The 345,625-nt window shown below is 62.4% G+C and carries 309 protein-coding genes, 1 tRNA gene and 1 other RNA gene; 153 read left to right on the forward strand and 158 right to left on the reverse strand.

Annotation, left to right across the window (positions count from 1 at the left end):
• Window positions 1-18 precede the first annotated feature (18 nt).
• Complete coding sequence (waaA, locus tag MWN76_RS09140; RefSeq protein WP_250461101.1) at window positions 19-1,350, reverse strand: lipid IV(A) 3-deoxy-D-manno-octulosonic acid transferase; 1,332 nt, start codon at window positions 1,348-1,350, stop codon at window positions 19-21.
• Between the two features lie 239 nt (window positions 1,351-1,589).
• Here waaA and MWN76_RS09145 point away from each other — a divergent pair, with 239 nt between their 5' ends.
• The 3 genes from MWN76_RS09145 to MWN76_RS09155 all read left to right on the forward strand — a co-directional run bounded on the left by MWN76_RS09145 (window position 1,590) and on the right by MWN76_RS09155 (window position 4,862).
• Entirely contained in the window at window positions 1,590-3,005 is a 1,416-nt protein-coding gene (locus MWN76_RS09145; protein ID WP_250461102.1) for an O-antigen ligase family protein, read from the forward strand.
• 69 nt (window positions 3,006-3,074) lie between these two features.
• The gene (locus MWN76_RS09150) at window positions 3,075-4,172 is read left to right on the forward strand and encodes a glycosyltransferase family 4 protein (RefSeq protein WP_250461397.1); all 1,098 of its coding nucleotides are present in this window, start codon (window positions 3,075-3,077) and stop codon (window positions 4,170-4,172) included.
• A 9-nt stretch (window positions 4,173-4,181) separates the two neighbouring features.
• Complete coding sequence (locus tag MWN76_RS09155; RefSeq protein ID WP_250461103.1) at window positions 4,182-4,862, forward strand: YrbL family protein; 681 nt, start codon at window positions 4,182-4,184, stop codon at window positions 4,860-4,862.
• A 103-nt stretch (window positions 4,863-4,965) separates the two neighbouring features.
• Here the strand turns inward: MWN76_RS09155 and MWN76_RS09160 are convergent, their stop codons facing one another.
• Window positions 4,966-6,060, reverse strand: coding sequence for a glycosyltransferase family 4 protein (locus tag MWN76_RS09160; RefSeq protein WP_250461104.1), 1,095 nt, complete (start codon window positions 6,058-6,060; stop codon window positions 4,966-4,968).
• A 39-nt stretch (window positions 6,061-6,099) separates the two neighbouring features.
• Window positions 6,100-7,014, reverse strand: a complete 915-nt coding sequence (locus tag MWN76_RS09165) for an ELM1/GtrOC1 family putative glycosyltransferase (protein WP_250461105.1) — start codon at window positions 7,012-7,014, stop codon at window positions 6,100-6,102.
• A 226-nt stretch (window positions 7,015-7,240) separates the two neighbouring features.
• Between MWN76_RS09165 and MWN76_RS09170 the strand changes: the two genes are divergently transcribed.
• Both MWN76_RS09170 and MWN76_RS09175 read left to right on the forward strand, forming a co-directional pair.
• Entirely contained in the window at window positions 7,241-8,257 is a 1,017-nt protein-coding gene (locus MWN76_RS09170; RefSeq protein ID WP_250461106.1) for a glycosyltransferase family protein, read from the forward strand.
• Window positions 8,258-8,543: 286 nt separating this feature from the next.
• Entirely contained in the window at window positions 8,544-9,887 is a 1,344-nt protein-coding gene (locus MWN76_RS09175; protein ID WP_250461107.1) for a UDP-glucose dehydrogenase family protein, read from the forward strand.
• Window positions 9,888-9,926: 39 nt separating this feature from the next.
• On the opposite strand, the gene MWN76_RS09180 is transcribed toward MWN76_RS09175, so the two are convergent.
• From MWN76_RS09180 to tfpB, 4 genes are all read right to left on the reverse strand, one after another.
• Complete coding sequence (locus MWN76_RS09180; protein WP_250461108.1) at window positions 9,927-10,835, reverse strand: glycosyltransferase family 2 protein; 909 nt, start codon at window positions 10,833-10,835, stop codon at window positions 9,927-9,929.
• A gap of 65 nt (window positions 10,836-10,900) precedes the next feature.
• Window positions 10,901-11,899, reverse strand: a complete 999-nt coding sequence (locus tag MWN76_RS09185) for a branched-chain amino acid transaminase (protein WP_250461109.1) — start codon at window positions 11,897-11,899, stop codon at window positions 10,901-10,903.
• An 84-nt stretch (window positions 11,900-11,983) separates the two neighbouring features.
• The gene (gene glnE, locus MWN76_RS09190; protein ID WP_250461110.1) at window positions 11,984-14,836 is read right to left on the reverse strand and encodes a bifunctional [glutamate--ammonia ligase]-adenylyl-L-tyrosine phosphorylase/[glutamate--ammonia-ligase] adenylyltransferase; all 2,853 of its coding nucleotides are present in this window, start codon (window positions 14,834-14,836) and stop codon (window positions 11,984-11,986) included.
• Between the two features lie 198 nt (window positions 14,837-15,034).
• Window positions 15,035-16,810 (reverse strand): type IV pilus assembly ATPase TfpB, encoded by a 1,776-nt coding sequence (gene tfpB, locus MWN76_RS09195; RefSeq protein WP_250461111.1) that lies wholly within the window; start codon window positions 16,808-16,810, stop codon window positions 15,035-15,037.
• 178 nt (window positions 16,811-16,988) lie between these two features.
• Here tfpB and MWN76_RS09200 point away from each other — a divergent pair, with 178 nt between their 5' ends.
• The 3 genes from MWN76_RS09200 (at window position 16,989) to MWN76_RS09210 (ending at window position 19,838) form a co-directional block, all read left to right on the forward strand.
• The gene (locus tag MWN76_RS09200; protein WP_250461112.1) at window positions 16,989-17,666 is read left to right on the forward strand and encodes a TIGR00153 family protein; all 678 of its coding nucleotides are present in this window, start codon (window positions 16,989-16,991) and stop codon (window positions 17,664-17,666) included.
• A 12-nt stretch (window positions 17,667-17,678) separates the two neighbouring features.
• Window positions 17,679-18,953: an inorganic phosphate transporter gene (locus MWN76_RS09205; RefSeq protein ID WP_250461113.1), complete on the forward strand. Its 1,275-nt coding sequence runs from the start codon at window positions 17,679-17,681 to the stop codon at window positions 18,951-18,953.
• 87 nt (window positions 18,954-19,040) lie between these two features.
• The gene (locus MWN76_RS09210) at window positions 19,041-19,838 is read left to right on the forward strand and encodes a PhzF family phenazine biosynthesis protein (RefSeq protein WP_250461114.1); all 798 of its coding nucleotides are present in this window, start codon (window positions 19,041-19,043) and stop codon (window positions 19,836-19,838) included.
• 28 nt (window positions 19,839-19,866) lie between these two features.
• Here MWN76_RS09210 and MWN76_RS09215 read toward each other — a convergent pair whose 3' ends face one another.
• Window positions 19,867-20,301, reverse strand: coding sequence for a DUF6314 family protein (locus MWN76_RS09215; RefSeq protein WP_250461115.1), 435 nt, complete (start codon window positions 20,299-20,301; stop codon window positions 19,867-19,869).
• 44 nt (window positions 20,302-20,345) lie between these two features.
• On the opposite strand from MWN76_RS09215, the gene MWN76_RS09220 reads away from it, so the two are divergent.
• The 4 genes from MWN76_RS09220 to ilvD all read left to right on the forward strand — a co-directional run bounded on the left by MWN76_RS09220 (window position 20,346) and on the right by ilvD (window position 25,901).
• A complete protein-coding gene (locus MWN76_RS09220; RefSeq protein WP_250461116.1) occupies window positions 20,346-21,218 on the forward strand; it encodes a carboxylate/amino acid/amine transporter in 873 nt (290 codons plus the stop codon).
• 5 nt (window positions 21,219-21,223) lie between these two features.
• The gene (gene argE / locus MWN76_RS09225; RefSeq protein WP_250461117.1) at window positions 21,224-22,375 is read left to right on the forward strand and encodes an acetylornithine deacetylase; all 1,152 of its coding nucleotides are present in this window, start codon (window positions 21,224-21,226) and stop codon (window positions 22,373-22,375) included.
• Between the two features lie 179 nt (window positions 22,376-22,554).
• Window positions 22,555-23,868, forward strand: coding sequence for an amino-acid N-acetyltransferase (gene argA / locus MWN76_RS09230; RefSeq protein WP_250461118.1), 1,314 nt, complete (start codon window positions 22,555-22,557; stop codon window positions 23,866-23,868).
• A gap of 197 nt (window positions 23,869-24,065) precedes the next feature.
• The gene (ilvD, locus tag MWN76_RS09235) at window positions 24,066-25,901 is read left to right on the forward strand and encodes a dihydroxy-acid dehydratase (protein WP_250461119.1); all 1,836 of its coding nucleotides are present in this window, start codon (window positions 24,066-24,068) and stop codon (window positions 25,899-25,901) included.
• A 63-nt stretch (window positions 25,902-25,964) separates the two neighbouring features.
• Here ilvD and MWN76_RS09240 read toward each other — a convergent pair whose 3' ends face one another.
• The 10 genes from MWN76_RS09240 to lgt all read right to left on the reverse strand — a co-directional run bounded on the left by MWN76_RS09240 (window position 25,965) and on the right by lgt (window position 34,694).
• Complete coding sequence (locus tag MWN76_RS09240) at window positions 25,965-26,615, reverse strand: energy transducer TonB (protein WP_250461120.1); 651 nt, start codon at window positions 26,613-26,615, stop codon at window positions 25,965-25,967.
• 281 nt (window positions 26,616-26,896) lie between these two features.
• Window positions 26,897-28,228 carry a tetratricopeptide repeat protein gene (locus tag MWN76_RS09245; protein ID WP_250461121.1) on the reverse strand — a complete coding sequence of 444 codons (1,332 nt, stop codon included), beginning with the start codon at window positions 28,226-28,228 and terminating at the stop codon, window positions 26,897-26,899.
• 12 nt (window positions 28,229-28,240) lie between these two features.
• Window positions 28,241-28,864 carry an energy transducer TonB gene (locus MWN76_RS09250; RefSeq protein WP_250461122.1) on the reverse strand — a complete coding sequence of 208 codons (624 nt, stop codon included), beginning with the start codon at window positions 28,862-28,864 and terminating at the stop codon, window positions 28,241-28,243.
• A 5-nt stretch (window positions 28,865-28,869) separates the two neighbouring features.
• Window positions 28,870-29,271 (reverse strand): ExbD/TolR family protein, encoded by a 402-nt coding sequence (locus MWN76_RS09255; protein ID WP_250461123.1) that lies wholly within the window; start codon window positions 29,269-29,271, stop codon window positions 28,870-28,872.
• A 128-nt stretch (window positions 29,272-29,399) separates the two neighbouring features.
• Window positions 29,400-29,927, reverse strand: coding sequence for a MotA/TolQ/ExbB proton channel family protein (locus MWN76_RS09260; protein ID WP_250461124.1), 528 nt, complete (start codon window positions 29,925-29,927; stop codon window positions 29,400-29,402).
• 14 nt (window positions 29,928-29,941) lie between these two features.
• Entirely contained in the window at window positions 29,942-31,309 is a 1,368-nt protein-coding gene (locus MWN76_RS09265) for a MotA/TolQ/ExbB proton channel family protein (protein ID WP_250461125.1), read from the reverse strand.
• A complete protein-coding gene (locus tag MWN76_RS09270; RefSeq protein ID WP_250461126.1) occupies window positions 31,306-32,088 on the reverse strand; it encodes a DUF3450 domain-containing protein in 783 nt (260 codons plus the stop codon). Before MWN76_RS09270 ends, MWN76_RS09265 begins: the two co-directional genes overlap by 4 nt.
• Window positions 32,089-32,343: 255 nt before the next feature.
• Complete coding sequence (locus tag MWN76_RS09275; RefSeq protein ID WP_250461127.1) at window positions 32,344-32,874, reverse strand: dihydrofolate reductase; 531 nt, start codon at window positions 32,872-32,874, stop codon at window positions 32,344-32,346.
• Window positions 32,875-33,017: 143 nt separating this feature from the next.
• The gene (locus MWN76_RS09280; protein ID WP_250461128.1) at window positions 33,018-33,851 is read right to left on the reverse strand and encodes a thymidylate synthase; all 834 of its coding nucleotides are present in this window, start codon (window positions 33,849-33,851) and stop codon (window positions 33,018-33,020) included.
• Window positions 33,852-33,854: 3 nt separating this feature from the next.
• Window positions 33,855-34,694 (reverse strand): prolipoprotein diacylglyceryl transferase, encoded by an 840-nt coding sequence (gene lgt / locus MWN76_RS09285; RefSeq protein ID WP_250461129.1) that lies wholly within the window; start codon window positions 34,692-34,694, stop codon window positions 33,855-33,857.
• A 215-nt stretch (window positions 34,695-34,909) separates the two neighbouring features.
• On the opposite strand from lgt, the gene MWN76_RS09290 reads away from it, so the two are divergent.
• From MWN76_RS09290 to mepK, 5 genes are all read left to right on the forward strand, one after another.
• Window positions 34,910-35,728 (forward strand): NRDE family protein, encoded by an 819-nt coding sequence (locus MWN76_RS09290; protein ID WP_250461130.1) that lies wholly within the window; start codon window positions 34,910-34,912, stop codon window positions 35,726-35,728.
• Window positions 35,729-36,135: 407 nt separating this feature from the next.
• Window positions 36,136-38,091 (forward strand): L,D-transpeptidase family protein, encoded by a 1,956-nt coding sequence (locus MWN76_RS09295; protein ID WP_250461131.1) that lies wholly within the window; start codon window positions 36,136-36,138, stop codon window positions 38,089-38,091.
• Window positions 38,092-38,251: 160 nt separating this feature from the next.
• Window positions 38,252-39,505 (forward strand): L,D-transpeptidase family protein, encoded by a 1,254-nt coding sequence (locus MWN76_RS09300; protein ID WP_250461132.1) that lies wholly within the window; start codon window positions 38,252-38,254, stop codon window positions 39,503-39,505.
• A 3-nt stretch (window positions 39,506-39,508) separates the two neighbouring features.
• Window positions 39,509-40,714, forward strand: coding sequence for a L,D-transpeptidase family protein (locus MWN76_RS09305; protein WP_250461133.1), 1,206 nt, complete (start codon window positions 39,509-39,511; stop codon window positions 40,712-40,714).
• 334 nt (window positions 40,715-41,048) lie between these two features.
• A complete protein-coding gene (gene mepK, locus MWN76_RS09310) occupies window positions 41,049-41,582 on the forward strand; it encodes a peptidoglycan L,D-endopeptidase MepK (RefSeq protein ID WP_486634797.1) in 534 nt (177 codons plus the stop codon).
• 161 nt (window positions 41,583-41,743) lie between these two features.
• Here mepK and MWN76_RS09315 read toward each other — a convergent pair whose 3' ends face one another.
• Together MWN76_RS09315 and MWN76_RS09320 are read right to left on the reverse strand one after the other, a co-directional pair.
• Window positions 41,744-42,931, reverse strand: coding sequence for an imelysin family protein (locus MWN76_RS09315; RefSeq protein WP_250461135.1), 1,188 nt, complete (start codon window positions 42,929-42,931; stop codon window positions 41,744-41,746).
• A 52-nt stretch (window positions 42,932-42,983) separates the two neighbouring features.
• The gene (locus MWN76_RS09320) at window positions 42,984-43,649 is read right to left on the reverse strand and encodes a histidinol-phosphatase (RefSeq protein ID WP_250461136.1); all 666 of its coding nucleotides are present in this window, start codon (window positions 43,647-43,649) and stop codon (window positions 42,984-42,986) included.
• Between the two features lie 331 nt (window positions 43,650-43,980).
• Between MWN76_RS09320 and MWN76_RS09325 the strand changes: the two genes are divergently transcribed.
• A complete protein-coding gene (locus tag MWN76_RS09325) occupies window positions 43,981-44,616 on the forward strand; it encodes an RNA pyrophosphohydrolase (protein WP_284500330.1) in 636 nt (211 codons plus the stop codon).
• Window positions 44,617-44,691: 75 nt separating this feature from the next.
• Window positions 44,692-46,953, forward strand: coding sequence for a phosphoenolpyruvate--protein phosphotransferase (gene ptsP, locus MWN76_RS09330; protein WP_250461137.1), 2,262 nt, complete (start codon window positions 44,692-44,694; stop codon window positions 46,951-46,953).
• Between the two features lie 85 nt (window positions 46,954-47,038).
• On the opposite strand, the gene gcvH is transcribed toward ptsP, so the two are convergent.
• Window positions 47,039-47,425 (reverse strand): glycine cleavage system protein GcvH, encoded by a 387-nt coding sequence (gcvH, locus tag MWN76_RS09335; protein ID WP_250461138.1) that lies wholly within the window; start codon window positions 47,423-47,425, stop codon window positions 47,039-47,041.
• 271 nt (window positions 47,426-47,696) lie between these two features.
• Window positions 47,697-48,785: a glycine cleavage system aminomethyltransferase GcvT gene (gene gcvT / locus MWN76_RS09340; RefSeq protein ID WP_250461139.1), complete on the reverse strand. Its 1,089-nt coding sequence runs from the start codon at window positions 48,783-48,785 to the stop codon at window positions 47,697-47,699.
• A gap of 292 nt (window positions 48,786-49,077) precedes the next feature.
• On the opposite strand from gcvT, the gene MWN76_RS09345 reads away from it, so the two are divergent.
• Window positions 49,078-49,767 carry a 2OG-Fe(II) oxygenase gene (locus MWN76_RS09345; RefSeq protein ID WP_250461140.1) on the forward strand — a complete coding sequence of 230 codons (690 nt, stop codon included), beginning with the start codon at window positions 49,078-49,080 and terminating at the stop codon, window positions 49,765-49,767.
• 30 nt (window positions 49,768-49,797) lie between these two features.
• On the opposite strand, the gene MWN76_RS09350 is transcribed toward MWN76_RS09345, so the two are convergent.
• From MWN76_RS09350 to MWN76_RS09385, 8 genes are all read right to left on the reverse strand, one after another.
• The gene (locus MWN76_RS09350) at window positions 49,798-50,364 is read right to left on the reverse strand and encodes a CBS domain-containing protein (RefSeq protein ID WP_250461141.1); all 567 of its coding nucleotides are present in this window, start codon (window positions 50,362-50,364) and stop codon (window positions 49,798-49,800) included.
• Between the two features lie 96 nt (window positions 50,365-50,460).
• A complete protein-coding gene (locus MWN76_RS09355) occupies window positions 50,461-50,763 on the reverse strand; it encodes a hypothetical protein (protein ID WP_250461142.1) in 303 nt (100 codons plus the stop codon).
• A gap of 212 nt (window positions 50,764-50,975) precedes the next feature.
• Window positions 50,976-52,106, reverse strand: a complete 1,131-nt coding sequence (locus MWN76_RS09360) for a CNNM domain-containing protein (protein WP_250461143.1) — start codon at window positions 52,104-52,106, stop codon at window positions 50,976-50,978.
• Between the two features lie 5 nt (window positions 52,107-52,111).
• Entirely contained in the window at window positions 52,112-53,119 is a 1,008-nt protein-coding gene (locus tag MWN76_RS09365) for a rhomboid family intramembrane serine protease (RefSeq protein ID WP_250461144.1), read from the reverse strand.
• Window positions 53,120-53,215: 96 nt separating this feature from the next.
• A complete protein-coding gene (locus tag MWN76_RS09370; RefSeq protein WP_250461145.1) occupies window positions 53,216-54,451 on the reverse strand; it encodes a UbiH/UbiF/VisC/COQ6 family ubiquinone biosynthesis hydroxylase in 1,236 nt (411 codons plus the stop codon).
• A 52-nt stretch (window positions 54,452-54,503) separates the two neighbouring features.
• Window positions 54,504-55,742, reverse strand: a complete 1,239-nt coding sequence (gene ubiH / locus MWN76_RS09375) for a 2-octaprenyl-6-methoxyphenyl hydroxylase (RefSeq protein ID WP_250461146.1) — start codon at window positions 55,740-55,742, stop codon at window positions 54,504-54,506.
• Window positions 55,739-57,121: an aminopeptidase P N-terminal domain-containing protein gene (locus MWN76_RS09380; protein WP_250461147.1), complete on the reverse strand. Its 1,383-nt coding sequence runs from the start codon at window positions 57,119-57,121 to the stop codon at window positions 55,739-55,741. The genes ubiH and MWN76_RS09380 overlap by 4 nt, the downstream gene beginning before the upstream one ends.
• On the reverse strand, window positions 57,121-57,693 hold the full coding sequence (locus MWN76_RS09385) for a UPF0149 family protein (protein WP_250461148.1): 573 nt from the start codon (window positions 57,691-57,693) through the stop codon (window positions 57,121-57,123). Before MWN76_RS09385 ends, MWN76_RS09380 begins: the two co-directional genes overlap by 1 nt.
• 306 nt (window positions 57,694-57,999) lie before the next feature.
• Between MWN76_RS09385 and MWN76_RS09390 the strand changes: the two genes are divergently transcribed.
• The 4 genes from MWN76_RS09390 to MWN76_RS09405 all read left to right on the forward strand — a co-directional run bounded on the left by MWN76_RS09390 (window position 58,000) and on the right by MWN76_RS09405 (window position 59,446).
• The gene (locus tag MWN76_RS09390) at window positions 58,000-58,203 is read left to right on the forward strand and encodes a TIGR02449 family protein (protein ID WP_284500332.1); all 204 of its coding nucleotides are present in this window, start codon (window positions 58,000-58,002) and stop codon (window positions 58,201-58,203) included.
• Window positions 58,203-58,520, forward strand: a complete 318-nt coding sequence (locus MWN76_RS09395; protein ID WP_250461150.1) for a cell division protein ZapA — start codon at window positions 58,203-58,205, stop codon at window positions 58,518-58,520. Before MWN76_RS09390 ends, MWN76_RS09395 begins: the two co-directional genes overlap by 1 nt.
• A 95-nt stretch (window positions 58,521-58,615) precedes the next feature.
• Window positions 58,616-58,796, forward strand: a non-coding RNA gene (gene ssrS / locus MWN76_RS09400) — 6S RNA.
• A gap of 53 nt (window positions 58,797-58,849) precedes the next feature.
• The gene (locus tag MWN76_RS09405; RefSeq protein ID WP_250461151.1) at window positions 58,850-59,446 is read left to right on the forward strand and encodes a 5-formyltetrahydrofolate cyclo-ligase; all 597 of its coding nucleotides are present in this window, start codon (window positions 58,850-58,852) and stop codon (window positions 59,444-59,446) included.
• 96 nt (window positions 59,447-59,542) lie between these two features.
• Here the strand turns inward: MWN76_RS09405 and MWN76_RS09410 are convergent, their stop codons facing one another.
• Entirely contained in the window at window positions 59,543-59,680 is a 138-nt protein-coding gene (locus MWN76_RS09410; protein ID WP_193189208.1) for a hypothetical protein, read from the reverse strand.
• Between the two features lie 245 nt (window positions 59,681-59,925).
• On the reverse strand, window positions 59,926-61,440 hold the full coding sequence (ilvA, locus tag MWN76_RS09415; RefSeq protein WP_250461152.1) for a threonine ammonia-lyase, biosynthetic: 1,515 nt from the start codon (window positions 61,438-61,440) through the stop codon (window positions 59,926-59,928).
• A 178-nt stretch (window positions 61,441-61,618) separates the two neighbouring features.
• On the opposite strand from ilvA, the gene rpiA reads away from it, so the two are divergent.
• The 3 genes from rpiA to MWN76_RS09430 all read left to right on the forward strand — a co-directional run bounded on the left by rpiA (window position 61,619) and on the right by MWN76_RS09430 (window position 63,549).
• Window positions 61,619-62,293 carry a ribose-5-phosphate isomerase RpiA gene (rpiA, locus tag MWN76_RS09420; protein WP_250461153.1) on the forward strand — a complete coding sequence of 225 codons (675 nt, stop codon included), beginning with the start codon at window positions 61,619-61,621 and terminating at the stop codon, window positions 62,291-62,293.
• Between the two features lie 20 nt (window positions 62,294-62,313).
• On the forward strand, window positions 62,314-62,946 hold the full coding sequence (locus tag MWN76_RS09425; RefSeq protein WP_250461154.1) for a transglycosylase SLT domain-containing protein: 633 nt from the start codon (window positions 62,314-62,316) through the stop codon (window positions 62,944-62,946).
• A gap of 228 nt (window positions 62,947-63,174) precedes the next feature.
• On the forward strand, window positions 63,175-63,549 hold the full coding sequence (locus tag MWN76_RS09430) for a DUF4168 domain-containing protein (RefSeq protein WP_250461155.1): 375 nt from the start codon (window positions 63,175-63,177) through the stop codon (window positions 63,547-63,549).
• Between the two features lie 197 nt (window positions 63,550-63,746).
• Here MWN76_RS09430 and MWN76_RS09435 read toward each other — a convergent pair whose 3' ends face one another.
• Window positions 63,747-64,061, reverse strand: coding sequence for a helix-turn-helix domain-containing protein (locus MWN76_RS09435; RefSeq protein ID WP_250461156.1), 315 nt, complete (start codon window positions 64,059-64,061; stop codon window positions 63,747-63,749).
• A gap of 175 nt (window positions 64,062-64,236) precedes the next feature.
• On the opposite strand from MWN76_RS09435, the gene MWN76_RS09440 reads away from it, so the two are divergent.
• On the forward strand, window positions 64,237-65,286 hold the full coding sequence (locus MWN76_RS09440; RefSeq protein ID WP_250461157.1) for an AraC family transcriptional regulator: 1,050 nt from the start codon (window positions 64,237-64,239) through the stop codon (window positions 65,284-65,286).
• A 173-nt stretch (window positions 65,287-65,459) separates the two neighbouring features.
• Window positions 65,460-67,457 (forward strand): DUF2939 domain-containing protein, encoded by a 1,998-nt coding sequence (locus MWN76_RS09445; protein WP_250461158.1) that lies wholly within the window; start codon window positions 65,460-65,462, stop codon window positions 67,455-67,457.
• 75 nt (window positions 67,458-67,532) lie between these two features.
• Here the strand turns inward: MWN76_RS09445 and MWN76_RS09450 are convergent, their stop codons facing one another.
• On the reverse strand, window positions 67,533-68,744 hold the full coding sequence (locus MWN76_RS09450; protein WP_250461159.1) for an OmpA family protein: 1,212 nt from the start codon (window positions 68,742-68,744) through the stop codon (window positions 67,533-67,535).
• Between the two features lie 297 nt (window positions 68,745-69,041).
• On the opposite strand from MWN76_RS09450, the gene MWN76_RS09455 reads away from it, so the two are divergent.
• From MWN76_RS09455 to MWN76_RS09470, 4 genes are all read left to right on the forward strand, one after another.
• On the forward strand, window positions 69,042-70,250 hold the full coding sequence (locus MWN76_RS09455) for an acetyl-CoA C-acetyltransferase (RefSeq protein ID WP_250461160.1): 1,209 nt from the start codon (window positions 69,042-69,044) through the stop codon (window positions 70,248-70,250).
• A 14-nt stretch (window positions 70,251-70,264) separates the two neighbouring features.
• A complete protein-coding gene (locus MWN76_RS09460; protein WP_250461161.1) occupies window positions 70,265-72,433 on the forward strand; it encodes a 3-hydroxyacyl-CoA dehydrogenase NAD-binding domain-containing protein in 2,169 nt (722 codons plus the stop codon).
• A 70-nt stretch (window positions 72,434-72,503) separates the two neighbouring features.
• The gene (locus MWN76_RS09465) at window positions 72,504-73,649 is read left to right on the forward strand and encodes an acyl-CoA dehydrogenase family protein (protein ID WP_250461162.1); all 1,146 of its coding nucleotides are present in this window, start codon (window positions 72,504-72,506) and stop codon (window positions 73,647-73,649) included.
• 114 nt (window positions 73,650-73,763) lie between these two features.
• Window positions 73,764-74,984: a CaiB/BaiF CoA transferase family protein gene (locus MWN76_RS09470; protein ID WP_250461163.1), complete on the forward strand. Its 1,221-nt coding sequence runs from the start codon at window positions 73,764-73,766 to the stop codon at window positions 74,982-74,984.
• A gap of 98 nt (window positions 74,985-75,082) precedes the next feature.
• Here the strand turns inward: MWN76_RS09470 and MWN76_RS09475 are convergent, their stop codons facing one another.
• Window positions 75,083-76,087: a jacalin-like lectin gene (locus MWN76_RS09475; RefSeq protein WP_250461164.1), complete on the reverse strand. Its 1,005-nt coding sequence runs from the start codon at window positions 76,085-76,087 to the stop codon at window positions 75,083-75,085.
• A gap of 870 nt (window positions 76,088-76,957) precedes the next feature.
• On the opposite strand from MWN76_RS09475, the gene MWN76_RS09480 reads away from it, so the two are divergent.
• From MWN76_RS09480 to MWN76_RS21290, 6 genes are all read left to right on the forward strand, one after another.
• Window positions 76,958-78,514 carry an ABC-F family ATP-binding cassette domain-containing protein gene (locus MWN76_RS09480; RefSeq protein WP_250461165.1) on the forward strand — a complete coding sequence of 519 codons (1,557 nt, stop codon included), beginning with the start codon at window positions 76,958-76,960 and terminating at the stop codon, window positions 78,512-78,514.
• Window positions 78,515-78,985: 471 nt separating this feature from the next.
• Window positions 78,986-80,134, forward strand: a complete 1,149-nt coding sequence (locus MWN76_RS09485) for a hypothetical protein (protein WP_250461166.1) — start codon at window positions 78,986-78,988, stop codon at window positions 80,132-80,134.
• Window positions 80,135-80,700: 566 nt separating this feature from the next.
• Window positions 80,701-82,236, forward strand: coding sequence for a cryptochrome/photolyase family protein (locus tag MWN76_RS09490; RefSeq protein ID WP_250461167.1), 1,536 nt, complete (start codon window positions 80,701-80,703; stop codon window positions 82,234-82,236).
• A 176-nt stretch (window positions 82,237-82,412) separates the two neighbouring features.
• Window positions 82,413-82,928: a DUF1993 domain-containing protein gene (locus MWN76_RS09495; protein ID WP_250461168.1), complete on the forward strand. Its 516-nt coding sequence runs from the start codon at window positions 82,413-82,415 to the stop codon at window positions 82,926-82,928.
• Between the two features lie 169 nt (window positions 82,929-83,097).
• Window positions 83,098-83,598 carry a P-loop nucleotide/nucleoside kinase family protein gene (locus tag MWN76_RS09500; RefSeq protein ID WP_250461169.1) on the forward strand — a complete coding sequence of 167 codons (501 nt, stop codon included), beginning with the start codon at window positions 83,098-83,100 and terminating at the stop codon, window positions 83,596-83,598.
• A 267-nt stretch (window positions 83,599-83,865) separates the two neighbouring features.
• Window positions 83,866-84,069 carry a helix-turn-helix transcriptional regulator gene (locus MWN76_RS21290; protein ID WP_425606609.1) on the forward strand — a complete coding sequence of 68 codons (204 nt, stop codon included), beginning with the start codon at window positions 83,866-83,868 and terminating at the stop codon, window positions 84,067-84,069.
• 220 nt (window positions 84,070-84,289) lie between these two features.
• Here MWN76_RS21290 and MWN76_RS09505 read toward each other — a convergent pair whose 3' ends face one another.
• The 3 genes from MWN76_RS09505 to MWN76_RS09515 form a co-directional block, all read right to left on the reverse strand.
• A complete protein-coding gene (locus tag MWN76_RS09505; RefSeq protein ID WP_250461170.1) occupies window positions 84,290-85,381 on the reverse strand; it encodes an NPP1 family protein in 1,092 nt (363 codons plus the stop codon).
• A 633-nt stretch (window positions 85,382-86,014) separates the two neighbouring features.
• The gene (locus MWN76_RS09510; RefSeq protein WP_250461171.1) at window positions 86,015-86,419 is read right to left on the reverse strand and encodes a GFA family protein; all 405 of its coding nucleotides are present in this window, start codon (window positions 86,417-86,419) and stop codon (window positions 86,015-86,017) included.
• On the reverse strand, window positions 86,419-87,039 hold the full coding sequence (locus MWN76_RS09515; protein ID WP_250461172.1) for a glutathione S-transferase family protein: 621 nt from the start codon (window positions 87,037-87,039) through the stop codon (window positions 86,419-86,421). The genes MWN76_RS09510 and MWN76_RS09515 overlap by 1 nt, the downstream gene beginning before the upstream one ends.
• 120 nt (window positions 87,040-87,159) lie before the next feature.
• On the opposite strand from MWN76_RS09515, the gene MWN76_RS09520 reads away from it, so the two are divergent.
• The gene (locus MWN76_RS09520) at window positions 87,160-88,119 is read left to right on the forward strand and encodes a helix-turn-helix transcriptional regulator (RefSeq protein WP_250461173.1); all 960 of its coding nucleotides are present in this window, start codon (window positions 87,160-87,162) and stop codon (window positions 88,117-88,119) included.
• A gap of 152 nt (window positions 88,120-88,271) precedes the next feature.
• Here the strand turns inward: MWN76_RS09520 and MWN76_RS09525 are convergent, their stop codons facing one another.
• Window positions 88,272-88,922 carry a glutathione S-transferase family protein gene (locus tag MWN76_RS09525; RefSeq protein WP_250461174.1) on the reverse strand — a complete coding sequence of 217 codons (651 nt, stop codon included), beginning with the start codon at window positions 88,920-88,922 and terminating at the stop codon, window positions 88,272-88,274.
• 58 nt (window positions 88,923-88,980) lie between these two features.
• Window positions 88,981-89,364, reverse strand: a complete 384-nt coding sequence (locus tag MWN76_RS09530) for a YciI family protein (protein ID WP_250461175.1) — start codon at window positions 89,362-89,364, stop codon at window positions 88,981-88,983.
• Window positions 89,365-89,823: 459 nt separating this feature from the next.
• Between MWN76_RS09530 and MWN76_RS09535 the strand changes: the two genes are divergently transcribed.
• The 5 genes from MWN76_RS09535 to MWN76_RS09555 all read left to right on the forward strand — a co-directional run bounded on the left by MWN76_RS09535 (window position 89,824) and on the right by MWN76_RS09555 (window position 94,668).
• The gene (locus tag MWN76_RS09535; RefSeq protein ID WP_250461176.1) at window positions 89,824-90,192 is read left to right on the forward strand and encodes a PH domain-containing protein; all 369 of its coding nucleotides are present in this window, start codon (window positions 89,824-89,826) and stop codon (window positions 90,190-90,192) included.
• Window positions 90,193-90,497: 305 nt separating this feature from the next.
• Entirely contained in the window at window positions 90,498-91,235 is a 738-nt protein-coding gene (locus MWN76_RS09540) for a polyamine aminopropyltransferase (protein ID WP_250461177.1), read from the forward strand.
• Window positions 91,232-92,422 carry a DUF3667 domain-containing protein gene (locus MWN76_RS09545; protein WP_250461178.1) on the forward strand — a complete coding sequence of 397 codons (1,191 nt, stop codon included), beginning with the start codon at window positions 91,232-91,234 and terminating at the stop codon, window positions 92,420-92,422. Before MWN76_RS09540 ends, MWN76_RS09545 begins: the two co-directional genes overlap by 4 nt.
• Before the next feature lie 178 nt (window positions 92,423-92,600).
• Window positions 92,601-94,208 (forward strand): ABC-F family ATPase, encoded by a 1,608-nt coding sequence (locus tag MWN76_RS09550; RefSeq protein ID WP_250461179.1) that lies wholly within the window; start codon window positions 92,601-92,603, stop codon window positions 94,206-94,208.
• Window positions 94,209-94,458: 250 nt separating this feature from the next.
• Window positions 94,459-94,668: a cold-shock protein gene (locus tag MWN76_RS09555; protein WP_250461180.1), complete on the forward strand. Its 210-nt coding sequence runs from the start codon at window positions 94,459-94,461 to the stop codon at window positions 94,666-94,668.
• Between the two features lie 83 nt (window positions 94,669-94,751).
• Here the strand turns inward: MWN76_RS09555 and MWN76_RS09560 are convergent, their stop codons facing one another.
• The 4 genes from MWN76_RS09560 to MWN76_RS09575 all read right to left on the reverse strand — a co-directional run bounded on the left by MWN76_RS09560 (window position 94,752) and on the right by MWN76_RS09575 (window position 99,233).
• The gene (locus MWN76_RS09560) at window positions 94,752-96,584 is read right to left on the reverse strand and encodes an ABC transporter transmembrane domain-containing protein (RefSeq protein ID WP_250461181.1); all 1,833 of its coding nucleotides are present in this window, start codon (window positions 96,582-96,584) and stop codon (window positions 94,752-94,754) included.
• Window positions 96,585-96,718: 134 nt separating this feature from the next.
• Window positions 96,719-97,636: a helix-turn-helix domain-containing protein gene (locus tag MWN76_RS09565; protein ID WP_250461182.1), complete on the reverse strand. Its 918-nt coding sequence runs from the start codon at window positions 97,634-97,636 to the stop codon at window positions 96,719-96,721.
• Window positions 97,637-98,213: 577 nt separating this feature from the next.
• Window positions 98,214-98,918 (reverse strand): glutathione S-transferase, encoded by a 705-nt coding sequence (locus MWN76_RS21155; protein WP_250461183.1) that lies wholly within the window; start codon window positions 98,916-98,918, stop codon window positions 98,214-98,216.
• A gap of 36 nt (window positions 98,919-98,954) precedes the next feature.
• Complete coding sequence (locus MWN76_RS09575; RefSeq protein ID WP_250461184.1) at window positions 98,955-99,233, reverse strand: cupin domain-containing protein; 279 nt, start codon at window positions 99,231-99,233, stop codon at window positions 98,955-98,957.
• Between the two features lie 560 nt (window positions 99,234-99,793).
• Between MWN76_RS09575 and MWN76_RS09580 the strand changes: the two genes are divergently transcribed.
• Window positions 99,794-101,188, forward strand: a complete 1,395-nt coding sequence (locus tag MWN76_RS09580) for a MutS-related protein (RefSeq protein WP_250461185.1) — start codon at window positions 99,794-99,796, stop codon at window positions 101,186-101,188.
• A gap of 397 nt (window positions 101,189-101,585) precedes the next feature.
• On the opposite strand, the gene MWN76_RS09585 is transcribed toward MWN76_RS09580, so the two are convergent.
• Window positions 101,586-103,043, reverse strand: coding sequence for a hypothetical protein (locus MWN76_RS09585; protein WP_250461186.1), 1,458 nt, complete (start codon window positions 103,041-103,043; stop codon window positions 101,586-101,588).
• 506 nt (window positions 103,044-103,549) lie between these two features.
• On the opposite strand from MWN76_RS09585, the gene MWN76_RS09590 reads away from it, so the two are divergent.
• The 11 genes from MWN76_RS09590 to MWN76_RS09640 all read left to right on the forward strand — a co-directional run bounded on the left by MWN76_RS09590 (window position 103,550) and on the right by MWN76_RS09640 (window position 116,374).
• Entirely contained in the window at window positions 103,550-104,335 is a 786-nt protein-coding gene (locus MWN76_RS09590) for an outer membrane protein OmpK (protein WP_250461187.1), read from the forward strand.
• Between the two features lie 21 nt (window positions 104,336-104,356).
• A complete protein-coding gene (locus MWN76_RS09595; protein WP_250461188.1) occupies window positions 104,357-105,712 on the forward strand; it encodes an NCS2 family permease in 1,356 nt (451 codons plus the stop codon).
• A gap of 27 nt (window positions 105,713-105,739) precedes the next feature.
• Window positions 105,740-106,303, forward strand: a complete 564-nt coding sequence (locus MWN76_RS09600) for a phosphoribosyltransferase (protein ID WP_250461399.1) — start codon at window positions 105,740-105,742, stop codon at window positions 106,301-106,303.
• A 6-nt stretch (window positions 106,304-106,309) separates the two neighbouring features.
• Window positions 106,310-106,600 (forward strand): hypothetical protein, encoded by a 291-nt coding sequence (locus tag MWN76_RS09605; protein ID WP_250461189.1) that lies wholly within the window; start codon window positions 106,310-106,312, stop codon window positions 106,598-106,600.
• A gap of 86 nt (window positions 106,601-106,686) precedes the next feature.
• Window positions 106,687-109,356 carry an aminopeptidase N gene (gene pepN / locus MWN76_RS09610; RefSeq protein WP_250461190.1) on the forward strand — a complete coding sequence of 890 codons (2,670 nt, stop codon included), beginning with the start codon at window positions 106,687-106,689 and terminating at the stop codon, window positions 109,354-109,356.
• A gap of 197 nt (window positions 109,357-109,553) precedes the next feature.
• Complete coding sequence (gene pepN, locus MWN76_RS09615) at window positions 109,554-112,259, forward strand: aminopeptidase N (RefSeq protein ID WP_250461191.1); 2,706 nt, start codon at window positions 109,554-109,556, stop codon at window positions 112,257-112,259.
• A 227-nt stretch (window positions 112,260-112,486) separates the two neighbouring features.
• Entirely contained in the window at window positions 112,487-112,711 is a 225-nt protein-coding gene (locus MWN76_RS09620) for a hypothetical protein (RefSeq protein ID WP_250461192.1), read from the forward strand.
• 12 nt (window positions 112,712-112,723) lie between these two features.
• The gene (locus tag MWN76_RS09625; protein WP_250461193.1) at window positions 112,724-113,566 is read left to right on the forward strand and encodes a formate/nitrite transporter family protein; all 843 of its coding nucleotides are present in this window, start codon (window positions 112,724-112,726) and stop codon (window positions 113,564-113,566) included.
• A gap of 5 nt (window positions 113,567-113,571) precedes the next feature.
• Window positions 113,572-115,371, forward strand: a complete 1,800-nt coding sequence (locus tag MWN76_RS09630; RefSeq protein ID WP_250461194.1) for a bifunctional protein-serine/threonine kinase/phosphatase — start codon at window positions 113,572-113,574, stop codon at window positions 115,369-115,371.
• 24 nt (window positions 115,372-115,395) lie between these two features.
• Window positions 115,396-115,845, forward strand: a complete 450-nt coding sequence (gene cynS, locus MWN76_RS09635; RefSeq protein WP_250461195.1) for a cyanase — start codon at window positions 115,396-115,398, stop codon at window positions 115,843-115,845.
• 142 nt (window positions 115,846-115,987) lie between these two features.
• Window positions 115,988-116,374 carry a DUF3775 domain-containing protein gene (locus MWN76_RS09640; RefSeq protein WP_250461196.1) on the forward strand — a complete coding sequence of 129 codons (387 nt, stop codon included), beginning with the start codon at window positions 115,988-115,990 and terminating at the stop codon, window positions 116,372-116,374.
• 23 nt (window positions 116,375-116,397) lie between these two features.
• Here MWN76_RS09640 and MWN76_RS09645 read toward each other — a convergent pair whose 3' ends face one another.
• Entirely contained in the window at window positions 116,398-118,068 is a 1,671-nt protein-coding gene (locus MWN76_RS09645) for a M28 family peptidase (protein WP_250461197.1), read from the reverse strand.
• Between the two features lie 131 nt (window positions 118,069-118,199).
• Here MWN76_RS09645 and MWN76_RS09650 point away from each other — a divergent pair, with 131 nt between their 5' ends.
• Together MWN76_RS09650 and MWN76_RS09655 are read left to right on the forward strand one after the other, a co-directional pair.
• Window positions 118,200-119,078, forward strand: a complete 879-nt coding sequence (locus MWN76_RS09650; RefSeq protein WP_250461198.1) for an Nmad3 family putative nucleotide modification protein — start codon at window positions 118,200-118,202, stop codon at window positions 119,076-119,078.
• Window positions 119,079-119,233: 155 nt separating this feature from the next.
• Window positions 119,234-119,737 (forward strand): DUF2059 domain-containing protein, encoded by a 504-nt coding sequence (locus tag MWN76_RS09655; protein ID WP_250461199.1) that lies wholly within the window; start codon window positions 119,234-119,236, stop codon window positions 119,735-119,737.
• Between the two features lie 79 nt (window positions 119,738-119,816).
• On the opposite strand, the gene MWN76_RS09660 is transcribed toward MWN76_RS09655, so the two are convergent.
• Window positions 119,817-121,988, reverse strand: coding sequence for a transporter substrate-binding domain-containing protein (locus MWN76_RS09660; protein WP_250461200.1), 2,172 nt, complete (start codon window positions 121,986-121,988; stop codon window positions 119,817-119,819).
• 210 nt (window positions 121,989-122,198) lie between these two features.
• Entirely contained in the window at window positions 122,199-123,710 is a 1,512-nt protein-coding gene (locus tag MWN76_RS09665; protein ID WP_250461201.1) for a hypothetical protein, read from the reverse strand.
• 368 nt (window positions 123,711-124,078) lie between these two features.
• Between MWN76_RS09665 and MWN76_RS09670 the strand changes: the two genes are divergently transcribed.
• Window positions 124,079-125,629, forward strand: coding sequence for an alpha/beta fold hydrolase (locus tag MWN76_RS09670; RefSeq protein ID WP_250461202.1), 1,551 nt, complete (start codon window positions 124,079-124,081; stop codon window positions 125,627-125,629).
• Between the two features lie 113 nt (window positions 125,630-125,742).
• The gene (locus MWN76_RS09675; protein WP_250461203.1) at window positions 125,743-128,502 is read left to right on the forward strand and encodes a M1 family metallopeptidase; all 2,760 of its coding nucleotides are present in this window, start codon (window positions 125,743-125,745) and stop codon (window positions 128,500-128,502) included.
• Window positions 128,503-128,556: 54 nt separating this feature from the next.
• Here the strand turns inward: MWN76_RS09675 and MWN76_RS09680 are convergent, their stop codons facing one another.
• The 3 genes from MWN76_RS09680 to MWN76_RS09690 form a co-directional block, all read right to left on the reverse strand.
• Entirely contained in the window at window positions 128,557-130,167 is a 1,611-nt protein-coding gene (locus tag MWN76_RS09680; protein ID WP_250461204.1) for a tetratricopeptide repeat-containing sulfotransferase family protein, read from the reverse strand.
• Between the two features lie 86 nt (window positions 130,168-130,253).
• The gene (locus MWN76_RS09685) at window positions 130,254-132,704 is read right to left on the reverse strand and encodes a TonB-dependent receptor (protein ID WP_250461205.1); all 2,451 of its coding nucleotides are present in this window, start codon (window positions 132,702-132,704) and stop codon (window positions 130,254-130,256) included.
• Window positions 132,705-132,836: 132 nt separating this feature from the next.
• A complete protein-coding gene (locus tag MWN76_RS09690; RefSeq protein ID WP_250461206.1) occupies window positions 132,837-133,691 on the reverse strand; it encodes a carbon-nitrogen hydrolase family protein in 855 nt (284 codons plus the stop codon).
• A gap of 268 nt (window positions 133,692-133,959) precedes the next feature.
• On the opposite strand from MWN76_RS09690, the gene MWN76_RS09695 reads away from it, so the two are divergent.
• The gene (locus MWN76_RS09695; protein ID WP_250461207.1) at window positions 133,960-135,183 is read left to right on the forward strand and encodes an MFS transporter; all 1,224 of its coding nucleotides are present in this window, start codon (window positions 133,960-133,962) and stop codon (window positions 135,181-135,183) included.
• A 41-nt stretch (window positions 135,184-135,224) separates the two neighbouring features.
• Here MWN76_RS09695 and MWN76_RS09700 read toward each other — a convergent pair whose 3' ends face one another.
• From MWN76_RS09700 to MWN76_RS09715, 4 genes are all read right to left on the reverse strand, one after another.
• Entirely contained in the window at window positions 135,225-137,024 is a 1,800-nt protein-coding gene (locus MWN76_RS09700; RefSeq protein WP_250461208.1) for an aminotransferase-like domain-containing protein, read from the reverse strand.
• Window positions 137,025-137,240: 216 nt separating this feature from the next.
• Window positions 137,241-137,840 (reverse strand): HdeD family acid-resistance protein, encoded by a 600-nt coding sequence (locus MWN76_RS09705; RefSeq protein ID WP_250461209.1) that lies wholly within the window; start codon window positions 137,838-137,840, stop codon window positions 137,241-137,243.
• Between the two features lie 241 nt (window positions 137,841-138,081).
• On the reverse strand, window positions 138,082-139,395 hold the full coding sequence (gene aptA, locus MWN76_RS09710; protein WP_250461210.1) for an omega-aminotransferase AptA: 1,314 nt from the start codon (window positions 139,393-139,395) through the stop codon (window positions 138,082-138,084).
• Between the two features lie 222 nt (window positions 139,396-139,617).
• On the reverse strand, window positions 139,618-141,063 hold the full coding sequence (locus tag MWN76_RS09715) for an NAD-dependent succinate-semialdehyde dehydrogenase (RefSeq protein ID WP_345780063.1): 1,446 nt from the start codon (window positions 141,061-141,063) through the stop codon (window positions 139,618-139,620).
• Window positions 141,064-141,297: 234 nt separating this feature from the next.
• Here MWN76_RS09715 and MWN76_RS09720 point away from each other — a divergent pair, with 234 nt between their 5' ends.
• The gene (locus tag MWN76_RS09720; protein ID WP_250461211.1) at window positions 141,298-142,212 is read left to right on the forward strand and encodes a LysR family transcriptional regulator; all 915 of its coding nucleotides are present in this window, start codon (window positions 141,298-141,300) and stop codon (window positions 142,210-142,212) included.
• A gap of 209 nt (window positions 142,213-142,421) precedes the next feature.
• Here MWN76_RS09720 and MWN76_RS09725 read toward each other — a convergent pair whose 3' ends face one another.
• From MWN76_RS09725 to bufA2, 3 genes are all read right to left on the reverse strand, one after another.
• Window positions 142,422-143,192, reverse strand: a complete 771-nt coding sequence (locus MWN76_RS09725; RefSeq protein ID WP_250461212.1) for an HvfC/BufC family peptide modification chaperone — start codon at window positions 143,190-143,192, stop codon at window positions 142,422-142,424.
• Window positions 143,189-144,022, reverse strand: a complete 834-nt coding sequence (bufB, locus tag MWN76_RS09730; RefSeq protein WP_250461213.1) for an MNIO family bufferin maturase — start codon at window positions 144,020-144,022, stop codon at window positions 143,189-143,191. Before bufB ends, MWN76_RS09725 begins: the two co-directional genes overlap by 4 nt.
• 101 nt (window positions 144,023-144,123) lie before the next feature.
• A complete protein-coding gene (gene bufA2 / locus MWN76_RS09735; RefSeq protein ID WP_250461214.1) occupies window positions 144,124-144,396 on the reverse strand; it encodes a BufA2 family periplasmic bufferin-type metallophore in 273 nt (90 codons plus the stop codon).
• Between the two features lie 180 nt (window positions 144,397-144,576).
• Here bufA2 and MWN76_RS09740 point away from each other — a divergent pair, with 180 nt between their 5' ends.
• The 4 genes from MWN76_RS09740 to MWN76_RS09755 are packed head-to-tail and all read left to right on the forward strand — an operon-like array spanning window position 144,577 to window position 146,552.
• Window positions 144,577-144,864: a BufA1 family periplasmic bufferin-type metallophore gene (locus MWN76_RS09740; protein ID WP_250461215.1), complete on the forward strand. Its 288-nt coding sequence runs from the start codon at window positions 144,577-144,579 to the stop codon at window positions 144,862-144,864.
• Window positions 144,865-144,895: 31 nt separating this feature from the next.
• Window positions 144,896-145,381: a DoxX family protein gene (locus MWN76_RS09745; protein WP_250461216.1), complete on the forward strand. Its 486-nt coding sequence runs from the start codon at window positions 144,896-144,898 to the stop codon at window positions 145,379-145,381.
• Entirely contained in the window at window positions 145,378-145,908 is a 531-nt protein-coding gene (locus MWN76_RS09750; protein ID WP_250461217.1) for a sigma-70 family RNA polymerase sigma factor, read from the forward strand. Before MWN76_RS09745 ends, MWN76_RS09750 begins: the two co-directional genes overlap by 4 nt.
• Window positions 145,909-145,910: 2 nt before the next feature.
• Entirely contained in the window at window positions 145,911-146,552 is a 642-nt protein-coding gene (locus MWN76_RS09755) for a DUF1109 domain-containing protein (RefSeq protein ID WP_250461218.1), read from the forward strand.
• 126 nt (window positions 146,553-146,678) lie between these two features.
• On the opposite strand, the gene MWN76_RS09760 is transcribed toward MWN76_RS09755, so the two are convergent.
• Window positions 146,679-147,041 carry a hypothetical protein gene (locus MWN76_RS09760; RefSeq protein WP_250461219.1) on the reverse strand — a complete coding sequence of 121 codons (363 nt, stop codon included), beginning with the start codon at window positions 147,039-147,041 and terminating at the stop codon, window positions 146,679-146,681.
• 189 nt (window positions 147,042-147,230) lie between these two features.
• On the opposite strand from MWN76_RS09760, the gene MWN76_RS09765 reads away from it, so the two are divergent.
• The 3 genes from MWN76_RS09765 (at window position 147,231) to MWN76_RS09775 (ending at window position 148,210) form a co-directional block, all read left to right on the forward strand.
• On the forward strand, window positions 147,231-147,473 hold the full coding sequence (locus tag MWN76_RS09765) for a helix-turn-helix domain-containing protein (RefSeq protein ID WP_250461220.1): 243 nt from the start codon (window positions 147,231-147,233) through the stop codon (window positions 147,471-147,473).
• 125 nt (window positions 147,474-147,598) lie between these two features.
• The gene (locus MWN76_RS20970) at window positions 147,599-147,688 is read left to right on the forward strand and encodes a type I restriction-modification system subunit M N-terminal domain-containing protein (RefSeq protein ID WP_284500373.1); all 90 of its coding nucleotides are present in this window, start codon (window positions 147,599-147,601) and stop codon (window positions 147,686-147,688) included.
• A gap of 207 nt (window positions 147,689-147,895) precedes the next feature.
• Window positions 147,896-148,210 (forward strand): cupin domain-containing protein, encoded by a 315-nt coding sequence (locus tag MWN76_RS09775; RefSeq protein WP_250461221.1) that lies wholly within the window; start codon window positions 147,896-147,898, stop codon window positions 148,208-148,210.
• 41 nt (window positions 148,211-148,251) lie between these two features.
• On the opposite strand, the gene MWN76_RS09780 is transcribed toward MWN76_RS09775, so the two are convergent.
• Both MWN76_RS09780 and MWN76_RS09785 read right to left on the reverse strand, forming a co-directional pair.
• A complete protein-coding gene (locus MWN76_RS09780; RefSeq protein ID WP_250461222.1) occupies window positions 148,252-148,527 on the reverse strand; it encodes a PQ-loop repeat-containing protein in 276 nt (91 codons plus the stop codon).
• Window positions 148,524-149,195, reverse strand: a complete 672-nt coding sequence (locus MWN76_RS09785; RefSeq protein WP_250461223.1) for an HAD family hydrolase — start codon at window positions 149,193-149,195, stop codon at window positions 148,524-148,526. The genes MWN76_RS09780 and MWN76_RS09785 overlap by 4 nt, the downstream gene beginning before the upstream one ends.
• 184 nt (window positions 149,196-149,379) lie before the next feature.
• Between MWN76_RS09785 and MWN76_RS09790 the strand changes: the two genes are divergently transcribed.
• From MWN76_RS09790 to MWN76_RS09810, 5 genes are all read left to right on the forward strand, one after another.
• On the forward strand, window positions 149,380-150,135 hold the full coding sequence (locus MWN76_RS09790; RefSeq protein WP_250461224.1) for a DeoR/GlpR family DNA-binding transcription regulator: 756 nt from the start codon (window positions 149,380-149,382) through the stop codon (window positions 150,133-150,135).
• Window positions 150,136-150,245: 110 nt separating this feature from the next.
• The gene (locus tag MWN76_RS09795; RefSeq protein WP_250461225.1) at window positions 150,246-150,431 is read left to right on the forward strand and encodes a hypothetical protein; all 186 of its coding nucleotides are present in this window, start codon (window positions 150,246-150,248) and stop codon (window positions 150,429-150,431) included.
• Window positions 150,421-151,017, forward strand: coding sequence for an esterase/lipase family protein (locus MWN76_RS09800; protein ID WP_250461226.1), 597 nt, complete (start codon window positions 150,421-150,423; stop codon window positions 151,015-151,017). The genes MWN76_RS09795 and MWN76_RS09800 overlap by 11 nt, the downstream gene beginning before the upstream one ends.
• A gap of 53 nt (window positions 151,018-151,070) precedes the next feature.
• Window positions 151,071-151,430: a DUF1622 domain-containing protein gene (locus tag MWN76_RS09805; protein WP_250461227.1), complete on the forward strand. Its 360-nt coding sequence runs from the start codon at window positions 151,071-151,073 to the stop codon at window positions 151,428-151,430.
• A gap of 342 nt (window positions 151,431-151,772) precedes the next feature.
• Window positions 151,773-153,980 carry a serine hydrolase domain-containing protein gene (locus MWN76_RS09810; RefSeq protein WP_250461228.1) on the forward strand — a complete coding sequence of 736 codons (2,208 nt, stop codon included), beginning with the start codon at window positions 151,773-151,775 and terminating at the stop codon, window positions 153,978-153,980.
• Between the two features lie 54 nt (window positions 153,981-154,034).
• Here the strand turns inward: MWN76_RS09810 and MWN76_RS09815 are convergent, their stop codons facing one another.
• The 11 genes from MWN76_RS09815 to MWN76_RS09865 all read right to left on the reverse strand — a co-directional run bounded on the left by MWN76_RS09815 (window position 154,035) and on the right by MWN76_RS09865 (window position 162,460).
• Window positions 154,035-154,805, reverse strand: coding sequence for a TerC family protein (locus tag MWN76_RS09815; RefSeq protein WP_250461229.1), 771 nt, complete (start codon window positions 154,803-154,805; stop codon window positions 154,035-154,037).
• A gap of 219 nt (window positions 154,806-155,024) precedes the next feature.
• Window positions 155,025-155,411, reverse strand: coding sequence for a SpoIIAA family protein (locus MWN76_RS09820; protein ID WP_250461230.1), 387 nt, complete (start codon window positions 155,409-155,411; stop codon window positions 155,025-155,027).
• Window positions 155,412-155,552: 141 nt separating this feature from the next.
• Window positions 155,553-155,861, reverse strand: a complete 309-nt coding sequence (locus MWN76_RS09825; RefSeq protein WP_250461231.1) for a hypothetical protein — start codon at window positions 155,859-155,861, stop codon at window positions 155,553-155,555.
• Window positions 155,862-155,871: 10 nt separating this feature from the next.
• Complete coding sequence (locus MWN76_RS09830; RefSeq protein WP_250461232.1) at window positions 155,872-156,594, reverse strand: SIMPL domain-containing protein; 723 nt, start codon at window positions 156,592-156,594, stop codon at window positions 155,872-155,874.
• An 87-nt stretch (window positions 156,595-156,681) separates the two neighbouring features.
• Window positions 156,682-157,086: a VOC family protein gene (locus MWN76_RS09835; RefSeq protein WP_250461233.1), complete on the reverse strand. Its 405-nt coding sequence runs from the start codon at window positions 157,084-157,086 to the stop codon at window positions 156,682-156,684.
• Window positions 157,087-157,092: 6 nt separating this feature from the next.
• Window positions 157,093-157,404 carry a putative signal transducing protein gene (locus MWN76_RS09840; RefSeq protein ID WP_250461234.1) on the reverse strand — a complete coding sequence of 104 codons (312 nt, stop codon included), beginning with the start codon at window positions 157,402-157,404 and terminating at the stop codon, window positions 157,093-157,095.
• Between the two features lie 14 nt (window positions 157,405-157,418).
• Window positions 157,419-158,666, reverse strand: a complete 1,248-nt coding sequence (locus tag MWN76_RS09845) for a TonB family protein (protein WP_250461235.1) — start codon at window positions 158,664-158,666, stop codon at window positions 157,419-157,421.
• Window positions 158,638-159,009, reverse strand: coding sequence for a hypothetical protein (locus tag MWN76_RS09850; RefSeq protein WP_250461236.1), 372 nt, complete (start codon window positions 159,007-159,009; stop codon window positions 158,638-158,640). Before MWN76_RS09850 ends, MWN76_RS09845 begins: the two co-directional genes overlap by 29 nt.
• Before the next feature lie 239 nt (window positions 159,010-159,248).
• A complete protein-coding gene (locus MWN76_RS09855) occupies window positions 159,249-160,757 on the reverse strand; it encodes an aldehyde dehydrogenase (RefSeq protein WP_250461237.1) in 1,509 nt (502 codons plus the stop codon).
• 176 nt (window positions 160,758-160,933) lie between these two features.
• Window positions 160,934-161,470, reverse strand: coding sequence for an asparaginase (locus MWN76_RS09860; RefSeq protein ID WP_250461238.1), 537 nt, complete (start codon window positions 161,468-161,470; stop codon window positions 160,934-160,936).
• A 327-nt stretch (window positions 161,471-161,797) separates the two neighbouring features.
• On the reverse strand, window positions 161,798-162,460 hold the full coding sequence (locus tag MWN76_RS09865) for a fumarylacetoacetate hydrolase family protein (RefSeq protein ID WP_250461239.1): 663 nt from the start codon (window positions 162,458-162,460) through the stop codon (window positions 161,798-161,800).
• Between the two features lie 323 nt (window positions 162,461-162,783).
• Here MWN76_RS09865 and serA point away from each other — a divergent pair, with 323 nt between their 5' ends.
• Entirely contained in the window at window positions 162,784-164,016 is a 1,233-nt protein-coding gene (gene serA, locus MWN76_RS09870) for a phosphoglycerate dehydrogenase (RefSeq protein ID WP_250461240.1), read from the forward strand.
• 215 nt (window positions 164,017-164,231) lie between these two features.
• The gene (rarD, locus tag MWN76_RS09875) at window positions 164,232-165,143 is read left to right on the forward strand and encodes an EamA family transporter RarD (protein ID WP_250461241.1); all 912 of its coding nucleotides are present in this window, start codon (window positions 164,232-164,234) and stop codon (window positions 165,141-165,143) included.
• Between the two features lie 190 nt (window positions 165,144-165,333).
• On the opposite strand, the gene MWN76_RS09880 is transcribed toward rarD, so the two are convergent.
• The 3 genes from MWN76_RS09880 to MWN76_RS09890 form a co-directional block, all read right to left on the reverse strand.
• The gene (locus MWN76_RS09880; protein WP_250461242.1) at window positions 165,334-166,317 is read right to left on the reverse strand and encodes an alpha/beta hydrolase; all 984 of its coding nucleotides are present in this window, start codon (window positions 166,315-166,317) and stop codon (window positions 165,334-165,336) included.
• Between the two features lie 88 nt (window positions 166,318-166,405).
• Window positions 166,406-167,470 (reverse strand): class II fructose-bisphosphate aldolase, encoded by a 1,065-nt coding sequence (fba, locus tag MWN76_RS09885; RefSeq protein WP_250461243.1) that lies wholly within the window; start codon window positions 167,468-167,470, stop codon window positions 166,406-166,408.
• Between the two features lie 204 nt (window positions 167,471-167,674).
• Window positions 167,675-168,838 carry a phosphoglycerate kinase gene (locus tag MWN76_RS09890; RefSeq protein ID WP_250461244.1) on the reverse strand — a complete coding sequence of 388 codons (1,164 nt, stop codon included), beginning with the start codon at window positions 168,836-168,838 and terminating at the stop codon, window positions 167,675-167,677.
• A gap of 245 nt (window positions 168,839-169,083) precedes the next feature.
• Between MWN76_RS09890 and MWN76_RS09895 the strand changes: the two genes are divergently transcribed.
• The 3 genes from MWN76_RS09895 (at window position 169,084) to MWN76_RS09905 (ending at window position 170,609) form a co-directional block, all read left to right on the forward strand.
• On the forward strand, window positions 169,084-169,878 hold the full coding sequence (locus MWN76_RS09895; protein ID WP_250461245.1) for an alpha/beta hydrolase family protein: 795 nt from the start codon (window positions 169,084-169,086) through the stop codon (window positions 169,876-169,878).
• Window positions 169,878-170,075 carry a CPXCG motif-containing cysteine-rich protein gene (locus tag MWN76_RS09900; RefSeq protein WP_250461246.1) on the forward strand — a complete coding sequence of 66 codons (198 nt, stop codon included), beginning with the start codon at window positions 169,878-169,880 and terminating at the stop codon, window positions 170,073-170,075. The genes MWN76_RS09895 and MWN76_RS09900 overlap by 1 nt, the downstream gene beginning before the upstream one ends.
• A 135-nt stretch (window positions 170,076-170,210) precedes the next feature.
• Window positions 170,211-170,609, forward strand: coding sequence for a globin (locus tag MWN76_RS09905; RefSeq protein ID WP_250461247.1), 399 nt, complete (start codon window positions 170,211-170,213; stop codon window positions 170,607-170,609).
• A 62-nt stretch (window positions 170,610-170,671) separates the two neighbouring features.
• Here MWN76_RS09905 and MWN76_RS09910 read toward each other — a convergent pair whose 3' ends face one another.
• Together MWN76_RS09910 and MWN76_RS09915 are read right to left on the reverse strand one after the other, a co-directional pair.
• Window positions 170,672-171,082 (reverse strand): hypothetical protein, encoded by a 411-nt coding sequence (locus MWN76_RS09910; RefSeq protein WP_250461248.1) that lies wholly within the window; start codon window positions 171,080-171,082, stop codon window positions 170,672-170,674.
• A gap of 36 nt (window positions 171,083-171,118) precedes the next feature.
• On the reverse strand, window positions 171,119-172,012 hold the full coding sequence (locus MWN76_RS09915) for an SPFH domain-containing protein (protein WP_250461249.1): 894 nt from the start codon (window positions 172,010-172,012) through the stop codon (window positions 171,119-171,121).
• 179 nt (window positions 172,013-172,191) lie between these two features.
• On the opposite strand from MWN76_RS09915, the gene MWN76_RS09920 reads away from it, so the two are divergent.
• The 5 genes from MWN76_RS09920 to MWN76_RS09940 all read left to right on the forward strand — a co-directional run bounded on the left by MWN76_RS09920 (window position 172,192) and on the right by MWN76_RS09940 (window position 177,570).
• The gene (locus MWN76_RS09920; RefSeq protein WP_250461250.1) at window positions 172,192-172,422 is read left to right on the forward strand and encodes a DUF350 domain-containing protein; all 231 of its coding nucleotides are present in this window, start codon (window positions 172,192-172,194) and stop codon (window positions 172,420-172,422) included.
• A gap of 1 nt (window position 172,423) precedes the next feature.
• Window positions 172,424-173,248: a transglutaminase domain-containing protein gene (locus MWN76_RS09925; RefSeq protein ID WP_250461251.1), complete on the forward strand. Its 825-nt coding sequence runs from the start codon at window positions 172,424-172,426 to the stop codon at window positions 173,246-173,248.
• Between the two features lie 85 nt (window positions 173,249-173,333).
• Entirely contained in the window at window positions 173,334-175,016 is a 1,683-nt protein-coding gene (locus MWN76_RS09930; RefSeq protein WP_250461252.1) for an AMP-binding protein, read from the forward strand.
• Window positions 175,017-175,546: 530 nt separating this feature from the next.
• Window positions 175,547-176,371 (forward strand): sulfite exporter TauE/SafE family protein, encoded by an 825-nt coding sequence (locus MWN76_RS09935; RefSeq protein ID WP_250461253.1) that lies wholly within the window; start codon window positions 175,547-175,549, stop codon window positions 176,369-176,371.
• Between the two features lie 50 nt (window positions 176,372-176,421).
• Window positions 176,422-177,570 (forward strand): pyridoxal phosphate-dependent aminotransferase, encoded by a 1,149-nt coding sequence (locus tag MWN76_RS09940; RefSeq protein WP_250461254.1) that lies wholly within the window; start codon window positions 176,422-176,424, stop codon window positions 177,568-177,570.
• Between the two features lie 659 nt (window positions 177,571-178,229).
• On the opposite strand, the gene MWN76_RS09945 is transcribed toward MWN76_RS09940, so the two are convergent.
• Both MWN76_RS09945 and MWN76_RS09950 read right to left on the reverse strand, forming a co-directional pair.
• On the reverse strand, window positions 178,230-180,818 hold the full coding sequence (locus MWN76_RS09945; RefSeq protein WP_250461255.1) for a TonB-dependent receptor plug domain-containing protein: 2,589 nt from the start codon (window positions 180,816-180,818) through the stop codon (window positions 178,230-178,232).
• A gap of 679 nt (window positions 180,819-181,497) precedes the next feature.
• Window positions 181,498-183,906: a zinc-dependent metalloprotease gene (locus tag MWN76_RS09950; RefSeq protein ID WP_250461256.1), complete on the reverse strand. Its 2,409-nt coding sequence runs from the start codon at window positions 183,904-183,906 to the stop codon at window positions 181,498-181,500.
• A 192-nt stretch (window positions 183,907-184,098) separates the two neighbouring features.
• On the opposite strand from MWN76_RS09950, the gene MWN76_RS09955 reads away from it, so the two are divergent.
• On the forward strand, window positions 184,099-184,896 hold the full coding sequence (locus tag MWN76_RS09955) for a DUF2884 family protein (protein ID WP_250461257.1): 798 nt from the start codon (window positions 184,099-184,101) through the stop codon (window positions 184,894-184,896).
• 282 nt (window positions 184,897-185,178) lie between these two features.
• Here the strand turns inward: MWN76_RS09955 and MWN76_RS09960 are convergent, their stop codons facing one another.
• From MWN76_RS09960 to tkt, 3 genes are all read right to left on the reverse strand, one after another.
• Complete coding sequence (locus MWN76_RS09960; protein WP_250461258.1) at window positions 185,179-185,718, reverse strand: NUDIX hydrolase; 540 nt, start codon at window positions 185,716-185,718, stop codon at window positions 185,179-185,181.
• A gap of 75 nt (window positions 185,719-185,793) precedes the next feature.
• Window positions 185,794-186,798, reverse strand: a complete 1,005-nt coding sequence (gene gap, locus MWN76_RS09965) for a type I glyceraldehyde-3-phosphate dehydrogenase (RefSeq protein ID WP_250461259.1) — start codon at window positions 186,796-186,798, stop codon at window positions 185,794-185,796.
• Between the two features lie 123 nt (window positions 186,799-186,921).
• The gene (gene tkt, locus MWN76_RS09970) at window positions 186,922-188,925 is read right to left on the reverse strand and encodes a transketolase (RefSeq protein ID WP_250461260.1); all 2,004 of its coding nucleotides are present in this window, start codon (window positions 188,923-188,925) and stop codon (window positions 186,922-186,924) included.
• Window positions 188,926-189,177: 252 nt separating this feature from the next.
• Here tkt and MWN76_RS09975 point away from each other — a divergent pair, with 252 nt between their 5' ends.
• The 5 genes from MWN76_RS09975 (at window position 189,178) to MWN76_RS09995 (ending at window position 196,180) form a co-directional block, all read left to right on the forward strand.
• The gene (locus MWN76_RS09975; protein WP_250461261.1) at window positions 189,178-190,143 is read left to right on the forward strand and encodes a metalloregulator ArsR/SmtB family transcription factor; all 966 of its coding nucleotides are present in this window, start codon (window positions 189,178-189,180) and stop codon (window positions 190,141-190,143) included.
• 131 nt (window positions 190,144-190,274) lie between these two features.
• On the forward strand, window positions 190,275-191,495 hold the full coding sequence (metK, locus tag MWN76_RS09980; RefSeq protein WP_250461262.1) for a methionine adenosyltransferase: 1,221 nt from the start codon (window positions 190,275-190,277) through the stop codon (window positions 191,493-191,495).
• A gap of 154 nt (window positions 191,496-191,649) precedes the next feature.
• The gene (gene ahcY, locus MWN76_RS09985; protein ID WP_425606611.1) at window positions 191,650-193,026 is read left to right on the forward strand and encodes an adenosylhomocysteinase; all 1,377 of its coding nucleotides are present in this window, start codon (window positions 191,650-191,652) and stop codon (window positions 193,024-193,026) included.
• 102 nt (window positions 193,027-193,128) lie between these two features.
• Window positions 193,129-193,968 carry a methylenetetrahydrofolate reductase [NAD(P)H] gene (gene metF / locus MWN76_RS09990; RefSeq protein WP_250461402.1) on the forward strand — a complete coding sequence of 280 codons (840 nt, stop codon included), beginning with the start codon at window positions 193,129-193,131 and terminating at the stop codon, window positions 193,966-193,968.
• Between the two features lie 217 nt (window positions 193,969-194,185).
• Window positions 194,186-196,180 (forward strand): OPT family oligopeptide transporter, encoded by a 1,995-nt coding sequence (locus tag MWN76_RS09995; protein WP_250461264.1) that lies wholly within the window; start codon window positions 194,186-194,188, stop codon window positions 196,178-196,180.
• 90 nt (window positions 196,181-196,270) lie between these two features.
• Here MWN76_RS09995 and MWN76_RS10000 read toward each other — a convergent pair whose 3' ends face one another.
• From MWN76_RS10000 to MWN76_RS10020, 5 genes are all read right to left on the reverse strand, one after another.
• Complete coding sequence (locus MWN76_RS10000; protein WP_250461265.1) at window positions 196,271-199,198, reverse strand: TonB-dependent receptor domain-containing protein; 2,928 nt, start codon at window positions 199,196-199,198, stop codon at window positions 196,271-196,273.
• Between the two features lie 344 nt (window positions 199,199-199,542).
• Entirely contained in the window at window positions 199,543-200,793 is a 1,251-nt protein-coding gene (locus MWN76_RS10005) for an RNA polymerase sigma factor (RefSeq protein ID WP_250461266.1), read from the reverse strand.
• A gap of 108 nt (window positions 200,794-200,901) precedes the next feature.
• Window positions 200,902-201,306 carry a VOC family protein gene (locus tag MWN76_RS10010; RefSeq protein ID WP_250461267.1) on the reverse strand — a complete coding sequence of 135 codons (405 nt, stop codon included), beginning with the start codon at window positions 201,304-201,306 and terminating at the stop codon, window positions 200,902-200,904.
• A 93-nt stretch (window positions 201,307-201,399) separates the two neighbouring features.
• The gene (locus MWN76_RS10015; protein WP_250461268.1) at window positions 201,400-201,975 is read right to left on the reverse strand and encodes a YciI family protein; all 576 of its coding nucleotides are present in this window, start codon (window positions 201,973-201,975) and stop codon (window positions 201,400-201,402) included.
• 166 nt (window positions 201,976-202,141) lie between these two features.
• A complete protein-coding gene (locus MWN76_RS10020) occupies window positions 202,142-202,732 on the reverse strand; it encodes an OmpA family protein (protein WP_250461269.1) in 591 nt (196 codons plus the stop codon).
• A gap of 267 nt (window positions 202,733-202,999) precedes the next feature.
• Here MWN76_RS10020 and MWN76_RS10025 point away from each other — a divergent pair, with 267 nt between their 5' ends.
• From MWN76_RS10025 to MWN76_RS10035, 3 genes are all read left to right on the forward strand, one after another.
• Entirely contained in the window at window positions 203,000-203,530 is a 531-nt protein-coding gene (locus MWN76_RS10025) for a hypothetical protein (RefSeq protein ID WP_250461270.1), read from the forward strand.
• Between the two features lie 26 nt (window positions 203,531-203,556).
• Window positions 203,557-204,072, forward strand: a complete 516-nt coding sequence (locus MWN76_RS10030; protein WP_250461271.1) for a hypothetical protein — start codon at window positions 203,557-203,559, stop codon at window positions 204,070-204,072.
• A gap of 85 nt (window positions 204,073-204,157) precedes the next feature.
• The gene (locus MWN76_RS10035) at window positions 204,158-204,685 is read left to right on the forward strand and encodes a hypothetical protein (RefSeq protein WP_250461272.1); all 528 of its coding nucleotides are present in this window, start codon (window positions 204,158-204,160) and stop codon (window positions 204,683-204,685) included.
• A 15-nt stretch (window positions 204,686-204,700) separates the two neighbouring features.
• On the opposite strand, the gene MWN76_RS10040 is transcribed toward MWN76_RS10035, so the two are convergent.
• From MWN76_RS10040 to MWN76_RS10060, 5 genes are all read right to left on the reverse strand, one after another.
• Window positions 204,701-205,348 (reverse strand): HAD family hydrolase, encoded by a 648-nt coding sequence (locus tag MWN76_RS10040; RefSeq protein ID WP_250461273.1) that lies wholly within the window; start codon window positions 205,346-205,348, stop codon window positions 204,701-204,703.
• Between the two features lie 13 nt (window positions 205,349-205,361).
• On the reverse strand, window positions 205,362-205,727 hold the full coding sequence (locus MWN76_RS10045) for a hypothetical protein (RefSeq protein ID WP_250461274.1): 366 nt from the start codon (window positions 205,725-205,727) through the stop codon (window positions 205,362-205,364).
• Window positions 205,728-205,767: 40 nt separating this feature from the next.
• Window positions 205,768-206,505, reverse strand: coding sequence for a 16S rRNA (uracil(1498)-N(3))-methyltransferase (locus tag MWN76_RS10050; RefSeq protein WP_250461275.1), 738 nt, complete (start codon window positions 206,503-206,505; stop codon window positions 205,768-205,770).
• A 147-nt stretch (window positions 206,506-206,652) separates the two neighbouring features.
• Complete coding sequence (locus tag MWN76_RS10055; protein ID WP_250461276.1) at window positions 206,653-209,790, reverse strand: efflux RND transporter permease subunit; 3,138 nt, start codon at window positions 209,788-209,790, stop codon at window positions 206,653-206,655.
• Between the two features lie 2 nt (window positions 209,791-209,792).
• Window positions 209,793-211,058, reverse strand: coding sequence for an efflux RND transporter periplasmic adaptor subunit (locus MWN76_RS10060; RefSeq protein WP_250461277.1), 1,266 nt, complete (start codon window positions 211,056-211,058; stop codon window positions 209,793-209,795).
• 286 nt (window positions 211,059-211,344) lie between these two features.
• Between MWN76_RS10060 and MWN76_RS10065 the strand changes: the two genes are divergently transcribed.
• On the forward strand, window positions 211,345-213,684 hold the full coding sequence (locus MWN76_RS10065; RefSeq protein WP_250461278.1) for a Tex family protein: 2,340 nt from the start codon (window positions 211,345-211,347) through the stop codon (window positions 213,682-213,684).
• A 222-nt stretch (window positions 213,685-213,906) separates the two neighbouring features.
• Here the strand turns inward: MWN76_RS10065 and MWN76_RS10070 are convergent, their stop codons facing one another.
• The 15 genes from MWN76_RS10070 to MWN76_RS10140 form a co-directional block, all read right to left on the reverse strand.
• Window positions 213,907-214,308, reverse strand: a complete 402-nt coding sequence (locus MWN76_RS10070) for a DUF1330 domain-containing protein (RefSeq protein WP_250461279.1) — start codon at window positions 214,306-214,308, stop codon at window positions 213,907-213,909.
• The gene (locus MWN76_RS10075; protein WP_250461280.1) at window positions 214,305-214,751 is read right to left on the reverse strand and encodes an acyl-CoA thioesterase; all 447 of its coding nucleotides are present in this window, start codon (window positions 214,749-214,751) and stop codon (window positions 214,305-214,307) included. The genes MWN76_RS10070 and MWN76_RS10075 overlap by 4 nt, the downstream gene beginning before the upstream one ends.
• Window positions 214,752-214,766: 15 nt before the next feature.
• A complete protein-coding gene (locus MWN76_RS10080) occupies window positions 214,767-215,930 on the reverse strand; it encodes an iron-containing alcohol dehydrogenase (RefSeq protein ID WP_250461281.1) in 1,164 nt (387 codons plus the stop codon).
• A gap of 92 nt (window positions 215,931-216,022) precedes the next feature.
• Window positions 216,023-217,828: a hypothetical protein gene (locus MWN76_RS21160; RefSeq protein WP_250461282.1), complete on the reverse strand. Its 1,806-nt coding sequence runs from the start codon at window positions 217,826-217,828 to the stop codon at window positions 216,023-216,025.
• Window positions 217,825-219,804, reverse strand: a complete 1,980-nt coding sequence (locus tag MWN76_RS10090; protein WP_250461283.1) for a DUF3857 domain-containing protein — start codon at window positions 219,802-219,804, stop codon at window positions 217,825-217,827. Before MWN76_RS10090 ends, MWN76_RS21160 begins: the two co-directional genes overlap by 4 nt.
• Before the next feature lie 307 nt (window positions 219,805-220,111).
• Complete coding sequence (locus tag MWN76_RS10095; RefSeq protein ID WP_250461284.1) at window positions 220,112-220,351, reverse strand: hypothetical protein; 240 nt, start codon at window positions 220,349-220,351, stop codon at window positions 220,112-220,114.
• Window positions 220,352-220,573: 222 nt separating this feature from the next.
• A complete protein-coding gene (locus MWN76_RS10100; protein ID WP_345780067.1) occupies window positions 220,574-220,825 on the reverse strand; it encodes a GNAT family N-acetyltransferase in 252 nt (83 codons plus the stop codon).
• Window positions 220,826-221,114: 289 nt separating this feature from the next.
• Window positions 221,115-221,312 (reverse strand): hypothetical protein, encoded by a 198-nt coding sequence (locus MWN76_RS10105; RefSeq protein WP_250461286.1) that lies wholly within the window; start codon window positions 221,310-221,312, stop codon window positions 221,115-221,117.
• An 820-nt stretch (window positions 221,313-222,132) separates the two neighbouring features.
• Window positions 222,133-222,318: a transposase gene (locus tag MWN76_RS10110; protein ID WP_345780064.1), complete on the reverse strand. Its 186-nt coding sequence runs from the start codon at window positions 222,316-222,318 to the stop codon at window positions 222,133-222,135.
• A gap of 146 nt (window positions 222,319-222,464) precedes the next feature.
• On the reverse strand, window positions 222,465-223,316 hold the full coding sequence (locus tag MWN76_RS10115; protein WP_250461288.1) for an alpha/beta hydrolase: 852 nt from the start codon (window positions 223,314-223,316) through the stop codon (window positions 222,465-222,467).
• A 296-nt stretch (window positions 223,317-223,612) separates the two neighbouring features.
• On the reverse strand, window positions 223,613-224,101 hold the full coding sequence (locus MWN76_RS10120) for a hypothetical protein (protein ID WP_250461289.1): 489 nt from the start codon (window positions 224,099-224,101) through the stop codon (window positions 223,613-223,615).
• 540 nt (window positions 224,102-224,641) lie between these two features.
• Complete coding sequence (locus MWN76_RS10125; RefSeq protein WP_250461290.1) at window positions 224,642-225,010, reverse strand: hypothetical protein; 369 nt, start codon at window positions 225,008-225,010, stop codon at window positions 224,642-224,644.
• Window positions 225,011-225,278: 268 nt separating this feature from the next.
• Complete coding sequence (locus tag MWN76_RS10130; protein ID WP_250461291.1) at window positions 225,279-225,545, reverse strand: hypothetical protein; 267 nt, start codon at window positions 225,543-225,545, stop codon at window positions 225,279-225,281.
• On the reverse strand, window positions 225,542-226,018 hold the full coding sequence (locus MWN76_RS10135) for a hypothetical protein (RefSeq protein WP_250461292.1): 477 nt from the start codon (window positions 226,016-226,018) through the stop codon (window positions 225,542-225,544). Before MWN76_RS10135 ends, MWN76_RS10130 begins: the two co-directional genes overlap by 4 nt.
• A 935-nt stretch (window positions 226,019-226,953) precedes the next feature.
• Window positions 226,954-228,648 carry a phytoene desaturase family protein gene (locus tag MWN76_RS10140; protein ID WP_250461293.1) on the reverse strand — a complete coding sequence of 565 codons (1,695 nt, stop codon included), beginning with the start codon at window positions 228,646-228,648 and terminating at the stop codon, window positions 226,954-226,956.
• Between the two features lie 156 nt (window positions 228,649-228,804).
• Here MWN76_RS10140 and MWN76_RS10145 point away from each other — a divergent pair, with 156 nt between their 5' ends.
• Both MWN76_RS10145 and map read left to right on the forward strand, forming a co-directional pair.
• Window positions 228,805-229,011 (forward strand): ParD-like family protein, encoded by a 207-nt coding sequence (locus MWN76_RS10145; RefSeq protein ID WP_250461294.1) that lies wholly within the window; start codon window positions 228,805-228,807, stop codon window positions 229,009-229,011.
• Entirely contained in the window at window positions 229,004-229,780 is a 777-nt protein-coding gene (gene map / locus MWN76_RS10150) for a type I methionyl aminopeptidase (protein WP_250461295.1), read from the forward strand. The genes MWN76_RS10145 and map overlap by 8 nt, the downstream gene beginning before the upstream one ends.
• Here the strand turns inward: map and MWN76_RS10155 are convergent.
• The 3 genes from MWN76_RS10155 to MWN76_RS10165 all read right to left on the reverse strand — a co-directional run bounded on the left by MWN76_RS10155 (window position 229,777) and on the right by MWN76_RS10165 (window position 231,412).
• Entirely contained in the window at window positions 229,777-230,070 is a 294-nt protein-coding gene (locus MWN76_RS10155; RefSeq protein WP_250461296.1) for a superinfection immunity protein, read from the reverse strand. The two genes, map and MWN76_RS10155, sit on opposite strands and share 4 nt — an antisense overlap.
• 243 nt (window positions 230,071-230,313) lie before the next feature.
• A complete protein-coding gene (locus MWN76_RS10160; protein WP_250461297.1) occupies window positions 230,314-230,910 on the reverse strand; it encodes a hypothetical protein in 597 nt (198 codons plus the stop codon).
• A 1-nt stretch (window position 230,911) separates the two neighbouring features.
• Window positions 230,912-231,412 carry an RNA polymerase sigma factor gene (locus MWN76_RS10165; protein ID WP_250461298.1) on the reverse strand — a complete coding sequence of 167 codons (501 nt, stop codon included), beginning with the start codon at window positions 231,410-231,412 and terminating at the stop codon, window positions 230,912-230,914.
• A gap of 259 nt (window positions 231,413-231,671) precedes the next feature.
• Here MWN76_RS10165 and MWN76_RS10170 point away from each other — a divergent pair, with 259 nt between their 5' ends.
• The 3 genes from MWN76_RS10170 to MWN76_RS10180 all read left to right on the forward strand — a co-directional run bounded on the left by MWN76_RS10170 (window position 231,672) and on the right by MWN76_RS10180 (window position 233,978).
• On the forward strand, window positions 231,672-232,217 hold the full coding sequence (locus MWN76_RS10170; protein ID WP_250461299.1) for a hypothetical protein: 546 nt from the start codon (window positions 231,672-231,674) through the stop codon (window positions 232,215-232,217).
• Between the two features lie 288 nt (window positions 232,218-232,505).
• On the forward strand, window positions 232,506-233,498 hold the full coding sequence (locus MWN76_RS10175; RefSeq protein ID WP_250461300.1) for a lipid A deacylase LpxR family protein: 993 nt from the start codon (window positions 232,506-232,508) through the stop codon (window positions 233,496-233,498).
• A gap of 63 nt (window positions 233,499-233,561) precedes the next feature.
• A complete protein-coding gene (locus MWN76_RS10180) occupies window positions 233,562-233,978 on the forward strand; it encodes an organic hydroperoxide resistance protein (RefSeq protein ID WP_250461301.1) in 417 nt (138 codons plus the stop codon).
• A gap of 460 nt (window positions 233,979-234,438) precedes the next feature.
• On the opposite strand, the gene MWN76_RS21295 is transcribed toward MWN76_RS10180, so the two are convergent.
• From MWN76_RS21295 to hutI, 5 genes are all read right to left on the reverse strand, one after another.
• The gene (locus tag MWN76_RS21295; protein ID WP_425606612.1) at window positions 234,439-234,618 is read right to left on the reverse strand and encodes a YrhK family protein; all 180 of its coding nucleotides are present in this window, start codon (window positions 234,616-234,618) and stop codon (window positions 234,439-234,441) included.
• 113 nt (window positions 234,619-234,731) lie between these two features.
• On the reverse strand, window positions 234,732-235,184 hold the full coding sequence (locus tag MWN76_RS10185; protein ID WP_250461302.1) for a carboxymuconolactone decarboxylase family protein: 453 nt from the start codon (window positions 235,182-235,184) through the stop codon (window positions 234,732-234,734).
• 55 nt (window positions 235,185-235,239) lie between these two features.
• Complete coding sequence (locus MWN76_RS10190; RefSeq protein WP_250461303.1) at window positions 235,240-236,040, reverse strand: helix-turn-helix transcriptional regulator; 801 nt, start codon at window positions 236,038-236,040, stop codon at window positions 235,240-235,242.
• Window positions 236,041-236,059: 19 nt separating this feature from the next.
• A complete protein-coding gene (gene hutG, locus MWN76_RS10195; RefSeq protein WP_250461304.1) occupies window positions 236,060-237,010 on the reverse strand; it encodes a formimidoylglutamase in 951 nt (316 codons plus the stop codon).
• Window positions 236,994-238,223, reverse strand: a complete 1,230-nt coding sequence (gene hutI, locus MWN76_RS10200; RefSeq protein WP_250461305.1) for an imidazolonepropionase — start codon at window positions 238,221-238,223, stop codon at window positions 236,994-236,996. The genes hutG and hutI overlap by 17 nt, the downstream gene beginning before the upstream one ends.
• Window positions 238,224-238,456: 233 nt before the next feature.
• On the opposite strand from hutI, the gene hutC reads away from it, so the two are divergent.
• The 8 genes from hutC (at window position 238,457) to MWN76_RS10240 (ending at window position 247,751) form a co-directional block, all read left to right on the forward strand.
• A complete protein-coding gene (gene hutC / locus MWN76_RS10205; RefSeq protein ID WP_250461306.1) occupies window positions 238,457-239,188 on the forward strand; it encodes a histidine utilization transcriptional repressor HutC in 732 nt (243 codons plus the stop codon).
• Between the two features lie 45 nt (window positions 239,189-239,233).
• Window positions 239,234-240,907 carry a urocanate hydratase gene (gene hutU, locus MWN76_RS10210; protein ID WP_250461307.1) on the forward strand — a complete coding sequence of 558 codons (1,674 nt, stop codon included), beginning with the start codon at window positions 239,234-239,236 and terminating at the stop codon, window positions 240,905-240,907.
• 125 nt (window positions 240,908-241,032) lie between these two features.
• Complete coding sequence (gene hutH, locus MWN76_RS10215; RefSeq protein WP_250461308.1) at window positions 241,033-242,583, forward strand: histidine ammonia-lyase; 1,551 nt, start codon at window positions 241,033-241,035, stop codon at window positions 242,581-242,583.
• A gap of 403 nt (window positions 242,584-242,986) precedes the next feature.
• On the forward strand, window positions 242,987-245,092 hold the full coding sequence (locus tag MWN76_RS10220) for a S9 family peptidase (protein WP_250461309.1): 2,106 nt from the start codon (window positions 242,987-242,989) through the stop codon (window positions 245,090-245,092).
• Window positions 245,093-245,261: 169 nt separating this feature from the next.
• Window positions 245,262-245,588: a hypothetical protein gene (locus tag MWN76_RS10225; protein ID WP_250461310.1), complete on the forward strand. Its 327-nt coding sequence runs from the start codon at window positions 245,262-245,264 to the stop codon at window positions 245,586-245,588.
• A 108-nt stretch (window positions 245,589-245,696) separates the two neighbouring features.
• Complete coding sequence (locus MWN76_RS10230; protein WP_250461311.1) at window positions 245,697-246,092, forward strand: hypothetical protein; 396 nt, start codon at window positions 245,697-245,699, stop codon at window positions 246,090-246,092.
• 129 nt (window positions 246,093-246,221) lie between these two features.
• Window positions 246,222-247,010, forward strand: a complete 789-nt coding sequence (locus MWN76_RS10235) for a 3-hydroxybutyrate dehydrogenase (protein ID WP_250461312.1) — start codon at window positions 246,222-246,224, stop codon at window positions 247,008-247,010.
• A 117-nt stretch (window positions 247,011-247,127) separates the two neighbouring features.
• Window positions 247,128-247,751: a response regulator transcription factor gene (locus MWN76_RS10240; protein ID WP_250461313.1), complete on the forward strand. Its 624-nt coding sequence runs from the start codon at window positions 247,128-247,130 to the stop codon at window positions 247,749-247,751.
• Between the two features lie 26 nt (window positions 247,752-247,777).
• On the opposite strand, the gene MWN76_RS10245 is transcribed toward MWN76_RS10240, so the two are convergent.
• The 3 genes from MWN76_RS10245 to MWN76_RS20980 all read right to left on the reverse strand — a co-directional run bounded on the left by MWN76_RS10245 (window position 247,778) and on the right by MWN76_RS20980 (window position 253,349).
• Window positions 247,778-248,725 (reverse strand): alpha/beta hydrolase, encoded by a 948-nt coding sequence (locus MWN76_RS10245; RefSeq protein WP_250461314.1) that lies wholly within the window; start codon window positions 248,723-248,725, stop codon window positions 247,778-247,780.
• Window positions 248,712-249,914: an MFS transporter gene (locus tag MWN76_RS10250; RefSeq protein ID WP_250461315.1), complete on the reverse strand. Its 1,203-nt coding sequence runs from the start codon at window positions 249,912-249,914 to the stop codon at window positions 248,712-248,714. Before MWN76_RS10250 ends, MWN76_RS10245 begins: the two co-directional genes overlap by 14 nt.
• 66 nt (window positions 249,915-249,980) lie before the next feature.
• On the reverse strand, window positions 249,981-253,349 hold the full coding sequence (locus MWN76_RS20980) for a hybrid sensor histidine kinase/response regulator (protein ID WP_284500353.1): 3,369 nt from the start codon (window positions 253,347-253,349) through the stop codon (window positions 249,981-249,983).
• 184 nt (window positions 253,350-253,533) lie between these two features.
• Between MWN76_RS20980 and MWN76_RS10260 the strand changes: the two genes are divergently transcribed.
• On the forward strand, window positions 253,534-255,741 hold the full coding sequence (locus MWN76_RS10260; protein WP_250461316.1) for a TonB-dependent receptor: 2,208 nt from the start codon (window positions 253,534-253,536) through the stop codon (window positions 255,739-255,741).
• A 175-nt stretch (window positions 255,742-255,916) separates the two neighbouring features.
• On the opposite strand, the gene MWN76_RS10265 is transcribed toward MWN76_RS10260, so the two are convergent.
• Complete coding sequence (locus tag MWN76_RS10265) at window positions 255,917-256,132, reverse strand: hypothetical protein (protein WP_250461317.1); 216 nt, start codon at window positions 256,130-256,132, stop codon at window positions 255,917-255,919.
• Window positions 256,133-256,332: 200 nt separating this feature from the next.
• Here MWN76_RS10265 and MWN76_RS10270 point away from each other — a divergent pair, with 200 nt between their 5' ends.
• On the forward strand, window positions 256,333-256,506 hold the full coding sequence (locus MWN76_RS10270; RefSeq protein ID WP_250461318.1) for a hypothetical protein: 174 nt from the start codon (window positions 256,333-256,335) through the stop codon (window positions 256,504-256,506).
• 71 nt (window positions 256,507-256,577) lie between these two features.
• Here the strand turns inward: MWN76_RS10270 and pyk are convergent, their stop codons facing one another.
• Entirely contained in the window at window positions 256,578-258,014 is a 1,437-nt protein-coding gene (gene pyk, locus MWN76_RS10275) for a pyruvate kinase (protein ID WP_250461319.1), read from the reverse strand.
• Between the two features lie 129 nt (window positions 258,015-258,143).
• On the opposite strand from pyk, the gene MWN76_RS10280 reads away from it, so the two are divergent.
• The 3 genes from MWN76_RS10280 (at window position 258,144) to MWN76_RS10290 (ending at window position 260,393) form a co-directional block, all read left to right on the forward strand.
• Entirely contained in the window at window positions 258,144-258,617 is a 474-nt protein-coding gene (locus MWN76_RS10280) for an META domain-containing protein (protein WP_250461320.1), read from the forward strand.
• A gap of 64 nt (window positions 258,618-258,681) precedes the next feature.
• Window positions 258,682-259,197, forward strand: a complete 516-nt coding sequence (locus tag MWN76_RS10285; protein ID WP_250461321.1) for an META domain-containing protein — start codon at window positions 258,682-258,684, stop codon at window positions 259,195-259,197.
• 293 nt (window positions 259,198-259,490) lie between these two features.
• Entirely contained in the window at window positions 259,491-260,393 is a 903-nt protein-coding gene (locus MWN76_RS10290) for a hypothetical protein (RefSeq protein WP_250461322.1), read from the forward strand.
• A gap of 60 nt (window positions 260,394-260,453) precedes the next feature.
• Here MWN76_RS10290 and smrA read toward each other — a convergent pair whose 3' ends face one another.
• From smrA to MWN76_RS10325, 7 genes are all read right to left on the reverse strand, one after another.
• Window positions 260,454-261,038, reverse strand: coding sequence for a DNA endonuclease SmrA (gene smrA / locus MWN76_RS10295; RefSeq protein WP_250461323.1), 585 nt, complete (start codon window positions 261,036-261,038; stop codon window positions 260,454-260,456).
• A 23-nt stretch (window positions 261,039-261,061) separates the two neighbouring features.
• Window positions 261,062-261,931 (reverse strand): SDR family oxidoreductase, encoded by an 870-nt coding sequence (locus MWN76_RS10300; protein ID WP_250461324.1) that lies wholly within the window; start codon window positions 261,929-261,931, stop codon window positions 261,062-261,064.
• A 23-nt stretch (window positions 261,932-261,954) separates the two neighbouring features.
• The gene (locus tag MWN76_RS10305; RefSeq protein ID WP_345780065.1) at window positions 261,955-262,359 is read right to left on the reverse strand and encodes an acyl-CoA thioesterase; all 405 of its coding nucleotides are present in this window, start codon (window positions 262,357-262,359) and stop codon (window positions 261,955-261,957) included.
• A 42-nt stretch (window positions 262,360-262,401) separates the two neighbouring features.
• Window positions 262,402-262,752, reverse strand: coding sequence for a GFA family protein (locus MWN76_RS10310; protein WP_250461326.1), 351 nt, complete (start codon window positions 262,750-262,752; stop codon window positions 262,402-262,404).
• A 167-nt stretch (window positions 262,753-262,919) separates the two neighbouring features.
• Window positions 262,920-263,420 (reverse strand): protein-export chaperone SecB, encoded by a 501-nt coding sequence (gene secB / locus MWN76_RS10315; RefSeq protein ID WP_250461327.1) that lies wholly within the window; start codon window positions 263,418-263,420, stop codon window positions 262,920-262,922.
• Between the two features lie 154 nt (window positions 263,421-263,574).
• Window positions 263,575-263,826, reverse strand: a complete 252-nt coding sequence (gene grxC, locus MWN76_RS10320; RefSeq protein WP_250461328.1) for a glutaredoxin 3 — start codon at window positions 263,824-263,826, stop codon at window positions 263,575-263,577.
• Between the two features lie 10 nt (window positions 263,827-263,836).
• Window positions 263,837-264,268 carry a rhodanese-like domain-containing protein gene (locus MWN76_RS10325; protein WP_250461329.1) on the reverse strand — a complete coding sequence of 144 codons (432 nt, stop codon included), beginning with the start codon at window positions 264,266-264,268 and terminating at the stop codon, window positions 263,837-263,839.
• A gap of 191 nt (window positions 264,269-264,459) precedes the next feature.
• Here MWN76_RS10325 and gpmI point away from each other — a divergent pair, with 191 nt between their 5' ends.
• From gpmI to MWN76_RS10350, 5 genes are all read left to right on the forward strand, one after another.
• On the forward strand, window positions 264,460-266,007 hold the full coding sequence (gene gpmI, locus MWN76_RS10330) for a 2,3-bisphosphoglycerate-independent phosphoglycerate mutase (RefSeq protein WP_250461330.1): 1,548 nt from the start codon (window positions 264,460-264,462) through the stop codon (window positions 266,005-266,007).
• A 5-nt stretch (window positions 266,008-266,012) separates the two neighbouring features.
• Window positions 266,013-267,200 (forward strand): murein hydrolase activator EnvC family protein, encoded by a 1,188-nt coding sequence (locus MWN76_RS10335; protein WP_250461331.1) that lies wholly within the window; start codon window positions 266,013-266,015, stop codon window positions 267,198-267,200.
• A gap of 53 nt (window positions 267,201-267,253) precedes the next feature.
• The gene (locus MWN76_RS10340) at window positions 267,254-267,613 is read left to right on the forward strand and encodes a DUF488 domain-containing protein (protein ID WP_250461332.1); all 360 of its coding nucleotides are present in this window, start codon (window positions 267,254-267,256) and stop codon (window positions 267,611-267,613) included.
• Window positions 267,614-267,753: 140 nt separating this feature from the next.
• On the forward strand, window positions 267,754-269,103 hold the full coding sequence (locus tag MWN76_RS10345) for a S41 family peptidase (RefSeq protein ID WP_284500357.1): 1,350 nt from the start codon (window positions 267,754-267,756) through the stop codon (window positions 269,101-269,103).
• A 106-nt stretch (window positions 269,104-269,209) separates the two neighbouring features.
• Entirely contained in the window at window positions 269,210-269,470 is a 261-nt protein-coding gene (locus tag MWN76_RS10350; protein WP_250461333.1) for a DUF6316 family protein, read from the forward strand.
• 7 nt (window positions 269,471-269,477) lie between these two features.
• Here the strand turns inward: MWN76_RS10350 and entS are convergent, their stop codons facing one another.
• From entS to hisB, 16 genes are all read right to left on the reverse strand, one after another.
• Window positions 269,478-270,740 (reverse strand): enterobactin transporter EntS, encoded by a 1,263-nt coding sequence (gene entS, locus MWN76_RS10355; RefSeq protein WP_250461334.1) that lies wholly within the window; start codon window positions 270,738-270,740, stop codon window positions 269,478-269,480.
• Between the two features lie 60 nt (window positions 270,741-270,800).
• The gene (locus MWN76_RS10360; RefSeq protein WP_345780068.1) at window positions 270,801-271,877 is read right to left on the reverse strand and encodes a thioesterase domain-containing protein; all 1,077 of its coding nucleotides are present in this window, start codon (window positions 271,875-271,877) and stop codon (window positions 270,801-270,803) included.
• The gene (locus tag MWN76_RS10365; RefSeq protein ID WP_345780066.1) at window positions 271,829-278,071 is read right to left on the reverse strand and encodes an amino acid adenylation domain-containing protein; all 6,243 of its coding nucleotides are present in this window, start codon (window positions 278,069-278,071) and stop codon (window positions 271,829-271,831) included. Before MWN76_RS10365 ends, MWN76_RS10360 begins: the two co-directional genes overlap by 49 nt.
• Window positions 278,068-278,289, reverse strand: coding sequence for an MbtH family protein (locus MWN76_RS10370; protein WP_250461336.1), 222 nt, complete (start codon window positions 278,287-278,289; stop codon window positions 278,068-278,070). The genes MWN76_RS10365 and MWN76_RS10370 overlap by 4 nt, the downstream gene beginning before the upstream one ends.
• A 70-nt stretch (window positions 278,290-278,359) precedes the next feature.
• On the reverse strand, window positions 278,360-279,598 hold the full coding sequence (fes, locus tag MWN76_RS10375; protein ID WP_250461337.1) for an enterochelin esterase: 1,239 nt from the start codon (window positions 279,596-279,598) through the stop codon (window positions 278,360-278,362).
• On the reverse strand, window positions 279,595-281,256 hold the full coding sequence (locus MWN76_RS10380) for a PepSY-associated TM helix domain-containing protein (RefSeq protein WP_250461338.1): 1,662 nt from the start codon (window positions 281,254-281,256) through the stop codon (window positions 279,595-279,597). Before MWN76_RS10380 ends, fes begins: the two co-directional genes overlap by 4 nt.
• Entirely contained in the window at window positions 281,253-281,882 is a 630-nt protein-coding gene (locus MWN76_RS10385) for a hypothetical protein (RefSeq protein ID WP_250461339.1), read from the reverse strand. The genes MWN76_RS10380 and MWN76_RS10385 overlap by 4 nt, the downstream gene beginning before the upstream one ends.
• Window positions 281,883-281,925: 43 nt before the next feature.
• Window positions 281,926-282,699: a 2,3-dihydro-2,3-dihydroxybenzoate dehydrogenase gene (dhbA, locus tag MWN76_RS10390; RefSeq protein ID WP_250461340.1), complete on the reverse strand. Its 774-nt coding sequence runs from the start codon at window positions 282,697-282,699 to the stop codon at window positions 281,926-281,928.
• 3 nt (window positions 282,700-282,702) lie between these two features.
• A complete protein-coding gene (locus MWN76_RS10395) occupies window positions 282,703-283,575 on the reverse strand; it encodes an isochorismatase (RefSeq protein WP_250461341.1) in 873 nt (290 codons plus the stop codon).
• A 42-nt stretch (window positions 283,576-283,617) separates the two neighbouring features.
• A complete protein-coding gene (locus MWN76_RS10400) occupies window positions 283,618-285,261 on the reverse strand; it encodes a (2,3-dihydroxybenzoyl)adenylate synthase (RefSeq protein WP_250461342.1) in 1,644 nt (547 codons plus the stop codon).
• Window positions 285,258-286,502 (reverse strand): isochorismate synthase, encoded by a 1,245-nt coding sequence (locus tag MWN76_RS10405; protein ID WP_250461343.1) that lies wholly within the window; start codon window positions 286,500-286,502, stop codon window positions 285,258-285,260. Before MWN76_RS10405 ends, MWN76_RS10400 begins: the two co-directional genes overlap by 4 nt.
• Window positions 286,503-286,617: 115 nt before the next feature.
• The gene (locus MWN76_RS10410; RefSeq protein ID WP_250461344.1) at window positions 286,618-288,570 is read right to left on the reverse strand and encodes a TonB-dependent receptor plug domain-containing protein; all 1,953 of its coding nucleotides are present in this window, start codon (window positions 288,568-288,570) and stop codon (window positions 286,618-286,620) included.
• A gap of 377 nt (window positions 288,571-288,947) precedes the next feature.
• Window positions 288,948-289,709: an imidazole glycerol phosphate synthase subunit HisF gene (gene hisF, locus MWN76_RS10415; RefSeq protein WP_250461345.1), complete on the reverse strand. Its 762-nt coding sequence runs from the start codon at window positions 289,707-289,709 to the stop codon at window positions 288,948-288,950.
• 2 nt (window positions 289,710-289,711) lie between these two features.
• Window positions 289,712-290,443: a 1-(5-phosphoribosyl)-5-[(5-phosphoribosylamino)methylideneamino]imidazole-4-carboxamide isomerase gene (gene hisA, locus MWN76_RS10420; protein WP_250461346.1), complete on the reverse strand. Its 732-nt coding sequence runs from the start codon at window positions 290,441-290,443 to the stop codon at window positions 289,712-289,714.
• A gap of 50 nt (window positions 290,444-290,493) precedes the next feature.
• Entirely contained in the window at window positions 290,494-291,168 is a 675-nt protein-coding gene (gene hisH / locus MWN76_RS10425) for an imidazole glycerol phosphate synthase subunit HisH (RefSeq protein WP_250461347.1), read from the reverse strand.
• Window positions 291,168-291,755, reverse strand: coding sequence for an imidazoleglycerol-phosphate dehydratase HisB (hisB, locus tag MWN76_RS10430; RefSeq protein ID WP_250461348.1), 588 nt, complete (start codon window positions 291,753-291,755; stop codon window positions 291,168-291,170). The genes hisH and hisB overlap by 1 nt, the downstream gene beginning before the upstream one ends.
• A 128-nt stretch (window positions 291,756-291,883) precedes the next feature.
• Between hisB and MWN76_RS10435 the strand changes: the two genes are divergently transcribed.
• The 7 genes from MWN76_RS10435 (at window position 291,884) to MWN76_RS10465 (ending at window position 299,584) form a co-directional block, all read left to right on the forward strand.
• Window positions 291,884-292,174: a hypothetical protein gene (locus tag MWN76_RS10435; protein WP_250461349.1), complete on the forward strand. Its 291-nt coding sequence runs from the start codon at window positions 291,884-291,886 to the stop codon at window positions 292,172-292,174.
• A gap of 100 nt (window positions 292,175-292,274) precedes the next feature.
• Complete coding sequence (locus MWN76_RS10440; RefSeq protein WP_250461350.1) at window positions 292,275-294,410, forward strand: TonB-dependent receptor; 2,136 nt, start codon at window positions 292,275-292,277, stop codon at window positions 294,408-294,410.
• Window positions 294,411-294,666: 256 nt separating this feature from the next.
• Window positions 294,667-296,706, forward strand: a complete 2,040-nt coding sequence (locus MWN76_RS10445; protein ID WP_250461351.1) for an AsmA family protein — start codon at window positions 294,667-294,669, stop codon at window positions 296,704-296,706.
• 142 nt (window positions 296,707-296,848) lie between these two features.
• Window positions 296,849-297,955, forward strand: coding sequence for an A/G-specific adenine glycosylase (mutY, locus tag MWN76_RS10450; protein WP_250461352.1), 1,107 nt, complete (start codon window positions 296,849-296,851; stop codon window positions 297,953-297,955).
• A 152-nt stretch (window positions 297,956-298,107) separates the two neighbouring features.
• Window positions 298,108-298,392: an oxidative damage protection protein gene (locus tag MWN76_RS10455; RefSeq protein ID WP_250461353.1), complete on the forward strand. Its 285-nt coding sequence runs from the start codon at window positions 298,108-298,110 to the stop codon at window positions 298,390-298,392.
• Between the two features lie 114 nt (window positions 298,393-298,506).
• Window positions 298,507-298,582 (forward strand) — tRNA-Phe (locus MWN76_RS10460).
• A 282-nt stretch (window positions 298,583-298,864) separates the two neighbouring features.
• Window positions 298,865-299,584, forward strand: coding sequence for a LuxR C-terminal-related transcriptional regulator (locus MWN76_RS10465; RefSeq protein WP_250461354.1), 720 nt, complete (start codon window positions 298,865-298,867; stop codon window positions 299,582-299,584).
• Between the two features lie 525 nt (window positions 299,585-300,109).
• On the opposite strand, the gene MWN76_RS10470 is transcribed toward MWN76_RS10465, so the two are convergent.
• The 7 genes from MWN76_RS10470 to MWN76_RS10500 all read right to left on the reverse strand — a co-directional run bounded on the left by MWN76_RS10470 (window position 300,110) and on the right by MWN76_RS10500 (window position 306,879).
• On the reverse strand, window positions 300,110-300,673 hold the full coding sequence (locus MWN76_RS10470) for a DJ-1 family glyoxalase III (protein ID WP_250461355.1): 564 nt from the start codon (window positions 300,671-300,673) through the stop codon (window positions 300,110-300,112).
• Between the two features lie 87 nt (window positions 300,674-300,760).
• Complete coding sequence (locus MWN76_RS10475) at window positions 300,761-301,822, reverse strand: DUF3570 domain-containing protein (protein ID WP_250461356.1); 1,062 nt, start codon at window positions 301,820-301,822, stop codon at window positions 300,761-300,763.
• 181 nt (window positions 301,823-302,003) lie between these two features.
• A complete protein-coding gene (locus MWN76_RS10480) occupies window positions 302,004-302,225 on the reverse strand; it encodes a DUF4266 domain-containing protein (RefSeq protein ID WP_250461357.1) in 222 nt (73 codons plus the stop codon).
• Window positions 302,226-302,229: 4 nt separating this feature from the next.
• The gene (locus MWN76_RS10485; protein WP_250461358.1) at window positions 302,230-302,706 is read right to left on the reverse strand and encodes a TlpA family protein disulfide reductase; all 477 of its coding nucleotides are present in this window, start codon (window positions 302,704-302,706) and stop codon (window positions 302,230-302,232) included.
• A gap of 130 nt (window positions 302,707-302,836) precedes the next feature.
• Window positions 302,837-303,490: an outer membrane beta-barrel domain-containing protein gene (locus MWN76_RS10490; RefSeq protein ID WP_250461359.1), complete on the reverse strand. Its 654-nt coding sequence runs from the start codon at window positions 303,488-303,490 to the stop codon at window positions 302,837-302,839.
• On the reverse strand, window positions 303,460-304,212 hold the full coding sequence (locus tag MWN76_RS10495) for an SH3 domain-containing protein (RefSeq protein ID WP_250461360.1): 753 nt from the start codon (window positions 304,210-304,212) through the stop codon (window positions 303,460-303,462). The genes MWN76_RS10490 and MWN76_RS10495 overlap by 31 nt, the downstream gene beginning before the upstream one ends.
• 30 nt (window positions 304,213-304,242) lie before the next feature.
• The gene (locus MWN76_RS10500; RefSeq protein ID WP_250461361.1) at window positions 304,243-306,879 is read right to left on the reverse strand and encodes an HzsA-related protein; all 2,637 of its coding nucleotides are present in this window, start codon (window positions 306,877-306,879) and stop codon (window positions 304,243-304,245) included.
• 239 nt (window positions 306,880-307,118) lie between these two features.
• On the opposite strand from MWN76_RS10500, the gene MWN76_RS10505 reads away from it, so the two are divergent.
• From MWN76_RS10505 to MWN76_RS10565, 13 genes are all read left to right on the forward strand, one after another.
• Window positions 307,119-308,348, forward strand: a complete 1,230-nt coding sequence (locus MWN76_RS10505; RefSeq protein ID WP_250461362.1) for a hypothetical protein — start codon at window positions 307,119-307,121, stop codon at window positions 308,346-308,348.
• Between the two features lie 4 nt (window positions 308,349-308,352).
• On the forward strand, window positions 308,353-310,881 hold the full coding sequence (locus MWN76_RS10510; protein ID WP_250461363.1) for a LamG domain-containing protein: 2,529 nt from the start codon (window positions 308,353-308,355) through the stop codon (window positions 310,879-310,881).
• A gap of 267 nt (window positions 310,882-311,148) precedes the next feature.
• A complete protein-coding gene (locus tag MWN76_RS10515; RefSeq protein ID WP_250461364.1) occupies window positions 311,149-312,723 on the forward strand; it encodes a general secretion pathway protein GspF in 1,575 nt (524 codons plus the stop codon).
• Window positions 312,723-313,790, forward strand: a complete 1,068-nt coding sequence (locus MWN76_RS10520) for an FAD:protein FMN transferase (RefSeq protein WP_250461365.1) — start codon at window positions 312,723-312,725, stop codon at window positions 313,788-313,790. Before MWN76_RS10515 ends, MWN76_RS10520 begins: the two co-directional genes overlap by 1 nt.
• A gap of 136 nt (window positions 313,791-313,926) precedes the next feature.
• Window positions 313,927-314,448, forward strand: coding sequence for an AraC family transcriptional regulator (locus MWN76_RS10525; RefSeq protein ID WP_250461366.1), 522 nt, complete (start codon window positions 313,927-313,929; stop codon window positions 314,446-314,448).
• 6 nt (window positions 314,449-314,454) lie between these two features.
• A complete protein-coding gene (locus MWN76_RS10530; RefSeq protein ID WP_250461367.1) occupies window positions 314,455-316,401 on the forward strand; it encodes a tetratricopeptide repeat protein in 1,947 nt (648 codons plus the stop codon).
• Window positions 316,394-319,207 (forward strand): tetratricopeptide repeat protein, encoded by a 2,814-nt coding sequence (locus tag MWN76_RS10535; RefSeq protein ID WP_250461368.1) that lies wholly within the window; start codon window positions 316,394-316,396, stop codon window positions 319,205-319,207. Before MWN76_RS10530 ends, MWN76_RS10535 begins: the two co-directional genes overlap by 8 nt.
• 7 nt (window positions 319,208-319,214) lie before the next feature.
• The gene (locus tag MWN76_RS10540) at window positions 319,215-319,838 is read left to right on the forward strand and encodes a tetratricopeptide repeat protein (protein WP_250461369.1); all 624 of its coding nucleotides are present in this window, start codon (window positions 319,215-319,217) and stop codon (window positions 319,836-319,838) included.
• Window positions 319,839-320,002: 164 nt separating this feature from the next.
• On the forward strand, window positions 320,003-320,284 hold the full coding sequence (locus MWN76_RS10545; protein ID WP_250461370.1) for a hypothetical protein: 282 nt from the start codon (window positions 320,003-320,005) through the stop codon (window positions 320,282-320,284).
• 85 nt (window positions 320,285-320,369) lie between these two features.
• A complete protein-coding gene (locus MWN76_RS10550) occupies window positions 320,370-321,035 on the forward strand; it encodes a MotA/TolQ/ExbB proton channel family protein (protein ID WP_250461371.1) in 666 nt (221 codons plus the stop codon).
• A 19-nt stretch (window positions 321,036-321,054) separates the two neighbouring features.
• Window positions 321,055-321,582 carry an ExbD/TolR family protein gene (locus MWN76_RS10555; protein WP_425606613.1) on the forward strand — a complete coding sequence of 176 codons (528 nt, stop codon included), beginning with the start codon at window positions 321,055-321,057 and terminating at the stop codon, window positions 321,580-321,582.
• A gap of 1 nt (window position 321,583) precedes the next feature.
• Window positions 321,584-322,114: an ExbD/TolR family protein gene (locus MWN76_RS10560; RefSeq protein WP_250461373.1), complete on the forward strand. Its 531-nt coding sequence runs from the start codon at window positions 321,584-321,586 to the stop codon at window positions 322,112-322,114.
• Between the two features lies 1 nt (window position 322,115).
• Complete coding sequence (locus MWN76_RS10565; protein ID WP_250461374.1) at window positions 322,116-323,093, forward strand: AgmX/PglI C-terminal domain-containing protein; 978 nt, start codon at window positions 322,116-322,118, stop codon at window positions 323,091-323,093.
• Between the two features lie 38 nt (window positions 323,094-323,131).
• Here MWN76_RS10565 and MWN76_RS10570 read toward each other — a convergent pair whose 3' ends face one another.
• Window positions 323,132-323,530, reverse strand: coding sequence for a DUF2237 family protein (locus MWN76_RS10570; RefSeq protein WP_250461375.1), 399 nt, complete (start codon window positions 323,528-323,530; stop codon window positions 323,132-323,134).
• The gene (locus MWN76_RS10575) at window positions 323,531-324,106 is read right to left on the reverse strand and encodes a DUF2939 domain-containing protein (protein WP_250461376.1); all 576 of its coding nucleotides are present in this window, start codon (window positions 324,104-324,106) and stop codon (window positions 323,531-323,533) included.
• A gap of 163 nt (window positions 324,107-324,269) precedes the next feature.
• Here MWN76_RS10575 and MWN76_RS10580 point away from each other — a divergent pair, with 163 nt between their 5' ends.
• The 9 genes from MWN76_RS10580 (at window position 324,270) to MWN76_RS10620 (ending at window position 334,819) form a co-directional block, all read left to right on the forward strand.
• Window positions 324,270-325,025, forward strand: coding sequence for a DUF2189 domain-containing protein (locus tag MWN76_RS10580; protein ID WP_250461377.1), 756 nt, complete (start codon window positions 324,270-324,272; stop codon window positions 325,023-325,025).
• A 19-nt stretch (window positions 325,026-325,044) separates the two neighbouring features.
• Window positions 325,045-325,725: an RDD family protein gene (locus tag MWN76_RS10585; RefSeq protein WP_250461378.1), complete on the forward strand. Its 681-nt coding sequence runs from the start codon at window positions 325,045-325,047 to the stop codon at window positions 325,723-325,725.
• Window positions 325,722-326,729, forward strand: coding sequence for a stage II sporulation protein M (locus tag MWN76_RS10590; protein ID WP_250461379.1), 1,008 nt, complete (start codon window positions 325,722-325,724; stop codon window positions 326,727-326,729). The genes MWN76_RS10585 and MWN76_RS10590 overlap by 4 nt, the downstream gene beginning before the upstream one ends.
• A complete protein-coding gene (locus MWN76_RS21165) occupies window positions 326,719-328,302 on the forward strand; it encodes a DUF4129 domain-containing protein (RefSeq protein ID WP_250461380.1) in 1,584 nt (527 codons plus the stop codon). The genes MWN76_RS10590 and MWN76_RS21165 overlap by 11 nt, the downstream gene beginning before the upstream one ends.
• Complete coding sequence (locus MWN76_RS10600) at window positions 328,292-329,605, forward strand: DUF4350 domain-containing protein (protein WP_250461381.1); 1,314 nt, start codon at window positions 328,292-328,294, stop codon at window positions 329,603-329,605. The genes MWN76_RS21165 and MWN76_RS10600 overlap by 11 nt, the downstream gene beginning before the upstream one ends.
• Entirely contained in the window at window positions 329,602-330,630 is a 1,029-nt protein-coding gene (locus MWN76_RS10605; RefSeq protein ID WP_250461382.1) for an AAA family ATPase, read from the forward strand. The genes MWN76_RS10600 and MWN76_RS10605 overlap by 4 nt, the downstream gene beginning before the upstream one ends.
• Window positions 330,627-331,991 carry a DUF58 domain-containing protein gene (locus MWN76_RS21170; RefSeq protein WP_250461383.1) on the forward strand — a complete coding sequence of 455 codons (1,365 nt, stop codon included), beginning with the start codon at window positions 330,627-330,629 and terminating at the stop codon, window positions 331,989-331,991. The genes MWN76_RS10605 and MWN76_RS21170 overlap by 4 nt, the downstream gene beginning before the upstream one ends.
• A 185-nt stretch (window positions 331,992-332,176) precedes the next feature.
• A complete protein-coding gene (locus tag MWN76_RS10615; RefSeq protein ID WP_250461384.1) occupies window positions 332,177-332,614 on the forward strand; it encodes a DUF2946 family protein in 438 nt (145 codons plus the stop codon).
• A gap of 78 nt (window positions 332,615-332,692) precedes the next feature.
• Window positions 332,693-334,819 carry a TonB-dependent copper receptor gene (locus MWN76_RS10620; protein WP_250461385.1) on the forward strand — a complete coding sequence of 709 codons (2,127 nt, stop codon included), beginning with the start codon at window positions 332,693-332,695 and terminating at the stop codon, window positions 334,817-334,819.
• A gap of 83 nt (window positions 334,820-334,902) precedes the next feature.
• On the opposite strand, the gene MWN76_RS10625 is transcribed toward MWN76_RS10620, so the two are convergent.
• The 5 genes from MWN76_RS10625 to cysK form a co-directional block, all read right to left on the reverse strand.
• Window positions 334,903-335,469 (reverse strand): outer membrane beta-barrel protein, encoded by a 567-nt coding sequence (locus tag MWN76_RS10625; protein WP_250461386.1) that lies wholly within the window; start codon window positions 335,467-335,469, stop codon window positions 334,903-334,905.
• 36 nt (window positions 335,470-335,505) lie between these two features.
• On the reverse strand, window positions 335,506-335,790 hold the full coding sequence (locus tag MWN76_RS10630) for a type II toxin-antitoxin system HicB family antitoxin (RefSeq protein WP_250461387.1): 285 nt from the start codon (window positions 335,788-335,790) through the stop codon (window positions 335,506-335,508).
• A 131-nt stretch (window positions 335,791-335,921) separates the two neighbouring features.
• Window positions 335,922-336,128 (reverse strand): hypothetical protein, encoded by a 207-nt coding sequence (locus MWN76_RS10635; RefSeq protein WP_250461388.1) that lies wholly within the window; start codon window positions 336,126-336,128, stop codon window positions 335,922-335,924.
• Between the two features lie 99 nt (window positions 336,129-336,227).
• Window positions 336,228-337,070 (reverse strand): 3'(2'),5'-bisphosphate nucleotidase CysQ, encoded by an 843-nt coding sequence (gene cysQ / locus MWN76_RS10640; protein ID WP_250461389.1) that lies wholly within the window; start codon window positions 337,068-337,070, stop codon window positions 336,228-336,230.
• A gap of 138 nt (window positions 337,071-337,208) precedes the next feature.
• The gene (gene cysK, locus MWN76_RS10645; protein ID WP_250461390.1) at window positions 337,209-338,126 is read right to left on the reverse strand and encodes a cysteine synthase A; all 918 of its coding nucleotides are present in this window, start codon (window positions 338,124-338,126) and stop codon (window positions 337,209-337,211) included.
• 124 nt (window positions 338,127-338,250) lie between these two features.
• Between cysK and MWN76_RS10650 the strand changes: the two genes are divergently transcribed.
• The 5 genes from MWN76_RS10650 to MWN76_RS10670 all read left to right on the forward strand — a co-directional run bounded on the left by MWN76_RS10650 (window position 338,251) and on the right by MWN76_RS10670 (window position 342,517).
• Window positions 338,251-338,922 (forward strand): lysoplasmalogenase, encoded by a 672-nt coding sequence (locus MWN76_RS10650; protein WP_250461391.1) that lies wholly within the window; start codon window positions 338,251-338,253, stop codon window positions 338,920-338,922.
• A gap of 84 nt (window positions 338,923-339,006) precedes the next feature.
• The gene (yrfG, locus tag MWN76_RS10655; RefSeq protein WP_250461405.1) at window positions 339,007-339,660 is read left to right on the forward strand and encodes a GMP/IMP nucleotidase; all 654 of its coding nucleotides are present in this window, start codon (window positions 339,007-339,009) and stop codon (window positions 339,658-339,660) included.
• 377 nt (window positions 339,661-340,037) lie between these two features.
• Window positions 340,038-340,415, forward strand: a complete 378-nt coding sequence (locus MWN76_RS10660) for an RNA-binding S4 domain-containing protein (protein WP_250461392.1) — start codon at window positions 340,038-340,040, stop codon at window positions 340,413-340,415.
• Window positions 340,416-340,537: 122 nt separating this feature from the next.
• Window positions 340,538-342,040 (forward strand): S1C family serine protease, encoded by a 1,503-nt coding sequence (locus tag MWN76_RS10665; RefSeq protein ID WP_250461393.1) that lies wholly within the window; start codon window positions 340,538-340,540, stop codon window positions 342,038-342,040.
• Window positions 342,041-342,103: 63 nt separating this feature from the next.
• Window positions 342,104-342,517, forward strand: a complete 414-nt coding sequence (locus MWN76_RS10670; protein WP_250461394.1) for a DUF4124 domain-containing protein — start codon at window positions 342,104-342,106, stop codon at window positions 342,515-342,517.
• A 284-nt stretch (window positions 342,518-342,801) separates the two neighbouring features.
• Here MWN76_RS10670 and hslO read toward each other — a convergent pair whose 3' ends face one another.
• Window positions 342,802-343,680 carry an Hsp33 family molecular chaperone HslO gene (hslO, locus tag MWN76_RS10675; RefSeq protein WP_250461395.1) on the reverse strand — a complete coding sequence of 293 codons (879 nt, stop codon included), beginning with the start codon at window positions 343,678-343,680 and terminating at the stop codon, window positions 342,802-342,804.
• A 391-nt stretch (window positions 343,681-344,071) separates the two neighbouring features.
• Here hslO and MWN76_RS10680 point away from each other — a divergent pair.
• Window positions 344,072-345,625 (forward strand): phosphoenolpyruvate carboxykinase (locus tag MWN76_RS10680; RefSeq protein ID WP_250461396.1); only part of this gene is annotated, 1,554 nt, incomplete at its 3' end.

Below are 345,625 nucleotides of genomic sequence, written 5' to 3' on the forward strand. Positions count from 1 at the left end.
AATTTCCCGTACAGCACACTAGTGCATCAGCTTTTCGACATCTGCCACCAGGCGCTCCAAGGCGCCGCTGTTCTGTTCCGCGACCCGGCGGCCACTCTCGCCCGCAGCGCGGCGGGCGTCTGCATCGCGTAACCATACCGCCAGCTGTTCCGCCAACTGCGCGCCGTTTTCAGTCACCTGCAGGGCACCGGCCTCCTGCAGCAGTTGCGAAACCACGGCGAAGTTGTGCAGGTGCGGACCGCAGATCACCGGCACTCCCCAGGCCGCGGCCTCGATCATATTGTGCCCCCCCACGGATACCAGGCTGCCGCCGACAAAGGCAATATCACTGGCCCCGTAGAACCGCAGCAGCTCGCCCATGGTGTCCCCCAGCAACACCTGCTGGTGGGCGGCCGGGGCGCGGCCGTCGCTGCGCCGGCACACTTTCAGGTTGCGCTCCCGGCACAGGCGGGCGGCAGCGTCGAAGCGCTGCGGGTGGCGGGGCACCAGTACCAGCAGCAGGTCCGGGAAGTCCGGCAGCAGCGCTTCAAACGCGTCCAGGACAATCTCCTCCTCGCCGGCGTGGGTGCTGGCCGCCAGCCACACCGGCCGGCCGGACTCGCCCCGCCACTGGAAAGACAGCGCCTGTGCCTCGCTGAGCAGGCCGGTGTCGATCTGCAGGTCGAACTTGATATTGCCGGACACCGCAACCCGCTCGGCGGGCATACCGAGCGCTCTGAAGCGGTCCGCATCGGCGGAATACTGGGCCACCACCTGCGTCAGGTTATCGAGCATCGAGCGGCTGAAGGACGGAAAGCGGGCGTAGCCGCGCGCAGACTTCTCACTCAGGCGCGCGTTCGCCAGCATCGTCGGGATGCCCCGCTTTGCACAGCTGGACAACAGATTCGGCCACAGCTCCGTCTCCATGCACACGAGAATCGTCGGGCGCAGCGCGTCCAGGAACGGGGACAGGCACTCAGGCAGGTCGAACGGCAGGTAGTAGTGCAGCAGGCGCCCCTGCAGCAGAGGGTCCAGTGCCTCGTGCACCCGCTGGGAACCGGTGGGCGTGGTGGTGGTCACCAACCACTGCCAGTCGCTGTGTCGATCCACCAGCTGTTGAATCAGCGGTACGGCTGCCAGGGTTTCCCCCACCGAAACCGAGTGCACCCAGATCAGCGGCGCGCGGCTTTCCCGCTCCGGCACCAGGCCGAAGCGTTCGCGCCAGCGGCGGCGCAGGCCACGGGTGGGCACCCGGCCGAAACGCTCATTCCAGCGTTTGCGGTAAGCGGGATCCGCGCGGCCGCGCCACCACAGGTGGAAAAGAATCAGCGGCATGGTGAGCCGGCAGAGCCAGGTATAGAGGTGGAGCATCAATTCGAAAACACACTGATTGACTGTTCGATCGGGGACAAATTACATCACAATGCCCCGGCGGCATTTGGTAGCATTCTACCCCAAACTGGGGCGGCGCCCGGCCCAACCCGACCGCCCAACGGAAAACTCCGACCGGCGGTTCGCGCGCGATCGACATCCCACTGATAGTCGGGAGCACAGCACCACTTGCCGAAAGCGACCGGGCAGTTGTCGAACTGAGACGAGAAAAACAACCAATGAGTTCCAATCCCGAACCCCTTCACAGCGCAGACTCCACGGATCCGTCGACCACATCACTGTCTCTATCCCTCCGCCGCGGCCTGTTTCTGTGGCAACCCAACGCGCTGATGCAGCCGCGCCCCTGGCTGCAACTGTGCGCCGCCGCGGCGCTGCTGGTTTACGCTTTCTTCGGTATCAGCCTGGAAACGGTACCGGAAAAGGCGGCCATGCTGGCCAACCTGCTGGGCCTCGCGATACTGGCGATCTACGGCGGGCCGGTGCACGGTTTTTCCCTGCGCCGCTCGGCCATTGTCTGGCTGGCGGTAGCGGCCATCGCGATGGCTTTTATCTCCTGGTCGGCCTCCTGGCTGATGCTTCCCCAGTGGGCGGAATCCTCCTTCAAGGTGCACCGGGTCACCATCTGGTTCGCCATGATTCCGGTGGCCGCCATCCTCGGCGGCCGCCAGCGCAACGTCCACCTGCTCTGGGGCTGCGCACTGTTCGGCCTGCTGCTGAGCCCATGGATCTCCGGCGGTGGGCTGGCGGAGTGGCAGCGCGGTCTCGCCGGTGAACGCATCGACTTCGGCCTGCACAACGCCCAGCACGCGGCCATGCTGTTCGGTACCGCGGCACTGGGTATCGCCGCATTTTTCCCCCGCATCATTGCCAGCGGCCACCGGCTGTTAGCGCTCGCCTGGCTGGCGCTGCTCGCAATCTGCATTGCCGCCGTGGTCGCGAGCCAGACCCGCGGGGTCTGGGCCGGCTTTATTGCCGGTGCGCTGACTCTCGCCACAATCCGGGTGATGGAGCTGCGCAACCGCTACCGCCGCCGCACCATTTTTGCCGGCGCCGTCGCAACCGCCGCCTGCACGCTGGCCATCGGTTATATCGCGCTCGGGGATATCGTCAGCCAGCGGCTGGCGGCGGAGCGGGAAACCCTGCATCTGCTGCAACAGGGACAACTGGAAAAGGTACCGGATACCACCAGCGCCGGTGTACGCCTGCACACCTGGCGGGAGGCCCTCAACTGGATCGCCGAGCACCCGCTGGTGGGCTGGGGCGGCAACGGCCGCAGCCTGATCTTCGACCACTCCACCAACCTGCCGGAGAGCATCAAGCAGAACTTCGGCCACCTGCACAACAGCTACCTCGACCTGCTGGCCAACTACGGCCTGCTGGGTCTGGCGCTGCTGGTAGCGCTGGTGTACTGGCTGGTGAGCCGCTGCCTGCACGGTTACCGCTCGGGCCACCTGTGCGCCGGCGATTTCACGTTCTGCCTGTCTTTCACCGTGTTTTTCGCGGTGATCAACCTGTTTGAGTCCTACCTGTTCTACGACAGCGGCCACCTGGTGATGGCGCTGGTCGGCGGCGGTATCCTGACCCGGATCTGGAGGGCGAGGCGCTCGACAGCGCATGCGGAAAATGCCGGCTGACGCGCCGGATCATTGCCCTATAATGCGCGCACCCAGCCACCCGCAACCGGAATCGCAGCCGTGAAAGTCATGCAACTGTTACCCGCCCTCAATTCCGGCGGTGTCGAGCGCGGCACCCTGGATATGGCCGGCGCGCTGGTGCGCGCGGGTCACGAATCGGTGGTGGTTTCCAGCGGCGGGCGCATGGTGGAGCAGCTGGAGCGGGAGGGCAGCCGCCATATCGCCCTGCCAGTGCACAGGAAATCCCTGTCGAGCCTGCTGCAGGTGCGGCCGCTGCGCCGCCTGATCGAGGCCGAGCGGCCGGACATCCTCCACGTGCGCTCCCGCGTGCCCGCCTGGCTCACCTACCTGGCGTGGAAAAAACTCGATCCGGACGCGCGCCCGCGGCTGGTCAGCACTGCCCACGGTCTCTATTCGATCAACCGCTACAGCGCGATCATGGCCAGCGCCGAACGGGTGATCGCCATCTCCGGCTGTGTGCGCGACTACCTGACCGACAATTACGCACAGTACCTGAAAGAGCCGCCGCAGGTGATCTACCGCGGTGTGAATACCGCCGAGTTCCCGGCCGACCTGCAGCTGCCGGCGCAGTGGCAGGAAGAGATCGAAAGCGAATTTCCGCAGCTGCGCGGCAGGCGTCTGCTGCTGATGCCGGGGCGGCTGACGCGCTGGAAGGGCCACGCTGATTTTATCCACCTGGTAGCGCGGCTAGGGCGCGAGCGCCAGGACGTGCACGGCGTCATTGTCGGCGGTGCCGAGGCCAACAAGCAGCACTACGAAACCGAGCTGCGGCAACTGGCCGACGAACTCGATATCGGCGACCGGCTCACCTTTGCCGGTCGGCGCAGCGACATCCGCTACTGGTACAAGCGGGCGTCCATCGTCTACAACCTGTCGACGCGACCGGAGCCATTTGGCCGCACGGTCATCGAGGCCGCCGCCATCGGTACGCCGATTGTCGGCTACGATATCGGCGGCCCGGCCGAATCCCTGCGCGCCTGTTTTCCCCGCGGCCTGATCGACAACGGCGATCGCGAGGCGCTCTACCGCAAGACTCTCGAACTGCTGGACGGCGACGCGCACTCCGCGCTGGACCCGGCATTCACGCTCGACACCCAGGCGCGCCGCACCATCGAGCTGTACCAGTCACTGCTAACAGAACATTGAGGCCCGGATTTGATCGATCTCAGCCGGCAGAAGCCCTTCGCCAGCGGTGGCAACCGCCTCTGCTACCGACACCCCGAGCGGCCGGACCTGTGCGTCAAGGTGATGCGCAGCGGCCGCATCGATGAACTGCGCAACCGCGCCTCCTGGTACAAGCGCCTGGGGAGTGACCGCCAGTTCGACGACAACGAGCGCGAGGCCGAGGGCCACGCCCAGCGCGCGCTGCGCAACGCCGCCCCCGACAGCATCGCCTGGCAACACCTGCCGCGCTGGTACGGAATCCAGGCCACCTCCGAGGGCCCCGGCGCCGTATCCCAGTTGATTCTCGATGAAAGAGGCGAGCCGGTCGTCAACCTGGAGACCTACCTGCAACAGCACGGCCTGGACAAACCCATTGCCGCCGCGCTGGAGCGCTTCGCCGACTGGTTGCACCGGAGCCGGGTGCTGACCAAGAACCCGCTGCCCCACAACCTGGTGGTGCAGTGGCAACCGGTCGGTGACAACGCGGCCGAAAAGCGGCCCGAGTTGTACCTGGTGGACGGGCTCGGCTGCGCCTCCTTCCTGCCGCTGGCGGAATGGTTCGACGCCGCCGCGCAGCAGTATATCGAGCGCCGTATCCAGCGCATGTGGAAGCGTGTTCACTGGGAAGTATCCGGCCGGCAGATCCCCTGGAAGGAAGCCGAGCGCCGCTAAACACCGACACCGTCACAGTGGATGGGAAATCGTAGGGTGCGCCCGGGCATCGCCGCTATTCGAGCCGTTCCCGCTGCGCACGGCGCACCCTGCCCCTGAGCAGCTAACCCAGTGTTTGCAGGAAAGTCTCGATCGATTCGCGCCACTGCGCCGCGCCGCGGGCCACTTCCGCGGCCTTCCGGCCCATCTCGTGCCGCGCGGCCGGATCGTCGAGCAGGCGCAGTATCTGCGCGGTGACATCGCCCGGATCGGCGCCGTCGCACAACAGTCCCGTCTCGCCGTCGGCGACGGCATCCGCGGCGCCGCCCTCGCGCCCGGCCAGCGCCGGCACGCCGTACCAGTTGGCCTCCCGGTAGACGATGCCGAATCCCTCGACCGAGTCGCCCTCGCGGCGGGCCGGCATCGCGAACAGGTCCGCCTGCGAGTAGAGAGCCGCCTTTTCTGCGTCGTCGATGCCACCCACAAAGCGCACGCAGTCCGCGACCCCCTCCGCGGCGGCCAGCTGTTCCAGCCGCGCGCGGTCGTCGCCCGTGCCCGCCACCAGATACACCACCTGCGGGTATTTGTCACGGACGGCCGGCAGCGCGCGAATCACCATATCCACGCCCTTGCGGGGCTCCAGGCGCGCCAGGGTCAGCAGCACCGGCCCGCGATCGCCGAGCGTCGCCCGCAGTGCCGCGACTTTTTCCGGGTCCGGTTGCGGCTGGGGGCCGATCGGGGGGTGGATCACGGTAAGGCGACGCTCATCCGCCAGGTAGGGCTTCACCAGCGACGCCGTGTAGGCGGAGTTGGCGATAACGGTATCGGCTGCGGCCAGCGTGCGCCGGATGCGTTCGCGTTTGCGGGGCGAGGGATTCTCGGGAAATTCCATACCGTGGGCGAGCACAGCCAGGGGAACCCCGAGTTCGGGCAGCAGTTCGGCGCTCTTCCAGGAATCGGCAAAGACCCCCTGCACGTCGCCCGCACGCGCCGTCGCCGCCACCGCAGCCGCCTTGCGCCGGCGCCACCAGAAGCGCCAGCCACCGAAACGGCGAATACTGTAGCCGGTTGCCGCCAGCGGCCCGCCGCCGTCGCGGATGGGTCCGGTGAATACGGATACACGCTGCCCACATCCGGCCAGCGCCTCCGCCAGGCCTCCCATCAGGTTTTCCATACCGCCGCGGTCGGGGGGAAAACTCTGCGTGGTAATCAGGATCACGGGTACCTCCGGGGGCTACAACTCTCGGGCGGGGGAATATCAGACACGGGCATCAAAGGTGCCTCCATCCGGCCAGCCGCAACGGCGCAGCAGCGCCCGCGCACAGTGATAGTACTGGTTCAGCGGCTCCCGCCCCCGCTTCCACGGGCGCCGGGCGTCGGCGATACGATCGCTGACCAGTTCCTGGTCCACCAGGCGCTGCATGGCGCCGCGCACCTTGTTGACACGCCGGCGGCTCGGCAGCTGCAACACGCCCACCCGGGCCTCGCTCTGCAGTGCCTCGAACACCATGGAAATGCTGTCGCCGGTCACCCACACCTGCTCCACCCGCGCCAACTGCTGCGGCAGCCAGTCCGGCGGGCAGTCGCGCCAGCTCTGCACGCGGGCGCCACTCGCGGCAACCGGGTCGAGCGCACCGGCGGGCGTGCGGCGGCTGTCGGAAACCAGCCAGTCGACCGGGGCCGACAACAGCTCTGCGAGCTGCCGCTGCACCAGCCCGGCATCCCAGCGGAAATGCTTGCTGGGCCCGCCGAGCAGCAGCAGGCCGGTGCCCGGCTGCATCTGGCCCCGGGGCAGCGGCTCGGTCAGCGCACCCTGGCTCAGGATCACATTCTCCAGTGCCGCCGGGCGGTCGTGTTCGGGGGCGATGGCGTAATCGAAGCAGCGGATCGGCAGCGTCGGCCGGTTGATGGCCACACTGGTGCCCCCGAACCAGCGCTTGGCCAGCAGCACCGGCCAGTGGCTGCGGCGCCCGGCGCCGAACAGCAGGTCGGGTGCGGGCAGGTCGCGCAGCGATTCGGCGAAGGCCGGGCGCAGCGCGGCCAGCGATCCGGGCGCGGGGATCTCGCAACAGGTGACCTCGCCGACACACTCGCGCAGGCCGGCGAGCAGCGCCGCGCTCTGCTTTTCGTGCGCCCGATTACCATCGAGAAAACGCCAGACCGTCAGCTGCAATTGGGGACCCCGGAACGGTAAATTGGACAGCGCCCGGGCCCGGGCGCGAAGGGAGGCCATGCTACCCCAAGGCCAGACGCGGTTGAAGCCCCACGGCCTCTCCCGGGGCCTGTCCAGGCCCCGGGGCCAATAGTCACCGGAACTTGCGTTATAATCCCCGCCCGTATTCGGCCCCTGCCCGCGCCGACACTGCAGCCTCTGTTTACTGCCAGCGATCCCAGCCCCTATGCGAATCATCCACGTCGACAATCACCAGCAGCGAAAATACGGCCGCACCAGTGTCAGCTGGGCGCTGAAGCTCTACACCGGCCTGGTGCGCGCCGGCCACAATGTGCTGGCCTTCAGTGATCGCGACGTGGCCGCCTTCGAGGCGCCGCTGCGCATCCGCGAGCTGGCCAGCCGCAAAAAGATCAACCGCCGCCTGCTGCAGGCGGTCGAGGCCTTCGAGCCGGACCTGGTGCTCTTCGGCCACTGCGACCTGATCGACAACGACACCTTCGCCGAGATCCGCCGCCTGCGCCCCGGAACCGTCATCGCCGGCTGCAACAACGACCCGCTGTTCGTGCCGCGCAACTCCGACAGTATTGCCCACCGCTGCGAAATTGCCGATGCGATGTTCGTCTCCACCGGCACAGGGGAACTGCAGCACTACGCCGGCAGGCGGGCGACACTCCACCATATGCCCAACCCGGTGGACCCGTCGGTGGAGACGGCGGACTGCAGCGCGCGCCCCGAGCTGCCGGTGGACCTGCTGTTCTGCAGCAAGTCGCAGGCCCACACCGAGCGCGGCCGGCTGGTGCAAAGCCTCAAAGAGCAACTGCCGGCGGACTTCGAATTCCGCACCCCGGGCATGTTCGGGCAACCGGCGCTGTGGGGCCGCGACTACGACCATATCCTCGCCGGCAGCAAGATGGGCCTGAACCTGAACCGGCAGGAGGGCTACCGCTGGTACTCCTCCGCGCGCATCGCGCAGATGGCCGGCAACGGCCTGCTGGTATTCACCCACGCGGCGGCGCGGTTCGAGGATTTCATGCCCGAAGAGACGCTGGTGTACTTCGACAACGAGACATCGCTGCTCCAGCAGCTTCTCGAGTTCCACCGCGACGACGACAAACGCCGCCACTGGGCGGGCCGTTGCCGGGAGTTCTTCCACCGCGAAATCAACAACACCCTCTACGCCCGCTACATCGTCGAGACCGCCGCGGGGCTACCGTACAGCCACGACTACGTCTGGGTCCGGTAGCCCACCCCTGTGGTTCCGGTACAATGGCGATACGCGGCCCCGCGCCCGAGGCAACTGAACACCTCAAGTTTCGGGGTTCAGTTCAGGGAGCCGGGACGGGGTACGCCCTTCTGTGACACGCCGTGAATACATCCCTGTAGGCTTGTCCGCGAGATCCCTCTCGCAGACAGTCCCAGAAGGGCGTACCCCGTCCCGGCTTGTGCCGTCTCCAACTCCGATACTTAAGTGAACACAACCGGTCGGACGCGGTCCGACTGACAACCCATCGACAACCAGAGTCATTTGGATGAACGTAACTGTTTTTGGCACAGGCTATGTCGGCCTGGTACAGGCGGCGGTGCTGGCGGAGGCCGGCAACAAGGTGGTCTGCATCGATATCGACGAGGACAAGGTCGCGCGCCTGACCCAGGGCCATATCCCCATCTACGAGCCGGGCCTGGAGCCGCTGGTGGAAAACAGCATCGCGGCGGGCAATCTCAGCTTCTCCACCGATGCCGCCCACGGCGTCGCGCACGGCGAACTGGTCTTCATTGCCGTGGGCACACCGCCGGACGAGGACGGCTCGGCGGACCTGAGCCACGTACTGGCGGTGGCGACCACCATCGCCAGCCATATGGAGAACAAGAAATACATCATCACCAAATCCACGGTGCCGGTGGGCACCGCGGACAAGGTCCGCGCCGCGGTGGAGGCCAGGCTGGCCGAACGCGGGCTGCCGGAACTGGCGTTCGATGTGATTTCCAACCCGGAATTCCTCAAGGAGGGCTCCGCCGTCTCCGACTGCATGCGCCCGGACCGCATCATCATCGGCACCTCGCAGCAGGACTCCGAACAGAAGTTGCGCCAGCTGTACGCGCCCTTCAACCGCAATCACGACAAGATCCTTGTCATGGATGTGCGCAGTGCGGAGCTGACCAAATACGCGGCCAACTGCATGCTGGCCACCAAGATCAGCTTTATGAACGAGATGGCCAATATCGCCGACCGCATGGGTGCGGATATCGAGGCGGTGCGCCAGGGCATCGGCTCCGATCCGCGGGTCGGCTACCACTTCATCTACCCGGGCATCGGCTACGGCGGCTCCTGTTTTCCCAAGGACGTCAAGGCCCTGATTTCCTCCGCCCGCCAGATGGACCTGCCGGCGGAAATCCTGACCTCGGTGGAATCCTGCAACGAGCGGCAGAAGCACTACCTGCTGGACAAGATCGAGGCCCACTTCGGCGGCGAGCTGGCCGGTCGCACCTTCGCCCTCTGGGGCCTGTCGTTCAAACCCAATACCGACGATATGCGCGAGGCACCGGCGCGGGTATTGATGGAGCGGCTGTGGGAAAATGGCGCGCGGGTGCAGGCGTTCGATCCGGAGGCCATGGATGAGTGCCGCCGCATCTATGGCGCGCGCGACGAACTGCAGTTGTGCGGCAGCAAGGAAGAGGCCCTGCACGGCGCCGATGCACTGATCGTCGCCACCGAGTGGCAGCAGTTCAAGGCAATCGACACCGCCGGGGTGAGCGCGGCGCTGAAACAGCCGGTGGTCTTCGACGGCCGCAACCTCTACGACCCGCAGCAACTGGCGGAAGCCGGTTTCGACTACTACTGTGTGGGCCGCCCGCAGGTGGCGGCAAAGGGATAGCGGCGTCCCGGGAGCCCGCGGCGCGGGCTCCCGAACGCCTCACTTCGTCAGCAAGCCGTAGAGATCGTACTCCGTGAACACGTCGCGGATCTTGCAGTCATTGCCGCCCCGGCGCCTCCAGTTCTCCTTTTTCAGTGCCGCTTTCTGCGAGCCGCCGACGGTCACGAAACGTTCTTTCCAGCCGCGCACATCCGGCAACCTGGCGCAGGGGGTCCCCTGCAGCAGGCTCATCGCCTTCAGCCAGACATCGTCCGCCTTGGGGCACAGCGCCAGGAATTTCTCCTTGTTGAAGGCGTCCGGGTGCAGCGAGCCGGGGAAATAGAGCACGCCGCCCACACCGGTGGGGAACACCAGCGGCGAGGGCTCGCCGTCCGCATCGCCCCAGCTCCAGTCCGACTGCCAGTCGTCATAGGGCAGCAGCTTGCCCTTGCCGTCCAGCACCATCTTGTGGGCCCGGTGGCAGTGGATGTACCCGGGGTTGCGCCGATAGGCCCGGTAGAGCTGGTCGATCATATCCGGCGGGTAGAGCGTGTCGTCATCCACGGTGATGACCAGGCTGTCGGGGAACTGGTCAAACGCGTAGAAGTACTTGGTATAGGGCCCCAGGTCCTCGACAAAGAATACCTGCAGGCCGCGCTGCTGCTGGCGGACCAGGCTCTCCGGCAGCACCCGGCCGGGGAACTGCTCGGCAGAAAGCCACAGCGCGATCGCATCCGCCCTGACCCACTGCTGGAACAGGCTCTCGATGGTCAGGTAGACATTGTCGATGCGCTTGTCGAAGGAGGTCAGGGAGACGACGATATTGTGCTCTTTGTCGTTGCCGACCCCGGGCTCGCTGCCGGCCAGCGCCTGCTGCTGCAGCAACTGCGCGCGCAGCATCGACTCGATCTTCACATTGTTGTTGGCGTCGTGCTTCTGCAGGCGCTTTTTCAGGAAGTAGTGAAACATACAGCAAATACCCGTCCTTCAGAGAACGGGCATTCTAAGGGAAGACCACTGGCCACCGCCAGCGACTAGACCGCCGCCAGCCGGCTGTCCTCTCCGGAACCGGACACATCCGTCAGCCAGCCCAGGTGCGCCTGGCTCCCGCCCTGCACGGCGTCGAAATAGAGCTGCTGCAGGCGCCGGGTGATGGGGCCGCGGCGACCCGCACCTATAGCGCGGCCATCCAGCATACGAATCGGCAACACCTCGGCGGCGGTGCCGGTGAAGAAGGCCTCGTCGGCGATATAGACCTCGTCGCGGGTGATACGCTTCTCCACCACTTTGTAACCGCATTCCTCCGCCAACTGGATCACCGATTTGCGGGTGATGCCGTCCAGGCAGGAAGTGAGCTCGGGGGTGTAGAGGACGCCGTCGCTGACGATAAAGATATTCTCGCCGCTGCCCTCGGCCACATAGCCCTCCGGATCCAGCAGCAGCGCTTCCTCACAACCATTGCGCACCGCCTCCTGCAGGGCCAGCATCGAGTTGATGTAGTTGCCATTGGCCTTGGCCTTGCACATGCTGATATTCACGTGGTGGCGGGTGTACGAGGAGGTATTGACCTTGATACCCAGCTCGCGCGCCTCCGGCGACATATAGCTGGGCCACTCCCAGGCGGCCACGATCACATGGGTCTGCAGGCTGTCGGCGCGCAGGCCCATCCCCTCGGAACCGTAGAAGGCCATCGGCCGCAGGTAGGCCTCGCTGAGACCGTTCTCGCGCACCACCTGGCACTGGGCCTCGTTGAGCTGCTCTTCACTGAACGGCATGGCCATATTCATGATCTTGGCGGAGCGGAACAGCCGCCGGGTGTGATCCTGCAGACGGAAGATACTGGTGCCGCCTGTGGCCTGGGCGCCCGCGGCTCCCGTTTGAGCGCCCGCGGGCCCCGTCTGGTAAGCGCGCACGCCCTCGAACACGCCCATTCCGTAGTGCAGGGTGTGGGTCAGTACATGGACGCGGGCATCGCGCCAGGGAATCAACTCGCCGTCAAACCAGATAACGCCGTCGCGATCGGCAAAAGACATGGGGAAACTCCTACAGATCCGTAACCGGATTCCTGAAAAACAGTTTATGCACAAAGCGCAGTGCGCGGCGGAGCGGTAAGCTTCTCAGCCGAGTAACTGCTGCCAGTTTGTAGAAACGGTCTTTCTTTCCGCTTTGAATTGGTCACCGTCAACCACTCCCGGCAGCTGTTGTAATGCCAGGCGATGACCTTCAGATCGGTAGGCTTTGTAGGCGTCGATCAGATGTCCGGCTGGATGGGCCGACATCAGGCCGGCCTCTATGAGGCTTTCGAGAATGCGGATATTGTCGGTAAAACGCACTATCGAAGGCGCTTTGTGCGCCCAGGCCAGTGCTGCATATTGAACCATAAATTCGATATCGACGATACCGCCGGCCCCCTGCTTGAGGTCGAAGTTTTTATCCTTGCTCTTATCCAGGTGGGTGCGCATTTTATCGCGCATGGCGACCACTTCCTCGCGCAATTTCTGCTCGTCGCGCGGCTCGCAGAGCAATTCCAGGCGCAGCCGTTCGAAGTCCGCACTCAGTCTGTCGCTGCCGGCTACCGGCCGCGCCCGCACCAGCGCCTGGTGTTCCCAGGTCCAGGCGCTCTCGCGCTGGTATTTCTCGAACGCCGCCAGCGAGGTCACCAGCAAGCCGGAGTTGCCGGACGGGCGCAGCCGCGTGTCCACTTCGTACAGCGGGCCGCTCAGGGTACGTGTCTGCAGGATATGGATCAGGCGCTGGGCCAGGCGGGTATAGAAACTGAGGTTGTCGATACTGCGTTCGCCGTCGGTGCTTTTCTGTGGATCGGCGTCGTGCACGAAGACGATATCCAGGTCCGAACCATGCCCCAATTCCAGGCCGCCGAGCTTGCCATAGGCGATGATCGCAAAACGCATATCCCCATCACTGACCCCCTCCGGCCGACCGTACTTTTCCACCACCTGGGTCCAGGCCAGGGCAAGCGACTGCTGCAGTATCGCCTCCGCCAGCCAGGTCAGCGAGTCGCTGACTTTCATCAGCGGCAGCGCACCGGTGACCTCCTGGGCGGCGATACGCAGGCTCTGGCTCTGCTTGTAGTGGCGCAGCGCCTCCATCTGTGCCTCGAGATCCTCGGGATCGACGCGCAGCAGTTCCCGGCGCAGTTCGTCGGCGATATCCGCCGCCGACGACGGCGCCAGCAGGCGGCGCGAGTCGAGGAACTCGTCCAGCAGGATCGGGTGGCGCGCCAGCTGATCCGCAATCCAGGGGGAGGCACTGCACAGTCTCACCAGTTGCTGCAGCACCGGCGGGTTCTCGTTGATCAGCACCAGGTAGGCGCTGCGGCGCAACACCGCGCGCACCAGCGGCAGCACCCGCGCCAGCACCAGCAGCGGCTCCCGCTCCTGCGCCGCGGCCGCCAGCAGCAGCGGCATAAACTGGTCCAGGCGCGCGCGCGCAGTGTTCGGCAGCGCGGCGACGATGGGCGAGCCGTGCAGATCCGCCAGCAGGCTGAGGGCATCTTCCGGGGTGTCGAAACCGCCGTCTCCCAGGGTCCGCAGGTTGATATCGCGGGCGGAATCGCTGTCGCAAGCGCCCCAGAGCCCCTCCCACTCCTCGGCGGCGCTGGGTTCGGCGATCTCTTCCGGCGGTGCTATGACACTATCGAACTCGCGCTCTATTTCGCCCCGCCGGGCGACCAACTCCTCCGACAGCAGCTGCCAGTTGTCGCGGCCCAGGGCAAAAGCCAGTTTCTCGCGGCGCTCGCTCTCGCCCGGCAGCGTCTGTGTCTGCTGGTCCCGCTCCGCCTGCAGGGCGTGCTCCACCCGGCGCAACAGCAGGTAGGCCCGCGCCAGCCTGTCCGCGATCCCCGCCTCCAGGTGGCCATCCGCCTCCAGCAGCGGCAGCAGTTTGAGCAGGTTGCGTTCGCGCAGTGCCGGCTCGCGACCGCCGCGGATCAACTGGAAAGCCTGCACGATAAATTCCACCTCGCGGATACCGCCGCGACCCAGCTTGATATTGTCGCTGAGCCCGCGGGCGCGCACCTGGCGCTGGATCAGCGTTTTCATTTCGCGCAGCGCATCGATGGCACTGAAGTCGATATAGCGTCGATAGGTGAAAGGGCGCAGCATTTCCATCAGTTCGTCGGCAAAGGTCTCGTCGCCGGCCACCGGCCGCGCCTTGACCATCGCGTAGCGCTCCCACTCCCTCCCCTGGGTCTGGTAATAGTCCTCCAGCGCGGCAAAGTGGCTGACCAGCGGGCCGCTGTCACCGTAGGGGCGCAGGCGCATATCGACGCGGAAGACGAATCCGTCGGCGGTCATCGCATCCAGCGACTTGATCAGCCGCTGGCCCAGGCGCTGGAAGAATTTCTGGTTTTCCTGGCTGTTGTCGCCGTCGGTATGGCCGGGTTCGGGATAGGCGAAGATCAGGTCGATATCCGACGACAGGTTCAGCTCGCCAGCGCCTAATTTTCCCATCCCCAGAACCACCAGCGACTGCGCATTGCCGTCACCATCCCGCGGCTCGCCGTAACGATCGGCCAGTTGCCGGTGATGGTGGGCGAGCGCGGCCTGGATGCAATTCTCCGCCAATCCGGTCAGGCGCGCGCAGACGCGGGGGATATCCCAGTCGCCGGCGAAGTCGCGGTAGATGGCTTCGGCGGTAATACGGTTGCGCAGTTGGCGCAGCCGGCGATCCAGATCCTCGTCGCTGTCGATTCGATCGACATCAATCGCGTCGAGGCCCAGGTCTTCGCTTTGCAAAAGCCCGGAAAGCAGATCGGGGTTGCGGCAGCACTGCTGGTAGAAAAAGTCCGAGCCGATAAAGCTGCGGGCGACGGCTCCCTGTCGATTCTCGTCAGCCAGCAACGACTCCACCTGCGCGATCTGCTCAGCATCAGCGTTTTCACACCACTGGTTCCATTGCTCTTCTACCTGCGGAAAGAATTCCGCCGGGCAAGTTTTAAATAGAGACACGTTCGACTTCCTATCCCGGAAAAGAATACCGGAGCTCGATGCGAAGGCCCCGCTGCCGGGGCCGTTTGTGAAACGATTGCCGATGAGGCTGTTGAACAAGCGGCCCACGGCTCACCTCTCCCCCGGCCCCTCTCCCAAAGGGAGAGGGGAAAGCGGGCCTGCAGCCCGCCTGCCGAGCTGGAGCTCGGCGCTCCCGGGTTAAAACGCAATATCCGGCGGCGGCGCCACGCGCAGGACTTCGGATACCGTGGTGATGCCGGCGGCGACCTTTTTCGCCCCGGACAGCCGCAGGCTGTTCATGCCGCCGCGCATCGCCTGGCGGCGCAGCTGCTGCAGGTCGCAATCGTCCGTGACCAGGGCCTGGATCGATTCGGTGAACGGCAGTATCTCGTAGATCCCCTGGCGGCCGCGGTAGCCGGTGTTGCGACACTCCAGGCAACCCTCGGGCCGGTAGACCGTCTCCGGCACGGGCGCCTTCCAGGGGCGCACCAGCGCCTGCCAGTCCTCCTCGCGGACGTTGTCTTTCCGCTTGCACGCCGGGCACAGCGTGCGCACCAGGCGCTGGGCCATCACGCCCAGCACCGTGGACTTCAGCAGGTAGTGTGGCAGCCCCAGGTCCAGCAGGCGGGTCACCGCCGTGGGCGCGTCGTTGGTGTGCAGGGTGGAGATCACCAGGTGGCCGGTCAGCGCCGCCTGCACCGCCATCTGCGCCGTCTCCAGGTCGCGGATCTCGCCCACCATGATGATATCCGGGTCCTGGCGCATCAGGGTGCGGATACCGGCGGCGAAATCCAGGCCGATACTGTGGTGTACCTGGGTCTGGTTGAAGCTCTCTTCCACCATCTCGATCGGATCCTCGATGGTGGACACATTCACCTCGCTGGTGGCCAGCTGCTTGAGGCCGGTATAGAGGGTAGTGGTCTTGCCCGAGCCGGTGGGGCCGGTGACCAGCACGATACCGTTGGGCCGTCCCAGCATCGTCTGCCAGCGCGCCAGGTCCTCGCCACCCAGGCCCAGATCGCTGTAGGAGCGCGCCAGCACCTCCGGGTCGAAGATCCGCATGACCAGCTTCTCGCCGAAGGCCGTGGGCAGTGTCGACAGGCGCAGTTCCACCTCGCTGCCGTCCGGACGCTTGGTCTTGATACGGCCGTCCTGGGGTTTGCGCTTTTCGGCCACGTTCATGCGGCCGAGGATTTTCAGGCGGCTGGTGATGGCGGCGTTGACCTGGTCCGGCATCTCGTGGATCGGGTGCAGCACGCCGTCGATACGGAAGCGGATACGGCCGATATTCCGCCGCGGCTCGATATGGATATCGCTGGCGCGCTGGTCGAAGGCGTGCTGCAGCAGCCAGTCGACGATATTGACGATATGCTGGTCGTCGGCGTCCGGGTCCTTGAGCTTGCCCAGTTCCAGCAGCTGCTCGAAATTGCCGGCGCCGGAGCTGCCCTTGAGGCCGCTGGCACCGGAAATGGAGTTGGCCAGGGAATAGAACTCGACACAGTAGCGCTGGATATCCGCCGGATCCGCCACCACCCGCTTGACCGAGCGGTTGCTGGTGTGTTCCAGCTGTTCCTCCCAGCCGCTGGTATAGGGCTGAGCAGTCGCCACCAGCAGCATTTCACTGGTGGCCTCGACACACAGGATCTGGTGGCGCTTGGCGAACTGGAAGCTCATCACCTCGGTGACCGACCCCACATTCACCTTCAGTGGGTCGATATGGTAGAGCGTGTGGGAGGAGGAGTCGGCCAGCCACCGGGTCAGCGTCTCGGCGTCGAGCACCTTGCCCGCCTGCTTCTGGTTCTGCAGCTCGCAGCTGGCGATATACGACAGCGGGTGCATCTGCGCCTGCTCCGCGGTGCGCGGCGTGCCGATCAGGCGATTGGCATCCGCGCGGCTGACATAACCCAGCGAGACCAGATCCTCCAGCAATCCGGGAAGATCCAGCAGTCTGTCCGCCAATTTGCTCGCCGCCATGGGGAGGTCACCTTCTTCTATTCTTTTGAGGAGTCGATGGCGCATTGTAGCTCTATTGCAGCGCGCCGACAGTGCACCGTTAACGTGGCCCCGACGGCCCCGCCTCACACCGCTGTGACCGCCAACCCAAGTTACGGTAACATGCCCGCCACTTCGCATCCGAGCTGAGGAGCAAACCATGCCCCTGTCCAATATCGCCAGCCTGTTCGGCCGCTCGCCGATCAAACCGATCAAGGAGCACATGGCCGCCGCCCACGAGGCTTCCGCCGGCCTGGTGCCCTTCTTCGAGGCGCTGGTGGCCGGAGACCTGGCCGCCGCCGAGAAGGAGCAGAAAGGTATTTCTGCCAGTGAAAACCGCGCCGACGACATCAAGCGCGACCTGCGCCTGCACCTGCCGGACAGCCTGTTTATGCCGGTGTCCCGCTCCGACCTGCTGGAACTGCTGCACGCCCAGGACGAGGTGGCCAACACCGCGCAGGATATCGCCGGCCTGGCCATCGGCCGCAAGATGGAGATTCCCGCCAAGCTGCAGGCACTGATGAAGACCTTCGTCGACAGCGCCGTGGCCACCTCGGCCCAGGCGCTGCGCGCCATCAACGAGCTGGACGAATTGCTGGAGAGCGGCTTCGCCGGGCGCGAGGTGGATATTGCCAAGCGTATGACCGAAGAGTTGGACGACCTGGAGCGCAAGACCGACAAACTGGAAGTAGAAGTGCGCGCGGCATTGTTCAAGATCGAAAAAGACCTGCCGCCGGTGGATGTGATGTTCCTCTACCGGATCATCGAGTGGTTGGGCGATCTCGCCGACCGCGCCCACAGCGTGGGTAACCGTCTGCAGTTGTTATTGGCGCGTTAAAAGGGGGCGGCAATGGAAATTATCAGCCAATACGGCCACATCTTCCTGATCCTGGCCTGTGTTTTCGGTTTCTTCATGGCCTGGGGGGTCGGTGCCAACGACGTGGCCAATGCCATGGGCACCTCGGTGGGGTCCCGCGCCCTGACCGTCAAGCAGGCGATCCTGATCGCCATGGTGTTCGAGTTCGCCGGCGCCTACCTGGCCGGCGGCGAGGTCACGGCCACCATCCGCAAGGGCATCATCGACTCGGATATTTTTGCCGCGCAGCCGGAACTGCTGGTCTACGGCATGCTGTCGGCGCTGCTCGCCGCCGGCACCTGGCTGCTGATCGCCAGCCTGCTGGGCTGGCCGGTTTCCACCACCCATTCGATCGTGGGCGCCATCGTCGGCTTCTCCGCCGTGGGCATTTCCGTGGATGCGGTGGCCTGGGGCAAGGTGGGGTCCATCGTCGCCAGCTGGGTGGTGTCGCCGGTGCTCGCCGGTACCATCTCCTTCCTGCTGTTCCGCAGCGTGCAGAGACTGATCCTGAACAGTGAGGATCCGTTCGGCAACGCCAAGCGCTACATCCCCTTCTACATGTTCGCGGTCGGCTGGATGATCGCCATGGTCACCCTGACCAAAGGCCTGAAGCATGTGCTGAAGGACGCCAATATCGAGCTGAGCTTCCTGCAGGACGCCGGTATTGCCGCACTGGTGGGCCTGCTGGTGGCCGGCATCGGCATCGCCATGCTGAAGCGTATCAAGCGCGACCCGGCGCGGGAGAAGGACAACCGCTACGCCAACGTGGAGCGGGTCTTCGCCATCCTGATGGTCTTTACCGCCTGCGCCATGGCCTTCGCCCACGGCTCCAATGACGTCGCCAACGCGGTCGGCCCGCTGGCGGCGGTGGTCAACACGGTGCAGGTAGGCGCGGTGACCGCCAAGGCCACCATGCCGTCCTGGATACTGCTGCTCGGGGGCGCCGGTATCGTGATCGGCCTTGCCACCTACGGGTTCAAGGTGATGGCGACCATCGGCCGCAAGATCACCGAGCTGACCCCGAGCCGTGGCTTCGCCGCCGAGCTGGGCGCCGCCGCCACCGTGGTACTGGCCTCCGGCACCGGCCTGCCGATCTCCACCACCCACACGCTGGTGGGCGCAGTGCTGGGCGTGGGCCTGGCGCGCGGTATCGGCGCGCTGAACCTGCGCATGATCACTACCATCGCCGCGTCCTGGGTGGTCACACTGCCGGCCGGTGCCGGTATCGCGATCCTGTTCTTCTTTTTCTTCAAGGGCGTGTTCGGCTGACTGCCACAGCCTGCTCTGCCAGAAAAAAGGGGAAGCGGCCGCGCCGCCTCCCCTTTTTTGTACCCGCAGCACAATAAGGACAAATCCATGCAACTCCCCATCTACCAGGCCGACGCCTTCACCTCCAGGCTCTTTGGCGGCAACCCCGCCGCACTGGTGCCCCTGGAACAGTGGCTGGCGGACGACGTGCTGCAGGCCATTGCCGCGGAAAACAACCTGGCCGAGACCGCCTATATCGTCGCCGTCGAGCGGGGCTACGAACTGCGCTGGTTTACGCCCGTGGCCGAGGTGCCGCTGTGCGGTCACGCCACCCTGGTGGCCGCGCACCTGCTGTGGACAGAACTGGGTTACGCCGGTGGGGAGATTGCGTTCTTTACCCAAAGTGGCGAGCTGCGCGTGCGCCGCAGTGGCGAAACCATCGAAATGGATTTCCCGGCGCAGCCACCGACCGTCATAGCACTGGACCCGGACTACAGTACAGCGGTGGGCGCCACACCAGCGCGCGCGCTGGCGGTCGCCGACAATCTCGACATGATGGTACTGGAATTCGACAGTGCCGCCCGGGTGGCGGAACTGCTGCCGGATATGCGCGCGCTGGCCAGTCTCAAGCACCGCGGAGTGATCTGCACGGCGCCGGGCGGAAAGCGCCAATGCGATTTTGTCAGCCGGTTTTTTGCCCCCGCCATCGGCATCGACGAGGACCCGGTAACCGGCTCGGCACATACACTGCTGGTACCACTATGGGCGGAGAAGTTGGGTAAACGACACCTGGACGCGAGACAGATCTCGCCCCGCGGTGGCGAACTGGAGTGCGAACTGCGTGGCGACCGGGTACTGATGCGCGGCACCGCGGTGACCTATCTGCGCGGCCAGATCCGCCTGTAAACCACTGGACACACCCGGCCGATCCGCCTCACCAGTAGTGATAGTGCAGCCGCTCATTCTTGCGCGGCCCGTGGATCTGCCAGATAAGCTCCAGCTCGCTCTTGCCCACCAGCAGCTCGGCGCTGTAGGTATCGTCGCCACAAAAGTGCGGCTGTGTGGAGCGAAAGCCGTGCCCGGTGACCGGTTGCAGCTCGAACAGCAGCACCGGCTCGCCACGGCGCAGATGTTCGAGGCGCACGGCTTCCGGCAACAGCGTCCAACGGTAGGTGTTCTGCATCTCGACTCTGTGGCCATCGCTGCTGGTAAAGACGGCGCGCTCGCGGAACAATAGCTGCCGTTCGTCCGGCTCCACCCCGATACTGCCGCGACCGTGGCCACGCCAGTCGGTGGCGGAGCCGGGACCATTGCTGGCGTTGAAGCTGAACTCGCGAACTTTCGCAAGCCGTTTCCACAGCTGTGCCAACGCCTGATTCTGACCACTATCCACGGACCACCAACCACTCTCCCATGCCGCTACTGATTTTCGTCACTGTTCTCTGGGCCTTCTCTTTCAGCCTGATCGGAGTCTACCTGGCCGGCGCCGTGGACAGCTACTTCGCCGTACTGACCCGCATACTGCTGGCAGCGCTGGTGTTCCTGCCGCTGCTGCGCTTCCGCGCCTGCCCGCCGCGCACGGCCCTGGCGCTGATGGCGATCGGCGCCGTGCAGCTGGGGTTGATGTATCTTTTTTACTACCAGTCCTTCCTGCTGCTGGATGTACCGGAAGTACTGCTGTTCACGATTTTCACGCCGGTGTATATCTCGCTGCTGTACGACCTGCTGCAGAAGCGCTTCTCCCCCTGGAACCTGGCTGTCGCCACGCTGGCGGTATTCGGCGCCGCGGTGATCCGCTGGGGGCGGCCCGAGGGCGACTACTGGCTCGGTTTTCTGGTCGTCCAGGGCGCCAATCTCTGCTTTGCACTGGGGCAGGTGGCCTACAAGCAGTTTATGCAAAAGGCGCAGCCGCTGCCGTCGCGCCAGCTGTTCGGCTGGTTCTACCTCGGGGCGGCGCTGGTGGCAACAGTCGCCTGGCTGTGGCTGGGCGAACCGCAGTACCCGCAGACGACGGTACAGTGGGGCATCCTGCTGTGGCTGGGGCTGGTAGCCTCGGGGCTCGGCTATTTTCTCTGGAACAAGGGCGCCACCCGCGTCTCCGCCGGCACCCTGGCGGCCATGAACAACGCACTGATTCCGGCGGGGCTGCTGGTGAATCTGTTAATCTGGAATCGCGACGCCGACCTGGCGCGGCTGGCGCTGGGTGGCGCCATTATTGTCGCGGCGGTGGCCATCAACGAGTGGCGCCTGCGGCGTGAACGGACACTGGGACAAAGCCATGGATAAGCGTTATGGATAAAACGGTACCGAGCCTCAGGCAACAACTCGAACAGCTGGTGGCGAGCCCCAGCGTCAGCGCCACCGACCCGAAACTGGATATGGGCAACCGCCGCGTGGTGGAACTGCTCGGCGCCTGGCTGGAAACCCTGGGCTTCAACGTCGAGCTGATGCCGCTCGAAGGACAGCCGGACAAGGTGAACATGATCGCCACGCTGGGCACCGGGGACGGCGGCCTGATACTGGCCGGGCATACCGATACGGTGCCCTACGACGACGGCCTCTGGCAGTCGGATCCATTCAAGCTGGAGGAGCGGGACAACCGCCTCTACGGGCTCGGCAGCACCGACATGAAGGGCTTTTTCCCGCTCGCCATCGAAGCGGCGAAATCCTTTGTCGACAAGCCACTGCAACAACCGCTGATCATTCTCGCCACCGCCGACGAAGAGACCTCCATGGCCGGTGCGCGCGCACTGGTTGAGGCGGGGCGCCCCAAAGCGCGCTGCGCGGTGGTGGGCGAACCCACCGGCATGAAACCCATCCGCATGCACAAGGGCGTGATGATGGAAGCGGTGCGTATCACCGGCCATTCGGGCCACTCCTCCAACCCGGCGCTGGGAGCCAACGCGCTGGAGGCGATGCACAGCGCGATCGGCGAGTTGCTGAAACTGCGCGGCGAGTGGCAGAACCGCTACAACAACCCGGGCTTTGCGGTACCGGTGCCGACGATGAACCTCGGTTGCATCCACGGCGGCGACAACCCGAACCGCATCTGTGGCTTTGCCGAACTGCAGTTCGATGTGCGGCCGCTGCCGGGCATGGCGCTCGCCGACCTGCGCGCGGAACTGGACCGGCGGTTGCACTCGGCCGTCAGCGACGAAAAAATCCGGCTCGAATACGCACCGCTGTTTCTCGGCACCGAGGCTTTCGAGCAGGACGCGCAATCGGAGCTGGTAAAAGTCGCGGAGAAGCTGACCGGCCACAGCGCCGGGTCCGTCGCTTTCGGCACCGAGGCACCCTATTTCAAGGACATGGGTATCGACACCATCGTCCTCGGCCCCGGCGATATCGACCAGGCGCACCAGCCGGACGAGTATCTGGGGCTGGAGCGGATAGAGCCGATGGTGGACGTGCTGCGGGGACTGATTGCGAAGTTCTGCCTGTAATGATTTCCGCTTGCTTTCCGTAGGGTGCGCCGTGCGCACCACCTCGAGTCGGTGCGGGTTTCGGGCTTTCCGGTGCGCACGGCGTACCCTGCGGCTTCGACATTCATCCGGAGTCCCGAATCCCGATTTGCGGTATATTCGACTGAGTCTTTTATTGAAATACATGGAAAATTAACCGAGTGAGCGACAACAACGCCTCCCTGAACTGGTTCCGTCACGCCGCACCCTATATCAACGACCTGCGCGGCCGCACGCTGGTGATCGGTATCCCCGGCGATGCGCTGGAACACGCGAATTTCCGCAACCTGGTGCACGACCTGGCGCTGCTGGCCAGCCTGGGCGTTCGCCTGGTGGTGGTGCACGGCGCGCGCGCGCAGGTGAACCGCGCGCTGGCAGAGCGCGGTATCGAGAGCCGCTTTCACGGCAACACGCGGGTAACCGACCGGGATACGCTGGAGATCATCAAGGCCGCCGTCGGCAAGCTGCGGTTCGAGATAGAGGCGGCCTTTTCCCAGGGGCTGCCGGATTCCCCCATGGCCCGCTCGGCACTGAAGGTGATTTCCGGCAATTTCGTAACCGCGCGCCCGATCGGCGTGCTGGATGGCATCGACCTGCGCTGGACCGGCCGCGTGCGGCGCATGGAGGTCAACACCGTCGAGCGCGCGCTGGACAAGGGCGCACTGGTCCTGCTGTCGCCGCTCGGTACCTCGCTGACCGGCGAGCTGTTCAATCTCAATTACCTGGACCTGGCCGCCGAAGCGGCGCAGGCACTGGGGGCGGAGAAGCTGGTGCTGTTCCGCGAGGAACCGCAGTTGCAGCTGGACGGCGAGGCGATCTACGAACTGAGTATCGTGCGGGCCGAACAGGTGGCCGACCGCATCGACAGCGAGGCCCTCGCCTGTGCCATCCGCGCCTGCAATACCGGCACGCCGCGCACACACCTGCTCAGCTACGCCCGCGACGGCGTCCTGCTGCAGGAACTGTTCCGCCGCGAGGGCGCCGGCACCATGATTTACCGCGATAGCTACGAGGTAGTGCGCCGGGCGCGGATCACCGATGTGGGCGGTATCCTCGGCCTGATCCGGCCGCTGGAAAAACAGGGCATTCTCGTGCGCCGCTCGCGGGAAAAGCTGGAGGCTGAGATCGATCACTTTACACTGGTGGAAGTGGACGGCACGCCGGTGGCCTGCGCGGCGCTGTACCCGATCCAGGACGAACAGGGCAGGACAGTCGCGGCCGAAGTCGCCTGCGTGGCGATACATCCGCAGTTCAGGAGCGGCGGCCGCGGCGCCAAGCTGATGCAGCACCTGGAACGGCAGGCCAGCACCCTGGGGTTGGATGAACTCTACGTACTGACCACCCAGGCGGAGCACTGGTTTATCGAGCGCGGTTTCCGCCAGGTGGCGGTGGAGGACCTGCCGGCCGCGCGGCAATCGCTATACAATATCCAACGCAATTCGCGCATTCTTTGTAAACGGCTGTCGCCGCAATAATCTCCCTTTCAGCGGCAGCTATTTGAGATGACTATTGCGGCCTGGATCGACTTGCAAGCTTTTTGCGCAAAATCTTCACAATTTTGTTAACCTGCGGGCCCCGATTGGGAAGCGGCGGCTTCCGGCTGCCCTGCCCCCTCTCCCGAACGGAGAGGCGGAAAGATGTAAATGCATGAGCCAATAGCGGAATTCCTACTATGCCCGAGTATCGCTCCCGTACCTCCACCGCCGGTCGCAACATGGCCGGTGCCCGCGCCCTGTGGCGCGCCACCGGTATGAAGGACGACGATTTCCACAAGCCGATCATCGCCGTGGCCAACTCCTTTACCCAGTTCGTGCCCGGGCACGTGCACCTGAAGGACATGGGCCAGTTGGTGGCGCGGGAAATCGAGCGGGCCGGCGGCGTGGCCAAGGAGTTCAACACCATCGCCGTGGACGACGGTATCGCCATGGGCCACGACGGCATGCTCTACAGCCTGCCCAGTCGCGAGATCATCGCCGATTCGGTGGAGTATATGGCCAATGCCCACTGCGCCGATGCGCTGGTGTGCATCTCCAACTGCGACAAGATTACGCCGGGCATGCTGATGGCGGCCATGCGGCTGAATATCCCGGTGATTTTCGTCTCCGGTGGCCCGATGGAAGCGGGCAAGACCAAGCTCGCCGACCACAAGCTGGACCTGGTGGATGCGATGGTGATCGCCGCCACCGATTCCGCCTCCGACGAACAGGTGGCCGAGTACGAGCGCTCCGCCTGCCCCACCTGTGGCTCCTGCTCCGGCATGTTCACAGCCAACTCGATGAACTGCCTGACCGAGGCCCTGGGCCTGTCGCTGCCCGGCAACGGCACCCTGCTGGCCACCCACGCGGATCGCGAGGCGCTGTTCCTGCGCGCCGGGCGCGAGATCGTCGCGCTGGCGAAGCGTTACTACGAAGGCGACGACGACTCGGCCCTGCCGCGCAACATTGCCAACCGCGCGGCGTTCGAGAACGCCATGGCGCTGGATATCGCCATGGGCGGCTCCACCAATACCATCCTGCACCTGCTCGCCACAGCGCAGGAGGGCGAGGTGGATTTCGACCTGCAGGATATCGACAAGCTGTCGCGCGGCATCCCGCAACTGTGCAAAGTGGCGCCCAATACACAGAAATACCACATCGAGGACGTGCACCGCGCCGGCGGCGTGATGGCGATTCTCGGCGAGCTGGAGGCAGCCGGATTGCTGGACGCCTCACTGCCGACGGTCCACAGCAATTCGATGAAGGAGGCACTGGACCTGTGGGATATCCGCCGCACCGACGATCCGGAAGTGCACAAGTTCTTCCGCGCCGGTCCAGCCGGCATTCCCACGCAGACGGCCTTCAGCCAGGACTGCCGCTGGAATAATCTCGACGGCGACCGCGAGAACGGCTGTATCCGTTCGGTGAAACACGCCTACTCCCCCGAGGGCGGCCTGGCAGTGCTGTTCGGCAACCTGGCGCCGAACGGCTGTGTGGTGAAGACCTCCGGTGTGGAGGAGGAAGCGTGGAAATTTGAAGGGCCGGCGCATATCGTCGAAAGCCAGGAGGCCGCAGTGGCCGATATTCTCGACGGCCGGGTCCAGGCCGGTTCCGCGGTGATTATCCGCTACGAGGGTCCCAAAGGCGGCCCCGGCATGCAGGAGATGTTGTATCCCACCAGTTACCTGAAATCCAAGGGGCTGGGCAAGTCCTGCGCATTGATCACCGATGGCCGCTTTTCCGGCGGCACCTCGGGCCTGTCGATCGGCCATGTATCCCCGGAAGCAGCCTCCGGCGGCGCCATCGCCCTGATCGAGAACGGCGATACGGTGCGCATCGATATCCCGGCGCGCACCATCGAAATCGCGATCGACGACGCGGAACTGCAGCGGCGCCGCGCTGCGATGGACGCGAAGGGAGACAAAGGCTGGAAACCGGTGGAACAGCGGCCGCGCAAGGTAAGCAAGGCGCTGAAGGCCTATGCGCTGCTGGCCACCAGCGCGGATCGCGGGGCTGTGCGGGAGATCGACTGATCCCCCAGTGGTGCGCACGGCGCACCCTACGGCAACCTGTAGGGTGCGTCGCGCGCAAGCTCTCTAATCGGCCATTCTATAGCGGATGCGATTGCGCACACCGGTGCGCTCAACCGCGACGCCATCTTCCAGCTGCGGCTGGTACTTGAACCGCTCCACCGCCGCCACTGCCGAACGGTTGAAGATTTCCGTCGGCTGGCCGGCGCTGTCGTAACCCGCTATAGCGCGCGCATCCCGCACACTGCCATTGGCGGTAATCGTAAACTCCACCACCACATAGCCCTCCAGGCCACGGCGCAACGCCACACGCGGATACTGTGGCGCCGTCTTGAAGATCGGTACCGGTGCGCGCGAGACAATACTGGGATCGAAACCGGGCCCATCGGAATACGGCGGTGCCACGACCGTCGGTACCTCCACCGGCTCCACCGAAGGGTCTATCCGCGTCGTTACCGGCTGCGGGGGCGGCGTATCCGGACGCACCGGCGGCTCGCTTTTGCGCACGGTGGGCTCGACCGTCGGCATAACAACCGACTGCACCTTCGGATAGGGATTCGCGGTCGGCTCCTCATAGTCCGTCGCGATCAAACGAGTCATTACCGCAAGCAACAACAGCGTGATCAGTCCGGCCAGGACGAGACTGCGCCCGTATAGGCCGAACTGGCCGGCGCTGAACATCATTGGTGGGGGATTTAGCGAATAAGCTCTATCCATAACACCTCTCCTTTTTATATTGGGTGTCGAATTGGACCGACAACGGGGTCGGCAATGGAAAAGCTGATCAGCTACTTTTACTTAATAGTAGAAATATACGAATATGCAAATAATTCGCAGTTGCATGTACAGTATTTATCCAATCCGTACACACAGACAGCGAAATGGCCGGTCCCGGAAGTAGCTCGAAACCGGACGGGCAATCCCCCGGGACGAAACAAAACCCCAAAAAAAAGGCCACACATTGCTGTGTGGCCTTTGCCGGCGGAGGCATGTGGCAATCAGATTGCCAGCTGCTCCTCGCGGCTTTTCTCCGTTTTCACGAATTCGATCCACTGATTCGCGAACTTCTCTGAGCGCTCGTCTTTCTTGGCCTTTTCCAGGTTCTTCAGCGCGGTGTCGTACTTCTTCAGGTTGGCGTTGGCCATCCCCAGTACGATGTAGAGCTGATCCGGCCGTTTCAGGTCGCCCTTCTTCAGTGCCTTGCCACCCATTTCCAGGGCTTTCTCATTCTTGTCCAGGTCCAGGTAGATACCGGCCAGACGGGAATAGAGTTCGCCCTCCTCGGACAGCTTGGCTGCGGCTTCCAGTTGCGGGATCGACTTCTGCAGCTCCTGTGCCATCTGGTAAGCCTGTGCCAGGGTTTCCAGATTCTTGGAGGTGCGCTCGATCTTCTTCTCGTCGATTCCCTTCTTGATAACTTTCGCGCCCTTGTAGGGCACTTCGTTACCCATAAAGAGATAGGCCATATTCAACAGCTCTTTCTCTTTCTGCAGGGCACCGGCGATATAGGCCGCTTCCATCATGTGCAGCTGGTCCTTCTCGCGCTTCAGCTCGCCGTACATGCCGGACAGCTGCTTGTAGTACTCGCCTTTCGGGTAGTACTTCACGAGTTTTTCCAGAATGCTGGTGACCTTTTTGTAGTCGTTTTTCTCATAGTAGAGAAAACGCTGCAGGCTCAACCAGTTCTCTTTCGGCACCTTGCCATCGGCCTCGAACATGGACACCGCTTTGTTGATGTCCCGCAGCGCGCCGTCTTCATCACCATTCTGGTAATGGGCCTGGCCACGCAGCGCGTAGTCGGTGGCACTGACTGTCTCGGCGCGATCGAACCAGCGGTTCAGGTACTTCAGCGCCTGGCCAAAGTCCTCGGTCACCATGTACAGCTGGGCGATGGTCTTGATCGAGTTCAACTCGGTGCCGACCGGGATATTCTCCACGCCCTGTGCCAGTACGTTCTTGTAGGAAGCAATCGCCTGGTTGTAGCGCTCCATGCTGTAGTAGACAAAGCCGTAGAAGAAGTACATCTGCGCCTTTTCATAGGCGTTGTACTTGTCCTTGCCTTCCTCCATGTCGCGCAGGGCTGCCAGGGCCGCGTTCCAGTCCTCGGCGTCCGCCGCTTCCTGAACCTTGCCCAGCTTTTTGAAGACGTTCTCACGCATGGCCGGAACCTTGCGCGTTTCCTCTGCCGCTGAAGCCTGGGCAAAGGGGGCGGATACGCCCACCGCTTCCAGCACGGTAACACTGACCGCCGGTGCCATTACCAGGGGCAGCGCCACAGACGTGCGCAAGACGAATCTGGAGATTCCCTTCGTCATGGTCGTCATTTTCATAATGCTTCCCCTTTAATCTTCGGCCAGGTTAAAGCTGATCTTGGTTTTTACACCAGGTACTTCGATCGGCTCACCGTCGACCACCCGCGGCTTGTACTTGTACTTCAGCGCCGACTTCACCGCTGCGCGGTTGAAGATGGAAGTGGGGTTGCCGTCATTAGTGAAAGCCTCCACCACACGCGCGTCACGCACAGAGCCGTTTTTGGTTACGGTGTATTCGACAATCGCATAGCCTTCGATACCGCGGCTCAGGGCCCGACGCGGATACTGCGGCGCCACCTTCACGATGGGCAGGTAATCGCCCTCGCTGGCAAAGCCACCGATCCCGCCCAGCTCCACCTGTGTACCGCCGGTAGGCGCAGACATGTTGAGGGCGTTATCCACGTTCGGATCGTCGAACTCGGGTTCGGGCATTTCCGGCGGCGGAGTTTCCGGCTCTTCCGGTTTCTCCGGCTTGCTGGTGTCGTACTGTGTTTCGATCTTCTGCTCAGGCATCACAACATCGGCGACCTTGAAGCTTTGCTCCTCTTCGGGAGTCCCCAGGTTCGCCTGGATCAGCGCATGCATGGTGAAGATCAGGCCAAAGGTGGTGACTACCGCCAACACACCCGACCCTAATAGTCTTACCGGATTCATAGCTGTTAACTCTTTTCTGTCGCGACCGAAACTTTCTGGATATCAAGCTCCCTGGCCGCCTCGGCAATCAGGGCGATCTTCTCGATACTCGCCTTCTTATCGGGCTGGATCACGATCCACCCCTTGGGATTCTGCGAACGAAGGCGTTCCAGGGTGATTTTCACCTGGCGCTCGTCGACCTCTTCCTTGTCGATCCAGATTTCGTCGTTGGCGTTGATCGCTACCAGAATAGAGGTGGCTTTGAGTTCGGATTGTGTCGCTTCCGGCTTGACTACATCCTCGCCCGGCACCTTGATAAAGGTGGCCGTGACGATAAAGAAGATCAGCATGATGAACACCACGTCCAGCATGGGCGTGAGGTCAATTGCACCCTGTTCGTCTTCTGCCGTTTTTTGTCTTTTGCTCATAGCAACTCTCTTAGCAACTTTCTCGGCAGGGACTCTCGAGGAGAGCCCCCGGCGAAAGTCTCTGGCTTGGCTAAACCTTCAGCAGATAAGCGCACCTCGCGGCTCCGCTTACTGCAGTATGTGGTGCTTTAGTGATCCATCGTCAGATGGTCTTCGAGCAGCTGGGTTTCGCGCTCCGCCTTGCGGCTGATATAGGTGTTGGCAAACACGCCGGACAGGGCGGCAACCATACCCGCCATTGTCGGGATAGTCGCCATGGATACACCACTGGCCATCTGTTTGGCATCACCACCGCCGGTAATCGCGAGAACCTCGAACACGTTGATCATGCCCCAGACCGTACCCAGCAGCCCGAACAGGGGCGCCAGGGAAACACAGGCCTGGATCATATCCATGTTGTCATCGATTTTCTCGGATACCCGCGAGATCAGCGCTTCGCGAATGCGGTGGGCTCCCCAGGATTTGCGCTCGGAGCGCTCCTCCCATTGGTCCACCGCGCCCTGAACGTCGCTCTTCAACCCCTTGTGGAAGTAGAAGACACGTTCGAAGATCAGCGTCCACATAAAGAAGGTCAGGCCGGCGATCAGAAGCAGTACTGGCCCGCCCGACGCCATAAAGGCGTTGACGGCGGCCCATGCGTCATACAATGCGTGCATGTTGCCGCCTCCTCTTATTTACGCTCGGCGTTTTCCGCCACGATACCGGCACTCTGCTCTTCCAGAATGTGCAGGACACGCTTGGCGCGACCGTTAACAACAGTGTGCATCAGTACGGTCGGGATCGCGACACACAGACCCAGCACGGTGGTAACCAGTGCACCGGAGATACCGCCGGCCATGGCTTTCGGGTCGCCGGCGCCGAAGATGGTGATCGCCTGGAAGGTCACAATCATACCGACAACGGTACCCAGCAGACCCAGCAGCGGGGCGACCATGGAGATGATCTTCAGCAGGTTCAGGCCGGATTCGATGGCCGGGCGCTCTTTCAGCACCGCCTCTTCCATCTTCAGTTCCAGAGTCTCGCCATCGACACCCTTGTTCTCTTCCGCTACAGCCAGTACGCGGCCCAGCGGGTTGTTGGTGTTCGGGCTGGAGGAGCGCAGCTGGGCGTTCACTTTGGCGGAAACACCAGACAGTACGATCAGGCGCCAGATGGCCAGCAGCATGGCGAACACACCGACGGTGGTGATGATGTAGCCAACCGGGCCACCCTGGTGCCAGCGCTCAACGATGCTCGGGCTGTTGATCATGGCCTTCAGGTAGGAACCGCCAGTCGGGCCGGTCGGATCGACACCGAAAGCGGTGAAGCCGGAGGTGGCACTCTGCAGGTTCTGGGCCATGGTCAGGTATTCGCCACTCGGTTGGCGAACCAGCTCGGACAACTTGCCTTCGTTCATTTCCAGGTACTTGCCGCCGGAAACCAGGTTGAAGTTACCCACGCGGACAACTTCCTGTTCCACCTGCTCGCCATCCGGCTTGATGACAGTGCTGTTGAACTTGACGACCTTGCCGGACTCGACGATTTCACGCTGCAGTTCGAACCACACGCGCTCGATCTCTTCGATGGTCGGCAGTTTGGTCTGGGAGTTCATCTTCTCGATCAGGGTGTCGAGGAACTCGGTGCGGCCCGGATACTGGGCGGACACCAGGGAGTTGCTCATGTTGGCGCGCAGGTCGCCAGCAGTGGAGGTCAGCTGGCCGAACAGCTCCTTCAGGGAGCCCATGCGTTCTTCGAGCTGCTCGCGCTTCTGCTGAACCATCACTTCCTGCTCCTGGTATTTGGCTTCCAGGCGCTCGGAGCGGGCTTCTTCAGAGGCGCGGGTGTTCTGGGCCTTGGTCAGCAGGGCCTGTTGATTGGCCTTCTGGCGGCGGAACTCAGCTTCGCGCTGCTTGTGTTCTTTGGATTCGGCAATCTTGGACTGGCGAACCATATTCAGCAGCTCGTCCAGGGAGGATGCTTCTTCCTGTGCGACGGCGGAGGCGCTGATAAGGCCAGCCGCTGCTACTGCGATGATGCGTTTGGCGATAGAGGTTTTCATTGCGCTGCCTCCGGAGCCGCGATCGGCATGGTCATGATGTCGGTAGTGGCCTGCTGTTTGGCAATTTTCAGGCCCTGCATGATGGCGCGACGGTATTCGCCGGCATCGATCTCAACCCAGGCTTTCTGCTCTTTGTCGTAGGCCAGGGAGATTTCGGAATCCTTGGTCTGGGCGACCAGGGCGATACGGCCGATCTGCAGCACATTGACTTCACGTTCCTGACCATTCACGTTCAGGGTGTCGCCGTAGGCATCGATCTTGCGCGCGTATTCCGCTTCGAAGTTGTACAGTTCCAGCACCTGGCGGAATTTCTCCGCAACGGTGATATCGGAACGGTCCATATTGTTCTTCACGCCTTCGAGGTTCGCCAGGCGCTCATCCAGCTTGAACGGGGCGTCCAGCTTGATGAACTGCTCCAGGCCGGCCAGCATTTCCAGAATCAGCGGCTGAATCTGGCGCTCGATCACGGTGACGTTCTCGATGGACTCGTCCAGGTCCTTGATCACTGCCAACTGGTTGGCCAGCTGCTTTTCCAACTGACGGTTGTAGACGCGCAGGCCATCGATTTCCTTGTTGACCACTTTGAAATCCTGCAGCAGGCTGCTGGTTTCCTCGGCGATCTTGTCGATGCGCTTTTGGGACGCCTGGGCCGCAGTGGTTTTCTGCTGACCGACGGCGAGGACGTTGTCGAGTGTATCCGCAGTGGCTACGCTGCCGTAGAGTGCGCCGGCAGACAGCGCAGTGGTCAGCGCCACAGCCATGAATCGCTTGGTTTTCATTAGACCCCCCAGTGGGTTCAATATTTCACAACATGGTCGCGATGAGTTAGCTGCCACAACGCGGTATATTTTTGGTGTGAAGACAGCTAAGAGCCGCACATTGTAAACAGCCGATTTGATTATTCAAATGCCGATTGACAGTATCGGCCCGCGTGTGTAGCTAGGTAACAACCGGGTAACAAACCCTGCCTCCATGCACACAATTGCGGCGGTAATTCACTCTGTGACAGCGTCAGAATCTACCAAACTGTACGTTTATTGATCAAGTTGTTTTTGATTCAACCTGTCGTACTGGACTAAACAGTAGTTATATTCGTCCTTGACTGACGCCTCATGACAAATTCGACTGACTTCCATCCACTGGTCATCAATTTCCGGGAAAAAGGCGTCACCATCCACTTCGGCGTCCACCTCAGTGACGTACAGGCGCGCCGCCAGCGGCAGGGCCTGGCGATAGATTTCGGCCCCGCCGATCACCATCACCTCCTCCGCGCCGGACCCGGCAGCGGACGCGCGGGCCAGTTGCAGCCCCCGCTCGAGGGTCGATGCACAGATTACGCCATCGGCACACCAGTCCGGGTTGCGGCTGATCACAATGTTGTCGCGACCCGGCAGCGGGCGACCGATGGACTCGAAGGTCTTGCGCCCCATGACGATGGGCTTCCCCAAAGTGGTGTGCTTGAAGAACTTCAGATCGCCGGAAATGCGCCAGGGCAGGCTGTTTTCCCGGCCGATGGTGCGATTGCGCGCCATGGCGGCGATCAGGGCGATGGGGGTTTCTCTCATTCTATTCAGGCACCTCGGGTAGGGCTGGGTGGGGTAGCGCTTCCCGGGACTGTCTGCGAGAGAGACCTCGCGGACAAGCCTACAGGGAATGTATACACGGCGTGTCCCGGGAAGCGCTACCCCACCCAGTCCGGGACGCTCTCCTACACCGCCACCGGCGCCGGAATGTGCGGGTACGGATCGTAGTCAACCAGATTAAAGTGCCCATATTCAAAGGCGAACAGGTCGGTCACCTCCGGGTTGAGGTGCATCTGCGGCAGCGGCAGCGGCTCACGGGCCAGCTGCGTTTCCACCTGTTCCATATGGTTCGAATAGAGGTGGGCGTCGCCGAAAGTGTGGATAAATTCCCCCGGCTGCAGTCCGCACACCTGCGCCACCATCAGGGTCAACAGGCTGTAGGAAGCGATATTGAAGGGCACGCCCAGGAAGATATCGGCGCTGCGCTGGTACAGCTGGCAGGACAACCTGCCATCCGCCACATAGAACTGGAATAGCGCGTGGCAGGGAGCCAGCGCCATGCGCCCGGCAGCGGCATTGGCCGACGGCGACACCCCCTCGTCCGGCAGATCCGCCGGGTTCCAGGCACTGACGATCAGGCGGCGGGAATCCGGCCGGGCTCTCAACTGCTGCAGCAGCTCTGAGATCTGGTCGATATGGCGGCCGTCCGGCGTCGGCCAGGAGCGCCACTGGTAGCCGTACACGGGCCCCAGGTCGCCTTCATCATTGGCCCACTCGTCCCAGATGCGCACACCGTTCTCTTTCAGGTAGGCGATATTGGTATCGCCCTTCAGGAACCACAGCAGTTCGTGGATGATCGAGCGCAGGTGGCACTTTTTGGTGGTAATCAGTGGAAAACCGTCGTTCAGGTCGAAGCGCATCTGGTGGCCGAACACGCTCAGGGTGCCGGTACCGGTGCGATCGCTCTTGCGGGTGCCGTTGTCGCGCACATGGCGCATCAGGTCGAGATACTGCTTCATCGATTATTGCGCTCCGTTTTCAGGCGCGGCGCCCTTCGCCTGGCCGCGCCCCTCCGGTAGTGGCTGGGTGCGGTAGCTCCACACCAGGATGGCGATGCCGGCGGCGATCATCGGCAGGCTCAGCAACTGGCCGCGGGTCATCCAGCCGAACAGGTCGAAACCGATATGGCTGTCCGGCTCGCGCACGAATTCCACCGAGAAGCGGAAGATGCCGTACAACACCACGAACAGGCCACCCACCGCCAGCCGCGGCCGCGGTTTGCGGGAGAACCACCAGAGCACCGCGAACAGCACCAGCCCCTCCAGGAACGCCTGGTAGAGCTGCGACGGATGGCGCACCAACTGGTCGGGATCCCGCGGGAACACCATCCCCCAGGGCACATCGGTCTCGCGCCCCCACAATTCCTGGCCGATAAAATTGCCGATGCGACCGAGCCCCAGACCGATGGGCACCAGCGGTGCGACGAAATCGATCAGCGCCGGGAAGGTAGTGCCAATCTTGCGCGCATAGAGGGCGGCAGCCACCATCACGCCGATAAAGCCACCGTGGAAACTCATGCCGCCTTCCCAGACCCGCACCAGCGACAGCGGATCCGCCGCCAGTTCGGGGAAGTTATAGAAGAACATATACCCCAGGCGGCCGCCCACGACGACGCCGATGGCGCAGTAGAGAATCAGGTCCTCCACCTCGGATTTGATCACCGGCGACCAGGGCTTGCGCGCACGACGCATCGCCAGCCACCAGGCGGCGATAAATCCGGCCAGGTACATAAGGCCATACCAGTGCACTTTCAGCGGGCCTATGGCCACGGCGACCGGGTCGATCTGCGGGTAGGAAATCATGCGGATGTCACAATTGTTGGCGAGTCGGATGATTGGGGCGAAATCTTACCAGTTATGGGGCGGGAAGCGGAATCACGAATGCGGAATGCGGACAATCCCGGTTGCCCCAACCACTGTTCCACATTCCGAATTAACACAGCTGCGCCCCTACGGGGCAGCCTTCGGCTGCGCAAATCGGCTATCCTGCCGATTCGTCATCATTCCGTATTCACCCTATGTGCCTGCTGCTGTTCGCCTACCGCTGCCACCCCGACTACCCGCTGCTGCTCGCCGCCAACCGCGACGAGTTCTATCGGCGCCCGGCCGCGCCCGCAGCTCGCTGGGAGGACTCCGAAATGGTCGCCGGACGCGATATCGAGGCCGGGGGGACCTGGGCCGGGATCGCACCGGGGCGGGCGGCGGCGGTGACCAATATTCGCGAACCACAGGTGCCCACACCGGTGGAACCGCTGTCCCGGGGGGATATCCCGCGCGACTTCCTGCAGGGCACCGCGACACCGGCAGCTTTCGCAACCGGACTGACGGATCAGCGCTACCGCGGCTTCAACGCCCTGCTGTTCCAGTTGGGCGCCGACGACGAACTGGTCTGCGCCGGCAATCGCCACAGGCCCTTCACCTTCACCGCCGGCATACACGGCATCTCCAACGGCGCCCCGGATGCGCCCTGGCCCAAAGTCGAGAAGGGCAAGGCGCGGCTGCAGCGACTGTTGCGCGGTATCGACGACCGGCTCGACAGCCGCAATTTCGTCGAGCCGGCGCTGGCGCTGCTGCGGGATCGCGCTCCGGCGCCGGAGGAAGACCTGCCCCATACCGGCGTCGGCCGGCAACTGGAGCGGGCGCTGTCGCCCATATTCGTGCAGATCGAACGGGGCGACGACCTCCCGGTCGCCGCCACCGAAGACAGCCCCGGCGGTTACGGCACCCGCGCCAGCACCCTGATGGCCGTGCACCGCAGCGGGCGCACACAGCTGTGGGAACAGGGCTATCAACGGGGTGAGCCGGCGGGACCAGTGCGTCACTTCGCTCTCGACTGACGCCCCGCGGCGGCCAACTTTCCCTCCCCTCCTCCGACCTCCCTCGCAAAACGGGAGAAAGGCGCTTTCCTTTCTAGTCCCGAGTCCCGAGTCCCGAGTCCCGAGTCCCGAGTCCCGAGTCCCGATTAGTGTCAAATGAATCCCACGCCAAGCAAATTCCGGATTTGTTGCCATACTTAATCTCACAGACCGGAATTGGTTGAGTTTCGCGCAACACCGGCAGCGGAACCCGACCTCCGGCCTCTATAAGGAAGGTCGCGCGGGACGCATGACACAGGCGAACAGTCGGTGCAAATCGACGATAATCGGGACCGCTTCGCCGCAGGTTGGGAAGGTATAAACGATCTGGCGTCCGGCTTACGGCCACAGACAGGCACAACCGGGCCCTGCAGCATCGCTGAGGTACCATGTCGTATTTCAACCCAGAGCGCCGCAAACACAAATCCCCGCTGCCAATGCTGATCCTCGGCAGTCTGTGCGTGTTTGCCCTTTACTACGCCTTCGCCGCCAACCAGAAAACGGTACCGGTGCTGCCGGAAAACGCCGTGCGCCCACACCTGGTCTACTGGCTGGAGGAAAACCCCGATGCCTGGCCGGCCCAGGACCCCATTTTCAATCCCGCCGCGGTGCGGCGCATCTACCAGCGCACCGACTACCGGCTGCTGTGGTTCGACAACTACAGCCTCAGCGACACCGCCAACGACCTGCTGAAGCAGCTCACCGCCTCCAGTTCCGGCAACCCCAGCAGCATGGTGGACTACCGCTATCACCTGGGCTATTTCGACCGCACCCTGCGCGATACGCCCCAGCGGCTGCAGATGGCCGCGGTACTGGACGTGCTGCTGACCGACGCCTTCGTCTCCTATGCCCAGGACACCCAACTGGACAAACTGACGCCGAAAAGCCGCCCCCAGCGAGATATCACGCCGGTCTACAATGGCGGCGGCGGTTTCGAGCTGGCGGGACTGACGGCCCGCAGACAGAGCAACACATCCAGCGGCCGCAAGTACTTTCGGGGCTACAACCGCGGCAGCAGCAATGCCACCAGCCGCTATTACATGCGCAGCCACGAACAGGCCGGCAGTCGTGAGCGCGCCGCCGATGGCATCGATCGCTCGCGCCACTACTCCAGCCGCTATCAGCGGCGTTACAACAACCGCAGCTACGGCAACTCGCGCTTCTCCGCCGGCGGCCTGCCGCCGCGCAATGGCAGCCGCACCTACTACGACGAAAACGGCCAGCCCGCGGTTGGGCGGGCCTCCGAGCACAGCGAGGGGCCCTACTACGAGGAAAACACGCGCTACGGCGGCGACGCCACGGCCCTGCGCAACGAGCTGGCGCGCATGCGCGATATCGCAGCCAGCGGTCGCTGGCGGCCCATGCCCCCGGGGCCGGCGATGACCATCGGCGCCAAACACCCCCACGTCGCCCTGCTGCGCCACATGCTGACCCTCTACGGCGACTACCGCGGTTACTACGGCTACGGTGGCGAGAACGACAAGTTCGACCGGGGCCTGCACGAGTCGGTACTGCGCTTCCAGGAGCGTCACGGCCTCAAACCCGACGGCATCGTCGGCCGCGAGACCCGCAAACGGCTGAACCTGTCGCCCACCGCGCGGGCGCAGATCATCGAGACCAACATCCGCCGTCGCGAGTCCCTGCCGAACGACCTGGGAGACCGTTTCATACAGGTGAATGTACCCGCTTACCGCCTCCAGTATGTGGAGAACGAGTGGGTCAAACTGTCCATGAACGTGGTGGTGGGCAAGAAGAAACACGCCACCCCGGAGATCACCACCCGCGTCAGCCGCGTGGTCTTCAACCCCACCTGGACAGTGCCGCGCAGCATTCTGGTCAACGAACTGCTGCCCAAGGCCCGCGCCAATCCCACCGGCATGGAGAACATGGGCTACCGCGTGGTCAGCGGCAGCGGCGAGCACCTGCCGCTGACACCGAAGAACCTGTCCGCCGCCGGCGCCGGCTCCTACCTGATGCGCCAGATGGGCGGCGAGGACAACATCCTCGGTCGGGTGAAGTTCGAGATTCCCAACAAGGACGATATCTACCTGCACGACACCCGCGCGCGCAGTCTCTTCTCGCTGACCGACCGGGATTACAGCCACGGTTGCATCCGCCTGGAGAAACCCCGCCACCTGGCAGAGGCGCTGCTGCGGCCGCAGGGGAACTGGGATCAGTGGCGCATCGACCAACTGACCGTCGGCGACGAGACCACCGAGGTGAACATGAAGGAAAACGTGAAGGTCTACATCACCTACTGGACCGCCTGGGTCGACGGTGAGGGCCGACTCAACTTCCGCGACGATATCTACGGCAAGGACGGGCTGGCCGCCAACCAGTGGTGACGTCCAGAATGCGGAATGGATGAATGCGGGATGCCGACCTGGCCGTGATAACGCGTTCATCATTCCGCATCCCCATTATTCCCTTAAGGTATTTCGACCCGACCGCCCCGCAGGTTACCAATGTGAGCAAGGCGAAGCGTCCAGCTCACAGGGGTAATCCATGGGAATCGGTCATCCGCTCGAAATCACCCGCCACTGCAGCGCCCTGGCGCTGATCCTGGCCCTGTCCCTGGCGAGCGAAATGCCGCTCGCCGACAGCGACACCGCGCAACAACCAGCACCAACAACCGCCGAAACAGAGGCCACGGATCCCTACACTCCCTACGGCCGGCAGTACGCGCTGATGCGCGAGGAGCTGGCGCGCTACCGCGCGCTGGCCGAGGGCGACCAGTGGCAACCGCTCGACGACGGCCAGGCGCTGGCCCCCGGTATGCGCGACCCGCGCGTGGCGCAGTTGCGCAGCCTGCTGATGCAGTACGGCGACTACCAACTGAGCGATGACACCAACAAAAGCGCCGCCGCCGACGAGTACGACGAGGCGCTGCAGCAGGCGGTGCGCCGCTTCCAGCGCCGCCACGGCCTGAAAGAGGACGCGCTGGTGGACGACCGCACCCGCGCGCGCCTGAACGTCAGGCCGGAACAGCGGGTCCGCACCCTGACCGCCAACCTGCAGCGCTGGGAGCAGATGCCCAAGGACCTGGGACCGCGCTATATCCTGGTCAATATTCCCGATTTCAGCCTGCGCCTGGTGGATGGCGATCGGGACCAGTTCCGCATGCGCGTGGTGGTCGGCAAGACCAAGCACAAGACACCACAATTGACCACGCGCATGACCCGTGTGGTGTTCAACCCCATCTGGCGCGTGCCGCGCAATATCGCCCTGCGCGAACTGCTGCCCAAAGGCGGCGCCAGCCTGTCCGCCAAGGGCTACCGGCTGGTCAACCACCGCGGCCGCTCGGTGCCCTTCACCCGCGGCAACATCGCCGGCATCCGCCGCGGCAAAGTGATGCTGCACCAGAAGGGCGGGCCGGGTAACGCCCTCGGCCGGGTCAAATTCGTCATTCCCAACAAACAGGCCATTTTCCTGCACGATACCAACAGCAAGCACCTGTTCCGGCGCAGTCAGCGCGCCTTCAGTCACGGCTGCATCCGCCTGGAAAAACCGCTGGAGTTCGCCCGCATGATGCTGCGCGAACAAAACAACTGGGGCGCGGAGAAAGTGGAACGCGCCCTCGCCAGCCAGCGCACCCAGGGGATCGAATTGCAGAACCCGATCCCGGTATACATCGCCTACTGGACCGCCTGGGTCGACGAGGAGGGGCTGCTGCAGTTCCGACCGGACATCTACGAGCGCGACACGCCCGAGAACTCCAGCGCCGACGCCGGCGACACCGACAGCAACCAACCGGGGTGAACTATGGCGAGCCGACATGCGCTTCGCCGGCACCTGCTGGCGACGCTGATCTGCCTGGCCCTGGCGCCCGCCGTGTATGCGGCGCGTACGCCACCGGACCCTGAGCGCGCGGTGAATCCGGCCACCGCCGGCGCCGACCTGCGAGCCGCCGCAGAGCGCTACCGCCGGCTGGCGAACAGGTGGCAACCACTGGCGGACGGCCCGCCGCTCAGAGCCGGGGATCGCGACCAGCGGGTACTGCAACTGCGCCGGCTGCTGCGACTGCTGGGCGACTATCGCGGCCTGCCGGGCCCCCTGGAAATCCGCAACCGCGACCCGGAACGCTTCGACAGCGGCCTGCAGCGGGCGGTGGAACACTACCAGCGCCGCCACGGCCTCGAGCCCAACGGTATCGCCGGCCCCCACACCCTGGCGGAACTGGCGGTGTCGCCAGCGGAACGGGCCCGCCGACTGGAGTTGAACGCCGAGCGCTGGGATCGCCTCGAAGTCCCCCGCGACGGCCGCTATGTACTGGTGAATGTCCCCGACTACCGGCTGCAACTGGTGGACAGGGGCCTGGTAACCCTGGACATGAAGACCGTGGTGGGAAAAACCAGCAGCCGCACCCCGTCGATGCGCAGCCGTATCACCAACGTGGTCTTCAACCCCACCTGGACGGTACCGCGCAGTATCCTGCTGACAGAGCTGTTGCCGAAAGCGCGCAACAACCCGCAGGCCATGCACGAGCGGGGCTATCGCGTGGTGAGCTACGGCGATGGCGATACCGCCCCCATCTCCGCCGAGGGGATATCCCGCGCCGCCCACGGCAACGCGACCCTGCGCCAGGTCAGCGGCCCCGGCAATACCCTCGGCCGGGTCAAGTTCGTGATGCCGAACAAGCAGTCGATCTTCCTGCACGACACCCAGGCCCAGAGCCTGTTCGGATTCCGCCAACGCGCCTTCAGCCACGGCTGTATCCGCCTAGAGCGGCCGGAGGAGCTGGCCTACGCACTGCTCGGCCGCCAGGGATGGGACAGGACCCGCGTAGCCCGGGCCACGGTGGGCGACGAGAGCGTCAATATCCGGGTGGAAAGGCCGCCGCGGCTGTATATCGCCTACCTGACCGCCTGGATCGACGAGCACGGTCGCGCCCAGTTCCGCCCGGATATCTACCACCGCGACCGGACAACCCGCTCCGAACAGCCGGGAACAGTTCCCGCCAATCGCTGAAACGCCCCCAGCCACTGGGCCGCGGGCCCGCTTTTCCCCGATCGGGGCCAAATGACACGCAACAGTCACAAAAAAATTATTTTTCTGTTTTTGCCTCCGGGTGACAACGCTGTCTCATGAACGCCCGGCCACCTGCCGTCAGCGCCATTCGATCCGGCCACCGGCTTAGCCTCAGCAGAAATAAAATACCAGCGGATCTCTTCGATCGATTCTTCATTACCCGGTTGCCGTTTGTAACAACCGGTTATTTTTTGTACATTTCTCTCAACCCCAAATGGCGCCAAAAGCCACACGGGGCACGACGAGAAACACACGACAAGGCGGAAACAGGGTTATGAAGAATCCATCCAGACGCCGGTTCCTGGCAGTTACCTGTGCAACAGCGGCAGCGGTCAGTGCCGGACCGACATTCGCGAAGGTAGGCTCCTCGCGTACCTTGAAAATGCGCAACCTGCACACCGGGGAAAGGCTGAACGCCGCCTACTGGTCCAACGGTGACTACAGCAGCAGCGGCCTGAAGCAATTCAACCGACTGTTGCGCGACCATCGCCAGAACGAGTCCACACGCATGGACCCGAAACTTCTGGACCTGGTGCACAAGCTGAAAGAGAAGCTGAACTACAACGGCGAGATCCAGATCATCTCCGGTTATCGCACCGCCAAGACCAACGCCATGCTGCGTTCGCGCTCCAGCGGTGTCGCCAAGCGCAGCTACCACACCCGCGGTATGGCGATCGACCTGCGCATGCCGGGTGTACCGCTGAGCAAGGTGCGGCGCGCGGCGCTGGACCTGAGATTGGGCGGCGTGGGTTACTACCCGAAGAGTAACTTCGTACACGTCGACACCGGTCCGGTACGCCGCTGGTAATCGCGGCCGTCGCCCCTACGGGGCGATCCGTTGACCCAAAAACCCGGCCTCACGGCCGGGTTTTTCTGTATGGGAACCCGGAACTCCGGGGAGATTGCGCCGTGCGCACCGCCGGGACAACCCCACCCCAGCAGTCAATTGCCGGGCTGCAGCGCGACCGATCAGTTGTCGGAGGGCAGTGCCACCGGGGTCATCTCCTCCTCGGCAACCGGCACCCGGGTGGTCCCCGCCATCAGGCCGGCGATCCGCTCCAGCAGCGCCCGCGCCCGGGCGAGCTTCTCAAGTTCCGCCAGTTCCATCGGGTCCTCCATCTTGACCAGCAGTTCCTCCAGTTGCTCGAAGCTCTGTTCCAGTGCATTGACCTGGTGGCGGTCCAGCAGCAGCTCGGCCAGCCCGCTGCCCTCCGCCGGCAACCAGCTGGCCTGCAGCGTTTTCAGTATCGCCAGCAGCGCCAGCTTGGAATCCGCCGCACGGGCGCTCTCGACATCGCTCTCGGAACTCTCCGGCAGGCGCCGCAGCAGCTCTTCGTCCACCACCCGGGTATGGATGGCGCGCACCTGCTGCAGGCGCTCGACCGGCGCCAGCGCCAGGAAGTGGCGCGACAGGTCGTTGGCCGCATAGGGCCAGCGCCGTACCAGGCCATCGGCATCCTCGGCCAGCGCCTCGCCGATCAGGCGGGTCAGCTGGCGCCGCCGGTTGACGGCCAGCGCCTCGGGTTTCTCGCCCTTGTCGACGGCGACAAACTCCTTCGCGGCGCGCTCGCCGGTGGGCCCCCAGAGCATGATCTCCATCGCGTGGAAACCGGTGCTGGCCTCCTCGTTGGCGGTCAGGCGGTGCTGGCGGCGCAGATTGGTCAGTGTCAGTTCGATGGCGGTGTCGTTGACGATACCGCTGTCGGAGTAGCCCGGCACAGTATCCAGGTAGCCCGGCTGCACCGGCCAGCTGTCCAGCGCCAGCACCAGTTTGCGGCCCTGGTCGCGGATCTCCGCCGGGGCAAACCCCAGTTGGATATAGGGCAGCGCCGCGGCAAACTGGCGGTGTGCATCCAGCCACGCCAGCTTGGCCGCTTCCAGGTGATCCTCGTTGGGGCGCTCCAGCAGCGTCCCCACCGCGTGGTTGAGCGCCTCCACGGCCGCGCGCACGTCGATCAGTTGCGCCTCACCGGTCTGCCAGATATCCCGCGACAGGGTTTCGGCCGCCTCTGTATCCACTGCCTCGGGCACCGGCTTCGGTTTTTCCGCTACCGGCTGCCCGGCCTCGCTGCCCTTTTCACAGGCACCCAGGGACAGCAACATCGCCATAAACGCAAGCCGCCACAGCCGGCCGCGCCGCATCGTATCTCCGCTCACAGAATTCCCCACTTCAAAGCTATCGATTGACAATGCCCCGGTTTCCCGGGCCTCACTCATCGCCGCGCAGGCTGATCACCGGCCAGCCGCGACTCTCGGCCTCGGCCTGCAGGCGCGGATCGGGGTCCACGGCCACCGGGTGCTCCACCTCCCGCAGCAGCGGCAGGTCGTTGATGGAGTCGCTATAGAACCACTTCTCGGCGGCACTGTAGGCCGGGTTGTGGGCCAGCCACTGGTGCAGTCGCAGCACCTTGCCACCCTGGAAACAGGGCTCCCCGGCCACGCGGCCGGTAAAGCGGCCCTCCACCTCCTCCGGTTCCGTGGCCAGCAGTGTGTCCACACCCAGGCGCTCCGCGATCGGCTCCACCACAAAGCGGTTGGTGGCGGTAATGATCATGATATGGTGGCCCTCGCGGCGGTGCCGGTCGATCAGCGCCTCCGCCTGCGGCAGCCAGATCTCGCTGATCACCTCCTCCATGAAGGCCCGCTGCAGGTTGCCCAGTTGGCCGCGGGACAGCTGTGCCAGCGGCTCCAGGGCGAACTCCAGGTAGGCAAAGATATCCAGCTCACCGCTCTGGTAGTCCCGGTAGAAGCGATCGTTGGCGGAGCGGTAGCGCTCCCCGTCGACATGTTCGCGCTCCACCAGGAACTCGCCCCAGGCGTGGTCGCTGTCGCCGCCGATCAAGGTGTTGTCCAGGTCAAATATCGCCAACTGCACCGCCATCTCCCTCAACTGTTAACTATAGGTCCTGCCGCGAATTCACCGCCAGCGGCCCCCGGGGCGGAGATTTTAACCCGACGGCGCCGCTGGCACAGTGCGCGTGTCACTTAAGCCCTAATTGCCGCCCCAGTTTCCCACATGCGGAGGCACCGGCGTCCATCCCGCGCCACGCCCGCTTCACCGGACCGCCGCGGCTGTGCGGCGCAGCCCAATTGCCGTAATACCCACGCTGTGGAACAATGCTGGACAAGATATACGCGGCCGGCAGCCGGTCGGACTCGGGTCCCACAGGCTCCCCGCCGCATACAGACGAATCGAGGACGGTATTTTGGGCGACGGCAAGCCGGCTCAGTCCGGGCGCAAAAACCGCCGCAGGTCCGCCAGACAGTCCAGCCGCAGCGACAACCCGGGCAACAATCGCAAAAACCGGGCGCAGGGCGGCGACAACAACAGCAGTAACATCGACGCCGAGGGCTTCCGTCCCAATGTCGGCATCATTGTTCTGAACGCCCGCGGCGAGGCACTGTGGGCGCGGCGGATCGGCGGCAAGGACGCCTGGCAATTCCCCCAGGGCGGCATCAATCCCGGCGAGGCTCCGGAACAGGCGCTCTATCGCGAGCTCTACGAGGAGATCGGGCTGACCCGCGACCAGGTCAGCATGATTGCCTGCACCCGCGGCTGGCTGCGCTACCGGTTGCCGCAGCGGTTGATCCGCAAGCGCTCGGAACCCCTGTGTATCGGCCAGAAGCAGAAGTGGTACCTGCTCAAGCTGGAAGCGCCGGAGAGCAGCATCAGTTTCAATAACGGCTACAAGCCGGAGTTCGACCAGTGGCGCTGGGTCAGTTACTGGCACCCGCTGAGCAAGGTGGTGACCTTCAAGCGCGAGGTGTATCGCCGCGCGCTGACCGAACTGGTGCCGCAGCAGATACAATTGGAGAAGCGCTGGCTGCGCGAGCAGGAATAGCCGCCGGGCGGGTTGCTATCGGCTCGCGCTCCCGAACCAGCCCCGAAACTTGCGATATAAGGGAAGGACGAACCTTTGCTCGGATCTCTGCGCAGTATTGTTCAGGAAGTCAACGCGGCCAGGGATCTGCCCGCGGTGCTGGATATCATCGTGCGTCGCGTGCGGGACGTGATGCACACCCGGGTCTGCTCCGTTTACCTGCGCGACAAACAGTCCGATTCCTACGTACTGATGGCCACCCGCGGCCTGAACCAGGACGCCGTGGGCAAGGTGCACATGGTGCCCGGCGAGGGCCTGGTGGGTAACGTGGTCACCCGCGAGGAGCCCATCAACCTGGAACGGGCCGAGTCCCACCCCGCATACCAGTATTTTCCCGCCACCGGCGAGGAGCGTTTCAGCGCCTTTCTCGGCACCCCCATCATCCACCATCGCAACGTACTCGGCGTGCTGGTCGTCCAGCAGACGGAACAGCGCCGCTTCGACGAGGGCGAGGAAGCTTTCCTGGTCACCCTGTCGGCGCAGCTGGCCGGGGTCATCGCCCACGCCGAGGCCACCGGTGCCCTGGCCGCCATCGGCCGGCAGCGGCGCGAGGCCAAGTTCAGCGGTATCGCCGCCTCCCCCGGCGTCGCCATCGGCCGCGCGCATGTGGTGTCACCCCAGGCCAACCTGGCCACGGTGCCCTACTCCTGCTGCCTGGATGTGGAGGCGGAGCTGCAGCTCTTCCAGCAGGCACTGGGCAATGCCCGCGAGGAGATCCGCGAAGTCGGCGAGCGGCTGAAAGACGACCTGAACCGCGAGGAGCGGGCGCTGTTCGATGCCTACATCAGCATGCTCGACGACAACTCCCTGGCGCTGGAGGTCTGCGACCGCATCCGCCAGCAACTCAGCGCCTCCCGCGCCTGGGCCGAGGTAATGCTGGAACATGTGCGCCGCTTCGAGGCCATGTCCGACTCCTACTTCCGCGATCGCGCCGCCGATGTGCGCGACCTGGGCGCGCGGGTACTGATGCACCTGCGCCAGAAACAGCAGGCCCAGCGGGAGTACCCGGAGAACACGATACTGATCGGCGAGGAGCTGACCGCCGCGATGCTGGCCGAGGTGCCGCGCGAAAAACTGATGGGCCTGATTTCGGTCAAGGGTTCCGCCAATAGCCACGTGGCCATCATCGCCCGCGCCATGGGGCTGCCGGCGGTGATGGGTGTACAGGATCTCCCCTACGAACAGATCGACGGCGCCGAGCTGGTGGTGGACGGCTACCGCGGCGAGCTGCACGTGCACCCGGGCGCCGAGCTGAAACGCCGCTACGACGCCATCGTCGCCGAGGAGCGCGAGCTGGCGCGCAACCTGGATCACCTGGCGGGCCTGCCCGGCGAGACCGCCGACGGCCACCGGGTACGCCTGTGGGTCAACACCGGCCTGATGGCGGACGTGGTGCGCTCGCTGGAGCGCGGCGCCGAGGGCGTGGGCCTGTACCGCACCGAGGTGCCCTTCCTGCTGCGCGACCGCTTCCCGTCGGAGGAGGAGCAGCGCGAGATCTACCGCGAACAGTTGGAGGCCTTCGCGCCGCGGCCGGTGACCATGCGCACGCTGGATATCGGCGGCGACAAGGCGCTGGCCTATTTCCCCATCGAGGAGACCAACCCGTTCCTGGGCTGGCGCGGCATCCGCGTGACCCTGGACCACCCGGAGATTTTCCTGGGCCAGGTGCGGGCGATGATGAAAGCCAGCCTGGGGCTCGACAACCTGCGCATCATGCTGCCGATGATCAGCGGTGTGAATGAGGTGGAGGCAGCGCGCAAGCTGGTGCAGCGCGCCCACCGGGAACTCCGGGACGAGGGCTACGAGATCGACATGCCGCCGCTGGGCATCATGATCGAGGTACCGTCAGCGGTCTACCAGGCGCGGGAACTGGCCCGGCATGTGGACTTCATGTCGGTGGGCTCCAACGACCTGACCCAGTACCTGCTGGCGGTGGACCGCAACAACAGCCGCGTGGCCAATATCTACCACGCGCTGCACCCGGCGGTGCTGCGCGCCCTGCACCAGGTGGTCAGCGCCGGCCACGCCGCCGACACCAAGGTGGGCATCTGCGGCGAACTGGCCGGCGACCCCGGCGGCGCCCTGCTGCTGGTGGCCATGGGCTACGACGTGCTGTCGATGAACGCCACCAACCTGCCCCGGGTCAAGGCGGCCCTGCGCGCGATCAGGAAAACCGACGCGGACAAGCTGCTGGAACAGGTGCTGGAGATGCAGTATCCGGAGGAGATAGAGCGGGTGTTGCAGGACTTCCTGCAGGGGCTGGGACTGAAGGCGCTGTTGCAGCCCGAGGGGAAATGATCGAACCGGGAAACCGGGTTCGAGACACAAAAAAAGCCGCACCGGTATATCGGATGCGGCTTTTTTTACGGGTATCAAACGCGGCTTACTGCTCCGCCTCTTCGCGGTAGGCATCCGCATCCAGCATATTGTTCAGCTCGCCGGTATCGCTCGGCTTGATGCGGAACATCCAGCCCTCGTCGTAGGGGGATTCGTTGACGGTTTCGGGGGCGTCTTCCAGGGCCTCGTTGACAGCGATCACTTCACCGGAAACCGGTGCATAGATATCGCTGGCGGCCTTCACGGATTCGACCACACCGGCCTCGTCGCCGGCGGCCAGGGTGGCGCCCACTTCCGGGGTCTCCACGAATACCACATCGCCCAGCGCATCCTGGGCGTGGTCGCTGATGCCGATGGTGACGGTACCGTCCTCTTCCAGCCGCGCCCACTCGTGGCTGGACAGGTATTTCAGTTCGCTGCGGATTTCGCTCATGCTGTGATCCCTCGATTAAGCAACTTTGTAATTCGCTGGCAACCCCCCGCGCCATTGCCCTTAAGAAAGGTCGTGGCGGCCCTGCTGCCGGGGGAAGTTTGCGGGACACGCCGTGAATCCATCCCTGGAGGCTTGTCGGCGAGGTCCCTCTCGCCAACAGTCCCGCAAACTTCCCCCGGCAGCAGGGCCTTCACATCGGATCCAGGTGATCTTTTCGATTTCCGTATCCCGATGCGTGGGCAGTTACATTTGGTTTCTTAACTCTGTCCGGTCAGACGACCGGTTTACCGTTGCGCACGAAGCAGGGTTTTACCACTTTGACCGGTACCAGCTTCTTGCGCATCTCCACCTGGGCGGTATCGCCCACCGTCACCGGCACCCGCGCCAGCGCGATGGAGTGGCCCAGGGTGGGGGAAAAAGTACCGCTGGTGATGATACCGCGGTCATCGCTGCCGTCCACCACCACCGGCTGTTCCGCGCGCAGCACGCCGCGCTCTTCCAGCACCAGGCCCACCAGTTTCTGTTTCACGCCGGCCGCCTTTTCCCCGGCGATCGGGGTGCGGCCGATAAAGTCGCGCTCTTCCGGCTGCCAGGCGACGGTCCAGCCCATATTCGCCACCAGCGGCGAGGTGTCGTCGTCCATCTCGTGGCCGTACAGGTTCATGCCCGCCTCCAGGCGCAGCGTGTCGCGCGCCCCCAGGCCACAGGGCTCGACACCGGCGTCCGCCAGCGCACGCCAGAAGCCGTCGGCATCCTCGCCGGGCAGGATGATCTCGACACCATCTTCGCCGGTGTAGCCGGTGCGGGCCACAAACCACTCGCCGCGGGCGACACTCTGGAAGGGCGTCAGGTCGTCGATGGCCGCAATCCAGTCGACCCCCAGTACTTCCTTGACCTTGTCCAGCGCCTGCGGGCCCTGGATGGCGACCATCGCCAGTTGCGGGCGCTCGTTCAGGGAGACATCGAAGGATTCCGCCTGTTTCTGCATCCAGGCCAGGTCCTTGTCGCGGGTCGCGCAGTTGACCACCACGCGGTAACCGGGGTCGCGCAGGTAGACGATCAGGTCGTCGATGACACCGCCGTTCTCATTCAGCATCCCGGTGTAGAGCGCCTTACCGGGTTTGCCGTCGAGCTTGGCCACATCGTTGGCCAGCAGGTGGCGCAGGTAGTCGCGGGCGCCGTCGCCGTCGATATCGACCACGGTCATATGGGAGACATCGAACATGCCGGCAGCGGTGCGCACCGTGTTGTGCTCTTCCAGCTGCGATCCATAGTGCAGCGGCATATCCCATCCGCCAAAATCCACCATTTTGCCGCCCATGGCGACATGTGCGTCATACAGAGGCGTTCTGTTTCCCATATTTTGTTCTCTGAAGTCGGTAGTCCGAAAGCCGCGTATTCTAACGGCGCCGCCATCGCTGTTACCAGAAGTGCCCACGCTAATACAGCTATGATCTGCAAGCCTAGCAGGCTCCGGGACGATAACCTGCGATCGCGGGCCGGCACCGCCAAAGATTCGGCCGGCGGGCAGGACAGCGGCAATGCGCCGGCGGCGCCGGCCAAAATCGCTTCCCCGGGCCCCGCGGCGGGTGTATAAAGCGCAATCCCTCCCCGCGGCCGGACGCCGCCGCAATGATTTCCGGAGAACCCGATTGAACGCCGCTGCTCCCACCGCCGCGGAGGCCCGACGATTCGGCCCCCGCGACGGCGACCCCGTGGACTTGATTGCCGCCGCACTGCGCAAAGACGGCTATATCTCGCTGCCGGCACCACTGCCACCGGTGTTGCTGGGCGGCCTGCTGCGTCATTTCCGCTCCATCGACCGCGAGCACTTCAGGCGCGGTGGCATCGGTCGCGAGGAGGATCACCAGTTGAACCGCTTCGTGCGCAGCGACGAGATTTTCTGGCTGGATAACGGCAACCCGGCGGTGAGTGCCTACCTGAACTGGATGGAGGCACTGCGGCTGGGGCTGAACCGGCGGCTGTTTCTGGGGCTGTTCGACTACGAGTGTCACTACGCCTACTACGACCGCGGTACTTTTTACAAAAAGCACCTGGACGCCTTCAAGGGCAGTACCAACCGGGTGGTGAGCACGGTGCTCTACCTGACCCCCAACTGGCAGCCGCGCGACGCCGGCGAGCTGGCGATCTACCCGCCGGGCACACTGGGAGAGGCGGCGGAGCCACTGCTGACAGTGGCGCCGCGCTTCGGGCAGATGGCGATATTCCTCAGCGAGGAGTTTCCCCACGAGGTACTGACGGTCAACCGGCCGCGCTACAGCGTTACCGGCTGGTTCCGGGTCAACACCAGCCTCGGCGACAGTATCGACCCGGCCTCCTGAAGCCCCGCGCGCCGGCGCGCGGGGCGGCAATCAGTGCACCGGCGCCATGGCCTCCATCAGTTCGGCGAAGGTCGGCGCCTTCTCGATATCGATGTCGGCATTCAGGCGCAGGCCCACCTCGGCGGCACTGAGGACGCCGCGCACATGATGGTTTTCCAGGTCCACCACCAGGCAGTCCCGCTGGCCCTCGCGGCGCATGGCATCCAGCACATCGCGGATGCGGCTTTTCGCCACCTGCTGGTAGCTCAGCATTTTCAGTTCACTGCGCGGGCGCATCAGGTCGGCCACGGTCAGTTCGTCCCGCGGCAGGCCCGCCGCCACCAGCTGCATGATCCGCTGGTAGTTGACGTCGTCCGAGGTCAGTAGGCCGGTGAAATTACCCTCCCGGTCGAGCACCAACACTGCCCCCAGGTGGCCGGCGCGCATCACCTTGGCCGCGTTCAGCGCGGTGACCGACGTGGTCAACACCGACGGGTGGTGATTCTTGAAATCCGAGATGAAACTCAACGCCGGTGAATCCAGTGTCAGCTCGTGGAACTCCTCCGGAAATACCAGCCGGTCCAGGTCTTGCAGTTGCAGAAAATCAAAATTCTTCATGGCGATAACTCTCGTGGGCCCATGCCATTGGCATCGGACCATTGGGCCGCGGATGTAAAAACACGGCACAGAAAAAAGGGGTTGGGAAAAACGGAGTTATGCCAGTGCGGGGGGACCGCGAATGATATTGGCCGTGCGGGCGCGGCCCGGCAGCGGAGAATGGGGGAAAACCAGGGTCGCGCCCGGCACTGCCGAGGCGCTGAAAACGCCGGCAGCGGCGCGCTGCAGTTCGAGGTCGCCGTCGCCACCGGGCGGCAGTGGGGTGCCGGTATCGCCGGGAGAGGACTCCAGCACACCGGCGGCGGCCGTCTGCGGTTTTTGCGAAACACCGGGTTCGGCCTGCGCTGTTGCACACAACAGTACTGACTGCAGGACCAGAAAAAGCAACCCGATACGCACGATAAAAACCTACAAATGCCTATCAATCGGAGACTGAAATACCCGTCTGTCGACGGCAGGTAAAACGCGGCCCACTGTCGGGGCCGGAACCGGCAACCGGTCGTCAATAGCGGCCGGTCGCCGTGCATTTTTCCTGTATTGCTTAGGTCTCAATATGGGGGCGGGGTTCCCGGCGTTCAAGCGGTGAGCGATTATCGGAGCGATAGGCGCGCTCAATGGCCGCTCTCATCTTTCGGCGGCGACTCGTCCTCGATGTCGCCCTCGAACTCCTCATCCTCCTGCTGCGCCTCGTCGTCCACCTTCAGGCCGTAGCGCTTCGAGCGCCAGCGCCACAGGCGCCTGGCCAATTGCTGTCGGTCCGGGGTCTTGTCCGCCTCGTCGACGATCTCCTCGCCCAGCAGGGTTTCCAGCAGGTCCTCTAGTGTTACCAGGCCCTCCAGGCTGCCGTATTCATCCAGCACCGCGCTGATCTGCATACGCCGCGCCAGCATTTTCTGGAAAGCCTGGTAGATGGTCGCGGTCTCCGGCAGCATCAGCATATCGCGGCGGAATTTCGACAGCTTGTCGCTGCCGTCACCCTTCGCCTGGGCCAGCAGTAATTCCTGCTTGAGCACGAAGCCCACCACGCAGTCCGGGTCGCGGCGCTCGTAAATGGGAATGCGCGAAAAGCGGCTCTTCTCCACATCCTCGGATACATCCGCCACGGTGTCGTCCTGGGACAGGGAATAGACCACGGTGCGCGGCGTCATGACCTCGCGAACGGAATGATCGCGCAGGGTGAAGAACAGGTTGCGCAGGATATTGGATTCGCGCTCCTCCAACTGGCCCTCGGCCCGCCCCAGTTCCGCCATTACGGCGAACTCCTCGCGGCTGAAACCGGTCAGTGTCGGCCCGTGGGACAGGCCGCGGGTCAGCCACTCGGACATTTTTACAAACGGGTAGAGCGCCCACACCATGAAGCGCACCGTGTAGCCGGTCACCGGTGCCAGCTGGCGCCAGTAAACCGCACCCAGTGTCTTGGGAATGATTTCGGAAAACACCAGGATCAACAGCGTCAGGATCGCGGAGATCACCCCCAGGTAATGACTGCCGAAAACCGCGGCGGCCTGGGCACCGGCACCGGCGGCACCGGCGGTATGGGCGACGGTGTTCAGGGTCAGGATGGCCGCCAGCGGTGCATTGATATCCTCTTTCAGCTTGCGCAATACCGCTCCGGCACCATGGCCTTCGCGCTCCAGCAAGCTGATATAGGGCTTGGTCACACTCAGGATCACCGACTCGGCGATCGAGCACAGGAAGGAGAAGCCCAGTGCAATCAGTACGTAGACAATCAGCAGGAACATATCAGTCAGGTGGTCGCGGGATCATCGGAAAATTTTTTTGCTCCGCCGGCGAGGCAGTAGGCAAACGCCAGCAAGATACCACACAAAAACCCGCCGATATGCGCCGCGTTGGCGATACCGATGCCGAAAATGTAAGTGAAGAGCCCGCTGGCACAAAACAGTAACCAGCCGACCGCTACCGCGACAAGACCGCTGGGGACATCGCGCCAGTCCCGCTGCCAGCGCTGCAGCACGAATACCGTCCCCACCAGCGCGTACACCACACCGGACATGCCACCGAAGCGCGTCTCCGGGGACCAGAAATACTGTGACAGGTTGGAGGCCGCTGCGCTGACCAGGATCAGCAGGGCAAATACCACCGTGCCGGCACGCGCTTCCAGCGAGCGGCCGAGGATCCAGACTCCCATGGCGTTGAACAGTGCGTGCGGCAGGGAAAAATGCACGATCGCCGGCGTCCACAGCCGCCAGTACTCTCCCTGCGCCCAGTGCCGGGCCAGGGTCGAGTTCGTGATATCAAAGACTCCGCTGCGATCCGGGACAATCAACAGGTCCCGCACCAGCGGTTCTGGCAGCAGCCAGCCGATAAAGCACAGGGCGATCAAGACCAGGCACAGCGGTGTTTTCCGCCAGGGCCAGTCGGGCAGCGGGGAGACGGAAGCGGAATGGGAGACTTCGGCTTCCCGCACGCGGGTTTCCGGCACTTCTTTACTCGCCGTTTCGTCCCCACTGTTTTTTTCACCCCCGCGCGCGCCATCCACCAGCTCGTCGGTAGGAACGGCTGCCGGCTCCTCCACCGCTTCCACGCGGATATCGCCCAGGCGGATTTCACCGGCGAGCCAGCGCTCCAGTACCGGCTGCAGCAAACCGGGCAGACGCGGGTCGGCCGCGGACAGCACCTGGCGGTTGCTCTCTTCACTGATGCGCAGCGGCAGGCGGTAACGCCGGATAAATTGCGCCAGTTCCGAGAGATCCTTGTCGATGGGGAATTCGTAGACGGTGATCCAGTGGTTCAAGGGTCGGGGCCTGTCTTGACAAGTGGCGCGGCCATGGTGGGCCGGCGGCCCGCAAGCGGAGCTGGAGCCCCGCGCTCCCGGGAGTCCCGATCAATACTACACCGCCATGGCACGCAGGATGATGCGCTTTTTCAGCAGCGGGCTGGCATCCACCATACTCAATCCGGTGTTGCGCAGCCAGCGCCAGTGCAGGTCGCCGGCGCCGAACAGGGACTTGAACGTACTCATGGCCTTGAGCGTCGCGGCGTTGTCGCCGCGGCGGCGGCGCTGGTAGCGGGCCAACACCGACGGATCCGATGGTTCCAGGCCGCGCTTCAGTGCGCGGGCAATCTCCTCACTCAGCACGGTGACATCCTGTAGCCCCAGGTTGACGCCCTGGCCGGCCAGCGGGTGGATACTGTGGGCGGCGTCGCCGATCAGCACCGCGCCGGGACCGTAGTAGGACTCGGCGTGGCGCGCGCGCAGCGGGAAGGAAAAACGCTCACTGACCGATTCGACTCCGCCGAGGCGGCTCTCGAACGCCTTTTCCAGGTTCAGGGCAAAAGCGTTGTCATCGAGCATCACCAGTTCCCGCGCCAGCGCCTCGTCCGCGGACCAGACCACCGCGCAGTGGTTTTCATCGCCGAGCCCGGCCAGAGGCAGGAACGCCAGCGGCCCGGTTTTCAGGAATCGTTGCCAGGCGGTGTGGCCGTGTGTTTTTTCACAGCGGGCCACACACACCAGTGCGGTCTGGTTGTAGACGGTCTCGCGTGCGCGGATGCGCAGCAGGTCGCGCACCCGGGAACGGGCGCCATCGGCACCGATCAGCAGGCGCGTGCGCAGTATCTCACCATTTTCCTCCAGCCCCTCGATCACATTGATGCGATCGCTGCGCGGCTGCAGGTGCCAGAGACCGCAGTCCCGCCACCAGGTCTCCAGGCGGAAGCCGTTCACCAGCTCCACATTGGGCAGCGCCTCCAGCCGCCGGCGCAGCGCCGACACCACAACGCTGTTTTCGACGATATGGCCGAGATTGGGCAACTGGACATCGCGGCTGTTGAAGCGCACCGAACCCGTGCCCTCCGCATCCCAGACGCGCATCTCGGTATAGGGGCAGGCGCGCCCGCCGCCGAACTCCCCCCAGGCGCCCACCTCGTCGAGCAGTTCGCGGGAAGACTGGGTCAGGGCCACGACGCGCGGGTCGTATTGATCGGCGGGCACCGGCGCCACTTCGGCGGACGCCTCCAGCAACGCCACCTGCAACTGCGGGTGGCGCACCGCCAGCAGCGCCGCCTGGGCCAGGCCCACCATGCCGCCGCCGACGATGGCGATATCCATACGCTGTCTGTTCATAGTCTGCCCCTGGTCGAAGGTGACCCGGCCGTGCGGGCCGGTGCGCAGTCAATTAAAGCCCAAAACCGGCCGCCTGGCCGACAAAACCCGACCGCAGTGGCGGCGCCAGCATCAGGCCCAGGAGCCCGGCCTGGCGCAACCCGCGCAACAGCGGATTGCCGGATGCAAACAACGGCGGTATCCGGTCGCTGAAACCGATGGTCAGCTGCTGGTCCCGCTGTCGCCCGCGGCCATAGGCTTCCAACAAGCCTAGCTGTTGCGTTGAGTCAGGCGCCAACCCGCTCTCCCTGAGCGCCTGTGCCAGGCCGTAACAATCCCGCATCGTCAGGTTGAAGCCCTGACCGGCCACCGGGTGCAGGAAGTGGGCGCAATTGCCTACCAGCACCAGGCTGCGGCGCCACTGCTCCCGGGCCACGGACAGGCTCAGCGGATAGTCCTGCAGTCCGCCGGCGCGCACGAAGCGCCCGGCACGCCAGCCGAAGGTGCGCTGCAGGCGCGCGACAAAATCCGCCTGCGGCAGCGCCGCCAGTGCCTCCGCCGCCCGCTCGGCGCCGGTCCACACCAGCGCCATGCGGTGCAGTCCGTCCCGTTTCGGCAGCGGCAGCAACGCCATGGGGCCGGCCTCGGTAAAGCGCTCGTAGGCCCGGTTGCGGTGATCCCGCTCCAGACCGATGGTAGTGACCAGTGCGCGCTGCCGGTAATCGATTCGCTCGCTCTCGATACCCAGTTGCCGGCACAGCGGCGAATCGACGCCGTCCGCAACCACCAGCAAGCGGGCCTCCAGCAGCTGCTCGGCGGCGTCCGAATCGCTGCGCCACCGCAGTCGGGCGCCTGCGTCCGTCATCTGTACGCGCTCGACCTGCGCCGGCGCCTGCAGCCGGACGCCTGTTCGCGACAGGGCGCCGTGCAGTATCGGCCCCAGGGCCGCGTTCTCGATCACCGCCCCCAGCACGCCGGCAAAACTGGCGCGGCGCTGCTCCCGCGCATCCAGCCTCGCCCCCAAGGCGCGGCCGCGGTCGCTGACATGGATATGCTCGATGGGCGCGGCGTAGTCCCGCAGCTGCGGCCATAGGCCCAGTTCGTCGAATATCTGCAGGCTGCCGGCGGCGACCGCGGTGGCGCGGGTATCGAAACTCGGCAACTGCACGCTGGCGGCCACATCCGGCAGCGGCCGGCGCTCCAGCATTGTCACCGACAGCTGCGGGCAATAGTGTGCCAGCATCAGTGCCAGGCTGGCGCCGGCCATGCCGCCACCGACGATGGCAACGTCGGTGTGCCTGTGTTCACTCACCACAATTCTCCCTGCAGCTGTGTGTCATCGGCCCGGTATTCCGCCGCCCGGCGCATAGTGTCCTCGATCCCGGCCACGGTGCTTGGGGCATCGGCGGACATGACCTGCGCGCCGTCTTTTGTCAGCGCCACATCGTCCTCGATGCGAATACCGATACCGCGGAATTTTTCCGGCACCGTGTCGTCGTCGGCACCGATATAAATACCCGGCTCCACTGTCATCGCCATGCCCGCCTCCAACTGGCGCCACTGGCCGTGCACCCGATAGTCACCGACATCGTGCACATCCATGCCCAGCCAGTGGCCGGCGCGGTGCATATAGAAACGGCGGTAGGCGCCGGACTCGACCAGGCCGTCGACATCGCCGCGCAGCAGCCCCAGGTCCACCAGCCCCTGCGCGATGGTGCGCACACTGGCCATATGTGGCTGGTCCCAGTGATTGCCGCGGCGGATCTCGTCGATCGCGGCCCGCTGAGCCGCCAGCACGATTTCGTAGACCGCGCGCTGGACACCGCTGAAGCGGCCGTTGACCGGATAGGTGCGGGTGACATCGGCGGCGTAGCCACGGTATTCGCAGCCCGCGTCCACCAGTACCAGGTCGCCGTCCCTGAGCGGTGCGTCGTTGTTGCAATAGTGCATCACCAGGGCGTTGCGACCGCCGCCGACGATGCTCGGGTAGGCCGGTTCGCGCGCGCCCGCAGCGACAAAGGTGCGCAACAGCTCCGCCTCCAGCGTGTACTCATGGCCACCCGGGCGACAGGCCATCATCGCGCGGCGGTGCGCCTCGGCGGTGATCTCGGCAGCGCGCCGCATCAACCGCAATTCCTGCGCACTCTTGTACAGGCGCAGGTCGTGCAGCTGCCGGTCGAGGTCGACCATTTCCGGGGCCCCGGCACTGCCCGGTGCCCCCTCGAGAGCCTGCAGGTAGTGCCGCAGGCGCCGGTCCAGCTGCGGGAAACGGCCCATGGTGTAGTAGATCCGCTCGCGCCCCTCCAGCAGCCCGGGCAGGATATCGTCCAGGTCGCCGATCGGGAACGCATCGCACAGGCCGCAGTGCTCCGCGGCGCGCTCGGGCCCCAGGCGCGGCCCGTCCCACATTTCCTTTTCCGCATCGCGCTCGCGGCAGAACAGCAGTTCCTCGCCGTGATCGCGGCCGGGCACCAGGACCAGCAGGGCCTCCGGTTCACTGAAACCGGTGAGGTAGAGAAAATCGCTGTCCTGGCGAAACGGGAAATAGGTATCCCGCGAACGCAGCTGTTCCCGCGCGGCCGGCACTATCGCCAAGCTGCCCGACGCCAATCCGGCGATGAGGCGGGCGCGCCGCCGCGCGTACTCCGGTTTCCCGATGCCCGCTGGCGGGCCCTTCCTGCCGGCGGCCATCAGTGCAGCGTCGGTCCGTTCTTGTTGTCGTCGGCGATTTTGCTGTCGCCGCTGCACTCGGTGAAAATATTCATGACCGCGACACGCACATATTCCTGTACCTGCAACAACTGGTTTTCCGCCTCGTCGGACGCCTCGACCTCCCCCGGATCCACCTGGGCGATGCGGCCGATATCCTCCAGTGCCTCGCGGCTGGTCGCCGGCATCTCGCCCTTGAAATCGCCGACGCCGAAACCGAGCAGGAAACCCTGGCACCAGTTGCCCAGGGTGGCGGTCTTTGCCGGCAGGCCAGTGTCGTCGTCGGCGAGCAGCAGCTGGAAATCGAAATTGCTGTCGCGCAACTGCCGGAGACTCTCGTCCGCCAATTGCAGGAAATCGCGTTTCAGGTCCGCCGGTATCGCGTCCAGCTGCATCAGCTCCGCCAGCTCCTTTTCCCAGCGCTGCCGATCCGGGCGCGCACCGGCGGTCACCACGCCGCAGGCGAATCCGTGCAATTCGCTCGGGTCGGTGGTACCGCTCGCAGCGAGAATGGCATTGGCGAGGGACTCAAACTGGTTGGCTGGGGATGTCATAAATACCGCTCGTCGTTTTCTGGCTATACTTTCGATTCTGTTTAGGCCCTGTTCCAGGGCCGGGCCCGCGCTCCTGGCGCAAAATACCGGGGAGCAGGCCATGGCCAGGGTTTGAGCAGATCGCCGCATTCCGCGGCGGGTGCCTGCCGCGGGCCAGCCCGCGGGCAAATTTGTGACAGCCCGCGCGGGCGCGGCAATTGACCCTCCCATACGCCGGCAATATAGTAGCGGAATCCCTCGCAGTCTGTCGTGTTGCGAGCTCATATAGGCAGAGACAATTACGGGCAACGCCAAAACGCAGAAATTATGGACAAACTGCAAGCGTTAGAAAGCACAGTGGATTCACTCATCGCCCGCTGCCAGCAGCTGGCCGAGGACAACCACGCGTTGCGGCAACAGGAAGCCGACTGGCTGCGCGAGCGCCAGCGCCTGATAAAAAACAACGAGGCCGCCCGCTCCCGGGTCGAAGCCATGATCAACCGCCTGAAGGGGCTAGCGCAAGATACCTGATGGGTGACTCAGCACCGACTTCCGAAACCGTCACGGTCTCCATCCTCGACAAGGAGTACCGCGTCGCCTGTGCAGAGGACGAGCGCGCCGAACTGCAGGCCTCCGCACGTCTATTGCACGAGCGCATGTCGCGCATCCGCTCCAGCGGTTCGGTAATCGGCCTGGAACGCATTGCCGTGATGGCGGCACTGAACATCGCCCACGAGCTGATCGAGGCCAAGGCCGAGCTCACCCGCATCCCGCTCGAACAGGAAATGCTCGACCGGCTGCAGGACAAGGTGCAGGACGCACTGGGCAAGATCGACCCCGGCGACTGAGCGCCGGCGGCCCCGAACGCTTGACAGCGACGAATTCCCCCGATTCCCACCGACAAGTCATTTCGCTTTTTTGCAGCCCGGTGCGTTATAATTAACGGACCCTGAGGTGTTGGCCAGTTGACTATGTCCTCGAGCCGATAATCTCATTCAGGAGGTTTCCAGCGTATGCTGTTGCGCAAGTCCGCCCTGTAGCGGAAAGCCTGATGCATTGCGGAGACCCCCACCTTGAACTTCACGGTTCAAGGCTACGTCTTCAGCCGCACACTCGGGGTTCCCTAATCCTTACCCACAATGCCCGCCAGCCCATTTCCGGAGCCGGCCACATCCGCATGACCGAGAACAGCGCCCGATTCGAAAAGACCGAACTGCGTCGCCGCATGCGCAACGCGAGGCGTCAACTGACGGTCTACCAGCAGCGCCGACACGGCCGTGCCGCCGCAATGCAGTTGGGATACAGCCCGTTGTTCCAGCGCGCCCGGCACATCGGTATCTACTGGCCGATGGACGGCGAACTGGACATCCGCTGGCTGGTCGAGCGCCATACCGACAAATATTTTTACCTGCCGGTGCTGCCGAAAGCGCCGCGACCCCAGCTGCGCTTCTGCCGCTGGCAGGGCGGCCCCCTGACCTTCCGCAACCGCTACCGTATCCCGGAGCCGGTGCGCGGTGACAGCCTGTCACCGCGGCGGCTGGACCTGGTGTTGGTGCCGCTGGTGGCCTTCGACCGGAGCGGTGCCCGCCTGGGCATGGGGGCCGGTTTCTACGATCGCACCTTCGCCTTCAAGGGCGCCCTGCCCGGTTCCGGCCCCGGGCTGATCGGAGTCGCGCACCAGTTGCAGCGCGTGGGACAGCTGCCCACGGACAGCTGGGATATTCCGCTGGGCGGCGTGGTAACGGAAACGGGCTTCTACCGCTGCCGCGGATAGGGCTTCTATTGCCGGACAGGTCACACAGACAAAAAAAGGCCGGACGCTCGCGCGTCCGGCCTTTTTTTGTCTGTTGGCGGGCGGAGAGGGCCGCGCTCAGCGCGTGACCACTCCCTGCTGCAGCGCCGCCGGCGGTTCCGGGTCCGAGGCGAAAACCTCGGTCAGACCGGTGCTGCTCAGCAGTACGCCCGCAACAAAGACAACCACGGCGATTGTCAGTGCATCGGGTTTCATTGGGACCATCCTGTGTAATCGGCTGTTCTTGATTTTGTGAGCCTTTAGCGTTTCACCCCGCGTTAGACTCACTCCAACGCAAAAGTTCAACGCTACTGACAATACTGTAGAAACGGTGAAATAGTAACCGTTAGCCGAGTATTTTTTGCGAATCCTGTCGCATTTTTGCACGAAAAAGTTCGACAACCGCGAGAAACACGTCTACAGGACCGGTTTCACCGTCTGTCCTGCCTGTCTGTCTTGGATCAGCTGGCCAGGAAAAAGCGGTAGGCCGGGTTGTCACTCTCGTCCCAGAAGGGGTACTGCAGCTGTTCCAGCAACTCCTGCAGCGCCTCCCGCTCCGCCGGCGCCACCTGCATGCCCACCAACACGCGCCCGTAGGCCGCGCCGTGGTTGCGGTAGTGGAACAGGGTGATGTTCCAGCGCCCCGCCAGCTGCTCCAGGAAGCGGCGCAGGGCGCCGGGGCGCTCCGGGAACTCGAAGCGGTAGACCACCTCGTCGGACAGCCCCGGGGCACGCCCGCCCACCAGGTGGCGGATATGCAGCTTGGCCATCTCGTTGTCGGTCAGGTCCGTCACCCGGTAGCCGTCGGCGTCCAGTTTTTCCAGCAACTGCTGGCGATCGGCGTCCGCCGTCACCTGCATGCCGACAAAGATGTGCGCCTCGCCGCCGTCGGCGTAACGGTAGTTGAACTCGGTAATCGCGCGATCGCCGAGGCTGCGGCAGAATTCCAGGTAGCTACCGGCGCGTTCGGGGATAGTGACCGCCAGCACCGCCTCGCGCTTCTCGCCGATCTCGGTGCGCTCGCTGATATAGCGCAGGCGGTCGAAATTGGTATTGGCACCGCTGCAGACTGTCGCCAGGGCGGCGTTGCGATCGCCGCTCTGCTCGATATATTTCTTCAGGCCGGCCAGCCCCACGGCACCGGCGGGCTCGGCGATGGAGCGGGTGTCCTCGAAGATGTCCTTGATCGCCGCGCAGATTTCGTCGGTGGTCACCGTGAGAACGCCGTCCACCGTCTCGCGCAGCACCCGATAGGTCTCCTCGCCGATCTGCGCCACCGCCACGCCGTCGGCAAACAGCCCCACCTGCGGCAACCGCACCCGCTCGCCGGCATCCAGCGCCGCCTTCAGGCAGGCCGCATCCTCCGGCTCCACCGCATAGACCTTCACTTCCGGACGCACGTATTTGATATAGGCGGCCATGCCCGCGGCCAGGCCGCCGCCGCCCACGGGGATGAACACCGCATCCAGGTTGCCGGAGTGCTGGCGCAGCAGCTCCATGGCCACCGTGCCCTGGCCGGCTATTACATCCGGGTCGTCGTAGGGGTGCACGAACGTCAGGTCGCGCGCCTCCACCAGTTCCTTCGCCCTGGCCGCGGCCTCGTCGAAGGTATCGCCGTGCAGCACCACCTCGGCGCCGCGCATGCGCACCGCATTCACCTTGATCTGCGGCGTGGTCTTCGGCATCACGATGGTGGCGCGCACCCCCAGCTGCGCCGCGCCCAGCGCCAGGCCCTGGGCGTGATTGCCGGCGGACGCGGCGATCACGCCGCGGGCGCGCTGCTCGGCGGGCAGTTGCAACAGCTTGTTGTAGGCGCCGCGCACCTTGAAGGAGAACACCGGCTGCAGGTCCTCGCGCTTCAACAGGATGCGGTTGTTGAAGCGGTGCGACAGCTGTCGCATCGGCTCCAGCGGCGTCTCGGTGGCGACATCGTAAATGCGCGCGTCTAGAATGCGCTTGATATAGGACTTGGGCATGGTGTCTTTACGGCAGAACAGTTCTTCGGGCGCGGCCAGTTTCCGGTGAAATGCCGCGCGGGAACACCAGTCTAATCCGACGGCAGCATCTTTGCTACCGGAATGCCATTTTTGCGATAGATTTTCGCTCGATATAGCAAGCTTAATACAAATAATTGCACAGGAAACGATAATCCCCATGAGCCAGGACGACCTGAAACGGGCCACGGCCCGCGCCGCCATCGACCATATCGCCCCCAAGCTGGAAGCGGACTCCATCGTCGGTGTGGGCACCGGCTCCACCGCCAACTTCTTTATCGACTACCTGGCCGGGATCCGGGGCCAGTTCGACGGCACCGTGGCCAGCTCCGAGGCCTCCGCCGAGCGCCTGAAGTCCCACGGCATCCCGGTCTACGACCTAAACAGTGTCGACGGCATCCAGGTCTATGTGGACGGCGCCGATGAAACCAATCCGGCCCTGGAACTGATCAAGGGCGGCGGCGCGGCGCTGACGCGCGAGAAGATCGTCGCCGCCTGCGCGGACGAGTTCGTCTGTATCGCCGACGAGAGCAAGTGGGTGCCGGTGCTGGGCAACTTCCCGCTGCCGGTGGAGGTCGTCCCCATGGCGCGCTCACTGGTGGCGCGCGAGCTGGTGAAGCTGGGGGGCGACCCGATCTACCGGCAGGGGGTCACCACCGACAACGGCAATGTCATCCTCGACGTGCACAATCTGGAAATTACCGAGCCGCAGGCCCTGGAAACAGCCATCAACAATATCACCGGTGTGGTCACCAACGGCATCTTCGCCCACCGCCCGGCAGACATACTGCTGCTCGGCACCAGTTCGGGCGTCAAGACCTACACCGCCGAATAACGACAGAACCGGAAGTTGCCATGCTGAAGAACAATAACAGGGCCCGAGTGGCCGTACTGCCGACCCTTCTCTTCGCCGCGCTGGGCACGGGCTGCGCCGTCAGTCCGCCCAGCAATCCCGACGATATCTGCTCCATCTTCCGCGAAAAGGACGACTGGTACGGCGAGGCCAAGGACGCCGAGGAGAAGTGGGGGTCGCCCGTGCCCACCATGATGGCGATCCTGCACCAGGAATCCCGCTTTGTTCAGGATGCCCGCCCGCCGCGCACCAAGATCCTGTGGATCTTCCCCGGGCCGCGACCGTCGGACGCCTATGGTTACGCCCAGGCGCTCGGCAGCACCTGGCGCGGCTACGAGCGCGCCAGTTTCAACTACGGCGCCGACCGCGACGATTTCGGCGATGCCATCGACTTCGTCGGCTGGTACAACAGCACCAGCGCGCGCCAGTGTCGTATCGCATCCAACGATACCTATCATCTCTATCTCGCCTACCACGAGGGACAGGGTGGCTTTAACCGGCGCACCTTTAGGAACAAGGCCTGGCTGAAGCAGGTTTCGCACAAGGTCTCCGCCCGCGCGCAGACCTACCGGCGCCAGCTGGCCGGCTGTGAAAGTTCGCTGAAACGGCGCAGCAAGTTCCTCGGCATCTTCTGAGCGGGCCGCGGGCGCCGGGAAAAAAGCGGCGCAACTGGCGGCCATTTGCGCAACAGCCCACAGAAACTGACTACGCTGAGCGGACACCTATGAACTTTTGCCACCGCGAAAGTCCGAGGTCGAGTGCGCCACCGCGTTTCCACCGGAACCGGCGGCACCGAGCCCCAAAGTGACGCTGGGCGCTCCCGCTGCAGCAAAAGCGTCCTCCGACACCATCGAGGTTGCACAATGAAAATTTCAGCAGTCATTCTCACCGCATTCACCCTTCTGCTGGCCCTGCCGCTGGCCCAGGCACAGGAGGGCGGCGCCCCGGTCACTGCACAGAAAGTCTCCTTCAGCCAGCCGCAGCTGGAGAAATTCGCCGAGGCCTACCGCCAGATCGTCATCCTGAGCCGCGAGTACGCGCCCAAACTGAAAGCCGCAAAAGACATCGAGGCGGCGGAGGCACTGAACAAGGAGGCCCAGGGCAAGATGATCAAGGCGATCCAGAATTCCGGGCTGAGCAAAGATGAATACCAGCAGATTGCCACCGGCCTGAAATCGGATCCGTCGCTGGTGGAGCAGGTGAACAAGATACTGCAGGAAAAGGCGGACACGGAGTAACCCGGCACGGGGCGGACCTCTCCGCCCCCACTCTCATCTAGTGGTCCATGCGGAAAGTTGTGTAACTGTTCGCGTCGCCAAAGCGTCCAGCTCTGCGTTGAGAAAGCTTGAAATAGAACCACTATTCCTGCGCTTTCTCGCCTTGATCTGAACACTTTGGCTGTGCTCCTTAGTCACCAAACTTTCCGCATGGACCACTAGCTCTCCAGGCTCACATCCAGTACCCGGCAGATCTCCGCCAGGTGCGTCGCTATCCAGTCGCGGTCGAAAGACCCCCAATCCTGTAATTCGTAGTAACCGTCGTTATTGCGAACCCCCTCCTGCACAAACCTGACCCGGGTGCCGTGCCCGGGCAACCCCTTGGAGATGACGTCCTGCACCGTGCGCCGCGGCCAGCCGGTGGCCTCTTCCAGCGTCGGGTTGTTGGGCCTGGGCAGTTGCTCGATCAGGTAGGCGACCAGCATACGGCGGCAGATGGTGGGGTTCAGGGGCGTCTCGGTGGCGGGGGGCATGGCTGTCTGTCCGTTATTGCGGGCCTCTTTTGTATCACACCGCCTCCACAGGGGCGACCGGACAGTCGACCACAGGCCGCCCCGGTTCCCGCCCCAAACCTGACTTTCCCGACCGCTTTGCGCATAATCCGGTGTCACCGCCGCGGACTCGGCGCATACAGAGAGGGCTGCAACAGTGGAAAGCGACAACCTGGAAAGCGAGACTCCCACATTCCGCGATGCGGATCCGGGCATCCTGGCCGCCGCCGTACGGGCGCAGCTGGCGGGAGCAGAGGCCGGGGGGCTCGACTGCCAGCAGTTGCTGCTGGACAGCGATATCGACCCGGCGCGGCTGGACGAGGCCGACCACCGCATCCCGCGCGAACAGGTCGCCGCACTGCTGCGGCGCCAGTGGGACCTGCTCGGCGACGAGTCCGGCGGCTACCTGGCCCGCCCCTGGCTGCCCGGCACCTTCGCCATGATGGGGCACGCCTGTATCAGCTGCCCCAACCTGCGCCGCGCACTGCTGCGCTCCGGGCGCTTCGTCGCCATGGTCAGCGACGACCTGCGTATCAAGCTGGTAGAGGATGGCGAGGAGGCGCGGCTGATCTTCCACCACGGCAACGACAAGCAGTTGCCCAACCAGGTGTTCGTGGAATCCCTGGCGCTGATCTGGCTGCGATTCTTCAGCTGGCTGATCGATCGCACGATACTGCTCGAGCGCGTGCACCTGGCCTTCCCGCCGTCGGCGTACAACGAGGACTACAGCGATATGTTCCCGTGCCGGCACTATTTCCACCAGCGCGAAACCTGCCTGGTATTCAACACCCGCTACCTGCAGTTGCCGCTGGTACGCGACGAGCAGCAATTATCAGAATTCCTGTCGCGCGCCCCCGAGTGCCTGCTGGCCCAGTACAAATCGGACCACAGTTACACCGGCCGCATCCGCCGCATGCTGCAACAACAAAACGGTATCGAAAACCTGTCCCTGGACGACGTCGCCGAACGGCTGTACACCTCGCCACAGACATTGCGCCGACGCCTTAAGGAAGAGGGCAACAGCTGGCAGGACATCAAGGATTCGGTGCGCCGGGACATGGCGGTCTACCAGTTAAAAAAACAGGAAACGGCAGTGGCGGAAATCGCCGAGCGCCTGGGCTTTTCCGAGCCCAGCGCCTTCAACCGCGCGTTCAAGAAATGGACCGGGCTTGCGCCGGGCGCCTACCGGGAAAAATATCGGGGTTAACGGGCCTGGAGCAACAACAGTCACTATCGTCATACCGGCATCCAGACCACAGGGGAAGGTCGGCCGGAGCCGGGGCGAGCGCAAGAAGCTTGCCGGTACGAATACTGCTGCACTAACAGTCACAGTCCCCGGCGCCCATTCCCGGATAAAGAATAATAAACAGGGAGTACACCATGAAAAGACCCATGACGATCGCGGTTGCCGCCGTTGTCGGCTTCAACGCGTTGATCTACCTGGCATCGCCCTACTACAGTGCCTGGCGCATCATGCGCTCGGTCGAATCCGGCTCGGCAGCGCAGATGCAGCACTATATCGACTTTCCCAGTGTGCAATCCTCCCTGCACCAACAGGTGGACAAGGCCTTTGCCGCACAGGTGGCGCAGGACCCGATGGCGGCGGCCTTTGCCGGGATGATCCGCCCGGCAATGGATACCCTCATCGACGAACTGGTGCAGCCGGATAAACTGGCCGGGCTGATCCAGTCCGGCAAATTGCATCCCGCGCACACAGGGCCGCCGAGTGCGGCGGAACCGCCGCAGGGTGCCGACAGCGCGGGGGCGGACATCAGCTGGTATGCGTTTTTCGATCGCCCCGACCGCTTCCGCATCTCCGCCGGCGAGCTGTCGCTGTATATGGAGTTGCGCCAGTGGCGCTGGCAACTGACCGCTATCGGCGTGGACGACCTGCTGGAGATGGACGGCCCGCGAAAAACCGCCGCGGCCGCACCGGTCGCCGACGAAATCGATACCCACAGCCCGCCGCCACCGCGGATTGCGGGCGATCGCCAGGCCCTTCGCGAGCAGCTGGCGGAGTCCTTTTTTATCACCGGCGACTTCTCCGACAAGGCCTCGGTGGAGGGCGACTTCCACTATGTGCCAGTGCCCGCCGGTGCCGAGATAGAAGTTTCCTGGCTGGATGCCCGCGATGCCGAAGGCAATCCGGTGCTGGGCAGTTTCACCGACGAGGAGCTGCAGCAGCGGGAGAAATTCCACCAGGGCAAAAGCATTTTTCGCGGGCAGTGGCAGGACAAGCTGCCGAAAAGCAGCGCCGACGCCAGCGTCGCCTCCGCGCGCGGGCGCCTGAAAATCGAATTGCCCACCCGCATCGAACATATATCCCTGGACCGCAGCCAACTGAACAAGCTGCAGCAGAGCGGCGATGTGGCCGCCAACCTGACCGAGCTGCGAAACGGCAGTGTAGCCGTCAGCCTGTACCAACCCTACGGGCAGCCCGAGGCGACGCCACAGGTCTATGTGCGCAACGCCGACGGACAGCCGCTGAACACGCCGTCCTCGTCGTCCATCGGCGCCGGGGAGCCGGTGGAGAACGCGCAATTCAGCCAGCCCATGCGCGCCACTGCAATCCAGTACTCCGTGGCCGGCACGCCGGCGAGTGTCGATATCTACTTTCCGATGGAGATGGAACAACTGGATGTCGAGTTCACCGCAACGCCACAGCCGCAAGTCATCTTTGGCAAACTACAGGCACAGATTACCCGGACCCGCTACGCGGCGCCGGCCCCGGAGATAAAACTGGCAGCAGTAAAAGCCTCCAGCGTGGACGGTATAGCGCCGCAACTGGTGGAGGAAACCGGCTGGGATAAAAAACTGCGTCGCTCACTACACTTCACGCTGCCGGACATCGGCAACAGCGCCTTTGCGCGCCTGAATTACGACAAGCTGCGGCTGTTCAAAGAGGGAGAGCCGCTCGAGTTCAATACCGAACAGAGCCGCAACAGCATCACCGATTACCAGGTTGCTTTCCTCGATGCTTCCGACGGCGCCGACTATGAACACCTGCAACCGGACCATATCGAGGGCTTTATCAAACTCCGCTACCCGGCCCGCATCGAGACCCTGCACCTGGCCCAGGGAAAAGATATCCAAGGGGCAACCCTGGAGGGCGCGAAACTGAGCTTCCCGGCGAACGGCAACTTCCCCAGATACAACTCTGTGTTCACGCCCCGCTCGGCCAACGCCTTCAGCCGCGATGGCCACAGGATCGCCTATATCCCCGCCAGCGATTACTGGGGCGACGGCCAATATGCGATTTTCTTTTGGGGGGAACCGGCCTACGTGGAGCTGAAATCGGTCAGCGAGTGGATTGAAACCGAGATTCCGGTGGATCTCTCCCTGGCCGATCTGCAGCCGGCGGACAAGCCCCGCGGATAATAATATGGCGAGAGTTATAGGCGCCTGGCCCGAAAAATCCCCGCCGGTGCGGGGATTTTTTCGACGCGGGTAAGTTTACTCGAACTTCACTACCCGCACACTGATGCGCCGGTTTTTCTCCCGCCCCTCCTCCGTGCTGTTGTCGGCAACCGGTTTCGCGGAGCCCATGCCGGTGGCGGTGATACGGCTACCGTCGATGCCCTTGTCCACCAGCATCTGGCGCACGGCATCGGCGCGCTCCTGGGACAGCTGCTGGTTGGCGGTTTCATCGCCCTCGCTGGAAGTGTGGCCCTCGATGGCAATGGTCACGCCCGCGTTCTCCTGCAGGATGGTGGCCAGTGCATCCACATCCGGTACAGAACTGCCGGTGACCGTGGCACTGTCTTTGGCAAACTCGATGGTCAGCGGGAATTCCCGGTTCGGGTCGCGCGAAGCGCTGTCGAGATATTCGCGGAAGCTGGTGGAGAAGTCCGCGGTCTCACCGGTAGTGCCCGCCTGCATACCGGTGGCGCCATCTTGAGCCGGCTCCTCGGTCATGGTGGTTTCGTCCTCGAGAATCACCTCACCGGGCTCGTCTTTCACGTCATCTTTCTTCGCGCACATATTCAACGCATAGAGTGCCGCCAGGGCAATCAGCAGCGGCCAGAACCACTTGCCGAAACCGCCGCGTTTTTTCTCCGGTTTGTGCTGCAGGCGCGCTTCCTGGGGCTGCTCGTGGCCGTGGGTTTCCAGCGATGCTCCCAGCTTGCTGAAATCGGACACGCCCAATTCCTTCATCAGGCCATCCGGTATATGGTCCTTGATATAGGTTTTCTGCCCCAGCAGGAACGAGGCCAGGCCGGAAATATCCAGCCCCTTGCCCTTCACCAGTTTACCCAGCAGTGACATCACCACTGGAGCAGCCACTTTCAGCAGGCTGCCGCCGGTACCACCGCTGAGGCCCAGGGAACTGGACAGGGTATTGGTAACATCACTCGATTTGCTGCCAAAGATGGTCTCCAGCATATTGCTGCCACTTTTCTGCAGGCTGCTCATCTGCTCCGGATCCTTGAACACCTCCCCGATATTGGAAAAATCGAGACCGCCGCTGCCGGTTACCATATTGAACAGCGAGGCCATGCCGGTCTTGCTGCTGCCCTTGTTCAGCATGCCCGCCAGCACGGTGGAGAGCCCGGTTTTTACCGCGGATTCCCCCTGCCCCTCGGCGAGCCCGAGAGTACTGCCCAGCGCGCCAATGCCCGAAGACCCCAACTGGCGTACGGCCATTTCCAACAGATTATCCGCCATGGTAAAACCTCGTCCCATAGAACCAATAGAGAGAAAACCACTAAAGTCTCCCATGAGTGTATGGCAGCTGTTTATTCGGATTAGTTTGATTCTGAATAACGGGCAGCCTCCCCCCGTGCTTGTCCCTATGGTCACTGGCCCCTACCGACATATTTTACCCGCAGACGCCAGCTTCAGCCGCGTCACCCCCGATGGCGCCTTTGATCATTGCGCCGCTGCGAGGCGGAACTATGGTTATAGCCATATTGCGTCCCACATCGACAATAATGACAACCACAGACAGCGAGGCCTCCTCTTATGCCCAGCGATGCCTATATCTACGACGCCATCCGCACGCCGCGGGGCAAAGGCAAACCCGGCGGTGCCCTCTACGAAGTCAAACCCGTGACCCTGCTCGCCGATCTGCTGCGCGAACTGCAGCGGCGCACCGACCTGGATACACAACAGGTGGATGACGTGGTCATGGGCTGCGTCACGCCCATCGGCGACCAGGGTGCGGATATCGCCAAGACCGCGGCGCTGATGGCCGGCTGGGACTGGGACATGGGCGGCGTCACCCTGAACCGCTTCTGTGCCTCCGGCGCCGAATCCGTCAACCTGGCCGCCGCTAAAGTGCGCTCCGGTTGGGAACAGCTGGTGGTAGCCGGCGGCGTGGAATCCATGTCGCGGGTGCCCATGGGCTCCGACGGCGGCGCCTGGGCCGCGGACCCGCGCACGGCGCTGGATATCGACTTCGCGCCACAGGGTATCGGCGCCGACCTGATCGCGACCCTGGGCGGCTTCTCCCGCGACGACGTCGATGCCTTCGCCGTCGAGTCCCAGCGCAAGGCCACCGCCGCCTGGCAGCGGCAGGCGTTTTCGAACTCTGTGATTCCGGTGCGCGACCGGAACGGCCTGTTGATCCTGGATCGCGACCAGTTGGTGCGCCCGGATACCTCCATGGAAGGGCTCGGCCAGCTGAAACCCTCCTTCGCCGCGCCCGGCGAATTCGGCTTCGACGACGTGGTCAGGGAACGCTACCCGCAGGTGGAACGCATCGACCATGTGCACACCGCCGGCAACTCGTCCGGTATCGTCGACGGTGCCGCCGCGCTGCTGGTGGGCAGTGCGGCCGCCGGCCGCAACCTGGACCTCGAACCGCGCGCGCGTATCGTCGCCGCCGCGGTGGTGGGCACCGACCCCACCATCATGCTGACCGGCCCGGCGCCGGCAGCGAAAAAGGCCCTGAAAGTCGCCGGCCTGTCGGCGCGGGATATCGACCTGTTCGAGGTCAACGAGGCCTTCGCCGCGGTGGTCATGCGTTTCCAGCACGAACTGGATATCGACCCGCAGAAAATCAACGTCAACGGCGGCGCCATCGCCATGGGCCACCCACTCGGCGCCACCGGCGCCATGCTGATCGGCACGCTGCTGGACGAGCTGGAAGCGCAGCAGAAGCGCTACGGCCTGGTGACACTCTGTGTCGGCGGTGGCATGGGCGTGGCAACCATTATCGAACGGGCCTGAGGGGAGAGCGCAAAATGAAATCCATTCGCCTGGAAAAAGACAGCGACAACATCGTCCACCTGATCCTGGACAACCCCAACGCCTCCGCCAACGTGATGGACGGCGACTTTACCGATTCGCTGCACGAAGCGGTGCAGCAGCTGCAGAACGACAACTACGCCGGCATTATCCTGCGCTCGGCCAAGAGCACCTTTTTCGCCGGCGGCGACCTGAAGAGCCTCTACGCCGCAAAGCGCGAGGACGCACAGCAGTTTTTCGACAGTTGTGAGGCACTGAAGGCCGACCTGCGCTGGCTGGAGACCCAGGGTAAACCGGTGGTGGCCACCATCAACGGTGCCGCCCTCGGCGGCGGCTGGGAACTGGCGCTGGCCTGCCACCACCGCATCGCCATCGACAGCCGCAAAGTGAAAATCGGCCTGCCGGAAGTAACCCTGGGCCTGCTGCCCGGCGGTGGCGGCTGCGTGCGTATGCCGCGGCTGCTGGGGATGCAGGACTCGCTGCCGTACCTGATGGAGGGCAAGCAGGTGGATCCGCAGCGGGCCCTCGACGCCGGGCTGCTGCACCAGTTGGCAACCGACGCGGACCAACTGCTGGCACACGCGCGCACCTTCGTGCTCGCCAACAGTGGCGAGCCGATGCAGCAACCCTGGGACAAACCCGGCTACCGCATGCCCGGCGGCGATGCCAAAAATCCAAAGAACGCGCAGCTGCTGGTAGTCGCACCGGCGATGCTGACGAAAAAGACCCACGGCTGCATGCCGGCGCCGGAGGCGATCCTGTCGACAGTGGTCGAGGGCTCGCAGGTGGATTTCGATACCGCCACCCGCATCGAATCCCGCTACTTCATCGAGCTGGCCTGCGGCCAGGTGGCAAAAAACATGATCGGCACCTTCTGGTTCGGACTGAACGCGATCAAGGCCGGTGCCTCCTTGCCGGATCCGGTTCAGAAGGAGGCCCGCAACATCGAAACCGCGCCGGTCGAAAAAGTCGGCATTCTCGGCGCCGGCATGATGGGTGCCGGTATTGCCTACGCCTGTGCCGGTAACAATGTGGAAGTGGTTTTGAAGGACGTTTCCCTCGACGCCGCGGAAAACGGCAAGGCCTACGCAGTGCGCGCACTGGAAAAACGCCTGGAACGCGGCCGCATCGACGAGGCCGGGATGCAGGCAATCCTGTCCCGCATCCAGACCACTGTCGATCCCGCCGACCTGAAAGGGTGCGACCTGGTGATCGAGGCAGTGTTCGAAAATCGCGACCTGAAAGCGGAAGTCACCCGCGAGGCAGAGGCGCAGCTCGACGACAACGCGGTCTTCGCCTCCAACACCTCGACCCTGCCGATCACCGGCCTGGCCCGCGCCGCCGAGCGGCCGCAAAACTTTATCGGCCTGCATTTTTTCTCCCCGGCCGACAAGATGCCTCTGGTAGAAATCATCTGCGGCGAACAGACCGGCGGCGAAACCCTGGCCCGGGCCTTCGACTTTGTGCTGCAGATCGGCAAAACGCCGATCGTCGTCAATGACAGCCGCGGCTTTTTCACCTCGCGGGTATTCGGCTGCTACACCAACGAGGGCATCGCCATGCTCGGCGAGGGCGTCAACCCGGCGACAATCGAAAACGCCGCCGCGCTGGCGGGTTTCCCAGTGGGGCCGCTGGCGGTCAGTGACGAGGTCTCGCTGACCCTGATGGGCAAGATCCGCCAGCAGACGGTCGAGGACCTGCAGGCCGAAGGCAAAAAGCCACCCACGCATCCGGCCGACCCGGTGATCGACCATATGCTGGAACTGGGCCGCGCCGGCAAGGCGGCCGGCGGCGGCTTCTATACCTACCCCGAAACAGGCAGGAAGCATCTGTGGCAAGGGCTGGCCCAAGAGTATCCGCTGGCCGAAAAACAGCCGCCACTGGAAGACGTCAAGGAGCGGCTGCTTTTCGCCATGGCCATCGAAACCCTGCGCTGCTATGACGAGAAGGTCCTGCGCAGCGTGCGCGACGCCAATATCGGTTCCATCTTTGGCATCGGCTTTCCCCCCTGGACCGGCGGCGCACTGCAGTACATCAACCAGTACGACCCGGTGGCATTCCAGCAGCGCGCACAACAGTTGGCTGATACCTACGGCGAGCGCTTTACACCGCCGGATTCACTGCAGAGACTGATCGCGTCCAACGCACAGCTGGCCGATGGCTAAATGTATTTCTGTCGTCATCCCGGCGAAAACCGGCATGACGAATAGTAAAAAATAATCCGGAGAAACAGGCATGATCCCGAGAACCGTCTACAACGAAGACCACGAACAATTCCGCGATACCGTTAGAAAATTCCTCGAAAACGAAGCCGCGCCCCACCACGCCCAGTGGGAAAAAGACGGCCAGGTGGATCGCGCCCTGTGGAACAAGGCCGGCGATATGGGCTTCCTGTGTCCGCAGGTCCCGGAAGCCTATGGCGGCCTGGAACTGGACTTCGGTTACAACGCAATCATCGATGAAGAGATCTCCCGCCTGGGCCTGACCGGTATCGGCTGGGGCCTGCATTCGGATATCGCCGTGCCCTATATCGTCAATTACGGCTCCGAAGAGCAGAAACAGAAATACCTGCCCAAATGCATCAGCGGCGAACTCGTCACCGCCATCGCCATGACCGAACCCGGTGCCGGCTCGGACCTGCAGGGCGTGCGCAGTACGGCGATCAAACAGGGCGATCACTATGTGCTGAACGGTTCCAAGACCTTTATCACCAACGGCCAGCACGCCGACCTGGTCGTGGTGGTCGCCAAGACCAATCCGGAGGAGGGCGCGTCCGGCGTCAGCCTGCTGCTTGTGGAGGCCGACAGCCCCGGCTTCAAGAAGGGCACCAACCTGGAAAAAATCGGCATGAAGGCCCAGGACACCTCAGAGCTGTTCTTCGACGACGTCAAGGTGCCGGTGGAAAACCTGCTCGGCGCCGAGGGCCAGGGCTTTGTCTACCTGATGCAGGAACTGCCCCAGGAGCGCCTCAGCGTTGCCGTCAACGCCATCGCCAATGCCGAGGCCGCGCTGGGCTGGACCATCGACTATGTACGCGAACGCAAGGCCTTCGGCAAACCCATCGCCGCCTTCCAGAACACCCAGTTCAAACTGGCGGAACTGGACAGCGAACTCACCGCCCTGCGCGTGTTCGTCGACCGCTGCCTGGAACTGCACTACGACAGGAAACTGGATGTCAGCACCGCCGCCAAGGCCAAATACCTGAGCACGGATTTCCAGTGCAAGCTGCTGGACGAATGCGTACAGCTCCACGGCGGTTTCGGTTATATGTGGGAGTACCCCATCGCCCGCGCCTGGGCCGACGCAAGAGTGCAGCGCATCTACGCCGGCACCAATGAGATCATGAAGCTGATTATTTCGCGGGAGCTGCTCAAGGAGTAACGCCCCCAAAACCCGAAAAGAAAGCCAGTAGCCCGGATGGAGCGCAGCGGAATCCGGGAACCCGGGAATCCCGGATTCCGGCCTCCGCCGGTATGACGAAACCCATAAACCAAAATGAACAATAACAATATGGCTACCAACAACGGACCACTAAAAGGCCTCAGAGTCCTCGACTTCTCCACCCTCCTCCCGGGGCCCTACGCCACCATGCTGCTGGCCGACATGGGTGCCGAAGTACTGCGTATAGAATCCCCCAGCCGCCCGGATATGCTCCGCGGCCTGCCGCCAATGATCGGTGTGGAGAGCCCGGTTTCCGCCGCCCACGCCACCATCAACCGCAACAAACAATCCCTGGCCCTGAACCTGAAAAACCCCAAGGCCGGCGAAATCATCCGGCGCCTGCTGACCGAATACGATGTGGTACTGGAACAGTTCCGCCCCGGCGTCATGGACAAACTCGGCCTCGGCTACCAAACCCTGAAAGAAACACGCCCCGACCTGATCTACTGCTCCATCACCGGCTACGGCCAGACAGGCCCGCTGAAAGACCGCGCCGGCCACGACATCAACTACCTGGCCCTGTCCGGTCTCGCCAGCTATTCCGGCCGTAAACACAGCGGCCCCGGCCCGAGCGGCACCCAAATCGCCGATATCGCCGGCGGCTCCCATCACGCCGCAATGGGCATACTTGCCGCCGCCTACCAACGCCAACACACCGGTGAGGGCAGCCATATCGATATCAGCATGACCGACTGCGCCTTCGCCCTGAACGGCATCAGCGGCGCCAACGCCCTGGCCGGCGGCATCGAACCACAGCTGGAGAGCGAACTGCTGAACGGCGGCAGCTACTACGATTATTATCGCACCGCCGACGGCCGCTACCTGTCGGTCGGCAGCCTGGAACCACAGTTCGCGCAGCAGTTTTTCGAAACCCTCGGCCATCCCGAGTGGCTGGAACGGGTGCTGCAACCGGACGAACAGGGATCCCTCAAACGGGATATCGCCAACGCCATCGATACGGATACACTAGACGAATGGGTCACCCGTTTCGCCAACTGCGATGCCTGCGTGGAACCGGTGCTGACCTTTGGCGAGGCCGCGCAGAGCGCACTGATGCTGGAACGATATATGCTGTGTGAATCCAGTAGCGCCAACGGCGAACCGATTCCACAGATCAACTCGCCACTGCAGTTCAACGGCCGGAAACCTGTATCTCCGATAGCCGGTGCCGCACTGGGGCAGGATTCCCGTCAGATTCTACATGGCCTTGGCTATTCAGCCGCAGCAATCGACGAGCTGTGCAGCGATGGCGCAACCTGCTGGCCAGGCGACTAAACCACCGAGTGAAGCACACTGCACATCCAGTCAAAGCAGAGATATGTTATTAACCCGGCAATATTCAATTGTCGGGTTAATACTCTTAGACTGTATACTTATTTTGAAAACAACCTCAGTCCATGGAATCGGTTTCCACTCCTGGTTAGAAGAAGATCCGGTGACTTCCCAACCGGGATCTCCAACCGGAAAGGCCGCCCTGTATTGCTTCCATAAGTCACTGAGACCCTCTGATTGGTCACAAATTTAATTGATGACAGTCGGACTTCACCGTCACGGGTTGTCATTGATCCTTCTATCGCAGTGAGATACTCGTCACTTCGCAGAGTAAAGTTGCTGAGTGATGCACCGGTGCCACCGTAAAATGGTGTATAAACGGCGCTTCCATTACTCCTGCAATCCTTGAACCTCAATGCGCGAATTCGAGCACCGTAGCGTATATCGACCCTGCAGATCTTTCCTTCAAACCTGAAAGTCTCCAGGAAATTCCCTCCCAGGCCTCCAACCGATCCTCCAACCAGGCTTCCAGCCGGTTCCGGGCTGTTATCCAATTGGTTTTTGGAAAAGACTAAGCCGATCGAATTCAGCTCTCCCCCAGCTCGCCCCCAGACTCCAATGATCCCCGGCACTCTGAAGTCAAGCGGGTCCGTGCTGTTGTGAAGATTCCCATTAGAATCAATCCAAGGCATATTGGGAGCGGTTCCATAAAGCGGTGATGCCACTGAACTCCCTCCGACCGTTTTCTTGTACAACCTCAGACCATAGACCCTGCTCGAGCCATTCCTGTTCGACACATAAACCAACATCCTGCTCATTTTTTCATTGCTGGAAATAGGGAAAAACGACTCATCTCCACCGGACCCGCCAAATCGTTGCGAGCGATAAGAATTTCCACTCTGATCACATATCTTCAGTTGAATTGCATCAACCCTGTTCGCGTGCCGAACATAAACACCACAAACACGCTCATGACTGGCTACGGTCTTTGAAAAGTAGTTCCCTCCGGTACCACCGGCCGGCCCCTGCCAATAATTTTTTGCCGACGCCACGACGGGAAAAACAAAAAATAGGAAAGCAGTAAATCGAACAATATTTCTAATCATCAGACATCCCTGTTTCGATGTTAACATTTGAAGGATAAAAAATATTAGCGATGATAATCTATAATGTAAAGAAACAACCATTAACAGTATATATTCGAACAAAATCGTCTGCCAAAGAATATAACTGACTCCAAGTTTCTTATTGACTTATCCCCCAGGCGACTCCCTGAAATAAGCATTCAACAACCTCATGTGTATAGCGCCTGAAAAACCCATTCCACCACTATCAACCTGAAAATCATATAATCCACCCATGAATATTTGATTGGCGCGCCTTAAATACTGGCGAAGATAGATGGATCATCTTGTATTTCAATGGCTTGCCCCCAATCCCTACTCGGCGGTAGCACATCTTCGTACCGTATTAACCCGGAAATATTTAATTGCCAGGTTAACAGCTACAATAGAATCTGGACCCGAAATGTCCGTCACGCCGAGTTCGAAACTGCCCCCTGCCCGGTACAGCAATTTTTTAAAGCATCGTTCATCACTTCCAGGTATTGATCTCGGTAATCCACAGACATACCGGGCATGAACAGTATCAACTCCTTTTTTCACAAACTTTCTCTTTTTCAGAATACGAGGTCTGTTATCACAGGACTGATCTACAGTGACGTATATTCGACGGAATACCGGCGGAAAGATATACATTGCCCCCGCTCCCGCCTTCGGTTAATCTCGCCATCGTTTAATGTATCACGCCCGCACAGGAACCCCTCCGCCAATGAAGTAAGCCCTCACCACACGGAAACCCACTGGCTCCAGCACCGGAGCCGAGTCATTCCTGTGGCAGGCGGCGCAAGGCAGTTCCGAGCTTCCCATCTGTTTCCCGACCTCTGCGCCGCCCGCTCCGAATCCCCGGAGGGGCCCATGACAAGTATCTGCACCATTTCACGAATCTCCCTGTCGCTGGACGGCAAGCCGATTCTCCACAACCTCAGCACCAGCCTGCCCGCGGGTACCAGCGGCCTGGTGGCGCCCAATGGCCGTGGCAAATCCGCGCTGCTGAAACTGCTGGCCGGGGCCTGGCTGCCGGACAGCGGCAGTATCGACTGGCAACGCCCCCGCTACCGGCTGGACCAGCTGGCGCGCCTGCGTGGCCCGCGGGTGGTGGACTGCCTGGATAGCAGTGCTTTGTTCGATTGCTTCCGGCGTATCGAACAGGGGCGCGGCGACGAGGCCGATCTCGCCGCCGTGGCGGACCAATGGCAGCTGCCGTCACTCTGGCAACAGCAACTGGGTCGCGCCGGTCTGGACTGCCCGCTGGACTTCCCGGTATCAATACTGAGCGGCGGTCAGCGCACGCGGCTGGCGCTGGCGGCCGCGTTTATGCGACGGGACTGCTACCTGCTGCTCGACGAACCCAGCAACCATCTGGACCGGCAGGGCCGCGCCTGGCTGCGGGAGCAGTTACAGCAACATCCGCCTGGCGCCCTGGTGGCCAGCCACGACCGGGAATTGCTCGAATGCGCCGACAACCTGTTCGAACTGGGAGAGGCCGGCTTGCGACAATACGGCGGCAACTACAGCTTCTACCGTCGCGTGCGCGATGCGGAAATCGCCGGTGCCAAGCAGCGTGTGGAGAATGCCCGCCGGGAAATTCAGCACAGCGAACGCCAGCAGCAGAAAGCCCTGCAGCGCGCCGCACAGCGCCAGCGCCACGGCACAAGCCAGCACGGCTCGCAAAGCAAACTGTTACTGAACGCCCGCAAAAACCGCGCCGGCCACAGCCTGGGCAGGCTCAAACAGCAGTTTGCCCAGCGCGGCGAGCAATTACAGCGAAAGCTGGGCGAGGAAAAGGGCGCGCTGGCGCGACAGCGCATCCAGCAGCTGTCGGTCACCCGCAGCGGTCTGCGCGGCGGTCCGCGCCTGCATCTGGAGAACCTGCGCCTGCCCCATGGCCGGCAGCAGCCGCTGTCACTGACGCTACACAGCGGCGATCGCTGGCAGATTACCGGCGCCAACGGCAGCGGCAAATCCACACTGATGAAAATCATCAGCGGCGAACTGCAGCCCGCCGCCGGCCACTGTCACCGCCACGGCAACTGCCTGTACCTGGACCAGGAATTCAGCCTGCTCGACGACGAGGCATCCGCGCTGGACAACCTGCGCCGCCTGCACCCCGACCGGGACGACAGCGACTGGCGCACCGCACTGGGTAGCTTCAGCCTGCGCGGCGACCTGGCCTTGCGCCCGCTCAATACCCTGAGCGGCGGTGAGCGCCTCAAGGTGGCGCTACTGGCCACCACCCGCGGCAGCCGAGCGCCGGACCTGCTCCTGCTGGATGAGCCGGACAACCACCTGGACCTGGATTCCCGCCGACTGCTGGAAACCGCGCTGCGGGACTATCCCGGCAGCTTCCTGCTGGTGTCCCACGACCCGGTATTCGTGGAGGCCGTCGGCGTAAATGGGCAACTGGCACTGTAGCCGCTATCGCCGCACAGCGGTCGTGGACGGCAATGCCACGACACGGCGATCACGGCAGGGTGTCTTGTGCAACGTAATACGCTGTAAACCATTTTTTCTTGTACTTCCAGTCAAAATGGTGTGATATCTCACACAACCTCTGAGAATCAGTAGACCGGTATCTTCCCAGAGTGATCAGAAAAAAACAGTAAACCCGGTATTTCCCCGTTGATGGCCACGGTATTCACCGCTGTTCCCGATCTCCGGCTTACAGCCAATAGTGGGCCACTTGTAAAGTTCGGTAACAAAGGAGCACAGCCAAATCGTTCAGGTCAAGGCGAGAAAGCGCTGGAATAGCAGCGTTATTTCAAGCTTTCTCAACGCAGAGCTGGACGATTTGGCGAAGCGAACTGTTACCTAACTTTGCGAGTGGCCCACTAGGTGCCGCGCCAGCAAGCCCATAACAACCTCATATTCCAGGGAGTGAGAACTGTGAGCCCGAAACTGTTGCTGGATGTACTTCTCAAGAAGTGGTCGGATATGCCAAAGCCCGTTCGCATTGGCACCTATATCGTCTTTCTGGTTTCCTATATCTATCTGCTGTTTACACCGCAGTATATCGATGGACAGCTGAAAGCAGTCAATCCACAGACCGGGAACCCCTTCCCGATGCGCCACCAGGTATTCGAGATGTATGTGGATGGCAGAAGCATACGCTTTGTCACCGACGGGCGCGGCCGCTATGCCATCCCCAAACCGAGCAAACTGCCGCTGAACCCGATTGAGCTGTGGTTTTTCCCGGAAGGCATGGAGGCGGGGTCGCCGGATAAAAAAGTGTTGATCCCGGTGCTGTCGGCGGTCAACGGCCGCGCCGATATCCTCAGCAAAGACGGGGACTACTTTGTCTACGATGATGAGACACTGCTCACAGGGCTGGGAAATTTCTTTATCAGCGCCGCTCACGCGGATGAAGGCGGGAATGCGCAGCCACCCTCAACCGAGCTTCAATCAGCAGTACAGGCTGCACAAAGTAGCGGCGTGGCAACAGAAGCGGAAACGTCATCCAATGATGCAGACGAACAGCAACAGGCCATAGTATCCCGCGAAATCAGCCAGCTCGCGCAAACCAGCCTCAGCCTGGCAACGGTCAATCAATCCAATACGCTGCAGGCTCAGGGCATCAGCAACAAGCAGATGTCAATGCTGCTTCACCAGGTCGAAAACCAGTACGATGTCGTGATCAATACCAACCGCCAGGCAGTACAGTCAATTGAAGATATTGCCGAGATCGTCAACCAGCAGCAGCGGACCAAAACCTGGCAACCCCTCGCGGGTACCAGCTGGGTCAAACCCAAGGGGCTGTTTGGCAAACAGCAGACGCTGCAGATCCAGAATACAACACTGAAAATACAGTCCAGGGCCGTGGCCGAGGACTCCGCCGAAGTGCAGGTACTGAGCGAGGAGAATGGAGAGCAGAGACTGCTATTCTCAGACCAGATGTTCCCCGGCGAGCGGATTACCGTTAAAGATGCCGATGGCGAGTACGCAATAGAGCTGGAAAAAGTGGACAGCGCCGGTCTGGACCGGATTATCAACCCAAAGGCCGCCTACCTCAATGTGAAGGCCAAACAGAGCCACTAATGGACCTATGGTCCACCGCCGCCGGATCGGGGCTCCAGGGTCGGCGGCTCCGCTCTTTTGCCTGAACCCGCAAGGGCCCGGCCCGAGCCGCTGACCCCCACGCCGCACGAATAAGCAAAGTGTCCGCTTCCTGCGGCAAAGCTTCAGACAGAAGACCTGATACTACTGTAGCCACGACCGACGATATCCCCCACCTCCGTCCCTCTTCTTTCGATGTCACAGAGGCGGGCACCCCGTTCCGCACAGAATACAACGGCAAAGCCAACAGCGGCCTGATATCACGGTCAGCGACTGGCAATCCAAATCCTGCAGCGAAACGTAACAGCCAGTGAGCAAACGAGATTGGTGGCCACCAGCAAGGCAGGTGCATCGTCGTTTATTTCGAGTCCTGCGCCTGAACTATGATGTGTGAAGTCACTATGACAAATGAGAGTACAACAGCGGCATGGACAATGAACCGTGTGGCCACTGCCCTGATATCGACAATCGGGTGAAGCGCTACAACCCACACGACACCGGCCAGCCCCAAGGCATAGTAAACAGGTAATCCCCAGATCGACAAACGTATGAAAACCCTGCGACTGATCCTCGGCGACCAGCTCAATCACAAGCACAGCTGGTACCACAACGACGATGACAACACCCTGTATTTCATCGCCGAAATGCGCCAGGAAACCGATTACGTCAAACACCATATCCAGAAAGTGGTGGCCTTTTTCGAGGCCATGGAGGCTTTTGCCGACTGGCTGCGGAGCCGTGGAAAGAAAGTGGTGTACTACAAGCTGAACGGTCAAAACAATACCCAGAAGCTGGGCACCAATATCGCCGCGCTGGTACAGGAGCGCAGTATCGGGAAATTCGAATACCAGCTGCCGGACGAATACCGGCTGGACCAGCAGCTGAAACAGCTCGCGAAGGACCTCAGCATCGACTGCGAAGCCTTCGATACCGAACACTTCCTCACCACCCGCCACGAGCTCGCGGAATTCTTCGACGGCAAACAGTCCCTGCTGATGGAGAGTTTCTACCGGCACATGCGCAAAAAGCATAATGTACTGATGACCCGGGAGGGCAAACCGGAGGGCGGCAAATGGAACTTCGACCAGAGCAACCGCAGGAAATGGAAAGGCCAGCCACCGATTCCCCACGAAAAAGGCTTCCGCAAGGATGTGCGCAAGACCCTGAAACGCATCGAAGCCGCCGGCGTAAAGACCTTCGGCAACATTGACCCACAGAACTTCACCTGGCCTACGACCCGCGCGGACGGCCTCAAGGTGCTGCGCCATTTCTGCGGCCACCTGCTGGTGCACTTCGGCGACTACCAGGACGCCATGGACCCGGACCAGGTCTACCTGTTCCACAGCCGCCTCAGTTTCGCCATGAACAGCAAACTGTTGCACCCCATGGAGGTGATCCAGGCGGTGATCGAGCACTGGCAGGCCAACCGCGACAGCATCTCCATCAACGAGGTGGAGGGCTATGTGCGGCAGATCCTCGGCTGGCGTGAGTATATGCGCGGTATTTACTGGAAAGAGATGCCCGGCTACGCCCGCAGCAACCGCCTCGACAACCAGCGCGACCTGCCCGGGTTCTACTGGACCGCCGATACCCGGATGAACTGCCTGCATCACGCAATCAACAACAGCCTCGACCACGCCTATGCCCACCATATCCAGCGCCTGATGATCACCGGCAACTTCGCCCTGCTGCTGGGTGTACACCCGGATCAGGTCGACGACTGGTACCTGGGCATCTATATCGATGCCATCGAATGGGTGGAGATCACCAACACCCGCGGTATGAGCCAGTTCGCCGACGGCGGGCTGGTGGCCACCAAGCCCTATGTCAGCAGTGGCAGCTATATCAACAAGATGGGCAATTATTGTTCAGGGTGTCGGTATGACGTGAAGGAGAAGGTTGGGGAGAATGCCTGTCCGTTTAACAGTCTGTACTGGAATTTCCTCGCGGAGAAGCGCGAGCACTTTGTCGGCAACCAGCGTATGGCGATGATGTTGAACCTGCTGGATAAGATGGACCCCGCGGAACTCGACGCCCTTCAACAGCGTGCGAAACAGGTTATCCACAGCCCGGATAATTTCTGAGGGTAAAACGAATCCGATCCTTGGCAGGTTTTATCCACAATCTCCCGCTCCTTTTCGACGAACGGCACCGGGTCAACGCGGAAATGACTTCCGGGCGGAACCCACACTGCGCTAGAGTCACCCCGTTCCAAATACTATTTCGCGCCCAAACACCAATCTCCCAGGGAGAGAGCACCATGGCAAATCGGGAAATTACCGAGATCAACCGCATATTCACCTCAAGACTGGAGGTGCTGGAGCACATCCTGTCCGTCGGTAGTGAACATTTTTCGGGTCTGGACACCGTACTGCAGGAGCGCCTGGCCGAGGATATGCTGCCGCTCGGCGCCCAGGTGGCGTTCGCCTGCAACCAGCCGCGCGGCTTTGCCTACTGGTGTGCCGACAAGCCGATCGACAACCTCAGCCCGGAAGTGGCGTCCGCCGAACAGGCTTTGGCGCATATCGCCGAGACCAAGGCGCTGATTGCCGCAATCAGTGCGGACGACAGCCAGCTCGACGAAATCAAGCGCATCGGCCTGGGCCCGGGACGCTACTGCGAGCTGCCTGCGCGGCAGTATCTGAGCGACTACCTGCTGCCTAACCTCTATTTCCATATCACCACCGCCTACGCCATCCTGCGCAAGCTCGGCGCTCCGCTGGGCAAGCCGGATTTCATGGCCTTCCTGATGCCCTATGTGATGGAAGAGGCCTGAGTAGCCCCCGCTAAGCAGAGGCCGCCGCTACCGCGGCGGCCTCTTGCATGCGAGGCGGCGCCATGGCCGCTCCGCACCAGTTGCGGGGACGGCTGCATAACCTCCACAATCCTTCGCACCGAACACTTCATCAAACTTTGCCCCGATCAATACAACCAAAGAGATCCCCATGGCGAACCCGGGCACCCTGACATTCTTCTGCGGCAAGATGGGCGCGGGAAAATCCACCCACGCCAAACGCATCGCCACAGCGCAGAACGCCGTTCTGCTGTCCGAAGACCACTGGCTGGCCACCCTCTACCCCGGCCAGATCCAGTCCTTCGATGACTACCTGAAGTACTCTGCACTGCTCAAGCCGCTGGTAAAGGCGCATGTGCAGGATATACTGCGTACCGGCACCAGTGTCGTAATGGACTTCCCGGCCAATACGGCGGCTCAGCGGAAGTGGTTTGTGGAGCTGTGTGAAGAAGCCGGGTGTGAGCATCAGATGGTGTATCTGGATATCAGTGATGCGCAGTGTCTGGAGCAGATTGCGGTGCGGTGTAGGGAGCAGCCGGAGCGGGCCCGGTTTGATACCGAGGTGGTATTCCGCCAGGTAACGCGGTTCTTCGAAGTGCCCAGCGATCAGGAAGGTCTGAATGTTGTGCCGATGACGACGAGCACCCTGTAACCCCGCCTGGCGTGGGGTGCCAAGAAGAATCTATCGCCTAAAAACAAAACTCCTAGAATGAGAGGCTCCGTCCTGTAGGTGTCAATGTCCATACCTTCCAGGAAGATCCGAAGAGGAAGGCCAATGTCGAGTAAGCTTTTGAATACGGTGGATTCTGGCGTAGAGATCGATACCCTGATTGGAACGCCAAAATTTTACTCTGGCTCCAATTCTTCGGTAACTACAGTAATTAATAGACGCTCCTGACGAGCCGAACCAAGTTCACACATGAACCATGAATTTATCAGAAAATTGGCCAGAAACCTGAGGACCCGCCGGGGCCAGCAAACGCAGGAGGCATTTGCTCGCAAACTGGGTATCAGCAGGGCGACTCTGACCCGCCTGGAGAGCGCCTCCCAAAATACCACCTTGAAGACGCTGGATCGGATCACGAAAAGCCTGCGTTGCGATGTGGGCGATTTGTTTGAGTAGAAGCGAACACCTGATACGGCTGATGCCAATTTCACCCAGAGCCTGCCACTGATGACTGAGTCATTTGAGGCGAATAGTGGTGGCATTATGAAAACGATTTTTGAAACGGTCGATTCCTATACGGCTTCTTTCAACAGTCCGCTTATGTGTACACAACGGAATGAATTGAACAGCCGCCCGCCAGCGGCTGTAGATAACCATTCTGGATAATGCTGGAGAACTACTGTTGCTGGCAGTAGAGGCTCAGACTGTCACAGTAGCGACCACTGCAACTGACGCCGGCTACATAACCACCTTTGTTACACTGGCCGAGCCCCTGCTCCTCGGAGAAGGATGTGGTCCAGTTTCCGGGGGAAGCGCTGTGATTGCGCAATATCAGTTTTAGATTGTCGCAATATCGACCGCTGCACTTTGCGCCGACCACGACGGCATCATCACTGGCCCAACTATTGGGCAACTCCTCCGAGATCCAATCCCCGGTTTCCCAGCGCTCCCCTTGTGGCGATACTGCTGGCAGGTTGCAGCACTTCAGGCGTTTGTTGTCACAGTAACTGCCGGAACATTCAACCCCCGCCACGATGCGATCATTCGCGCAGTAGGCCCCGGCGCTGTCCTCCTCGGAAAACCAGTCGGAGTATTCGCAGTCTTCACCATCAAAAAAATCCGGATAGCTGACTGGCTTGAAGCGATTCAGGTTGTCGATAAAGTTGCTGTCTTTCAGTGGAATGGTTGCGGAGCCATAGTCAAAAGTGTTGAGCAGTGCGCGCATTTCGGCATTGCTCTTGCTGTCACCGTGGATCTGGTACCAGCTGGTAATCGGCGGCGTGACGAAGTCGGAGTAGGGGTTCTCTGCGACTTCCGTCGATCCCGCAAAGCGCATGGCATGCGTTGTAGCACCATCCTTGTGGTAGACCACGCGGATATGTGTACCGGTGTGGGGTACGTCTGCCAGTGCACGCGTCTCCATATCGCCATGGGCGCTGACGCTACCGTGGGTGACAGTGCCATCTTTCGTCCACACGGCAGCCTGTTCCCAATCGTGCCGGTGACCAAACGGATCCAGGCCGGCGATCACCTGGTCCTTCTCAAAGTAGAGTGCGTAAAAGTGGCCGCAGTATTCTGAGCCATCCTTCAACATGCACAGCGAGCGGTGCAATGTGTTGGAGTAATTCAGGAAATCCGCCGTGCGGCAGTCTCCGCCGAGACTGCCGGTTGTGTTCAGGCCCGCGTTTTGTTCGCCGTCGCGGCTGATTCCAGCGGCGGGGAAACAGCCGTCGCCATCAAAGTCGAAGATCGGTGCTATCTCAAGCACCTGGTTATTATCCACCGCCTGGTTTAGATGGTAGAAATCGCTTGCCTGTACCTGGCCCGTAGAAATCCCGGCGACGGCGAGCACCGCCATTGTCGTAAATCGGCCTGTCAATTTGATGATGAATCTGAGTAGCATGACTGTTCCCGTAAGTTATCGTTATTGATATTTCTGAAAGCCACCACCGAAGTATTTCCCGGAAGATCGCTTTCTGGGTCCAATTGATTCATCGGACCCAATTTGACAGCTCTGCCAGATTAAATGATGTTTATGACAGTCATGCTTACTGTATACTTAAATTCAAACCGATAAACAGAAAATATTTTTAACTTTTCTGTAAAAAAACCAGAATAAATATGACTTTTCCACCACGGCAATGATTATTTCGGCGCTACAGTATCCCGTCTGTTATAAAGGGGTCCTAATAGTATTGACATTTATCCAGAATCCTTTTAACAACCGGCAAACCCTGTATTCACTTCCTTGAGTCGTCATCCCGGATCGAGTCCGGGATGACGACTGCGACGGGTGGTTTGGGCCAAAACAATTTTGAAACAGCTAATCATTGTTCATTGAAAGGCGTAAATACCAGGCTGGAATGCAAAATGCGGCGGCCATGAAAGGCCGCCTTAACGCTTAAAGATGCCGGGTTTCCGCCGGCACCGTCCACCAACTATCATTGCGCCCATCAAAATACTGAACCGGCGCATCGATCAGTTCCTGCGGGTCGACATCGTCCAGTGTCGACACGATGACGGAGACATAGTCACCGCCAATCTCTTCCACATACCCCTTGCCGAACGGACGCACACCGCAGTGCCTGCAAAACAGGTGGTGCGCCTGCCTGCTGCCAAACTGGTAGTCGCTGAGTGCTTCCTCACCCTGCAGCAGGCGGAAGTCGCCGGGCTTGATCAGCGCACCCCACTCGCGGGTCTTGCTGCAGATGGAGCAATTGCATTTACCGGTACCGGCGCTCAGGTCGATATCCGCTTCATACTGCACTGCGCCGCAGTGGCAACTTCCCTGATAAGTCTTTTTCATCAGGCTTTCTCCATCAGGGCATCATCTTTTTCCATCGCGCGGCGGTAGGCGTCGCGGTCGGTGACGCGTTGTGCGTAGTCGATGAATTCCGCACGCTTTTCAACGGTGCCGAACTGCAGGCCCCAGCCGATCTGGGAGCCGACGTAGACGTCGGCGGCGGTAAAGCGCTCACCGGTAATAAAGGGATGCTCCGCAAGCCAGGCGGCAAGGTTGTCGAGTACAGCCGCGTAGCTTCCGTAGCCCACCATCTTCTGCTTCTCCGCATCCGGCTCCAGGCCGAAGGTTTTGAAGTCAATGATCGCCGCTTCCAGCGGCCCGGCGGCAAAGAACAACCAGCGGTAGTAGCTGGCGCGCTCTTCGGGTAGCGGCGCCAGTCCCGCTTGCGGAAAAGTTTCCGCCAGGTAGGCGCAGATGGCCGCGCCCTCGGTCACCACCTGGTCGCGGTGCACGATGGCCGGCACTTTGCCCATCGGGTTGATCTTCAGGTAGGCGGGGGATTTCATGCTGCCGTCGTATTCGAGTACCTCCGTGTCATACGGCGCAGCCGCTTCCTCCAGCATCCAGCGCGCGATGCGGCCGCGGGATTGGGGGTTCGTATAGAGAATGACTGTATCTTTCATCGCTGGTCTCCATTGGTCTTCGTCTGTCTGCGTTTGCAGAGAGCTTGTGATCCGGGTGCTCGCACTGTAATCGCCAATTAGGCTATATTCCGCCCTAATAAATGAGGCAGGGTGCAAGTCATGTCGAATCCAACGACACGCGTGTTGGCGCTGCTGGAGCTGCTGCAGATCCACGGCAACGCCAGTGGCGGCAAACTGGCACAGATGCTGGGTGTGGACGGGCGCACGCTGCGCCGCTATATCGCGACGCTGGAGGAGATCGGGATTCCATTGACGACCGAGCGCGGACGCCACGGCGGCTACCGGCTGGTGTCCGGCTACAAGCTGCCGCCGATGATGTTCACCAACGAGGAGACACTGGCCATCTCCCTGGGCCTGCTGGCGGCGCGCAGCCTCAGTGTAGGCGATGTCTCGGCCGCGGTTGCCAGTGCCCAGGCCAAGCTCGAGCGGGTCATGCCGCAGAAGCTGAAACAGCAACTGCGCGCGCTCGACGACAGCGTCACCCTGGACCTGGTGCCGACGGCCGCGCCAGACAGTGCCACGCTGGCAACCCTGGCCGCCGCCACCCAGAACCGGTGCCGCACGACATTCGACTATACCGGCGGTAGCAATAACGGTAACGAGGGTGCGACACGGCGCGAGTTCGATCCCTACGGCCTGGTGTTCCGCCGCGGCCGCTGGTACGCGGTGGGGCATTGCCATCTGCGCGCCGATCTGCGCACCTTTCGCCTGGACCGCATACGGCAATTGCGCCGGCTGGAGATTCCTTTCCAGCGGCCGCAGGATTTCGATGCCGCCGCTTATCTCAGCGGCAGTTTTGCCAGTATGGACGCGGGTATTGAGGTGGAGCTGTTATTGCGTACGGATCTGGCGCGTGCCAGTGCGGTGCTCGGCGATGAGCTGGGCCTGCTGACCCCCAAAGGGAATGCGGTGTTATGGCGCGCACATACCGGCTGTCTGAACTGGTTCGCTTCGCAATTGATCCGGCTGCCATTTGCCTTCGAGATTCTCTCGCCGCCCGGTTTGCGGGACGAGTTGCGCAGCCACGCGGAACGACTGCTGGTCATGGTGAAGGATTGATGACCCCAAGAATAGTTTTTTTTCTGTTTCCCCCCGATCATTCAGTCGGAGTCCGCCTACAGGTGAATGCCCTTCCAGGCTAAACCGCTGTTCGCCTGCAGGCAGGCTCCTACCGGGGCTACGGCGAATTCCAGGCGAACCTCGGTCATTTCCTACCCTTCCATCGCCGCAAAGGCCTCGGCAATCCTCATTGGTGCCGTGGGGCGGGCGTACATGGTTTGCAGGTAGTCAGCCAAGCGCGGGGCATTATCAAGCAGCTTGGCTTCATCCACCCAGTCGAGCGTATAGGCCGCGTTGAAGTCGGCCACACTCAGTCGGTCGCCCACGACAAATTCACGGCCCTGCATATGCCGCTCGAGTACATCCACCATCTCTCTGCACTCGCGCTTCGCCAACTCGGCATCCTGCGGCAACCGTTTGTCTTCCGGGTACAGGAATGTGTGCCGCCCGATACGCCACAGGGGTTGCTCGATTTCGGTCACCAGGAAGAATATCCAGCGGTACATTTGCGCCCTCTCTTGCAGTGACTGTGGAATAAAGCCCGCTTCGGGGTGCTTCTCGGCCAGGTAGAGCTGGATGGCGGCGGACTCCGTCAGTACCAGATCCCCGTCCACCAGTACCGGGACCTTGGCGGCGGGGTTGAGGGCGAGGAAGTCGTCCCGGCGGGCCTCACCTTTCAGCAGGTCTACCGGGTGTATTTCGTATTCCAGGCCCAGTTCATTCAGCAACCAGATAACGCGCAACACGCGGGTGGGTGGCGTTCCGTACAGTTTGATCATTTCCGGCTCCGTTTTTCTGCTCACCGCTGATTTCCGCCGTCGGACGGTGGTCGCGCGGCAGCGCTGGGTTCAGGGGATGGGTTCAACCGGCATTGCCGCCGGCCTGGTTACCGGTTTCCTTCAGTTCCCGCGCAGGGCGGACTTCCACCGAGCCGTAGCGGGCCGGCGGGATCCTGCCGGCCAGGGCAATGGCTTCGTTGAGATCTTTCGCTTCGAGCATGTAGAAGCCGGCGAGCTGCTCCTTGGTCTCGGCAAAGGGACCATCGGTGACAGTGACATTGTTGTCGCGGACGCGCACGGTTGTGGCCGTATCGGTGGGCAGCAGCGGGCTTCCGGTGATGAAGTGGCCACTTTCGGTCAGGCCGGCCACACACGCGATGCACTCCTGGTTGAGCGAATCCCACTCCTGCTGGGACAGGCGGTCCATGATCTTTTCGTCGTAGTAGACCAGTGCCAGGTACTTCATTCTGTTCTCCTCGGGGTTATGTTATGCCTGTGTCTGTATGGGTCTGGCTCGCCGCTCGATGGACGACCCTTCCGGTTGGTGCCCGCTCGATAGTTGGTCGAACCGGGATAATGGAGTTCGACAACGGGATCGATATTTTTTTGAAAACGTTTTCGATTCTACGATCGGAATCCGGTTCGGCCTGGCGACAGCCCGAAAGCATCATGTCTGTCCTGCGATGCCAGATCCAGGCCCCACGGACGAACGGCGTCAAATTCATCTTCCTTAAACCTCCGGGCAGGCGTGCGTACCCAGTCATTGTCTGTCACGATGCCCGCCGTCGATCGGCTCTTGTACCAAATCCCCAGTCGTGCTTTGAGTCACGGTTATTGTTCATTCTGAGATGCCGGCACAGGCTATTGACTACAGCGCAGATATGGCATTCTATGCTGCACCATCGCACAGGTAGCCAATGCTCCAATGATCGACTTCGAAAACAAGACCATTTTCAAACTCAAGCAAAAACCGGCCTACGCCGAAAAGGTAGCCGAGCTGTTGATGGATGGAGAGGAGGTGCTGGATGCTTTCAAGTCCATGCGCGACGGGGTGGTATTCACCAGCAAACGCATCATCGCGGTCAATATCCAGGGCATCACTGGCAGCAAGCGGGCTTTCACCTCACAGCCCTACAAGAACATCGTCGCCTTCTCCATAGAGACTTCCGGCACACTCGATATCGATAGTGAGCTGGAGCTCTATCTGTCCGAGATTGGCAGGATAAGATTTGAATTCAGCGGCAAGGCCCGTATCAAGGATATCGCGCACTATATTGGCCGTTACACACTCTAGCCCGGATATTTCACCAAGCCGCTCAGTATTCAACGTAACTCTATGTTTTCGTTAATGTTTTCAGGGATCTCCACGGGGACAGATTGTCACCGGCCAACGCTGGCCACGCCCTCGCTTGATCTCTGCACGCTCAGCACATTTTTGCGGCTAATACGTGCAATAAGCATGCATCTACGCCGCAAAAATGCACTGAGCGCACAGATCTCGGCGCGATCATCGTGGCCCCTGGTGAAATATCCGGGCTAGAAGAATAAACTCCATCCGCTAGCCACTTAGGCCCACCAAACGCCTCAGGTCTCCCGATCATGTCCAGATTATTTGAAGAAATCGACAGCCAGTCCTCCCCGCTGGGGGAAATCTCCCTGCGCAGGCGCCGTATCCCCGCGCTTGGAGACAGGGATATCTACGAGGTCAAGCTGGGCGAAGAGTTCCTGATGTCCAGTATGTTTGTTGAGGCGGAGGAGGCGCTGTCCACTCTTGGCCTGGCCCAGGTGCAGGGCGACAGGCTCGATGTGGTCGTCGGCGGACTGGGCCTGGGGTATACCGCCGTGGCGGCGCTAAAGGACGAGCGGATTAACGAGCTGCTGGTGGTCGAGGCGCTGGATACGGTCATCGGCTGGCACAAAGACGAACTGGTGCCGCTGGGGAAAACCCTCAACGCCGATACGCGCAACCGCTATATACTCGGCAGCTTCTTCGATCTGGCCACAGCGCCGGATACCGGTTTTGACCCGGAAACTCCCGGCAGGAAATTCGATGCCATTCTTCTGGATATCGATCACTCTCCTACCGAGCACCTGAATGACGCCAACGCCGGTTTTTATACCACCGGCAACCTGGCAAGGATGGCAGAGCAGCTGAAGCCCGGAGGCGTATTTGCCATGTGGTCGCAGAACCTGCCGGAGGAACGGTTTGAGAATTTGTTGAGGACGGTTTTTGGAACTGTCGAGTCACATGTGGTTTCTTTTTATAACCCGTTTCTCAGCGGCGACTCCACGAACTCGGTTTATGTGTGCGTGCAGCAGAGCACCGCAAGACCATGAGTGAAGCTGAAACCCTGACGCAACAAGACACCGCTCCCACCGGGCACCGGCAACCGGCGCAGGGCGGCAGCGACACACCGCTCACAGCCGCCTGTCGCAACTGCGGCGAGCCACTGCTGGGCCCGCACTGCTATGCCTGCGGCCAGCCGACGAAAAGCCTGGTGCGGCAGTTTCCGGTGATGGTCGGTGATTTCTTCAATTCCCTGTTCGGGCTGGATTCCCGTATCGGGCACACGCTGGGACCACTGCTACTGAAGCCCGGATTCCTCTCCAATGAGTACTTTGCCGGGCGCCAGGTACGCTATGTGAGTCCGGTGCGGCTGTTTGTATTCCTGTGCCTGACGGCCTTCTTCGTCGCGCAGCTGAGCAGTGACTGGCGCTCCGGTGATACCGGCACCGCTGACAATACGGTTATTGGCGACGTCAACCTGACGTCGGTGCAACACAGTATCAGCGCGGCCACCAGTGTGGCCGAGGTCACACGCCTGCGCGACGAGGCACTGGCGCAGATCGACGATATCGCCGCGGAGAGCGCCGAGGTGCCCGGCGTTTCGGGCCTGCTGAACGGTGTCGAGCAGATAGTGCGCAAGCATGCCCAGCAGCGTATCGCCGAACTCGCACCAGCGACAGCCGACGGCGACAATACCGGGCAGCAGGCAGTATTCGAACCGCCCCGGATCGACGGTGCACCCGCCGCCGTAAACGCGTGGATTGTGCGCCAGAGCACCCGATTGGCGAGCAATATCGTGCGCATAGAGCGCGATCCGAACCTGCTCAAGGATGCGCTGTTCGGTGCCATTCCCTCCACGCTGTTCATCGCGCTGCCGTTTTTCGCACTGATGCTGAGCCTGCTGTACCTGTTCAGGCGCCGCCTGTACATGGAACACCTGATCGTTGCCCTGCACAGCCATGCCTTTCTGTCCCTGTCGCTGCTGCTGGTCGTGATACTTTTTGATTTGCGCGCCTGGTTGACCGAGCCGAACACCCTGCCCCAGGCACTGTTCAACCTGGCACTGCTGGCCCTGGCGCTGTGGATGCCGCTCTACCTGCTGCTGATGCAGAAGCGCGTTTACCGGCAGGGATGGGTGGTCACTTCGCTGAAATATGTGGTGCTCGGGGTCGGCTACCTGGTCCTGATCGGCACCGCCTCAACCTTTACCGCACTGGCGAGCGTGGTCAACCTCTAATGGGCCGCTGAAAGCTGCGCGATCAAAATTCACGCAAAGTCCCTCGACTCAGCGCAGCCAACCTCCTATAGTGCGCGGCCCGCTGCCTCTCTATGCCGCCACGTTGGCGGTGCTGGATTCCCAGCAGATTCGCTGTTGCAGCGCCTGACACACGCACACAAGCCCCGGGATTACGCTCTTGATCACCACCGCCAATATCACCATGCAGTTTGGTGCCCAGCCGCTGTTTGAAAACATCTCCGCCAAGTTCGGCAACGGCAACCGCTACGGCCTGATCGGGGCCAATGGTTGTGGCAAATCCACCTTTATGAAGATCCTGAGCGGTGAGCTGGCGCCGACTGCGGGCAATGTGTCCATGGAGCCGGGCTGCACCCTCGGGGTCCTGAGCCAGGACCAGTTTGCGTTCGAGGAATACTCGGTGGTCGATGCGGTGATCATGGGCGATACCCGCCTGTGGGCCATCAAACAGGAGCGCGACCGCATCTACTCGCAGGCGGAGATGAGCGAGGAGGACGGCATGCGTGTGGCGGAGCTGGAGGTGCAGTTCGCGGAGCTGGACGGCTACAGCGCCGAGAGCCGCGCGGGCGAAATCCTGCTGGAGGCGGGTATCGAGGAATCCCTGCATTTTGGTCCGATGAAGCAGGTGGCCCCGGGCTGGAAGCTGCGGGTGCTGCTGGCGCAGGCGCTGTTTGCGGACCCGGATATCCTGCTGCTGGACGAGCCCACCAACAACCTGGATATCCACACCATCCACTGGCTGGCGGAAGTGCTGAACCAGCGCAAATCCACCATGATCATCATCTCCCACGACCGCCACTTCCTGAATCAGGTCTGTACCCACATGGCGGATATCGATTACGGCGAGCTGCGCATCTTCCCCGGCAACTACGAGGATTTTGTCGCTGCCTCGACGCTGATCCAGGAGCAGCTGCACGCGGAGAACGCCAAGAAGACGGCGGAGCTGGAAGAGCTGCAGTCGTTTGTAAACCGCTTCTCCGCCAATGCCTCCAAGGCCAAGCAGGCCAGCTCACGGGCCAAGAAGATGGAGAAGATCAAGCTGGAGGAAGTGAAACCGTCCAGCCGGGTGAAGCCCTACATCACCTTCCAGCAGTGCAGGAAGCTGCACCGGCAGGCGCTGACACTGGAAGACCTGGCCCACGGTTTCGACGACGAGCCGCTGTTCACCGGCGGCGAGATGATCCTGGAGGCCGGCGCGCGCCTGGCGGTAATCGGCGAGAACGGCGTGGGCAAGACCACCTTCCTGCGCTGCCTGGTGGACGAGTTGCAGGCCAACAGCGGCCTGGTGAAGTGGTCCGAGAACGCCGCCATCGGCTACTGCCCGCAGGACAGCAGCGCCGACTTCGACAACGATCTCACCATCTTCGAGTGGATGTCCCAGTGGCGCCAGCCCAAGCACGATGACCTGGCGGTCCGCGGCATCCTCGGCCGCCTGCTGTTTACCGCCGACGACGCCAACAAGAAGGCGCGCGTCTGCTCCGGTGGGGAAAAGAACCGCCTGCTGTTCGGCAAGCTGATGATGCTGGACACCAATGTGCTGGTCATGGACGAGCCCACCAACCACCTGGATATGGAGTCCATCGAGGCGCTGAACAGGGCGCTGGCGCAGTACGAAGGCACACTGATCTTCGTCAGCCACGACCGACAGTTCGTTTCCTCCCTGGCCACCCGGGTGCTGGAGATCCGGGACAACCGGCTGGTCGACTTCCAGGGCAGCTACGAAGAATACCTGGCGGATCGGGCCAGACTGGAGGCCCGGGTGGCCTGAACCCGGTGTCCAGGCGCCAATCTCCACCTGATACCTGGTTGGTGCCGGATAATAACTGAACATTTTGTAGACAGGCCCTGCACTTACCTATAGAGTGACAACCTGCTAGAAAGAAAGCCCACATTTACACGCTACACGTCGCTGTTTTATTCGTAATGCCTCGTCCTGCAGTTTTTAAGTCACGGCTTGTTTTCAAGGCAAACCATCGCCTCCCGAAGGCACTACCCCGTTACAATCTCAGGAATTATCTATGTCCAATACAGTGACCGGAACCGTTAAATGGTTCAACGAATCCAAAGGTTTTGGTTTTATCGAGCAGCAATCCGGCCCGGACGTGTTTGCGCACTTCAGCGCCATCCAAAGCTCCGGCTTCAAAACCCTGGTTGAAGGCCAAGCCGTTGAGTTCACCGTAACTCAGGGCAGCAAAGGCCCCCAGGCCGAAAACATCGTAGTGGTTTAACCCCCCCTGCCGATGTGAAAACGGGCCCTTCCGGGCCCGTTTTTTGTTTGCCTCGCCTCTATCTCTCGTGTGAATTCCTGCCGCTACTCCGCCACGTGTTTCTGCCGTCCGGCGTCCTGAAACTGCAAATCCGCCAGCCTTTTATACAGTGGCGAAACCTCAATAAGCTCTGCATGCCTGCCCTGTGCGACCAGCCGGCCCCGATCCAACACCGCAATGCTGTCGGCGTGAAGGATGGTCGCCAGCCGGTGCGCAATGATGATCGTCGTTCGCCCTTCCATTAACGCCTGCAGCGCCTGCTGCACGTGGTACTCGCTCTCGGCATCCAGCGCACTGGTGGCCTCGTCCAGCAGCAGTATCTTCGGGTCTTTCAGGATCGCCCTCGCAATGGCGATTCGCTGTTTCTGCCCCCCGGACAGGCGCGTACCCTGCTCGCCCAGATGGCTGTTGTAGCCGTCCGGCAACTGCTGGATAAAGTCGTGCGCGTGGGCGGCCCTGGCGGCGGCCATCACCTCCGCATCGCTGGCCTCCGGCCTGCCGTAGCGAATGTTGTACCAGACATCGGCCGTAAACAGCGCCGGCTGTTGTGGCACTACCGCCAGTTGCCGGCGCAGCCCCGCGGTATCCAGTTCGCGGATGTCCACCCCGTCCAGTGTGATGCGCCCACCGATCGGATCGTAGAACCGCTGCAACAGCTCCAGCAGCGTGGACTTGCCGGCGCCGGAGGGGCCCACCAGTGCCAGGCTTTTGCCCGCCTCGACCACCAGGTTCAGGCCGCGGATGGCGGGCTGCTCCGGTCGCGAAGGGTAGCTGAAGTCCACGGCCTCGAAGGCCACCTCCGCCCCGGCGGCGCCCGGGGGATTGGTCGGCTCTGTATTGGCGCCGCCGACCGGGATTTCCGACTCCACATTCAGTAATTCCACCAGTCGCTCGGTGGCGCCGGTGGCACGTTGCAGTTCGCCGTAGACTTCGGAGATGGTGGCCACGGCGGACCCCATCATCACCGCGTAGAAGACGAATGCGGCCAGGTCGCCGGCGGTCATGCGCCCGGCGATCATATCGTTGCCGCCCACCCACAGCAGGCCGCTGATAGCCCCGAACATCAGTAATATCACCACCGCGATCAGCATCGCGCGCTGGCGTATGCGGCGCTTGGCAACGCCGAATGCGGCTTCCACTTCGCGGCCGAAGGCCCGTTTCTCATCCCGCTCGCGGGTGTAGCTCTGTACGGTCTTTATATGCTGGATCACTTCGCCGGCATAGCTGCCCACATCGGCAATCGAATCCTGGCTGGCCCGGGCCAGCCTGCGCACCCGGCGGCCGTAGAGCAGGATCGGCGCCAATACCAGCGGCACGCCGATCAGCACCATCAGGCTCAGCTTCAGGTTGGTGAACAGCAGCAACGCCAGCGCGCCGACAAACATCAGCGAGCTGCGCAGTGCCATCGAGAAGGAGGTGCCGATGATGTGTTGCAGCAGCGTGGTGTCCGTGGTCAGGCGGGACATGATCTCGCCGCTGCGGTTGGTCTCGAAATAGCTCGGGTGCAGCGTGACGATATGATCGAACACCGCCTTGCGCAGATCCGCCACTACCCGCTCGCCCATCCAGGACACCAGGTAGAAGCGCGCATAGGTGCCCAGCGCCATCAGCAGCGCCAGGCCGATAATGACCAGCACTGCCTGGGACAGCGCCTCACTGGAGCTCGCCACCAGGCCCCGGTCAACCAGCAACCGCACTCCCTGGCCGATGGACAGGGTGATACCGGCGGTGAACACCAGGGCCACGCCGGCGGCAAACAGGGTTTTGCGGTAGGGCCGGATAAATTGCCAGAGTGTCGCCAGCATTTCGCGGAAGGTCATGCTGGACGAGGGGCGGCTGTCGGTTGGCCGGGGGGTGGACTCGGTGGTGTTGGACATCGGTTTTTACTGATTGCGGGTAAACGGGGAGGCGGCGGTTGCCAGAGTAACATATCGGCCCGGGCGGGCCTGTTTAGATATTGAATTTACGGCGGGGATCCCGGATTCCGCTGTGCTCCATCCAGGCAACTCGGCTACTTGTTTGCTTCCAGCATCTTCCGGTCGCGGTAGTCCCGTGGACTTACGCCGTATTCCCGGTGAAACCGCCGGCTGAAATGGCTCAGGTGGCGGAAGCCGAGATCGAAACAGACGCGCGTTACCGACTCGCCACGCGCAAGCTTTTCCGCCGCCGCCTGCATGCGCAGATGCTGCTGGAATTCCAGCGGTGTACAACCGAGATGCCGGCGGAATTCACTGTAGAAGCGGCTGCGGCTCATACAGGCGATCCCGCCCAACCGGTCGATATCCAGCGGCTGATCCAGGTGCACCCGGATGTGGTGTACCGCTGCACCCAGGCCATTCACCTCGGGGTTCTGCTCACAGGCCTTCAACACAAAGGTGCGCATCTGCTCGCGCAACAGTCGCACCACCAGCTCGCTCACGCCGAGGTCTACCAACAGGTCCCGATCCGATGAGGGCTCGCTATAGGTTGTGACCAGCCGCTGCAACAGTTCCTGGGTGGCCTGGCTGTGACGGGTGTGGACCAGGCTGTCGGGCCGGTAACGCCAATCCTCGAATTCCCGCTGCGGGGGCGCAGTGCCGTTCAGCTTGGTGCAGATGTTTTCCACACGCTCGCGAGCAATTTCGATCGCCAGGCAGGAGGTGGGATTGTCCGGGCGCGCCTCTGGGAAGTCGATCTGTATGTCTTCGCCGGGAGCCAGGACGAAAGATTCCCGCGGGACAAATTCCGCGCTGTAGCCGCCGGCGGCGTGCATGACCTTGCGACCGCTGATCATGCCACAGTAGAGCAATTCGCCGGCGTGGAAATCAACCCGCTGCGCTGGCAGGTAGGTGTCGTACACACTGAGCTCGGAGCAGGGCCCGGCAAACGAAACCCGGTTCTCGATCAACTGGCGCGGCTGCTTGCGGGCGCGGATTATCGTTTCGCTCATTGTCACCCTTTTACTGATTCAAGTGTCGGAGTTCACAGTCACAGGCAGGGCGTAGCCTGGATGAAGGTGCGCAGCACCGGAATCCAGGATTGTGGTGCAGGGCTCGACCCTATTCCCGGATTCCGCTGCGCTCCATCCGGGCTACGCCTGTCGATTTGCAATCCCGAACTCCGAAACCTGAGTTACTGGTAACGCGGAAGGGAGTATGCCCCTCCTCCGGGACTGCCGATCAACTGTTCTGTACTCAGGGGAAAGAACAATGCTCCAAAGCCGGTATGCTGGATCCTCCGGAAGCAGGTTATCCGTCTCGCACGGAATATTTCCTGCCACCCCCGGACACAGTAAAGACCCCAGGCAGGAATTCTGCGATGTTCTATGCACAAACCGGACGGAATGGCGTGTCAATCAACTTCCGACCCCGCAAAGAAAACACAGTCGCCTGCCACTACCATCACTTATTTCCGCACTGATGGCTGGAGCCTAGCTTCCAGCTACCGCTCCAACCCGTTGACCCTATTATCAAGCAGACACTACCTCAGTGTGATTCGGGGAGCTCCTGCTCCCCTTTTTTTGACTTTCAACCTCCGATCATCCTGCGCAGGGACTCCTCGATCTGGCCGCCGCAATAGCCCCTGCCGTTCTGCTCCCGCTGAGCTTGCAGAAAACGCCTGATCTTGGGTCGCGATTCCACCCGCCGACACAGACCTGCGATATGCGGTGCGTTTTCACTGAGATCCTCTTCAAGCGCCGGGAATGAATACACCATGGCGCCGAACAGCGCGGCGGTGGCGATATCGGCTACCGACAACCTGGATCCCAGCAGGAAACCGCTGCCATTGCCAGTGCCGCCCTTCAGGCCGTGTGCCCGACCAGTTTTCTCAAATATTTTCATCCAGTCCGGCAAACGGGAATAGCGAAATACTTCCCACGCATTTTTCGACCACATCATGGATCCGTTGTAATTGGTGATCTCCATCAATACATCGTTGCAATCCAGGATCGTCTTCAGTGCCAGCGTATGCGCCTCGGCCCGCTTCGGCAGGCAATCGTATTCCCTGCCCAGGTGCATCAGGCAGGCGGGCATCTGGGCGAAGTAGGTTTTGCTTTTACACTCGTAGAGATAAGGCGGCGCCATGCCCGGATTCCTGATCTTAAGGCTGCGCTGCGGATAGATATCGCTGGCGTCCATCCGCTCGTAGCTGGCATCGACCTCTTCCAGGAACATCTGGATAAAATTCCCGCGAAACGGCAGGTCCCAGTAGTAGAGCCTGTAATCCGACACAATAACCCTCTATAACTTGTAAGTAATACGCAGAAATCAGTGGTGGTCGGCCATTGCCTCGGCCTTCGTCTTCTGAATGGTTCCGGGCTTGTGCTCCGGTGGACTGTAGATGGTATAGAGTTTCAATGATTCGCTCTTGGAAGCATTGATAATGTTGTGCCGGACTCCGGCCGGTATCACCACGGCATCGTCGGCCTTTAGTTCATACACTTTTCCATCAAGGATCAACTTCGCCTCACCTTCTTCGAAGCGAATAAACTGATCGATCCCATCGTGTACCTCTTCGCCAATTTCTTCACCGGGCTTCAGCGACATCACTACCAGCTGGCTATGGGGAACGGTGAACAGAACCTATCGATAGTTGGTATTGGATACGGTTTTTTCATCTATATTCACGATATAGCCATTTCTGTCTTTTATTTCCCTGGCACACAACGGTACGGATGCGAGTAGTGTAATCAGGACGACAAGAGCCCTTTTCACTGTCTTCATATAAATCTCCATTTTATTCCGCGAGCGCTTCCCCTCTGATACCGGGTTTCTGATCAAGCCGGAATTTCATACAATCAGGAGCCGGTATCGACATTTGACTGACGGCTGAATTATAGATCCACTCTTATTGAAAGAAGGGATATCACCGCCGCAACTTCCAACCTTCAGAAAAATATTGCGCCCTGTAGCATCAATGGGATATTGTTCAGATTATGGCATAGCAATCATCAAAATCATTTTACGCCCCGAACAATAACTGCAATGATTTTATTGCCATATCTTCAACACCGACACCGAGTCAGAATTCCCATAAAAACCGGGTGCAGCTGTTGAGTTTCTAAGGGGACAAGTCCATTGCCCCTCCCAACACAGGAAAGGAATCCATGCCTCACCTATACAGCAGTTCCGGGGAAATCCTCGGCCTGGATGTTCACACACTGAAAGACCTGGAAATCTTCGAATCCGAAACCGGCGACGCCAGCCTGTTCGATTTCTGTAATTTCACGCGCACCGGAGGTGGTGCGGCGGCCCTGCGGCGGCGCATGGAGCGCCCCTGGTGTACGGCCGATCGGATAGGGGCGACCCAGGCATCGATCCGCTTTATCGCTGCGCAACCCGATGTATTCAGCGCACTGCCTTCCGCCTATGTGACTCAGGGTGCGGAGACCTATACACAGGAAATACTGCCGGCCCTGGATTACCGCAACCGACTGGATTTCGCATTTGGCGTCTTCCAGATGTGGTTCAACCACGACAGCCACTATTTCAGTATCGTGCGCGGTGTACAGGCCACCTGCAGGCTGATCCAGGCGCTGCGACTTTTTGCTGCCCAGGGCCAGCTCTCGTCATCCACCGGGGAACTGGCGCCGCTGCTGCAGAAGATGCGGGCACTGCTTTCCCGCCCCAAGCTGGCCGATGTACCCGACTATGATGTCGGAGGCTGGGGCACCTGGCGGATGCTGCGGCTCGACCAGGTACTGCGCGTGCAGGAAAAGGAAACCATCACGCAACTGCTGGCACTGATCTACGAGCTGGATGCGCTGATATCGATGGCAAATGCCACCCGCGAACATCGTTTCGTAATGCCGACTGTCGAGGAGGGGCCGCTGCAGGTGTGTGCGGAAGGATTGGTGCACCCCTACCTGGAAAAACCTATAGCCAACCCGGTCGCCCTCAACCAGCGGGCCAGGGTACTGTTCCTGACCGGCCCGAACATGGCCGGCAAGACAACTTACCTGCGCGCCTTTGCCACGGCGCTTTACCTGGCCCAGCTGGGCATGGGCGTGCCGGCGCGCAGCTTCAGCTTCGTGCCGGTGGAGTGGCTGTTCAGCTCCATCTCGCTGACGGACGACCTGCGTCGCGGTGTGAGCTACTTTCGCGCCGAGGCGCTGCGCGTGAAGGCGGTGGCCCGGGCCGTCGCCGGCGGTCACCGGGTTGTCGCGCTGATGGACGAACCCTTCAAGGGTACCAATGTCAAGGATGCCTTCGATGCATCACTGGCCATTCTCGAGCGCTTCTCGAGCCGGGAGAATTGCCTGTTCATGTTTTCCTCCCACCAGATAGAGCTGAACGATCACCTCGAGGTCGCCAGCGGCCAAATTGACTGCCGCTATTTCGAGGCGGTGGAGAGCTGCGACCGGCTGCACTTCGATTACCTGCTGCGACCCGGTATTTCCGAGCAGCGGCTGGGAATGCGCGTATTGCGGGAGGAGGGGATATTCAAGCTTCTGGACGAAACCACCGATCGGCCCCCGATGCATACCACTGCAGAGGGATAGCGGGCCTCGCACAGAATCCGGTAGCGGGTTTGAACGAAGCTCGCTGACCTGGCCCGGATATTTCACCAAGGCCAGGATGATCACGCCGGAATCTGTGCGCTCAGCACAGAGATCTAGGGAGAGAGTGGTCAGCGTTGGACGGTGACAATCTGTCCCCGCGGAGCCGCCTGAAAACATTAACGTAAATATAGGGTTACGCTGAATACTGAGCGGCCTGGTGAAGTATCTTGGCCCTAGTAGGCCGCTCGCAAAGTTAGGTAACAGTTCGCTTCGCCAAATCGTCCAGCTCTGCGTTGAGAAAGCTTGAAATAATGCTGCTATTCCAGCGCTTTCTCGCCTTGACCTGAACGATTTGGCTGTACTCCTTTGTTACCGAACTTTACAAGCGGCCCACTAGTTACAGGGCGCAATCGGTATTGATCATCAGATATTCCCCCGCAGCTTCCATCTCTTTGTACGCCTGCAGGCTCTGCTCCGTTGAAAGACCGGGGTGCACAACGAAGATCCTCTCTTGTTGGCCCCAGGATCTGATCATTTCACAGTCGGCGGTTTCCTTGTCTATCGCCAGCGAGGTCAGATTCAGCTTTGCGGGGTCCGGCCAGGATTTGATGGTTGACCCCGTAATGTTCAGCAGCGATTCCCTGTCCGCAAAGATTGGCAGTGAATCCAGGGTTGAGTCGTAAATTTCCATGGATTTCAGTTTTGGCGGCAAAGGTTCTCTGGAGAGACCAGTGATGTTGGCGTTGAAGATGGTTCCCGTTTCGGCATTCTTCAATCTGGCGATATCGCTGACGGGCAGATCGTACTGCTCTTCCTGGTTGCAGTTGAAGTAGTCCATTTCCTCCAGGTAAGAGATCTCCTTATATTCCGCGATCTTCTGAAGACACTCTGCGAATTCAGGGCTGGAGAATGATACTGAGTCGAGCGGTGTGTATCCCTGCCGATGGACAGTTACATCGATATCGTACTCGCGGTATTTTCCATAGAAGGTACCGGATATTTCAAAGGTAAACGCCTTGGTCGGATCTTCCTGTATCTCCTGAGGAAATACCAGCTCCAGGTTTTCATCAACTGTGACGCCGTTGCTTATCTCCAGTTCTTTAATCTGGCCCATTGCTTCTGCCCTATCGGGCAGATAGTAATCTATCGGTTTCGATCCGAGAGGGGAGATATGGTATTCCTTCGTATGTTGTTTCTTCTTGAGCTTTGGTTTCTCATCCTGTTTTTCAGGATCTTTTTTCTCGCCGTTTTCTTTCTCTGCAGCGCGCGCCTCCAATTCCGACTTGGTCATGCCCAGAGCCGCTGGAACCGTGCAGATTTTGAACATCCCCATCAGGCTGCTGACCCCGGCGGCAAAGGATTGGGTAGTAGCGCCCAGAACAGCCATTATTGCCTGGTTTTCTTCCATTTGCGCCCCATCCAACTTGCGGAGGTTCGCGGCAACCTGCTTCTTCCTGGCAATCTCCTGTTTCAGGTTCTGCGCCAATTCGGGCTGGTAGCAAGGGGATTCCTTGTCCAGCTCACCGTACAGTCTCTCCAACTCCTGCTGGTACTGTGTGGTCAGCGCCAGCGCCTGATCCATATTATCGGCAAGCTGGCCCAACAAGCCGGACTCGATCACCGGCTTGCCGCTCTCGGATTGCGCCAGGATCTCATTGATCTGCGTCTGGATGGCATCATACTCCTCGACCAATTCAAGATCCCGTTCGACAAGGTGCTCGGTTCTTTCTGTAAATTCTTCCACTTTGTCCGCGGTGTCATTGTCCGCGCCGCAGGCAGATACCATTATTGCAGCCACAATAGCGACCGGAGCAAAAAGCATTCTGCGGATTTTTCTCAGATAGGTGTTCAACATTTTACTTCCCTGTTCGTAGAGGCCTGTTGAAAAATGGACTGGTGATACTACCGAAAAGCCGGACAACAACAAAATGGAGCCAGAGCGGATTTATCCAAGCGGCTTGAACCGGTGCAGCAACCATTCTGGCACGCGCATCTGAAGAGAGTATTTCAGGCAGCGGACATAGGCCGCGACCCGGCCGACAGTAGCACCGCTGCTGACAGGCTCCCGAAAGGCCCCCCTTCCACCGCCCGGGGTTTGTTCCGGCAATCGGCCACGGAGACCAACCTTCCACCATGTGCCGGGGGGAGCACAGCGTCTTGACAAACCTGTTTCCCGACAGAAGCTTTTTCCGCTCTTTTGTTGCTTATCCAACCTGCTCGCCTTCCCGCCAACCCACCAGAAAGATTGGCAATCGGGCCGCGATTCCTGTAAATTTCGCGCTTATTTTTTAACCAGCCGCCCCCGGCCGCTACCAGCCCACGCGGGGCTCGCCCTGCCTTATCTCAGTCACAGAGGTACCCGTGAAACTGAGCAACCCCCTGTTCCTGCTGGCCGCCGGCCTCCTGTCCACAGCAGTCCATGCCGAAGTGCTCTGGCAGGACAACAGCCTGAGCCTGCTGCGCGGCAATGACTACGAGGTCAACTACAGCCTGGATAGCGATGACTCCAGTCGCGATGTGGTGACCTTCGAACACGCCAGCGGTCACAGTTGGGGCGACCTGTTCCTGTTCTCGGACTACCTGCACTCCGACGCCGGCTCCGACGAGCTCTATACCGAAATCTCCCCACGGCTGAGCCTGGGCAAGCTGAGCGGCCGCGACCTGGGCTTTGGACCGGTCAGGGACCTGCTGCTGGCATCCACCCTGGAACTCGGCAATATGGACGATCCGGACCACCTGACCGCGACGGGCCCGCACTTTACCCACAAGCTGGCCGGTGTCGGCGTGGATTTTGCAGTACCGGGTTTCAACTATTTGCAGGCGAACGTTTATCATCGCAACAACGACGATCGGGCCGACAACGAGCAACTGACCCTGGCCTGGGCGCTGCCGTTTAGGCTGGGCCGGGCGGACTTCCTGTACGATGGCTTTATCGACTGGACCAGCGCATCGGTGGATGCGCACGCGAGCATGAACTTTACCTCCCAGCTCAAATGGGATGCGGGCGCGCTCTGGGGCCAGCCGAAAAGCCTGTATGCGGGCATTGAGTATGTCCACTGGAACGACAAGTTCGGTATCGAAGATGGATCCTTCGGCGTCGATTCCGATGAGCGAAATGTTAACCTGTTGGTCAAATATCATTTTTGATCCCAGAAACCGGACAAGCCCATGACAGACTCCCGATCCCCGACAGCAGACAGCGCACCCGCGTCCAGCCCAGTCGCACAGCCCCCGCTGCTGGAGAGACTCTTCAGGCTTTCCGAGCGCCAGACCAACGTGCGCCAGGAAGTGATCGCCGGAGTGACCACCTTCCTGACCATGGCCTACATCATCTTCGTGAACCCGAACGTGATGGCGGCGGCCGGTATGGACAAAGGGGCCGTATTCGTGGCCACCTGCCTGGCCGCCGCCGTGGGCTGCCTCATTATGGGGCTCTATGCCAACTATCCGTTCGCGCTGGCACCGGGCATGGGCCTGAACGCCTTCTTCAGTTACGTGGTCGTGGGCGAGATGGGCTACAGCTGGCAGGTGGCGCTGGGTGCGGTATTCATATCCGGGGTGGTATTCCTGCTGTTGAGTGTCTTCAAGGTGCGGGAATGGATCATCGACAGCATCCCGATATCGCTTCGGCAGGCACTGGCCGCGGGCGTGGGCCTGTTCCTGGCCATCATTGCGCTGAAGAGCGCCGGTATCGTGACCGCCAGCCCGGCCACCCTGGTGACTCTGGGCGATCTCAAATCCAGCGACGCCATCCTCGCGGCGCTGAGTTTTTTCCTGATCGCGGCGCTGGCCTATCGGCGCATACTGGGCTCAGTGATGATCGGTATCCTGGTGGTCACGGTCATTGCACTGATCATGGGCAAGGTGGAGTACGCCGGCCTGTTCTCCGCACCGCCGAGCATGGCGCCGACCTTTATGCAGCTGGATATCGCCGGGGCCTTTGAAGTCGGCATGATCAGCGTGATCTTCGCCTTCCTGTTTGTGGATATGTTCGATACCGCCGGCACCCTGCTCAGCACAGCGGACCGCGCCAGGCTGCTGGACGAGGAACGCAAGCTGCCCGGCATGGGCAAGGCGCTGATGGCCGACAGCTCCGCCACCGTGGTCGGCTCCCTGATGGGCTCCTCCAACACCACCACGTTCGTGGAGAGCACCGCCGGTGTCGCCGCCGGCGGCCGCACCGGGCTGACCGCCGTGGTCTGCGCAGGCCTGTTCCTGCTGGCCCTGTTCTTTTCGCCACTGGTGGGTATGGTGCCCGCCTGCGCCACCGCTGGCGCGCTGATGTATGTGGCCGTGTTGATGACTTCCGGGCTCTCTTCCATCGACTGGGACGACATCACCGAGGCGGCACCGGCGGTGATCGCGGCAGTGATGATGCCGCTGTCTTTTTCTATCGCCAACGGCATTGCACTGGGTTTTATCACCTATGCCGTCATCAAGACACTGAGCGGCCGTAGCCGCGATGTCAGTGTCAGCGTCTACCTGCTGGCAGCGCTGTTTGTTGCCAAGTTCATCTTTTTCTGAGGAGTCCCTTTTACTATGGGTAGCAATGTGAAGAAACACTTTATCAGCGCCCAGCAACTGCTGGCGGATTCCTACGCGCTCGCGGAACAGGTCTTCCAGAGCGGCTTCCGCCCCAACTATATCGTCGGCGTCTGGCGCGGCGGCGCGCCGGTGGGTATCGCGGTACAGGAACTGCTGCATGTGATGGGCGTGGACGCGGACCATATCGCCATTCGCACCTCGTCCTACAGCGGCATCGGCCAACGCGACAAACACGTGCGCGTGCACGGACTGACCTACCTGATCAAGCGCCTGGAATCCCACGACAACCTGCTGATTGTCGACGACGTCCACGACTCCGGCCTCAGCATCGACCAGACCATCAAGGACCTGCACAAGGCGTGCAAGAAAAACACCCCGCAAATCCGCGTGGCCACGCCCTACTACAAACCGAACAACAACCAGACCGAGCGCGAGCCGGATTACTTTATCCACAAGTCCGATGAGTGGCTGGTGTTCCCGCACGAGATCGACGGATTGTCGCGGGAGGAAATTCTGGAGTACAAGCCGGAGCTTGAGCCCTATCTGGATCGGATTGCTACGGTGAGCTGATCGCCTTTGCGGGAGCACGAAACCGGGGCTCCCGAATGCCCCTTCCAGTCTGACTCTGACGGTACCAACACGATACTGCAGGCCCATCGACGAGGAAAAACGGCGCCGCAGGAAATTTCACCTAATTTAAAAGCACAGCCATGGCGCGAAGCGGGTTTTGCCAATATCTTTCACCCGCCAGCCAAAGTTCAAAACCCTGAAAAGCACCTTATTTCCAGCCAATCATTTCACCTTTCGGAAAAAATCCACATAGATGACTACCCCGCGATGACCGGTGGTTTCGACACGATAAACTGAGCGTTACTCCACTGACGTCGTGTTATAAGGGCCGATTACCGGTGTATTAATACACTCATGAAAATAACCAGTCCTGTGGGGTACCAATGATCAGAACCACCAAATTCGCCGCAACACTGCTGTGTTCCGCGGTGCTGGCCGCCTGTGGCCAGGGCACCGATGGCCAGGCGCCCAGCAGCGCGGCCAAACTGACCCGTGCCGAGGCGCCGGGCCTGTCCGAGCGCTACGCCAAACTGCGCAAAGAGCAGGTGGCGGCAGTCAACTACCAGCTGTCTGTGATCCTGGATGCGACCGGCAAGAGTTTCTCCGGCCAGGTCATTGCCGATACGGAGCTGAACGGTCCGCTGGAACAGCCGCTGACCATCGATTTCGCCGGGGGCACAGTGGATGCCGTCAGCATCGACGGTGAATCGGTGCCGTTTGAGTACAACGACCACTTCATCACCATTGCTACCGGGCACCTGAAAGCCGGCCAGAATTCCATCCAGGTGGACTACCGGCATCCCTATTCCACCGACGGTTCCGGCCTGCACCGCTTCGAGGATCCGGAAGACGGCAACATTTATATGTACACCGACTTCGAACCCTACGATGCGAACCGCCTGTTCCCGCATTTCGACCAACCGAACCTGAAAGCCCACTACACGCTGAATGTCACTGCACCAAAAGACTGGGTGATCGTGACCTCGGTACGCGAGGACAAGGTGCGGGAAGATGGCGAGGTCAAGCACTGGTCTTTCCCGCAGTCGAAGAAATTCTCTTCCTATATTTTCTCCCTGCACGCCGGCCCCTACCATATTTGGGAGGACGACGCCGACGGCATTCCGCTGCGCCTGATGGCCCGCCAGACCCTGGCCGAGTACGTCAACCCGGAAGACTGGTTTACCTTTACCAGGCAATCGTTCGCCTTTTACCAGCCGTACTTTGACGTGGACTATCCGTTTGCGAAGTACGACCAGATGATCGTGCCGGACTTCAATGCCGGCGCCATGGAAAACGTCGGAGCGGTCACTTTCCGCGAGGGTTTTGTCTCCCGCGGGGAAAAGACCCAGGCCCAGCGCATGCGCCTGGCCAACGTGATTGCCCACGAAATGGCACATATGTGGTTCGGCGACCTGGTGACCATGAACTGGTGGGACGACCTGTGGCTGAACGAGAGCTTCGCCACCTATATGGCCAACCTGTCACTGGCGAAAAACAGCGAGTTCACCAACACCTGGGAAAACTTCTACCTCGGAACCAAGCAGTGGGCCTACCACGCCGACCAGCAGCCCACCACCCATCCGATCCAGTTGCCGGTCGAGAATACCGACGAGGCCTTCGCCAACTTCGATGGCATTACCTACGGCAAGGGTGGCTCCATCCTGAAGCAGCTTCCCTACTACCTGGGCGAGGAAAATTTCCGCAAGGGCGTCAGTAACTACCTGAAGGACCTGTCCTACCAGAATGCCACCCTGGACGACTTTATGGGTCACCTGGGCAAGGCCGCCGGCAAGGATCTTGACCAGTGGCAACAGCAGTGGCTGTACAACGCCGGCCTGAACACCATCGAGGCGAGCTTCCAGTGCGAGAACGACAAGGTCACCAGGCTGACCCTGAACCAGAGCGCGCCGGCCGAATACCCGACCCTGCGCGAGCAGCAGACCCAGCTCGGCTTCTATCGCATGGACGGCGACAGCATGCTGCGTGTGGCCACCCTGCCGGTGCTGTACAGCGGTGAGACCACCGCGGTCGAGGAGGCAGTCGGCCAACCCTGCCCGCAGATTCTCTACCCGAATGAAGAAGACTGGGCCTTCGCCAAAGTGAACCTGGATCCGATCTCGGTCAAGAATATGTCCCGGCATATCAACGATATCGAGAAACCATTCGCGCGCCTGATGCTGTGGCAAAGCCTCTACGACAGCGTCTACGACGCCAAGCTGGCCCTGGACGAATATGTCAGCTTCGTGCTGAGCAACGCCGGCACCGAGCGCGATATCAATGTGATCCGGCTGGTCTCCCACCATCTCGGCGACGCCTACGGCTACCTGGACCAGGTGGCGATGGACAGCGAAAAGCGCGTGGAGCTGCAACGGGCAATCGAGAGTTTTGCCTGGCAACAACTGCAACAGGCAGAAGCCGGCAGCGATGCGCAGAAAACCTGGTTCGAAACCTTTACCGGTGTGGCACACAGCGAAAAGGCCCTGGCCAGTGCGCAGAAAATGTTGCAGGGCGAACTGACCCTGGACGGACTGACACTGGACCCGGACATGCGCTGGGACCTGATCGCGCTGCAGAACCGGCGCCTGTACGGCGACTATGCTCAGGCGATTGAGCGCGAGTTGCAGAAGGACAGCTCGGACCGCTCCCAGCTCAGCGCCATTACCGCAGAGGCCGTACGCCCGCTGCCGGAAACCAAGGCCAAATGGCTGGAGAATATCCTGCAGCACCGCGACCAGTTCAAACTGAGCCAGCTCAAGGCGGCCGCCTACTACCTGTTCCCGTCAGAGCAGTCCGAACTGTATCGGGCCAATGTGGAGCCTATTGTCGAGGCGCTGCAGCCGGTCAATGACAGCGCCAGCCCGGAGTATATCGGTACCTACAGCAAGCTGTTCCCGCTCAATTGCAGCGATAAAGGTATCCAGCAGCTGACCGATATCCTCGACGGCGACAAAGCCCTGAATCCACTGCTGGAGAAGAGCCTGAAAAACCGCCGCCGGGAAAACGAACGCTGTGTGGCCATGGGCCAGCTGATGGCCGGGCACAGCAGGGGCTGATCTCCCCACACGCCTCTCTACACACATCCCCGGACCCGGTCCGGGGCACCATATCGCAAAGGCCCTTCGGGGCCTTTTTTATACTTGCAGCCCCGCAAACGTGCATCCGCCGGCCCGCGGGTATAACCTATAAGCGGCCACTCCCGGCGGGCATCCACGGCGTCCCCCGCCGGCTTCACCGATTGTCCGGAGCTCCGATGAACAACACCAGAAAACTTGCCTCGACACTCCTGCTCACCACTTTTCTCGCCGGCTGCGGCGATACCACACCGCCCTCGCAGAAAGAGGCGAAAACAGAAACGGCAACCACCACGGCCGAGATGGTGCAGTCGGTGGAACGTCTCGACAGGGCCGGGCTCACCGCGGACTACGCCGCCTTTCGCAAGCAGCAGATTGCGGATGTGGATTATCGTATCTCGGTGGAGCTCGACGGCGAGTCCGAAACTTTCAGCGGTCGCGTCATCGCCGATACCGAGCTCGCCCGCCCCCTGCAACAGCCGCTGACCATCGATTTCACCGGTGGCGAAGTGAGATCCGTCAGTGTAGATGGCAAGGAAGTACCTTTCGATTACAACGGCTACTTCATCACTATTGCGCCGGAACACCTGGCCGAAGGCGACAACCAGATTGCCATCGACTACACCCATCCCTACTCCAGCGACGGTACCGGGCTGCACCGCTTCCAGGATCCGCAGGATGGCAGTGTCTACCTGTACACCCACTTCGAGCCCTACAAGGCCAATCGCTTCGCACCGCTGTTCGACCAGCCGGACCTGAAGGCGCGCTATACCGTCGACGTTGTGGCACCGGCGGACTGGCAGGTGGTGACCACCGCCCGCGAAGACAGGATCGAGGACCTGCCGGATGGTCGCAGGCACTGGCACTTCCCCGCCACCAAAAAATATCCCACCTATATCTTCCCGTTGCACGCGGGGCCCTACGTGGTCTGGGAGGACCGGGCGGGTGATATCCCGCTGCGCCTGATGGCCCGCAAAACCCTGGCACCGAACGTCAAGCCCGAGGACTGGTTCACTTTCACCAGGCAATCCTTCGACTTTTACCAGAAGTATTTCGGTATCGATTACCCGTTCGGCAAGTACGACCAGTTAATCGTGCCGGATTTCACCATCGGCGCGATGGAAAACGTCGCCGCCGTTACCTTCAACGAGGCCTACGTCTCCCGCGGAGAGAAAACCCAGGCCGAGCGGCAGAGACTCGCCAATGTCATCGCCCATGAAATGGCCCATATGTGGTTCGGCGACCTGGTGACCATGGACTGGTGGAATGGACTGTGGCTGAAGGAAAGCTTCGCCACCTATATGGCCAGCCTGGCGCTGGCAGAGAACAGCGAGTTCGACGATGTGTGGGAGAATTTCTACCTGCGTTCCAAAAAATCGGCCTACCGCGCGGACCAACTGGTGACCACCCACCCGATCGAGGTGCCGGTACCCGATACCGCCGAGGCCTTTTCCAACTTCGACAGTATTACCTACGGCAAGGGCGGTTCGGTACTGGAACAGCTTCCGCACTACCTGGGCAGGGAGGCTTTCCGCCAGGGCGTCGGCAACTATTTGCAGGAATTTTCCTACGGCAACGCCACCCTGTCCGATTTTATGGGGCACCTGGGTCGCGCGGCCAATGAAGATCTCGAAGACTGGACACAGAATTGGCTCTACAAGGCCGGGGTCAATACCATCGCCGCGCGTTACCAGTGTACCGGGGGCAAGATCACCGCGCTGACGATTACCCAGACGGCCCCGAAGGAACACCCGGTACTGCGCGAACAAAAGATCCAGCTCGGCATCTACCGCCTGCAGGACAGCATCATGACCCGGGTGGCCGCGGTGCCGGTCACCTACAGCGGCAGGAAAACACAGGTCAGGGAAGCCGAGGGGCTGCCCTGCCCGCAGATCCTGAACCCGAACGACGAGGACTGGGCCTACGTCAAAGTCAGCCTGGACGATAAGACCGTTGCCCAGCTGTCGCAGCATATCAATGCGATCGAGAGCTCCTTCACCCGGCTGATGCTGTGGCAGAGCCTGTTCGACAAGGTCACCGATGCGGAGATGTCGCTGTCAGACTGGATCGACTTCGCGCTCGAGAACGCCGGCGAGGAGAGCAATATCAACGTGATCCGCCTGATAAGTAGCCATCTGGAAGCAGCCAGTGCCTATGCACACCGTTTCGATGTGCCGGATGCGCTGCGCGCCGAGCGCCTGCAGGCAATCGAGAACTTTGTCTGGGCCCGTCTCAACAGCGCGCCAGCCGGCAGCGACGCGCAACAGACCTGGTTCGAAACCTTTACCCGCATAGCCCACACCGATGAGGCCCTGGAAAATGCCGGGCAACTGCTCGCTGGAGAAATGCAGATCGACGGCCTGCCCATCGACCAGGACAAACGCTGGCAGCTGATCGTGCTGATGAACCGTCGGGCATACGGTGACTACGAACAGCTGCTGGAAAAAGAGCTGCAGAAGGACAATACCGACCGCGCCCGCAACCACGCCATCAGCGCCCGTGCCATTCGCCCGCAAGCAGAGGCCAAGCGGGAATGGCTGGACAATATCCTGGACAAGCGCGGGGAATTCAAACTCAGCCAGATCAAGGCCGCTGCCGGTTCACTGTTCCCGCCGGAACAGCTGGACCTGTATCGCGACTTCAGTGATCAGTTGTTCAGCGCCGTGCCCGAGGTCAGCGATACCGACGATACGCTGTACAACAAGGCCTACGCGATGCTGTTCCCGATTGTCTGCAGCGCGGACGATATTGCGCAGTACCGCAAGACCTTGAAACAACACCCGGAGCTGATGCCGGCCCTGGGGCGGGTACTGAAGAACCGCAAGCAACAGAGCGAGGGGTGCCTGGCCATGCAGAAACGGCAGATGAAGAACAAGCCTGACTGATGGACTGGACGCAAGATCTGGAAAACAGGCGATAGAATAACAATAACCCGATAGAGGCCGGATATGCCCTGTGCCGGCCCGATAAGCTGACCCCGCTTCGGCGGAGCCACATCCTGCTGAGCGGCTCGCACCAAAACTGTGCGGGCCGCCCCTTCCGTGGACATTGCCGCGACGGCCTCTTCCCGAATCCCTCCCCTGCATATACGAACTCTGGCGATGATCGAGAAATGACACGCCAATACAGCGCGTCATTCATCCTACTGCATCAAATCTTCAGCGATGGCACAGTTGTTGCTGGAACTACAGTGGGCATTGCGACAACCACGCAAGCTCGCACCAAAAAAACCGTCTCCAGAGACAAAGGCGTCTCTCTTTCCCGCCGCAGCAGTCCGGCGGAAGGAGAGCGCCTTTTTTTATGCGCGGAAAATATGGAGACCTTAAAAATATCCTGAACGGGGGCAAAAATGGCTTATCTATTACCATCGGAGTTTGCGACCAAAATGGTCGACGCCGGCGAGGCGAAAGTATTCATGTCCACGCGGGACACACTGATCCGCGCCTATATGGCCGGCGCCATCCTGGCACTGGCGGCAGTGTTCGCGATCACCATTGCCACCACCACCGGCAGCGGCATCCTGGCCGCGGCGCTGTTCCCGATCGGTTTCTGCATGCTGTACCTGATGGGCTTCGACCTGCTCACCGGGGTGTTCGTGCTGGTGCCGCTGGCCTGGCTCGACCGGCGCCCCGGGGTAACCGTGAACGGCATACTGCGCAACTGGGGACTGGTGTTTGTCGGCAACTTCGCTGGCGCCATGACCGTCGCCTTCCTGATGGCCTTTATTTTCACCTACGGCTTCTCGGTGGAACCCGGCGCGGTGGGACAGAAGATTGCCGGTATCGGCGAGTCCCGCACCCTGGGCTATGCGGAATACGGTGCGGCCGGCTGGTTTACCATTTTCATTCGCGGCATGCTGTGCAACTGGATGGTATCCATGGGCGTGGTCGGCGCGATGATTTCCACCCACGTGAGCGGCAAGGTGCTGGCCATGTGGATGCCGATCATGTTGTTCTTCTTCATGACCTTCGAACACTCGATCGTGAACATGTTCCTGTTCCCGTCGGCGCTGATCATGGGCGGCGGTTTCTCGGTAATGGATTACCTGTGGTGGAACGAGATCCCCACCGTGTTGGGCAACCTGGTGGGCGGCCTCGCCTTTACCGGCCTCACCCTGTACAGCACCCATGTGCGCACCGCCCCCAAACGCCGCACTCCCTCTGAAGCCGCCAACCCGGCCATGGCGAGCTGATTCCCGTGCTTGCCGCGGATACCCCGCCGGCGGCAGCCGGTGGGGCTCCAACGGATAACCGCGAGCCGGAAAACCGGCTGCAGGTCAGCATTGGCCAGAGCAGCTGTGCCGGCCGCAAACCGCAGAACCAGGATTTTCACGGCGCGGTGGAGCCGGCACCGCCGCAACTGCACCTGAAGGGGATCGCACTGGCCATGGCCGACGGCATCAGCAGCAGCCCGGTCAGCCAGGTTGCCAGCGAAACCGCGGTAAAAACTTTTCTCGAGGACTACTACTGCACCTCCGAGGCCTGGTCGGTACGCAGCGCTGCCAGCCGCGTAATCTCCGCAACCAACGCCTGGCTGCATTCCCAGACACGCCAGAGCCGCTACCGCTTCGAGCGCGACCGCGGTTATGTATGCACTTTCAGCGCACTGGTGTTGCGCGGCGACACAGCGCACCTCTTCCATATCGGCGATACCCGCATCTACCGCCTGTACCGGGGCGCACTGGAGCAACTCACCAGTGACCACCGGCTGTGGCTGTCTTCGCAGGAGAGCTACCTGAGCCGCGCACTGGGAGCGGAGCTCTACGCAGAACCCGACTACCGGGCCGTGCCGTTGTGCGAGGGCCAGTACTTTGTACTCGCCACCGACGGCGTCTATGAATACCTGCCGGCCGAACGCCTGATCACGCTGATCGATCACCACCGAGAGGACCTGGACGAGGCCGCGCGGGCGATTGTCGAGGCGGCACTGGACGGCGGCAGCGACGACAACCTGTCGGTGCAGATCCTGCGTGTCGACCGGGTTCCGGTCGGCGAGGCGGCGGCACTGCGGCGGCGCGCGGAGGAGTTGCCTCTGCCACCGCCGCTGCGCGCCGGCGACATCCTCGACGGTTTCCGTATCGAGCGGGAAATTCACGCCGGTAGCCGCAGCCGCACCTACCTGGCGATGGATCCGGAGACGGAAACCCGGCTCTTGCTGAAAATTCCCTCCACCGAGCTGAGCGGCGATCCCGAGTACCTGGAACGTATGCTGATGGAGGAATGGATAGCGCGGCGGGTAAACAGTGTGCATCTGCTGAAGGCGGCACCGGTACAGCGCCAGCGACACTACCTGTACACCACCAGCGAATATATCGAGGGCCGCACCCTGGCCCAGTGGCTGCGCGATACCCCCACGCGGCAGCTGGAACAGGTGCGCGATATCGTCGAGCAGGTTGCCCGCGGACTGCTGGCGATGCACCGCCAGGAAATGCTGCACCGGGACCTGAAACCCGACAACATCCTGATCGACCGCAGCGGCACGGTCAAAATCATCGACTACGGCGCCACCCGTATCGGCGGCCTGGGCCAGCTGGCGGGCGCCAGCGGCGACGACCAATTGCAGGGCACCGCGCTCTACGCTGCGCCCGAGTATTTTCTCGGCGAGGCGCCGACATCGGCATCGGACCTGTTTTCCCTCGGCGTGCTCACCTACCACCTGCTGAGCGGCCGCTATCCCTACGGGCCCGACGTCCCGCGCGCGCGCAGCCGCGCCGCCCAGCGGCGGCTCCGCTACCGCAGCCTGCAGGATGACGAACACAGTGAAATTCCGGCCTGGGTGGACGCGGCGCTGAAAAAGGCAGTGCACCCGGATCCTTTGAAACGCCAGCGGGAACTGTCGGAATTTCTCTACGACCTGCGTCACCCGAACCGGAAATTTCTGTCGGACCAGCACCCGCCGCTGATGGAGCGCCACCCGCTGGCCTTCTGGCGCGGGCTGGCGCTGTTGCAGTTTATCGCCATCCTCGCGCTGCTTTACCAACTCCACCTGCTCCGATAACGCCAGCAAAAAAAGGAAATAACCATGATCGTAAAACGCGAACAAGTCACCGAAATGATCCAGGCGGCCAAAGTCCGCAAGGGGATTACCTGGGCGCAGGTAGCCGACGCGGTCGGCCTGTCCAAAGAGTGGACCACCGCCGCCTGCCTGGGCCAGATGACCTTCGACGAGCAGCAGGCCAGGGTGGTGAGTGAGATCTTCGATCTGCCGGAAGAGGCCCTGGCCTGGTTGCAGGCGGTGCCCTACAAGGGGTCACTGCCCACGGCCGTTCCCACCGATCCGCTGCTGTACCGCTGGTACGAGGTGGTGAATGTCTACGGCAGCACCATCAAGGAACTGATCCATGAGGAGTTCGGCGATGGCATCATGAGTGCGATCGATTTCTCGCTGGATATACAGCGGCAAGAGGATCCGCATGGCGATCGCGTCCATGTGGTGCTGTCGGGTAAATTCCTGCCGTACAAAAAATACTGACCCGCGGATCTTCGGGCCAGCAGATTTGCCCACCAGTGCGATCCGGTCCGGTTTCGGACTAACCTTGATAAACGAGTGTGCTGTAGGGGGAAATTCGCAAATAGTTCGCTGCGCCAAAGCGCCCGGCAATTGGGAGAAGTCCATGCTCAATGTCAGTTCCGAAAACGTCTGCCGCCTGGTCTACCTGGCGCGCGAGTTTCACGCCCAGGAACAGGTTTCGATTCCCGAAGACCCCGACAACCCCAGCGGTGACTGGGCAGTACAGATACTTGCCAGTCACGCCGAAGACGAGAGTTTCCAGGTCTTCAAGGCCATCGTCGAAGACCTGGAGCCCGACCAGCAGCAGGAGGTGGTGGCGCTACTGTGGCTGGGCCGCGGGGACTACAGCAAAGAGGAATGGCGGGATGCGCTGCAGTTGGCCGCGGACAGCTGGAACACCCGCACCGCGGAATACCTGATTGCGCACCCGCTGCTGGCCGACTATCTCGAGCAGGGTCTCGAGTTGTTCGATCTCCGCTGCGAGGAATAGCCGGGCTTGGCAACCTGTCGGACTCAGGGTTTTCTCGCCGCCGCAGTCCGATCCCGTATCGCCTTGAATTCCGACCCCGGCTTCCACTCGGGCCAGCGGCTCGAATTGCCCAGGTCGCTCATGATCATGCGGATAGCCGAGATGTCCTGGACGGCACCGGTGAGATCCCAGTCCGGATCCCAGGCATCGCAGGTCTTGTGATAGCAGTTGCCCACATAGTCGGCGACCCATTGCTCGCCGGCCTCGCGGCCACCGTCCACCAGATCCGCGCCACCGGCGATCCCCATGATCAGCAGCACCGGCACACCTTTCCGGGCCATGGAGAAATGATCGGCGCGATAGAAGAGACCGTTCTCGGGCAGGGATTCCGGTGTGACCACGCGCCCCTGGCTGCGGGCCGCGCGGACCAGGTCATCTTCCAGTTCGCTCTGGCCTTCGCCGACCAGGATAATGTCCCGCGCGGCACCGGCGGTCTGGAGTATATCCAGCGTAAAGTTGGCAGCGGTCTTCTCCAGGGGATGGACCGGCTTCGCCGCATAGGCCTTGGAGCCCAGCAGACCACTCTCCTCACCGGTCCACACGGCGAACAGCACGCTCCTGTCCAGCGGTGGGCCGGCCTTCAGTACCCGCGCCAGCTCCAGTACGCCGGCGGTACCCAGGGCGTCGTCGTTGGCTCCGGGGCGCACCGTGCGGCCCCGGGCATCGGGCTCGCCCTTCCCGTAGGCATCCCAGTGGGCGGAGGCCATCAGGAACTCATCCGCGCGCGCGCCGCCGGATAGCAGGGCCAGTACATTGCGGCTTTCGATCGTTTCGACACTGTTCGACAGGTCTGCGCTGAACGTGACCCCTTGCAGGTCAAAGGCTTCGAATTCGGGCGAACGGGCCTCCACGCGCAACTTGTCCAGATCCAGGCCGGCGCGCGCCAGCAGGCGGGCAGCGGCATCGTTGTGCAACCAACCCTGCAGGGCGACGGGCCGGGCACTTTCCCCACTCTGCGCCAGCGCGTAATTCTCACCCGGAGACGAAGATGCAACGCTCCACGGGTATCCGGCGGCCTCGGTCTCGTGAATGACCAGCGCCGCCAGGGCGCCGCGGCGCGCCGCCTCCTCGAACTTGTAGGCCCAGCGCCCGTAATAGGTCATGCGCCGGCCGCCGAAACGTCCCGCCGCCGGCTCGTTCGGGCCCGCGGCGAAGTCCGGATCGTTGACCAGGAAGATGGCAACCTTGCCCTCGAGGTCGATACTGCCGAAATCGTTCCACTCCCGTTCCGGCGCGTCCACACCGAAACCGACAAAGGCGACGGGCGCATCCTCGATCCGGATGCGGTCGAGGTTGCGCAGGGTGCTGACTTCGATGTCCACCCCCTGTTCCAGCGGATCGGATTTGCCGCCACTGCCGAAGAACACGGGAGTCGACGCATCGACCCGGGTATGGATCATCGGCACGGCCTGGGTCCAACTGCCGTTTTCACCGCCGGGCTCCAGCCCCAGTGATTTGAACTGGTCGACCAGGTAGGCAACGGTTTTGTCTTCCCCCGGCGTGCCGGGGGCCCGCCCCCCGAACTCTTCCGAAGCGAGTACCTTCACGATCTCGGAAAGGCGCCCGGGATCGATCTTCGCGGCATTTTCTTCCGGTTTTGAACAAGCGGTTGCCGCCAGAATTGACAGCAACAGGCAAACGGCTCGATAAATCATTCTGACTCTCATTGGTTGCGGGCATATAGAGGTAGTCGCACAACCATATCACTGGTGTGGTGTAAGGTGCTAAAGACTGATACCGGCGGCCCGGTATTGGCGCGTCCGCCGGCAACATTTATAGTGCGGAGATGCACCTGATACTGAGCCGCAAAGGCTTCGACTCCTCCGCCGGCGGCTGCCCCAGCCCGATTTTCCCCGACGGCAGCCTCTACGCGCTGCCGATACCCGATCGGGCTTCCGGCATCCGCTACGGCGACCTGCATTTCCGCGAGCACGGTATCGGCGCACTGGTCGAAGATCTGACACGCGGCGGTATAACCGCGCACTGCGGCGCGCACCTGGATCCGGATATGCACGCCGATGCGCTGCCGCGGCAGCGGGGCTGGAAACCACTGCTGGGACAGACGGGTGCGGCGCAGGGACACCTGCGCCGGCAGGGCATCCAGCCGGGCGACCTGTTCCTGTTTTTCGGCCTCTTCCGGCCGGTGGAGCGGTCCGGCGGTCGCTGGCGCTTTGTCAAAAGCGAGCCGGCGCGCCATATTCTGTGGGGCTGGCTGTCGGTCGGGGATATCCTCAAAGTTGACCACCTCCAGGCCGGCGATATCCCCTGGGCACGCTACCACCCGCATTTCGAAATCGGGCCGGACGCGGCCAATACGCTGTATATCGCCGGCGACAGGCTGCGACGGCAAGGCCGCGGGAAGACATTGCCCGCCGCGGGCATATTTCCGTATACGGCGCCCGGATTGAGCCTCACACATCCGTCCTCCCCGCGCCCCACCGCCTGGCGATTGCCACACTTCTTTTTCCCCGAGGGTGGGCGCACACCACTGAGCTACCATCTGAAACCGGAGCGCTGGAGCCGGGAACAGAGCGGGGATGCGCACTGCAACCTGCAGTGTGCGGCGAGGGGACAGGAATTTGTATTGAACACGGGCGAGTACCCGGAAGTGATGCCGTGGATCACCAATCTGGTGACCGGGTACGGCACTGCCTGCGGAATCTGATGGGGGCGGTAAAGCAACCGCACAAAAACTCTGGTACCTTCCCCACCCGTTAATACGCCTGGCGACACCCAACACCGCTGCGTATACGCCGCCAAGGGCGCAATCCCCGTACTGTGCCCCTGTGATGAATGTACAGATTTAAGGAAGACAAACCGATGAAGAAGCTGCTGATAGCCGTTGTCGCCACCATATTCTGCCCCCTGGCCCTGGCCACTCCGCCCTCGGACGACTCCATCCGCGAACTGATGACCGTGACCGAAACCAGGGAGTTGATGGACAAAACCATGGCGCAGATGGACAACATCATAAAGGCATCCATGCAACAGGCGCTCGCCGGCCGGGAGATCTCGGAGGAAGACCAGAAGGTACTGGACGAGATGCGCGGCCAGATGACCAGTGTCATGAAAGAGGAATTCACCTGGGACAAAATGGCCCCAATGTTCACCCAGATCTACAAAAACTCCCTCACCCAGTCCGAAGTGAACGGTATACTGGATTTCTACAAGACGGATGCCGGCAAGGCACTGGTCGCCAAGATGCCGATGATCATGCAGCAGACAATACAGTTGATGCAGCAGAAAACCGCCGCCATGGCGCCGAAAATGCAGAAAATCCAGCAGCGGGCCATGGCCAGGATCAAGGAAAACAACCAGCAGTAGGACACGGAGCGCATTTGCACTGCAGGGGCCTGTTTCAAGGCCCCTGTGGGAATTCGCCCGATTTACCGCCCGGTAAAATTCAGTTGGCAATCGCCTTTTCATTTCTGGCGACCGACAGGTAGCCCAGGTACCGCTCCCGGATCTCCCGCACATAGTTCACCGGTTCACGGCCGCGCACATAACCGAAACGCGCCTGGCGATAGTGTTCCGGCTGGGACAGCATCAGCATCGCGATCTCCACATTGCCGAACCACAGGTCCGGGTCCTTGCCCAGCCGCGCGGCCAGGTTACGCGCGTCGCGCACGTGGCCGTGGCCCGCGTTGTAGGCAGCCAACGTAAAGTAGATTTTCTGGTCGAACGGCAGGTCCCGCGGAAAGCGCTCTTCCAGCCAACCCAGGTAGGAGATACCGGCGCGGATGCCATTCTCCGGCTCGTACAGGTTGCTCACCCCCATCTGCCGGGCGGTGCGCGGCAGCACCTGCATCAGGCCACGGGCGCCGGCAAAAGACTGGGCGCGCGGGTCGAAACGGCTCTCCTGGTACATCTGGGCGACGACCATGCGCCAGTCGCGATCCGCCCGCTCGGCCAGCGTGCGGACAATCGGGTCGTAGGGGGACAGTCGATCCACCGTGCGCAACCGGCCTTCCTGGTAGCGGCGGATACGCTTGGGTTCCTCGAAGTATTTGTTGTAGGTGACATTGAAAAACAGCCCGCGGTAGTGCGCGTTGAGGAAGGCGTTGAGCTTCTTCAACAGTTGCGGCTGGTCCGGGCGCACGGCCCAGGCGATATCCTGCTTGCCCGGCAGTTCGCCGACCACGGAAAAGTCATCGCGGTAGGTATTCTCGATCGCCACCAGGTGGGAGTCGGCCACGGTGTAGGTGTAATCCCCACGCGCCACGGCATCGATCAACTGCTCCGTCGTCGCGCCCTCCACCGGAACGATATCCATCGGCTCTGCCTGCTCGCGGGCCATTGCCTGCAGGTGGCCGTGAAAACTGCTGAGTGGATTGACGGCCACCTGCCCGCCGGCGAGCAATTCGCCGATTGGCCGCTCCGGCTTTGTCACCCTGTTCGACTTGGCGGCAATGACCTGTTCACTGACCTGCAGATAGGGTCGCGTAAAAACCATACCCTGCTCGCGGCGCGCATCGGTGACTGTCAGCGAGGCCGCCACCAGGTCTCCCATACCGGCATCCAGGGCTTCCGCCAGATCCACGTTGGGGCCCGGCACCACCATGCTCAGGCGCAGGTTGTTGTCGCGGGCGAATTTCTTCAACAGGTCGTAGTCAAACCCCATCAGCTCACCGCGCCACATGAAGTAGGAGGCCGGGTGATTGCGCGTCAGTACGCGCAGTGTGCGACTGTCCCCGATCTCGTCCCAATCCCGGCGAAGGCGCTGCTGGCGCTGGCTCGCGAGCAGGTGCTCGGCGGTAAAGAATTCATTCAGTGCGCGCTCCAGTTCCGGTGCCTGCCGCCGCACCGCCCAGGCAATGGCGCGCTGGGACTGCAGTTCGCTGCTGGCCACCAGGCCCGGGTAGGAGGGCAGCAGCGCATCGGCCAGGTTGCTGTCGACCACCGTGGCGGCATAGGCGCCGCTGGCGACACCGGCGAGCAGCTCGTCGTGTCCGATGGCGTCGTCCAGGTATTGGATTGAAAACTGTTGCTGTCGCTGGCCGTCGGCCAGTGTCTGCGCAAAGGCACTGCCACGGCGGACGGCCACCTTCAGCGGATCTGCCGCTTCGCTGTCGCGGCGGGTTACCAGCAGTTCGCGCACATATTGCAGCGGGCGGGTAAAGGCCACCTGCCCGGCACGCTCTGCGGTGCGGGAGAAGTTGTTGGCGATCACATCGCCGCGGCCGTCCAGCAACGCCGGGATCATAGCGGCGAAGTTATCCACATAGATCCACTGGGGCTCCAGCCCGCGGCTGCGGGCAAACTTTTCCGCCAGTTGGCGCCACTCGCTGCTGGGCAGGCCATCGCGAGGCAGGGCGTCGTCCACCGGGCCGCGCGGGGCCAGCAACCTCAGTACGCCGCGCTCGCCAATCGCGGCGAGATCACCGCGCTCGATATAGTTTTCAAACGCCGGCGGTTCCGGCTTCTCCACGACCGGTTCGGGCTCGATCTCTGCAGATTGCGCAGCGGTATCCGCCCGCGGCGATGCCTGCTGCGTTTCCTGTTCACAGCCGGCACCTGTCAAGGTGGCGACGGAAAGAATGAGGTAGAGAAAGACTGAAGCCAGCTTGTCCATCATGCAGTGCCCCGATTTTTTATCCTGTAGCAATATCCCTGTTGCAACCCTACCAGGGAACCGGCGTCGATGACGCCGGGCAGTGGGTGAGGGTTATCGGTTGATTCTACAGGTTATCAGGGCCGGGTGAGACAACCGCAAATGCGCACCCCGGATGGAGGCGCGCAACGCTCCGGGGCCATAAGGGGCCCGGGAGGTGACGCGCCCGGGCTGTCAGATGGCTTTCGAGGCGCCCTTCTGCGCCAGCACCCTGTCGCCGTCTTCCCGCGGTTTCTGCTTTTTATCACCGGGCTGCAGGTCCGCCAGCATGGCCTTCATCTGCTGGTATTCCTCCTCATTGGAGAGCTCCATCAACAGCGGTTTGGCCACGCGGGTAAAGTACTCCACGTCCTTCTTCCGGTAGAGCTCTGTCGCCAGCCACTGGGCGATATGGATCTGGCGCGGCGCGCGGTGGTAGGCCTGCTCGAGCATTTCCAGGTACTTGTTCCGCGGATAGTCGAGCATTTCCATACTCATGGCGAGACCGTACCAGTGCGAGGCGGTCTTCGGGTCGTTGTTGACCAGGAATACGAATTTATCGCGCACCTTTTTCAGTTCGGCCGGATCGCGCTGCGCGCCCGGGGTGCTGACCTGGCGGTTCAATCCCAGCCAGGCATCGACGTTCTGGTACCAGAACTTGCTTCGGTCCTGTACCGGAATCGACGCCAGCAATTGCTCGGCGTAATCGAAATTGCCGATACGGGTTTCCGCTTCCGCCTGTACGGCGGTGAGTTCCGGGCTGTCCACACCCTCGGCGTGGGCGTACTGGATCAGCGAGTGCAACTCGTCGACGTTGTAACCGGACAGTACCAGGAAGCGGCCGATCTCGGCGATCGCGCTGCTCTGCGCCAACTGGTGCACATCCGGCCTGGCCTCCCGGAAGCCCGACGGTATACGGCCCCGCACCAGCTCGAACTCGCCTTTGCGGAACATCCGGCCGTACTGCTCTTCCATATCGGCGAGGCTCATATCGAGGGCTTTCTCAAGCGACTCGACCGGGTCGGCGCCGTCGTTATAGGCCTTGACGAACTGCTTGAACTCTTTCGTCTTGCCACTCTGCATCAGCAGCCAGTCGGTCAGCATCCAGCCGCTGGCGTAGACCTGGGTTTTCTCCTCATCCGTGGTGTTGTGGGTGGTCGCCCGGAGCAGTTTCTCCAGCGGCATGGGCGCGGTGAACAGCAGTGTGTAGGCGCGCTCCTCGGGGATGGCACCCAGTTGGTAGCCGCCGTCGGGCGTAAACGTCATGGTCGACATGAACTCGGCAAAACCCTCGCTGTACCAGTAGGGGTAGTGCACGGTATTGCCGTTGTAGCTCAGGAAGTGCGTGTACTCGTGGAACAGGAACTCGCGCGCCTTCAACTGGCGTTCGCCGGTGCGGCCGTCGAGATTGACCAGCGCGTAGCTGCCCCGCTCGGTGGTATCGAACAGGCCGTTGGTCAGCTCACCCAGCTCGGCGCCCACCAGGCCGGAGTAGCTCTGGCGATCGGCTGCCGCGTAGATGGTGAGCTTCTTGCCGGTGTCCTTGACGTCGAGCAGCTTGATCGCCACGGCGCGGTAGCGCTCGAGGTCTTTGGCCAGGGCGCGCACGGCCTTGGGGTCGCCGTTGGTCACGATCCGGAAGTTGGGGCTGTTTACCTGGTACCAGGTTTCCTCGCCGAGGTTCTCCGGCGCGCTGCAGGCCGACAATAAAACCGCGGAAAAAATTACCAACAAAGAGAGAGCGCGAGGGAACATAGTTCTGCCACCGGGTCGTTTCTTCTCGGGGCCCTCCGTGGCGGAACATTGAAGCCCACACACTACCTGTTTTTATTGATCAAAAAAAGAACAATTTTAGTCTCCCCCAACCGACTTGCCGGTTTTTTACCGACCGGAATAGACGTACAGGTCATACATTTCGGGGCTTCCAGCAAGTGGGGATGAGCGCCAATCGACGAGATTCCCGTCGCAAAACGGCAATTCCACAGCCCCCGACTCCGCCACAACTTCTAATATTCAGCGGATGACCAAAATAGACTATGTGGTCACAAATAATATATAACGATGAGGGAGACACCATGCAAACATCACCGCTACTGGCGCTGATCGGCGGCGCCCTGCTGGCGGCGCATAGCTGGGCCGCGCCGCAATTTATTCCCGACCTGGATATCACCAGCTTCGACGGCACCGAACTGGACGCCAACCTGTTCGTGCCCGACTCGCCCCCGCCGGCCGGCGGCTACCCCACGGTACTGTTCACCAACAGCTGGGTACTGGACAAACACCAGTACCTGCTGCAGGCCGAGGCGCTGGCGGATAACGGCTACCTGGTCATGAGCTACTCCACTCGCGGCTTCGGCCAGTCCGGTGGACTGGTGGACGTGGCCGGGGACAACAGCATCGCCGACGCCGGCGTGCTGATCGACTGGCTGGAGGCCAACTACCCGGTGGGCAAACTGGGCATGGCCGGCATCTCCTACGGCGCCGGCGTATCGCTGCTGGGTGCCGCGGCCGATCCGCGCGTGGATGCGGTAGCCGCGCTGTCCGGCTGGTCCGACGTGGTGGAGGGGCTCTACCCAAATGAGACGGTCAACCTCGTCTGGGGCACACTGCTGGTCAATACCGCCTTCAAGCGCGAGGAGATCGTCGACCGGGTGTGGAGCGACCTGCGCAGCGGCGCCAATATCGATGGCGTAATCGAGTTCGGTGCCTCGCGCTCGGCACTGTCGTTCGTCGATGCGCTGAACGCGAATGGCACCGCGGTGCTGATGTCGAACAATTTCGCCGACTACCTGTTCAAGCCCAACAGCATGACGGATCTCTACACGCTGCTGGAAGGGCCCAAAAAACTGCTGCTGAACCCGGGCACCCACGCAATCACCGAAACCCTGGGAGGCAACGACGGCCACATCTGGGCCACCAGCTTCCGCTGGTTCGATCACTACCTGAAAGGCGACGCCAACGGTATCGATACGGAACCCAAAGTGGATATGACCGTGCGCATCAGCAACCGCCTGGAGCGATTCGACGATTTCCCGGTAACGCAGAACAGCAGCAGCTGGTACCTGCATCCGCGCCTGAGCCATTTCAACAATGCCAGCATGGAAAACAACCCCTACAACGGCTGGCGCTGGCGCAATACGTTTCACGGCGGCGCCGATACCAGGGCCGGTACCGGCATCCCGTTGATCTCGGATGCACTGGAAGGCTTCGGTATCCCGGTATACACGAATATGAACGGCATCAACGGCTACCACGCCATCGAGTACAACGGGCCCGTGCAGTGGAGCACTCTCAAAATCCGCGGTACCCCCACCCTGGACCTGTGGATAGAACCGAGCAAACCGGAAGTACAGCTGCAACTGCACCTGTACGACACAGGCCCGCTGGGCCTGGGCCGCCTGATCACCCACGCGCCCGTGACCCTGCACGATGCCGACGTGGGCGGGGAACAGAAAATCAGCGTCGAGTTTTTCACCACCAGCTACGACGTGCCGCCCGGCCATGTGGTGACACTGGCGATCGACACCGAGGGCGCCATCTACCAGAAACCGGCGGATACCCGTTACGAAATCAGGGTGCCGTACCGCAGCGGGCAGGAATCGAAGCTGATCATTCCGCACCTGTAATGACACAGCCCGGGCGGACGCCGTGTTCGCCCGGGCCGGGTTCCCGCGTCCCCATCGGCAAGCGACACCCCGAACCGTTACAATAGCGGTTTTCTGCCAAGCACCGAGACGCCATGACAAAATCATTACTGTGCGGCCTGCTGGCCGTTCCGCTGCTGGCGCTGATCGCCTGCGGTCCCGCCGACGACGACAGGAAAGCCGCCCGACAACCCGGGGAAGAAACGACTGAATCGACCGCACCGCAACAGCCGGTCGACGAACAACCGGCCCCCGGCGCCCAATACGCCGCGGAGGCACCGGCCGGGCGCCTGCCGGAGGGCGTGCGCCCCACCTCCTACCGGCTCGACCTGCTGCTGGACCCGCGCCGCGACGATTTCTCCGGCAGTGTGGAAATCGATATCCAGCTCGACAAGGCCGCCGACCATCTCTGGCTGCACGGCAAGAACCTGGATATCAGCGAAGCCACCGCCACTCTCGCCGACGGCAGGACCGTCGACGCCGAATACCTGGAAGTGCTGGACAGCGGTGTTTCCCGCGTCGGCTTCGCCGAACAGCTGCCCGCCGGCGAATTCACGCTGCGCTTCGAGTACAGTGCCGCCTACGACCGCAACCTGGCCGGCCTGTTCAAGGTGGAGGAACAGGGTGACGCCTACGCGCTGGCCAAGTCCGAATCCATCCAGGCGCGCAAATACCTGCCGGGCTTCGACGAGCCGGGCCTGAAGGCGCCGTTCGATATCAGCCTGACGGTACCCGAGGGCTACGCCGCCATCAGCAACGGCCGCGAGATTTCCCGCGAGCCCGCCGGCGACGGCCTGGAGAAGGTCACCTTCGCCACCACCCGCCCGACACCGACCTACCTGCTGTCGCTGTCCGTGGGCCCGTTCGATGTGGTGGAGCGGCCGGCCATTCCCGCCAACGAATATCGTAAAGAACCGATTCCACTGCGCGGCTTCGCGCGCCGGGGTCGCGGCGGGGACCTGGACTATATTCTCGATATCACGCCGCGCATGGTGCAGATTTACGAGGAAGAACTGCAGCGCCCCTACCCGTTTGAGAAACTGGATATCGTCGCTGCGCCACAGTGGCCCAGCGGTGCCACCGAACTGTCTGCGGCCATCACCTACCGCGAGCAGCGCATCCTGGTGGAGGGCGACAAGCCCGCCCCCGGTGCGCGCCTGGCGCTGCTCGGCGTACACGCGCACGAGATCGGCCATATGTGGTTCGGCAACCTGGTCACGCCGCCCTGGTGGGACGACCTGTGGCTGAAGGAGGGCTTTGCCACCTGGGGCACGCCGCTGGTGCTGACGATCATGGAACCGGACGGCGGCCACGACCTGAACGCCGCGGCGAGCGCCATCAGCGCCATGCAACTGGACTCACTCGCCAGCACCCGCGCGATCCGCGAGCCGATCGAAGACAACCACGATATCCGCAACGCCTACGATGCCATCACCTACCGCAAGAGTCTCGGCGTCATCAACATGGTCGACCGCTACTTCGGCGCCGGCACCTTCCGTCCGGCACTGGGCCGCTATATCGAGACCTTTGCCGACGGCGTTGCCGCCTCACCGGACTTCTACCGCGTGATCGGCGAGGAAACCGGCACGCCGGAACTGACCGAAACCTTCCGCAGCTTTGTGGAACAGAAAGGCGTGCCGCTGCTGGAGATGGCGGTCAACTGCGACGAAGGCGGTGCAGCCAGCATCGAGGTCAGCCAGAGCCGCTATAAACCACTGGGCTCCCCCATTGCCGATGTCGACAAAAAGTGGAGCATCCCGTTCTGCTTCAGTTCCGACAGCGGTGTGCAACAGTGCCAGATCCTGACCCAGCCCCGGCAGGCGATTGAAGTTTCCGGTGGCGAATGCCCGCAGTGGTTGCTGCCGAATGCGCAGGGCAGCGGCTACTATCGCTGGAGCCTGCAAGAGGCCCAATGGGCGCCGCTGCTGGAGCGGTTCGCGATGTTCGAACCCACGGAGAAACTGTCGATCATCGACAGCGCCTTCGCCGATTTTGAAGCGGGCCGGCTGCCGGCCGCGACACTGGTGGAAGTGATACAGAAATCCGCTCGCGCGGAAAAGCGCCAGGTCATCCAGGCACCGCTGGAATACCTGGAGAAATATCGCCGAAACTACGTGAGCGAGAAGGCACAACCGGCGTTTCTGGCGTTCGCGCAATCGCTCTACGGCCCGGTGCTCAAGGAGACAGCCGACAGCGACGACAGCGACGACAGCGAGCAGCAGTTGCTGCACAGCGAGCTGCTGAGCTTTATGGCACTGACCGCCGGAGACCCGGATGCGCGCAAACAGCTCGCCGAAAAGGCCGCGGCCTTTACCGGCTTCGAACGCAAGCGCGATGCAGAGGCTCTGGATTCCGACCTGTACGAAGCGGCGCTGACCGTGGCGGTGCAGGACACGGACGGTTTCCTGCCACACCTGATCGCGATGCGCGGCGATCTGGACGACCCGCGCTTCGACAACGCCAGCGCCAATGCCATCGGCAGCACTGACAACCCGGACCAGTTGGAGACCATACGCAAACTCGCCCTGGGCGAGGACATGGGTTCCCGCGAAGCCTTCGGACTGATTCAACACGCCCTGGCCGAGCCGGCCACTCGCGAGCAGAACTGGCAGTGGCTGCAACGGGAGTTCCCGGCGGTACTGGAGAAAATCCCCGGCCAGTGGCGCCGCCAGACGCCGGCGTTCGCACGCAACTTCTGCGATGGCGACCGCCTGGAGGAAGTGCAGGCACTGTTCAGGCAACACGGCAAACTCGCCCCCGGCTACCAGCGCAGCCTGGCGCAGACCGAGGAACAGATTCAGCTGTGCATGGCGCTGAAGGAGAAAGGGGAGGGACTGGTGGCGGCATTGCCGTAAACAACCCGCTGCCGGAGCGAACGCCGTGTTCGCCCCGGCGGTTCTGCAAGCGGATCAACCCGTCTGGAAGACACCGCTTTTTTCCAGCCTATCGATCAGGGGCCGCAACTGCTCGTGGTAATCTTTCCACCTGCCGACGGACGATCGATAGATCGGCTGCCGTACCTGGCTGGCACTGGCGGTGGCAGTCCCGCCGCCTTTCTGCCGGTGAAAATCCAGCACCGATTCTGTCCATTCCAGCCCGCAAAACGCGAACAGCCGGCGGCTTTCCGCCGGCGGGTCGGCAACCAACCGCTCGTAGTGGATATCCAGAAACCGGCCGGGCAGGGCCCGCCGCCAGTGATCCATCAGGGCGCGGTAGCCGAGATAATACCGGGCCAGTTCGAGCTGGTCGTAGGAAAAGGGATAGGCGGACTTGAACAGCGTCTTGTACACCGCATAGCAGGTATCCAGCGGATCGCGGATGAGGTGCACAATTTTTGCCGCCGGCAGTGCCCGCTGGATCAGCCCGGCATAGAGAAAGTTCATCGGGTTCTTATCCAGGATCACCTCTCCGGAAAAGTAGTCTGCCCGCGCCCGCATCTGCCTCGCATAGGCGCTTCCCCACTCGACCATATCCACCGCGCCCGCCGCGTGCACTGCGGTATTCTCGCCGGTGTCCGCGTCGGGATGCCGTTGCGCTATCGCATTGCCCAGCAGGCGGGCGAAGGTATCCGGCTCGCCCGCGGAGACCACACCGGGGATGGAGGTCAACAGGCGGTCCACCAGAGTCGTTCCGGTCCTGGGCATCCCCAGCACCAGCACAATGCCCTCACCGGCGTCCCCGGGCGCGTCGATATTTCCGAGTTTTTCCGCGTCGAAAGTCTCCCGGATTGCGGCCATCAGACTGCAGTCCCGACCGACGTCGTACTGGATCATCGAGCGCCTTGCCCGGCAACCCGCCTGCAGCGCGTCAAAGCTCTCGCCGCTTCGCCCCAGGTCCTCGAGCTCCTTCGCCAGAGCAAAATTGAGTTGCACCCGGGCCTGTACCGGCAGCGGATCGCACTGCAACAGTGTGTGTAACTGGTCCAGGTGATTGTGGGTTTCCGTCTGCTTCCGGAGATCGGAGCGATTGCGATAGGCCTCCCAGTCCTCCGCCCGGGATGCCAGTACGCGATCGTAGAGATCCTCGGCGCGATCACTGTTCCCCATGGCCCGGTTTGCCGCGGCGCAGTTGTAGAGCAGATCGCTGTTGTCCGGTTGCAGCGACAGAGCGCGTTCGTACACCGCGAGTGCCGGGGGGTGATCCTCGCAACAGCTGTACAGGTAACCCGCCCGCGCCAGCATGCGGACATCCCTGAGCGGAAGAATCGCCTCAAGTTTCAACGCCGACGCGGCGCCGGCCAAATCGCCGCGTTGCAAAAGCAACCCGGCAAGGTGGAGGGAGACCGCAGTGTGGCGTCCACTGCCCGGTGCGAGCCGGGCCGCGGCCCGTTGCAGGATTTCACAGGCGGCCTCCGGTTCGCCCATGGCCGCACGGATATCGGCGGCCAGGCGGTGGGCGTTGATGAAGTCCGGATCCGCGGCCAGAGCCCCGGAAATCAACTGCCGGGCCTCCGCCAGCGCCCCCCTGGAAAAGGACGATCTCGCGCGCTGGAACAGCACTGCGCTATTCGGCTCGGGCAATGGGTTTTCTCCCATGATTATTTTCACCGTTATAACAACAAAAAAGCCGGCCATAAAGGCCGGCAACCAGTTGCAACAATGGTCTGTCAGAAACGGTAGCTTGCGGAAACGCCGAGCGTTCTCGGCTGGCTGATATAGTCTTTCGACGAATTGCCGTAGAAATTTTCTGCGGGGTCGGTTCCCATGTAGGCCTCGGGCAGGGCTCCGGTTACACCGTCTTCGTTCAACAGGTTCTTGACGTAGAGGGTCGCGCTCCAGCTGTCGGCCAGTAAAGTGCTGCTGGCGTTCCAGAGGCTGAAGGCATCGATATCCGCGGCGGTGGCACCGCTGCCGATGGTGTTGGTCGAATCCGACTGGTAATAGGCGCTCAGGCGCGATACCAGCATCAGGCCGGGGCCAAACTCTGCGGTGTGGTCCAGCGATACCGAGAGGGTGTGCTCCGGGCTGCTGGGCAGGGCTTTGCCGTCCTCGGCCACCATGAACTCGAACACTTCGCCACTGCCGTCGACATTGCCTGCGGGCTGATAGAAGTCGGCGGTGAGTTGGCTGTCGACATAGGCATAGCCAATACCGTAGTTCAGTGACCCGGCCAGGCTGCCCTGCAATTCGAGTTCGATGCCCTGGGAACGGGCCGAGTCTCCATTGACCGCGGCAAAGAACCCCCAGTTGGGAGTGGAGGTATTGAGCTGCGGGTCCTCCCAGTCCATACGGAAGACGGACACCGTGTAACGCAGGCTGTCTGTCGCACCTTTGAAGCCCAGCTCATAGTTCATCACGCTGTCGGCCCCGTACTGCAGATAGGCCGGGTTTTCGGAGAAGCCGCCAATCAGGGGCACCGCGTTGGAACCACCGCGGCGATATCCCTCGGAAACGGTGGCGTAAAGCATGGTACTGGCGGTCGTATCCCACGACAGGTTGGCTTTCAGCAGCGTGTCCTCATCCTCGGTACTGAATGTCGCTTTGGTATCTTCTTCGGGTTCCGGCCAGATTGGCAGCTGGAGAGTGCTGTCGTTTTTCAGTTCGTTGTCAAAGTGGCGCAAACCCAGTGTCGCGCGCAGGGTATCGCTGAAATTGAAGGTCGTCTCGCCGTAGACGGCCGCATCGGTAAAACTCTGCTTGCGGCGGAAGTAAAAGTCCTGGTCCTGGACATTGGCTCCCCAGCCCGTCCACTCCTCCGCCTTGCTGGCGCCGGGTGTAAAATCTGCGGGAATGACCGCCATCCACTCGGCCCACCCCGGCATCAGGCTGTTCTGGCCGGCGTTGCTGTCCTGGTCCATATAAAAGAAACCGGCCACCCAGTCGACAAAGGTATCGCCGCTGGAAACCAGGCGGATTTCCTGGGTCAGCGCGGAGTCTTCATAGAAACGCTCGGCCACAGCCAGTGGGCGCGGGGTGCCGCTGTAATAGGCTTCGAACCAGTCGTTCCGGGCGTAGAAACCGGTGTTGTCGCTGATACCGCTGCCGGTGTGATTGTATTTGGAGGTGCTGGAAGTAAAGGTGGCAAAACCCAGGTCCACCGACAGTTCCAGCGCCGTCAGGTCCACCTTTCGCTCCGAGGGCTCCCGAATCACCGCGCCGTTTTCGTAGTCATCATAGAAGTCCTCACTGCCGTCGACCCAGTGGGTACCGCGGGTGACCTGCCGGCGGCCACCGATGTCGTCCTCCTGGACCTGGTGGGACAACTGCACGCTGAAGCGGTCATTGGGTTCGAACAATACCGACACCCGGCCGTAGCTGATATCCACGGTATCGACATCCTCCCTGTGCTCGAAGACGGGATCTCCGGCGGCAATGTCGCCATCGGCGGCGACCGGTGCGCCGTCCGTATCCAGCCGGTAGACATTGGCGTAATCGACGATACCGTCGTTGTCGATCATCCCCACGTTTGCCCGGATGGCAACCTTGTCGGAAAGCGGAATATTGACCAGGGCATCTGCGTTGAAGTTGATTCCCCCGGAGCCCTCGGTCTGGCCAACGCCGCTGCTGACCTTGCCCTCGAAGGCATCCAGGTCCGGTTTGTTCATGATATAGCGCACTGTACCGGCCAGGGATCCGGACCCATACAGGGTTCCCTGCGGCCCGCGCAACACTTCAACGCGCTCGATATCCTTGAGAATGAAATTTCCGTAGAGCGCGGTATCGTCCACATAGGTTGCCACCGTGGGCACCGCGGATAGCGGTACATCGCCGTTTGCGCCACTGTCCACGTTCATCCCGCGAATGATCACACCGTTGACGGTGCCCGAGTTGCGATAACCGCGATCGACGACCGTCAGGCCCGGGATACTGCGCATCATTTCCGCCGCATCGACAATCTGCGCCGATTCCAGCTCGTCACCGGAGACCGCGGAGATATTGTAGGGAATATCCTGCACACTCTCCGCGCGGCGCGTGGCCGTCACGATGACTTCCTCCAGCAGGGTATCTTCCTGCGCGACAACGAACCGGGGCAGCGAGGCCAGGCTCCCTGCGGAAACTGCGGCCACGGCCGTCGCCAGGACTTTTTTGCTGAACCCCTGCTTGCTTTGTTCTTTCATGGCTCCCTCGCTATTATTTTGATCCGGCCGAACCGCGCCGTTAGATTTTACGATTGTCGGACAGGCTGAGCACCGGCCCTGGAACCCGGAGCCAGTTGCCAACTGCGCACTGGCCCGGTTGATCGGGAAATATCAGTCCGGCACTTTCAATGGGCCGAGACTTCCATAGGCCTCGGACACTGCGCCCGGCTCGTATTGCGGGTACCGCACCTGCGTATCGCGAAAGCTTTTCAGGGGCTGGCCCAGGCCTTTCATACCCCGCTCCCGCACCCGGCGGACTTTCTCCAGGTCCACTTCAAATGCAATGATCTCCTCCCCGACCGAGGCCTCGTGGAGCACTTCCCCTTCGGGCCCGGCAATAATCGAGCGCCCCACGCCCTGGGTGCCGGCAGAGTTCACATCCACGACATAGCACTGGTTCGTCACCGCGCTGGCGCGCACTATCGCGAGTTCGTCGCGGCGGTCGATGGTATCGGTCTTGGTGGGGTGAATGATCACTTCCGCTCCCAGCCAGGTGAGGGCACGGGTGGTTTCCGGGAACCAGATGTCGTAACAGATGGAAATGCCAAAACGCCCCACTTCCGGGATATCGAAAACCAGGAACTCATCACCACTGGCAACACCTTTCTCATAGGGGAGGAAGGGATAGATTTTGCGATAGCGGCCGACCACTTCGCCCTGCGGACTGATCACCGGCGTGGTGTTGAACACGGTGCTACCGCACTTTTCGTACATCGAGCCCGGCACCAGCCAGATTCCCAGTTCCCTCGCCGTGCGGCAGAAGGCCTCCTCCTCCGCTGAGGGCAGCTCCCGGGCATGCTGGGTACCGACGCCGCGCAGGGCCAGTTCGCTCAGCACGATCATCCCGATCCACGGGAAACGCAGTTTTGTCCCCTGGATCCGCTCCAGCAGCAGCTCCAGGTTGTCGGTTTCCGCCAGCTTCAGCTGCAGCGCTGCAATACCAAAATGTTTGCTGTTGTTATTCATCGCCAGACAGTTTCCCGCTTGTTGTCTGTTCTGTATCTGGCCGTATCTTGACCCAGGCTCAGGAATGACAATAGGTCCAGATTGGCAGTGGCCATGAGTCCACCGGACCCGCAGCGCCCGATTAGTTTGTTTCTCTGGCTCCAGGCTCGAAGCCCATCTGGTCCTATTTTCTGGTCCGCAATCCGTTAGCGTTGTGCCAGCTTCAGGAATTAAACTGAACTCACCGACGCTGGACAATAAAAACGGGCAGTGCCCGAGCGGAGTAACCATGAGCGACACGGCACAAAGCGCGACCGGCCCGGCCGATGGCACCGGGAGAAAAATTTTCTCCTTGATTCCCCGGGCAAGCAGCCAGGGCTGGGCCGCCAGTATCCTGCTGGCATTTTTATCCTCCGCAGGACTCTATTACGTCAATATTTTCCCGGTGATCGTTGACTCCCTGATGGCCGGTGCCGGGCTGTCCGCGGCACAGGCCGGGGAGATCACGTTCGCCAATACCATGGGCGCAGTGATCGGCGCCTTTGCCGTATCGCTGCTGGTCAGGAAAATACCCCGGTGGAAGCCCGCCGCCGCGGGACTGCTGGCCTGCTCCATCGCCATGGATCTGCTGACCATCTCCCTGGCCAACCTGGACCTGTTGATACCACTGCGCCTGGTGCACGGTATGCTGGGCGGCGCGCTGGTGGGGCTGGGGTTTGCGGTGATTGCGCGCAGCGGCATCGCCGGGCGCGCCTACAGCATGGTGCTGCTGGTGCAGTACACCGGCGGAGCTCTGGGGCTGGGCTTCCTGCCGGAGTTGATCGCAAAATTCGGCACTTATGTGCCTTTCTATGCATTGATCGCCTTCAGCTCGTTGACACTGCTGATGCTGCCGTTCCTCTCCGGTTACCCACTGCCAACAAAACAACAGGAACACCAACGCCCGACCAATATCAGGGTAGCCATGGCACCAATGCTGATCACACTGGTCTCCCTGTTCTGCTTCCAGTTCGCCAATATGGCGCTGTTCGCATTTATCTTCGACCTGGGAAAATCTTTTGCATTGCCGCTGCCGTTTATCAGCCAGACGCTGTTCTGGGCCAACCTGGTGGCCATCGGCGGCGCGGCACTGGCGGCCTATACCGGCCAGCGCCTGCCGCTCGCACTACCGCTGGCAATCGCACTGCTGGTGACACTGGTTGGGTTGGTGATGTTTATGTTCAGCGACCTGAAACCGGTATTTATTATCGCCAATGCCATAACCGGCATGACCTGGGCTTTCTGCGTCCCCTACCTGCTGACCATGGCGTCGCGGTTTGATACGGCGGGACAAATGGGCGCCTTTGGCGGCTTCGCCTCAAAGATGGGCCTGGCTTGCGGACCACTGGTGGCGGGATACTTTATTTCCGGCGGGGGCAGTTATACGCAGTTGATTGTCATTGCCTGCGGCATGCTGGCGGTGTGCCTGGCGGCGCTGCCGGCAGCGGCGCGACTGGACCGCGCCGGGGCCTGATCGGCATTCAACGCGCAGGCTTCACTCTCGCAGGAAAGGGTTTACTCCCTGGCGATGATTGCGCTGTCGATCAGCTTGCCGGTTTCGTTAAACCATTTTATCCGGTGTCCGTCCGCAACGACGTAAAAACTCGCTTTGCGGCCGTAGGACCAGTGGCGCCACTGGCGAACCCATCTATCGCCCTGCAACCACCAGCGACCGGTATCCGTCTCGTCCACATCCACATCGTTGCGGGAATAGCCGAGCATGGTGCCGTCGACCGTCAGCTGGATGCGATAGGACTCCCCCAGCGTGTTGGTGCCGAGCAGTACCGCGCCGGGGAACTCCTGTTCCAGCTCGGCGGCACCGAGACGGCGGCCGCTGGTTGTCTGCAGGGTTTCCTCGGTATCCGAAACCTCGCCGTTAATCAACTGTGCCAGCACCCTCACACCGGCCTCGATCTTGTCCGCCTCAATGGCGGCGAAGCCGATGCGCAGGGCGTTGGATTCCCGCACCGACTCCACCAGCAGCCCCTGCTGTTCGGTGCGCTTCTGCAGCTGTTCTGCATCGATCCCCTGTGGCAGCTCCAGCCAGCAGGCGGTACCGCAGCTGGCGCGGCGCACGTGTAATTTGGGCAGGTGGAACATCAGCGCCTCGCCCAGCGCCGTCCAGCGTTCACGCAGTTGTCGGGTAATGCGGAAGCTCGCTGCATCCAGATGGCCGGAGGCAATGAATTTGGCCAGCAGGCGCTGGTTGATGGCCGGCACCCGTTCGCGCAGTGTGTAGCGCAGTGCGCGCAGGCGCTGGATGACCGGCTTGGGTGCCACCACAAAGGCGAGCTGCATTCCCGGATCGATCACTTTGGGAAACTGGTAGAGGTAAATGACCGATTCGCCACCGGACATGCTTTTCAGCGGTGGCAGCGGACTGCCGTGGTAGCAGAACTCGTGATCGCAGTCGTTTTCGATAATGACCGCACCCCGCTCGCCGGCGCTCTGCAACAGCTGCCGGCGCCGCTCCAGGCTGGTCGTGGTGGCAGTGGGATTGTGCGCATTGGGCTGCAGGAACCAGCAGTCGCTGTTCCGCAACACATCGCAGATCCGGGGACCATCGCCATCCTGGTCCAGCGCGTTCAACTGCGCTCCAGTGCGCTGGAAAATCTCGCGGGTCTCCCCACCTGCCGGCAACACCATCGCCAGGGCGCGATGGCGGGCCAACAGCAACTCTCCCAGCAGGTAACAGGCCTGTTCCAGGCCGCTGGTCAGCAGTATCTGCCCGGGCTCCACATAGATGCCGCGGCGCGGCAGCCACCGGGTGCAGATCTGCTCCACCAGTTGCCGGTCGTCTTCATTGGCACCCTGGGTCGCCCACTGCGCCACTTCCCGACCGGTGTAGATATCCCTGGTGCACTCGCGCCATTCCGCCCCCGGGTACAGGCGCGGGTCATATTCGTTGCTGACAAATGGAAAGGGGTACTGCAGCCAGTTGGCGGGCCGCGCCTGCAGGGCGCGGCGGCTGACGGATACCGGGTTGCAGTGGCTGCGCCAGAAGGCGCGATCCGGTTCGGCGCCAGTGGCAACGGCGGCGGTATGGCTGATCACGCCCTGCTGCTGTATCGCCTCGCTGACGTAGAAGCCGCTGCGCTCACGGGTGATCAGGAAGCTGTCGTCCACCAGCTGCTGGTAGGCCAGCACCACCGTATTGCGCGCGACACCGAGCTGCTCTGCCATGCGCCGCGAGGAGGGCATCTTGTGGCCGGCGGGAATACTGCCGGACAGTATGCCCTGGATGATTTTTTCGCGTATCTGGGCTTGCAGGCTTTTTTCTGCATCCGCGTCCAGTACGATCAGAGAGTTCGTCATGGTGGGACCGTTATTATAGGGCTGCCACCGACAGTGGCAGTTTTTCTTTTTATGGTCGATGTGGGAATGATGCCCCCGGGGCTGCGGGTAATCAAGCGGTGGGATAATTGGGGATCGGGTAAACACGGGGGGTCGCCCCCAGTCTGGCAGCGACAACCCATTTGCAGGCAAATCCTTGCCTTTTTCGCCCGCAGGCAGGCTCCTGATATGACCGGACTACGCCGAGGCTTTGCTCTGCTTGCGCACGCGGAAGGCCAGCCAGATCATCGGCAGGCCGAACAGAATGGCGTAGATGCCGATCAGCCACACCAGCGCCAGCGCACCGGCACCCGGGTTGGCCAGGATGGCGATACCGAAGATCACCGACAGCAATCCGACCGCGATCAACAGCCATTCGTTGTCGATTTCCCTGCGCAGGCGTATCGCGCCGATAATCTCGAAAATCCCCCGCACCAGGGCCCAGGCGCCGATAAAGATGACCAGCACCAGTGCCGTGACCTGCGGATAGGCGAAAGTGATGATACCGGCGGCCACGCTGATCAGGCCCGCCACGATCAGCCACCACAGCGGCGTGGACTTGTGGCGGCCGAGCACTGCGGCAACCAGGGCAAAGAAACCGTCCAGCAGTACATAGACGCCGAACAGTATCACCAGTGTGAGCAGGGAAAGCCCCGGCCAGGCGAAGGCCAGTATGCCAAATAGGACCGCGCAGACACCGCGCAACAGCAGCAGCCACCAGTTATCCGACAATACCTGCAAGATCGGCCGGGTACTGAGCGTGGGTTCGATGTTTGGATCTGTGGGATTGCTTGCCATGGTTTTGCCCCTGTCTGAGCCAACAAGGCACCATTGAAGTGTCGCGATCCACGAATTCCAAATTTTCTGGAAAATAATTCCCCGGGGGAGAACCCCGGGCAGCCCCGGGCAAAAGAGAAGCGACCCGTGGACGCGACCGAGCAGCCGACTCTGCAGAGACTGCGGTCGCGACCACGGGCCGCCTTTTTCATTGTAGTCGCCGCCCCGCGGCGGCAACGCTTTATTTTACCGCTACCGGCGGTCAGAGATCCTTGATCACACCGCGCAGCTTTTGCACCACCTCGTCGATCTGGTGTTCTTCGATGATCAGCGGTGGGGACATGCACAGTGCGTCGCCAATACCGCGCGCCATCACACCGGCCTCCCAGGCCATCGCGGATACCTTGCCGCCGAAGCGACCCTTGAGGTTTTCCGGCGCGCGCAGTTCGATGGCACCGACCAGGCCGTAGTTGCGCACATCGATCACCTGGTCCAGATCGGCGAGGCTGTGCAGCGCCTGCTCCCAGTGCCGGCCGATATCACCGCCGGCGCGGGTCAGCAGGCCCTCGCGCTCGTAGATATCCAGCGTCGCCATACCCGCGGCACAGGCCACCGGGTGCGCGGAATAGGTGTAGCCGTGGTAGAACTCCACCCCGCCCTCCGGGGCCGCGTCCATCACCGTTTTGTAGATTTCGTCTTGGACGAACACCGCCCCCAGCGGCACGGTCGCGTTGGTGATGCCCTTGGCCGATGTCATCATATCCGGGGTCACGTCCCACTCGACGGAGGCGAACGCGGAGCCGGTGCGGCCCCAGCCGGTGATGACCTCGTCCAGGATCAGCAGCAGGTCGTGCTTGTCGCAGATTTCGCGGATGCGTTTCAGGTAGCCTTTCGGCGGCAGGATCACACCGCCGGCGCCGGCGAACGGCTCGATGATCACCGCGGCGATCTGGTCCGCACCGTGAAAGGCCACCAGCCGCTCCAGGTCTTCCGCCAGTTCCACACCGTGTTCCGGCAGGCCCTTGCTGAAGGCGTTGCGCTCGATATCCAGTGTGTGACGCAGGTGGTTGGATTTCAGCGGCTGGCCGAAGCTTTGGTAGTTGGGTGCGATACCGCCGACGGAAATACCACCGAAGTTCACACCGTGGTAGCCCTTCTCGCGGCCGATAAACATCGTCTTGGTGCCCTTGCCGCGCGCGCGCTGGTATTGCAGCGCAACCTTCAGGGCACTCTCCACGGCCTCGGAACCGGAGTTGCCGAAGAACACGTGGTTGAGCCCGTCCGGGGTGTGCTTCACCAGGCGCTCGGCATATTCGAAGCCCAGTTCGTGGCCGAAGTTGAAGATGGAGCTGTAATCCAGCTTTTTCGCCTGCTGGTGAATCGCATCGGCAATTTCCGTGCGGCAGTGGCCGGCGTTGGAGCACCAGAGGCCGGCGGTGGCATCGATGATCTGGCGGCCGGAGCCCTTTTCCGTCAGGTAGATTCCCTCGGCACTCTCCACCAGCCGCGGCGCAGACTTGAAGCTGCGGTTGGGGGTAAAGGGCATCCAGAAGGCGTCGGTTTTCAGTTCGGACATTTTCTTGCTCCGCGGTTTCCCTGTTAACTCGGTTGCGTTTTCCAACTCGGTTGGGCGAACACAAGGTTCGCCCCTACACACTCGTTCGTTGCTCCGTCATCCCGGACTTGATCCGGGATCCAGTGCCTCAGCCAGATCGGGGCCTCGCTCTCTGGATACCGGATCAAGTCCGGCATGACGACAACATCCGTCGGGGCGAACCCTGTGTTCGCCCTTTTCGGATCAGGCGCCAAAACAGCAGTATTTGGTTTCGTAGAATTCCGCCATTCCCTCGACGCCGCCCTCGCGGCCGATGCCGGATTCCTTGCAGCCGCCGAACGGCGCCACCGTCGTGGAGAAGACGCCGGCGTTGCAGGCCACCATACCGTAGTCCAGTGCCTCCACAACGCGGTTGGCGCGACGGATGTTTTCACTCATCACATAGGCCGCCAGGCCGTAGGGCGTGGCATTGGCGCGGCGGATGACGTCCTCTTCATCGGTGAACGTCTGCACCGGCGCCAGCGGCCCGAAAATCTCTTCCTGTGCGATGCGCATGTCATCCTTCACACCGGTAATCAGTGTAGGCGCAAAGTAGTTCTCGCCTTCCGCCAGGTAGTCGCCGCCCAACACTACCTGCGCACCGGCGGCCACCGCGTCCTGCACCAGGCCGTTGACGCGCTCGGCGGCGCGGCGGTGGATCAGCGGGCCGACGGCAACGCCCTGGTCGCAGCCGTGGCCGATGTTCAGTTCGGTCACGGCCGCGCGCAGCTTGTCGACAAACGCATCGTGCACCGATTCGTGTACATAGATGCGGTTGGTGGAGACGCAGGTCTGGCCCGCGTTGCGGAACTTGGTGTTCACGCAGGAAGCCACCGCGGTATCCAGGTCGGCGTCGTCGAACACGATAAAGGGCGCATTGCCGCCCAGCTCCATGGACATTTTCTTGACGCCGCTGGCGCACTGGGCCATCAGCAGCTTGCCCACGGCGGTGGAGCCGGTAAACGTGAACTTGGCGACCCGCTCATCCTCGGTCAACACCCTGCCGATGGCCGGGGCGTCCGAGCCTACCACCATATTCAGGGTGCCCGCCGGCAGGCCCGCTTCCTCAGCCAGCTGGCACAGCGCCAGTGCCGACAGCGGCGTCTCCATCGCCGGCTTGATCACCACGGTGCAGCCGGCCGCCAGCGCCGGCGCCGCCTTGCGGGTAATCATCGCGTTGGGAAAATTCCACGGCGTGATACAGGTGACCACGCCCACCGGCTGGCGGATGGTGGACAGGCGCATGGCCGGGTTGTGGGTCGGAATCGTCTGGCCGTAGGCGCGGCGGCACTCCTCGGCGTACCATTCGATATAGGAGGCGCCGTAGGCGATCTCGCCCTTCGCTTCCGCCAGCGGCTTGCCCTGCTCCAGGGTCAGGATGCGCGCCAGGTCGTCCACATTCTCCATAATCAGCTGGTACCAGCGCTTCAGCACCGCGGCGCGCTCGGCGGCGGTCTTCTGTTTCCAGGCCGGGAAGGCGGCGCTGGCCGCGGCCACCGCCGCCTCGGTATCCGCCGCGGAGCCGTCTGCCACCTGCGCCAGCAGCTCGCCGTTGGCCGGGTCGTGCACGGCGATCGTGGATGCGCCGTCGCGCCATCCGCCATCGATATAATTCTGGAGCTTCAACAAATTCGGGTTTGCCAGTTGCACCGCCAACCTCCTCGCAATTATTGGATTTAACAGCTGTTACGCCGATTCTGGCCCTGTCTGGCAGCTGCGTATAGTAGTATCTCTCGAACTAAAATTTACCTCTATCAAACTTTCCCTTAAGCTGCCCCAAACCCCGTAGGAGCGGCCGTTGGCCGCAATCCCCCGGGAACGCGGAGCTCCAGCTCCGCATCGCGGCCAACGGCCGCTCCTACACAAACATCGAGTCACCAAAACATGACCAATCCCAAAACCGCCCTGAGCGGCCGCCTGACCGACATGGACCTGCGCCTGCTGCGCGTCTTCCGCGAGATAGTCCGCGCCGGCGGCCTGGCCCCGGCCGAGGTGGCGCTGAACATCAGCCGCTCCACCATCAGCACCCACCTCTCCGACCTGGAGGCGCGCCTGGGCATGCAGCTCTGCCTCAGGTCCCGCGGCCGCGCCGACTTCAAGCTCACCCCCGAGGGCGAGGCCCTGTTCGAAGCCATCAACGAACTGGACGGCCACCTGGAGGCCTTCAAGAGCCAGGTCAACGCCATCCAGTCGAGCCTCACCGGCCTGCTGCGCGTGGTGCTGCCGGACGACGTGCTGGAGATTCCGCAACTGGACCTGCCCGCCACCATCGCCCGCCTCAAGGCCACTGCACCGCAACTGGAGCTGGACGTACAACTGGCCGCCCCGCAGGAGCTGGAACTGGAAATCCTCGCCGGCCGCGCCGACATCGGCATCAACCCCCTCCACTCCCGCCGCCCGGGCCTCGACTACCGGCCGCTGTTCCAGCACCAGTCGCTGCTCTACCGCGGCCGCCATCACAGCCTGGCGGACACACCGGATGTCAGTGAGGAGTTACTGACCCAGCAGGAACTGGCCGCCCCCAGCCACGCCGTCTTCTCCGGCGCGGCACACCTGTACCGGCTGTTCCCGAAAAAGAGCACCGCCAACCATATGGCCGCCCGGCTGGCGATGATATTGTCCGGGCAGTTTGTCGGCTTCCTGCCGGAGTATCTGGCGGGGCGATATGTGGACCGCGGGGAGCTGGTGGCGCTGTGTCCGGAGCGGTTCCGGTACCGGATCCAGAATGCGGCGACGTTCAAGCGGAGCGCGGGGGAGCATCCGGCGGTGCAGTTGTTTCTGGAGTCGCTGTTTGATTAACAGGCTGCTGAAACTATCTCACGCCATCATTGGCTTTGGCAGAATTTTCCGGGACGATAGAAATCAGGTCTTTCACCTAAACACATCGTACCAGCATCCTGGCTGGTTGATCTGCACCGCTGACTCTCTGGACCCGATTGACGGTATTGATAATGACTTCGGCGCGCCTTGCCCATTGAAATGATTTCGCTGTTTCCTGATGGCGAGCCTTAATCTATCCCACAGATTAGTCCCTGCGAAAGCCATTGCCCCAGTATTTGTCCGGCTTCGACAACCGCTCCGTCCTCGCCGAGCGCGCCAACCAAAATCGCACAAGCATCGCCCCAGGTTGCGCCGCTTTCCAGCGCAGCGAGCATGCGCGCCTCGATGTCGGATTTCAGGACGAAGACAGGGCGTTCGCCCTGGCGCCAGACAAGGGCGTAATGGGGTGTTTCGAGCGAGAGGATAGTGGGCTCTTCGTCGGCGCCGTTCAACGACGGCCAAAGTCGCGACAGGTCGTGGCATACCGGTGCCAACGTTAGCCCCGGGACGAAGGCCAGGCGCAGGTCTTCCCAATCCGTATCGACCAAGGACGCGCAAATTCCTGTAAAGGCCTGTGCACTAAGGGGGACGGCATCGCGGGCCACGAAGGCCCGATGCATCGCCCACTCAAGCCAGGCAATCTCGGCGACCTCGGGATCCTCGGCGAAAAGCTGCCTGCACGTTTCGTCGAACCCTTCGCCGGCCATGTCGAGTGTCCAGCTGGAGGGCGGATTGACGATGACATGGTGCGTCGCGGCGCGGCGAAACGCACTTTCGCCAACCAGTCTCTGGGTTCGCTCGAAAGTTGATCGCAACGCCTCGACGATCGCAGTGCGATAGTTGTTGCGATATATCGCGAGGCCCACAGCGTGACGACCGCTCCAATCGGCGGGGAGCATCCGTTCCTCGTCCAGCAGGGCGGCCATGAAACTGTGTTGTTGCTCGGCCAGCGCGTTCATGCCGAAATCCCGAAACCCGTCGCGGCAACCGCGCGTGCGCGATCCAGCTCGGCCAGCAGCTCGGGCAGGGCCGGGATGCGATCGTCGCGTTCCACCATGGTCGCCACCGGGCCGCACAAGGCAATGGCCTCGGCGTAGAGAGCCCAGACTTCTTCGCAGACCTCGCGATCGTGCGTGTCGATCACGATCGCACCGGGCGTGTGTCCGGCCAGGTGTATCTGCCGCACGCGCTCCAGCGGTAGTCCGGCAATGTATTCGGTGGTGTCAAAGCCGTGATTTTGCGCGCTGACGTAGACGTTGTTGACATCGAGCAGCAGGTAGCACCCCGTGCGACGCACTATCGCTGCAAGGAAATTCCATTCGGTCATTTCGTCGTTCGGGAATGTCATGTAGCTGGATGGGTTTTCCAACAGCATCGCGCGGCCAAGCGCTTCTTGCGCCCGGTCGATGTTATCGCAGACGATATCGAGCGCGTCGTTCGTCAGCGGCAAGGGTAGAAGATCATGGCTGTTGTGAGCGCTGGTGCGAGTCCAGCACAGGTGGTCCGACACCCAGAGCGGCTCAATCCGCCCGGCCAGTGCCTTGAGGCGCGCAAGATAGTTCTCGTCCAGCCCATGGGCCGAACCGATCGACATCGAGACGCCGTGCAGGATTACAGGATGCTTCGCACGAACCTGTTCGAGCACGCGCAGCGGCTTGCCGCCCTCGACCATGTAATTCTCGGAAATCACTTCGACAAAATCCACCGGCACGGCACCTTCGAGAAAGTCGGTATAGTGTGCGCGACGCAGACCGAGACCGAAACCGTGAAACGGGGCGATGTCGCTCATGGTTCAAACTCCAGATGAGGAATGGCGGCCCGGCTCGACGCGGACCGATACAAAGCGGGACGACGTGTCGCGCCAGGCCGCCTTTGGGCGAAAGGGATGGATCAGCCAAGATCGCCGATGGTGCCGTCCTTGCTCAGGCATTCGGCCGCGCTCAGCGCCTTGAACCCGTGGCCCGAACACTCGTTCTGGCCCTTACAGGCATTCTCGGTGGTCGCGCAGTCGGCCTGCCCCTTGCAGCTGTGGATGCCGTAACAATGCACGGTATCTCCGGCGCTTACAGCGCGACCGGTGCTACCTGCGGGTGCTTCAGCAGCCAGGGCTGCGAACGAACTCAGTGCAAAACCTACTGCGGCTGCAGCGGTAGTGGTTTTCATGGTATCGATTCCTCTCGTGAATGCAGTGTGCGGAATGCACACAGGAGGTTTCGCTGCCGGGCCGCGGTTGGTTACATCGATTTTTTTCGCCGGTCGTGTAACGCCCTGCCGATGGTGTGCGAATGAAAGGGTAGTTCCGGCGCAGAGGTCGGGACGCGCCCCTACTCGGAGAGAACCATCATGAACCCACAATCGATTTCCCGCATCGCAAGTCTGGCCCTGACCACCGGTATAGCCGTCGGTCTCGCCGCAACCTCCGCGGCCGCCCAGGATCGCCCGCAGATGGAGAAATGCTACGGTGTTGCCAAGGCCGGCAAGAACGACTGTGCGGCAGGCCCCGGCACGAGCTGCGCCGGCACTTCGACCCGCGACTATCAGGGCGATGCCTGGAAGCTCGTGAAGGTGGGCACCTGCGAGAAGATCAGCACGCCCAAGGGCAAGGGCTCGCTCACCCCGATCGACCGCTGAACGGCCCCGGCCAGATCCACGCGAGGTGCCCATGCACAAGCTTCTTTCCCTTTACGACCGCCTGACTACCATTCTGGCCTCGCACCTGCCAGAGGGACTGGTGCTCCTGGTCACCCGCGTGGCGCTGGCAGGCATCTTCTGGCGCTCGGGCCGAACGAAAATCGAAGAGGGGACTGCTCTCTCCGTCAGCGACAATGCGATCTTTCTTTTCGAATATGAATATACCGGGTTGCCGCTACCGGCGGATATTGCGGCACCAATGGCAACTTATGCCGAGCACCTCTTCCCCGTGCTGCTGGTGGCTGGCCTGTTCACGCGCTTTTCGGCCCTGATACTGCTGTCGATGACGATGGTGATCCAGGTCTTCGTCTATCCCGAAGCCTGGTGGAGCACGCACATCGCCTGGGCAGCGCTCGCGGGCATCCTGATCACGAATGGGGGCGGAATGCTTTCACTCGACTACCAATTCGCCGCAGCACGAGCTACCGATAGCGGACTGCAAAAGGGGGCGGGATGATTGCCGACGAAGCCTCGATGGCGCAAATGATGACCGCCTCGCAAAACGGCGATCGGGGAATCTACCGCGCCCTCCTCGCCGAAATACAGCTGTGGCTGGAGCAATTCTTCCGGAAGCGTGTCCCGCCAGCTCACCTCGACGATCTGGTGCAGGAAGTGATGATAGCGGTCCATGCCAAGCGCGCCACCTGGGACCCGTCCCGCCCCTTCTATCCCTGGCTCGCAGCCATCGCCCGCTATCGCTGGGTCGACCACCTACGCAAGGTCTACCGCTCGGCTGAAGACGAACTGGGCGACCACGACGCACCCGAGGACAGTAAGGAGGAGGCGGTGATGGCGCGCATGAGCCTGGATCGGCTCTTCGTGCATTTGCCCGACAGGCAGGTGGAAGCCATCAAACTCGTCAAGATCGAGGGACATTCCATCGCCGAAGCCTCCGCCAGAACCGGCCAGAGTGAAAGCCTGGTGAAAGTGAACATCCATCGCGGGCTCAAGAGATTGTCCGCCCTCGTAGAAAAGGCAGAATGACAATGAATCGGGTTCCCAATCCGCTGATCGACGAGCTGGCGGAAGATCTCGTCCCTGTCCGCCCGATCAGCATTGCTCGCGGCGTAGCGCTGGTAACGCTCGCCGCCATCGCCACGGTGGTTGCAGTCGAACTCTTCCACGGTTTGTGGCGCGGCGCCTTCTCCGGACAGGCTTCGGGCTTCTTTTTCATTGCCAACGGAATGCTGGGCCTCCTGGGCGCAGCTTCGGCACTCGCAGTACTGCGCATGGCCAGTCCGCGCGTGGGCAACGGTCACGAAGGGGCACGCTGGTCTGCAGCCATGTTGGGCCTGCTACCGGTATCGACGCTTCTCGTACTGGGCTTCGACGGCCTCGCGAGCGAACTGACCCATGACGTCGAGGGCTTCCACTGCTTCCTGGCCGGCTCCGGCTTCAGCCTGCTGACCGCGGGCGCACTGGTTCTATGGTTGCGCAGCGGGGCGCCGGTCTCGATCGGTTCTGCCAGCCTCTTCACGGGAATCGCCTCGGGTGCGATCGGAAGTTTCGCATACGGAATGGCCTGTCCGATCGACACGATGGGCCATCTCGGCATCTGGCATGTAGCGCCGGTCGCGCTTTGCGCACTTGTCGGAAAGCTCGTCATTCCACGCCTGGTTAGATGGTAGGCTCGACACGTCATGACGCTGTTTCTCCAATTCGGGGGGGGCGAAGAGAGAAACCGCTGAAGATCTATAGGCCCGCCAAGCTTGCTGAACATGAAACCCGGGAGAGCTGGACACTCCAAAGTCAGTTTATCCTGGCGCCAACGCGCCTTGCCGTTCCCGGGAAGTGGAATTTCTCAAAACGATATTAATGGACAAGGTCAACGCCCTGACCTTCAGTGTCTGCCAGTCGCTCAACAAGCCCAGCTCCTGAGGCGCGAACCGTCGCTTTGCTTTCACCCGCGTGGCGGTCTGCCTCTGTTCGATCAGCCGCTCCGTCTCCCGGAGGGTAATATTCGCCTTACCGGAGCCGCGGTGGTTCAACCAGTCATCGATAACCTCGCCGATTGGAATCGACTCCGTACAGATGAAGTCGGCCAGGTCCGTGGACAAGGCGGTCGCCCTCTGGATAAGCGAATTCATCCTTTTTAACAGCCGGTCTGTATCTTCCATTATCTGGCCTCGCTGTGTGTGGCTCTGATTTTTGCCTAAGACTACTCCCAATCTAAAATAATGATATATCAGTAATATTGCCCAAAATTGTATGGTATGCCCGGAAAATAAGCGAGAATTCATGATATACCGGGTCTATTGGGCGCCCGATGCCCCTAATCTTATGGCTTTGTCGTTGGGTGGTGGCAAATGGAAAAAAACAACGTAGAAGCGCTTCTGAAGCAGATCGGCTCCAACATCAAAGCCCTTCGCAAGCAGAAAAACCCTCGCTGGACCCAGGAGGATTTGGCGGAACTGGCGGGGATCAGCCCTAAGCATCTGTCGGATATAGAGCGGGGTAAGTACAACGTCTCGGTTGCCTACCTCTGTAAAATCGCCAATGCACTGGAAGTTCCTTATAAGGAATTGCTGGTTGATCAGCCTCCGGAGTAATCTCCTCAATCCGGCGCGCCTGGCCCCCTGGCAATACCAGACCACCCGCGCCTCCGGACCCGATAAGTGGTTAAAAACAAGCATCCATCAGGACACCCCAAACCCTCACCCAACTCGAACGCCACCTGTTCAGCGCCGCCGATATCCTGCGCGGCAAGATGGACGCCTCGGAATTCAAGGAATACATCTTCGGGATGCTGTTCCTCAAGCGCTGATCGGACGTGTTCGATGAGCGCCGCGAGCAGCCGCGCCCAAAGAATATTGAGGAAGAATTGACCAAGAAGGATACTTACGGCTGCTCAGACAGCCTAATAGACCGGGTCGACGAGGAGGAATGCGTTGAACAGCGGCGGTATGTCAAGCGGCATACGTGACCACTACATTCGGGCAGCTCAAAGTGTATACGGAAACGGTGGGAAGCCATGAACAATATCTTTGCATCACTACCCGAAGACCTGGGTGCCGAAGTCTTCGAGGATATCGTCCGCAGCGATACGGTACGAATCGAGCGTATCGTTTCCAGGGGACACAGTTCACCGGTCGACGGCTGGTACGACCAGGATGAGAACGAGTGGGTCATGGTATTGCAGGGCTCGGGCAGGCTGCTGTTTGAAACCGGCCGCGAGGTGAACCTGGGTGCCGGGGATTGCATCAATATTCCGGCCCACACCAGGCACAAAGTCGACTGGACCGATCCGGACAGGCCCACCATCTGGCTGGCGGTGTTTTACCGGTAGCGGTCGGCCACAGACTCTTTTTTAACTTTGCGTATGGATCACTAGACCAGCGACAACAACAACAGCGACTGCAATACCAGTGCAATCAGATTGGTGACGATGATCGCCGGCCGCCTGAAGAAAAGACCGTAGGCCAGCCAGAAAGCGAACACCAGCAGGTAGCCGAGCACGAAGCTCACCGACAGGCCGCTGGGTCCGCTGCGCTGCCACTCGCTGATCACCTGGCTGAGCTGCGCGACACAGCCCAGCAGGCCGACGACGATGCCGGCCAGGTCCCAGTACTTTTCCCGGCTGTTGTCGATGGATTCCGCACTCATCGTTCCGCTTCCCCGGCAGGGGCATCCGCGATCCCCAGTTGCCGCAGCAATGGGCGGTAGTCCGGTATGCGGGCGCGGATGCGCGGGTGCTCCAGGGCGGTATGCTCGCCGACCACCACCACCTCGCAGCCGGCGGCCAGGGCACTGCGCACGCCGTTTTCGGAATCCTCGAATGCCAGGCAGTCCCGCGGTTGCTGCCGCAATGCCCCGGCCGCGGTGACAAAGTGTTCCGGGTCCGGCTTGCCGCGCGCGACCATCTCGGCGGTGACGAGTATTTCCGGCAGCGGCAGGCCGGCGGTGCGCAGCCGCATCCTGGCCACCTGGTTGATACCGGAGGTGGCAATTCCCCATTGCAGGCCGCGCTCGTCCAGGTGACCCAGCACGGCCATGGCGCCCGGAATCGCCGCCACGCCGGTGGTGGTAACTGCCTCCTGCGCACACAGATATTCGAACTCCCGGCCCGCGTCCAGATGCGGCGCCAGCCCGGGCAGGAAATCCTGCAGGCGGCCGCCGCGGCTCTCGTTCATGACCCGCTCGGGATCGAGGTTGTGTGATGCACACCAATGGCCCATCACCTCGGCGATGGCGGCGGACGAATCCACCAGGGTACCGTCCAGGTCAAAGATGACCGCTTTATAGGCATCGAAATCGAGTTGGCAGTCTTGCATACCTGGCCTCCCTGCAGAGTTGGGGTCGGTTTTACGCGAATTGATGCCTGTTTTCGGCAGTTTTCGGCAGTTTTCGGCATGAACACGTATTAAAGCGCAGATGATAGACTTGTCGCTCCCGACCATTCAAGTAGAATTCGGCATAAACACGCAAAAACCGGCAAACAACAGAACTGGAGCCACCATGCTGCAGGCGGAACGACAGACGCTGATCCTCGAACAACTGAAACTGAAAGGCCGCGTCTACGCCGCCGACCTGGCCGCGCAGCTCGGCGTGTCCGAGGACACGGTGCGGCGCGATCTCAACAGGCTCGGGGAGACGAAGCTGCTGCGCCGGGTGCACGGTGGCGCGCTGCCGCTGCAGCTGGACGTACCGGACTATGCGGACCGGCTGGAGAGCCGGAACCCCGGCAAACAGAAGCGCGCCGAGGCGGCACTGGCCTTTATCGAGCCGGGTATGACCCTGCTGCTCGATTCCGGGGAAACCTGCCGCTACCTGGCCATGGCCCTGCCGCGGGACATGCCGCTGACGGTGGTGACCACCTGCCCGCTGATCGCCTGCGAGCTGGTCCACCACGACCGGGTGGAGGTGATCCTGCTCGGCGGCCGCTTCTTCAAACCGGCGCTGCGCTGTGTCGGCTCCGGCGCGGCGGAAATGATCCGCCGCATGCACTTCGACCTCTGTTTCATGGGGCTCTGCGCCCTGCACCCGCAACGGGGTTTTTCCGCCAAATACTATGAGGAGGCGGAGATCATGCGCATTACCATCGAGCAGGCAGACAAGACCGTGATCATGGGCGACCGCGACCACCTGGGTACCGTCTCCCACCACCAGGTGGTACCGGCCCGCGATCTGGACGTACTGATTACCGACAGCGGCGCCGACGCCTCGGTATTGGAGGCACTGGCGGAGCAGGGCGTGGAAATCGTACCGGTATAGCAGGTCGCCCCGGGGCGGCAATCTACCGCACTGGGGAAGAATAATATGCCAGGAGGTAGCTGTACTCTCGACTAAAATCAGTTCGCACAGTGCTCGATCCGGAAGCCCCCATGCAAACCGTCCCGATCCCCCAGCTACAGTCGTTCCCGTTGTCACCACTCGCGACAGCGGCCCACGATTGCCGTATGGCGCAACTCCCGACCGGCAACGACCGCCCGGCGTTGATGGCTACCGGTGCGGACAAGGTGGCGACCAGCCCCGTCAACGCCGAGGCAGCGACAACGGATGCGCAATAAAAGCAGAACGGTGCTGTTGATACCCGGCATCTTCGATCGCGGCAAGTCGATGCACCGGATGCAGCGGACACTGAGGGCGCGGGGATTTGCCGCGCACTATATCCACCTGCAGTACAACTCCGGCTGGTACGGGATGGAGTTCCTGTCCAACCAGCTGAAGACACAGATGGACGCGCTGATCGATGAGGGACGCACCTGCGCACTGGTGGGTTTCAGCATGGGCGGTATCGTCGCGCGGCACTACCTGCAGGCGCGCGGCGGGCTGGAGCGGGTGCACAAGTTCATCACTCTCTCCAGCCCCCATTACGGCAGTTTCTGGGCGCACTTCCTGCCCTACAACGGCGGCCGCCAACTGCGAACCGGCAGCGAGTTCCTGGAGCGGCTGAACCGCGATATCGACAGCCTGGCGCCCACAGAGCCGGTCTCCCTCTGGACCCGCTACGACATCACCATACTGCCCCACACCAGCTCGCGCCTGCCCCTCGGCGCCAACTACCAGGTACCGGTGACGTTGCACCGACTGGTGCCGCTGGACGACAGGGTGATCGCCATTGTCGCCGATGAACTGTCTGCCGCCCTGCAGTGAACACCGGATCTGGACTATAAACAGGTAATCCGGCCCGGCAATCGCGGAACAGTATGGAAAGGGATTTTCTCGAGCTGATCAAAATTACCGGCTACGCCATCGAGTCCTTCGGTGTGCTGGTGGTGCTGATCGGCTCCTTCGTCACCACCTCGCAGTTCCTGCGCAGCTATCGACGGCTGGCGTCCGGAGAGGCCTACCGGGTCTTTCGCCGGGACCTGGGGCGCGCCATCATCCTCGGCCTCGAGTTCCTGATTGCCGGCGATATCATCCGCACCGTGGTCGTCGCGGACTCCCTTGCCAGTGTCGGTATCCTGGCGCTGATCGTCCTGATCCGCGCCTTCCTGAGCGTGATGCTGCAATACGAAATCGACGGTCAGCTGCCCTGGCAGCGCCGGGAAAGCACCGACAACTGAACACCCGGCGCGGTCCCCGGCCGGCCGCCTTGCTGCCCCCCGCTCCCTTTTCCGGCCTGGGAATCGGCTTCTGGTCCAATCGACCGCCTGAAATTGGTGCTAACAGGCACGTCCTTCCCATCGCATCTTTACAGCGGCTCTGTGTAATGCGACCCGCCCCCTCCCCATTTCAGGGCGGGTCGCTCTCGCGACGGCGGGCGAAAGTCTTTTCCTGTCCGTCGGTGGACCGCAAATACCGGCGTATTCACCGAGCCACCCGCTTTCTCCATTTCTCACGGGATGGGAACCGGGGGCCCCGGCCCCTTTTCGATCATCAATATAAAAACCGATACGGGGGACACCATGAAAACCCTGAAACACCTGGCCCTGGTGACAATGCTGTGTGCCTGTGCCTCATCGCAACTGCAGGCGGACACGCTGGTTGCGGACGATTTCCAGGATGGCGACCTGAACGGCTGGAATACCACCGGCACCGTCTACTCCAACTACTATTACGGCAACTATTCGATGGGTATGCGCGGCGCAGGCAGCCGAGCCAGGCTGGACTTCTCCACCCTGGGCCACGTGAACGTGAATATCTCCCTGGATATTTCCGCCCATGCGCTGGAAGCCGGTGACAGCTGTGTTGCGGAAGTATCCAATGACGGCGGCAACAGCTGGGTCAACGCGATCACGCTGGTCGACGGCCAGGACGACAGCGCGCTCTATTCTGCCGGCAGTGTCGCCATCAATGCAGACAACAGGGCCTCGCTGAGCATCCGCTACCGCACCGGTGTCGGCGACTATTACGACTACTGCTACGGCGACAAGATCCTGGTCACCGGCGACGTGGACAGCGGCGGCTCCAATGACGACGACTACGACGAACTGACCGGCAGCGGCAATGTGAACCGCACTCTGCTCAGCTACAGCACGCTGATGAACGGCAGCGCCCCCGGCTCGCGGATCAACCTGTCCGGCTATGCACTGCCGGCCGCTGCGGCACATCCGCAGCACGCCTTCGCCGGTACCCTGGCACTGGACGGCGAGGCGAGCGGCGGCGGCTTTGCCGAGCACGTGGACACCTACAACTATACCGGCGCGGCGGACAGCCCCCGCAAGCACCTGCCGCCGTTCGAATTCCAGTTCGTGCAGACCGGCAGCCATATTTTCCCGCTCGAGCGCGGTTCCATTGCCAGCAGTCACCCGAATTGGGAATACGTACTGACACCCGGGCGCGTCTGGCAGGAGAACGGCGACAATGGCTACAGCCGCGCGGCCATTCCATTCGCGCTGCAGCAGCGCAACGCCAACTGTGTGCACAACGGGGTCATGTCGTTCCTGTTCCGGGAGGACGGCTCGGTATCGAAAGTGGCCTACCAGATCAGCAGTGAGACCTGCCTGTATTTCAAGGCGGACTGGTGGGGACTGCTGTCCGCCAGCTATACGCCGCAGACGATTGCCGGCCAGGACCAGCTGATCGGGGATTACCAGGCAGAGATGGCCGCCCGAATGCCCACAAAACCCCTGTCGGCCCTGGCGATCGATTATCCGGGCACCGACTACACCGCATTCGAGAGCCCCGGCAGTACCGATGCCAGCCATGTCAGTACCGCCGGGTTCGTGATCGACGGCACCCACTACCGCGGCGACTGTGCAACCCGCAACGGCGACTACCCCTACTGCGATTCACTGGTCGTACCGTCCTATTCCACCGCCAAATCCCTGTTCGCAGGCGTGGCGATGATGCGGCTGGAACAGCAGTATCCCGGCATCCGCAACCGTATCGTCGCCGGCGATGTGGACGAATGTAGCAGCAGTGGCAACTGGAACGACGTGACGCTGGACAATGTGCTGGATATGGCCACCGGCAATTACGACAGCAGCACCTACATGGAAGACGAGGGCGCTACCCACACCGATAACCTGTTCCTGGCGGACAGCCACGCATCCAAGATCAGCTACAGCTGCAACCAGTATTCCCGCAAATCGCCACCCGGCAGCCAGTGGGTCTACCACACTTCCGATACCTATATCGCCGGTACACTGATGAATGCCTACCTGCAGGAGCAACAGGGCGGCAGTGCCGATATTTTTACCGATACCATCGTCGGGGACCTGTGGCAGCCGATCGGCGTCGGCCCCACCGGGCAATACACGCGGCGCAGCTACGACTCGGTGGCGCAGCCGTTCGCCGGCTGGGGGCTGATCTGGCTGCCGGACGATATCGCCAAGATCACCAGCTTTGTCGGTATCGATGACGGGGAAATCGGCGGCCAGCAGTTGCTGGACAGCGCGCAGCTCGATGCGGCACTGCAGCGCTCGGCGGATACCGGCACGGTGCCGTTGGCGGATTACCGCTACAACAACGGTTTCTGGGCACACAATGTGGCGGGGAGCTTGAATGGCTGCAGCGGCGCGCAGTGGATCCCGTTCCTGTCCGGTTTCGGCGGTATCAGTGTGGTGTTACTGCCGAATGACAGCGTCTATTACTACTTCAGCGACAACGACACCTACTACTGGCTGGAGGCGGTGCAGCAGGCCCACGGCATCCGCAGCGCCTGCCAGTAGGGCGAATCTTTCGCCCCCGGCCCGGATGGAGCGTCACTTCACATCCGGGCCGGATCAGCCCTGCTCCACGCTGTCTTCCCGATAGGGCTTGTGCAGCTCCACCGGCTGCGCCTGCTTCTCGCGCTTGCTGCGCAGCCGCAGGTTGAGCATTTCCACCCCCATCGAGAACGCCATCGCGAAGTAGATATAGCCCTTGGGCACATGCACGTCGAAACCTTCCACGATCAGCGTCAGGCCGACCATGATCAGGAAACTCAGCGCCAGCATTTTCACCGTCGGGTGGCGATCGACGAAATCACCGATGGGTTTGGCGGCCACCAGCATCACGATCACCGCCAGCACGATGGCCACCGCCATGATCGAGATTTCATCCACCAGGCCCACGGCGGTGATCACCGAGTCCAGCGAGAAGACGATATCCAGGATCGCGATCTGCAACAGCACCATGCCGAAACCCGCGGCGGCGACCGAGGTCTCGCCGCCCTCGGCCCCCTCCAGGCTGTTGTGGATCTCGTGGGTGGCCTTGGCCAGCAGGAACAGGCCGCCGCCCACCAGGATGATGTCGCGCCCGGAGATCTCCATGCCGAATACAGTAAACCAGGGTTCCACCAGTCCCATGATCCAGACGATGGAGAACAGCAGTGCCAGGCGTGTGACCATCGCCAGCCCCAGGCCGATAAAGCGCGCCGGCTCGCGCTGCTTTTCCGGCAGCCGGCCGACGAGAATGGAGATGAAGATGATATTGTCGATACCCAGGACGATTTCCAGCGCTGCCAGCGTCGCCAACGCCACCCAGGCTTCCGGGCTGGCCACCCACTCAAACATACAGTATCCCTTTTCCGCGAAGTGTTATTGGATCTAATGTGCTGTGCGGGAAGTTGTGTAACTGTTCGCGTCGCCAAAGCGCCCAGCTCTGCGTTGAGAAAGCTTGAAATAGAACCACTATTCCTGCGCTTTCTCGCCTTGATCTGAACACTTTGGCTGTGCTCCTTAGTCACCAAACTTTCCGCATGGACCACTAGCCAGTCGGTGCACGCGGATATTCTATGCGGCTTCCTCCAGCCAGGCCATGGCCTCCGACTCGTCCTCGAAAAAACGCGCCTCACCACCGATAAACCAGGAGCCCACCTTGGCGGACAACTCCTGCCAGCGGCGGTTGCCCACCAGTGCCACCCGGTTGAACTGACGGCCGTGCTTCAGGCCCAGCTTCAGGTCGTCCCAGGCGGCGCGCGCCTCCCAGCCATCGAGCTCGGTCGCGTCGAAAAAGACATTGATCCTGGGATTGTCCACCCCGGCGATGGCTGACTCCAGGATGGGCACCATGGCCTGGTAGTCGCCGTGGGTCAGCTTGCCGCGCACCCGCACGGAGAGGAAAAAGTCCCCGTTGGTGCGCTCCATACCGACGGAAAGGCCGTGACGCTGCACGCTCATCTGCAACTCCTCGGGCCGGGCGGCCCGGCAATATACGGGATTTATAATCTGGGCTGCCGGTTATAACAATGAGCGGAGGGGGAGGAAAAGGGGGGAGTGCCGCCGGCGCGGCGGAATCGCCGCACCGGCCGGGAAGGGGACTCAGTGGCTGCGCAGTATTTCCACGATCTCGCGGCTGTGATGCATCAGCCGGATCAGCTCCCCCTCGATACTGATCGTCACGATGCCGTGCTTGTCCACCGGCTTGACAATCACGCCGTGGCGGTAGATGTCGTGGTCCAGCACGGTGCCGACCTCCAGCTTTTTCTGCCAGCCCGGCGGCAGTTCGCCACCGCGTTCGGCTTTCTTCTGCAGCCCCGGGGGCAGCTCCTTGCCGGGCTTGGCCAGCACGCCCGCGGCCGGCAGAAGCAACAGTGCGGCGAGCCCGCTGGCAATGATCGATCTGTACATACTGCCGTCCTCAGTCTGATAGATAGTATTCGATCGTGGACACCACGCGCACCTTCTTGATGTGCGGGTTGTTCTTGTCCCGGTCGCGGATACTGAACTGGCCCTGGGAAGCGCGCCGGATCTTGCCCAGTACGCTATCGGAATCCTCGGCAAACTTCTGTGCCACCCGTCGCGCCTCCACGGTGGCCTGTTCGACCATCTGCGGCTTGAGTTGGTTCAATCCGGTAAAAATGTATTCGGTCTGGCCCTGGTAGTTGTTCTGGGAAAAGGCGATGCCCTCGCGCCCCAGCTCCGCCAGCCTGTCCATGGCCGCGCGCACCTTGTCCACCTGGCCTGAATAGACGGTCACCGTCTGCAGCGCGGTGTAGCGGAACTCCGGTCGCTGGCCGCCGCCGTACTGCTGCGCGGACTTGTCCGTGACCGCCGGCATCGATACCGAGACCGCAGTGGCGGCGATCCCCTGCTCGCCCAGGAAGCGCTTGATGCGCTCGCTGCTGGCGGCGATATCGGCGTAGAGGTCCGACAGGTCGTTGCTGGCGGCGGTGAACTGGATCGGCCAGATCACGATATCCGCCGGCACTTCCCGCTCCGCCAGCCCCTTGACCGTCACGGTGCGCTCGTAGCCCTTGAACTTGTCCACGGCGCTGCCCATCAGGATACCCAGCGCGACCAGCCCCAGCAGTATGCCGGCGCCGAGCAGCAGGGCGGCGAGGTTATTCTTTACTTTCGTCATCGAATCCGTTTTCCTTTCCCAAGCAAAAAGGGCGAACACCGCAATGTTCGCCCTCCACGCCTTAACCGTGCCTGAACCCTGTCGATATCAGGTGCAGATTTCGTCGTAGCCGCGGCCGCGGAATTCCAGCAGGCAGAAGCCGTGGCCGAAAGGGTCGCAGAGACCGGCGATGGCACCCCATTTGTTGACCCGGATTTCCGATTCCAGCGTTGCTCCGGCGGCAACCGCCTTTTCCACCGCCGCTTCCACATCGTCCACCACCATATCCAGGTGCAGCGGTGTCCAGTGGCGCTCGTAGCGGCGCGCCTGCGACGCGGAACCCGCCGCCGGTGTGCCAGCGGCATTCTCCAGCAGGTACATGGGCGCGCTGCCGCCCAGCATCTCCACGGCGCCGGCACCGAGACGGCGGCCGACGCGAAGGCCAAAAGCGTCGCGATAGAATGCGATCGCGCGGTCCAGGTTGTCGACATCGATATTGATCAGAAACTGCATGGCGATTTACGCCCGCCCCGCGGGTCTGGACTGCTGGCAGTTCCAGCAGTAATCGAAGGCCGCGCCGTTCTCCTCGCCGCAGCTCGCACAGCGCCAGGCGCTCTGCCCGGCGTTGTCCTCGCGCAGCAGCTGACGCGCACGCTCGAAGTCCCGCTCGCGCTCCAGCCACAGTTCCGGCCAGGTCTGGTGCGGGGCCAGGTCTCCGGAACCGCCCTGGGCGAATTCATTTTTCAGGAATACGGGGATACCGGCCACCTCGAGCTTGCTCTTGGCCAGCTCTACCAGCAGGCGGTTTTCGTGGGTGAAAATCAGTTTCATGGCTTCGGCATCGATTACTCGGCCATATTAAACTGGAATTTCATTTTACGGTCGGGCGTGCCAACGGGCTCACCACCGACATATCTGGGCGCATAGCGCGCCTGTTCGAGATACTTGATGGCAGCCCTGCCGAAACCGGAGGACCCCTCCGTATCGAGGATTTCAATATCCTCGGCAAATCCAGTATCTGAAATGGTGAAACGTGCAACGGCGTAGCCTTCACGGTGGCTGTCCAGCGCCATTCTGGGGTATTCCAGGCGCCGGCTGAATATGGGCTCCGGCTCCCGGTTCATATCGAAGGGCCTCGCCTTGCCGATAGCGCGACACTGGGCGATGGACTTCTCCGGTTGCTCCATCTCCTCATAGACCTCGACCAGGAAAGCACGGGTTGTCAGTTCCAGGGGGCTCGCCTTGCTGCCTTTGACTTCAGCCAGGTCCAGCGCCTCCAGCAGCATGGGCTCGGCCTCATCATACCGGTTCCGCGCCAGGTAATACTTCCCCAGGTAAAAGGCCGAGTAAAAATGGTTGAGCTGGGAGTTTTTCCAGGGGCCACTGAAGGCCGTGTAGGCGTCCTGCAGATATTCTTTCGCCCGTGGATCGGCGGCGGAATCCAATGCTATCTTGCCGGCCTCTAGGCTGACAATCGAGTGGAGAGCGGAGTCCTCCCCCTCCCGTTCCGCGGCAATTTCCAGCGCGTCACCAATATAGCGGCGATAGCGCCAGCGCTGCGAATGGCCGACATCCCCGGCCCTCGCCCTGGCGAGTTCCAATAGAACATCTATTGATTGTGTACTTCTCTCTCCATAAATTTTTTCATAGCTCGCGAGGGACTTTTTCAGGTAGACCCCGGCCCTGCGCCAGTCGTTTGTGGCGATGAGCGCTTTGCCGTAATTCAGGGCTGCAGCGGCGAAATTCTTGTTGGCTTCGGGCAGCTTCTCCGCGACCCTGTAAACGGCCTCGGCGGCTTCGACGATCCGCCCCCTGTCATCGCTCTCAAGCGCCTTCTGGTAATCCTGAAAGCGATCCCCCAGCTCACCGGCCGAGGCCGACAGCGGAATACAGATCAGCAGGCACAGTAATACCCGGAACCCCATCCATCGGTCTTTTTTGTTCATTCTCTGCCCCTTCCTGTAGTCCCTTCCTGCGGTCCCTTCCAGCTTTCGGCCGCACATTGCGACCGTCAATCCAGCCGTCAGGGTATCAGTATTGGCGGGCGACTCAAGCGACAGGCGGTCAGTGCGCGGCGCAGTCCCCGCCGGCACAGGCGGTGCTTTCCGACAGGGTATTGATCTCGAGGACCGGCGCCCCCTGGGCGCCCCGTGCGACCATCCGCACCCGGCCCGGGGCGCGGGCGGTGTACTCCTGCACGATTTCGCCCGCGGCATTCCGCTGTACCGCCAGTTGCTGGCCGGCGGTCACGTAATCGCCGCACCCCACTTTCAGCTCGATCCAGTGTTTTTCATCACCGGCTTTTGCGGGCGCACCGAGAAAGTGTTCGATTTGCCGAAAGGTGAGCGCGGTATCCACCGCAACAGCGGCATGGACGCCGCCGCTGCCGATAGCGATCAGCAGCAGCACCGGGAAAAGACAACGATGGGAATTCATGACCGCACTCCATCCATATACCACAAAAAGTGGCGGGCCCGGGGGCCCGCCAATTCAGAGCTCAGAGCAGTCTGTCGCCAGGTTCATCCAAACGGGGGGATTACTTCAGGTATAGACGAAAACGGAATCCGGCGCCATTGACCGGCAGGTATTGGCAAGAATGTATCGCGGCCGGATACAAAAAAGGGCCGCGATTGCGGCCCCGATAAAACGCAGGGGCCGGATCCGGCCCCATTGCCTCAGCGGATATCGATCCAGGTGGATTTCAGTTCGCAGTATTTATCCAGCGCGTGCAGCGACTTGTCGCGGCCGTTGCCGGACTGCTTGAAGCCGCCGAAGGGCACGGTGATATCGCCACCGAAGTAGTTGTTGATCCACACGGAGCCGGCGCGGATATCCCGGGCCACGCGGTGGGCCCGGCCGATGTCCCTGCTCCAGACGGCGGCGGCCAGGCCGTAGATGGAATCGTTGGCAATCTGTACCGCCTCGTCTTCACTGTCGAACTCCAGCACCGACAATACCGGCCCGAAGATCTCCTCGCGGGAAATGGTCATCTCGCCGGTCACGCCGCTGAATATGGTGGGCTCGTAGTAGTGACCACCGGAAACGGCATCCGCCGGCTGGCCGCCGCAGACCAGCTGTGCCCCCTGCTCCAGGCCTTTGGCGACGTAGAACTCGACCGTATCGAACTGGCTCTGGTCGATCAGCGCCCCCATGCGCGTATTCGGGTCCTGCGGGTGGCCGGGCTTGAACACCTCGGCGGCCTTCTTGACCTTCTGGATAAACTCCGCGGCGATGCCCTTCTCCACCAGCAGGCGGGTGCCGGCGGTGCAGGTTTCGCCCTGGTTGTAGAACACCGCCAGCGCCGCGGCCTCGGCGGCCTTGTCCAGGTCGGCATCGGCGAAGACGATATTGGGGCTCTTGCCACCCAGCTCGAGGAAGGTGCGCTTCAGGTTGGACTGGCCGGAGTACTCGGTCAGGGTCTTGCCCACTTCGGTGGAGCCGGTGAAGGTCAGGCAGTCGATATCCATATGCAGGCCCAGTGCCTTGCCCAGGCTGGAGCCGGGGCCCGGCAGCACGTTCAGCACGCCGTTCGGCAGGCCGGCCTGCCTGGCCAGCCCGGCCAGTTTCAGCGCCGTCAGCGGCGTGTTGGAGGCCGGCTTCAGGATCACGCTGTTGCCGGTGGCCAGCGCCGGGCCCAGTTTCCAGGCGGTGGTGGACAGCGGGAAATTCCACGGCACGATGGCGGCCACCACCCCCAGCGGCATGCGCTGGATCAGCGCCAGGTCATCCGGGCCGGTGGGCGCCACCTCGTCGTAGATCTTGTCCACCGCCTCGCCACTCCAGCGGATGGTGGTGGCCGCACCGGGCACATCGACATTCATGGTGTCGCCGATCGGCTTGCCGGCATCGAGGCTCTCCAGCAGCGCCACCTCGTTGATATTTTCCTCGATCAGCTCGGCGAAGCGCACCATGATCTTCTTGCGCTCCATCGGCGGCATCTTCGACCAGACGCCGGACTCGAAGGCCTCTCGCGCCACCTTGACCGCCCGCTCGGCATCCTCCGGGCCGCAGCTGGCCACCTGCGCCAGCTCAGTGCCGTCGGCGGGACTGACGTTGGGGCGGGTGGCGCCGGACAGGGCATCCACATAGTCGCCGTTGATAAAGGCGCGGCCCTCGATCTCGAGGGTGGCGGCCAGGTCCTGCCATTCCTGCAGGGATTGTGGGGTCTTGTTCTGTTCCGGCATGGCACACCTCTACTGGGATTGAGTTAAAACTGAAGCATTATTCAGTTTATACTGAAAATGTGATCACAAATCAAAGGGTATCAGAATCCAGCCCGAATGGAGGCGCGCTGCGATGGAATCCGGGCGGAAAATCCCGGATTCCGCTTCGCTCCATCCGGGCTACGCATGTTCCCTGATTATTGCGCATTGCCAATGGCCTCAAAGGTGCCCGTGTCGCGATTCTTGCGCGCGCCGGGAATCGGGAAGACGCGGTTGTGGAAGGCGATATAGAAGCCGGGCTGCACCAGGCGCGCCGCCAACAGTGCCTCGGTGACATTCTGGCGCGCGTCCGAATCGATAAAGCCCATGGGCTTCATGGCGCCGGTAAAGACCACCGGCACCGCCGGTGTGCCGAGCTGCGCGAAGCAGTAGTCGGCGGTGACGGACATGGTGTCGGTACCGTGCAGCACCACAATCGGCTCGCCCTGGCTGGCGGTCTCGGCGATGGCGTCGGCGATCTGCTGGCGGTCGCCGTCGTCCATCTCCAGTGAATCCTTGTTCAACACGCTCTCCAGTTCCAGGTGCGTGTAGGGCAGGCGCAGGCTGGCGATCAGGCCGTCGCGAATAATAGAGGCGCGGTTCTTCAGGGTGCCCTCGGCCTCGCAGTAGCTCTTCTCGATGGTGCCGCCGGTGGTGAGGATGCGAATGGTGGTGATGGGATTGAGTTCGGTCATCGCTGTCGCCTGTTTCAGATCTGTCTGCGCCGTGGCGCCTTTTGGGCGCGGTTCGCGTTGGCGGCCCGGTGGGGCCGGCGGCATCATAGTGCGGTGAAAGGGTAGCGGCAATATCGAGTGCCATCGTCATCCCGGACTTGATCCGGGATCCAGATCCCGAGCCGGATTCCGGCCTTGGGAGCCACTGCGCTGGATGCCGGATCAGGTCCGGCATGGCGATATAGAAGCTCTTGCCGTCATCCCGGACTCGATCCGGGATCCAGTGCCGAAGCCCGGTTTCCACCCGGCGTTCCCGGGGGCCCGATCGGGTCCGGCATGGTGAAGGCGTCAGGCCACGGTCGTCTCCACCCGCAACCAGTCGTCCTCCAGCTGCATCGCCAGCCGATCGCCGTGCAGCAGTTCCCCCACGCCGGCGGGTGTGCCGGTCAGCACCACATCGCCGGGCTGCAGCGTGAAGTGGCTGCTGACATAGGCCACCAGGTCCAGGATCGGTGTCAGCATGTGCGCGCTCTTGCCCCGCTGGCGCACCTCGCCGTTCAGCCACAATGTATAGGTGAGGCCGTCCCAGTCCGGCGTCCAGTCCAGTTTCACGAACGGCGACAGCGGGCAGGCGCCGTCGAAGCCCTTGGATTTCTCCCACGGGTGGCCGTCGTTTTTCAGCTGCCGCTGCAGGTCACGCAGGGTCAGGTCCAGCGCCAGGCCCAGCCCGGCAATGGCGGCGGGTACATCGCCGGCATTGGCGCCGCTCAGGGTATCGCCGACCAGCAGTGCCAGCTCGCCCTCGAAATGACAGCTGCCGCGGTTCGGCGGCAGGTGCAACGGCTCGGCCATCGGCACCGCGGCGGTGGCGGGCTTGATGAACAGCAGCGGCTCGTCGGGCACCGGGCTGTTCATCTCGGCGGCGTGGGCGGCGTAGTTGCGGCCGACGCAGACAATCTTGCCCGGTTGCAGGTCGGTGGCGGTGCCGCAGGTGAACTGGTGTCGGTACATTTATGAAGCCTCTGAAAAGCGTAGCGAGCGGGTGGCTGGTGGTGGCCGCCGGAGCGGAAAAAGCGGAGTGTACTTCAGTACATGAGCATTTCGACCGGGCTGGCGCACCAGCACCGCCGGACGCCGCCAGGCGCACGCGCAGTAACTTTGCAGTGGCTTCATAACTGATTTCGATGGTTAGGATAGGCATTTCGAATAAAGCGCCACAGGCCGCTTGTGGTATGATCGCGCCTTCGCCGGAATCCCGGCGTCCTCAACGAAGTGACTCAACCCGAATCGACGCATACACATCGCGTTACTGGCGCTCAGTGAAGAGATAGTTTATGGCTCCACAAACCTCCCTGCAAAAAGACAAGATCCGCATCCTGCTGCTGGAAGGCGTTCACCAGACCGCCGTCGACCTGCTCGCCTCCCGCGGCTACACCAATGTGGAGCACCTGAAGACGTCGCTGCCGGAAGAGGAGCTGATCGAGAAGATCGCCGATGCCCACTTCGTCGGCATTCGCTCGCGCACCCAACTGACCCGCCGGGTACTGGAAAATGCGCCCAAGCTGATCGCCATCGGCTGTTTCTGCATCGGCACCAACCAGGTGGACCTGAAGGCGGCCACCGAACTCGGCATCGCCGTGTTCAACGCCCCCTATTCCAACACCCGCAGCGTGGCCGAACTGATCGTGGCCGAGACGATCCTGACGCTGCGCGGTATTCCGGAGAAGAATACCGTCTGCCACCGCGGCGGCTGGCAGAAATCCGCCAGGGGCTCCTTCGAGGCCCGCGGCAAGACGCTGGGTATCGTCGGCTACGGCGCGATCGGCTCGCAGGTATCCGTGCTGGCGGAAGCCCTGGGCATGCGGGTGATCTTTTTCGATGTGATCACCAAGCTGCCGCTGGGCAACGCCAGCCAGGTGGGCTCGCTGGACGAACTGCTGGCGCAGGCGGACGTGGTCTCCCTGCACGTACCGGAGACCCCGTCCACCAAGATGATGATGGGCGCGGAGCAGATCGGCAAAATGAAGCCGGGCGCCATCCTGCTGAACGCCTCCCGCGGCACCGTGGTGGATATCGACGCGCTGGCGGAGGCGCTGAAGAGCGGCAACCTGGCCGGCACGGCCATCGACGTATTCCCGGTGGAGCCGCGCGGCAACGACGACGAGTTCCTGTCGCCGCTGCGCGGGCTCGACAACGCGCTGCTGACGCCGCATATCGGCGGCTCCACGGTGGAGGCGCAGGAGAATATCGGTGTCGAGGTATCCGACAAGCTGGCGCTCTACTCCGACAACGGCACCACCACCAGCTCGGTCAACTTCCCCGAGGTGGCCCTGCCGGGTCACGTCGGCGCACACCGGCTGCTGCATATCCATCGGAATATCCCCGGCGTGCTGAGCGCGATCAACCAGGTGTTCTCGGAAAACGGCATCAACATCTCCGCGCAGTTCCTGCAGACCAACGAGACCCTGGGCTACGTGGTGATCGATGTGGATGCGGAGTACTCGGACCTGGCACTGGAGAAGCTGAAGAACGTCGACGGCACGCTGCGCTGCCGGGTGCTGTTCTGAACCTCCTGCCACCGCTTCACCGGTAGCCCGGATGGCGCGCAGCGGAATCCGGGAAGCTCGGTGTGCACATACCCCCACCAACCTCCCGGATTCCGGCGCTGCGCGCCTTCATCCGGGCTACACCTGACTTTCCTGTAATTTCCCCGTAGAATTCGCACCACGCGACAGCGGGGCGTCCGCTTCGCTCTCCCTCCCGCCCGAACCTGCGAGTCACCGTGCAAAATCGAGATGAATCCGCTACAGCCGGCCTGCTCGCCGGTGTTTCCGCTTTCCTCTTCTGGGGACTGGCGCCGCTGTACTTCAAACTGCTGGATGAAATCACCGCGCCGGAGATTCTCGCCCACCGCAGTATCTGGTCGCTGCTGCTGGCACTGGGGATACTGCTGTTGATCGGCAAGTTTTCCGATTTCACCGCCACCCTGCGCGATGCCGGAAAGATGCGCACCCTGGCGCTGTCGACACTGCTGATCGGCAGCAACTGGCTGGTGTTCATCTGGTCCATCACCAATGCGCACCTGCTGGACGCCAGCCTCGGTTACTACATCAACCCGCTGATCAATGTGCTGCTGGGCGTGCTGGTGCTGGGCGAGCGGCTGCGGCGGCTGCAGTGGATCGCGGTGGCCCTGGCGGCGGTGGGGATCGGCCACGAGCTGTGGCAGTTCGGGCGGGTACCGGTGGTGTCGCTGTTCCTGGCCTGCTCCTTCGGTCTCTACGGCCTGGTGCGTAAGCGCGCACCGGTGGAGAGCCTCACCGGCCTGGCGATCGAGACCCTGTACATGCTGCCACTGGCACTGGGCTTCCTGCTGTGGAGCGCCAGCCCCAGCAGTAACCTGCTGAACAACAGCTGGCAACTGAATGGCCTGCTGTTGCTGACCGGCCCGATTACGCTGACACCACTGCTGCTGTTCAATATCGCCGCGCGCCGGCTGAACCTGTCCACCGTCGGCTTCCTGCAATACCTGGCGCCGACACTGATGCTGTTGATCGCCACTTTCCTGTTCGGCGAGCCGTTTGGCGAGGGCAAGCTGGTGACCTTCGGCTTTGTCTGGGTGGCGCTGGCGATCTATACCGTGGATGCGCTGGCGCAGCGCAGGAAGATGCGCTTGCAGAGGAAGGCGGTGGTCTGACTGCGCCGGGAACGCCGGGCCCCGGGCCCACTAGTGGGCCGCTTGTAAAGTTCGGTAACAAAGGAGCACAGCCAAATCGTTCAGATCAAGGCGAGAAAGCGCTGGAATAGCAGCGTTATTTCAAGCTTTCTCAACGCAGAGCTGGGCGATTTGGCGAAGTGAACTGTTACCTAACTTTGCGAGCGGCCCACTAGGTATTCAACCAGTCATCCAGCGCCTTCAGGATCTGGTGCCGGTACGGCTGCGTCTCGTTGATCATCTGGTGCCGCGCCCCGCGCACGATCACCCGCTTGCTGTTGGGGAAGCGACTGCGGATCGCGCGCATGTTGTAGCGCCAGGAAACCGTCTCGTCGCCTGTGCCCTGCACCACCAGGACCGGTTTGGGGTTTTTGGCCGTTTTGGGGAAAGTCTTCAGCCAGTCCACCATCGCCCCCAGCCAGCGCATCGACATCACCGGCGACTGCAGCGGGTCGCGGTGCGCCTGGCGGCGGGCGAACTCGGCGTCGTGGGTATTGATATTGAAACCGCGGTTGGGGGCCATCAGGAAGAAACGCCCCAGGTAGAACATCCATTTGCGGATATGCCAGCGCGCCGGGCGGATCAGCGGCGCCAGCAGGAAGACCTTGTCGAACGGCTGCCAGCAGCTGTATTGCAGGTAGGCCAGCAGCGCCGCGCCGCCGGTGCTCTGGCCGAGGGCGTGCCAGGGGCCGGGCAGTCTGTCGCGGGCAATCTGCAACAGCGCATCGAGCACCTGGCGGTACTGCAGGAAGGTATCGATGGCCACCGGCTCGCCGCTGGACAGGCCGTGGCCCGGGAAATCGAAGATGACGACGTTGAGGTGGCGCTCCAGGCCAAAGCGCACCGCCGCGCCGTAGATGCCGGTGTGGTCGAAATAGCCGTGGCAGATAAACAGGGTGCCGCGCGGCCTGTCCACCAGCCAGTACTGGGCCACCAGCTCGAAACCCGCCGCGGTGAATGTACCCACGCCGGTCCTGCTGGCCAGCGGGAACTGCAGGTCGTAGTAGTTGCGGTATTCCTGCAGCGCAGGCAGTAGCGGGCCCTCGTCGGCGGCACTGAAGTCCAGCGCCGGCAGCTGTTCGCGCAGGGCAGAATAGTCCGGTCTTTTCAGTACCGGGCTGTGTTCGACGGTGGTGATATCTTGCAGTAGGTCCATTGGCTCAATGGTACTGCATTTTTATTGACGGTGGTGGGGAGGGGGGTCCCGGGGCGGAGCTGGCGCTCCGCGGTTCCGGGATCCGGTGCTATTTTATCTGCGGCACCAGCTCGCCGGATTCGTAGCGCTGGGACATGGTTTCCAGGCTCACCGGGCGGATTTTGCTGGCGTTGCCGGCAGTGCCGAAGGCCTCGTAGCGGGCCACGCAGATTTCCTTCATGGCCTGCATCTGCACCTTGAGGAATTTGCGCGGGTCGAACTCGGCCGGGTTCATGGCCAGGAAGCGGCGGGTGGCACCGGTGGAGGCCAGCCGCAGGTCGGTGTCGATATTGACCTTGCGCACCCCGTGCCTGATGCCCTCGCAGATCTGTTCCACCGGCACGCCATAGGTTTCCGGAATATCGCCGCCGTAGTCGTTGATGACCTTCAGCCACTCCTGCGGCACCGAGGAGGAGCCGTGCATGACCAGGTGGGTATCGGGGATACGCGCGTGGATTTCCTTGATGCGGTCGATGGCGAGAATATCTCCGGTGGGCGGGCGGGTGAACTTGTAGGCGCCGTGGCTGGTGCCACAGGCGATGGCCAGCGCGTCCACCTGGGTTTTCTTGACGAAATCCGCCGCCTCTTCCGGATCGGTCAGCAGCTGGTCGTGGGACAGTTTGCCCTCGGCGCCGACACCGTCTTCCTCGCCGGCCATACCGGTTTCCAGCGAGCCCAGGCAACCCAGTTCGCCCTCGACCGATACGCCGCAGGCGTGGGCCATATCCACCGCGCGCTGTGTCACATCGACGTTGTACTCGTAGGAGGCCGGGGTCTTGCCGTCCTCCTGCAGGGAGCCATCCATCATCACCGAGCTGAAACCCAGCTGGATGGAACGCTGGCACAAGGCGGGGCTGGTGCCGTGGTCCTGGTGCATGACAACCGGGATTTCCGGGAATTCCTCGATTGCGGCGAGGATCAGGTGGCGCAGAAACGGCGCGCCGGCGTATTTGCGCGCGCCGGCGGAGGCCTGCACGATCACCGGCGAGTCGGTCTGCCGGGCCGCCTCCATGATCGCGCGCATCTGCTCCAGGTTGTTGACGTTGAATGCCGGCACACCGTAGTTGTGTTCGGCGGCGTGATCCAGCATTTGGCGCAAGCTGATAAGTGCCATGGGCTATACCTTTGGTTTCTTAACTGTCATCTTCTTCCGAATGGGTTCCCCGATCTTGCGCCGGGGTAACCGCTGTGGGCCGGGTAATTCCCGGCTCTCATTGGGCACTTCTGGTAACTGCAATCGGTGCCCTTATTTGTTTTCTCCACGAATTCTTGTGATTCGCTTGCGGGGCGGGCCAGGCCCACCCCGTAACCACCTCAATCAGTCGTCGGCACGGCTCTCCAGCACCGCCACCGCCGGCAGGGTCTTGCCCTCCACGTATTCAAGAAACGCGCCGCCACCAGTGGAAATATAGGAGACCTTGTCGGCGATGCCGTACTTGTCCACCGCGGCCAGGGTGTCGCCGCCACCGGCGATCGAGAAGGCGTCGCTGTCGGCGATGGCCCTGGACAGCCGCTCGGTGCCGCCGCCGAACTGATCGAACTCGAACACCCCCACCGGGCCATTCCAGATGATGGTTCCGGCCTGCTTCAGGATTTTGTCCAGTTGCGCGGAGGACTCGGGGCCGATATCGAAAATCATATCGTCGGCCGCCACCTCATCCGCGGACTTGGTCTCCGCCGCGGCGGACTCGCTGAATTCCTTGCCGGTGACCACGTCCACCGGCAGCGGGATATCGCACTGTTCCATCAGTTTGCGGGCGGTGTCCGTCAGGTCGTGCTCGCACAGGGATTTGCCCACCGGCTTGCCGCTGGCGGCGAGGAAGGTGTTGGCGATACCGCCGCCGACGATCAACTGGTCCACCTTGTCCGCCAGGGTCTCCAGCACGGTCAGCTTGGTGGACACCTTGGAACCGCCGACGATGGCGACCATCGGCCGCGCCGGCTCCGCCAACGCCTTCTGCAATGCGTCCAACTCCGCCGCCAGCAGCGGGCCGGCGCAGGCGACCGGGGCAAATCTGGCCACGCCGTGCGTGGAGGCCTGGGCGCGGTGTGCGGTGCCGAAGGCGTCCATGACGAAAATGTCGCACAGTTCGGCGTAGGCCCTGGCCAGCGCCTCCTCGTCTTTCTTTTCACCGGGATTGAAGCGCACGTTCTCCAGCAGCGCGACATCGCCGTCCGCCAGCTCCACGCCCCCGCGCCACTCTTTCACCAGCGGTACCTCGCGGCCCAGCAGCTGGCCCAGGTGGGCGGCTACCGGCGCCATGGAGAACTCCTCCGCGTATTCGCCCTCCGTGGGCCGCCCCAGGTGGGACATCAGCAGCACTTTGGCACCCGCCTCACTGGCGGCCTTGATGGTGGGAAGTGCCGCGCGGATACGCGCATCGGAGGTCACCGCACCGTCTTTTACCGGAACATTCAGGTCCTCGCGGATCAGGACGCGCTTGCCCGCCAGATCCAGGTCCTGCATCAATTTAACCGCCATAGCCAATCCTCTTTGCTGATAACTGCTGGGTTGAGATCCGGGAGCCGGGCCCACCGGAAACGGGCGCGGATTATATGCCGATGAGGTGGCCGTCGCCCACCGGGCGGCGGCCGCGCGGAGTATATCAAGCCGTTCTGTAGTTGGATTACCACAGGCGGGCCGCAGGACACTGATAGCGCTGTCATTTTTACACGGCGCGCGCAGCCCCTATCATTGGCCGCTCACTGAACCAAGGGAGCAACTGGATGGAGAAACGCAACCGCCGCCGGCGGGAAAAAGTGCACTTTGCCGGCAGCAGCGGCGACACCCTGGCGGGTGTGCTGGAATCACCGGCGGGAGCGCCCCGCGGCCAGGTCCTGTTCGCCCACTGCTTCACCTGCGGCAAGGACGTAGTCTCCGCCTCCCGCATTGCGCGGCGGCTGGTGGAGTTGGGTTACGCGGTACTGCGTTTCGACTTTACCGGTCTCGGCGACAGCGGCGGCGACTTCAGCCACACCAACTTCTCCACCAATGTGCAGGACCTGGCCTGTGCCGCCGGCTTCCTGCGCCAGTCCGGCCGCCCCGCAGACCTGCTGGTGGGCCACAGCCTGGGCGGCGCCGCAGTACTGGCGGCAGCGGCGGATATTCCCGAGGCGAAAGCCATCGCCACCATCGCCGCACCGTCGGAACCGGACCATGTCATCCGGCAGTTCGCCTGCTCCCTGGAGACCATCGAGCAGAAGGGGCAGGCGCAGGTACAGTTGGCTGGGCGGCCATTCGTGATCCGCAAGCAGTTCGTCGAGGACCTGGAAGAACACGAGATGGGCTATATCCAGCAGTTGGGCCGGCCGCTACTGATCTATCACTCGCCACTGGACCAGACGGTATCCATCGACGAGGCCGCGGACATCTACAATCGTGCCATGCACCCCAAGAGCTTTATCAGCCTCGACGACGCCAATCACCTGCTGACCCGCAGGGAGGATGCCGATTACGTGGCCGACACCCTGGCCGCCTGGGCGGCGCGCTACCTGCCCAACGGCGGGAGGGAGACCGACTGATGCTGGGCCAGGAGGAGATGGGCGGTTACTGCCCCTACTGCGGCGAGCCGATCACGCTGCTGGTGGACCCGTCGGCGGGCGAACAGACCTACATCGAGGACTGCGCCGTCTGCTGCCGGCCGATACAGATCAGCATCAGCGAAGGTAACGACGGCGCCCTGCAGATATCACTGCGGCACGAAGACGAGGCCGACTGAGGGTCCCCGCGAGCCTGCGCCATACGATCGCGCGACAAAGCCCTTGCACCGCCCCCGTCCGGCGCTAAAATCCGCCCTCAATTCCACATAAAACGCATGGTCTTTAATCGACCGGAAATACAAGGAGCCCCCGGGATGGAATCAGCCGATACCGATCGCGTGTTTCAGAGCTATGGCCGCTGCTGTAAAAACGAACTCTTTTTCGTCGACTTCTACGATCGCTTTATGGGCAGCTCGCCGGAGATCCGCGCCATGTTCATCGATACGGACATGAAGCAACAACGCCACCTGCTGCGCAACGGCATCATGCAGCTGATCCTGCACGCCCGCGGCATGCCCGGTTCCAAACTGCGGGCCCTGGGCGAGAGCCACTCCCGCGGTGGCTACAACATCCGCCCGGACATGTACGGCACATGGCTGGACGCCTTGATGGATACGGTGCGCAAACACGACCCGGAATACAGCGACACACTGGCCAGCGCCTGGCGCCGCGCCCTGCAGCCGGGGATTGAACTGATCCGCGGCGCCTATTGAACGGCCGGCCGACAAAACGAAAAAGGGGCCGTCAGCCCCTGTTTTTCACTTGGCGCAACCACTCAATTGGCATCGGGCAGCGACTGTTTCTGCTCCTCGCGCAGTGCCCTCAACCGCTCGCTGGTCTCCGCCGCAGTTTTCCGCTGCGGGGAGATATCGTCCACCGCGGCCGCCTCCCCGGCCCGGGCGTTTGCCGTCGCCTGCTGTTCGGCACTGTAGTCCGGAGCCAACACCACCTTGGGCGCATTGCTGTTGAAGCCGATCAATACCCAGATAAAAAACACCAGGCACAGGAAACGGATTACCAGGCTGCGGTCCAGCAGCCAGTGCATGCCCTCGTTCCGCCCGTGGAGCAGGCGTACACGGAAGAACACATTCAGGGCCAGCAGCACAATCGCGGCAATCACCAGCCAGGAGGCGAGCCCGCCGAGAACCGATACCAGCCAATTGGATACCTGCAAGTTGAATTCCATACTCTTCTCCTAGTGACCCTTGTGCGCGACCCGTTTCTAGTGATCCTTGTGCGCGACCCGTTTCATCTCGTCACTGAACACCGCCTGCTGCAGGCCGATGGTACCCAGGGCCTCGACCGGCAGGAACACCTTGTTCTGCGATTCGGCCATCTTGTCCAGCACTTCCAGCGTGCGGTAGGCGAGGTACTTGTCGGTGACGGATTTGGCCAACAGGTCGTTGACCTCCTTCTGGCCGATGGCCTTTTCGCGGGCGATGGCGCGGTTCATCTTTTCGCGCTCCAGGTCCCGCTCCATCTGGATCTTCTGGATCTCGAACTGCGCCTTCTCCTGCTCGATCAGTTCGCGGCGCTCGGCGGCGCGCTCCTTGGCCTCGGTAATCACCTTGGGGAACTGCACATCCGCCAGCCCCAGGCGCTTGATCTCTATCGGTGTTCCCTGCAATGCGACCGTCACCTCCTGGAACAGTTCGCGGCTCAGGGATTCCCGGCTGGAGGCGATTTCGTTGATCGAATACTTGGCCACCACCCGGCGCACCACATCGCGGATCACCGGCTGGGCGTAGGTGTTGTAGACATTCTTGACCGAAATATTGTTCTTGACCGGCGGAATCCGGTCAAAAATATTGTCGATCGCTTCGTTATTGATGGCACCGGTCATGCGCACATCGAAACTCATATTCAGTTGGTCCTTGGGCATGAACAGCTTGAATTTCTCCATATGGCCGAAATCCGCAATCGCCAGGGTCACCAGCTTGTCGCAGTAGAAAATGCACATGTCTAGCCGGAACTTGGACGGCGGCACGGTCTCCGGTTTGTAGCCATTCTTGGTCAGGATTTTGCCCACGTGCGCCGGCGGCACCTCGACCCGGTCGGCACAGGCAGTGACAGTCAGGACTGCGGAAAGAACCAGCAGCTTGTAAATCGATCGCATTGTGCAACTCCCGTTTGCAGCGTTTCTCTCAGTTCGCGCGCAGTGTACCGCAGCGCAACAACCATTGGAGCCCACCGGTACATCTGTGGTTAAATATTGCCCTTCAATACCAGCCGCACGGAAGGGAAGACGATTCTTTCCCTCCGACCGGCAATAACAATCACAACCCGAAAATTCATATGGAACTGGAATTTCTTACCGCAACTCTCTTCAATCTCGGCGTCAACCTGCTGTACACCCTGCTGGCACTGTTTATCGGCATCGCCGCACTGATGGTGATCGACCGGAAACTGCTGCGTTCGGTGGATATCGAGGGGGAACTGAAGAACGGCAATATCGCCGTGGCCATCTTCGCCTCCACCATCCTGATTTTCGTCGCACTGATTATCTCCTTCGGCTTGAAAGGCTGACATGCGACTCTGGCTGCTCCCCATCGGTATTGCCCTGGTCCTGATGCTGCCGGAAATTCTCGTGCGCCTCGGCCAGCCGCCGGAATCTGCCGCCGAGGGGCTGGTGCAGGAACAGATAGCGGCAGTACTCGCCGGGGAAGCGTCCGGCGCAGGCCACCGGGACCGCCAGAAGGGCGTGGTGCGGGTGAGCGGCACCAGCCGGCCGCTGTCGGAAGACTATGTGCAGCGGGCAGTGGCAAAGCGCTCCATCGAACAGAGCGCCTATGTGTCCGTCTGGAACTGGCAGGGGATTCGCCAGGTCACCGCCTCGGCCCGCGGCCTGGACAAGAAGCACCACTTCGCCAACAGCTACCTGGTGGGCTTCCGGCCGTTCAAGACCCGGCAGCTGTGGGTGCCGCTGTACACCCTGGCGATCCGCAAGGAATACCAGTACGACCACCTGCAGTACTCCGGTCTCGCCGATATCTGGCAGACCTCCCGCCAGGCCTTCTACCAGAAGCGCGGTGACTGCGAGGACCACGCGATTCTGCTGGCGGACTGGCTGATAGAGCTGGGGATCGACGCGCGCGTGGCCATGGGCACCCACAACGGCCAGGGCCACGCCTGGGTGGTGGCGATCGTGAACGACACCGAATACCTGCTGGAGGCCACCAGCAAGCGTCGCATCTCCAGCTGGAAGGCTCTGCCACTGGCGGCACTGGCGGAGGGCTACGAGGTCGAGTTCCAGTTCAACCGCCACTACTTCTGGGCCCGCAGGGACAACAAGCCCACGCGCAGCTACCGCGGCAACCACTGGGTGAAGAAGTCCCAATTTATCCGCAGCTGACCACCACCGGTCGCCTGTCGGCCTGTTCCGCGCAATATCGCCTATATTTCGGCTATCGCTCCCAAAACCTCCCCGGGGACCAGCCATGGCCAGCCGCGAAGAACAGTACCGCAGGCTCAAGGGCAAACAGCCGCTTGAGATACTCTACCAGCGCGAAAAACAGCAGGCCGATCGCATCTACCTGCGACAGATGATCGACCGCCAGTGGCGCGAATACAGCTGGGGCGAAGTGATGGATCGCAGCCGGCGGGTCGCCACTTTTCTCAGGCGACACTGCGACGCCGGCGACAGAATCGCCATCCACGCCAAAAACTGCGCCGACTGGTTCGTGGCGGACTTTGCCATGATGCTGGCGGGGATGATCAGTGTGCCCTTGTTCCCGAGCCAGTCCCGGGACTCGATGGCGTATGTGCTGGCTCACAGTGAATCGAAGATGATTTTCGTCGGCGGCTCCGACAACAATGACCATATCCGCGATGCGGCAAAAGACCTGCCCAAAATCGCCATTCACCGCTGCGAGATCGATTGCGACTACCAGATCGAAAAAATCATCGAAGAAAACGAACCGCAGGCGGAGTCGCCGCTGTACGATCCGGACCAGCTGTTTACGCTGATGTACACATCGGGCACCACCGGCAAACCCAAGGGTGTCATGCATGTCTGGTCCGCGGTCACCTTCGCCGTACCCAATATGGTCCGCGGCTTCGGTTACAACGAGAGCGACCGCTTCTTTTCCTACCTGCCGCTGTCCCACGCCGCCGAGCGTATCCTGGTTGAATTGCACAGCGTCTACTCGGGCACCCCGGTGCATTTCCCCGAATCCCTGGATACCTTTCTCGAGGACCTGCAGCGCACCCGCCCGACAATGTTTTTCTCGGTGCCACGACTCTGGGGCAAGTTCAAGGAGGGCGTGGACAACAAGATACCGCCACCTTTACAGAGGGTCCTGCTGCACATTCCCGGCGTCAATCACTGGCTGCGCAACAAGGTGCAGAAAAACCTCGGCCTGGACAAGGCGCGCCTGCTGGTCACCGGCGCCTCTCCCATTTCAGAGGACCTGCAGCGCTGGTATCACCGCATGGGCATGATGCTCGCCGACGGCTACGGAACCACTGAGAACTTTATCTATGGCTGCATCACCCACATGGGCGAGAAGCCAGTGCCCGGTACCGTCGGACGGCCATTCTGGGATTGCGAAATCAAGATTGCCGAAAACGGCGAGATCCTTTTCAAAAGCGACGCCATCATGCGCGGTTACTACCTGGAGCCGGAGAAAACCACGGAGACACTGAAAGACGGTTACTACCACACCGGCGATCGCGGTTTTATCGACGACGACGGACTGCTGCACCTGACAGGCCGCCTGTCCTCCAGCTTCAAGACCAGCAAGGGCAAGTTCGTGCAGCCATCGGAACTGGAGAAAAAATTCGGGGAAGAGACACTGCTCGGGCAGATCTGCGTGCTCGGCCACGGCAGCGACCAGCCGCTGATGATCGCCAACCTGTCGGAGTCCGGCCGTGCACTACCGCGCAGGAAAGTCACTGAAAAGCTGCGCCACCTGCTGGATCACGTCAACGACTCCCTGCGCCCGCACGAGCGGATCAAGACCCTCTTCATCACCGATGAAGACTGGACACCGGACAACGAACTGGTGACACCGACACTGAAAATCAAGCGCAAGGCGATCGAAGACCGCTATGCACAATGGATCGAAGACTCGGAAAACAAAGGGCCCATTGTCTGGGAGAGTGGGGACGACGCCCGGTAAAGGAAAAAACCTGCCCACCGCGCCGCGGTGAACAGGTGAAGCGATGAGACAAGAGGAAGACCACCAATCCTTTCCGAAGCCCGGATTGGTGGGAATCCACAGGTCGCACAGGGCCTCCATGCCCGGCCGACCGCAACCGCGGGACGCAGCTGCAAAAAAACAGCACCGGATGGCTCAATATCCGATACCGCTGGCCGGCCACTCCCTGGTCGACCGGGTCTGTTCGACAAAACACCTGCGGCGTACGAATACCGGGCTCACGAATGCGAAACGCCGGCAGTCACCGCGGCAGCTGTATTGCTGTCGCAACAGGCAGCAAATATTAAAATATAACGATAACCATTCGCAACACCATGCTGTGAAAACCGGCCCGTCGGGCGCAGGTATCATCATTGCGGCGAGCGGTCCCGGGAGAGGGGGATGCTTCCCTTCCGATCCAATAGTAGCGACAGCAAAAAGACAGCTATTAGATTCTTGGCATAGTTAATGCTTTTACCCCCTATAAAAAGTCATAAGTCCTGGGGGGGCCGATGGGCACCGAAGAAATCTTCCTGTTTATTGCACTGTTATGTCTCGCCGGCCTGATCGCCGGTATCACTTCGGGGCTGTTTGGAAACGGTGGCGGTTTTGTGGTGGTGCCGGCACTGCTTGCGGTTTTCCCGTTCCTGCCCAATGCCTCCCACGAAATCATGCGCGTGGCCGTGGGCACTTCGCTGGCGTCCATCGTGATTTCCTCGGCCCGCTCGGTGCAGGCCCACACACGGCGCGGGGCGGTGGACTACCAGGTACTCAGGGATTGGTCGATCTGGGTGCTGATGGGGGTCGCCGCCGGTCTCTATATCGCCTCCTACACCGACAGCACCCGCCTGATCGTGGTATTTGCCGCTGGTGTGCTGGTCTATTCCATCTATTTCCTGTTCCCGAACCTGTTCGACGGCTTCAAGGGCAAACTGACCATGCCCACCGGCGTCGCACGCGCCTCACTGGCCAGTTTTCTCGGCGGCTTTTCCTCGCTGCTGGGGATCGGCGGCGGCACCATTACGGTAATGACCATGGTGCTTTGCAACAGGCCGGTGCACCAGGCGGTGGCCACGGCTTCCGGAATCGGCTTCCTGATCGGCTTGCCCGGCGCCATCGGTTTCCTGGTCATGGGCCTGCACAAACCGGACCTGCCGTTCGGCTCCATCGGCTATATCAATATTCCGGCATTGATCGCGATCTCGGCATTTTCAGTGATCTCTGCCCCCATCGGCGCGCGCTGGGCACACAGCCTGGACGAGCGACATCTCAAGCGCCTGTTCGGCGTTTACCTGGTGATTGTTTCCATTTCCATGTTCATCAAGAGCACGCACTGATCCGGCAACCCGCCCGGTTGTCGAAAACCAACGCCAAAGAGGACTCGATAATGACGAATAAGATCAGCCGGCGATTGTTTCTCGGGGGAGCGGCGGCAGCGCTGTCGACGGCCGCCGCGGGCAGAATCGGTACGGCAGCGGCCGCAGAGCCGGCCGCACCCGCAACGCTGTATGGGCCGGCACCGGGCGTCGCCAAACTGAACGCCAACGAAAACCCCTACGGCCCCAGTCCCAAGGCGCTGAAGGCCATCGCCCAGGCGGGCCAGAAGGGCGCCTACTACGTAAACCAGACAGCGGTAAAACTGAAGGCGATGATCGCCGAACGCCACAGCCTGACACCGGAGCATGTCACCATCGGTTCCGGCTCCAGTGCCGGCCTGACTGCCGCCGCCATTGCCGCCGCGCAGAAAGGCGATATTCTCGGCCCGGACCTGTTCTGGGATACCACCGCCAAGGTGGTGGAAATCCAGGATATCGGCGGGATAAAGCGGCTGCCAAAACTCGAGTCGCTGCAGATCGACCTGAAGGGCATGTACGATGCCATCGATGATTCCATCGCCATGGTGCAGATCACCAACCCCAACAACCCGACGGGGATGTTGATCGATGCCGGTGCCATGAAAGACTTCTGCATCAAAGCGTCGAAGAAAACCACAGTACTCGCCGACGAGGCCTACAACGAGCTGACCGACGACCCCGACGGCAACTCGGTCATTCCGCTGGTCAAGGCCGGGCACGATGTAATCGTCGCGCGCACTTTCTCCAAAATCTACGGCCTGGCCGGCCTGCGCGTCGGCTACCTGATCGCACAGCCGGAGCGCATCGCGGAAATGGAGCGCTACGGCATCGGCTGGTACGGCCTGAACCAGGCGGGCCTGGCGGCGGCCATCGCCAGCTACGAGGATCAATCGTTTATGGATTTTTCCCGCAACAAGGTCCGGGAAGCCCGGCAGATGGTTTCCGCCGCAGTGAAGGAACACGGCCTCACCGCGCTGCCATCGGTGACCAATTTCATGTTCGTCGATCTCGGCGACCTGAATGCCGAGGAATTTCGCAAGGAGATGGCCAGGGAGAATGTGCTGATCCGCGGTATCTACCGCGACTACACCAACTGGTCCCGGGTCAGCATGGGCTACCTGGAAGATGTGGAAAAGTATACCCGTGCACTGCCCAAGGTACTGTATCGTATGCGCGGTTGACCCGCTCTCTGTCTGCCATACAAAAAATCGTAATGCCGGTCAGTTAAGCAACTGAAGGCTTGGTAGATGAGATTGTACGGGGCTTTGGCTGGCTTCGGGGCGGCCCTGCTACCGGGTGCAGCCTTGCGAGACACGGACTAGGCGCCCCCCGTATATACATCCCTGTAGGCTTGTCCGCGAGGTCCCTCTCGCAGACAGTCTCGCAAGGCTGCACCCGGCATCAGGGCCTTTGCGGCGACAGTGTGGCTTAACTGACCGGCATTACCGCCGTAACGGGGATTTTTATTGCCCAGAAGTCAAGCTTCGGAGTTCGAGCCTCCGGATCGATAGACGTAGCCCGGATGGAGCGCAGCGGAATCCGGGTAGAGTGCGGCCCGGCACCACAATCCCGGATTGCGGCGCTGCGCGCCTCCATCCGGGCTACGCCCTGCCGATCACTGCGAACTCCGAAACTTATTAGTTGTCTGAAAATTTTTTTGATCCAAACCGCCCGTCGTAGCCGTCATCCCGGACTCGATCCGGGATCCAGCGAAGGGGTCCTTCACCCTGGATTCCGGACCGAGTCCGGAATGACGACTCAAGGAAGTGAATACCGGTTTTTCCGGTTGTTAAAAGGGTTCTGGATAACTGTCAATACAATTATGGGACCCTTTATAAGTTCAGAAATTGTGGTTGAGGCGCATATAGTAATAGCTGCCCTGCCAGTCCACTACGGTACCCGAGGAGTAGATGCGGCCGCAGCAGTAATCCCCGATTTCATCTTGTTCCGGGTATTCATCGAAGATATTGCGTCCGCCCAGGGCGATGCTGGTGGCCTCGGTAACGCGATACTTGCCTTCCAGGTCCACCATCACGATCGGGTCGAAATCCTGGATTACTTTCTCATCCTCTACGATATTGGCATTTTCGTAGGAGCCATACCAGTTGGCGCGCGCCATCAGGGAAAAATCGCCCAGTTCGTGGACCGCGGTCAGCACACCGCGCAGCTTGGGATCGAAATTCTCGAAGTCGTACTGGTCCTCTTCGTTCAGGTACTCGTCCGGGTCCGACGTGAACTCGGACTTGTTGTAGTTCACGGATGCCGTGAGGCTGGTCATGGAACCATTTGACCACTCCAGCGGATAGGTGGCCACCACATCCACCCCCTGGGTGCGGGTGTTGAATGCGTTGGTGAAATAGAAAACGCCGCCGATCGATTCGGCCCCAACAACCCCCGCATCCAGCAGCGCGAGGTAATTGGAATAGGCATCCCCGGCATCGCTGTCGCTGGAGACATCGAGTGTGGAAATCGCGTAGGTGCGATCGTCCACATCGATGCGGTAGAAATCCACCGTCAGCTCCAGGCGCTCGAAGCCGGCGGTCAGGCCGAAGGTATAATTGATGGAGGTTTCCGGCTCCAGTGCCTCGGCCCCCAGGGCCGTGGCCACATCGCTGCCGGCGGGAAAGAGACCGGTGGCCACAGGGAAGCCATCGGGCAGCCGGGTGGACACGTTGGTTGTCCCCTGCTGGCCGGGCGTCGGCGCGCGGAAGCCGGTACCCACCGAGGAACGGATACCGAAAGTATCGGTGACGTCATACTGCAGCGCCAGCTTGCCAACCAGCTCGGAATCGAAATCCGAGTAGTCCTCGTAGCGAGCGGCGGCCTGTACAAACAGGCGATCGGTAAGGTCGCTACTCAGGTCGACAAATGCCGCGTAGGAATCCCGTGAGTAACTGCCGGAGTATTCCGGCGAATAACCCGGGAAACCGTTGGACCCCACCCCTACGACCGTATAGACAGGGTCGTCCGGATTGGCGCAGTCGAGGGTGGAACCGCCGGCAATCGCTTCCATGCCGGCCGCGGAAGCCGTGCCGTCGTCGTTGCAAAGGGCCCAGGGATCCCGGGTGGCATAGGGACCGGCAGCGTAGGACTGTTCGTCACCACCGGCAATTTCGTAGCGCTCATCCATATAGCTGAAACCGAATGCGGCCAGCACCGGGCTGCTGATGCCCAGGTCCAGCTCCCTGGAGAAGTCCGCCTGTAGCTGTGTTTCCTCATTGCTCAGGGTACCGGGGCGGAAAGACGTGGGCGTATCCGGTCCCAGCGATGGATTGATGGTGTTCCTCAGCGTGTAGTCGACATCGCTGTAGCCGTAGCGTGCACTGATATCGTAGGCCAGGCCGCTGCTCCACTCACCGCGAATACCGGACACGGCCGAGTAATCCGTGACTTCCCCCTCGAACCGCGGCGTAAAACCACCCGGGAAGATTTCCAGCGGGCTGTAAATGGAACCGTCCTCGAGGCGCAAATCCTCGATAGTGCCATTGCCGGGATAGCGGTAGAAAAATCCCCCGTCGGCCTCGCTGTTGGAGTAGTTGCCGAATGCATACCACTCTGCACCACCCGACAGGTCGTAGCCGACATTGACGAACAGCCGCGCCGCCTCTGTATTGGGCTGCCCCCAGGGGTTGACTACATCACTTTCCAGCGAGGCGTTGCGGGAGGCCGCCATAAAGGCCTCGTCTCCGGTGTACCGCGCGTAACTGGCGCCGCTGTCGTACAGCGGGTTGTCCTTGTCGAGACAGAACCAGGTTTCGCAATACTGTTCGGAACGGGATGTGTAGTCGGTTTTGGAAAATTCGCTGGAAATACTGACAAACCCCCTATCGCCCAACGGCAGGCCGACATTGCCACTGGCCGTAGTGCCAAAGCCATCGCCCTCGGTGTACTCGCCGCTGCTGACACTGAAGGAACCACCCTCTGCATTGTCTTTCAGGATAAAGTTGATCACGCCGGCGATGGCATCGGAACCGTACTGGGCGGCCGCGCCGTCCCGCAGCACTTCCACGGATTTCAGCGCGGAGCTGGGAACCGTAGCCACATCCGCGGCCTGGGTACCTGAGCCACCGATCTCCACCAGCGCGGCGCGGTGGCGGCGCTTGGAGTTGACCAGCACCAGCGTCTTGTCCGTGGGCATGCCGCGCAGCTGTGCCGGGCGGATAAAAGTGGCGCCGTCGCTGATCGGCTGACGGGCCACGTTGTAGGAGGGCACCAGCGTCTTGAGCACGTCGTTGGTGTCGGTAAACGAGACGGCTTCAAGCATCTCTGCGTTGAATACATCCACCGGGACCGGGGAATCCGCCACCGAGCGCGGCTGCCCACGCGTTCCGGTGACGGCCACTTCCTCGATCTCCTCGGCTTCCACTGGCGGTACAGCCGCAATTGCTGCCATGACCGCACAGCTGAGTGTTTTCAGTTTGATATGCATGGGTAGCCCCCTACTTTTATCTGATTATTCTGAACCCCTACTACGGTGACATCCGGTTTTTCGCTCCATCTTTGCGCCCTGTTGGTGCAGGCCAGAAACATCCCGGGCGAGGATGAAAACTTTCCGACCGGGAACCGGAAAAATTGATCCCCGTCTATAGTTCAGCAACTTGTATGCCATGGGATATTCAGTGAATGGATATCCGGCCCGACTGTGTTCAGAAAGAGAACCTCCGGAAGGAAGCCACAATGCGCTGTGTGAAATCGGCGATACGATTAATTATTGAAAAATCAGCATTTTTCTTTACGCCGGTTCTTTCACAGGCAAAGCCCAGGGCGGCCATGGATGGATGGCATTGTTATTGATCCTTTACCTCCGTTAACGGAAGGCACCCTGCGCTGAATTTCCGGCGTCTGCATTTTTGTTCAGATACGGGGCTCAAGGCAGTCCGTTGCGCCCGCTTTTATTGCGTGTCAAGCGCACTTTATTGGGACAGGGGAAGGGGACCACCCGACAACAAGCACCGTTGTGCATTGGAAGAGGGCGTGGCCGGCTTAGGTATGGCCTGTGGAGGCGCGGCCGATATTTATCCGGCAGGCAACAGACAGATAGGGAAAAAGAGTAAAAGAAGAGGCATTACCGCCGCCGGATACTCCGGCGGCGGTCTTGGGATATCCGATCAGATTGGCGACCCCGGCGGCATCGCCTCCAGGTCCGAGGACTTGACCTCCAGTTCACCGCTGCGGAAGGCCGCGATACGCTGCGCCTGGTAGAAATAGTGGGCGTTGTACCCTTGCGGATCCTCGCCGAACAGTTTCATGCGGCCGATCTGGTGCTGGAAGCCGGCCAGTTCCAGGCTGGCCTTGGCGCGCACCGACTCCGCCGCCTGCTCGTCACCGGCCAGCAGCATCAACTGGTGGATATAGACATGGTTTACCCGCTGGTGCACCGCGGCCTGCAGGCCCGAGAAGTGATCGCGGTCCAGTGCCGCGGCCGTGAGCCCGTCCAGTAGCGCACCGAATCCCGGGGTCTCGCTGTTGCGTGCGTGCTGCTGCTCCATACGAGCGGCGCGCTCCGGATTCAGCAGGATCGACAGCGTGTGCCCGGCGGCGGCTTCGGTCAGCGCGATTGCATCGAAAGCGACACCGGTATCCGACGGGAAGCTCTCGTCCGTACGGCTGTAGCCGTAGGCCTTCGGCGACAGCAGTTGCAGCACATTTTCCGGCAGGGTCAGGAATTCCGGTTGCAGGGTAGCCAGCAGCGCGTCCATGGCCTGCCGCTGCCGCTCGGCCGGCACCAGGGTATAGCTGTTCTGCTCGGCGTCGTTGTATAGATAGTCGTAGTCGAGGCCGCCGATCAGTTTGCCCACGGCCTCCGCCTGGTAGCGATGGCCGTAATAGACCGGCACCAGGGTTTCCTCCAGCGAGGAGCGCGGCGCGCTGCCCGGGTTGGCCGCGACGGAAAAGTGCTGCAGCGCGTGCCGGCGCAGCTCGGTCATGCGCGCGAACTCCGCCAGCGGATCGCTGCCGTTGTCCCACAGGTGGGAGACGGCGTGAGCGTCATTGATACCGCGGGAATCCCGATCGGTGATAAAACGCAGCTTCTGCTGTTGTGCCTCATCGATAATACCGGCGAGATACGCCGCCTCGCTACCGCCGGCGTCGCCGTAACCGTAGCGGATCGTCAATTTGTCCCATTCGCCGATTCCGGTGTCGTAGGCATTCGCGAGTTCCAACTGGTCGTCGCTCAGCGAAACCAGCGGCGCCGGGTAGTCCATTACCGAGGCGCGGTCCTCGGTACTGGCGGCGAAGTTGTGGGCCAGCCCCAGGGTGTGCCCCACCTCGTGCGCGGACAACTGGCGAATGCGCGCCAGCGCCATCTGCTTCAGCGCTTCGGTATCGGCGCCGTCGCTGCCGTAGGGCTGCAGCAGCCCCTGGGCGATCAGGAAATCCTGGCGCACCCGCAGCGAACCGAGGGTCACATTGCCCTTGATGATCTCGCCGGTGCGCGGATCGGCAATCGCGTGGCCGTAGGACCAGCCGCGGGTGGAGCGGTGCACCCAACTGATCACGTTGTAGCGCACATCCAGTGGGTCCGCATCTTCCGGCAGAACCTCCACCCGATAGGCGTTTTTGTAACCGGCGGCCTCGAACGCCTGTGCCCACCAGCTGGCACCCTCGATCAAGGCACTGCGCACCGGCTCCGGCACACCGGGATCCACGTAGTAGACAATCGGCTCCACCACCTCGTCGCTGCCCGGCTTCTTCCGCAGCCGGTGGCGATAGATGACCCGCTGGTCCAGCGGCGCCTCGATGGCGGTGGCGTAGTCGCGGTATTCAAACGGGAAGTAGCCGCTGCGGCTGTGGAAGCGGCGCGGCTGGTAGTCGTCATCCGGCAGTGCCACCAGGGAGATATGCTGGCGCAGGGACACCAGCGTCGGCGTGGGCACCACTTGCTGCAGATGCTGGCCCGGCTCGCCGCCGGCAAAGGTCAGCTGCGCCTCGAACTCGCTGTTTTGCGGGAAGTTTTTCGTGCGCGGCAGGTAGACCGCGGACTTGCTGGTGTCGATGCTGTAACTGCCCTGCGCGGTATCCTTGAGCCGCCGGGCGATACCGTGCTGGTCGGACAGCAGGAAGGGCGTAAAGTCCACCAGCACCCGCTCGCCATCCCGCGCAACGGCCTCGAAGCCCCAGAGGACCGAGGAGGCAAAGGCCTCCGCCACCGCGCGACGCTCGGCGCTGTTGTCGGAGCGGGCGCGGTACTTCAGGTTCAGCTGGTGCAGCAGCACCTTGTTGCCGACCCGCTCGAACGTCACCAGCCGGTTGTCGCCCATCTGGTTGCGGTCCAGCCCCACCGGATTGGAGCCCAGGCCCTGGGCAAGGCCGGTGAGCAGCAGGAATTCGCGCTCGTAGTCCGCCACCTCCAGCAGCACCCTGCCGTTGGCGTCATCCCAGTAGAAATCGAAGTAGCCGGATTGTCTGTCCATGCCGGCGGTGTAATCGGCGATACTCTGCGCCGCGGCCGCCGCCTGGGCGGCCAGGGCGAGCAGCAACAGCCCCGCCGCGGCGGTGAGCTTGCGTATCCACATAGGTCTTTCCCCGTTATTCGTATTCTGTGCTCGCCCTGGGCAGGGCGGCGATAGTCGCCGGATAGATTAACATCCAACCGGCGGAAAGGGACTTGCAAAAAATACTCCCTATCAGCGCATCCAGCCAGCACTCGGGATGCGTCGAAGCGATATAACGAAACAACAGATATAACGAAACAGGAGTAGAACACCATGTGGAAAGCCCTGGCTGCCGCCGCGACCCTGCTGGCCAGCGGACCGCTGATGGCCCACCAGCTCGAACTGGATACCGGCGATGGGTCGGAGTGCCATATCGAGATCGAGCGCTTTGTACGCGTGGGCCCGGATTTCCTCGAGGTGCGCGAGGATGACAGCGACTCGGAACTACTGTTCCGGTATCGGGCCCCGGACAGGCTGACCGTCGACGATATCGAGATCACCATGGACCCGGGCCAGCAGCAGTTGATGCAGGCTTACCACACCGGCTTGCACCAATCCGGGCGGGATCTGGCGTTGATTTCGCTGGAAGCCGTGGATATCGCGCTACAGGGGATCTCCATCGCCCTGACCACCCTCGCCGGCGTCGACCACCCCGATGTAATCGAGATGCAGGAAACCTCGATGCAGATCCGGGATCAGGCCGAGGCGCGTTTCAGCGCCCAGGGCGACGTCTACCTACTGGGTGACGACTGGATGGACGAGTACTTCGACGAGACAGTGGAAAGGGACCTGGAACCGAAGATAGAAAAGCTGGCCACGGAATCCGCCGGCAACATCGCCTGGCACGCGCTCAAGGCGGTCTTTACCGGCGGCCGCAGTATCGAGAGGAAAGCGGAGGAAATGGCCGAGCAGATGGAACCACAAATAGAGGCCCGGGCCAGCCGACTGGAACAGCGTGCACAGAGCCTGTGCAAGACGCTGAAAACCGTCGAGCAGACGGAACAGGAACTGCACCGGACCATCCCGGCCCTGGAGCGCCACGATATCGTCGACCTCAGCAGTGAGCACTGAGGTTGCGACAGAAACTCATCACCCCCCAAGTGATCCTGGCCGCCTCGAGCGGCCTTTTTTATTAGTTGTCTCAAAATTGTTTTGACCAAAACTACTCATCGTAGTCGTCATCCCGGGCTCGATCCGGGATCCAGCGAAGGTGCCCGGCGCCTTGGATTCCGGATCGAGTCCGGAATGACGACCCACGGGAGTGAATGCAGGGTTTAAGGCTATTGAAGGATTCTGGATAACTGTCAATACAATTATGAGACCCTCAATATGTCCTGGACAGGGCCAAGTTCTTCACTCTGTCGCCAGATCGGCGGCGACCTGTCGCTCGGCCAGATACCGCTCGATATAGGGCTTGTGCGTGTAGAGAATATTGCCCGGCAGGCTGTCCCAGTCGAAGAACCGATAGTCGGACACTTCCAGGTCGCTCCCGGAAAAGCTGGAATTCTTTAACTTTCCACTCAAGGCCACATCGATAATCTGGGCACCGGGCACTTTATTGATTTCCAGCACCCGAATATCCACCACATCCGCACCCAGCTCCTCCCGAAGCTCCCGCCTGGCGGCCTGTTCGAAGGTTTCCCCCTTGTTCAACCAACCACCCGGCAACGCCCACTTGTCCTGGTAGGAATTCTGCAGCAACAACAACCGACCATCGTGCTCGACAAAGCAGATAACGCCGATAACGAACTTGTCTGTCAGGGCATAGGAGATATCCCAGCGAATCTCCGGGGGCAAAACCTTGTATAGCCAGTATTTGAAGCTGGGGAAAACCAGCACTGGCAGGGCGGCCAGCACAACCAGTAGCACCAGGACGCGAACCAACTTTCTCAAGGCCGTTACCTATTGTTGAAATCGTCGAGCTTCAATATTGCAACAACTGACCGGAATATTCACTGATCGCGTAAACTATAGCGCCTGAGCCACGTCAAGCATCCGATTCGCAAACCCCCACTCATTATCAAACCAGATCAACACCTTCACCAGATTGCCGCCCGCCACACGGGTCTGGCTGGCATCGACGATGCCGGAGCGGGCGTCGTGGTTGAAGTCGCAGGAGGCGAGGGGCTCTTCGGTGTAGCCCAGGATGCCGGAAAATGCGTTTTCGGCCGAGGCTTTGAGCAGGGCGTTCACCTCGGCCTGGGTGACCGGTTTGCGCACCTGCACGGACAGGTCGATGGCGGAGACATTGACGGTGGGAACCCGCATGGCCTGGGCTTCGAACCGGCCGGCCAGGTGCGGCAGTATGCGCTCGATACCGCGGGCGAGACCGGTATCGACCGGGATGATCGAGGTCATGGCCGAGCGGGTTTTCCTGAGGTCGGTGTGGTGGTAGGCATCGCTTACCGGCTGGTCGTTCATGGCCGAGTGGATGGTGGTGATCACGCCGGCATCGATACCGAAGGCTTTGTCCAGTGCAGCGATGACCGGCACGCTGCAGTTGGTGGTACAGGAGGCGGCGGAGACGATGGTCTCTTCCCCACTGAGGACATTGTCGTTGACACCGTAGACGATGGTGGCGTCCACGTCGCGGTTGGCGGGTTGGGAGAAGAGCACTTTTTTCGCGCCGGCTTTCAGGTGCAGCCCGGCGCGCTCGCGTTCGCTGAAACTGCCGGTGCATTCCAACACTATGTCGATGCTGTCTTTGCGCCAGTCGAGGTCTTCGAGGTTCTCGTGGTGGGTCACCGCAATCCGGTCCCCATTGACGATCAAGGTGTCCGCTGCGGTGGAGACATCGCCGGCAAAACGACCGTGAACGGAATCGTATTTGGTCAGGTGGGCGATGGTGGCGCAGTCGGCGAGCTCATTGATGGCAACGATCTGCAGGCGGTCGCGGGCACCGGATTCGTAAAGGGCGCGGAGAACGGAGCGGCCGATGCGGCCGTATCCGTTGATGGCGAGGCGGATAGTCATCGATAGGCAGCCAACTTCGGCAGAGTGATTGTATTCCGGGGATGACTGGATCCCGGCCTGCGCCGGGATGACGACATTGCAATCGTCATGCCGGCGGGTGCCGGCATCCAGAGGAGCCGGTGATTACTTCAACAGCTGTTCGACGGTCTCGACAACATTCTCGACGGTAAAGCCGAACTCCTTCATCAGCGCACCGCCCGGGGCGGATTCACCGAAGGTGCTCATGCCGACGATGGCGCCGTCGAAGCCGACGAACTTGTACCAGTAATCCCTGTGACCGGCTTCCACCGCAACACGGGCGCGTACAGAGGAAGGCAGTACGGATTCGCGGTAGGACTCGTCCTGTTCCATAAACGCCTCGGCGCAGGGCATGGAAACCACGCGGATCTTTTTGTCGGCCAGTTGCGCCCTGGCGGCCATGGCCAGCTCCACTTCGGAACCGGTGGCGATGAGGATGGCTTCCGGCGCGCCCTCGCAGTCCGCCAGTACATAGCCACCCTTTTCGATATGGGCCACCTGCGCGGCGTCACGCGGCTGCGGTGCCAGACCCTGGCGGCTGAAGACCAGCGCGCTGGGGCCGTCCTTGCGGCTGATGGCCATTTTCCAGCAGACCGCGGTTTCGGTGGTGTCCGCCGGGCGCCAGGTGTGCAGGTTCGGGGTCGCGCGCAGGGCGGTCAGCTGTTCCACCGGCTGGTGGGTGGGGCCGTCCTCGCCCAGGCCGATGGAGTCGTGGGTGTAGACGAAGATCACCCGCTGCTTCATCAGCGAGGCCATGCGCACGGCGTTGCGCGCGTATTCCATGAACATCAGGAAGGTGGCGCCGTAGGGCACGAAGCCGCCGTGCAGGGCGATGCCGTTCATGATCGCGCTCATGCCGAATTCGCGCACGCCGTAGTAGATGTAGTTGCCGGAGGCGTCGTCCGCACTCACGCCCCTGGAACCATTCCAGATGGTGAGGTTGGAACCGGCCAGGTCGGCGGAACCGCCGAGGAATTCCGGCAGCAGCGGGCCGAAGTTGTTCAGGGTATTCTGGCTGGCCTTGCGCGAGGCGACCTTCTCCGCCTTTTCCTGGCACTCCCTGATGTACTCGTCGGCCTTGACCAGGAAGTCCGCCGGCAGTTCGTCGCCGGCGCGACGCTCGAACTCGTCTGCCAGTTCCGGGAACGCCTCGCGGTAGTCGGCGAAGATATCCTGCCACTCCTCTTCCTGCGCCTCGCCCTTGCCGCGCGCATTCCAGCCCTCGTAGATTTCCGCCGGAATTTCGAAGGGCGCGTGGGGCCAGTTGATGGTCTCGCGCACCAGTGCAACCTCTTCCTCGCCCAGCGCCGCACCGTGGCATTCCTCGCGGCCCTGTTTGTTCGGCGAGCCGAAGCCGATCACGGTCTTGCAGCAGATGATGGTGGGCCTGTCGGTCTCGGCGCGGGCGGCCTCGATGGCCTTCTTGATCGCGGCGGAATCGTGGCCGTCCACATTCGCAATCACGTGCCAGCCGTAAGCCTCGAAGCGCTTGGGCGTATCGTCGGTGAACCAGCCCTGTACCTCGCCGTCGATGGAAATGCCGTTGTCGTCGTAGAAGGCGACCAGCTTGCCCAGGCCCAGGGTGCCGGCCAGGGAGCAGGCCTCGTGGGAGACGCCTTCCATCAGGCAGCCGTCACCCAGGAAGCAGTACGTGTGGTGATCCACCAGTTCGTAGCCCGGGCGATTGAACTGTGCCGCCAGTACCTTTTCCGCCAGTGCCATGCCCACTGCGTTGGTGACGCCCTGGCCCAGCGGGCCGGTGGTGGTCTCGACACCCGGCGCATAGCCGTACTCCGGGTGGCCGGGGGTTTTGGAGTGCAGCTGGCGGAAATTCTGCAGCTCTTCCAGCGGCAGCTCGTAACCGGACAGGTGCAGCAGCGAATAGAGCAGCATGGAACCGTGACCGTTCGACAGTACGAAGCGGTCGCGGTCCGCCCAGTCCGGGTTGGCCGGATTGTGCTTCAGGTAGTCGTTCCACAGGACTTCGGCGATATCCGCCATGCCCATGGGCGCGCCGGGGTGGCCGCTGTTGGCTTTCTGCACGGCATCCATGGACAGGGCGCGAACGGCATTGGCCAGTTCGGTGCGGGAAGGGGTCTGGGAACTCATAGGGCTCAGCTCTCTGGTCGGTTCTTGCGGGCCGGGTTTTTCACCGCGGGCCGCGGCGGCTAAAAAGGACGCGTATTCTCCCGCAATCCGCTGCGGGGCGCAAAGGCGGCGGGCCATTCGACCCGACAACACGGCGGAAATGGTAACGCTACCACATCGATCCCAAAAACAGCCGGACTTCATCAAAAATTATTAATGCACCTATATCAAAAAACTTTGATATAGAGTAATGGCACTGCTAAACTCCCCGCCATGCTTCCCTTCCAGCCCTCCACGGATACTGCCGATCGCCAGGATGGCGACGCGATTGCGCTACTGGCCGCACGCCTGAAAGCGGCCGGCGATCCGCTGCGCCTGGAGATTTTGCGCCTGCTGAGCCAGGACTCCTACAGCGTGCTGGAGCTGTGCCGCATCTTCGACCTGCGCCAGCCGGCGCTGTCGCACCACCTGAAGGTGCTGGCCCAGGCGGAGCTGGTGAGCAGGCGCCGCGAGGGCAACAACCTGTTTTACCGACGCAGCGGTCACGACGACGGCCTGCAACCGCTGTTCGCCAGCCTCGACCAGTTGCCGCTGCCCCCCGAGCGCACGGCCGCCGTGGAGCGGGTGGCGGCGGAACGCGCCGAGGCATCGCGGCGTTTCTTCGCCGACTACGGCAACCGCTTCCGCGAGCAGCAGGAGCTGATCGCCGGCTACGAGGTCTACGGCCCGCAGGTGGCACAGCTGCTGAAACCCGGTGCGGCGGCAATGGAAGTGGGCCCCGGTGAGGGCGAGTTCCTGGCCGAGCTGGCGATGCGCTTCGAGCGCATTGCGGCACTGGACCTGTCCCACACCATGCTGGAGCGCGCGCAACAGTTTGCCGGGGACAAGCGGCTGGGCAATATCGAGTTTATCCACGGCGATACCCGCGAAGCGGCGGCGCGGCCGGACAGCGCCGACAGCATCGTCGTCAATATGGTGCTGCACCACACCCCGGAGCCGGCACAGATTTTCCGCGACCTGGAACAGGCGCTGAAAAGCGGTGGCCAACTACTGGTGGCGGAGCTGCAGGATCACCGCCAGGACTGGGCGCGCGAGGCCTGCGGTGACCTGTGGCTGGGCTTTGCGCCGGAGCAGCTGAGCGGCTGGGCCGAGGAGGCCGGGCTTGCGAACGGGCGCAGTGTGTACAGTGCACTGCGCAATGGGTTTCAGATCCAGATTCGGGAATTTATCAAACCCTAACGGTGCGCACGGCGCACCCTACAGGTGTGCGAGTAGGGTGCGCCGTGCGCACCGGAAGAAGTGGAATCGATCGAACCGCTTAAAGCGACCTCACAATGGAGCGCCTGCGGCGTCATTAATGGAGAGATCATATGAGTGAATACAGACTGTTTACCTCGGAGTCCGTCTCCGAAGGACACCCGGACAAGATCGCCGACCAGATTTCCGATGCCGTCCTGGACGCGCTGCTGGCGCGCGACAAGCAGGCGCGGGTGGCCTGCGAGACCCTGGTGAAAACCGGTATCGCCGTGATTGCCGGCGAGATCTCCACCAGCGCCTGGGTGGACCTGGAAGACCTGGTGCGCAAGGTGATCCTGGATATCGGCTACACCTCCTCCGATGTCGGCTACGACGGCGAGACCTGCGGCGTGATCAATGTGATCGGCAAGCAGTCCATGGATATCGCCCAGGGTGTCGACCGCAGCAAGCCGGAAGACCAGGGCGCCGGCGACCAGGGCCTGATGTTCGGCTATGCCACCGACGAGACCCCGGCCTTTATGCCCGCACCGGTCTACTACGCGCACCGCCTGGTGGAGCGCCAGGCGGAGGCGCGCAAATCCGGCCTGCTGCCGTGGCTGCGCCCGGACGCCAAGAGCCAGGTAACCTTCCGCTACGATGACGACGGCAAGCCCTGCGCCATCGACGCCGTGGTGTTGTCCACCCAGCACAATCCGGAAGTCAGCCAGGAGGACCTGCGCGAGGCGGTGCTGGAGCTGATCGTGCACCATGTGCTGCCGGCGGAGCTGCTGCACGAAGGCACCCAGTACCATATCAACCCCACCGGCAAGTTCGTGATCGGCGGCCCGGTCGGCGATTGCGGCCTCACCGGGCGCAAGATCATCGTCGACACCTACGGCGGCTCCGCCCGCCACGGCGGCGGCGCCTTCTCCGGCAAGGACCCGTCCAAGGTGGACCGCTCCGCCGCCTATGCCGGCCGCTATGTGGCGAAGAACATCGTCGCCGCCGGTCTCGCCAGCCGCTGCGAGATCCAGGTGTCCTACGCCATCGGCGTGGCCGAGCCGACCTCGGTGTCCATCAATACCTTCGGCACCGGCGTGGTGAGCGAGGAGAAACTGACCGAGCTGGTGCGCGAGCACTTCGACCTGCGCCCCTACGCCATTTCCAGGGCGCTGGACCTGCTGCACCCGATGTACCAGCTCACCGCCGCCTACGGCCACTTCGGCCGCGAGCCGTTCGAGCACAGTTACGAGTGGACCGACAGCAACGGCGAGACACAGACCGAGACCTTTACCGCGTTTCCGTGGGAGAAAACCGACAAGGCGGAAATCCTGCGGTCGCACGCGGGACTGTGATTTCGGGACTCGGGACTCGGGACTCGGGACTCGGGACTCGGGACTCGCAAGATTGTGCTGTAGGAGCCTGCAGGGCAGGCTCCTACAGGAAAAACATGTAGGGTGCGCCGTGCGCACCGATAGATCCGACTAATTGGGTAAAACGATGAACCAGATGAGCACCGAATTCAAAGACTTCAAAGTGGCCGATATCGGCCTGGCCGACTGGGGCCGCCGCGAAATCGAGATCGCCGAGGGCGAGATGCCGGCGCTGATGACCCTGCGGGAAAAATACCGCGCGGAACAGCCGCTGAAAGACGCGCGCATCATGGGCTGTATCCATATGACCATCCAGACCGCCGTGCTGATCGAGACACTGGTGGCACTGGGCGCCGAAGTGCGCTGGTCCTCGTGCAATATTTTCTCCACCCAGGATCACGCCGCCGCGGCCATCGCCGCCAGCGGTGTGCCGGTATTCGCCTGGAAGGGCGAAACCGAGGAAGAATACGAGTGGTGCCTGGAGCGCACCGTGGGCGCGGACGTGGCCGGCTGGCAGCCGAACCTGATCCTCGACGACGGCGGCGACCTGACCGAACTGCTGCACCGCAAATACCCGGAGATCCTCGACAACTGCCACGGCATCTCCGAGGAGACCACCACCGGCGTACACCGCCTGCAGGACATGCTCAAGGCGGGCACGCTGAAAGTGCCGGCAATCAACGTCAACGACGCCGTCACCAAGAGCAAGAACGACAACAAATACGGCTGCCGCCACAGCCTCAACGATGCCATCAAGCGCGGTACCGATCACCTGCTGTCCGGCAAGAAGGCGCTGGTAGTCGGCTACGGCGACGTGGGCAAGGGCTCCGCTGCCTCGCTGCGTCAAGAGGGCATGATCGTCAAGGTGTCCGAAGTGGATCCGATCTGCGCCATGCAGGCCTGCATGGACGGCTTCGAGCTGGTATCGCCGTATAAAGACGGCATCAATACCGGCACCGACGAGGGCGTCAACCGCGAGTTGCTGGCCAATACCGACCTGATCGTCACCACCACCGGCAACACCACCGTCTGCGATGCACCCATGCTGAAAGCGCTGAAGAGCGGCGCCGTGGTGTGCAATATCGGCCACTTCGACAACGAGATCGATACCGCCTTTATGCGCGAAAACTGGCAGTGGCAAGAAGTGAAACCGCAGGTGCACAAAATCGTGCGCAATGCGGCGGACAACGATCACCTGCTGCTGCTGTCCGAGGGCCGCCTGGTCAACCTGGGCAACGCCACCGGCCACCCGAGCCGCATCATGGACGGCTCCTTCGCCAACCAGGTGCTGGCCCAGATCCACCTGTTCCAGGAAAAATTCGCCGAGCTGCCGACGGACCAGAAAGTTTCCGCACTCTACGTGAAAGTGCTGCCGAAACACCTGGACGAGGAAGTGGCGCGCTATATGGTACAGGGCTTCGGCGGCGTGATTACGCGCATGACCGACGAGCAGGCCGGTTATATCGGCGTGTCCGTGGATGGGCCCTACAAGCCGGAAAGTTACAAGTATTAAACCACCCCCAGCTGGATCCCGGGTCGAGCCCGGGATGACGATACCAATTTCGTCATGCCGGCGCAGGCCGGCATCCAGAACCTGGGACTGGAAGTGAGCACTATGACCGACACCCCCAGAATCAGCTTCGAGTTCTTCCCGCCCAAGACCCCAGAGGGCCGGGAAAAACTGTACAAGACCCGCGAGACACTGCAGGCATTCAACCCGGACTTTTTCTCCGTGACCTACGGCGCCGGCGGCACCACCCGCGATACCACGGCCAATATCGTCACCGATATGCGCGGCGACGGCATCTCCATCGCGCCGCACCTGTCTTTCGGCGGCGACAACGAAGAGATCGTACTGGGCCTGCTGAATCGCTACAAAGAGGCGGGCGTGGACCGTATCGTCGCCCTGCGCGGTGATATGCCTTCGGGCATGGGCGCCGTGGCGCAGCTGGTCTACGCCAACGAGCTGGTGGCCTTTATCCGCCGCCACACCGGCGACCACTTTCACCTGGAAGTGGCGGCCTATCCGGAAATCCATCCGGAGTCGCAGAGCTACGACGACGACATCCACTACCTGAAGGTCAAGTTCGAGGCCGGCGCCGACAGCGCACTGACCCAGTACTTCTACAACCCGGATGCGTATTTCTATTTTGTCGACCAGTGCCAGAAGGCCGGCATCGACGCGCCGATTATTCCGGGCATCATGCCGATCACCAATTTCGCCAACCTGGCGCGCTTCTCGCGCAACTGCGGCGCGGAGATCCCGCGCTGGCTGCGCCAGCGGATGGAGAGCTTCCGCGATCCGGAAGATATCAAAAAGCTGGGGCTGGAAGTGGTCACAGACCTGTGCGAAACCCTGATCGAGGGCGGCGCACCGGGGCTGCATTTCTACACCATGAACCAGGTGAGCCCCAACGCGGATATCCTGCGCGCACTGGATATCCCTGAAAACTGATAGGCCGCTGTCTCGTGTCGCCCGGATGCAGGCGCGCAGCGCTGGAATCCGGGAGCCCTTTCCCGGGCCGCTTTCTCCCGGATTCCGCTTCGCTCCATCCGGACTACGGCTCCTCCCACCCACGGTCTGAAATCGGTGCAAACGGACTATCTGCGAATCCTTCCCGGAATTCCATCTGCTATAAGAGTGGAAGCCGATAACAACCGGGGATTTGCCCATGGCCGATACACCTCTCGTCGCCCCCGAGCGCAACCTGCGCGAACTCACACTGAAAGCGCTGATTCTCGGCGCTATCCTGTCGGCGGTGCTGGCCGCCGCCAACGCCTATATCGGCCTGCTGGTGGGCCTGACCGTCTCCGCCTCCATTCCCGCCGCCGCGGCCTCGATGGGCATACTGCGGCTGTTCCGCCGTTCCACCATCCTGGAAAACAATATGGTGCAGACCGCCGCCTCGGCGGGGGAATCCCTTGCCGCTGGGATTATCTTTACGCTACCGGCACTGGTGATCATGGGCGCCTGGGACGGCTACCACTGGGGCACCATGGCATTGATCGGTGTGCTCGGCGGCATTCTCGGTGTCGCCTTTACCATTCCGCTGCGGCGCGCGCTGATTGTGGAAACCCAGCTGGCATTCCCCGAGGGTGTCGCTACCGCGCAGGTACTGAAAACCGGTGGTATCGAAACCGACAAGGATCACCCCGAGTACCGTCACGATGAGGAGGCCCAACGCAGTTTCCGTGTACTGTTGAGCGCCGCCGGCCTGGGCGGGCTGATCAAGCTGCTGGAATCCGGCGTGGGCCTGCTGGCCGGCGGTGTCGCCGCGACGCGCAGCTGGCTGGGCGGCAACTGGCTGTTTACCGGCAATATCACCCTGAGCCCGGCGCTGCTCGGCGTGGGCTATATCGTCGGCCGCAATATTGCCTCGCTGGTGTTTATCGGCGGCGCCATCGGCACCCTGATCGGCGTGCCGCTCAACTGGCTGCTGAATCGCGAAGAACTGATGGGCATTGCCGGCGTCAGTGGCGCAATGGAAAACTGGAGCGGACAGGATTGGCAGGACCTGGCCAACACCTCCTGGCAGCAGTGCCGCCGCATCGGGGTCGGCGCCATGATGGTGGGCGGCGTCTGGTCGCTATTCACACTGGCGCGGCCATTGGCGGTGGGCGTGCGTGCGTCACTGCACGCGCACCGGCAGTCGAAAACCCACGGCACCACCGCCCTGCGCACGGAACAGGATACCCCGATTCCGTACGTGGGCCTGCTGGTGCTGCTGTCTTCCGTGCCGCTCTATTTTATTTTCCTGCACGCGCTGGACGGCTATCCGGAGCGCGCCTGGATCGCGGCCATCATGTCCGCCCTGATGCTGCTGCTCGGCTTTGTATTCGCCTCGGTGGCCGGTTACATGGCCGGCCTGGTGGGCTCCAGCAACAATCCCATCAGTGGCGTCACCATTGCCACGGTCATCGTCTCGGCGCTGATCCTGCTGCAGTTGATGGGCAACCAGGGCATGGGCGCGAAACTCGGCCCCATCGCAGTCATGTACCTGGCCGGCATGATCTGCTCCGCCGCGGCCATCGCCGGCGACAATATGCAGGACCTGAAGTGCGGCCATATCGTCGGCGCCACGCCCTGGCGCCAGCAGCTGTTCCAGATGGTCGGTGTGGTGGCCGCCGCCGGCGCCATCCCGCTGGTGCTGTCGATACTCGACCAGGGCTACGGCATCGGCCGCGTCAGTCCACTGAACCCGGGAGCGACACCGCTGTCCGCGCCACAGGCAAACCTGATGCGCGACCTGTCCACCGGCATCTTCGGCGCCGGTATCGAGTGGGCCTATATCTTTATCGGTTTCGGGCTGGCGGCGATATTGATCGTGCTGGACCAGGTCCAGAAAAACCGCGGCTCGGATTTCCGCTTCCCGGTACTGGCGGTCGCCGTGGGTGTCTACCTGCCGCTGGGCCTGTCGGTGCCGATTTTTCTCGGCGGCCTGCTGGCGCACTGGCAGCGCAAACATCGTGCTGGCGACAGCGAGGGGAACGGACTACTGCTGGCATCCGGGTTGATTACCGGCGAGGCATTGATGGGCGTGCTGGTGGCGGTATTGGCGGTGACGCTGCCAGGGCAGGTGCCGTTCCTGAAAGAACTGGCGATCTCACCGTGGTTGGGACTGCTGGGATTGGCGATGTGTTTCTTTTACTTGCTTAAAAAAGGCTGACGTATTCATCAGCAGAAACTACCCTCGCCCGGGCAAATTGCGAAAAAACCCGCCGGTTGCGGCGGGTTTTATAGGGCTCAGAATCGCTACTTACAGGGAATAGTTAATCCCGAGATAGAAGCTGCGGCCCAGGGTATTGTAGATACCCGAACCACTAGTAGTACCGGAAAGACCTACCGGCGGCTCCACATCATCGATGTTATTGATGCCACCGTAGACTTCAAGCTCCGCGAAATTGTAACGCCCCTGCAGGTCGTGGTAACGGATACTCGGAGTCTTGTAGGGGGCCTGTAGATCGATACGCTCATCATTTTCAATCAACAACATATCGTCAATATAACGGCTACGCCAGTTGATCTGCAGATCACCTCGGTGATACGTCAGGTTTGTAGTGTAGCTGCGAACCGGATCGCCCAACTCTCCGCGGATCTCATCCGGATCATCCGGGTTATCCTGGAACGGATAGTCATTGCGTTCCAGCAGCTGTGTACCAACCAAACTGAAATCCAGCGACCCCCAGTTTGATTCAGAAGGCATGATATCCGCCAGATCGAAGCTGTAATCCACTTGGTAGTCAATGCCGCGAGCGGTGAGGCTGGCGATATTGAACAGGGTGGAAGTCAGAGATGTCACTTCACCCGTGGAGTCCCGCGGCACCAGCGGACAATAAACATTGTCAATACTGGCACTGTCAACACAGCGCTCCAAAATCTCCTGGGCCGGTACGCCAGAAATAGAATCGGTGATATCCATATCCCAATAGTCAATGCTGATCGACAGACCCGGGGCAAAGCGGGGTGTGATAGCGAGACCATAGGTGATAGTTTCCGCAGTTTCCTCTTTCAGCTCTGGGTTGCCGCCACTGAGGCCACCGATATAAGAAGCGTCGTTAACCGAGTTGAAACCCTCCGGTACCCCAAGTTCGGCGCAGCGTGCTGCTCGCTGAGCGGGATCGGGAGCATCGTCAATCTTGTCGTAACTGCAGGGGTCTTCCCAATCGAAGAAATTTTCACCCAGAGGAGCGTAAAGTTCATCGATATTAGGGGCACGCACTGCCTCGGAACTAGTTGCACGAACGCGAACATCCTCGGTGACAGCCCAGTCGAGAGACGCTCCCCAAGTGGTGGTGTTACCCACAGAACTGTAATCGGAGATACGCGCCGAGCCACCGAGGATCAAGCTCTCCACCGCTGGAATCCCATCAACCAGAGGCGCTGAAAATTCGGCGTAGGCTTCGCTCACATCGTATTCGCCGGATGTCGGGGCGAGCGCATTCATGAAAGTCTCACCATCCTTGATAACCTGATCGTAGTCGACTTCGGAAGTCTCCTCACGGTACTCAATACCAAAGGCGGTAGCCAGGGCACCTGACGGCAGCTCAAACAGGTCGCCGGTAACGTTGGCAGCAAACACTGTCTGAGTCATTTTCTCCGTGGAGCCAGTGTCCTGCAGCATGAAATAATCAATGGCTTCCTGACTGTTGAGACCAAAACCAAACAGGTTGATAGGTTGACAGCCATTGGCGCGGGCACTTTCGCTGCGACAGACAATTTCACCACTTTCCGGATCCACTACCGCATCGATGGCCTGGAAGAATCGGGCATTATGACGATTATTGGTGTAGTCCACCTCTGCGTCGTACTGACCGTAGACAGCAGAGACCTCATAGGTCCAATTTGTGTCCAGGTCGCCTTCCACACCCAGTACATAACGTTGCACTTCGCGTTCGGCATCATCGCCACGCATACCCAGATCCGAATGGAAGCGGTGATACCAGAAACTGTCCATTTCAGCTGCATCCAGCTCCTGCTTCAATTCAGATGGCAAGAAAGCATTGTCCGCGGACAACACCAGATCTCCAAAGTAGTCGAAGGAAGGTTGACCATAACTCTGCGCATGATTTCGACTGTATTTTGCTTCGGCGAACAGTCGAGTACTATCAGTCAGGTCGTAATGAGCCTTTGTAAAGAAGTTTTGTGACTCCAGCTCCGGATACAACTGGGTAGAGCGGATAAAATTCAGACCATCGCCACCCACGGATGTGGTTTCTCCGGGGGGGTATTCACCGGGATTGAAGGCTACCAGCTGACCATCGTCAGTAAACGTGTAGGGTCCCCCGGCGAGACTTCCCAGGCCGGCAAAATCCTCTTCTGAGTATCCATAAATAGTGGATAGCGGATGCGGCCCCCAAATAACCCCGTTTTCACTCAACAGATTGTTAGTGGTGTTGAATACCAGAACTTCATCGGGAATACCGTTGTCCCCGGCTCCTTCAGGATTATTCTGATAGCCGGGCTGGCTAGCCACCCACGGCCGGTCCTTCCCGAATACTTGCGCAGTCTCGGAATGTTGAAAACTTACCGCAACGTTGCCGCGCCCCTCGGAAAAATTACTACCCCAGGTCACACTGAACTCGCTCGCCTCGCCACCATCGAGTTCGGGCTGCATATGATGCAGGTTGACTTTGACACCCTCAAAGTCGTCACGAGTTACGAAATTGATGACACCGGTAACAGCATCGGCACCGTAAATGGCTGATTGGCCACCAGTTACCGTGTCCACACGCAACAGTAGATCTTCCGGGATAGTATTTATATCTACTGCAGAAGTGCCCACAGATGAACCGACATGGCGACGCCCATCCTGAAGCACCAGAGTGCGGTCAGTCCCCATTCCGCGCAGATCCAACAGATTCAGACCAGTTGTACCGATAAATCGACCTGCATTACTATTGGAAAAAGTGGAACGCAGCGCGGGCAACTGGTTCAGATAGTCCCCCAAGCTGATGCTTCCACTCATCTCGATATCTTCGATACTCACAGAAGTAATCGGACTAGCAGTTTCCAGGTTTGTACGTTTGATACGCGACCCGGTAACGACAACCTCCTCAACAAGTTGATCGTCTTTCATTACAGGTTGACTAGTTTTGCCATTTTCCTGCGCAAAAGAGACTGAAGCACCAGCTGTGGCTAAGATAATTGTCGCGCTCAGGAAATTCCTTTTGAAATCAGGCTTCATTTAACCCTCCAAGTATTTATTGTTGTTTTTAAGTTTTAACTAACAATACCCCACGTAGATGTACACTAATGCAGGGTTTCGGTATACCTCGAATTGATCATACCGAGGATTAAACTGTCACTCGAGCATTTATAGATAACTCACAAAAAACGAAATATTTATCATTCTTATGTTGATACGTGCGACAAATGTATTACGCCTATTACGAATCTGAAAAGATATGTTACATGTTCGAAATATTTTGAGTAAAAAAGAGTGATACTCAAACCAAAAAAGTTCATAGAATGAGCATTATGGCTAACTTAAAGGCAATTTCGACGGGATCAATCCACTGAGTGGGTCAGCTAACCAAGTGACTGAATTTTCAGTCGTAAAAAACGCCTCTCGGGTTCCTGCTGCGCAAGAGACAATGCCTTGGCGTAAGATCCCCTGGCTTCTTCCCATCTCCCCAATTGTCGATAGAAATTGGCTTTGACTGCGAAAAATAAATGGTAGTTATCCAAACCTCCTTCCTCGGATAGCTTCTCCACCAACTCCAGTCCTATTTCCGGCCCATCCCGCATCGCCACCGCCACGGCACGGTTTAGGGCCACCACAGGAGACGATGCCAGACGCTGCAACACATCATAAAGGGCAACGATCTCCGCCCAATCCGTTTCATCAGCACTGGGGGCCTCGGCATGGATAGCGTTGATAGCCGCCTGTAGTGCATAGGAACCAAAACGTCCGGATCGTAGTGCGGTCTCCACCAACTCGATACCTTCCGTGATCATCCGCCGATCCCATCGATTACGATCCTGATCTTCCAGTAGAACTATGTCACCGGCACTGTCAGTACGAGCGTCGCGGCGGGATTCGTTGAGCAGCATCAGCGCCAGCAGTCCCTGTACTTCCGGATCTGGCAGCAGTTGGTTGAGCAGCCGACCCAGGCGGATCGCCTCGCGGCTCAGGTCAGCGCGCAGCAGCGACTCGCCACTGGATGCCGAGTAGCCTTCATTGAACACCAGGTAGATCACCTTCAGTACGCCGTCCAGACGCTCCTGCAGGTCGTTCCGCCCCGGGATCTGGTAGGGAATACCGGCACTGCGGATTTTCTTTTTTGCCCGCACGATGCGCTGGGCCAGGGTGGCGTTGCTGCTCAGGAAGGCGCTGGCGATTTCCTCCGTGGTGAGGCCGCAGACCTCCCGCAACGTCAGCGCCACTCGCGCGTCCATCGACAGTGCCGGGTGACAGCAGGTGAAAATCAGCCGCAGATGATCGTCGCCGACGCGATCGTCGGCCCAATCGGCAGGATCGCCGGCGCCCTCGTCCAGGCCGCGCGCGATTTCATCGACGGCGGACTCGTGGCGATTGCGCCGGCGCACTACATCAATGGCCTTGAATCGGCCGGTTGAAACCAACCAGGCGCGGGGGCTTTCGGGAATCCCGTCTTCGGGCCACTGCTTCAATGCCGCGGCAAAGGCCTCGTGCAGCGCCTCCTCTGCCAGCTCAAAATCCCCCAGCAGGCGGATCAGTGTCGCCAGCACGCGGCGTGATTCGTCGCGATAGATTTCCTCAAGCCGCCACCGTACGGTTTCACGGTTCAGTTCTGCCATTTCCCGGTCTCGCAGTCCCCAATCAGCCAATATGGCAATTCAAACACCGATTGGCGTGGGAATACAGGGAAAGACAGCGCAAAGAGGCAATCCGAATCTATTCGGCAATCACTTGTCGCAATTGACCATCCACGGAATACCAAAGCGATCACTGAATACTGCGAAGCGTTGTGCCCAGAAGGTTTCCTCCATCGGCATCCGGACCGAGCCGCCTTCCGACAGCGCCTCGTACATGCGTTCGGCCTCCTCCGGCGTATCCACACCGATGGTGATGTTGATGCCCTGGGGGATATCGTAGTTCTGCGGCGCCGCGTCCGAGGCCATGATGATCTGGTCACCAACTTTGAGCTGCGCGTGCATGATCTTGTCCCTGAAACCGGGCGAAACATCGACATCTTCCGGGGCCTCTTCGAAGGTGGACATAAACACAATTTCGCCATCCAGTACTTCGGCGTAAAACTCAAAGGCTTCTTTGCAGTGGCCATCGAAGTTGAGGTAGGGGGAAAATTTCATTCGTCTCTCACTTTTCTGTCTTAACGTTTATCGATCGTCGCCGTCCGTGGGCCTGCCGCCGCGGCGCAGCAGGCAGTGTGCAAAGGCCACCTCCTAAACCTGTAGCTGGCGCACCGGCCGTACTTCAATACTGCCAATCCGGGCGGCGGGAATAGCGGCGGCAATCTCCAGCGCCTCGTCCAGGTTCTGCGCATCCACCAGATAAAAGCCGGCAAGCTGTTCCTTGGTCTCGGCGAAAGGGCCGTCGGTGATCGACACTTGGCCGCCGCGCATGCGCACAGTCGTGGCCGTGTCCACCGACTCCAGCGCTTCCGCCGCCAGCATGCGCCCGGTCTCCGCCACAGATTCGGTGTAGGCCCGGCACTCGCTGTCCTTGGGGTTATCAGGCTGGGAGTGCCGTATCAGTTCATCGCCGTATACCAGACAAAGGTATTTCATCGCGCGCTCTCCATTGGTTGCGTTGGCATCAATATCCACCACTTTATCCACCACTTTGTGCAGGCGGCGCAGAGTCACCGCCGCTCCGTCACACAGCAGTTCTCCGGAAAGCCACTGTATCGCCCGATTCAGGTCGCGCGCGCTAATCAGCACCACAGATTGCAGTGCCGGCGGCAATGACGGCTGGATAGCGGTCGATGGTAGCGGATAAACCAGGCAGAGGTAGATCATCGCGCCCCCGTTTTAGCTGTGTATCACTGATTGGTCGGGCTGCGGGGAATGAAATCGACAGTGGCAGGGAAAAATATCAGAAACAGGTATCCGGGAAGGACAATCCCGTCACCACAGGCTATCAACCAGAAAGACCTGATTGCCTCGTTAATCCAAATCTCGTGGATTATTGGTATTTGATCTTCATCGTCTGGTATTCGAAATTCAGCACGCGAATCACCAGCCGGCGGTTTTCCCGTTTCCCGGCGGCCGTGCTGTTGTCGGCGATTGGCCGGGTGTCGCCGAACCCCTCGGCGGTGATGCGCTCGCCGTCGATACCGCGCTCGATAAGGAAGCGGCGCACCCAGTCGGCGCGCCACTGGGACAATTTCAGGTTTTTCTCCGACTCGCCGGCGTTGTCGGTATGACCCTCGATGGCAACCTTCAGGCCCGGGAAGTCGCGCATGATCACCAGCAGCGCCTCTATATCCGACAGGGTATCCATACGCGGCGCAAAACCACCCGGCTCGAATTCCACCTGCAGAATAAAACCGGCGCCGGTGTTACTGTCGCGCGGTTTGCCGCGCAGGTAGCGCACCATTTCGTCGGCAAAGGGGGCGGCGTCGCGAGCGGCTTTCTCGCCGTCGCCGGTTACCACTTCCGCCAGTGGATCCAGGGTGTATTTCTTATGCGGGTCGTAGCAACCGCCCAGGGCCAACACACTGCATAACAGGCAGGCCGACGGTATCGACACGGATAGAGGGCACGGCCTCAACATTCGCAGGCACTCCCGGATTGACCGACGTCGCCCGCATTCTAGTGTCGCGCAAGCCATCGACCAATCAATACCGCGGAGTCAGGGCAAATATCCCAGGGGGCACTTCCAGCCCGATAGCCGCTGCGATTCCGCTTACCCCTAAGCAAATCCCCACACCCCGCGGCAAGCGTGCGCCAGCGGCATCCTGTTTCGGTGTTACCGTCCCGCTGCGACCTCGCCTTTTGTCATCCACCACCAGCCATTTCCCGACAAACAATGGACCAGACCATGAACGCGACAACCTTCCTCAAGCGCCTGCTCGCCCCGCTCGCACTGATCTTCTCCATCGCGGCAGGGGCCCCGGCACAGGCCGAGACCGTCACACTGAACTGCAGTGTCGGCACCGAAATAGTGCACTACTCCCCGGGCATCACGAACACACCCAAGCCCACCACCATCACGGGCACCGAACAGCTGACCGCCTGTGTCGGGGTGCCACTGGGAATCTCCAACGCACAGATCAGTGTCAGCGGTTCCGGCAATATCGGCTGCGAAAGCAGTGATGCGGACATCACCCTCGATATTCTCTGGGGAGACCAGACCACCAGCACCGCCGAGGTGGTGAATGCCATCACGCAGAGACCCGCCGGGCAGATCATCCTGGTCAGCGAGGCGGAGATCGTTTCCGGCCGCTTTGTCGGGGCCACGCTGATCAGAACCGTAACGCTACTGCAGACAGACCTGGCCGGCTGCAGCACACCGGAAGGCGTCACCAGTGCCGCGGGACCGATCACCATGACCGTGACCTCGCTGCTTTGAGCAGCCGACAAAAAAGGAAAGCAAAAATGAAAGCAACAGCAATAGCGTTACTGGCAATCGCACTGCAGATGATCGGTTCCGGGCACGCCTCCGCCCAGATAGCGACATTGACGTGTCCACTCGGGTCGACGATTACCCACTACACGCCCGGTATCACCAATACCCCAAAGCCGACAACCCTGGAGTCCACTTCATTACTCAGTGCTTGTGTGGGACTACCACTGGGTATTTCAAACGCGACAATCACAACCTCAGGCTCCGGCAATCTCGGCTGCGACGGCGGCACGCCGTTCGTGACTACCAATGTCGTCTGGAGCGACGGTACCACCAGCAGTGCGCAGGCAAACAATATCGTGGTTCAACGACCACTCGGACAGGTCATCGTCATTGAAGAGTCGGAAATCATATCCGGCAGGTTCATCGGCGCAACACTGGTCAGGACCCTGACACTGCTGCAGACCGATTTCGATGGCTGTAGCAGCCCGGAAGGGGTAACCAGTGTCGGCGGCCCTACAACACTGACCATGACCAACCTGCTATAGGGGTGGTGGGCGGCAACCACTGGAAACCCAACATCACTATCAGATTGTTACTTCCTTAGACAGTAAACACAGATGGAGAAAGAGAATGCATTTACTGAAGATAGCCTCAGGAGTGGTTCTGATACCGCTGTTCTCATTGTTCCTGGGGGCCGGCAGTGCCGCAGCCCAGATAACAACGCTGACGTGTCCACTTGGAACCAACATCACTCACTACACACCAGGCATAACAAACACGCCGAAAACCACTACATTTGTAGCCACTTCTGTATTAAGTGCCTGCACTGGGCTACCGCTCGGCATATCTAATGCCCAAATTACGACTACAGGTTTTGGTGAAATCGGCTGCAACAGCAACACTGCGACAATAAACAGCGAAATACTCTGGAGTGATGGCACTGAAAGTGCTGCGGAAGTAAACAACCAAGTAGTCCAGCGCCCTGTGGGGCAAGTCGTTGTTATTCAGGAGTTAGAAATAGTATCGGGCAGATTTTCAGGAGCAACACTGGTCAGAACTCTTACGCTGCTGCAAACCGACTTCGATGGCTGCAGCAGTCCGGAAGGCGTGACCAGTGTAGCAGGCCCAGAAACGCTGACCATGACCAATCTACTGTAAAGGCGATTGCTCCAGTTACAGAAAACCCACCACGGCCATCAGATCCCTGACCACCCGTGCGCCGGCCCTTTCCAGCTGTGGGGTCCGCACCGGGTGGTTGCTGTAGCCCACTACCGGCATCTCCGCCGCCACCGCCGCTTTGACGCCGGCAATGGAGTCCTCTACTACCAGGCAGCGCTCCGGTTCCACCCCCATGGACTGCGCCGCATGCAGGAACAGGTCCGGGTGGGGCTTGCCGCGGGAGACATCGTCGGCGCTGAAAATACGTCCGTCGAAATACTCGTACAGACCGGTCTTGTTCAGGGTCAGGCGCATTTTTTCATGGGAGCCGGACGAGGCCACGCAGCTGCGCAAGTTGACCTGTAACAGGTGGTCGAGCAGATCCTCGATACCGGCAATCGGCTGCAGCTCGCTGTGGAAGGCCTCGCGGATGCGCCGCTCGGTATTGCCGAAGTACTGGTCCGGCAGTGGGCCGCCGTAGCGGGTTTCGATTTCCAGCAGGCAGTCTTTGGCCGGGCGACCGCTGAACTGCTCGTCCAGTTCCTCCGCGGTGGTCTCCATACCGAGTTTGTTCATTTCCTCGGCGAGGATGCGGCAGACGATCGTCTCGCTGTCCACCAGCACGCCGTCACAATCGAAAATCACCAGTTCAGTGGCAAGCATGGGGAGTCACTACCTAAGTCGCCGAGAGAAGCAGGAGCCCCAGCAGGGCACCGATGGCACCGAGAACCCGCAGGAAAGTCTCGTTGCCGTGCGCAATCTTCAAAGCCAGTGCCTTGCTGCGCTCGAAACCGACAAACAGCATATAGGCGCCGGCCAGCACCAGCAGCACCCCGAGGGCATTGAAGAGAATATTCCAGGCACGGGTATCGGCGATCAGCAACAGGATAAGGCCGACGATGATCCGGCCCCAGGCGGAAACCGCATAGCCGGTTTCGTTCAGTCGCTCGGTGATATCGCGCGCAAACTGCGGCTTGACGATCACGGCGATGGACATGGCGAGGATCGCCAGGCCCAGCAGTACGAGAATCAGTTTGACCATTTTTCTTCTCCCTGAAGTGGTTGAGGGAAGCCGGTGGGCCTCAGAAATCCCCCCATTGGTACTGCAATACCGAAATGGCTGCCACTGGTGCGGTCTCGGTGCGCAGCACCCTCGGGCCCAGGCGCAGCGGCAGGAAATCCCGCGCCAGCGCCTCGTCTATCTCCGCCTCCGACAGGCCGCCCTCGGGGCCCACCAGCAGCAGCGCCGACTGCGGGCGGCCGCGCTCGGCTTCCAGTTGATGCAACTGCTGCTCGGTGCGGTGGTGCAGCACCAGTTTCAGTGTCTCGTCGCCCCGCCGCTGGAGAAATTGTGCCAGCTTCTGCGGTTCGGCAATATCCGGAATACAGTTGCGGGCACACTGTTCACAGGCGCTGGTTGCCACCTGGCGCCAGTGAGCGAGCTTTTTCTGCAGTCGCTCACCGCTCAGTTTCACCTCACAGCGCGCCGTGAACAAGGGCTGGATGTGCGTCGCGCCCAGTTCGGTGGCTTTCTGTATCACCCAGTCGAAGCGGTCGCCGCGGGAAATGCCGATGGCCAAGGTCAGCGCCAGCGGCGACTCGCGGTCACCGGGGAAGAAATCCAGTGTGCGGGCCCGCGCGCGCTTGCCGGTTTCCACCAGCTCCGCACTGTACTCGCCGCCGCGGCCATCGAACAGTACCAGCGGCCGGCCGGCGGACAGGCGCAGCACCTTGACCAGGTGGCGCGAGGCGGCCTCGTCCAATTGTACTTCACAACCTTCGCTGAGGGGGTCGCTGGAAAAGATACGCGGGATGCGCATGAATGGAAAATCCTCGATGAACAGGTATAAAAAAGCCGACGCTACGCCGGCTTCTCGATCGAGATCAGTTTAGGGAGCCGGCCCGCGGCCCGCAAGCGGACCGGAGCCTCCAGCGCCGCCGGGCAGCGGGCTCCGCCGATCCCGGCATCAGGCCTTCTCCAGGGTCACCGGCAACTCCTCGCCGTCCCCCTTGTTGCCTTTTACTTTTATGCGCAGTACCTCGATCACCTTGTACAGGTTGGGCACCAGAATCAGCGTCACGAAGGTGGCGCAGAGAACGCCGAACGCGAGACTGATCACCGTGGGAATCAGGAACTGCGCCTGGATAGAGCGCTCGAACATGATCGGCACCAGGCCGATGAAGGTCGTGAGCGAGGTGAGGATAATGGGCCGGAAGCGATCGTGGCCCGCCTGTACCACCGCGTCCATCACCGCCATGCCCTCGGCGCGCAACTGGTTGATACGGTCCATCAGCACCAGGTTGTCATTCACCACCACACCGGATGCGGCGAGAAAGCCGAGCATGGACATGATGCTGATGTCGTACCCCAGCAGCAGGTGGCCGAGCAGGGCGCCGAAGAAGCCGAACGGCACCGCGGTGAGAATCAGCAACGGCTGCGAATAGGAACGGAAGGCGATGGCGAGCAGCGCGTAGATGGTAAATAGCGACAACGCGAAGAAGGCGATGATGGCGCTGTTGAACTCCTGCTCCTCCTGCATGCCACCGGTCGTCTGGAGAGAGAAGCCGGGGAACTGCTTTTCCCATTCCGGTACATTTTTTTCACGCAGCTGCTTCAGGATTTCCTGGGCATTGGTCGCCCCCGGTGTCAGTTCCGCGGTAATACGCACCGCCCGCTCGCGGTCGTGCCGGCGGATGGTGGTGTAGCCAGGCACATAGACCGCATCGGCCACCGCGCTGAAGGGCACTTCGCCCTCGCTGGTGCGGATGCGGATGCGGTCCATCTGCTCCTCGCTGGCACGCTCCTCCTCCGGGTAGCGCACCATCACGCGCACGTCCTCGCGACCGCGGGGAATGCGCTGCACTTCCTCGCCGTAAAAGCCCTGACGCACCTGCGTGGCCACATCGGAGAGACTGACCCCCAAGTTGGTGGCGTGGGGTTTCAACTGTATCTCGATGTCCTTGCGCGCGCTGACCAGGTTGTCGCGCACATCGTAGACGCCCGCGTAGTTGTCCATGGCCTCTTTCACGGCGTCGGCGGCCCGGCGCAATTCGTCCATGTTGCCGGAAGCGGTGCTCAGGTTCAGGGACATGCCGGTGCCGCCATCGTTGATGGTGGAGGAGATGTTCATCTCCTCGACACTGGCCGGCAACTCACCGATGTACTCGCGCCAGCGTAGCGCCAGTTGCTCGGACGTCACGTCGCGCTCCTCGCCGTCAGTGAGCTGCAACAGAACGTGAATATCACCGCGCCAGAGGAACACCATGGTGTTCTCGAAAAACGGCTTGCCGCCGTTCAGCGCCAGCATCTCCTCGTCCTCGGCCAGCTTTTCGCCGGCGCGCTCGAACTGCTCCATCACCCGCTTGGACTCCTCGAAGGATTCGCCGGGGGCCATAGTGGTGTCCAGTTCCAGAATGTCGGAGGGTACCTTGGGTTCGAAGGCGAAGCCGATATAACCGCCCGTGAACACCGCAAACGACAGCAACAGCGACATCACGAAGACCATCACCGTGGCTCGGCTGTTGCTCAGGGACTTCTGCAGCAGCGGCATATAGTATTTGTCACTGGCCACTTTCATGGCGCCGGCAAACTTGCCGCGCAGCCTCTGCAGTTTCAGGCCGGCACTGGACCTGGCCTTTTTCTCCGGCTTCAGGTTCACCAGGTGCGCCGGCAGTATCAGCAGCGACTCGATCAGGGAGAAGGACAGCGCCAGCAGCACCACCACTGGCAGCGGCAACATCATCTCCGCCGTATAGCCGGGCAGGAACAGCATCGGCACGAAGAACACCATGGTGGAAATCACGGCAAAGAGCACCGGCGCGGATACCGTCTTCACCCCGTCCACTGCCGCGGCCAGTCCCGTGATACCGCGGTCGTGCGCCGCGTGTACCGCCTCGCCGACAATGATCGCATCGTCGACCACAATCCCGAGAATCAGCAGGAAAGCGAACAGTGACAGCATGTTCAGTGTCACGCCGGTGACCGGCAGCAACCAGAGGGCGCCCATAAAGGCAGTGGCGATACCGATGGTCACCCAGATCGCCAGCGCCGGGCGCAGGAACAGCATTAGCAACACGAACACCAGCGCCAGGCCGCCCAGGGCATTGCCCAGCAACAAGTTCATGCGACCCTCATAGGCGTCGGAGAAATCGAACCAGATCTCGAATTCCATCCCCGGCGGCAGTTGCTCGCGCGCTTCCTTCATGAATTCGCGGATATGTTCCGCGGTGGCCACCACATCCAGCGGCTCGCCCTGCATCACGCGCAGGTTCATGGCCGGCTGGCCATTGAAACGGATGACCCCCTGTTCTTCCTCGAAGCCGTCCTCGATATCGGCCACATCCCCCAGCAGCAGTTGAGTCCCGTCGACACGACTGACCAGCGGGATACTCGCGAAGTCATGGGCCGTGTATGCCTGGCCGCGGGTCTGCACCTGGATATCGCCGCGGTCGGAGCGTACCAGGCCGGCGGGGAGGTCGATGGAGGAGCGGCGCACCGCATTGGCGACGTCGTCGAAGGTCAGGTTGTAGCGGCGCAGGTCCACTTCCGAGACCTCGATGGAGACCTCGTCGGCGCGATCGCCCCAGACGTCCACGCGGCGCACACCCGGCTGCAGGATCAGTTGGTCGCGCAGGTCCAGCGCCGTCTCTTTCAGTTGCGCCGGGGAGACGGGGCCGCCAATGGCAATCATCATCATCTGCTGCTCCCACTCCTGCAGCGCCACCACCGGGCGCTCGATATCGGAGGGGAAGGTATTGACGGAATCCACCTGCGCCTTGATGTCGTTCAGCAGGCGCAACTGGTCGTAGCCATCCATCGCCTCGACCTGCACGGAGCTGTGGCTGCGGGCCGACCAGGAGTTCACCTCCTTGATGCCCTTCACGTCGGAGATGGCCTGCTCCACCCGCTGGGTGACCTGCTGTTCCACTTCCGCCGGGCCGGCACCGGGGTATCTGATTTCCACCTGTACGATACCGGGGCTGATGGCCGGAAAGACCTCCCGACCGATATGCCCAATGCCGAAGGCCCCGCCGATGATGATCATGATCATCAGCAGGTTGGCGGCCTTACTGTTGCGTACGAACCATCCGATAATGCCCTGCATGATCAGCCCTCTCCCTGCGCAGAGGCATTGGAACCGGCCGCAGTGTCCGCCACCGGTTGGGTATCGGCGGCGGACTCCGCGGCGCCCGGCTCGCGCTCATCGCCAATCTGCAGGCCTGCGGGTTTCTCGTTCAGCGGGTTGGGGGTCAGCACCATGCCCTCGCGGGAGTAACCCAGGCTGGAAACCACGATCCGCTCGCCGCGCTCGATATCGCCGCGCACCCAGACTTCCTCGTCCACGGTCTGCAACAGTTCCACCGGCTTGAAGTGCAGCATGTTCTCCGCGTCCAGCACCAGCAGGTGATCGCCCTCGTGCAGGGCCTGGCGGGGCAGGATCGAGATACCGTCGAGGGTCTTGCCGGCGATATCCGCCTCCACGAACAGGCCGTTGATCAGCGGCGCCTCACCGGCGTAGGGATCGCGGACCTGGGCCACGGCGTAGACGAAGCGGCTGTTCGGGTCGATGGCCGCCTCGGTGCGCACCAGCCGGCCGCGCCAAGTGCGCTGCTGGCCGGCAATCTGCGCGCGCAGGCGCACCGCCGGGCCATTCTCGATCGCCCGGCCCAGCGGCAATTGCAGCAGCGACAGCTGGTGGTCGGTCAGCGGCAGCCGCACTTCGGCGATGCCGGTGCTGTGCACCGTGGCCAGCACAGTGCCCGGGGTGACGTACTGCCCCAGGTCCACGGAAGTCTCCACCACGCGGCCGGCGAAGGGCGCGGTCACGCGGGTGCGGTCCAGATCCAGCTTCGCCTGGTCGCGGTCGGCGCGGGCCGCGGCCACCGCCGCCTCGGCGGCGGACAGCTGCGGCTTGCGCAGGAACAGCGCGTTGGCGGCTTCGCTGCCCAGGTCGCGCCACTCGCGCTTGGCCTGCTTGGCGCGGCCCTGCTCCTGGGCCAGGGTGGATTCGGCATTGGCCAGCTCCGCCTCGGCGCGGGTCAACTGGTGGCGGTAGTCCGCCGGCTCTATCTGCACCAGCGCCTCGCCGCTATCGAAGAAGCCGCCGGCCACAAAGCCGTCGCTGACCCCCTGGACAGTGCCGCCGACGCGGGCCACCAGCTCGATCTCGTGGCGCGCGCGCACCGAACCCTGGCTGGGCACCAGCAGCGTGTGGCGGCCCGGCTCCGCGTAGACCACATCGGCCACCGGCGGCACCGCCTTCTCGGCAACTTTTTCCTCCGGCTCCGGCGCCATCCCGATCACCAGGCCTATCACCGCGGCCCCGACGACAAAAACCATCGCAAAAAGCTTGTTCTTATTGGAAATTTTCACAAATACCCTCAACCCGAACGGCAGAAATGTTGGTTAAATTTTGACTAGTGGCGCATTCTACTGGAGTTCGACGACGGGGGAAGCCCTTTCGGATGCAGATTGTCGCAACTGACAGCAACACTGCCGCAAACCTTTCTCAGCGCGCCCGGCTCGCGCATAATGCGCCACCGAATTTGCCTTTGTCGGGGCAATTGTGAACTGCGATCGGCATCCTTTTCTGGTTAATCGCGGTCGACAGGCGCCCCTCGCAGAACAACGAAGCCCTGCAATACGGATGTAAAACAAGATGTTGGATATCAACGCCCGAATCGCCGAAGAACTCAATGTAGGCTCGCAGCAGGTCACCGCCGCCGTAGCGCTGCTCGATGAAGGCGCGACAGTGCCATTCATCTCCCGCTACCGGAAAGAAGTGACCGGCGGCCTGGACGACACCCAGCTGCGCACCCTGGAAGAGCGGCTGCGCTACCTGCGCGAACTGGAAGACCGCCGCGCGGCCATTCTCAAGAGCATCGATGAACAGGGCAAGCTGACCCCGGAGCTGGCGCAGCAGATCAACGCCGCCGATACCAAGAACCGCCTCGAAGACCTCTACCTGCCGTACAAGCCCAAGCGCCGCACCAAGGGCCAGATCGCCATCGAGGCGGGCCTGGAACCGTTGGCCGACGCCCTCTACGGCGACCCGACACAGGATCCGGAAGCGCTGGCCCAGGCCTACATCAACACCGACAACGAGGACGCCACCCTGCATGTGAAAGACATCAAGGCGGCGCTGGACGGGGCCAAGTTCATCCTGATGGAGCGCTTCGCCGAGGACGCCGAGCTGCTGGGCAAGCTGCGCGATTTCCTCAAGCGCGACGGCCAGGTGAAATCCAAGCTGCTGGACGGCAAGGAGCAGGAGGGCGCCAAGTTCCGCGACTACTTCGAGTACGCCGAAGACTGGGCCAAGGTTCCCAGTCACCGCGCGCTGGCGATCTTCCGCGGCCGCAACGAGGGTGTGCTGGCCATCAACCTGGGCCTCGACGGTGACGAGGAGCGCGCCCCTACCCAGGCACACCCGTGCGAGGTGATGATCGCCAGGCATGTGGAGATCTCGGACGAGGGCCGCCCGGCGGACAAATGGCTGAACGAGGTGGTGCGCTGGACCTGGCGCATCAAGCTGCTGACCAGCCTGGAGACCGACCTGCTGGGCGAGCTGCGCGAAAAAGCCGAGGAGGAGGCGATCAAGGTCTTCTCCCGCAACCTGAAAGACCTGCTGCTGGCGGCGCCGGCGGGCCAGAAGGCCACGATCGGCCTGGACCCGGGCCTGCGCACCGGGGTCAAGGTGGCCGTGGTGGACGCCACCGGCAAAATCCTCGACCACACGGCCATCTTCCCCACGCCGCCGCAAAACCGCGCCCGCGAAGCCGCCGCGGTAATCGCCGCCCTGTGTGAAAAACACAACGTCGGCCTGATCGCCATCGGCAACGGCACCGGCAGCCGCGAGACCGACAAGTTTGTCGGCGACACCATCAAGCAGTACAAGCTCAGCGCGCAGAAAGTGATGGTCAACGAGGCCGGCGCCTCCGTGTACTCGGCTTCCGAATTCGCCGCGCGCGAATTCCCGGACCTGGACGTGACCATCCGCGGCGCCATCTCCATTGCCCGCCGCCTGCAGGACCCGCTGGCCGAACTGGTGAAGATCGAGCCGAAGTCCATCGGCGTCGGCCAGTACCAGCACGACGTGTCCCAGACCCAGCTGGCGCGCTCCCTGGACGCGGTGGTCGAGGACTGTGTGAACGGCGTGGGCGCCGAGCTGAACTCCGCCTCGGCGCCGCTGCTGTCGCGCGTGTCCGGCCTCAGCGCCTCCATCGCCAACAATATCGTCAGCTACCGCGACCAGAACGGCGCCTTCAAAAACCGCGACCAGTTGAAGGAAGTCACGCGCCTGGGCCCGAAAGCCTTCGAACAGGCGGCCGGCTTCCTGCGTATCAATAACGGCGAGAATCCACTGGACAGATCCGGCGTGCACCCGGAAGCCTATGTGGTGGTCAAGCGTATCGCGGAGAAGAACGGCCGCGAGATCAACAGCCTGATCGGCGACTCCGGCTTCCTGCGCAAGCTGAACCCGGCGGACTACACCGACGACAAGTTCGGCGTGCCCACGGTGACCGATATCATCGCCGAACTGGAAAAACCCGGTCGCGACCCACGCCCGGAATTCCGCACCGCCAAATTCGAAGACGGCGTGGAGGAGATCAAGGACCTGCGCCCGGCCATGGTGCTGGAAGGCACCGTTACCAACGTCACCAACTTCGGCGCCTTTGTCGATATCGGCGTGCACCAGGACGGCCTGGTGCACATTTCCGCGCTATCGGAAAAATTCGTCAAGGATCCGCACGAAGTGGTCAAGGCCGGCGATATCGTCAAGGTGAAGGTCATGGAAGTGGACGTGGCGCGCAAGCGTATCGGCCTGTCCATGCGCCTCTCGGACGAGCCCGGCGAGCAGGGCAGCGGCGGTGTCAAGAAAGGCGGCCAGCGTGAGAGCAACCAGGCCCAGCGCCACAACAGCCGCAACCGCCAGCAACAGGGCGGTGGCCGCGGCAGCATGGGCGACCTGCTGGCAGCGGCGATGAAGAATAAAAAATAGCGGCTATCGGCGAATCCGGGTTCTGTGGCTCCGCCGCCCTGGCGGCGGCGATGAAGAATAAAAAATAGCGGCTATCGGGGAATCCGGGTTCTGTGGCTCCGTCACCCCTCCCGGATTCCGCTGCGCTCCATCCGGGCTACGCCCGCTTCGCAATATTGACCGGACTGGTAGCCTGGATGCAGGCGCGCAGCGCCGGAATCCGGGTTTTCTGGTTTCGCCACCCTACGCCAGCTCCACAGAGACAAGCAGGCGTGCATCTTCCAGCGCGGCGGTGCGGTGTTTCGACAACTCCCGGTAATCCGGGTCCGTCACCATCTCCACAAACTGCTCGATCGACGGGTAGCGCACCAGCAATATCTCGTCCCATTGTTCATCGGGCGGTGCAATGACGCTGGCTTTGGCATCGCCATGCCAGACCAGCTCGGCGCCGACGCCCTGCAGGTGCGCGATGGCTTTCTCGCCGTAACGACGGTAGGCCGCACGACCGCTGCAGGCGGGCTCGCCATTTTTGTAGTCGGCCCGCTCACGAAACCTGAGCAGGTTCAGCATCACCACCGGCTCCCCCTGCGGCAATTCTGCCAGCAGCTCGGCAAACCGGTCGGGATGCGAATCAACGGTTTTCATTGTGTGTTCTCCATCTGGATGGCCTGCAGCGCGCGGCGAATCGGTTCCGGAATCGCCACCGATCGGTTCGCAGCCCGCTCGACAAATACATGGGTAAAGCTACCGGCCGCGCAGGCGCTGTCCTCACCGCGCCGGAAGATACCCACCTCATAGGTCACCGACGAATTGCCCAGGCGCGCCACACGCAACCCCGCCTCGATTGCCTGCGGGTAGGCAATCGGCGCGCGATAATCGCAGCTGGAATTCACCACAAAACCGACCACCGGCGCACGGTGGATATCCAGCCCACCCTCCTCGATCAGGTAGCGGTTCACGGCGCTGTCGAAATAGGAATAGTAGGTCACGTTATTCACATGGCCATAGATATCGTTATCCATCCAGCGGGTGGTGATCGGGTAAAAGACCCGGTAATCACCGCGCGCTGCAGTCGTCTTTTCCACCATGCTGTTCCCCACTTCTCAAAATACCGCGCGATAGATGGCCGCCGCATCGGCTTCGGACACCGGGCGCGGGTTGTTGACCAACAGCCGTTGCTGCTGCATGGCATCGGCGGCCAGCCGCTCGATGGAATCTTCCGGCACACCGCAGTCCCGCAGCCGGTTCGGCAGGCCCAGCACATCGATCAGCCCCTCGATCCAGGTGATCAGGTTTTCCACCACCTCGACATTGGAGCCCGGCACAAAATCCTCGCCCATGATGATCGGCGCCAGCTCCGCATATAGCTCCGGGCAGGCCGGCCCGTTGAAACGCAACACCTGGGGCAACACCAGCGAGTTGCTGAGGCCGTGCGGGATATGGAAATGGCCACCGAGGGGATAGGCCAGCGCGTGTACGGCCGCCACCGGCGCATTGGCAAAGGCCTGGCCCGCCAACAGGGCCCCCAGCAGCATATTGCCGCGGGCCTCGATATTGTCGCCGCGGTGTACCGCCGTAACGATATTGCGCGCCAGCAACCGCAATGCCTCGCGGGCGAGCATATCCGACAGCGGGTTTTTCCGGATCGCCGAGGTATAGGCCTCGATCGCGTGTACCATCGCATCCACGCCGGTGGCGGCGGTCACCCGGGGCGGCAGCCCCAGGGTCAGTTCCGCGTCCAGCAGCGCGATATCCGGCTGCAGTACCGGCGACACCACACCGACCTTGGTGGCCTCCCCGGTGGTGACGATGGAAATGGGGGTGACTTCGGAACCGGTACCGGCGGTGGTGGGCATCTGCAGCAGTGGCAGGCGCGGCCCGCGGACATTGCCGACGCCGTAGAGCCGGTCCAGCGATTGCCCGCAGTCCGGGTGCGCCAGGACCGCCACCAGCTTGGCCACATCCATGGAGCTGCCGCCGCCAAACCCCACCACCAGCTCTGCCGATACTTCCCGCGCGGTGGCTACCGCCTGTAACACGGTTGTGTCCGACGGGTCCGCCTCGACCCGGTCGAACAGGCCAATCCGCACACCGGCATGCTCGAAGCCAGGCAATACAGGCTCCAGCAAGCCGGCGGAGACAATGCCGGCATCGGTCACCAGCAATACCGAGCGGGCGCCCCGCCCGGCGCAGATTTCACCCAGGCGCACGGCGCCGCCCGGCTCGTTGAGAATCGTATTGGTGGTAGAAAAGCTGAATGCTTGCACGGTGTATCCCCCTGGGCAGCCGGACCGCAATCTATAGCAGTCCCGTCGCCCGGAGGCCATTACGTCGGAGTTCGGGTGCGGCCCCGGCGGCGCTACTGCTGTTCCATTTTCTCCACTTCCGCCATGGCCATTTTATGCCCCTGGCGGGCGGCCCCGGCAAACAGCGTCATGGCGATGGAGCGATCGCGGTCGACGCCCTCACCGTTGCGGAACAGCTTGCCCAGTTGGTACATGCATTCCGGCACCTCGACTTTCGCGCACATCATGTACCAGAGCGCCGCACCGACCGGTCCGGACTGCGGCAGCCGCTGCTCATTGTGCAGCCGCGCCATACCGATCTGGGAGGCGGTGTAAAACGGGCTCTGCATAAAGTGGCCCGCCGCCGCCTCGAAATCCCGCTCGCCGAGAAGGCCGGACTGGAGCAGGCTGCCCTGCAGCATATGCGCGGAGTCGGAATTGACCGCCAGGGCCGCGTCGAGGAATTCCCGCGCGCGGTGCCTCTCTTTCTCCGTGTGCTCGTCGGCATGGGTAAAGATCCATCGCGCATAGGCGACGGCCGCCGGCGCATAACCCTGCTCGGCCAGCTCCTGCAACCCGGGTAGCAGTTTCTCCGCATCCGCCTCCCACCAGTCGCCCACTTCGCGCCGGAGCAACGCATATTTCGCGTCCGGCAGGCCCGTGGCCGCGGCCTTGCGCAGGTGCGCCAGCTCCACTTCGGCGTCCACTACCAGCCTGTCGCCGGCGTAGTAGCTGGAGAATTGCAGCTCTGCCAGGCCCGCTTCCGTTCTCTGTTGCGCAGCCTGCAGGAACTGCGCCGCGAGCTGCTCACTGGCCTCCACCCCGATGCCCTCGCGGTAAATGTAGGCAAGCAGGGACATGGCTTCGGCATGGCCCTTCTCCGCGGCCGACAGCAGGAAATCCACGCAATCGCCGCGGCTGAACATGGCCAGGTCCTCACTCACCAGGCACAGCCGGCCCAGGCGATACTGCGCCACCTGGCTGCCGTAGGCGGCGGCATCCATATAAAAGGAGATCGCCTTTTTCCGTTTGCCACTCAACTCCTGGTAATACCCCAGCCCGACCATGGCCGCGGTGTTGTTCTCGGACATGGGTTCGAGCAGTTGGGTCAGGTAGAGATCGTCGAGACCGGCAAAGGGATAGTCGACCGCCAGCAGCCGGTGGATGGCCGGCTGGTTGTCGAAATAGATAGAGCGCTGGATACCGCTCTGCGGATCTTCCGCCAGGACCACGTAGTAGAGCCCCATGCCGTCGCGAACCGGCAACAGGAAGGAATCCAGGATGTGGTAGCCCGCCAGGTTCAGTATATCGTTGGCGTGATCCAGTATGCCGATCTCGTAGGCGGTATCGGTCTTTTCACCGTCGCCGCTCCCCAACACACCGCGCAGAATATATTGCACCGCGCGCGACTCGCGATCTGCCTGTTGCGTTTTCCCCAGCTGTTCGTAACAGTCCTGCGCCACCAGGTGGGGTTCCAGTTCAAAGAAGTTCTGCGCGGTCCAGCGCTGCCAGTCCACGGCACCGCACCGCTCGCTTTCGGCAGGCAACTGGTCAAGAAAGGCCTTGAAGTGGTTGCGATCGACAACAGCGGTGTGGATTTTCGAGCTGTCCAGGTACGCGGCCCAGAATTCGGCGTAGGGCACCGAGGCCGGGTCCCGGTAGATCCGCTCCGCCAGCGCCGACAGGCGGGCATCCGCGTCGGCAAAGGCTGCCAGTCCACCGGGTACCGTGGCGGCGCCTACGGCATTCATCGGGCCGAAATCACTGTCCTCGACCTGCATTTCCGGCGCAGCCATTTCCGGCAGGTCAAACGTCCTCGGCTGGCTGGCACAACCGGCAATGGCAAGCAGCAGCGACAGCGGGGCAATCCAGTACTTCACGGTGTCCCCCCCGCGGGTCGCTGCCGCTTGAGCAGGTCTCGCGCCAACTGACGCGCACGGTTGCGGCGCTGCTCACCGGAAACCGCTGCCGGCGAAAGCCAGACGACATAACTGAGGTCATCGTCGATACGGTTGATCTGCTGCAGGTACTCGGGGAAATCCGCGGCCGAAACCGCTTTCTGCCGGGACTGGTAATCGTACCGCACGGTGATTTTGCTTTCGCTCTTTTGTACGTCCCGGGAGAATTCGAACCAGGGATTGCTGATTTCCCCGCTACTGTCTTTTTCCGACCAGCGGATATCCCCCGCTTTCTCCGCCACAATTTCCAGGGTCTGCTGTATCTGCAGCTCTCCCGGCAACCGGAAGGGGTAGCGGCGCTGGCGGGAGTTGGGCAGGCGTACCGTATCCACCACATTGGACGCCACCAGCTCGAGCATTTTCTTTCCGGCGCTGTCGTCGCCGACCTTACCCAGGCGGTACCTTTCCTTCATGAGCAGCACATTGCCGGCTTGCTCATCGGTGATCTGTACCGGCTCCAGCACCTCCATATCGGGGAAGTAGCGCGAGTAGTACTGCAGGAACTCCTCTTCCAGGGTCTGCCGATCGCGATAGCCGGTGTAGGAACGCATTTCCTCGGCGCGCCAGCCGGTGTAGCGGCTGGTGACCTCCAACGTGGCGGTCTTGCGATTCGCGTCCAGGGTGATCGTATCCTTCACCTCCACGCGCGCCTGCCGCTGGCTCTGCAGGGGTGCCTCGATCGGTGTCAGGCCCCCGTGTTCGCCGTCAACGACCAGTGCCCAGTTGAAGTCCGGCAGCGACATTTCCCCCAGGGTACCACTCTGGCTGTTATCGGTGGGATCCACCCAGAAGCGCTTGCCATCCAGCTTGAAGGTGGTAATCACATGGTCGAAATTCCCCGGTGAGGGCAGGCGCTTGTCCAGATAAAAATTATCCACTGACGACACCAGGGCCGGTCGCGCCTCAATCCCCAAGTGGCGTAGGGCCGATACCAGTAGCACCGTCTTGTCTTTACAGTCACCGAAGCGGCGATCGAAGGTTTCCCCCGGCGCCGAGGGCCGGTGTGAGTTGACACCGTGTTCTATACCAAAATAGCGAATGTTGCTCTGGATCCACTGGGTGGCTGCCGCGGCCTTCTGTGCCTCGCTGCCGTCCAGCTGTGCCAGCAGCTCGACAAATCCCGGCGGCAATTCACCGGGCATACGGTACAGGGAGTGGGCCCAGCCATTTACTTCCCGCCAGTCCCGATACTGGCTGTACTGGAGCGTCGGAAAGGGTGACAGCCACTCGGGAATACCGTCTTCCGTCCGCACCGGTTGCGGATCGCGCAGATCGACAAAATAGCGCAACCTGTCACCCTCGCTGCGTTGCCGGATCTCCACTGCCGGCCTGTCCCGGCCATCGGCAACACGCAATTGCAGTGGCTGATCCGCCGGGCTCAGCACCCCGATATAGAGCCGCTCGATGGGAACGCCCCAGGCCAGCAGCTCGCGCCCGAACGCCTTGTCCCCGAGCACCGGGTTGGAACCGCGCAGTGTGTAACTGTACTCGACGGTATCCCCGGCGCGCAGGTCGTCGAGCAGCAGCATGGCGGTCCAGCGCTCGGCATACAGCCCCTTGTCGAGCTCATCCTCCTGCTGGAATAGCTTGATATCCGCCGACTCCAGGCGATCGAACCGCTTCCCGTCGCGCAGCACACTGACATCGTGAATCACCAGTTCTTCATAGGCAGGGGCAAAACTCAGGGTAATGCTGGAAATCTGTTGCAACCCCTGCTGGTTCAGCGGTTGCATGGCCACGCGGTAAAAGCGCTCCTTCTGCTCCGCAGACAGGTTCACCTGGGTATCCACCAACCGGTACCGGATACCTTCCCTTGCCGGATGCTCCTCACCCGGCGGCAACGCCACCGGCTGCAGCCAATCCGGACGCGACGCCAGCGAGTAATCCGCTGCCGACACCTCGGGAGCCGGGAGCAAAACCAAAAGCGCGGCCAGGCCAAAAAACATACAGATCGATATTGGGAGGGGCTGGCCCACGGTGCGGGGGCGGAAGCGGGACATCATATTATTGCCTTATCCGGATCTTGTTATGCAAGGTCCATCATAAGGCTTCATTACCCGGGGTGCCATGCCTGGAACCGGCGGGTCCTCGCAGTTTTCCCCGGCAGAAACCAAAACGGTCGCACAGCTCTGCTACTCGCCAGCGGCCTCTCCCCGCCAGGATTTAACCGCTTCCGATGCCAGAGAGGAAAACCCTGAAGACACATCACGCCCCCCGATAGGCCGAAGCAGAACCCTCTTTTATCGGTACAGAGTAGTGAATGTCATGTGCCAACTCGCCGAGATAATCACGGCCTCTGGTATTGTACTTCTCGATCTCGTCATCGTTGAGCTGAATCATGTAGGTATAGCCAAAGGCGCTTATATTGCAGTATGCATCCAGATATAGATTGCCCGCATGCTCAAACAAAAACCAGGCCCAGCTCTCGGTATCGATGACTTTCATACTATTCATTTCGTTTTTCATAAATCAGGCGATAGAAAAATTCTCACCTCTTCTCTCTGCTCACATTTATTTCAGAAAAGCACGACCTTAGGTGAATCTTAGGGTATCCGGGTGACGAAACGAACTGTTACCTAACTTTGCGAGCGGCCCACTAGAACCCGTAGCACAAGTGAAATTGGAAAGCAGCGGAAATATTGTGCCTTTTATTGTTCTTGTAAATTTTCATAGCGTCATGTGCAGAATCGGATATGGTTTTCCCTCGCCATCCACTGGTGAGCGACTCGTTACGGTAAAACCAATATTCTGGTAAAATCCTATCACTTTTTCATTCTGCTCATTAACATCAACCTTGGTTGCCCTCTGATTTTTGATGGCATGATCCGCCAACGAAGCCCCAACACCTTGCCCCCGGACATCAGGCGAAATGAACAGCATTTCAATATTACCATCATGTACGCCAGAAAATCCTAGTATTTCACCACTATTTTATTTGGCACACCTCAGATCAACTGTGTCAAAATACTGTCCAAGGATCAACGGTTTTAAATCTTGCAGATCCTCCTCTAGCAAAAAATGATGGGCTGCCCTGGCCGAGGACTCCTATATTTCTAGAAGCTTGAGATAATCTTCCTTTTTGACAAGCTCAATATCCATTATTCAACTCGAATTTAAATTAAACGATACCAACAGAAGCCGAGTCTTAGCGAGATCCACCCAAGAGAAAATTCTGCCTAAATTGGCTAAATATCTATTTCACAAAAAGCTAATTTTTTTCTTCATCTTCACTGCCGCCGTAGAGCAATTCACTTAGCTCTTCGGGATTCATATGTTTGATTTTTTCTTCCAGCTTTCTATCATAACTGCGATCATTAGGATCCCATCCAGGATAAGCCTTGCGCGCATATTGCTTCATAAAAGCGCCAATCTCACCTTCTAGATTTTTCTTCCGCTTACTCTTCATTCTATTTCAGGCATTTAACGAGGCTTTAGAAAAACTTCCATCTCGCCCCTCGGTTTACATTTCATACAGAAAATTTCGTTCTTACGTGTATTCTGATCTTATCCTGGATGGCAAAAACGTTTCAGGACGCTCTCCGCACAAAAAATCTATCTAATGGACCGCTCACAAAGTTAGGTAACAGCTCGCTTCGCCAAATCGCCCAGCTCTGCATTGAGAAATCTTGAAATAACGCTACTATGCTTTGGAGGGTACGGTTGCCCGCCACTGTCGACTGTCCGGATCTTTGATAAAGCTTGCCTTATCGCGAGGGAAGCACTCACCAGATAGCTCCGAGAAATCACCCTGACTTCTCGAATGAACGGCATATTCGAGAACTTCATTCTCCGTCGCAAACACGATCACATTGTGTCCTTCAGAGTGCAGTACATCCGTATGATCACCGATATTCCATTCAAAACCCAAGGCTTCACTGGATCTTTCGTTGTAAGGCCCGAAAAGCAAACTTTCGACCAGCTTTTTTCAACGAATTGGGCGAAATCAATAGACCTATAATCATTTTCCTGAAGCTCTTCCGAAATCGCCTTGCTCAAATCACTCGCGGTATAGACCGGGTCAGAGCAGGCTACCAGAGCAAAGGCCGATATCAAAACTAGCTTTCTAGTCATATGCATAACGAGACTGTAGAAAAACCATCCCGGATAACAAGCTTTCCGCAGCCATAATTTTGGCTACCTGTTCAAGTCGATTTAAACACAGTCGCTTTTATATAGCCATTCAATCAGAAAACTCCGCAGATTGGCTATTCCAGCGACCTACCGGCTCAATGAATCGCTCTATAATTCATCAGTTTCTCAATATTGTGTACCAGGAAGAAGATCTGCCAGTATCCATGAACCTTTTCTCGATCTCGTAATGAGAACCGATTCAGGCTTTTGTTAGTCCCGGTATTGCCGAATGCCGGCTTTACCACGAACATGCGGTGCCTCTCGCGATTTGCGCCCCGCACCTCTCGGCGCTTCGTTACATTGTCCAGGCCGCTGCTTTATTCAGGCCCGTAGATTCGCCCAGTGACATGGGCGGTTCCGTCCATATCTAGCGGAACAACTTCATCGCGCGACTTCGTGTCGCACCTATCCTTATTCGTTATGCGCTTTACTCGCCGACTTGCGACGAGAGCCAAGTTACACTTCGCACTACAGTCATAGGTAGCGCCGCCTGATGATCACCTTCAATAACTAAGTGCTTCAATGACAAGCTGTTATCATTTCTACTTTCTAGGATAGTGATAAGCTTTTCAGCTTCATCTCCAAGCTCACTCTCAAGCGATCCATATGAAACAAAAACGTTTGAATTTAGGCTCTCAATTTTTTCTTCCAGATTGGCTTCGATATCAGCAAGGTAAGGGATATCGCCAACAATTGAAGGGCTACCAAGAATGTAGTTCTTAAACGTATCGGGTTTCGTGAGTAGTATGTATGCACCTAATTCACTACCAAGTGAATACCCAAAGAAAGTACGATTTTTAGAATCGGCTCGGTAGTTGCTCTCTACATACTTAATTATGTCACTACGAATAAAATTTAGATGATTATGCGCCTTTCCAAGTTGGTACTTTTGCTGCACTTCTTTCTTACTTGATGCTTGCATTGTGTAGTCACGATACCTACTTACATGAGGTCCTGCTTCCTTTAATAAACTCTCATCTATATCAGTTTGCCAGGAAATTCCGACCAAAATAGCGTCTTCCATCAAATATTCTGTTGTAGCAGATAAAATCTCGATATTCCAAGCCGCATCTGGAAAATAGATAGCGGGGAATTTTTTATCGTCTCTCTCGAAGTATTTCTCTGGCAGCTTTACATAAAGATCATATTGCCAATCAGACACAGAATCTCTGATAGGAACTATGTTGGTTCTAGGAATTTCATATGACTTTCGATCATTTGCTTCAACGCTTACAAAAGAAAACATAAACAAACAAAATATAACCAGATTCTTCATCATATTATTTTCTCATTTCGCATAACGAGGCTGTAGAAAAACTCCAGCCCCTCCTTGCTGTTCATATTTTACTCAAAAAGCGCGCTTCTACGTGAATTCTGCACCTATTCTCCATGACGAAAAGCATTTCAGGGCGCTCTCCACACGAAAAATTAACATGCTCCAGAATTACTCGAGTTTTTCTACAGCCTGAACGCCGTGCGCAGCGGCGGCTTACTTTGTGTAGTTTTTGCGCGAAAATAGGAGCGTAGCGACTGCGCAAAAATGCATGAAGTAAGACGTCGGTCTGCCGCACCTTGTTATGCCACTCTACGTACAGCACTGAAAAGCCGATAATCATGCTTCTGCCAAAGCCATGCCAAGATAGTTGTAGTAGTAACAGTAATTAAAGTGGCGATGGCTCTATAGACCCCAGACTCGCTTTGTATTGAAATTCCTTCCGCTCCCCCCTGCCCAGGGCTTGGTCCAAAACTCATCGCATGCAAACCATAAACTAAGGATACAAACAGAACAGATAAAAAATGCACAGAGAGAACGGCCCGAAAGAAAACAGGAGATAGAGAATTCTTTGCAAGCTCAACTGCTAGCAGGGAAAACATCAAGGGTAGAAATATGGTATTCCCTATGTAACTAAATTTTAACCCATGTATTACCCATTGACCGCTGTCACTCATAAGCTCGGTACCAAAATCTTCTGACAAAAATGCGGTAACTGCACGACCCAAGATAAAAAACGCCAATACAACCGCCAGCCACTTTGGCTGAAGCTTTTTTAGTAGACCTTCCATGAGTAAACCTCCTTTTTTATGGCATAACGTAGCAAGCGCGCCGCTTTTTGGCGTCGCTTGCCTAAACTTGTTCTGTTGGGTGAGTTGCAGTCCCCTCCGAACCCCTCTCTTCTTTCCGCCTGGCTTTTCTCGCAGCCTTGTCTGTTACCATCTGCTCGACTGATCGAACAATATCAGGCCCACTTTTATTGAAGTGCTTGAAATATAGCTTCTCAATATAATCCGGCAAAGGCTACTTCCATGGTTCTTGCTTGTGGTTGGCCAGACCTCTAAATTTCTTGGGGTTTAGACCAAGCTCCCTGGCCATCTGCACTTGAGCATGCGACAACCGATACTTCTTTCGTGCCTCAATCCAAGGTCTCAACTTCTGCGGAATAAAACCAGATTTTGCCATTCACCTAAAGCCTGAATCCTCTGCAACAGAACGCCGAGCTCACCGAAATATTTTACGGAGATCGTTTTTGTGTGAGAATGAAGCGCAGCGGAATGCACAAAAACGAGCGTAGTAAAATATTTCCGCTTGCAGCTTTTTGTTATGCATTACCGAATGTACTCCAGCTGAGCATTTGATTTTTCCAGCAATCTTGAAATGCGCCAAGAAACAAATAGTGCAATTCCCCACCAAATGCTACCAAATAGGTTGATAGAGGCTATCGCAAGAACAAAAACTAGTATTTCTAGTGCGACACCCCATAGTGGGTTATCGCTACTTTTTATACTTACCACAGCATGGCAGTTTTTACACTCACTCACGATACCTGGAATATAGAGAGTTTGAAGCACAAGATTTTTGCGAGATATCGTCTCTTCCTGACAGTATGGACATTTCCTATTTTTCATAAAACTCGGCAGTTGTTGATTTTGCATAACGAGGCTGTAGAAAAACTCCAGCTCCTCCTTGCTGTTCATATTCTACTCAAAAATCGTGCTTCTACGTGAATTCTACACCTGTTCTCCATGACGAAAAGCATTTCAGGGCGCTCTCCGCACGAAAGATTAACATGCTCCAGAATTACTCGAGTTTTTCTACAGCCTGAACGCCGCACTCAGACGCGGACAATTTTGTGCGCTTTATGCGCGATAATGGGAGCGTAGCGACCGCGCATAAAGTGCGCAAAGTTGGCCGTCGGCCTGAAGCGGATTGTTAATGTGACGGTGGCACAGGAACCCCTGGAGGTTACGGGATTTGATTATCCCATGTATCCGAGTAACCATTGTTTCCACAGTGTATGTGCAATGTTGTGTAAATTTTCTCTAGATAATATCCAAGATCTTTATCTTCGATAGTTTTATCAACAATTTTCCAATAGAACTTAGCTAATTGAGCGACTTCTTCTTCGCTGGAAACACCTGACTCAATTATCTTGATAATTTCTTTATTTCCAAATTCACTAGCGTAGTGAACAAGTATTTCCTTTTCCTTTTTATCTTTGAACTCGATCATAATGCATCCTGCGCATCTTTAATTACTGACATTCTATCCGCTACCCACTCTAGTTTTGAACGTAACTCAGAAACCGTCATTTTCTTCGTTACTGAGAGTAGAAAGTGCTGCTTCTTTTTATCTCTTGGATCTACGTTAAACTTTAACCCATCTGGAATCTTCGCTTTTTCCAACACCCAAAATACGTGCACCCTTTGTCCCGGATTTCGTTTTGATTTCATCCGGTGAATACCTTTCAAGTGTTGCCAATGTCCGGAAAAAGAAAGACCATGATCAGCCGAAGGCATAATCCATTTTCCACAATTTGAAAAGACATAATCATCTCGTTGGATTCCGTTCACTACTTCTCGATTTGAACTACCTGGATTGATATACAAAGTAGGATGCTCACCTTCTACGATTGGTCTCGCAAACCACTTTTCTAGCCTTTTTATTGCATCCCTTAAATCTTCTGTTGTTTTAAACTGCTCCACTCTCTCTCCTTGTGTGGCTTATTGGAACTGAACATTAACGAGGCTGTAGAAAAACTCCAACTCCTCCTTGCTGTTCATATTTTACTCAAAAATCGCACTTTTACGTGAATTCTGCACCTGTTCTCCATGACGAAAAGCATTTCATGGGCGCTCTCCGTACGAAAAATTAACATGCTCCAGAATTACTCGAGTTTTTCTACAGCCTGAACGTTGCCATCTGCGGCGGCTGTAGCGTATTTAGCGCAAAGCGCGTTGTGTAGGGCGTCCGCAGCATGGCCTGGTTATGAGGACGTGGCCACGACCAGTATGTAGCTAGTACAATAAGCAAACAAAGCCATGTATAAATAGACTACCTTCAATAGAAATCTGCATATTTTCTCAACGAATTGGTCATCGTGAGATTGACAGTGGATGAATTTTAAAATTTTTTTCGTATGCTTTGGTGAATTATTTCCTATCAAGTGAGGCCTTCCAAGTGCTTCATACTTAGATGGCAGGTTCAATTCTAGGTATTTTAAAAGAATCGAGAGCTTGCGCCCCCAAATGACCATTAGCACCCACAATCCAATAAAACTTGCAAACCACAAAACTGCCATATTTTCTCACACTTCGGAAGTTCCGCTCTCATAACAGTTAATTCAAAAGCCACCGCTCTATATCACTTCGCTTCTATCTACAGACATACTCAACCAAAGACCACAGAAAAGCCTTTAAAGTCAATAACATAAAAGGTATTGTTTGTTTTTTGTACAGAACTATAAAGCAAAACAGCGTGGCGCAATTTTCATAGCTCCGCTCTTGATCTCATTTCCCAGCCTTTATAAATCAATAACTTACAACCATTTCTCCACCGATAGAAGCCTCTCGCTCTTGAATTCGGCAACTTTTCTTCACTTGGGCAGCCTGTACCAGTTGGTCCGATACTCCTGAGTGCATCAGTTTGCAGCCTCAGTCTCTGTATCCTCCACTTTCTGCAGCCCGGACTTACTTCCAAACACCTTTCGCAGCAGCGATATGCCCCGGCGCCAGCCCAGAATGGCCTGGCTCGTGAGCACACCGCCCATCATGGCACCGGCGACGCCGCAGCTCATTATGTCCTGGCCGGTCAGGTACAGGCCTTTGATGCGGGTTTTAGGGCGCAGCCAGCGCTGTTCAAAACGTTGGGGATCGTGGTTCAGGCCGTAGATCTCGCCGTGTGGATAGAAGCAGAAATGGTCAGTCGATAGCGGGGTGGAGAGTTCACAGTAGTCGATTTGGCCGCGCAATTGCGGGAAGTGTTTGTACAGTTTCTCCAGCAACCGGTCACTGTAGTGCTGTTTCAATTGTTCGTAGTCCTGCCCGCGCTTACCCCAGGGTTTGTCCTGCCACTGTGCAAACCATTCATATTTTCCCGGCGCCACGATTTCTATGGTCGCGCGCCCGGGGTAGCGCTGTGTGAAGCTCGGGTCTTTGGCGGAGGGAAAAGAGAGGTAGACCAGCGGGATTTCCTCGTCGCTGTTTTGCAGGAACTTCTGCACATCGCCTTCATAGTCCCCACTCGGGTAGAGCCAGTAGTTGGTCTTCGGCAGGCCCAGTTCCGCGGCGGTTTTCTGCAGGCCGATATACAGGCAGATATGGGCCATGGAGGGTTGTACGCGTTTCAGGTCACGGTTGTATCCGGCAGCTTCACTGGCACTGTGTGGCAACAGGCGCTCGAAGGTGTTGAATACACCAGCACCGGAGACCACTGTCGGCGCACGGATTTCGGTACCGTCCGCCATACGCACACCGCAAACGCGGTTGCCATCCAGTAGCAGGGTTTCCACACGCGCGTAGGTGAAGACCTCGCCACCATCGGCCCGGATCTGCGGAATGATGGTCTCGGCAATTCTGCTGGCACCGCCAATCGGGTAGTAGCCGCCGTGGAGGTAGTGCTTCACGATCAGTGCATGGATGATAAAACTGCCGGTTTTGGGCGTCATACCATTGTCGCCCCACTGACCGGTGAGGACGGCTATCAGCTTTTCATTGTCTGTCAGCTCCCGCAGCACTTCGTAGGTGGTTTTGTTGAGGTAATTCGGCAGGCGCAGCTTTTTCCACAGGCTCAGCACCGGCGCACACCAGCGGGGCAACAGCTTTTCCATGGTAATCAGCGGCATGGCGCGGGCCACGGCAGAGACCCGCTCCAGGTACCGCTCGAGTGTCCGGCGCTCCTGAGGGAAATGTGCCAGGAGCTCTTCAATAAATGCCTCGCGGCCAGCGCGTAGATCGAATGGCTCTTCACCGAGGCAGATACGGTCGTAGGTACTGTCCATCGGCGCCCAGTGGAGTTTACCGGCGGACAGGAAGTCGAACAGTTTGCGGGTCGCGGTCGGATGTTCACCTACGTCACCGATATAGTGCACGCCCACATCCCATTCGTAGCCATTGCGGTCGTAGGCGTGGGTAAAGCCACCGGCGGTATAGTGCTGCTCCAGCACCAATACTTTTTGCCCGGCGGCACTCAGCAGGGCGGCGGTGGTGAGGCCGCCGATACCGGAGCCGATCACTACGGCGTCGTAGGGGCCATCCAGCCGGTTGGCGCGGTAGCGCCGGCCAATGCGCAGGCGGCTGGGCTGGGGGCCGCGGGGCTGGGCGTCTGTACTGTTCACGATAAGAGCCTGTTGTGGGTTTATTGTTATGACGTCACCTTAGCTGTCACTCACCCAATATGCAATAAGTTGCATATCAGTTGCCTGCAATTTCCTCGTCATGCATTCGCTATATGAATCATATACAATTCATATAAACCCACGGGAGAGTCACGAATGGGCATCGTTAAAATATCCGATGAGCTGCACGATGAGATCCGCCGGGCCAGCTCGGCCATGGCCCGCTCGATCAATGCCCAGGCGGAGTTCTGGATTCGCCTCGGTATGTTGGCCGAGATGAATCCGGATCAGGGCTACGACCAGTTGCGCAAACAGCTGCTGCGCGCCGAACCACCCACGCTGGAGGAGCTGATCCGTGAATAGTGCACCGATCAAGACCGCCACCGAGCAGGCACTGATGCGCAACGCCGGGCAGCTGCTGAGCCGGGTGTTCGCGATGCTGGACGACTTTGTCGGGCCCGGTGTGTCGACGATGGAGATCAATGATCGCGTCGAACGCTTTATTGTCGACGAGTTGCACTCCCGACCGGCCAGCAAGGGGCAGTACGACTATCCCTATGTGCTGAACAGCTCCGTCAACGAGGTGGTGTGCCACGGCATGCCGAAGGGGACACAGCAGCTCCAGAACGGCGATATCGTCAACCTGGATATCACCCTGGAGAACGGCGGCTATATTGCGGATTCGAGCAAGATGTACATGGTCGGCCGGGTGTCACCGGCAGCCTGGCAGCTGGTCCAGACCACCTACGATGCCATGTGGCGCGGTATCGAGGCGGTACGCCCCGGTGCGCGGCTCGGCGATATCGGCCATGCGATCCAGCGTTGCGCAGAGGGCGCCGGCTATAGCGTCGTACGCGAGTATTGCGGCCACGGCATCGGCCGCGAAATGCACGAAGCCCCGCAGGTGCTGCACTTCGGCCGCCCCGGCACAGGACCGCTGTTGCACGAGGGAATGACCTTTACCATCGAACCGATGATCAACCAGGGCAGTTACAAGACCAGGGTCAAGAAAGACGGCTGGACGGTGGTCACCCGGGATAAAAAGCTGTCCGCCCAGTGGGAACACACCGTACTGGTCACCGCCGGCGGTTGCGAGGTGTTGACATTGCGGGCAGAGGAAAAGGCCCGCTAAACGGCCGCTTTCTTCGCCGGTTCCCGCTCGGCTTCCGCGCCCTCGCCGGTTTTGCACTTACCGGTAAAGGCCCAGGCGATCAGCGCCAGCCAAGCCACCCAGGAGAGAATGGCCGGGATGTTGGCGACAAAGATCCTGCCCAGGTGATCGCGATTGCGAAACAGCGCGATGATGACTGGCAGAAACCACAGTGCCAGGAAGAACAGCACAAAGAGTATGCCTTTAAACAGGCCCAGGCCCTGAACGGCGGCGGTCATGTCCGCCCACATCTGGTCGAGATCGGTCAGCATGGTCGATATCCTCGGTGAATTGTGACAGGTGTGAACACAGCCGAGGCGGAGCTGCCGGAATCCCGGCCACCCGCGGCACCGGAATCGGCGCTGTGCTGCCGGAATCCCGGTGTATTTCCCGCAGGCTGCCGAGCAGCAACAACAGAATGCCGATCAGGAATAGGCTTCCCACCAGATTGCTCCACTGCATTTCCCCCTCCCGGGCTGTGTTCAATGAATACAGTCCCCGACAACCGGGCTTTCTTACACAGAATCGGAGTTCTGTTTCTGCAGCTCGGTGAACAGCCGAAGGTCGCGCGCACTGCGCAACCAGACAAACAGGCTCCAGCCAGCCAGCACCAGGGTGACGGTCGCTATTGCCAGTAGCGTAGGTGTGGAGGCGGATGTCAGTATCGGCTCCAGCCACCCCCACAGCGCCAGGAGTTCCCACGACAGGAAGATCGCCAGTTCGATGGCGTACAGAAGCCAGGCAAACCTTACCGCGTTGCGCTTGCGCGCGATACGCAACAGTGCCAGGTCGATATAGGCGCGGGTGGATTCCTCCGGCGGGCAGTAGAGATCGCGGCGATTGGCGAGGGAAAAGCTGAGTGCCCAGCCCACCAGGACCAGCACCACCAGTGCCCAGAAGATATCCGCCGGTGCCCAGTCGCGTGCCGCGATGACAATGGCATAGGTACACAGGCCCACAGCCACCAGCCATTCCGCCGCGGCGCCGAGGCGCAGGTAGCGCTCCTGCCGCTTGACCCGGCGGCGGACTTCCGCCGGCACCGGAGTCTCTGCGGGCTGCGCGCGCCACAGTTCCTGCAGCGCCTGCCAGTCCCGATCGGTGGTATCGTTCATGTCAGTTTCTCCCGCCCAGCCGCTCGCTGAGTTTCTGTCGCGCGCGGTTCAGGCGCACTGCGACGTTGGATTCCCCGATGCCCAGCACTTCCGAGATCTCCGCATAGCTGAGCCCTTCCAGGCGCAGGGTCAGGGTCTGGCGCAAGCCCAGGGGCAGCTGCTGCACGGCGGCCAGGAGACGCTCGGAATCGCGTCGCGAAGCCAGCTGCTCTGCCGGACCGGGCGCGGAGTCCGCCAGTTGCTCCAGCGCGTCTTCCGCGGCGCCCTCCGGTCGCCGGCGCGCCAGCGCGGTAACCGCGCGGTTGTGCGCTATGCGGAAAACGAAGGTTTTCAGGCTGGCATCACCGCGAAAGGATGGCAGCGCGCGCCATACCGCGAGCCAGATATCCTGCGCCAGGTCATCGCGCTCGGCACTGTTGCGCACATAGCTGCCGGCAACGCGGGCAATGGCGGCGCCGTGGTCGGCGACTAACTGCTGGAATAACTGCTCGCTGGCTCTCACGCGGACTTTCCCCTGGTACCCGGAGTTACAGTATCCGCAGCCAGGAAAAACTTACACAAAAATTTTCTATGGAAAATGGACTCCAGTCCCTATCCAGTCCGACAGGAACTGGTGCTGCCGGAATTTGTAGCGCCAATATTGTTGTGCCTGTTCACAACCGCCCGAAAACAGAATATCTACAGCGTCAGGCAAAATAAAAGGCCGGATCCTTGTGTTAAGGATAGTGGGTAGTCGAGAAGCCATTAACCGAGGATATTCCATGAAAACTTCAAAAACCAGAACAGGCACCAGCAGATTGAGTCACCGCACCCTGGCCCTGTTTGCGCTTGCCATAAGCCTGGCACTGCCTTCAGGTAATGCCCTGGCCGTCGGGGAGCTGACCTGCGTTGCCAGTTCGGAAATCAGCTACTCCCCCGGCCTGCGTCTGTTTACCCAACAGACCGACATCACTTTCGATACCGGTTACAGCGGCTGTACATCACTGACCGGCTCGCCAATTATCTCCGGCAGCCGCTCCGGCAGCTTCAGTGGTCCGCGCAGTTGCCTGGCACTGCCACCAAGCGGGTCTGCACTGGTGGAAGTAACCTGGAGCAACGGGCAGATCAGCGTTGTGGATGCGACCAGCCAGAGCACCGATGCCGCCGGCCAGACAATACACCTGATCACCGGCCCGATCATTTCCGGGCCCTTCACCGGAAGAACCTTCAATGAACAGATTGTGCAGGCATCCCTGGACCTGCTCTACTGCCTGACAGCGCCCGGCGTAACATTCCAGAGCGGTACCGGGGTGATGGAAATCCTGTAGCTCAAGCCAACCAGCCCCCGCGCACAGCGGACCCGCGCCCGCCGAGGCGGGGTCCGCAGCCCACCACAAGTTCCGCCGGTGCGACAAAGCGACTGGATTCCGCGGTAACCAAACTTTAATAATCCCCTCCCGCCCAAATATTTCTTCCCGACCCGGGCCCTTCCGCCCGTCCTGCAATTGTTCAGAAGTCGCATGCCCAGAAGTACCCGTTATTGTTCTATCGAAAAACCCGTCATTACCCATCGGTTTTTTTGTCTTGTTCTATTCAGTTTATCCACGGCGCTGTTCGTGCTCAGTTCATCGGCCCTTGCCGATACCGGAAAAACCGACAGCGCATTGCAGGCAGTCACCCTGCGTATCGACAACGATATCTTTGCCGGCAGCGACCGGGGTTATTCCAACGGTATCAATATCGGCTTCCTGTCACAGACGGTGGACGACTTCGATGACTCGCGGCTGCCCGCCAGTTACCGATGGCTGAATCATGGCCTGGGCTGGCTGCAGCCGCGGGAATGGGATCAGTACAATATGGCGTTGACTGTCGGCCACGGTATTTTTACCCCGGGCGACTGGCGCGCCAGCGAGCTGGTGAAAGACGACCGGCCCTACGCCGGCGTGCTGCTTGTCGGCGTGGACTATAACGGCAGAAGCGATAACCGCATGCAGAGTACCGGCCTGGACCTGGGGATTATCGGCCCCTCGGCATTGGGAGAGGATCTGCAAAAAGGTGTGCACAAGCTGCTGGGGTCGGAGACATTCCGCGGCTGGGACAACCAGCTTCGCGACGAACTGGTCTTCCGCCTGTCGACCCAGCGCCTGTATCGCCTGCATATCGAGCCCGGCGGGGGTGGCGACTGGCAACAAGACCTGATACTGCGCACTGGCGGCAGTTTTGGTAACCTGGTCACCGATCTCAATATCGGCGCCGAGTGGCGCTTCGGCCCGCAACTACCGGACAATTTCGGCAGCGCGCCGCTGTTGCCGGCGTCGGAAAACACCGTGCCCACGCGCCACAGGGATTACAGCCGCCGCCTGAAACTGCACGGCTTTATCGCCACCAACCTGCGCGGCGTCATCTATGATGTCACACTGGACGGCAACACCTGGAAAGACAGCCACAGCGTCACTCGCGAACCACTGGTACTGGACCTGGGCATAGGCGTGGCGGGTAGTTACGGGCACTGGCGGTTCGCTTTTGCGCACTATTTCCGTAGCCGCGAATTCGAGCAACAGGAAGAGCCGCCCAGACTCGGTAGTTTCAGTGCCTGGCGGGAGTTCTGAAGCAACTTCTCAGCCATACTGGAGAGAGACCTCTTTTCAGCAAACCACAGGGAGAGCAACACCATGAAAGTCCTCTACAAAGCCGTGGCCACTGCCACTGGCGGCCGCGACGGCAAGGCCAAATCATCCGACGGCCAACTGGAAGTGAAGCTGGCGGTTCCGGAGGAAATGGGCGGCCCCGGCGGCGCGACCAACCCGGAACAGCTGTTCGCCGCAGGCTATTCAGCCTGCTTTATCGGTGCCATGAAAAAGGTCGCGGGCGACGAGAAAATTTCGGTACCGGGCGATACCAGTGTCCGCGGCGAGGTTGGGATAGGGCCGAAGGGCGAAGGATTCGGTCTGGATATCGATCTCTTCGTAACGCTACCGGGCATGGAGCAGCAACAGGCCGAGGACCTGGTGGCCAAAGCGCACCGAGTCTGCCCCTACTCCAACGCCACACGCAACAATGTGGATGTGCGGTTACACGTGGAGACTTGAGGCGGTTTCAGGCTTATTCACATAGCGCGACTTGAGCACTGCGTTGCATACCGGACTGCAGAGTCAGTCGCGCACTTTTCCGATGATTAATACGAGCATGTACGAGATAAAAAATCGCGTCAATTCCGCCCGCTCTGCTGATGGTGAGTCGGGCTTCGGTCCAGCGCAGCCGCCTTGGTATATTCCAGCTTCCGATATCTTCCCCTGAGAGCTGCGGGCGATCCACAGCGGCCTTTCTCTGCTACCGGCCCCTAGCGGGCCGCTCGCAAAGTTAGGTAACAGTTCGCTTCGCCAAATCGTCCAGCTCTGCGTTGAGAAAGCTTGAAATAACGCTGCTATTCCAGCGCTTTCTCACCTTGACCTGAACAATTTGGCTGTGCTCCTTTGTTACCGAACTTTACAAGCAGCCCACTAGTTACCTCTTCGCAACCAGGAATACGAGATGACATCCAAAATATCGTTAACGCCACGAGCGAAGGGTATTATGAGCCGTGGTCATCAGCATTAACAGGGAGCCAAGCGCAAAGAGCCAGACTCCGGCAACAGCATACTGTGAAAAATTCGGCAAAAACAGGATACTGCCCGACAGAAATGCAATGCTGCTAACCACTCCCAACAGATTATGAAGCTTCTCAATCATCGACTTACCCAGATACCCAGAAAAATCCCGGACAGCTCATACAGCGGCCCAAATAGAGTCTTGCAATCAATATCCACACGTTTCAATTTAAGCGGAAAATTTCCTGCTTGCTGCTACTGAATATCAGGCTGAAACTTCATACTAATCGATACGCGGTTCCAGCTGTTGATTTCCAGGATAACGGCCATCAGCTCCAAAAGATCGCGCTCACCAAATTCCTGCAGACACTGCTGATATATGTCGTCGGTGACGCCGTCTTTTTCTATACGGGTAATGGACTCTGCCAGGGCCAGCGCCACTCTTTCACGCCCGGAGAAGCAGCTCGCCTCGTGCCAGGCGGACAGAACGTCCAGCCGCGCCTGCTGTTCGCCACCCTCGCGCAACTCCTGAGAATGCATGTGCAGACAGAAGCAGCATTGATTGATTTGTGACACTCGCAACCTCACCAGATTGCAGAGGCTTTTCTCCAGTGCGGATTGATGATCGGTCTTGCCCAACGCCAGGAGGCTGCTGGAGATCCGGGGACCGAGCTCATAGAAAGCCTGTTGTGACAAACGCTCACTCATACTGATTTACCCACAGCCAATTGACATTGCCATGCAGTATAGGAATAAACGGGCGCTATTTATTGTAGATCTGCGACACCTTGCGCTTTCGATAGGAGCCAGGCGTCTCCAGCGTATAGCGACGGAATGCGTGCGAGAAATGGGCCTGGTCGAAGAAGCCGCAATCCAGGGCGACATCCCCGATCGAGGCCGGGGTGTGGATCAAGCCATAACGCGCCCGATACATGCGGCCAAACTGGATCAGCTCTGCCGGACTGACTCCGACTTCACGCCGCAGCTTTCTCTCCAGGGTTCTGCGGTTCATGCCCAGCCGTTCACAGAGCAGCGGCACGGAGTTCATGAGCTTTGTCTGTGCAACGATTCCCTGAATGGTGCGCATATCCCGCTCCAGCGCATCCAGCTTTTGCAGCCGATGGGTCAGCCAGCCCTGGATCCCTGCAACACGCCCGGACATCGTCAGCGAATGGATTCTGTCCATAAGCGCCATAAAGCTGCGATACCAGGCGGGTTCCAGATCCCCACCCAATACATACTGCTGATCGCCAAACATCTGCGGATCCAGGTCGAGCAGGTAGAGACTGCCGGACGGGTTGAAGCGGATACTGATCAGTTGCTGGTTGCTGCGAAAGACCTCGACCCTGGTAACCCGGTTGGACGTAAAGGAAATTGCCGGCTGGTCTGTGGAGAGATCGATGGTGAGGCTGCTGCCGGCGTCGGGGTACAACTTCTCCCGCGCGGCGGTGCCGACACCGCCTTCGCCACCCAGAACCCAGTAACACTGGATCCAGGGCTTCAGGTGAGGCTCCGGAAAAAATGTCTGGACGTGCAGTGCCTCAAAGCTGTCTGCTGGAATCAACTCCGCCATCCTTATGCAATCAGGTCACCCCATTCGCAATCTGGAAAGCCACCCGCGCCGCCGTGCGCGCGGCGTGGTCCTCGATATCGAAATAGGGATTGAATTCGGCCAGGTCGGCGAGGCAGACCTTACCGGTTTCCAGTACGGTATCCAGCAATGGTTCAAACAATTCCAGCGGCACACCGCGCCCGGCCGGGGCGCTGACCGCGGGCATCACCGCTGCGGGAAATACATCGAAGCAGACGCTCAGGTAGACCAGGTCGACCCCCTGGATAAAGCGCAGGATCCGCTCGCGCACCCGCTCCAGGTGCCAACTGGTGATCTCCCGGTCGCGGATCACTTCCGCGCCCAGTTCGTCGGCGCGATTGAACAGCGCCGGCGTATTGGCATTGTCGGCGGCGCCGATACACAGGTAATTGAACGGCCGGCCGTTGATCTCGCACTGCTCGGCAATCTGGTAGAAGGGTGTTCCCGACGACCCCTTGGGGCTCGGAATACGCAGGTCCAGGTGGGCGTCGAAATTGATCACGCCGAGGGTCTTGTCCCGGTGCTCCTCGCGCATCCAGCGGGCGATACCCTGGTAGCTGCCAAAGGCCACTTCATGACCGCCGCCGAGTACCAGCGGGAAATGGCCGCCGTTCAGCAGTTCAGTGACGCGCGCACCGAGCAGCGACTGGGCGGATTCCAGGTCCTCTTTTTCCACCTTGACGTTGCCGGCGTCGTACAGCGGCGTATCGAAGGTGGCCGGGAGGCTGGCCATCGCCAGGCGCAGGATGCGCGGGCCCTTGGCGGCGCCGATGCGGCCCTTGTTGCGGCGCACGCCCTCGTCGGAGGCGAAACCGAGAATCGCCAGGCCCGGCGGGCTGTCCAGCTGCAGCGGCGAGATCCGCTGGTGCCAGCGCTCGCCCGCGCGGCCGTCCTCGCTGTCGGTGCGGCCGCTCCACAGGCGCATATCAGCCAGCTGTAACATCTTTGCCTCCGAAAAAAATCTGCGCGGGTTGCAGGGCGCCGACCTCGTAGGCCAGCTGATCGGGCGTATCCATCGGCCACAGCACCATGTCGGCGCGCAGGCCCGGGCGCAGGGCGCCGCGGGAACAGCAGAGCCCCAGCGCGCGGGCGGCGGAGCGGGTCACGCCCGCCAGCGCCTCCGCCGGCGTCAGGCCGAACAGGTTGCAGCCCATATTCATCATCAACCGCAGCGAGGCGATCGGGCAGCTGCCCGGGTTCAGGTCCGTGGACAGCGCCATGGGCACGCCGGCCGCCCGCAATTTGTCCACCGGCGGCACACGGGTTTCGCGCAGGGTATAGAAGGCACCGGGCAACAGCACCGCAACGGTGCCGCTGTCCGCCATCTGCGCCACATCCCCGTCGGTGATGTATTCGATATGGTCCACGGACAGCGCGCTGGACCGGGCCGCCATGGCCGTGGCACCGGTGCGGGCCAACTGTTCCGCGTGGACTTTTACCGGCAGGTCCAGGTCTTTCGCGGCATCGATGACCCGCTGGCACTGCTCGACGGAGAAAGCGATCTTCTCGCAGAACATGTCCACCGCATCGGCCAGTTGCTCCCTGGCGACCGCCGGCAGAATCTGCTCACACACCAGGTCGATATATTCGTCCGCGCGGCCGTCGTATTCCGGGGGCAGCGCGTGCGCCGCCAGGCAGGTGGTGACGATCTCCACCGGATGGTGCTGGCCCAGGCGGCGCGCGGTGCGCAGCTGTTTCAGTTCGGTGTCCAGGTCCAGGCCATAGCCGGACTTCACCTCGATGGTGGTGGCGCCCTCGGCCATCAGCGCCCGCAGCCGCGGCTCGGCGCCGCGGTATAGCTGCTCGGCGCTGGCGGCGCGGGTCGCGCGGACGGTGGACAGGATACCGCCGCCGGCACGTGCCACTTCCTCGTAACTCTCGCCGCCCAGGCGACGGGCGAATTCCCCGGCGCGGTGACCGCCGTAGACCAGGTGGGTGTGGCAGTCGACCAGGCCCGGGGTCAGCCACTGGCCCTCGCCGTCGATGGTGTGGTCGGCGGCGGTTTCCGGCAGCTCCCCGCGCGGCCCCAGCCACACGATTTTGCCCCCGGTCACGGCCACCGCGGCATCTTCCACGGCGCCGTAGCCCCCGGGAAGCGACGGATCCATGGTGGCGGCATGGACGTTGGTGATCAGCAGGTCGCAGCGTTCTGTCATAGGCTTGTTCCCGGCGCGCGCACAGAGTCTGGCGGCGCGGTTTTCCTCATTTATAACCATAGTCGCTCGCCTGGTGGACGAGCGGTTTTCAACGTCGGTGACCGACCGGCCCGCTCCAGGCCCAGCCGGGCTTCATTCGGCAATCTTGACACCGGCCGAGCCGGGCACCATAGTAACGCCACCTCTTGTATATACAACCATATACAAGCTCGAACAGCACTCTACCGAAGTCCATGAATACTGCAAGCGCGCCCTCGGCCCCCACAAACGAACCCCGCTACGCGGCGATCAAGCGGCATATCCGCGGACAGATCGAGACCGGTGAATGGCCGGTGCACTTCCGCGTGCCGTCCGAGAACGACCTGGCGCGGGATTTCGGGGTCAGCCGCATGACCGCACGGCGCGCCCTGAGCGAGCTGACCGACGAGGGCGTGCTGATGCGCTCGCAGGGCCTGGGCACCTTCGTCGCCGAGCCGGTGCCGGCGGGCTCGCTGCTGGAGGTGCGCAATATCGCCGACGAGGTCTCCGCCCGCGGCCACAGCTACAGCAACCGGATCCTGCTGCTCGAGGAGGCGACCGCCTCCACCGATGTGGCCCGCGCCCTGGGCATGCCGGAGGAGGCGCGGGTGTTCCACTCGATCATCGTGCACTGCGACAACGCGCTGCCGATCCAGTGGGAAGAGCGCTTTACCAATCCGGCGCTGGTACCCGACTACCTGCAGCAGGACTTCAGCGCCACCACCCCCAACGCCTACCTGTCCCGCGTGGCGCCACTGACGGAGGCGGACACTACCGTTGAGGCAATCGCGGCGGAGGCAGCGGTGGCCGAGGCCCTGGCCATCGACACACACAGCGCCTGCCTGCAGATCTGGCGGCGCACCAAGAGCCGCACCGGCACCGTGAGTTTCGCCCGGCTGGTGCACCCGGGCAACCGCTACCGGCTGGGCGCACAGCTGCGTTTCTGAAATTCCACAGCCAGTCCCGAGTCCCGAAAATGATACGAGGCAACCATGACCGATAAACGCCACGATCCCAGCCGCAAGATCGCCGCTCCCACCGGCAGCAAACTGAATGCGAAAAGCTGGCTCACCGAAGCGCCGCTGCGCATGCTGATGAACAACCTGCACCCGGACGTGGCCGAGCGCCCGGAGGACCTGGTGGTCTACGGCGGCATCGGCCGCGCGGCGCGGGACTGGGAATGCTACGACAGGATCGTCGAGGTACTGAAACGCCTCGAGGACGACGAGACGCTGCTGGTGCAGTCCGGCAAGCCGGTGGGCGTATTCAGAACCCACGCCGATGCACCGCGGGTGCTGATCGCCAACTCCAACCTGGTGCCGCACTGGGCCAACTGGGAGCACTTCAACGAGCTGGATAAAAAGGGCCTGGCCATGTATGGCCAGATGACCGCCGGCTCCTGGATCTATATCGGTTCGCAGGGCATCGTGCAGGGCACCTACGAGACCTTTGCCGCGGTCGCGCGCCAGCATTTCGATGGCAAGGCCAAAGGCAAATGGATCCTGACCGGCGGCCTCGGCGGTATGGGCGGCGCCCAGCCACTGGCGGCCACCATGGCCGGTTTCTGCATGATCGCGGTGGAGTGCGACGAGACGCGCATCGATTTCCGCCTGCGCACCGGCTATCTGGACAGGAAAGCCACCAGCCTGGATCAAGCACTGGAAATGATTCACAGCGCCATGGAAAAAGACGAGGCGGTTTCCATTGGCCTGTTGGGCAATGCCGCGGATATTTTCCCGGAACTGGTGGAACGCAATATCACCCCGGACTCGGTCACCGACCAGACCTCCGCCCACGACCCGCTGAACGGCTACCTGCCGAAGGGCTGGACGATGGAACACGCCGCCGCAATGCGCCAAAAGGATGAGGCGGCGGTGGTCAAGGCGGCCAAGCAGTCCATGGCCGTGCAGGTGCAGGCGATGCTGGATCTGCAGGCGCGCGGCGCCGCGACTCTGGACTACGGCAACAATATCCGCCAGATGGCACTGGAAGAGGGGGTCAAAAACGCCTTCGATTTTCCCGGCTTCGTGCCCGCCTATATCCGTCCGCTGTTCTGCGAGGGTATCGGCCCCTTCCGCTGGGCGGCGTTGTCCGGCAACCCGGAGGATATCTACAAGACCGACGCCAAGGTGAAGGAGCTGATCCCGGACGACCCGCAACTGCACAACTGGCTGGATATGGCCCGCGAGCGCATCCAGTTCCAGGGCCTGCCGGCGCGCATCTGCTGGGTGGGCCTGAAAGACCGCGCGCGCCTGGCGCTGGCCTTCAACGACATGGTCGCCAACGGCGAGCTGGAAGCGCCGGTGGTGATCGGCCGCGACCACCTGGATAGCGGCTCCGTGGCCAGCCCCAACCGCGAAACCGAATCCATGATGGACGGCTCGGACGCGGTGTCCGACTGGCCGCTGTTGAACGCGCTGCTGAACACCGCCTCCGGTGCCACCTGGGTGTCGATCCACCACGGCGGCGGTGTCGGCATGGGCTTTTCCCAGCACGCCGGTGTGGTGATCGTCTGCGACGGCACCGAGGCGGCGCGCAAGCGCATCGAACGCGTGCTCTGGAACGATCCGGCCACCGGCGTCATGCGCCATGCGGATGCGGGTTACGACATCGCTAAGAAGTGCGCGAAGGAGCAGGGGCTGGACCTGCCGATGCTGAAAGACTGATCCGGGACTCACACAACCGTGCCGTAGGAACCTGCCCTGCAGGCGAAAGCGAGCGAACTCACTGCAGCCATTCGCCTGCAGGGCAGGCTCCTACAAGGCAGACACCAATTTACGACGAGAATTGTATGTACCAACTGCAAATCACCCCCGGCCAACTGAGCCTCGCGCAACTGCGCCGCGCCGCGCGCGAGCCGGTGCAGCTGTCCCTGGGCAAAGACGCCTACCCGGCCATCGAGGCCTCGGCCAGAACGGTGTCCCAAGTGCTGGAACAGGGCCGCACTGTCTACGGCATCAATACCGGTTTCGGCCTGCTGGCCAACACCCGTATCGAGCCCCACGATCTGGAAACCCTGCAGCGCGCCATCGTCCTGAGCCACGCCGCCGGCACTGGCGACTTTATGGACGAGGACACGGTGCGCCTGTTGATGGTGCTGAAAATCAACTCCCTGTCCCGCGGCTTTTCCGGCGTGCGCCCGCGGGTGATCGAGGCGCTGATCGAGCTGGTCAATGCCGGCGTCTTCCCGGCCATTCCGGAAAAGGGCTCCGTGGGCGCCTCCGGCGACCTGGCGCCGCTGGCGCATATGAGCGTGGTACTCCTCGGTGAGGGCGAGTGTTTTATCGACGGCCAGCGCAAGCCGGCCGCCGAGGGCCTGAAAAAAGCCGGCCTGGAACCGATGACGCTGGCGCCGAAGGAGGGGCTGGCGCTGTTGAACGGCACCCAGGCCTCCACCGCCTTCGCCCTGCTGGGCCTGTTCGCGGCCGAGGACCTGTTCGCCGGCGGCCTGGTGACCGGCGCGCTGACGCTGGAAGCCGCCAAGGGCTCACGCCGGCCGTTCGACGACCGCATCCACGCGGTGCGCGGTCAACAGGCGCAGCGCGATGTGGCCGCGACCTTCCGCGACCTGCTGGGCGAGCAGAGCGAGATCGGCGAATCGCACGAGAACTGCGAAAAAGTGCAGGACCCCTATTCGCTGCGCTGCCAGCCGCAGGTCATGGGCGCCTGCCTGCAGCAGATCCGCTTTGCCTCCGAAGTTCTTCTGGCGGAGGCCAATGGTGTCTCCGACAACCCGCTGGTCTTTACCGACGAGGCGAACCCGGAAAGTTCCGACATCATTTCCGGTGGTAACTTCCACGCCGAGCCGGTGGCCATGGTGGCCGATAACCTGGCACTGGCACTGGCGGAGATCGGTGCCCTCTCCGAGCGGCGCATGGCGCTGCTGATCGACTCCAACCTGTCCGGCCTGCCGCCCTTCCTGGTGGACAACGGCGGTGTGAACTCCGGCTTTATGATCGCCCAGGTCACCGGTGCGGCGCTGGCCAGCGAAAACAAATCCCTGGCCCACCCGGCCAGTGTCGATTCGCTGCCCACCTCCGCCAACCAGGAAGACCACGTCTCCATGGCCACCTTTGCCGGCCGCCGCCTGCGGGACATGGCCGACAATACCTGCGGCATTCTCGCCGTGGAGCTGTTGGCCGCCTGCCAGGGACTGGATTTCCGCGCGCCGCTGAAGACTGCGGAAAAACTGGAAGCGGCCAAGGCCAGGTTGCGCGAACGCGTATCCTTCTACGACAAGGACCGCTACTTCGCGCCGGATATCGAGGAGGCCAAGCAGTTGCTGGCCGCCGCCGACTACCTGCAGTTTATCGATGGCGAGCTGATGCCCAGCACTCATTAGCCCGGATATTTCACCAAGCCGCTCCATATATGGCGTAACTTTATGTTTTTGCTAAATTTTTGGAGCTTTACTCGCGGTACAAAGTGCTACCGGCCGCCGCTGGCCGCGCCCTCGCTTGATCTCTGCACGCTCAGCACATTTTTGCGGCTAATACGTGCAATGAGCATGCATGTACGCCGCAAAAATGCACTGAGCGCACAGATCTCGGCGCGATCATCGCGGCCCCTGGTGAAACATCCGGGCTAGTGGGCCGTACGGGAAGTTCGCAAAAGGCGCCGCGTTCAACCGGCGCCTTTTCTTTTCCGCCTTTCCCGCTGCCGGCGCTTTTCTCGCCACCAGCGCTGTGCAATGCTGACCCGGTCAATGGAAGTCTCCACCAATAAAAACAGACAAGGAACCGACCATGAAAAAATCAGCTGGATTTTTCGGCGTCTTCTCTCTTGTTGTACTCCTCACCGCCTGCGGCCGCGGGGATGAATCGACCGCAACGGCAGCACCTTCCGAAACCGCGGCGAGCAAAGCGCCCGCAAAAGAACAGCAGGTCGAACTGATCGACCGCGCACTGCTGCTCGGCAATCCCGATCGTTCACAGGGGCGCCTGAGCCCCGACGGCCGGATGATGAGCTTTCGCGCCCCGCTCGACGGCGTCATGAATATCTGGGTGGCACCGGCCGGTGATATCGACGCCGCAGAGCCGATCACCCGCGATACCGGCCGCGGTATTCCCCGGCATTTCTGGACGCTCGACAGCCGGCGCATCCTGTTTACCCGCGACCGGAACGGCGATGAAAACTGGCATCTGTACAGCGTCGATCTCGACAGCGGCGAGATCACCGATCTCTCTCCCTACGACGGCGTGCAGGCACAGATGGTCGCGCAGGGCGAATCGCACCCGGGCATCGCCATTGTCGGCATGAATGATCGGGATCCGCGCTGGCACGACCTGTATCGCGTCGACCTGGAAACGGCAGAGCGCGAGCTGCTGCTGGAGAACGACGGTTTCGCCGGCTTCCACTTCGACCACGACCTGCAGTTGCGGCTCGCCACCAGGACCACATCCAGTGGCGGCTTCAGGGTCCTGGAGAAACGGGGCGACGACTGGCAGGAGATATTCGAGGTCGGCCTGGAGGATTCCTTTACCACGCAGATTCTCGGTTTCGACGGGGACAACCGCGGTATCTACATGCTCGACAGTCGCGGCCGCGACAAGGCCGCGCTGACACACTACCTGCTGCAAAGCGGGGACAGCCAGGTGCTGGCGGAACCGGCCAGCGCCGAGATAGGCCAGGTATTGATGCACCCGCGGGAACACAAGCCCATCGCCTATTCGATCAACCTGCACACCAACCACTGGAACTCCCTGGACGATCGCTTTTCGGCGGATATCGATGCGCTGGAGAAACAGGCCGACGGAGACATTTCCATTCTCGGCGCCACCCGGGATGCCGCCCGCTGGATCATCTACGCCGCCCGCGACTCGGCCTCCGACGCCTACCAGGTATACAGCCGCGACGGCCGGCAACTGGACAAGCTGTTCGACGTCACGCCCGAGCTGAACGATTTACCGCTGGCAAACACCTACCCGCAGACCATACCCTCCCGCGACGGCCTGGATCTCGTTTCCTACCTGACGCTGCCGGTTGAAAAAGACCTGGGCGGTGAAGTCAAAGCGCCGGTGCCCATGGTGTTGCTGGTCCACGGCGGCCCCTGGAGCCGAGACAATTTCGCCGACAACGGCGCCGCGCCGTGGCTGGCCAATCGTGGCTACGCAGTACTGCAGGTGAATTACCGCGGCTCCACCGGTTTCGGCAAGGCATTTATCAATGCCGGCCACGGCGAGTGGGCCGGCGCCATGCACGACGACCTGATCGACGCCGTGGACTGGGCGATCGGGCAGGGTATTACCACCCCAGACCAGGTGGCGATCATGGGCGGCAGCTACGGCGGTTATGCGACCCTGGTGGGACTCACCTTCACGCCGGAGACCTTTGCCTGTGGGGTGGACATTGTCGGCCCGTCCAGCCTCAATACCCTGATCGACTCGATCCCGCCCTACTGGGAGGCCTTCCGCAATACCCTGCACGCAGCCGTGGGCAATCCGGAAACCGAAGCCGGGAAGAAGATGCTGGCGGAGCGCTCACCGCTGACCTACGCCGACCGGATCGTGCGGCCCCTGTTGATCGGCCAGGGGGCCAACGACCCGCGGGTAAAACAGGCGGAGTCGGACCAGATAGTCTCGGCGATGAAAAAGCGCGAGATCCCGGTGACCTATATCCTGTACCCGGACGAGGGGCACGGTTTCCACAAACCGGAAAACCGGCTGTCCTTCTTCGCCGCGACGGAATCCTTCCTCGCCGACTGCCTCGACGGCCGCCACCAGCCGATCGGTGACGACCTGGACGGTTCCAGCATCCAGGTAGTGCACGGCGCCGGATTCGTACCCGGTCTCAGCCAGGCTGTGGACAAGGCAAAAGTGATCGCCACCAACACGGTCGACTCCGGCGAATAACCCTTCCCGGTCCCGGCCCCCGCCGGGACCACCTCTCCCTTTCCAATTGCGCTGTTCCGCTATCCCGGCCGCTCCTCCTCGACGGGGATTTTGTATTTGAGGAAATTTCCGCCAACCCTGCTAGGCTGAATTTAGACGTTTTACCCGCCAAAACGGCGTGGAGGTCTCCATGAAGTTCCGGCCCAGGCGGCTGCTGCCCAGCGGCGCGACTGCCGCATTGCTGGCGACGGCCTCGCTGGCACTGCCGGCGTGTACCGATACCGGCTATGTCAGCGGCGGCAACACAGGCTACGGCAGCAGCAACTACGGCAGCAGCAACTACGGCAACAACAGTTACTACCGGGTGACCGGCCGCTACTACCACTGCCACCCCAGCGGCGTCTGCCACAACAGCCGCCATCCCAACTTCTACTACCACGGCGGCTACTACCGGCAGCGGCCGCCACAGCGATACCAGCGGCCGCAGCCACCACCGGCCCGGCCGCGACCTTACTGAGCGGAATCCGCGGACCCCCGGTCCGATTTTCGAGCAACCGGCGAGCGACACGCAGGTGCCGCAGGGAATGCCTCAACCAAAGGGTTTACCACCACTGGAGAGAGCATCATGAACAGATTCCTCAGAACCGGGCTGATCGCCGCCACGGTCTGCACCGCCCTGACCCTGGGCGCCTGCGCCAGCGACGGCTACTACTCCACCGGGACCTACTATTCGTCCTATCCGTACACGCGCCCCTACGTCTACCCGTCCAGCAGTATCTACCTGCAGTATTCGTCGCCACGCTACTATCGCTATCGCGGCTACTATCCGCGCTATCGCTACTACCCGCGCTACCGTTATTACAACCGTTACGACGGCCACCGCTACCATCGCTATCGCGGACACAAACGCTACTACAACCGCCCCGGTCACCGTCCCAGCCACCGACCCGGCTATCGACCCGGCCGGCCGAGTCACCGCCCCAGTGGCGGCCATCGCCCGAATCGCGGCGGGCGCCGCTGAGCGGACGGTGCCGGACTCATACCTTGGTCATAGAGACCGCGCCAACCGCCGCTGATAGGATTTCTGCAGACTTGGAAAGCAGGGACGCTCTGGATTTGCAGAGCCCAGTATCAGCGGCGGGAGTTTTCAGTGCAGCGGGAACAACAATCACCAGTTCTGGTCACCGGTTCCACCAGCGGTATCGGCCTCGCCATTGCCCACGCGATGGCAAAGGCCGGGTACCCGGTCATGCTGCACGGCCTGCTGTGGCCGGAAGAGGGTGAAACCCTGGCGCGGGAATTCCGCGACAGCTACGGCGTGCCCTGCCGTATCAGCACCGCCGATATCTCCACCGAAACGGGCTGCGCACAGCTGGTCGCCGATACCCGCGAGGCGCTCGGCAACCCGGCCGTGCTGGTGAACAATGCCGGTGTGCAGTTCACGGCCAACGCCTGCGAATTTCCCGCCGAGCAATGGCAGCGCATCCTGTCCATCAACCTCAGTGCCGCCTTTTACCTGTCCCGCGATCTGCTGCCGTCCATGCGCGACAGGCGCTGGGGCCGTATCGTCAATATCTCCTCGGTGCACGGCCTGGTGGCCTCGGAACAGAAAGCCGCCTACTGCGCCGCCAAGCACGGACTGGTGGGTCTCACCCGCGTGCTGGCACTGGAAAATGCCGACTGCGGCGTAACCGCCAACGCCGTCTGCCCCGGCTGGGTGGAAACACCGCTGATCGAGCCACAGATCGAGAAAATCGCCCGCGATGGCAATATCGACCTGGAAGCGGCACGGGCCAGGCTGATCGGTGCCAAACAACCCATCGCCAAAGCCACCCGACCCGAGGCCATCGCCGGCCTGGTGCTGTACCTGTGCGGCGAGTATGCCGAAACCATCACCGGCGCCGCGCTGCCGGTAGACGGAGGCTGGACCGCGCAGTAATATCCTCCTCACCCGCAGAATAATTCTTATTGCTCAATTTTCGGAGTCCAGATCTATCGGGCTGGCCCGGTGGCTCCCGGAAAAACTCCGAAACCTGAGTTATTAAATGGGTGTGCAGTGAATTACCGACTACTGATCGCCGACGATCACCCCCTCTACCGCGATGCCCTGGCGGCGACGCTGAGGCAACATTTCCCCGATTGCGAACTGCTGCAGGGCGAGGACCTGCAATCCACGCTGGATGCGCTGGGCAACAGCGAAATCGACCTGTTGCTGCTGGACCTGAATATGCCCGGCAGCGAGGGCTTCAACGGCCTGGCGCAAATCCGCAACGACTTCCCGGCGGTGCCGGTGGTGGTGGTTTCCGGCAGCGACCGACACCCGGTGGTACAGCAGGCGGCCGCCTTCGGCGCCAGCGGGTTTCTGTCCAAGACCGCAAAACCCGGCGAAATCGTGCAGTGCCTGGAGGCCATTTTTGCCGGCCAACAGTGGTTCGACCCGGAAGCGCTGCAGGCATCGGAGGAGACGCCGCTGGCCGAGCGGCTGGCCCGGTTGACGGCGCAACAGTTTCGCATTTTCCAGATGATTGCCCGCGGGCAGCTGAACAAACAGATCGCCTACGACCTGGAAATCACCGAGCCCACGGTCAAAAGCCATGTAACCGCCATCCTGCGCAAACTGGAATTGCGGGACAGGAAGCAGCTGATCCGCGAGGCGCAGTCGCTGACGCGGTTAGGTTGAGTCCCGGGCACACGGAGCTCTCGGAATCAGATTCCCCGCACATACTCGCCGATATGCCGATAGAGTTTCTCGCAGGCCCCCGGTACCAGGTTTTCCAGGTTCATGAAGGCGTGAATCATATTGTCGAAGTGCAGCGACTCGACGGCGACACCGGCCTGTTCCAGTTTTTCGGTATAGGCAAACGCTTCATCCCGCAGCGGACAGAATTCCGCCGAGACCACCAGTGACGACGGCAGCCCGCCGGTAAACTCGCCGTGCAATGGCGAGGCGAGCCTGGGGTTTTCCGAACGCTGGAAATAATGGTCGAAATACCAGAGAATTTTTTCCCGCTCCAGCAGGTAGCCGCTGCCGTTTTCCTCGATCGACGGCTGCAGCATGGTGTAATCGAGGCTCGGGTAGATCAGCACCTGCGCGGCGATGAAGCCCGCGGAAACATCGCGCGGGCGGTGCTGCAGCAGGCGGCTGGCACTGGCACAGAGCGCGCCGCCGCCGGAATCCCCCATCAGTATCCAGCGGTTGTCATGCCGGATGTTGTTGCCATCCAGCGCCGCGCCCAGCCCCTTCACCACGGCGAGCAGATCGTTGAGGCCCGCGGGATAGGGATTTTCCGGTGCCAGGCGGTATTCCACCGACACCAGCGTGCGCCCGCAGGCATCGGCCAGGCGGCGGCAAATGGGATCGTAGATCGACACACTGCCGGCCATATGGCCGCCGCCGTGGCAATAGATGATCGCCGCACCCGGTTCGGTATTGGCCGGCCGGTAGATCCGCACCGGTACCGCGTATTCACCGCCGTGCACCAAGGTTTCGCAAACCGGCATTTCCGGCCCCGGTTCTACAAAAGTGCGCGTCAGGTTGGCCAGGCTCTCGCGTGCGGAGATCGGGGTGGCTTCAAAGCCGGCGGCCTTCAGTTGCGCCAACTGGGCGTTGACGCCCTCGAGCCACTCGGCCAGTTTCGGGTCAGGCTGTCGCATCGTCGGCCTCCAGTTTTTCCGCTTCGTTACCTGCCCTGCCGCTCTCCGGCAGCAGGAAGGAAAACACAAACAGCGACGCCGAACAGGCCACGGCGAAATAGGCGGCCAGCGCCGGCTCACCACTGGTATCCGCCAGCAGGCCGGCACCGTACATCAACGCCGTCTCCACGCCGTAGGAAATAGACCAGAACATGGCGAAGGTCACCGTGATGCGCGCCGGCGTCATGCCCGGCAGCTCCTGCGGCAGGGTCACCAGTGCGGTCATCGGCAGGAACATGAAGAAACCGGCCAGTGCCGCCGCCGCGTACGCCAGCAACGGATTGCGGCTGGCCAGCATCAGCGCGGCAAAGATCACCAGCGCCAGGCCGGCGTAGCGCAGTACCGGCAACCGCAGTGGATAGCGCCGCACGACAACGATACCGGCCGCGGTGCCGACCATGCCGGCGGCGATCATCACCGCCGACAGGTGATTGCTGGCGACGGCAAAACCGTCGATCAGCGGGAAGAGCGCAAACACCGAAATGTAGCAGAAGAGCACACCGCAATAGGCCAGCGGCAGCCACCAGTTGAAACGCTCGCGCACACCCTCCCTGAGACCGTATTTTTCCGGCGGTTTGTCCTCGCCGCCGGACAGGGAAAAGTCCTCCGCCGACAGCCACCAGAGTACTGCCAGTGCCAGCGCCATGACACCGTAGAGTGCCACCACCGACTGCCAGCTGCCCAGCCAGGCGACCAGCCCGCCGGTGGACAAGAGTGCGAGCAGGTTGCCGGTATTGAACGCGGCCGCGTTGATGCCGTTGATCAGCGGGCGCTCCGGCGCGGAGAAATAGTGCAGCACCACCGGATTGAAATACACGATCGCCAGCGCCCCGCCCAGCCCCAGCGCCAGCCTCGACAAGAGCCAGTTGCCGTAATCACCGGCCAGGGCACCCAGGCCCCCGGCGGCGATCAATACCATCGCCAGCGCAAAGGCACGCTTGGCACCGAGCCGCATCAGCAGCATGGCGGCAGCCAGGTTGCCGACAATTTTCGCCAGGGTGATGACGTTGCTGCCCCAGGTGGCATTGGCAAAACCCTGTTCGCCAAAGGAGGACTGGATCGACGGCGTCAGTATTGCACCGGACACCCAACTGGCGGCGAAGAGCGCATAGGCGCTGAACATCAGTATTTCGAGCAGGTATTTTTTCATTGTTGTTACTTCTGGGACCGATAATTTCTCACAGTTCCGTAGGGTGCGCCGCGCGTATCGCCACTGCTATACGACCTTGGTCGCAGGCCCCGGCGCGCTGCGCTGCTGCGCCTGCAGCAGTGCCCGCAGCGCCGCCGCGCGCAGGGGTTTCTGCAGGAACTGCCAGCCGGCGCGCTGGGCGCGGTTCTTGACCAGGTCCGTGTTCTCGGCGGAAATAATCGCGCAGGGCACGGCGCCATCCCAGTTGGACATCATCTGCCGCGCCAGGCCGATACCGTCCAGTTCATCGTCCAGGTGAAAATCCATCAGCAGCAGGTCCGGCCGCGGCAGCGACAGCGCCTCGCGCCGGTTGCGCGCGCAGTGCACTTTGCACCCCCAACCGCTGAGCAGTGCGCGCATGGCCTCCAGGATCGACGGTTCGTTGTCGACACAGACCACCCGCAACCGCAGCGCCACCTGCGCCGGCGGCAACCGCGCCGGCGCCGGCGCGCGGGGTTTGGCAGCCTGCGCCAGCGGCAGGCGCACGCGGAAGACGCTGCCGCGACCGGGCTGCGACCCGACTTCAATCGGGGATTCCAGCAGGCGGCACAGGCGCTCCACCGTGGCCAGCCCCAGGCCGTAGCCGTGTTCGCGCCCGGCGTCGCCCCCGGGAATATCCAGGCGGCAGAACTCGCGGAAAATATTTTCCTGCTGCGACGCCTCGATGCCGCAGCCGGTGTCCCAGACTTCCAGCGATACGCTGTCGCCGCGGCGGCGGGCCGCCAGCAGTACGCCGCCACTGCGGGTGTATTTCACCGCGTTGTCGAGCAGGTTCTGCACTACCCGTCGCAACATTTTCTCGTCGCTGTCGACCCACAGGTCGCAGGGCCGGTAGCGCAGCTGGATACGGCGCGCGCCGGCGGCCAGGCGCGCCTGTTCCACCACTCCGCCAAGCACCCGGTCGAGCGCCGTGGGCTTGACCGCCGGGTGGATGTCGCCGGCGTCCATACGCGCGATCTGCAGCATGTCGGTAATCAGTTGTTCGGCGGCGGCCAGCGCGCTGTCGGCGCGATCCAGCAGGCCGCGACTGTCGTCGTCCAGCTCGCGGGCGGTGAGCGCGTCCAGGAACAGGCGGCTGGCGTTCAGCGGCTGCACCAGATCGTGGCTGGCGGCGGCCAGGAAGCGGGTCTTGCCGCGGCTGGCGGCCTCCAGGTCGCGGTTCAGCGTCTGCAGTTTTTCATTCAGGGACTGTAGCGCGCCGGTGCGTTCGGCCACCTTGTGTTCCAGCGAATCCCGCACTTCGGTCAGCTCCGCCAGCGCGCGCTGGTAATCGGAGACATCGGTGTAAGTGGTCACGAAGCCGCCGGCGGGCAGCGGATTGCCGCGGATTTCCAGCACTGCGCCGTCGGTGCGGTGGCGCTGTACCCGGTAGGCGGTGCCGGCACGCAGGTGCTCGACACGCTTCTGTACATGGGTTTCCACATCGCCGGGGCCACACTCGCCGCGGCTGGCGTTGTAGCGCACCAGCTCCGCCACCGGCTGGCCCACGTAGATCATCGACGGCGGATAGCTGAACAATTCCACATAGCGGCGGTTCCAGGCCACCAGGTTGAGGTTGGCATCCACCACCGAGATGCCCTGATCGATATTGTCGATACTGCTCTGCAGCAGGCCGCGGCCAAACTGGTAGATGGCCGACGCCTGCTCCAGGTTCTGCGCACTGGCGCTGTTGGACTGTCGCACCAGCCGGCGCGCACTGGTCGAACCGACGATGCCGGCGAGCACCTTTTCCACCGCGCCGCGATAATCCGGCTGCGCCTGTTCACGCAAACCGGCAAAGGTGCGCGCCGCCGCATCCTCGCCGATAAAGCGCGCCAGCAGCTCGCGCAGCTGCGCCCGGTCCACCGGCGCCTCTTCCACACCGCGGCCCAGGGGGCGCCAGCGTTCCAGCAGCGCGGACACCGACAGCAGTGCGGCGAAATTGGCACCGAGGCCAAACACGCAACTGATCGACAGGGCGTGCCAGTCCAGCCCCAGGGCGCCGGCCACCAGGTCCGGCCGGCCGAGCGCCGCCGGCAGCGCCGACAGCGTCCAGACCAGCGCGCCGGCCAGCAGGCCGGCGACGACACCCGCCGCGCGCAGGCGCATTCCGCCGGCCGGCCACCAGACGCCGGCGATCATCGCCGGTGCCAGCTGCGCCACCAGCGCCAGTGACAGCAGGCCGAAAGTCCCCAGGCGCACCCCCGGGCCGATCCACTCATTGACGGCGAAGGCGGCCAGCATGATGACGGCGATAATACCGCGGCGTACGCGGCGCAGATCCGGGCCCAGCGCCTGGCCGGCCGGGCGCGACTGCAAACGCTGCAGCCACCAGGGCACCACCACGGCATTGGCGATCATCGTCGACAGGGCAATGGTGGCGATGATCACCATGCTGGAACCGGCCGACAGGCCGCCGACAAACGCCAACAGCGACAGCGCTTCGGAACCGCTCTGCCGCGGGATGCCCAGCACGAAGCGCTCGGGGTTGCCGTAGGCTTCCGGCAGCCATAGCAGGCCACCGTAACCCACCACCAGGATCGCCAGCGACAGGACGCCCAGGTACAGCGGGATCAGCTTGCGCACCGGGCCGATATCCCCCTCGCCGTCGCTCTCGATCATCAGGATATGGAACTGGCGCGGCAGGCAGAACATGGCCGCCATGCCCAGCACCACCACGGCGAAATACCCGGTATCCGCCGGTCGCGCCGCCGCCAGTGCCGCGACCCGCTCGCTCGCCAGCGCCGTGCGCGCCAGGTCGGCACTGCCGTCAAACGCCGTGCCGAGCACAAACCAGGCCACGGCGACAAAGGCCCCGATCTTGACCAGCGCCTCGAAGGCCACCGCCAGCAGCATGCCGTTGCGGTGCACACTGCTGTCGATGTGGCGGGTGCCGAACAGCAGCGCAAACAGGCCGATGGTGGCACTGACGATCGCCGTCACGGTGGAGGAACCGGTGTGCGAATCAAATGCCCCGCTGTCGGCCAGGAGCAGGAAACTGTCCGCCACTGCCCGCAGTTGCAGAGCCAGATAGGGCAGTATTGCCACCAGCGCGAGCACCGCCACCGCCGCCGCCAGCCACTGGGAACCGCCGAACTGGGCACTGATGAAATCGGCGATGGAGGTCGACCCCTGCTGTTTGCAGATGCGCACGAAACGCATCAGCAGCGGCGCGCCCACGACCAGCATCAGGCTGGCACCGACAAAGGTCGGCGGCAGCAGCCAGCCTTCCTCCACCGCCTGTGCCGGCGTGCCGAAAAACATCCAGGCACTGGTATAGGTGCCGGCCAGTGCCAGCAGCAGCGGCTTGACCGGGCGAATACGACCGACCGGCAAGCGGTCACCCCAGAAGGCGATCGCGAACAGCAGCAGCAGGTAGGCGAGGGCGACGGCCGCCAGTACGGTCAGGCTAAACAAGGGACTGCACCTTCGTTATTCTTGGTATCGGTGACTGAAACCATACCCCAGCGGCTGTTTTTTGTCCTCCATCCCGGATGCCCCGATCGTCATACCTTGGTCTAGCAGGCAAGCGGACCCCGAGTGGCTAGAGTGGCAACTCCGAGACTTATAAAAACCATAAATCTGGTGATTGGAGAGAGCCATGAAGAGAGCAATAAAATTCCAACCCCTCGCCGCCGGCATCATGCTCGCCTGCGGCGCCAGTTTTACCTACGCCGAACCCGCCCTCGAGGAAGTGACCGTAACCGCGCAGAAACGTGAACAGTCGCTGCAGGAGGTACCGGTGGCAGTGACCGCGATCGGCGAAGACGCGTTGCTGCAGAACGGCGTCAGCGATATTACCGATATCCAGAAGCTGTCCCCGAACACCACACTCCAGGTCAGCCGCGGTAGCAACACCACCCTGACCGCCTTTATCCGCGGTATCGGCCAGCAGGATCCGCTGTGGGGTTTCGAGCCGGGCGTCGGCATCTATGTGGACGATGTCTATATCGCCCGCCCGCAGGGGGCGGTACTGGATATTCTCGACGTGGAACGGGTGGAAGTGCTGCGCGGTCCGCAGGGTACCCTCTACGGGAAAAATACCATCGGCGGCGCGGTCAAGTATGTCACCAAAAAAATGTCCGGAGACTCCCGCGTCTCTGTCAGCGGCGCCCTCGGTAGCTATAACCAGCGCGACCTGAAAGTGGCCGGCTCCACCGAAATCGCCGACGGCGTCTACCTCGGCGGCGCCGTCGCCAGTTTCCAGCGCGATGGCTACGGCGAGAATGTGATTACCGGCGAGGAACAGTACAACAAGGATATTTTCAGCGGTCGCATCGCACTGGAGTTCAATCCCAGTGACGACCTTTGGATCCGCCTGGCCGCGGACCAGACGAAAGATGAATCCGCGCCCAAACACGGCTACCGCATGGTACCCGGCTTTAACGGCGAGCCGGTGCTGGACAGTGTCTACGACACCGAATCGAACATGATTCACGACAACCTGGTCGAGACCGGCGGCGCATCCATGACCGTCGAATGGCAGCTCAGTGACAGCGTTACCGTCAAATCCATTACCGCCTACCGAGAGGGCGAGTCGGAAACACCGATCGATTTCGACAGCCTGGACCGCCCGGATTTCGATGTGCCGGCCTATTACGAGGACGACCAGACGACCCAGGAATTCCAGCTGAACTGGAGCGGTACCAATGCCGATCTGGTCAGCGGCATCTACTACTATACCGGCACCGCAGCCGGCGCGTTCGATGCAGTGCTCGGCTACCTGAACCTGAATGCCGATCCGGAAAACCCGACCCTGCCGGTGGGGCTCACACAACAGGTGGCCGGCTCAGTGGATACAACCAGCCTGTCCGCCTATGCCCACTACAACTGGCGTTTCGCGCCGGACTGGAACCTGAGCCTGGGCGGCCGCTACACGCGGGATGAGAAGGATGCAGCAGTATTCAAGGGCAATTTCGCCGGCGTCTACAGCCCCATTTTTGCGGACAAATACAACCCCGGCGAGCCCGCGGCCATATTTCTCGGCGCCCTGACCGATTACGAGAACAGTGACAGTTGGGGTGAATTTACCCCCCACCTGGGAGTCGACTACCAGATCGACGGGGACACCATGGTCTACGCCACCTACAGCGCCGGCTTCAAGAGCGGCGGTTTCGATATGCGCGGCGATGCCAGTGTACTGCCATCCACGGTCGACGGCTTTGATCCTGAAACGGTGGATACCTACGAGCTGGGGGTAAAATCCGACCTGTTCGACAACCGCCTGCGCCTGAACGCGGCCGCCTTCCGCGCCGACTACAAGGATATGCAGGTAACCGTGCAGCAATTTGTCGAGGGCGGCGGCTTCGCCAGTGCCGTCTTGAACGCCGGCGAGGCGCGTATCCAGGGCCTGGAACTGGAAGCCAGCCTGGCGATGACCGACAACCTGCTGGCAAATCTGTCGCTGGGCTACGCGGATACCGAATTCCTGGAGTTCATCAGTGGCGGTGTCGATGTGTCCGACCAGCGCGATATGCAGAATACGCCGGACACCACGGCGATGTTCCAGCTGAACTATTCACTGCCGATGGATAGCGGCGCCGAACTGGTATTCAACCCGACGGTCTCCTACCGCGCCGACACCCAGATATTCGAAACGCCGAGCATGCTCGACCAGGAGGCCTACACACTGGTGGACATGAGCGCGACCTACTACAGCGCCGGCGGCGACTGGCGGCTTGCCCTGGTGGGCAAGAACCTGGCGGACAAGGAGTACCGGATCGCCGGCTACAATTTTGACGCACCGTTTGTGACCGGCTTCTACGGTGCTCCCCGCACCGTCGCCCTGACCGGCAGCTACAGCTTCTGAACCGCCGGCATCGCTACGCGTTTTCTCCAGGGGGCCGCCTTGGCCCCGGCTCGATGAGCAACCGACTTGCCGCCGTCGCCTGCGACGGCGGCTTTTTTGTACCTAGTGGTCCATGCGGAAAGTTTGGTGACTAAGGAGCACAGCCAAATCTCGGTAAAGAATCGCCCTCAGGCCATCAGGGATCGGCGCGCTTTTCGGCAGCCTCCTGCAATTGTCCCTCGACCTTCTTCGCCTTTTCCAGCGCGTCCAACTGGTGTTGCGGAATCACGCCGTCCGGTTTTTCTTCCCGGGTCTCGGTGGCGGCGGGTTGGCCGGCTACCTCCGGCGCACGGTCGGCACCACAGCCGGCCAATACAGCCAGGGCCGTATAGAGGACATAATGGGCTCGCATGGGATACTCCTGTTGTCGCTATGAGCCAGCCATTCTAAGCCTGATCCCGCCCCGGTCACCAAAACCGGATCACAATGTCTCTGTCGTGGCTTTATACAAATTGGCGTCTAATTGCTCACTTTGGCAGCCACTTCCCCTAGGCTGACAGGTGAGGCGGACGCAAAAGGCGCCTCCCATTCACAAGTCACGAGGACTCTGCGGTGCAGAAATTCTGTTGTATTCTGCTGGCCGTGGCCCTGGCGACAGGAGTTGCCGGTTGTTCGACAACCGCGCCCGAAGGAACCCCCAAATCCCTGACCATGAACGGCCAGCATTTCCGCTGTGTCGAGCAGGAGCTGGAATCGAAGATTCTGGTGCGCTGTGTGCGCAGCTGAGTCGGTGCCACCCGGCAACACGGGAGCCCGCCCCCCCGCTATTCGCCCGCAGGGCGGGCGCCCGCATCGGCTTATTCCACCTTGACGATACGCAGGGTATCGGTGCTGCCGCCGATATCCTGGTGGTAGCCGCGCGACACCAGCACGAATTCGCCGGGCCTGAGCAGCTTGCGCTGCTTCAGGTGCGCGATCGCCTGGCGGTCGCGGGCGATGCCGTCCAGGCCTTCCACCTCCATCAGCACCGGATCGACACCGCGGTAGAGCGCCACGCGGTTGCAGCTGGCGCGGTGTCGGCAGAAGGCGAATATCTGGATATCGGAACGCACCCGCGACATCAGGAGTGCCGTGTTGCCGGTCTCGGTCTGGCAGACGATGGCCCTGATCTCGCGGCAGTGGTTGGCGATGGCAATCGCGGCCATGGCGATACAGGCATCGCCGGCCGGGTAGTAGTCCTGGGCAATGCGCGGCGGACGCCGGCTGCTGCGGTGCTTTTCCGCCCCCACGATCACTTCGGCCATGTGCTCGACGGTTTCCACCGGGTAGTCGCCGGCGGCGGTCTCGGCGGACAGCATCACCGCGTCTGTGCCATCGAGCACCGCATTGGCCACGTCGCAGACTTCCGCGCGCGTGGGCACCGGGCTGGAGATCATCGATTCCATCATCTGGGTGGCGGTGATGGCGACGCGGTTCAGGTGGCGCGCGCGGCGGATCAGGTGCTTCTGCACCCCCATCAGCTGCGCCTCGCCGATCTCCACCGCCAGGTCGCCGCGGGCGACCATGATGGCGTCGCTGGCCAGGATCAGCCGGTCCAGGTGCCTGTCGCTCGCCACCGCTTCGGCGCGCTCGATCTTGGCGACGATATGGGCGGCGCTGCCGGCCTCGCGCAGCAGCTGTCGCGCCCACTGCACATCCTCGGCATCGCGGGGGAAGGAGACCGCCAGGTAGTCGAATCCCAGTTCTGCAGCCACCTGGATATCGCCGCGGTCCTTCTCTGTCAGCGCCGCTGCGGTGAGGCCGCCGCCGAGCTTGTTGATGCCCTTGTTGTCGGACAGCCAGCCGCCCACTTCCACTGTCGTGTGCACGGCGGTGCCGTCGATCGCCGCGACCTTCAGCCGCAGGCGGCCGTCGTCGAGCAGCAGGATATCGCCGCGCTCGCAGTCGCGCGCCAGCTCCGCGTAGTCCACCGATACTCCGCGCGCATTGCCGGCTCCGGCGGGCAGGGCCGGGTCGAGCACGAACCCGGCCGCCTTCTCCAGTCGCGCACGGCCCTCGCTGAAGCGGCCCACGCGAATCTTCGGCCCCTGCAGATCGCCGAGTATGGCCACGTGTCGCCCCAGGCGCCCGGCCTCCCGCCGCGCCTCGCCGGCGCGGCGGCGATGGTCGTCGGCCAGGCCGTGGGAAAAGTTGAGGCGCACGGTGTCCACCCCCGCCGCGATCAGTTGCGCGAGTACACCCGGCTTGTCGGTGGCGGGGCCCAGTGTGGCGACTATTTTGGTACGTCTGAGCATCTCGGCGACATCCCTGCGCTGGCGACCGCCTGTGGAGGGCCGCACATCAAGCATAGCTTGGCGGCTCCCGCCTCTCCCGGGCCAACCGAACAACTAAGCTTTTTGCAGTAACGGACAGGGAGAAACACCATGAACAAGGTAGTGCAGCTGTGGCTGGTGGGCCTGGCGCTGGTTGTGGCGGGCTGTATCGGCATGGATACCGATGAATCCGAGATAGTGCAGTCCGCGGGCAACCTCGGTTCCGTGTGTGGGCCCAAATGGCAACTGAAACGCCTGCGGGTGAACGGCGAGGCCGTCCAGGTCCAGGACAGGGAGCGCTTCACCTTCCTCTGCAACACAGCCGGCAATGTGATGGGCAAGAGCGGTGTCAACACCTACCGCGGTGCCATGACGGTCACCGACAATGGCCAGCTGCTGTGGGACACCTCCAGCTTCGCCTCCACCAAGATGGCCGGGCCATCGCAACTGATGCAGCAGGAGCAGACCTACCTGCGCGCGCTGGCCGGCACCCGCCAGGCCTTCACCAAGTCCGGTGGCGGTCGGCTGATACTGCGCGACCCGTCGGGGGATATCTACATAGAGTATGTCAGCGTGAGCCATTGAACCCGGCCACAGACAAACGGACCCGTTTAATGTTAAATACAAGAAAAATAACGAGAGTTCCCAGATGCTACGATCGCACAGACTCCCCGCCGCACTGCTCGCCACCCTGCTGCCGCTGATCGCACCGGGCTGCGGCGCGCTGGGCGGTGGCGAGATACCGCCGGGGAATGCGATCGCGGCGGGAATCACCGGCGAGAGCTCGGTCTGCCAGCACCAGTGGCTGCTGGAGAGCCTGTCGGTCGACGGTCGCGAACACCAGTCGCGCCTGCTGTGGCAGAAACTCTGGCGCGACCGCCCCTACCTCACCTGCGACAAACTCGGTTACGTGCGCGGCAGCGCCGGTTCCAATCCCTACCTGGGCCGCTTTACCGTCGGCCGGGGCGGCGCCGTCCACTGGCCCCAGGAACCCGAAGTGTCCCGCATGGCCGGCGCCAGGGAGAGCGGCGAGCTGGAGAGGGCCTTCCTGAAAGCCCTGCCACAGACCGACACCATGAAAGTGCGGGGCAGGTCGCTGATACTCGAGGGCAACGGCGGTGCCACACGGCTGGAATTCATCCGCGCCGAAGGCGAAACAGAATAAAAACGGCGGCCCGGGGGGCCGCCAAATACAATCAAGAAGGGTAAATATCCGCTGTCCGCGGATAGAGAGAGAAGAACAACGACGCCTCATTACTCGAGGCGGACAAGCATGTCGTTGTGATTGCATCCTATCGTCATCGGGTGACAAAAAAATGACAGCGGCACATAAAATTCACGTCTGCACTGTCTGACAGCTCTCCAATCGCTTTCCAGTCCTCCCCCATCTGGCAGCCCTGCCACCTCTCATATAGAGTAGAGGCGCCAATAGCAACATCAGCACAGGACATGGATGTAATGGATTATTCCCGCCTGGCGGCACTGGCCGCTTTTCTCCTGCCCCACGCCGCCAGCGCCGATGAATTCTGCCGGGATATCTCGCTCGGCTATACCAGCGGCGATATCGACGGCCATGTGCAGGCTCCCTTTTCCAGATATCCCGACAGCACACCCCTGCGGGCGAACTTTTCCGAACAGGGTTACGACGGTTTCCACCAGTTGAATTTCAGCGCCGGTTACAACTACGGGCGCAACCGTTTCCGCCTGGACTACGATCGTACCCGGCTCGGCGACAATCGCGCGGATATCCCGCTGTCATCGCTCGCAGACGAAATCACCGCACCTGTTCCGGTGGTAGTCTCCAGCAGACTCGACCTGTACCGGGTTGGCTACGAGCGGCTGTTTGACATGGAACTGTTCGGCCGGCCATTGACGCTGGCACCGGGAGCCGAGCTGGCGATACTGGATTTCGACCACCGCCAGCGACTCGACCCGGATGCCATCCCGACAGTCACGCCAGTTGAAGACCTGGACACAATCGACTTCGGCGACGCTTTTTACGATGGCGTTCCATCCGGTATCTTCGATGGGGATCCGGGCTTCGTCATCGCCGTACCGACAGAGATCGACCGCTCCTATACCGAGACCGGCATACGCCTGGGCGGCGAGGCGAAATATCGCTTGAGTGAGCGTTTCTCGCTGACTGCGGAACTCTATGACTCGATTCCGGTGGACGGCCGGCCGGAAGTGTTTACCGGGTTGATCGGCCTGCGCCTTGAGGTGTTCGCCACCGACAGCGTGGCATTAGACCTGGAACTGCGCGGGGGAAGGGAAACGATCGAATACGAGGATCATCCTGCAGACGACCTGCGCGCCGAATACCGGGACCTGGTCGAGGGCAGGATCCGCTTGCGTTTTTGACGGCTTCCCGAAAAGAACAACAGGGCCGATGCGAAGCCCTGCGATCTGGAAAGAACAACCTTAGCGACGCCGCTGGTGCCGCTCCAGGTTGTCCTGCCGTTTGCGCTCGCTCTTGCGCAGCAGTACATAGGTCGCACCCAGGCCGCCGTGCTGCCTCTGTGCACTGTGGAATGCCAGCACTTCGCGCAACTGCGGCAACCAGGTGTTGACACAGCTTTTCAGCACCGCCGGCTGTTTGCGGCCCTCGCCCTTGCCGTGGGTGATCAGCGCGCAGCGCACATCCGCCTCCACGCAGTCCTTTACAAATTCCAGCACCGCGCGGCGCGCCATCTCCACCGTGTGGCGGTGCAGGTCCAGGCGCGCATCCACCCGGTATTTGCCCAGGCGCAGGTTGCGGTAAACGCCGTTCTGCACGCCGTCGCGCTTGAACTCCAGCGGGTCCCAGGGATCCACCGGATCGACGCCCTCGCCGGTGAGCGGGTTCAAACCCGACGGGCTCTCCTCGGTGGCCGCCTCCCGGCGGGCGCGTTTATTGAGGCCGGAATCCGCGTCCTTTTTCAGTGCCACCTTGCGCTCGCGCACCAGCGGTTTTACATCGCCCAGCTGGCCCAGAGCCTCGCGAAAAATATCGCTGTCTTCGCTCACTGATACTTCCCCCCAGGCGGCGCTCACGGATCCAGGAACAGATCCACGTTCAGGTTACCGGCGTTGTCCGGGTTGTGGGCGTAACCGGTAAAGTCGCTGACACCGCGCTCGCCCAGCAACTCCTCGTCGATCAACTGGCGGCCGCTGAGTGCATTGTTCTCCGTTTTCAGGATCTCATAGGCGGCATCCGCCATGATCACCGGTTTGCGGCTCTGCTCGAACATCTCGCGATTGCCCACCGCGAATTCAATCGCGGCGGTGGCCACCAGGGTGCGCGGCCACAGCGTGACCACGCTGACGCCCGCCTCGCGCAGCTCCTCCGCCAGCCCCATGCTGAGGATGGTCATGCCGAATTTCGACAGCGCGTAGGGTGCAAATGGCCCCAGCCACTTGGGCTGCAGGTTGATCGGCGGCGACAGGCTGAGAATATGTCCGTTGGACGATTTCTTCAGGTAGGGAATCGCCAGGTGTGCGGTCAGGTAGACCGCGCGGCTGTTGATATCCTGCATCAGGTCGTAGCGTTTGGGCGGCGTGGACTCGACGTTGGTCAGGTTGATGGCGCCGGCGTTGTTCACCACCGCGTCGATCCCGCCGAATTCGTCTGCGGCCGCGGCCATGGCGTCGGCCACCTGTTTCTCCTCGCGCACGTCTACCTGCAGCGCCAGCGCCCTGCCTCCGGCCTCGCCGACCTCCGCGGCCACCGAGTGGATGGTGCCCGGCAACTTCGGGTGCGGCTCGGCGGACTTGGCCGCGATCACGATATTGGCACCGTCGGCGGCGCACTTGAGGGCGATGGCGCGGCCGATACCGCGGCTGGCCCCGGTAATGAAAATGGTCTTGCCTTTCAGGGCGCCGCTGTTTTCGGTCAGGGTGATCGGATCTTGTTCGCTCACGCTTCTTCTCCCATCAGGATGATTCAGCCCGGCTGCGACGCCGGTACAACCGCAGGACAGTAGATGTCCTTGAAAATCTGCGGCATGCGTTTGGGCCTGCCGCTGGACAGTTCGATACACACCATCTGCCACTGGGCGCGCAGCAGCAGCGCCTCGTCGCCGGCGCGGAACACCTGGAAGCGCCGGGTCATATTGAGACGCCCGTCGACCCTGGTCAGCCAGGTGCCGATCAGCAGCTCGTCGCCCTCCCTGGCCGCCAGTATATAGTCGTACTCCGCGTGGCGGATGGCCATGCCGCGGTCGAGCCCCTGATAATTGGTGACATCCAATCCCAGTTCGACACTGTGATTCCAGGCGGCACGCTCACACCAGCGCACATACTCGGCGTTGTTGGCGTGGTGCAGGCCGTCCACATGGTCCGGCCGCACCGTGACTCTCCATACATAAGGAGTCGGTAAATCCCAATTCATTCAGAAACTGCGTCCATCTACCTGCTTGATCGCCAGACTCGACGGCTCCAGCCCCTCCAGGCAGCGCACATTGATGGCGGCGACCGCCGAGCCGTCCGGCATCTGCCCCAGGCCGTAGGGCTGGCAGCCACAGTCGAAGCAGAACTGGTGTTTGATCTCGTGTTTGTTGAAGGTGTATGTGGTCGATTCGGATTCCGGCGTCTTCAGCTTCAGCTGGTCGCGGGGGCCGAACCACAGCAGAAAGCCCTTCCTGCTGCAATGGGAACAGTTGCACTCCACCACCTCGTCGATGTTCCCCTCCACTTCAAATGCGATACGGCCACAGTGGCAGCTTCCCTGGTAGTTCTTCACAGCGGTTCTCCTCGCTTCATAAAGAGTGGGATTTGAGCCTATGCGATCCGGGGGAAAAAATAAAACACTGTGATGGCGGCGGGGCAGCGGACCGCAGCCCGACAGGCCGGGCGCGGAACGAAAAAAGGCCCCGGAAGGGGCCTTTTTGCGTCAAGCGGCGGAGGCGATCAGGCTTCGGCCTGCTCTTGCTTGCTGCCTTCCGCCTGCTCCTGGGCCTGCTTCAGGGCCGCGGCGAACAGGGCGTCGAAGTTGATCGGCGGCAGCATCAGGGCCGGGAAGGAACCCTTGGTCACGGCGTTGTCCACCACTTCGCGGGCGTAGGGGAAAAGGATCTGCGGGCAGGCGGTGTTCAGCGCCTGGGCCAGCTGCTGGCCTTCCAGTCCCTTCACGCCGAAGAGGCCGGCCTGCTGTACTTCCACCAGGAAGGCGGTCTCGTCTTCCAGTTTTACGGTGATGGTCAGGGTCAGCGCCACTTCGTACAGATCGTCTTCGATCTTGGCGGTCTTGGTGTTCAGTTCCTGGTTGACCTGGGGTTTCCACTGTTTCTTGAAAACCTCAGCGCCCATCGGGGTCTCGAAGGACAGGTCTTTCAGGTAGATGCGTTGCATCGCGAATTGGACGTTTGGAGCCTCTGCGTTGTTCGCTGCGCCGTTTTGTTCTTCAGCCATGTTACTGCCTGTTTATTAATAGGTTTATCACTTGCCTTCCGTGAGAAAGACTCCCTCATAAGCCTTTCAAATGGGGCCGTTGAATACCGTTTCAAGGCCGGTAAATCAATTTGTGCCAGTTTATCGCGGCATTTTTGCCGCCTGGTGACGGGACCTATTTCAGCCACTCGTCCAACTGGCTACTGCGCTCCAGCGCCATCAGCTCATCGCAGCCGCCCACGTGCCGCTCGCCGATCCAGATCTGCGGCACCGCGCGGCTGCCGGCGCTGGCCGCCATCTGCGCGCGCAGCTCCGGGTTGTTGTCCACCGGGATCTCCCGGTACTCGACGCGCTTGCTGTCCAGCAGCTGCTTGGCGCGGATACAGAAGGGGCAGAAACGGGTGGTATAGATGACTACAGCTTGCATACGGGAAATTCTAGCTCTTCACCAGCGGCATGTTCTGGTTGGCCCACTCGGCCATACCGCCCTGCAGGCGGCGCACCTGGAATCCCTGCTTTTTCAGCAGGCGGCCGACGTTGCCGGCGTGCTGGCCCATCTTGTCCGCCACGATCAGCGGCTTGTCTTTCAGCGCCGCCAGTTCGCCGATGCGGTCGGCGACTTCGCCGTGGGGGATATGCACCGCGTCGACGATATGGCCGGCGCTGTATTCACTGCGATCGCGCACATCCAGGATACGGGCGTCCTCGGCGTTGACCAGCCGGGTTACCTCATGGATCGACGCCGGGGTACCGGCGCGGTGCCGCTCAGTCAGTGCAAATGCATAGAGAAGTACGGCCAGCAGGCTGACCAGCAGCCACTGCTCGCTCATAAAGACGAAAAAATCCACCTCGCCCCCAATCCTGTTCATTGTTCTGTTGTCGGGACCGGCCAGGGCCGGCTCCCATTGCGGCGGCAGTATACACGATTGTGGCGAAATCTTAACCAGCAAAATTGTGTGCTGGATCCGCCCGGCACCCCGCCCGAACGTGGTTAAAGGGTGCGCAATCGGGTTAAAATCCGCGTCTTCCCGTAAATCCACCGACAGAGGAATCCATCGCTATGGCCGCTGACCAAACCGCCCCCAAACGCCCCCTGGTCCTGCTGATCCTGGACGGCTTCGGCCACAGCGAGAACACCGAACACAACGCCATCGCCGCAGCCAGATCGCCGGTCTGGGACGGCCTCTGGGCCAGCCGCCCGAAAACCCTGATCCAGACCTCGGGCATGGCGGTGGGCCTGCCGGAGGGGCAGATGGGCAACTCCGAGGTGGGCCATATGACCCTGGGCGCCGGCCGGGTCGTGTACCAGAACTTCACCCGTATCAACAAGGCGATCGAGGACGGCGACTTTTTCACGAACCCGGCCTACACCGCCGCCGTGGACAAAGCCATCGCCAACGACGGCGCCGTGCATATCATGGGCCTGGCGTCTGAAGGCGGCGTACACAGCCACGAAGACCATATCGTCGCGATGATCACCCTGGCGGCCCAGCGCGGCGCCAGGGCCATTTATGTGCACGCCTTCCTCGACGGCCGCGACACGCCGCCGCGCAGTGCCGAGCCGACCCTGGCGCGCCTGGGCCAGGTGTGCGACTCGGTCGGCAACGCGCGCGTGGCCAGTATCGCCGGCCGCTACTTTGCCATGGACCGCGACCAGCGCTGGGACCGCATCCAGTCCGTCTACGACCTGCTGACCCTGGGCGAGGCCGGGCACAGCGCGCCGGACGCGGTCGCCGGCCTGGCCGCGGCCTACGAACGCGGCGAGAACGACGAGTTCGTGGCGCCGACCCTGATCGGCGAACCGGCGCCGATTGCCGACGGCGATGCAGTGATCTTCATGAACTTCCGCCCGGACCGCGCGCGCCAGCTGACCCGCGCCTTCACCGAGGCGGACTTCGACGGCTTCCAGCGCCGGGCCACGCCGAAACTGGCGGACTTTGTAATGACTACCGAGTACGCCGCCGATATCAAAGCCAGCTGCGCCTTCCCACCGGAAGCCCTGGTGAATTCCCTCGGCGAGTACCTGGCCAACGAGGGCAAAACCCAGCTGCGCATCGCCGAGACCGAGAAGTACGCCCACGTGACCTTCTTCTTCAGCGGCGGCCGCGAGGAACCCTACAGCGGCGAGACCCGCGAGCTGATCAAGTCTCCTAATGTGGCCACCTACGATCTGCAGCCGGAGATGAGCGCACCGGAAGTGACCGACAAGCTGGTGGCGGCGATCGAAAGCGGCGACTACGACGCCATCATCTGCAACTATGCCAACGGCGACATGGTCGGCCACAGCGGCGTCTTCGAGGCCGCCGTCAAGGCCGTGGAAGCGCTGGATGTGTGCGTCGACCGGGTCACCAAAGCCGCGCTGGCCGCCGGCGGCGAGGTACTGATCACCGCCGACCACGGCAATGTCGAGGAGATGTTCGACCAGAATTCCGGCCAGGTCAGCACCCAGCACTCCACGCTGCCGGTGCCCTTCGTCTATGTCGGCGAGCGCAAACTCAGCCTGCGCGACGGCGGCAGCCTGGCGGACGTGGCACCGACCATGCTGGCGTTGATGCACCTGCCGCAACCTGCTGAAATGACTGGCCAAAGCCTGGTGAATTTCGAGTGATTGCCATGCCGATTGAAAATCCACTGGCACAGCGCAGTGCGCCCGTCAGGCGCGGCCCATTGGCCGCGCTCGCTGCGCTCGTGTTCCCCCTGTTGCTGATGCTTTCGGCGCCACCGGCGCTGGCGGACGACGACCAGCAGGCGCGCCTGGAAGAGATCAAGCAGCGCATCGAGTCGCTGCAGGAAGAACTGGGTGAGGTGCGCGACCAGCGCGACCAGCTGCTCAGGGACCTGGAGGAGAACGAGAAGGATATCTCCGAGCTGCACAGGCGCATCGACCAGATCAAGAGCGACATGCAAAGCCGCGGCGAGAAGTTGCAGGAGCTGAGAAAAGAGCAGCAGCAGTTGCAGGAGTCGCGACGAAGTATGCAGCGGCGGGTCGAGCAGGAAGTCGCCGCCGCTTACCGACTCGGCAGACAGGAGCAGGTCAAACTGCTCCTGAACCAGCAAGACCCGCAGAACATCGCCCGCCAGCTCCGCTACCACCAGTATTTTCTCCAGGAACGCAGCCGCGTCATCGACGACTACCTCGCCACCCTCTCCTCCCTGCAGACCGTCAGCACCACGATAGAGCGCGAACGCGATACCCTCGACAGCGAGCGCCGGCAACTGCAGCAGCGGGAAACGCAACTGGTGGGCGCGCAGCAGGCGCGGCAGTCGACACTGGACAAGCTGGCCGCACGGCTGGCCGACGGAAGCGGTGAACTGAAACAGCTGAAGAGCGACCGCTCGCGGCTGCAGAAACTGGTGGACGAGGTCGGCCGCGCCATCGCCTCGCTGGTGAGCCCGCAGGACCAGCAGCCGTTCGCCAAACAGCGCGGCCGCATGCAGTGGCCGGTGGACGGCCGCCGCGCCAATGCCTACGGCCGGCGCCGCGCCAACGGTATCACCTGGAAGGGCATCACCATCCGCGCCGACGCCGGCACCCCGGTGCATGCCATCCACCGCGGCCGCGTGGTTTTCTCCGACTACCTACGCGGCCAGGGCATGCTGATGATCCTGGACCACGGCGACGGCTACATGAGCCTCTACGCCCACAACCAGTCCCTGACCCGCAGCCTGGGTGAATGGGTGGAGCGGGGCGATACCATCGCCCGCGTCGGCAACACCGGCGGCCTGAATCGCAGCGGCGTCTACTTCGAAATCCGCCACCGCGGCCGACCGCAGGACCCCACCGTCTGGTGTCGCGGCTGATAGATATGCCCCCTGCGGCTACCCTGATCAGAAACCACCTGATCACTTGCACCATGCCCGCGCCAAAATCCATACACTGCAAACGCGCCTACGAACCGCCGCAACCGGGAGACGGTTACCGCGTATTGGTCGATCGCCTATGGCCGCGCGGTGCCAGCCGCGAGTCCCTGCAACTGGACGACTGGTGCAGGGAACTGGCACCGTCCGACGCGCTGCGCCAGTGGTTCAATCACGATCCCCGCCTCTGGGCCGCCTTTTACCAGCGCTACCACAAAGAGTTGCGCGACAAGCGGGACCGGATCCAGTCACTGCGGAAGGCCTGCGACGGGCGCCCGCTGACCCTGGTCTACGCCGCGCGGGATTGGCAGCACAACAACGCGGTGGCACTGAAAATGTTCCTGCAACAGCACTGAATTCACAGCATCGCGAGGCAACGGCCACCAGGAACCGTTTTTCGCGCAGCGGCATTCCCCGCCAACTTGAAAACCCTGCCAGCGGCCGCGGTCTACACTTTCGCAAAGAAAGCACGAAATAAGGCAGAGGTCTCAACGATATGTTCACTCCCAAGACGCTGACCACCTTCATCGGCGCAGCCGCACTCACCGCCCTGCCGCTGATGGGTCTCAGTGAAGGGGATCCCGGCGAAAACCTGATTCCCGAAGCCGGAACCCGGTTGCCGCTGGAGGACCTGCGCAGTTTTGCCAAAGTCTTCGAACAGATCCGCCAGGGCTATGTAGAGGAGGTGGACGACAGCACCCTGCTGGAATACGCGATCAAGGGCATGCTGCAGGGCCTGGATCCGCACTCCTCCTACCTGGACCGCGCCTCCTTCGACGATTTGCAGGCGAACACCACCGGCGAGTTTGCCGGCCTGGGTATCGAGGTGGGTGTCGAGGACGACTACATCACCGTAGTCACGCCGATGGACGATACCCCGGCCGCCCGCGCCGGGCTGAAATCCGGCGACATCATCCTGCGCCTGTCCGGCAAATCCCTGAAGGGCGTGAGCCTGGATGAAGCGGTGGAACGCATGCGCGGCCCCAAGGGCAGCAGCGTGACCCTGACCATCGCCCGCAAGGGCCACAAGGAGCCCTTTGACGTGACCCTGAAACGCGACACGGTGCGCGTGCGCAGTGTGCGCAGCAAAATCCTCGACAAGGGCTACGGCTACCTGCGCATCAGCCAGTTCCAACTGGATACCGGCGGCGACGTGGCGGCGGAAATCCGCGAGCTGCAGGAAGGCGGCGAACTGAAAGGCCTGATCATCGATCTGCGCAACAACCCCGGCGGCGTCCTGCAATCCTCCGTCGAAGTGGCAGATGCCTTTCTCGACAGCGGACTGGTGGTCTACACCGAGGGCCGTTCCGAATCCGCCAATCTCAAATACTCCGCCGAACCCGGCGACATGACCGACGGCATACCACTGGTGGTACTAATCAACGACGGCTCCGCCTCGGCCGCTGAAATCGTCGCCGGCGCCCTGCAGGACCACCGCCGCGCGGTGGTCATGGGCACCGACAGTTTCGGCAAGGGCTCGGTGCAGACGGTGATCCCGATCAACAGCGACCGCGCCATCAAGCTGACCACCGCCCTCTACTTCACCCCCAACGGCCGCTCCATCCAGGCCCAGGGCATCACGCCGGATATCGTCGTCGAGCGGGTCAAGGTGACGCGCCTGGAAGCCGCCCGCCGCACCACCGAAGCCGACCTGGCCGGCCACCTGGGCAACGGCAACGGCGGCGAGGATCGCAACGCCGCCGATCGCAAGCGGGAAATGCAGGACCGCGAGGACTGGTACGGTCGCGACAACCAGATTTTTGAAGCCCTGAATGTCCTCAAGGGGCTGAATCTTTACGCCCAGCGACACCGGGAAGAGCGCGAGCGTTTCGCCCGCGCCAACTGACCCGGAAAGATGCGGGGGCGGACGCCGTGTCCGCCCGCAAACCAAACCGCACGGGCTGTTCCGTTCACCCTGTCAGTCTGCCCGCGAACGGTTTTGGAAGGTAGTCATGCAGCAGTACCGCACCGGCGAACAGCAGTGCTCCATTCCGCCGCGTTCCGACCGCTTTTTCAAAGTGGAACACGACTGGTTTTTCCAGGTGCGCGGCGGCGCCTGTTTCGGGCCCTATTGCTGTCGACAGGAAGCGCAGCGCGCGGTGCGCCAGCTGTTCGGGCCGCCGCGCGAATCCGGTGACGCGGCAGACAGCGCGATCATCCATCCTTTCGGTAGCCAGCGGGCGAAGCGCTGGCGGAAAAGACAAAACCCCTGAACCCCGCTCAACCAGCCGCGTACTCGCCTTCGCCCCCCTCCGCTTCCGCAGGCCCGAGGTTGCGCAGCGACCGGCAACCCGCCAGCATCAGCAGGCCGCATGCCAGGCTGGCGGCACCGATGACGAAAATGCTCGCCAGCGACGACAGGAATTTACCCAGCACACCGATACCGAAACTGCCGACGGAATCGCCGCAGGCGTCCTGCGCCGTCCAGATGGCGTTGATGCGCCCCAGGTAGTGATCCGGGGTCTGCGCCTGCACCAGGCTGTATTCCAGCAATGAGGTAATCGAAACCAGGTAGCCGAACAGCGCCAGCAGCAGCAGTGCCAGAATAAAATTCTGGTTCAGGCCCAGCAGTGCCAGGCAGGCGAAAGTGGCGCTGGCGCAGAGCAGCATCACCCGCCCCGGCCGGCGCAGGTGGCTGGCCCAGCCGCTGACCAGCGCGCCCAGTGTGGCCCCCACCGGCACCGCCGAATACATCAGCCCCAACTCGAAAGCGCCGCCGCCGTAGACAGTTTCCACCAGCTCCGGAAACAGCACTCGCACCGCCGTAGTCAGGGTGACCAGCGTGCCGACGGCCACCACACTCAACAGGATTCTGTTGCCAAAAAGATAGCCAAAGCCCTGCGCCAGCGCGCGCAGCGGATGCTGCTCTTCCACCTGTTGCGGCACCATCGATGGCAGCGCCAGCAGCGGGATCAGCGTCAGGCCGGTACCCAGCGCCGCGATCAGGTAATTCCAGCCCACATGGCTGGCGGCGATGATGACGCCCCCCAGCGCCGGCGAGATCACCGTGGCCAGGCGCAAGCTGACCATGCTCACCGCGCGCGCCTGCACCAGGTTTTCGCGCCCGACGATAAACGGCATCGCCGCCAGCAACGCGGTCACCCCCAGGGCGCCGAAGAAGCCGTCCCACAGCGCCAACCCGTACAGCGCCGCCAGCGACGGTTGCGGCAACCAGGCGTTGACCGCCAGGCCGACGAAGCCCAAGCCGCAGGTGGTGCGGGCAAACAGGATCAGTTTTTTGCGATCGTGGCGGTCCGCCAGCACTCCGCCCCACAACAGGCCGACAAAAAGCCCGATCCCCTCGATGGCCATCACCAGACCCACGTGAAAACTGTCGCCACTCAGTTCATACGCCTGCAGCGGAATCGCCACCGACAACATGCCCAGGCCCAGCAGGGAAATGGTGCGCGCGATAAATACATTGCGGAAATGTCGGTTGTGCCGCAGCACGCTGAAATCGACAAACAGGGATTTGATCGACATGGTTTTTCCATCCGTTTTGTTTTTTTGAGCGTTGCAGGACTGGATCGCGCACGGCGCACCCTACGTTTGGGCAGCGGGCTGTTTTTCTCCTGCCGCGATGGCCTCGCCAGCGCCGCTGAAAATCACCGCCCGTTCCAGCAGTTCGTCCAGCAGCGGCCCCAGGGTTTCCAGCGAATCCGGGGACATGATGTCCTCGTGGGCGCAGTCCGGCAGGTGGAAGATTTCCACATCGCAGGCGTAGCGCGCCCAGTCCTGCTCCGGCTGGATGTACTCCGGCAGCGACTGCCCGGCGACGAACAGGGTTACCGGCCCGTCGTAGCGCGGCGTGCTGGCGGCGGACAGCAGGCGCACCGCGTCCTGGTAATTGGCGAAGATCTGCTCCAGCATCGCCGCCTTCTCGCGCCGCATCAGTTCGTCCTCCGCATCCGCCGATTCCGCCGCGCCGTCGCCGGCAAAGGCCTCGTCCAGCAGCTGCGTCTGCTCCCGCTCCGCACCCAGCGCCGCCTCGGCGCCGGCCGGGTCCTGCCAGTCGTGCACCTCTGTCGGGTAGGTATCCAACAGGCCGAGAAAATCCACCCGTTCCCCCTGCGCGCGCAGCGCCGCCGCCACGCCGTAGGCCACGGTGCCGCCGAGGGAATAACCCAGCAAGTAGTAGGGTCCGCGCGGCTGCACGCGGCGCAGGATGTCCAGTTGCCGTTCGATCAGCGCCGGCATATCCGCGCTGCTGGCGATCAGGCCGCCGGGGCGCGGCGATTGCAGACCGACGATCGGCTGGTCGCTTTTCAGGTAGCGCGACAGCACCGAGTACTGCCAGGCAAAACCCGAACCGGGATAAAAGCAGAACAGCGGTGCGCCGCGACCGGAACGCAGCGGCAACACCGCGTCGAAACCCTCGCTGCCAAAGTCGTTCAACATGCCGGCGCGGTTCAGCGACGCCGCCAGCTGCGCTACCGTCGGCGCGGTCATGATCTGGCCGACGCTCACCGGCCGCTGCAGGTCGCGGCGGATTTCCGCGGCCAGGCGCATCGCCAGCAGCGAGTGGCCGCCGAGGGCAAAGAAATCGTCGTCGGCGTAGACGCGCTCGACGTTCAGCAGCCCGGCAAAGATCTCCGCCAGGCGCGACTCCAGCCCGCGCACCGGCAGGCGCTGCTGGCGGTCGTCCGCCGCCGCGGATTCCGCCTGCGGTTTCGGCAGCGCGCGGCGATCCAGCTTGCCGTTGGCGCTGAGCGGCAGCGCCTCCAGCGACACATAGGCCACCGGCAACATGTGTGCCGGCAACCGCGCCCGCAGGTTGGCGCGCACCGCGTCCGGGTCCGGCGCGCTGTTTGCCGCGGGCACCAGGTAGGCCACCAGCTGGCGGCTGTCCATGCCGGGCTCGCTGGCGCCGCCGAGGGCCCCTGCACAGCGGCGCTGGCCACACCGGGCTGCTGCCGCAGCAGGCTCTCGATTTCTCCCAGCTCCACGCGCTGGCCGCGGATCTTGATCTGGTCGTCGGCGCGGCCCAGGTATTCGATCTCGCCGTTCGCCAGCCAGCGCACCAGGTCGCCGCTGCGGTACAGGCGCGCGCCGGGTTCACTGCTGAACGGGTCGGCGACAAAGCGCGCCGCGGTCAGCCCCGCGCGCCCCAGGTAGCCCTGTGCCAGCTGCACACCGCCCAGGTACAGCTCGCCGGTGGCGCCCACCGGCACCTGGCGCAGCTGCTGGTCCAGTACCTGCACGCGGGTATTCCACAGCGGGCGGCCGATGGGCACACCGGCGCCGGCAGCGGCTGCCGTTGCCGGGCGATAGGTCACGTCCACCGCCGCCTCGGTGGGGCCGTAGAGGTTGTGCAGCGCGGCGTCGAAGCGCGCGGAAAAATCCCGCACCTGCGCGCGGGTCAGCGCCTCGCCGCTGCAGAACACCTGCCGCAGGCTCGGGCACAGCGCGCGCTCCGGCGGGTAGAAATCGCGGCAGTGTCCGCTGAACAGCGCCAGCATCGACGGCACAAAATGCATACAGGTCGCAGAAAACTGTTCCACCGCCTGCACCAGTTGCTGCGGGTCGCGGTGTGCGTCCGGCTCCGCCAGCGCCAGTTGCGCGCCCGCAATTAAAGGCCAGAAAAATTCCCATACGGACACATCGAAACTGCACGGGGTTTTCTGCAGCACCACATCGCCCGCTGCCAGCGGGTACTCCGCCTGCATCCACTGCAGGCGATTGACGATGGCGCCGTGGGAAACCAGCACGCCCTTGGGGCGGCCGGTGGTGCCGGAGGTGTAGATCAGGTAGGCCGGGTGCGCCGCCGTAATCGGTATGTTCAATTGCTCGGCCCGCGGGTTGTCCGCCAGGCGGTCGTAGATTTTGACCGGCGTCGGCGCCAGTGCGGCGAAGCGCGGCGCCTGTTCGCTGTCGGTCACCAGCAGCGTCGGCACGGCGTCGCGCAACATAAAGCCGAGGCGCTCGTCCGGGTAGCCGGCGTCCAGCGGCAGGTAGGCGGCGCCGGACTCGATCACCGCCAACAGCGCCAGGCTGAGCCGCACCGAGCGCGGCAGGGCCACGGCGACGACGGTGCCGGGGCCGACGCCCTCCGCGGCCAGCTCCCGCGCCAGCTGGCACACCTGGGCGCGCACGGCGCCATAGTCGAGCCGCTCGCGCGCATCGCACAGCGCCGGCGCCTGTGGCGTGCGCGCGGCCTGCTGCGCCAGCAGCGCGGCCAGTGTGGTGTTTGCCAGCGGGTGTGCGGTGTCGTTGGCGGCTTCGACCAGGCGCTGTTCCGGCACGGACAGCAGCGACAGCTGCCGCACCGGCAGCGCCGGTTGCTCCAGCAGCGACAACAGCAGCCGCTCCACCCGCCGCGCGATCCACTCGGCCTCGATGGCCGCGCTGCGGTTTTCCACCAGCAGCGTCAGCGATTCGCCGGGAATCGCCAGCAGCGCCAGCGGGTAGTGGCTGTAACCGCGGTTGTGGATTTCGCCCGCACTGAGCGCTGCGCCGTCGGCGCCTGCCAGGGTCTGTTGCAGGTAACTGCTGTCGGGGTAGTTTTCCACCACCAGCAGCGTGTCGAACAGCGCTTCGCCGCCGGCCAATTGCTGGATTTCCGCCAGCCCCAGGCCGTCGTTTTCCTGCAGCCGGCTGTGGCGCTGCTGGATCGCCGGCAATTGGTCCCACAGGCAAGCTTCCGCATCCAGCGCGACCCGCACCGGCAGCGTATTGAGGAACAGGCCCACCTGCTCGCCGATTCCGGGAATCGCCGCGCTGCGCCCGGACACCGGCGTGCCGAACACCAGGTCGCGGCGGCCCGTCATGCCCGCCAGTACCTGGGCCCAGACGCCCTGCATGACCGCGTTCAGGGTCAGGCCGCGGCGGCGGATTTCCGCGTTCAGTTTTTCCGTCACCGCCGGCGCCAGTGACAGTTCGTACTCCCGCACGCGCGCCGACGGCTCGGCGCCGTCGAACAGCAGGGTCGGCTGCACACCGTCGAGGGTTTCCCGCCAAAGAGCGCGACTGTCGGACAGATCGCGGCCCGCGAGTGCGGCCAGCACCTCGACGTAGTCCGCTGCCGGCGGCGGCAGTTCGCCGGTGTTGTCGCGGTAGGCGGCCAGCAGGTCGCGCAGCAACAGCGGCGTCGACCAGCCGTCGACCACCAGGTGGTGGATCACCAGCAGCAACCGATAGTGGCGCTGGCCCAGCTTGACCAGTGCGGCGCCGAGCATGCCGCCGAAGCGGTCGCTGGGGTATTCGCGATACAGCAGCGCTTCCTCCAGTTCCGCCAGCGCCTTCGCGCGTGCGGCCTCGGACTGGCCGCTCAGGTCGGCAAACTGCCAGGGCCAGCGCACGCACTCCCGCTGTGGCAACAGGAATACCGGCTCCGCGCCACTTTCCGTATCGAACAGGCCGCCCAGTTGCGGGTGGCGGGCCAGTAGCGCGTCCAGCGCGCGGCGCAGGCGTTCGCCGTCCAGGGCGCCGTTGAAATCGATGCGGGTAAAGGCGTTGTAGTTGTCGTCGCCGCGCGCCAACTGGCCGCGGCTGTGCAGATGGAACAGCATGCCCTGCTGCAGCGGCAGCACCGGCGCGACACCGCCGAAGTCGCCGTGGCGCCGGCGCAGGGTTTCCATCTGTCCGGCATCGATGGACCAACCCGGCCCGGCCGCCACGGCGGTCTCCGCGTCGAGCGCCTGCAGGTCGAGCGCCATGCTGCGCGCGGAGCGGCCGGCGAACACGCGGCTGGGTTTCAGGCTATAGCCGGCCTCGCGCAGTAAAGTGCACAGCACAATCGCGGAAATGGAGTCGCCGCCGAGGGCGAAGAAATCGTCGTCGGCACCGGCGTCGCCAGGCAGTTTCAGCACCTGGCCAACCAGCTCACATAACAGCGCCTCGCGCGCGTTGTCCGGCGCGGCGCTGTGCGCGTCCGATTGAATGTCCGGCGCCATCGCCGCCAGCGCCCTGCGGTCCACCTTGCCGCTTACATTGCGCGGCAGACTGTCCAGCACCGTCATCAACGCCGGCACCATATAGTCCGGCAGGCGCGCGCGCAGTTGCGCCTGCAGCTCGGCGCCGCGGGCGCGCTGTGCCGCCGGCGCCAGTCCGGGTACGGCGCAGTAGCCCAGCAGCCGGTGGGTGTTGTTGAGCGACTCCGCCACCACCACCGCACTCTCCACGCCCGGCAGCAGCGACAGGGCGTTTTCCACCTCGCCGATCTCCACCCGGTGGCCGCGGATTTTCAATTGATCGTCGCTGCGGCCCAGGTATTCCAGCTGGCCGTCGCCATTCCAACGCACCAGGTCGCCGCTGCGGTACATGCGCCGGCCGTCGCCAGTGAAAGGATCGGCGACAAAGCGGCCGGCGGTGAGGCCGCCGCGGGCCAGGTAGCCGAGCGCCAGGCCATTGCCGCTGATATACAGTTCACCGGTGCAGCCCAGCGGCACCGGCTGCAGGCGCGCATCCAGTACATAGGCGCGGGTGTTGCCGATCGGGCGCCCCACCACCGGCGCCGCGCTGATATCCAGCGGCGCGCGCAGCGCGTCCACGGTGTACTCGGTGGGGCCGTAGAGGTTGTGCGCCAGCAGTGCCGGCTGCTGCGCGCGCAGTTGCCGCCACAGCGCCGCCGGCGCCGCCTCGCCGCCGATCAGCACCAGGCTGGGCCTGTGGCGCCCCGGGGAAAACAGGCCACAGCTGATCATCTGCGCGAGGAAGGACGGCGGCAGGTCGAAGGCGTCGATTTTGCGCCGCTCCACCGCCTGCACCAGGCCGTAGGCATCGCGGCGTTCCTCTTCGTCGAACACATGCAATTCCTGGCCGAGCAGCAGCCAGAAAATCTGCAGCCACGAGGAGTCGAAGGAAAACGAGTGGGTGTGCGCGGCGCGCAGGGCGCGGTCGGGATGGCGGCGGTTGAACTGTTCCAGCGCCGGCAGCAGGAAACTCTCGCGGTGGGAGCTGAACAGGTTCAGCAATGCGCCCTGGGTATTCATCACGCCCTTGGGTCGACCGGTGCTGCCGGAGGTGAAAATCACATAGGCCACGGTGTCCAGCCCGATCGGTGCCAGGCGCTCGCAGGGCCGCAGCGGCGCGCCCGGGAAATCCGCCCGGCGCGCTTCCAGGTCTTCGAGATCGAGCCGCGGGATACCCGCCGGCAGCACCAGCGCCACCTCGCGGCGGCTGAGCAGCAGCGCCGGGCTGGCGTCCTCGCACATGGTGGCGATGCGCTCCGGCGGGTAGTCGAGGTCCAGCGGCAGCAGCGTGGCGCCGCTGTTCAATATCGCCAGCAGCGCGACCACCGCTTCCGCCGAGCGCGGAAGCGCCAGTGCCACCGCGCGCCCGGGCCCGGCACCCTCGTCAATCAGCAGGCGGCTCAGGCGCGCGACGGATTGCTGCAGCGCGTCGAAATCGTAGCGGGTGTCGCCGCACACCAGCGCGGTCGCGCGCGGTTTTTCCCGCGCCCACACCGGCAGCCAGTCCACCAGCGTCTCTTTGCTGCCGTCCAGCGCGAACACGCGGCCGCGCGACCAGCGCGCGATGGCCGCGGCCTCGGCCGGCGTCTGCAGCGGCAGCTCGCCGAGTTTCTGTTGCGGCTGCGCCAGCCACTGTTGCAGCAGTTGCGCCGCCCGCTCGCCGTGGCGCGCCAGGTCGGCGGCGGTATAGCCGCGCGCGTCGGCGCGCAGTTCCAGCTGCACCGCATCACCGCGTATCAACAGGCCGAATTCCAGGTCGTCCACCGGGCCGGTGGCCAACTGGTGGGTTTCCGCCGGGTGGCCGCCGAAATCCAGCTCGAAATCGAACGGCTTGTAGTTGATCACCGGGCCGTACAACGACTGCAGCTGGCCGCGGTCGCGCTGTATCTGCTCCGCCGGGTAGCGCTGCTGCGGGCGGACCCGCGCCAGGGCTTTTTTGAACGCGCGCGCGCAGCCGGCCAGGTCCAGCTGCGGTTGTAGTTCCACCCGCACCGGCAACACATTGACCACCGGCGCCAGCGAACGCACGGCCACCGAACCCATGCGCCCCATAAACGGCACGCCCACGACCTGGTGGTACTGGCCGCTGACGCGACACAGGTAGGCCGCCAGCAATCCCAGCAACAGGTCCGGCGCCGCCAGGCGGTCCCCGGCCGCGACCTGCAACCTTTCCAGGGTGTCCGCCGGCAGTTGGATATTGTGGAGGCACAGTTCGACGCCGGCCGCTGCCGGCGTTTCGCGCTCCGCCGCGCGCGCCAGGCTGACCGGCGCCGGCGCATCGTCGAGGTAACTGCGCCAGAACTCGCGCTGCTGCTGCCACTTCGGCGACGCGCGGTGCGCGGCCTGTTCCGCGAGCACTTCGGTGACCGGCACCAGCGCGGATGCCGGTACCTCGCCGCCGGCGGCCAGCGCCGAATAGATGGCGGCGATGCGGCGGGTCAGGGCGACGAAGCTGAAGCCGTCCAGCATGATGTGGTGGTAGCGCTGGTACCACAGCAACTGCGTTTTGCCCGCGCTATCGGCGACGCGGTAAATGCGCTGGCAGCAGGCAGAGTCCGCGCCGACACAGGAGAGCGGCGCGCGCATATCGGCGCGGATCTCAGTCCAGGCGGCGTCGCCGTTATCGGCCAGCGCCGCTTGATCGCGGTATTCCGGCGCAGCGATGTCTTCTGCCCGCAGCTGGCGCAACGCCTGTTCCGGGCGCTCGGCGCCGTAGCGGGCGATCACCGTATCCGCCTCGCTGAGGCCGCGGCGAATGGCCGCCTGCAACAGTGCCACATCCGCCGCGCCGGGCAATTCGATACAGTGGGCGATGACATAGGTGTTCTGCGCCTCGCCGACCCGGTCCGCGTACCAGATGCCCTCCTGGGTCTCGGTCAACCCCGTGGTTTCACCAACAGTCACTGCTTTACCTCCACCCCGGCAAACGGATTGATCGATTGCCAGTGACGCTCGACATAGTCGAGGCACTCCGCCCGCGCCGCCGGGCCGTGCACCGCCTGCCAGCCCGCCGGCACCGCGGCGAAATCCGGCCACAGGCTGTACTGGCCGGCGCCGTTCAGCAGTACGCGGAAAGGGTGTTCGTCGCTGTCGAAGGGATTGGTGTAATTGTCCGTAGTCATCGCTGTCTCCCTGAAAATATCTCTCCGGAAAGCATCCTTTGGATCGCTGTTTCCGGAGCGCGAAAAATTTTTACTCTTGCAGCAGCTCGGCAATACCCGCCAACAATCCCCGCCGCCAGCAGAGCCAGTCGTGGCCGCCGGCAAATTCGCGGTAGTGCACTTCGCAGCCGGCGGCGGCGAGAGCGTCGCGCAGGGCGCGGTTGTCGGCGAGCATGTCGCTTTCGTACTGGCCGATCTCGAGCAGAAAACGCGGTTTGTTTTTTTGTTTGTTTGTTTCCGCTACACCGCCGTCGCGCAACTGCTGCGCCAGCTGGCCGCCGCTGCCGCAGTCGTCGATATCCGGCCACCAGAAGGAACCAGACTGGCTGAACGCGAGGCCAAACCGCTGCGGCCAGTGCAGCGCCGCGTAGACGGCGGCGAGGCCGCCGAAGGACTGCCCGGCTACCAATGTGCGCGCCGGGTCGCGGCTGAGCGCTGCACGCTGTTCCAGGGCCGGCAGCAGTTCTTCCTGCAGTGCCAGCCAGAATGCCGCGTTGCAGGGCAGCTCTTCCCCGCGCGCGGCGCCGTCGATCGAGTCGATAAACAGGTAGGCCGCCGGCGGCAGTTCACCGCTTGCAGTCAACTGGTCCAGCTGCGCCAGCAGGCCGCGCTGTTTGATCCAGTAGTGGCCGTCCAGCAACAGCACCAGTGGCAGCGGCCCGGCGGAAGGGCGCGGCCGGTACAGCCAGGTGCGCCGCGCGCGCGAAAGCCGCGGGCTCTGCCACCGGTGCTCGACCCGCTCACCCGCCGGTTCGGCTTCGGGGTAGCGCGGCGCCTGCGGGTAGATACCGGACAGCGGCTGGCCCCAACCGCCGTTGTGGGGCGGCTCGGGATTGAGCACATCGGCGCGGGCGCGGCGTTCGATCAGGTCGATCCACCAGCGGCGGCGCTCGCCCAACGGCTCCGGCACCGGCAGATCCTCTTCAGTGGCCGGAGCAAAAAAATAACTGCCGCACCAGTCTCGCGGCAGGCGTGCGCGCCAGTACCACAGGTCGGTGCCGGCCAGCTGCTGCAGCGCGGTGGGGCCCTGGTGCACCGGGTGCGGGGTGTGCGAGTAGACATCGATAAATACCGCGCGTGTGGCGCTGTGCTCTGTCGCCCGGTCATGTGGCTGGCGCCAGCAGAAAGTCACCCACTGGCTGTCCCCTTCCGCCGGCTCGCGCAGCGGCGCGCCGCGGTGCGCCAGCGCCCGCCACCAGCGATCGCTGCCCGGCTGCGCCCCATCCAGCTCCGGCGGCGCAGCGGCGGGTCTGGCAATCACCGCACTCACGCCATTTCCCCTTCGCCGGCGTTCTCGCTTGAAGTGTCACCGGCTTGCGCCGGGACTGCCGACCAGACGCTGTCGCGGCCGCCGCCCAGTGCGCGCCGCCGGCTGCGGCGCGCGGCCCAGGCAAAAACCAGCGCGCCGGCGAGGCCGGTGATATCCACACCCAGCGCCGCGGCGCTGCCGTGCGCCCAGAGTCCCAGCCCGGGCAACAACACGGCTGCGAGTGAAGTCAGCGGAATCAGCGCGCAGCTGGCGGCGCAGGCCAGCAGCAGCTGCCAGGCGGCAGCGGCGCCGCGCCAGCAGGAAAAGACAACCGCGAGCAGGAAACCGCTGTAGTAGACGGTGAGATAAGTGTGATTGATATTGTCGGCAAAGGCGCTGGCCCATTTGCCAGCCACCAGCGCCAGGCAGACGCCGATCACCGAGCCGAGGCAGATGCCAACCGTGGCCGCGGCCATCCAGCGGGTGTTGCGCGACTGCTCTGGCGCTGTGCCTGCGGCGGCGTTGCGCCGGGCTTTTTTGCGGCGGCGCTCGATCCACAGCAGGTTGCCGGAGTAGAACAGGAATGCGCCGCTCAGGCCGAGGAAAAAATAAATCCAGCGCACCAGGTTGCCGCCGAAACTGCCGAAGTGCAGCGCGAAGAAATAATTGACGATACCGCCCCAGGTATCGGTTTTGCCCGGCAGCATATCGGTCATGGTAATCTCGCCGGTGTAGGGGTGAATGCCCACATAGCCGGTGATGGGGCCATGCACCAGTGCGGCCGCGTCGTAGACGCCGGCGCGTACCAGCGGTCGCGGCGATTCCAGCCCCATATACAGCAGATCCGTGACCTCGAATCCCGGCGCCTCCGCGCGCACCCGCTCTATCAGCTGCGAAGGTGGCAGCAGGTCTTTGAATGCGTAGGCTTCCGCGGTCGCGGCGCGCGGGCCGAACATGGGGGCATCCGCGTAGACCACTTCGTTCAGCGCATCGTAAAACTGGTCGTGGAACGCGAACACGATCACTGTCAGGCTGATGACGATATGAAACGGCAGGCTGGTGATGCCGACAATATTGTGCGCATCCAGCCAGAAGCGCTTGTTGTTTTTGCCCGGGCGCAAGGCGAAGAAATCCTTGACCAATGTCGGCAGCAGCAGGATCACACCGGATACCAGCGCCAGGAAATACAGCACCCCGGCAATACCCAACACGTAGACGCCGAGATATTCGTCGGCGAGAAAGCCGGGGATGCCGCCGGTGCGGTGCAACATATCCACCAGGTCACCGAACAGCGACGGCGTCACCGCCTCGGTCACCACCGCGCCCTTTGCATCCAGGCTCGCCAGCCAGCGGTTGCCGGACAGCGCCAGCTCGCGACCGCTCCCGCCTTCGCTCCACTGCATCGGCGCGGCAACGTCTTCGCGCCGCTGCAGCTCCAGGGTAAATTCGTGCCGCGCCGCCGGGTGTGCGGCCAGAATCCGCGGCACCAGCGCGTCCAGCTGCGCCGCATCCAGCTGCGCCATCTGTTGCGGCGGCGGGCTGATCCAGCGGTCCAGTGGCTGCTTGAACATGGTCAGCGCGCCGGCAAAAAAGCCGATAAACAGCAGCAGCCCGGAACAGATGCCCACCCAGGTATGCAGGCTGCGGTAGACTCGCAGGATATCGCTGTGCACTTTCACAGTGGCCACCTCCCCTGCGCGATCAACAGCAACCCATAGGCCAACAGGTTGGCGGATCCCAGCCACAGCAGCGCGCGGCGGCCGCTGGGAATCAGGTAGACAAAACTGAACACCAGCATCCACAGCGGGGCGATGAGCCACATATTGAACTGCACTTTATTCGGTGCGCCGATACCGCCCGGTCCCAGCCAGGCGAACAGGCCGGACAGTGCCAGCGCCAGGCTCAGGCCCAGAACGGCGCCGGCAACACTCTTGCTCCACCAGTCCGGCTGCAGTTTTTTGCGCGGCTTTTTCCCCATGACTTTTTTTTCTACGGTATTGTTTTCCGCGGTTTTGCCGGCGGCGGTTTGCGAAATCATCTCAGTGTTTCCCCCGGTTTTTTCCCGCAGCAACGGCACAAACGGCAGCAGGCCCCACACCAGCATCAGGCCGACCAGGAAGGCGCAGACTGTGGTATTGACTGGATACAGGGTGCAGCCCGCCAGCAGCGCAGCCAGCAACAGCAGCGCGCCGAACCGCGCCCAGGGCGCGGACAGCGGTCGCGCCAGCCAGCCCTGGTGACGGTGGCTCAGGTAGAGCAGCGTGGCGCCGCTTGCAAAAGCGACGACCAGCAGTAAAAGCGTCACGGATTGGGTCCCTCCCTGTTTTTATTGTTCACGCGGAAATTCCTCAGGCCGCCAGCGTCGCGCCGCCGTCGACGACAATATCCTGCAGCGTGATATGGCTGGCGAGATCCGAGGCGAGGAAGATCACCGTGTTGGCGATCTCCTCCACAGTGGCAATTTTCTGCAGCGGTATACCCAGCTTGTACTGCTCTGGCAGGCCGGCGATGGTGCGCGCGAAACCCGCCTCGCCGCCCGGCATATCGCGCAGCATCGGCGTGTCGGTGGAGCCGGGGGAAACCAGGTTGCAGCGCACACCGTATTGCGCCAGTTCCAGCCCGGCGCAGTGGCTGAGGCTGGCCAGCGCCGCCTTGGAGGCGCAGTAGGCGCCCATCTGCATCCGCGGCACGCGCGCGGCGTTGGAGGCGACGGTGACGATGGCGCCGCGGCGCTGCGCGCGGAAATGCGGTATCAGCTGGCGCAGCAGGTAAAAGGTGCCGCTGACATTGACATCGAAACAGGCCTGCCAGTCGGCGAGGGGGATGTTCTCCAGCGATCCCAGGCGCAGTACGCCGGCGGCGTTGACCAGTATTTGCGGGCCCTTTTCCGCGCGCAGCAGTGCGCCGCAGCTCTCCGCCACCTGCGCCGCATCGGCGATATCCAGCGAGCGGGTGACGAAGCTGTAATCCGCCGCGGCAAACGCGCGATCGAAACCGGTAACCGCGGCGCCCAGCGCGCGGAAGCCGTCGGCGACGCAGCGGCCGATGCCGCGGCCGGCGCCGGTCACCCACACGCTCTTGCCACTGAAATCCAGTGCGGAGAGATCCATAGAGTACGCCATGGATCAGGCCGCCCCGCGCCGCTCGAGTTGTTGTTCGATCAGCTGCCACCAGCCGTCGAGGGTCGGCGCGGCGGCCAGGTCCTCGAAGGTGAGCTTGATCCCGCATTGCTGCCAGCGACCGAGCAGCTGCATCACCTGCACCGAGTCGAGGCCGTAGTCCACCAGGTTGTCGCCGCCGTCCGGCGCGCCGGCGTCCTCTTCCAGCAGCGGCAGCACCTGGCCCCGCAGCCAGTCGAAACCGAGGGCCTCGGCGGGCTGCACGATAGCGGCGGTATTCAGCACCGCGCCGCAGCGGCCGGCGACAAACTCCAGCGCCATGCGGTGCTCGCGGCCGGAAAAATCCGCCAGCGCATCGGCCACAAGGAAGGGCTGGATATCGCGCATAAACGCGTCCAGCGCCGTGGCCATGCAGCCGATATGCGCGTAGACGCCGCCGATCAGCAGCTGGTCGCGGCGCCACTCGCGCATCAGGTCCTGCAGGCTGGAGCGCTGGAAGGCGCTGTAGCGCCACTTGACCAGCACCGTGTCGTCCGCGGCCGGCGCCAGCGGCGCGGCAATAGCGGCCAGCGCCGGATCGGCGTCGGTCAGCCCCGGCCCCCACATATCGTTGAGCAGCGCGCGGTCTTCCGCCGGCTGCTCCGCCGGTTGCGCGGTGTAGACCACCGGCACGCCGTTGGCATGGGCCCAGTCACGCAGCGCCACCAGTTTGGCCAGCAGGTTTTCCAGCAGCGGGTTGTCGGCGCCGTAGAAACGCAGGAAGTAATCCTGCATATCGTGGATCAGCAGCACCGCGCGCGCCGGGTCCGGCTGCCAGTCGACGCGGTTCGGCGGCAGTTCGCCGGGCAGGTCGTAGGCGGGAATGGAGGGAATACTCATGGCAACATCCTTATCGTGTGATTGACGCACTCGCGCCCGCGGTCAGGCGATCGAATCGGCGAGCTGGCGGCGCAACTGCACCTTGTCGGTCTTGCCCACCGCGGTCAGCGGCAGCGCGTCGACAAAGCGGAAACGGTCCGGCAGCTTGTAGTCCGCCAGCCCGAGTTCACGCAGGTAGCGGCGCAGCGCCGGCGCCTTCAATGACGGGTCCGACAGCACCAGAAAGGCGCAGCTCTTTTCCCCGAGGCGCGCATCCGCGGCCGCCACCAGCGCCGCGCCGGTGACGCCGGCGTGGCCGAGCAGCAGGTTTTCCACTTCCTCCGCGGCAATTTTTTCGCCGCCGCGATTGATCTGGTCCTTCACCCGCCCCACCACGCGCAGGTAGCCGCCGGCATCGCGCTGCACCAGATCGCCGGAGCAGTAGAAGCCGTCGCGGTCGAACACCTGTGCATTCTGCTGCGGCGCCTGAAAATAGCCGCGAAAAGTGTAGGGGCCGCGAGTGTGCAGCAGGCCGGTTGCGCCGTCGGCCACCGGCCGGCCGTCGCCGTCCAGCACGCGCACTTCGTCGGCATCGCTCATGGGGCGACCCTGGGTGGTGAAGAGACGGTCCGGGGTGTCGTCGAGGCGGGTGTAATTGACCAGGCCCTCGGCCATGCCGAATACCTGCTGCAGGCGGCAGCCCAGTTCCGCCGGCACCCGCAGCGCGGTAGCCTCGGCAAAACTGGCGCCGCCCACCTGCAGCAGTTGCAGGCTCGCCAGTTGCGCACGGGCGTGCGCCTGTTGCGCAGCTTCCAGCCACAGCAGCACCGCGGATGGCACCAGCGCGGCCAGGGTTACCCTGTGCCGCTCGATCAAGCGGAAGCAGTGCCCCGGCTCCGGTGACGGTGCCAGCACCACGGCGCCGCCGGCACAGAAAACGCCCAGTGCACCGGGGGAGCTGAGCGGGAAATTGTGTGCGGCCGGCAGTGCGCACAGGAAGCGCGTGGCGCTGTTGAGGCGGCAGATCTCGGCGCTGCCACGCACGCTGTAGTAGTAGTCGTTGTGGGTGCGCGGAATCAGTTTGGGCGTGCCGGTGCTGCCCCCGGACAGCTGGAAAAACGCCACTTGGTCCGCGGGCGACGGGGCGAAATTGTTCGCGGTTTCAGCGGCCGGGAAGCGGGGATCGGTCTCCACCAACAGGTCTGCCAGGTTTTCCGCGTAATCGGTCTCGCCCAGCATCAGCGTCAGTTGCAGTTCCGGTATTTTCCCGCGCAGCGACTGCGCAAAAGTGCCATCGCGAAACAGCGGCTGTGCGGCGGCGCCGATCAGCAGCGCCGGGCGCAACTGTTCGGCGTAGGCGTCGAGTTCCAGTTGCCGGTGGCTGAACAGCGCGTTTACCGGCGCCGCGCCCAGTTTCAGCAGGGCGAAAAACACCAGGTAGAACTCCGCCACATTGGGCAGTTGCACCAGCGCCGTATCGCCGCCGCGCAGGCCGCGCCGGTACAGCGCGCACGCCAGTTGTGTGGACAGGCGGTCCAGCTCGCCGTAGGAAAAGCTGCGCTCGCCGCAGAAAATCGCCGGCGCCTGCGCATCGGCCGCGCGCGCGACCAGGTCGGTCATGGGCCTGTCGGTCCAGTAGCCGGCGGCGCGGTAGCGCGCGGCCAGCTCCCGCGGCCAGGGGGTGAACGGAAGCGGTCGTGCACTCATACCTGAGCCTCCGCCAGCGCCGGTGCATTTTCCCCCGCGCTGCGCGGCCCGGACCGCGGCGCATGCTGTTCGACGCCCAGTGCCGCCAGCATCGTCTGCAGCTTGGCTTCGGTCTCCAGCCACTCGCTGTCCGGATCCGAATCCTCGACGATGCCGGCACCGGCAAACAGTTGCGCGCGCCGGCCGGAAAAAATACCGCAGCGGATGGTCACCGCCCACTCGCCGTTGCCCTCTGCGTCGCACCAGCCGACGATGCCGCCAAACAGACCGCGCTCGAACGGTTCCACCAGCTGGATCAGCCGGTGCGCCTGGCGGGTGGGATAGCCGCACAGGGCCGGGGTCGGGTGCAGATGGCAGGCCACCTGCAGGGCGGACAACGAGGTGTCGGCCAGCCGGCCCTCGATCGGCGTGGACAGGTGCCACATGGCGCGGGTGCTCATCAACTGCGGACCGTCCGGAATTTCCAGCTGTTCGCACAGCGGCTGCAACTGGCGGCGGATATCCTCGATCACCAGCCGGTGTTCGGAGGCGTCCTTGGCCGACTGCAGCAGGCCTTCGCCCACTTTTTTATCTTCCACCGAATCCGCGCGGCGCTTCGCCGAGCCGGCCAGCGGGTTGGAAAAAATCCGCTCCCCCTGGCGGCGCACCAGCAATTCCGGGCTGGCGCCGATCAGTTCCGAACCGTCGGCCAGCGGCAGGCGGAAATGGTAGCCGGAAGGGTTCTGGGCCAGCAGGCGCGCGAAGAACGCATCCAGGTCCAGTTTTTTCTCCAGTTCCAGTCGCAGGATGCGCGACAGCACCGCCTTGCGTATATCACTCAGTTGGAAGTTGGCGATCGCCTGGCGCACCGACTGTTTGAAGCGCGCTTCATCCGGCAGGCTCTCCCGCTGCAGGAGCCGCACCGGCAGTGCCGCATCCGCATCGGGGCGGCATTCCCGCTCGCGGGAGAACACCTCGTAGCGGCGCGGTATCGCCAACTGGCAGGGTTGCGACAGATCGAAAGGAATCGCACCGATGGCGACAGGGTTGGCGATTCCAGCGGCCCGCGCCCGGCCGAAGGCATCGCGCAGCTGCCGCTGGAAATGCGCGTCGCCGGCGCTGTTCTGGTGAACGGGAATACGGATTGATTCAAAGATGCCCCGCGCGCGAATCGCGCAGTGGGACGACAGAAACTGGAACTCGGCGGCTTCCCCTGCCTGCGGCAGTGCGGCGGACTCCGTGCCGACACCCTGGCTTTTCATGACTGGCTCCCGATGGTATTGACCCGACTCTTGTTGCCATCCGGTTGTCGCCCCCACAGGCGGCGCCAATCGTCCGACAGCGCCCGCCCAGGCACAGGAAAACCGGAGACCGGCGTCAGAAGCTGTAGTTGGCGCTCAGGTAATAGTTGCGCCCCAACTCGCGGATAATGAAGTTTTCGTTTTCGTCCTGAAGGTCCACGTCGGTGACATTCTTCACCCCGAAATTCAGCGCGACGGACGGCGCCGCCGCGTAGGAAGCGGTCAGGTCGACGCGGGTGTAGGCGGGCAGGGATTCGCCTTCGTAGTACTGCTCTCCCACGTGGTTGGTGGACAGCGAGGCGTCGAAGCTGTCGCTCACCCGCCAGTTGAAGGCCAGGTTGGCGAGTATTTCCGGGCGGTTGTCGAGATCGGTCTCCACGCCGTCGGCATCCCGGGCCTCGGTGTCCATGTAGGTGAGGTTGGCGGAAACGGCAAGGGCGTCGGAGAGATCCACGCGGCCGTCCAGCTCCAGGCCGCGGGTTTTTGCCGAGGCCACGTTGACCCATTCGCGGGCGACGGCCACCGGGTCGTAGACCGCCACGATCATGTCGTCCACGTCGTTGTGGAACAGCGCCGCGGTCAGGCGCCAGCCGGGCCGCCGCACGTCGATGCCCGCCTCGTAGTTGATGCTGGTCTCCGGATCCAGGTCCGGGTCGCCGCTGAGGTAACAGTTGCCGCCGCAACTGATCACGCTGTACTCCTCGCTCATCTGGTAGGCGTCGGGGGCCTTGAAGGCTTCACTGGCGCCAACCTTGAATACCACGCCATCGGCGATGGCGTAGGTCGCATAGATTTTCGGGGAAAAGTTGCCGCCGAATACCTCGTGGTCGTCATAGCGGCCGCCGAGGGTCAGGTTGAAGGTATCGGTGAAGGCAATCTCGTCCTGCACGAACAGGCCGCTGTTGCTGGTTCCCACCTCGCCGGTCTCCAGGTAGGTGACCGGGTCCTCAATCAACTGATCGCGGAAATCGATACCGGCGGTCAGGCCGTGTACGCCCAGCACACTGGTGGCATAGGCCTTGAAATAGGTATTGGTCTCGTTCAGCGTGCGCTGCTGCGGATCGTCGTAGGAGGAATTGAAATCGTCGATCTCGCTGTCTTCGCGTTTCAGGTAGACGGTACTCTTGCCCCAGCCCCAGTCGGCGTTGTGGGCCAGGCCATAGCTGGCACGGGTGATTTCCTGCTCGCGGTAATCGTAGGACTCGTAATCCCAGGCCGGGTAGAAAACGTAGCTGTAGAGGTTATAGGGGCGCTCGTCGTTGTCGTAACCGAGATCCACATCCAGGCTCTGGGTGTCGTTCAGCTCGATGCGCGCGGTGCTTACCAGGCTGGCGGACTGCTTTTCCTCCAGTGCCGGCACCTCCTGCGGATCCGAGGCGGAATAGCGATACCAGGGATCGCGCTCATAGATCTCGCCACTCACGGACAGGCTGACGCGGTCGCTGATGGCGCCGGCGGCGGAGGCGTTGTAGCGCTGCTGTGCGCCCTCCGCACCCGCTTCGATCTGGCGGTACTCCGCCGCGATGCGGCCGTGCCATTCCTGCGACGGTGCCTTGGTCACGATATTGACCACACCGCCGATGGCGTCGGAACCGTAGAGCGCGGCCATGGGCCCACGCACGATTTCCACCCGCTCGATGCTGCCCATGGGGATGGAACTGAGGTCGAAGTCGCCGCCGCGCCACAGCGCGCCAGCGGAGGAGACGCGCTTGCCGTCCACCAGGATCAGTGTGTAGCGCCCGCTCATGCCGCGGATCTGGATTTCGTCGCGCCCGGTGGGATCGGTGCGGTTGTTGACGCCAACGGTGTCCCGCAGCAGGTCGGCGAGGCTGTTGACCGGCACCCGCTCGATGTCCTCGCGCCCGATCACACTGGTAAAGGCCGGCGACGTGGCGCTGTCGCGGGCGCTGAGGGTAGCGGTCACTACCACCTCTTCCGTATTTTCGCCCTCGCTCCGGGTTTCTGCCCAGGCCGGCACGGCGGTGAGATTGAGTGCGACCAGGGACGCGAGGGTATTGCGGGCGAACATGCATTCTTCTCCTTGAACTGGGTCGTTTTCCCTACATACATCCAGGGGCGGGAATTTAGGCCGAGAATGCTATTGTTTCTCATTTAGATTTACAAGCTTGTTTTACTTGAAAAATGAGACAGATTGCAGGTTTTCTACGACCAGAAACGAAAAATGCGCAAATTGCGGGCAGGGAGGGTCAAAAAAAGTACGCTGCGACAGGCGCGGGCCGGAACCGGGGAAGAAGCGGGGATTTGCACAATCGGGGGAAGGGGTGCCGGTGGTCTTCGCGGACACCGCCGGCAGGGCGGGGAAAGTCCGCGGGGCGCCGGAGTCGCACGGCACCGCGATCGGCAGCCCCGGAAATCGCAGCCTGGCGAAGCGGGGCGACCGGCGGCTTAAAGCCGCATTTCTATACCGGCTTCCTGCATGAATGCCTTGGCCTCGGCGATGCTGTATTCACCGAAATGGAAAATGCTCGCCGCCAGCACCGCATCGGCGCCGCCCTCCAGCACACCCTCGGCCAGGTGCTGCAGGTTGCCGACCCCGCCGGAGGCGATCACCGGCACCGGCACCGCGTCGGCCACGGCGCGGGTCAGCGCCAGGTCGAAACCGTTTTTGGTGCCGTCGCGGTCCATGCTGGTGAGCAGGATCTCGCCGGCGCCGTAGTCGGCCATTTTCTTCGCCCATGCCACCGCATCGATACCGGTGGGCTTGCGGCCGCCGTGGGTGAAGATTTCCCACTTGCCCTCGCCTACCCGCTTGGCATCGATGGCGACGACAATGCACTGGCTGCCGAAACGCTCGGCCGCCTCGCGCACGAATTCCGGGTTCCTGACCGCGGCGGAGTTGATCGCGGTCTTGTCCGCGCCGGCGTTCAACAGGTTGCGGATATCCTGCAGTGTGCGCACGCCGCCGCCGACGGTCAGCGGGATGAAGACCTGCGCGGCCATCTGTTCCACGGTGTGCAGTGTGGTATCGCGCTCTTCATGGGTGGCGGTGATATCCAGGAAAGTGATCTCGTCCGCACCCGCCTCGTTGTAGCGGCGCGCAATTTCCACCGGGTCGCCGGCATCGCGGATATCGACAAAATTGACCCCTTTGACCACCCGGCCGGCGTCCACGTCGAGGCAGGGAATAATCCGTTTCGCGAGTCCCATAACTATTTTTTCCAGTCGTCGCAGAGCTGCTGTGCCCGCCGCAGGTCCAGCTTGTCTTCGTAGATGGCGCGGCCGGTAATGGCGCCGTGGATTTGCCCGGCTTCCAGCAACTGCTCGATATCGCCGAGACTGCTGACGCCGCCGGAGGCGATGATCGGCACATCCACCGCGCGTGCCATATCCAGCGTGGCCGGGATATTCACCCCCTGCATCATGCCGTCGCGGGCGATATCGGTGTAGACGATGGCGCTGACACCGCAGTCGGCGAACTGTTTCGCCAGCTCGGTGGCCCGCAGCTCGGACACTTCCGCCCAGCCCTCGGTGGCCACCAGGCCATCCTTCGCATCCAGGCCGACGATGATATGGCCCTCGAATTCGCGGCAGGCCTCCCTCACCAGCCCCGGGTTCTTGACCGCGGCGGTGCCGATAATGGCCCAGGTCACACCGGCAGCCAGGTATTTTTCCACCGTGTAGAGATCGCGGATGCCGCCGCCAATCTGCACCGGCAGGTCCGGAAACTGTTTCGCAATGGCGGTCACCGCCTCGCCGTTGACCGGGTTGCCGGCGAAGGCGCCATTCAGGTCCACCAGGTGCAGCCGCCGTGCGCCCTCGTCGACCCAGTGCTGCGCGGTGGCCAGCGGGTCGTCGGAGAATACGGTGGCATCACTCATCTCGCCCTGGCGCAGGCGCACGCACTGGCCGTCTTTCAAGTCGATTGCGGGGATTACGATCATGGTCAAATAATATTGCCGGTTGATGGTGGTCGTTTGCAGAGGTGCAGGATTCAGGCCCGGCCGTTCCAGCCGACAAAATTGTTCAGCAATTGCAGGCCGGCTTCGGCACTTTTTTCCGGGTGGAACTGGGTGGCGAAAATATTTTCCCGCGCGACGGCGGCCGCCAGCGGCACGCCGTATTCGGTGCGCCCGGCGATATCCTCACAGCCGTCCGCCGGCACATAGTAGCTGTGCACGAAATAGAAACGGCTGCCGCTGTCGATCCCGGCCCAGAGCGGGTGCTCGCGCGCCTGCTCGACCCGGTTCCAGCCCATATGGGGCACCTTTAATCTTGAGCCGCAGGCGCCAGCCGCCACTGTTTCATGCAGGCTGTTGCCGAAGAATTTCACCGGCTGCGGAAAGAGGTCCAGGCAGTCGATGCCGCTGTTCTCCTCGCTGCGGCGCATCATCAGTTGCATGCCGACACAGACGCCGAGAATCGGCAGGCCCGAGTCGATGGCCTCGCGCAGCAGCGGCTCGAAGCCGGATTCGACAAAACCCGCCATACAGTCGCGGATGGCGCCGACACCGGGCACCAGCAGGCGGTCGGCGCCCTCGGCCTGACCCGGCGTCGAGGCCAATACGATTTCATCGCCCGGCGCCACCTTCTCCAGCGCGCTGGCGGCCGAGTGCAGGTTGCCCATACCGTAGTCGAGAATCGCGATTTTCTGCGTCGCCGCGGCCATCAGAGCACACCCTTGGTGGACGGCATGGTGCCGGCCATGCGCGGGTCCGGCGTCAGCGCCATGCGCAGCGCGCGGCCGAAGGCCTTGAACACCGTCTCCACCTGGTGGTGGGCATTGTGACCGCGCAGGCAGTCGATATGCAGGGTGACCAGGGCGTGATTGACGAAACCCTGGAAGAATTCGTAGAACAGTTCGGTATCGAAATTGCCGATGCGCTTCTGGGTAAAGGGCACATCCATGATCAGGCCCGGGCGGCCGGAGAAGTCGATCACCACCCGGGACAGCGCCTCGTCCAGCGGCACATAGGCGTGGCCGTAGCGGGTCATGCCCTTCTTGTCGCCCACCGCCTCGGCAATCGCCTTGCCCAGGGTGATACCGATATCCTCCACCGTGTGGTGGTCGTCGATATGTACATCGCCGTCGCAACGGATATCCAGGTCGATCATACCGTGGCGGGCGATCTGGTCGAGCATATGCTCCAGGAAAGGCACGCCGGTGTCGAACTGGCCGCGGCCGTCGCCGTCCAGGTTGAGGCTGACCTGTATCCTGGTCTCCAGGGTGTCGCGCTTGACGCTGGCCTTGCGCATAGGCGAATGCATCCTTATTTCAGGCATTGAGATGGAAGGCGCGGATTATAGGACTAATAGCCGCCTCTGTGGCCGGTTAGTGACAAATGAAACTTGATTAGTGGCCACGACCGAATATCATACCGCCCATGGTCAACCATTCCCGCCAACAGTCCCGCTTCTGGGCCAGCCTGGTGCTGCTGCTTGCGATGATCGCAGCCCAGCCGCTGTGGGCGGAGCATATCCACCTGGACGACGGCCAGGTGGAGCTGTGCGACCTCTGCTTCAACCATATGCCCGGCGCCATCGGCGCCGACTTCCAGTTCGTCCAGCCGGCACCGGCGGTGCCCTACAGCACCCAATCTGCACCGGTACCGGGCGACTGTCAGCCGGAGCGCCCGCGCGCCCGCGCGCCCCCCGTCTTCCTGTCTCTCCACTGATCCCGAAACCAACTTTTTGATTTCCGGCGACGGCTGCCCGCCCGTGTCTGCGCATTCCGGTGTGCGGCACCCGTCGCCTGTGTGACAGGAATAAAAACCGATGTATAAGACCAGCAAACTGGCCCTGGCGATTGCCGGCGCCCTGACCCTGCCCGCCTCTTACGCCAATGCCGCCGACACAGGTGAGCGCCTGGAGGAGGTCAATGTGACCGTATCCCCACTGGACAAGCCCGCCGACGCCGTGGCCGCGCCGGTCTCGGTCCTGTCCGGCGACAAGCTGCGCGACGATGCCACCGCCACCCTGGGGCAGACCCTGCAGAACCAGCCCGGCGTGGCCAACGCGTCCTTCGGCGGCGGCGTGGGCCTGCCGGTGATCCGCGGCCAGAGCGCCAACCGGGTCAAAATCCTGAATGACAACCTGGACGTCGCCGACGCCTCCAGTACCAGCTCCGACCACGCCGCCACCGTCGAACCGCTGCTGGCCAAGCGCATCGAGATACTGCGCGGCCCGGCGACCCTGCGCTACGGCAGCGGCGCCATCGGCGGCGTCGTCAACGTGATCGACGGCCGCATTCCCACCGAAGTGCCGGAAGACCTGGAAGGCGCGCTGGAGATGCGCCACAACAGCGGCAACAGCCAGGACGCCGGCGTCTTCCGCCTGTCCGGCGGTGCCGGCCAGCTGGCCTGGTACCTGGACGGCGTCTACCGCGAGAACGACAACACCGAGATCCCCGGCCTCGCCATCCGCCACCACGAGGAAGAGCACCACGAGGAGGAACACGCCGGCGAGGAGCACGAGCACGAAGAGGAATTCAATACCGACGGCTATGTCGGCAACACCAACGCCCGCGCCCACAGCGGCAGCGGCGGCGTCTCCTGGATTACCGACAGCGGCTTTATCGGCCTGTCGGTGAACCGGCTGGAAAACAACTACGGTATTCCGCTCGGCGCCCACCAGCACCATCACGAGGAAGAGGAGCACGAGGACGGGGATGCGCTCGCCGAAGAGGAGCACGACCACGAAGAGCCGGAAGCCGTGCGCATCGATATGGTCCAGACCCGCTACGACCTGAAGGGCGAACACCGCTTCGACAGCGATTACTGGAACAAGCTCAGCTTCCGCCTGGGTTACAACGATTACGAACACGTGGAGCTGGAACCCCACGACGGTCACTATCACGAGGGCACCCGCTTCACCAACGAGGCCTGGGAAGGCCGCGCCGAACTGACCCACGACGACGGCGGCGAGTGGCGCGGCGCCTACGGAGTGCAACTGTCGGAGAAAGACTTCGCCGCTATCGGCGAGGAGGCCTTCGTACAACCCACGACCACCAGCAGCATCGGCGCCTTCACCATGAAGGAACGCCAGTGGAACGACTGGCACCTGGACCTGGGCGGCCGCCTGGAGCGGGTCGAGGTGGATCCGCAGACCGGCGCGCAGCAGGACTACAACCTGGTCGGCGCCAGCGCCTCACTGCAATACTTCCTCGCCGAGCACCAGCACATCAGCCTGGGCCTGACCAGCGCCGAACGCGCGCCGGTGGCCGAGGAGCTGTTCGCCGACGGCGCCCACGTGGCCGAGGCCCGCTACCTGACCGGTGACAGCAACCTGGACAAGGAGAACTCGGTCAACCTGGAGCTGGGCTACCACCACCACAACGACGACGCCAACGGCTGGCACGCGGCGCGCGTGGAGGCGAGTGTCTTCTACAACCGCGTGGGCGACTATATCTACGCGCAGAACAGCGGCCTCGAGGATCCCGAGAGCGAATTCCCGGTCTACGCCTACATGAATCGCGACGCGACCTTCTACGGCGCCGAGGCCTCGGTGCAGTTCCCGCTGACCTACGGCCTCCACCTGACCCTGTTCGGCGACACGGTGCGCGCCCAGTTCGACGACCGCATCGACGGCCTGAGCCGCGACGTGCCGCGCATGCCGCCGCTGCGGGTCGGTTTCGCGCTGGGCGGCGACTACGACCAGTGGAACTGGGAGTGGCGCACCACCGAGGCCGCGGACCAGGAGCGCGCCGGCGCCTACGAGGAGCCCACCGACGGCTATACGCGCATGGACCTGACCGCGCGCTACAACGTCGAGCTGGGCAATACCGACGCAGTCGTCTTCGCCAGTGCCCGCAACCTGCTGGACGAGGAGATCCGCAATTCCACCTCGCTGCTGCGCGACTACGCCCCGGAGATGGGCCGCAGCGTCGAGGCCGGCGTGCGATTCGTGTTCTGATCGTCGATCACTCCCCTCTCCAGGCGTAGCCCGGAAGGCGCGCGGCGGTATCCGGGATTCCCGGGTTCCGTCGCTGCGCGCCTGCACCCGGGCGACATACCGCCGCGCCGCCCGGCCACGGCCGTGTCCGCGGCGGCCGCTTTCTTCTACAATACCCCCGAAACGATTGCCCGCAGGCGCGGCCCTTCCGGGAACGCGGAGCTCCAGCTCCGCATGCGAACCGCTCCTGCAAAATAAAGACAGGGACCTCATCTCCATGGCCTGGATCAAGCGCACCCTTATCGCCCTACTGGTTGTCTTCCTGCTGCTGGCCGGCGCCGTCGCCTGGCTGCTGGCCGGCTTCGACGTCAACCAGTACAAACCGCAGCTGGAACAGCTGGCCGCCGAACAGGGCATTGCCCTCAAGCTCGACGGCGATATCGGCTGGCAGCTGTGGCCGAACATCGCCCTGGAACTGGAGGGCGTACAGCTGGCGCCGCTGCCACAGCCGGAACAGCCGCTGGTGCGCGCCGAGCGCGTCGCCGTGGGCGTGGCGCTGATGCCGCTGCTGAAACGGCGCATCGAGGCCAAAGAGGTGGTGCTGCTGGGCCCGCAGATCGACCTCAGCGTCGACGAACAGGGCCGCGGCAACTGGGAACTGATCACCGAGGCGATGGAGGAAAAGCAGAAACAGCAGGCCAGTGAACCACCGCAACTCGAGGTCCCACAGGAGGGCGAACAACAGCAGGCGCTGGACCTGGCGCTGGAGAAACTGCGGCTCGAGGACGGCCGCCTGAGTTACAGCGACGCCAGCACCGACACCGAGTACACCGTCGAGCAGCTGCGCATTTCCGCCGACAACCTGGTTCCCGGTGGCGAGCCCGGCCGGGTGCAGGCCAGCGCAGAGATCGCCGGCGGCACCCTGAAGCAGCCGGTGCTGCTGCAACTGAACAGCACCCTGGCGCTGGACGAGGGCCTCAACGGCCTGCGCCTGCAGCCGGCGACCATCGACCTGTCCAGCGGCGAGGCCGCCGCCAGCATCAGCCTGCGCGGCCATGTGCGCCGCAGCGCCGCCGACCAGCCCTGGCAGATCCAGATGAACGTCAACGCCGATATCGAGCCGCTGCGCCCCTGGCTCGCCGTCACCGGCACCGAGCTGGTGACCCAGAGCGCCGCGGCGCTGCAGAAACTGAGCCTGGAAACCAGCGTCGAGGGCACCGACAAGAAGCTCGACCTGACGCCGCTGCAGCTGAAACTGGACAACACCACCTTCGCCGGCAGCGCCCAGGTGCGCAACGCCAACATGCCCGGCCTGGACCTGACCCTGCGCGGCGGCGCCCTGGCGCTGGACGACTACCTGCCGCCGCCGTCGCCGGAAGAGGAACAGCCGCAGCAGGCCGCGGCCCCGGCCGAACCCACACCGCTGCCACTGACCGCGATGCGCGGTTTCAATGCCAACATCGACCTGTCCCTGGAGCAGGTGCGGGCCGTGGACCTGCAGGTGGACAACCCGCAACTGCAGCTGACCGTCGACAACGGCCTCTACCAGCTGCAGAAACTGAGCGCCGATCTCTACGGCGGCGAGCTGAACACCAACGGCCAGTTCAACGCCCGCGGCCAGTCCGCCGAGGCCACCCTCAGCGGCGGCCTCAGCAACGTGGAGATCTCCAAGGTACAGGCCGCACTCTTCCCCAGCGAGAAAGTGCAGCTGTCCGGCCGCGCCAGTATCAACTGGGCCGCACAGACCTCCGGCGCGGATACCGGGCAACTGCAGGAAAAGCTGCGCGCCGCGATACAGCTGTCCAGCGATCAACTGGCCCTGGCGCCGTTCAATCTCGAGAAAGGCATGTGCCAGCTGGTCAGCTATGCGGAGAAAACCAGCCTGCCGGAGCGCGACTGGCCCAACAGCACCCGGTTGCAGGACGTGCGCGCCAATATCGCGCTGAAGGGCGACAAGGTGGAAGTACAGGAAATACTCGCCGGGGTGGAGAACATCGCCATGACCGGCGATGGCGAGGTCGACCTGGACAAGGGCGAGTTCGACTTCGCCCTGGGCCTGGCGCTGGTGGGTGAGCGCACCTCCGCCGACGGCTGCACCGTCAGGAACGACCGCTGGCGCAACCGCCCGCTGCCGCTGCGCTGCAAGGACAGCTTCGCCGACGCCGGCGCCACCAGCTGCAAGCCCGACAGCCGCCGCATCGACGACCTGATCCGCGACGAACTCAAGTACAAGGCCGAAAAGAAATACGGCGACAAGGTCAAGGACAAGGTCGAAGACCTGAAAGACAAACTCAAGGGCCTGTTCGGCGGCGACTGAGCCCCGAACCTCGCCGTATCCTGTAGGAGCCTGCCCGCAGGCGAAAACGACGGAGCCCCGTTATTTTCGCCTGCAGACAGGCTCCCGCACCGCAAAACCGGTAGGATGGGCAGCCCGTCAATCCCGCAGTAACCCGAGCCCCATGACCCCAGCCCGATTCCAACAAACCGTCCTCACCTGGTTCGACCGGCACGGCCGCAAGGACCTCCCCTGGCAGCAGGACATCAACCCCTACCGCGTGTGGGTCTCCGAGATCATGCTGCAGCAGACCCAGGTCAGCGCCGTAATCCCGTATTTCGAGCGCTTTATGGCCAGCTTCCCGACCCTGGCCGATCTCGCCGCCGCGCCGCAGGACCATGTGCTGGCCCACTGGAGCGGCCTCGGCTACTACGCCCGCGCCCGCAACCTGCACAAGTGTGCACAGGCGGTGATGGACGAGCACGACGGTGAATTTCCCCGCGATGTCGAGGCCCTGTCGGCGCTGCCGGGTATCGGCCGCTCCACCGCCGGCGCCATCGCCAGTATCAGCATGGGCCTCAAGGCACCGATCCTGGACGGCAACGTCAAGCGCGTACTGGCGCGCCTGCACGCCGTGGACGGCTGGCCCGGACAGACCCCGGTGGCCAGGAAACTCTGGCAACTGGCCGAGACCTACACCCCGGCCCGACGCTGCAACCACTACACCCAGGCGATGATGGACCTGGGCGCGACCGTCTGTACCCGCACAAGGCCCCGCTGCGACGACTGCCCCCTGGCCCGCGCCTGCAGCGCCCGCGCCCAGGGCAACCCGCAGGACTACCCCGGCAAAAAACCGCGCAGGGAAAAACCGGTGCGCAGCACCACCATGCTGCTGCTGGAGCGGGACGGCGAAATTTACCTGCAGCAGCGACCGCCCACCGGTATCTGGGGCGGCCTCTGGAGCCCGCCGCAACTGGACGAAGACGACGGCGGCGAAGCCAGTGCCCGGGAATGGCTGGCGGTGCGCGACCTGGACGCCCAGGAAATACAGCCGCTGCCGCCGCTGCGCCACACCTTCACCCATTTCCACCTGGATATCAGCCCGGTCTGGGTGCAACTGGCGGATCGGCCGCCACAGGTAGCCGAGCGCGGCAGCGGCTGGTATAAACTGCGCCGGATCAACCGCCCCCGCGCGGCCCAGGAGCTGGGGCTGCCAGCGCCGATCGTCAAACTGGCCAAGCAACTGCTGGCCCTGCAGGCGCCACTGCTGACGGATTCCCCGGCACCCTGACGCCCGGGAAAGGGGCCGGGGGAGAGGGGCCGGGGAAGAAAGCCCCCGGGAGCGCGGAGCCATTGTTTGTAGCGCTGAAGGCTCCAGCTCGGCTCGCGGGCCGCAGGCCCGTCGATCACGACCAACAGACTTAAACCGATAACGGAGACCCCATGTCCAGAACCGTATATTGCCGCAAGTACAAGCAGGAACTGGAAGGCCTGGACGCACCGCCCTTCCCCGGTCCCAAGGGCCAGGACATCTTCGAGAACGTCTCCAAAAAGGCCTGGCAGGAGTGGATGGCCCACCAGACCATGCTGATCAACGAAAAGCGCCTCAACATGATGGAACCCTCCAGCCGCGCCTACCTGGGCGAGCAGATGCAGAAGTTCCTGAGCGGCGAAAGCTACGACGAGGCGGAGGGTTATGTGCCGCCGGAAGAAGGGAATGACAGCTGAAAAGTGAGCGCCCACTGACCGAAAAACTATTTATCAATCAAGGGCTTGACTCGGGCCCGGCGAGCGGGTTTAATACGCGCCTCGCGACGCCGGGAAGCCCGGACAGATCGCAAGGCCCGGATAGCTCAGTCGGTAGAGCAGGGGATTGAAAATCCCCGTGTCGGTGGTTCGATTCCGCCTCCGGGCACCATTTTTCAAAGCCTCGGTAAACACCGGGGCTTTTTTGTTTCCGCCTTTTTTACCCCGCCCGATTGCCACACCGGCGACCGCAGCACCTGTGTGTATATTCCCACGCAAATAGCCGCTACAGAATGGCACCCTGCAACCCCAGCGTGATATATATCAAATATATTCCGAGGTAAATTCCCGTTCAGCGCTTAACACCAACCAAAGTCATAAAATGACAAATATAAAGAGAAAACCCGATACCCAACTCCTAAAGTCCGTATGGTCCAGATCATCGGATTACATCATGAGCGAAGAGTCGCTGGAGCCGGCACGGTTGGAACTGGATCACCTGATTGCGTCTGTCTTCAACAATGGCCCCTTTTACTATTACGTCATCGACTTCTCCAACATGGCGCTGAGTCATGTCAGCCCCGGTATCCGCGAGATCCACGGCCTGGAACCCGAAACAGTCTCGTTCCAGGATATTCTCGACCAGATCCACCCGGATGACATGGATTTCGTCTCCCGTGCCGAAGAAAAATGTATAGAGCTGGTTTTCGGGCAAATGACGCCGGAAAAGCGCAAGCAATACAAGATGTCGTATTGCTTTCGCTTCAGGAATGCGGATGGCTCTTATCAACTGTTCAATCACCAGGCCATTATCCTGACCTCTGATGAGAAGGGAAAATTGTCGAAGGCCCTGAATATTCACACCAATATCAGCCACCTGACCGACAGCAACAATTACCGGCTGTCGCTAATCGGAATGGGCGGCGAACCCTCACTGCTGAATATCCGCGTCGATGACGACAAGGTGCCGAAGCAGATGCGCCCGATATTCAGCAGGCGGGAAGTGGAGGTACTGAAACTGATGTCCGGCGGGCTGACCAGTACCGAGATAGCCGGGAGGCTCTGTATCTCCCCGAATACGGTCAAGAACCACCGCAAGAATATCCTGCGAAAAGCCGGCTGCAAGAATTCCGGCCAACTGATAGGGAAATGTATTACCGAGGGCTTGCTGTAGATTCCGCGCCCCACGCTGTAACCGGCCGTAATCGGAAATGACCCCAAAGGACTATTGCCCACAATACCGATTGCCGGCACTTTAGACGGGAACCCCTGAATCCCCGAAACAATTCAGGGGTTCAGCGGTACAGGGATGTACCGCATTACAGTTTTAAAGGGTCTCATAATTGTATTGACCGTTGTCCAGACTCTTCCAACAGTGGGCGATTCCTGTGTTCGCTCCACACAGTCGTCATTCCGGACTCGATCCGGAATCCAGGCGGCCGGGGCACCTTCGCTGGATCCCGGATCGAGTCCGGAATGACGACTGCGACCGGTGGTTTGGGTCAAAACAATTTTGAGACAACTAGTGGGCCGCTTGTAAAGTTCGGTAACAAAGGAGCACAGCCAAATCGTTCAGGTCAAGGCGAGAAAGCGCTGGAATAGCAGCGTTATTTCAAGCTTTCTCAACGCAGAGCTGGACGATTTGGCGAAGCGAACTGTTACCTAACTTTGCGAGCGGCCCACTAGTAACCCGCCCTGATCAGAAGTTCTCCACGCACATCGGCCCCGCGACAGACTCCGCCGCATCCCTGCCGTACAGGGCTTCCACCAGTGACAGGCTGAACCGCAACGCGGTACCGGGCGCCCGGCTGGTGATAAGGTTGCGGTCCCGCACCACCGGTTCGTCGCTGGCCTCCCGCACATATTGCCGCAGCTCCTCGCGGAAGGCCCCGTGGCAGGTTGCCCTGAAATCGCCGATAAGTCCGCTGCGCCCCAGTACCACTGCCGGCGCGGCACAGATGGCGCCGAGCCAGCGGCCGGCATCCAGTTGCGCCTCCAGCAGGCGGATCAGCGTTACCGAATCCGCCAGGTGCGCGGCCCCGGGCATACCGCCGGGCAGTGCAACCAGGTCCCAGCCGATGTCCGCGCACTCATCCAGCAGGCAATCCGCCTGTATCGCGACACCGCGGGAAGCGGTGACCTGGCGGCGGGGCATCACCGAGGCCAGCGTGACGTCGGCTTCGGCACGTCGCAGTACATCGACGAGGGTAACGGCTTCGATTTCCTCGAAGCCATCGGCTATCGGGACCAACACTCTGGGCATATGTCCTCCCACCAGGATTGTCTTGTGGTGTCTGCAGCAGGGACCCATCATTTCGCCTGCAAGGCAGGCGCCTGCGGAAAACCCGGTTCAGAGCCACACCGACCAGTAGAAGCGGATCACATTGGCTCCGAAGCTGTAGGTCGGCTCCTCCCCCACGGCGATGTCAGTACTGCCATCGTGCACCCGCACATCGCGAAAGTTGTCGTAGTCGAAATAAATATAATCCCAGAACAGGTTCACCGTGTTCCTGCGGTCGAACAGCGACCAGCGGTCCGGCAATCGGTAGGAGACGCCGAAGCCGATGGAGGTGTTGGAGAAATCGCTGAGCTCTTTATCCCGCGCCATAAAGGTGGCGGCGTTGGCATACGGGAAAAGATCGCTGTAGAAATCCGCTCCAGATTGCTTGTAGAAGCGCAGTTTGCCCTCCAGTATCCACTCGTCCTGCTCGTCCAGCGGGTGCGTATAGCGGAACTCGATATTGTCCGCATCTATTCCCCAGCTGTCCGCATAGCGGCGGTACTCGGTCTTGACTGCCGCGCGATAGGGTAGCCGGTATTTCGCACGAATGGCGATGGCATCGCTGTTGCGCGTGCGCGGATAATCTTCGGACTGGTAACTGAACCCCAACGGGATACTCGGGTCGACAAAGCGCACACTGCGGTACGGGTTGTTGAGGTAACCCTCGTCGGACACAGTTTCCACGCTCAGCTCGGCGATCAGCTTCTGTGTCAGTATCTGGTTCCAACTGAAGCCGTAGCGGCGGTGCTCGGCCACATCGGAAAAGCTCTCATCGCCGTTCTTGAACACTTCGTCGCTGCCGTAGCTTACACGCAGATCCAGCGTGCTCATATCGCCGAAGAAGGCCTGGCTGATACCGAAGGCAACCGTCTCCGCCTCGTAGTCATTCTCGGAACTGTTGGTGTAGCCGAGACTCATGGTGGTCTTGTCCACCAGGTAGTCGGCAGACATCGAGTATTCGTCCCGCTGTTCCGAGTAGGCGCTCGCAGTGGACTCCACATCAATTGAGGCACCGGAGATCATATCGACGTAGTAGTTGGCGGATACGGACACGGAATCGCCGATATTCTTGCGCACGAGCACCGATGGGCCATCGATAGTGACACCGCCACCGCTGTAGGAGTGGTACATGGTGTCGGCGCGCTCTTCGGGCAGAACGGCGGCGTTGGCGGCGAAAGGAAGGAAAAGCCAAACGCACAGCAGGCATACAGCTTTGTAGGATGGGCAAAGCGAAGCGTGCCCATCAATGCCGGGCCTGATGGGCACGTCGCTGCGCTCCTTTGCCCATCCTACGGATGCTCGAAGGTAAGAATCAGTTACAGCCACAACCGCCTCCACTGCCACCTTCGGCACCCCGGGCCGCCTCGCGGGCCTCGTAGACGTGGTTCATATAGCCGGTCGCAATCGGGTCGCGCTCAAAACTCATGATCGGGTCCGCCAGGTAGTGTCGCTCGTAGGGCTGCACCCAGGGCGTCGCCGAGCAGCCGCTCAGGAGCAGCAGGCCGATGGCGATAAAAAGCAGTGAACGCGACATGGGCTTACTCCCGGATCAGTTCCTTGATGATTTTCTTGTAGGCGGCCTCGTCGCCGTCGCGGTAGCCGCGGTGGATATGGCGCACCTTGCCGTCGCGGTCGATAAACACCGAGCTGGGCATGGCGTCGACGCCAAACTGCTTGCTGACGTTACTACTGCTGTCGAACAGCACCGGGAAATCCACCGGAATCTTCGCCAGCATCTGTTCCGCATCGGCGCGCTCCGCGTCCACGTTCACACCCCAGACCTGGAAGCCGGCGGCTTCGTAGCGCGCATGCAGTTCGTCCAGCAGCGGCATTTCCTTGCGGCAGGGGCCGCACCAGGAGGCCCAGAAGTTCAGCATGATCACATCGCCGCGCTGCTCTGCCAGGCGCAGGTTGTCGCCCTTGTTGGAGGCCAGGGTGAAATCCGGCGAGGGTTCAGCGGCTGTGGACAATTGCGCAAGCAGTGCCAGCGATAAACAGGCTAAAAATCGAAACATTTTTTCGTCCTCTTATATTCAACGTCTGATTATTTTATTCAAAACCATGGTTCATTGACCTGGCCCACCCGGCCTGGTGTGCCCGGGTAACTGGATTCCGGCCTGCGCCGGAATGACGATGTCGGCCGGCTCAGAAAAATACGGCCACTCCCAGTTGCGCCGACAGGTTGTTGGTATTCTGCACCTCGCCGAAGATCTCGTGCTCGAATATATGATCGCGTACGTCGAGCCGTACCGACAGCCAGTCGTTTGCCAGCACCCGCACACCGGCACCGACGTTGTAGGTGAAGTGATCCTCGTCGGCGAAGTCGGTGTTGCCGACACCGCCGATCAGGTAGAGGCTGCTGTTCAGCGCCCAGTCGTCAAAAATAAAGGTCTCGCCGGGAAACAGGTTCCAGCCCAGGGACAGGTTGTAGAAACTGAGCTGGCGCTGGTCGTCGGTCAGCAGCGGCGCGGAACCGCTCAAGCGCTCGAAACTGGATTCGCCCAGTTCCGTCTGGCCGTAGCCCGCCTCCATAAACAGGTCCTCGTTGATATGGTAGGCCAGCGCGCCGCCGTAGAGCGTATTGGAGCCGAAGTCCTCCACGTTCATGACACCCCCCAGGTAGGCGGTGATCTCGATATTCTCGCTGTCGATCTGCGCCTCGCGGATTTCGCGGCGCTCGATATCCGGCGAGATGATATCGCCGAGCACATCGTCCTCGCTCTGGGCAAATACGGAAGGCGTCGCGGCCGATAGCGCGAGCCCCGCAATTAGAGGTATACATCGAAACCGAGTTTCCACTCGACAATCTCCTGGTTGTTTTCCCGCGAGGTCAGCAGGTAGTGATTGGCCACTTCGGCCCGCAGCGCAAAGCGGCGGGAAAGGTAGGTCTTGATACCAAAGCCGGTCAGCATGGCCGTATCCTCGCGATCCTCGGTGGCGACGATGGTCGCATTCGGCGAAGTGATATTGAGGCCGGTGCCCAGCATGAAATAGGGGGAAAATTTCCAGCGCGGAAACGGCTGGTGGATCACGGCCAGCTGGTAGGTCTGGCTGTCGGAGTAGGCCCCCACCGCCTGGGTCGCGCGCAGTTCGGCGGACAGGTTGGCGGTAAAGCGATAACCCAGGTTCACCCCCATGGAGTCGGCGCCGTCGAAATCGCCGTAACTGAATCCCAGGTGAAAGTGCTGCTGTTCGATGTCGCTGAAATCCGGCAGCGGCACCGCCACCTGCTCCCCGTCGATACCGTAGATCTCATCCAGCTCGGCGACACGGATCCAGCCGCTCTTGTCGCGGCGGGTGGTCACCTTGACCCAGTCGGTGCGCCGCTTCAGCAGCCAGATGGTCTCGCCGTGCTCCGCCACATGGAAAATCGGGTAGCCGCGCCCGGGGCCGGTGTGCATATTCAGGTAGGGTGCGCCGACGGTGACCTGTTCCGCGTCCTCCGGCACATGCTGCGGGCGCTCGATCGTCTCCGCGCGCGCGACACCACTGGCCAGCAGCAGCGCCAGTGCGAGTTTCAATACTGTTCCGTAATTCCGTCGACTCATGACTCAGTCCACCGGCGCCGCAAAGGGATCGTTATAGTACTGGGCGCCGACATCGATCCATTCGGAAATCAGGCGCAGCTCCGCCGGCGCCAGGTAGCCGTCGTGCGCACCGCCCGCGGCAAAGGTCGCGAAAAAGCGGCTGTCGTTGGCGGCGCCGCCGATCAGCCGCTCTATGTCGACGGTCACCATGACCGGGATCGGGTTGCCGTCGCTGTCGAGAATCAGTTCGCCGTCTTCATCGGTCTCGAACACCGGGTTGCCGTTGTCATCGGTCTCCTGCACCAGGATTTCCTGCAGGGCGCCGTCCACCAGCTCCTGGCTGGGATTATCGAACAACAGCTCGACGTAGGAGGTAATCCAGTCCGCATTGACCGGCGACTGGCCGGACGTCAGGTCCAGCTGGCCGGCGGGCACCTGCAGCATACCGTCGGCGTCGCGGCTGGAGTGGCAGGCGGTACAGGTATGGTCCTCGATCACGGTGCCGCCGGCGTCGGTGATCTGCCGGTCCAGGTCCCACAGCGGCTGGATATGTTCCGGATAGTGGATGATGCTGCGGCAGCTGTCGACCCAGTCGTCCAGACAGGTGGCCGGAATCGGGATCGGCGTGGCCAGGTCCGCGTAGGGAATTTCGCTGCTCGGATCTTTTGCCCGCAGGGCCGGATCGGTCCACAGGTCGCTGAAACGGATATCCCCTTCCAGCTCTGCCTCGCCGGCGATGCGCGCCAGCAGTTGCGCCATGGTCTCACCCATTTCCGCCACCAGTGCCGGCTCGGTATTCGGGAAGGCCGCGCCGGATGTGGCGGCGCCGGCCCAGGCGGCATCCGGATTCCTGTCCGGGCGGCCGTGGGGCACCTCGCTGTCGCCGCTGTGGCAGCCGTTGCAGTTGCGCACTTCACCGGCGCGCAGTTGCAGCCAGCTGCGGTGGCGACCCACCAACCGGCGACCGTTGGAATCCACCACGGCAATCGCCAGCGGCATGTCCGCCGGCAGCCTGACCCGCACCGAGCCGTCCGGCTGGATCGGCGTATAGCCGAGAATCTCGCGCATGCCCTGGGCGCGGTTGCGGCCGAAGGCCGAGCCGTCGAAATCCAGCGTGTCGTCGTCGGGAATACCCGCGGCCTTGACCACGCGCAGGTAGCGCGCCGGGCGCAACTCCGCCGGAGTGATATCCGGGTCGGCCAGTTCGGCGATGGGCACAATCGCCTCGCCGTCGAAATCGTAGACACTGCGGATATCCAGGATACCGGCACCGGCCTGCACCAGCTCACGATCGATATCCACGCCCGGTACCGGTTCCGGCAGGTAGGCGGGCTGGGTGCGCGGCTCCAGGGTGACGCCCTCGGAAATCATCTCGCCCTCCTCGGCGACGACGATCGGCAGCTGCGTGCCTTCGACATAGTCGTAAATCCACAGGCCGTACAACGGATCCGCCGGCACGACCTCTTCCTGTTCGAGCCACTCGTCGGTACAGGGGCGCGGCAGCTCTGTTTCCACTTCCAGCACCCGGCACTCGCTCCAGCTGACCAGCAACCGGCTGGTGCCATCGTGGAAAGGCCAGGCGGAAGCGAACAGGCCGTGGGGCGACAGCTCGCCGTTGGTGATGACCTCATCCACGGAGATGGACGCCTGGCCCACCAGCTGCCCCTCGCCCTCCGGCTCGCTGTAGGCCTCGGTGTGATTCGCACTGTCGATCGCCACCAGGTCGCCGCCGTAGCCGATGCCCTCGGGTGCGCGCAGTGTGATCAGCAGGCGGCCGTCGGGCATTTCCCGCGGTCGCACAAAAACGGCATCGGTGCGTTCGCCGTCTGCATCGGGCGTGCCGGTCTGCTGGCTGTGGTAGCCGTAGTGGAAGGCCAGGTCGGTACCGTCGGGCTCGATAGTGTAGAGACTCAGGTTGTCCACACCACCCATATTGTCCCAGCGGTTGAACAGGATGCGGCCGTCGTTCAGCACTGTCGGCTGCAGGTCGTGGCTCTGGTTGAAGGAGATCTGTTCGATATCGGAGCCGTCCGCGTCCATCACATGCAGGACAAAGGCCTGCTCCTGCAGGTCCTCCGCCAGCGAGGAGAACTGCGGCTTGTTGTCGTCCAGCAGCAGTGCGCGGGAGCGGCGCTGGCGTGTGGAGGTGAACAGGATGCGGCCGTCGGGCAGGAAGGCCGGGGAAATATCCTGGCCCTCCCCGGCGATCAGGTCGGATTCGATGACCCGTTTCAACTCGCCGGTTTCGCGATCGTAGAGCCAGATATTCCAGGTGGGCTGTTCGTCGTCGTCCGCGTCCTCGATTTCCGGTGCGCGCATCGCGAACAGCAGGCGCTGGCCATCGGCGGAAACGTTCAGGTCTTTGACATCGTAGGTGCCGTCGAAGAGCCCGGCGGTCAATACGGTTTCCGCAGCGCTGGGCGTGGCGCGGTCTTTCAGCACCAGCTCGGCGCCGGGGGTGAAGGTGGCGGGGGAGTAGATATCGTCCTCGACCGGGGCACCGTCGTCTTCGAACGGCAGTTGCCGGCGCACGAAAGCCACCGGGTAATCCACAACCACCGGGTCTTCCGCCTGGTCGCCGCCGGCAGAATTTTCGCCACCACCGCTGCCGCCGCAGGCCGACAATAACAACAGCGCTGGTAGCGCATAAAAATATTTCATTTTTCTTGCGTCCAAAAGTGACAAAAATGCGCAGTTTATTATGAAAATTGCGCCTGCCGCTTTCCCCGGTTGGATTTATATCGACGTTCCAGTGTTAAATTCTCTCCGCTGTTTCCCCCACACTCAAGGTGCGCACAAAAAAATTGCCAACCAGGGCCCAGATCCTGCATACCACACTGGCAATAAAAAGCGCAGGTCTTAGTATCTCCTGTCACTTCAGTGATCAAGTTACCAGTCCGATGAAAAAGTTATCGTTCCGGCAGCATATTGCCCGACAAATGACCGGCGGCGCACTGCTGGGCATCTGCCTCTGGGCGGGTGCCGCGGTCGCCGACCCACAGGAGCAGGCGCTGCAGATGCACAGCCGCCTGACCGGGGTAAAGCCGGCCGTAAGTGTCCTGCAGGACATGGCCGAGGATATCGCCGACGGCAACCCGATGGATGCCGCCTATACGGCAATGGAAAACGATGCCTTTTACGATGTCACGCTGAAAAACCTGGCCACGCCCTGGACCAACCGCGACCGCGATGTCTTCGCGCCGCTGAACGATTACACCGCAACGGTCATCGGCGCCGTGCGCGACGACCTGGATTTCCGCCAGGTTCTCTACGGCAACCTGCTCTATACCGCCGACAGTGGCCTGGGCCTGCCGCCGTACCGCAACGACGACAACGAACACTACGAGGCACTGGAGAACAGCGGCTATCCGTTGCAGGTGGCGCTGGTGAAACGCAGCCAGTCTGCGGTCACCGGCCTGCCGGCGCAGGCCACCGCCGGCGTCATCACTTCCCGCGCCGCCTCGCGGGCCTTTTTTATTGCCGGCACCAATCGCGCCATGTTCCGCTACACCCTGTGGAATCACCTGTGCCGGGATATGGAACAGGTGAAAGACACCAGCCGCCCGCCGGACCGCATCCGCCAGGACGTGAGCCGCAGCCCCGGCGGCGACAGTCGCGTCTTCCAGAACAACTGTGTCGGCTGCCACAGCGGCATGGACCCGATGGCCCAGGCGTTTGCCTACTACGACTTTGTCTACGACGCGGACAACGACCCGGACGCGATCAACGGCTACCTGGACTACAACAGTGCCGGCGATACCGACCCGGCCACCGGCACCCGGGTGAAGGCGAAGAACCATATCAACAGCGCCAATTTTCCCCACGGTTTCGTAATACCGGATGACAGCTGGGACAACTACTGGCGCGAGGGACCGAACATGCACCTGGGCTGGAGCCAGTCCCTGCCCGGCAGCGGCAACGGCGCCAAGACCCTGGGCCAGGAACTCGCCAACAGCCGCGCCTTCGCCCAGTGCCAGGCCACCAAGGTGTTCCGCCAGGTCTGCCTGCGCAGCCCCGAGGACGCGAACGACCGCAACGAAATCGAATCGATCGCGGACGATTTCAGCAACAGCGGCTACCGGCTGAAGCGGGTGTATGCCGATGCTGCAGTTTATTGTGCGGGGGAATGAGCAGATGAATTTCCGAAAATCCTCCGGCTCCGTTTCCAGCTCAGTGGCGGCTCTGCTACCGGCAAAACTGCTAAGCAGTCTCATGCTTGCGTCTTTCCTCAGCGCCTGCTCTGGCGGCAGCGGCCAGGACAACGAGGAGCAGCCGAATACCAACCCCGGAAACGGCGACGGCGTCAACTACTCCGGCCCGGCGCCGGAAACCGATGACGTCAAGCAGTACAAGCGCTATATCTGGGACAACCTGGCCGCGGAAAACCGCTGTGGCAGTTGCCACGTGGAGAACAACCAGAGCCCGCACTTCGTGCGCAACGACGATATCAACGCGGCCTACAGTTCCGGGCGCGAACTGGTGAACCTGGCCAGCCCGGCCGAGTCGCGGCTGGTGACCAAGGTCGCCGGCGGCCACAACTGCTGGCTGTCGAGCGCCGAGGCCTGCGGCGAGATCATTGCCAACTATATCGAGGAGTGGGCCCGGGCCAGCGGCAGCCTGGTCAACAGCATCACCCTGACGCCACCGGTGGAGCGCACCGTCGGCGCCAGCAAGAGCTTCCCGGAAAATCCCGGCAGCTTCTCCAGCACCGTCTACCCGCTGCTGCGCGACTACTGTGCCGGCTGCCACAGCGAGGGCGCGGCCACCGCACAGCAACCCTATTTTGCCAGTGTCGACCCGGAACAGGCCTACGCCGCGGCGCGTAGCCGCATGAACCTGGACACGCCGGCAAACTCGCGATTCTCCGTGCGCCTGGGTGACGAATTCCACAACTGCTGGGATGACTGCGCCGAGAACGAACAGGAGATGACCGCAGCCATCCAGGCCTTCGCCGACAGCATTCCCGAAACCGAAGTGGACCCCAACTGGGTGATCAGCAAGGCCCTGTTGTTGACCGACGGTATCGTCGCCAGCAGCGGCGGCCGCATCGAGAACAACGCCATCGCGCTGTACGAGTTCAAAACCGGTGAAGGCACCACCGCCTACGACACCTCCGGCGTCAACCCGGCCATCGACCTGACCCTGTCCGGCGATGTGCAATGGCTGGGTTCCTGGGGCATCGACCTGAAGGGCGGCAAGGCCCAGGGTGCCACCGCCACCAGCCGCAAACTCTACGATACGCTGACCGCCACCGGCGAATACACCGTCGAGACCTGGATCGCCCCCGCCAACGTGTCCCAGGAGGGCCCGGCGCGTATCGTCAGCTACTCCGGCGGCAACGATATCCGCAACTTCACCCTCGGCCAGGCGCTGTACAACTATACCTTCCAGAACCGCAGCGACAGCACCGACGCCGACGGCATGCCGGCACTGATCACCGACGACATGGCCGAGCGCGCGCAGGCCACACTGCAGCATGTGGTGGCCACCTACGACCCGATCGACGGCCGCAAGCTGTACGTCAACGGCGAGTACACCGAAGACATGGACCCGGCCGCGGCGGACCTGCTCAGTACCTGGGACAACACCTTCGCGCTGGCCCTGGGCAGCGAGGTCTCCAACGAAAATGTCTGGGAGGGTTCCATCCGGCTGCTGGCGATCCACTCCCGCGCCCTGTCCGCGGAAGATATCGCCACCAATTATGAAGTCGGCGTGGGCGAGAAATACCTGCTGCTGTTCAAGGTGGAAGAACAGACCGGCGTGCCGGAGAGCTACGTGATGTTCGAGGTACAGCAGTTCGACAACTACGGCTACCTGTTCAGCCAGCCCACCTTTATCAGCCTCGACGACAGCGCCGATCCCGTCGGGATCGATATTCGGGGCATGCGCATCGGCATCAATGGCCAGGAAGCGGAAGTGGGCCAGGCCTGGGCCAACCTGTCGGCGACCATCGACGGCAGCTACTCCGCCGCCGAGGGGCAGCAACTGTCGCGGCTCGGCACCATCATCAGCCTGGACAAGGGACCGGAGTTCGACCAGTTCTTCCTGACCTTCGAGCGCCTCGGCAGCGAAACCTTTACCCGCGTGGAGCCGGAGCCGCCGGCACCGGCAGAGCCGGCGGACCTGGATCCGCAGCCGCACATCGGCCTGCGCCGCTTCGAACAGATCCACGCGACCCTGTCCGCCGCCACCACGGTACCGCGCACGGATCCCGGCGTTGCGGAAACCTGGGACACCATCAAGCGGCAGCTGCCGGTCGAGAGCGATATCCGCACCTTTGTCGCCGCCCAGCAGATGGGCATTACCCAGTTGGCGGTGAAATACTGCAGCCGGCTGGTGGATACGCCGGCGCTGCGCGGCGACTACTTCCCCGACTTCGATTTCACCGAAGCCGCGGATAGCGCCTTCAACAGCGCGGAGAAGAGAGCCGCGATCATCGATCCGCTGGTCGAGCACCTGCTCGGCCACGAGATAAGCTGGCACGACGGCGTGACCTCGCAGCTGTCCACAGCGCCGGACCTGACGGACGTCGAGACGGAACTGACCAGCCTGATAGACACAATGGCCACCTGCGGCGCCGACTGCGACGCGGAACGCACCGCGACCACGGTCAAGGCCACCTGCGCGGCGGCCATGGGCAGTGCGATGATATTGATTCATTAGCAGACGCAGGGTGCACCGCACCCTGCACAAATAGGGCGTAGCCTGGATGGAGCGCAGCGGAATCCGGGTTTCCCGCCGCCGCAGGGGCTCCCGGCAATCCCCGGATTCCGGCGCTGCGCGCCTGCATCCGGGCTACGGCTCCTACGACCCTCAAGGGGACAGATGGTATCTACGACAATGAACAGAACACCGGGGCCACCCGGTAGCAGGACCGCCCCAAAACTCGCTAATCGGCACCCGAAATTCGGATAGATCCGGATAACTATTATGAGCAAGAAAAAACACTTCGACCTGGACCAGCCACTGCGCCACCCGGATCACCACCGGCCGGTATCGCGCCGGGATTTTCTCGGCCAGGGCTTTCGTGCGGGCCTGGCCACGGTGCTGGGCGGTTCCGTTTTCAGCCTGTTCGCCAATCCGCAACTGGCGCGGGCGGAGCTGTCGGATGACCTGCGTCCGCTGCGCGACGACTGCGGTATCATGGGCGCCGGCGGCGCCGGCAAGATTCCGTTTATCTGCTTCGACCTGGCCGGCGGCGCCAATATCGCCGGCTCCAATGTGCTGGTGGGCAAGCAGGGCGGGCAGCTGGATTTCCTCAGCACCGCCGGCTACAACAAGCAGGGCCTGCCCGGCGATATGGTCCCGTCCACCACCGACGCCGCCGGCAACCCCTTTATCAATACCGACCTGGGCCTCGCTTTCCATACTGACAGCGGCATGCTGCGCGGTATTCTCGACAAGGTCGCCGCCGGTACCGCATCGGCCACCAACGGCGCTGTGATCCCGGCGCGCTCGGAAAACGATACCGGCAACAACCCGCACAACCCCATGTACGGCATCAACCGCGCCGGCGCCAACGGTGAACTGCTGGCCCTGATCGGCTCCAGCACCAGCGAGTCCGGCGGCAACTCCCTGGCCCCGATGTCGATGATCAACCCGGAAGTGCGGCCCACCAAGGTCGACCGCGCCTCCGATGCCACCGGGTTGGTGGACGTCGGCGACCTGGTGGGGCTGCTCAGCCAGGAAGATACCGTTGCGGTGATGGAATCCATGTACCGGCTGTCCGACGCCAAGCTGAAAAACGTCAACACCCGCGTCACCAACGACGCGGTGATCAAGGACATGGTGCGCTGCGGCTACCTGAAAAGCGCCGATATGGCCGACCGCTTCGGCAACCCCAATACACTGAATCCCGAAACCGATCCGGATATCGTCGGCCCCGGCGGTATCTTCACCAGCACCGAGCTGAGCGGCGACCGCGAATTCCAGAAGGCCGCCGCCACCATGAAACTGGTGGTCAACGGTTACGCCGGCGCCGGCACCATCACCATGGGCGGCTACGACTACCACACCGGCGACCGCGCCACCGGCGAGATCCGCGACCTGCGCGCCGGCCGCTGTATCGGCGCCTGCCTGGAATATGCCGCACGCCGCAACCAGCCGCTGATGATCTATGTATTCAGCGACGGCTCGGTATTCTCCAACGGCATGATCGACGACTCGGTGGAAGGCCGCGGCAAGGGCGTCTGGACCGGTGACAACCAGCAGACCGCCGCCTCCTTCTTCCTGGTCTACAACCCCGCCGGCCGGCCGCAACTGCTCGGCGGCAGCGCCGACGAACAGGCGCGCCACCAGCAACTGGGCTATATGCGCCCGTCCGGCGATGTGGAAACCGCATCCAGCCCGGCGGCAAACAATGTTAACCTGCTGGTGGAAACCGTGGTGCTGAACTATATGGCGCTGCACAACGAACAGGGCAACTTTGCCAACCTGTTCCCGAGCCACGGCCTCGGCAATGCCAGCCTGATGGACAGCCTGACCGCCTTTGCACCGATCGTCTGATGTTAAAAAGCTCACTCCGTAGGGTGCGCCGCGCGCACCGCCATATTGCCGCGAAGCTTTTCGGTGCGCACAGTGCCTGCTGCCTCGCCTGCCTGTTGCTGCTCGCCAATACCGCCAGCGCGGAATGGCACTACGAAAAACAGGCCATCATGGGCACGGAGGTGTCGGTGCAGCTGTGGCACGAGAACGCGGCCGAGGCGGAGGCGCTGATCGAAGGGGTAATGGCCGAATTCCGCCGCCTGGACGACGAACTTTCGCCCTATAAAAAGAACAGCGAACTGTCGCGGGTCAACCGCGACGCCGGCCGGCAGACAGTCGAGCTGTCGGCGGAACTGGCCGCCCTGATCGATAAATCCCTCTGGTACAGCGAGCAGACCGGCGGCGCCTTCGATATCAGTTACGCCACCCTGGGCAAGCACTACGACTTCCGCCAGCACAAACGGGCGGACACCGCGACAACCAAGCAGCTGCTGAAAGCACTGAACTATCACAACCTGCAGTTCGACAGCGCGAAACGGACACTGCACTTCGGCCACCCCCAGACCAGGATCGACCTGGGCGGTATCGCCAAGGGCTATGCCGTGGACCGCGCCATCGATATTCTGCGGCGAGCCGGCGTGCACCACGCCAGTGTCAGCGCCGGCGGCGATTCGCGCATGATCGGCGACAAACGCGGCCAACCCTGGCTGGTGGGCATCCGCCACCCGCGGGACAAAAGTAAAAACGCGGCGGTGATCCCACTGACCGACACCGCCATTTCCACTTCCGGGGATTACGAACGCTTTTTTATCGACGACCATCACCAGCGGGTACACCATATTTTCAATCCGGCCACCGGTCGGCCGACGGAGACCGGCGACGGCGGGCGGGGCGACAGCGACCGGCTGATCAGTGTCAGCATTATCGGCCCACAGGGGTTCGATACGGATCCGCTGTCCACCAGTGTGTTTGTGCTGGGGAAACAGAAGGGCCTGGCACTGATCGACCGGCTGCCCGGTTTTGAAGCGGTGGTGATCGACAGCAACCGCCGGCTCTACTTCAGCCACGGGCTGGAACAACCGGACTAGAACGGATCTCTGTCGCCTTCGGAGAAATGCCAACCGCATCACACCGGCGACATGATCCGCTGCGATAATTCACAATAACGAACCACGGCCGGAGCCGGCTTACAGGCCCCTGCAAACGAATTCAAATAGGCACCCCATGCGCCGCTGTATCCAGCTTCTGACACTCGCCCTCATCGCCCTGTCCACATCGGCACAGGCCCAGCAACCGGCCTTCCCGGCGGAAAAGCTGGAATCGCTGAAAAGCGAGGTGCTGAAACTGAACCGCGACCTGCTGATCCTGGAAGAGGACCTGCTGTACCCGGCCCAGAGCCAGGTCGCGGTCTATGTGTCCATGGACGTGGGCAACTATTTCCAATTGGACGCGGTCAAGCTGCATATCGATAACGAGCTCACCGCCAGCCACCTGTACACCGACCACCAGCGCGACGCGCTGGTGCGCGGCGGCATCCAGCCACTGTTCAAGGGCAACCTGAAAGCCGGAACCTACACCGTGTCCGCCTTCTTCACCGGCTTCGGCCCCGAGGGGCGCGAGTACAAGCGCGCGGCCACGCTGGAACTGGAGAAGACCGACGAACCGGCGGTGCTCGAACTGCGTATCGCCGATTCCAGCGGCAGGCAGCAGCCGGAGTTCGAAGTGGTCGAGTGGCCGGCGCCCTGATCCGCGATGTTCTACCGCCCCCCACTACGCACAATTTCCCTGACGCTGGCCCTGCTGGGTGCCGGCGCGCCGGCACTCGCATCCGAGCCGGAAGCGCCGCGGTACCGGCAGGCCCAGGACATCGCCTACGGTGTGGCGCTCTACGACTACTTCCAGGGTAACTACTTCGATGCGCTGAGCACGCTGATGGTCGCCGAACAGCGCGGCGCCATCCGTGTGCACGCAGACAACGCCGCGCTGATCGAGGGTGGCATCAGCCTCGGCTTCGGCCTGTCCGGGCGCGCGGCGACCCTGTTCGAACAACAACTGCAGCAACAGAGCGGCGACCCGGAAACCCTGGCCCGCTACCGTCAGGTGGCCTGGCTGAAACTGGCGGAACTGAACTACCGCCAGCAGAACTGGCCGCGGGCATCGGCACAGCTACAGAAATCCGGCGCCGCGGACAGCTCCGACCTGTCGATCAACCTGGCCCTGCGCGAGGGCGATTTCGCCGCGGCCGAAGCACTGCTCGACAGCGGCAGCCTGCCGTTGGCGCGGCGCCTGCTGGGCCGTATCAACCTGGCCGCGGCACTGGCCCGGGAGCAGCGTTACGGCGAGGCGATTGCCCAGTATCGGCGGGCCAGCGCGCTGGTCGAAGATGCGGAAACCCCGTCGCGGGAATTGCGGATACTGAACGACAAGGCCCATATCGGCGCCGGCTATGCCTACGCGCTGCAGCAGCGCTTTGCCGAGGCGCTGGAGGAATTCCGCCATGTGCGCCTGCGCACCGCCTGGGCCGACCGCGCGCTGCTGGGGCTCGGCTGGTCCGCCATCAACAGCGGCGAATACCGCGCCGCTATTGACGCGCTGCAGTTCCTGCTGCAACAGCACGGCGAGTCCGCCGAGGCCCGCGAGGCGCTGGTGGCACTGCCCTACAGCTACGAAAAACTGCAGCGCCCGCAGGTCGCCCTGGCGGCCTACCGACAGGCGGAGAATCGCTACCGGGAAAATATCAACGCGCTGGCGCAACTGCAGCAGTCTGTCGACACGATGTCTTTTGCCGCCGACGCGGAGCGCGGGCGGCCCCGCTTCGGCTGGCTGGAAGTGGCCGACACGCCGCCACTGCTGCAGGACAACCGCCGCTACCTGCAAAACATCCTGCAGAGCGATGCGTATCAACTGCGCCTGTCGGACCTGCGCGACCTGCGGCAACTGGCGCGGGTCATCGACGACTGGCGCCAGCAGCTGCCGCTGTTCGACCAGTTGATCGACGCGCGCCGGCAGCGCCGCCAGAGCATCATCGAAAATTACAGCAGCGCCCAGTACGACCAGCAGGTGGAGATGGCCGAGCGCCAGTATCGCGAACTGGAAACTGCGCTGGCGCGTATCGAGCGCGACCGCGACGGACTGGCGCTGCTGGCGGCACTCGATGCCGACGACAACGAATACGCCGGGCTGCTGGCGCTGCTGCAGCGGGCCGAGGGCCGCTACGAAAAACTGGCCCCGCACGGCAAGACCCGCGACGGCCAGCGCAGGGCCCTGCAACGCGCCCGCGGCCTGCTGCAGTGGCGGGCCGCACAGGATTACCACGACAATCTATGGCAAAAACGCAAGGGCCTGCAGACCCTGGGCGAACAGTTGCAGGCCGCCGGACACCAGCGGCGCCGGGTGGCGCAGGTCGTCGGTCGCGCGCCGCAGTTGCGGCAACTGCAGGCCGGCGTCGCCGAAGCCCGGCCGCAGCTCTCGCGGCAAAGCCGCGCCATCGCCGCCGCCAGCGCCGCGATCGAATCCTCGATCCGCCGCGACGTCATCGCCGAACTCAAGCGCCAGCAGGCCCAGATCCAGCAGTACATGGCCCACAGCCGCCTGGCCATCGCGCGGCTGCAGGACGCGGTCATGCAGGGCGCGGTTATGCAGGATGCAGCTGGGCAGAGCTCCGCCCCCGAAGCACAAGCGGGAGGTGGCGATGACTGATCGCTTCCCGCGCGGGGCGCTGGCGATCGCACTGTGCTGCGCCGCCGCCTCCTGCTCCAATCAACCGGTGGAGACGCTGGCCAACCTGCCCGCCGCGCAGTTGCCGCCCGCCGTCGCCGCGGAAGCGGAGATCAGCGCCCCAGAGCTCGATATCGCCGCGCTGCAGCGCAGCTACCAGCGGGCCCTGGCCAGCAGCGGCGATCCACACACGCGCCGGCAGATCGAACTGCGGCTCGCCGACCTGGAAATGGAGCGGCTGGAGCAGCAACAGGCGGACAACCCGGATACCGCCGTCTCCTATCGTTCGGCGGTAGCGCGCTACGAAGCCCTGGCCGCACAAATGCCCGGCGACGACTATATCCTCTACCGGCTGGCCCGCGCCCGCTCCATGGACGGCCAGCCACAGCAGGCACTGACCGCGCTCGAGGGCATCGCCGAGGCCGCGCCCGAATCGCCGTTTATCGCCGAGGTACTGTTCCGCCGCGGCGAGGCCGCCTTCAACCGCCGCGACTACGGCGCCGCCGCACGCGATTTCCGCGGCGTGCTGGAGCAGGGCGAGACACCGTTTGCCGACAACGCCCGCTATATGCTCGGCTGGTCGCGGTTCAAATCCTCCGATTACCGTCGCTCCAGCGAAACCTTCCTCGAGTTGCTGGACCAGCTGCACGGCCGCGCGCCCTTCGACCAACTGCCGGCCGGCCAGCGGCGCCTGGCCGAGGACAGCCTGCGCGGCCTGGCCCTGAACTACAGCTACCAGGGCGGTGCCGAGGCGATCGAATCCTTCAACAACGGCGGCGAGCCGCGCCCCTACCAACACCATTTGTACCGCGCGCTGGGCGACTGGTATGCGGACAAGGAGCGCTACCGCGAGAGCGCCGACAGCTTCCTGGCCTACGTCGAGCAGTATCCCCACAGCGCGGAGGCGCCGGCGCTGCACCTTCGCGGTATCGAAACGCTGCAGAGCGCCGGTCTCGACGACCAGGTGCTGCCGGCCAAGCGCGAGTTCGTGCGGCTCTACGGTATCCGCGGCGACTACTGGCAGCAGTCCGGCGAGGCGCAGCGGCAAAAACTGCGCGGCTGGCTGCGCCCCTGGCTGGCGGAACTGGCGCGCTACGATCACGCGCGCGCGCAGGAACTGTCCCGCCAGCGCGGAAGAAACGCGCGCGAGCGCACCGAGTTCGCGGCCGGGTCCCGCCGTGCCTACCTGGACGCGGCGGACCTGTACCGACAGTACGCGGACACCTTCCCCGAGGACGACGCCACGCCGGGCCTGGTATTCCTGATGGCCGAGTGCCTGCAACAGGCCGGCGATATCCCCGCCGCCTGGCGCGCCTACAGCCGCGTGGCCTGGGAATACCGGGACCCGCAGCGCGGCGCCGAGGCCGGCTACGCGGCCGTGCTTACCGCCGGGCAGATGCACGAAAAACTCGCCGGCAGTGCCGACACCGAAGCGCGCACCCTGTGGCTGGACCGCAAGACCGAAGCCAGCCTCAGGTTTGCCGATACCTGGCCGGGGGATCCGCGCGCACTGCCGGTACTGCTGGCCGCCGCCGACAACCTGCTGTCCCAGAATCGCTATCCGGAAGCCATTGCCGCCGCCGGGCGGGCGGCTGCCTGGCAGCCGCAACCGGATCCGCAACAGCGCCGCCAGATCGCGATGATCCTCGGCCACAGCCACTTCGAACTGCAGCAGTATCCGCAGGCCGAACAGGCCTACCATCGGGCGATGCTCGCCAGTGCCGCCGGCAGCCGGCAACAGGCCGACGCCCGCCAGCGGCTGCAGGCCGCCATCTACCGGCAGGCGGAACTGGCGCTGGCGGAGGGCCCCAGCGAGGCCGGCCTGCAACACCTGCTGCGCATCCGCGACAGCGGCCGCACCGATATTGCCGCCACCGCCCAGTACGATGCGATCAATCACCTGATGACCATGGAACAGTGGCAGCGCGCCGCTACCGAACTGGCGGATTTCCGCCAGCACTACCCATCCCACAAACTGGCACCGACCCTGGCCGCCAAGGCGGTGGTCATCTTCCGCGCACTGGCCCTGCCCGGCGCCGCCGCCGGCGAACTGCTGAAACTGGCGCAGGCAGACCCGGACCCGGAAGTGCGGCGGCAGTCGCTGTGGATGGCCGCGGAGAGTTTCCAGCAGGCCGGCGACACTGCCGCGGCCATCAATGCCTATCGCCGCTACAGCGAACAGTGGCGCGAACCCGCGGCACAGCGGCTCGAAGCCCAGTACCAGTTGATCCAACTGCAGGGCGAGCAGCCGTCGCCGGAGCGCAACCGCCGGCTGCAGCAACTGGCGGACAACAAAGTCGACTCGCCGCGCGGCCGCTACCTGGCCGCCTTTGCCCAGAGCCAACTGGCGGAGCAGAGCTACCGGCGCTTTGCCGACCTGTCGCTGCAGCTGCCGCTGAAACAGAGCCTGGCGACGAAGAAACGGGCCATGGACAACACCGTGGCCGACTACCGCAAGGTGCTGAAATTCAATATCGCCGAATTCACCACCCAGGCCAGCTTCCGCCTGGCGGAGGTCTATCGGCAGTTGAGCCGCGACCTGATGGAGTCCCAGCGGCCACAGGGGCTGGGCCCGCTGGAACTGGAACAGTATGAAATCCTGCTCGAGGAGCAGGCCTTCCCGTTCGAGGAAAAGGCGATCGAACTGCACGAGGCCAATATCCGGCGCACCACCGATGGCCTCTACGACGACTGGATCAAACGCAGCTTCAGTTCCCTGGCCCGGCTGCTGCCGGCGCGCTACGGCAAAGAGGAAAAAACCCTGGAGTGGAGCCATGCACTGCACTGAGTCCAGATTGAGAAAAACTGTCGGAACCTGCCGCGCGCTGTTACCGGCTTTTCTTGCCGCACTGCTGAATGCCTGCACCAGCGGCGGTGGCAGCGCGCCGCCCACCGGTGGGCAGGCGGCCGGCCCAACGCCGAATCCCTACCTGGCGGACGCCGACAGCGTCCCCGCCGCCGCGCGCGAGGGTATGGAAATTGCACATCAGGCCTTCGAGGCCGGCGAACTGGCCACGGCGGAGACCGAATTAAAGAAACTGACAGAAAACTGGCCCACACTGTCCGGCCTGTGGCTGAACCTGGGTATCGTGCAGAACCACAGCGGCGAGCGCGAGGCGGCGGAACAGAGCCTGCGCCGCGCCATTGAGGTCAACGACAACAACGTCTTCGCCTGGAACCAGCTGGCGGCGCTGCTGCGCGACGCCGGCCGTTTCGACGAGGCGGAACAGGGTTACCGGGCCGCGCTGCAGCGCTGGCCGGACTACGGCGACGCGCACCGCAACCTGGGTATTCTCTACGACCTTTACCTGCAGCAGCCGAATAAGGCGCTGCAGCACTACCGCGCAGCCCAGCAGCTGCGCGAGGAACCGGACCGGCAACTGGCCGGCTGGATCGTGGACCTGGAGCGGCAACTGTGAGGATATCGACTGAGATTTGGGGGTTCAGTTCCGGGAGCCGGAGCGGGGTACGCCCTTCCGGGACACGCCGTAAACCCATCCATGGGGGCTTGTCCGCGAGGTCCCTCTCGCGGACAAGCCCGGAAGGGCGCACCCCGCCCCGGCCTGGGCCATTGGCAAACCCTATGGCGCCGAAACGTGAGAGTTTAAAAATCGCACTGCTGTTTCCGTTGCTTTTCGCAGGTGGACTGACGGCAGAGGAAATCAACCTGGAGTCGACCGTGATCGGCAACCAGGAGCAGCCCAAGGTGCTGTATATCATCCCGTGGAAACAGGCCGACAGCCTGCAGCGGCTGGACAGCACCCTGCCGCAGACGGTGGGCGATGTGTTCCGGCACCAGGAGTATTCGGAATTTCAGCGGGAAATAGAGATGCAGGCCGACAAGCAGAAAGCGTCGGACGAATAGGCATTGTCGTCATTCCGGCGAAGGCCGGTATGACGACTCCAAAAAAGATTATCGCAAACAACAACTTCATTGCGGAGATAACACAATGGAATTTACCCAGGCGCTGCTGCGCTTCTTTCAGAACGGCGGTCCCTTCATGTACCCGATTGCACTGGTGCTGGTGATCGGCCTGGTCATGGTGGTGGAGCGCTGGATCTTCCTCGGCCGGGCGAAGCGCGCCAACCAGCGCGCCTACCGGGAGCTGCTGCCGCTGCTGCAGAAGCGCAACTACAACGGCGTACTGCAACTGGCGCGGGACAACAAGGCCGCCATGGGCCGCATCGCCGCCGCCGGCATCGGCACACTGCAATACGCCAAGCGCGACGAGAATATTGCACTGGCAATCGAGGAGGGCATCCTGGAAGCGGTGCCGCGGCTGGAAAAACGCACCGGCTACCTCTCCACGCTGGCCAATATTGCCACACTGCTGGGGCTGCTCGGCACCATCATGGGCCTGATCGCCGCCTTCACTGCGGTGGCCAACGCCGATCCGTCGGAAAAGGCCTCGATGCTGTCCTCCAGTATTTCCGTGGCCATGAATACCACCGCCTTCGGCCTGATTTCGGCCATCCCGCTGCTGCTGTTCTACTCCATGCTGCAGAACAAGACCAACGAGATCGTCGACAGCCTGCAGATGGCCGGCGTCAAGTTCCTGAACCTGCTGTCCATGGGCCGCGCGCAGATGGCGGAACAGAAAGCGGCCAGAAGCTGACGGTAGCACCATGCTGAAACTGAATATTCCCCGGCGCAGCCACGAGGAGAGCGACCTGGACATCACTTCGTTTATGAGCCTGATGATCATCCTGGTGCCCGTACTGCTGCTGAATATGGTGTTCTCGCATATCTCGGTGCTGAAACTGAACCTGCCCGGCCTCAGCGACGGCGCGGCCGCCGCCAGCGAGCAGGAAAACCGGCAACTGGAAGTGGTTCTGCGGGAGTCCCATATCGATATCAATTACCCGGCCGGGATGCGCGTCAAACGCGTTCCCCACGTGCAGAGCGGGCCGGATTTCGCCACCGTGTCCAAGGTGCTGCGGGAAGTGAAGCGGCAGCTGCGGGAAAAATCCATCGACAAGAAGGACGTGCTGATCCTGTCGGAAGTGGACACGCCCTACAAAACCCTGGTCGGGGCCATGGACACCGCACGCTCCTATCGCGCCGTGGTGGCAGCATCGCCCGTGGACGCGGAACTGTTCCCGCAGATTTCCCTCGGCGACGCACCGCCGGCACAAGAACTACAGACCGCAGCGGGGCAGTGATATGAACCTGAATGTGGCCGCCAAGCTGCAGGCGCGCAAGCAGCGGCAGAAAAAACAGCAGACCAGACTGAACCTGGTGTCGCTGATGGACATCTTCACCATCCTGGTATTTTTCCTGCTGGTGAACTCGTCCGATGTAGAGGTGCTGCAAACCGACAAGAGCATCAAGCTACCGGACTCCACCTCGCAGCAGAAACCGGAAGTGACCACCGTCATCCGCGTCAACGGCGAGCAGCTGTTTGTCGGTGACCGCCTGGTGGCACGAGTCGACGACATAGACCCGCAGGCGGGGAATATCGAGCCACTATTGAAAGAACTCGAGTACCGCGCCAGTCGCGCCGGCGAACTGCCCGAGGACAAAAAGTCCATCGGCCGCCCGATCACCATCATGGGTGACGAGCAGGTTCCCTACCAGTTGTTGAAACAGATCATGCAAACCTGCGCCGAGACGGATTACCGCGATATGGCCTTCGCGGTCAACCAGACCAAGCCCCAATCCGCTTCGGACAGCGGGCCGGAGGTCGGCGGCTGATATGGCGACAGCAACTCACAGACCAACGGCGCCCTGGCTGCTGCAGGAAACGGTGCTACCGTGGTCCGCATCGGCGGATGAGGACACGCGTTTCGGCAGGTTCCTGCGAACCGGCCTGATTTTATTCGCTCTTCTCGGAGCCGCCGTCACGCTGATCCCGGTACCGGAACTGACCCGCGAACAGGCCGAGCGGATACCGCCGCAACTGGCCAAGGTAATCCTGGAAAAACAACAGTTGCCGGAACCCCAACCAAAAGCGAAGCCGAAACCCGAGCCAAGGAAAGCGGAAAAGAAGAAACCGGAGCCCAAGCCGGAACCGGAAAAGAAACCGGAACCCAAACCAGAACCGAAAGAGAAGCCTCCCGCCGCCGAGGTAAAACTGGCGCGCGAGAAAGCGGCCAACAGCGGCCTGCTGCAGATGCAGGATGACCTGCAGGCCATGCGCGAGAGCGTCGATGTGGCCGAGGTCAGCGGCGCGCAGCTGGCCGGCAGTGCGGCCGAAGCGCAGACAGTGCAGCGTTCGGTAATTGGCGATCGGGCAAAGGCCAGCAGCGGCGGCGTGAAGACCACCGGACTGAGCCAGGATACCGGTGGCACCGCGCTGGCTGCCCGTGAGACCACCCAGGTCAGCAACGCCCAGGCCTCTGGCAGTGCGCGGGAAGTGGCGAAGAAGGTGCGCCGCGAGAAGTCCGCCCGCGCCGAGCAGTCGATCCGCAGTGTAATGGAAGCCAACAAGGGCGCCATCTACGCGATCTACAACCGCGCGCTGCGTCGGGACCCGATGCTGCAGGGCAAGGTTACCGTCAAGCTGGTCATCGAATCCAATGGCAGCGTATCGGCGATCAGTATCGTCGACAGCGAGCTGAACAATCCGTCGCTGGAAAGGAAGCTGCTGGCGCGTATCCGGCTGATCAACTTCGGCGCCGCCAATGTGGAACAGACGACGCTGAACTACTCGATCGACTTCCTGCCGTCCTGACGGCGGCAGGCACTACAGGCGGCGCAACCTGATATCACTCAGTTCAGGTCCACCGCATATTGGCGCAGCAGTTTCAGCGACACTATCTCCAGCGCCTTGACATGCGTGCGCTGCAAATAGACCCGCGGTGCCGCATCCTGCTGCTGCGCCTCCAGCCAACGCGCTGCGCACAGGCACCAGCGGTCTCCCGGCTTCAGCCCGGGAAAGCCAAACTCCTCCACCGGGCTACTCAGGTCGTTGCCGCGGCCGCGCGAAAACTCGAGGAACTCTTCGGTGACCTCCACGCAAACCGTGTGTGAGCCCGCATCCTGATCACTGGTATTGCAACAGCCGTCCCGGAAAAAACCGGTGACCGGATCCAGGCCGCAGGCCTGTAGCGGATCGCCGAATACATTGATCGAATCTTCCATTTGCATGATAGAGGCTCTCTTATTCATTCAGGTTTCCCGGGTTTCCAGCAGCGCGATATCGACCAGACGCCAACGCAGCCCCTGCCGCTCGAGGATCAGGCGCAGTTCGCGCCGCCCATCGCCGCCGTAATCTGCAGACGCGCGATCCAGAGCCACCAGTCGCCAGCCCTGCAGCTTCCAGTCGCCGGGCCCATCGCGATCCGCGTCGCGGCCCGCTTCGGCCTCGCCGACCGGCGCGGTCGGCTGGCGATAGAGTTCCCGCTCCAACGCGCGGAGGTCGCGGCCACCCCGCAGCAGCCCGGCCACCCCTTCCGGCGTGACCAGCTGGCGTAGCAGCGGCGCCATAAACAGGTTGGTGCCAGCGGCGAAAAGATCGCCCCATTCCGCCGGCAGGTCCTCCGCCATCGACTCCCGCACCCGGCGCTGCAGCCGCGACTGCAGCTTGTCGCGCAGCAGCGGAAAGTCTACATACTTCCGCAACGCCTCCAGATCCTCGTCCCGGGCCGCGCTTTCCAGCTGCCCGAGGCTGTATCTGGGCCAGGCGATATAGCCCCCGGCCAGGATCAGCAGGATCGCCAGCCCGATCGACAACCACTTCTTCATAAGCTCCAGGCTCCAACTCGATGCGTGCAGTTTATCGCCTGCCACCGGCACGGGCGAGCCCGACAGCATGGCGCGGGATTGTTCATTGCCCGCGGCTATGCGATATTTCGCACCCAACGGCTCTGTGTACACATTAAAGGAACTGACAAAGGACATTCAGAGAATGAGCGATATTTACAAGGCCCCGGATGCGGAGCTGACCAGTGGCGAAGAGCATGGCGCCTACGGTTCACTGGAGAAAGGTGTTGCGGGGGACTACTCCCTGTCGATCGGCGAGGTGATCGGCGAGGCCTGGCGCCGCACCAAGGGCAACAAGGGCACCATCTGGCTGGGCGTGCTGTGTTACATTGTTGCAGCCGCTGCGATCAACTTCATCGCCGGCCTGGTGAGCGGTTATCCGGCCTTCGACCCCCAGGCCGCGATCGGGGCCTCACTGGTCTCCCAGCTTATTTATCAGGTGCTGGTGGCCATTGCCGGCGCGCCGCTGCTGGCGGGCATGATGATGATCGGTATCAAGATCGCCCGCGATGAGAGCGTCTCCGGTACCGAAGTGTTTTCCCACTTCGACAAGATTCTGCCGCTGGCCGTCGGCATGATCCTGATGTACATCCTCGGTACCCTCGGCTTTATCCTGCTGATACTGCCGGGCATCTACCTGATGGTGGCCTATACGCTGGCCATGCCGCTGATCGTGGACAAGGGCCTCGGCCCCTGGGCCGCGCTGGAGACCTCGCGCAAGGCGATCACCAAGCACTGGTTCGGCTTCTTCGGTTTCCTGATCGTGTGCCTGCTGCTGTACATCGCCGGTGCGATACCGCTGATGATCGGCCTGATCTGGGTGATTCCGCTGGTATCCATCGCCGTCGGCATCGCCTATCGCAATATCTTCGGCGGCCCGGAATCCGACCAATCCGCATAATCCGAACAGGAGCGGTGGTTTGCTGGATACCGCCTATAACGTCGAGACACCGGAAGGAATCGACCTGCGCGCACAGGCCGCCGGGCCCGTGCCGCGCATCCTGGCCTACAGTGTCGATGTTTTTTACCGTTCGTTGATACTGGCCGCGCTCGGCATCGCCCTCGCGTTTGCCGACCGCGCCGGTCTCGGTATCTGGCTGCTCTGCTCCTTCCTGCTGGAGTGGTTCTATCCCGTCTTTTTCGAAGTCCTTCGCGGCGGGCAGACGCCCGGCAAGAAGGCCTTCGGCCTGATGGTGGTGAACGACAACCTCACCCCCATTTCCTGGAGCGCCTCGCTGCTGCGCAACCTGCTGCGTTTCGCCGATTTCCTGCCGTTCGGCTATGCCGCCGGTACCATCGCCATGACGCTGAACCGGGATTTCCGCCGGCTGGGCGACATGGCCGCCGGCACACTGGTGGTGTATCGCCAGCAGAACAGCAACGAGCGCTCGCTGCCGCAGGCGGCACCGCTGGCACCGCCGCGCGGACTGCAACTGCAGGACCAGCTGGCCGTTATCAGCCTGGCCGAACGCCACCGGGACCTGAGTGAGGCCCGCCAGCGGGAACTGGCCGACCTGCTGCAGCCGGTCACCGGAAAATCCGGTCGCGACGGTCTCAACTACCTCCACGCCGTGGGCAACTGGCTACTGGGTGGAAAATGAAACAACAGGACTTCGAACAGCGCTACAGTGACGGCTGGCTGCGGCTCGAGCAGTGGCTGCGCACTGGCAGTGCGGGCGCTGACGAAGCGGCGCCCGACCTGCCGGTGGCCTATCGCAGCCTGTGCCAGCAGTTGGCGGTGGCCAAGGAGCGCCAGTACACCAACCAGTTGATCGAACGCCTCAACCAACTGGTGATGGCGGCCCACCACCGCGTCTACCGCCAACAGACACTGCGCAGGAATACCTGGGTGCGCTATCTGCTGGCCGGTTTCCCGCAGGCGGTGCGCGCACAGATAAAATATGTCTGGCTGGCCAGCGCACTGTTCCTGCTGCCGGCCCTGGTGATGGGTATCGGCAGCTACAGTAACGACGCGCTGATCTATGCGGTGATGTCGCCGGAGCAGGTGCTGCAGTTCGAATCCATGTACGACCCGGGCAACCAGGTCATGGGCCGCGAGCGCGGATCCGATTCGGACCTGCATATGTTCGGCTTCTATATCAAGAACAATATCGGCATCGCCTTCCGCACTTTTGCCGCCGGCCTGTTGTTCGGGCTGGGCTCCATCTTTTTCCTGGTATTCAACGGTATCTACCTGGGCGCGGTATTCGGGCATATCACCCGCGTGGGCTTCAGCGCGACCTTCTTCCCGTTTGTGATCGGCCACGGTGCCTTCGAACTGACCGCCATCGTACTGGCCGGTGCCGCCGGCCTGCGGCTGGGCCAGTCCCTGATCGACCCCGGTGGCCACCGCCGCCTGGTGGCCCTGCGCCTGGCCAGTATCGAGGCGATGAAGATCGTCTACGGCACCTTCCTGATGCTGGTGATCGCCGCATTCCTGGAGGCCTTCTGGTCCTCCAGCACCGAGCTGGGCGTCGGCCTGAGGGTCGCCGTGGGCACCGTGCTCTGGCTGCTGGTATTCGCTTACTTCGCGCTGGCCGGCCGCGGTGTCCTGCAACCCGGGGAAATGCCGCGCCCCGCACCGGGAGGCCGCCGTGAACCTTGATCATCTGGCGGTACGCGCGCGACTGCGCTCGCCGTGGGAATCCGTCGACCTCGGCATCGCCCTGGCGCGCCGCCAGTGGGGCGCGCTGTTCCTGGTCTGGCTGCTGCCGGCGGCCCTGGTGTTCGGCGCCTGCGCGGCTTTACTGTGGCAATCCCCCGGCCTCGCCATGCTGTTGCTCTGGTGGCTGAAACCCGCCTACGACCGGCTGCCATTGTTCATTGCCAGCCGCGCGCTGTTCGGCGAGCGGGTCGGCGCCGGCGCGGCGCTGCGGCAGTTTTTGGCCCAGAACCGGCGCGACTGGTTCGCCTGGCTGACCTGGCGCCGCCTCAGTGCAACGCGCTCCTTCGATATGCCGGTCACACTGCTGGAACAGAACAGCGGCGCCGCGCGCAGCAGCCGCGTCGCCGTGCTGCACCGCAAACACGCGGGTGCCGCCACCTGGCTGACACTGACACTGGTGCATATCGAGCTGATCCTGGCGCTGGCGGTCATGGCCCTGATCTACCTGTTTATCCCGGAGCAGCTGCAGATCGACTGGCTGCCCTTCCTGAGCAGCGGTGCGCTGTGGATGGAGTGGGCGCTAAATGGTATCTACCTGCTGGTCATGGCCGCCGTGGCGCCCTTCTATGTGGTGGGCGGTTTTGCGCTGTATATCGGCCGGCGTATCGAGCTCGAGGGCTGGGATATCGAGATCCAGTTCCGCAAACTGCGCGCGCGACATGGGCGCAGCGAACGCGGCAAGGCCCGCGGTGCCGTGGCGGCGCAACTGCTGTTGCTGTGCGCGCTGGGCCTGTCGGGCCTCCTGCACGGCGGGCCCGCCCGGGCGGAAGCCGCCGCGACACCGGAGCAGGCCCGCGAAACCGTCGATCAGGTGCTGGTCGGCGAGGATTTCCACCGCATGGAAACCGTCAAGCGCTGGCGCCTCAAGGACTTCGAGTGGAAAGCAGACGCATTCCCCAACTGGATGATCGAATTCATCGAGTGGCTGGAGCGGCTGCTGGCCGACGACGACGCGGACGACTCCGACTTCGCCACCGGCCTCGGCCCGCTGATCGGCACACTGATCGAACTGCTGTTGTGGATCGCCGTCATCGGCCTGCTTGTGCACCTGCTGTGGCGTTACCGCGAGCCGCTGCGCCAGAGCCTGCAATTCCGCCGGCGCGCGGCGCCGGATCGCCGCGCGCCGGAGACGCTGTTCGGCCTGGACGTACGCCGCTCCAGCCTGCCGGACGACGTCTGCGCCGAAGTGCTGAGGCTCTGGGCCAGCGGCGACCGGCGCAACAGCCTGGGCCTGCTGTACCGGGCCACACTGTCCCACCTGATTGAGCGCTACCAGTTCGAGTTCGGCGACCACCTGACCGAAAGCGAGTGCGCCCGGCAGGTGCAGACACGCCGGCAGCGGGAAGCCGATCCCGACGGCGAGCTGCGCCCGGTCAGCGGCGCTCTGGGGGATTTCGTGCAACAGCTCACCGGCGTCTGGCAGCAACTGGCCTACGCCCACCGCGCACCGGCCACCGGGCGCGTGGAAAATCTCTGCGACCGCTGGCGGGAGGTGTTTGCCGATGACCGCTAAACGGATACTGCTCGTCCTGATCACACTGCTGATCGGTGCCAGCGTGGCGCTGTTCCTGATGCTGTTCGAACGCTACGAGCGGCAACTGGATCGCGGCTGGGGCCCGGAGGCGATCCGCAATCGCTACCTGGCCGCCGAGCAGTTCCTCACCGCCACCGGCGTGGAGACCCGGCGCGCCGACAATATCTCCGTCGTCGCCGACCTGTCGCTGCAGGACACCCTGTACGTGGCCAGCTCCAGCCAGGTCTACAACACCGAACGCGCGCGGGAGCTGCTGGAATGGGTCGGGCGCGGCGGCCACGCGGTGGTAGTGGCCCGCCACGGCAACGAGCGCGACTGGCTGCTGGAGGAACTCGGCGTCACCCTGGAAGCCGGCAGCGACGATTTCTTCTTCAGCAATCCGCTGCGCCGCTTTATCGGCGAGGAGGCCGAGGAATACAGCGGCAAGAGTGCCAGCGAAATCCTGCGCGAACACAACCGCAGGGTGCGCGCCGGCGAGGACGATGAAGACACCGGCGCGCAGGAAGAGAGCGAAGCGGAAACCGCAACCCCCGAGCCGCCACAGGACCCGGATGTGGAGCCGTCAACACTGGTGACCCTGACTTCCGACGACGGCAGCGACTACCGACTGCACTTCGATCCCGGCATGCTGCTGTGGCACCCGGCACTGGAGGAAGAGGGCTCCGGTGCCGGCCCGGTGTTCTGGGCGGACATGCAGAGCGAGGACGCCGGCGTGCCCTTCATGCAGTTCGAGCGCGGCAGCGGGCTGATTACGCTGATGGCCGATGCCGGCCTCTGGCAGTCGGACCGGCTCGGCCATTTCGACCACGCCTACCTGCTGGGGCAGATGGCGTCCGATGGCGATTTCGTATTCCTGACCCGGCCACACTTCGACTCGCTGCCGGTGCTCGCGCGCCGCTACGCCAGCGAGTTTTTCCTCGCCGGTGCCCTGGCACTGCTGGCCTGGCTGCTGCTGCGTTCGCGCCGCTTCGGCCAGCGCGAGGCGGAGCCCGAGGCGGCGCGCCGCTCGCTGCTCGAGCATATCTCCGCCTGCGGCCACTACTACTGGCGCGCCGACAAGTGCAGCGCACTGCTGATGCACTACCGCGACAGCCTGCTGCGGCGCCTGGGCGGCGACAACGCCTCGCAGGAAACCCGGCGCAAGCTATGCAGCCAACTGAACCTGGCGACCGGACTCAGCGAAACCCGGATTACCGACAGCCTCTGGGGCGAGCCCCCGTCCAGCGAAGAGGCGTTTACCGAAAGAATGCGCAACCTGCAGCAAATCGAGGCAGCCCTATGAACGACACCACCCACCGACCCGAACAACCCCCACAGGCCGGACAACAGCAGGGCGAACAGGCGCCGGGCCCGGACTGGCGGGCCGCCTCCGAACAGCTGGCACTGCTGCGCAACAGCGTCAACCGGCTGCTGATCGGCCAGGAGCAGGTGGTCGAGCAGGTGCTGATCGCGCTGCTGTCCTCCGGCCACGTGCTGCTGGAAGGGGTGCCCGGCCTCGGCAAGACCCTGCTGGTGCGGGCGCTGGCCAACTGTTTCGGCGGCAGTTTCCGCCGCATCCAGTTCACGCCGGACCTGATGCCGGCGGACGTGACCGGCCACGCGATTTACCAGATGGCCGAGGGCCGCTTCGAGGTGCGCCGCGGGCCGGTGTTCACCAACCTGCTGCTGGCGGACGAGATCAACCGCGCCCCGGCCAAGACCCAGGCCGCGCTGCTGGAAGTGATGCAGGAGAAGCAGGTCACCATCGACGGCGAGCCGCTGCCGGTGCCGCGACCATTCATGGTGCTGGCGACCCAGAACCCGATCGAACAGGAGGGCACCTACCCGCTGCCCGAGGCGGAACTGGACCGCTTCCTGCTGAAAGTACTGATCGACTTCCCCAGCCACGAGGCGGAACTGAAACTGGCCGCGGCCGCCAGCAGCGGCCGTATCGAGCAGCACCTGCAACAGCAGCCGGCCGGCCAGCTCACGCTCGAACGGCTGCGGGAACTGCAGGCGCTGGTGCCGCAGGTGGCACTGGACCAGCAGGTGCTGGATTACGCCGTGCGGCTGGTGCGCGCCACCCGCGATGCCGCCCAGCTGCGCCGCCCAGCCGGGCCGCGGGCCAGCATCGGCCTGCTGCAGGCCGCGCGCGCCCGGGCGCTGCTGGCCGGGCGCGAGTTCGTACTGCCGGACGACGTCAAGGCCATGGCGGTGCCGGTGATGCGCCACCGCGTCGGCCTGTCGCCGGATATGGAGATCGACGGCGAGACCGCCGATTCGGTGCTGGCGCAGATCATCGACACCGTGGAAGCGCCCAGGTTGTGAAGATCGCCGCCGCGCTGATTCCCCACACCCGCCCCAGCCGCCGCCTCGTGCGGCTGCTCGGCTACTGGTGCCTGGCGGCCCTGCTGGTGTCCGCGGCGCGCATCTGGCTGCCGCAGGGCGCCGGCACCGTCGCCGCTCTCTGGTGGGCGGCCGGCGCGCTGCTGCTGGGCGCGGCGCTGCTGGACTGGCTCACCGGGCGCCGCGTACAGGGCCTGGTCGGCGAGCGCTCACTGCCGGGCAACCTGGCGCTGGGCGTGCAGAACCGAGTGCAACTGCTGTTGCGCAACGAGGGCCCGCGGCGGCTGCGCCTGACCGTGTGCGACCAGTTGCCGGACCAGTTGCAGGCGCGCGAGCTGCCCCGCGACGCGCAACTGGAACCGCAGCAGGAAGTGCATATCGACTACCCGCTGGTGCCGCGCCGCCGCGGCCACGCGGTATTCGGCCGCATCGAGGCGCTGGCGGACTCCCCCTGGGGCCTGTGGCAGAAACAGCTGGCGCTCGGCGAGGCGGACGCGGTCAAGGTGTATCCCAATTTTCTCGGCATCTCCTCGCTGCAGTCCCTGAGCACGGAACAGAGCCTGCGCTTCCTGGGCCTGCACCAGCAGCAGCGCCGCGGCGAGGGCATGGACTTCCGCCAGTTGCGCGAATACCGCGAGGGCGACAGCCAGCGCCAGGTGGACTGGCGCGCGAGTGCCCGCATGCGCAAGCTGATCAGCCGCGAGTACCAGGACGAGCGCGACCAGGAAATCGTCTACATGCTCGACTGCGGCCGCCGCATGCGCGCCAAGGACGGCGCACTCAGCCACTTCGATCACGCCCTCAACGCGCTGCTGTTGTCCGCCTATGTGGCCATCAAGCAGGGCGACGCGGTGGGCCTGCACGCCTTCGCCCACCCCGGCCGCAGCGGCCGGCTGCCACCGGTCAAGGGCGAGAGCGCCATCAACCTGCTGCTGAACCACGTCTACGACCTGCACTCCGGCACCGCCAGTGCGGACTTCAGTGGCGCCGCCCAACAGATGCTCGCCGAACACAGCCGGCGCGCGCTGGTGATACTGGTCACCAACCTGCGCGACGAGGACGGCGACGAACTCCTCGCGGCAGTGCAACTGCTGTCGCGCCGCCACCTGGTCATGGTGGCCTGCCTGCGCGAGTCCGCGCTGGACGACCTGATGCAGCGGCCGGTAGCCGGCTTTGGCGACGCCGTGGAACTGGCGGCCACGCGAGACTTCCTCGATCGCCGCGGCCGCCTGCTGCAGCAACTGCGCGCGCGCAACGTACTGGTAGTGGATTCCGCCCCGGACAAGCTGCATATGGCGCTGGTGGAAAGCTACTGGCAGCTCAAGCGCAGCGGTCGTATCTAGTGTGCTGTACGGCCCACTAGTGGGTCGTGCCCAAGGTTCTGTAGCCATTCGCTGAGCTTTTTGGCGCAGCGAACTATTTGCGAACTTCCCGCACGGCATACCAGGCACGTCGCCCCAATCCCTGGCTCCCGCGCCGGCGGGCCGCTATATTGGCCGCTGCGACCACAGCAGCGATAATGCGCCCGATGCCACAGACCGGAACACCGATACAGCGCCCGACCGCCCGGCTGCCCCGCAGCCTGGCGCTGTTGCTGTTGTGCGTTTTCCTGTGCGCGCGCGGCCTGGTGCCGGCCGGGTTCATGCCGGCGCCACTCAGCGGTGGCGCCCCCTACGGCTTCTGCCACGGCGACGGCAACAGCGCGCTGCTGTTGCAGTGGCTGCAGCGCGAGTACCACCATCACCACGGCGGCCACCACCACGACGGGCTGACCGCCCACGCCTTTGCCGACAACCACTGCAACTTCTCTGCCGCCGCCGGCCTGGCCGCCGCGCCGTCCGTCGACCTGCAGGTCTTCATCGCCGGTATTTCGACGCCGGCTGCAGCCCCCACCGCCGGCGCCGCGCGCAGCCGCACCTATACGCAACCGCCCAGCCGCGCCCCACCCCGTTTCCCGTCCGCCTGAATCACACCAATCGCCAACACCTTTTGTATGCGCAGCCGCCGCGTGCGGCCCGCGCGTGCACCTGTACGGGAAACAACGATGCACAACCAACGCAAGAACAGATGGCCGCTGCGCTCGGCACTGAGCCTGGCCGTCACGGCCTGTTGCAGCTACGCGGCCGCGGGCCTGGCCGACAGCAACGACATGGAACAGATGGTGGTCACCGGGGTAAAAACCGAATTGCCGCTGAACCTCGCCACCGACCCGAAGAAACCCCGCCAGCCGCTGCCGGCCAATGACGGCGCCGACTACCTGAAGACCATCGCCGGCTTCTCGGTGATTCGCAAAGGGGGCAGCGACGGCGACCCGATGCTGCGCGGCATGGCCGGCTCGCGCCTGAATATGCTGCTCGATGGCGCCACCGTGCTCGGCGGCTGCAGCAGCCGCATGGACCCGCCCACCGCCTACATCTTCCCGGAGACCCTCGACAGCATCAAAGTGATCAAGGGTCCACAGACGGTCAAGTACGGCCCTGGCAACGCCGCCGGCGTGGTGCTGTTCGAGCGCGATCACGAGCGCCCGGCGGAGGCCGGCTGGCACCTGTACAGCAGCCTGCTGGCGGGCAGTGCGGAGCGCCGCGACGGCACCGTCGACGCCCGCTACAGTTCGCCGGAATTCTCCCTGCGCGGCTCCGCCACCAGCGCCTCCGCCGACGACTACGAAGACGGCGATGGCGTCGGTGTCCACTCCCGCTACCAGCGCTGGAACGGCCAGCTCAGTGCCGCCTGGACACCGGACGCAGACACCCGCTACGAGCTGAACGCCAGCCGCGGCGACGGCGAGGCCGCCTACGCCGACCGCGGTGTGGACGGCTCGAGGTTTGCGCGCGAGAGCTACGGCGCCAGCTATTCGCGACAGAATATCGGCGAGCTGCTGCAGTCGATCGAAGTGCAGGCCTACTACAACTACGTCGACCATGTGATGGACAACTACAGCCTGCGCGAGCCCGGCGGCACAATGGCGATGCAGATGGCCATGAACCCGGACCGCAAAACCAGCGGCGGCAAACTGGAACTGCTGCTGACCCCGGCGGACGCACTGAACTGGACCCTGGGTCTGGATGCACGCGACGACCGCCACAGCAACCGCAGCACCATGAACCAGCAGATGATGGACTACCGCGATATGGCGCGGCAGGCCGATGCCCGCTTCCGGCAACTGGGCGTCTACTCCGAGGCCAGTTGGGAACCGGTGCCGGGCCGCCGCTGGATCGCCGGCGCGCGATTGGACAACTGGCAAGTGAAAGACCGACGCGACCAGGTGATGCTGTCGATGATGCAGTCGGTGGCCAACCCCACCGCCGGCGACACCCGCGAGGAGCAGCTGCACAGCGGTTTCCTGCGCCACGAATTTGCGCTGCGCAGTGGGCCCGCCAGTTCCGCCACCCTCTACGCGGGGCTCGGCTACAACGAACGCTTCCCGGATTACTGGGAGATCTTTTCCAAGGAAACCCGCGACTCGGTCAGCGCCCTGGGCATCGCCCCGGAGAAGACCACCCAGCTGGATATCGGCTACCTCTACAGCGGCGAGCGCCTGTCCGCGAGCGTCTCCGCGTTCGCCAATACCATCGACGACTACCTGATGATCGAGACCGGCGTCATGAAGCCCGCCGCCTCCCCCGGCATGGGCGCGATGGACGGAATGGATTCGATGGATGGCATGGACGACATGCGCAGCGCCAGCATCGTGCGCAATATCGACGCCCGCACCTGGGGCCTGGAAATGGACCTGAATTACCGGTGGCGGGACAACTGGCGTACCGAGTTGACCCTGTCCTCCGTGCGCGGCGCCAACGATACCGACGACACCACGCTGGCGCAGCTGCCGCCGCTGGAGGCGCGCCTGGGTCTCTACTACGAGCTGCCGGACTGGTCGGCGGGCGTCCTGTGGCGCAGCATCGCCAGCCAGGAGCGGGTGGATATCGGCAGGGGCAACATCGCCGGGCAGGATTTCGGCCCCACCGACAGCGCCGAGGTACTGTCCATCAACGGCGGCTGGCGCGCGAGCGAGACGCTGATGGTCACCGCCGGTATCGACAACCTGCTGGACGAGACCTACGCCGAGCATGTCAGCCGTGCCGGCGCCACCATTCCCGGTTTCGACCAGCTGGCGCGTATCAACGAACCGGGGCGGACGCTGTGGTTGAAGGGGGTCTACAGCTTCTGAGTGGAGGTGGCGAGCGGGGGAGGCCTATCGGCAAGGTTGCCGTCGCAGGCAGTCCCGAGGCCATCCCCCGATAGCGGGCACAATCAGAAGCGGTAGCTGAAATTGACCGTCAGCGAGCGCAGGTGGCCGAGGTCGTAATCGGTCACCCGCCCCACATCGTTGTAGTTGTACTCGATGGAAGTGTCGAAATCCCGCGTCCACATATAGCGGTAGCCGACACCCGCATTCCAGTAGTTGTCGCTGCCGTCGGCGTATACCGGCACGGTGATGCGGCGGTCGTCGCGGCGCACCGTGTCCACATCGAATTCGCCGTAATTCCATCCGGCCATCCAGTAGAGGCACTGGATATCGCAGTTCAGGGTGAAATCGACCTTGAAGTTGACACCGTACTGGTCGACGGAAAGGTGGCCGTCGTCAAAATTGGAATAGCGCACTTCCACCTGCCACAGGCCGACCGAGGGCGTGATACCGACACTGCCGTAGGCAAAGGTATCCCGCTCCTTGTTGATCTGGATCTGCCCGGCACCGACACCCACTGTGCCGATCACCCGGTACTCGCCGAGGCAGATGCCCTCGAACGGGTTGTTCCACTCCGCGGCGCCGGCTGCGGACGAGCACATCAAGGCGAAAGCAAACAGGATTCTCTTCATTCCTACCTTCCTTGGTCCATCGCTACTGGAAATCTCTCAGCGTTCGGTTTTATTCGGGGATGTCTGCGAGTGAGCCACGTCGATAATGGCCCAGATGCCGCCGGCAAAGGCCGGGTTGCCGCGCAGGGTGTCGATATCGCCGGGCTCCGGCGGCGACTCGCCGGCTGCGCACACATCCTCCAGGCGCTGCAGAATTGTCTCGGCCATTTTCTGCAGAGTCGCATCCAGGGTTTCGGCGTGGCAGTGGCAATGGGGGAGGTCCGGCGCTATGGCACCGAAGCCGGCATATTCTATGTTGTGAACCACAACCGGATAGCGCATCGGCAGTTACTCTTATGACATGAACCCACCAAGCGTAGACGTAATTGAGATATCCGTGGCAAGTTGGCGCCGGAAACGCGGCAGCCCGGGAGAATTGATTCGCAGTTTCTGCGAAGAGGGAGAACTATTTTTTAACGGGGAATCCTGCCCAGCATTGCGCGGCGGGAAAAAATCATTTCCTTGTAGGTCTGCAACAGGGAGAGATCCAGTTCGGTTTCGTCACCGCGCAGTTCCTCCATCTGCCGATGCAGCCAGCTGATCTCGCTCTCCAGCTGGCGGCGCAGTTTACGGGTCTCGCTCTCGCTGATATTGACGTGTGCACTGCGGCGCTGGGGCATGGGCTCCACCTGAACAGGACAAGGCCCGCCCGCGGGTGCGGGCGGAAACCACCCCGGTCGATACACCGGGGGCTCAGGTGAAGTTTAGTCGGTGGGAGATCAGTTTGTGAGCAACGGGCGCCAGTCGAACGACGGGTCACCGATCACATGGAAGAAGGGGTTCAACAGCGAGTCCTTGGTGTTGTAGCGCAGCAACTGGAACTGCTCGTCCACCACGGTGCCGCCGGCGGCCTCCACCACCGCCTGGGCCGCGGCCGTGTCCCACTCGCAGGTGGGCGCCAGGCGCGGGTAGAGATCCGCGGCGCCCTCGGCCACCAGGCACAGCTTCAGCGAGCTGCCCATATTCTTGCAGGCCACCTCGCCCACCGAGGACTCGATACGCTCCACCAGCTGGTCCACGGCACCGGCGCCGTGGCTGCGGCTGGCCACCAGTTCCACCGGCTCGCCGGCGTCGAGCCGCGGCTGCAGCGCGCGCGCGCTGATCGGCGTCTCGCCGTCGGCGGTACGCTTGAAGGCGACGCCCTGTTCGCCATCGGCATCGCCCTTGCAACCGGCGTAAGTGATATCCAGCACCGGCACATAGACCACCCCCAGCACCGGCTCGCCGCCGTCGATCAGCGCCACGTTGACGGTGAACTCGCCGTTGCGGCGGATGAATTCCTTGGTGCCGTCCAGCGGATCCACGATCCAGTAGCGCTGCCACTGCCGGCGCTGCTCGAAGGGCGGCATTTCCTGCTCTTCCGACAGTACCGGCACGCCGTCGAGCAGGTCCGCCAGCGCCGGCGCCAGGACTCTGTGGGCGGCCAGGTCGGCGGCGGTCACGGGGGAGTCGTCCGCCTTGGTATCCACTTCCAGCTCGGCGCTGCTGTTGTATACCTCGAGAATCGCGTCGCCGGCCCGGCGGCAGATATCGATGACCGGTTCCAGTAGTGCTTTATCCATAAATCCCCCGTTTGATTGAACGCCGCATTATACGCACTGGCCGGGCGGCGGCCACGGCGCGTCGTCACGGCTCCCGGATTCCGCTTCGCTCCATCCAGGCTAAGCCGTTCCGCGGCGCGGATAGAGGCGGGCCCGGCGTCAGGCCGGGAAGAGGTCGTCGATGGACAGGTAGCGCTCGCCGGTGTCGTAGCTGAATACCAGTACGCGGCTGCCGGGGGCAAATTCGCTCTCGCGCTGTTTCACCGCCGCCAGGCTGGAGCCGGAGGAGATACCGACAAAGATGCCTTCCTTCAGCGCACACTGGCGCGCCATCTCGAAGCTGTCCTCCTCGCTGACCTGGATGGTGCCGTCGAGCACCCCGGTATCGAGGATATCCGGCACGAAGCCGGCGCCGATTCCCTGCAGCCGGTGCAGGCCCTTCTCACAGCCGCTGATCACCGCGGACTTCTCCGGTTCCACGGCAAACGTCTGCAGTTTCGGGAACCGCCCCTTCAGCACTTCGCTGCAGCCGGTGATATGGCCGCCGGTGCCGACGCCGGTCACCAGGTAATCCAGCCCCTCGGGGAAGTCCTCGATGATCTCCCTGGCGGTGGTGTCGCGGTGCGCCTGCACATTGGCCGGGTTGCGGAACTGCTGCGGCATCCAGCTGTTGTCGTACTCCTCCAGCAGCTCCTGCGCCTTCTCGATCGCGCCGCCCATGCCTTTTTCCTTGGGTGTGAGCACCAACTCCGCGCCCATCGCCTTCATGATCTTGCGCCGCTCCACGGACATGGATTCGGGCATGGTCAGGATCAGGCGGTAACCCTTCACCGCCGCCACCATCGCCAGGCCGATACCGGTGTTGCCGGACGTGGGCTCGACAATCACACCGCCGGGCTTCAGCTCGCCGCTGGCCTCGGCCGCCTCGATCATCGACAGGGCGATGCGGTCCTTGATACTGGCACCCGGATTGAAACGCTCCACCTTCATCCACACCTCGATGTCCGGGCGGAACAGGTGGTTGATGCGAACGTGGGGGGTATTGCCGATGGTTTCGAGAATATTGGCGGCTTTCATGCGCTGTGCTCTCCCTGGTTGTCTTCGAGTCTCAACAGGCCGGGCGGGGCGATTGCAGCGCCACCCGCTTTGCCGAATACTGGCCCGGAGCAGACCACAAATACAACAAAAATACGAGTGACCCATGACGGCAACTGCTACCACCGCCGCCGCGCCTGCGCGCACCGATACTCGCCACCTGGCCGCCTTCGCCCTCTCCGCCGCGCTGTTTATGGCCCTCGATGCCGCGGGCGCGGCGGGTCCCTGGATGGCCTGCCTGAAAATCGTACCCATCGCCATCCTGGCACTGCTGGCCCGGCGCAACCTGAGTGGCCCGACCCAAGGCCTGATCCTCACCGCACTCGGCCTCTCCGCCCTCGGCGACGTATTGCTGGCACTGGAATTTCCCAACCAGTTCGTATTCGGCCTCGGCGCTTTCCTGCTGGCGCAGCTGGTCTACGCCGGCACCTTCCTGCGCGCGGCGGATGCCCGCCGCCGGGGCTTCTGGCTGCGCGCCGCGCCGGTGCTGCTGGCAGCCCTGCTGCTGGCGCGACTGCTGCTGCCGGCGGCGGGCGAACTGGCGCTGCCGGTGCTGGTCTACCTGCTGGCGATCGTCGCCATGGCGCTGTCCGCCGCCGCCCACCGCGGCGATTCCGGGCTGCTGTTCGCCGGCGCGGTCACCTTCATGGCCTCGGACACGCTGATTGCGCTGAACAGGTTCATCGCACCGCTGCCGCTGGCCGGTACCGGCATCATGCTGACCTACTACGGTGCGCAGCTCGCGATCCTGTACGGAGTGGGGCGCACGCGGGCATAATAAGGCGTTCACAGGGAGTGGGGCAGAATGGCCTATGCTCATTCCCCACCCCGGAACGCGAGGTAGTTTCACCCCATGGACCCGATGCTCGACTGGCACGATATCGACACGGTGCTGCTGGATATGGACGGCACCCTGCTCGACCTGCACTACGACACCCACTTCTGGCTCACCCACCTGCCGCGCCGCTATGCCGAAATCCGCGGTATCCCGCTGGACCGGGCGCAAACCGAACTGGGCGCACAGATCGCCGCCCGCCGCGGCACCCTGGAATGGTACTGCCTGAACTTCTGGTCGCGGGAGCTGGAACTGGATGTGGCCGCCCTCTACCGCGAGACCGCCGACCGCATCGCGCTGCGCCCGCAGACCGAGGAATTCCTCGGCGGCCTGCGCAAACTGAACAAAAGGGCCATGCTGGTCACCAACGCGCACCCGGACGGCCTCGGCCACAAGCTGGAAATCACCGGTATCGACCGCTGGCTGGACGGTATCGTCACCTCCCACGAGCTGAACCACGCCAAGGAGAGCGCCCACTTCTGGCCGGCGCTGCGCGAGCATATCGGTTTCGACCCGGCGCGCACCCTGTTCGTCGACGACAACGAGAGCGTACTGACCGCCGCCCGCGACTACGGCATCGCCTACCTGCTGTGCATCCGCCAGCCGGACAGCCGCGGGCCCATGCGCGATATCACCGACTTTCCGGCGATTCACCGCTTCGACGAGATTATGGCGATCTGACTGCGGGACTCGGGACTCGGGACTCGGGACTCGGGACTCGGGACTCGGGACTCGGGACTCGGGACTCGGGACTCGGGACTCGGGACTCGGGACTCGGGACTCTCAGTAGGGTGCGCCATGCGCACCGGATAGTTCAATGGTGCGCACGGCGCACCCTGCGATTGCACTCGAAAAGAATATCCGAGTCAGAAGCAAAGGCCCTGATGCCGGGGGAGGCTTGCGGGACTGTCTGCGAGAGGGACCTCGCAGACAAGCCTACAGGGACGTATTCACGGCGTGTCCCGCAAGCCTCCCCCGGTAGCAGGGCCGCCACCGCCCCTGCTTACGACAATAAGGGCCGCACTTACCCCAAAACTTATTGAATAAACTTACCCACAATGGAAAAAGTACGCATCGACAAATGGCTCTGGGCCGCCCGCTTCTTCAAGACCCGCAGCCTGGCCAAACAGGCCATCGAGGGCGGCAAGGTGCACGCCGATGGCCAGCGCATCAAGGCCAGCAAGGAAATCGCCACCGGCACCACCCTGACCGTGCGCCAGGGCTGGGATCGGGTGGAAGTGGAAGTGCTGGCACTGTCCGACCAGCGCCGCGGCGCCGAGATCGCCCGCACCCTCTACCGCGAGACCGAAGCCAGCGCCGCCAGGCGGGAACAGACACGCGCCGAGCGCCAGGCCAGCAACGCCGGTATTCGCAGCGAGCGCCCCAACAAGAAACAGCGCCGCCAGATCCACCGCTTCCTGCGCGAACAGGATTAGGCGCGCCCGGCTATCCGGGATCCAGGCCGGACGCCCCGGTGCCTGTTACCGACAGCGATTTTCACGCCAATGCCCGACCGCCTGCTAAACTGGCCGGGACCAACCAATAACGACTCGGCATTATGATGAAACGACTCCTCGCCCTGACCCTGCTGCTGTTTGCCGTCGCCCAACCGGCCACCGCCGACAGCCAGCACGAAGAGCTCAAGCGCTCCATCATCAAGATCTACACCGCCGCCGCCGCGCCGGACTACTTCAACCCCTGGGCACTGCTGAACGCGCAGCAGCTGTCCGGCTCCGGCGCCGTCATCTCCGGCAGGCGCATACTGACCAACGCCCATGTGATCGCCAACGGCAGCTTTATCCAGGTGCAGCGCCACGGCGACGCGCGCAAATTCCGCGCCCAGGTGCAGTTCGTCTCCCACGACGCCGACCTGGCGCTGCTGACGGTCGAGGACGAGAACTTCTTCGACGGCACCCGCCCGCTGAAACTGGGCGACCTGCCGGACCTGCAGGAGGAGGTCACCGTCTACGGCTACCCCATCGGCGGCAAGTCCCTGTCCATCACCCGCGGTGTACTGTCGCGGGTCGAGCACCAGTACTACGCCCACGCCGAGAGCTACCTGATGGCCGGCCAGATCGACGCCGCCATCAACCCCGGCAACAGCGGCGGCCCGGTGATCTCCGACGGCCGCATCGTCGGCGTCGCCATGCAGACCAACCACAGCCAGGGCGCCGAGAACCTGGGCTACTTCGTGCCGCCGAGCGTGATCGAACATGTGCTGCAAGACGCCGAGGACGGCGTCAACCAGGGCTTCCCGGAATTCGGCGCCGTGACCCAGAGCATGGAGAGCCCAGCCATGAAACGCGCCGCGGGCCTCAGCGCCGACCAGGAGGGCGCCATGGTCGTGCGGGTGTTCGAGGACTCGCCGGCCGCCGAAGTGCTGCGCCCGGGCGACGTGCTGCTGGAAGTGGACGGCTACCCAATCGCCGCCGACCGCACCGTTGAGTGGCGCGAGAACCAGCGCACTAATTACCACTACGCGGTGGACAAATACCACGTCGGCGACAAGCTGCCGGTACGCTTCTCCCGCGGCGGCGAAGTGCACAGTGCCAACGTGGCGCTGGCGGCCACACCGCCGTCGCGCTCGCTGGTGGTCAGTGAAAAATACGACCAGCGCCCGCGCTACTACATCTACGGCGGCGTGGTGTTCGTGCCGCTGAACATGAACCTGATCAAGCGCTGGGGCAAGAACTGGCATTCCAAGGCACCGATCGACTATCTCTACGCCCGCAACCAGTGGAGCGACGAGCAGCACCGCGAACTGGTGGTGGCGCTGAAAGTACTGCCGGCCGACGTGAACCTCGGTTACCACGACTGGAAGAACTGGATCATCCGCTCCGTCAACGGCGAGGCAGTGGCAGACTTCGACGAGTTCGCGCAACTGATGGAGAGCAACGAAAAACCCTATGTGGAGCTCCGCGACGACTCCGGTTACCGTATGGTGCTGGATGCGGCCGCGGCCGCGGAGCAGCAGCCGCTGATCCTGCAGACTTACCATATCCCCCAGCGCCACTCCGCCGGGCTGTTCAATACCCTGGCCAGGGAGAACACCGACGACTGACCGGAGCGCGCTGGAAAACCGTCGCCAAAGGAACGACCGATGACAAGAACAGGGATTTGTGCCATGGCACTGATATTGATCGCCGCGACCGCCGGCGCAGAGGAGCTGTACCGGTGGGTCGACAAGGACGGCAAGGTCCACTTCGGTGACCGGCCGCCACTGCAGGCCAAGGCGGAAGAGATCGGCGACGAACTGCAGCCGGTCAACTCCGCCGACGCCACCCGCGCCCGCAAACCCGCCCGGTCCGGCCAGCGGGACGACCTGCAGCAACAGTACCAGAATCGCAAACAGCGCCAGCAACAACAGCGTCAGCAGCAGATGGCCCGGGCCTGCCAGAAGGCGCGCCGCGACCTGCGGATACTGCGGGGCAGGGTGGCGTTTGTCGACGACAGCGGCCGCGAGGTGAAAATGACCGAGCGCGACCGCCAGCGGATGGCCGCGGAGCTACAGCGCGAGATCGGCCGCGTCTGCGGATAAGGCCACCCACCGCTATAGGGGCGAACCCTGTATTCGCCCGGGCAGGGTGCCGCCAATCGGCCGGCGGGGGCTCGCAGACGGACCTGTAAGCCTGCTCCGGGACGGCCCCGCTATTCTTTTCCGACAGTAGGGTGCGCCGTGCGCACCGGGCGGGGCCTGCACGATTTCCCGATTTCCCGATTTCCCGATTTCCCGATTTCCCGAGTCCCGAGTCCCGAGTCCCGAGTCCCGAGTCCCGAGTCCCGAGTCCCGAGTCCCGAGTCCCGAGTCCCGAGTCCCGATTTTCAGTGCAGGGTATGCGGCGGGGCGTTGAACAGGCTCTCGATATCCGCCCGGCCGAAGCGGTAGCGGGTATTGCAGAACTGGCAGTCGGCGCTGATCTCTCCCCCCTGCTGCTCCAGCAACTGGTAGACCTCCTCCGGCCCCAGGGAAACCAGCGCGCGGGCACTGCGCTCGCGCGAGCAGCTGCACTTGAAGCGGATATTGGCGGTGCCCAGCGCCGCCGGCTTCATCTCGTGGAACAGGCGGTGCATCAACTGGTCGTGCGGCACCTGGTGCAGCTCCGCGGCCGTCACCGTCTCCGCCAGGTGCTGGGCCGTCTCCCAGGCATCCCGGTTCTCCTCCTCAGTGGCCGCATTGTTGCCGGGCAGCACCTGCAGCATGATGCCACCGACGGTATCGGGGCTGGACTCGATCCAGAAGCGGGTGGCCAGTTGCTCCGACTGGCTAAAGTAATCCTCCAGGCACTCCGCCAGCGTCTCCTTCTCCAGCGGCACGATGCCCTGGTAGCGCTCGCCGTCGCGGGGTTCGATGGTGATCGCCAGCGCGGCGCGGTTGCCGACCAGCTGTGGCAGGCTGGCGCTTTCGTCAATCTGCGCGCCCTCCACCACGCGGGCGATTCCCCGCAGGTCACTGTGGTGGGTGCACTCCGCCATGATCAGCGGCACATCGCCCTCGCCGCGGGCCTGCAGCGCCAGCAGCCCCTCGAACTTCAGGGTCGTGGACAGCAGGCAGGCGGCGGCGAGGAATTCCCCCAACAACTGCGCCACCGGCTGCGGCAGCTGGTTGTTCTCCAGCACCGCGCGATAGGCGTCGGTGAGGGTCACCATCTGCCCGCGGATATCGTGTTGGGAAAAGATAAAGCGTTCCAGCTGGTCGGACATCGGGAATTTGCCTCGGTCAAAAACCGCGGGATTTTAGAGGTGGATCCCTGTAAATGGTAGCTGTCGCAAGCAGCCGGCGGCTTGAACGACAGAATCCGGTGGCGGGGCCAGGGCCCCGTCGGGGCGCAACCGGAATCGTCGCACAATAATTCCCTCAATCTATGACCAGCAGGTAGCGAATAGACAAAACGAATATGGAGGCACAAAATTTCACGAGACAACGCTGTCAATGTGCAAAAAACGCACAGACTTTCTACCCGCCCAAATTGAAGTTTGCCATAATGCGCCCCCCGAACACGCCCGGTCGCTGTTTTCAGCAGTGGCCCCTACTATTTATTTCATCGATACAACTTTCGATTTCATTGATGCAACTTTCACGGGTAATCGACGAATGGCACAGATCGACGATACGGCGCAGGTCCTGAAGAACCTGGCGTCGGCGCAACTGGTTGAAGAGGCACTCAGGCGCGGCGAGGGCAGGCTGTCCGACACCGGCGCGCTGGTGACCGAAACCGGTGCGCGCACCGGCCGCTCCCCGGCGGATCGCTTCGTGGTGGAGGAGGCCTCCACCAGCGACAGCATCGACTGGGGCAGCGTCAACCGCGCCTTCCCGCAGGACAGGTTCGATGCGCTGTGGAGCCGCGTGGAGGAATTCGTCGCCGCCTCCGATACCTTCGTGCAGCAGTTGCACGTGGGCCAGCACGAGCACTACTACCTGCCGGTGGTGGTCACTGCACAGACCGCCTGGCACAGCCTGTTTGCCCGCAACATGTTTATCCGCCCGGACAAATACAATCCCAAGGGCAAGCAGGAGTGGCGCATCCTGCACGCGCCGAACTTCGCCTGCGAGCCGGAGCGCGACGGCACCAACTCCGAGGGCTGCGTGATCATCAACTTCGCCCAGCGCAAGGTGCTGCTGGCGGGCATGCGCTACGCCGGCGAGATGAAAAAGGCCATGTTCTCGGTGCAGAACTTCCTGCTGCCGGAAAAAGACGTGATGCCGATGCACTGTGCCTCCAATGTGGGCAAGGACGGCGATGTGTGCCTGTTCTTCGGCCTGTCCGGCACCGGCAAGACCACCCTGTCCGCCGATCCGGAGCGCTACCTGATTGGCGACGACGAACACGGCTGGGCCAAGGGCGGCGTGTTCAATATCGAGGGCGGCTGCTATGCCAAGACCATCGACCTGAGCAAAGAGAACGAGCCCGTCATCTGGGATGCCATCCGCTTCGGCGCCATTGTCGAGAATGTGGTCATTGATGAAGCCGGCACCCCGGACTACCACGACACCCGCCTGACCGAAAACGGCCGCTGTTCCTACCCGCTGGAGCACGTGGTCATGCGCCAGCCGGGCAACCAGGCGGGCGAGCCGAGGAACGTGATCTTCCTGACCTGCGACGTGTCCGGCGTGCTGCCGCCAGTGTCCATCCTGTCCAAGGAAGCCGCGGCCTACCACTTCCTGTCCGGTTACACCGCGCGCGTGGGCTCCACCGAGCTGGGCGCGGAGGCGGGCATCCACCCGACGTTCTCCACCTGCTTCGGCGCGCCCTTCATGCCGCGCGCGCCGCGGGAGTACGCGGACCTGCTGATGAAGCGCATCCAGGATTTCGGCTCCAATGTCTACCTGGTCAATACCGGCTGGACCGGCGGCTCCGGCGGCGCTTCCCGGAACCAGGGCAAACGCTTCCCGATCCCGGTGACCCGCGCCGTGGTGGCCGCCATCCAGAGCGGCGCGCTGGAAGGCACAGAGACCGAACACCTGGACATCCTCAACCTGGACATCCCGCTAGCGGTACCGGGCGTCGACAGTGCCTGCCTGAACCCGCGCCAGGCCTGGGCCGACACCGCCGCCTACGACGACCAGGCCGGCAAACTGGCCGGCCTGTTCGCCGAGAACATCGAGAAGTTCCAGGTGAGCGAAGACGTCAAGGCCGCCGGCCCCAAA

The sequence above is a fragment of the Microbulbifer litoralis genome (assembly GCF_023634065.1).
GTDB classification, from domain to species: domain Bacteria; phylum Pseudomonadota; class Gammaproteobacteria; order Pseudomonadales; family Cellvibrionaceae; genus Microbulbifer; species Microbulbifer litoralis.

Excerpts from the sequence above, each read along its gene's own strand:
- waaA (WP_250461101.1), bottom strand. The coding sequence starts at position 1,350 with ATGCTCCACCTCTATACCTGGCTCTGCCGGCTCACCATGCCGCTGATT.
- MWN76_RS09145 (WP_250461102.1), top strand. The coding sequence starts at position 1,590 with ATGAGTTCCAATCCCGAACCCCTTCACAGCGCAGACTCCACGGATCCG.
- MWN76_RS09150 (WP_250461397.1), top strand. The coding sequence starts at position 3,075 with ATGCAACTGTTACCCGCCCTCAATTCCGGCGGTGTCGAGCGCGGCACC.
- MWN76_RS09170 (WP_250461106.1), top strand. The coding sequence starts at position 7,241 with ATGCGAATCATCCACGTCGACAATCACCAGCAGCGAAAATACGGCCGC.
- MWN76_RS09175 (WP_250461107.1), top strand. The coding sequence starts at position 8,544 with ATGAACGTAACTGTTTTTGGCACAGGCTATGTCGGCCTGGTACAGGCG.
- MWN76_RS09180 (WP_250461108.1), bottom strand. The coding sequence starts at position 10,835 with ATGTTTCACTACTTCCTGAAAAAGCGCCTGCAGAAGCACGACGCCAAC.
- MWN76_RS09185 (WP_250461109.1), bottom strand. The coding sequence starts at position 11,899 with ATGTCTTTTGCCGATCGCGACGGCGTTATCTGGTTTGACGGCGAGTTG.
- tfpB (WP_250461111.1), bottom strand. The coding sequence starts at position 16,810 with ATGGCGGCGAGCAAATTGGCGGACAGACTGCTGGATCTTCCCGGATTG.
- MWN76_RS09200 (WP_250461112.1), top strand. The coding sequence starts at position 16,989 with ATGCCCCTGTCCAATATCGCCAGCCTGTTCGGCCGCTCGCCGATCAAA.
- MWN76_RS09205 (WP_250461113.1), top strand. The coding sequence starts at position 17,679 with ATGGAAATTATCAGCCAATACGGCCACATCTTCCTGATCCTGGCCTGT.
- MWN76_RS09210 (WP_250461114.1), top strand. The coding sequence starts at position 19,041 with ATGCAACTCCCCATCTACCAGGCCGACGCCTTCACCTCCAGGCTCTTT.
- MWN76_RS09220 (WP_250461116.1), top strand. The coding sequence starts at position 20,346 with ATGCCGCTACTGATTTTCGTCACTGTTCTCTGGGCCTTCTCTTTCAGC.
- argE (WP_250461117.1), top strand. The coding sequence starts at position 21,224 with ATGGATAAAACGGTACCGAGCCTCAGGCAACAACTCGAACAGCTGGTG.
- ilvD (WP_250461119.1), top strand. The coding sequence starts at position 24,066 with ATGCCCGAGTATCGCTCCCGTACCTCCACCGCCGGTCGCAACATGGCC.
- MWN76_RS09240 (WP_250461120.1), bottom strand. The coding sequence starts at position 26,615 with ATGGATAGAGCTTATTCGCTAAATCCCCCACCAATGATGTTCAGCGCC.
- MWN76_RS09245 (WP_250461121.1), bottom strand. The coding sequence starts at position 28,228 with ATGAAAATGACGACCATGACGAAGGGAATCTCCAGATTCGTCTTGCGC.
- MWN76_RS09250 (WP_250461122.1), bottom strand. The coding sequence starts at position 28,864 with ATGAATCCGGTAAGACTATTAGGGTCGGGTGTGTTGGCGGTAGTCACC.
- MWN76_RS09255 (WP_250461123.1), bottom strand. The coding sequence starts at position 29,271 with ATGAGCAAAAGACAAAAAACGGCAGAAGACGAACAGGGTGCAATTGAC.
- MWN76_RS09260 (WP_250461124.1), bottom strand. The coding sequence starts at position 29,927 with ATGCACGCATTGTATGACGCATGGGCCGCCGTCAACGCCTTTATGGCG.
- MWN76_RS09265 (WP_250461125.1), bottom strand. The coding sequence starts at position 31,309 with ATGAAAACCTCTATCGCCAAACGCATCATCGCAGTAGCAGCGGCTGGC.
- MWN76_RS09270 (WP_250461126.1), bottom strand. The coding sequence starts at position 32,088 with ATGAAAACCAAGCGATTCATGGCTGTGGCGCTGACCACTGCGCTGTCT.
- MWN76_RS09275 (WP_250461127.1), bottom strand. The coding sequence starts at position 32,874 with ATGAGAGAAACCCCCATCGCCCTGATCGCCGCCATGGCGCGCAATCGC.
- MWN76_RS09280 (WP_250461128.1), bottom strand. The coding sequence starts at position 33,851 with ATGAAGCAGTATCTCGACCTGATGCGCCATGTGCGCGACAACGGCACC.
- lgt (WP_250461129.1), bottom strand. The coding sequence starts at position 34,694 with ATGATTTCCTACCCGCAGATCGACCCGGTCGCCGTGGCCATAGGCCCG.
- MWN76_RS09290 (WP_250461130.1), top strand. The coding sequence starts at position 34,910 with ATGTGCCTGCTGCTGTTCGCCTACCGCTGCCACCCCGACTACCCGCTG.
- MWN76_RS09295 (WP_250461131.1), top strand. The coding sequence starts at position 36,136 with ATGTCGTATTTCAACCCAGAGCGCCGCAAACACAAATCCCCGCTGCCA.
- MWN76_RS09300 (WP_250461132.1), top strand. The coding sequence starts at position 38,252 with ATGGGAATCGGTCATCCGCTCGAAATCACCCGCCACTGCAGCGCCCTG.
- MWN76_RS09305 (WP_250461133.1), top strand. The coding sequence starts at position 39,509 with ATGGCGAGCCGACATGCGCTTCGCCGGCACCTGCTGGCGACGCTGATC.
- mepK (WP_486634797.1), top strand. The coding sequence starts at position 41,049 with ATGAAGAATCCATCCAGACGCCGGTTCCTGGCAGTTACCTGTGCAACA.
- gcvH (WP_250461138.1), bottom strand. The coding sequence starts at position 47,425 with ATGAGCGAAATCCGCAGCGAACTGAAATACCTGTCCAGCCACGAGTGG.
- gcvT (WP_250461139.1), bottom strand. The coding sequence starts at position 48,785 with ATGGGAAACAGAACGCCTCTGTATGACGCACATGTCGCCATGGGCGGC.
- MWN76_RS09350 (WP_250461141.1), bottom strand. The coding sequence starts at position 50,364 with ATGAAGAATTTTGATTTTCTGCAACTGCAAGACCTGGACCGGCTGGTA.
- MWN76_RS09360 (WP_250461143.1), bottom strand. The coding sequence starts at position 52,106 with ATGTTCCTGCTGATTGTCTACGTACTGATTGCACTGGGCTTCTCCTTC.
- MWN76_RS09370 (WP_250461145.1), bottom strand. The coding sequence starts at position 54,451 with ATGAACAGACAGCGTATGGATATCGCCATCGTCGGCGGCGGCATGGTG.
- MWN76_RS09380 (WP_250461147.1), bottom strand. The coding sequence starts at position 57,121 with ATGGCCGCCGGCAGGAAGGGCCCGCCAGCGGGCATCGGGAAACCGGAG.
- MWN76_RS09385 (WP_250461148.1), bottom strand. The coding sequence starts at position 57,693 with ATGACATCCCCAGCCAACCAGTTTGAGTCCCTCGCCAATGCCATTCTC.
- MWN76_RS09390 (WP_284500332.1), top strand. The coding sequence starts at position 58,000 with ATGGACAAACTGCAAGCGTTAGAAAGCACAGTGGATTCACTCATCGCC.
- MWN76_RS09395 (WP_250461150.1), top strand. The coding sequence starts at position 58,203 with ATGGGTGACTCAGCACCGACTTCCGAAACCGTCACGGTCTCCATCCTC.
- MWN76_RS09405 (WP_250461151.1), top strand. The coding sequence starts at position 58,850 with ATGACCGAGAACAGCGCCCGATTCGAAAAGACCGAACTGCGTCGCCGC.
- MWN76_RS09410 (WP_193189208.1), bottom strand. The coding sequence starts at position 59,680 with ATGAAACCCGATGCACTGACAATCGCCGTGGTTGTCTTTGTTGCGGGC.
- ilvA (WP_250461152.1), bottom strand. The coding sequence starts at position 61,440 with ATGCCCAAGTCCTATATCAAGCGCATTCTAGACGCGCGCATTTACGAT.
- rpiA (WP_250461153.1), top strand. The coding sequence starts at position 61,619 with ATGAGCCAGGACGACCTGAAACGGGCCACGGCCCGCGCCGCCATCGAC.
- MWN76_RS09425 (WP_250461154.1), top strand. The coding sequence starts at position 62,314 with ATGCTGAAGAACAATAACAGGGCCCGAGTGGCCGTACTGCCGACCCTT.
- MWN76_RS09430 (WP_250461155.1), top strand. The coding sequence starts at position 63,175 with ATGAAAATTTCAGCAGTCATTCTCACCGCATTCACCCTTCTGCTGGCC.
- MWN76_RS09435 (WP_250461156.1), bottom strand. The coding sequence starts at position 64,061 with ATGCCCCCCGCCACCGAGACGCCCCTGAACCCCACCATCTGCCGCCGT.
- MWN76_RS09445 (WP_250461158.1), top strand. The coding sequence starts at position 65,460 with ATGAAAAGACCCATGACGATCGCGGTTGCCGCCGTTGTCGGCTTCAAC.
- MWN76_RS09450 (WP_250461159.1), bottom strand. The coding sequence starts at position 68,744 with ATGGCGGATAATCTGTTGGAAATGGCCGTACGCCAGTTGGGGTCTTCG.
- MWN76_RS09455 (WP_250461160.1), top strand. The coding sequence starts at position 69,042 with ATGCCCAGCGATGCCTATATCTACGACGCCATCCGCACGCCGCGGGGC.
- MWN76_RS09460 (WP_250461161.1), top strand. The coding sequence starts at position 70,265 with ATGAAATCCATTCGCCTGGAAAAAGACAGCGACAACATCGTCCACCTG.
- MWN76_RS09465 (WP_250461162.1), top strand. The coding sequence starts at position 72,504 with ATGATCCCGAGAACCGTCTACAACGAAGACCACGAACAATTCCGCGAT.
- MWN76_RS09470 (WP_250461163.1), top strand. The coding sequence starts at position 73,764 with ATGAACAATAACAATATGGCTACCAACAACGGACCACTAAAAGGCCTC.
- MWN76_RS09475 (WP_250461164.1), bottom strand. The coding sequence starts at position 76,087 with ATGATTAGAAATATTGTTCGATTTACTGCTTTCCTATTTTTTGTTTTT.
- MWN76_RS09480 (WP_250461165.1), top strand. The coding sequence starts at position 76,958 with ATGACAAGTATCTGCACCATTTCACGAATCTCCCTGTCGCTGGACGGC.
- MWN76_RS09490 (WP_250461167.1), top strand. The coding sequence starts at position 80,701 with ATGAAAACCCTGCGACTGATCCTCGGCGACCAGCTCAATCACAAGCAC.
- MWN76_RS09495 (WP_250461168.1), top strand. The coding sequence starts at position 82,413 with ATGGCAAATCGGGAAATTACCGAGATCAACCGCATATTCACCTCAAGA.
- MWN76_RS09500 (WP_250461169.1), top strand. The coding sequence starts at position 83,098 with ATGGCGAACCCGGGCACCCTGACATTCTTCTGCGGCAAGATGGGCGCG.
- MWN76_RS21290 (WP_425606609.1), top strand. The coding sequence starts at position 83,866 with ATGAACCATGAATTTATCAGAAAATTGGCCAGAAACCTGAGGACCCGC.
- MWN76_RS09510 (WP_250461171.1), bottom strand. The coding sequence starts at position 86,419 with ATGAAAAAGACTTATCAGGGAAGTTGCCACTGCGGCGCAGTGCAGTAT.
- MWN76_RS09515 (WP_250461172.1), bottom strand. The coding sequence starts at position 87,039 with ATGAAAGATACAGTCATTCTCTATACGAACCCCCAATCCCGCGGCCGC.
- MWN76_RS09520 (WP_250461173.1), top strand. The coding sequence starts at position 87,160 with ATGTCGAATCCAACGACACGCGTGTTGGCGCTGCTGGAGCTGCTGCAG.
- MWN76_RS09530 (WP_250461175.1), bottom strand. The coding sequence starts at position 89,364 with ATGAAGTACCTGGCACTGGTCTACTACGACGAAAAGATCATGGACCGC.
- MWN76_RS09535 (WP_250461176.1), top strand. The coding sequence starts at position 89,824 with ATGATCGACTTCGAAAACAAGACCATTTTCAAACTCAAGCAAAAACCG.
- MWN76_RS09540 (WP_250461177.1), top strand. The coding sequence starts at position 90,498 with ATGTCCAGATTATTTGAAGAAATCGACAGCCAGTCCTCCCCGCTGGGG.
- MWN76_RS09545 (WP_250461178.1), top strand. The coding sequence starts at position 91,232 with ATGAGTGAAGCTGAAACCCTGACGCAACAAGACACCGCTCCCACCGGG.
- MWN76_RS09555 (WP_250461180.1), top strand. The coding sequence starts at position 94,459 with ATGTCCAATACAGTGACCGGAACCGTTAAATGGTTCAACGAATCCAAA.
- MWN76_RS09560 (WP_250461181.1), bottom strand. The coding sequence starts at position 96,584 with ATGTCCAACACCACCGAGTCCACCCCCCGGCCAACCGACAGCCGCCCC.
- MWN76_RS09565 (WP_250461182.1), bottom strand. The coding sequence starts at position 97,636 with ATGAGCGAAACGATAATCCGCGCCCGCAAGCAGCCGCGCCAGTTGATC.
- MWN76_RS09575 (WP_250461184.1), bottom strand. The coding sequence starts at position 99,233 with ATGTCGCTGAAGCCCGGTGAAGAAATTGGCGAAGAGGTACACGATGGG.
- MWN76_RS09580 (WP_250461185.1), top strand. The coding sequence starts at position 99,794 with ATGCCTCACCTATACAGCAGTTCCGGGGAAATCCTCGGCCTGGATGTT.
- MWN76_RS09585 (WP_250461186.1), bottom strand. The coding sequence starts at position 103,043 with ATGTTGAACACCTATCTGAGAAAAATCCGCAGAATGCTTTTTGCTCCG.
- MWN76_RS09595 (WP_250461188.1), top strand. The coding sequence starts at position 104,357 with ATGACAGACTCCCGATCCCCGACAGCAGACAGCGCACCCGCGTCCAGC.
- pepN (WP_250461190.1), top strand. The coding sequence starts at position 106,687 with ATGATCAGAACCACCAAATTCGCCGCAACACTGCTGTGTTCCGCGGTG.
- pepN (WP_250461191.1), top strand. The coding sequence starts at position 109,554 with ATGAACAACACCAGAAAACTTGCCTCGACACTCCTGCTCACCACTTTT.
- MWN76_RS09620 (WP_250461192.1), top strand. The coding sequence starts at position 112,487 with ATGACACGCCAATACAGCGCGTCATTCATCCTACTGCATCAAATCTTC.
- MWN76_RS09625 (WP_250461193.1), top strand. The coding sequence starts at position 112,724 with ATGGCTTATCTATTACCATCGGAGTTTGCGACCAAAATGGTCGACGCC.
- cynS (WP_250461195.1), top strand. The coding sequence starts at position 115,396 with ATGATCGTAAAACGCGAACAAGTCACCGAAATGATCCAGGCGGCCAAA.
- MWN76_RS09640 (WP_250461196.1), top strand. The coding sequence starts at position 115,988 with ATGCTCAATGTCAGTTCCGAAAACGTCTGCCGCCTGGTCTACCTGGCG.
- MWN76_RS09645 (WP_250461197.1), bottom strand. The coding sequence starts at position 118,068 with ATGATTTATCGAGCCGTTTGCCTGTTGCTGTCAATTCTGGCGGCAACC.
- MWN76_RS09650 (WP_250461198.1), top strand. The coding sequence starts at position 118,200 with ATGCACCTGATACTGAGCCGCAAAGGCTTCGACTCCTCCGCCGGCGGC.
- MWN76_RS09655 (WP_250461199.1), top strand. The coding sequence starts at position 119,234 with ATGAAGAAGCTGCTGATAGCCGTTGTCGCCACCATATTCTGCCCCCTG.
- MWN76_RS09660 (WP_250461200.1), bottom strand. The coding sequence starts at position 121,988 with ATGATGGACAAGCTGGCTTCAGTCTTTCTCTACCTCATTCTTTCCGTC.
- MWN76_RS09670 (WP_250461202.1), top strand. The coding sequence starts at position 124,079 with ATGCAAACATCACCGCTACTGGCGCTGATCGGCGGCGCCCTGCTGGCG.
- MWN76_RS09675 (WP_250461203.1), top strand. The coding sequence starts at position 125,743 with ATGACAAAATCATTACTGTGCGGCCTGCTGGCCGTTCCGCTGCTGGCG.
- MWN76_RS09685 (WP_250461205.1), bottom strand. The coding sequence starts at position 132,704 with ATGAAAGAACAAAGCAAGCAGGGGTTCAGCAAAAAAGTCCTGGCGACG.
- MWN76_RS09690 (WP_250461206.1), bottom strand. The coding sequence starts at position 133,691 with ATGAATAACAACAGCAAACATTTTGGTATTGCAGCGCTGCAGCTGAAG.
- MWN76_RS09695 (WP_250461207.1), top strand. The coding sequence starts at position 133,960 with ATGAGCGACACGGCACAAAGCGCGACCGGCCCGGCCGATGGCACCGGG.
- MWN76_RS09700 (WP_250461208.1), bottom strand. The coding sequence starts at position 137,024 with ATGACGAACTCTCTGATCGTACTGGACGCGGATGCAGAAAAAAGCCTG.
- MWN76_RS09705 (WP_250461209.1), bottom strand. The coding sequence starts at position 137,840 with ATGGCAAGCAATCCCACAGATCCAAACATCGAACCCACGCTCAGTACC.
- aptA (WP_250461210.1), bottom strand. The coding sequence starts at position 139,395 with ATGTCCGAACTGAAAACCGACGCCTTCTGGATGCCCTTTACCCCCAAC.
- MWN76_RS09720 (WP_250461211.1), top strand. The coding sequence starts at position 141,298 with ATGACCAATCCCAAAACCGCCCTGAGCGGCCGCCTGACCGACATGGAC.
- MWN76_RS09725 (WP_250461212.1), bottom strand. The coding sequence starts at position 143,192 with ATGAACGCGCTGGCCGAGCAACAACACAGTTTCATGGCCGCCCTGCTG.
- bufB (WP_250461213.1), bottom strand. The coding sequence starts at position 144,022 with ATGAGCGACATCGCCCCGTTTCACGGTTTCGGTCTCGGTCTGCGTCGC.
- bufA2 (WP_250461214.1), bottom strand. The coding sequence starts at position 144,396 with ATGAAAACCACTACCGCTGCAGCCGCAGTAGGTTTTGCACTGAGTTCG.
- MWN76_RS09740 (WP_250461215.1), top strand. The coding sequence starts at position 144,577 with ATGAACCCACAATCGATTTCCCGCATCGCAAGTCTGGCCCTGACCACC.
- MWN76_RS09745 (WP_250461216.1), top strand. The coding sequence starts at position 144,896 with ATGCACAAGCTTCTTTCCCTTTACGACCGCCTGACTACCATTCTGGCC.
- MWN76_RS09750 (WP_250461217.1), top strand. The coding sequence starts at position 145,378 with ATGATTGCCGACGAAGCCTCGATGGCGCAAATGATGACCGCCTCGCAA.
- MWN76_RS09755 (WP_250461218.1), top strand. The coding sequence starts at position 145,911 with ATGAATCGGGTTCCCAATCCGCTGATCGACGAGCTGGCGGAAGATCTC.
- MWN76_RS09760 (WP_250461219.1), bottom strand. The coding sequence starts at position 147,041 with ATGGAAGATACAGACCGGCTGTTAAAAAGGATGAATTCGCTTATCCAG.
- MWN76_RS09765 (WP_250461220.1), top strand. The coding sequence starts at position 147,231 with ATGGAAAAAAACAACGTAGAAGCGCTTCTGAAGCAGATCGGCTCCAAC.
- MWN76_RS09775 (WP_250461221.1), top strand. The coding sequence starts at position 147,896 with ATGAACAATATCTTTGCATCACTACCCGAAGACCTGGGTGCCGAAGTC.
- MWN76_RS09780 (WP_250461222.1), bottom strand. The coding sequence starts at position 148,527 with ATGAGTGCGGAATCCATCGACAACAGCCGGGAAAAGTACTGGGACCTG.
- MWN76_RS09785 (WP_250461223.1), bottom strand. The coding sequence starts at position 149,195 with ATGCAAGACTGCCAACTCGATTTCGATGCCTATAAAGCGGTCATCTTT.
- MWN76_RS09790 (WP_250461224.1), top strand. The coding sequence starts at position 149,380 with ATGCTGCAGGCGGAACGACAGACGCTGATCCTCGAACAACTGAAACTG.
- MWN76_RS09795 (WP_250461225.1), top strand. The coding sequence starts at position 150,246 with ATGCAAACCGTCCCGATCCCCCAGCTACAGTCGTTCCCGTTGTCACCA.
- MWN76_RS09800 (WP_250461226.1), top strand. The coding sequence starts at position 150,421 with ATGCGCAATAAAAGCAGAACGGTGCTGTTGATACCCGGCATCTTCGAT.
- MWN76_RS09805 (WP_250461227.1), top strand. The coding sequence starts at position 151,071 with ATGGAAAGGGATTTTCTCGAGCTGATCAAAATTACCGGCTACGCCATC.
- MWN76_RS09810 (WP_250461228.1), top strand. The coding sequence starts at position 151,773 with ATGAAAACCCTGAAACACCTGGCCCTGGTGACAATGCTGTGTGCCTGT.
- MWN76_RS09815 (WP_250461229.1), bottom strand. The coding sequence starts at position 154,805 with ATGTTTGAGTGGGTGGCCAGCCCGGAAGCCTGGGTGGCGTTGGCGACG.
- MWN76_RS09820 (WP_250461230.1), bottom strand. The coding sequence starts at position 155,411 with ATGAGCGTGCAGCGTCACGGCCTTTCCGTCGGTATGGAGCGCACCAAC.
- MWN76_RS09825 (WP_250461231.1), bottom strand. The coding sequence starts at position 155,861 with ATGTACAGATCGATCATTGCCAGCGGGCTCGCCGCACTGTTGCTTCTG.
- MWN76_RS09830 (WP_250461232.1), bottom strand. The coding sequence starts at position 156,594 with ATGACGAAAGTAAAGAATAACCTCGCCGCCCTGCTGCTCGGCGCCGGC.
- MWN76_RS09835 (WP_250461233.1), bottom strand. The coding sequence starts at position 157,086 with ATGCAGTTTCTGATCAATATCGATGTCGACAACCTGGACCGCGCGATC.
- MWN76_RS09840 (WP_250461234.1), bottom strand. The coding sequence starts at position 157,404 with ATGAAACTGATTTTCACCCACGAAAACCGCCTGCTGGTAGAGCTGGCC.
- MWN76_RS09850 (WP_250461236.1), bottom strand. The coding sequence starts at position 159,009 with ATGAATTCCCATCGTTGTCTTTTCCCGGTGCTGCTGCTGATCGCTATC.
- MWN76_RS09855 (WP_250461237.1), bottom strand. The coding sequence starts at position 160,757 with ATGCCGGAACAGAACAAGACCCCACAATCCCTGCAGGAATGGCAGGAC.
- MWN76_RS09860 (WP_250461238.1), bottom strand. The coding sequence starts at position 161,470 with ATGACCGAACTCAATCCCATCACCACCATTCGCATCCTCACCACCGGC.
- MWN76_RS09865 (WP_250461239.1), bottom strand. The coding sequence starts at position 162,460 with ATGTACCGACACCAGTTCACCTGCGGCACCGCCACCGACCTGCAACCG.
- serA (WP_250461240.1), top strand. The coding sequence starts at position 162,784 with ATGGCTCCACAAACCTCCCTGCAAAAAGACAAGATCCGCATCCTGCTG.
- MWN76_RS09880 (WP_250461242.1), bottom strand. The coding sequence starts at position 166,317 with ATGGACCTACTGCAAGATATCACCACCGTCGAACACAGCCCGGTACTG.
- fba (WP_250461243.1), bottom strand. The coding sequence starts at position 167,470 with ATGGCACTTATCAGCTTGCGCCAAATGCTGGATCACGCCGCCGAACAC.
- MWN76_RS09890 (WP_250461244.1), bottom strand. The coding sequence starts at position 168,838 with ATGGCGGTTAAATTGATGCAGGACCTGGATCTGGCGGGCAAGCGCGTC.
- MWN76_RS09895 (WP_250461245.1), top strand. The coding sequence starts at position 169,084 with ATGGAGAAACGCAACCGCCGCCGGCGGGAAAAAGTGCACTTTGCCGGC.
- MWN76_RS09900 (WP_250461246.1), top strand. The coding sequence starts at position 169,878 with ATGCTGGGCCAGGAGGAGATGGGCGGTTACTGCCCCTACTGCGGCGAG.
- MWN76_RS09905 (WP_250461247.1), top strand. The coding sequence starts at position 170,211 with ATGGAATCAGCCGATACCGATCGCGTGTTTCAGAGCTATGGCCGCTGC.
- MWN76_RS09910 (WP_250461248.1), bottom strand. The coding sequence starts at position 171,082 with ATGGAATTCAACTTGCAGGTATCCAATTGGCTGGTATCGGTTCTCGGC.
- MWN76_RS09915 (WP_250461249.1), bottom strand. The coding sequence starts at position 172,012 with ATGCGATCGATTTACAAGCTGCTGGTTCTTTCCGCAGTCCTGACTGTC.
- MWN76_RS09920 (WP_250461250.1), top strand. The coding sequence starts at position 172,192 with ATGGAACTGGAATTTCTTACCGCAACTCTCTTCAATCTCGGCGTCAAC.
- MWN76_RS09925 (WP_250461251.1), top strand. The coding sequence starts at position 172,424 with ATGCGACTCTGGCTGCTCCCCATCGGTATTGCCCTGGTCCTGATGCTG.
- MWN76_RS09930 (WP_250461252.1), top strand. The coding sequence starts at position 173,334 with ATGGCCAGCCGCGAAGAACAGTACCGCAGGCTCAAGGGCAAACAGCCG.
- MWN76_RS09935 (WP_250461253.1), top strand. The coding sequence starts at position 175,547 with ATGGGCACCGAAGAAATCTTCCTGTTTATTGCACTGTTATGTCTCGCC.
- MWN76_RS09940 (WP_250461254.1), top strand. The coding sequence starts at position 176,422 with ATGACGAATAAGATCAGCCGGCGATTGTTTCTCGGGGGAGCGGCGGCA.
- MWN76_RS09945 (WP_250461255.1), bottom strand. The coding sequence starts at position 180,818 with ATGCATATCAAACTGAAAACACTCAGCTGTGCGGTCATGGCAGCAATT.
- MWN76_RS09950 (WP_250461256.1), bottom strand. The coding sequence starts at position 183,906 with ATGTGGATACGCAAGCTCACCGCCGCGGCGGGGCTGTTGCTGCTCGCC.
- MWN76_RS09955 (WP_250461257.1), top strand. The coding sequence starts at position 184,099 with ATGTGGAAAGCCCTGGCTGCCGCCGCGACCCTGCTGGCCAGCGGACCG.
- gap (WP_250461259.1), bottom strand. The coding sequence starts at position 186,798 with ATGACTATCCGCCTCGCCATCAACGGATACGGCCGCATCGGCCGCTCC.
- tkt (WP_250461260.1), bottom strand. The coding sequence starts at position 188,925 with ATGAGTTCCCAGACCCCTTCCCGCACCGAACTGGCCAATGCCGTTCGC.
- MWN76_RS09975 (WP_250461261.1), top strand. The coding sequence starts at position 189,178 with ATGCTTCCCTTCCAGCCCTCCACGGATACTGCCGATCGCCAGGATGGC.
- metK (WP_250461262.1), top strand. The coding sequence starts at position 190,275 with ATGAGTGAATACAGACTGTTTACCTCGGAGTCCGTCTCCGAAGGACAC.
- ahcY (WP_425606611.1), top strand. The coding sequence starts at position 191,650 with ATGAGCACCGAATTCAAAGACTTCAAAGTGGCCGATATCGGCCTGGCC.
- metF (WP_250461402.1), top strand. The coding sequence starts at position 193,129 with ATGACCGACACCCCCAGAATCAGCTTCGAGTTCTTCCCGCCCAAGACC.
- MWN76_RS09995 (WP_250461264.1), top strand. The coding sequence starts at position 194,186 with ATGGCCGATACACCTCTCGTCGCCCCCGAGCGCAACCTGCGCGAACTC.
- MWN76_RS10000 (WP_250461265.1), bottom strand. The coding sequence starts at position 199,198 with ATGAAGCCTGATTTCAAAAGGAATTTCCTGAGCGCGACAATTATCTTA.
- MWN76_RS10005 (WP_250461266.1), bottom strand. The coding sequence starts at position 200,793 with ATGGCAGAACTGAACCGTGAAACCGTACGGTGGCGGCTTGAGGAAATC.
- MWN76_RS10010 (WP_250461267.1), bottom strand. The coding sequence starts at position 201,306 with ATGAAATTTTCCCCCTACCTCAACTTCGATGGCCACTGCAAAGAAGCC.
- MWN76_RS10015 (WP_250461268.1), bottom strand. The coding sequence starts at position 201,975 with ATGATCTACCTCTGCCTGGTTTATCCGCTACCATCGACCGCTATCCAG.
- MWN76_RS10020 (WP_250461269.1), bottom strand. The coding sequence starts at position 202,732 with ATGTTGAGGCCGTGCCCTCTATCCGTGTCGATACCGTCGGCCTGCCTG.
- MWN76_RS10025 (WP_250461270.1), top strand. The coding sequence starts at position 203,000 with ATGAACGCGACAACCTTCCTCAAGCGCCTGCTCGCCCCGCTCGCACTG.
- MWN76_RS10030 (WP_250461271.1), top strand. The coding sequence starts at position 203,557 with ATGAAAGCAACAGCAATAGCGTTACTGGCAATCGCACTGCAGATGATC.
- MWN76_RS10035 (WP_250461272.1), top strand. The coding sequence starts at position 204,158 with ATGCATTTACTGAAGATAGCCTCAGGAGTGGTTCTGATACCGCTGTTC.
- MWN76_RS10040 (WP_250461273.1), bottom strand. The coding sequence starts at position 205,348 with ATGCTTGCCACTGAACTGGTGATTTTCGATTGTGACGGCGTGCTGGTG.
- MWN76_RS10045 (WP_250461274.1), bottom strand. The coding sequence starts at position 205,727 with ATGGTCAAACTGATTCTCGTACTGCTGGGCCTGGCGATCCTCGCCATG.
- MWN76_RS10050 (WP_250461275.1), bottom strand. The coding sequence starts at position 206,505 with ATGCGCATCCCGCGTATCTTTTCCAGCGACCCCCTCAGCGAAGGTTGT.
- MWN76_RS10055 (WP_250461276.1), bottom strand. The coding sequence starts at position 209,790 with ATGCAGGGCATTATCGGATGGTTCGTACGCAACAGTAAGGCCGCCAAC.
- MWN76_RS10065 (WP_250461278.1), top strand. The coding sequence starts at position 211,345 with ATGTTGGATATCAACGCCCGAATCGCCGAAGAACTCAATGTAGGCTCG.
- MWN76_RS10070 (WP_250461279.1), bottom strand. The coding sequence starts at position 214,308 with ATGAAAACCGTTGATTCGCATCCCGACCGGTTTGCCGAGCTGCTGGCA.
- MWN76_RS10075 (WP_250461280.1), bottom strand. The coding sequence starts at position 214,751 with ATGGTGGAAAAGACGACTGCAGCGCGCGGTGATTACCGGGTCTTTTAC.
- MWN76_RS10095 (WP_250461284.1), bottom strand. The coding sequence starts at position 220,351 with ATGAAAGTCATCGATACCGAGAGCTGGGCCTGGTTTTTGTTTGAGCAT.
- MWN76_RS10105 (WP_250461286.1), bottom strand. The coding sequence starts at position 221,312 with ATGAAGAGTAAGCGGAAGAAAAATCTAGAAGGTGAGATTGGCGCTTTT.
- MWN76_RS10115 (WP_250461288.1), bottom strand. The coding sequence starts at position 223,316 with ATGATGAAGAATCTGGTTATATTTTGTTTGTTTATGTTTTCTTTTGTA.
- MWN76_RS10120 (WP_250461289.1), bottom strand. The coding sequence starts at position 224,101 with ATGGAAGGTCTACTAAAAAAGCTTCAGCCAAAGTGGCTGGCGGTTGTA.
- MWN76_RS10125 (WP_250461290.1), bottom strand. The coding sequence starts at position 225,010 with ATGAACAGCAAGGAGGAGCTGGAGTTTTTCTACAGCCTCGTTATGCAA.
- MWN76_RS10130 (WP_250461291.1), bottom strand. The coding sequence starts at position 225,545 with ATGATCGAGTTCAAAGATAAAAAGGAAAAGGAAATACTTGTTCACTAC.
- MWN76_RS10145 (WP_250461294.1), top strand. The coding sequence starts at position 228,805 with ATGGGCATCGTTAAAATATCCGATGAGCTGCACGATGAGATCCGCCGG.
- MWN76_RS10155 (WP_250461296.1), bottom strand. The coding sequence starts at position 230,070 with ATGCTGACCGATCTCGACCAGATGTGGGCGGACATGACCGCCGCCGTT.
- MWN76_RS10160 (WP_250461297.1), bottom strand. The coding sequence starts at position 230,910 with ATGAACGATACCACCGATCGGGACTGGCAGGCGCTGCAGGAACTGTGG.
- MWN76_RS10170 (WP_250461299.1), top strand. The coding sequence starts at position 231,672 with ATGAAAACTTCAAAAACCAGAACAGGCACCAGCAGATTGAGTCACCGC.
- MWN76_RS10180 (WP_250461301.1), top strand. The coding sequence starts at position 233,562 with ATGAAAGTCCTCTACAAAGCCGTGGCCACTGCCACTGGCGGCCGCGAC.
- MWN76_RS21295 (WP_425606612.1), bottom strand. The coding sequence starts at position 234,618 with ATGATTGAGAAGCTTCATAATCTGTTGGGAGTGGTTAGCAGCATTGCA.
- MWN76_RS10185 (WP_250461302.1), bottom strand. The coding sequence starts at position 235,184 with ATGAGTGAGCGTTTGTCACAACAGGCTTTCTATGAGCTCGGTCCCCGG.
- hutG (WP_250461304.1), bottom strand. The coding sequence starts at position 237,010 with ATGTTACAGCTGGCTGATATGCGCCTGTGGAGCGGCCGCACCGACAGC.
- hutI (WP_250461305.1), bottom strand. The coding sequence starts at position 238,223 with ATGACAGAACGCTGCGACCTGCTGATCACCAACGTCCATGCCGCCACC.
- hutC (WP_250461306.1), top strand. The coding sequence starts at position 238,457 with ATGAATACTGCAAGCGCGCCCTCGGCCCCCACAAACGAACCCCGCTAC.
- hutU (WP_250461307.1), top strand. The coding sequence starts at position 239,234 with ATGACCGATAAACGCCACGATCCCAGCCGCAAGATCGCCGCTCCCACC.
- hutH (WP_250461308.1), top strand. The coding sequence starts at position 241,033 with ATGTACCAACTGCAAATCACCCCCGGCCAACTGAGCCTCGCGCAACTG.
- MWN76_RS10220 (WP_250461309.1), top strand. The coding sequence starts at position 242,987 with ATGAAAAAATCAGCTGGATTTTTCGGCGTCTTCTCTCTTGTTGTACTC.
- MWN76_RS10225 (WP_250461310.1), top strand. The coding sequence starts at position 245,262 with ATGAAGTTCCGGCCCAGGCGGCTGCTGCCCAGCGGCGCGACTGCCGCA.
- MWN76_RS10230 (WP_250461311.1), top strand. The coding sequence starts at position 245,697 with ATGAACAGATTCCTCAGAACCGGGCTGATCGCCGCCACGGTCTGCACC.
- MWN76_RS10245 (WP_250461314.1), bottom strand. The coding sequence starts at position 248,725 with ATGCGACAGCCTGACCCGAAACTGGCCGAGTGGCTCGAGGGCGTCAAC.
- MWN76_RS10250 (WP_250461315.1), bottom strand. The coding sequence starts at position 249,914 with ATGAAAAAATACCTGCTCGAAATACTGATGTTCAGCGCCTATGCGCTC.
- MWN76_RS10260 (WP_250461316.1), top strand. The coding sequence starts at position 253,534 with ATGAAGAGAGCAATAAAATTCCAACCCCTCGCCGCCGGCATCATGCTC.
- MWN76_RS10265 (WP_250461317.1), bottom strand. The coding sequence starts at position 256,132 with ATGCGAGCCCATTATGTCCTCTATACGGCCCTGGCTGTATTGGCCGGC.
- pyk (WP_250461319.1), bottom strand. The coding sequence starts at position 258,014 with ATGCTCAGACGTACCAAAATAGTCGCCACACTGGGCCCCGCCACCGAC.
- MWN76_RS10280 (WP_250461320.1), top strand. The coding sequence starts at position 258,144 with ATGAACAAGGTAGTGCAGCTGTGGCTGGTGGGCCTGGCGCTGGTTGTG.
- MWN76_RS10285 (WP_250461321.1), top strand. The coding sequence starts at position 258,682 with ATGCTACGATCGCACAGACTCCCCGCCGCACTGCTCGCCACCCTGCTG.
- MWN76_RS10290 (WP_250461322.1), top strand. The coding sequence starts at position 259,491 with ATGGATTATTCCCGCCTGGCGGCACTGGCCGCTTTTCTCCTGCCCCAC.
- secB (WP_250461327.1), bottom strand. The coding sequence starts at position 263,420 with ATGGCTGAAGAACAAAACGGCGCAGCGAACAACGCAGAGGCTCCAAAC.
- grxC (WP_250461328.1), bottom strand. The coding sequence starts at position 263,826 with ATGCAAGCTGTAGTCATCTATACCACCCGTTTCTGCCCCTTCTGTATC.
- MWN76_RS10325 (WP_250461329.1), bottom strand. The coding sequence starts at position 264,268 with ATGAACAGGATTGGGGGCGAGGTGGATTTTTTCGTCTTTATGAGCGAG.
- gpmI (WP_250461330.1), top strand. The coding sequence starts at position 264,460 with ATGGCCGCTGACCAAACCGCCCCCAAACGCCCCCTGGTCCTGCTGATC.
- MWN76_RS10335 (WP_250461331.1), top strand. The coding sequence starts at position 266,013 with ATGCCGATTGAAAATCCACTGGCACAGCGCAGTGCGCCCGTCAGGCGC.
- MWN76_RS10340 (WP_250461332.1), top strand. The coding sequence starts at position 267,254 with ATGCCCGCGCCAAAATCCATACACTGCAAACGCGCCTACGAACCGCCG.
- MWN76_RS10345 (WP_284500357.1), top strand. The coding sequence starts at position 267,754 with ATGTTCACTCCCAAGACGCTGACCACCTTCATCGGCGCAGCCGCACTC.
- MWN76_RS10350 (WP_250461333.1), top strand. The coding sequence starts at position 269,210 with ATGCAGCAGTACCGCACCGGCGAACAGCAGTGCTCCATTCCGCCGCGT.
- entS (WP_250461334.1), bottom strand. The coding sequence starts at position 270,740 with ATGTCGATCAAATCCCTGTTTGTCGATTTCAGCGTGCTGCGGCACAAC.
- MWN76_RS10370 (WP_250461336.1), bottom strand. The coding sequence starts at position 278,289 with ATGACTACGGACAATTACACCAATCCCTTCGACAGCGACGAACACCCT.
- dhbA (WP_250461340.1), bottom strand. The coding sequence starts at position 282,699 with ATGGCGTACTCTATGGATCTCTCCGCACTGGATTTCAGTGGCAAGAGC.
- MWN76_RS10395 (WP_250461341.1), bottom strand. The coding sequence starts at position 283,575 with ATGAGTATTCCCTCCATTCCCGCCTACGACCTGCCCGGCGAACTGCCG.
- MWN76_RS10400 (WP_250461342.1), bottom strand. The coding sequence starts at position 285,261 with ATGAGTGCACGACCGCTTCCGTTCACCCCCTGGCCGCGGGAGCTGGCC.
- MWN76_RS10405 (WP_250461343.1), bottom strand. The coding sequence starts at position 286,502 with ATGAAAAGCCAGGGTGTCGGCACGGAGTCCGCCGCACTGCCGCAGGCA.
- MWN76_RS10410 (WP_250461344.1), bottom strand. The coding sequence starts at position 288,570 with ATGTTCGCCCGCAATACCCTCGCGTCCCTGGTCGCACTCAATCTCACC.
- hisF (WP_250461345.1), bottom strand. The coding sequence starts at position 289,709 with ATGGGACTCGCGAAACGGATTATTCCCTGCCTCGACGTGGACGCCGGC.
- hisA (WP_250461346.1), bottom strand. The coding sequence starts at position 290,443 with ATGATCGTAATCCCCGCAATCGACTTGAAAGACGGCCAGTGCGTGCGC.
- hisH (WP_250461347.1), bottom strand. The coding sequence starts at position 291,168 with ATGGCCGCGGCGACGCAGAAAATCGCGATTCTCGACTACGGTATGGGC.
- hisB (WP_250461348.1), bottom strand. The coding sequence starts at position 291,755 with ATGCGCAAGGCCAGCGTCAAGCGCGACACCCTGGAGACCAGGATACAG.
- MWN76_RS10435 (WP_250461349.1), top strand. The coding sequence starts at position 291,884 with ATGGTCAACCATTCCCGCCAACAGTCCCGCTTCTGGGCCAGCCTGGTG.
- MWN76_RS10440 (WP_250461350.1), top strand. The coding sequence starts at position 292,275 with ATGTATAAGACCAGCAAACTGGCCCTGGCGATTGCCGGCGCCCTGACC.
- MWN76_RS10445 (WP_250461351.1), top strand. The coding sequence starts at position 294,667 with ATGGCCTGGATCAAGCGCACCCTTATCGCCCTACTGGTTGTCTTCCTG.
- mutY (WP_250461352.1), top strand. The coding sequence starts at position 296,849 with ATGACCCCAGCCCGATTCCAACAAACCGTCCTCACCTGGTTCGACCGG.
- MWN76_RS10455 (WP_250461353.1), top strand. The coding sequence starts at position 298,108 with ATGTCCAGAACCGTATATTGCCGCAAGTACAAGCAGGAACTGGAAGGC.
- MWN76_RS10465 (WP_250461354.1), top strand. The coding sequence starts at position 298,865 with ATGAGCGAAGAGTCGCTGGAGCCGGCACGGTTGGAACTGGATCACCTG.
- MWN76_RS10470 (WP_250461355.1), bottom strand. The coding sequence starts at position 300,673 with ATGCCCAGAGTGTTGGTCCCGATAGCCGATGGCTTCGAGGAAATCGAA.
- MWN76_RS10475 (WP_250461356.1), bottom strand. The coding sequence starts at position 301,822 with ATGTACCACTCCTACAGCGGTGGCGGTGTCACTATCGATGGCCCATCG.
- MWN76_RS10480 (WP_250461357.1), bottom strand. The coding sequence starts at position 302,225 with ATGTCGCGTTCACTGCTTTTTATCGCCATCGGCCTGCTGCTCCTGAGC.
- MWN76_RS10485 (WP_250461358.1), bottom strand. The coding sequence starts at position 302,706 with ATGTTTCGATTTTTAGCCTGTTTATCGCTGGCACTGCTTGCGCAATTG.
- MWN76_RS10500 (WP_250461361.1), bottom strand. The coding sequence starts at position 306,879 with ATGAAATATTTTTATGCGCTACCAGCGCTGTTGTTATTGTCGGCCTGC.
- MWN76_RS10505 (WP_250461362.1), top strand. The coding sequence starts at position 307,119 with ATGAAAAAGTTATCGTTCCGGCAGCATATTGCCCGACAAATGACCGGC.
- MWN76_RS10510 (WP_250461363.1), top strand. The coding sequence starts at position 308,353 with ATGAATTTCCGAAAATCCTCCGGCTCCGTTTCCAGCTCAGTGGCGGCT.
- MWN76_RS10515 (WP_250461364.1), top strand. The coding sequence starts at position 311,149 with ATGAGCAAGAAAAAACACTTCGACCTGGACCAGCCACTGCGCCACCCG.
- MWN76_RS10520 (WP_250461365.1), top strand. The coding sequence starts at position 312,723 with ATGTTAAAAAGCTCACTCCGTAGGGTGCGCCGCGCGCACCGCCATATT.
- MWN76_RS10525 (WP_250461366.1), top strand. The coding sequence starts at position 313,927 with ATGCGCCGCTGTATCCAGCTTCTGACACTCGCCCTCATCGCCCTGTCC.
- MWN76_RS10530 (WP_250461367.1), top strand. The coding sequence starts at position 314,455 with ATGTTCTACCGCCCCCCACTACGCACAATTTCCCTGACGCTGGCCCTG.
- MWN76_RS10535 (WP_250461368.1), top strand. The coding sequence starts at position 316,394 with ATGACTGATCGCTTCCCGCGCGGGGCGCTGGCGATCGCACTGTGCTGC.
- MWN76_RS10545 (WP_250461370.1), top strand. The coding sequence starts at position 320,003 with ATGGCGCCGAAACGTGAGAGTTTAAAAATCGCACTGCTGTTTCCGTTG.
- MWN76_RS10550 (WP_250461371.1), top strand. The coding sequence starts at position 320,370 with ATGGAATTTACCCAGGCGCTGCTGCGCTTCTTTCAGAACGGCGGTCCC.
- MWN76_RS10560 (WP_250461373.1), top strand. The coding sequence starts at position 321,584 with ATGAACCTGAATGTGGCCGCCAAGCTGCAGGCGCGCAAGCAGCGGCAG.
- MWN76_RS10565 (WP_250461374.1), top strand. The coding sequence starts at position 322,116 with ATGGCGACAGCAACTCACAGACCAACGGCGCCCTGGCTGCTGCAGGAA.
- MWN76_RS10570 (WP_250461375.1), bottom strand. The coding sequence starts at position 323,530 with ATGAATAAGAGAGCCTCTATCATGCAAATGGAAGATTCGATCAATGTA.
- MWN76_RS10575 (WP_250461376.1), bottom strand. The coding sequence starts at position 324,106 with ATGAAGAAGTGGTTGTCGATCGGGCTGGCGATCCTGCTGATCCTGGCC.
- MWN76_RS10580 (WP_250461377.1), top strand. The coding sequence starts at position 324,270 with ATGAGCGATATTTACAAGGCCCCGGATGCGGAGCTGACCAGTGGCGAA.
- MWN76_RS10590 (WP_250461379.1), top strand. The coding sequence starts at position 325,722 with ATGAAACAACAGGACTTCGAACAGCGCTACAGTGACGGCTGGCTGCGG.
- MWN76_RS10600 (WP_250461381.1), top strand. The coding sequence starts at position 328,292 with ATGACCGCTAAACGGATACTGCTCGTCCTGATCACACTGCTGATCGGT.
- MWN76_RS10605 (WP_250461382.1), top strand. The coding sequence starts at position 329,602 with ATGAACGACACCACCCACCGACCCGAACAACCCCCACAGGCCGGACAA.
- MWN76_RS10615 (WP_250461384.1), top strand. The coding sequence starts at position 332,177 with ATGCCACAGACCGGAACACCGATACAGCGCCCGACCGCCCGGCTGCCC.
- MWN76_RS10620 (WP_250461385.1), top strand. The coding sequence starts at position 332,693 with ATGCACAACCAACGCAAGAACAGATGGCCGCTGCGCTCGGCACTGAGC.
- MWN76_RS10625 (WP_250461386.1), bottom strand. The coding sequence starts at position 335,469 with ATGAAGAGAATCCTGTTTGCTTTCGCCTTGATGTGCTCGTCCGCAGCC.
- MWN76_RS10630 (WP_250461387.1), bottom strand. The coding sequence starts at position 335,790 with ATGCGCTATCCGGTTGTGGTTCACAACATAGAATATGCCGGCTTCGGT.
- MWN76_RS10635 (WP_250461388.1), bottom strand. The coding sequence starts at position 336,128 with ATGCCCCAGCGCCGCAGTGCACACGTCAATATCAGCGAGAGCGAGACC.
- cysQ (WP_250461389.1), bottom strand. The coding sequence starts at position 337,070 with ATGGATAAAGCACTACTGGAACCGGTCATCGATATCTGCCGCCGGGCC.
- cysK (WP_250461390.1), bottom strand. The coding sequence starts at position 338,126 with ATGAAAGCCGCCAATATTCTCGAAACCATCGGCAATACCCCCCACGTT.
- MWN76_RS10650 (WP_250461391.1), top strand. The coding sequence starts at position 338,251 with ATGACGGCAACTGCTACCACCGCCGCCGCGCCTGCGCGCACCGATACT.
- yrfG (WP_250461405.1), top strand. The coding sequence starts at position 339,007 with ATGCTCGACTGGCACGATATCGACACGGTGCTGCTGGATATGGACGGC.
- MWN76_RS10660 (WP_250461392.1), top strand. The coding sequence starts at position 340,038 with ATGGAAAAAGTACGCATCGACAAATGGCTCTGGGCCGCCCGCTTCTTC.
- MWN76_RS10665 (WP_250461393.1), top strand. The coding sequence starts at position 340,538 with ATGATGAAACGACTCCTCGCCCTGACCCTGCTGCTGTTTGCCGTCGCC.
- MWN76_RS10670 (WP_250461394.1), top strand. The coding sequence starts at position 342,104 with ATGGCACTGATATTGATCGCCGCGACCGCCGGCGCAGAGGAGCTGTAC.
- hslO (WP_250461395.1), bottom strand. The coding sequence starts at position 343,680 with ATGTCCGACCAGCTGGAACGCTTTATCTTTTCCCAACACGATATCCGC.